Origin of the sequence: Janthinobacterium svalbardense (assembly GCF_002327145.1) — a bacterium.
Taxonomy (GTDB): domain Bacteria; phylum Pseudomonadota; class Gammaproteobacteria; order Burkholderiales; family Burkholderiaceae_D; genus Janthinobacterium; species Janthinobacterium tructae.
On sequence record NZ_CP023422.1, the window covers coordinates 920728 to 1382100 of the forward strand.

A 461373-nucleotide genomic window follows, 5' to 3' on the forward strand; every position below is an offset into this window, starting at 1 on the left:
CAGCGTGCCGGGTGGTGGCGTCAAGCAATTGCGCACCTATCCCGACCTGTTGAAGAACGAACAGGATGCGCAGCTGTTCGAACACTACATCACCGTCCAGCTGGCCTTGCTGGACGTGGCGGGCAAGCAGCGCCTGGTGGGCCAGCCCGGTCAGTTTTCGCGCGTGTCGGCCTCGCCCGATGGCAAGCACCTGCTGACGACCAGCATCGTGCGTCCGTATTCCTATATCGTGCCGGCGCATGACTTTGGCCACAAAATCGACGTGCGCGACCTGCATGGCAAGGTGGAGCACGCGGTGGCGGCCCTGCCGCTGGAGGAAGGGCTGCCGCCAGGCAATGACGCCGTGTCCGCCGGCGTGCGTTCCGTCAGCTGGCGCGTCGATGCGCCAGCCACCCTGGTGTGGGCCGAAGCGCAGGACGGCGGTGATCCGGCCAAGGCCGCAGAGATCCGCGACATCGTCTACGCGCAGGCGGCGCCGTTCACCAGCAAGCCGGCCGTGCTGGCCAGGCTGGGCTCGCGCTATGCGGGCGTGGCCTGGGGCCGTGGCGACCTGGCCCTGCTCAGCGAAGCGTGGTACAAGACGCGCGCCGTCAAGCAGTGGAAAATTTCGCCAGATCAACCTTCCACGCCAGCCGACCTCGTGTATGCGGGATCGTTCGAAGACCGTTACAACGATCCGGGCCAGCCCGTCATGCGTGCCGATGCAGCCGGTTTGCCGCGCTTGCTCATCGCTGCTGATGGTTCCATCCTGCTCGACGGCCGGGGCGCCTCGAAGGACGGCGACCGCCCCTTCGTCGACCGCCTGAACCTGGCGACGAAACAGAAGCAGCGCCTGTTCCAGAGCGCCGCGCCCTACTATGAAAACGTGGTGGCCGTGCTGGACGAAGATGGCAGCCGTTTGCTGTCGACGCGCGAATCGCCCACCGAGCAGCCGAATTATTATGTGCGCAACCTGAAACAGCAGGGCGCCGCGCAATTGACGGCCCTCACGCACTTCCCCCATCCTTTGCCGCAATTGAAGGGCGTGCAGAAAGAGCTGATCCGCTACAAGCGCGCCGATGGCGTCGACCTGACGGCCACCCTGATGCTGCCGCCGAACTACGACGTCAAACGCGACGGCCCATTGCCGACCCTGATGTGGGCGTATCCGCAGGAATTCAAGACGGCCAGCGCCGCCAGCCAGACCACGGGCTCGCCGTACAAATTCAATGCCGTCAGCTACTGGGGCCCGGCCGCCTTCCTGTCCATGGGCTACGCCGTGCTCGACAACCCATCGTTCCCCATCGTCGGCAACGGCGAGCAGGAGCCGAACGACACCTATCTGCCGCAACTGGTGGCCGATGCTGAAGCGGCTGTCGATGAAGTGGTGCGCCGTGGCGTGTCCGACCGCAACCGCATCGCCATCGGCGGCCACTCGTATGGCGCCTTCATGACGGGAAATTTGCTCGCGCACACGCGGCTGTTCCGTGCCGGCATCGCCCGCAGCGGCGCCTACAACCGCACCCTGACGCCGTTCGGCTTCCAGGCGGAAGAGCGCTAATTCTGGCAGGCGCCGGCCGTCTACCAGGCCATGTCGCCGTTCAACTATGCGGACAAGATCAAGGATGCGCTGCTGATGATCCATGGCGAGCAGGACAACAACTCGGGCACCTTCCCCATCCAGAGCGAGCGCATGTTCCAAGCCGTCAAGGGACTGGGCGGCACGGCGCGCCTGGTGATGCTGCCGAACGAGAGCCACGGCTACCGCGCGCGCGAATCGATCATGCAGATGCTGTATGAAAGCAACAACTGGCTGGAAAAATATGTGAAGAACGCCCCGTCACCGGCCGCCGACGTCAAGCCGGCAGCGAAATAAGGGGCGCGCAGGGCAGGAGGCGCATTTCTCGTGGTATGGTCTTCTTTTGTCTGCAGGGAGGCCAGCCATGTCCGTCATCCACGCCCACCGCGCGCCCGATCCGGCGCCTGTCGATGAACCCATGCCGGCGCCGGAGCCGCAAGAAGCGCCCGGGCGCCAGCCGGGGCCCGTGCATCCGGTGCCGCAGGACGATCCCGTGCCGCACCCGCATCCTGAGTAACCCCGTCAAGAAAGGCTGTTTCAGATGGCAATTGTCAAGGAAGTCTACACACGCAAAGTCAGCGGAGAATCGTTTGACTATGAACTCGATTACACCCAGGGCGCGGACGTGGCCTGGATTGCGCGCGTGTACCACGACGGCGTGCTGAAAGGCTCGCCGCACGGCGCGCTGACGGCCAACGTGCTGTCCGGCCCCGCGCTGGAACAATACCTGTGCGCGTATGTCGAAGGCATGATCGAGCGGGGGCTCGACGTGGCCGAGTAAACTGTTTGTGGTAGAGCAAAGAAAAGGGCGCCGAGGCGCCCTTTGTGCTGTTTTGCGCTTGCGTTAAATCAGTCAAACGCCCACGTGTACAACACGTCCAGGGCATTGTTGGTGCCCGTCTGGAATTGCAAGGTGATGCGGCGATTCAATTTGTAGCGCAGTTTCACCAGGCTCGTCGCCGTGCTGGTGCCTTGCTCGAACGTCAGGTAGGCGCGCGAGGACAGGCGCTTGCCGACGGTGACGACCGTGCTTTCCAGCCCTTGCGCCTGCGACAGGCCCACTTCATCGAGTCCCAGCGAACTGGCCAGCTTGCCCTGCAAGCCGCCACCGGAGCCGCCGAAGAGGGCGCCTGCGGCTGTCGTCAGCAAGGCCATTTCATCGCCGGCCGCCGTTTCCGCGCCGTGGCCGAGGATCAGCCAGGCCAGCTTGTCGCTGTCCGAGACGCTCGGCGTGGACACCAGCTTGGCCGTCGGCGCCTGCGCCGTGCCGCGCACTTCCACGCCCGCTTCCACATTCGTTTCCGACAAGGCTTCGCCCTCGGGGCGCTTGCGCACGGCCAGGATGTTCAGTGACGGGTTGTCGTAGGCGCCCGTGAAGGCGATCAAGCCCCGTTCGATCGACAGCTTCTGTCCATACGCGGCGTACTGGCCGTTGCTGACTTTGATGCTGCCCGTCACGCGCGGCGCGGCGCGGTTGATGACGCGGGCGCGCACATTGCCGGCCAGGTCGGCGTCGAGTCCCATGCCGCGCAGGTGGAAGGCATTGCCCAGGTCAAATTCCAGGTCGATATTCAGGGGCAGTGATGGCGCTTCCTTGCTGCCCTTGACTTCCTTGCCCAGCACCACCACGTCGCTGCTTTGCGTGGGGGTATCTTGCGGCGCCAGTTCGATCAGCGCGCGGTTGGCCTTGAACTTGCCCTCGAAGCTGAAGCGCTTGTCGTTGCGCACCAGGGTGCTGTTGCCCGACAGGATCAAAGTACGGTCGGGGCGCGACAGCGCCTGCAGGCGGTCGGCCATCAGTTTCAGTTCCAGGCTCGCTTCGCCATTCGCAAAGCGTACCCAGCCATCTGCCTGCACCTTGCCGTCGCCGCCGTCAAAGCTCAGGCGCTGCAATTGCAGCTGATCGCCAGCCAGCTTGGCTTGCAGCACGCCATTGCGCAATTTCAAGCCCTGGTCGGCCCAGTTCACCAGCAGCTTGCTGCCGTTGATGTCGCCATTCAATTGCGGCGCGCCGATGGTGCCGCTGCCGGACAGGGCCACTTTCAAGGCGCCGCCCAGCTCCAGGCCCGGCTGGCCCGTCAGCGGCGCCAGCCAGGCCAGTGTATCGATGCTGGTGGTGCCCGTCAGCGAGAGGGCGCTGTCGTTGCCGATACGCCCGTTCAGCATTTGCACGGTGGCATTGATATCGCTCTGGCCCGCGCGTGCGCCATCGAGTTTCACGGCCAGGCGCAGCTGCTGGTTGGCGACATCCACGCGGGCATCGAAAGTGCGCAGTCCCAGCGCCAGCGGCTGTTCCACGCCCACCGTCACGTCGCCTTTTTCGCGGTAGATGTGCAGCATGCCGGCCAACGACGGGTCTTTCTGCTTGGCCGTCGGCACCTGCATGTCGAGCGACCATTGCGCGCCCAGGGTCAGGTCGCTGCGCGCATTGGCTTGCAGCGAGGGAATCACTTGCGCCAGATAGGTCAGGGCCACGCCGGCCGCCTGGCCGGAACTGCTCCAGCGCGGGCCGTTCTTGACCAGGCTTTGCATGCTGATGCTGCCTGCCGGCAATTTGATGACGGCGTTGCCCACGCTGATCTGTTCAGGCTGGCCCAGGCCCGCCACGCCGCTGCCGGCCGGTCCCGCCACTTTCACGGGCACGGGCGCTTGCAGCACCAGCGCATAGCGGCCCTTGTTTTGCAGGCTGTCGATGGTGCCCGTCCAGGCGGCACCGCTCTGGCTGCCGCGGATTTGTACGCTGGCATCGAAAGCGTCATTGCGCGCCGTCAAACTGAGCGTATGGCTGCCGCGCGTGCCCGTCGTGCCCAGGCGGGCGCTGCCCAGCTTGAAGGTGGGCGTGCTGTAACCCGTGATGTCCAGCGCGCTGACCATGGGGTCGAGCGCGCCCTGGCCGGCGCCTACGCTGGCGCTGCCTTTGATGGATTTCAATTGCTGGTCGCCAAACAAGGTCAAATCCTTGCCATCGAGCGTCAGTTGCGCGGCGGGCGCGTCCATCTTGCCGGAGACGGAACCGGCTGCCTGCAGCACGCCGGCAAAGCGGGGACCCAGGGTCGACAATTGCGGCGCGTCGAGTTTCCACGTCAGCTTGTCGGTGGCGCCGCCCAGCGCGCCTTTGGCCAGCAGGCTGTTCGGCCCCAGGCGCAGTTCCGCATCCACGCTGTCGATGCGTTTCGCGTTGGCCGACAGCTTGGCGTAACCGGCCAGCGGGGCATTTTGCAGGGTCGATTCGCGCAGGGCCAGGTTCAGGGCCACTTGCCAGTCGCTGGTCAGGCGGCCGCTGCCGTTGAAGTCCGCATTCACGTTGCCGTTGGGTAATGTCGCCCCAAAGGCTGCCGGGTTGATCTTTTGCAAGGAACCCGTCATTTTCAATTCCGCTACCTGCTTCGGACCCGTCAAGCCCACGTCGCCGCTGGCGTGGATGGCGCTGTCAGGCGCAGGGCGCTTGCCGCTGGTCAGGCCCAATCCTTTTGCATCGGCAACAAACGTCGTGCGCGGCTGCTGCAAGGTTCCCTGCACCACGCCGCTGGCTTGCACGGCGCCCAGCAAGTCGCTCTGCAGGGCGGAGAGTTGCCGCGCATCGACGTTCCAGTTGAGTTTTTCGCCGGCGCCGCCAAAGTTGCCCTTGGCCGTGAGATTATTCTTGCCCAGCGCCAGTTGCACGTCGATGCCGCTGAAATGGGCCGCATCGGCCGTCAGCTTGCCCTTGCCCGACAAGGGCTGGTCAAGCAGCTTGCTGGGGCGCACGGTGAAGTCCGCATTCGCCAGCCACTTGGGGGCCACGTGACCGTTGGCGCGCACGTCGAGGTTCAGGTCGGCCACAGGGAAGGCGCCGAAATCGGCGGGATTGAGGCGGCTGGCGTTGGCCACGGCCTTGAAGGGCTGCTCGTCCTTCAGGCTGATCTGCCCCGTCGCGTTGACGCTGCTTTTTCCTGCCTGCAAGGTCGCCTTGCGCAGTTGCACCAAGGAATCGGCGAGGGTCGCTTCCACGTCCAGGCGCAGCTTGGCTTCGCCGAGCTTGGCGCGCAGGGTTTGCGTCTTGCCATCGCTGTCGAGCACGATGTCGCCCACGATCTTGGTGCTGTTGATGCTGCTGTACATGTGCTGCAAGTCGATCTTGTCTGTGTGCAAGGTCAGCTGCGCGTTGCCGATGGGGCCGTCGACGGTGTCGCGGTTGAGCCTGCCGCTACCCGTGAATTTGCCCGCGTTGCCGAAATCGATGATGGCCGATTCGAGCGTCGTGGCCGTCAGGGTGCCGCCCAGGCGCGCTTCGAACTGGCGCAGCGGCAGCTTTTGCTGGTCGATGGGGCCCGGCGTGGCGTGGTTGAGAATGGCCAGCTTGCCCGACACCGTTTGCTTGGTTGGCCGCGTGTCGATGGCGGCATCGAGTTCCAGGCTCAGGTCCGCCTGCGGTAAAGTCGCGTCGAATTTGCCCGGATTGATGTTGCGGCCACGGATGCTGGCCGAGCGCAGGATGATGACGGGGTCGAACGGCGCCAGCGCCAGCTGGGCGTCGGCCGTGGCCGCGCCCGCGCTGCCCTTGGCTGTCACGTTCAGCACGTTCAAGTCGCCACCCAGTTGCAGATTCAAGGCGGCGGGTTTTTCGCCGGCGGCGGCATTGAGCTGCGTCAAGCCTGCCTTGCCTGACAATTTGAACGGCTGCGTGGCGGCAATCGTCGCGCTCGCCGTGGCCTGGCCGAACGGCGTCAGGGCCGAGGCATCTTCCAGCTGCCATTGCGTCTTGTCGCCCGACAAGGTGAAATGGATTTTTTCAAACACCGTGTTGCCGCCCGCGCTGATGAGGGTCACCTTGTCCAGGCGCGCGTCGGCAATGCCGATTTTAAAAGGCGCGGCCAGGCTGGCGGGCATCGTCGACGGTTCCTCGGACGGCGCCGTGCTGGCCACGGACAGGCTGGCCACGTGCAGTTCGCTGATGGCGATGCCTTCCGAAAAGAACTGGAACGGAGACCAGTTGATGTCGATGTTGTCGGCCGTGATGTGCTGCGTCTTGCTGCGGTAGCTGACGTGGCCCAGGTGCATGCGGTTGTACAGCGAGCCGGAGACGCCCGTGACGGCGATTTCGCCGCCGCTGGCGCTGGCCACTTTTTGCACCAGCATCTGCAAGGTCGATTCGCGGCCCAGGAACCAGAAGGCGCCACCCAGCAGCACGGCCAGGCTGGCGACGGCGATCAGTACATAGCGCAACACCCGGCGCGGTTTTTTTACTGGGGGCTGGGGCGCCGCGTTCGGCGCCTCGGTAGTCATATCGGACATCAGAAAGTGAATCCCAGAGAGAAGTGCAAACGGTATTTTTGGACGGCGTGGCCATATGCCACGTCGACATTGATGGGGCCGACGGGGCTCTTGTAGCGTCCGCCCAGGCCGTAGCCCGATTTCGGCGTCATCGCTGCTTTGACGGTGTCGGCCGCGTTACCGGCGTCATAGAAGGCGGCAATCGCCCATTTCGGCTTGAACCAGTACTGGTATTCGGCGCTGCCGGTCAGCATGTAGCGCCCGCCGATGGTGGCCTCGCCTTCCTTCACGCCCAGTTCCTGGTAGCCATAGCCGCGCACCGACTGGTCGCCGCCCGCGCGGAACAGGTAGACGGCCGGCACGCCGCGTTTTTCCTTCGAACCGAGCGCGCCCATTTCGCCGCGCACGATCAGCTCGCCTTTTTCACCCAGCGGACGGTAATACACGGCCTTGCCGGCCACGCGCACGAAGCGCTCGTCCGTCAGCACGGGCAGCAGGGCGCCGCCCACCTGGGCATTGATGACATAGCCCTTGGTGGGGAATAGCAGGCTGTCGAGGCTGCGCTTGGTGATGGCATAGGTCAGAGGCAAGCTCTTGCTGCGCGTCTGTTCCAGGCCCACGACCGTCTTGTCTTCGCTGAGGAACTCGAACGTCAGGCTGCGCTCGAGGTTGGTGCCGCCCCAGTTGCGCTTGGCCGAGATGGTTGTGACGGCCGTGATTTCGTTGGAAATGTCGCTGCGTTCGAACGAGGCGCCCGCGCTGTCGTTATAGCCGCGTTCGGTCGTTGGAAAGTAAAAATTGGCGTGCGCCGCCTGTTTCTTCGTCTCCATGGTGAGGGCGCTCTTGAAGCGCGTGCCCCACACGTTGAGGTTGTCATAGTTGAGCTGCGCGCGATTGCCCGTATTCGTACTGAAACCCAGACCGGCGCTGACGTTTTGCTGCTTGTTTTCCGTCACGCGCACCACCAGCGGCAGCAGCGGCGCGGGGCCGCGGTTGACGGGCTTGGCTTCGGCAGTGGCACCGGCCACCTCGGCTTGCTGGCTTTCCTGGCCCGCCTCGATCTGCTCGCCCAGGATGCTGCTCATGTCGGCGCTCACTTCCACGCTGGCAAAGTAGCCCGTGTCCTGCAGGCGCGCCTGCAACGATTGCAGCGCCGATTCGCTGTAATAGTCGCCCGGGCGTATCTTGTCGAGGTTGCGGATGATGTTGGCATCGTAGCGTTTCAGCCCCTCGATGCGCAGCTCGCCGAAACGCAGCTCGGGGCCGCTGTCGAGTACCACCAGCAGCGAGACCTTATGCGTTTCCGGATCGACCACGGCTTGCGTGTCGACCAGCTGGGCACGCGGGTAGCGTGTCTGCACCACTTCGCGCAGCAGCGCGCGCTTGGCCGATTCCCAGTCGGATTGACGAAACACGCTGCCCGATTTCAGCGACCAGCTGCGCTTCAGCGCTTCCGTATCGTAGGGTTCGGAAGCTGCCAGTGGCGGCGTGGGGTCGAATCCACGCAATTCCAGCTCGACCTTGTCGATGGTCACAGGTTGCCCCGGTTCGACGTCGACGATGACGACGGGTTTGGCGCCCGTCGTATCGACGCGCACCGTGACGACGGGCGTGTAGTAGCCGGCCGTGGCGATGAGATTCTTGGCTTGCTCGGGCGTATCACGCACGAGGCGCTGCAATTGCTCGCGGTCCATGCGCGGGTTGCCGCGGAAGCGTTCCAGGTCCAGGTTTTTTTCGAGCAACTCGTCGAGGTCGCCCGGTGCATTGACCTTGACCTCGTACTGCAGCGGCGCCGGTGCCACTTCCGTGGCGCTGGCGCTCTCTGGAGCAGCATCTTGCGTGCCCTCCTGGGCGCCAGCATGGGCGATGGGGAACAGCAAGATGGCACCGCCGGCGGCCGCCAGTGTCAGTTGACCCATTACTTTTGTCACTACTTGTGCCAAAATTCGTGGTCGTATCGCCTTGCCGGCAGCCGTATGCCGTATGGGTCGTGCAGAAAACATGGTGCTCCAGATGAGTAAATGCTGACTGCATGTTACCGGAATAGGTAAACTGATGGCGGACGAATAAGTATTTTTTGCGCTGGGAATCACGTTTCCCCGCGCACGATTGCAACAGAGTAAAACTGAAAAGAAAGAAATTATGCTAGCAACGGACTCCGCACTGGTGCTCTTTAGCGGTGGACAAGATTCCACCACCTGCCTGGCCTGGGCCTTGAAACACTATAGCCGCGTGGAAACCATCGGCTTTGACTATGGACAGCGCCATGCGATCGAACTGACCGTGCGTCCTGGCGTGCTCGAACAGATGCGCCAGCAATCGCCCGAGTGGGACAGCCGCCTGGGCCAGGATCATATGATCGACCTGTCCCTGATTGCCGCCATTTCCGATACGGCCATGACGCAGAACGTCGAGATCGTCATGCAGGAAAACGGCTTGCCGAACACCTTCGTGCCGGGTCGCAACTTGCTGTTCATGACGGTGGCCGCCACCGTGGCGTATCGCCGCGGCTTGACGGTGCTGGTGGGCGGCATGTGCGAAACGGATTTTTCCGGCTACCCGGATTGCCGCGACGATACGATGAAGGCCCTGCAAGTGGCGCTGAACCTGGGCATGAACACGCGTTTGAAACTGGAAACGCCGCTGATGTGGCTGGACAAGGCGCAAAGCTGGGATCTGGCGCAAGACCTGGGCGGCCAGCCGCTGGTCGACCTGATCCGCAGCGGCACGCACACCTGCTACCTGGGCGAGCGGGGGCAATTGCACGACTGGGGTTATGGCTGCGGCACCTGCCCTGCCTGTGCCCTGCGCGCGAACGGCTACCAGCAATACGCGGCGAGGAAGGCCGCCAAGTAAGTAATTTTGCGCCGTTTCTTCAAGCGGCGCGGCGGGGAGACCAGCCATGCTGTGGTTTTTGCCACAGGAGCGTCTTGCCATGAAATCCCTCTTTGCCGCGCTGTACGGCCCCGTCTTCTGGGCCGGCTTCATCGGCGCCGCCAGTTACCTGATCGCGGTGTGCGACACCTCTCTCTGGGTCTTGCCGCCCTTGCTGCTGCTGGCCCTGCTCACTTCCTTTCTTGCCGAGCGTTATCTGCCGTACGACGATGCCTGGAACCACGCGCACGGCGACGGCTGGCGCGACGTGCTGCATGCGCTCGTCAACGAGGCGCTGTACCTGCTGGGCCTGGCCATTTTTCCCCTGCTGGCAGGACACCTGGCGCTGGGGCCGTTCTGGCCCGGCCAGCTGCCGTTCTGGGGGCAGTTACTGCTGGCGATTGTCATCGCCGACTGTGGTATTACCCTGGTGCATTACCTGAGCCACCGTTATTACTTTCTGTGGAAACTGCATGCCGTGCACCACAGCGTGCAGCGCCTGTACGGTTTCAATGGCTGGATGAAACATCCGCTGCATCTGCTGCTGGAAGCGGCGGGCGGCATGCTGCCCTTGTTGCTGTTGGGCATACCGGAGCGTGTCATGGCCGTGCTGGCGTTTGCCGTGGCGGTGCAATTGTTGCTGCAGCATGCGAATGTCGACATGCGCATGGGGCCGCTGCGCCACGTGTTTGCCTGGGCGCCCGTGCACCGTTTCCACCACATGAAATACGGCACGGCCGGCGACGTGAATTTCGGCCTGTTTTTTACCTTCTGGGACCGCTTGCTGGGCACCTGCTTCGACGCGCCGGACTATCGCATGCGGGGCGAGGACCTGGGCATCGGCAGCCGTCCCGATTATCCCGTGGCCTACCTGCCGCAATTGATCGAACCATTCCGCGCGGAAGAGGGCGTGCGCGCGCCCGAGCTGCCGGCGCGATTGCGCCAGGGGCTTAGTCGAGAAGCGTGACCTGCAACTGGCGCAAGCTGCGGTCGGCGCGCACGCCGAACAGGCTGCGCATGGTGCGCGAAAAATGCGCGGCATCGGCAAAACCGGCGCCGTGGGCCGCATCCGTCAATGTGCCGCCGAGCAAGATGAAACGGATGGCCAGGCGCAGGCGCCGCCACAGTACCAGCCGGCGCACGGGCAGGCCCAGCTGGGCGCTGAACAGGCGCTCCAGCTGGCTCAGCGACAAATGCGCCGCCTGGGCCAGGGCGGCGGCGCTGACTTTGCCCGACAGCAGCGCATCGACCTGGTCCAGTGCGCGCTGCACGCGTGCGTCGGCCAGCTGCTCGCGCGGCTGTGCCTGCAGCGCGGCGGCCAGGCTGTTCAGGCTGGGCGCGCCTGCGCTGGCGGCTGCTGCCAGCAGGGCCGCGCCTCTCAGGCGCTGCGGCTCCGCATAGATGGTCAGCATGGGCGCCGGCGCGGCCAGGATGGCGTGCGGGCGCAGGCTCTCGACCAGCAAGTGCCGCGCCGTGTGGACGATGCCGTCGAGCTCTGCCGTGAAGGGCGCACCCGTGCTCAGCATCAACTGGTGCGCGTAATGCGCGTGGCTGTCCGTGGCGCCCGCTGCGCCATGCAAGATGGCAAAGTCGGGCGCCAGCCATAGTGTTCCCTGCCAACTATCGTGCTGCAAACGCGGCTCCCAGGTGATGGATTGCGGAGCGATCATACCAGCGGGAGGAGATGGTTTTCGTGGCATCGAATTTTCCTGGAGTACACATCATTGCATGTACGAAATGTGTGGTCTTTTTAATACAATATTCAGCATTGCAAGGGCGCCCGCTGTAACGTACTATCATTCTCATCGACTACCGACGGTAGTCGTGCAGCCCGCTGCCAGCCCTGTTGCTGGCCGTGTAGTGGTTTGATGTCCGTTCTGCTTGTCCGCCTGTCATGCCTACACGCGCGTCTACGTCGTGGTTTGCTCGGTCAGTGTCGCACTGGGTGGAGCCGCGCGTGCTGGCTGCGCTGGTGCTGGCGCTGTGCCTGGGACTGACGTACGGTGCCTGGCGCAATGCCCACGATGCCAGCGAACAGCAGGTGCAGGCCGATTTTGACTTCCGCGTGCGCGAACTGGTGGGCAACATCGTCGTGCGCATGCAGACCTACATCCAGGTGCTGCACGGCGTGCAGGGACTGTATGCCAGTTCGCAGGACGTCACGCGCAGCGAATTCCATGCCTATCTGGCGGTGCAGCAGGTGGACCGGCACTTTCCCGGCATCCACGGCATCGGCTACCTGCCCCTGTTACCCGGTGCCGGGCTGGCGCGGCACGAAGCGCGCGTGCGCGCGGAGGGCTATCCTGGCTATGCCGTGCGTCCACCGGGCCAGCGCGCCTGGCATGCGCCCATCACTTATCTGGAACCTTTAAGCGAAAGCAACTTGCTGGCGTTCGGCTATGACATCTGGTCGGAACCCGTGCGCCGCGCCGCGCTCGAACAGGCGCGCGACACGGGGCAAGCGGCCATGACGGGCAAGATCCAGCTGGTGCAAGATGGCGGCAGTGCCCAGACGCATGGCTTCCTGGTCGTGCTGCCCGTGTATGAGAATGGTTTGCCGCATGCCAGCGTGGCGCAGCGGCGCGCCGCCTTGCGCGCCTGGGTGTTTGCGCCGTTCCGCATGGTCGACCTGATGGCGGGGGTAGGCGGCGAGGGGGCGCGCCAGCTGGACCTGGAAATCTATGATGGGGCGCAACAGGCTGAGGCGGCCCTGATGTATGACAGCTTGCCGGACATGCTGGCGGCGGCCACGTCGGACAGCCGGGTGTCGCAGCAGGCGATCAGCATCGCCGGCCATGCCTGGACCTTGCGCGTGCGCGCCATGCCGGGCTTCGATGGCGAGCTGCTGGCGCGGCCTCGTCTGGTGGCCTGGACCGGCTTGCTGGCCAGCATCGTGCTGGCGCTGGCGGCCTGGCTGCTGGCGGCAGGCCGCACCCGCGCTCAGGCGGCGCTGGTGCGTTCGAGCCAGCTGACGGAGCAGCTGGAGCAGGGCCAGGCCAGCGTGCTGGCGATGGCCGAGGCGGCGCAGCGCAGTCAGGCCATGCTGCGCAGCATCCTCGATTCGACCATCGACGGCATTTTGGTCGATAACATCGAAGGCCGCATCTTCACCTCGAACCGGCGCTTCCGCGACCTGTGGCAAGTGCCCGATGCGCTCGACTGGCAAGCGGACGGCGCGGCACTGGTGCGTCATGTGGAAAGCCAGCTGGAGCAGGCGGTGCCTTTCCTGGGAGCACGCGCCCACGCGCCACATGGCCACCGCGAGCGGCGCGACGTGCTGCACCTGCGCGATGGACGGGTGGTCGAGCAATACGTGCGCAGCATGCAGCTGGGCAATGAACAGGCGCGCTTGTGGACCTTCCGCGACATCAGCGAGCGCAGCCAGATGGAACGGCGCGAGCATACGCGGCGACAAGTGCTGGAAATGCTGGCCACGGGCGCACCGCTGGAACGGGTGCTGGAAAGCGTGGTGCTGAGCGTGCAAGCCGACCATCCCGCCATGCTGTGCAGCATCTTGTTGCTCGATGAAAATCGCCACCGCCTGGTGCTGGGCGCGGCGCCCAGCTTGCCCGCGTTTTTCAACCTGTCCAGCCATGGCCATGACCTCGACACCCTGCAGGGCGTGCATGGCATCGCCGCGCAAGCGCTGCGCGATGGCCAGCGCGTGATCGTGGGCGACTTGCATGCCGCTGCCAATGTGCAAGAGACGATGGAACTGGCGTGGCGGGCCCAGCTGCAATCGTGCTGGGCCGAGCCCGTGCGTGGCGGCTCGGGCAAGCTGCTGGGCGTGCTGATGGCGTATCACCGCCAGCCCACCTTGCCGGGTGCGGCGCATCTGGCGCGGCTGAGCGAGGCGGCGCACCTGGCCGGCATGGCCATCGAACAGGCGCAGGTGGCGCTGGCCCTGCGCGCCGGCGAAGCGCGTTTCCGCAGCCTGTACGACCATGCGCCCGTGGCTCTGTGGGAACAGGACTGGTCGGCCGTGCGCGCCGCGCTCGATGCGCTTGAACAAGCGGGCGTGCGCGACCTGGGCGCCCACTTCCACGCCCATCCGGACGCGTTGCAGCGGCTGGCGGGGCTGGTGCGCATCATCGATGCGAACGGCGCCGCGCTGGCGCAGGTACGCGCCAACGAGGGCGACCAGCGCCGCGGCGCGCTGGGCCTGGCGCAGAATTTCGATGCCAGCGCCTTGCCCCGTTTCGGCGATGCGCTGCTGGCGCTGGCTGGCGGCGCCCACCTGTACGAGTGCGAGAGCAGCTTCTTGCGTCTCGATGGCGCGGCGCGGCAAAATGAGCTGAGCTTGCTGGTGATGCCCGGCCATGCCGACAGCCTGGACTTTGTCATGGTGTCCTCGCTCGACATCACCGAGCGCAAGCGCATGAACGCGGAACTGCTGCAACTGGCCACCACCGATTTTTTGACGGGCTTGCCGAACCGGCGCCACTTCATGGCGGCACTCGAAAACGAGCATGCACGGCTGCAGCGCGAACTGGCCAGTTGCGCCAGCGTGCTGATGCTCGACATCGATCACTTCAAGCGCGTCAACGACGAGTATGGCCACGCCGTGGGCGATACCGTGCTGCGCCACCTGGGCGCGCTGATGTGCCAGGCGCTGCGCAAGGTCGATGTGCCGGGCCGCGTGGGCGGCGAAGAGTTCGCCATCTTGCTGCCGGGCACCGACCTGGCGGCGGCGGCCGTGTTTGCCGAACGCTTGCGCCGGCGCGTGGCGGAAAGTTCCCTGACCACCGATGGCGGCATCCTGATCACCATCACGGTGAGCATCGGCATGGCTGCCATGGCCGGCACGGATGCCGATTGCGACGCCGTGCTGGCACGCGCCGACGAGGCGTTATACAGGGCCAAGCGGGGCGGGCGCAACCGCGTCGAACAGAATGACGGCGGCAGCGACGGCGTGCTCAGCAAGTTCATGGCGCAGTGATTACAGGCTGTGCTGATGCGCTTGTGCCTGCTTGTGCTTGCGGCTGACGATCAGCCAGACGATGGCGACGGGAATCAACAGCGGCAGCAGCACGGGCGTGCTCAGCGCCAGCACCAGCACCACGCAGAGTGCCAGCACGGCGATCAGCACCACGCCCACGCCGGCCAGTACCACGCCTGTGACGACGGCGGCGCACACCAGCGCGATGGCGGCGACGAGCAAGCCGCCACCGGCAAACACCAGGCCGAACAGCCACTCCAGCGGACCGTCGATCTCGTCGCCGTTGAACTGCATGTGCATGTCGCTGCCACCGACCTTGTCGAGGAACAGGCAAGCGAGCATGACGAGGAGGACGAAGGTGAGTAATTTTTTCATGGCAAGCCTCGGCGTGTGGGGGATGGGGTGTTGCATGATCACACTGTAGCGGCGCGCGGCAGGTGTTGCCAGCGGCGTGCGACAGGCCGTCATTTTCACGGTATGGGAGGCTTGTACGGGCAGAAAACACTGATCTGTAACAAGATTTCTTTTCTTGTAATACGCGCAAGCCGTCCTATACTGAATACCTCAGTCTCGCAAGGAGGGCAACATGCTTTTGTTTGCAGATACCGGGGATCAATCGCTATCCCTTTCCCACCATCGAACCACGCGCCAGCGTAGCGCCCCGCAGTCCTGCGCCGAGCCCGTCGGCGCGCCATCGGCGATACCGCCGATCATCATCAATCCCTTTAATTACCATGCGCCACTGCCAGCCATCGACCCGCGCTGGGTGCCGCCCGGTCCGCCGCTGACCTGGCCCAACCGGCCTGCGATGTCCATGTGCTGACGGCACCGGCGGACGGCAGCCGCCAGGCCTGGCAGTGAAAAAGCCCGCATCGCGGGCTTTTGCCAGTACCTGCCTGCGTCAGGAGGATTTGCGGCGCAGCATGAAACCCAGCAAACCCAGGCCGGCCAGCAGCATGGCATAGGTTTCCGGCTCCGGCACGGCGGTGATGAAGGCGTGGTTATCCGTCTCGAAGGCATTCTGCGTGGAGTGGAAGGCAACCGAGGTGATCTTGCTGCCAACGCCGGCGAAGGCATTCACGTACAGGCCCACGGACTGATTGCCGTTGGCGGTATCGCCGGCCAGCGTTGCCAGTTGCGTGCCCGTCAGCGTGGTCGAGCTGTGGTCGGCAAAGGTGTAGGTTACGCTGTTGTACGTATCCGGCGAACCCATGTAGAAGCCGAAATAGCTCAAGCCGCTACTGAAGCTGGCGGTCACGGGCGAGTGCTGGTCGGAAGAAGTGCCTGCCGACAAATACTTGCTCATATCGCCAGGAGGCGCGGCATGGTTGCCATTCGTGCCGGTGAACAGCGCGCCGTCGATGTAGTTGGCGGGCAGGATGCCGCTGTTGAAATCGATCGTGGTGGCGCCTGCAACGGATGTCACCAGCCCTTCGCCAGCCAGGGCTGTACCGCCGGCCGTAAATGTGGGGACGGCGCTGGCGCTGCCGGCGGCGGCAGCGAGCGTCGCGCATGCCAGTGTGGACAAGATTTTCATGTTTATTCCCTCAAAGATATATTGGTGTACGCAGCTGTTTTGATCAGGACAGGCAGAAGTGCTTGGCGTGGCGATGCAAGGCGGCGTGCGGGGACGAGGGACGTCGCATGATGAAATAATTTCTTGAGGCCAAGCATTACTAAATGCAATATTTGAAATATAAAAAACATAATTCAGATTGCAAAATAATAATAGTCTTAGTTGAGCAATATCAAAGCTCGATTGCTAGAATAAAGCTACTACATTGATAGCTTGTTTTATTGCCGAGATCGACTATGACGGGCCGCGCTTTACCTTGCGGCAAGGCGGCACGGGCGGACGTTTTCGACTATCATGCTAGCCCCGACCTTCCATCACGAGCACCGCCATGAGTACCGATTTCCCCGATTTTTCCGACGAAGCAGCCGAGCAGGACAATGACGCCCCGATCCAGGAGCCGCGCCTGTGGGTAGGCAATGGCTGGACGGCGCGCGTGATCAAGAACGAGGAAGATGAAGGCTGGGCCGTGGCCATGATCAAGGATGGCGAGCCGGAGCCGGCCCTGGTGGGCCCGTGGACCATGGGCCGCGACAAGAAAAACCCGAAGCCGCTCGACGTCAACGCGTTCAATACCTTGGTCAAGACAGCCTCGGAAGTGCTGCGCCGCCACGAACAGCAGTTGCACGCGCAATTGCACAAGAACCTGTTTATCGCTACCGACGAGGGCCAAATCAAGGTGATGTTCGACATCGTGCCCGACGAAGAGCACCCATACGCGGAACTGAGCGCCTATGACGCGGACGGCGAACAGATCGCCAAGGTGCGCACTTCGGCCGCCTTCAAGTTCAATGCTACCGCAGCGGCGAACTGGATCGAGGGCGGCTACCGCAAGCCGGGTTAAGGCCATGCGGTAGCGCGCGTCGCTATTTACTCAGCTGTACCGCCGCGCCTTCGGGCGCGGCCTGCATTTCCACCTCCTCTTGCCGGCGGTACGCCAGCCGGTACAGCAATGGCAGCACCAGCAGTGTCAAGGCCGTCGACGACAGGATGCCGCCGATCACCACAGTGGCCAGCGGACGCTGTACCTCCGCGCCCGTGCCCGTGGCAATCGCCATCGGCACGAAGCCCAGCGAGGCCACCAGCGCTGTCATCAGCACGGGCCGCAGGCGCGTGATGGCGCCTACACGTATCGCCTCCTGCAAGGGCATGCCCTGTTCGCGCAGCTGGCGGATGTAGGCGATCATCACCAGGCCATTGAGCACGGCCACGCCGGACAGGGCGATGAAGCCGACAGCGGCCGAGATCGACATGGGAATGTCGCGCAGCCACAGCGCGACAATGCCGCCCGTCAGGGCGAACGGGATGCCGCTGAACACCAGCAAACCATCTTTCACGTTGCCGAACATGGCGAACAGCAAGACGAAGACGAGGGCCAGCGCCACGGGCACCACCAGTTCCAGGCGCTTCGTGGCCGATTGCAATTGCTCGAACTGGCCGCCCCAGCTGGTCCAGTAGCCGGCAGGAATGGCCACCTGCGCCTGTAACTGCTGTGTTGCCTCCGCAACAAACGAGCCGATATCGCGTCCGCGCACGTTGGCGCTGACGACGATGCGGCGCTTGCCGTCTTCGCGGCTGATCTGGTTCGGCCCCGGCGCCACTTGCAGGCTGGCCACTTCACCGAGCGGGATGAAGCGCGCGCGGCCTTCCGCCGCCGCGCCCAGGGGCAGGGCGATGGGCAGGCGTTTCAACTGCTCCAGGTCGCTGCGCAGGCTGTCGGGCAGGCGCACGACGATGTCGAAGCGGCGGTCGCCCTGGAACAGGGTGCCTGCCTCTTGCCCGCCGATGGCCGTGGCAATCGCCGCTTGCACGTCGGCAATATTCAAACCGTAGCGGGCCGTCTGCTCGCGGTCAATCTGCACCGTCAGCATGGGCAAGCCCGTGGTCTGCTCGACTTTCACCTCTGTTGCGCCCGGTATCTTGCCCAGCACACTAGCGATCTTCGCCGCCGTACTGTCGAGGACAAGCATGTCGTCGCCGAACAGTTTCACGGCCACGTCGCTGCGCACGCCGGAAATCAGTTCATTGAAGCGCAGCTGGATCGGTTGCGAAAACTCATAGTTGTTGCCCGGCAAGCTGGTGGCCGTCGCTTCGATTTCCGCCAGCAATTGCTCGCGCGATTTCTTCGGTTCTGGCCACTCGTTGCGGGGTTTCAGCATGATGTAGCCGTCGGAAATATTCGGCGGCATGGGGTCAGAGGCGATCTCGGCCGTTCCCGTGCGGGCGAACACGCGGGCGATTTCCTTATGGTTACTCATCAGCTTGCTTTCCAGCTGCTGCTGCATGGCCAGCGATTGGCTCAGGCTGGTGCCGGGGATGCGCAGGGCCTGGATGGCGATGTCGCCCTCGTTCAGGCTGGGCACGAATTCGCTGCCCATGCGCGTGGCCAGCAAGCCCGACAGCAATACGGCAACCGCCGCGCCCGTCAGCACGACGGGCGTGTTGCGCATCACCTTGCCCAGCAGCGGCGCATACCAGCGCTTGGCGGCGCGCATGATGGCGTTTTCCTTCTCCGCTACCTTGTCGCCGATAAACAGCGCCACGGCGGCGGGAATGAAAGTAATCGACAGCAGCATGGCGCCCAGCAAGGCGATCACCACCGTCAGGGCCATCGGCGTAAACATGCGCCCTTCCACGCCCGTCAGCGCGAAGATGGGCAGGTACACGACCATGATGATCAACTGGCCGTACAGCAGAGGCCGGCGCGCTTCTTGCGATGCCGCAAACACTTCATGAAAACGTTCCTGCAAGGTCAACGGCCGTCCCAGTTTTTGCTGCGTATGGGCCAGGCGGCGTACGCAGTTTTCCACGATCACCACGGCGCCATCGATGATGATGCCGAAGTCCAGCGCCCCCAAACTCATCAGGTTGGCGCTGACATGGTATTGCACCATGCCTGTAAACGTGAACAGCATGGCCAGCGGAATCACCATGGCCGTGATGATGGCCGCGCGGATATTGCCAAGGAAGAGGAACAGGATGGCGATCACCAGCACGGCGCCTTCGAGCAGGTTTTTCTTCACCGTATTGATGGCCTTGTCGACCAGCACCGTGCGGTCATACACGGTGACGGCGTGCACGCCTTTCGGCAGGCTGCGGTTGATCTCGATCATCTTTTTGTCGACCGCTTGCGAGACGGCGCGGCTGTTCTGCCCGATCAGCATGAAGACCGTACCGAGCACCACTTCGCGGCCGTTTTCCGTGGCCGCGCCCGTGCGCAGCTCGCGCCCCAGCACCACGTCGGCCACGTCGCGGATGCGGATCGCCACGCCCTGCACATTGGCGACGACGATGTTGGCGATGTCGTTTTTTGATGCCACCTGGCCCGGCGCGCGTATCAGCAGTTGCTCGCCCTGCCGTTCGATATAGCCGGCGCCCACGTTGCTGTTGTTGCGTTCGAGCGCCGTCACCACGTCTTGCAGGCTGATGCCGTAGGCGGCCAGTTTTTCCGGGTAGGGCGCCACCTGATATTGCTTGGCGTAGCCGCCGATGGCATTGATTTCCGTGACGCCCGTGACATTGCGCAACTGCGGCTTGATGATCCAGTCCTGGATTTCGCGCAAGTCCGTCGGCGTGTACGGCGTGCCATCGGGCTTTTTCGCGCCCTCCTGCGTTTCCACCGTCCACAGGTAGATTTCGCCCAAGCCCGTGGAGACGGGCCCCATCTTCGGCGTGATGCCGGCCGGCAAGCTCTCCTTGGCTTCCTGCAAGCGTTCGTTGATCATCTGGCGGGCAAAGTAAATGTCCGTGCCATCCTTGAAGATCACCGTCACTTGCGACAGGCCATAGCGCGACAGCGAGCGCGTCTGTTCCAGATTCGGCAAGCCGGCCATGGCCGTCTCGATGGGGAACGTCACCCTTTGCTCGGTTTCCAGCGGCGAATAGCCAGCGGACTGGGTATTGATTTGCACCTGCACATTGGTGATGTCGGGCACGGCGTCGATGGGCAGCTTTTGGTAGCTGTAGATGCCCAGGCCAGCCATGGCGGCCACGGCCAGCATCACCAGCCAGCGCTGCTCGATGGCGAAGCGGATCAAGCGTTCAAACATGATGGTTTCCTTAGCGTTGACGTGATCAATGTTCGTGGCCGGCGGAATCTTTGCCCAGCTCGGATTTCAGGACAAAACTGCCTTGCGCTGCGTACGGCGTGCCGGCGGCCAGGCCCTGCTTGATGTGCGTCAAGGTGCCATCGCTGCGCCCCAGCACCACGGGCGTGGCCTGGTAGCCATCTTTCACCTGGATGAAGACGACGGGCTTGTCTTCCACCGTCTGGATGGCCGTGCTCTGCACGGTGACGGGCGCGTCCGCTTCGCCGGACACCACTTCCACCGTGACGAACAGGCCCGGACGCCAGGCCATGTCCGGGTTCTGCAAGCTGATGCGAGCTTTCGCCGTGCGCGTCTGCTCGCCCAGCAGCGCGCCCACATAGGTGATCGTGCCTTGCGCGCTGGCATCGAATGCGCTGGCTTTGACTTCCGCCTTGCCTCCCATGCGCACGGTGGCCAGGTCTTTCGCCGGCACGGCGATTTCCGCCCACACGGTCGACAGGTCGGAAATGACGAAGATGTTCGCGTCTTCCTTGACGGCTTCGCCCAGGGTGATATGTTTTTCCAGCACCATGCCGTCGAACGGCGCGCGGATCTCGTAGCGATTCAGCGGACCCTTGGCAGCGCCACTGGCGCCCAGCGCGTTGAGCTTTTGCTGCGCATTCTGCACGGCGATTTCCGCTTCGCGCCACGCTTGCTGCGCCTGCAGATAATCTTGCTCGGCCGAAATTTTCTCGCGCCACAGTTTTTCTTCGCGTTCATACGTGGAACGGGCCAGCGACAAACGCCGCTGCGCCGACAGCAGTGCGCTGCGTTGTTCCGACAGTTCCGTGCTGGCGATGACGGCCAGCACTTGCCCCTTTTTCACCAACTGGCCCAGGTCCGCTTGCACGGCTTCCACCACGCCGGCCAGGCGCGGCACGACGTGGGCCGTGCGGTCTTCGTTAAAACGGATTTCGCCGGGCAGGGCGACGGTGGTCTTGATGCGGCCGGGCGCGGCCGTGGCGATGACGACGCCGGCCGCGCGGCTTTGCGCCGCCGTCAATTCCAGCCGGCCTTCCACTTCTTCGTGGCCGTGTTCGTCTTTCTTTTCAGCATGTGCTTCCGCCTTGACGGCAGGCGCTGGCGGGGCGCTGGACTTGCCCGTGCCGAGGATGAGGATGGCCAGTACGATGCCGGCCGCCGCGATGGAGGCTATGGCGATCGTCTGTTTTTTGTTGAGTGTGATGTTCATTGTCGGGTCTTCCTTACAGGGGAGCGGGGGCGCCAAGCAGACGCTCGATCTCGGCGGCGGCGTGTTGCGCTTCGGTCAGCGCGCGCAGGTATTGGTTTTTGGCTTGCAGCAAGGTGCGCTGGGCATCGAGCACGTCGAGAAAGGCGAACTTGCCGAACTCAAAGCCCTTGCTGGCCGCGTCGTAGGCGCTTTGGGCGCCGGGCAAGATGTCCTGGCGCAAGCTTTCCACGTCGAGCCGGGCCGTGGCCAGGCGTTCGGTGGCGGCAGCCACGGCCGTCTGCACGGCGATGCGGGCGGCGGCCAGCTCGTCGCTGGCCTTGTCGCTGCGGCGCAAGGCGTCGAGCTTGTTGCCCGCGTTGCGGTCGAACAAAGGCAGCGGCAAGGCCAGGCCGATGATGGCCTGGTTGCGGCCCAGTTCTTCCGAGCGCTTCATGCCGATGCTGAGCGTGACGTCGGGCGTGGCGCGCCGCTGTTCCACGTCCAGCATCGCTTGCCGCTGCGCCAGCGCGCTGTGCGCCTGGCGCACGGTGGGTGCCTGGGCCAGGCGCGCCGCCAGTTCGCTGGCTGGCGGCAGCTCGGGCAAGGTTTCCAGGCGACCTTCCGCCAGGCTGAAGCGTGGCGTGGCGTTGCCCCACAGGGCGGTCAGGCGCTTGCGCGCGCTGGCCAGGGTGCTGCGGGTCAGGTTCAGCTCCAGCCGCACGCTCGCTTCGGCGACACGGGCGCGGGTTTCCTCGACGGGCGAGGCCTTGCCGGCCGTCACCCGGCGCGCCGTGATGTCGCTGGCGCGCGCGGCCAGCGCCTGCGCGCTGTCGGCCAGGCGCAAGCCTTCCTGCGCGGCCAGCACGTCGACAAAGGCGGTGGTCACTAGCGCGCGCGTGTCGGCTTGCTGCAGGGACAGGCCGGCTTGCGCCAGGTCTTCGCCGCGCTGGGCGACGGCTGTGCGCGCCCCCCGCTTGCCGCCCAGTTCGATCAGCTGGTTGAGCTGCACGGTGGTGCTGCGCGTGGCGCGCCGCGTGTCTTCCAGCACGGTTTGCAGTTCCGGGTTGGGCAGGGCGCGCGCCTGTTGCAGGGCACCCCCTTGCGCCGCCAGTTCATGGCGGGCGGCCGACAGGGTGGCGTTGCCGCCTTCGGCCAGCAGTAGCGCGGCGGGCAAGGTCAGGGGCGCTGCGGGTTCCACGCTAGATTGCGCGTGCGTAAAGTTGCCGGCCAGCAGGCCAGCGGAGAGACATAACAGATAGATGGATCGGTGCATCGAATTCTCCAAGGTTCGGAAAAAGAATTCGACGGGACGCGCAGGCTTGCGCCTGAGTTAGTCAGGCGCACATATGGCGATAAGCTATTGAAACGTCCCGTCGGCCTAGATGGCCGACGACCAGTCAGGGCGCTTGGGAGCGTCCGGGATGTGGGAAGCGTAAAAGAAGGGGGCAGTGTCTGCGTTGACGGACGCCATGTCGCCGATGGGCAGGCTGGAGCCGGCCGGCAGCCACGCATGGCCGATGCCATGGCAGACGTTGCAGTCGCTGTGCGGCTGGCCTTTGGATTGCTTGTCAGCTAGCTTTTTATCGGCCACGGGTTTCTTGTCCGCGTCCGCCTTGTGCTGGTGGCTGTGGTGGCCCAGGTGCTGCGCCGCCTTGCCTTCCTCGTGCAGGCAATACGCGCTCGCCGCGGCCCAGGACATCTGGAGCGGAAGCACGAACAGCAGCAAAATGAGGAAGAATTTACGCATGGTGACGGCTATTGTACAGAAAGGCGGACGACCGTACCCGGCTTAGCGCGGCTGGGCGCGCCACGCCTTCAGCTGCGCGGCGATGGCCTTGCCCTGGAATAGCTGTGGCTCGGAATGCTCTTCCGCTTCCATGCCGCCCTCGCGGAAGTCGGCCGCCTCGCGCGCCTGCACCAGCACCTTGGCCTGCTCGAACGCTTCGGCAAAGCCGGCGCTTTTGGGCAGCGCTTCCTTGAAATACGCTTCGCTGAAATACGTAAAATCGTTCTGGTCGTCGCAGCCGAACGAGGTGCGGTCGCTGCGCGCGGCCGTGATGATGAGGGTGTTGTCATCTTTTAAGGGTGCAATGAAGCCGCCTGCATAGCAGGCCGAGATCACGATGACTTTCCAGCGGATGCCGCTGTGCTTGAGCATGCTGGCCAGATCCTGTGCAGGCAAGCTGTGCAAGTCCATGCCGTTTTGCGCCAGCGCCAGTGCGTGCTCGGGCGAACCGTGGCTGGTGAGGAATAAAAACAGGATGTCGTTCTGCTTGTCCATCTTCGCACCCAAGCTGTCGAGGCTGGCGGCGATGCTGGTGCGCGTGGCCATCGGCTGCTGCGCCACCGTGTGGCGGCTGTTGACGAGCATCAAGGAGCGGCCCACGGTGCCGTAATCGCGGTCGAACTGGCGCTGCACGAAGGCCGTTTCGCGGTGAAACACTTCCTGCGCGCCATCGCCAGCCACGCCCAGCAAATACAGATTGATTTTTTTCGCCGCATCACGCGGTGCGATGCGCGCCAGGGCGCCGTCGAGCAGGGTGCGCTGGTGATACAGGGCCAGCTCGATATTGTCGCGCGTGAGCTTGTCGGCCGCCGGGTCGTCCAGCTGGCCTTCCGTCCAGTTGCCGCTGTCTTCGCGCCGGCCGTCGGCCTGCGCCACGGCGTAGCGTAGCACGCCCTTGCCGTCGAACTGGCCATTCTTGAAGCCGCCCCGGTATTCGTCGCCGTCGGCCGTGCGCAGCACGCCTGTACCCTCGAATTTCCAGTCTTTCAGCTCGCCTTCGTAGTGGATGCCGTCGCTGGTGCTGACTTTCGCCTTGCCCTGCACCTGGCCCTGGACGAATTCGCCTTCGAAGACGGTACCGTCCGTATCGGTCAGCTTGCCGGCGCCATGCGGGCGCCAATGCTTGAACTGTCCCTCGAAGGTGGCGCCGTCGGCGCCCTGGAAGCGGCCTTGCCCCTCGAAGCTGCCCTTGATGAAGCTGCCCGCATAAATCTCGCCCTTGGGTGAGGTGTAGCGGCCGATGCCGTCGAAGGCACCCTGGCGGAAGGCGCCCGTGTACTCGACGCCGGACGCCTGGCGCAGCGTGCCCTCGCCGGAAAACACGCCGCGCGCGAAGCCCCCTTCGTAAAACGCGCCGCTCGCGTACTCGAGCCGGCCCTGGCCATGCATCTTGCCTGCGACGAGGGGGCCGAAATAGCGTCCGCCATCGGCCGTCTCCGCCGCCGGCGCCTTGGCGGGCGCGGCGCACAGCGGCGGCATGCCCAGCGCGGCAAAGACCAGCAGGCCGGCGAGGGTATAGGGGCGGAGCGAGGCGCGTAGCGTGGCGGTCATGAGGACGGTCTGGTCTGTAGGAAGGGGCCTAGTCTGCCACTGTATCGCCAAGGTGGCAAATGCCGGCGTGGCGTGTGTTGCGCTGCCTCAAGGCAAGATTGTGCGTTTTATGCCGTGCCAAGGCTGGGCTGAACTGATAATATTGATTTTCAGAACATATACTTACACAAGGCACACAGTTACCCATGGAAAGCCGTCTCAGTCGCCTGGAAGCCGTTCAAACCGTGTTGCTGGAAATCGGGCAGCGCTCGAGCACCTGCAGCGATATCAGCGAATTCCTGCAGGCGGTGCATGCGGCGCTGGGCCGCATCATGTATGCGGCGAACTTTTATGTGGCCCTGAGCGACCACGACGACGGCCTGGTGCGCTTTCCCTATTTTGTCGATGAATTCGACGCCGCGCCCGACCCGGACGAGGGCGTGCGCCTGGCCAGTGCCGCGCAGTCGCCCACGGCGTGGGTCATCGTCAACCGCAAGCAGCTGGTGATGACGGCCGACGACGACGCCATGCGCGCCATCGGTGGCGGCGCCTGGGGTGGCGGCACGGCGGCCGAGCACTGGATCGGCTGTCCGCTGCTGGACCAGCAGCATCAGGTGCTGGGCGCCATCGTCATCCAGAGCTACGACGCGCAGCACCGCTTCAGCCTGGAAGACCAGGCCCTGTTCGCGCTGATCGCCACGCACGTGTCGAGCGCGCTGCAGGGCATGCAAAGCATGGACCGGCTGGAAAAGGCGGTGCAGGAGCGCACGGCCCTGCTGGCACACGAGGTAGCCGAACGGCGCCGCGCGGAAAACCTGCAGCATGCGCTGTATGAAATCGCCAACCTGTCGGCGCAGGCGGCCGACGCGACGACCCTGTATGCGCGCCTGCATGCCATCATCAGCGAGCTGGTGACGGCGAAGAATTTTCTGATCGCCCTGTACCATCCCGACAACAAGGACATCACGATCCCGTATTTTGTCGATGAAAAGGATGCACAGGCGCCCGTGAAACGCTTTCATTACGGCATCGGCATGAGTTCGTACGTGCTGGCGCGCCGGCAAGCGTGTTTGCTCGATGCACGCAGCTATGCGGCGCTGGTGGCCAGCGGCGAGATGGACGAGCCGCTGGGCAACGTGGGCATCGCCAGCTGGATGGGTGCGCCCATGCTGCTGGGCGAGCGCAAATATGGCGTGATCATCGTGCAAAGCTACGACGAATCCGTCGTGTATGGCCAGGCGGAACTGGACGTGCTGGCCTTCATGGCCAGCCACGTGGCTGTGGCGATGGCCCGCATCCAGGCCGACAGCGCCATGCGCCAGGCCAAGGAAGCGCTGGAAGAGCAGAACGCGGCCCTGAACAGCGCCCTGAACGCCTTGCAGGAAGCGCAGTCGGAACTGGTGCGCCAGGAAAAACTGGCTTCTCTGGGACGCCTGGTCGCTGGCGTGGCGCATGAAATCAATACGCCGCTGGGCATTTGCGTGACGGCCACCAGCCACCTGGTGCAGGAATTGAAACTCACGCGCGAAGACCTGGACGGCGGCCAGCTCGATGAAGACGGCTTGCGGCAATTTTTCGACATCATCGACCAGACCCTGCGCATCATGACGACGAATACGCAGCGTGCCGCGGCGCTGGTGCGCAGCTTCAAGCAGGTGGCCGTGGACCAGTCGTCGGACGAATTGCGCAGCTTTCACTTGCGCAAATATCTCGATGAAATATTGCTTTCCTTGCAGCCGAAACTGAAGGGCAAACCGGTCAAGGTGGAGATCGATTGCGCGCCCGAGGTGCAGCTGCGCAGCTATCCGGGCGCCGTCTCGCAGATCGTCACGAACATGGTGGTCAATTCACTGGTGCATGGCTTTGTCGAAGGTGAGCCGGGCAAGATCAAAATCAGTGCCAGGATGGCCGGCGAGATGCTGGAACTCGACTACAGCGACGATGGCATGGGCATGGACAGCACCACCCTGGGCCAGCTGTTCGACCCCTTCTTCACGACGAAGCGCGGCTCCGGCGGCAGCGGCCTGGGTGCGCATATCCTGTACAACCTGGTGACGGGGCCGCTGGGCGGCACGGTGAAGGTGGTCAGCGCGCCGGGGATGGGATTGCATTACAAGATACGCTTCCCTCTCGGTTTCAATGACGTGTCGTTGAAAACCTAAAAATGGCGGGCCGGAGACGCGGGCCTGAGAAAATGCCGATGGCGGCGTTGCAGCTCCTTGCCGTACATGCGTACTGTCTGCGTCGCTGCGCCTTGCCCTCGACATTTTTCAGGCCCGCTTGGCCCGGAGCGCCCAAGTTGGAGTCTTGGGCCGAAGCGTGGTTTGCCGGTGTGCGTATTGCTCAGGGGGCATTTGGCTGTCCCATGACCGGCGGCTTGTGGTCGAACCCGGCCGTTCGACCCATCTTAGTTGGTTGCCAGGCTGGAAAATTCACTGCGTGTCACGAAGACCGGATTAGGTTTTAAAAGACATCTCCCTCATCGAAAGCTATGCTGATGACCAGCCCGCAGCGACACCATTCACTGCAATCAGCACATATTTGCGAAAGCTTTGATCAGCTATCCTCAATGGCGCTCATTGTGACTGCGAATGTCTCTTGATTTAGGCTTATGCGTTATCACACAAAAACTCAAACGCTGTATTGCTTCATTGCTATCGAACGCGGTGCGATATCTTATTACTGTTGGGGAGCGGCTCGGACACGCGGCTTTTGAGCAGCATATGCAGCTTTGGCCGCAGCAAGTTTTTTCTCGGCTGCTTCATATTGCTGTTCTGTCATAAGCTGCGCACCCGACGGCAGGAACCAGGCACGAACGCAGGAGTTCTCGCGTAGCGCAATTTGGATGTGCGAGCTGCGTTTGAAAGCTGATGACGGCGCCACCTCCTCGCCTTGCGGAAATGCTGATCGGACAGCTTGAAACATCCGCTGATCAGTTTTCTCGCGGATCTGATGCATGAAATTAAATACATCGCTATCTAGATGACGAACAATGATGTCTTCATCATCGTCATTAGCCTTCGAGTTCTTTGGCTCGGGAAGGCCATTAGCAGTGAGATATTCAACCATTGCTTCGTACGCAAGACAGTACTCTTCAATACCTTCTTGCGTAGTCATATCCAGGATGAAATCGAATTGCAGGACTGCGCCTACTACAGCTGGCGTCGTAATCGGTTGTTTCGTGAAACGCTTCGTCGGATTCGCTTGCGCTGCGCTCGCGAACATCAGTGCGCGTTTGTAATCGTTCTCGAAGAAATATGCTCCAGCACCGAGCCAGTCGTACTTGTTTGCACTCGGCTTCAGTTCAGTGATGCGACCGCTGACCAAGTCATCACGCAGAGTAACATCACAACCGTGATAAGCGAATACCAGCTGCCCAGTCTTCACTTCAAGTGCGGCGCCAGATTACCGTAACGGGTTAAAACCCCTGCGCCTTGCAGAGCTTTTTTGGTTACGGCCTCACTCGTGCGATACGGGTTGACCGGCGAAGCGGCAGGTGCCGAAGCGACTTTGACGCCATAGTCTTTGGCAAGGCGGCGGACCAAGGCCGCATAGCTTGTTTTTCGCGGAAGAGCAGCCTCTGCGGCTACAGCTGCGCTGGCGGAAACAGACCGGCCTACGCGCGCAGGCGCAGCCGCTTTTGCAAGCGCCTTTTTCGCCGCCGGCTTCTTTCCAGCAACAGTTGCGGTAGTCGTTTTAACCATGTCTCATTGTCTCACACTCTGTGTTAGAAAGCTTGAGTGGAAGTGGGCTTTACGATGCCGAGCGTGGCCAGGGTCAGGTCCGTCATTTGCACACGCTCTCAGCCTTGGCCGTCTTGGTCCGCACTTGTAGCGGCATCGCTGGGTTTGTGTCGGAATGGGGACCTGACCCCAGCCCCTCTGGAGCCGAAGAGTGCTTGAAATTTGAAACTTGAAAACGGCGGGCCGGAGACGCGGGCCTGAGAAAATGCCGATGGCGGCGTTGCAGCTCCTTGCCGTACATGCGTACTGTCTGCGTCGCTGCGCCTTGCCCTCGACATTTTTCAGGTCCGCTTGGCCCGGAATTCCCGTATTGGAGACCTGGGCCGAAGCGTGTTTTGCCGGTGGCGTATCGCGTAGGTCGGATTAGCGGCGCAGCCGCGTAATCCGACAACATCGGCTAGCTTTTAATCCGGGAAACGCTGATTCAGCGCCAGTGCTGCATCGAGATTCGCGATCAGCAACTCCACATACTGCGGATCGAGGTGGCTGCCGCTCACTTCGCGCAGGTAGCTCACTACACGTTCCAACGGCCAGGCGTCCTTGTAGCAGCGCTTGTGCATCAGGGCGTCGAAGACGTCGGCGACGGCGGCGATGCGCGCGTATTTGTGGATGTTTTCGCCCACCAGGCCTTGCGGGTAGCCGCTGCCGTCGTATTTTTCATGGTGCTGGTGGGCGATCACGGCGGCTGCTTTGAGCAGTGGGCGCTGCGAACCGTCGAGGATGGACATGCCCACCGTCGGATGCTGCTTCATGATTTCCCACTCGGCCGCGTCAAGCTTGCCGGGTTTCAGCAGCACGGCATCTGGCGTGGAAATCTTGCCGATGTCATGCATGGGCGCCGCGTGGCGCAGCACCATGGTTTCTTCTTCCGACATGCCGGAGGCTTGCGCCAGCAGCTGGCATACTTCGGCCATGCGGCGCACGTGGTTGCCGCCTTCGTGCGAGCGCGATTCGACCACGTCGCCCAGGCGCAGGATCAGTTCGGCCTGGGTATCGGTGATTTCCTGCGTCAGCAGGATGTTGTCGAAGGCGATCGCCACGCCGGAGCAGAATACTTCCAGCAATTGCGCATCGAGGTCGGAAATTTCTTCCACGCCCTTTAAGACCAGCAGCGAAGCCTTGCCGCTGCTATTCGGAAAATAGCCGACATAGGTGTCGCCGTGCAGGCGCGAGATTTTATTGCTCTTGGCATCGTCCAACTGTGACAGCAGGGAAGGGCTGAGGATGCCGTCATCGGCTTCATGGTCGCCGATCTGCGCGAGGATTTCATAGTCCTGCTCGCCCGAGATGGCGCTGGCGCCGCGCAGGCGCAGCAGCATGCTCGTTTCCAGGCGCAGCAGGGCGACGACTTGCTGCAGCAGGCCACTGGCGAAGTCGCGCAGGTTGCGCTGCTTGAAAATATGCGCCGAGGCGGCGATGACTCTTTCCAGGCCTTCGCGGTAGTGCAGCTGGGCCTGGCGCGCCTCTTCCACCTTCATGATGTCGCGGTAGGCGCGCAGGGCGGCAAAGGTGGTGGTGAACAGCTTGGTGCGGTCCAGTTCCGTCTTTTCCTTGTAGTCGTTGATGTCGTAGTTGACGATCACCCGTTCTTCCGGCGCCTGTCCCGGCTGCCCGGTGCGCAGCACGATGCGCGTAAACTGGTTGCCCAGGTCTTCGCGCATCCAGCGCGCCACTTCCAGGCCGCTGTCTTCGCGTTCCATCACCACGTCCAGGAAGACCAGCGCGATGCCTTCTTCGCGCGCCAGCACCTGCTTGGCTTCGGCGCCGCTGTAGGCGTGCACGAAGCTCAGGGCGCGGCCCTCCAGGCGGAAACGGCTCAGCGTCAGTTTGGTGATGTCGTGGATGTCGGGTTCATCATCGACGAGCAGGACTTTCCAGGGGGGTAACTTGGGCGATGCTGAAGACAAAAATGACATGAGGACGAGTTCCGCTAAAAGGCATAACTGACGCAATGTTGAGACGCCTGCGCCAGGAATTCCTGTGCGCTATTACCGGCGTTGCGCATTTTTCGGGCGCATTTTGTCGATTGTAGACTGACAGCTAAATATTAACAATATGCAAGAAAAATTGACTAAAAACATGCAACACCCATGCTTAAAAAACACTTTAAATCCAGGCTGCTGACACTATCTTTGCTTTATCGCTTAGGCAACTATATTTTCAAGACAATACTTTGTTTTAATTAATATTGCCAATGAATCTGCAAAAAAGTCGGCGTCTTGCCTTTCTGACGGAAAATCAGAAAAGTAACAAGGTATGAATTGCGCGTCAGAATGGGGTGCGGCGCGCTATATTGAATAGGTATAAGAAGTGGCACCATGCCACTCACATTTCCTGAAAGGGTACATCATGCAAAAGCAAACGACGCGCGTCCTGGTCGCCGGCCTGGCCTTGCTGGCCAGTAGTGCGGCCTGGGCAGGAACGGAAGTGCATTTCAGCAAACCGGATCAATACACGGATGTCCCGTTCAACCCGCAGGAACGGGAAGACGTATTGAAGGAACTGAGCCGGCATTTCGAAAAACTGGGCGCATCGCTGCCGCCCGGGCAGACCTTGAAAATCGACGTCACGGATGTGGACCTGGCGGGACGTGAAAATCCTTCCGTGCGTGCCGGGCAGGATATCCGCGTCTTGAATGGAGGGGTCGACTGGCCACGCATGCGCCTGCACTATGTGCTGGAGCAGGATGGCAAGGTCATTCGCAGTGGCGATGCAGCCCTCTCCGACATGTCGTACCTGAACCGCATCAATCACTATTTCAGCAATGAAAAGTTGCGCTATGAAAAGTTGATGATCGATGACTGGTATGCCGATACTTTCGGCATCAAGGTGAAGCGCCAGGCGCGCAAGTAACGCAAGTAAGGTACGCAGCCCGTCAGGCGGCTTGCCGCTGCGCGTGCTGCCGCGCGAAACGTATTGCGTTACGGAAATTTTCACTTCAGGCTATAGTCAAACGGGGGTGGGCAGATGCGTCATGGCGGCATCTGCCTTCCCGTGACTTTTCTGAAAGGAATGCACATGCGTATTTCCACGATGGCGAAAACATGGCTGGCCGCATTGGCGCTGGCCGCCGGCAGCAGCGCTTGGGCGGGCGTGCAGGTGACGTTCGACAAACCCGATGACTATTCCGATGTTCCGTTCAGCTCGCGCGACCGGGAACAGGTGCTGGCGGGCCTGGCGAATCACTTCACCTGGCTGGGCAAGAGCTTGCCCCCCGGCCAGGACCTCCGGATCGAGATCACCGATGTCGACCTGGCAGGGCGCGAAGACCCGTCACGGCGCGGCGCCTTCGATGTGCGCGTGATGACGGGCCGTGCTGATTGGCCCCGGCTGCGCTTGCGCTATACGCTCGAGCAGCATGGCAAGGTCATTGCCAGCGGCAACGCTTATCTGTCGGACATGTCCTATTTGCAGCATATCAATCGTTATTCCAGCAACGATGCCTTGCGCTACGAAAAGCGCATGATCGACGACTGGTTCAAGAATACCTTCGGCGTCAGGCCCCAGGGCCGCAGCAGTCCCGTCATGAGCTTGCAGCCGCGCGAAGTGCAGCGCCGGTAATTCAGCGCAGGTAAGCCTCTTCGATGCGTGCCAGCTGGCCGTTCTGCCGCATGGCAAGCAAGGCCGCATTCATCTTGTCGATGAAATCGGCCTTGTAAGCGGGTGTATTGCGTGCGCTGTAGGCGATGTACGTGGCTTCGGACGACAGTTCCAGCACTTCGTGCAATTGAAAGCCGTAGCTGCTTAGTTCTCCTTGCAGCTGGCGTGCCGTGTGGCGGGCCGCGCCGCGGTCGCTGGCGTAGCAATCGATGCGCCGCAGGGCCAGTTTCTTCAGATTGGCATCGTTGCCCTTGGCCGCTTCCAGATGCAGTAATCCCTGGCGGGCCGGCACCATCAATTTTTCCGACAGCAAAAAACCCGTGTTGACGCCGATGATCAGGCCGGCGAAGTCTGCGGGAAAATGCGTGCGCGGCTTGCGCATGACGGCGTCATGGCAAAACAGCACCACCGATTCGCGGTACAGCATGGCCGAATACGGTTGCACGTACGGCCGCGCCGTCTTGCGCCCGGGTGGGAACAGACCGAATACCTGGCCTTTTTCCAGCGCGGCTAGTCCCCTTTTCCAGGGGCGCGGCTGCAGGTCCAGCCGATACTCCGGCATGCTTGTGGCGGCTGCGCGCAGCATATCGACGTACATGCCCTTGAAGACGCCGTTTTCCACATAGCTGTACGGCGCATAGTCGTCGTCGCCATACAGGATGACGGTTTGCGGCGCGGCCAGGGCGGTCTGCCACACGCCCGACAGCGCCAGGGCCAGGCATAGTCTTGCCGTTATCGCTGCTTGCATGCCGCTCCAGTTTCAATGTCTTCCTGGCAAGCATACAGCATGGCGGCAGGGCGAGCCGCTTAATCTGTCCCTTAATCGATCCAGTTTACCTGCGGGAACTTGCTGCCGAACTCTTCCGGCATGGGCACGACCTGGCTGCGCTTGTAGTTGAAAAATACAAAGCCGGACTTGGCCATGGCAATCAGGGTGTTGTCGCGGGGACGCGTGATGCGGAAAGTGATGTCGCCGCCATATTTATTGAAATCCATGACGCCCACTTCGAACAGCAACTGGTCGCGCGCATGGGCTTCGGCACGGTAGGTGGTAGCCAGGTCGGTGACGATGATGCCGGTGCCGTCCGCTTCAATATCGCGCACGCCGAATTCAAACAGGAAGCGGGCACGCGCCTCGGAAATCATGGAAATCATGGAATCGTTGCCGAGATGATTGCCGGCATTGATGTCCGTGGTGCGTACCGTCAGTTGCGAGGAATAGCAGTACTGGTCTTCGGGGAATTCAAGTTTCAAACGGGCCATGGTGTTCTCTTGGGCTGGTGCGCGTGGCGCGACGGGAAAAACCCATTCTAGCCGGTTCCCCGCGCCCCGTCGAAAAACGCCCTCTGCCGCGTGCGCCGCCATGACTGCCTGCGTATGCTTATTTATACCCACTTATTTACGTACAACCTTGTATACCTTTCCCGTGCCGCTCAGCATGTATAGCTCGTTTTGCGCATCCTGGCCAAACGACAGAATATTGCCCACGTTGGTGATGCCCCAGTCCGTCACTGCGGAGGGCGTGCCATTGCCGTAGCTGAAACTTTTCAGCCAGCCGCTGCAGTAGTCCGAATACAGGTACTGCCCCGCCAGTTCCGGCAGGGCCGTGCCCCGGTACACATAGCCGCCCGTGATGGAGCAGCCGCCGGCCGTATCGTGGGCGTATTCGATGGCGGGCAGGACCAGCCCCGCCTGGTTGCAACTGCTGCTGTTGTAACAGTGCAACCCTTCCATGATGTTCCAGCCATAGTTGTTGCCCGCCTGCCCCACGGGGCGCACATCGACCTCTTCCCAATTGGCCTGGCCCACGTCGGCGATATACAGCAGCTGGGCCGGTATGTCGAAGGCGTAGCGCCATGGGTTGCGCAAGCCATACGCCCAGATTTCCCCGCGTGTGCCCGGTGTGCCGGCAAATGGGTTGCCCGGTGGAATGACGTAAGGCTGGGCTACCGTGCTGGCGTTGACGTCCAGGCGCAGCAGTTTTCCTAGTAGCACATTCGTGTTTTGCGCATTGCCGGACGGGTCACCCGCGCTGCCGCCGTCGCCCGTGCCCGCGTACAGGTAGCCGTCCGGGCCAAAGCTGAGCAAGCCGCCATAGTGGTTGCTGAACGTGGGGTGGGGTATCGTGAGGATGGTCAGGGCGGACAGGGGATCTGCCACGTTGGCGTTGCCCGCCGACACTTGCTGCCGCTCGATGACGATGTCGCCGGCCAGATTGGTGTAATAGATAAAGAAATAGCCGTTGCTGGCGTATTGCGGATGGAAGGCCATCGACAGCAAGCCCCGCTCGCCGCTGGTAGTGGTGAGCGGGCTGATATCGAGGAAGGGCGTGGCCAGCAGGGTGCCGTTCTGCAGCACGCGGATGCGGCCGGGGCGCTCGAGAATGAAGAGGCGGCTGTCGCCGGGCGGCGCCGTGAGGAAGATGGGTGCGCTCAAGCCACTGGCCACCTCTTGCAGGGCCAGTGCCAGCGGTGCAGTGGCCGCATAGGTGATACTGGCGCTGGCCGTCGCGCCCGCATTGACTTGTACCTGCTGCGTGACGGGCGTGGGTGCCAGCGTTCCCGTGCCTTGCGCCACGCTGGCGGCGCTGAGCGTGTAGGCGCCGGGCACCAGGCCAGTGAGCGTGGTACTCGCCGTCAACGTCTTACTGTAGGACGCAGGGCCGCTGAGGGTGACGGCGCCCGCCACTCCGGCCGGCAAGCCGCCGATGCTGATTGTCAGGTCACCCGTGGTGGCGCCGGGCGGGTCGTCGTCATGGCCGCCGCCACAGGCGGCCAGCAGGGCCAGGCAGCATGCCAGCAGCAGCGGCAGCAGGGGCAGCCAGGGGCGGGAAAAGTGGGAAAGAAGATGGCGCATGTCAGTCTCCTGCGGCAACGACGCAACGGCTACGCGATGAATGGCGCTTGTGCCAAGAATGCGCGTCTGTCTGCCGGGAAGATTGAGCTGGCGCAAACGGACATCGCACTGACGCCAGCATACGCCCCGCGCCTGCCGCGCTTCCGTGCGCTGCTGCACCGTGCAGCGGCATCGGACAAATGCGTGGCGTTTTCAGACAAGCGCGGCGCCAGCTGCAGCGTCACGCCCTCACGCGCCCGATAATGGCGCATCTGAAACCGAGCAGGAAGAATCCCCATGAAAACCAAAGCCGCGATTGCCTGGAAGGCGGGCGCCCCGTTGACCATCGAAGAAGTCGACCTGGCCGGCCCGCGCGCCGGCGAAGTGCTGGTCGAGCTGAAAGCCACGGGCATTTGCCATACCGATTACTACACCCTGTCCGGCGCCGATCCGGAAGGCATCTTTCCGGCCATCCTCGGCCATGAAGGCGCCGGCGTCGTCGTCGACGTGGGCCCGGGCGTGACGACCCTGAAAAAGGATGACCACGTCATCCCCCTGTACACGCCGGAATGCCGCCAGTGCAAGTTCTGCCTGTCGCAAAAGACGAACCTGTGCCAGGCCATCCGCTCCACGCAGGGCCGCGGCCTGATGCCTGACGCGACCAGCCGCTTTTCGCTGAATGGCCAGCCGCTGTTCCACTACATGGGCACCTCCACCTTCTCGAACTACATCGTCGTGCCGGAAATCGCTCTCGCCAAAATCCGTTCCGACGCGCCATTCGACAAGGTTTGCTACATCGGTTGCGGCGTGACGACGGGCGTGGGCGCCGTATTGTTCTCCGCCAAGGTGGAGGCGGGCGCCAACGTCGCCGTGTTCGGCCTGGGCGGCATCGGCCTGAACGTGATCCAGGCGGCGAAAATGGTCGGCGCCGACAAGATCATCGGCATCGACATCAATCCGGCGCGCCAGGCCATCGCGCGCAAGTTCGGCATGACGCATTTTATTAACCCGAATGAAGTGGAAAACGTCGTCGATGCCATCGTGCAACTGACGGACGGCGGCGCCGATTATTCGTTTGAATGCGTCGGCAACACGACCCTGATGCGCCAGGCGCTCGAGTGTACGCACAAGGGCTGGGGCAAGTCCTTCATCATCGGTGTGGCGGCAGCGGGCCAGGAAATTTCCACGCGGCCATTCCAGCTGGTGACGGGGCGCGAGTGGCGCGGTTCGGCCTTCGGCGGCGCACGCGGGCGCACGGACGTGCCGAAAATCGTCGACTGGTATATGGAAGGCAAGCTCAACATCGACGACCTGATCACGCACCGTTTGAAACTGGAAGATATCAACCAGGGCTTCGACCTGATGAAGAGCGGCGAATCGATCCGTTCCGTGGTGTTGTACTAATCTTATCGGATGTACTCCTTGCGCAACACTTGACGGACGGGGCAGGGCGGCAGGCTGTACTTCGCTGCCTGCGCCTGCTAGTGTGAAGGTATCCGCCTTGCTTTGGGAGCCGCCCATGTTTGCCACTGCCTACCTCGCCACGTTGCGCCGCATGCTGCCCGTCTTTCTCGGCGCGGCCTTGTCCTCCCTGCTGGCCTTGTGGTGGAGCAATGCCGCCATCCTCGCCACGCCCGCCATCTGGCTGGCGCTGCTGGCCACCTATCTGCTGTGCGCGCTGATGTTTACGCCGCTGGCCTGGCACCGCCAGCAGCTGGCCACGCGCCACGTGCGTAGCAACAAGTCGCGCTGATGACTGCTGCGTGCGTCTAGCGCGCCGTGCTGGAAAAGCGCTCGCGGTAGTCGCGTGGAGTGATGGCGAGTTTCTTTTGAAACAGGCGGCGCAGCCTGTCCTCGCTGCGCAAGCCCGCCTGCACGGCGACCTGTTTTAAGGAAGACACATTGTCTTCCAGCAAGCGGCGCGCCACTTCAAAGCGGGCCGTCTCGATGAATTCCGTGGGGCTGCTGCCCGTTTCGCGCTGGAACACGCGCGTAAAATTGCGCTCGCTCATGGCCAGCCTGGCCGCCAGCAGCGGCACCGTGATCTCTTCGCCCAGGTGTTCCATGATCCAGCCCTGCAACTGGCGGATGGTCGGATGCGTGGTCATCTGGCTCGACAGGTGCACGGAAAACTGCGACTGGCCGCCGGGCCGCTTCAGGTACACCACCAGGTCGCGCGCCACTTCCAGCGCGATATCGCGGCTGAAATCGTCTTCCACCAGGGCCAGCGCCAAGTCGATGCCGGCCGTCACGCCGGCCGACGTCCAGAATTTTCCTGCGCGCACGAAAATCGCATCGGCATTGACCTGTATCAATGGATAGCGCTGGCGCAGGCTGTCCACGGCGCTCCAGTGCGTGGCGGCGCTCTTGCCGTCGAGCACACCCGCCTCGGCCAGGAAGAAGCAGCCCGTGCACAGCGCCGCCAGGGTATCGATGCGCGGCGCCGCCTCGGCCACCCAGGCGGCGAGGGCGGGAATATCCTGCAAGACTTGCTCGACGTGGTGGCAGCCGACGATGACGGCCAGGTCGGGCAGGCGGTTCACATCGAGCGCCTTGCTGGCGTGCAGCGACATCAGCGTGTCGGACTCGACGGGACCAATGGCCGTCGACACGATGCGCACGTCGTAGCCGCCGGGCAGATTGCGCAGGCGTAAATGGGTGTTGGCGTAATCAAACACTTTCATGGCACCGATGGCTTCCAGCGCCTTGAAACCGGGGTAGACGATGATATCGACGGTACGTAATGGAAATTCTTGCGGGCTGTGCTTGATCATGCAATGAATGAGATAAATGAGATAGTGCCATAATGCAACTGCGGTTTTGGCATGCAGATTAGCATGAAATTTGCTACAAACCGTTTGTCCTCTCATTCATCAGATTGCCGAACACCGTGCGCCTATATATTTTCATTGCCGCTTTACTATTTTCGCTGTGCACTGGCCTAGCCCGCGCCGGAACGCTCAATTTTAACGGTGCTGCCGTCACGGACTGCAGCAATAGCGGCGTCGAATATACCTGCGCCTCTTTGTCGATGTTATGGAATGACGAGATGGTCATTGAGAGCGGCTACCGTGTGACGGTCAACAGCCCTGTGACAATAACGTATAACCAAGGCTTGACGATGAGAGGCACGGCTACCCTGACGGCCAAGGGAGATATCAATGTCAGCGACAACCCGCCAGCGAGGTTAAAAATAAGTGGCGGTAGCATTATCGCCAATGGCGGCACTTTTATCGCAGGCGGGCAGAACGGACAAAACATAGTCGCCAATATTATCGCGTCGTCGATCAAGCTGGGCGGCAGTCCGATCAGCGTGACAGGCAATCTTAATGCCACGGGTGCCGTCACTATCTCTGCCAGTTCGACCGTGAATGGCGCTATCCAGGGCGGCTCCGTGAGCATCGAGGCGGATGCCAAGGTCACAAACGGTATTAGCTCGACAGGGCCAGTAAATCTTGCATCGAGAGTGAATGTCACGGGGGCTATTACCGGTACCACCATCGTTACCGCTTCCGCTGTCGTTATTGATGGCAGCATCACCGCCAGCACCTCGCTCTTGATCGAGTCTGCAAGCAAGGTGACGGGCAACCTGACTGCCCCTTCCATCCAACTGAAGTCGGCGGACCTGCTTGTGACGGGCAATGTCAAGGCATCCCAGACGCTGGTCATTGAGAACAAAGCTACCATCAAGGGCGATATAGAAGGTGGAAACGTGACCCTTGGGGATTCCGATGCGACCATTACCGGCAACGCCTTGGTTGATCACATTACATTGGGCTATCACGGCCGGGTGCAGCAGACCATTACCTGCAAGGCCTATACTCCAGCCAACCCCTGCAGTTGCGTCACCAACAACAGTGGCTGGCCTGCCGGCAGCGTCAACGGCCCGAAATGCGGCCCCGGCACCCCCACCGGACCCCACCACTTCCAGATCGACCATCCAGGCACGGCCCTGACGTGCGCGCCGCAAAGCGTGACGGTGACGGCGTGCGCGGATGCGGCCTGCAGCGCCAAGTACACGGGCGGCGCGAATGTCACCGTCAGCCCCGGCGGCACGGCGACGCAGATCGACAGCAGCGGGGTGGCTACGGCCAGCGTGCGCCAGTACACCGTCGGCACGGCCACCCTGAGCCTGACCAGCGTGCCCGGCGCCACGGACGCGCTGGTGTGCAAGCGCCGCTCGGACAATAGCAACAGCTGCAACATGGCGTTCGCGGCGACGGGCTTGATGCTCACGCCCACCAACCATATCTCGGGCACGCAGCCGTCGTTTGGCATCAGCGCCGTGCAGGCCAGCGGAGACCAGCAAGCCTGCGTGCCCCTGTTTGCGAATAAAAACAAGGACTTGACGCTCGCTTGCGGCTACAGCAATCCCGCCAGCGGCACTTTGCCGGTCTTTGTCAAAGGCACGGGTGGTTTCATTGCCCTGGCGGCGAATAACAGCAGTGCTTGCAGTGCCCTGGGGAAGAGTGTCAACCTGGCGTTCAACGGCCAGGGCGTCGCCACGGCCGTCATGTCCTACGCGGATGTGGGAAAGGTAAATTTGAAAGCGACCTATACGGGGTCAAGCGCAAGCGGCGACACTGGCTTGAGCATGACGGGCAACGCCGATGTCATCGTCGTGCCGGACGCGTTCAGCGTCGTTGCCATCGCGAACCCCCAGCGCGCAGGCGCGCCAGTGACGGTCAGCATGAGCGCGCTCAATAGCGCGGGCGCCGTGACGCCGAACTTCGGCAATGAAAAACCGTCAGAAACTGCGCTGCCTACGCTGGCCAGCCTGGTAAAGCCGACGACGATCGAGATTAGCAAACCAGCCAAGCCGGACATTCAGGGTGGCATGGTCTTCAAGAATGGCAGCGTTGCCAGCAGTGACTTGAGCTGGCCGGAAGTGGGAACGATCACCATCGCCTTCAAACTGGCTAACCCCAACGGTTACCTGGATGCCAATGTTACCGTGCCGGACTTGCCCAAGCCCTCGCGCGTGAGCGAGGAGGTGCAGTTCATCCCGCACCACTTCATCACGGAGCTGATCAAAAAGGACGACAGTGACGAGCCGGCCGCGACCAACGGCATCGCCACGCCGTGCGCTGCCCCGCTCACCTGCGCCAACGATGGGGAAACAGGCCGCTACGCCTACTCGGGGCAGGCGATAGGCGTGCGCGTGACGGCGCGTGCCCTGGGGGGAGCGACGACGGCCAATTATGACGAGCGTAATCCGGGTGTCCTGGCGCCCGTGTTGCTCGAAGGCCTGAATGCGGCCACGGGCACGATTTCCTTTCCACCGAGCACCCCTGATGGCAGCAGCCGCCTCACCGATGGCAGCAAGGCACAAACCACCGTCACCGGCGTGGCGCCCGCGAAATTCACCCTCGGCATCGCCCGAACCATGGTCGCCTACCGTTTTCCGGGCAAGGCAGGCGCGCCGGTGACGGTGGCGCCCACCGACGTGCTGCTGCGCGCCAGCAGCACGTATCCCGGCGGCGCCGTCGTCAGCTCAAGTTCGGCATTGATACAGAACGAGGCAAGGATGACCGTGCTGTCGGGGCAATGGCAGGTCGCCCACGGCTACGGCTCCGAGTTGCTGCCCGTCCGGCTGGCCGTGCAAGTGCAGTACTGGAATGGCACGAAATGGATCACGAACCTGCTCGACAGCATCAGTGCGTTCAACAAGTCGCAGGTACTGTTTGTCAATTGCAAGAAAACGCTGGACTGCAGCAATCTGGCCGCTGATGACCTGGCCTATACCGTCGTGCAAGGTGCGTTGCCGCAGGCCAATCGCCTGACCCTGCTGGCGCCCGGCGCCGGCAAGGCCGGCAGAGTCGACGTTTCCGTGGGCAACCATCCCTACCTGGCCAGCACGGTGGGCGTTGTTGTCTTTGGCATCCTCAGATCGGGCCCCGTGATTTACCTGCGCGAGATGTATTGAGCCTGGGCAAAGGGGTGCGGACGCAGGCGGCGTGAAAAACCAGTAACATGCCTGGCTGTGGCATTCCCCCCAACCTCAGACTGGAGTTTCTATGAGCACAACATCGCAGTGGATCGATATCGCCGGCCCGGACGGCAGCTTCCAGGCTTACCTGGCCGTGCCGCATATCGGCAAAGGCCCCGCCATCATCCTGTTGCAGGAAATTTTCGGCGTCAACGAGCACATCCGCGCCGTGGCCGACCAGTACGCGGCCGATGGCTACGTGGTGCTGGTGCCCGACCTGTTCTGGCGCGCGGGCGCGCACATCGAGCTGGGCTATGACGAAGCCGGCTGGAAGCGCGCCGTGGAGCTGATGCAGGCCACCGACAATCCGCATGCCGACGCCGATATCGCCGCCACCGTCGCCGCCCTGCGCGCGCGGCCTGAAGTCGAAGGCAAGCTCGCTTCCATCGGTTACTGCTTCGGCGGCCGCCTGTCATTCCAGACGGCGGCAGCCGGCCTGGTCGACGCCGCCATCGCTTATTACGGCGGCGGCATCCAGAACAAGCTGGAGCTGGCCGACCGGATCACGGTGCCGTTGCTCATGCATTTCGGCGGCCAGGATAGCCATATTTCGCCGCAAGCCGTGCAAACCATCGCCGAGCGTTTCGAAGACCGGCAAGACGTGGAAATCCATATCTACCCGGGCGCCGAGCACGGCTTCAATTGCACCCACCGCGACAGCTACCAGCAGCGCGCCGCCGCCCAGGCGCACGGCAATTCCTTGATTTTCCTGGCGGAAAATCTGTAAGCGGGAGCGCCGCCAGCGCTGTCGACTCGGCAGTAAAGCCGCATGGGCGCTAAAATAGCGCCTGTGCCGGGCATCTCCGGCCGGCCGGGCGCAGCGCCCGGCAAACCTGGATGAGGAACCGAATCAAAGATGGCCCAAGTAATTGTTTCTGTGACATTGGCGGCAAGCGCCGAACGAGTGTGGGATTTTATCGGCGGCTTCCAGTCGCTGGCTGAATGGTCGAGCTCCATCAAGACCAGCCTGTCCGAGCATGGCGGCCGCGTGCGCCGCCTGAAAACCACGGACGGCGCCATCATCGCCGAACGCCTGCAAAGCTACAGCGAAGCGGACAAGAGCTACAGCTACACCATCGTCTCGGGCCCGATCCCCGTCAAGAACTACCGCTCCACCCTGCGCGTCACGGGCGAACCGGGCGGCGCTTCCTGCGTGGCGGAATGGTCGAGCGAGTTCGACGCGGCCGAAGGCGTGGAAGAGGTCATGGTGGGCGCGTTTCAACATTTGTATGAAACGGCGTTCATCGACCTGAAACGCATCATGGCGATTTGAATTGCCAAACCCCATAGCAAATACCGGGGTCGGACCCTGAGGGTCCGACCCAATCCACCCAAGTTAAGGAGCAAGCCCGCGCAATTGCTGGCAATTCAATGAAATAGTGCTTGACGTGGCACTGGCTTTGCGCGGCCGCCGCCTTGCTGACCTCTCTTTTTTCGACAGCGGCAAGGCGGCGGCCAATGAAGGTCTTTTGATCTTCATTGGCCCTTCATGTCGCTCGCTTCCTTGCTGTCCGATTTCTCCGACCATCTTCAATCCGACCAGTTTCGGCTTAGCGCCCGCCATCCTGATCATCCGATGGCGTTTCAACGTCGCCGCAAACTGCCGCTGCCATCCTTGGTGGCGCTCATGCTCACCGGCATGCGCAAGAGCGTGCAAACCGAACTTGATGAATTCTTTGGCCATCTGCAACAGCAGGCGCAACTGACGCACCAGGTGAGCGCCCAGGCTTTCGCTCAGGCACGCTCAAAACTTGCTACCACGGCCATCCCAGAGCTTAACGACTGGCTCATTGCACAAGCACAGCAGCATGGCTACCTGCCGCGCTGGCACGGTTTCAGGCTGGTCGCCGCTGACGCCTCGACCGTTCGCTTTGGCTTGCGCGCCAGCCATGTCAAACGCGCCGCCGTGGCCGATCAACTGGTGTTTGGCTTGTTTCTGCCCGGTGCCGAATTGATGCTCTCGGCCTCGCTATACAGTACCGACGTCGGCGAACGCCAGATGCTGTTCGAACAGCTCGACCAGCTTGGCAAGGAAGATCTGCTGTTGCTGGACCGAGGCTATCCATGTTACTGGATGCCCGCCGTGTTGAACCAGCGCCGCATTGCCTTCTGCATGCGTGTCGAGCAGGCCCGCGGCGGAGGCTTTCCCTGCGTCAATCAGTTTCTGAAGTCGGGGCTGCAGGAGCAGATCGTCACGCTGCGGGCGCCGGATCGGCGCGATGCGCTTGACTATGAATGTCCCGCTGAACCGCAGACCGTGCGCCTGATACGCCACGTTGCCTCGACCGGCAAGGTGCGTGTTCTGATGACCAATTTACTGGACGTTGAACAATTCCCTGCCGCATTGTTCGGAGACCTCTACCACCAACGCTGGCGCATTGAGGAAGCCTTCAAGCGCATCAAACACCGCCTCCATCTGGAGCACGTGACGGGACTGTCACAGCAGGCCCTGATGCAGGATCTGGCCGCCAAGGTAATATGCGATAACCTGCAGGCGTTGGCGAGCTGTGCCGCCGGCCAGCAAGATGCATTGCCGACGGACAGACGCATCAACCGCGCCTATGTCCATTCGGTACTCAAGCCGCTCTTGCCATCGTTGCTGCTTGGGCTGGCGGCAGCACACTTGCTTGCCGACGCGCTGGCTCTGATCGCCAAGCGAACGTTTCTACATCGCCCAGGACAATCAAGGTCACGGCAAACCAACGCCTACAAGCCCCATAAATACATGGCCTACAAGGCTGCTTGATGGCAGCCTGTTGCTTAACTTGGGTGGATTGGGGTCCGACCCCAGCCTTTCTGCTTTGCGGGTTAAAACATTGTTACCCTCTTAACGTTTTACCTTGCCAAACGCCTCGCCCTTGTTCCAAGTAGGCAAGTTCTTGTCGTTCGCCACTTCGTAACCGAGGTTCAGCGTGAACTGCGCCTGCTGCACCATGCCCGACAGATCCCACGACGGGTGGTACTCGTCGGTGACCTGGTGGTAATCCTTTTTAAACGCCACCAGGCGCGCGCCCGAGGCTTTCGGTTCCTTGACGAAATCGAAGGAGCCGTCGCCGGAGAATACTGCCGAGCCCACGTTGAAGGCGGGCACGCCGGCCTTGGCAAACGCAAAATGGTCGGCCCGGTAAAACGCGCCGGACAGGTCGGGGATGGTCGGCGCCAGGCGCAGGCCCATGCGCTTGGCCACCTTGGCGGCGCTCGCGTACAGGCTGCTGCGCTCGGCGCCGGCCACGCCGATGTCGTGCGTCTTGCCGACAAAATTCATGCTGTCCAGATTCAGGTCGGCGGCCGTTTTCGCCAGCGGCCATAAGGGCTTGCGCGTGTAGGCCGTGCTGCCCAGCATGCCCGTTTCCTCGCCAGCCGGCCACAGGAAGATCTGCGTGCGGCGCGCCGGTTGTTTCACGGCCACCTGCGCCATGGCCAGCAGGGCCGCCGCGCCCGAGGCATTGTCGATGGCACCGTTGTAGATGTGGTCACTCTGGCCCTGTTTGCCACCTTGGCTGTTGCCCTCGTCATCCTTGCCCAAGTGGTCCCAGTGCGCCGAGTAAATGACAGCTTCGTCCTTGAGTGTCGGGTCCGTGCCCGGCACGATGCCGGCCACGTTGAATTGCTCGATGCTGCGGATCTGGCTATTGACTGCCACCTTGACCGTCGCGTTCAGGGGCACGGGACGGAACGCGCGCGTTTCCGCCTGCGCGCGCAAGGCGTCCAGGTCTTGCCCCGCTTGCTGGAACAGGGTGCGCGCCATGTCTTCCTGCAGCCAGCCTTCCATCGCATTGCCCGCGCCGGCGAGGTTGAAGCGCTCGTGGCCGAAACCGTTGGCGGGCACCGACCATGGATACGAGGCGGATGCCGTCGTGTGGATCAGCAAGACCCCGGCGGCGCCCTGGCGCAGCGCTTCCTCGTATTTGTAGACCCAGCGCCCGTAATACGTGAGGGACTTGCCGGCAAAGCGGTTTGGTTCGGCAATGGTCGGTTGCGGATCGTTGACCATCATGATGACAAGCTTGCCCTTCAGATCGGCGCCCTTGAAATCGTCCCAATTTTCTTCGGGCGCGCGGATGCCGTAGCCGGCAAACACGACGGGCGCGTCGAACGCCACTTTCTGCTGGCCATTCGCCGCACCAAAGACGATGTCCTGGCCAAAGGCGGGAGACAAGGTCTTGCCGCCCGCGCTGAACGTCACTGTGCTCGATGGCAAGGCCTTGCTGCCGACGATGGTCAGCGCCTGGCGATAGGTGCCATCTTTCAATGGCTGCAAGCCGGCCACGGCCGCCTGCGTTTCCAGGTAGCGCACGGCCAGGTCGCCGCCGCGCTGGCCCGTGCCGCGTCCTTCGAGCAAATCGTCGGCCAGGAAAGACAGATGGGCGCGCAGGGGTGCTTCGGCGACGAGCGGTTGGGCGAGGGCGGCCGTGCTGAACAGGCTGGCGGCGAGGACGAAGGGTAAACGCATGACAACTCCAAAAGTGAGTACGGGAAAGCAAAGCAGCGGTAATCTTACTCTACCGCAATGCTCTGGCGTAGCGCGCGGCGTGCGCGCGCCATTGCGGCCACAATGGCCGCTGGCCCACCGACAAGGAGCGTTGCATGACTGCCACTGACTTGCATTCAAACAAAACCCTGCGTATCGCCGATGGCACCCTGATTTATTACAAGGATTGGGGCAGCGGCCCGCCCGTCGTCTTCAGCCACGGCTGGCCGCTGTCGTCCGACGCCTGGGAAGACCAGATGTTTTATCTGGCTTCGCACGGCTACCGCGTCATCGCGCACGACCGGCGCGGCCATGGCCGCTCCAGCCAGCCTTTCGCCGGCAACGACATGGATACCTATGCCGATGATCTGGCCGCCCTGATCGAGGCGCTGGACTTGACGGGCGCCACCCTGGTCGGTCATTCGACGGGCGGCGGCGAAGTGGCGCGCTACATCGGCCGTCACGGCACCGAGCGCCTGGCGGGCGCCGTGCTGGTGGGCGCCGTGCCGCCGCTGATGCTGCAAACCACTGAAAATCCGCTGGGCTTGCCGCTGTCCGCGTTTGACGCCATCCGCGCCGGCGTGCAGGCCGACCGCAGCCAGTTCTTCCGCGACTTGAGCGAGGCCTTCTATGGCTACAACCGGCCCGGCGCGACACCGTCGCAGGGCGTGCGCGAGCATTTCTGGCTGCAGGGCATGCAGGCGGGCATGCCGGCATCCTATTTATGCATCAAGCAATTTTCGGAAACGGATTTCACCAGCGACCTGGCCCGGTTCGATGTGCCGACCCTGGTGATCCATGGCGACGACGACCAGATCGTGCCGATTGCCGCCTCGGCGCGGCGCACTGCCGAGCTCATCATCGGCAGCAAACTGCTCGTGTATGCAGGCGCGCCGCACGGCCTGGCGACGACGCACAAGGACCGCCTGAACGAAGACTTGCTGGAGTTCTTGCGCACCTGAAACGGGGCGGGCGCCATGCTGGCGAGGTGCCCGCCGTTGCTGTTGCCGCGCAGAACAGGCGCAGGCGGCACATTGTTGTGTATCATTTAATGTTGGCAAAATCACGCGTCGATTGCGTGTGGATAGCCGATTTTTCTGCCTTTTTTCGGTAGATATGCCGCAAAAAACGGCGTTCTTCGGCATGCAGCCACCCGGTAAGGTCCAGTAAAGAGTAAACTAGCAGATACACTCTTTCGCATTGGGCGATTCGAGCGAACTTGTGAGTGATTTCATGTCTGATACACCAATTTCCTTATTTTCCGACCTTAACCTGAGCGAGCCGCTGATTCGCGCGCTCAAGGATGTCGGTTACGAAACACCGTCGCCTATCCAGGCGGCCACGATTCCATTATTGCTCGCTAACCGCGACGTGCTGGGCCAGGCGCAAACAGGCACGGGTAAGACCGCCGCCTTCGCCTTGCCTATCCTGTCGCGCATTGATCTGAAACAAAGCTCACCCCAAGCCCTGGTCCTGGCACCGACGCGCGAACTGGCCATCCAGGTCGCCGAAGCGTTCCAGGTGTACGCCGCCCACATTCCCGGCTTCCACGTGCTGCCGATCTACGGCGGCCAAAGCTACGGCCCGCAACTGTCGGCCCTGCGCCGCGGTGTGCACGTCATCGTCGGTACCCCTGGCCGCGTCATCGATCACCTGGACAAGGGTTCGCTCGACCTGTCCAAGCTGAAAACGCTGGTGCTGGATGAAGCCGATGAAATGCTGCGCATGGGCTTTATCGATGATGTCGAACGCATCTTGAAAGAAACGCCGGAAGGCCATCAAACGGCCCTGTTCTCGGCCACCATGCCTTCCGTCATCAAGCGCATCGCCACGACGTACCTGGTGAATCCGGCCGAAGTGACGGTCGCCGCCAAGACGGGCACGGCCGACAACATTCGCCAGCGCTACTGGCTGGTGTCGGGCATGCATAAGCTCGACGCATTGACGCGCATCCTGGAAGCGGAAGTGTTTGACGGCATGATCATCTTTGCCCGCACCAAGCTGGGCACGGAAGAGCTGGCTGGCAAGCTGCAAGCACGTGGCTTCTCGGCTGCCGCCATCAATGGCGACATCCAGCAAGCGCAGCGCGAGCGCACGATCCAGCAGTTGAAAGACGGCAAGATTGACATCCTCGTGGCAACCGACGTGGCCGCCCGCGGCCTGGACGTCGAGCGCATCAGCCACGTCATCAACTACGACGTGCCGCACGATCCGGAAAGCTATACCCACCGCATTGGCCGCACGGGCCGTGCCGGCCGCAGCGGCGAAGCGATTCTGTTCATCACCCCGCGTGAAAAGAGCTTGCTCAAAGCCATCGAACGCTCGACCCGCCAGCCGATCGGCATGCTGGAACTGCCGACGATCCAGGCCGTCAACGACGTGCGTATCGCCAAGTTCAAGGAACAGATCAGCGAAACCCTGGCCTTGGGCGAACTGGAGCAGTTCCAGTCGCTGATCGAAGACTTCGAACGCGAACAGAACATTCCCGCCATCGAAATCGCTGCCGCCCTGGCGAAGATGGCGCGTGGCAATGTGCCTTTGTTGCTGGACAAGAACAAGGCGCGCGAGCAAGCCACCTGGCAAGACGACCGTCCTGTGCGCCAAGACCGCTTCGAACGCAACGACCGTCCGGAACGGGGCGAGCGCTTCGAGCGTAACGAGCGCAGCGAGCGTGGCGAACGCCCGGCCTTCCCGAAAAAGGAACGCATCTCCCGTCCTGCCGACGCCGGCATGCAGACTTTCCGTATTGAAGTCGGTCATCAGCATGGCGTGAAACCGGGCAATATCGTGGGCGCCATCGCCAACGAAGCGGGCATCGATTCGAAAAACATCGGCCGCATTGAAATCTATGACGATTACAGCGTCCTGGATTTGCCAGATACCATGCCGAAAGAATTGCTGGATCAGCTGAAGTCCGTCTGGGTTGCTGGTCAGCAACTGCGTATCAGCCGCGACGGCGATGCACCGGACCTGGCGCCGCCCGCCGCGTCGCGCAAGCCGTTTGCCGCCAAGGCCGCGCCAGCGTTCAAGGATGCACCAGCGGACGCGGGCGAGGTAGCACCTGCGCCGCGCGCGCCGAAGAAGGAACGTCCACGCCCGGGCGTGACGGCCTACCGTATCGAAGTGGGCCGTGAGCACGCCGTGACGCCAAGCAACATCGTGGGCGCCATCGCCAACGAAGCGAACCTGGAAGCCAAGCATATCGGCCGTATCGATATCTTTGACAACTATAGCGTGCTGGACCTGCCGGAAGGCATGCCGCCGGAAATCCTCGACCACCTGAAATCGGTCGTCGTGTCGGGCCAGAAATTGCGCATCAGCCTCGATGACGGCACGACGGAGCGCAAACCGGCGCCAGCGCGTCCTAAATCTCCTCCGCGTAAAACTTATAAGTAAGTAATCTCTTCACAGGTGCCGCCCCGGCGCCTGTGTCGCGGATTGGAGACAGTTCCCCCACTGGCGCATTCGCGCCAGTTTTTATTTTCCCTCAAGAAATGAATATTGTTGCTGCATTATTGTTGGCGGCAGGCGTCGCCATATGCTGGCCTTTATCGCAATGCTTCCGCGTCTTTTTATAGTCGCAAACCTCCTATTGATTGCCTGCCGCATCGATACATAATTTTTTATTAATTATTGCATCTGCATGCAATTTGAATTTTGTATTTCAATAAAATCAATCAAGTTGAATCAAAGTAAATTCTAAAACATAAATAAATTGACTTTTATTAAATTATTTGACCAGCGTCACTGTCCTCGTTGCGATATCTCGCCGGTGCTTGATGTGGTATATTGTTTTTATGTTTTTGTTATGCTAGTTAAAAAAATAGAGGAGCGACATGCGGGTCAACACGCCTATCACGCAAAAGGAATACGTATTAAATGAAGGCATGACGATTGTTTCCACCACGGATTTACAGGGAAACATCAATTACGCCAATCAGTATTTCATTGAAGTCAGCGGTTTTTCAGAAATGGAACTGCTGGGTGCACCACAGAATATCCTGCGTCATCCCGATATGCCGGCCGAAGCCTTTGCCGACCTGTGGGATACCATCAAGACGGGCATGCCATGGACCGGCATGGTCAAGAACCGCTGCAAGAATGGCGATTTTTATTGGGTCTTTGCCAATATCACGCCCGTCATTGAAAACGGCCGCCCGATCGGCTATATGTCCGTGCGTACCAAGCCTACGCGCGAGCAGATCAACGAAGCGGCAGCCCTGTATAAAAGTTTTAAAGATGGCAATACCGCCAGGCTGGCATTCCGCAATGGCCGCGTCGTGCGCCAGGGCTGGGTCGCCAAGCTGGCCGAGTGGCGCAAGCTGAGCCTGTCGCAAGACCTGGCCCTGCATTGCATCGTCTTTGGCGTGGTGCTGGCCATCCTCGGCTGCGCCGTGTGGAATATCGATGGCGACACGAGCACGGCCACGCGCAGCTGGCTCAGCGGCGCTGCCGCCGCGGCCGTCGCACTGATGCTGTATTTCTGGGCCCATCTGCACAATTCCCTCGTCGCGCCGCTGGGCGACGCCATCACGATGGCGCGCAAGATGGCCGGTGGCGACTTGACGGGTGTCATCGACAAGGTGCGTGATGATGATATGGGTCAATTGATGGCAGCCTTGCGCCAGACCAATATCAACTTGCACAGCATCATCGGCGACGTGCGCGCCAACTTCGAGGATATCCGCGTCACGACGGCGGAAATCGCCACGGGCAATATGGACTTGTCCAGCCGCACCGAATCGCAGGCGTCCAGCCTGGAGCAGACGGCGGCCAGCATGGAAGAACTGACGTCCACGGTGCAAAACAGCGCCGACCACGTGGCCACGGCCAACGACCTGGCGGCGCAGGCATCGACCGTCGCGGCCAAGGGTGGCACCATCGTCAGTGAAGTGGTCACCACGATGAATGAAATCAGCACCTCGTCGCGCAAGATTCTCGACATTATTGGCCTGATCGACGGCATCGCCTTCCAGACGAACATTCTTGCCTTGAACGCTGCCGTGGAAGCGGCGCGTGCGGGCGAGCATGGCCGCGGCTTCGCCGTCGTGGCCGGTGAAGTGCGCAGCCTGGCGCAGCGCTCGGCGACGGCGGCCAAGGAAGTCAAGCACCTGATCGACCATTCGATCGCCACCGTGAATGCGGGCAGCGTGCTGACCAGCAATGCGGGCGCCACCATGGCGGAAGTGATCGCCTCGGTGGCCCGCGTGACGGAAGTGATGGACGAGATTTCCTCCACCACGCGCGAGCAGAACCAGGGCATCGGCCAAGTCAACCAGGCCGTCATCCAGATGGATGGCATCACGCAGCAGAATGCGGCGCTGGTGGAGCAGGCGGCCGCTGCCGCCACCAATCTGGCGCAGCGCACCGATAGCGTGGCCCAGTCGATCGGCATCTTCAAATTGAAGGCGTCCCCCAAGCGCAAGGCTGCCGGCGCGGGGCGCTGCGCCGGCATGGCCTCGCGGGCCTTGCTGAAGGCAAGATAAGCCTGCCACCCCCGCCGGCGCAACGCTGGCGGGGTCACTTGCGTACTTGGTATACCTCGCCGCTGCGTACCTTCTTCACCACCCCATCCCCGCCAAACAAAATCACATATTCCCCCTGCGCGCCCGCGGCTGCCGGGTAGGTGTACATCCACACTTCATTGCCGCTGTCGAAACGGATGGACGTGCTCTCGCCCAGCGCCGCGCGCAGCTGCTCGCGCGTGCTGCTGCCCGGCTGCACCGTCTGCTCCAGGGTGGCGTACGGCACATTTTTACTTGCCTGCAAGGCGCGCGTGCCGGAGCAGGCGGCCAGCAGCGTCAGCAAGGCGATCATCAGCCGCTTCATGGCGCCACCTCGTCCATGTAAGTAAATTCCAGCAGGGTATCGTCGGGCCAGCGCGTATCCCACAGGGGCGCGTAATACGTGCGGTCAAGCAAGACCTGGCAATCGCAATAGGGCAGCGAGGCGGGCGTTTGCTCGCCGCCCGCGTACAGCATGGTGAACGGTAGCGACACCCTGCGTTCGCCATGCACGAGGGTCACGCCGAACAGGCGGCGGTCCGTGAAAAACAGATAATTGCCGTCCGGCTCGGAGCAGACCTTGTCTGTGCTGTAGAGCATGCTGGACAGCCAGGCGATGATCTGCGGGTCGTTCGAAATCAGACCAGAATCCATGCCGGCGCGGCATTCCAAGCGCAAGTCGCCCAGGCGCCGCGTGCCGGGCGGCAAGCCGGGCGTGATGACTTGCGCGCGCCAGCTCATGGTGGTGGCCTTGCGGTTGGCGATCAGCACTGCGTCTTCGCGCGCGGCCTGCGCATTGCGCACGGGGGCAAAGCTGTTGTCCTCGGCCAAGGGCAAGGGGATGCTGACGCTGTCGCCGGCGATGCGCAGCTGCACGCCCTTCATGTCCACGCCCGGCTGGCGCGGCAGCAAACGGAAGCGCAGCACCGCTTGCGGCGCCAGCGCATGGTCGCGCTCGAAACGCTCCACGCCCTGCAGCATCTTGCGGTAGGATTTATCCACGGGGTCGCGCGTGGCGTCCACTTTCACTTGCGGCACGGGCGCGGTTTGCGCCAGCGCAACAGTGCTGGAGAGTGGACCGGCGAGCAAGCCGGTGAGCAGCAGGGATAGAGGAATACGCATAGCTTGATGCTACGCTTTTTTGCGCGGCAGCCACGCACGCATGGTTGTCAGTATTGCGTCGATTTGCGCGCGTCGCCGCGCACCTGCTGCGCTGGGTATTTCTGCGCGTTCAGTGCCATCTTTTCCAGCACGGCCGCATGCAGGTCGACGCCGCTCTTGTCTGCCAGGCGTACCAGGTACATCAGCACGTCGGCCAGTTCGTGGCGGATGCCCGTGCGCGCCGCTTCGTCCAGTTCGCTGTCCGCGCCCGTGGGCAGCCACTGGTAGTGCTCGGCCAGTTCCGCCACTTCCACGGACAGGGCCATGGCCAGGTTTTTCGGCGTGTGGAACTGGTCCCAGTCGCGCTCGGCGGCAAAGGCGCGCAGGCGCGCGCGGATGTCCGTCAAGCTGTCGGCCGGCGCGTTCATGCCGCCACCTGCAGCGGTTTTTCCATGAAGACACTGAACGGATCATCGGGATAGTCGCCGTAGGGCCCGCGCCGCTGGTAGCCGTGGCGCGCGTACAGGGCGATGGCGGCGGGCTGGTGGATGCCCGTTTCCAGGGTCAGCAAGCGGCAGCCGCGCGCCAGCGCCTGCTCTTCCAGCAAGGCCAGCAGGCGCCTGGCCAGGCCCAGGCCACGGCTGTCCGGATGCACGTACATGCGCTTGACCTCGCCGAAATCGGGCGTGACGACAATGGCGCCGCAGGCGCGCGCCGTGCCTGCGGCATCGCGGGCGACGGCGAACAGCAGGGTGTCAGGCGGCAACGATGCCAGGTCCAGCGAATACACGCACTCGGCCGGATACAGGGTCTGCTGATAGGCATCAAGCTCGGCGATCAGGGTTTGCACGTCGGCTTGTTGCGGCGATTCCAGGTGAATTTGCATGGGGGAAAGCACGTTGACTGAGATTCCCCCATGGTATCACTGCGGCCGCGCCAGGCGCAGCGTCAGGCCGATGGGCGACATCACAAAACCCATCAATTCCTGCGCCTCGCCGCCATCGGGCGTGTCGACGCCGGCGATGTCGAAGCTGCCCAGCAGCATGGCCATGGCGATCTTGATTTCCAGCAAGGCCAGATAGCGGCCCGGGCACGTGCGCAAGCCGGCGCCGAAAGGCATCGACGCGCGCTTGTTGTTCGCCTCGCCGCCTTCGGCCAGCCAGCGTTCGGGCTGGAAGACTTGCGCGTCGGGAAAGTGCGCATCGGCTACGGTGTCGTTGCGCATCACGCACCATACGAGGGTGCCGGCCGGCACGGCAATATCGCCGATGACCGTGTCGCGCAGCGCCTCGACGGGCAGGAACGGCGCCACCGGTTTCAAGCGCATGGCTTCGCTGGCGCAGGCGCCCACGTAGTCGAGGCACTCCATCTGCTCGATGGTGAAGCGGGCCACGTCGGGCGCCAGGCGCCGCACTTCCTCGCGCGCCCGCGCCAGGGTGTGCGGATGGCGTTGCAACAAATAGATCATCCATGACACCGTGTTGGCCGTCGTATCTTCGCCCGCCAGCAGCATGGTCAGCACATTGCCGGCCACGTTGCGGTCGGTCACGCCGCTGCCTTCCAGGTCGGCGGCGGCGATCATCGCTTCGAGCAGGTTGGGCGGACGCTCGCGGCGCGCCGGGTCGTGCGCCATGCGCGTGCGCGCCTGCTGCACCAGGTCGGCCACGGCGGCGGAAAGGGCTGCCACGTCGCGGTCCAGGCGGCGGTCGACGGGCAGCTTGACATAGCGCCAGTACGGGAACATGGACAGGCTGCGCCGCGCCACGGCGGGCAGGATGTCGTCCATGTGGCGCTGGATCACGTCTTCGCCCGATTCGAGCGTGTTGACTTGCGTGCCGAAGGCCAGGCCGGCGATGATGTCGACCGTGTAGCGTTTCAGGTCACCGTCGAGGTCGATCGCCTGGCCTTGCGTGGCGGCCAGATGCCAGCGCCGCTGCAGGCGCTGCGCCACCGTCACCAGCGCGGGAAAATAGGCCTTGATGGCGCCGGGCGCCATGCCGGCCATGACCATGCGGCGCTGGTTGCGCCACTCCGTGCCCTCGGCCAGGAACAGGCCGGGCACGCCGCCCATTTCGTCGGACACGACGGAGCTGCTCAGGGGGCGGCGAAAGCCGTCGGGCCGGTCGCGCAGCACGGCGCCGACGGCCTCGCTGTCGGCCACCACCAGCACCAGCGTGCGGCCAAACCAGGCGCGCATGAAGGGGCCGTAGCGCTGCACCCACTGTTCCACGTCGCGGTGGATGCGCGTGAGCTTGATCTGCAGGCTGTTGCCGACGATGGGCAAGGCGAAGGGCCCCGGCAAGCGGCGGATCTGGCGCAGCGGCCGCGCAATGTCGGGCGTGGCGGCGTGGTCGAGTGGCGGCATGGACATCTCCTGTCGATACGGTGAAAGTACAAGGATTGCTTGTAATAATGGCCATACTCTACGCGATTGCGGCCCGTTTGTATTGAACGAATACGACATCGTGCGCGGCCAGAAATTGCCGGTACAATCGTCGCCATGCCTGCCGCCCCTACGCCCCTGACCCGCCTGATCGCGCCGCGCACCGCGCTCGCTTCCTGCGTGCGCGCCATCCTCGTGCGCGACACCACGCGCTGCGCGCCCTTGCCGCCGGCCCAGCGCCTGAACCGTTTTCCTGCCGCGCCCATGTGCAGCATCATCTGGACCGTCGCGGGCGACGTGGAGGCGGCCGCGCCGGGCCTGTCGCTGCCGGACGTGCGCATGCCGCCCGCGCTGTTTGGCGGCCCCCGCTCGTATCCGCTGGTCAGCTACAACCCCGGCCCCGTGCATTCGTTTGTCGTGATGTTGTATCCGGCCGCCCTGCATGCCTTGACGGGCGTATCGATGGATGCCTTGCTGGACCAGTTTCGCCCGCTCGATGCGCTGTTCGATGCCGACTGGCTGGCCTTGTCCGACGCCGTGCTGGCGGCGCCCGACGATGAGGCGCGCATCGGCCTGGTGGAGGCTTTTCTTGCGCCGCGCTGGCAGGTGGCGCGCAAGGGCAGCGATGTATCGGCCGGCGCCGTGCAGGACTGGGTGCGCCGCCTGGGCGTGCAGGCGGCCTCGACGGGCCTGGCCCGCAGCGCGCGCCATATCGAGCGCCGCATCAAGGCCTGGGCCGGGCAGCCCATGCGCACCTTGCGCCGCATGCGCCGCGCGGAGCAGCTATTCCTCGACGAGCGCGGCGCCATCCTGCAAGGCAGGGTGTCGTGGTCCGATATCGCCGCCAGCGGCGGTTACGCCGACCAGGCGCATTTCTGCCGCGAGACGCGCGAAATCACGGGCTTGAGCCCTACCGAGCTGGCGCGCGCCATGAAGGAAGATGAAAGTTACTGGATTTATAGGATATGGAATTGATCGGCTTTTTTATGCGGCATACACCACGCCCTTGCGCAAGGTGACTTCATGGTGCCCCGCGCCGGGCGCCATCATGGGGAAGCAGTTTTCTGCGCCATGCACGCGCACGTCGAGGAAGTAGGGGCCTTCGGAGGCCAGGCAGGTAGCCAATGCCGCGTCGAGTTCCTCGCGCCGGCGCACCGTGTGCGCCTGCCAGCCGAATGCCCGCGCCAGGGCGACGAAATCGGGCAGCGCTTCCATGTAGCTGTGGCTGTAGCGCCCGCCATGGATGAGTTCTTGCCACTGGCGCACCATGCCCATGGCGCCATTGTTCGACAACACCACTTTGACGGGCAGGCGGTGCTGCACGGCGGTGGCCAGTTCCTGGATATTCATCAAAATCGAGGCGTCGCCGCTGATGCACACCACGCATTTTTCGGGATGGGCGATCTGCGCGCCGATGGCGGCCGGCAAGCCATAGCCCATGGTGCCTGCGCCGCCCGAGGTCAGCCAGCGGCGCGGCTGCTCGAAGCGCAAGTGCTGCGCCGCCCACATCTGGTGCTGGCCCACATCGGTGGAGACGATGGCGTCCCCGCTATCCATTCTGTCCAGGGCCGCCTGCAGCCGGCGCATCAGCGCCTGCGGCGCGATCACCTGCGGCGTGTCGTCGAACGCCAGGCTGTCTTGCGCGCGCCAGCCATCGATGCGCTGCCACCACGGCTGGCGGTCCGCCAGCAGGCGGCCGCGCAGCTGCGCCAGCAGGGCGTTTAACACGGGGGCGCAGTCGCCGCGCAGGGCCACCTCGGCGCGCACCACCTTGCCGATCGAGGCCGGGTCGATATCGATGTGGATGATCTTTGCGCCGGGGCAGAAGGCATCCAGCCGTCCCGTGACCCGGTCGTCGAAGCGGGCGCCGACGCAGACGATCACGTCCGCATGGTGCATGGCCAGGTTCGCTTCCAGGGTGCCGTGCATGCCCAGCATGCCGAGGAAGGCCGGGTGCGAAGCGGGAAAGGCGCCCAGGCCCAGCAGGGTCAGAGTGCAGGGCGCGGCCGCCAGTTTCACTAATTGTTGAAACACGGCGCAGGCGTCCGGGCCGGAATTGATGAGACCTCCGCCGCCATACAACACGGGCTGGCGCGCGCCAGTGATCAGGCTGGCGGCCCGTTCCAGGTCGGCGCTGTCGGGCAGGGGCGCAGTCACTGTGGCGGCGGGCTGCAGCGGCGTGTTGTCCGCGACGGCCGCCAGTTGCAAGTCCTTGGGAAAGTCGATCAGCACGGGGCCGGGCCGGCCTTGCGTGGCTTGCATAAATGCTTCGTGCACGACGGCGGCCGTTTCGTCGGCCGTGCGGATTTGCCGGTTCCACTTGGTGACGGGGCGCGAAATGCCCAGCGCGTCGCATTCCTGGAAGGCGTTGGTGCCGATGCTGGTGCTGGCCACCTGGCCGCTGATGCAGATGACGGGAATCGAATCGCACAGGGCGTCGAGCAAGCCCGTGGTGGTATTGCTCATGCCGGGGCCGGACGTGACGAAGACGACGCCGGGCCGGCCCGTGCTGCGCGCATACCCTTCGGCCGCGTGCACGGCCGCCTGTTCGTGGCGCACCAGCACATGGCGCAAGCGGGGCTGGGCGTGCAGCGCGTCGTACAGGGGCAGCACGGCACCGCCCGGATAGCCGAAGACGGTGTCGACACCGAGCGCCAGCAGGGTGTCGATCAGGGTGCTGGCGCCGTTGCGCGGCGCAACATCGTGGGCGGGAGCGAGGAGGGGAGCGGGATCGGGTTTCATGGCCCTATTTTCTGCCTGATACGGCAGAAAAGGCTGCTGGTTTTCTCGTATAGAATGCTTATTTAAGCAAAATTTTCTGTGAAATAAGGATATGAAAGAATGAAGCTGGATAAATTCGACCTCGCCATCCTGACGGCCCTGCAGCAGGATGCCCGCATCAGCCTGCACGACCTGAGCGCCAAGGTGGGCCTGACCTCGTCGCCATGCTGGGCGCGCATCAAGCGCATGGAAGACGATGGCGTCATCGAGGGCTACACGGTGAACGTCAACGCGGCCAAGGTGGGCTTGGCCGATACCGTCATCGTGCAAGTGACGCTGGACGACCATTCCGACCAGGCCCTGTTCGAATTCGGCCACGCGCTGGCCATGATCCCGGAAGTGCTGGAAGCGTTTCTCGTCTCCGGCGATTACGATTACTACCTGCGCATTGCGGTGAGCGACACGCGCGACTATGAACGCCTGCTGCGCGAGCGGCTATACAAAATTCCCGGCATCCGCCACAGCAAATCCAGTTTCGTGTTGCGCCAGCTCAAGCAGAGCTATTTGCCCCTGCAACGGTAAGCTTGTACACGGCGGGAGTTTTTCCCTAGCCCATCCCCGGTGGCTGCCCGATACTGGACAGCAATAAAACCACTATAAAAACGGGGAACCGCATGAAACTGACTTTATTTGCCGCCGCCGCCATGGCGCTGTGCCAGGCGCAGGCCGCCGACCTTGCCAATCCTGCCAATCCTGCCAACCTGGAGCTTGCGTACGACTTGCCCACCGTTATCATCACGGGCAGCATGCCGCTGCCCACCGTAGAGCAGCCGCGCGATGCGCTGGCCGCGCCCGTGCAGACGGCCAGCGCGCAGCAGATCGCGCGCAGCGGCGCGCTCGATATTTCCGCCTTCCTGCGCCGCAACCTGGGCAGCGTCTACGTGAACGAAGTGCAGAACAACCCGTTCCAGCCCGACGTCAGCTATCGCGGCTATACGGCTTCGCCCTTGCTGGGCACGCCGCAAGGACTCTCTGTGTATCTCGATGGCATGCGTTTGAACCAGCCGTTTGGCGATGTCGTCAGCTGGGACTTGATCCCGCGCATGGCCATCGAATCGCTGACCCTGATGCCCGGCTCGAATCCCCTGTTTGGCCTCAACACGCTGGGCGGTGCGCTGGCCCTGCAGACCAAGGATGGCAGGAGCAGTCCCGGCACCGCCATCGAGGCGCGCCTGGGCTCCGATCAACGGCGCGGCGTCGAGTTCGAGCATGGCGGCAGCAATGCGCAGGGCTGGCACTGGTATGTGACCGGCAACCGCTTCAAGGAAGATGGCTGGCGCGACGATTCGCCGTCCGACGTGCGCCAGGTGTTTGGCAAGCTGGGCTGGAGCGATGCGCGCAGCGATATCGCCTTGACCGTGGCCCACGCGGACAATGCGCTGACGGGCAACGGCTTGCAGGAACAGCGCCTGCTGGCGCGCGACTACCGCAGCGTCTACACCAAGCCCGATCAGACGCAGAACAAGTCGACCCTGCTGAACCTGACGGGCAAGCACCAGGCCAGCGAGGCCTTGCTCTTGTCCGGCAATGTCTACTACCGCAAGATCGACACGCACACGTTTAATGGCGACCTGAACGACGAGTCGCTCGACCAGTCCGTCTACCAGCCCGGCGCGGCCGAGCGGGCGGCCCTGGCGGCGGCCGGCTACACGGGCTTTCCCGCCAGCGGGGCGAATGCAAGCAATACACCGTTTCCGAAGTGGCGCTGCATCGGCAACGTGCTGCTGAACGATGAGCCGGCCGAAAAATGCAATGGCATGCTCAACCGCAGCCATACGCAGCAGGAAAACTATGGGCTCTCCGGCCAGTTCACCGTGCTGGCCGACCTGGCGGGAGCGCGCCATGCCGTCACGGCCGGCGCCGCCTTCGATGCCAGCCACGCCACCTTCCGCCAGACCAGCCAGTTCGGCTACCTGAACCCGGACCGCAGCATCACGCCCGTCGACTTCTTTGCCGACGGCACGGAAATCGATGACGACGGCACGCCCTTCGACAACCGGGTCGACTTGAGCGGGCGCGTGCGCACCTGGAGCGTGTATGCAAGCGACAGTATTGCGTTCAATCAAAGTCTGACCTTGACCGTTTCCGGCCGCTACAACCGCAGCACGGTGCGCAACCGCGACGCCATCACGCCAGGCGGCGGCAGCGGTTCGCTCGATGGCGACCACCGTTTCAGCCGCTTCAATCCCGCCATCGGCCTGGCCTATGCGCCGGCGAAGGGCGTGAGCGCCTATCTCGGCTACAACGAAGGCAGCCGCACGCCGACGGCCATCGAACTCGGTTGCGCCGACCCGGAAAACCCGTGCCGCCTGCCCAATGCCATGGCCGGCGACCCGCCATTAAAACAGGTGGTGACGAAGACGTGGGAAGCGGGCGTGCGCGGCAAGCTTGGCCAGATTGCCCGCTGGAGCGCGGGCGTGTTCCGCGCAGAAAACCACGACGATATCCTGTTCGTGGCCGACAACCAGGCGGGATTTGGTTACTTTAAAAACTTCGGCAAGACGCGCCATCAGGGCGTGGAGCTGGCGGTCGATGGCAAGGCGGGCAGGCTGGACTTCGGCGTCAACTACACCTGGCTGCAGGCGACGTATCAAAGCCGTGAGGTGGTCAACGGCAGCGCCAACAGCAGCAGCGACGCGGACGCAGCTGGCCTGGAAGGCAATATCGTCATCACTCCGGGCAACCGGATACCCCTGACACCGAGCCATATCCTGAAGGCGCACGTGGATGTTCAGGGCGGACGCGACTGGACGGTGGGGCTGGCCATGACGGCCGTGTCGAGCGCCTTTGCGCGCGGCAATGAAAACAACCAGCACCAGGCGGGCGGGCCAGCGTACCTGGGGTCGGGCAAGAGCGGCGGCTATGCCGTGGTGGAACTGAATGGCAAGTACCAGCTGACGCCGCAGCTGAGCATATTTGCCCAGGTGAATAACCTGTTCGACCGGAAGTATGCGACGGCGGCCCAGCTGGGCGCCACGGCTTTCGACGCCAACGGCAATTTTGCCGCCCGGCCGCTGCCCGCCGTGAACGGGGCGTATCCGATGCTCAACGCGACGTTTTATGCGGCCGGTGCGCCGCGCAGCGTGAATGCGGGCTTGCGCTACGCGTTTTAAACTGTCAAAGCTGGCGCTGCTCGATGATGCCGTTGCGCAGCGCCAGGTGGACCAAAGCGGCGGGGCCGGGCACGTCGAGCTTTTCCTTGATGCAGGTCTGGTGGTTGGCCACCGTCTTGCTGCTCACGTGCAGCAGGCGGGCGCAGTCGGCGGCGCTGCGGCCTTCGGCCAGCAGGCGAAAGATTTCGAATTCACGCTGGCTCAGGCTGTTTAAACGCTGCGCTTCCATGCTGGCCGTGCCCTGCAGCACGCCGGGCGCGCTGTGCGGGTCCAGGTAGCGCCGGCCCGCGTGGGCGGCGCGCACGGCGTCGACCAGGTGCTCCGGGTCGGCTTGCTTGCTGATGAAGCCGCAGGCGCCGCCGTCAAACGCGCGCGCGATCAGTTGTGGCGTGTCGTGCATGGTAAACACCAGCACGCGGGCGCCAGCATCGCGCGCGAGCAGCTTGCGCAGCAATTCCAGGCCGCCGATGCCGGGCATGGACAAATCTGTCACGCAGACGTCGGGCGCGTGTTGCAGATGCAAGGCATACGCCGTCTCGCCATTGCCTGCCTCGGCCACGACGGCGATGTCGCCACCCTGTTCCAGCAGGCGCCGGTAGCCCGTGCGCACCACCGGGTGGTCGTCCACCAGCATGACGCGGATCGGCTGCAGGGCGTTGTGCATGGCGTTCATGCCGCGCACCGTGCCGCCAGCGCCACTTCGATGCGCAAGCCGTTGCCCAACGCGCTGATCCAGCGAATATGGCCGCGCAAGCCGGCCACGCGCTCGCGCATGCCCAGCATGCCGAAACCGGATTCCTGCTGCATGTCCTGGCGCAAGCCCCGGCCATTGTCTTCGATGGCCAGGTGCAGCAAGCCGTGCGCATCGGCGCGCAATTCCACCGTGGCCTGGTCGGCGCCCGCGTGGCGCGCCACATTCGTCAAGCCTTCCTGCACCAGGCGGTAGATGGCCGTGGCGATGCTGTCGTCAAGGTCGGCGGGGATGGCCTGCGGCGCGAAACGGCAGGCGATGCCGTGCTGCTGGGCCCAGCTGTCGCACAGCGCCTGCAGGGCCGCTTCCAGGCCCAGACTGTCAAGCACGGGCGGGCGCAGCCGGCGCAGCATGCTGCGCACCATCGCATGCAGCGCTTCCGCAGAGCGGGCGATGCTGGCGGCGCAGGCTTGCACGTTCGCCTGGTCGCCATCGCGCGCGCGCAGGATATAGCTGGCGGCGGCGCGGATGGCCGTGCAGTCTTGTCCCACTTCATCGTGCAGCTCGCGCGCCAGCGCGCAGCGTTCCTCTTCCTGCGCGCGCAGCAGGCGCTGCGTGAGCGCGCGGTTTTGCGCCAGCAGCAGGGCCACCTGGCGTCCGCGCCAGACGGCAAAGCCGGCCAGTACCAGCACCAGCAGCAGCAGGCTCAGGGCCAATTCATCGAGTTGCCAGTGCTCCTGGCGCCAGAGGGCATGCGTCAGCCGTTCGGCCAGGTCGAGCCTGGCTGCCAGCAGGAAAAAAGCCAGCGCCAGCGCGCTGCACACGATGCTGCGCCAGGCCGGCCGCGTGCCTGAGCGGCCGCTGCCGGCCAGTTGGTAGTGTTCCATGATGTTGCTCCCTGAGCACGGTCGATCCCCTTGTTGTGCAAGCTTCATGCCATCGACGCAATAGCCCGAGAGGTGCGTCTTGTGGGAACGGAGGGGCACAGACCAGTGTTCCAGGATGGAACAGGTGTACCGCGATGTGACGCCGATGTGATGGCTTTGCAAGCGCGGTTTTCGAGCTTATCTGAAGTTGGGCCGGTCCGTTGGCGCGCACGTCAGCTGCGTGATGAGTTGTTGTTCAAATGTAACATTGAGATTCCTCAAGGTTTCATAGGTAAAACAAAATAAAGTTTCGCAGAGTTAGATAAAAAATAAATTAATGATATTAAATATATGATATTTATTTTATGCAATTTGCTATATTTATTGACACTTTTGTGAAAAAGCTGAAAGCGGGCGCCAGACCTGCCGACCTATCTATCCACAACAATCAAGGGAATAGAATGAATCGTTTATCACCTGCGCGGGTATCGCCCGCCATCGTCAATCCGCCCGCTACCCGCGGTCGCTCTACCGTCTTTGCCGCGCTGGCCACCTTGTCCGTGCTGGCCACGGCGCCGGCCATGGCCGGTGTCCTGAGCTTCGATAACTTGCGCCCCGACGTGTATGAAAGCGGCCAGACGCTCAATACGTCGAACTACAAGCTGCAGTTCCTGGCCGACCCGACTACGGCAGCCGGCGGCGGCGTCAGCGGTGTGGGCGCCATCCTCGATGGCCGCTTGGGCTCGTCGTGCGATATCGCCGCCTGCCCGCAAGGCGCCACTGGCAACTACCTGGCCATCCTCAACGATGGCGGCGTGAATTTCTCACGCGCCGACCAGCGGGCATTCACCCTGGCCGGTTTCGACTATTCCTTCATCGCCCCCATCACGGGCTTGCCGAACATGAATTGGGGCCAGCTGCAACTGAGCGGTACCCTCAGCAACGGCCAGGTGATCAGCACGTCGTGGGCGTTTCCGGGCCAGGGCAGCGATGGCAATTACTATTTCCAAAGCGCGTCCCTGCTCAGCGGCTTCAGCAACTACGCCTTCACGGGCCTGACCTTCAATGCGTGCATCTTCAACGAGACGGGCGCGTGCAGCAATTCCCTCGATTCGCCCGCATTCAACCAGGGCCAGTTCGCGCTCGACAACCTCAGTGTCAGCGCCGTGCCGGAACCGTCGACCTACATGCTGATGCTGGCCGGCCTGGGCGCCATCGGCATGCTGTCGCGCCGCCGCAGCGGCAAGTTCGCAGCTTCCACCGTGCAAGGAGCGTGAGATGAAATTACGTCCCGTTTCGCTCGGTATCCTCCTGCTGGCCGCCAGTCTGGCGCAAGCGGCGCAGGCGCAGGAACGCCGCTCCTACATCGTGCAACTGGTCGACAAGCCGGCCGCCACCTACACGGGCCAGGTCAACGGCCTGGCCGCCACCAAGCCGGCCCCGGGGGCACGCATCAACGTGGGCGCCGCCGATGTACAGGCCTACCTGAGCTACCTCGACACCAAACAGGCCGCCGTGGCCGGTACCGTCAGTGCGGCTGAAATCACGCACCAGTACAGCGTCGTCTTCAACGGCTTTTCCGCCCTGCTGACGGACGATGAAGTGCGGGCCCTGAAGAAGAACAGCGGCGTGGCCAGCATCAGCGCCGACTCCATCCTGCAGCTCGACACCAGCTACACGCCCAGCTTCCTGGGCCTGGACAAGCCGGGCGGCATCTGGGAGCAGCTGGGCGGCAAGGCGCACGCGGGTGAAGACATCATCATCGGCATCGTCGACAGCGGCATCTGGCCGGAGAACACGGCCTTTGCCGACCGCCTCGACGAGAACGGCGTGCCCAGCCACAATGGCAACAACGTCGTGTACGGCGCGCCACCGGCCAGCTGGCAGGGCACGTGCCAGACCGGCGAGGGATTTTCCGCCGAGAATTGCAACAACAAGCTGATCGGCGCGCGCTACTACCGCGCCGCCACGTCGGCGCTGCACTGGACGGAATTTTTATCGCCGCGCGATTCCGTCGCCGGATTGACGGGGCACGGCGGCCATGGCACGCATACGGCGTCCACGGCCGGCGGCAACAATGGCGCCCTGGCCACCTCGAACGGCGTCTCGCTGGGCAAGGCGTCGGGCATGGCGCCGCGCGCCCGCATCGCCGCCTATAAAGTCTGCTGGACGGCTGCCTCGACGGGGCGCAACGGCTGCGCCACGGCCGACAGCGTGGCCGCCATCGACCAGGCGGTCAAGGATGGCGTCAACGTCATCAACTTCTCCATCGGTCCGAACGCGGGCGGTGGCGCTTTCGACGAGCCGACGGAAGTCGCCTTCCTCGGTGCGGCGGCGGCCGGTGTGTTTGTCGCCACGTCGGGCGGCAATTCCGGTCCGGCCACGCCGGCACCCGACGTGCCGGCGCCCGTGTCGCACATCAGCCCGTGGCTGGCAACGGTGGCCAATTCCACCCACAACCGCCTGTACGCGGGCAACGTCATCCTCAGCAACGGCAGCAAGCTGGAAGGCGCGTCGAGCAATGCGAAGACGCCCGCGCTGCCGCTGATCCGCTCGCGCGACGCGGGCCTGGCCGGCGTGTCGCCGACGGATGTCAACCTGCTGCGCTGCTTCGGCGCGGCCGATGTCACCTCGGCCTACCTGGACCCGGCGAAAGTGGCGGGCAAGGTGCTGGTGTGCGACCGTGGCGGCAACGTGCTGGTCAACAAGAGCGCGAATGCCAAAACGGCGGGCGCGGAGGGCGTGATCATCGCCAACGTGGCCGGTGGCGTCAACACCATCATCAACCAGGCACATGCGCTGTCGACCGTGCACCTGGCGCAGACGCAGGGCGACGCGCTGAAGGCTTTCATGGCGGCGACGCCCGACGGCACGGCGGCGCTGGGCGAAATCCATACCATCGCCGACACCACGGTGCAGGCGCCGATCGTCAGCGACCGTTCCTCGCGCGGGCCGAACGTGGCCAATGCGAACATCCTGAAACCCGACCTGTCGGCGCCCGGCACCAACGTGCTGGCCGGCGTGACGGCCGATCTGACGCAGGCGCAGCGCGATGCCGTGGCGGCCGGTGGCGTGGCGCCGTCGGCGGAGTGGGATTTCTATTCCGGCACCTCGATGGCCAGCCCGCACGTGGCGGGCGTGGCGGCGCTGCTCAAGCAGCAGCATCCGGACTGGTCGCCCGCGGCCATCAAGTCGGCGCTGATGACGACGGCCTTCAGCACCTATTCGGATGGCTTGAACGGTTCCGTGTCGTGGGATGCCACGGCGAAGAACTCGGGCCAGCTGCCGTGGGGCCAGGGCGCCGGCCACATCGCGCCGAACAGCGCGGCTGATCCGGGCCTCGTGTATGACATGTCGGAAATCGACTATGCGCGCTTCCTGTGCGGCTTGAATCTGAAGGTCTACACGGCCGCCACCTGCCAGGCCATCGGCAGTATCGCTGCCTACAACCTGAATCTGGCGTCGCTGACGGCGGCCAACGTGCTGGGCACGCAAACCTTGACGCGCACGGTGACCAATGTGGGCAGCAGCAGCGCCGTCTACAACGTCTCGGCCAGCCTGCCCGGCTATACGGTGGCGGTGACGCCAACCAGCCTGAGCCTGGCGCCGGGCGCCAGGGCGCAGTACCAGGTCAAGCTGACGCGCACCACGGCGCCAGCCAATACCTGGACCTACGGCGCCTTGAGCTGGACCGATGGCACGCACACGGTACGCAGCCCGCTGACGGCGCGCGGCACCTCGCTGGCCGTCATTCCACTGGTCAGCAGCGAAGCGGCCACGGGCAGCAAGGTGCTGACCCTGGGCACGGGCTTCACGGGCGCGCTGGTGGGCGTCAAGTCGGGTCTCGTCGAAGCCGTGCGCCAGGCGCGCACGATCGGCCAGGCCAACAACAGCACGGCCTCGGCCAGCTGCAAGGCCGGTGGCGCCACGGGTGTGAATGTGCACAACGTGGTGATCCCGGCCGGCACCCTGGCGGCGCGCTTTGCCACCTACGACGCGGAAACGACGGGCGGCGCAAATACCGACATGGACATGGAGGTCTACAACGCCGCCAATGTGCTGGTCGGCAGCAGCGGCAATGAAGGTTCCAATGAGCAAGTGGAACTGCGCCTGCCCGCCGCTGGCACGTACAAGGTGTGCGTGATCGGCTACGCGCCGCAAGGCGGCCAGGCCGACTACACCCTGTCGTCGTGGGTGCTGGCGCCTGGCCTGTCGAATGGCGGCTTCAAGGCGCTGATGCCGGGCACGGCTTACACGGGCGGCACGGCGACTGTCTCGCTGAGCTGGTCCAACCTGGCCGAAGGCAAGCGCCACCTGGGCGCCGTCGGCTACCAAGTGGCTGGCGTGCTGCAGGGCGTCACGGTGGTCGAGGTCAATACCAATGACCCCGTGCCGATGTTGCAGAACGCACGCGGCGCCAGGCCGGTGCTGGCTGAATAAACCGTTCTTTGCGTGAACGCAAGGCGTGCCTCCGGGCACGCCTTTTTTTATTCACTCATCCCCGTTCGGGAGGAATAGCGCTTGCGCACCGGCAAAGCCACCGGTATCTTGTCGGATAGCCATGGCTTTGTGCCCTGGCATTCTTGGGGAGTCGCGCGTGACCAGTTTCCGCACCAATACCGACCGCCTGCTGGAAGTGCGCCTGCAGGATGAAAAAGTGCTGGCGATCGCCGGCGCCATGGTCGCCTATACGGGCAGCATCAAATTTGAAAAATCCCTGCTCGGCGGCGAGGGCATCTTCGGCGCGCTCAAGCGCAAGGTGACAAACGAAGGCATGCAGGTGATGCAGGCTTCAGGCAGCGGCACGGTGTTTTTCGCGCAGAATGCAGCCGAGATCACCGTCATGGCGCTGGCCGGCGAAAAGCTGACCATCGAAAGCAGCAGCCTGCTGGCCTACGACACCGGCCTGAAGACGGGCACCAGCTTTGCTGGCTTGCGCGGTGCCAGCTCGGGCCAGGGCCTGTTTTCCACCACCGTCGAGGGCCATGGCAACCTGGCCGTCATATCGCGCGGCAACCTGATCATGCTCGAAGTGACGCCGGCGCACCCGCTGCGCGTGGATCCGGACGCCTTCGTCGGCTTCAAGGGCGAGATCCGCCAGGAATTCGTTTTTGACGTCAACTGGCGCACCATGATCGGCCAGAGCTCGGGCGAATCGTACCAGCATAAATTCACAGGCCAGGGCGTGGTGTTCATCCAGCCCGCCGAACGCTAGGAGCCGTTATGCCTGTCTATCAGCAGATCAATGAAAAGATGCTTGAGGTCAAACTCGGCAATGAAGAAGTGTTCGCGCGCAAGGGCGCCATGGTGTCGTACCAGGGCGACGTGGCGTTCAGCCGCTCCTTCCTGGCGGGCCAGGGCGTGCAAAGCCTGGCCATGCGCGCCGTCACAAACGAGGGTTATGCGCTGATGTCGGCGCGTGGCACAGGCAGCGTGTTTTATGCGCAGGGCGGCCTGTTCGTCAGCATCGTGCCCGTGCGCGGTGAAACGTTCTATGTGGAAAGCGACTCCCTTCTGGCCTTCGATGCGCGCCTGACGGCCGGCACCATGTTCCTGGGCAACCAGGGCGGCGTGCAGGGCGTGGTGCGCGGCATGGCCTCAGGCCAGGGTTTGTTTACCACCACCTTGCAAGGCACGGGCGAGGTGGCGATTTTGTCGGACGGCAATGCCATCGGCTTGCCCGTCACGTCGGACGTGCCCGTGTTTGTCGACCCGCAAGCGTATATCGGCCACACGGGCCAGCTGAGCTCGACCATCGTCACGGACCTGAACTGGAAAACCTTCGTCGGCCAGGCGTCCGGCGAGTCGTACCAGGTGAAGTTTACGGGCCAGGGCACGGTCTACATCCAAGCGAGCGAAAGGTAAGCCATGACGATTTATAATCCCGATACCTTGCCGAAGAACGATAACCTGAACCGTTTTTCGTATGTCATCGACGTCAAGGAGCAGATCTTCATTCGCAAGGGCAAGATGATCGCCTTCTATGGCGAGCTGCGCTTCGAAGCCATGGGCAGCAGCGTGCTCGACTTGATCGTGCGCAATGCCTTCAATGCGCCCAAGTACATCCACCACTTTGTCGTGGCGCAAGGGCAGGGTCAATTGATTTTGGGCGATAACGGCAACGACCTGGCATGCTACGACCTGGACAACGCCAACATGACCATCCGCGCGAAAAACCTGCTGGGTTTTACCAAGGATGTGATTTGCCAGGAATCAACCTTACCCGGCTATCTGACCATGATAGGCACGGGGAAAGTCATCGCCTCGTCGAACGGCCCCGTGCATTTCCTCGAGTTGCCGTGCCGCGTGGACGAGCAGGCCGTGCTGGGCTGGGCCGATTGCCCCAGCCCTTCGTATCACTACGATTACGCCCACGTGCAGGGCTGGGCCTCGGCCGCCGGCGCACTGACAGGTTTCAGTTTGTCGGGCGAGGAAAAGCAGATCGACTTCACGGGCGCCGGCACGGTGCTGGTGCAATCGTCCGAGCTGGACGTGACGGGCAGCTCGACCCTGATGCAGCTGCTGGCGCACTTGCCGCTGCTGGGCAAGGAAGACCTCGGTACCTTGAGTCTTTCCGTCCAGCAGCAGATGAAGGACAATCGTTAAGACTAGGAAGTCAAGGCCGCGCCCAGCTGGGCGGCCGCTTCTCTAAAAAGGCGGTGACGCCTTCGTCCGCATCCTCTTCCATCATGTTGCGCGCCATCACGTCTCCCGCATACGCATACGCGTCGTCCAGTGGCAGCTGGCGCTGCCGGTAGAACATGGCCTTGCCGTAGCGGATGGCCGTCGGGCTTTTTGCCATGATTTGCTGCGCCAGGCGCGCCACGGCCTCGTCGAGCGCCGTATCGGCCACCGTTTCGTTGATCAGGCCCCAGTCGGCGGCCGTGTCGGCGTCGATGAAGCGGCCCGTCACCAGCATGTCGAAGGCCCGCTTGGGCGAGACATTACGCGACAGGGCGACCGATGGCGTGGCGCAGAACAGGCCCACATTGATGCCGGACACGGCAAAGCGCGCGGAGGCACCCGCCACAGCCAGGTCGCAGCTGGCGACTAACTGGCAGCCGGCTGCCGTGGCGATGCCGTGCACGCGGGCAATCACGGGCACGGGCAAGGCCTGGATGGCTTGCATTACGCGCGAGCATTGCGCGAACAGGGTCTGATAATAATCAAGCTGGCGCGTAGCCTGCATCTGGCGCAAATCGTGGCCCGCGCAAAAGGCCTTGCCTTCGGCGGCCAGCACCACGCAGCGCACGTGCGGCTGCTGCGCGATGGCGTCCAGCGCTTCCTGCAGCGCCGCCAGCATGGCTTCCGACAGGGCATTGAATTGCAGGGGGCGGTTCAAACGCAGGGTGACCAGGCCACCCTCATCCTCGCGCAGCACCAGCGGTGCATCGGTATCGTGTAAAACGGTCATGCGGTCTCCAGTGGCCTGATGGCCTTGTTGTTCTAGGAAATCTTATTTGGCGGCATTCACGCTGCCGATGCCGGCGACCGACTTGTGCACGATCTTCGGCTTGCCGTAATACGTCAGTTCGCCCATGCCGCGCACCACGGCGTTCAGTTCGCCCGAGGAATACACCTTGACGGAGCCGATGCCTTCGAAATTCACATCGACGTTTTTCGCCAGCAATGCTTTCGTATCGACTTCGCCCACGCCCTGCGCCTTCAGGCGCAGCCAGTCGACCTGGCCATCGGCGGCCAGGCGGCCCGCGCCCTTGTAGCTGATGTCGACCCTTGGACCATTGAGCTTGGTCAAGATCTTCTCGCCCGCGCCTTCCGCGATCAGCTTGCGCAAGGTGGGCATGGTGATGATGATGCGCGGGTCGCCCTCGGTCTTCTTGATGTCCTTGTCCTTCATGGAAATTTTCAGCTCGCCATCGACCACTTCCGTGATGACGCCGCTGAGGAATTTCTGGTCGCCGCGCAGCAGCAGGCTTTGCTCCTTGCCCGATTCGACTTCGATGCTGATGGGGCCGCGGATGTCGATGGCGTTGAAGGCGCCGACGGTGCGGGTTTGCTCGTCGGCATGCGCGAGGGTGGAGAGGCAAGCGAGGGACAGGACTGACAACAGGAACAAAGGGCGCATGGCGGTTTCCTTGAGTAGTTGATCAGTGTATTCTAGGGCGCAAGTACTCCGAGAGGGAGAAATTTGCGATGAATGGCACAAATCGCGGCGCGGATGACAGCCGCGCGCCCGGCACGGCGCCGTTGGGCTATGCTATGGCGTACCGCGTCCTGGAGACTAGATGAAAAATTATCACAAAGAAGATTATCCCGTCGCCGATATCCGCCGCTTCCTCGAACCGGGGCCGGTGGTGCTCGTCAGTTCAACGTGGAAGGGCGAGAGCGACGTCATGACCATGGCCTGGCACATGCTGATGGAATTTACGCCATCGTTACTGGGCTGCTTCATTTCCGATGCGAACCATAGCTATGAAATGATCAAGCGCAGCATGGAATGCGTGATCAACCTGCCCACGGCCGACATGGTCGACCAGGTGGTCGCCATCGGTAATTGCAGCGGCGAAGACACGGATAAATTCACGGCATTCGGCCTGACGCCGCAGCCGGCCGAGCTGGTGGGCGCACCGCTGATCGCCGAGTGCTACGCCAACTTCGAATGCAAGCTGGCGCAGGTGGCGGGCAATCCGAAGGGCGGCTTCTTCATTTTCGAGTGCGTGAAGGCCCACGTGGCCACCTCGCCCAAGCTGCCCGAAACCCTGCACTACCGGGGGAATGGCGAGTTCATGGTATCGGGCCGCACCATCAGCCGCAAGAGCCTGATGAAACCTGAAATGTTGTAGACACCTGACCAAACCTACTGCGCGTCGATATAGGTGGTCTGCGATGCTCACCGTACTTGAGTACGGTTGCGCTTCTCGACCACCTCTCTCTTCCGCTCGCTACGGTTTTGTCAGGTGTCGTTAGGCCGCTTAAATTACCCCCTTAAATCACCCCCTGCGCCAGCATGGCATCGGCGACTTTGACGAAGCCGGCGATATTGGCGCCATCGACATAGCTGACGGTGCCATCGGCGCGCGTGCCGTACTGCTTGCACGCAGCGTGGATGCCTTGCATGATCTGCAGCAAACGCGCATCGACTTCCTCGCGCGGCCACGAAATGCGGGCCGCGTTCTGGCTCATTTCCAGGCCGGAAGTCGCCACGCCGCCCGCATTGCTGGCCTTGCCCGGCGCATACAGTACGCCGGCCGCCTCGAAGGCCTTGGCTGCCTCGATGGTGGTGGGCATGTTGGCGCCCTCGGCCACGCATTGCACGCCATTGGCGATCAGGATGCGCGCGTCGTCGATGTTCAATTCATTTTGCGTGGCGCAGGGCAGGGCGATGTCGACCGGCACATGCCATGGCGACACGCCCGCTTCGAAGCGCACGCCCGTGCGTTCGGCGTAATCGCTGACCCGGCCATACAAATGGTTCTTGATCTCCATCAGGATGGCCAGCTTTTCCGGCGTAAAACCGTCTTCATCGATGATGGTGCCGCTCGAATCGGAGACGGTGATGACTTTCGCGCCCATGGCCATGGCTTTTTCCACCGCGTACTGCGCCACGTTGCCCGAACCGGACACGGACACGCGCATGCCTTCGAAGGAGCGGCCCCGCGTTTTCAGCATTTCTTCGGCGAAATATACAGTGCCGTAGCCCGTCGCTTCCGGCCGCATCAGCGAGCCGCCGAAGCTGGCGCCTTTGCCCGTGAACACGCAGTCGGCGCGGTTGCTGAGTTTTTTCATCATGCCTGCCATATAGCCCACTTCGCGCCCGCCCACGCCGATGTCGCCTGCCGGCACGTCCGTGTCCGAGCCCACGTGGCGGAACAGTTCGCTGACGAAAGCCTGGCAAAAGCGCATCACTTCGCCGGGGCTCTTGCCCTTCGGATCGAAATCGGCGCCGCCCTTGCCGCCGCCCATCGGTAACGTGGTCAGCGCATTCTTGAACGTCTGTTCGAAGGCGAGGAATTTCAGCACGGACAGGGTGACGGAAGGGTGGAAGCGGATGCCTCCCTTGTACGGCCCGATGGCCATGCTGTGCTGGATGCGATAGCCGCGATTGACTTGTACTTGCCCATGGTCATCGACCCACGACACGCGGAACATCACCACGCGCTCCGGCTCGATCAAGCGTTCCAGCAAGCCTTGTTCCGCGTATTTCGGGTGCTGTTCCAGAAATGGCCACAAGCTCTCCATGACTTCGGTGACGGCTTGCAGAAACTCGGGTTGACCTGGATTGCGTGCGGCGACATGCTGGACATACTCGTGAGCAGATGCGTATTTCATCAGAATTCCATGGAGGTAATCGGTTATTTGGGCAACTATCATCGCAGATTTCGCACGAAAATGGTGCAGAAATTTGGTTTTGAGGGGTTTCTGCTACATTTTGGGGATTTTTCGGACTCTGCGGACGATGCGAGCAGTAAACGACAACGCCAGCCCGAAGGCTGGCGTTGTTGTTGCGGGCTAGGCTGGTCAGGCCAGGACAGGCCTCACCCCGCCATGCCGCGCAGTATCAAACCCGTGATGTAGGCGCCATAGGTGCCCAGCGCGTAGCCGAGCACGGCCAGCAGCACGCCGACGGGTGCCAGCGATGGGTGGAAGGCGCTGGCGATGACGGGGGCCGAGGCGGCGCCGCCGATGTTGGCTTGCGATCCCACGGCCATGAAGAACAGGGGCGCGCGGATCAGCTTGGCGACGAGCAGCATCAGGCCGCCATGCACGGCGATCCAGATCAGGCCCAGCAGGAACAGGAAAGGCTTGTCGAACAGGGCTTTCAAATCCATGTGCATGCCGATGGTGGCCACCAGCACGTACAGCATGGCCGAGCCGATGGTCGAGGCGCCCGCGCCTTCCAGGCTGCGCGCGCGGGTAAAGCTGAGCAGCAGGCCGAAGGTGGTGGCGAGCACGACGATCCAGAAGAAGTTCGATGTCAGGCTGTAATCCTGCAAGCGCCACTCGGCCGGCAGGGTGGCGATCCAGCTGATGATCGGGCCGGCCAGGAAGTGCGACAGGCCCGTCACGCCCAGGCCCACGCCGAGGATGATCATGATGTCGGTCAGGCTGGCGATGCGCGCGTGCTGGGCCCGATAACTTTCGATGCTGTCCCTGAGCGCATTGATGGCGGATAAATCCGCGCCCGTCCAGCGGTCGAAGGCGCCCGCGCGGCCCGCCAGGAACAGCAGCACGGCCGTCCAGACGTTGGCCACCAGCACGTCGACGGCGACGAACTGGCCGAACAGCGTGGCATCGACCTCAAACACTTCCTTCATGGCCGCCTGGTTGGCGCCGCCGCCTATCCACGAACCGGCGACAGTCGTCATGCCGCGCCAGGTGTCGCCCGCCACCGTTTCCGGGTGGATCAAACGCAAGGCTTCGAACGAGACGAGGGCGCCCAGCATCACGCCGACAGTTCCTGTAAGAAACATGATGATGGCCTTGGGTCCCAGGCGGAGGATGCCGCCGAAATCGATGGCCACACACAGCAGCACCAGCGCGCTGGGCAGCAGATAGTCGCGCGCCACGGCGTACAGGCCGGAAGCGTTGCCGTCGATGATGCCGAAGGTGTTGAGCAGCGCCGGGATCAGGTAGCACATCAGCAAGGACGGGATATAGGTATAGAACTTTTTCCAGAAGCCGTCCGTGCGGGAGGCGCTCCAGAAGACGGCCCCCAGAGTCATGGCGAGCAGGCCGAGGACGACGGCGTCGTTGGTGATGAGGGCGGGTGTGGCAGGTGGCATCGGGGATTCCGGTGAACGTGTCAGGGACGCACCGGGTTCCGATAACGGCCCCGGGCGCAGGGTGGCCGTATCGTATAGCAATGTTGAGGCTTAAACAAATTGTTTAAGCGCTACCCTGCGGATTTTTTCTTGTCAAATCAAACACTTGGAAACTGCTTCGCCACCCCGCTTGCCAGACTGGCGGTTACAAATAGCGGGCCAGCAAGGCCTTGTCCAGCGCCCCGTCGAGTTCGATGCGCACGAAGTGGCCGCTGCCGGGCGCGACCTGGATCTCCTTGCCGTCATCGCTGAGCATGCGCGCGATGGTGAAATCGCGGTTGCCGCCCGGATGCAGGGCTTCGATGCGGTCGCCCACGGCGAAGCGGTTTTTCACTTCCACCCTGGCCCAGCCGTCCGTCACGCCCAGCACGTCGCCCACATACTGGCTGCGGTCCGCCTCGGAGGCGCCGCGCATGTAGTTCTGGTGCGTTTGCGTGTGATGGCGCTGGTAAAAACCGTCCGTGTAGCCGCGGTTGGCCAGGCCTTGCAGCTGACCCAGCAGGCTGATATCGAAGGGACGGCCCGCCACGGCGTCATCGATGGCCTGGCGGTAGACTTGCGCCGTGCGCGCTGCGTAGTACAGCGACTTGGTGCGGCCCTCGACTTTGAGCGAATTGACGCCGATCTTGACCAGGCGCTCGATATGCTCGACGGCGCGCAAGTCCTTCGAATTCATGATGTAGGTGCCGTGCTCGTCCTCGAGGATCGGCATCAGCTGGCCCGGGCGCTGGGCTTCTTCGATAAAATAGGGCTGGTCGGCCAGCGGGTGGCGCGGCTGCTGGTGCAGGGCGGAAAACGCATTGTTGTCGGCCTCGGCCAGCGCCTGGTGAAATTCCAGCGGCACTACCTGCATGCCGCCCAGGTCGCCGCTGGCGTCTTCGGCTGCATTTTTCACCTTGTAGTCCCAGCGGCAGGAATTGGTGCAGGTACCCTGGTTTGGGTCGCGGTGATTGAAGTAGCCGGAGAGCAGGCAGCGGCCCGAATAGGCGATGCACAGGGCGCCGTGGACGAACACTTCGAGTTCCATTTCCGGGCAGCGCTGGCGGATTTCCTCGATTTCGTCGAGCGACAGTTCGCGCGACAAAATCACGCGCGTCAGGCCCATGCGGTGCCAGAATTTCACGTCGGCCCAGTTGACGGCATTCGCTTGCACGGACAGGTGCACGGGGACGTCAGGCCACTTGTCGCGCACCATCATGATCAAGCCCGGGTCGGCCATGATCAGCGCGTCGGGACGCATGGCGATCACCGGTTCCATGTCGTGCAAATACGTTTTCAGCTTGGCATTGTGGGCGAAGATGTTGCTGGCGACAAAGAATTGCTTGCCGCGCGCATGCGCGCCATCAATTCCGTCCTGCAAGGCTTGCAAGGTCGAAAAATCGTTATTGCGCACGCGCAAACTGTAGCGCGGCTGGCCCGCGTAGACGGCGTCGGCGCCATAGTCGAAGGCGGCATGCATCTTGGCCAGTGAGCCGGCAGGCAGGAGAAGTTCGGGAGCGTGGCGCATGGGCGAGGGGCAAAGCCGGCCATTCTATGCGGGGTGGCACGGCGACGCCTTGCCCTGTGTCAAGGAATTAGCCATTCCGGCAGCATGCTGTACTGCTCAGGCGTAAGGCGTACCCGCCATGGCGGCGTTCAAGCCAGTGTGCCCCTGGTCCACCAGGGCGAGAAAGCCTGCCTTGGCCAGCTGCGCGTCGCCATGCAGACGGAAGGCGCGGTGCGCTTCGATGAGCGCGGTGCTCCAGGTGGCCAGCAGCAGGCTGGCCGCCAGCTGGGCCAGGGGATCGTCGCTTTCCCGTCCCGTGGATTCCGTCAGCGCTTGCGCGACGACGTGCGCCAGTTCGTCGCGTATCGCCCGCGCCCGCGCTTTCAAGGTATCGCTGGCCTCGATGGTGGCAATGAAACCCTGGCCGGCGGCGGAGAACGTGATGTAGGGACTGTCTTCCAGTGCCAGCCGGTGCGCCAGCAGGCGCAGGGTGTCGACGGGGGAAATGGCGGGATCGCGCTGGCGCAGCGCCTCGCGCAGCAGTTCGCGCCCCTCTTCCTCGCGGTCGAAGAACATGTCTTCCTTGCGGGGGAAGTGGTTGAACACCGTCATGCGTCCCACGCTGGCGGCTGCGGCGATCTCGTCCACCGTCACCTGCTCGAAGCCGCGCACGAAAAACAGGCGTGTGGCGGCATTCGAGATGGCTTGCCTGGTGGCAAGGCGTTTGCGGGAGCGGAGGTCGGCAGGAATCGTCATGTTGCCCCGATCATACACGAAGTGTACTGAGTACAGATAACGCTTGATGGCGCAGCCAGGCTGGGCGTACTATTTATGTACTGAGTACATATTTAGATTGAGTATATGAAACCGTCCATTCCCGTGGCAGCGCTGCCTGTCATCTTCGCCACCGTCGGGCTCGATGCCGTCGGCATCGGCCTGATCTTCCCCATCCTGCCCGCGCTGCTGCAGGAGGTCACGCGGACGGCCAATGTGGCGCCGTATATCGGCATCATGACGGCCCTGTATGCGCTGATGCAGTTCATCTTTGCGCCCGTGCTGGGCGCGCTGAGCGACCGCCTGGGGCGGCGCCCCGTGCTGCTGCTCTCGCTGGCGGGCGCGGCCGCCAATTACCTGTTCCTGGCCTTCGCTCCTAGCCTGTGGATGCTGCTGCTGGGGCGTGCCATCGCGGGGCTGACGAGCGCCAACGTCTCCGTGGCCACCGCCTACATCACCGATATTTCTCCCGAAGCCACGCGGGCGCGCCGCTTCGGTCTGTTGAATGCCATGTTCGGCGCCGGCTTCATCATCGGCCCCGTGCTCGGTGGCGCGCTGGGTGATTACGGGCTGCGCCTGCCGTTCATGGCGGCCGCCGTTTTGAATGCTGGCAATCTGCTGCTGGCGTTGTTGACGTTGCCCGAGTCTCGCCAGCCCACGGGTGGGAAAATCGACCTGGCGGCGTTGAATCCCCTGCGCCCGTTGCGCTGGGTTTTTTCTCAGAAAAGCTTGCTGCCGATCACCGTCATCTTCTTTACCTTCAGCGCGGCGGGCGAAGTGTATGGCGTGTGCTGGGCGCTGTGGGGCCACGATGCGTTCGAGTGGAACGGGCTGTGGATTGGCCTCTCGCTGGGGGCCTTCGGCGTGTGCCAGGCACTGGCCCAGGCCTTCCTGCCCGGCCCGGCTGTAAGGCTGCTGGGCGAGCGCGCCACCATCCTGGCGGGCGTGGCCTGCGCCTGCGTGGCCCTGGTGGTCATGGCCTTTGCCAGCCGCAGCTGGATGATCTTCGCCATCATGCCCGTGTTCGCCCTGGGCGGCATCGGCGCGCCGGCCCTGCAGTCGCTGGCCACGCGGCAAGTCGCCGAGGACCGGCAAGGCCAGTTCCAGGGCGTGCTGGCTTCGGCCGTGAGCCTGGCGTCCGTGCTCTGTCCGCTGGTGTTTGCCAGCATTTACTTTGGCGTCAGGGCGTACTGGCCAGGCGCCGTCTGGCTGTCCGTGATCGTCGTGTACGCGGCGCTGGTGCCGCTCGTGCTGGGCTTGTCGCTGGCCTCGACCACGCCGGCGTCATCGCGGGGATAGGCGGCCTGCGTTTCCTGCGCTGCGGCCGGCGCAAAATCGTCGACCTGGATCAAGCCATCGACCAGGCGCGCATATTCCAGCAAGGTATTGTGCTCCTGGCAGCTGACGGTGCCTGCCGCCATCGCTGCCGCCAGCCATGGCTGCATGGCGGACAAGCTTTGCGGCAGGTGCCGCAGGGCTGCCCCTTCTGGCGTGTCTTTCAGGCGCTTTTCGATGTGCAGCACGTCGGGCAGCAAGGCCAGTGCCCGCTCGGCGCAGGCCACGGGATCTGCCGCGTCGCTGGCCACATGGCCGTCGGCCAGCAGGCGCTCGCGGTCGGCGCCCGGCGTTTGCAGGGCCAGCGCCACTTCACTGCCCAGTTCGTCGGACGGCGGACGGTGCGGCAGGCCAAACGGGAACAGCAGGGTACGCAGCAGCACCGCCAGCACGCGTGCGGGGAAATTATCGAGCACGCCCGTCAAGCCCTGCTGCGCCTTCACCAGCGCGTCTTGCAGCGACCAGTGCACATAGGGCAGGTCGGCCTCGGGCCGGCCATCGTCCTCGTAACGCTTCAGCACGGACGAAGCCAGGTACAGCTGCGCCAGCACGTCGCCCAGCCGGGCAGACAGCCGTTCGCGGCGCTTGAGTTCGCCACCGAGCACGAACATCGACATATCCGTCATGACGGCAAACGCCGTCGACAGCCGCGTCAACGCGCGGTAGTAGGGTGCCAGTGCGGGCGCGCCGGCGTCGGGCACGGCCGCCAGGCGCGCGCCGCCCAGTCCGTACCACAATCCCCTGGTCAGGTTGCCCAGCACAAAGCCCACGTGGCCAAAGAAGGCAGCGTCAAAATCGCGCACGGCCTTGCGACCATCGTTTTCCTGGACGGCGGCCATTTCCTTGAGTACATACGGGTGCGCGCGGATGGCGCCCTGGCCGAAGATGATCAGGCTGCGCGTGAGGATGTTGGCGCCTTCGACCGTGATGGCGATGGGGATTTGCTGGTAGGCGCTGGCGAGGAAATTGTTCGGGCCCACGCAGATGCCCTTGCCGCCGAGAATGTCCATGCCGTCGTTGACGAGTGCGCGTCCCCGTTCCGTGACGTGGTATTTGACGATGGCGGAAATGACGGCCGGCTTCTCGCCCAGGTCGACGGCGTGCGCGGCCAGGGTACGCGCCGCGTCCATCAGGTACAGGTTGGCGCCCATGCGCGCCAGCGCTTCCTGCACCCCCTCGAACTTGCCGATCGGCATGTTGAACTGGCGCCGCAGGGCCGCGTACGCGCCGGTGCCGCGCACGGCCATCTTGCCCATGCCCACGCTGGACGAGGGCAGAGAGATGGCGCGTCCCGCCGCCAGGCATTCCATCAGCATGCGCCAGCCTTTGCCCACTTGCGCCTGGCCGCCGATGACCCAGTCGATGGGAATGAAGACATCGTTGCCGGACGTGGGGCCGTTCTGGAAGGCGGCGTTCAAGGGATGGTGGCGGCGGCCGATCACCACGCCGTCGTGGCTGGCGGGGATCAGGGCGCAGCTGATGCCCGGTGCATCGTTGTCGGAGAGCAGATGTTCGGGATCGCTGGTCTGGAATGCCAGGCCCAGCAAGGTTGCCACGGGCGCCAGGGTGATGTAGCGCTTGTTCCAGCTGAGGCGGAAACCCAGAGTGGCGCGCCCCTCATGCATGCCCATGCACACCACGCCCAGGTCGGGAATGGCGGCCGCGTCGGAACCCGCATACGGGCTGGTCAGCGCAAAGCAGGGAATCTCGGTGCCGGCGGCCAGGCGCGGCAGGTAGTAATCTTTCTGGGCTTCGGTGCCGTAGTGCAGCAGCAGTTCGGCCGGTCCCAGCGAATTGGGCACCATCACGCTCACCGCCAGCGCCGAGCAGCGGCTCGACAGTTTCATGACCACCTGCGAATGCATGGTGGCGGAGAACTGTTTGCCGCCATATTGTTTCGGGATGATCATGCCGAGGAAACCCTGGCTTTTCATGTAGGCCCAGGCTTGTGGTGGCAAGTCGAGTTGCTGCTGCGTTTCCCAGTCATTGACCAGTTCGCACAGCCGTTCGACGTCATGCTCAAGAAAGTGGCGTTCCTCGGCGGTGAGCGTGGCGCGGCCATAGGCATGCAGTTTTGTCCAGTCGGGCCGGCCGGAAAACAGGTCGGCATCCCACCACGTGGTACCTGCCTCGAGGGCGTCGCGTTCCGTGTCGGACATCGTTGGCAGGATGCGCCTGAACAGGGCCAGCAGGCGCGGAGCGAGCAGGGCGCGGCGCACGGGGCCGGGCGCGAACAGTGCAACTAGGCCCAGCAGGGCCACCATCAGTATGATCATCAGCATGCGATATCTCCATGTGTAATAAGAGCCTATCCCAGTAGTGAGCGTCTTCTGCTGGCAGTTCATCAGGAGCGAGGACAAGGCGTGAGGAGGACGCGTGGCGAGCCACGCAACGACGATCAACGCAGTCCCCGCTTCTGATGGGCGCCAGCAGGGGATGTATTCATCTACTGGAATAGGCTCTAAGTACAGGGTAGGCCGATGCGGCCGATGTTACTGTGCGGTACAGCGCATACACACAACGCCAACCGCATGGGTTGGCGTTGTGGTGTCTGGCGCGAGGCGTATTAGCGTGGTGGAACGACAATCACCGTGTCGCCCGTCTTGCCCTTGGCGCCCGTGTCGCCTTTGGCGCCTGCATCGCCGGCAGCGCCAGCGTCGCCCTTGGCGCCATCGTTGCCTTGCATGCCGCTGTCGCCAGTCTGGCCCGTGGCGCCGGTGGCACCCGTCGCGCCGGCAGGGGCTTCAGCGCCCGTGGCACCCGTGGCGCCTGTTGGGCCAGGCGCGCCGGCAGGGCCGGGAACGACTTGCACGACGGTAGGAGCGGGTGGCGTTTCGCGCTGGCAAGCGGTCAGGGCGAGGGTAGAGGCGAGCGCGAGCAATATCAGGGTAGGTTTCATGATGCATCCTTTGGCAGTGTGCCGTTATGTACGGAACGGCTCGACGGCGTCGGGCGCGAGTTTCGCATGGCGGTGTGGCGGGGAGAGCGGACCTGTCACCCCGTCTGCCGTGTCGCGCAGGGCGCTGGCGGCGGGAGGGGATTTGGTCTGCCTGCAGCATGGGCTCTTGGGCCGCAGCAGTCCGTACGTTTGCGTACATAGCTGGCGATGGATGGCATGACGTTGTTTGCAGGCGAAAACAAAAAAGCCACCCGAAGGTGGCTTTTTGCTATGTACTGCTGAATTCTTGGTGGCCCGGGGCGGAATCGAACCACCGACACAAGGATTTTCAATCCTCTGCTCTACCGACTGAGCTACCAGGCCAAGGCGGCGAATTATAGCAGAAAGACTTTCCACCTGACCAGAGCTAGCTGTGTTCAAATGCAACAGAAGGCCAAAACATGGTGTTTTGGCATCCTTGTATGACCTGAAGGGATGTGGCGATGCGGCGATGTATGGGAGTGCAAGGCCTGGCGGCTGTGGGCTTGTTCAGTTTGTTTTGCGGTACGGCGCGGGCCGATGGCCTGGCCGATCTGAATGCGGCGCTGGCGCGTTTGCAGGGCCGGATGCCGATCAAGGCGCAGGTCGAATCGAAAACCTGGCGCCGCGAGGGCGAGGGCAAGACGGCGGAAGACGATAGCGGCCAGGCCACGGTGGCTGTTGACAGCGGGCCAGCGGGCTTGCAGGTGCTCTACAGTAAGGAGGTGCTGGCGAAAGTGGAAGCCGAGCAGCGCGCCAGGGTGAAAGATCCGAAGGTCAAGACGCCGATCGGCTTTGCGCTGGGGGAAATGAAGGCGACGGAGCTGCACTCCATGGTGTCGGCGGCGGATGCCCTGTCGCGCGAAATCGAGGAAGCCGTGTTCAGCGGCGAGAAGATAGATAACTACAAGGGCAAGCCGGCGCGCCTGCTCAGCTTTACCTTGTCGCTCGACAAGGTGCCGGAAAAGGACCGCAAGTATGTGAAGAAGTTCGAGGGCGGCCTCGAGGTGTGGATCGCTGCCGACGGCACGCCGCTGGCCAGCCATTTCCACTTTGACGTGAGCGGGCGCGCTTTCGTCGTCATCAGCTTTACGCAAAAGACGGACGAGACGCGCCAGTATGGCGTCAGCGGCGACCATTTATTGTTGCTGCGCAAGGAAAGCAAGAATGCCACCTCGGGTGCGGGCGAGAAGGTGGACAGCAAAATTATCAAGACCTTGCAGCTGCAGTCCTGACCCGTCGCAGAACCCCCAAGCCGCTGATCCAGCGGCTTTTTTTACATCGCCGAGTTGCCGCCCAGGCCGCTCTTTTGCAGCACGCAGCGTCCCGCTTCGCAAGTGGCGCCCGGGTCCGTGACGATGGAGCAGGTCGACATCATGCCGTCCGCCTGCTGCTGCTTGCGGCTGGCCTCGGCTTGCGCCTGGGCCAGTGCCTTGAGTTTCTTGCCGTCATAGTCCTTGCTGGACCAGGCCAGGTAGCGTTCGGGCCCGCCGCAGGCTTTGGCACCGATGGCGAGGGTCTGGCATTGCTGCGTGGAATCGCAAGCAGCGGCGCCCACTTCCGCCTGGATTTGCGCCAGCAAGCTGGCATTGCCGGGGGCGGGGGGCGCATCATTTTGCGTGGGGGCGCTGCCGCAGGCGCTGGCGGCAAGCAGCAGGATGGCGGCGCACGCGGCGCGCAGGACGGAGTAGGTTGGCGTTTGCATGCCTTCATCATGTGCCACGCTTGCCCAAATGGCAAGCGCGATTCGCGCGCTGGACTATCCTTGATCCCCGTCATTTTCATTGCCAAGCAGTCAAAGTTAATATAAATCAACATCCAACCAGCGATGTACGGGTGGCAACCGGGCCGGCGTGCTGCATTCCCGCGCCGGCGCGCGCCGCCGATTCGGGAATGTTTCCAGGAGTTAGACTATGTGCCGCACCCTCTCACCCTTCCTTTTCATCACCAGCCTGGCCTTCGGCGGTGTGCTGCACGCCGCCGACAAGGAACCGATCCAGCCGATCAATGCCGCCAAGGTGGCCAATCCGGCGATGGTCGAATTGGGCAAGAAATTGTTTTTCGACCCGCGCCTGTCGCGCTCGGGCTTTATTTCCTGCAATAGCTGCCATAACCTGAGCATGGGCGGTACGGACAACATCAAGACCTCGATTGGCCACAACTGGCAGCGCGGGCCCATCAATTCACCCACGGTGCTCAATGCCAGCATGAACGTGGCGCAGTTCTGGGATGGCCGCGCCAAGGATTTGCAGGAGCAGGCGGGCGGGCCAATCGCCAATCCGGGCGAGATGGCTTTTACGCACGAGCTGGCCATCGACGTGCTGGCCTCGATTCCCGCCTACCGCGCGCAATTTCGGCAAGTGTTCGGCCAGGATAAATTGACCATCGAGCAAGTCACGCGCGCCATCGCCGCTTTCGAGGAAGTGCTGGTGACCCCCGGTTCCCGCTTCGACCAATGGTTGATGGGCAAGAAAAGCGCGCTGACGAAAGACGAGCTGGCCGGCTACCAGTTATTCAAATCCAGCGGCTGCATTGCCTGCCATAACGGTCCCGCCGTGGGTGGCAACACTTTCCAGAAGATGGGCGTGGTGGAACCGTATAAAACGGCGATGACGGCGCAAGGGCGCTCGGCCGTGACGGGCAAGGATGCCGACCGTTTCAACTTCAAGGTGCCCACCCTGCGCAACGTGGAATTGACGTATCCCTACTTCCACGATGGCGAAGCGGCCACCCTGACGCAAGCCGTCGACGTGATGGGCCGTTTGCAACTGGGCCGCACCTTCACGCCAGACGAAAACGCCAAGCTGGTGGCCTTCCTGAAAACCCTGACGGGCAAGCAGCCGCAGCTCGTGCTGCCGATCCTGCCGCCATCGTCGGATACGACGCCGCGGCCGGTGCCGTTTGACTGAGTAAGCTGCACATAAAAAATGCCCGCATACAAGCGGGCATCGAGGTTTACTTCAATGTTCTCTGGAACAACTGATAGATGCGGCGGTACTCGTCATACCACGCTTCCGGCTGCACGAAGCCGTGGCGCTCCATCGGGTAGCTGGCCATTTCCCAGTTATCCTTTTTGAGCTCGATCAAACGCTGCGACAGGCGCACGGAATCCTGGTAAAACACGTTGTCGTCGATCATGCCATGGGCGATCAGGAGGTTGCCTGTCAGTTTGTCGGCGTATTCGATGGGCGACGATATTTTGTACGCTTGCGGATCGATGTCCGGCGTGTTCAGGATGTTCGCCGTGTACTCGTGGTTGTAGGTGGTCCAGTCCGTCACGGGGCGCAGGGCGGCGCCGGATTTGAACACGTCCGGCGCGCGCATCAGGGCCATCAGGCTCATGAAGCCGCCATAGCTGCCACCATAGATGCCCACGTTCTTGATGTCGCCCTGGTGCTGCTGCGCCAGCCAGTGGGCACCGTCAATAAAATCGTCCAGTTCCGGGTGGCCCATCTGGCGGTAGATGGCCGTGCGCCAGGCGCTGCCGTAGCCCATCGAGGCGCGATAGTCGACGTCGAGCACGATATAGCCTTGCTCTACCAGCAGGTTGTGGAACATCTGCTCGCGGAAGTAGACGGGGTAGCGCTGCGTCACGTTCTGCAGGTAGCCGGCGCCGTGCGCGAACATGACGATCGGATATTGTTTTCCTGCTTCCAGTGTTGCGGGCCGGTACAGCTTGGCCCAGATCGGTGCTGCGCCATGCGTGGACGGCACTTGCACCAGCTCCGGCATGACCCAGCTGCGCGCCTTGAAGGCGTCGCTGCGCGTATCCGTCAGAATATTCGCCTTGCCGCCTGCAACGGAAACCGTCGCCAGCTGGGCCGGCACATAGCTGGTCGAATAGCGCAGCAGCAGCTTGCCGTTATCGGGCGACAGGCCGAAATTTTCCACACCTTTCAAATTCGTCACTTCGCGCACGCCGCCATCGCTGGCCGTGCTGGCGCACACTTCATAGGTGCCAGGCGCTTGCCGGTTGCACATAAAATAGGCGTTCTTGCCGTCGCGGCTCCATTCGACGGCGCTCACTTCCCATTGGCCGCTGGTCAAGGCGCGCGCCGGGGCCGCGCCCGTCTTCGTGTACAGGTGGGCGTAGCCGCTTTCCTCGGACAGGTACCACAGGGTGGCGTTGTCGGGCAGCCAGCCGAATTCGTCGGCGCGGCGGTTGACCCAGGCCGCGTCGCTGATGCGGTGCACGGGCACGAGGGCACCGTTGACCAGGTCGACATTGGCGATCCAGCTGTCCTTGTTGTCGATGGCGCGCACGCGCACGGCAACTTTGCTGCCGTCATCGGTCCAGGCGATGCCGTCGCGCTGGGCGTCGATGCGCACGGGACGGTTGCCTTTCAACGGCGGCAGCTTTTGCTCGGCTCGCAGAAGCGCCAGCGGATCGACCGCGATGCCGGGCAGGCTGTCGAAAGCGATCTCGCGCACCGACCCCGTGCGCAGGTCGGCCAGCTTCAGGCTTTGCGCGATCGGCATGTTGCGGCCCACGCGCGTGCGCTCGTCGTCCGCTTCCGGGTAGCCCGTTTCCGTGACGTAGCGGGCCAGCTTGCCCAGCTTGCCCTTCTCGGCGGCCTTGTCCTGCGTGACGAACAGCAGCCAGCGGCCATCCGGCGCCAGGGCGCTGCCGGAAATCGTGACTTTATCTCCCAGGTAGATCGGTTCCGGCGCGCGCGTGGCGTCCAGGCGGCGCTCTTCGTGGCGGCGCTCGCGGCTGGCGTCGCGGTCTTCCTTCTGACGCGCCAGGTTGACGATCAGGCGCAGCTGCAGTTCGCGCAGGGCGTCCGCTTCCGGCTTGGCATCCGGGTCCTTGGCCGCACGCAGCAGGGCGACGGGGGCGCTCAGGCGGTCAACGCGGCTCCAGCTGAACCAGTCTGTGCCGCTGCGGTATTGCACCGCGCCGCCGTCGGCGGAGTATTGCGGGTCGCTGATGGCCGAGACGCCGCGCGTGATTTGCGTCAAGGCGCCGTTTTTCAAGTCGCGCTCGAACAAGTCGCCATTGCGCAGCAGGATGGCGCGCGTGCCGGCCCGGTTGACGAGCATCTGCTGGCCATCGAGATTGGCCAGCTGTGCGTCATCGACCTTCTTGCCGCTATTCAGTTTGGCGTTCGCGCCTGGCAATTGATAGGTGTCGCGCAGGGGCGAGCCGAGGCGCTTTTGCTTGTAATACAGCTGGCCATTCCAGCCCCACCATGCCGCTTCGACGGGTGTGCCGATCCAGTCGGGATCGGCCATGGCCTGGTCCAGGGTGATGGGCGTGGGTGCTGCGGTGGTGGAAGGGGCCGCATGCGCGGCGGGTAGCAGAGTTAGCAGCAGGAGCGGCAGCAGGGGAAGAACCAGACGCATCGGGGATCGCTTTAAAAAAGGGGATGGTGAAGGTACAGGCTATGAAGCCGGTATTTTAGCGGAGGAGTTTCGTACAGGAAATGTCGGAAAGCTAAGCTTGCTGCCGGGCCAGCCAGGCGAGAAAGTCGGCTAGCGGCATCGGCCGCGCATACAGATAACCCTGCAAGCCGTCGCAATCGTGGGCGACCAGGAAGTCGGCTTGCTCCTGTGTTTCCACGCCTTCGGCCACCACGCGCAAACCCAGGTGGCGCGCCATGGCCAGGATCGCTTGCACGATGGCCGTGTCGTGTGGCGTGTCGTCGATGAAGCGTTTGTCGATTTTGAGTTCGTACAGCGGCATCGAGGTCAGGTAAGAGAGGCTGGAATAGCCGGTGCCGAAATCGTCGATGGAAAAGCGGATGCCCAGGGCCGCCAGTTCGCGCATGCGCGCCAGCGAGGCGTCGCGCTGGTCGATCAGCAAGCCTTCCGTCAGCTCCAGGATCAGGGCGCCGGCCGGCGTGCCGTGTTCGGCCAGCGCCGCCTGCACGCGGGAGGCGAAATCGGGCTGGCGAAATTGGGCCGGGCTGACGTTCACCGACAGGGGAACGGGCCGGCCAGCCTGCGCCAGCAGGCTGGCGGCGCGGCACGCTTCGCGCAGGGCCCAATGCCCCAGCCTGACGATCAGCCCTGATTCCTCGGCGATGGGGATGAAAATGCCCGGTGCGATAAAGCTGCCGTCCGGCTGCGGCCAGCGCATCAGCATTTCGGCGCCCGTCACCCGTCCATCGCGGTCGACCTGGGGCTGCACGTGCATGCATAATTGACTGGCATCGAGCGCGCGCGCCAGCGCCCGTTCCAGGGTCAGGCGACGCTCCACGTCCGCCTGCATGGCCGCTTCAAAGAAGGCGATGCCGTTGCGCCCTTCCGCCTTGGCGCGGTACATGGCGATATCGGCTTCGCGCAGCAAGTCATGCGCCTGCTGCTGCGCTTTCGGCAGCAGGGTCACGCCGATGCTGGCGCTGCAATGATACGACTGCCCGCCGATCTCGAAGTCGCGCGCGATGGCGGTGCGGATTTTCTCGGCCACCTGGGCCGCCGCATGGGCGGCGCCGTGCAAGTCATCGGCCAGGTGAGCCAGCAGCACGACGAATTCGTCGCCGCCGATGCGCGCCACCGTGTCGGCCTTGCGCATCAGCTGTGCCAGCCGTTCGCCCGCCAGGCGCAGCAGCGCGTCGCCCGTGGCATGGCCGCGCGCGTCATTGATGTGCTTGAAGTGGTCGAGGTCGATGAACATCAGCGCACTGATTTTATGGTCGCGCGGCGCGGCGGCCAGCAAGTGGGCGATGCGGTCCATCAGCAGGCGCCGGTTGGGCAAGCCCGTCAGCACGTCGTAGAAAGCCAGGCGGTGGATGTCCTCTTCCGATCGCTTGCGCTCGTCGATTTCGCGTTCGACAGCCACCCAGTGCGTTTGCCTGCCGTCCGTATCCGTAAACGGCACCAGTTCCGCTTCGACCCAGTACGCCTTGCCGGCCTTGTTGTAGTTCAATAACTCCGCCCTGGCCGGCTGGGCGCAGGCCATGGCGGCGGTGACGCGCGCCAATTCGCCCGCCTCGGTGGCGGGGCCCTGCTGGAACAGCAGGCTGCGGCCCAGCACCTCGGCGCGCGCATAGCCGCTGCTGCGCTCGAAGGCATCGTTGACGAAGATGATGCGTGTGGCCGATACCGTCCCGGCGCCGGGGCCGGGCGGGCCGTCCAGCACTTCGGCGATCATCACCATGTCGTTCAGGCGGGCCAGCGCGGTCGCCGTCAAGCGCAGCTCGGCGTTGCGTTGCGACAGGGCCTGGCTGCTGTCTTCCAGGTGGCGCAGCAGGAAGGCGCAGGACAGGGTCAGCACGGCGGCGATAAACAGGAAGTTCAGGGCCACGATCAGCGCGCGCAGCACGGGAGAATCGGGCGTGCCCGGCAGGTGCAGGGCGACGTCCGGATGCAGGCCCAGGAAAAAGATGGTCAGCGAGGTCAGGGCCAAGGTTGACAGGGCTGGCCGCATGCCCAGCAGCAGTGCCGCCAGCACGGGCATGAGCATCATGTAGATCTGGCTGACGGGGCCGATTTTCAGCAGCAGGCCCACGCCTACCAGATAGGCGACGATGAGGAATTGCCACACGCGCCAGCGGTAGGGCATGGCGCGCAGATGCCAGATGACGCCGACCCAGCCGAGGGCCAGCAAGTCGAGGGCGACAATGGACCAGATGGCTTCGCTCGCGGCCAGCAGCGCGCTGGGAATGGCCGTCACGAAGCCAAGCAGCAGTACCACCTGCAGCAGGTGCTTAAAGACCTGGCCGCGCCAGTGCGCGAGATCGTTCGACGCCGCCACGCTGCCGTCCTTTCTCCAGAATGCCGTGTAACCGTACTGAGCAGTAGGTTGACTAAATACTACGCGCTATCTTTCTCCATGTCATCTTGATCATTCATCATGATTTCCGGCGTTCAACGTTCAGCCTTGTCGACGGATGCATTGATCCATTCGTAGGGCATGATTACCTTGCTGGCGACGGGCTTGCCATCCAGCGTTTCCGGCTGGAAGAGGCACTGGGCCAGCGCATCGCGGGCCGCCTGGTCGAGGGCGGGATAGCCGCTGGAGCGGATGACAGCCGCTGCGCTGACCTTGCCGTCCGCCTCCACCGTGAAGTGCAAGGTCACTCTGCCTTGGGCGCCGCGCCGTTTCTCGCCCGGGGGCCAGGCTGGCGGAGTACAAGCAGCAGGCATGCTGGCCGGCACGCGCACGGCAGGTGCCGAAACGGGCGCGGAAATGGGCGCCGGCGTGGCCGTGTGACAGCCTGCCAGGAGGATGGCGAGGCAGGCGGTGGCCAGCAGGCTGCTGGCAGAGGAAGGGGGCAGGCGATAGGGCAAAAGGGAACTCCATATTCGGAACAAAAAAAAGCCAGCCTTTCGGCTGGCGCTATGGGGGTGAAGCGCACAATGGCGCTTCGAACCCGCGCTTATTTCTTGGGCGCGCTCAGGCATTCTTTCATGAATGCCTTGCGCGCGTCGCCCTTCATGTCCTTGGCATCGGCATTGCACGCTTTCATCTTGTTTTGCTGCGTCATGGCCGGTGCCGGCTTGGCACTCAGGCATTCCTTCATGAAGGTTTTGCGCTCATCGCCCTTCTTGCCCGCGGCATCGGCATTGCAGGTGGTCATTTTCGACTGTTGCGCCGTCTTGGCGACTGGGGCCGCTTCCGGTGCGGCGGCAAAGGCGGTGCTGGCAAACGCGGCAGCGATGCAGAGGGCGATTAATTGTTTCATGGCAAATCCTTGTAGACGCAGGCGATGGATGGGGACGTGCAATCGGCAGTTCACTGCCGATATGCAGAACGTAACTAACTATATGACATTTATCAACAAAATTTCCACTCGTGTGTGTCTTTTTGTTACTGTCAGGCGCCAGGCATCCAGCGGCTGGCCCGGGCAGTCATGTTGCGGCGGCAGCGCTCCTGTTTTTTGCTATGCTAGCGTCTTTCCACCGGCCGATGCCGCTGTCTTGGCCGGCGCACCCTCAATACGGAGTAGTTATGGTCTCGTTGCAAGAGCAGTTTTTAAAGGCCGGCCTGGTCGACAAGAAGAAGGTCAAGCTGGCCAACCAGGACAAGAGCAAGCAGAAAAAGGACGAGCGCAAGAGCGGCACGCAAAGTGTCGACGAGGTGCGCCTGGCCGCGCTCGAGACGCAGCGCAAGAACGCGGAACGCGCGCGCGAGCTGAACGCCCAGCGCGACGCGGCCGCCAACCAGAAAGCCATCGTGGCGCAGATTGCGCAAATGGTGCAAAAAAACCGCCAGAGCAAGGGCAACCACGGCGAGCTGCCGTACAACTTCACGTTTAACAACAAAATCGAGCGCATCTACGTGACGGCCGCCGTGCAGGCCCACTTGGTGGCGGGCCGTCTGGTGATCATCTGCCTGGGCGGCGCCGTGGAACTGGTACCGCGCATCATCGCCGACAAGATCGCCGAACGCGATCCCGCCATCGTCGTGCGCGTGAAACAGGCCAGCACGCAAGTGGACGAGGACGATCCGTATGCGGCGTTCCAGATTCCTGATGATTTGATGTGGTAAGGCCGCGCTTGCAGCGTTGAGACACGAATGCAGATGCTGCAAGCAAGAAAATAAGAGCAATCGCTGAGGCTGCTCAAGGTCGGCACAGCCCAGCGCGGCATGCTGTGGGAATCTTCCCATCGGGCATGCCATGACGATACTTCCCTACGACCGCTCGCGCCTGCATGCCATGCTGGTGGCGCTCGATCAGCAAACCGAGCGTGACCTGCGGCGCCATCTGTTGCATGCAAGGCATGATGCCGCTGTCCTGATGCGTGCTGAGAACCGCTCGCGTCGCGTGCTGCAGGCGCTCGATTACGCCAAAGATCCAGCGCTCAAGCGTTTGCGCCTGCAGTTTCCGCAGGTCGATATTGCCACCATATGGCCACAGCTGAGCGAAATTTGCCATGATGTCGCCTTGTGCCTGGGTATGGCGACGCTGGCATCGCAGGCGGCGCTGGAAGCCTTGCTGGCGCAGGTGTTCAACGCGGGCGCCATGGGCAAGTCCATGTTGGCCGGCCTGCGCGACGCCGGCAGCACTTACCGCATGGGCTTAGGCAAACTATGGGGGGCTGATCCTGCGCACGCCCGCTTTGTTGTGTCTGACTTGCATCGCCCAGCGCCCCATGCCAGCATGGTTGCCGCCGATTTCGCCCATGGCCATGCGCTCGCCGTCACCGCCATGCTGCGCAGCGTGAGCCTCGGTTTACGCCATGGCAGCATGCGGCGGCAAGCCATACTCGGCGCCGCCATGCACAATGCGCGGCTCGGCCCCAAGGTCGCCATGTGGCTGGCGCGCAATGAACTGGCGCTGGCCAGGCATCCGTCCTTGCAGGCGCGAACGGCGGCGATCGAGACGGCGCCTGCCATGCTGGCGCACACCGCGCCGGCCACTGCCGTCAAAGGCGTGGTAGCAAACGCAAACAAGGTCGCGCGCGACATGGAAATCCTGCGCTTCTACGCGGCCCAGGGCAACCGTGAAGCTTACTGGAACTATCTGGCCGCCGGCGGCGACCGTTATGCGCGGCTGGCGCTGGGTGTCGTGCGCAATGACACCATCAGCGGCGTCATTGCCAACGGTTATGCACAGATGCGGGCAGATCAGCTTGGGAGAGTGATGAGCGAGCGCGACTGGCATCAGTTTGGCATCGAGCTGATGCGGGCTGATCTTGGATATCGTGAAAAATATCTGCCGAATTCGATGGCGCTGGGGAAAATCGCACCGCTTTCGGTGGAAGACGTGGCGAGATATCACACTGTAATTTTCAAAGAGTTTCTTTTGGACTCAGAAGCGTGGACCGCGCATGTTCCTCTGTCTCCTTATCTGGATGCCCATGATGTCGCAGGCGCGGAGAAAGTCTGGCAGGCCATGCTCGATGAGCGCTTTTATGTCAATGCATCGCGTGTTCTGCGGTCGGAAGGGCGCGCGTTATTGAACGGAGTAAATTCCATGGAGCATGCCGCCTGGCTGGGAAAAATTGGCGTGCTCACGTCAGGCTACGCCCTCGATCCATTCCAGGCCTATGCCGACGCGGACAAGATCGGCAGTTGGCGCTACGCGAATGGCGCCTGGTCGCGCATGCATTTCGATTACCCGGCCACCATGGATGGCAGCTTCGGCATGGACATGGCGCCTGAGCGGCTGCGCAAGCAATTGGATCTGGACAGGCTGTTTCGCCTGGAGCGTCTACGTCCGATGGACAAACATCCGCAGGATCTCTCTCATCTGATGCCGGGGAAGTGAGGTGACGCAACCGTCCCCGCGCAAGCGACATTTGACAACAAGGATATTGCTCGCCATTTTCTGTCTGGCCGTTCTGGCCTGGTATGCGTCGCCACGCAAAAAGCCACCGACCGAACTGCACATGATGGTCAATGGCAACAAGCTTCTCATTCCCGCGAACTATATTCCAAGCTATATGCAAGGTTTGTACGAGCAAGCCGGCAACAGGCAGGGTTTGCTCTTGCAAGCGCGATGGACGGGGGGCAAGTTGCTGCCCTACATCGCTCCGCATGACAATACGCCCATTTGGATCAGTCATCAGGATGAAGTCTCCATTCTGGTGCAGCATTTTGAAGTTAACACGCTGGCCGAAAAGTATCAGCTTGCCCAGCGCTTTAGCTCGATCTGGATGCCGAATCGCAAGCAGATGGCGTCACGTCATGGCTTGCTGCGCTATGAACACAACGATCTGCCGCAGCGCTTGCGGGAAGATGTGATCACGGTGTTTTATGAAAAGGACTTGTATCTATACCCATCGCGCGAACGGATAGAAACGCAGATTGTCTGCGACCCGGATTTTTTTCCCGATCCCGGTACGGAAAGGGCGAACGCGCTGAAGAAGCGCGGTAAGTTGCTCATTAATCCCCGCTGCTCGCACGATATTTTCCTGCACGGCTTGAGAAATTCTCATATCGACATCGGCTACTTTCGCAGCCATCTGCATGAATGGCAAGCCATCGAGCAGGCTGTGGTCGCATTGCTGGATTCATTGAATCAAGAGCCGCAGAAGGCCTTGTCGCTGGCGCGGCAGCGCGATGCAATTGGACCTGGACAGGCTGTTCCGTCTGGAGCGTCTACGTCCGATGAACAAACATCCGCAGGACCTCTCTCATCTGATGCCGGGGAAGTGAGATGATGCAACCGTCCCCGCGCAAGCGACATTTGACAATAAAGATCTTGCTCGTCATTTGCTGTCTGGCCACCCTGGCCTGGTGTGCGTCGCCACGCAAACAGCCGGCGACCGAACTACACATGATGGTCAATGGCAATCATCTGCTCATTCCCGCGAACTATATTCCAAGCTATATGCGGGGTTTGTACGCGCAAGCCGGCAACAGGCCGGGTTTGCTCTTGCAAGCGCAGTGGAAGCGGGGCAAGTTGCTGCCCTTCATCGCTCCGCATGACAATACGCCTATCTGGATCAGTTATCAGGATGAAGTCTCCATTCTGGTGCAGCATTTTGACGCCAATACGCTGGCCGAAAAGTATCAGCTTGCCCAGCGCTTTAGCTCGATCTGGATGCCCAATCGCAAGCAGGTGGCGTCACGTCATGGCTTGCTGCGCTATGAGCACAACGATCTGCCGCAGCGCGTACGGGAAGATGTGATCACGGTGTTTTATGAAAAGGACTTGTATCTATATCCATCGCGCGAGCGGATAGAAACGCAGATTGTCTGCGCCCCGGATTTTTTTCCCGATCCCGGTACGGAAAGGGCGAACGCGCTGGAGAAGCGTGGGAAATTGGTAATAGGCCCTAGCTGCTCGCACGATATTTTCTTGCACGGCTTGAGAAATTCTCATATCCAAGTCAGCTACTTTCGCAGCCATCTGCATGAGTGGCGGGCCATCGAGTTGGCTGTGGTCGCGTTGCTGGATTCAATGAATCAAGAGCCGCAGAAGGCCTTGTCGCTGGTGCGGCAGCGCGATGCGCAGCGCGAAAGCGGGATGGGACGATAAACGCAAAAACGCCACCCGAAGGTGGCGTTTTTGAAAGTAATACGAATTCTTGGTGGCCCGGGGCGGAATCGAACCACCGACACAAGGATTTTCAATCCTCTGCTCTACCGACTGAGCTACCAGGCCAAGGTGGCGAATTATAGCAGACCAAAACGGGAATGCAAGAGGCGGCTGTAATTTTTCCTGGATTTTCTGGGTGCACCTGCCTTTTTAGATAGGGATGTACCGTTTAGCCATGGAGGGGAGCGCTGCAGGCGAACGCTCTTGCGTGCGTAGTATTATTGTTTGATAATTAATTCCTTATCAAACCAGTCAATCTGCATCGCGATGTACACACCGGCGCTAGCCGGTTTTTTTATGTGCGGCGCAGGCGTTGGCTTCAATGGCGGAACAGGGAAACCGGGATGGCGATGCAATGCATGGCGGTAGAAAATGGGCGCGCGCGGCGCGCCCTGGCGGGCTTGCTGGGGGCGGTGCTGGTTTGCGCGGCAGCGCCGGCACAGGCGGGCGACGAGAATATCGTATCGCTGGCGCGCTTGTGGAGCGCGGCCCGCGCCACGCATCCGGCCCTGGCTGACGACCGCATCGACTGGGACCGCGCGCTGGTGGCGGCCTTGTCCCAGTTGCGGGACGAAGACGATGAGCCCAGTTTGCGGTTTGCCGTCGCGACCCTGATGGCGCCGCTGCACGATGAGGCCTTGCGCATCGGGGCTGCGGCGCCGGCGTACGTGCGCTGGCCGGCCGATGGCGATGTGCTGGAATGGCTGCCCGGTGACACGGCGTTGCTGCACCTGCATCCTGGCATGCGCGATGGCGGCCCGCCGTCGCTGCCAGCCAGGGCCAGGCAAGTCATACTTGATTTGCGTCCGCGCAGGGAGCTTTCCCGCGCGCCGTCGCCAGCCATGCTGCATGCCGTGCTGGCGCAGTTGATCGCCGAACCCTTGCTGCTGCCGGCCGAGCGCTATCGCTTTTCCACCGGCCCGCGCCCGAAGAATCCCGGGCACTGGGAAGGCATAACGGCGGGTTTCATGCAAATGGAAGTGCAACGGCTGCAGCCGGCGCCTGGTGCGCGGGCGCTGCCCATGGTCTTCATCGTCAATGACACGCAGACGGTGCCGCATGCCGTGCTGGCGCTTCAGCGCACCGGCCGTGCGCGCATCGTGGCCGAGGAGGGCGCCTGGCGCAGCCGCGCCGATCCCGTGCAAACGTTGTCGATAGGCGATGGCTTGCGCGTGCAATTCGCGTCCGGCCAGCTGGCCTGGCCGGACGGCAGCGTCGCCGTGCTGGCCGCCGACCGCACCTTGCGCATGGATCGCGCCACCGGGCCGGCCAGCGCGCCCGTCAAGGCGGCGCTGGCGCTGCTGGCGCAACCATCGACGCCGGTGATATCGGTGATATCGCCGCCGGCATCCGCTGCGCTGTATCCGGTGCGCCACGACGACGAACCGTATCGCGACATGCGCTTGCCCGAGCGCGAGTGGCGCATGCTGGCCGCCATCAAGCTGTGGGCCACGCTGGACAATTACTTTCCGGCCAAGCGCCTGATGAGCAGTTCCTGGGATGAGGTCTTGCAGCGCTGCCTGTACAAGATGGCCCAGGTGCGCGATGCGCGCGGGTATGGCGTGATCCTGCAGGAGATGGCGAGCAGTCTGGATGACAGCCATGTCGGCGTGGGCAGCCGGGCGCTGGGCGGGAACAGTCGCACGCACGGCATTGGCGTGGTGCTGGCTGCCATCGATGAGGCTATCTTGGTGGCCCACGTGACGGACCCCGCCTTGCTGCGTTCGGGTCTGCTGAAGGTGGGCGACGATATCGTGCAAATCGATGGCGAGTATGTGGGCGCGCGTCTGGCGCGCTTGCGCACCGCGACGGCCGCTTCGAACGAAGCGGGACGCTGGCGCAAGGCCATGGCCGAGATGCTGACCTTTTTGCCCGGCGCCAGCGTGACCTTGCAGGTCGATGGCGGCGATGGCAAGCGGCGCGAGGTGGTGCTGCAGCCTACGCCGCTGGACGATGCGCTGGCACCGCGCCACGCGCGCCCGATGATCTCAGTGAACAAGGGCATTGCCTACGTCGATCTGGACCGCTTGCAAGCGGGCGAGGTGGACGCCATGTTTGACAAGATAAAAGGCAGCCGCGCCCTCATACTCGATATGCGCGGCTATCCGAATGGCACGGGCCGCGCCATAGCGGAACGGCTCAATGTCAATGACGCCAGTATCTTTGCCATGAACTACCAGCCGCTGGTGACGGCTCCTGAGGCCAGTTACGGCGTGCAACTGGCGTATCCCGACTTCCTGCTCCCCGCACGCGCTCCTCTGTACCACGGCAAGGTCGTCATGCTGATCAACGAACACACGCAAAGCCAGGCCGAGCATCTGGCGCTGGCGGTCGAGGCGGCCACTCCCGTCACCTTCATCGGTACGCCCAGCGCGGGCGCGGATGGCGATTTGCGGGAAGTGGTGCTTCCTGGAAAAGTCCATGTCTGGTATTCGGGGCTGGAAGTGCGTCATGCTGACGGGCGCCAACTGCAAAGAGTGGGTGTGCAGCCGCATATCATGGTCGCGCCCAGCGTGGCCGGCTTGCGCGCGGGGCGTGACGAAGTGCTGGAGCGGGCGCAGGCATTTCTGCGCCAAGATCAAGAATAGTGCAAATCTTTGGCTTTTCCCCGTTTGCGCTGGCGCACGCGCATCCTGAAACGGAGCCGGCAAACGCTATAATGACCGCATGAACAGTCCCACTCCCCCTACCATGCGGCGCTTCATGCATAGCCACAGCGACGTTTGTATCGTCGGCAATGGCGCCATCGCGAAAACCACGGCGCTGGCGTTTGCCCAGGCAGGACAAAGCGTCACCCTGTTATCGCCGGCGAGTCCTCCGGCACCCATCGCCAAGCCGGTCGAAGCCAGTTGGGATGTGCGCGTGTATGCGCTCAATCACACGGCGCACCAGTTGCTGTCGTCGCTGAAGGTATGGGGTGCCCTGGAGGGCGACAGGGTGGCGCCCGTCGACGCCATGCTGGTCAACGGCGACGGCGCGCAGGCGGGCGGACTCGGTTTCGACGCCTACGGCGCCCATGTGAATACCCTGGCCTGGATCGTGGAAGACCGCAACCTGGGCCAGGCGCTGGACGCCGCCCTGAAATTCGCGCCGAACGTCAGCGTGCTGCAGGGCCGCGCCAGCCGCCTGGAATGGACGAACGACTCGGCCATCGTGTACCTCGATGGCGGCGACACCATCACCTGCGCATTGGTGGTGGGCGCGGATGGCGCCCAATCGTGGGTGCGCGGCCAGTGCGACATCGGCCTCGATTACCGCTCGTATGGCCAGCGCGGCGTGGTCAGCAACTTCGCCTGCGAAAAGCCGCACCATGGCGCGGCCCACCAGTGGTTTACGGGCAGCGAAGGCATCGTCGCGCTGCTGCCGCTGCCGGGCGAGCGCGTTTCACTGGTCTGGTCGGCGCCCGATGCGCTGGCCGATACCTTGATGGCCGAATCGGCCGACGCCCTGGCCGCGCGCCTGGCCGCGTATTGCCACGACAAACTTGGTAAACTGACGCCGCTGCAGCCGGAGCTGGTGCGCGCGTTTCCCCTGACCCTGATGCGCCCGCACGCCATGGTGGCGCCGCGCGTGGCGTTGGTGGGCGACGCCGCCCACGTGGTGCACCCGATGGCCGGCCACGGCATGAACCTGGGTTTTGCCGACGTGGCGCAGCTGGTCAAGACGATCAGCGAGCGCGAGGCGCACCGTGGCATCGGCGACGAGCGCGTGCTGGCCCGCTATGCGCGCGCGCGCAAGGAAGACGTGCTGCTGATGCAGCTGGCCACCGATGGCCTGGCGCGATTATTCGGCGCCGATCTGGAACCGCTGCGCGTGGTTCGCAATTTGGGATTAAACTTGCTGGATAAATTACCGGCCCTGAAGCGGAAAATGATTTCGCACGCATTGGGGCATCAGTGAAAATCAGTAAGTCTTAAGATATCGCTGGATAATGGTAGCAGTGAAAATTCAAGGTCGCCGCAGCTGGTCTGCGGCGATCGTTTTGTCAAAGAGATAACGACGTCGGGCCAGGGCCAGTTCCGTCAGGCGTTTCAAGTGGAGAAGTGATAGTGATAACAATGAACAGAAGCATGAGCAAAATCGCCTTGCTGATGGCCTCGGGCCTGATGATGTCGTGCGCCGGCGCGGAAACGCCAACGGAAGCGAGCATCAAAAAGCTGATCGAGCCGCGTCTGGGCGAAGGCGCCAAGGTCGATTCGGTCAAGGAAACGCCGTACGGCGGCCTGTACGAAGTGCGCACGGGTGGCGACATCCTGTACACGGACAAGGCCGCGCAATACCTGTTCGTGGGCCACGTCTTCGACGCCAAGACCTCGCAAGACCTGACCAAGGTGCGCCTGGACGAAGTCAATCGCATCAAGTTCTCCGACCTGCCGCTCGATTCGGCCATGAAATCCGTCAAGGGCAACGGCAAGCGCGTGATCGCCGTGTTCGAAGATCCGAACTGCGGCTATTGCAAGCGCTTCCGCCAGAACGCGCTGAAGGAAATCGACAACGTCACCGTCTACACCTTCATGTACAACATCCTGTCGCCGGACTCCATCGTCAAGTCGCGCAATGTCTGGTGCGCACCGGACCGCAACAAGGCCTGGGATGACTGGATGTTGAACGGCAAGGCACCGGCCACGGTGGCTGCCACTTGCGCCAACCCGCATGAAAAAATCCTGGCCCTGGGCCAGCAGTTGCGCGTCTCGGGCACGCCGGCCATCTTCTTTGCCGACGGCAGCCGCATCCCGGGCGCAGTCGATGCGAAAACGCTGGAACAGAAATTCTCGACCATTAAGTAATCCGGGCTGTCGCCAGGAAGGCTGGACGGCGCGCCCTCGCAAGGCGCGCTTTTTTTTGTACTTTTTTCCGCTGTCGTATCATCAAGTGTTGTTTGTAGACGCCATAACAATCCAAAAAGGGGAAGCAGCAGATGATTACCTTGAATATCAACGGACGCGACACGCAGGTCGACGCCGATCCTTCCACGCCCATCCTGTGGGCGCTGCGCGATAACCTGAACATGACGGGCACCAAATTCGGTTGCGGCGCGGCCCTGTGCGGCGCCTGCACGGTGCATCTCGACGGCCAGCCTATCCGCTCCTGCATCACGCCGATTTCCTCGGTCGGCGCACAAAAGATCACCACCATCGAAGCGATGGAAAACGACCAGGTGGGCAAGGCCGTGCAGGCGGCATGGGTGCGCCACGACGTGCCGCAATGCGGCTACTGTCAAAGCGGCCAGGTGATGAGCGCCACAGCGCTGTTGCGCAGCAACAAGGCGCCCAGCGATGCCGATATCGACGGCGCCATGAGCGGCAATATCTGCCGCTGCGGCACCTATCAACGGATCCGCGCAGCCATCAAGGACGCGGCCAAGACCCTGGCCTGAGGAGAGCGACATGCGTATCGAATGGTTGAATCAGGAAGCATTGCAGCATGGCGGCGTGACCCTGGGCGCGGCGCTGGCAGCGGCGCCGGTGGCTGTGGTTGGCGCGGCCGATGGCGTCTCGCGGCGCGGTTTCATGCAGGCCGGCGCGGTGGCTGGCGGCGGCTTGATGCTGGGCTTTTTCCTGCCCGGCGCAGGCAAGCTGGCGCAGGCGGCCGATGCCACCCCCGCCAAGCCCGTGTATGCGCCGAACGCCTTTTTGCACATCGCTCCCGATAATACGGTGACGGTGCAGGTGAACCGGCTGGAATTCGGCCAGGGCGTGCAAACGAGCTTGCCCATGCTGATCGCCGAGGAACTCGACGCCGACTGGTCGACGGTAACGGGCGCGCTGGCGCCGGCCGGCGAGCAGTACAAGGATGCCGCCTACGGCATGCAGATGACGGGCGGCTCCGGCAGCATCGCCCATTCGTTTACGCAGTACCGGGAAATTGGCGCCAAGGCGCGCGCCATGCTGGTAGGCGCCGCTGCCGCACAATGGAAAGTCAGTCCCGACCAGGTGCGCGCCGCGAAAGGCGTGCTGTACGGCCCCGGCGGGCAAAAGGCGACGTATGGCGAACTTGCCGACGCGGCCATGCGCCAACCGGTACCTGCCAGCGTCAAACTGAAGGACCCGCGCGACTTTGCCATCATCGGCAAACCCGTGAAACGGCTCGACGCGGCCGCCAAGTCCACGGGAAAACAGCAGTTCGGCATCGACTTCAAGCCGCCCGGCGCGAAAGTGGCCATGGTGGCGCGCCCGCCCGTGTTTGGCGCGAAAGTGGCGAAGTTCGACGCCAGCAAGGCCAAGGCCATCAAGGGCGTGCTGGAGGTGCTGGAAGTGAAGACCGACCGTGGCGGCAGCGGTGTGGCGGTGATTGCCGATGGCTACTGGCCGGCCAAGCAGGGACGCGACGCGCTGCTGATCGAGTGGGATAGCAGCGCGGTGGAAAAGGTCAGCAGCGACCAGCAGCTGGCGGCCTTCAAGGCGCTGGCCAAGACGCCGGGTACGGTGGCGCGCGCATTCGATGTCGCCGCATTATCCAAGGCGCCGAAAAAAATCGAGGCCGTCTACGAATTCCCCTATCTGGCACACGCGCCGATGGAGCCGCTCAACTGCGTCGTCGACCTGCAGGCCGACAAATGCACGATGTGGGTGGGCTCGCAATTCCAGACGGGCGACCAGGCTGCCATCGCGGCTACCTCCGGCTTGAAACCTGAGCAGGTGACGCTGCACACGATGATGGCGGGCGGCGGCTTCGGCCGGCGTGCCGTGCCGTCCTCCGACTACGTGGTCGAAGCCGTCAACGTCGCCAAGGCTTACCGGGCGGCGGGCAAGAGCGGTCCATTAAAGCTGATGTGGAGCCGCGAGGATGATATCAAGGGCGGCTACTACCGGCCGTCGCATGTGCACCGCGCGCAGATCGGCCTCGACGCCAAAGGGAAAATTCTCGCCTGGGACCATACCATCGTGGGCCAGTCCATCATGGCAGGCACGCCGTTCGAAGCCTTCATGGTGAAAAATGGCGTCGACGGCACCATGGTCGAAGGCATGGGCGAGCCGTACACCTTGCCGATGAAGCTGTCCGTGCACACGGCCAAGGCGAACGTGCCCGTGCTGTGGTGGCGCTCCGTCGGCTCGACGCACACGGCCTTCGTCATGGAAACCTTGATCGACGAAGCGGCGCATGTGGCGAAGATGGACCCCGTCGCCTACCGCAAGCAGCTGATCGACGCGAAGCACACGCGCCATATCGCCGCGCTGGACCTGGCCGTGGCCAAGTCCGGCTATGGCAGGAAGAAGCTGCCGAAAGGCCAAGCCTGGGGCGTGGCCATGCATGAATCGTTCAATTCCGTGGTCGCCTACGTGGTGACGGCGTCGGTGGTGGAAGGTGCGCCCAGGCTGCACCAGGTGTGGGCGGGCGTGCATTGCAACCTGGCCGTCAATCCCCTGACGATCGAGGCGCAAGTGCAGGGCGCCGCGCTGATGGCGCTGGGCATGACCATTCCCGGTGCTGCCATCACGCTCAAGGATGGCGTGGTGCAGCAGCAGAACTTCGGCGACTATCCTGTGCCGCGCATGCCCGACATGCCGGTGATCGAGGTGCACCTGGTGCCATCGGGCGACGCACCGACGGGCATGGGCGAACCGGGCGTGCCGCCGCTGGCGCCCGCGTTTGCCAATGCGCTGTTTGCCCTGACGGGCAAGCGCCTGCGCAAGCTGCCGTTCGACCTGGCGGCCGCATGACGGTAGCCGTTTTTTGAGTACGGTCGGCATCTTGCTGGCAGCCGGAAGGGGACGCAGGTTCGATCCTTCCGGCGTGCAGAACAAATTATTGCAGCCGTTGACGGAAGGCCCGCATACGGGCTTGCCCGTCGTGGTGGCGGCGGCCAGGAATATGCTGGCCGCTTTGCCGCGCGTGCTGGCCGTGGTGCGCGCCGACGATACTCAGGTGGCGCGCGCACTCGGTGCGCTGGGCTGCGAGGTGCGCGTCTGCCATGATGCGGACACGGGCATGGCCGCCTCGCTGACCTGCGCCATCGACTATGTGCGTGGTGCGCCGGGCTGGCTGATCGCCTTGGGCGACATGCCTTACGTAGAAGCGGCTACAATCGCCGCCTTGTCGCAAGCCATCGGCGATGGCGCGCATATCGCCGTGCCCGTGTTCCAGGGCCGGCGCGGCAATCCTGTCGCGTTCAGCGCCTTTCACTTGCCGCTGTTGCTGGCGCTCGATGGCGACCAGGGCGCGCGCAGCATCGTCAACAGCCATGCCGTATGCGACGTGGCAGTGGACGACAGCGGCATCTTGCGCGATATTGATACACCTGACGATTTGTCGCCGGTGCATGGCGCGCCCGGGCGACTTTAGAACATCCATGCCAGACACGAGATAAACATGAAAAAAGCTCCAATTAAAAAAAGCATCGCCAAGGCGCCCGCCGCCGGCATCATCTACAGCATCGCCGCCCTTGATCTGGCGGGCCACATGTTCAAGGTCACCTTGACGGTCAAGTCGCCGGCCGCCATCGGCCAGGTCTTGTCCTTGCCGGCCTGGATCCCGGGCAGCTACATGATCCGCGAATTTTCGCGCAACATCGTCAGCATCCGCGCCGAGTCCGAGGGCAAGGCCGTGGCGCTGAGCAAGCTGGACAAGCATTCGTGGCAAGCGGCTCCGTGCAAGGGCGCCTTGACGCTCGAATACGAGGTCTACGCCTGGGATTTGTCCGTGCGCGCCGCGCACCTGGACCAGAATCACGGCTTCTTCAACGGCACCAGCGTGTTCCTGCGCGTGCTGGGCCAGGAGGCCGAGCCGCACGAGGTGCACATCGTGCAGCCGAAGGATGCGGCCTGCAAGACCTGGAGAGTCGCCACCACACTGCCGGAACTCAAGGCGAAGCGCTATGGCTTCGGCAGTTACCAGGCGGCCAACTACGATGAGCTGATCGACCACCCGGTGGAGATGGGCGACTTCGCGCTGGCCACTTTCAAGGCGCATGGCGTGCCGCACGATATCGTCGTCACGGGCAAGGTGCCGAACCTGGACTTGCCGCGATTGTGCCGCGACCTGAAAGCCATCTGCGAAACGCAGATCGCCTTCTTCGAGCCGAAGACAAAAAAAGCGCCGATGGACCGCTATGTGTTCATGACCATGGCCGTCGGCGACGGTTACGGCGGCCTGGAACACCGTGCCTCGACGGCGCTGATTTGCGCCCGCGCCGACTTGCCGACGACGGCTTCAAGCAGTACGGAGATCGGCGAGGGCTACCTGAAATTCCTCGGCCTGTGCAGCCACGAGTACTTCCACACCTGGAACGTCAAGCGCATCAAGCCGGCCGCCTTTGCGCCGTACAACCTGCAGGCGGAAAGCTATTCGCCGCTGCTGTGGCTATTCGAAGGCTTCACCAGCTATTACGACGACCTGATGCTGGTGCGCGCGGGCCTGATCGACGAGGCAGCCTATTTCAAATTGCTGGGCAAGACCGTCAACAGTGTGCTGCGCGGCAGCGGCCGCAGCAAGCAAAGCGTGGCCGATTCCAGCTTCGACGCCTGGGGCAAGTACTACCGCCAGGATGAAAACGCGCCGAACGCCATCGTCAGCTATTACACCAAGGGTTCGCTGATCGCGCTGGCCTTCGACCTGACGATCCGCAGCAAGACGCATGGCGAGCAATCGCTGGACGACGTGATGCAGGCGCTGTGGCAGCGCTATGGCCGCGATTTCTACAAGGGCAAGGGAGAAGGAAAAGGCCGCGGCGTGACGCCGGCCGAAGTCGAAGCCCTGTTCGATGAGATTTCCGGCACGCGCATGAAGCCGTTCTTCGAGCGCTACATCCGCGGCACGGACGACGTGCCGCTGGCGCGCCTGCTGGCGCCATTCGGTGTCAAGTACAGCGACTCGCGCAAGGCGGAAAAGCCCAGCCTGGACGTCAACCTGGGCCGCGATGGCAACGACGCCAAACTGGCGCAGGTGCACCAGGGCGGCGCCGCCCACGTGGCTGGCCTGTCGGCGGGCGACGTGCTGGTGGCGGTCGATGGCTTGCGCGTGACGGGCACCAACCTCGATACCTTGCTGGGCCGTTACGCCGTCGGCGCCAGGGTGGCCATCCACGCCTTCCGCCGCGACGAGCTGATGACGTTTGCCACCGTATTGCAGGGCGACCGTGTTCCTGGCGTCAGCTTGACACTGCTGCCGGCGCCAAAGAAAGCCACGGGGCCGAAGCGTCCTAGCGCCGCATGACGCTCATGCTGATGAACATGCGTTAAGTCAGAAACCGGCCGTTATGGCCGGTTTTTCATTTCAGGATGCCACTTCTTGAATGCAAGTAATCCACCAATATTGGCGCTGTGCCATCATATTTACCGCAAATGAACTAATTTTCCTTCAACTAAACTAAAATTGCCGAACTGTTTCTTTTAGATCGCGCCCAACGTGCAAACCCTCGATCCACGAACGATCATGCTGATGACGACCCTGATGTGCGGGGCGATGAGCATTGTCATGTTCTCGGTGTATCGGAGTTTCCGGCGCGAGGTGCATGGCCTGGGACATTGGGCGGCCGGTTTGCTGTTGCTGGTGTGCGCATCGATGCTGTTCGGCACCCGCGAGGTGCTGCCGCCGGCACTGTCCATGATCGCAGCCAATGCGGCGCTGGTGGCCGGCATCGGCCTGTCGATGCTGGGCACGGAGAAATTCTATGGCCTGGCGACGAGCCGCCGCGCCTATCTGCTGATACTTGTCCTGGCCATCGCCGGCAATAGCTGGTGGCTGCTGGTGCACCCCGACTTCTCGGCGCGCGTGGCGGTCTTCTCCCTGCTGGTCTTCCTGTTTTATGCGCGCCAGGTGCAGCTGGTATGGCGCTACGGCGAGCGCCATTTTTCGAGTTTTTTCTTCGGTGTGCTGATGCTGCTGCAAGCTGTCGTGGTACTGGCGCGCGGCGTGTCGGCGTTGCTGCATGGCGGCGCCAGCGTGAACCTGGCGGTGGCCGGCACGCCGGCGGGCATCTATCTGGCGGTCGCCAATTTCATGGCGCTGCTGCTGACGGTGGGCTTCATGACGGTGGCGACGCGCCGCCTGCAGCAAATACTGGAGCGCCGCTCGACCCACGATCCGCTGACGCAGGTGCTGAACCGGCGCGGCTTTGGCGATGCCTATGCGCGCGAGATAGATAATCTGCGGCGCCGCCGTGTGCCATTGACACTGCTCAGCATCGACCTCGATTACTTCAAATTGATCAATGACCGCTACGGTCACGCGGTGGGAGACCAGGTGCTGGCGCATGTGGCCACCGTGATCAAAGGTGCCTTGCGCGAATCGGATTGCGTGGCGCGTTTCGGCGGCGAGGAGTTCGTCGTGCTGATGCCGGATATGCCTGTACATAATGCCCTGGGCGTGGCCGAACGCATACGCGCCTTGCTGCGCGAGTCCAGTCATGCGGGACTGCCTTCGTGTACCGTCAGCATAGGCGTCGCTTGCCAGGCCTCGGTGGTGGAGGGGCTGGAAGAATTGCTGTCGCGCGCCGATGCGGCCCTGTACCTGGCCAAGGAGCGGGGACGCGACCGCATCGAACTCGATGCTTGTGCGATTACTGAGGACCGGACAAGGTCCGCAGCTGAAATCGGTACTGCTCGTTGAACAGGAAGGTTTCGGAGAAATCGAAGGTCCGTGCGTGGCGGCGCATCAGGTGTGCCGCCGGCGGAAAGAACGCTGGCACGCGCCGCACGGCGGCCAGCGCCGCAGCCGAGGCTTCGCTGTCGCGTGAACGGTGTACATGTACGCTTTTCAGCTCGCCGTCGGGGCCGACGCTCAGGTCGAGCACGACGATGGCCGGCAGCATGGGCGGCAGGCGCCCGCTGAACGTATATTCTGCGTTGGCTGCCATGATCTGCTGCGCCACCAGCGACTTGTAGGCGTCGATGCTGGCGGCAAGCTGTAGCGCGGCCGGCGTGCGAGGGGGCGTAGGTGCGGGCGTGCGCGCCGCTGGCGGGGCCGCAGTCTGGCAAGCCGACAGCAGGCTGGCGGCGGCAAGGACGATCATCGCGTGTCTCATGCCTGCCAGCCTACCATGGTTTAACTGAACAGGCGTTCCAGTTCCACGCCGGGGTCGGGCGCGCGCATGAACGCTTCGCCCACCAGGAAGCTGTGGATGTGCGCATCGCGCATGCGTTGCACGTCGGCCGTGCTGTGGATGCCCGATTCCGTGATGATCAATTTGTCTTGCGGGATGCGCGGCAGCAGGCCGAGTGTCGTTTCCAGCGACGTTTCGAAGGTGCGCAGGTTGCGGTTGTTGATGCCGATCAGCGCGCTCTTGAGCTTGAGTGCCGCCGTCAGTTCGTCGCCATCGTGGCTTTCGATCAGCACGCCCATGCCCAGTTCGTGGGCGCACGCTTCCATTTCGGCCATCAGACCGTGGTCGAGCGCCGCGACGATCAGCAGGATGCAGTCGGCGCCCATGGCGCGCGCTTCATAGATCTGGTAAATGTCGACCATGAAGTCCTTGCGCAGCACGGGAATGGAGCAGGCGGCGCGCGCCTGCTGCAGATACGCCACGGATCCCTGGAAGAACTGTTCATCTGTCAGCACGGACAGGCAAGCCGCGCCATGCGCCGCATAGCTGGCGGCGATATCAAACGGGCGGAAGTCGGCGCGGATCACGCCCTTCGATGGCGACGCCTTTTTCACTTCGGCGATGATGCCGGGCTTGCCGGCGGCGATGTGCTGGCGCAGGCTCGCCTCGAAGCCGCGCAGATTTGCGCGCAGGGCGCTGTCGTTTTCCACGTCGCCGCGCAGGCTGGCCAGACTGCGGTGGGCTTTCGCCTTCGCCACTTCGTCGGCCTTCACGGCCAGGATTTTATCGAGTATGTCGGACATGATGGTCGCTATTCTATTAAGGAGGGCGAGGAGCTTACGCTTGCTTTGGTGTGCCAAGCTGCTGCGTCACCTGCACGAATTGTTCCAGTTTTGCCAGGGCGGCGCCCGAGCTGACGGCAGTGCGCGCACGCGCCAGGCCGTCTTCGATCGAGCTGGCCACGCCGGCCGCGTACAGCGCCGTGCCCGCGTTCAGGGCGACGATGTCTGCTGCCGCACCGGGTTCGCCGCGCAGGGCTTCCAGCATCTTGGCCTTCGATTCGATGGAGTCGGCCACCTTCAGGTTGCGGCTGGCGATCATCGACATGCCGAAGTCTTCCGGATGGATTTCATACTCGCGGATTTCGCCGTTGACCAGTTCGCCCACGAGGGTAGAGGCACCGAGCGACACTTCATCCATATTGTCGCGGCCATACACGACGATGGCATGCTGCGCGCCCAGGCGCTGCAGCACGCGCACCTGGATGCCGACCAGGTCGGCGTGGAATACGCCCATCAGAATGTTTGGCGCGCCGGCCGGATTCGTCAGCGGACCGAGGATATTGAAGATCGTGCGCACGCCCAGTTCGCGGCGCACGGGCGCCGCATGCTTCATGGCCGCATGGTGGTTCGGTGCATACATGAAGCCGATACCCGTTTGCGCGATCGACTGGGCGATCTGCTCGGGCTGCAGGTTGATGTTGACACCCAGCGAGTCGAGCACGTCGGCGCTGCCGGACGAGGAAGAGACGCTGCGTCCGCCATGCTTGGCCACGCGCGCGCCAGCTGCCGCCGCCACGAACATCGAGGCGGTGGAGATATTAAAAGTATGTGCGCCGTCGCCGCCCGTGCCGACGATGTCGAGCAGGTTGGTGGTGTCGGCCATGGGCACCTTGGTGGAAAACTCGCGCATCACTTGCGCGGCGGCGGCGATTTCGCCGATGGTTTCCTTTTTTACGCGCAGGCCCATGGTCAGCGCCGCGATCATGGTGGGCGACATTTCGCCGGACATGATCTGGCGGAACAGGTACAGCATTTCGTCGTGAAAGATTTCGCGGTGTTCGATGCAGCGCAGCAGGGCTTCTTGTGGGGTGATCGGCATGATGCTTCCTTCTTCAATGATGGCGCAGGAGGACACTGATGGCACGCCGTGGCGTGCGCATGGGATCAGCGCTCGAGGAAATTCTTCAGCAGGGCGTGGCCGTGCTCCGAGAGGATCGATTCGGGGTGGAATTGCACGCCCTCGATATCGTATTCCCGGTGGCGCACGCCCATGATTTCGCCGTCGTCCGTCCACGCCGTCACTTCCAGGCAGGAAGGCAGCGAGGCGCGTTCGATCGCCAAAGAGTGGTAGCGGATCACTGTGAAGGGGCTGGGAATGTCCTTGAAGACGCCCACGCCCGTATGCGCGATGAGGGAAGTTTTTCCATGCATGACCTGCTTGGCACGGATGACCTTGCCGCCAAACGCCTCGCCGATGGCCTGGTGGCCCAGGCATACGCCGAGTATCGGTTTCTTGCCGGCGAAGTGCTTGAGCACTGCCACCGAAATGCCCGCCTGTGCCGGCGCTTTCGGGCCGGGCGAGATGCAGATGCGGTCCGGGTTCAGCGCTTCGATTTGTTCGAGCGTGATTTCATCATTGCGGTAGACCCGCACGTCTTCGCCCAACTCGCCGAAATACTGCACGATGTTGTAGGTGAAGGAGTCGTAGTTGTCGATCATCAGCAGCATCTTAAAACTCCCCATCCAGGCCATCTTGCACTTGTTCGGCGGCGCGCAATACGGCGCGCGCCTTGTTTTCGGTTTCCTGCCATTCCATTTCGGGGATCGAGTCGGCCACGATGCCGGCCGCAGCCTGCACATACAGCATGCCGTCCTTGATCACGCCCGTGCGGATGGCGATCGCCACATCCATTTCGCCGCCAAACGACAGGTAGCCACAGGCGCCGCCATAGATGCCGCGCTTGGTGATTTCCAGCTCGTCGATCACTTCCATGGCGCGCACTTTCGGCGCACCCGTCAGGGTGCCGGCGGGGAAGGTGGCGCGTAGCACGTCCAGGTTCGAGAGGCCATCTTTCAGCGTGCCTTCCACGTTCGAGACGATGTGCTGCACGTGCGAGTATTTTTCGATGACCATGCGGTCGGTGACGTGCACGCTGCCCGTTTCGGCGATGCGGCCGATGTCGTTGCGCGCCAGGTCGATCAGCATCACGTGCTCGGCGATCTCTTTCGGATCGGCCAGCAGTTCGGCCGACAATTCGGCGTCGCGCTCTGGCGTGGCGCCGCGCGGACGGGTGCCGGCGATGGGACGCAAGGTGACTTTATTGCCGCCGTCCGCCAGCTTCTCGTTGCGCACCAAAATTTCGGGCGAGGCGCCGATGATCTGCATGTCGCCGAAATTATAGAAGTACATATACGGCGACGGATTGAGCGAACGCAGGGCGCGGTACAGGGTCAGCGGCGAATCGACATACGGTTTACGGATGCGCTGGCCGATCTGCACCTGCATCAAGTCGCCGGCCATCACGTATTCATGCGCCTTGGCGACGGCCTTCAGGTAGTCTTCCTTGGAAAAGTCGCGGATGGTTTCCGTGCGTACGGAGGCGCTGGTGACGGGCGCATCGACGCCGCGGCGCAGCATTATGCGCAAGTCTTTCAGGCGCTGGCGCGCTTTCGAGAACGACTCGGGTTGCGTGGTGTCGGCATACACGATCAGGTAGAGTTTGCCGGACAGGTTGTCGATGACGGCCAGTTCTTCCGTCACCATCAACTGGATGTCGGGCAGGTTCAAGTCGTCTTTCGGCGCGCCGCCGGCCAGCTTTTTCTCGATGTGGCGCACGGTGTCGTAGCCGAAGTAGCCGGCCAGGCCGCCGCAAAAGCGCGGCATGCCGGGGCGCAGGGCCACCTTGAAGCGCGATTGGTACTGTTCGATGAAGTCGAGCGGATTGCCTTCGTGCTCTTCGATCACGGCGCCGTTCCTGACGATCTCGGTGCGGTTGCCATGGCTGCGCAGCACCGTGGTGGCGGGCAGGCCGATGAAGGAATAGCGGCCGAAGCGTTCGCCGCCGACGACAGATTCGAGCAAGAAGGTGTTCTTGCCGCCTTGCTGGGTTTGCGCCAGTTTCAGGTATAGCGTGAGCGGGGTTTCCAGGTCGGCAAAAGCTTCCGCGATCAGGGGGATGCGGTTGTAGCCTTGCTGGGACAGCGATTTGAATTCGAGTTCGGTCATGTGTTTCTCCATGCCGCCAGGGTACGCGTGTGCGTCGTGCTTAAAAGCACAGATCCTGCGGTGGGTTATCAAAAAACCTGCCGGCGCATACAACACGCAAATGCGCGCGTGCCGCCGACAGCAATCTTACACGGCTCGGCCCTTAGGCCTGCCAGGATTGCCAGCGTCGCCAAAGCCAGGCCTCAATCGAGCCGGTTTGGGTGACATTGTGTTTTTTGATGAGAAACGTGTTCACGATATGGTGTTAGGTAGGGTCAGTATGCTGGTCTGTTGTGCATGCTAATAAAATGCGCCGCTTCGAGCAGCGTATTTACTATACCATCGGAATCGGTGTCGTGTATAGAGTGTCCGTGGTTGTAACCATACGGTACGGTCAACACGGGGCAAGCCGCAGCCCGTGCCGCTTGCGCGTCATTCGAGGAGTCGCCGATGGCCACCACTTTGGCGGGCGCCAGGTCGAAGTCCGCACACACTTGCAGCAGCGGCATGGGATGCGGTTTTTTCTGCGGCAGCGAATCACCGCCGTAGACGATCTCGAAATACTGCGCCAGGTTTTTCTGTTGCAGCAGGGGCAGGGCGAAGGCGATCGGCTTGTTGGTGACGCAGGCCAGGCGCAGGCCCGCCGCCTTCATCGCCGCCAGGCCTGCTTCCACGTCCGGGTACAGGGTGCTGTACTGGCCGTTGACGGCCAGGTAGTGGCGCTGGTAGGCGTCCATGGCGTGCTCGAAATGCTGTTCCACGCCGGCCGCGTCGAAGTCGAGTGCCAGTACGGCGCGGATCAGGTTTTCCGAGCCCTTGCCCACCATCAGCTTGATGGCGTCGGCGCTGATGGGCGCCAGATCGAATTCGGCGCGCATGCCGTTGATGGCGACATGAAAATCGGGCACGGTGTCGAGCATCGTGCCATCGAGGTCGATGATGGCGGCGCGCACGCCGGCCAGTACGTGGTCTTTTACCATGCCCGCTTGCATCAGGCGCCCGTCACTTTTGCCAATTCGGCACGCATGGCGTCGATGACTGCCTTGTAATCCGGCTTGCCGAAGATGGCCGAGCCGGCGACGAAGGTGTCGGCGCCGGCGGCAGCGGCGGCGCCGATGTTGTCGATCTTGATGCCGCCATCGACTTCCAGCATGATGTCACGGCCCGATTCGTCGATCATGCGGCGCGCTTCGGCGATTTTTTTCAGCGCTTGCGGAATGAAGGACTGGCCGCCGAAGCCCGGGTTGACCGACATGATCAGGATGATGTCGATCTTGTCCATCACGTGTTCCAGGTAGTGCAGCGGCGTGCCCGGGTTGAACACCAGGCCCGATTTGCAGCCATTGTCGCGGATCAGCTGCAAGGAACGGTCAAGGTGATCCGACGCTTCCGGATGGAAGGTGATGATGTTCGCGCCAGCCTTGGCGAAATCCGGGATAATGCGATCGACAGGCTTGACCATCAGATGCACATCGATGGGTACTTGCACGTGCGGGCGAATCGCTTCGCACACCAGCGGGCCGATGGTCAGGTTCGGCACATAATGGTTATCCATCACGTCGAAGTGGATGATGTCGGCGCCGGCGGTAACGACGTTGCGCACTTCCTCGCCCAGGCGGGCAAAGTCGGCGGACAGGATGCTGGGAGCGATACGGAATGTTGTCATGGTGGCTTAGGGCTAAGAGTAGAAAGTGCGAAGATGCGCTATTTTACGCTTGACGCCGTTACCATGCCTTACTGGAACGCAGAATACACGGCGCGCGATGGCCAATGCGGCGCGCGCGACACACAATATACGACTGGCAATGTCTGAATAGGAATGACGATGGCGACTTATGAATTTACGGTAACGGTCAAGACACAATATCTGCCCGAGCAATCGGCCCCCGACCAGGGGCGGCACGTGTTCAGCTACACGATTCGCGTCGTCAACACGGGCACGGCAGGCGCGCAACTGATTTCGCGCCACTGGGTCATCACGGATGCGAACAACAAGGTGGAAGAGGTGCGTGGCCTGGGCGCCGTCGGCCACCAGCCGCTGCTGCAGCCGGGCGAGCAGTTCGAATACACGAGCGGCACCATGCTGGGCACGCCGCAAGGCTCGATGCACGGCGAATACTTCTGCGTGGCCGAGGATGGTCATCAGTTCGAAGCGTCGATTCCCGAGTTTGTGCTGTCGGTGCCGCGTACCCTGCATTAACGCAACGCCGGGGGCTTGCCCCCTTACTTCAGCTTTTCGGTGCTGTCCTGTTCTTCGCCGAGTTGCTTGCGCGCCGGTGGCGCGGGTTTTTTACCCGAATACATGGTCCACCAGACTATAAATGCCAGCAAGAAGAACGCTACCAGCGCCTCTATCATCAAGATCCACATACGCACCCCTATGTTATTTACCCGCAGCTTAGTATTTACCCGCCGTCTGTTGACACGCGGTAGTCTACCCGTTTCAGTCGGCGCCGTCGCGCTTGCGCTTTCCGCCTGTACCACGCCGTCCACCCCACCCGCTGCCACCGGCGGCAAGGCGCCAGCCATCGCCCCGACCGTCGTCAGGCCGGTGCCGGCCAAGCCGGCCGAGGCCAAGGATGCCAAGGATGCCAAGGACGCGACCGATGCTGCGGCCCCAACGTTCGTGCCCGCCAAATTTGCCGCTTTGCCAGGCTGGGCCCGCGACGACATGCGCGCCGCCTGGCCCGCGTTCATGGCTTCGTGCGGCGTGTTGGTGAAGCGCCCGGACTGGAAGGAATCGTGCACGATTGCGCGTCAGGTGAATGCTGATAGCGACAAGGCCATCCGCCTGTTCTTCGAGACCTTCTTTGTGCCCAATCAAGTCGTCACCGCCGATGGCGCCAGTACCGGCTTGGTGACGGGCTACTACGAGCCGCTGCTGCATGGCGCGCGCAAGCGGGGCGGTCCATACCAGACGCCGCTGTACAAGGTGCCAGACGATCTCGTTTCGGTGGACTTGTCAGGCATATATCCGGAATTGAAGAACATGCGCTTGCGGGGCAAGCTGGTGGGCAAGAAGGTGATCCCGTACGCGACCCGCGCCGACATCGAGCGCGCCACGGCAGTTACGGGCAAGGAATTGCTGTGGGTGGATGACGAAGTCGAAGCGTTCTTCCTGCAAGTGCAGGGTTCCGGGCGCGTGCAACTGACCGATACGCAGGAAACCGTGCGCGTGGCATATGCGGACCAGAATGGCCACCCGTACAAATCCATCGGCCGCTACCTGGTCGACAAGGGCGAGCTGACGCTCAGCCAGGCGTCCGCGCAGGGCATCAAGGCGTGGATCGCCGGCCACCCCACGCGCAAAGATGAATTGTTCAACGCCAATCCGAGCTATGTCTTTTTCAAGGAAGAGCGCCTGCCCGACCCGAAAGTGGGGCCGAAGGGCGCATTGGGCGTGCCGTTGACGCCGCAGCGCTCGGTGGCCATCGATTCGCGCTTCCTGCCGCTGGGTGCGCCCGTGTTCCTGTCCACCACGCAAGCCAATAGCGAGATTCCCATGCAGCGGCTGGTGATGGCGCAGGATACGGGCGGCGCCATTCGCGGCCCCATCCGGGTCGACTACTTCTTTGGTTTCGGTGCGGAAGCGGCCGAGAATGCGGGCCGCATGAAGCAGAGTGGCGCCGTGTGGGTGTTGTTGCCGAAGCAGGCGCCGGCGCGCTGAGATTCTCGCGGCGCCGGGCAGTTCGTGGTGTCGCTTAGCGCAGGACCATGACTGGTAAATGGGTATGCGCCAGCACTTTTTGCGTTTCGCTGCCCACGAACAGCTTGTTCAAGCCTTTGCGGCCATGCGAGGCCATCAGGATGATGTCGCAATGGTAGGTTTGCGCCGCATTGACGATTTCCTCGTGCGGGCTGGGCGAGACGACGACCACGCCTTCGAAGGGCACGCCGACGGCGCGCGCCGCTTCACCGATCTTGTCGACGGCGCGTTGCGATGCTTCCTGCATCTGCTGTTCATACAGGCTGGCGTCGAGCACGATGCCACCATCGGCCATCGGCGAGAACGGAAACGGTTGCACCACGCTGAGGGCGACCAGCTTGGCCTTGTTCAATTGAGCAAAGGCGAGGGCCGTCTCGGCCGCTTTGTCGGACAGCGGCGAGCCGTCGGTGGGAAATAAGATGGTGTTAAACATGACGTGCTCCTAGAGTGATGTAAGACAGCTTATGGATTTACCTCAATTAATTCCTTGATGTAAATCAAAACTCACAGGCTTTGGCATGAATAGTGTCGCCAAGGCAATCTTTCAGCAGTGTATGCCCGTTTATCGCTTCAGGTGCGCACGCTACGCAGCGGCGTGCCCCACACCATGGCGATCGTCAGTGCGATGCTGCCTGCCGCGATGCAGGCCAGCCCATTGCGCACGCCAAAGTGTTCCGCTACCCAGCCGGCGGCCAGCGCGCCCAGTGGCGCCGTCGCCACCGTCAGGAAACGCATGGTCGAGGTCATGCGGCCCAGCATGGGGTCGGGTGTGACTTTCTGGCGCAAGCCCAGGTAGGGAATAAAGAACAGCATCACGCCGCAATCAAAAAAGAACATCAGTACGGCATACGCCACAGCGCTGGCGGCTGCGTTGCCGAACAAGGCGGCGGGGATGGTGGGCGTCAGGGCAAAGCAGACGGAGGTGGACGCCAGTCCGATCAGAATGGTGCGGCCGGCGCCATAGCGGCGCGTCAATGGCTTGACGATGAAGGCGCTCAGCAGCACGCCGGCGCCCCCGAGCATCTGCGTCATGCCCAGCACGCCAGGACTCATGCCCAGGTCGCGCGTGGCAAACAGCACCGTCAAGGCCATGCTGGCGTAAAACAGGAAGTGCCAGATGCCGGCGCCCCAGGCCAGCGCACGCAGCAGCGGTTCGCGCCAGACAAACAGCAAGCCGTCGGCGATGTCGCGCAAGGCGTGTTTGTCGGACGGCGCGGGACGTGGATCGCGCACGCTCATGGCGCGCAAATTGATTACAGAAACCAGATAACCGCAAGCCGTGCACAGGATGGCGACGGGCGCCGACAGGACTTGCACCAGCACGCCGGCCAGGCCGGGACCGATCAGGCGCGAAGCCGATTCGGTGGCAGCAAATTTTGATTGCGCATCGATCAAGCCGTCGCGGCCCACCAGGAAGGTCAGGAAAACCTGTTCCGCGCCGCCACCGACGACGAAGCCCGTGCCGATGATGAATCCCACTATATATAACCAGGGCATCGACAGCACGCCGCACCAGTAGGCGACGGCGACGCTGGCCAGCGCCAGGCCCGACATGGTTTCGCTGAACAGCATGATCGGGTGCTTGCTGCGCCGGTCCAGCAGCACGCCGACGGGCAAGCCGAAGAGGGCAAACGGCAGCGCCTGCAGGGCGACGAGCACCCCCATTTGTTCTGGCGTCGCATGTAATAACAATACCGCGCACAGGGGAAGGGCCAGCGAGGTGATCTGGGCGCCGAAGCAATTGAGGCCGTTGCTGAACCACAAGCGGAGAAAATTGACGCTGGCGGCGCTGCCGTCGCCGCGCAGGTGGCGGGCGCAGTACTGGAAGAAGGAAGAGAGAATACGCTGCTCGATAAAGGTGATCGGGCTCACAATAATAGCAGCGCACCTGCCGCGCCGCCGCCGTTAGCCGCTACAATCGTCACACCGTTCATCCAGAGGAGACACTATGCAATACGAAGACTTGATCATCGATATCCAGGACAAAGTGGCGGTCATCCGCCTGAACCGCCCGAAGGCACTCAACGCCTTGAACGACAACATGATGAATGAGCTGGGCGACGCCCTGCTGAAATTCGACGCGGACGAGAATATCGGCTGCATCGTGCTCACGGGCAGCGAAAAAGCGTTTGCTGCTGGCGCCGATATCGCCGCCATGGCTGATTACACCTACCCGGACACCTTTACCCAGGGTTACATCAGCCGCAACTGGGAGCATATCTTGCGCGTGCGCAAACCGGTGGTGGGCGCCGTAGCTGGCTACGCACTTGGTGGTGGCTGTGAACTTGCCATGATGTGCGATTTCCTGATCGCCGCCGACAGCGCCAAATTCGGTCAACCGGAAATCAAGGTTGGCGTCACGCCGGGCGCAGGCGGCACGCAGCGTCTGCCGCGCGCCATTGGCAAGGCCAAGGCCATGGATCTGCTGCTGACGGCGCGCACCATCGACGCTGCCGAGGCGGAACGCATCGGCCTGGTGTCGCGCGTGGTGCCAGCCGATAAATTGCTGGAAGAAACCCTGGCCGCCGCCAAGACCATCGCCGCCATGCCGACCTCGGTTGCCATGATGATCAAGGATTGCGTCAACCGCGCCTTCGAAACCACGCTGACCGATGGCGTCGCCTACGAGCGGCGCTTGTTCCAGGCTGCCTTCGGCACGCCTGCTCAAAAAGAAGGCATGCACGCTTTCCTGGAAAAGCGCTTGCCAAACTTCGATGGTCTTTGATATGATTCGCCTCCCCGATGAGACGCACTAGTTTGCGGCACAAAAGGGACAGCCTTCAGGGGCTGGGTAGTAGAAAAGAAGGTTGACGGATTTGGCGAAATGCTTCATACTCTTCCTTCTTCGCAGCTGACAAACACAACGCTTTGTCAATAGCGCGAAAGCAGTACCGAATACCGTTCTTTAACAATTAACAGTCGATAAGTGTGGGCATTTGATGTAAGTGCAGCGTCAATCTTCAGATTGGCGTCTAACTTAAAATATCAAATGTTCACAAGAAATAATGAAATAGGATACTTCTTCGGAAGTAGCCTGTCAGTTTTTTGAGTGAGCGACCCGTCGCAAGACGGTGCCAATAAAATGGCAAAGTAACAGAGATTAAACTGAAGAGTTTGATCCTGGCTCAGATTGAACGCTGGCGGCATGCCTTACACATGCAAGTCGAACGGCAGCACGGAGCTTGCTCTGGTGGCGAGTGGCGAACGGGTGAGTAATATATCGGAACGTACCCTAGAGTGGGGGATAACGTAGCGAAAGTTACGCTAATACCGCATACGATCTAAGGATGAAAGTGGGGGATCGCAAGACCTCATGCTCGTGGAGCGGCCGATATCTGATTAGCTAGTTGGTAGGGTAAAAGCCTACCAAGGCATCGATCAGTAGCTGGTCTGAGAGGACGACCAGCCACACTGGAACTGAGACACGGTCCAGACTCCTACGGGAGGCAGCAGTGGGGAATTTTGGACAATGGGCGAAAGCCTGATCCAGCAATGCCGCGTGAGTGAAGAAGGCCTTCGGGTTGTAAAGCTCTTTTGTCAGGGAAGAAACGGTGAAAGCTAATATCTTTTGCTAATGACGGTACCTGAAGAATAAGCACCGGCTAACTACGTGCCAGCAGCCGCGGTAATACGTAGGGTGCAAGCGTTAATCGGAATTACTGGGCGTAAAGCGTGCGCAGGCGGTTTTGTAAGTCTGATGTGAAATCCCCGGGCTCAACCTGGGAATTGCATTGGAGACTGCAAGGCTAGAATCTGGCAGAGGGGGGTAGAATTCCACGTGTAGCAGTGAAATGCGTAGATATGTGGAGGAACACCGATGGCGAAGGCAGCCCCCTGGGTCAAGATTGACGCTCATGCACGAAAGCGTGGGGAGCAAACAGGATTAGATACCCTGGTAGTCCACGCCCTAAACGATGTCTACTAGTTGTCGGGTCTTAATTGACTTGGTAACGCAGCTAACGCGTGAAGTAGACCGCCTGGGGAGTACGGTCGCAAGATTAAAACTCAAAGGAATTGACGGGGACCCGCACAAGCGGTGGATGATGTGGATTAATTCGATGCAACGCGAAAAACCTTACCTACCCTTGACATGGCTGGAATCCTTGAGAGATCAGGGAGTGCTCGAAAGAGAACCAGTACACAGGTGCTGCATGGCTGTCGTCAGCTCGTGTCGTGAGATGTTGGGTTAAGTCCCGCAACGAGCGCAACCCTTGTCATTAGTTGCTACGAAAGGGCACTCTAATGAGACTGCCGGTGACAAACCGGAGGAAGGTGGGGATGACGTCAAGTCCTCATGGCCCTTATGGGTAGGGCTTCACACGTCATACAATGGTACATACAGAGCGCCGCCAACCCGCGAGGGGGAGCTAATCGCAGAAAGTGTATCGTAGTCCGGATTGTAGTCTGCAACTCGACTGCATGAAGTTGGAATCGCTAGTAATCGCGGATCAGCATGTCGCGGTGAATACGTTCCCGGGTCTTGTACACACCGCCCGTCACACCATGGGAGCGGGTTTTACCAGAAGTAGGTAGCTTAACCGCAAGGAGGGCGCTTACCACGGTAGGATTCGTGACTGGGGTGAAGTCGTAACAAGGTAGCCGTATCGGAAGGTGCGGCTGGATCACCTCCTTTCTAGAGTTTGCACGAGTCAGTAATGATTCACGCATCAAATGTTCACACTTATCGGCTGTTTAATTAAGAAGAAACAGTAGTCGTAGTAGTTCCGCGTTGGGGCTGTAGCTCAGCTGGTTAGAGCACCGTGTTGATAACGCGGGGGTCGTTGGTTCGAGTCCAACCAGCCCTACCAGCAAGACCCGAGTCGTAGAAATATCCTGGGGGATTAGCTCAGCTGGGAGAGCACCTGCTTTGCAAGCAGGGGGTCGTCGGTTCGATCCCGTCATCCTCCACCACGTTTTACTCGAAAGTGCAAATGTAAGCCAGTCAAACAGACCCGGTTTAGATTTGATCTTTTAGCGATCAAAGCTGTTTCGTTCTTTAACAATCTGGAAGAAGTAAAGATTATTTATTGATCAAGTCTATGCGTGCAGCAATGCATAAGGCGACTTGATGGGTAATGATTGTATGTATCAACAAACAAGCAACAACGTTGTACTTTCTTATCCCTGTAGCGCTCTTTCATCATGTAAATGATGAGAGGCTAACGTTATAGGGACAAGCGAATAAGTGCACATGGTGGATGCCTTGGCGATTACAGGCGATGAAGGACGTAGTAGCTTGCGATAAGCTGCGGGGAGTGAGCAAACACACTTTGATCCGCAGATTTCCGAATGGGGCAACCCACCCTTTTAGGGTATTGCATACTGAATACATAGGTATGCAAGGCGAACGCGGCGAACTGAAACATCTAAGTAGCTGCAGGAAAAGAAATCAACCGAGATTCCCAAAGTAGCGGCGAGCGAAATGGGAAGAGCCTGCATGTTTTAGCATGACGCATAACAGAATCCTCTGGAAATAGGAGCCATAGACGGTGATAGCCCGGTACGTGAAATGCGATGTGTGGAACTAAGCATGCGACAAGTAGGGCGGGACACGTGACATCCTGTCTGAATATGGGGGGACCATCCTCCAAGGCTAAATACTCGTAATCGACCGATAGTGAACCAGTACCGTGAGGGAAAGGCGAAAAGAACCCCGGAAGGGGAGTGAAATAGATCCTGAAACCGTGTGCATACAAACAGTAGGAGCGGACTTGTTCCGTGACTGCGTACCTTTTGTATAATGGGTCAGCGACTTACATTCAGTGGCAAGGTTAACCGCATAGGGAAGCCGTAGAGAAATCGAGTCCGAATAGGGCGATCAGTCGCTGGGTGTAGACCCGAAACCAAGTGATCTACTCATGGCCAGGATGAAGGTGCGGTAACACGCCCTGGAGGTCCGAACCCACTAATGTTGAAAAATTAGGGGATGAGCTGTGGGTAGGGGTGAAAGGCTAAACAAACTTGGAAATAGCTGGTTCTCTCCGAAAACTATTTAGGTAGTGCCTCAAGTATCACCATCGGGGGTAGAGCACTGTTATGGCTAGGGGGTCATTGCGACTTACCAAACCATTGCAAACTCCGAATACCGATGAGTGCGAGCTTGGGAGACAGACGTCGGGTGCTAACGTCCGGCGTCAAGAGGGAAACAACCCAGACCGCCAGCTAAGGTCCCAAAGATTGGCTAAGTGGAAAACGAAGTGGGAAGGCTAAAACAGTCAGGATGTTGGCTTAGAAGCAGCCATCATTTAAAGAAAGCGTAATAGCTCACTGATCGAGTCGTCCTGCGCGGAAGATGTAACGGGGCTAAGCCAGTCACCGAAGCTGCGGATATTGTTCTGTGATTTATCACAGATATATATGGTAGGAGAGCGTTCTGTAAGCCTGCGAAGGTGTCTTGTAAAGGATGCTGGAGGTATCAGAAGTGCGAATGCTGACATGAGTAGCGATAATGGGGGTGAAAAGCCTCCACGCCGTAAGCCCAAGGTTTCCTGTTCAACGTTCATCGGAGCAGGGTGAGTCGGCCCCTAAGGCGAGGCAGAGATGCGTAGCTGATGGGAAGCAGGTTAATATTCCTGCACCGTCGTATGATGCGATGGGGGGACGGATCGCGGAAGGTTGTCCAACTGTTGGAATAGTTGGTTTTTGGCTCATAGAAGGCACTTAGGCAAATCCGGGTGCGTAATTCAAGGGGTTGAGACGAGTGCACTTGTGCACGAAGCAATCGGAAGTGGTTCCAAGAAAAGCCTCTAAGCTTCAGTCATACGAGACCGTACCGCAAACCGACACAGGTGGGCGAGATGAGTATTCTAAGGCGCTTGAGAGAACTCGGGAGAAGGAACTCGGCAAATTGGTACCGTAACTTCGGGAAAAGGTACGCCCCGGTAGCTTGATTGGTTTACTCCATGAGGGTGAAAGGGTTGCAATAAACTGGTGGCTGCGACTGTTTAATAAAAACACAGCACTCTGCAAACACGAAAGTGGACGTATAGGGTGTGACGCCTGCCCGGTGCTGGAAGATTAAATGATGGGGTGCAAGCTCTTGATTGAAGTCCCAGTAAACGGCGGCCGTAACTATAACGGTCCTAAGGTAGCGAAATTCCTTGTCGGGTAAGTTCCGACCTGCACGAATGGCGTAACGATGGCCACACTGTCTCCTCCCGAGACTCAGCGAAGTTGAAATGTTTGTGATGATGCAATCTACCCGCGGCTAGACGGAAAGACCCCATGAACCTTTACTGTAGCTTTGCATTGGACTTTGAACCAATCTGTGTAGGATAGGTGGGAGGCTTTGAAGCGGGGACGCTAGTTCTCGTGGAGCCAACCTTGAAATACCACCCTGGTTTGTTTGAGGTTCTAACCTTGGTCCGTTATCCGGATCGGGGACAGTGCATGGTAGGCAGTTTGACTGGGGCGGTCTCCTCCTAAAGTGTAACGGAGGAGTTCGAAGGTACGCTAGATACGGTCGGACATCGTGTTGATAGTGCAATGGCATAAGCGTGCTTAACTGCGAGACTGACAAGTCGAGCAGGTACGAAAGTAGGACATAGTGATCCGGTGGTTCTGTATGGAAGGGCCATCGCTCAACGGATAAAAGGTACTCTGGGGATAACAGGCTGATTCCTCCCAAGAGTTCATATCGACGGGGGAGTTTGGCACCTCGATGTCGGCTCATCACATCCTGGGGCTGTAGCCGGTCCCAAGGGTATGGCTGTTCGCCATTTAAAGTGGTACGTGAGCTGGGTTTAAAACGTCGTGAGACAGTTTGGTCCCTATCTGCCGTGGGCGTTGGAAATTTGAAGGGGGCTGCTCCTAGTACGAGAGGACCGGAGTGGACGTATCTCTGGTGTACCGGTTGTCACGCCAGTGGCATTGCCGGGTAGCTAAATACGGAAGAGATAACCGCTGAAAGCATCTAAGCGGGAAACTTGCCTTGAGATGAGATTTCCCAGAGCCTTGAGCTCTTTGAAGGGTCGTTCGAGACCAGGACGTTGATAGGCTGGGTGTGGAAGTGCAGTAATGCATTAAGCTAACCAGTACTAATTGCCCGTACGGCTTGTCCCTATAACCTTAGCAGGTACAGAGGATAAGACGGTACAACGTTGTGCGTTTGTTGATACTACTATTCATTACCCCAATCTTTGCTTCTTCCAGATTCATGGCTTTGTCGCTCCATTGAGGACAAATGCCAGTACAAGTTATGCCTGATGACCATAGCAAGTTGGTCCCACCCCTTCCCATCCCGAACAGGACCGTGAAACAACTTTGCGCCGATGATAGTGCTGCAACCAGTGTGAAAGTAGGTTATCGTCAGGCTTGTTATTTGCAGTAGAGAAAAACCCGATCAGCAATGGTCGGGTTTTTTTTCGTCTTGCGGTTTTGTTTGGTGCTGGTGCTGGTGTCGGATGACGGCTTGCGGCCTAATTCGACCTACAATGGCGGTATGCGCATTCTGATCATTGAAGACAACCCTGATATTCTCGCCAATCTCTACGCCTATCTGGAACCGAAGGGTCATGTGCTCGATTCGGCCATGAATGGCTATGCCGGCCTGGCCTTGCTGGCCCAGCATGAATACGATGTGATCGTGCTCGATGTCATGCTGCCCGGCCTGACGGGACTGGAACTGTGCCAGAAACTGCGCAGTGAATTGCGCAATAGCACGCCGGTGCTGATGCTGACGGCGCGCGATACCCTGCAAGACAAGGTCGCCGGTTTTGATAGTGGCGCCGATGATTACCTGGTCAAGCCATTCTCGCTGCTGGAACTGGAAATCCGCCTGAAAGCCTTGCTGCGCCGCGCGCGCGGGCAAACGACGGCGGCCGCCGTGCTGGCTGTGGGTGAGCTGCGTTTCGACACGGAAAAATTCGAAGTCCGACGCGCGGGCCAGACCCTGACCTTGACCAGGACCGGTTACATCATCCTGAAATGCCTGATGAACGAAGCGCCCAAGCTGGTGCCGCGCGAGCTGCTCGAACATGAGGTCTGGGGCGATGACCGGCCCGACAGCGATGCCCTGCGCACGCACATCCATGCGCTGCGGCAAGTGCTCGACAAACCGTATGCCTTTCCCATGCTGCGCACCATTCCCGGCATCGGCTATAAATTATTGAGTAGCGATGCGTCCGTTTAAATCGCTGAAGCGGCGCATCATCGTCGCCTACCTGCTGTTTGCTCTCGTGGCGAGCATCTTTTTTGCCATTATCGCCGCCGTTGCCGTCGAGGGTATCGAAGTGCGCCTGGTCGACGAGCGCCTGAAAGAAGTGGCGGCCTGGGCCTCACCCAGGCATGCGGCCGGCTTGTCTGTCGGAATGCCAACTGGCTTGAGCTTTCATCATGCTGAAGATACGCCGTTGCCCTTGCGTGGCCTGGCGCCCGGCATGCACGAGAAAACCGTCGACGGTGTCGATTTGCACGTGCTGGTCGGCAGCGATGTGCATGGGGAATTCGTCGTCATCGATCATGCCACCGAGTATGAAAAGATCGAGCTGGTGGTGTACAGCATGTTTGCCCTTGCTTTTATCGGTTTCCTGATTTGTGCTTCGCTGCTGGGCGCCTTTATCGCCAATCGCTTGATTACGCCAATCATGTCGCTGACGCAGGCCGTCAAGGCCGGACAGGCGGCGTTGCCACTGCAGGACAGTGCCGATGAATTGGGGATATTGGCACGCGCTTTTGCCGAACGTACGGCGGAGTTGACCGAAGTTCTTGACCGTGAACGCTTTTTTACGGGCGATGTCAGTCATGAATTGCGCACGCCGCTGACCGTGATCACGGGGGCGGCGGAAATCCTGATGGAACACGGCGGCGATGACCCGCTGGTGCGCTCCGCCTCCGAACGGATCTACCGGGCTGCGCACGAAGCGAGCGACTCCGTGACGGTGCTGCTGCGCCTGGCGCGCGCGCCGGAATTGCTGGAGTGCACGTCACTCTCCGTGGCGGAACTGGCTCGCCAGGAATGCCTGCGCTGTCAATCATATACGGCAGGCAAACCGCTTACCCTGGTGTTTGCGGATGGCGAGGATTTTCTGGTCAACGCCCCGCGTGAATTGCTGGCCGCCGCCATTGGCAATCTGGTGCGCAATGCCTGCCAGTACACCTTGCAGGGAGAAGTGATCGTGCGCCTGGCCGGACGCGCGCTGATCGTCGAGGATACGGGGCCGGGCTTACCCGAAGCGGCCCGCGCGCGCCTTCTGCATCAACCCGTACCGGCCAATCTGAGTGGTTCATCCGGCACAGGTCTGGGGCTGGGCCTGGTTCAACGCATCTGCCTGTATCTGGGCGCGGACCTGGCGTTCAATGTCCGCCCCGCTGGCGGCACCATGCTGCGGATTGATTTCATTTAAGCCGGCTTTTTGCGAGCACTTAACGAAAACTTAACGCCCTGTTGACGCGCAATTCATGCCGTTACTTGTAAGGTGATTATGGAAGCGCGTCTTGCCCCGTCCGTGTTGTGCGCGGCGCGCAGCGTCATGTTCTCTTCATATTGACACTGTACGATGACTTCCATGGCTGCAATCCTGTGCCGCCAGTCCCTTTCATCTCATTAAGTAATGTGTGCACCCATGCTGGCCAAGCTTAAACTCATCAAAACTCCCAAAGGCATTGATAGCATCCTGATGCTGTCAGCCATGCTGATCGTCTGGATCGGCAATTACAGCAACCTCGACCTCATGATCGCCGACAGTATGTTTGATGGGCAGCGTGGGCAATTTGCCGGCGCTGACAGCGCGTTGGTGGGCAGTTTTCAGTTTGGCATGACCTTGCTTGGCGCCGCCGTGATCGGCCTGGCCATCTGGGATACCTTGCGTCCGCTGGCCTGGCTTGCATCACGCCGCAGTGCCTTGCGCGTCGTGGCCCTGTCGGCCATCTTGGTGCCGCCAAGTATCTATTTGCTCTCCACCTTCAGCGATGTGCCTTGCCCCACGGATTTGCTGCGCTATGGCGGACTGGAACCTTACGCGCGCCTGCTGGAAACATTACCCGCCAGTGCGTCTGCCATGGCTTGCCTGCCGGCGACCCAGGCAAACATTGCCTGGTGGACGCTGGCTTTACCATTGTTCTGCCTGCCAGCACGGCCACGCATGGCGCTTCTGCTGGCAGGGATCATGCTGTTGTGCGGTTTGGCGGCAGGCTGGCAGCAGCAGTTGCAAGGTACGCAATTTTTTACGCACACCTTGTGGTCTGCCTGGATCGCTGCTTTTCTGATATATCTGCTGCATCATTTGTTCCGGGCCGAGGACGCGTTGGCCTGAAACACAAAAGTACGTCACAATCTGCCTGTCTAGTTGTCGTTTCATACAAAAACAGGAGCACCATGAACGAGCAGATTGCGAGAGAAGTGGTATTGGTCCGTGCTATCGAGACGGCCGACCAGAAAAAAGAAGTCCTCAGTGAGGATGACCGCATGTATGCCAGCCGCAGCGCGCGTGAGCTTGCGCAGTGGCAAGCTTCGGGCAAGCAGGCCGAAGTGACAGGTGACGATTTCCTGCAGCAGCGCTCCGAGCTGATCCTCAAGCGCATCACCGAGCGCACCCCCGCCTTCGCTGCGTTTGCGAAGCGTCGCAACGGCATGAAAACCCTGGCGCTGACCTTGCCATTGCTGGCCCTGCTGCTGGGTGCTGGCCTCGACCGTATCACCGATCCGCACCGCGTCGACCTGCTGTCGGCGCCCTTGCTGCTAATCATCGCCTGGAATGTGCTGGTTTACCTGGGCTTGCTGATCTGGCTATGCATCCCCTCGCACTCCCTGGGCTGGCCAAAAGCGGGACTGGTGCGCCACCTGAGCGTGGGCCGCCTGGCCTTGCCGCGCAAACTGCCGCACGCTCTGTCCTCGGGCTTGCTCAGTTTCATGGGGGAATGGGCGCACCTGAGCGCCAAGCTGACGGCCGCGCGCCTGAGCCGTACCATCCATTTGAGCGCCGCCATGTTTGCCATCGGCGCCGTCGCCTCGCTGTATGCGCGCGGCTTCCTGTCGCAATACGCGGCCGGGTGGGAAAGCACCTTTCTGAATGCCAGTCAGGTGCACAGCCTGCTTTCGACCCTGTTTGCGCCGGCGATTGCTCTGTTTCATTTGCAAGGCTTTTCGCTGGCGGAGATCGAAGCGCTGCGTTTCCCGCAAACGACGACCGTCGAAGGCGGCGCGCGCTGGGTGCATTTGTATGCGGCAACGATTTTCCTGCTGGTCGTTGTCCCCCGCCTGATCCTGGCCTTGGTCAACAATTGGCGCTCCGCGCGCCTGGCCAAGGACTTTCCACTGGATCTCGATCAACCGTATTTCCGCAAGCTCAATGAAAGCATCGGCGTGGCCACGGGCGGCATGCTGCGCGTCTTGCCGTACAGCTTTACTGTCGATGAGGCGCGCCACAAGGGATTGGGCCAGCTGTCCATCATGCTGTTTGGCGAGCAGGGGCGCATGATGTTGCGTCCATCGACGTCGTATGGCGAAGAGCCGCAGGAGGTCTTGCGCGGTACCGACTTGAATGATCCGCAAGTCAATATCACGGCCGTGCTGTTCAACCTGACGGCGACGCCGGAAAAGGAAAATCACGGCGCCTTCCTCGATTACTTGGTGCAATCGTCGGCGCGCGGCATCGCCGTCCTGATCGACGAGTCCAGCTATTTGGAGCGTGCTGGCGAGCAGACGGATAATGCCGCCCGCCTGGCGGAAAGAGTCGCCTTGTGGCAACAGTTCTGCCTGTTCCATCAAGCCCCGGCCACCCTGGTCAATTTGCTCAATCCCGCCTTGCACCCGCTCGACGCCGGTGTCGGGCTGAAAGTATCGGCAGCAGCATGAGTGTGAATGTGAATAAAGATATTCAGGATGATGCGGTGCAGATTCAGTTTGCACTGATTTCGCATACGAATAATGGCAAGACCACCCTGGCGCGCACCCTGGTGGGCGTGGATATCGGCGAAGTGCGCGACGCCGCCCACGTGACCGTGTTTGCCGAATCGCACACCTTGCTGGCGACGCCGCAGGGCGATGCCTTGCAATTGTGGGACACGCCTGGCTTTGGCGACTCCGTGCGCTTACTCAAGCGGCTGGGGCAGGCGGGCAATCCCATCGGCTGGTTCCTGCGCGAAGTGCTGGACCGTTATCGCGACCGCCCGTTCTGGCTCAGCCAGCAAGCGCTGCGCACGGCCAAGGATGCGGCCGACGTGGTGCTGTACCTGGTCAATTCCTCGGAGCATCCCAGGGATGCGGGTTATTTGCCGGCGGAAATGAAAATCCTCGAATGGTTGGGCAAGCCCGTGGTGGTCTTGCTCAATCAGATGGGGCCGCCGCGTCCGGGCAATGAGGAACACGGCGAGCAGGCGCGCTGGCGCGAGCATTTACAGCAATATCCGATCGTGCGCGACGTCCTGGCGCTCGATGCCTTTGCTCGCTGCTGGGTACATGAACGCGTGTTTTACGAAGCCGTGGGCAAGTTGTTGCCACAGTCGCAGCAAGCTGGCTATGCGCGCTTGTTTGCTACCTGGCAAACGCAGAATACGGCACGTTTCCAGCAGGCCATGCATTTGCTGGCCACGCAGCTGGCCGTGGCTGGGCAGGATCGCGAAGCCATCGAGCCCGCCTCCAAGGGCTTGCTGAAATCAGCCTTGCAAGTCGTGGGTATCGGCAAGAATGCTGAACAGCAAAGGCAAGAAAAGGCGATGGCCAATCTGGTGGCGCGGCTCAATACGCATAGCGGCGAAACGACGCGTGAATTGTTGATCTTGCACAAACTCGACCCTACCGATGCGCATAAGATCAATACTCGGGTGCGCGATAATTTTGCCGTGCGCGCGCCGATCGACAAGGCGCAAGCGGGGCTGTTGGGCGCCATGATTTCCGGTGCGGCGACGGGCTTGTCGGCTGACCTGATTTCCGGCGGCCTGACCTTGGGCACAGGCGCCTTGCTCGGCGGCGTGGTCGGTGCACTGACGTTTGCGGGCGCAGCCTGGGGTTTTAATTCCGGCACGGACCGCAACGAGCCCACCATGCAATTTACGGATGCCTTCCTGCGTACCCTGGTGGTGGCGGGCGTGCTGCGTTACCTGGCGGTGGCGCATTTTGGCCGTGGCCGCGGCAACTTCGTGGAAAGCGAGGCGCCAGCCTTCTGGCAAGACGAGGTCGAGCAAGCGGTGGCGCGCCATGAAGGCGCATTGGCCGAGTTGTGGAAAGAGGTGCGCCGCGAGAAATCAACTGAAGTGGCGGCCGAGCGTGTGCAGCCCATTATCACGGCGATTACTGCCGATGTGCTGGCGCGTCTGTACCCGGATGTGGCGCAGCAGATGTAAATACGGGCTTCCATCGCCTATTTCCAACAGGGCTTCCCATGAGCACACATAAAATCGCCGTCATCGCCGGCGATGGCATAGGCAATGAAGTCATGCCGGAAGGGCTGCGTGTTGTCGAGGCCGCCGCGCGCCGCTTCAATATCGACTTGCAGTTCACGACCATGGCATGGGCGAATTGCGACTATTACCTCGAGCATGGCCAGATGATGCCCTCGGACTGGTTTGGCCAGCTCAAGGACTTCGACGCGATCTATTTTGGTGCCGTGGGCTGGCCGGACAAAGTGCCTGACCATATTTCCTTATGGGGGTCCCTATTGAAATTCCGGCGCGAGTTCGACGAATACGTCAACTTGCGGCCCGTGCGGCTGATGCCGGGCGTGCCATGCCCGCTAGCGAACAAGAAGCCTGGTGATATCGATTTCTATGTAGTGCGGGAAAATACCGAGGGTGAATATTCGTCCGTGGGCGGGCGCATGTTCGAGGGGACAGAGCGCGAAACGGTGCTGCAGGAATCCGTGTTTACGCGCAAGGGCGTTGACCGTATCCTGAAGTATGCGTTTGAGCTGGCGCAAAGTCGGCCTAAAAAACACCTGACATCGGCGACCAAGTCGAATGGCATCGCGATCAGCATGCCATTCTGGGATGAACGGGTGGAAGCGATGGGTCCTGGCTTTCCCGATGTGCACTGGGATAAATACCATATCGATATCCTGGCAGCCCGTTTCGTGCTCAGCCCGGAGCGTTTCGATGTGGTGGTGGCGTCGAATCTATTTGGCGACATCCTGTCTGACCTGGGCCCCGCGTGCACGGGAACGATCGCCATCGCGCCGTCGGCCAATATCAATCCGGAGCGCACTTTCCCGTCAGTCTTTGAACCGGTGCACGGTTCCGCCCCCGATATCTATGGCCAGAATATCGCCAACCCGATCGGTATGATCTGGTCGGGCGCCATGATGCTCGATTTCCTCGGCAATGGCGACGCCCGGTACACGGCCGCACATGACGCGATTGTGCGCGCCATCGAGCAGGTGCTCGAGCATGGTCCGCGTACGCCGGATATGGGTGGGGGCGCCAGTACGACCGAGGTGGGCATGGCGGTTGCCGAATTGCTGAAATAAAGCTTGCCGCCTGTGGATGGCTTTGCTATAGTTCGCCTCCCCAATGAGACGCAGTCAAATGCGGCACTTGAGGATCACCGGAAACGGCGATGAGCAGGAAAAGAAGGAGTTGACGGATGTAGTGAAATGCTTCATACTCTTCCTTCTTCGCAGCTGACAAACACAACGCTTTGTCAGTAGCGCGAAAGCAGTACAGAATACCGTTCTTTAACAATTAACAGTCGATAAGTGTGGGCATTTGATGTAAGTGCAGCGTCAATCTTCGGATTGGCGTCTAACTTAAAATATCAAATGTTCACAAGAAATAATGAAATAGGATACTTCTTCGGAAGTAGCCTGTCAGTTTTTTGAGTGAGCAAATCTTTTGCAATGCAAAAGATTTGGATGGTAGTGATACTGTCCGACCTGTCAGAAATGACATTAAACAGAGATTAAACTGAAGAGTTTGATCCTGGCTCAGATTGAACGCTGGCGGCATGCCTTACACATGCAAGTCGAACGGCAGCACGGAGCTTGCTCTGGTGGCGAGTGGCGAACGGGTGAGTAATATATCGGAACGTACCCTAGAGTGGGGGATAACGTAGCGAAAGTTACGCTAATACCGCATACGATCTAAGGATGAAAGTGGGGGATCGCAAGACCTCATGCTCGTGGAGCGGCCGATATCTGATTAGCTAGTTGGTAGGGTAAAAGCCTACCAAGGCATCGATCAGTAGCTGGTCTGAGAGGACGACCAGCCACACTGGAACTGAGACACGGTCCAGACTCCTACGGGAGGCAGCAGTGGGGAATTTTGGACAATGGGCGAAAGCCTGATCCAGCAATGCCGCGTGAGTGAAGAAGGCCTTCGGGTTGTAAAGCTCTTTTGTCAGGGAAGAAACGGTGAGAGCTAATATCTTTTGCTAATGACGGTACCTGAAGAATAAGCACCGGCTAACTACGTGCCAGCAGCCGCGGTAATACGTAGGGTGCAAGCGTTAATCGGAATTACTGGGCGTAAAGCGTGCGCAGGCGGTTTTGTAAGTCTGATGTGAAATCCCCGGGCTCAACCTGGGAATTGCATTGGAGACTGCAAGGCTAGAATCTGGCAGAGGGGGGTAGAATTCCACGTGTAGCAGTGAAATGCGTAGATATGTGGAGGAACACCGATGGCGAAGGCAGCCCCCTGGGTCAAGATTGACGCTCATGCACGAAAGCGTGGGGAGCAAACAGGATTAGATACCCTGGTAGTCCACGCCCTAAACGATGTCTACTAGTTGTCGGGTCTTAATTGACTTGGTAACGCAGCTAACGCGTGAAGTAGACCGCCTGGGGAGTACGGTCGCAAGATTAAAACTCAAAGGAATTGACGGGGACCCGCACAAGCGGTGGATGATGTGGATTAATTCGATGCAACGCGAAAAACCTTACCTACCCTTGACATGGCTGGAATCCTTGAGAGATCAGGGAGTGCTCGAAAGAGAACCAGTACACAGGTGCTGCATGGCTGTCGTCAGCTCGTGTCGTGAGATGTTGGGTTAAGTCCCGCAACGAGCGCAACCCTTGTCATTAGTTGCTACGAAAGGGCACTCTAATGAGACTGCCGGTGACAAACCGGAGGAAGGTGGGGATGACGTCAAGTCCTCATGGCCCTTATGGGTAGGGCTTCACACGTCATACAATGGTACATACAGAGCGCCGCCAACCCGCGAGGGGGAGCTAATCGCAGAAAGTGTATCGTAGTCCGGATTGTAGTCTGCAACTCGACTGCATGAAGTTGGAATCGCTAGTAATCGCGGATCAGCATGTCGCGGTGAATACGTTCCCGGGTCTTGTACACACCGCCCGTCACACCATGGGAGCGGGTTTTACCAGAAGTAGGTAGCTTAACCGCAAGGAGGGCGCTTACCACGGTAGGATTCGTGACTGGGGTGAAGTCGTAACAAGGTAGCCGTATCGGAAGGTGCGGCTGGATCACCTCCTTTCTAGAGTTTGCACGAATCAGTAATGATTCACGCATCAAATGTTCACACTTATCGGCTGTTAATATAAAGAACAGCATTTGGGGCTGTAGCTCAGCTGGTTAGAGCACCGTGTTGATAACGCGGGGGTCGTTGGTTCGAGTCCAACCAGCCCTACCAGTTTCTGTAGTCTGGAAATACCCTAGGGGGATTAGCTCAGCTGGGAGAGCACCTGCTTTGCAAGCAGGGGGTCGTCGGTTCGATCCCGTCATCCTCCACCAAAAGTTCAAACGTAAATTAGTGCTGATAAGTGCACTGGGATTTAGGTTTGGTCTTTTCGAGATCAAGTGCTGTATGTTCTTTAACAATCTGGAAGAAGTAAAGATTATTTATTGATCGGTTTGCCGTAAAAAGCAAATCGATGGGTAATGATTGTATGTATCAACAAACAAGCAACAACGTTGTACTTTCTTATCCCTGTAGCGCTCTTTCATCATGCAAATGATGAGAGGCTAACGTTATAGGGACAAGCGAATAAGTGCACATGGTGGATGCCTTGGCGATTACAGGCGATGAAGGACGTAGTAGCTTGCGATAAGCTGCGGGGAGTGAGCAAACACACTTTGATCCGCAGATTTCCGAATGGGGCAACCCACCCTTTTAGGGTATTGCATACTGAATACATAGGTATGCAAGGCGAACGCGGCGAACTGAAACATCTAAGTAGCTGCAGGAAAAGAAATCAACCGAGATTCCCAAAGTAGCGGCGAGCGAAATGGGAAGAGCCTGTACGTGATAGTCGGACCGATAACAGAATCCCCTGGAAATGGGAGCCATAGTGGGTGATAGCCCCGTATGTGAAATTGGACCGGTGATACTAAGCGTACGACAAGTAGGGCGGGACACGTGACATCCTGTCTGAATATGGGGGGACCATCCTCCAAGGCTAAATACTCGTAATCGACCGATAGTGAACCAGTACCGTGAGGGAAAGGCGAAAAGAACCCCGGAAGGGGAGTGAAATAGATCCTGAAACCGTGTGCATACAAACAGTAGGAGCGGACTTGTTCCGTGACTGCGTACCTTTTGTATAATGGGTCAGCGACTTACATTCAGTGGCAAGGTTAACCATATAGGGAAGCCGTAGAGAAATCGAGTCCGAATAGGGCGATCAGTCGCTGGGTGTAGACCCGAAACCAAGTGATCTACTCATGGCCAGGATGAAGGTGCGGTAACACGCCCTGGAGGTCCGAACCCACTAATGTTGAAAAATTAGGGGATGAGCTGTGGGTAGGGGTGAAAGGCTAAACAAACTTGGAAATAGCTGGTTCTCTCCGAAAACTATTTAGGTAGTGCCTCAAGTATCACCATCGGGGGTAGAGCACTGTTATGGCTAGGGGTCATTGCGACTTACCAAACCATTGCAAACTCCGAATACCGATGAGTGCGAGCTTGGGAGACAGACGTCGGGTGCTAACGTCCGGCGTCAAGAGGGAAACAACCCAGACCGCCAGCTAAGGTCCCAAAGATTGGCTAAGTGGAAAACGAAGTGGGAAGGCTAAAACAGTCAGGATGTTGGCTTAGAAGCAGCCATCATTTAAAGAAAGCGTAATAGCTCACTGATCGAGTCGTCCTGCGCGGAAGATGTAACGGGGCTAAGCCAGTCACCGAAGCTGCGGATATCCTTTATTGGATATGGTAGGAGAGCGTTCTGTAAGCCTGCGAAGGTGTCTTGTAAAGGATGCTGGAGGTATCAGAAGTGCGAATGCTGACATGAGTAGCGATAATGGGGGTGAAAAGCCTCCACGCCGTAAGCCCAAGGTTTCCTGTTCAACGTTCATCGGAGCAGGGTGAGTCGGCCCCTAAGGCGAGGCAGAGATGCGTAGCTGATGGGAAGCAGGTTAATATTCCTGCACCGTCGTATGATGCGATGGGGGACGGATCGCGGAAGGTTGTCCAACTGTTGGAATAGTTGGTTTTTGGCTCATAGAAGGTACTTAGGCAAATCCGGGTACGGAATTCAAGGGGTTGAGACGAGTGCACTTGTGCATGAAGCAATCGGAAGTGGTTCCAAGAAAAGCCTCTAAGCTTCAGTCATACGAGACCGTACCGCAAACCGACACAGGTGGGCGAGATGAGTATTCTAAGGCGCTTGAGAGAACTCGGGAGAAGGAACTCGGCAAATTGGTACCGTAACTTCGGGAAAAGGTACGCCCCGGTAGCTTGAATGGTTTACTCCATGAGGGTGAAAGGGTTGCAATAAACTGGTGGCTGCGACTGTTTAATAAAAACACAGCACTCTGCAAACACGAAAGTGGACGTATAGGGTGTGACGCCTGCCCGGTGCTGGAAGATTAAATGATGGGGTGCAAGCTCTTGATTGAAGTCCCAGTAAACGGCGGCCGTAACTATAACGGTCCTAAGGTAGCGAAATTCCTTGTCGGGTAAGTTCCGACCTGCACGAATGGCGTAACGATGGCCACACTGTCTCCTCCCGAGACTCAGCGAAGTTGAAATGTTTGTGATGATGCAATCTACCCGCGGCTAGACGGAAAGACCCCATGAACCTTTACTGTAGCTTTGCATTGGACTTTGAACCAATCTGTGTAGGATAGGTGGGAGGCTTTGAAGCGGGGACGCTAGTTCTCGTGGAGCCAACCTTGAAATACCACCCTGGTTTGTTTGAGGTTCTAACCTTGGTCCGTTATCCGGATCGGGGACAGTGCATGGTAGGCAGTTTGACTGGGGCGGTCTCCTCCTAAAGTGTAACGGAGGAGTTCGAAGGTACGCTAGATACGGTCGGACATCGTGTTGATAGTGCAATGGCATAAGCGTGCTTAACTGCGAGACTGACAAGTCGAGCAGGTACGAAAGTAGGACATAGTGATCCGGTGGTTCTGTATGGAAGGGCCATCGCTCAACGGATAAAAGGTACTCTGGGGATAACAGGCTGATTCCTCCCAAGAGTTCATATCGACGGGGGAGTTTGGCACCTCGATGTCGGCTCATCACATCCTGGGGCTGTAGCCGGTCCCAAGGGTATGGCTGTTCGCCATTTAAAGTGGTACGTGAGCTGGGTTTAAAACGTCGTGAGACAGTTTGGTCCCTATCTGCCGTGGGCGTTGGAAATTTGAAGGGGGCTGCTCCTAGTACGAGAGGACCGGAGTGGACGTATCTCTGGTGTACCGGTTGTCACGCCAGTGGCATTGCCGGGTAGCTAAATACGGAAGAGATAACCGCTGAAAGCATCTAAGCGGGAAACTTGCCTTGAGATGAGATTTCCCAGAGCCTTGAGCTCTTTGAAGGGTCGTTCGAGACCAGGACGTTGATAGGCTGGGTGTGGAAGTGCAGTAATGCATTAAGCTAACCAGTACTAATTGCCCGTACGGCTTGTCCCTATAACCTTAGCAGGTACAGAGGATAAGACGGTACAACGTTGCGTGTTTGTTGATACTACAATTCATTACCCTAATCTTTGCTTCTTCCAGATTCAGGCTTTGTCGCTCCATTGAGGACAAATGCCAGTACAAGTTATGCCTGATGACCATAGCAAGTTGGTCCCACCCCTTCCCATCCCGAACAGGACCGTGAAACAACTTTGCGCCGATGATAGTGCTGCAACCAGTGTGAAAGTAGGTTATCGTCAGGCTTGTTATTTGGTGAAACACCCCCCGGCTGTTTCACCTAGAGAAAAACCCGTCAAGCAATTGGCGGGTTTTTTTTCGTCTGGCGCGTTTATCGCTGTAAAAGCGCCATTTTTAGCCCCATCTTCAGACAAATTCGTATATAATTCGCCTCCTCAGATCAGATGGTTTGCTGCCCCGTTGGGAGCAGGCTGTTGAAAAAGTTATGCCTGATGACCATAGCAAGTTGGTCCCACCCCTTCCCATCCCGAACAGGACCGTGAAACAACTTTGCGCCGATGATAGTGCTGCAACCAGTGTGAAAGTAGGTTATCGTCAGGCTTGTTATATAAAAAAACCCCGCTAGGTGCGGGGTTTTTTTTCGTCTGCAACGTTCATGGGATCAGATGCCCCAGGTAATGCTTTCACCTTCCGCCTTGGCCGAGCGCAGCATCTCCATCAAGGGATAGGCGCGCTGCGAAAAATGTACCTTTTGCGCGCGCGCATGGGTGCCCGTTTCGCCATCTTCCAGCGTTTCCGGCGTATGGGTATCGTGCTCGATGTCATTTTCCGGATGCAATTTGCTTTCCGCGACTTCTTTTTCCAGCAGGGCCAGGGCATCCCCTGCTTCCGTTGGCGTGATGACGCCGCGCGTGGGGTTCTTGTGCAGGATGTCGAGGATACGCTGGGCATGTTCCTGATACATCAGTACTTCAGGGGAGGATTTGGATTTGAATGAGATCAACATAAGCGCTTTCTGAAACTTGTTGTTAGTGTCGAAACAATATCACGACTTGAAATATCGCACAGGCTGTCCGATTGCGCGGACTGCACATTTGCGGGCCGGATATCGCCATCTGTTGGACAACGCACGTATTTACAAGGGCGGCTGTTCCAGGAAACTGCCTGTTTAAGCGATCGTTAAGTCTCAATCCAGTTTCACCGAGTCCATGAAGGTGTCGATGGTGTCACGCGACAGCTTGCGCTCTTCACCGAGAATGATGATCTGGAAGATGTGCTTGTCCTGTGCCACAAAACGGCCGACCAGCACCACAGGCTTGCCTTGCTGCGTGCCGCTGGCCTCGATGCTGAGTGAACTGCGCTGATGTATTCCGGCAGCAGTGCTGCTGGCTGCCGATGCGGATTTTTCGCTGCGCACAGTGCCGTTGATATTTTTCAACAGGGCGGTTTGCATGGCGGGCAGGGCCGCTTGCGCCTGTTCCGTACTGTCGAGCACGGCGCTGCCGATGGCGAAGGTATTGCCATCAACCTCGCTGGCCGTCATGGTCAGGCTGACTTTCTTGCCATCGAGATCGATCTCGCGCGTCAGCACGGCCGGCTTGCCTGGAAACAGGGCCGTGAACTGGGCGTCGGGGCTGCGATAGTCGCGCCAGTCGAATTTCGGACTGCAGGCAGACAGGATGCTGGCGGCCGCGAGCGTAGCCAGCAAGAGAGCAAGTGATGGTTTTTTCATCAGCAGATGGTAGCAGTGCCGCCAGTCACGCGCAATCGCGCACGTGTGGCGTTCATTGCACTCCTTACATTTCACGCAGTACGCGCCGGTATTGAATCGCTTCGGCGACATGCGGCTGCGTGATTGCGGGGCTGCCTGCCAGGTCGGCGATGCTGCGCGCCACGCGCAGTACCCGGTGGTAGGTGCGCGCCGACCAGTGCAGGCGTGCCATGGCGTCATGCAGCAACTGCTCACCATGTGGCTCCAGGCGACAATGCTGTTCGATTTCCATGCTGCTCAGGCGCTGGTTCGCTTTCCCCTGGCGTGCCAGTTGCAGGGCAAAGGCTGCCGCTACCCGCGTGGCGATGGCTTGCGTGCTTTCGCCGGCGCCTGCGTGCCGCCCCAGCGCCGCCGGTGGCATGGCGGCAACTTCGATTTGCAGGTCGATACGGTCGAGCAGCGGGCCGGACAGGCGACTGTGATAGCGCAGCACGGCGTCGGGCGTACAGCGGCAACGGCCGGAAGCGTGGCCCAGATAGCCGCACGGGCAGGGATTCATGGCGGCGATCAACTGAAAGCGGGCAGGAAACTCGGCCTGGCGGGCCGCACGCGAAATGCTGATGACGCCCGATTCCATGGGTTGGCGCAAGACATCGAGGACCCGGCGCTGGAATTCGGCGATTTCATCGAGAAACAACACACCGCAGTGCGCCAGCGAGATTTCTCCTGGGCGCGGCACGTTGCCGCCGCCCACCAGGGCCACGCCGGACGCCGTCTGGTGCGGGGCACGATATGGGCGGCGTTTCCAGTGTTCCACCTTGAAGTGGCCGCCCAGCGAATGCACGGCGGCCGATTCCAGCGCCTCTGCATCGCTCATGGGCGGCAGCACGCCGGGAAACCGGCTGGCCAGCATGGTCTTGCCCGCGCCAGGCGGCCCCACCATCAGCACGTTGTGGCCACCTGCGGCGGCCACCTCCAGTGCGCGTCGCGCCTGCTGCTGCCCCTGCACATCGGCAAAGTCGGGATACGCAAAAGCGTGCGCTGCCAGCACAGGCTGATGGCGTTGCAGGGCCGTCTGGCTGGCGGGCGCGGCAAAATGCGCGCAGACCTCGAGCAGGCTGTGGGCGGGATAGATGCAGGCATCGCTGACCAGCGCCGCCTCGTCCGCGTTCGCCTGCGGCAGGATGAAGGCGCGTGGTGTGCCCGATTGGCTGCGCTGCATGGCAAAGGTCATGGCCAGTGCGCCGCGGATGGGACGTAGCTGCCCCGACAGTGACAGTTCGCCCGCGAATTCGTAGTGGTGTAATTGCTCATCTGGCAACTGGCCGGAGGCGGCCAGGATGCCCAGCGCAATGGGCAAGTCGAAGCGGCCCGATTCCTTGGGCAAGTCCGCCGGCGCCAGATTGGCCGTGATGCGCCGCGCCGGCATCTCAAAGCCGCAGTTTTGCAGCGCGGCGCGGACGCGGTCGCGCGATTCCTTCACTTCCGTATCCGGCAGGCCAACTATCGTAAACGAGGGCAAGCCATTGGCAAGGTGGACTTCGACACTTACCTCGGGTGCCTCCATGCCGGCCAGGGCGCGGCTTTTCAGGACGGCCAGACTCATCAGACTCCCCTGTGGCGCGAGCGCGGTCAGGATCAGTCTAGCGCTTGAAGCGCCGTCAGGCTTGAGATATGCCAGCAAGGCCGTGTATAACGCGACCTTGCTGGCGGTACTTTATGCCTTTGGGTCGTTCAGGCGCGTTTCCAGTTCGATCAGACGCAATTCCAAAGCATCGAGCTTGGCGCGGGTCTTGGCCAGCACTTGCGCCTGGATATCGAATTCCTCGCGCGTGACGAGATCGAGACGGGCGAAGCCCTGGGTCATCATCGATTTCACGTTTTTCTCGATATCCTTGGCTGGCGAGTTTTCGATGGCTTGATGGATCTTGCCTTGCAAGTCGTTAAAGAAGGTATTCATGTCCATGGTCAGTCCTTTTATGGTGCGGCCTGTGCATCGCACCATTGCGGTGCACAGCGGCGTTAATCTGGTGCGAAACTGGGCGGTCCATTGTGCTTCAGCAGCCCGTATCCGCAGTCCTGGCGGCTTGCCGGGTATGTATGGACGAAAATGCACCTATCAAGGTGGCAAGAGAGCTGGCACGTATTCTGCTAAAGAAGTGATGAACGCTTTGTGATCTCCAGCCAAGATTTTAAACCTCAACCGCTTTAAAAGTTCAATAAAAGGAAATCGCCATGAAGAATCTCTCCAAGAACATGACTTTAGTAGCAGCGTTGACGCTGGCCATGACCGCCGTGTGCGGCAGCGCCATGGCCCAGGATGCAGTGGCAGCACCTGCTGTGGCCGAAGCCGTACCTGATAACGTGGTGAGCTACAACGTGGCGCTGACCAGCGACTATCGTTACCGTGGAGTGTCGCAAAGCCGTCTCGATCCTGCCATCAGCGGCGGTGCCGACTATACCCACAATCCGACGGGCCTGTATGTGGGCACCTGGTTGTCGAGCATCAAATGGATCAAGGATGGCGGCGGCGATACCAACCTGGAATGGGATATCTACGGCGGCAAGCGGGGCGAGATCAGCAAGGATTTTACCTATGATGTGGGCGGCCTGTACTATTTCTATCCCTCGAATGGACTGAGCACCAATGCCAACACTTTCGAGCTGTACGGCCAACTTGGCTACGGGCCTGCCTATATCAAGTACTCGCACTCGACGACCAATCTGTTTGGTGTCGCCGACAGCAAGAACAGCGGCTACCTCGATGTGGGCGCGAATATCGATATGTACGAAGGTTATCTGCTGAACCTGCATGTGGGCCGCCAGAAGGTCGCGCATAACGATTCCCTCAGCTACAACGATTACAAGATCGGCGTGACCAAGGATTTTGGCATGGCAACAGTCGCCCTGGCTTACGTCAAAGCCAATATTACGTCGCTGGCACCGAATGGCAAGAACCTGGCGAAATCCGGTCTCGTGCTGACCGTGTCCAAAACCTTTTAAGCGAGAATGCCATGAAAATGATTACCGCAATCATTAAACCGTTCAAACTGGACGAAGTGCGTGAAGCCTTGTCGGCTATCAATGTGCAAGGCATTACCGTCACCGAAGTGAAAGGGTTCGGCCGCCAGAAAGGTCACACGGAACTCTACCGTGGGGCTGAGTATGTCGTCGATTTCTTGCCAAAGACCAAGATTGAAGCGGCCGTCGATGACGCCATTGTCGACCAGGCCATCGAAGCAATCGAAGGTGCTGCGCGTACCGGTAAAATCGGCGATGGCAAGATTTTCGTCTACAACCTGGAACAGGTCATCCGCATCCGTACCGGTGAAACCGGCAACGAAGCGCTCTAAGGGGAATATTGATGCATAAAAATATAACAAAATTGCTCGCCGGGATAGCCTGCCTGTGTGCGTTTGGCGTCGCCACGCCAAGCTTTGCCGATGCGCCCGCCAAGACGGAGGCGGCCACGACCACGGCCGTCGCCGCGCCCGCCGTGACGCCGGTGCCTGACGCCGCCCCCGCTGCCGCCGCTCCGGCCCCGGCCGCTGCTGCGCCAGTCGCCGCGCCCGTCGCCAACAAGGGCGATACCAGCTTCATGATGATCAGCACCTTGCTGGTGATCTTGATGACCATCCCCGGCCTGGCTCTGTTCTACGGCGGCCTGGTGCGCTCGAAGAACATGCTGTCGGTGCTGATGCAAGTGTTCATGGTGTTCGCGCTGGTCATCGTGCTGTGGTGCATCTACGGCTATTCGATCGCCTTCACGGAAAAAACCGCCTTCTTCGGTGGCTTCGACCGCCTGTTCCTGAACGGTATCTGGGATCCGGCCAAGGGCACGTTTGCCGCCGCCGCCACCTTCAGCAAGGGCGTCGTCATTCCCGAGTTCGTCTTCGTGGCTTTCCAGGGCACGTTTGCCGCCATCACCTGCGCACTGATCGTCGGCGCCTTTGCCGAGCGCGCCAAGTTTGCCGCCGTGCTGGCCTTCGTCGTGCTGTGGTTCACGTTTGCCTACCTGCCAGCGGCCCACATGGTGTGGTTCTGGACCGGTCCTGACCTGATCACCAACGCCGCCACCTCGGCCAGCGAAGCCCTGAAGGCTGGCTGGATCTGGCAAAAAGGCGCGCTGGACTTTGCCGGCGGCACCGTGGTGCACATCAACGCCGCCGTTGCCGGCCTGGTAGGCGCCGTCATGATCGGCAAGCGCGTCGGTTACGGCCGTGAATCGATGGCGCCGCACTCGCTGACGATGACCATGATAGGCGCATCCTTGCTGTGGGTGGGCTGGTTCGGTTTCAATGCCGGTTCCTCGCTGGAAGCGGGCGACGTGGCGGCCCTGGCTTTCGTCAACACCTTGCTGGCCACTGCCGCCGCCACCCTGTCGTGGGTATTTGGCGAGTGGATCAGCAAAGGCAAGCCATCGATGCTCGGTGGCGCGTCCGGCGCCGTAGCCGGCCTGGTGGCGATCACCCCGGCAGCCGGCTTTGTCGGCCCGATGGGTGGCCTGGTCATCGGCTTGCTGGCCGGTGTCATCTGCCTGTGGGGCGTGAATGGCCTGAAACGCCTGATCGGCGCCGATGATTCGCTCGACGTGTTCGGCGTGCATGGCGTGGGCGGCATCCTGGGTGCCTTGCTGACGGGTGTGTTTGCTGCACCACAACTGGGCGGTCAAGGCATCTTCGACTACGTCACCAACAAGATGTCGGCTGACCCGTACTCGATCGGCCATCAGGTGTGGGTGCAGGCGCAAGCGGTCGGCACCACCATCATCTGGTCGGCCGTGGTTTCCGTCATCGCCTATAAACTGGTCGACATCGTCATCGGCCTGCGCGTACCGGAAGAAGAGGAGCGCGAAGGCCTCGATATCACCAGCCATGGCGAGCAGGCATATCATGGTTAAATGATGGCAATATGGCATGCCAGCGCCCCGGCGCGGCATGTCTGGCTGGAAAAGGCGCCTCATTGAGGTGCCTTTTTTTCGTTGTGCGAATGGAAAAGGTCTTTAAAACAAGGCTTTTGCCCCGATTTGGGGTACTTACACGGTAATATAGTCAGCAGTTCTGTGTGCTTTTTTGAATACTGCACATAATTTAAGGATGTAACTATGGTTCCCCATCTCGTCACGGCCCTGACCGGACCGCTGCTCGACCTCGAAAAAAAGATTCTGGCCGCGACGCCGGCCATTGAGCGCTGGTTTCGCATGGAGTGGCAAGAACATACGCCACCCTTTTATTGCTCGGTAGACTTGCGTAACGCGGGCTACAAACTGGCGCCCGTCGACACCAATCTGTTCCCTGGCGGTTTTCATAACCTGGCCACGGAAATGCTGCCCCTGTCCGTACAGGCGGCCATGGCCGCCATCGACAAGTATTGTCCGGACGCCCGCAACCTGCTGATGGTGCCGGAATTGCACAACACCACGCCGCAATACCTGCAAAACGTGGCGCGATTGATGCAGATCTTCCGCCAGACGGGCCTGCACGTACGCCTGGGCTCATGGTCGCCCGAGATCACCCAGCCGACGCCATTGGCGTTGCCAGATGGCAACATGCTCGTCATCGAGCCGCTCGTGCGCCTGAACAACGGCCGCCGCCTGGGCTTGAAGGATTTCGACCCGTGCACGATTTTGCTGAATAACGACTTGTCGGACGGCATACCCGATATCTTGCAAAATATTCATGAACAAAGCCTGCTGCCGCCCTTGCACGCGGGCTGGGCCTTGCGCCGCAAGAGCAACCACTACACGGCCTACGATGAAGTGGTGAAAAAATTCGGCAAGATGATCGATGTCGACCCGTGGATGCTCAACCCCTTTCACGCCAAGTGCAGCGACGTCAACTTCCAGGAAGGCGAGGGCGAAGATGCGCTGGCCGCCAGCGTCGACGTGCTGCTGGCCAAGATCCGCAAGAAATACAAGGAATACGGCATCAAGGAAAAGCCGTTTGTCATCGTCAAGCCCGATGCGGGCACGTATGGCACGGGCATCATGACGGTGCGCGACGCCAGCGAAGTGCGCGACTTGTCGCGCAAGCAGCGCGAAAAAATGTCGATCGTCAAGGATGGCCAGCTGGTAACCGACGTGATCATCCAGGAAGGCGTGCCGACCTTCGAGAGCATCAAGGATGCGGTGGCCGAGCCCGTCGTCTACATGATCGACCGCTATGTGGTGGGCGGCTTCTACCGCGTGCACGCGGAGCGTGGCGTGGACCAGAACCTGAACGCGCCCGGCTCGCAGTACGTGCCGCTGGCGTTTGCCCAGCAGCATGCCGTGCCGGACTTGAAGGCCAAGCCGGGCACGGCCGCACCAAACCGCTTCTATGTGTACGGCGTGGTCGCGCGTCTGGCCTTGCTGGCCGCGTCGCTGGAAATGGAGCGCACGGACCCGAATCCCGAGGTGTATTGATCCCTCCCGGCAGCTTGCCGGGCGTGGTGACTACCGCGCCTGGCGATCTCGGCTAGAATCAAGCATTCCTTATCCAGGCTCCCCGATTGGACGCACCATGAAAATTGCATTCCTTGCCGACCCGCTGGCAGGCTTCAAGACTTACAAAGATTCCACCTTCGCCATGATGCGCGAGGCGGCCAAACGCGGCCACGCCGTGTACGCCTTCGAACAGAAGGACATGGCGCTGGAAGAGGGCATCGTCACGGCACGGGTAAAACACATCGAGCTGACCGGTGATGAACATGACTGGTACAAGGTGGTCTCCACCGAGGAAGTACGTTTGTCGACCCTGGACGCCATCATTGAGCGCAAGGATCCGCCGTTCGACATGGAATACGTGTATGGCACGTATTTGCTGGAACTGGCGGAAAAGCAGGGCGCCTGCGTCTTCAACAAGCCGTCCGCCATCCGCGACAACAATGAAAAGCTGGCCATTGCCCAGTTTTCCGAATTCACCTCGCCGACCCTGGTAACGTCGGATGAAGCGCGCTTGCGCGCCTTCCACGCCAAGCACCAGGACGTCATCTTCAAGCCGCTCGACGGCATGGGCGGCACGGGCATCTTCCGCGTCAAGGCCGATGGCCTGAACCTGGGCGCCATCATCGAGACCTTGAGCGAGAACGGCGCGCAAACCATCATGGCGCAGCGTTTTATCGCCGACATCGTCAAGGGCGACAAGCGCATCCTCGTCATCGGCGGCAAGCCGGTGCCGTTTTCGCTGGCGCGCATCCCGCAGGCGGGCGAAGTGCGCGGCAACCTGGCCGCCGGCGGCACGGGCGTGGCGCAGCCATTGACGGCGCGCGACCTGGAAATCGCTGAAAAACTGGGCCCGATCCTGGCCGCGCGCGGCCTGATGCTGGTAGGATTGGACGTGATCGGCGACTATCTGACGGAAGTCAATGTCACCAGCCCGACCTGCTTCCAGGAAATCATGCAGCAGACGGGTTTTGATGTGGCTGCCATGTTTGTCGATGCCGTCGAGCATGGCGTTGCGCAAGCGCAGCAGCATCAGAAGGTGAAATGACCATGGTAGGGATTTTGCTCATGACACATGCCCCGCTGGGACAGGCCTTCATCGCCGCCTGCGCGCATGTGTTTCGCGGGCCAACGGAACGTTTTGAAGCCATCGACGTCGTCGCCGACCAGGACCTGGCGGAAGTGCAGAAGCTTGCATCGGACGCCATCTGCCGCCTCGACGACGGCTCCGGCGTGCTGGTGATTACCGATGTGAAGGGCGGCACGCCGTCGAACTGCTGCAACAAGCTGGCCGATGCGGGCCGGGTGGAAGTCATCGCCGGCATCAGCCTGCCGATGCTGCTGCGCGCCATCACGTATCGCCGCGACACGCTCGACGTGGTGGTGGAGATGGCGCTGGCCGGTGCGCAAAGCGGCGCCGTGCGCGTCGATAACCGCATCCGCGTGGGCGAGTAAAGAGTGACATGGCCGCCGCCCTGAAGGCGGCGGGTTTTATAGCTAGGGCTGGCAACAATGCAGTGCATTCAGGGATAGAGACCATACAAAAATGATTCAAAGAGAACTCGAAATCATCAACAAGCTGGGACTGCACGCACGCGCCTCCGCCAAATTTACCCAGCTCGCCGCCAAGTTCAAGAGCGACGTCTGGCTGACCCGTAACGCGCGCCGCATCAACGCCAAATCCATCATGGGCGTGATGATGCTGGCCGCCGGCAAGGGAGCGAAAGTGACCCTGGAAGCCGAGGGCGATGATGAGCAGGCATGTGTCGATGCGCTCACCGCCCTGATTAATGACAGGTTTGGCGAAGGCGAGTAATGCCCGCCGAACGTAGCCGCAGCCGCATTCCGACAGGTCACCCCATGGCATCTTTCACGCTCCACGGCATCCCGGTCTCCCGTGGCATCGCCATTGGCCGCGCGCATCTGCTGGCGCCGGCCGCCCTTGACGTCAAACACTACCTGGTCGCCCAGGAACAGATCGAAGCCGAAGTCCAGCGTCTGCAAAACGCCATCGCCGCCGTCCACAAGGAACTGCAAACCCTGTGGAACGAGCTGCCGAAAGACGCGCCCACCGAGCTGGGTGCGTTCATCGACGTGCATGCGCTGATCCTGTCGGACCCGCTGATCGCCGAAGCGCCGCTCGACATCATCCGTTCGCGCCATTACAACGCCGAATGGGCGCTGCTGACGCAAATCGATGAATTGTCGGCGCAGTTCGATGAAATCGAAGACCCGTATTTGCGCGAACGCAAGGCCGACATCCAGCAGGTGGCCGAGCGCGTATTGAAAGTCTTGCTGGGCACGGAGCAGCTGCTGCCCAAGGCCGTGGCCGAAGACGAATTGATGGCGCAGATGATCGTCGTCGCGCACGACATTTCTCCGGCCGACATGCTGCAATTTCGCGACCGCTCCTTCATCGGTTTCATTACCGACGTGGGCGGACAGAACTCGCACACGGCCATCGTCGCGCGCAGCCTGGATATCCCGGCCGCCGTCGGCATGTCGCAGGCGTCGATGCTGATCGAGCAGGACGACTGGCTGATCATCGACGGCGACGCCGGCGTGGTCATCGCCAACCCCAGCGCGCTGGTGCTGGAGCAGTACCGCGAGCGCCAGGTGGCCATGCAGCGCGCGCGCAAGAAGCTGGGCAAGCTGAAAAAGACGCCGGCCGTCACCAAATGCGGCACCCCCATCACCCTGCTGGCGAATATCGAACTGCCCGAGGATTGTCCGTTTGCGCTGGAGTCCGGCGCCAGCGGCGTGGGTCTGTTCCGCTCCGAATTCCTGTTCATGGGCCGCGCCCACAAGATTCCCACCGAGGATGAGCAGTTCGAGGCTTACCGCAACACGGTGCAGTCGATGAAAGGGCGCGTGGTGACCATCCGCACGCTCGACATCGGCGCCGACAAGCCGCTCGACCAGTCCGACCATACGGCCTTGAATCCCGCACTGGGCTTGCGTGCCATCCGTTATTGCCTGGCAGAGCCGCAACTGTTCCTGACGCAGCTGCGGGCGATCCTGCGCGCTTCGGCCTTCGGCAAGGTGCGCATCCTGATCCCCATGCTCGCGCATGCATTCGAGATCGACCAGTCGCTGGCCATGATCGCGCAAGCCAAGGTCAGCCTGCGCGAGGAGGGCGTCAAGTTCGACGATGCCGTCGAAGTGGGCGCCATGATTGAAATTCCCGCCGCCGCGCTGGCCCTGCCCATGTTCGTCAAGCGCATGGATTTCCTGTCGATCGGCACGAATGACCTGATCCAGTACACGCTGGCCATCGACCGCGTCGACTACGAAGTGGCGCATTTGTACAATCCGCTGCACCCGGCCGTGCTGCAGCTGATCTCGATGACGATCGCCGCCGGCCACAAGGCGGGCATCGACGTGGCCGTGTGCGGCGAGATGGCGGGCGACGTGAAGCTCACGCGCTTGCTGCTGGGCATGGGACTGCGCGAGTTTTCCATGCATCCGGCCCAGCTGTTGGCGGTCAAGCAAGAGATCCTCAACAGCGACCTGGGCCTGATCGCACCACAAATGCGCAAAATTATGCGTTCCATGGAACCAAATGTGATCGCGGAAGCTGTCCAGCAACTGCAGCTCATGTAAACTGTCACCTATCAGCATCAGGACACATCGCGCGCGGCAAGAGGTGTCCTGATGCTACAGTTGCAGCACCTATCATCGCGGTGCCGCATCGACCATGGCCCGTGGGGCCACCCCCTTTTATAAACCGACACACATGTCATCCATTGGAATCGTTTCGCCGCAAACCATGTATTTTGCGCAACCCCTGCAGCTGCAAAGCGGCGCATCGTTGCGGGACTATATGTTGATGTATGAAACCTACGGCACCCTGAACGCCGACAAATCGAACGCGGTGCTGGTCTGCCACGCCCTGAACGCCTCGCACCACGTGGCCGGCGTCTACGCGGACGAGCCGAAAAGCACGGGCTGGTGGGACAATATGGTGGGACCGGGCAAGCCGCTCGACACCAATAAATTCTTCGTCATCGGCGTCAACAACCTGGGCTCCTGCTTCGGCTCGACTGGCCCCATGCACACCAATCCCACCACCGGCAAGCCGTATGGCGCTTCCTTCCCCGTCGTCACGGTGGAAGACTGGGTCAGCGCGCAGGCGCGCCTGGCCGATGAACTGGGCATCACTCAGTTTGCCGCCGTGATGGGGGGATCGCTGGGCGGCATGCAGGCGCTGGCGTGGAGCATCATGTTCCCCGAGCGGCTGCGTCACTGCGTGGTGATCGCCTCGACGGCCAAACTGTCGGCGCAAAATATCGCCTTCAATGACGTGGCGCGCCAGGCCATCCTGTCCGACCCCGATTACCATGGCGGCGACTTCTATGCGCATGGCGTGGTGCCGAAGAACGGCTTGCGCGTGGCGCGCATGGTGGGCCACATCACGTATCTGTCGAATGACGACATGGCCGAGAAATTCGGCCGCAAGCTGCGCGATGCGGCGCAGACGGGCGACTACAAATTCGGCTTCGGCATCGATTTCGAGATCGAATCGTATCTGCGCTATCAGGGCGACAAGTTTTCCGAGTACTTCGACGCGAACACCTACCTGCTCATTACCAAGGCGCTCGATTATTTCGACCCGGCGCGCGCGCATGGCGGCGACCTGGCCAAGGCCCTGTCTGCTACCCAAGCCAAGTTCTTTCTCGCCTCGTTTTCCACCGACTGGCGCTTCTCGCCCGAGCGCAGCCGCGAAATCGTCGAAGCGCTGGTGTGCAACCGCCGCCAGGTGACCTATGCGGAAATCGACGCGCCGCACGGCCACGATGCCTTTTTGCTGGAAGATGCGCGCTACATGAATATGGTGCGCGCCTATTATGGCCAGGTTTGGCACGACATCGGGGCGGGCTTGCCCGCTCCTGCACCGCACACCGCCGTCCGCCAGGGCGCCAAGGAGACCGCATGACTTTTGACGAATTGAGCGCACTGCGCCCCGACCTGGCCTTCATCGCCCACTGGGTGCCGAACAACGCGCATGTGCTGGACGTGGGCTGCGGCGAAGGCGTGATGCTGCAGTACTTGCAAAGCGACAAGGAGTGCAGCGGCTATGGCATCGAGATTGCCGACGACAAGGTGCTGGCCAGCACCCTGCGCGGTGTCAACGTGATCCAGCAGGACATGGAAAAAGGCCTGGCCATCTTTGGCGACAACAGCTTCGACACGGTGCTGTGCCTGTCGTCCCTGCAGATGATGAAGCAGGTCGAGCCGCTGCTGCGCGACATCGTGCGCGTGGGCGCCGAGGCCATCGTCTCGTTCCCCAACTTCGCCTACTGGCCGCACCGCGTGGCGCTGCTCAAAGGCCGCATGCCCGTGTCGAAATCGCTGCCCTACCAGTGGTACGACACGCCCAACGTGCGCTGCGCTACCATCAACGACTTCCGCGAACTGGCCGAGGAATGCGGCCTGGAAGTGATCGAATGCGTGGCCCTGGCCGAAGGCAAGATGGTCTCCGTGCTGCCGAACCTGCGCGGCGACCTGGCCGTCTTCCGCCTGCGTAAAAAAGCGGTGCATTGATGACCACAAGCCCGGCGCCTGGCTGGCGTTCCTATGCCAATGGCCGCATGCTGGCCGTGCTGGTGCTGGGCTTCAGTTCCGGCCTGCCCCTGTTCATCCTGCTGTATCTGCTGCAGGCATGGCTGGCCAAGTCGGGCTTGAACGTCAAGGCGCTGGGGCTGTTCGCCCTGGTGCAGTTCCCGTATATCTGGAAATTCCTGTGGGCGCCTTTGATGGACCGCTACCGCATCCTGGGACTGGGGCGCCGGCGCGGCTGGATGGCATTGACGCAGGTGGCGCTGTTTTTTGCCATCGGCGGCATGGGCATGCTCGACCCGCTCACGCAAATCGGCCTGATCGCGGCCGCCGCCGGTGGCGTCGCCTTTCTGTCTGCCAGCCAGGACATCGTCATCGACGCCTACCGGCGCGAAATCCTGGACGATAACGAGCAGGGCCTGGGCGCCGCCGTCATCGTCAACGCGTATAAAGTGGCAGGCATGGTGCCGGGTGCGTTGTCGCTGATCCTGGCCGACCGCATGCCGTGGCAGCCTGTTTTCTGGATCACGGCCGCCTTCATGCTGCCTGGCCTCGTGTGCACCTTGATGATCAGGGAGCCGACCGTCTACGGCTCGCCGCCGAAGACCATGCGCGAAGCGATCATCTTGCCGTTCCAGGAATTTATCGCGCGCGATGGTTGGCGTAACGCAATGTGGATCCTCGCTTTCGTATTACTCTACAAAATCGGCGACAGCATGGCCACGGCGCTGGCGACGAAGTTTTATCTGGATCTGGGGTTTAGCATGACGCAGATCGGCCTGGCCGCCAACACCACGGGTTTCTGGGCCAGCCTGGCCGGCGGCGTGGTGGGTGGCGTGTGGATGCTCAAGCTGGGCATCAACCGGGGCCTGTGGGTGTTTGGCGCGCTGCAGGCGATCGCGATTTTGGGATTCGCCTGGCTGGCGCAGGTGGGGCCGAACACCATGCTGCTCAGCGCCGTGATCGGTTTTGAAGCCTTTGCCAGCCTGGGCCTGGGTGCGGCCGCCTTTGTCGCGTTCCTGTCGCGCACCACGGACCCGCGCTACACGGCCACGCAATATGCCTTGTTTTCCAGCCTGAGCGCCGTGCCGCGCACCCTGATCAATGCCTCGGTGGGCTTTCTGGTCGCCGAGCTGGGCTGGTTCTCGTTTTTCATCGTGTGCTTCTTCCTGGCCTTCCCGGCCATGATGATGCTGCCTAAAATCGCTCCATGGAGGTCTGCCAATGGCACCAATATCCCTTAAACGTTACGCCGTCCTGGCCAGCCTGTGCGCGGCCACCGCGCTGGCCCCCCTGTCCGTCCACGCCCAGCAGGCGACGGTGCAGGATGGTATCAAGGTGCGACCCTTGTCGACCTCGCGCATCTTTGCCGGCGGCGCCGATTTCAATGCAGAATCGAAGCAGCAATATGCGCAGCTGGTCAACGAAGCGAAGGAAAAAAACGCGCTGGTGCCCGATAGCGACCCGCAGGTCAAGCGCCTGCGCGCCATCGCCCAGCGCATCATCCCGTTCGCCACGCGCTGGAACGAGGCGGCGGCCAACTGGAACTGGCAGGTCAACCTGCTCAACTCGGACGAGGTCAATGCCTTTTGCATGCCTGGCGGGCAGATCGCTTTTTACAGCGGCATCATCACCAAGCTCAATTTGACCGACGATGAAGTGGCCGTCGTCATGGGACATGAAATTTCGCATGCCCTGCGCGAACACTCGCAGGCGCAGGCCGGCAAGGGCAACCTGGCCGCCGTCGGTGCCAAGCTGGCCGGCGCCGGGCTGTCAGCCTGGCTCGGCGTCGATCCGAACATCACCAGTACCGCCACGAATATGGCGGCGCAGGGCGTGATGCTGAAGTTCTCGCGCGACGATGAACGCGAGGCAGATTTGATCGGCATGGACCTGGCCGCGCGCGCCGGCTTCGATCCGCGTGCCGGCGTGATCCTGTGGCAGAAAATGGCCGCCGTGAGCAAGGGCGCGCCGCCGGAATTCCTCTCGACCCACCCGTCGGGCAAGGACCGTATCTCGCAGATGAACAGCCACATGGCGCAAGTGCTGCCGCTGTACGCGCGCAGCAAGGGCGTCAGCGTGGACGCCTTGCCGCCGTACCGCAGCAACGCCATCGCGCAGCGCTAGGATGGCGAAGTGTCACGCCGCCGCACCCTTGCCCATGCGCGACGGCGTGGCGCCCAGTTATCTGTGGCTGCCAGAAGGGCAGTGGCCCGACATGCTCACCTTTCTGATCGAGCGCTATCCGCAGATCGGCGCCGCGCAATGGCTGGACCGCATGGCGCGCGGCGAAGTGCTCAATGGCGACGGCGCCGTGCTCGGCCCCGGCAGTGCGTACAAGCGCGGCATGCGCATTTTTTACTACCGCGAGCTGGAACGCGAAACGCCGATCCCCTTCCAGGAAGAGATCCTGTTCCAGGATGAGCATTTGATCGTCGTCGACAAGCCGCACTTCTTGCCCATGACGCCGGCCGGGCGCTTCTTGCAGGAGACCTTGCTGACGCGCCTGAAGAAAAACCTGGACTGCGCCGAGCTGACGCCGATCCACCGCCTCGACCGCGAGACGGCTGGCGTGGTGATTTTTTCGCGCCAGGTAGCCAGCCGGGGCGCCTACCAGACGCTGTTCCAGCGCCGCGAAGTGCGCAAGACGTATGAGGCGCTGGCACCGCATCTGGATGGCTGCGATTTTCCGTTCACCTACCGCAGCCGCATGGTCGAGGGCGCGCAGTTCTTCCTCATGCGCGAGGAAGCGGGCGAGGCGAATTCGGAAACCATCATCGACGTGATCGAACGGCGCGGCGAGGTGAACCTGTACCGGCTGCAGCCGCACACGGGGCGCAAGCACCAGCTGCGCGTGCACCTGGCTTCACTCGGCATCCCCATCGTCAACGATGCGTTTTATCCGCTGGCCCAGCAGTGCAAGGAAGACGACATGTCGCACCCGCTGCAGCTGCTGGCGCGCGCCATCGATTTCACGGACCCTTTGAGCGGCGAGCCGCGCCATTTTGAGAGCCGGCGCAGCCTCGAAGCTCAAGCCTTGATCGTGTAATCGATGATCAAGGGCGCGTGGTCGGAAAAGCGCTCGTCCTTGTAGACGCTGACCGTATGCGCCTGGGCCGCGATGCCGGGGGTGGCGACGTGGTAGTCGATGCGCCAGCCGACGTTCTTCGCGTAGGCCTGGCCCCGGTTGCTCCACCATGTGTACTGGTCTTCGCGCTTGTCCAGGCCTCGGTGCACGTCGACAAAGCCCACTTCGTCGAAGACGCGCGTCAGCCACTCGCGCTCTTCCGGCAGGAAGCCGGAATTCTTCTTGTTGCCCTTCCAGTTTTTCAGGTCGATTTCGTGGTGAGCGATGTTCCAGTCGCCGCAGATGACCACTTCGCGCCCCAGTGCCTTCAATGCCAGCAGGTGCGGCAGGAACAGTTCCATGAAGCGGAACTTGGCTTCCTGGCGCTCCGGACCGGACGAACCGGACGGGCAGTACACGGAAATGACGGACAGGTTGCCAAAATCACAGCGCACGTAGCGGCCCTCGGCATCGAATTCGGGGCTGCCGAAACCGATATGCACGGCATCCGGTTCCACCTTGCTGTACACGCCCGTGCCGGAATAACCCTTTTTCTCGGCATAGTGGAAATGGCCATGGTAGCCGTGCGGGTTGAGGAATTCCGGCGTCATGTCGGGCAGTTGCGCCTTCAATTCCTGCACGCAGATGAAATCGGCCGTTTGCGTGCCCATCCAGTTGAAAAAGCCTTTTTTGGCGGCGGAACGGATGCCGTTCAGGTTGGCGGAGATAATTTTTGGCATAGGTCGAGAGTCAATGGTGAGCGCTAGCGGCGCTGAACGGGGCCTGCGGGCGCGGCATTGCGATTGTCTCGCCGCTGCGCGCGGATTAAAATACAGGCACTTTTAAAAAATGAGGCTAATGTGAATAATTTACGCCAGCAGTTTATCGCGTTTTCAGTATCCAAGGGAGTCTTGCGGTTTGGCGAGTTCACCACCAAGGCCGGACGCCAGTCGCCGTACTTCTTCAATGCGGGCCTGTTCCATGACGGCGCCACCCTGGCCGAGCTGGCGCAGTTCTACGCGCAAACCCTGCTCGACTCGGGCGTGGAATTTGACATGCTGTTCGGTCCCGCCTACAAGGGCATCACCCTGGCGTCGGCCACTGCCGTGGCACTGGCCGGCAAGGGCCGCAACACCTCGTTCGCCTTCAACCGCAAGGAAGCCAAGGACCATGGCGAAGGCGGCACCATCGTCGGCGCCAAGCTGCATGGCAAAGTCGTCATCATTGACGATGTGATCTCGGCCGGCACCTCGGTGCGCGAATCGGTGGACATGATCCGCGCCGCCGGCGCCGAGCCTTGCGCCGTGCTGATCGCCCTGGACCGCATGGAGCGCTCCGGCCCGGACGGCCAGCTGTCGCCAAGTTCGGCAGTGCAGGAAGTGTCGAAACAATATGGCATTCCCGTCATCTCGATCGGCAACCTGGACGACTTGTTTGGCTACCTGAATGGCGCGGGCGCCGATCCGGAACTGCTGAAACATAAAGAGGCTGTTTCCGCCTACCGCAATCGGTACGGCATTTAAGTAGTCTTATCCAGCAGCGCCCGCAGCCGCGGGTCGCTGCAGGCAGCACCGGCCGATGGATGGCATTGCAACAGCCGCCGCAACAGCGCGCCGCCGATGCCGCGCCTGCGGAACGGCGGTTTCACGAACAGCATGTTCACCGTCACCCCATGCATGTTCTTGCTGATGTCGAGCATGGCCACCTGCTGGCCGTCGATCCACGCGCACAGCGCGCTGTCCCCTTGCCAATCGATGTGCATCACGCCAGCCATGGCTTGAGCACCGCATGCAGGCCGAGGGCGAACAGCCCGGCAAAAAAGCAGCGCTTGAACACCTGCTGCGCGATGCGCCCGCGCAGCCATTGACCGGCCAGCATGCCGGCCAGCGCCGGCAGCAGCGCATACGCGGAAGCGCCGGCCGCACCGAGGCTGAAGTCGCCGTGCAGGGCCAGGCTGGCCGCCAGCGCCACGGTCGATGCCGTAAACGCCAGGCCCAGCGCCTGTATCAAGGCGTCGCGCGCCAGGCCCAGTCCCTGCAGATACGGCACGGCGGGGATCACGAACACGCCCGTGGCGGCCGTCACCAGGCCCGTTGCCGCGCCCATCACGGGGCCCAGCCAGGCTTCGTGCCGCGCCGGCACGCGCAGCTGCAGCGAGAACAATCCCGCCAGCGCATACAGCATCAGCGCCACGCCCAGCGCGACGATGGCCCAGGTGCCGCTGTCCTGCGGCAGCAGGGCGCCGCCCGCCAGGGTACCGGCCATGACGGCGGCCAGCATGGGCCACAGGCGCCGCATCAGCGCGCGCAGGCCGGGGCCGGCCGCCAGTTGCCACACATTCGTCACCAGCGACGGCACGATCAGCAGGGCGGCCGCCTGCACGGGCGGCATGACGAGGCTGAGCGTGCCCATGGCCACCGTCGGCAAGCCCAGTCCGACTACGCCCTTGACGAAGCCAGCGACGAGAAAACTGGCGCCGACGGCCAGCAGGAATGACGTCTCCATCTTTTTTATCCCACAGTGATTTTGCGTGGATTCTGCGCTTGCCCGGGACTTTCGCCAAGGTGGATTATTTTGAGTCAGCCTAAGTAGAATACGAAGGCTGATAAGATGGCGAAAAGGGGAGCCGCGATGCGCTTTGATCTGGTCGATTTGCAGCTGTTTGTCAACGTGGTGGAGGCGGGCAGCCTGACGGCGGGCGCCGCGCGCAGCCATCTCGCATTGGCCTCCAGCAGTGCGCGCGTGCGCGGCATGGAAGAGGCGCTGGGCATGCCCCTGCTGCTGCGGGGACGGCGCGGCGTGGAGCCGACACCGGTAGGGCAGACCCTGCTGCATCACGCGCGCCTGGTGTTGCTGCAAATGGAGAAAATGCGCGGCGAGCTTGGTGAATTTGCACGGGGCTTGAAAGGGCAGTTGCGGCTGCTGTGCAATACGGCCGCGCTCAGCGAATTTTTGCCCGAAGCGCTCGGTGCTTTTCTCGACCGCCATCCGAACCTGACCATCGACCTGGAAGAGCGCCTCAGTTACGATATCGTCAAGGCCGTCTCGGAAGGGCTGGCCGACATGGGCATCGTGTCCGACTCGGTCGACATGCGCGGCTTGCAGACGTTTTTGTTCCGCCCCGACCGGCTGGTGGTCATCGCCGCGGCCGATGGCGTGCATCACCGCGCGCTCGGCCAGGATGGCGTCGTCGCGTTCTCCACGCTGCTGGAGCACGATTTCATCGGCCTGGCCGACGACAGCGCGATGCAGCAGTATCTGGGCATGCACGCGGCGCGCCTGGGCCGTCCGTTGAAGGTGCGCGTGCGCCTGCGCAGTTTCGATGCCGTGTGCCGCATGGTGGCCAGCGGCGTGGGCATCAGCGTAGTGCCACTGGCGGCGGCCAGCCGCTGCCAGCAGACGATGGCGCTGCGCTGCCTGGAATTATCCGATCCCTGGTCGGTACGCAATCTGACGATTTGCGTGCGCCAGTTCAGTGAATTACCCCTGTATGCGCGCCAGTTGATCGATCATCTGAAGGCGTGACAGGGCATGACAGGAGCAGCGATGCGTTTTTCAGAAGACAAGATGGCCAGCCTGCTGTGCAGCGACCAGGTCGAGCGGCCCATCCACATATGGCAGCCGGAGCATCCCCGCGCCGTGATCCTGGCGATCCACGGCGGCATGGCGCACGCGGGCGACTACGTCACGCCGGCGCTGACCTTCCGCCAGCACGGCATCGCCACCGTCAGCTTCGACATGGTGGGCCACGATGGCAAGCGCAAGGTGGATATCCCCTCGTTCGATGCCTTCCTCGACGATGAAGAGCTGTTCCTCGCCTGGGTCAAGCAGGCGTATCCCGGCGTGCCGATTTTCGTCATGGGTCATTCCATGGGCGGCCTGATCGCCACGCATTTGGGGCTGCGGCGCTTTGCGGGCGACCCGGCGATCAAAGGCTTCATCATCTCATCGCCGTATTACGTGAATGCGATTCCCGTGCCGAAGGTGCTGCAGATGTTGTCCGGCTGGCTGGCGCAGCGCTTCCCGACGATGAAAGTACCGCTGGGGAATCTGACCATGCTGCTGACGCACGATCAAACCATCACCGCGCGCCATTTCCAGGATGAGCGCGACGGCATCCGCGCCAGTGCAGCGTCGGTGCGCTTCGCCCATGCCTTGATGTCGGCGCAAAAGGAACTGGCGGGCGGCTTGTCGGACTGGCGCTTCCCCCTGTTCGCCGTGGTGGCGGGCGACGACAAGCTGGCCGACAGCCGTGCCACGGAAAGCATGCTGCGCAGCGTGCCCGATGGCCTGCTCGACTACCATTTTTACCCGGCCAATTATCACGAGAACTTCAATGAGGTGAATCGCGAGGTGATTTTTGCCGCGATCCTGGCCTGGATCGAGAAACTGCTGGCACCCGTGCCGGCATGAGGCGCCAGTATCGTTATAATCGGCTCAATGAATTGACCGCCGGTGCATGCCGGCCCGGTCCCCGCGGCACAGGGGAATACTCAAGGAACGAACGATGCGCTTGCTGATTGCCCTGTTACTGCCGTGGCTGACTTTTTTCACCATTGGACGCCCCATTGCCGGCATCATTTGCCTGATCCTGCAAATCACCGTGATCGGCTGGCTGCCAGCGACGATCTGGGCCGTGTACTCGCTGAGCCAGTACAAGACGGACCAGAAGATCGCCGAGGCCATGCGCCGGCGCTAAGCCAAGACTGGCCTAAGCTGCGCTTCCTATCTTGATTCAACCGACATGAGGAGAGTGAGATGGCACCAGACAGACGCGGTACCTTGAACCTGGCGGCGGCAATGCTGGCCGCCGGGCTGTTGCTGGGAAGTGCGGCGCAGGCGCAGGGCGATAGTGCCTTGCCGCCCGTGCAGAAGAGCGGGGCGGTGGAGTACCTGAGCGGCGGCATCGGCCTCGATGAATCGACGGCCATCAAGAGCGCCAGCCGGCAATGGCCTTTGAGCCTGGTGTTTTCCGTGCAGGCGGCGGGCAAGGCGGAATTTGCCTCCGACGTGAAGCTGACAATACGCGACGCCAAGGGCGCGCCGGTGCTGGAAACGACGGCCAGCGGACCGTTCCTGCTGGCGAAACTGCCACCGGGCAGCTACAGCCTGCGCGCCACCTTGGCCGGCAAATTGCTGGAACGCAAGGTGCAGGTCAAGGCGGGTAGTTCCGTGCGCGTGGAGCTGGTCTGGCCGGCGGGAACGAACCAGGGCCGGCCTTGATGCTGCGACGGCAGCCCGATCAGCTGACCGCGAGTACGCGCCCTTCGGCGGCGCTTTGCAGCGCCAGTTCGATCAGGCGTATCGTTGCCGCCGCATCTACGGCCGCCACGGGCACTGGTGCGCCGTGGCCGATGGCGTCGGCCATGCCCTGGTAAAAGTCCTGGTAGCGGCCGGCCTGCATCTCGAGGTGTTCACAATGGCCGTCCGGCTGCGTGCCCAGGTGCAGCGCGCCGCGCACGGGGTCCACGCCCCAGCCGGGCTGGCCCGGCCTGCCGCCGGCCCTCAGGGCGTCTTCCTGCGGATCGAGGCCGAACTTCACGAAACTGCCCTTGTCGCCATGCACGGCAAAGCGCGCCGTTGGCGCTTTTACCAGGCAGCCGGCCTGCAGCACCACGCGCAGCTGGTCGTAGTACAAAACGATGTGCATATAGTCGACGGCTTGCGCGCCATCGCGCTGCAGGGCGATATCGGCGTACAGCTTTTCCGGCTGGCCGAACAGCTGCATGGCCTGGTCCAGCATGTGCGGACCCAGGTCGTACAGCAGGCCGCCACCGGGTGCGTCGGATTCGCGCCAGCGCTGGCGGATTTCGGGGCGGAAACGGTCGAAATGCGATTCGACGCTGGCGATGCGCCCCAAGGTGCCTTGCGCCAGCAGCGCTTTCAGGGTCAGGAAGTCGCCATCCCAGCGCCGGTTGTGATACACGCTGAGCACCAGCTTGCGCTCTTGCGCCAGGGTGATCAGGGTCTGTGCTTCAACGCTGGAAATGGTGAAGGGCTTGTCGACCACCACGTGCTTGCCCGCTTGCAGGGCCGCTTGCGCCAGGCTGAAGTGCGCCTCATTGGGCGCGGCGATGACGACCAGCTCGATGGATGGGTCGGCAAACAGCTGCGCCGCATCCGCATACACGGTGGCGTGCGGCCAATCCTTGTGCACGAGCTCGGGCTTGCTGGAGGCGACGGCCGTCAATTCCAGGGCCTCGATGGTGGACAGCACGGGAGCGTGGAAGGTGGAGCCGGCAAAGCCGTAGCCGACGAGGCCGGTCTTGATCTTGTTCATGGCGGGTTCACAGGTGCGTGGAAGAATCCATGATCATACCTGCAAGCGGGCGGCGGCACCGCTGCTGCGATGTTGCCACGATGCCGCCGCCCAGACATTACTTCAGACTCCAGACGTATTGCACCTTGACGCTGGCGCTGACGGGCTTGCCGCCAGCGAGGGCAGGCTTGAACGTACACTTGGCAATGCCGCTGCGCGCCGCCTCGTCGAGGGCCGGATGGCCGCTGCTTTTGACCACACTCGAATTCGTTACCTTGCCGGCGGCATCGACGTCAAAGGACATGTTGACCGTGCCCTCTTCCTTCGCCTGCAGCGATGCGGCTGGGTAGACCGGTTTGCCGCAGACGCCAAAGTCGATGATGGGACGGCGCTCCAGTACCGGCGCACTGTCGGCGGCGACGGCCTGGCCGTAGATGCCGAGGCAGGCGCCGGCGAGGGCCAGCAGCGGCACGGCCGCTTTCCAGTTCAGGGGCTGTGGTGCAGGGCGCAGCAATCGTTTGATACGTGACATAAGATCTCCTCCGTTGGCCGCCTGGGCCAGGTGGTGGGTTGAGAACTGGAGACGTTCCAGTTCCGAGAGTGCAAGAGCCAGACGCCGCGGTTCGCCCAGTTGTCTTGCTGCGAAATCATCTGCAATATGTTCGCGTTCGAGGCGCACGCCGCGAGAAATCCACCAGACGGCAGGGTGGAAGAACAGCAGCGCCTCGATGGCGTTTTGCAACAGGTTGAGCAGATAGTCGTGGCGCCGTATGTGCGCCAGTTCGTGCGCCAGCAGCGCATCGAGCAGCTGCGGCGGCATGCCGGTGATCAGCGCTGCGGGCACCAGCACCATGGGGCGCCAGATGCCGGCCGTGAGCGGACTGGCGATGTTGTCGAGTACGCGCAGGCGCACGGGCCGCGCCACGCCGGCATCCTGCGCCATGCGCGACAGCCTTGTCTGCAGTTGTTCATGTGTGGCGCCTGTGTTTCTGGCGCTGCGCTCTATCCATAGCATGCCCAGTGCCATGCGCACGGCCAGCACGGCGGCGCACAGGGCCCACACGCCGACGACGGCGCGAAGAAGCAGGTCCAGGTCCGGCAAGGTCGTGGGCATGAGCAGTGCGGCGGGCAGCAAGGTGCTGGAGAACATGGCACCCGTGGCATCGCCATCGGCCAGGCGCAAATACAAGCCCGCTGCCGGCCATGCCAGGCAGGCCAGCAGGGCGCCGCAGCCGACGGCGTAGCGGGCCTCGGGACGCGCATTGCGCAGGGCCGCCCGTGCCAGCGCCGTGGCGCAGCCGATCAGCAAGCCTTGCCACAGGAAATGCAGCAGGGTCCAGCCCAATGCTGGCACGAAGCCGCTCATGACTGATCGTCCTTGAGCATTTTCTCAATTTCCTCGCGTTCGGCGCGCGACACGCCCGTGCGCAGCGCCGCCAGCACCAGCGCCTTGGCCGAACCGGCAAAGGCCTTCTGCATCAACTCCTTGAGCAGATTCGTCTGCAGGCTGTCCTGTGCCTGTGCCGGCGCATACACGTGCGAACGCTGGCTTGCGTCGCGGATCAGCAAGCCCTTGGTGTGCATGATCTGCATCAAGCGCAGCACGGTGCCATACGTGATGGCCGGCTTGGTCAACGTCATCGCCTCGTGCACCTGCTTGGCCGTGGCGGCGCCCAGCGGCCACAGTGTTTGCAGCAGATCGAGTTCGGCTGAAGTCGGTTTCGGGATGTCGTGCGTCTTGGTCATGCTGTTTTCCTCTTGCCTGAAATTCAATATGGCTAGATTAAACCTTGTAGACAAAAATGTATACTTTAATTTGAGGCGGTCTGCAAATGCCCTTCAGTGCAGAGGAAAAGTCTAGACAAGGCTGTTTATAAACGATGCGTACAAGCGAAAAAAAAAGACGCCGCAGCGTCTTTTCCTTGGGGGCCGTGGGAATTATCCCGCCAGCTTGGCCTTCAACAGTTCCGTCAGCTGGGCCGGATTGGCCTTGCCTTTGGAGGCCTTCATGGCCTGGCCGATCAGCGCGTTGATGGCCGCTTCCTTGCCGGCGCGGTACTGCTCTACCGACTTGGCGTTCGCTGCCAGCACTTCGTCGACGATGGCTTCCAGTGCGCCCGAATCCGAAATCTGCTTCAGGCCCTTGGCGTCGATGACGGCGTCGACCAGGTGCTCGTCGTTCGATTTCGCTTCCCACATGCCGGCAAAGACTTCCTTGGCCGCCTTGTTCGAAATCGTGCCGTCGGCGATGCGCTTGAGCATGGCTGCCAGCTGCGCGGCGGAGACGGGGGCGTCGTCCAGGTCCACGCCTTCGCGGTTCAGGGTCGACGACACGTCGCCCATCAGCCAGTTGGCGGCGGCCTTGGCGTTTTCCTTGCCGGCCTTGTCGACCACGGCGACGAAATAGGTGGCCATGGCTTTCGATTGCGTCAGCACCAGCGCATCGTAGTCGGGCAGCGCGTATTCGCTGATGAAGCGCGCGCGCATGGCGGCCGGCAGTTCCGGCATCGAGGCCTTGACCGTGGCGATCCACTCTGGCGAGATGACCAGCGGCGGCAGGTCAGGGTCCGGGAAGTAGCGGTAATCCTGCGCGTCTTCCTTGCTGCGCATTTCGCGCGTTTCCTTGCGGTCCGGATCGTACAAACGCGTCGCTTGCACGACCTTGCCGCCGTCTTCGATCAGTTCGATCTGGCGGCGCACTTCGACGTGCACGGCTTCCTCGATGAAGCGGAAGGAGTTCAGGTTCTTGATTTCGCAGCGGGTGCCGAATTCCTTCTGGCCGACGGGGCGCACGGAGACGTTGACGTCGCAGCGGAACGAGCCTTCCTGCATGTTGCCGTCGCAAACACCCAGCCACATGACCAGCGAATGCAGCGCCTTGGCATAGGCCACGGCTTCGGCGGCGCTGCGGATTTCCGGTTCCGAGACGATTTCCAGCAACGGCGTGCCGGCGCGGTTCAAGTCGATGCCGCTCATGCCCGCATAGTCTTCATGCAGCGATTTACCCGCGTCTTCTTCCAGGTGGGCGCGCGTCAGGTTCACCGTCTTGGTGACGAATTCGCCATCCTTTTCGTAGCCGAAGGTCAGGGCGCCGCCGATGACGACGGGGTCTTCGAACTGGCTGATCTGGTAGCCCTTGGGCGAATCGGGATAAAAATAGTTTTTACGGGCGAAGACCGAGTGCGGCGCCACGGTGGCACCCACGGCCAAACCAAAACGGATCGCGCGCTCGACGGCTTGCTTGTTCATGACGGGCAGCACGCCTGGCAGGGCCAGGTCGACGGGGCTCGCTTGCGTGTTGGCGTCGGCGCCGTACTTGATCGGCGAACCGCTGAAAATTTTGGATTCGGTCGTGAGCTGCACGTGATTCTCAAGACCGATGACGACTTCCCATTGCATAGTGTTCTCGCTTTTTTCTGGTGGCGCCGGCAAAGCGGCGCAAATATATAGTTAGATGCCGGCAGGAGTGCGCGTATGCCAGTCCGTCACTTGCTGGAACTGGTGGGCCACGTTCAGCAGCTTGGCTTCGCCAAAATAGTTGCCGATGATTTGCAGGCCGACAGGGCGCTTGCTGTTTTTCTCGCCAGTGCCAAAGCCGCATGGAATCGACATGCCGGGCAGGCCGGCCAGGCTGGTCGACAGGGTGTAGATGTCGGCCAGGTAGTTCGCCACCGGGTCGTCCGTCTTGTCGCCCAGGTCCCAGGCGACGGTCGGCGCGACGGGGCCCATGATGACGTCGCAGACGGCGTTCGGGCCATTTAATACGGCATCGAAATCCTGCGCGATCAGGCGGCGGATCTTTTGCGCCTTCAGATAGTAGGCGTCGTAGTAGCCGTGGCACAGCACATAGGTGCCGACCATGATGCGGCGCTGCACTTCCGGGCCGAAGCCCTGCGCGCGCGACTTCTTGTACATGTCCTGCAAGTCCTTGTACTCGGCGGCGCGGTGGCCGTAGCGCACGCCGTCATAGCGCGACAGGTTCGACGACGCTTCGGCCGGCGCGATCATGTAGTAGGCGGGAATCGACAGGGCGGTGTTGGGCAGCGAGATGTCGACCAGGGTGGCGCCCAGCTTTTCATACTGGGCCAGCGCGCCGCGCACGGCCGCTTCCACGTCCTTGGCCAAGCCCTCGCCGAAGTACTCGCGCGGCACGCCGATGCGCAAGCCCGTCAACGGCTGGCCCAGTTCACGTGAAAAATCTTCCGCCACGCCGCCCTGTTCCGGCGACAGGCTGGTCGAGTCGCGCTCGTCGAAGCCGGCCATGGCGGTGAGCAGCAGGGCGCAGTCTTCGGCCGAGCGCGCCATCGGGCCGCCCTGGTCCAGCGACGAGGCAAAGGCGATCATGCCGAAGCGCGAGACGCGGCCATACGTCGGCTTGATGCCGGTGATGCCGCAGAAAGCGGCTGGCTGGCGGATCGAGCCGCCCGTGTCGGTGCCGGTGGCCGCTGGCGTGAGGCCGGCGGCGACGGCGGCAGCCGAGCCGCCCGACGAGCCTCCCGGTACGGCGTTCTTGTCCCACGGGTTCTGTACGGCGCCGAAGGCCGAGTTCTCATTGCCGGAACCCATGGCGAATTCATCGCAATTGACCTTGCCCAGGGTGACCATGCCGGCTGCCCGGAATTTTTCCACCACGGTGGCGTCAAACGGGCTGGCGTAGTTGGCCAGCATTTTCGAGCCGGCCGTGGTGCGCCAGCCTTGAGTGACGAACAGGTCCTTGTGCGCGATCGGCACGCCCGTCAACGGCGTGGCCGTGCCAGCGGCGATGCGCGCGTCGGCCTCGGCAGCTTGCGCCAGGGTCAGGGCACGGTCGACGTGCAGGAAGGCATTCGAGTTGTCCGCTGCGATGCGGTCGAGGAAATGCGTCGCCAGCGCAACGGCGGAAATTTCCTTGTTCTGCAAGAGCGTGGACAGCTGTTTGATGGATTTTGTATGCATGGCGTTTCTATTTTGATATTCGGCAAGAAGGCGGGAACGGCGCAACGGCGTGTTTATTCGATAACCTTGGGCACGAGATACAGACCATCCTGGACTTTCGGCGCCACGGCCTGGTAGGCGTCGCGGTGATTTGTTTCGGTAGCGATGTCTTCGCGCAGGCGCAGGGCGATATTGTCCATGTGGGCAGCCAGCGGGTGGCTCAGGGGGGCCACACCATCGGTATTGACGGCTTGCATTTGTTCCGCCAGGGCAAAAATCTTGTTCAATTGGGCCAGGGACGTGACGGCCTGATCGTCGGCCATTTCGAGTTGTGCCAGGTGGGCGATGCGTTTTACGTCGGAGAGTGTCAGGGACATGGCGAATGGCGCGGAGTGCCGCGCATTAGTATTAAGTTGGCGTTTCGATAAAACGCGAATATTTACTGCTTTTTTGCTCACAAAAGCCGGGGAATGCCGCGTAACTCGCGGCTGCAAGAGTCGCACTTTTCCATGGTTTTTGAGCAAATCGCATTCAAATTATAAGGTAGAATGGCGGGTTAATGCGTTGCCGGCGCTGATGGACCGCTGCCGCAGCATAGAAAAGATTGCGCAAGCGCCAAGCGAAACCCGGAAAAATCGCCTTCATGGATTTTCAGGGTGCCTGAAAGCGCCCGCTTTGAAACTCCCCATAAACAGCTTTTGCGCAGCTCGATGCGCTACAGGACACTCATGTTTGGTTTTTTACGCAGGTATATCTCCACCGATCTGGCCATTGACTTGGGCACGGCCAACACCCTTATTTATGTGCGCGGCCTCGGTATCGTCCTGGACGAACCGTCCGTCGTCGCCATCCGCCAGGAAGGCGGTCCGAATGGCAAGAAGACCATTCAGGCAGTCGGCAAGGAAGCCAAGCAGATGCTGGGCAAGGTGCCGGGCAATATCGAAGCGATCCGTCCGATGAAAGATGGCGTGATCGCTGACTTTACCGTGACCGAACAGATGCTCAAGCAGTTCATCCGCATGGTGCACGACTCGAAATTCTTCCGTCCTTCGCCGCGCATCATCATTTGCGTGCCGTGCGGTTCGACCCAGGTCGAGCGCCGCGCGATCCGCGAATCGGCCCTGGGAGCCGGCGCTTCGCAGGTGTACCTGATCGAAGAACCGATGGCGGCCGCCATTGGCGCCGGCTTGCCGGTATCGGAAGCGACCGGCTCGATGGTGGTCGACATCGGCGGCGGCACCACGGAAGTGGGCATCATCTCGCTGGGCGGCATGGTCTACAAGGGTTCCGTGCGCGTGGGTGGCGACAAGTTCGATGAAGCCATCGTCAACTACATCCGCCGCAACTACGGCATGCTGATCGGCGAACAAACGGCCGAAGCCATCAAGAAGGCCATCGGTTCGGCTTTCCCGGGTTCGGAAGTGAAGGAAATGGAAGTCAAGGGCCGCAACCTGTCCGAAGGCATCCCGCGCTCGTTCACCATTTCCAGTAACGAGATTCTCGAAGCGCTGACCGATCCGCTGAACAACATCGTCTCGGCCGTGAAGAACGCGCTGGAACAGACGCCGCCGGAACTGGGCGCCGACATCGCCGAAAAAGGCATGATGCTGACGGGCGGCGGCGCACTGCTGCGCGACCTGGACCGCCTGCTGATGGAGGAAACCGGCCTGCCGGTGCTGGTGGCCGAGGACCCGCTCACCTGCGTGGTGCGCGGTTCCGGGATGGCACTGGAACGTATGGACAAGCTCGGCTCGATCTTCTCCTACGAATAATCTGACAGAAGGGCCGGAAATCACTCCGGCCTTTTTTTGGCACCGGCGTTCGACCGGGGCCTGCACGTTGGCGCACCGCGCCTGATTATTGGATGTCATGGAATACAGTCCTCCGCCACTTTTCAAACAAGGCGCCTCCGCCCGCGTCAAGATGATGGTGTTCGCCGGAATTTCTATCGCCCTGTTGCTGGTCGATTCGCGCATGCACGCCTTGACGGCCGTGCGTCAGGCAGTCGGTACCGTGCTGTATCCGGTGCAGATGGCGGCCCTGGTGCCGCGCGATGTGGCGCTTGGCGTCGGCAACTACTTTTCTTCGCTGTCCTCCCTGGAAAAACAGGTGCGCGACCTGAAGCACGAACAAATCGCCTCGGCGCAGATCATGCAGCAGGCGCAGCTCAATATCGTTGAGAACAACCATTTGCGCAAACTGATGGAAGCGCGCGAGCGCGTTCCCGTGAAGACCATGATGGCTGAAGTCCTGTATGACACGCGCGATTCGGCCACGCGCAAGATCGTGCTGGACCGGGGCATTCAGAATGGCGTCGAACTGGGCCGCCCCGTGATCGACAACCTGGGCGTGGTGGGACAAGTCACGCGCGTGTTCCCGTTCACCTCGGAAGTGACCTTGCTGACCGATGAAGAACAGGCCATTCCCGTGCAGCTGCTGCGCAATGGGGTGCGCAGCGTGGCCATCGGCCGCGGCAAGTCCGGCACCATGGAGCTGCGCTTTACGGCGCCCACCGCCGACATCCAGATCGGCGACATCGTCATTACCTCTGGCCTCGACGGCCTGTATCCGGCCGGCCTGGCCGTGGCGCGCGTGACCCTGGTCGAGCGTAATGCGCATGGCCCGTTTGGCCGCGTCGTGTGCCAGCCGCTGGCCGGCATCGAACGCAACACCCAACTGCTCATCTTGATGACGTCGCCGGAGATCCCGGCGCGTCCGCCAGTCGAAGACGTCAAGACGGGCCGCAAGATCGCCGGCAAGATGGCGCCGATCAAGGACCCTGCCAAGGAGCCGGCCGCCGCCGGGGCAGCGCCCGCGCCGGCCACCGCGCCCGCCACACCGGCCGCTAAGCCGCCCGCAAGCCCGGTTCCGAAACCGGCGACGCCGGCCGCTGCCACAATACCTGCCGCCGTGCCACCGAAGGAAGCGACACGATGAACCGCCCGCATTACATCCTGCTGCCGGTCAGCCCCCTGTTCATCGGCTTTTCCCTGCTGTGCGCTTTTCTGCTGAACCTGCTGCCATGGGGGCAGTTCGTCGGCGTGCCCGATTTCGTCGCCCTGGTGCTGGTCTTCTGGGGCATCCACCAGCCGCGCAAGGTCGGCATCGGCGTGGCGTTCTTCATGGGTTTGATGATGGATGTGCACGACTCGACCCTGCTGGGCGAGAATGCGCTGGCCTACACCTTGCTGTCCTACTTCGCCATCATGATGCATCGCCGCGTGCTGTGGTTCCCCATCCTGACGCAGGCGCTGCATGTGCTGCCGCTGCTGCTGCTGACGCAGGCGCTGCAATTGCTGACGCGCCTGATCGTCTCGGGCCGTTTCCCCGGCTGGCTCAATTTCATCGAGAGCTTCGTCGCCGTGGCCCTGTGGCCCTTCGTCACGTGGGTCTTGCTGGCGCCACAGCGCCGCGCCGTGGACCGCGACCATAACCGGCCGATTTGACGGGCGCCTGCCATGACTGAACTGAAAAATACCGAGCGCGAGCTGCATTTTTTCCGCATGCGCCTGACCATCCTGGGCGCGCTCGTCTTCGTCTGCTTTTCGCTGCTGCTGGCGCGCTTCATCTGGCTGCAGGTGATCAAGCACGAGGACTACGCGACCAAGGCCGAAGACAACCGCATCGCCGTGGTGCCCATCGTGCCCACGCGCGGCCTGATCCTCGACCGTAACGGCGTGGTCTTGGCGCGCAATTACTCGGCCTATACGCTGGAAATCACGCCATCGAAATTGAGTGCCAGCCTCGATTCGGTGATCGACGAGCTGTCGACCCTGGTGCAGATCGACATCAAGGACCGCCGCCGCTTCAAGAAGCTGCTGGAAGACTCGAAGAACTTCGTCAGCGTGCCGCTGCGCACGCGCCTGACGGACGAGGAAGTGGCGCGTTTCACGGCGCAGCGCTTCCGCTTCCCCGGCGTCGAGGTGCAGGCGCGATTGTTCCGCCAGTATCCGATGGGCGAAATCGCCTCGCATGTGGTGGGTTTCATCGGCCGCATCAACCGCAATGAAGCCAAGGCGCTCGATGAGGGCGAGGACGCGGCCAACTACAACGGCACCGACCATATCGGCAAGGAAGGCCTGGAAAAAAGCTACGAGAAGCAGTTGCACGGCACCACCGGCTACGAAGAAGTGGAAGTGTCGGCCGGCGGACGCGCCATGCGCACCCTGTCGCGCACGGCGGCCACCCCTGGCAACAACCTGATCCTGTCGATCGACATCGAACTGCAAAAAGTGGTCGAGGAAGCGTTCGGCGAATGGCGCGGCGCGGCCGTGGCGATCGACCCGGCCACGGGCGATATCCTGGCCTACGTCTCCAAGCCCGGCTACGACCCGAACCTGTTCGTCGACGGCATCGACCAGCAAAGCTGGAATGAACTCAATACCTCGCTGGACCGGCCGATGGTCAACCGGCCCCTGTCCGGTACTTATGCGCCCGGCTCGACCTTCAAGCCCTTCATGGCACTGGCCGCACTCGAACTGGGCAAGCGCACGCCGAGCCAGTCGATTTCCGATCCCGGATTCTTCATCCTGGGCGGCCACACCTTCCGCGACGACAAGGTGGGCGGCCATGGCACGGTCGACATGCACAAGTCCATCGTCGTCTCGTGCAACACGTATTACTATCAGCTGGGCCGCGACATGGGCATCGATGCCATCCACGACTTCATGAAGCCGTTCGGTTTCGGCCAGCTGACGGGCATCGACCTGAATAATGAAAAGACGGGCGTGCTGCCGTCGATGGAATGGAAGCGCAACCGCTTCAAGACGCCGCAGCAGAAAAAATGGGTGGGTGGCGACACGATTTCGGTGAGTAACGGCTCCGGCTACAACTCGTATACGCCGCTGCAGATCGCCCACGCGACGGCCAACCTGGCCAATAACGGCGTGGTGATGAAGCCGCATCTGGTGAAGATCATCGAAGACGCCGCCACGCGCGCGCGCACCCTGACGGTACCGAAGGAAAGCTACCGCATTCCGCTCAAGCAGGAAAACATCGACGTCATCAAGCGCGCCATGGTGGGCGTGACCAGCGAGCAGGGCGGCACGGCCGCGCGCATCTTCGCCGGTGTGCAGTACACGGTAGGCGGCAAGACGGGGACGGCGCAGGTGGTGGGCATCAAGAAAAACGAGAAGTACAATGCCAAGCTGCTGGCCGAACGCTTGCGCGACAATGCCTTGTTTACGGCCTTCGCGCCGGCCGACAAGCCGCGCATCGCGATTGCCATCGTGGTGGAAAACGCGGGCTTTGGTGCCGGCGTGGCTGCGCCGATTGCGCGCAAGGCGCTCGACTACTACCTGCTGGGCAAGCGCCCGAGCGACAAGGAAAAGGACACCACCAAGGTGCCCAAGGAAGATGTCGACGAAGTGCGCACCCTGGAAGAAATCACTGACGAGCAGGCCGCCCCGGCGCCGCCTGCCAGGCAATAAAGGAAGCACATGCCCATTAACGAGAGGCGCTCGCTGTGGCGGCGCGCCAAACCCTATCTGGCGGTGTTCGATCCGCCGCTGATGATCATCATCCTGATGCTGCTCAGCACCAGCCTGCTGACCCTGTATTCGGCCAGCATCGGCATCCCCGGCAAGATCGAGGACCACCTGCGCAACATCCTGCTGTGCTTTTTCGTCATGTGGGTGGCGGCCAACATCACGCCGCAGATGATGATGCGCATCGCCGTGCCGGCGTATACGATATCGGTGATACTGCTGGTGGCCGTGGCACTGTTCGGCACCATCAAGCTGGGCGCGCGGCGCTGGCTGCATATCGGCGTGATCGACATCCAGCCCTCCGAGTTCCTGAAGATCGCCACGCCCCTGATGCTGGCCTGGTTCTTCCAGCACAATGCGGGCGCCCTGCGCTGGAAATCGTTCCTGATGGCGGCCGTGCTGTTGCTGGCACCCGTCTACCTGATCGCACGCCAGCCCGACTTGGGCACGGCGCTGCTGGTGGTGGCGGCTGGCTTCACCGTCATCTTCCTGGCGGGCCTGTCGTGGAAGGTGCTGGCCGGCTTGCTGATCACCTTTGTTGCCTGCTTGCCGATCGCCTGGTCGCATCTGCATGATTACCAGCGCGACCGCGTGATGATGCTGATCGACCCGACCAAGGACCCGCTGGGCAAGGGCTTCCATATCATCCAGTCCATCATCGCCATCGGTTCCGGCGGCATGACGGGCAAGGGCTGGACGCACGGCACCCAGGCCCACCTGGAATTTGTCCCGGAGCGCACGACCGATTTTATTTTTGCCGTATATTCCGAGGAATTCGGACTGGTCGGTAACTTGATCCTGATGCTGATGTATTTGCTGCTGGTGGGACGGGGCATGATGATCGCCGCCAACGCCCCCAGTTTTTTCACTCGCCTGCTGGCAGGAGCGATAACAATGATTTTCTTTACGTATGCGTTTGTCAACATGGGCATGGTCAGCGGCATCGTGCCGGTGGTCGGTGTTCCCCTGCCTTTCCTCAGCTATGGCGGCACCGCGCTGCTGACCCTGGGCGTGGCCACTGGTATCCTGATGAGCATCCAGCGCCATCGCAAGCTGGTGCAGACCTGATGCGCGCGCCTGTCGATACCGTCGCCATGCGCGGATTGGGCCTGGCCGTTCTGCTGACCCTGGCCGCCTGCGGCACCACGCCGCACAAGCCCGCATCGACTAACGTGCCGCTGCCGTCAGGCGGCAAGGTCAAGTCCCCCGTGCGCCAGGACCCCACCTTGCCGGCGTTGCCGGCGGCCGGCTCCGGGCGCGGCGGCTACTACAAGGATGACGGCCCGGGCGAGAATCCGCCGGCCAACCTGCGCGACGTGCCCGATGCGGAAGTGCGCAACGAGCCGTATTCGACGCGCTCGAATCGCCCGTATGTCGTCTTCGGCAAGACGTACACGCCGATCACCGACAACGAACCATTCAAGCAGAAGGGCACGGGCACCTGGTATGGCAAGAAATTCCATGGCCAGCGCACTTCGTCGGGTGAGATCTACGACATGTACAAGATGACGGCGGCCCACCCCACCTTACCGATTCCGTCGTATGCGCGCGTGACGAGCATCGACAGCGGCGAACAGGTGATCGTGCGCGTCAATGATCGTGGTCCCTTCCACGCCACGCGCGTGATCGACGTGTCCTACACGGCGGCGCTGAAACTGGGCTTCCTGGGCAAGGGCAGCCACCAGGTGGTCGTGGAACGGCTGCTGCCGGCCGATATCGATGCCATTCTGGCTGCCCGCGCAGCGCCGAAGCCGGTGCCTTCCGTGGTGGCCATTTCCATCGATACACCGCCCGAGACGGGCGCCGTGGTGCAGCCGGAAGTGTCGACGCAGATGGATGCCACGGTGGCCGCGCCAGCGCCGGCCGCTTTGAGCAGCGGCTATTATTTGCAGCTGGGTGCCTACTCGCGCGCCGACAATGCGGAAACGGGGCGGTCGCGCCTGGCGCCATACGCGGCAGCCCTGGGTACGCTTGGGGTGGTGCAAGCCGGTAACCTGTTCCGCCTGTATGGCGGACCGTTCTCCAGCCGTGCCGAGGCGGCGCGGGCGGCGGCGAATTTGCCTGAGTCGACGGGCATCAAGCCCATCGTCATCGAAAGATAAGCGTAGGTCGAATTAGGCGCAATCGCCGTAATCCGACGCGATTGTCATGTGTCATTTACAGGAGCGCAGTTCCTGCTCCGGGAACTGCGTTTTGATTTTCTCCAGCCGCGCGCGCGTGGCGGCGTCGAGGTCGCGGAACTGGTAAGCCATCTGCTTGCTGGCGCTGTAACGTGGCGCGACGCGGGCGCTGTGCACGCCCTGTTTGTTGAGCGATGCCAGCTGGCTTTGCGCGCTGGTTTCCGACTTGAATACGCCCAGTGAAATGCCCCAGCGCAGGGGGCTGCTTTCGTTCATGATGAAGTAATTCGTCACGCCCAGCTGCTTCAACTCGCCGGCCTTGCGGTCGGCACCTTCCTTGCTGCCCTGCGGCGGGATGTACACCATGTAGCTGGAAATGTCCTGGCCGGCCAAGTTGCGGCGCGACTGGCGATCGCCCAGCTCCAGCGCTGCCACTTGCGCTTCAAAGCGGCGTCCGTCAGCCAGCAGGAAATTGCCCACTTCCGTGCAGGCATACGATGGCGGCGCCGCAGGTACGGCCGCCGCCGGCGTCGCGGCCTCGTCGGCGGCCGGCGCCGTGGCCTGCTCCTGCGTCAGCAAGGTGAGTTTATTCGCCTGCAGCTGGTTATTCAGGCGCGCCGGTTCGCGCGTCTCCGTGCGAAAACTGCCCAGATAGCCCTGGCCGATGGCCAGGACCAGCAGGTTGACGCCGGCCAGCAGCCAGAAGACGAATTTCAGCATACGTGGTTTCCTTGTGTTCCTGCCGCGTCGGCGCGTGCGGATGCCTGCAGGCCGAGCATGACGATATTGTCCACCAGATGCAGCGGTACCGGCAGTGCCAGGGCCGGTGCGATACGCAGCGCGGCGCCGCCGGACAATAAACAGGCACTGGCGCCGTGCATGCGCACGGCCCGTTCGATGGCGCCTGCCTGGGCCGCCAGGCAGCCACTCAAAATCGCGTCGTCCGTGTTGTCGGCAAAGCCGGCCGGCAGCATGGCGTCGCCGGCGATTTGCGGCAGCTGCGCCGTGTTGCGCGCCAGCGAGCTGGCCATCAATCCCAGTCCCGGCAAGATCATCCCGCCGAGGAAAACGCCATCGGCCGTGATGGCGTCGATGGTGGTGGCGGTGCCGCAATTGGCGACGATGAGCGACTGGCCAGGCGCCAGTGCATGCGCGCCGATGGCGGCGGCAAAACGGTCGCAGCCCAGTTGCGACGGCGCGCGGTAGCCATTCCTCAGTCCGGCCAACTGCGGCAGCGAGACAAAGTCACAGGGTGCTACCGGCAGCATGGCGCGCAGGCGCATGCCGATGACGCTGCCCGCCACGTTCGACAGCAGCACTTCGCTGATGGCGAGTTTCTCCCATTGCGCCGCCAGGGTGTCGAGCTGCGCATGCGTGACGGCGCCGCTGGCCAGCCAGCCGCCGACGGCACCATCGGCGGCCACGAGTGCCCATTTGATGCGCGTATTGCCGGCGTCTATCAGCAGTAGCATGCGCTTACTCCCCGCTCAGGCGCAAGGACACGTCGCCTGACATGATTTCCTGCAGGCCGCCATCGGTGCGCAGCAGCAGGCGGCCCAGGTGGTCCACGCCAGCCGCCACGCCTTGCTGCAGCAGCTGGCCGCTGTCGAGGATTTTCACGTGCAGGCCCTGCCACGCGTGCAGTGCGTTCCAGCGTTCGGCAAATGGCGTAAAACCCGTGTCGTTGAATTCGGCCAGCACGCCGGCCAGGCGGCTCAGGAGCGCCGCCACCAGGGTATTGCGCTCCATCTGCGCCAACCACGGCACGGCCGAAACGCTGCGGCCAATCTGCCGTTCCAGCGCATCGGGCATCAGCAAATTGATGCCGCAGCCGATCACGGCCCACACGCCGTTGCCCTCGGGCGCCTGCTGCGTCTCGACGAGGATGCCGGCCAGTTTATGGCCATCCTTGAGCAGGTCGTTCGGCCATTTCAGTTGCACCGGCACGCCCAGCGCCGTCATGCTTTCGGCCAGCGCCACGCCGACGGCCAGCGGCAGGCCGACCAGCTGATGCAGCGGCCCCTTGAAGCGCCAGGCCAGCGAGAACATCAGGCTGGCGTCCGCCTGCGACACCCACGGCCGCCCGGCCCGCCCGCGGCCGGCCGTCTGCTGGCCGGCGATGCGCAGGGTGGGGCCGGCCAGGGTGGCGCAGCGCGCCAGCAGGTCGGCGTTGGTCGATCCCGTTTCGTCGACCACTTCGATGGCCACGTGGGAGGCGCCCGTGGCGCAATGGGCGGCGATGGCCGCGCTGTTCAAGTCTGAGTGCTTCGTCATGGTGATCAGTTCAGTTGCGCGCCTTGTGCGGCGCATTCGCGAAGACCCGGTCGTAGATGGCATTCGGTAGCGCGCGCAGCAGCTTGGCGACGAGGCCCATCTGCCACGGGATCACGCGGTAGCTGTCGCCGTCGGCGATGGCGCGCGCGGCGCGCACGGCGAATTTTTCGGCCGGCATCAGGAAGGGCATGCGGTAGGCGTTGTGGCGCGTCATCGGCGTGTCGATGTAGCCGGGCGTGATGGTGACGACCTTGATGCCGGCCGGTTTCAATTCCAGGCGCAGCGATTCGCAGTAGCTGATGACGGCCGCCTTCGATGCGCTGTAGGCTTCGGCGCCGGGCAGGCCGCGTATGCCCGCCACGCTGCCGATGCCCACCAGGCGTCCGCTGCCCTGGCTTTTCATGGCGGCGATGAAGGGCGCGAAGGTGGCGACGGTGGCCGTGACGTTGATCGCCATCAAACGCGCGAAGGCGTCGAGGTCTTCCGCGTGTTCGCTCAGGGTACCGTACGACACGCCGGCGCTGGCGATGACGACGTCGATATGCCCGGCATGGGCGATGAAGTCCTGCGCCGCGCTTTTCAGGGCGGCATGGTCGCACACATCGACGGCGTAGGCGCGGTGGCGTTCAGGGTGGGGCAGGGACGCGATCAGTTGCTGCAGGGTCTCGCCGCGGCGTGCCAGCAAGCCCAAATGGGCGCCCTGGCGCGCGTACTGCAGCGCCAGGGCAGCGCCCAATCCGCTCGACGCGCCCGTGATGAATACGCTGTAAAGCACGCTGTGCATCAGGCGATGCCCGGGCGCGCCAGGGAAGTGGCCATGCTTATTTCTTTTCCGCTTTGGCTTTCGCAAGCAGCACGTCCATCACGGTCAGTGCCTGGGCGTTCAGCTGCTCTTCGTTCTTGGCTGACTTGCTGCCCTGATCGGCTTGCGAAGGCGAGGTGATGTAGCGGCCGTCGATGGCGATCATGGGCCAGAACGTCACGTTATAGCCCTGCATCATGGCGTCCGCACGGCGCACGCGGGCCGAGACGCCCATCGAACGGTAGGTGTCGATGAACTTCTGGCGGTCCACGCCCTGCTTGGCGACGAAGTCGAATACGGCGTCGTCGGTGGCCAGGCGGTTGCGCTCCACGTGCATGGCGTGGAAGACGCTGGTGTGCAGCTTGTCGAGCAGGCCCATGGCTTGCAGGGTGAAGAACAAACGCTGCTGCGGCGTCACGCTGTCATCGCGCGACACGTGCACGCGCTTGAAGACGATGTTGTCGCCCTGTTTCTTGACCCAGGCCGCCAGTTGCGGTTCGAGTACGTTGCAATGCGGGCAGTAATACGCAAAAAATTCCGTCACTTCGATTTTCTTGCCTGCTTCCGTCACCTGCGGCGTGGCCAGGGTGTCGTATTCGACGCCATTCTTCGGCTCGGCCGGCGAGGCCGATGCGCCCAGGGCGGCAGTGCACAGGGCGGCGGCGAACAGGATTTTCTTCAGAAAGCGCATGCTGGTTCCTTATTTTTGGTTGCGGACGACGGCCACATCGATACCGTTTTCAGACAGTTTGGTGCGCGCGCGGTTCATCGCTTCGAGCTGGTTGAACGGCCCGATGCGCACGCGGTGCAGCACGCCGGCATCGGTACTGCGGTCGCTGATGGCCGCTTCGAAGCCCAGCAGCGCCAGTTTGCCGCGCGTGCTTTCGGCGTCCGACATGTCATGGAAGGCGCCGGCCTGCAGATAATAAATCCATTTGTCGCTGGCGGCATCGGCTTTGGCTTGCGGCGCTGGCGCTGCTGCCGCCGGCGTTTTCGGCGCCGGCTTGTCCTTCAATGTACCGATGAGTTCCTGCAACGCGTCCGGCGGCGGTGCCTTCGGCTGCTGCGCGGGAGCGGGTGCCGGCGCAGCAGGCTGCGTCGGCGCGACGATCTCGCGCGGCTCCTTGGAGAAGTCGCGCGCCGCTTCCTTGGCCGCTTCCTTGTTGCCGTACATCGGCTTGTTCGGATCGGCGATCTGCCCGGCCGTCGGTTCGGCCGACTTGCCAGCCTTGCCCGACTTGTCGGTGAAGGGCGAGGCGCCCTTGGTGATCACCAGGGCGACCACCACGGCGATGCCCAGGCCGATGACCAGGCCGATGATGATGCCGACCAGCGTGTTGCCCTGCTGGCGCCGGGTCGAAGAGAAGCGGGAAGCGTGGGGGAAGCGTGACTCATTGACGGTTAGACCTTCGCGATTACATTTTGTTTGGCGCGGATACGCCGATCAGTGCCAGGCCGTTGCGCAGCACCTGGCGCGCGGCGATGACGAGGGCCAGGCGGGCCATCTTGACGGCGTCGTCCTCGACCAGCACTTTTTCGGCGAAGTAGAAGCTGTGCAGATTGGCGGCCAGGTCGCGCAGGTAGAAGGCGACTTGATGCGGTCCCAGTTCCGCTTGCGCGCGCGCCAGCGTTTCCGGGTAGGCGGCCAGGGTCGCCAGCAGGGTCGCTTCGGTCGGTGCCGTTAACGGAGACAAATCGGGAGACAAGTCGACGTTGTTGAAAATGCTTGCATCGCCGCCCCAGTTTTCCAGGATGCGGCAGATGCGCGCATGCGCGTACTGCACGTAATACACCGGGTTTTCATCGGTGGTTTTCAGCGCCACGTCGACGTCGAAGACGAATTCCGTGTCGGCCTTGCGTGAGATCAGGAAGAAGCGCACGGCGTCGCGGCCCTTGGCGATGTCGCCGCCGCCCGACCATTCGATCAGGTCGCGCACGGTCACGTAGGAGCCGGCGCGCTTCGAAATCTTGACTTCTTCGCCGTCCTTCATGACGGTGACCATCTTGTGCAGCACGTAGTCGGGGTAGCCTTGCGGGATGCCCATGTCGACCGCTTGCAGGCCGGCGCGCACGCGCGCGATGGTGCCGTGGTGGTCGCTGCCCTGGATATTGATGGCCTGCACGAAGCCGCGCTGCCATTTCACCAGGTGATACGCCACGTCCGGCACGAAATACGTGTAGGTGCCGTCCGTCTTGCGCATCACGCGGTCCTTGTCGTCGCCGAAGTCGGTGGTACGCAGCCACAGCGCGCCATCCTGCTCGTAGGTGTGGCCCGCCTTGATCAAGGTTTCCACGGCGCTGTTGACCTTGCCGTCCGCGTACAGCGAGGACTCCAGGTAGTAATTATCGAACTTCACGCCGAACGCCTGCAAGTCGATGTCCTGCTCGTTGCGCAGGTAGGTGACGGCAAACGGGCGGATCGAATCGATGTCGTCGATGTTGCCATTCGCCGTGGCGGGCAAGCCATCGCTGGCCGAGACCGTCTTGCCGGCCTTGAAGTCGTTGGCGATGTCGGCGATGTAGTCGCCGTTGTAGGCTGGTTCCGGCCATTCGGCGTCGCCCGGCTTGAAGCCGCGCGCGCGCGCCTGCACGGAATTGGCCAGGGTCTGGATCTGCACGCCCGCGTCGTTATAGTAAAACTCGCGCGTGACTTTGTAGCCTTGCGCATCGAACAGCGACGACAGGGCGTCGCCCAGCGCCGCCTGGCGGCCGTGACCCACGTGCAGCGGGCCGGTCGGGTTGGCCGAGACGAATTCGAGGATGACCTGCTTGCCGGCGCCTGCCGTGCTGCGGCCATAGCTGTCGGCCTCGCTCAAGATGGTTTTCACCACGGCTTGCTTGGCGGCGTTTGACACGCGCACGTTGATGAAGCCGGGACCGGCGATTTCCACTGCCTCGACCAGGCCCTTGCCGGCCGGGTTGGCCAGCACGGCTGTGACGATGGTTTGCGCCAGTTCGCGCGGATTCTGTTTCAGCTGCTTGGCCAGTTGCATGGCGATGTTGCAGGCGACGTCGCCATGCGATGCGTCGCGTGGTCGCTCGAGCACCACGGATGGCTCAAGCGTAGTGCCGGCCAGGACGGGAGCGAGGGCGGCCTGGAACAGGGCGATGATTTCTTGTTTCTGTTGGGCGAGCATGAGCAGGATGGCGGTGGAACCGCGTTAAGAATGAATAGAATGAATCAAAAAGCAAAACGGACGGCCAGTACCCAAGCCGCCCAGACTGCGTCAATTATACTGGTTTGCCGGCGGGAACAATACGCTTGCCAGCAAGGTCCCCGTGCCGGCGCATTTCACGATATTATCAGGACAACATGCTCATGTTGGTGCATGAAAACATCAGCATGGCGCATTCTGCTTGTATATATGCAGTTTTTTTCCGCAATTTACAGGTATCGCTGCAATCGCTTGGGCCAGAGGGCGCCACAAACGCTACAATCGACCCTTTATTGATAACGCGCGGCCGCGACTTTGCTACCATGCAGCCCACCGCGCGCAGCCACACCGGATAACTATGAACAAGCGCCCCACGCTGAAATTGAAAACCAAGCCGGCGCCAGGCCAGGCCCCTGCCGCACCGAAATTGCGTCCCAGCTACCATCCCGACCTGAAACCGGTCTTGCAGCCAGGCTTCCAACCCGATTTGCGCGCCGACTCGCTGGCGTTTTGCCTGCTGGGCGCCGCCAATGCCGTGGCGCAAGTGCGCACGGGCACGGCCCTGCCGCAGGCGCTGGCCAAGGTGTTTGCGCAATCGAACGCCAGCCCGCAGGCACGCGGCGCCATCCAGGATATTTCCTACCGCACCATGCGCCAGCTGGGCCGCAGCGAAACCCTGGTCGGCCTGATGACGTCGAAGGCGCCCGAGCCGCCGATGCTGGCCGCGCTGCTGTGCTGCGCGCTGTCGCTGATGTCGGCCGAGCCGGGCGAACAGCCCTACGAAGAATTTACCGTTGTCGACCAGGCTGTCACGGTGGCCACCTCGCACCCTGACCTGGCGCATGCCAAGGGCATGGTGAATGCCGTGTTGCGACGTTTCTTGCGCGAGCGAAAGTCCTTGCTGGAAGCGGCCCTGCAGCAACCTTTGGCGCAATGGAATTATCCGCAATGGTGGATCGATACACTGCGCCTGGCTTACCCGCGCGACTGGCAAGCCATTCTGACGGCCGGCAATGCCGTGCCGCCATTGACCCTGCGCGTGAATCGCCGCAAGAGCACGGTTGAGGCGTACCTTGCCGTGCTGGACGAGGCGGGTATCGCCGCGCGCCAGGTGGGACCGTTTGCCGTACGGCTGGACAAACCCATCGGCGTGGCGCTGATTCCCGGCTTCGAGCAGGGCGTCGTCTCCGTGCAGGATGCCGGCGCGCAACTGGCCGCACCGCTGCTGGACTTGCAAGACGGCATGCGCGTGCTGGACGCCTGCGCGGCGCCCGGCGGCAAGACCTGCCACATCCTGGAACTGGCCGACGTGCACGTGACGGCCATCGATGCGGACGCCAAGCGCCTGCCGCGCATCGCGGAAAACCTCGAACGCCTGGGCCTGGACGCCACCCTGAAGGCGCAGGATGCGCAATCGAGCGCGTGGTGGGACGGCCAGCAGTACGACCGTATCCTGGCCGACGTGCCGTGCACGGCTTCGGGCATCGTGCGTCGCCATCCGGACATTCGCTGGTTGCGCCGCAAGGGCGATGCGTTCCAACTTGCAACACTTTCCTCCAAAATTCTGGACAACCTGTGGCAGATGCTGCGCCCCGATGGTAAATTGCTGTTCGTGACATGTTCATTGTGGCCGCAAGAATCCGAGGCACAGGCGGCGGCATTTGCGGTGCGCAATAATGCGACCCGATTGACAGCGCCTGGCCAGCTGTTGCCGACTGGCAGCGCGGAGCAGGACCATGACGGTTTGTTCTATGCGCTATTCCAAAAAAATGCGGCTTGAGCGATTCGTCGAACCTTTTCCTACGGACACCACCGGCACACTTGTGACAACACGACTCTTCCGACTCCTGGCCCTGCTGCTGATGCTGGCATGTACCATGCCGCGCGCGCAAGCCGCCGACATGGTCGAGATCACCCGTGCCTACATCGAGTCGAGCGAAGAGGGCTACAAGCTGGCCGCCACCTACTCCTTTGATCTCAATCACGACCTCGATGATGCCGTGCAGCATGGTGTGCCCCTGTTTTTCACGACAGAAATCGAACTGACCCGGCCCCGCTGGTACTGGTTCGATGAAAAGGCCATCGTGGCGCGCCAGACCAGCCGGCTGTCGTACAACGTGCTGACGCGCCAGTATCATGTGTCGGGCGGGGGCTTGCAGCAAAGCTTCCCCACGCTCGACGATGCGCTGTTCCTGATCCGCCGCCCCAGCCGCTGGCTGGTGGCGCCGCGCGGCGCGCTGAAAGTGGGGCAGACGTATAACGTCACCTTGCGCATGGGCATGGACCGCGACTACCTGCCCAAGCCAATACAGGTCAATGCCTTCAATAACAGCGACTGGCGCCTGGCTTCGAATAAAAAAACCTTCTTGTATACGGCGGAGTAGTGAGTCAAGCATTACGCTATCTGCTGGTAGTGGGCGGCGGCATTGTCAGTATCCTGCTGTTCCTGCTGGCGTCGGCTTCCGACAATTCCGGCTTTTTCGACCGCTATTACACCTGGCTGCTGGGCCTGAACGCCGCCGTGGCCGTGTCGCTGCTGGCGCTGGTGGGCATTTCCCTGGGCCGTTTGTACGTGCGCTACAAGAGCGGCAAGTTCGGCTCCAAGCTGATGACACGTTTGGTGATGCTGTTCGCCGCCGTCGGCATCCTGCCGGGCCTGGTGATTTTTCTTGTTTCTGTGCAATTCGTGTCCCACTCCATCGAGTCCTGGTTCAACGTCAAGATCGAAGCGGCGCTGGAATCGGGGATTGAGCTGGGCCGCGCCGGCCTCGATGCGGCCCTGGTCGAGCTGGACCACCGGGGTCACAAGGCGGTCGCGGAACTGGGCAGCGATCCGGTGGCCGGTCCGGCCGTGCTGACCAGCCTGCTACGCGAAGAAGGCATGCAAAATGTCATGGTTGTCAGCAGCGACGGCGTGCTGCTGGCCAGCGCCGGGCCGCACAGCGCGGCCGACTTGCCCACGCCGGCCATGCTGGTGCAGGCCGCCTCGCCAGCCGGTTATGCTTCCGCCGAAGGGGGTCTGGAGTTGCACGACGATGGCACGGAGTCGGGCGGCGGCGGTTTCCGCGCGGGCACGCCGGCATCGCTGGAAACGGCGGCCAGCCTGCGTTTGCGCGTGCTGGTGGCCGTGCCGGGGCCCTCCGTCTCGCCGCGCTACCTGCAATTGCTGCAAGCGGTGCCGCCCAAGCTGGCGACGAATGGCGAGGTGCTGCGCGCCGCCTACAGCGAATACAAGGAACGTTTCGTCGCGCGCGTGGGCTTGCGCAAGATGTATATGGAAATCCTCACCTTGACCTTGCTGCTGGCCATCTTTGGCGCCATCGGCAGCGCTTTCCTGATCGCGGGCAATCTGGCCCAGCCCCTGCTGCTGCTGGCAGAAGGCACGCGCGCCGTGGCCGAGGGCGACCTGTCGCCGCGCCCCATCGTCGCCACCAAGGATGAACTGGGCACGCTGACGCAGTCGTTCAACATCATGACGCGCCAGTTGCTCGATGCGCGCACGGCCGTGGAAAGCAACCGTGCCGCGCTGCAAAACGCCAAGGCCCACCTGGAATCGGTGCTGGCGAACATGTCGGCCGGCGTGATGGTGCTCGACGGCGATTTCAAGCTGGTGACGTGCAATGAATCGGTCGAGCGCATCTTGCAGCATTCGGGCATGAGCATCGTGGGGCAGCCGCTGGCGCATATTGCTGGAATGGAAGAGTTTGGCGGCGCCATCATCAGCGCCTTCACGGCGCAAAGCGCACAATCGGCGTCGGGCCGCAACCAGCAGCGCCTGCACTGGCAGCGCCAGATCGAGATTCCGCGCCGCCTGGGCAGCAGTGCCGACGAGCATGACATCACCCTGCTGGCGCGCGGTTCGCGATTGCCGCTGGAGTCCGGCAGCGGCTACATCGTTGTCTTCGATGATATTTCCGACGTGATTTCTGCGCAGCGCTCGATCGCCTGGGGCGAGGTGGCGCGCCGCCTGGCGCATGAAATCAAGAATCCGCTCACGCCCATCCAGCTGTCGGCCGAGCGCCTGCAGATGAAGCTCGAAGGCAAGCTGGAGCAGCCGGATGCGGACTTGCTCAACCGCGCCACCACCACCATCGTCAAGCAGGTCGATGCGATGAAGCGCATGGTCGATGACTTCCGCGACTATGCGCGCACGCCGCCGGCCGTGCTCACGCCGTTGCGCCTGAATGAACTGATCGAAGAGATCCTGAACCTGTACCTGCGCGGCGATGATGGCGACATCATCCACCCGCAACTGGCGCCGAATTTGCCGATGGTGATGGGCGATCCGACCCAGTTGCGCCAGGTGATCCATAACTTGCTGCAGAACGCGCAGGACGCCATGGCCGACCTGCCGCCGGACTCGCCGCATCCGCGGATTGACGTAAGGACGGAAGCAATTCATTATCGCAGTGCGGACGGCGGCGTGAATATCGCCGTGCGGCTGGCCATCACCGACAATGGCCCTGGTTTCGCGCCAAAAATCCTGGCGCGCGCCTTCGAACCCTATGTGACCTCGAAGGCGCGCGGCACGGGATTGGGCCTGGCGATGGTCAAGAAAATTATCGATGAACATGGCGGACGCATCGATATCGAGAACCGGGTCGACGGCAATGGCGCTTCGGTGGTCATTTTGCTGTTAAAGTTAGCTCCCGACACTCCTGCCCAGGATTTCCTGGCGTGAGGGTCTGGTTTAGTATTTAAAACACTAATAAAATCATAGCTGTCCGCCGTGTGCATCTTGTGCGCGAGGGCCGGCGAAATGAGGAAGGCAAGACACGAATGGCAAACATACTCGTAGTGGATGATGAAATGGGTATCCGTGAGTTGCTCTCGGAAATTCTGGGCGACGAAGGACATGCTATCCAGCTGGCCGAAAATGCGCAGCAGGCGCGTGAAGCGCGTGCCGCCGGTGCGCCGGATCTGGTATTGCTGGATATCTGGATGCCCGACACCGATGGCGTGACCCTGCTCAAGGAATGGCAGCGTGACGGCTTGCTGACCATGCCGGTGATCATGATGTCGGGCCACGCCACCATCGATACGGCGGTCGAGGCGACGCGCATCGGTGCCATGAATTTCCTGGAAAAACCGATTGCCCTGCAAAAACTGCTGAAAGCAGTCCAGCAAGGCTTGACGCGGGCACAGGAAACCGTGCGCGCGCCGAGCGTGGCGCCGCGTCCCGTGGCACCCGTGGTGGCCGAGGAAAGCAGCCATCCCGTGCCCAGTTTTGGCGGCAGTGCGCCGCAACAGCTGATGGTGCGCCCAGGCATCGCCGTACCGGCGGTGGCTGAAGGCCATGGCTACAACCTGTCGTTCGACTTGCCGCTACGCGAGGCGCGCGACGCGTTCGAGCGCATGTATTTCGAACACCACCTGGGCCGCGAAGGCGGCAGCATGACCCGCGTGGCGGAAAAAACAGGCCTGGAACGTACCCATTTGTACCGCAAGCTGAAACAGCTGGGCGTCGAACCGGGCAAGCTGGCCAAGAAAAGCCTGTGACGGCAGCCGTGCGGCGCTTGATGCCGCTGACCCTGGTCAGCGGTGGACGCGCCGCCGGGCGCGAGGCCGCCATCGCGCAAGCCTTGGCACCGGACGAGCCGGCCGCCGTGATCCTCGAGGGATTGGCTGACGGCAACGCCATCCTGGCCGACCTGGCCGGGCAAGCTTCCCCTTCTCCACCATTTCCATTGCAACTGTTGCGCATCGCGCCCGGTTGCTTGTGCTGCAGCGGCAATCTCGTATTGCGTGTAACATTGAATCGTCTGCTGCGCCATCCTCCCGCGCGCTTGTTCATCAGCCTGGCCGATGCCACGCACATCGAACAATTGCGCGCCTGGCTCACTGCCAGTCCCTACGACGTCCTGCTGGCGCTGCAAGCCGACATCGTGCTTTCTTGACGATTTCCTGATGGAATTCCCGCACTTGCTTTTGCATCTCGTTACAACTCTGTAGCCCGCCGGGTGGCATGGCGCTTGAAATGGCGCCGTATCAGCCCCACCTCTGTTCTGAAACCGCAGGAGTTTCTCTTGCTTGAGCGAAGGATGCAAAATGAACCTGATCTATAACAGCGAACAATACAGCGTCGTGGAATTCGGCGCCGACGTCGACCTGGAAGCCCTGCGCTTTGGCGGCTATGAAATCGTCGACAAGGGCGGCAAACGCGAGACGTTTATCGCTGGCATCCTTGCGCAAAACTTCCGCCGCGACGTCACGGAATTGATCGCCAGCGAACCCAGCATGGAAGAGATCGATGAATTTTTGGGCAGCTATGATTCCCTCATGAGCCAGCCTGTCCTGTTGCACTAGGGTGGTGGCTATCGTCACCATACCAATCCGCCGGGCGGCATGGTATGGTGGCCGTGTTATCCCGCCGCAAACAGACCATGTGCCAACTTCTCGGAATGAATTGCAATGTCCCCACGGACATTGTCTTTAGTTTTACCGGCTTCGCCATGCGCGGCGGCCATACCGATACCCACCATGACGGCTGGGGCATCGCCTTTTTCGAGGGTGCTGGCGTGCGCCATTTCGTCGACCACCAGGCGGCCATCGCCTCGCCCGTGGCCGAACTGATCAAACGCTACCCGATCAAGTCGCGCAATGTCATCGCGCATATCCGCAAGGCCACGCAAGGCCAGGTGGCGCTGGAAAATTGCCACCCGTTCGTGCGCGAACTGTGGGGCCGCTACTGGGTATTCGCCCACAATGGTGATTTGAAACAATTTCATCCCGTGCTGACGGGCAGTTACCGCCCTGTTGGCTGCACGGACAGCGAACTGGCTTTCTGCTATCTGCTGCAGCAATTGCATGCGCGCTTTGGCGATGCTCCGCCGGCCTTGCCGCAACTGCATGCCGCGTTGGCGGAATTGCTGCCCAGCATCGCCGCCCACGGCACTTTCAACATGATGCTGTCGAGCGGCGAGGCGCTGTTTGCCCATTGCTCGACCAGCTTGCACTATCTGGTGCGACAACATCCGTTTCCAACTGCTAAACTCTCCGATGAAGACCTGAGCGTGGACTTTTCCCAGGTGACGACACCCCAGGACCGCGTGGCCGTGATCGTTACCCAGCCGCTGACGACGAATGAGCAGTGGACGGCGTTTGCGCCCGGCGAATTGAAATTATTTGTCGACGGGATGGTGCAAGACACGCCAGTGGCCTAATTTGTTGACGACAATACGCCGGATTGCTGCCAAAATACCCACAGCGCGGGCGAAATTCAGCTAAAGTATTGTCAATAGTGAACCTTGATGCGGGCACCGCGCGGCCGGTGTCACTCGACCTGATTGATGAAGACTTAATGATCGATATTTCCAGCAACGACATCACCCCGAAACCCTTGCGCGTGCGCGAGTTCTATCTGGGGCGACAACCTATCCTTGACCGCAATCAAGCCCTGTTTGGCTATGAGTTGCTATTCCGCAACGCTCCGGTCGGTCCCGCCAACATCACCAGCGACCTGTCCGCCACGGCTTCCGTGATCGCCCACGCCTCCCAGTTGGGGATGGAAAAGGTCATCGGCGACGCGCTCGGTTTCGTCAACGTCGATGCCGACGTGATCATGAGCGATATCTTCGTTTTCCTGCCGCGTGAAAAAGTCGTGCTGGAAATCGTCGAATCGATGCCCGTCACGCCGGAAGTGCGCGCGCGCATCAGTGAACTGGTGGGCCATGGTTTTACTTTCGCGCTGGAAAACGTGGTGGCCGACACGTCTCAAGTGCAGGAACTGCTGCCGCTGGTGCAATACGTCAAGATGGACATGAGCACGGTCGACCCGAAAGTGCTGGCGGCGCTGGCGCCCCGTTTCAAGCAGGAGCAGAAGAAACTGGTGGCGGAAAAGGTCGAGACGCGCGAAGAATTCAAGTCGGGCCTGGACCTGGGCTTCGATTATTTCCAAGGTTATTATTTCGCCAAGCCCGCCATCATGACGGGCAAGAAGCTGTCGCCATCGCAACTGGCCGTCATGGAACTGATGACCCTGGTCACCTCCGACGCCGACAACATGGATATTGAGCGCGCCATCAAGCGCGATGTGTCGCTGGCTTTGAACCTGTTGCGTTTGGTGAATACACCGGCCGTGGGCGCGCGCCAGCGCATCGATTCGCTGAGCCAGGCCGTTACCGTGCTGGGCCGTCGCCAGCTGCAGCGCTGGCTGCAGATCATGCTGTACGCGGAGCCAAGCAAGCGCGGCCATAGTATGACGCCGCTGCTGATGCTGGCCACCACGCGCGGCCGTTTGCTCGAATTGCTCGCGCATAAACTGCGCCCGAACCAGCCCCATTCGGCCGATATCGCCTTTACGGTCGGCATCATGTCCCTGATGGATACCCTTTTCGGCGTGCCGATGTCGGAAATCCTCAGCCAGATCGAAGTAATCGATGAAGTGGCCGAAGCGCTGCTGTCGCGCGAAGGCTTCTACGGCGACCTGCTGCGCCTGGCCGAATGCATCGAGCGCATCGAAGACATGGAAGGCGAGATCGTACCGACCCTGCGCGACCTGGCCATGTCGCCGGACGACCTGGTAGAGCTGGAAATGGCGGCCTACGAATGGAGCGATAACGTTGTCAGATACGCGCTGTAGGTCGGATTAGGTGGGGCCGCCGAGGCCCAAAGGGCCGTAATCCGACAACATTGTTGGCGCGTTCTTCAAAAGCCCTGGACGGCGATGCCGTGACAGGGCTTTTTTACGCCGCTACGCTGCCGCACCGGGCCAGTGCTTGTGCAGCTCGGGGTCGGTGCGCAGTTCCCACAGGGCCAGCACGACGACGGCGATGCCGACGATCAGCTCGTTCCACAGGACGACGCGCTGTTCGGCGATGCGCAGCACCCATGGCGAGACGCCGACCCAGACGCCCACCAGCAGGTTGACGACGACGGCCCAGAAATAGGTCTTGTACAGGTCGAAGGCGGCCAGCACGGCGATCACCAGGCCCGAGGCAAAGGCGTTGATCATCTGTGGCGAGCCTTCGGGATAGGAAAACGCCCATGGCGAAACGAGCAGCCACAGGCCCAGCAACAGGATCACTTGATCTTGCCAGCGTTTCAGTTTGAAATTGCTTGCCATATATCCTCCTTAGCCAGTCAGGGAACGGGCCGGAGCGGGCATGCAGCATGCCGACCGGCATACTGCGTTAGTGCGCTGCGGCGCACGATAAGTTCCGCGCGCCTTGTGCTTATATTATGGCACTACAACAGATTCGGTGCCAGCCAGCGTTCCACGTCCTCGATGCTGGCGCCGCGGCGCTTGGCCATGTCTTCCACCTGGTCCATGCCAATCTTGCCGACGACGAAGTATTTCGACTCCGGGTGGGCAAAATAGAAGCCGGAGACGGCCGCGCCGGGGAACATGGCATACGATTCCGTCAGCTGCATGCCGATGTCCTCGGCCTGCATGACCTCGAACATCTCTTTCTTGACCGTGTGCTCGGGGCAGGCGGGGTAGCCGGGCGCGGGGCGGATGCCGACATATTTTTCGCCGATCATGTCGTCATTGCTCAAGTGCTCTTCCGGCACATAGCCCCACAAATCCTTGCGCACGCGCTCATGCAGGTATTCGGCAAATGCCTCGGCCAGGCGGTCCGCCAAGGACTTCAACATGATGGACGAGTAATCGTCGTGCGCATCCTCGAAGCGCTTTTCGTATTTCTCGATACCCAGGCCGGACGTCACGGCGAACATGCCGATGTAATCCTTCACTCCCGATGCCTTCGGTGCAATGAAGTCGGCCAGGCACTGGTTCGGCCGCTGCACGCCGTCGACCACGGGTTTGACGCCCTGCTGGCGCATGCCGTAGTAGGTGAACGCCACGCTACTGCGCGTATCGTCCGTGTACACCTCGATATCGTCGTCATTGACGCTGTTGGCCGGCAGCAGGGACACGACGCCATTGGCCGTCAGCCAGCGTCCGTCGATGAGTTTTTTCAGCAGGGCCTGGCCTTCCGCATAGACCTTGGTGGCCGCGTCGCCCACCACTTCATCCGTCAAAATGGCGGGGAAGGGGCCGGCCAGGTCCCAGGTCTGGAAGAACGGGCCCCAGTCGATATAGTTGGCCAGGGTGGCCAGGTCGACATTTTTAAACACGCGGCGGCCGATGAACTTCGGTTTCACGGGAGTGCAGGGGCCGTCGAAGGGCACGAGCATCTTGTTGGCACGCGCCTGCGCCAGCGGCAGGATGGGCAGCGCCTTCTTGTTGGCGTGCTGCTCGCGGATGCGCGCGTAGTCGAGTTCGATGTCTTGCACATATTTGTCGCGCTGTTCCGGCGTCAGCAGCGATTGCGCCACGGACACGGAACGCGAGGCGTCCGGCACGTAGATCACGGGGCCTTCGTAGTTGTGCGCGATTTTCACCGCCGTGTGGGCGCGGCTGGTGGTGGCGCCGCCGATCAGCAGGGGAATTTTCAGCATGCGGAAGTGTTCGTCGCGCTGCATTTCCTTGGCGACATAGGCCATTTCTTCCAGCGACGGCGTGATCAGGCCGGACAGGCCGATGATGTCCGCGTTTTCCACCTTGGCGCGGGCCAGGATTTCCGAGCACGGCACCATGACGCCCATGTTGACTACTTCGAAGTTATTGCATTGCAAGACTACCGTGACGATATTCTTGCCGATGTCATGCACGTCGCCTTTCACGGTCGCCATGATGATCTTGCCCTTCGGCTTGGCGACGATGCCCGTGCGTTTTTCTTCCAGCAGCTTTTCTTCCTCGATGAACGGGATCAAATGGGCCACGGCTTGTTTCATCACGCGCGCCGATTTCACCACTTGCGGCAAGAACATCTTGCCTTGGCCAAACAGGTCGCCAACCACGTCCATGCCGGCCATCAGCGGGCCCTCGATCACGTGGATGGGACGCCCGCCATTGTGCAGCAGTTCCTGGCGCGCTTCTTCCGTGTCTTCCACGATGAATTGCGTGATGCCGTGCACCAGCGCGTGCGACAGGCGCGCCTGCACCGTGCCTTCGCGCCAGGCCAGGGTTTGCGCCTCGGCCTTGCCGCCCGCCTTCAGGGTGCCGGCGATCTCGATCATGCGCTCGGTGGAGTCTTCGCGGCGATTCAGCACCACGTCCTCCACGCGCTCGCGCAATTCCGGATCGAGGTTGTCGTACACGCCCACCATGCCGGCGTTGACGATGCCCATGGTCATGCCGGCCTTGATGGCGTGGTACAGGAAGACGGTATGGATGGCTTCGCGGGCTGGATCGTTGCCGCGGAAACTGAACGACACGTTCGACACGCCGCCCGAAATCTTTGCGTACGGCAGGTTTTCCTTGATCCAGCGCGTGGCGTTGATGAAGTCGACGGCGTAATTATTGTGCTCTTCGATGCCGGTGGCGACGGCAAAGATGTTCGGGTCGAAAATGATGTCTTCCGGCGGGAAATCTAGCGCATCGATCAATAAATGATATGCGCGGGCGCAAATCTCGATCTTGCGCTCGAAGGTGTCGGCTTGCCCTTTCTCATCGAAGGCCATGACGATCACGGCGGCGCCATAGCGGCGGCACAGTTTCGCCTGGCGCAGGAATTCTGCCTCGCCTTCCTTCATCGAAATCGAGTTGACGATGGCCTTGCCCTGCACGCATTTCAGGCCCGCTTCGATGACCGACCATTTCGACGAATCGACCATGATGGGCACGCGCGAAATATCGGGTTCCGAGGCGATCAGGTTCAGGAAGCGCGTCATGGCGGCCAACGAGTCGAGCATCGCTTCATCCATGTTGATGTCGATCACTTGCGCGCCGTTTTCCACTTGCTGGCGTGCCACGGAGAGCGCCTCGTCGTATTGCTCGTTGAGAATCATGCGCGCGAACGCTTTCGAGCCCGTGACGTTGGTGCGCTCGCCCACGTTGACGAACAGCGATTCGTCGTTGACGACGAACGGTTCCAGGCCGGCCAGGCGCAAGTCGTGCGATGGGGCCGGCACGCTGCGCGGCGTGTTCTTCGACAGCAACTCGCCGATGGCGGCGATGTGCTCGGGTGTGGTGCCGCAGCAGCCGCCCGCCATGTTCAAGAAGCCCGCGTCGGCGAATTCGCGCAGCAGGGCGGACGTGTCGGCTGGCAACTCGTCGAAACCCGTGTCGCTCATGGGGTTGGGCAAGCCCGCGTTCGGGTAGATGCAGACGAAGGTGTCGGCGATCTTGGCCAGTTCTTCCGCGTACGGGCGCATCAGAGCGGCGCCCAGTGCGCAGTTCAGGCCGATGGTCAGCGGTTTCGCGTGGCGCACGGAATTCCAGAAGGCGGGCACGGTCTGGCCCGACAAAATGCGTCCCGAGGCGTCCGTGACGGTGCCGGAAATCATCAAGGGCAGGCGCACGACGGTCGGATTTTGCTCGTAGAACAGGTCGATGGCGAACAGGGCCGCCTTGCAGTTCAAGGTATCGAAAATGGTTTCCACCAGCAGCACATCGGCGCCCCCTTCCACCAGGCCCTGCGTCTGCTGCAGGTAAGCGGCCACCAGCTGGTCGAAACTGACGTTGCGCGCGGCCGGGTCGTTCACATCGGGCGAGATCGATGCCGTCTTCGGCGTGGGGCCCAGGGCGCCGGCGACGAAGCGCGGCTTGTCCGGGGTGGAATATTTATCGCAGGCGGCGCGTGCCAGCTTGGCCGCCTGCACGTTCATTTCATAGGCCAGGTGGGCCATGTGGTAATCATCTTGCGCGATCGTCGTGGCGCCGAAGGTATTCGTTTCGATCAGGTCGGCGCCGGCCGCCAGGTAGCGCTCGTGGATTTCCTGGATGATGTGTGGCTGGGTGAGCGTGAGCAGCTCATTGTTGCCTTTAACGAAAAGTTCGCGTGCACCGCTGTCGGCCGGCGCGGCGAAATCGATGAAGCGGCCGGCGGGGCCGCCACGGTACGCTTCTTCGTCGAGCTTGTATTGCTGGATGATCGTGCCCATGGCGCCGTCGAGGATCATGATCCGCTGCGCCAGAATGGCGCGCAAGGTGGCTTCGGTCGGGGACATGGCGGGGATCACGGTATCGTTCATTTCATGCTTTCAATAGGCAAACGGGCGGCGGCGCGGCGACAAGACTTTACGAGGCGGATGCGGGTCAGCAGGATCCGCTGACGGAGAGTTGCCGGCCGGGTAGGGCAGGCAGAAAGGTGGCAATCGCCTGATTTCACCGGGTCTAAAATTATACGGCATCAGGCTGCTTTGGTTTTAAGCAAAAGCGGTCGTTCACCCCACCGCAAGCTTTCTTGCAACACATCGCCTTGCGCCGTGCCTGCTCCTGAAATGACATTTATGAAAATCTTACTCAAAACGTTAATTCTTCCACCAAAATTGGCGGAAATATATGCCCTCTAGGCTGTGGAAAAATTTCCACATTATTTATGCCATATCAGCCTATTTTTAATGAATCGAATGGCAATAGCTGTAATGGAAAATAAATTCGATTATAGACGCTGCAGAGTGAGAGGAATAATGCTCAGAATAAATTTTGCCAAACAGATATTTTCATTATTATCAAAACCAATTGAATCAAAAGCATTAATAGTTGTCTTTAGGAATCGAATTAACCCATAATATTGGTTCCTAGAAATTAAATTCTCACCAAAAGTCACCAATATGTCACATTTATCTTGTGTCCTCCCCGGCACCGCGCTGCATCAACCTGGTTGCCAGCCATGAAAAACCGTCTGCTTGTCGCATTGTTTGTCATGCTGGGCCTGTCCGCCTGCGGCGGTGGCGGCGGCGGTGGTGGCGACACCGTGGTGGCGACCACTTCGGGTACTCCCGTCCAGATTCCTGCCGTGACGGCCGTCTCGGCGGCGAATGTCGTCGTGGGTGGCAGCCTGGTGCTCACGGGCACGAATCTGAGCCGCGTGACGGCCTACCAGGTGGGGGGCGTGACGGTTGCCACTAGTGCCGCCAGCGAGACCAGCGTTACCCTGGCCATGCCTGGCGTGCCCGTAACGGGTGCCCTGAGCCTGGTCAGCGCCAGCGGCACGGCGGCCAGCAGCTATAACGTCAATGTGTACCTGCCCTTGAGCGTGGGCAGCGTCGCACCGGCGACGGGCGGCGTCGGTTCCAGCGTGACGATCACGGGCGGCGGCATGGGTACCGTGACGGCGGTGCAGTTTGGCAATGGTGCGGCGGCGACGCCGCAAAGCCAGACGGCCGGCAGCGTGACCGTGGTGGTGCCCTTGGGCGCGGCAACGGGGGCGCTGACGGTGCGCGGTCTTTACAACGATGCCATCAGCAGCGATACGTACAAGGTCTTGGCGAGCGTGGTCGTGACGTCGATCACCTCCAACGTCAACAGCGGGACCTTGTCGGTGACGCTGCAGGGCAGCAATCTCGACCAGGTCAGCTCGGTTTCGGTGGGCAATACGCCGGCTGTCATCGTCAGCGCCAGTGCCAGCCAGCTGCTGCTGTCCGCGCCAGCTGCGGCAACGGGCAACGTGATGCTGTCGGCCGCTTCGCGCATCGCCGTCAATGCGGGCACGGTGTCGGCCTTTACCTTGGGCAGCATTGATTTTGCGCAAGTACTGAATTTGAACGCCAGCAATACGGCCTTGCGCCTGACGCGCGGCAAGCCGACCGCCGTGCGCGTGTCCGTGCTGGCCACGCAGGCGGGCCAGGCCAGTCCGGCAGTCACCCTGAATGCGACCGCCGCCAATGGCAGCAACCTGGGCAGCATCGCGATGACGGGGCCGGCGCTCTTGCCGACGACGAAGAACGATGACAGTTTCAATGGCAACTTCAGTGCCGTCCTGCCGTCCGGCTGGATCTTGCCCGGCGTGCGCGTGCGCGTGACGGCCGTCGGCAATGACGGCGTGCAAGTGAGCCAGGAAGCGGCGCCCGTGGTGGCCAGCTTGGCCAGAATCCGCTTGGTGCTCGTGCCCCTGAGCACCGACGATGGCGTGGCGCAACTGCCTGACGCCGAGGTGATCCGTGCTGCGCTGCTGCGCGTGTATCCGTATGCGACGGAAAATATCAGCATCACGACGCGCGCGGCGCTGAGCATGCCAGGCAGCAGCACGGCCGACAGCTGGTGGAGCGATACCCTGGGCAAGCTGGAAAACAAGCGCGCGCTGGAAGACAGCGGTGCCTACTATTATGGTTTCGTGCCGAAAATGTCCGCCACCCGCGCCGCCGGCCTGGCCTACATCAACCAGCGCAGCAGCGGCAACGACTTCACGTCGGCCATCGGCCTGGATGCCAGGTTCAACAGCATCGCATCGGTCGATCCTTTCGGCAATCAATGGCCTGAATGGCTGACCACGCTCGTGCATGAGCTGGGTCACAACCACTCGCTGCAGCACGTTGCCTGCGGCGGCCCGGCTGGCGCCGCTGTCGACTACCCGTATGCCGATGGCAATCTGGGCCCGCAGCCGCTGTACAACAGCAACTATGCAGGCAACATCGGCCAGCTGAGCAAGGCAGTCTATGGCAGCACGCCGATGAAGGACGTGATGAGCTATTGCAGCGGCGCCTGGTTCTCCGACTACAGCTATGCGCGGGTGCAGCAATTCCTGGAAAAACGCAGCACGCAAATTACGGGCAGCAATGTGCTGGCCGCCAGCATGTCCGTGGCCGAGAACGGCTATCTGACCATTTCCGGCCGCATCACGCCAAGCGGCGTGGCCTTGCGCCCAGCCGTTGCCTCGTCCACGCGCGTTGGCGCAGCGGCCAGCGGCAGCGGCCAGGCGTACACCTTGCGGATACTGACGGCGTCCGGAGCGACTATCGACTTGCCCTTCGATGCCGTGACCGTGGCCGACCATGGCGACAGCGCCATGAGCCACTTCCGCGTCAGCTTCGCCAATCCGGGCGATATCAGCGACGTGAAAGTATTATCAAAAGGCAAGGCATTGGCCACCCTGGATCGCCCGCTTCGCCGTAGCAAGGCCGCCAATGATGGCAGCTTTGAGGTAACGCAAAGCGGCGGCAAGCTGGCGCTGGTCTGGGATGCGCAAGCGGAGCCGTATGCGGCTGTGCTGCACGTGGCGACCGATGGTCGCAAGACGGTGGTCGCCAGCGGCTTGACGGGTGGCAGTGCCAGCGTCGACGTGAGCGCCTTGCCGGCCGGCGGCCGCTTCGAGGTCAGCCTGTCGTCGTCCGTCCGCGCACGCCTGATGAACGTCCAGCGCCGCTAGGCGCTAACGCCGGATGCAACAAGGGCTTGCCGCAGCAAGCCCTTTTTTTTGTGCCGATCGCGCAGGCATTGGTGCACAAACTGCACAGATCCTGTGCCTGGCGGAGGCTGCTACTTTTCATCCTGTCTGCCTAGAATGGGTCTTCATCCACTTGCGGAGCATCCCATGCCCATCCTGAACCTGCGTTTGTCCACCGCGCCCGATGCGCGCCAGTCGGCCGCCATCGCCGCCACCCTGAGCGCCCTGACGGCGCGGCTGCTGCACAAGGCGCCCGAATTGACGTCGGTGGCGATCAGCCATGTCGATGCGGCGCACTGGTTTGTTGGCGGGCCCTCGCTGCAAGCCCAGGGCAAGGCCAGTTTTTTTCTCGATATCCTGATCAGCGATGAAACGAACACGGCAGCGGAAAAAGCCGCCTATATCGCCGCCGTGTTCGCCGCCATGCAGGAGTATCTCGGCGCCTTGCATGACGTCAGCTACATCCACGTGCATGACGCGCGCCAGGCGGCCTGGGGCTATGGCGGCTTGACGCAGCAGTTTCGCGCCGTGCGCAAGGCGCTGCAGCAGTCGTGATTAATCCCAGTGGCGATCTTGATAGTGCTGCACAGCAAAATCAATGAAGACCCTGACCTTCGGCGACAGCTGGCGGCTGTGGGGATACAGTGCGTACAAGGTGCGCGGGCGCAAGGTGTAGCCGGGTAATATCTCGACCAGCTGTCCGCTGTGCAGCGCGTCGCGCACGATGAAGGCGGCCGCGCCGGCAATCCCCATGCCGCCCACGGCGGCTTCGCGCAGGGCGACACTGGTATTGGCTTGCAGGCTGCCGCGCACGGCCACCTTGTGCGTGGCGCCGTCACTATCCGTGAACAACCACTCCGCCGGCTTGTCGCCCGATGTGTACATCAAGCAATTGTGCTGCGTCAGGTCTTGTGGCGTGGCCGGATGGCCATGGCGGGCCAGGTAGGCGGGCGCAGCAATGGCCAGCGTGCGGCTGCTGGCCAGCTGGCGCGCCACCAGGGTGGAATCGGGCAAGCCGCGCGCCAGTCGCAGCGCCACGTCGAATCCATCGTCGATCAGGTCGACGATGCGGTCATTACAGACGAGGTCGATGTGGATGTGCGGGTATTGGCGGCTGAAGGCGGGCAGCCAGGCGGCCAGTTCCAGGGTGCCGAAAGCCATCGGCGCATTGATGCGCAGGCTGCCGGACGGCTGCGCCTGGTGCCTGGCGACGGCGCGGTCGGCCGCATCGAGCGCGTCGAGAATGTCGCGGCTGGCCAGATAGTATTCCTGGCCGGCGGCCGTCAGGGCGAAGCGGCGCGTCGTGCGATTGAGCAACTGGGCGCCCAACTGGCTTTCCAGCTGGCGGATCTGGCGCGATACGATGGAGTGCGAGATGCCCAGCGCGGCGCCGGCGGCCGTGAAACTGCCCAGTTCCACGACACGGCGCAGGGCGCGCAGGGCGGTTAGCTGGTCCATGGGGCGCTTGCCGTAAATCTAAACGAAACGTTTGCCTTCCAGCGGGAAACCCTTGATGAATTCGGCGGCAGGCAGACGCTTGCCGCCCGGTTTTTGCAGTTCCGTCAGGCGCAGGGAGCCATCGCCGCAGGCCACGACGATACCGTGCTGAGCATCGGCCGCCAGTACCTGGCCCGGCGCTTCCTTGCTGTCCGCTTCGATCACCTCGGCGGCCCAGATCTTGATGGTGACGCCATCGACCTGGCCGCAGGCGCCGGGAAACGGATTGAAGGCGCGGATTTTCAGGCCCAGTTCCAGCGCAGGCTGGCTAAAATCGAGCGCCGCCTCGTCCTTGGCGATTTTTGCCGCGTAGGTGACGCCCGCTTCCGGCTGCGGCACCGCTTCGAGCGGCTGCTGCTGCATCTTGCGCAGGGTCTCGACGATCATCTTGCCGCCCAGCGTGGCCAGCTTGTCGTGCAGGCTGGCGGTGGAATCGCCCGCTTCGATGGGCGTGCGCTCGATGGCCAGCATGGGGCCTGTATCGAGGCCTTCTTCCATTTGCATGATGGTCACGCCCGTTTCATCGTCGCCGGCCTCGATGGCGCGGTGGATCGGCGCCGCACCGCGCCAGCGCGGCAGCAATGAACCGTGGATATTGATGCAGGGTTTGATATCGAGCGTACTGCGCGGCAAGATCAAGCCGTAGGCCGCTACCACCATCACATCGTAATCGGTGGCCAACAGGCGCTCGTGGGCCGCCTTTGCCTCGGCGGCGCGCTGCGGGTCCTTGCTGTCCATGCGCAGGGACAAGGGCTGCAGCACCTCGATGCCATGCTGCTGCGCATATTGCTTGACGGCCGAGGCGTGCAGTTGCATGCCGCGTCCGGCCGGGCGGTCGGGCTGGGTCAGCACCAGCGGAATGTCGAAGCCCGCTTCGTGCAAGTCTTTCAGGGCCGTGGCGGCGAATTCAGGCGTGCCTGCGAAGATCACTTTCATATGGTTCCTTGACGTGAGGTGCGCAGGCCCGCGCCGGAGGCGCCAGGCTGGCATGGTGGAACGGCTACTGTTGCTGCTTAGTCTACCAGCAGTGGCTTAGAAGCGGCGGTTCTGAGCGCGCAGGCTCGCTTCGCGCTCAAGACCACGGACTTCCTTGATCATCTTGGCCTTGATGCGGTTGCGCTTGAGCGGCGACAGGTATTCGACGAATACCTTGCCCAGCAAATGATCCATCTCATGCTGGATGCAGACGGCCAGCAAGCCATCGGCTTCCAGCTCGAACTGCTTGCCATGACGGTCTAGGGCGCGCACCTTGATGCGGGCCGGACGCTCGACGCCATCGTACACGCCAGGCACGGACAAACAGCCTTCGTCGTAGATCTGCTTTTCTTCGCTGGCCCAGGTGATTTCCGGGTTGAGGAACACTTGCAGCTGGTTTTTCTCTTCGGTGATGTCGATCACCATCATCTGGATATGCGCGTCCACTTGCGACGCGGCCAGGCCGACGCCAGGGGCGTCGTACATGGTTTCGGCCATGTCGTCGATCAGGGTTTGCAGGCGCTCGCCAAATTCGGTGACGGGCTTGGCGATCGTGTGCAGGCGAGGATCGGGGTAACGCAGGATATTTAATATGGACATACGGATTCGACTGGTTAAGGTGGGCGCCGGTGCGCCGGATTATTCATGCCTGGGCCATGCGGACGATGGCAGGGCTATTTTATTTGAGTACGCTACGGTTGGGCGCGTATGGCGCAACGACGCGGCAGATGCGTTTGCCAATGCGCTATTCGTTTGCTGCAAAGGGAAATTTTATCACAGACGCCCATGAGGCTGTGGACGCGGGAGCGTTTTGCAGCGCCATTGCACGCATCCTTGCGCGCGTCGGTATCGCGCGCCTGCCAGGGCGCTAGCATGGGAGGGCACAGTACACAGTGAGGTTGTCATGCATGCAATTGCAACAACGGCAGACACGGCCACGGAACTGGCGGGCTGGCTGCGCCTGCAGCATCTGCCCGGCGTGGGGCCGGTGGCGGCGCGCGCCTTGCTGGCCCGCTTCGGCTTGCCGCCGAAAATCTTTGCCACACCGTTCGATGCCTTGCGCGAGGTGGTGCCGGCCAGCGTGGCGCGTGCCATCGTGCAACCGCCCAAACCGGTGGCCAACAGCCAGCTGGCGCTTACCCTGCAGTGGCTGCAGCGCTCCGGCAATGCCGTGCTGACACTGGCCGATGCCGCGTATCCGCCGCTGTTGCTGGAAATCGCCGATCCGCCGCTATTGTTATATGTACGGGGGCGGGCGGAACTGCTGTCGCGTCCCGGCGTAGCCATCATCGGCAGCCGCAATGCCAGCGCGCAAGGCATGCAGAATGCGGCCGCTTTTGCGCACGCCCTCAGCGCGGCCGGCTTGACCATCATTTCCGGGCTGGCGCTGGGCATCGACACGCACGCGCACGAGGGCGGCTTGCGCGGCGCGGGCGCCACCGTGGCCGTGATCGGCACGGGCGCCGATTTGGTGTATCCGCGACGCAACCTTGATCTGGCGCAAAGAATTGCCGAACAAGGCTGCATCGTCAGCGAGTACGCGCTGGGCTTGCCGGCCATGCCCGGTAACTTTCCGCGTCGCAATCGGCTGATCAGCGGTCTGGCGCGCGGCGTGCTGGTGATCGAGGCGGCCGCGCAATCGGGTTCATTGATTACGGCGCGCCTGGCCGGCGAGCAGGGGCGCGATGTGTATGCCTTGCCTGGTTCCATCCATGCCACCCTGGCCAAGGGTTGCCATGCGCTCATCAAGCAGGGCGCCAAGCTGGTCGAGTCGGCCGATGACGTGCTGCAAGAGTTGCAGTGGCCGGGCGGCGTTCCCCTCGTGCCGCCAGCGGTGGCAGACGAGACGCCGCTGCTGGCGGCACTGGGCCACGATCCCCTCGATGCCGATACCCTGGCCGCGCGCAGCGGCCTGGCCATGGGCGTGCTGATGGGCGAGTTGCTGGCGCTGGAGCTGGCGGGCCTGCTTGAACGCTTGCCGGGAGGACTGTTTCAACGCTGCAAATGACAGCTTGTCACTTGTGTGGCGGCCTTGCCGCACGGGCGCGCTTTGTCGGTGCGCACCCTTGTGTCGCAGCGAACTTAGCTGATAGAGTAGAGCCATGTTCGATATCCTGGTGTACCTCTACGAGACTTACTATCGCCCCGACGCCTGCCCCGAGCCGGCCGTCCTGGCGCGCAAACTGTCGGCCGTCGGTTTCGACGACGTGGAGATTTCCGAAGCGCTTGTCTGGCTGACGGACTTGAACGCCATGGCCGGTGTCGAGCAAACCCTGACGGCCAGTTCCACGGGCACGCGCTTCTATGTCAAGCAGGAAAGCGATGTGCTGGGCACGGCCGCCATCGGTTTCATCCAGTTCCTGGAAAGCGCCAAGGTGCTCTCGCCGCTGCAGCGTGAAATCGTCATCGAACGGGCGCTGGCGCTCGACGAGGCGCCCGTTTCGCTGGGCAAGCTGAAAGTCATCGTGCTGATGCTGCTGTGGAGCCAGGGCAAGGAACCGGATGCGCTGATGTTCGACGATTTATTCGTGGACGACGAAGACTTGCCTCCCCGCTTGTTGCACTAATATAGTGTCATCATTGGCTGCGTTGCAGCCGTTGGCCTGATCCTGGCGCCGCTGCCGCGCCATCCCCTTTAAGATGCCCAGCACCAGCGCGCACGCCAGCCCATTGTGTTTGCGCTTGCGCATTCTTGCTTGCAGATAACTTGCCGAATTCTTCAATAGGCGCTTATCATTGGCCGCTTGACAAGACCACAAGTCACAAGGCCTTGCGCAGACAAAAGCGTCGGCGCCTGGCAATGCACTGTATGATGCGCATGCTGAAACTATCCTAGAGCATTTTTCGAGACCACAAAATATGACAAAAACCCTCATCATCGCCGAGAAGCCTTCTGTCGCGAACGATATCGCGAAGACGCTTGGCGGCTTCACCAAGCACGATGAGTACTTTGAATCGGATGAATACGTCCTGTCGTCGGCGGTCGGCCACTTGCTGGAGATCGCCGTACCGGAAGAATTCGACGTGAAGCGCGGCAAATGGAGTTTCGCGCACTTGCCGATGATTCCACCGTATTTCGCGCTGAACCCGATCGCCAAGACGGAAGCGCGCCTCAAAGTATTAAACAAGCTGATCAAACGTAAAGACGTTACCACCCTCATCAACGCATGCGATGCGGGGCGTGAAGGCGAGCTGATTTTCCGCCTGATCGCGCAAAACGCCAAGGCCAAGCAACCGGTCAAGCGCCTGTGGCTGCAGTCGATGACGCCGGGCGCCATCCGCGACGGTTTCTCGCACCTGCGCAGCGATGAAGAAATGCTGCCGCTGGCCGACGCGGCCCGCTGCCGTTCGGAAGCCGATTGGTTGATCGGTATCAATGGTACGCGCGCCATGACGGCGTTCAATTCGAAAGAGGGCGGTTTTTATCTGACCACCGTGGGCCGCGTGCAGACGCCAACGCTCTCCATCGTCGTTGAACGCGAAGACAAGATCAAAAAATTCGTGCCGCGCGACTTCTGGGAAGTGCGCGCCGAATTCGTCTGCGCGGCCGGTATCTATGAAGGTCGCTGGCTCGACACGAAGTTCAAGAAAGACGAGAACGACCCCGAGAAGCGCGCCGAGCGCCTGTGGAGCAAGACGGCTGCCGACTCGATCGCCACTGCTTGCCGCGGCCGCCAGGGCATCGTCACGGAAGAATCGAAACCGACCACCTCGATGGCGCCGGGCCTGTTCGACCTGACCAGCTTGCAGCGCGAAGCAAACTCGCGTTTCGGCTTCTCGGCCAAGAACACCCTGGGCCTGGCCCAGGCGCTGTATGAAAAGCACAAGGTATTGACGTATCCGCGTACCGATTCGCGCCACCTGCCGGAAGATTACATCCCGACCGTGCTGCAGGCGCTGGAAACGGTCAAGGACAACAGCAACTACCACCAGTTCGCCAAGCAGATCATCGACAAGGGCTGGGTCAAGCCGAACAAGCGCATCTTCGACAATACCAAGATCTCGGATCACTTCGCGATCATCCCGACGACGATCGCACCAAAGAATTTGTCCGAGCCGGAACAAAAATTGTACGACCTGGTCACGCGCCGCTTCATGGCCGTGTTCTTCCCGCCTGCGGAATTCCAGGTCACTACGCGCTACACGGAAGTGTCCGGCCATCAGTTCAAGACTGAAGGCAAGGTCATGACCAATCCGGGCTGGCTGGCCATCTACGGCAAGGAAGCATCGACGGACGCGGACAAGGAAAGCAATGGCAACGGCAACCTGGTGCCGGTCGCCAAGGGCGAGAAAGTGCAGACGGAAAGCGTCAACGCCAACGGTCTGGTAACGAAACCGCCTGCGCGCTTCACGGAGGCGACCTTGCTGTCGGCCATGGAAGGCGCCGGCAAGCTGATCGACGACGACGAGCTGCGCGATGCGATGGCTGGCAAGGGTCTTGGCACGCCAGCGACGCGTGCGGCCACCATCGAGGGCTTGCTGACGGAACGCTACCTGATCCGCGAAGGCCGGGAACTGATTCCGACCGCCAAGGCCTCGCAGCTGATGACTTTGCTCAAAGGCCTGGGCGTCAATGAATTGACGGCGCCGGAGCTGACGGGCGAGTGGGAATACAAGCTGTCGCAGATGGAAAAAGGCAAGATTTCGCGTGAAGAATTCATGCGCGAAATCGCGCAGATGACGCAAATCATCGTCAAGCGCGCCAAGGAATACGACAACGACACCATTCCCGGCGATTACGCCACCCTGGAAACGCCCTGCCCGAATTGCAGCGGCGTGGTGAAGGAAAACTACCGTCGTTTCGCCTGCACCAAGTGCGAGTTCTCGATGAGCAAGACGCCGGGTTCGCGCCAGTTCGAAATCGCCGAAGTGGAGCAATTGCTGAAGGACCGCACCATCGGCCCGCTGCAAGGTTTCCGCTCGAAGATGGGCCGTCCGTTCGCCGCCATCCTGCGCATCGTGCGCGATGAAGAGATCAAGAATTTCAAGCTGGAATTTGATTTCGGCCAGAACGACGAAAGCGAAGATGGCGAAGGCGTCGATTTCACGGGCCAGACGCCCGTGGGACCTTGCCCCAAGTGCAACGCCGGGGTGTACGAGATGGGCCTGGCCTATGTGTGCGAACACAGCATGGCCAAGCCGAAGACGTGCGATTTCCGCAGCGGCCGCATCATCTTGCAGCAGGAAATCTTGCCGGAACAAATGGCAAAACTGCTCAACGATGGCAAGACGGACTTGCTGCCGGGCTTTGTATCGCAGCGTACCCGTCGCCCGTTCAAGGCTTTCCTCGTGCGCGGCAAGGATGGCAAGGTGAGCTTCGAGTTTGAAGAGCGCAAGGCCAAGCCGGGCGCCAAGCCCAAGGCTGCAGCGACCGAGGTCGAAGGCGAAGAAGGCGCAGTGCCGGCGAAGAAAACGGCGGTCAAGAAGGCGGCCGTGAAGAAAGCGCCAGCGAAGAAGGTTGCGGCCGTGAAAAAGCCGGCCGCCAAAAAGGCGCCGGCAAAGAAAGCGGCAGCGGCGGAGTAATCGGGCGCCAGCCACAAAAAAGCCAGGGATGTCCCTGGCTTTTTTACGTCATAAGGCTATCGACTAGTCCAGATAATCGGAATATTCGCGCTGCGCGTAGTTCTGCAAATTCGCCCACGGCTGCGCCTTGCTGACAGTCGCTTGCAGCTTGACGTCGACCCGGCGATAGAAAGTGTTGGCGCGGTCGCCGCTTTCGATGACCAGCGGAATCTGTTTTTGCTCATCCCACAGGATGCGCTGGAACACGCCATTCTTTTCCACTTCGCGCCAGCGCGCACCCGTCACGTTCGATGCCTGTTTCGACAGTGGCATGGCGGTGACCAGTTTCGGGTCCAGCAGATAAAAACTGTTTTCCCAGGAACCGTCGAAATTCACGTTTTCATACTCGGCCTTGGGGATGGAGACGACGATCTTGTCGTGCGCATCGATGTATTCCACGCGCACTGTGTTCTTTTCCAGCATCACGTGGCGCGGTATCAGCACAGGATTGAAGTGCTTGTGTTCATGCTGCGTGGCCTTCAGCGCCACTTTGGTGTTGTCGCCATGCTTGTGGCCGGCATGCGCATCGGTCGACGGCGCCAGTACGCGCTCGACCCACACGTGGCCGGGGCGGCGCAGCATTTTTTCTTCGTAGCGGCTTTCGCGCGTCACGCCTTCCGGCGTCAGCACGCGGCTGTAATAGGTGATGCCCAGGTCCAGGTCGGCGGGAGCGGAAGGGGTGGCAGGAGCGGCTTGCGCGCTGGCGGCAAAGCCGGCGGCCAGGAGGACGGCGATCAGAGTCGATTTCATGGTGTTGCCTTTATCGTGCAAAGGGGCGGAGGGCAACGCTGCCATCCGCCCCGGTGGGGTTACCGTGTTGCTGCAGATCAGAAGCCGAATGCCGCCTTCAGCAAGTCAAACACCTTGGTGTTATCCAGCGTGCCCTTGAAGGCCTTGGCGCCGGCGCCCGTGGCCAGCAGCTTGACGTCGCCGCCGCCGTGGGTTTCGCTGGCCAGGCGCACGCCTGTTTCTTGCAGGTAGTTGTCGGACAGGGCCGTGGCGCTGTCGACGTTGGTGCGCAGGTCAGGGCGGTTCGGGCCGTTGCCGAACACCAGGGTGGTGTAGGTATTGCCGTCTTCATCCTTGCTTGGCTGGTTATCCTTGTAGCCCCGGTTGATGTCGAGGATAGGGTTGCCGCGCTTGCCGTAGCCGTTGAACGCCAGGGTGTGGTCGTGGTCGGCCGTGACGACGATCAGGGTATTTTCCAGCTTCGGATCGGTTTCCCTGACCTTGTCGATGGCCGCCTTGATGGCGTCGTCGAAGGCGATGGTGTCGACCAGCGCGCGCTTGGCATTGATGCCGTGCAAGGCGTGGTCGATGCGGCCGCCTTCGACCATCAGGAAGTAGCCAGCGCTGTTTTTCGACAGCAGGTCGATGGCTTTCAGCGTCATTTCCGACAGGCTAGGCTGGTTGGCGCCGTCGGCCGATGGCTTGGACGAGGTGCGGTCCAGTTCATAGTCGAGGTGGCTCTTCGCGCTGTACAGGCCGATGAACTTCTTGCCGCTAGTCGCTGCCGCCATTTCCGCTTTCGTCGCGGCCACGGTGTAGCCCTTGGCCGCGAATTCGGCCAGCAGGTCGCGGCCGTCGGCGCGGCCGGCCTTGTTGCTGGCGGACCATGGCGTGAAGTGGTTGCGGCCGCCACCCATCAGCACGTCCACGCCGTCGCCCAGGGCCGCGTTGTAGCCGGCGCCACCGGGTACCGTTTGCGCGGCGATCGCGTATTGCGCATTGCGGTTGCAGATGTGCGAGAAGGTCGTTGCCGGCGTGGCGTGCGTCAATTCCGTGGTGGTAATGGCGCCCACGGCCTTGCCCTTGGCTTTCGCCAGTTCCAGGATGGTCGGCACGCTCTTGCCGCCGGCCGGGCAGTTGTCCACGCCCAGGTTGCCGTTGGCGTCGCGGCCGGGTTCCTTGGCGATGGTGTCCTGCGCCATCGAGATGACTTCATTGTTCATCTTGACGCCGGTCATGTAGGCGGCCATCGATGGGGCGCTGTCCGTCGTTTGCGCATCGTTCGAGAACGTCTTGATGCGCGCCGTGCGTTCCAGCTTGTCCATGTTCAGGCTGCCCTCTTCCTTGTACTTGAAGATGCGCGCCGCCGTCACGACGGAGGGGCCCATGCCGTCGCCCAGGAAGAAGATGACGTTCTTGGCGTCGGCGGCGTAGGCGCTGGCGACACTGGCGGCCACAAGCGTGGTCAGCAAGGAGAGTTTCAGGGCCGATTTCAGTGCGGCGGGTGTCGATGCGAGTTTCATGTGCTTGTCCAATTCTTGTCTCTTGGGGATTACAGACCGCCGGCGGTCTTGACCAGGCCGAATACTGTGGTGTTGTCGATGGTGCCCAGGAAGGTTTCCGAACCCTTGCCGATGGCGCCGAGGAAGACGTCGGTGCCGCCGTGGGTTTCATTGCCGGCCGCAGTGCGGATCACCGCTTCCTGGTGGTAAGTATTGGCGCTGGTGACGGTTTCATCGAGGCTGGCCATGGCGGCGCGGCTCGATTGCGTGCGCTTTTCGCCATTGCCGAAGCCGATGATCGAGTACGGTGCGCCGTCCAGGTCTTTTTCGACCGCGCCGGTGACGTAGTTCTTCACCACGCCCAGCACGCCAGCGTTGCCGGCAGCCGTCTTGCCCGTGCGTTTGGCGTAGCCGTTCAGCACCAGGGTGTGGTCATGGTCGGCCGTGACGACGATCAGGGTATTGGCCAGGGTCGGATCGGTGAGCTTGGCTTTCTCGATGGCGGCCTTGATGGCGTTGTCAAAAGCAACCGTGTCTTGCAGGGCCTTCTTGGCCGTTGTTTCGTGCAGCGCATGGTCGATGCGGCCGCCTTCGACCATCAGGAAATAACCCTTCTTGTTCTTGGCCAATACATCCATGGCCTTGGTGGTCATTTCCGCCAGGCTAGGTTCCTTGGCCGCATCGCGGTCCAGGTCGTAGCTCATGTGGCTGGAGGTAAATACGCCGAACAGGCGATCCGTCTTGGCCGCATCGACAGCCTTGAAGTCGGTGGCGTTGTTGGCGATGGTGTAGCTCTTCGCCTTCAGTTCGGCCACCAGGTCGCGGTCGTCCGAACGCTTGCCGCCGTTCTTGAATGGCGTAAAGAATTGCGCGCCGCCGCCGAGCACCACTTCCAGGCCCGTGGTGCCCAGGGCGCTGTTGTAGCCCGTGCCGCCTGGTACGAGGGCTGCGGCGATATCGTTTTCCAGGTCGCGGTGGCAGATGTGCGAGTAGGTCGCCGCCGGCGTGGCGTGCGTCACGCGCGCCGTGCTGACGACGCCGGCCGCGTAGCCCTTGGCCTTGGCCAGTTCCAGCAAGGTGGTGGCGGGCGTGCCGTTGCCGGTGCCGCATTTGTTGACCAGCTTGTTGCCGTTGGCATCCTTGCCCGGATCGATGGCGAGCGTGTTGGCCGACATGGAAATGACTTCATTGTTCATCTTGACGCCCGTCATGTAGGCGGCCATCGATGGTGCGCTGTCGGTGACTTGCGCATCGTTCGAGAAGGTCTTGACGAAGGCCGTTTCCGGCAAGGTGTCCATGGTCAGTGCGCCTTCTTCGCCTACCGAATAGATGCGCGCGGCCGTCATGGTGGTCAGACCCATGCCATCGCCGAGGAAGAAGATGACGTTTTTCGGTGGGGCTTCGGGCGCCACGTCTTCTTTTTTTGCGTCGCTGCCGCAGGCGGCCAGCATCAGGGTGATGGCGACGCTGCAGCCAGCGACGGAAATTTTTCTGCGTGTCATGTGGTTCATCCGGCTAGGTTTGAAAGAGCTAGCAAGATAACAATTCAATGTGACATCCTCATGACGCCGTGACACCTTTTGTGGCGCCGCTACGTGGCAGCCTGTGGTGTGGCTTTAGCGCACGTCCTCGCTGGAAAAATACAGCGTAGCGTGCCTGCCATCGTTAGATTGCATCGGAATATGCAACAAACTATTGCGCTTTGCCGTATTTTTCTGCCGGATCAAGCAACGTAAGATGCATGCATCCCAATCATCTTGTGAAGGCGCATCATGTTCTCCAAATCTATCAGCAGCGTTCTTGTTTCCACCCTGTTTGCCGCCGGCGCCGCCTCGGCCGCCGCCAGTGCTCCCCTGACCCTGGAAGTGTTCAACCCGGGCGAAGCGGCCATCTTCCCCGTCGCTTCCGTACTGGTCGCAGGCAAGCATGACGCCGTGCTGATCGATGCACAGTTTTCGCGCGGCGAAGCGCTCAAGCTGGTGGAAAAGATCCGCGCCAGCGGCAAGAAACTGACGACGGTGTACATCAGCCACAGCGATCCCGATTTTTACTTTGGCCTCGACGTGATCAAGGCAGCTTTCCCGCAGGCAAAAATCGTCGCCACGCCGGACACCGTGGCCGAGATCCGCCGCAAGGCAGACGCCAAGGTCGCCTACTGGGGCCCGATTTTGAAAGACAACGCGCCGCACAGCATCGTCATTCCCGAAGCATTGAAAGGCCAGCGCATCACGCTGGAAGGCCAGTCGCTCGATATCGCCGGCCCGACGCCCTCGCGCACCTATGTGTGGATTCCGTCGATCAAGGCCGTCGTCGGCGGCGTGGTGCTGTTTGGCAACCTGCACGTCTGGACGGCCGATACGCAAAGCCTGCAATCGCGCCAGGACTGGCTCAAGACCCTGGACGGCATTGCCGCTTTGAAACCTGTGACCGTCGTGCCGGGCCACTTCAAGGTGGGTTCGCCCCTGACGCCCGACAGCATCGGTTTTACGCGCGACTACCTGGTGACGTTCGAAGCGGAAACGGCCAAGGCCGCCAATTCGGCCGCGCTGATCGAGGCGATGAAAATGCGCTATCCGAAGCTGGGCCTCGATGGCGCTTTGGAAACGAGCGCGAAAGTGGCAAAAGGCGAAATGAAATGGTAAGCGGCAACAAGGAGGCTCTCATGCCCACACTGCACTACATTTTCGATCCCCTGTGCGGCTGGTGCTACGGCGCCGCGCCGCTGGTCGAGGCGGCGCGCGCCGTGCCCGGCCTGACGGTGGCCTTCCACGGCGGCGGCATGATGACGGGCAGCAATCGCCGCCAGATCACGTCCGAATGGCGCGGCTATGTGCTGCCACATGACCGGCGCATCGAGCAATTGTCGGGCCAGCCCTTCGGCGACGCCTATGTCAACGGCTTGCTGAACGACACCACGGCCATGATGGATTCCGCACCGCCGATCACGGCCATCCTGGCGGCGGAAGTCCTGGCCGGCAAGGGCCTGGACATGCTGCAGCGCGTGCAACGCGCCCATTACGTGGACGGCTTGCGCATCGCCGAGGTGCCCGTGCTGGTGACCTTGGCGCAAGAACTGGGCATGGATGGCGCGGCATTCCAAACGGAATATGCGCGCCAGGCGGGCGCCGCCACGCAGCAGCACATCGACGCCAGCCGCGCCTTGCTGGCACAAGTGGGCGGACAGGGCTTTCCCACGTTCGTGCTCGACGATGGCAGCGGCAAGTTGTCCCTGATCGATATTGGCGATTACCTGGGCCAGCCGGCGAAGCTGCAGGCGCAATTGGGCGGCGTATGCGATGCCCACGGTTGTTCATTGTAAATATCTATTGGTTCGATAAAATCAATTATCTTTTCCTTTGTTGTTGACCTCGTTACACTGATTCTATTAGTCAACAACGAAGGAAAAGCAGCCATGCGCCAACAGCCGCCATTCAGTACTGCCTCGGGCATCCCCGTCGCCGACAACCAGAATTCCATCAGCGCCGGCCCCCGCGGCCCGCTGCTGCTGCAAGACTTCCACCTGATCGAAAAACTCCAGCATTTCAACCGCGAGCGCATTCCCGAGCGCGTGGTGCATGCAAAAGGCTCGGGCGCCTACGGCACCTTTACCGTCACGCATGATATTTCCCGCCATACCAAGGCCAGGCTGTTCAGTGAGGTGGGCAAGCAGACGGCCACCTTCGCGCGCTTTTCCACCGTCGGTGGCGAACGTGGCAGTGCCGATACGGAACGCGACCCGCGCGGCTTCGCCGTGCGTTTCTATACGGAAGAGGGCAACTGGGACCTGGTTGGCAACAACACGCCCATGTTCTTCATCAAGGACCCGATCAAGTTCCCCGATTTCGTCCACACGCAAAAGCGCGATCCGCAAAGCAACTTGAAATCGGCCGAAATGATGTTCGACTTCTGGAGCCATGCGCCGGAAAGCCTGCACCAGGTCACCATGCTGTTCTCGGACCGCGGCACGCCGGACGGCTATCGCCACATGGATGGCTTCGGCAGCCACACATATAGCCTGATCAATGCCGAGGGCCAGCGCGTGTACGTGAAATGGCACTTCAAGACGCGTCAGGGCATCAAGAATCTGCCTGCGGCGGAAGCGGGCCGCCTGGCCGGTGCCGACCCCGACTACGCCCAGCGCGACCTGTTCGGCGCTATCGAACGCGGTGATTTCCCGCAGTGGGAAGTCAAGCTGCAAGTGGCGACGCAGGAGCAACTCGATGCATGGGAGCAGCGCACTGGCTGGAACCCGTTCGACCTGACGAAAGTGTGGCCGCACGCCGACTTCCCGTTGTTGCCGGTGGGTATTTTCGAGCTGAACCGCAACCCGGACAATTACCACGCGGAAGTCGAACAGGCGGCCTTTTCGCCGGCCAATGCCGTGCCGGGCATGGGCTACTCGCCGGACAAGATGCTGCAAGGCCGGCTGTTCGCCTACCACGACGCCCAGCTGTACCGGGTCGGCACCAACCACCAGCATCTGCCCGTGAATGCGGCCCGCTGCCCCTTCCACAACCAGCAGCGCGACGGCGGCATGGCGATCCACAATGGCAGTTCGGCGCAGAACTACGCCAACGTGGCGGCGGCAGGCACGCAGCCGCAAGGGCTGGGCCATGGTGAACCAGCGCTGGCGCTCGACGGCGGCGCGGCGCGTTATGATGGGCGCGGCGTGGAAGACGATTACACGCAGGCCGGCAATCTGTTCCGTCTGATGTCGGCCCAGGCAAAGCAAAACCTGTTCGACAACCTGGCCGGTCCCTTGAGTATGGTGCGGCCGGAAACCTTGCAGCGCCAACTGGCCCACTTCGACCAGGCCGATCCGGCCTACGGCGCCGGCGTGCGGGCCGCCTTGCAGGAACGCGGCGTGGCGCTGTAGTGTGTGTTGCAGGCGGGCCTATCCTGTTCCGCCTGTTGTTGATGTAGCCCAAATTGCTGACAGATATTAAATATTGCCTTATGGACATATTTGTCTTCCATGCGTAGACTTGTCGGTCTGATGATGGTGCCGTCTTCCTGGCGGCATCCTGACTAGAAAGTCTTGCAATATGAATATGGTGAAGCTGTCGGTGCATGGGGACGATCCCACGCTCAAATCCATTCTCGAAGTCTTGCCCACGGATCCGGAGCGGCAATGGCGCAAGGGCGAGGCGAAGGGCACGGCGGGGCGCGTGCATCTCGATTCCGGCTTCGAAGTCGTCATCGCGCAGGCGTCCAAAGCGCAAGTGTTGCCCTCGCGCATACGCAGCTACCTGGCCGAATGCCGCTCGCGCGGCGTCACGTTCAGCATGCCGCGCATCGTGGCCGAGCTGCAACTGGAGTTGAATGGCGACGATACGCTCGATGCCCCGCTGGACCTGACCCTGGCCGACATGCAGCACCTGACGGAGATGGGCATCAGTCTGAGCCTGGTGACGCGCTGCGCTGCGGCCTGATTCCCGTGTGACACTGAAAAAAATGGCCACCTGTCCAGGGTGGCCATTTTTCGTCATGGTTCGTCGAGCTCGATAGTGAGCATATTGTCATCGGGCTTGCGGTCGATCAGCTTGTTGTCGGGGTCGATGCCCGCCTTGCCGGGCCGGCTGCCGACGATGACGGTATAGCTCGCTTCGCGGGCCGTCATGCGCAGGCGTTCGCGCAGCAGCGGATGGCCATTCGCGTCGTCGACACCGATCTCGATCCAGTCATGCAGGGGCGCATCGTGTTCCTCTCCCTGTTCGCCGGCCGTCAATTTGCTCGCCTGCACCTTGAGAGTGACGGCGTACTTGCCATCGCCGCGTTTGGTGGCCGTGGCCGACAGGGCGCGATTGTCGAACAGCACGATTTTCTCGAACAGGTCATCGATCAGGTAAGCCTGCTCGGGTGGCGTGACCTGGCGCAAGCCCTGCACCAGCGCCGTCACGCTCGCATACGGCGGTCCCTTCTGGCCGTAAGTCTTCAGCAGCTCGCGCAGCACGCCGTTGACCTTGTCTTCGCCGATCATGTCCTGCAGCAAATACATGGCCAGGCTGCCCTTGTGGTAATGGATGTAGGCCTGGTTTTCATTCTCGGCCAGCGGCAGTTCCTTCTTGCGTTCTTCGCTGCGCCCCATCAGGTATTGATTCAGGTCATAGCGCAGGAAGCGGCGCATCTTGGCTGGACCCGCAGTTTTTTTCATCACCATCAGGGCCGAATATTCGGCCAGGGTTTCGCTGAGCACGGTGGCGCCACGTGTGTTGCCGCCCACCAATTGATGCGCCCACCACTGGTGCGCCACTTCATGCGCCGTGATGTAGAACGGATAGTCGAGGTCCTTCGGATTCTTGTCGTCCACCTTGGCGATGAAGCCCAGGCCTTCCGAGTACGGAATCGTGTTCGGGAACGACTGCGCAAACGTGGCGTAGCGGGGGAATTCCACGATGCGCAAGACCTTGTGCTGGTAGGGGCCGAAGTTTTTCGTGTAGTAGTCGAGCGCTTCCTTGCTGCCACGCACGAAACGATCGAGATTGTATTCATGGCCAGGATGGTAATACACGTCGATGGCCACATCCTGCCAGCGCTCATGCCTGACGGCGTAGCGGGCCGACTGGAACGCGTAGAAATTCAGGATCGGCTGGTCCATCGTGTAATGGAAGTAATGGCGGCCCTTGGCGATCCAGTCGTTGTCCAGCATGCCCGGCGCGATGGCCGTCTGGCCATCGACGGTGCTGACGGTGGCGTCAAAGTTGATGCGGTCGGCGTCCATGCTGATGTAATTGTCGGCCAGCCCCCGTGCATCGTCGCGCGGCAAGGCCCGTTCGCGCGCCGGCAAGCCGTGTTTCTTGCGGTCGCGCGGGTCCGTCAATTCCAGCTGCGGCTGGTAGCCGATGTGCGGCAGCACGGCATTCGTGAAGAAGGTGCCGTTGGCCACGACGGGCGTGTCCTGGCCCAGGCCGAAGATGCCGCGCGGCGCGTAGCGGACGTCGAAATCGAGGCCCAGGCTGGCGCCCGGCGCCAGCGGCGCGGCCAGGCGGTAGCTGTAAAAACCCAGCTTGCCGTCATCGAGGCCGGGATGCACGCGCGCATCGAAACGCAGGCGCATGGTGGCCGTCGGGTCTTGCTGCACAAAAATGTGGCTGATCGGCAGGCTGGTCTTGTTTTGCAGCATGTAGCGGCCCGTGACGGCCAGGGTGCGCTGCGCCGGGTAGATGGCCACGTCGAGTTTCACGTCGGTGATTCTCGGCTGCGGCGTGGCGGCAAACTTGCGGTACTGGCGCTCGACACTGGCGCGGTCCGCATCGCGGGCGAATTCGGACTTGTAATCGTTGGCCACGTGGAAGACGTAGAACAGCACGCCGCCGGCGCTGACGAAAATCAACAGGCCGATGGCAAAGCTGGCCAGCACGCCTTGCGTCAGGCCGTGGCGCGCCAGGCGCAAGCGGATGCGCCAGCTGTCCTGTGCGCCGCGGGGCCAGAACAGCAGCGACAGCACCGTCAGCATGATGGCCGCGCCGCTCCAGTACAGCAAGTACCAGCGCTCGCGCAACACAAAGTGGCCGGCGCCGTTCATGGCCGAATAGATGAAATCCGGCGTGCTGCCGTACAGCAGCAGCGGGTCGCCCAAGCCCAGCGAGGCAAAGCTGATGCTGGCGATGTGGTACAGAATCATGGCGAAATACGCCAGGTACTTGTGATTAATCACTACCTGCAAAAAGATGGCCAGCACGGCGATCAGTGCGTAGTAGGGCAGGTGCGACAGGAACAGCGACTCCAGGTACAGGCCGGGGTCGAGGCGGTAATAGCCCTTGAAGACCTGGATCGACATGCCGCACAGCATGATGACCAGGCTCAGCAATGCTTGCAGGCCGATCAGGGCGAACAGCTTTGACAGCAGCGGCAGCCAGTTCGGCACGGGCAGGGCATCGAGCATCAGCTCGATGTGCGTTTCCCGTTCGCGCCACACCAGTTCGCCCGCATAGAAGGTGGTAATGATCAGCATGAACAGGGCGAACGAGGCGCTGACCATGTCCAGCACTTTTTCCGTCACCGGATAGGTATTCGTGCCGTACATGGAACCCATGTCGAGCGCGCCCGCATACATGGTCAGCACGCCAGCGAGCACGATGACGACAAAATAGATGTTCTTGATGGTTTCGCGCAGGTTCAGCCAGCTCATCTTGACGAGCAGGGCGGCCAGGTTGCGCTGCGCAAAATCAGGCGCTTCCTGCGTGGACAGCGAAGCGCTCGACAGGCGCAGCGGTACATCGCCGTCGCTGCGGCGCTTGCTGGCGCCCGCGTCCGTCGTGGCGTGGAACTGGAAGCGCCAGTAGCCGAGCAGCAAGGCCACCAGGGCGAAGCCGGACCAGATGGCACGGTTCAGCAAATACACGCCCTCTAATGTCACCAGGCGCGTGTTGCGCTCCGCATTCGGCCAGTATTCCGTCAGGCGTATCAGCGCCGTGGTGCCGAAGGGGTCGATCAGGGCGGCCAGGGTCTTGTAGTCGAGGTCGCGCGCCAGCGAGGGCGCCACCAGGTAGCCGATCAGCATGACTACCGAGCTGATGTACACGGGCAGCATGCGCCGCGTCAGGGCGGCGATGACGAAGAAGATGGCGCCGAAGATGAACAGGTTCGGCAGCAGGGTAAATACATACGGCATCAAATAGGCCAGCGCGCGTTGCGGCCCCAGCCGTTCAGGATCGATGCCGGGCAGCCAGGCGCCCAGCCAGGCGCCGATGACGATGCTGGAAAACACCACGGCCAGCACCAGATAGGCGCCGAGGAAGCGGCCAAAGACATACTGGTATTTTTTGATCGGCGCGCTGAAGAAGAAATGCTGCATGCCGTACTCGAAATCCTGCTGCACCGAGCGGCCCATCATGGCGGCCACCACCACGGCGCCGAAGCAGCCCAGCAGGCTGCACGTGAACGCCAGCGAGCGCGGTGCGTTGATCAGGAACTTGCCGCCGAAACTGATGCTCGCTTCCTTGAAGACGCCGCCGGCGGCGGCCATCCACAGCATGGCCAGGGCCAGGAACATGGCGAAATACACCCAGGTGGACAGCAGTTTGAGCCGCTGTCGCGCTTCAAAGCGGGCGATGGCAAACATGGCCGCCCCCTCAGTCGCACTGCGGGGCGACGCGGTGGCGCCCGGCAATGGTGGCGAAATACAGGTCTTCCAGGTCGCCGATGGCTTCCTCGAAGCCGTCGCCCGGGTCGTCGTCGCTGTAGACGTGGATCAGGGTGCGGCCCGACAGCAAGCGCGTGGAAATGACGGCGTGGCGCTGCTGGAAGCTGGCCAGTTCTTTCTTTTCGACAAAGCGCGCCCAGATCTTGCAGCTGACTTCATCGATCAGTTCCTGGGTCTTGCCGCACAGCAGCAAATGGCCCTTGTTGATGATGGCCATGTTGGCGCACAGGTCGGCCACGTCGGACACGATGTGGGTCGACAGGATCACCGTCTTGTCTTCGCCGATATCGGACAGCAGATTATGGAAGCGCACCCGCTCCTGCGGGTCGAGGCCGGCCGTCGGCTCGTCGACGATGATCAGTTTCGGGTCGCCCAGCAGGGCTTGCGCGATGCCGAAGCGCTGGCGCATGCCGCCGGAAAAGCTGCCCAGGCGCTGGTGGCGCACGTCGAACAAATTGGTTTGCTGCAACAGGCCATCGACGACCTCGCGCCGGCGCGCCCGCTGCGACAGCCCTTTTAGCATGGCGAAGTGGTCGAGCAATTCGTAGGCCGTCACCTTCGGATACAGGCCGAAGTCTTGCGGCAAATAGCCCAGCATGCGGCGGATCTCGTCCTTGTCGTCGAGCACGTCGTAGTCGCCGAAGAAGATGGAGCCGGAATCGCACTCCTGCAGGGTGGCCAGGGTGCGCATCAGGGTCGACTTGCCGGCGCCATTCGGGCCCAGCAAGCCAAACATCCCGGGCGGTATCGTCAGCGACACGTTATCCAGCGCCACCACGCCATTCGCGTAGGTCTTCGATAGTTTGCGAATCTGCAATTCCATACAACTCCTGACTCATGCGTTGCTGCCCGATGCTACAGGGCATACTCTATGCTGGCATTGTATTGAATTTAAGACGTACTGGGCAGTTGCATGCGATACACGGCATGTTCGCGTGCCCAGAGTGCAGTTGGCGGGGGTGGACGGCGGGCCGCTTGTGGCTCTTTCGGCCCGCCATGAGAGTATCAGTTACGGAACAAAACCGACTCCCGGTTGAACCACCAGCGGCACAGCATCAGCAGCGCGCCCGCGATCACCGTGGTCGAGGCCAGGATCACGCCGAACATGCGGTAATCCATGGTGCCCTTGACCAGCTCCTTCATGGCCAGCGACACGTTGGTCAGCGGCACCATGGCCCAGATCCAGTTCAGCTCGACGCCGGGCAGCATGGCCGCTACCGTGGGCAGGATGACGAACAGCATCAATGGCGTGATCATGCCGGCCGCTTCCTTGTAGCTTTTTGCGTAGATCGAGATCGACAGCAGCAGCGAGGCAAAGATGGCGGCTGTCGGCACCAGCATCAGGGTCACCATGGCCAAGTCCGGCAAGCCGATGCTGCGCACCATGACGGCCATGTTGCCTTCCAGAGAACTGCCGAAGATGGCCAGCAGGGCGCCCATGCTGCCCACCATCAGCACGGCCGAGGTCATGCCCACCGTAAACAGCACGAGGAACTTGGCCAGCACGATGGCGCTGCGCGGCACGGGCGCCAGCAGCAGGGTTTCCAGCGTGCCCCGCTCCTTTTCGCCGGCGCCCAGGTCGATGGCCGGGTACATGGCCGCCGTCAGGCACACCATCAGCAGCAAATAGGGCAGCATGCCGCCGACGATGGCGCCCATCTGCTCGCGCTCGTTGGCCGTCGACTGCTTGTCGAGCACGATGGGGTGCAGGGCGAAGGCCAGCTGGGCCGGACTCAGGTTCAGGGCCGACAGCGCGCTTTCACGCAGGCTGGCGTTGTAGGCCTCGACGATCTCGCGCACCCGCTGCAAGGTCACGTCGACCGTGCTGGCGCTGTTGTAATGCAGAGTGACCTTGGCTTGCTGGTGTTGCTGCAGCGCCTCTTCAAAATGCGGCGGAATGACGACGGCGAACTTGATGCTGTCGTCGCCGATGGCGCGGCGAATCTCTGCCTCGCTGGCCAGCGGCACTTCGCGCAAGTTGTGCTGCTGCGCAAAACGCGCGCTCAAGCCCGGTGAATGGTCCTTGCCGAACAGCGCATAGCGCATTTCCGCCGTCTTGGCGTTCTTGAACATATTGCTTGAAACATAAGCGAAGCCGCCAAAGATCAGCGGCATGGCAAAGATGGGGATGAGGATGGTGAAAATCAGCGTCTTGCGGTCGCGCGTGAGCTCCAGCAACTCTTTCAGATAAATGGTCCACATGGCTCAGGTTCCCTGGTTGATGACGCTGACGAAGGCATCGTACAGATCGGCACTGCCGCCCAGATGGCGCAGTTCGTTGACCGTGCCGTTGAAGGCGGTGGTGCCGCGGTTGATGATGCAGACGCGGTCGCACAGCTTTTCCACCTCGTGCAGATGGTGCGTGGAAAAGATCAGCGGCACGCGCAGCGCCTTGTAGCTGGCGATGAAGTCGAGCAGGATCTTGGCCGACATCACATCGAGGCCCGTGGTCGGCTCGTCGAGGATCACCACCTGCGGCTCATGCACGACGGTGCGGGCGATCGCGCACTTCTGTTTCATGCCTGTCGACAACTGATCGGCTCGCTTGCCGCCGTATTCCTCCATCTGCAGCAGGGCAAACAGCTCGTCGCAGCGGCGTTTCAGCTTGTCGGCCGGCATGCCGTGCAGGCGGCCGAAATATTCCACGTTCTCGCGCGCCGTCAGGCGCCCATACAAGCCCGTCGAGCCGGACAGGAAACCGATGCTCTGGCGCGCCACCAGCGGTTGCCGCAGCACATCGACGCCGTTGACGAGGGCGCTGCCCGCGTCCGCTTGCAGGGCCGTCGACAGCAGGCGCAAGGTGGTGGTCTTGCCGGCGCCATTCGGACCCAGCAGGCCCAGCACTTCGCCCGGGGCGCAGCTGAAACTGACGTCACGCACGGCGTGAAACCAGCCCTCATGTTCGCGCGGATCGCTGACGTGCACGCCCTTGCCCTTGTGGGGCGGCATGCGGAAACGTTTTGCCAGGTGCTTGACTTCAATCATGTGCTTCATCCATTTGACGGTGAAGAACGAGAGTAGCATGCAAAAAATGTAACTTGCAAGGTGGAAATATCGTTTGGTCTATTGAAAAAAACAGCATCTTCATGCAAGCTGGCCCGGTAGGCGCCGGCGGACGGCGCGGGAGAGTGCAATGCGAACGATCGATCAGGCGATGCAGGACAAGGTACTGGCCGTGGCGCGCGCCGGCATGACCAGTGCCGAAGCCATCGGTTTCTTCCGTGTCAGCCTGGGCTTGTATTACCTGGCCGGCCTGATGACGGAAGAAGCGCTCGATTTCAAGCAGATCGACGCGAAGTACAACCGCTTTATCTATCACTCGCTAGGTGGCGGGCACAGCATTGCTAGCGTGCTGCAATTCATGAGTGGCGAGAAAGTCTTGCGCGTGCTGCAATCGGAGCGTTTTCGCGCCGCGTTTACCGAATACTGCCCGGACATCCCCGTCGACAGCATTTCCTTCCTGATTTCACTGAACCTGGGCGTGGCGAAAAGCCTGTCCGGCCTGGACGCCGTCGGCCCCGTGGTCGATTGGATCGAGCAGGAAAAAGCGCGCACAAGTCAATAAAGCCCCGTTCACCCTGCACGCGGCGTGGGTACGGCTGGCTCCGATCGTCCTATAATTCATGTTTTCCCTTACATGAATAGCCACGATGACCGCGAACCGCCATTTTGACCCCCTGGATCGTTTGATTGTTGGCGCCGACAAGGCCTTGCGCGTCATCGCGGGCGTGGCCTTGGCCTCGCGTCCCTCGCCGGCCGCGCACGCGCCCGATGCGGAATTGAGCGCGGCCGAGCAGCGCCACAGCGCCGGCTTGATGCGCGTCAACCACGTGGGCGAAGTGTGCGCCCAAGCCCTGTACAACTCGCAGGCGCGCTATGCGCACAGCCCGGCCATTCGCGCCCAGTTCGACGAAGCGGGACGCGAAGAGGAAGATCACCTGGCCTGGACGGCGCAGCGCCTGACGGAGCTGGGCTCGCGTCTGAGCCTGCTCAATCCCCTGTGGTATGCGGGTTCGTTTGCGCTGGGTACCATCGCCGCACGCATGGGCGACGGCCGCAGCCTGGGTTTTGTGGTGGAAACGGAGCGCCAGGTGGAAGCGCACCTGGCCAGCCACTTGCAGCAATTGCCGCCGCAGGACGCCAAGTCGCGCGCCATCGTCAAGCAGATGGCCATCGATGAAGTGGAACACGGCGCCGCCGCCCAGCGACTGGGCGCCATCGATACGCCGGCGCCGGTGAAGGCGCTGATGGGCATCATGGGCAAAGTGATGACGAAGACGGCGTATTACTTATAAACGTTACTTTTACCCCAGACGCAAAAACTGGGGTCGGACCCTCAGGGTCCGACCCCGGCATTTCGCCGCTGGGGGTAAGAATTATTCTTCAATAATCTCGAACGAGTGCGTAATCTCGGCAGTTTTCGCCAGCATGATCGACGCCGAGCAATATTTGTCGTGCGACAAAGTCACGGCCCGTTCCACGGCCGTCGGTTTCAGGGCCTTGCCCCGCACGGTGAAATGGAAGTGGATCTTGGTAAATACTTTCGGATCGGTGTCGGCGCGCTCGGCCTTCAGGGTCACTTCGCAGCCACTGACGGCTTCGCGCCCCCGTTTCAGGATCAGCACCACGTCATAGGCGGTGCAGCCGCCCGTGCCCAGCAAGACCATTTCCATGGGGCGTGGCGCCAGGTTGTGGCCGCCGCCATCGGGCGCGCCATCCATGCTCACCAGGTGGCCGGAGCCGGTTTCTGCCCGAAAACTCATGCCCGACGGGCCATTCCAGCTGACTTTGCATTCCATCGTACTCTCCGAAAATTGTAAGCGTTTTGTATTGTAATAGAGGAATGCCTGTCCATGTGCCGCCCGCCGGCCCGCAGCCGGTCTGCATAGCAGCTTGACGCGGCAAGGCAAAGCCGCTTATACTTGTCGGCTTTCCGTTCGCTCAGGAAAAGTAAATAAGGCAGAGTCCGCATAGCAGCATCGGCGGAACCACCATTTGAGCGTGTAATCTATTAGGAAGTCAACATGAAAACATTTTCCGCTAAAGGACATGAAGTCCAGCGCGATTGGTTCGTGGTTGACGCGACGGACAAAGTCCTCGGACGTGTTGCCAGCGAAGTGGCACTCCGACTGCGCGGCAAACACAAACCAGAATTTACTCCTCACGTCGATACCGGCGACTTTATCGTCGTCATCAACGCAGGCAAACTGCGTGTGACCGGTACCAAAGCTACTGAGAAAATTTACTACCGTCACTCTGGCTATCCAGGCGGCATCTACGAAACCAACTTCCAGAAAATGCAACAGCGTTTTCCAGGTCGCGCGCTTGAGAAAGCGGTCAAGGGCATGCTGCCTAAAGGCCCACTCGGCTACGCAATGATCAAGAAGCTGAAAGTGTACGCGGAAGGTTCCCATCCGCACGCTGCTCAGCAACCTAAAGCACTTGTTCTCTAAGGAACTGACATGATCGGTAATTACAATTATGGAACCGGCCGTCGCAAAAGTGCAGTGGCTCGGGTTTTTATCAAAGTTGGCACAGGCTTGATCGTTGTTAACGGCAAACCAGCAAACGAATACTTTTCGCGCGAAACGGGTCTGATGGTCATCCGTCAACCTCTGGAACTGACCGGCAATGTCGAACGTTTCGACATCAAAGTCAACGTCCATGGCGGCGGTGAGTCGGGCCAGGCTGGTGCAGTTCGTCACGGCATCACCCGCGCTCTGATCGACTACGATGCAGCGTTGAAACCGGAACTGGCTAAAGCCGGCTTCGTAACACGCGATGCACGTGAAGTCGAGCGTAAAAAAGTTGGTCTGCGCAAAGCACGTCGCGCAAAGCAATTCTCGAAGCGTTAATTCTTACGCTACAGCATCTTTCGAGGTGCTGGTCGAAAAGCCGCTGGACTTCGGTCCCGCGGCTTTTTTGCATTTCAGCGGGATGCGCCGTTGCGCTGTAAAATACGCGGAAAACCCGCAGGGGTAGCGTTTCCCTTCATCTTTATGCAATCTCAACCTATACACAAGGAAAGAACATGATCAAAGTTGGCATCGTCGGCGGCACTGGATATACGGGCGTGGAATTGCTGCGCTTGCTGGCTACCCATCCAGATGTCGAGTTGACGGCGATTACCTCGCGCAAGGAAGATGGCTTGCCCGTTGCTGACATGTATCCTTCCCTGCGTGGCCACGTAAAACTGGCGTTTTCCTCGCCGGACAAGGCGAATCTGGCACAGTGCGACGTGGTCTTCTTTGCCACCCCGCATGGTGTTGCCATGGCGCAAGCTCCAGCCCTGCTGGCCGCCGGCGTGAAAGTCATCGACCTGGCCGCCGACTTCCGCCTGAAAGACCAGGCCAAGTTCGAGCAGTGGTACAAGATTCCCCACACGGCACCCGAGCTGATCGAGCAGGCCGTGTATGGCTTGCCGGAACTGAACCGCGAAGACATTAAGAAAGCCAGCCTGATCGCCAACCCCGGTTGCTACCCGACCACCATGCAGCTGGGCTTTTACCCGCTGCTCAAGGCGGGCCTGGTCAACGCGGGCGGCTTGATCGCCGATTGCAAGTCGGGCGTGTCCGGCGCCGGCCGCAAGGCGGAAATCGGCATCCTGTTCTCGGAAAGCAGCGACAGCTTCAAGGCCTACGGCGTGGCCGGTCACCGCCACCTGCCGGAAACGACGGCGCAATTGCAGCGTTTCACAAACGACAAAGTGGCGCTGACCTTCACGCCGCACCTGGTGCCGATGATCCGTGGCATGCACTCGACCCTGTACGCGCAGCTGAACAAGGATGTCAGCAATGAAGAATTGCAATCTTTGTTCGAAGAGCAATACAAGGATGAGCCATTCGTCGACGTGATGCCATTCGGCTCGCACCCGGAAACCCGCTCCACGCGCGGCTCGAACATGCTGCGCCTGGCCTTGCACCGTCCCGAAGGCGGCAATACCGTCATCGTGCTGGTGGTGCAAGACAACCTGGTCAAGGGCGCCTCCGGCCAGGCCGTGCAATGCATGAACTTGATGTTTGGCCTGAAAGAAACAGCCGGTTTGCAACACATCGCCCTGCTGCCGTAAAAATAGGCAGGCGTGCTTGCGCAGGTCCGGCGCCTTTTTGCCGGACCTGTGATAAATTGGATTGCCACCACCCCCGACAGGATGACGTTCATGTTCGAGCGCAACGCGAAAAACCCCATCGATACCCTGATCGGCGCTTCCACGCGGATCGAGGGCGACGTGCTGTTTTGCGGCGGCTTGCGCATCGATGGCCATGTGCGTGGCAATGTCACGGGCGAGCCGGGCGAGCCTACGCATGTGGTGCTGGGCGAGGCGGGCCGCATCGATGGCGAAGTGCGCTGCTCCAGCCTGGTCGTCAGCGGCGAGATCAATGGCCCCGTATATGTGTCCGAAATGCTTGAAATCCAGCCAAAAGCCCGCATTGTAGGAGAGGTCTATTACAAGGTGCTGGAAATGCACAGCGGCGCCCTGGTGCAAGGCAAGCTCAGCCGCCATGACAGCGCCGACCCCGTGCTGCACCTGGCCGTGTCGGAAATGTGAGCAGGAACAACACCGCCCAGCGGCATCAGCCGCGGCCGCAGCGCGAGTTGCGGCAACAGTCTATAATGAGTTAATGTTTTCTAGTAGGAGTGTCCGATATGAATGCCGTCGCTGAAATGCAAGATGTGATCCCTTCACCCATTATCTTTACCGATAGCGCCGCTGAAAAAGTCGCGCAGCTGATCGAAGAAGAAGGTAATCCCGACCTGAAATTGCGCGTTTTCGTGCAGGGTGGCGGCTGTTCCGGCTTCCAGTACGGTTTCACCTTCGACGAAATCGTCAATGAAGATGACACCACCATGGTCAAGAATGGCGTCCAGCTGTTGATCGATTCCATGAGCTACCAGTATCTGGTCGGCGCGGAAATCGATTACAAGGATGACCTGGAAGGCGCGCAGTTCGTGATCAAAAACCCTACCGCGACGTCGACGTGCGGTTGCGGTTCTTCGTTCTCGGTATAAAGTAGTTTTACCGGAATGTAAAAATAGCGGATCATTGATCCGCTATTTGTGTTTCTACATCTGCTCAACGTGGATACAGCGCACCCAGCACGCGTAAGCCCGCCGCGCCCGTCACCGCCGGCAAGTTGCCCGGTTTGCGCTGCGTAAAGCGCCAGGCCAGCCAGGCAAACGCCAGCGCCTCGACCTGGCTGGGCGCCACGCCCAGCGCTTGCGTGGACTCCACCGCCATGCCTGGCAATTGCCCGGCCAAGGCCGCCATCAGGCTGGCGTTCTGCGCTCCGCCGCCACACACATACACGGTTTCCGCCTGCGCCCCGTCGCGCGCGATGGCGTGCGCCAGGCTGGCGGCCGTCAGTTGGGTCAGGGTGGCCTGCACGTCGGCAGCTTGGGCGCCAGGGTGATTCGCCAGCTTGCCTTGCAGCCAGTCGGCGTGAAAGAGGTCGCGGCCCGTGCTTTTCGGCGCCGGCAAGTCAAAATACGGGTCATTGAGCAAATCCGCCAGCAGGGCAGGCAAGACGTTGCCCGTGGCGGCCCAGGCGCCGTTGGCGTCGTACGGCTGGCCCAGGTGCCGCAGGGTCCAGCCATCCATCAGGGCATTGCCGGGGCCCGTGTCGTAGCCCGTCACCGTGCCGTCCGCGTGCAGCACGCTGATATTGCTGATGCCGCCGATATTGGCCAGCACGCGCGTGTGGCCGGGCAAATTGAAAATGGCCTGGTGAAAAGCGGGCACCAGCGGCGCGCCCTGGCCGCCGGCCGCCACATCGCGGCTGCGCAAGTCGGCGATGACATCGATACCCGTCAGTTCAGCCAGCAGGGCCGGGTTGTTCAACTGGCGCGTAAAGCCCAGTTCAGGGCGGTGGCGGATGGTCTGGCCGTGCGCGCCGATGGCGGCGACGGCGTCCGCGACGATGCCTGCGTTGCTCAATAGCATGGCGACGCAGTCGGCGTAATGGCGCACGAGTTGATTCGCCGCCAGCGCTTCGCGTTCGATTTCATTCTGGCCGGCACTTTGCAATGCCATCAGGTCGGCGCGCAGGCTGGCGGGAAAGGCAATATACGCGTCGCCCAGGCTGCGCACGCTGCCATCGTCGGAAAAATCGACCAGGGCGCCGTCGACGCCGTCCAGGCTGGTGCCCGACATCAAACCGATATACAGCATGGGTATTTCCTTGAAGGCGTCAGTGATGGGTACATTGTGCCGCATTTTCCGGCGTACATAAAACAAAGGCACCGGCCATCTGCATGGGCGGTGCCTTTGACGATTGCCCGAAGGCAGTGTTGCTTAGCGCGACGCCAGTGCCGTGTCGTTTGGACGCAGCAGGGTGAAGCGGTGCATCATGTCGGCCGAGACCATGCGGAAGCGGCTCAGCTCGCCGGCCGTCAGTGGCGCCTGGGCTTGTACGTTCAGCTTGCTTGGGTCTTGTGCCACGCCGCCGACGCGGAATTCATAGTGCAAATGGGCGCCCGTGGACCAGCCGGTGGTGCCGACGTAGCCGATCACATCGCCCTGGCTGACTTTTTGACCTTTTTTCAGGCCCGAAGCGAAGCGGCTCATGTGGGCGTAGGCGGTGGTGTAGTTGGCCCAGTGTTTCAGGACAACAACATTGCCGTAGCCGTTTTGGCTGCCGACGGAATCGACCACGCCGTCGCCCGAGGCGCGGATGGGGGTGCCCGTCGCTGCGGCGAAATCGATGCCCTTGTGCGCTTTCCAGTTGCCGGAAATCGGATGCACGCGCATGGAGAAGCCGGACGAGATGCGGGAGAATTCGAGGGGGATTTCAGGAAGGCTTTTTTGAGGGACTTGCCGTCGAAACTGTAGTAACCGCCGCCTTGCTTGCTGGCTGGGTCTTCGAACCAAACGGACTGGTAAGTCGTGCCGCGGTTGGTGAATTCACCGGCCAGGATACGGCCCGCTCGGACGAATTCGCCATCTTGCCAGAACGTTTCGTAGACGACATTGAATGCGTCGCCGCGTTTCAGGTCGGAGCGGAAGTCGATATTGGTGGAGAACATTTCCACGATTTGCGCGGAAATCGAGTCTGGCAGGCGGGTGCCGTCCAGGCTGGAGTCGGTGGCGGCGAACAGGGTGGAAGTAATCTTGCGCGCGTGCATTTCAACGCGGCGTTCCAGCTGGGCTGCCACTTCCGTGGCTACGAACTTGTCGCCCTTGCGGGTGATCAGGATGTTCTTGACCGATTTGTCCGTGCCATCGACGAGGGTGGCGCGCATCCAGTTGAGGTCGCCGTTTTCGGTCGTTTGCGCTTGCACGCGCTTGCCCGATTTCAGCAACATCACGCCGCGCGCGATCTTGTCGGTTTTGATGAAATTGGCGGCCGCCGGATCATTCACGCCGAGACGGGTCAGCAGGGTGGCGAGGGTATCGCCGGCGCGGACTTTTTCTTCGTGGGTGAAATTCTGGTCTACCTGTTCCATCGCGGAAATTTGCGAAGCGAGATCAGGCATTTCCAGGTTCTGGGCGATGGACGTGACCGGCAAGTCGGATGCGTCGGGCGCCATGGGCGACACAGCGACTGCGCCGAAGGCGGCCACGGCGAGCAGCACTGCCGACGCGCCGATAATGCGTGCCTTGCGTGTCGTCGTCAGCTGTGTGTACAAGCGTGAGCTTGTGATTTTATGTATAGGGTTCATGCAATCAGTTAAAATTTGCCCTTGAACGTGACCTGAACTAATGCTCTTTGTTATTGTTATTTTGGTTCGTTTTCATACGGCAAGATTGATGGGATCGAGCATTATAACAAACTCCGCAAACCTACTACCATTTTGAGATTTATAGTCAAATTTTATGGAAATCAACACCACCGCATCGCCTGCCAAGGCTAACGCCGCTCAGACCGCACTTCCACTGTCGGACAGAGTACAAGAAGCCCTCGCGATTACCAAGCGTGGCGTCGACGAACTCTTGATCGAAAGCGAATTTGCGCAAAAATTAGCACGTTCCGAGAAAACCGGTGTTCCACTGCGCATCAAACTGGGCCTGGACCCGACGGCACCCGACTTGCATCTGGGCCACACTGTCGTACTGAACAAGATGCGTCAGCTGCAAAACCTCGGCCATCAAGTCATTTTCCTCATCGGCGACTTCACTTCCATGATCGGCGACCCTTCGGGCCGCAACGTCACGCGTCCGCCGCTGACCAAGGAACAGATCGAGATTAACGCGATGACGTATTTCGCGCAAGCATCTTTAGTGCTGGATGCCAGCAAGACCGAGATCCGCTATAACTCCGAGTGGTGCGATCCGCTGGGCGCGCGCGGCATCATCCAGCTCGCTTCCCACTACACGGTGGCGCGCATGATCGAGCGCGACGACTTCACCAAGCGCTTCCAGGGCGGCATTCCTATTTCCGTGCATGAATTCTTGTACCCGCTGATGCAAGGCTACGACTCGGTGGCCCTGAAATCGGACCTGGAACTGGGCGGCACGGACCAGAAGTTCAACCTGCTGGTGGGCCGCGAACTGCAAAAGCAGTACGGACAGGAGCAGCAATGTATTTTGACCATGCCGCTGCTGGAAGGTTTGGACGGCGTGGAAAAAATGTCCAAGTCGAAGAATAACTACATCGGCATCACGGAACCGGGCAACACCATGTTCGCCAAGCTGATGAGCATTTCCGACGTCATGATGTGGCGCTACTACGAGCTGCTGTCGTGGCGCTCGATCGCCGACCTGGCGCAGCTGAAGCGCGAAGTCGAAGAAGGCCGCAATCCGCGCGACGCCAAGGTTGCGCTGGCGCAAGAGATCGTCGCCCGTTTCCACTCGCAGCAGGCGGCCGAAGATGCGCTGGCCGACTTCGTCAACCGCTCGAAGGGCGGCATTCCCGACGATATCCCGGCAGTGACCCTGGCTGGCGCGCCGCTGGGCATCCCGCAATTGCTGAAACAAGCGGGCCTGTGCCCATCGACGTCGGAAGCCATGCGCAAGATCGACCAGGGCGGCGTGCGCATCGACGGCACCGTCATCAGCGACAAGGGCTTGCAAGTGGCGGCAGGCGAATTCGTGTTGCAAGTTGGCAAGCGCAGTTTCGCGCGCGTCACCTTGACGGCATGATCGCGCTGCTGCAGCGCGTTACCCAGGCGAAAGTCGACGTTGCCGGCGCCACTATCGGCGCCATCGACGCCGGCCTGATGGTGCTGGTGTGCGCGGAGCGGGGCGATACGGAAAAGGAAGCGGACGCCCTGGTGACCAAATTGCTCGGCTATCGCGTGTTTGCCGACGAAGCGGGCAAGATGAACCGCAGCGTGACTGACGTGGCCGGCGGCTTGCTGCTGGTGCCACAGTTCACGCTGGCGGCCGATACCAAGTCCGGCACGCGCCCGTCGTTTACGCCAGCGGCCGCGCCGCAGGACGGCTTGCGCCTGTTCACGCATTTCGTGGAGCAGGCGCGCCACCGCCATGCGAACGTGCAAACGGGACAGTTTGGCGCCGACATGCAGGTGTCGCTGACGAATGATGGGCCCGTCACGTTCTGGCTACAAGTGAACGTAAAACAATAACGATAAAGAGGAGCAGGCGATGAGATTGTGGAGCGTGACGTTTCGTGATGGCGGCCTGATGCCGGCCGAGTATGCCTTTGCCGAGATCGATCCGGCCAGCCGCGTGCGCCTCGCCGGCAACCGCAATCCCCATCTGGCCTGGGACGAGGTGCCGAACGGCACCGAGTCGCTGGCCCTGTTCTGCATCGACCCCGATGCGCCGCAAGACGCCAGCCTGGCCAACCGCGATGGCCAATCGCTGCCTTTGAGCGCGCCGCGAGGCGATTTTTATCACTGGAGCTTGCTCGACTTGCCGCCCGCCATGCGGGTTGTTGCCGCCGGGGAGTTTTCCAGCGGCATCACGCCGCGCGGCAAGCCTGCTGGTACTTTGTTGCGCCAGGGCATCAACGACTACACGGGCTGGTTTGCCGGCGATGCCGCCATGGCTGGCGATTATTACGGTTATGATGGTCCGTGCCCGCCGTGGAATGACGAGCGCATCCACCATTATATTTTCCGCCTGTATGCGCTCGACGTGCCAAAGTTGGCCTTGCCCGAACGTTTTACGGGGCAGCAAGCCCATGCCGCCATGTACGGCCACATCCTCGACGAAGCCCAGCTCGTCGTTGCCTACTCGCTCAACCCCGAGCTGGCACTTACCCTGAAGAAATAAAGCATGAGCACCACGATCTTACTGATACGCCATGGCGAAACGGCCTGGAATGCGGGCCGCCGCCTGCAGGGCCATATCGACATCGCCCTGAACGAGGCGGGCCTGGCGCAAGCTTGCGCGCTGGGGCAGGCGCTGGCCGATGAGCCGCTGGCCGCCATTCTCGCCAGCGATCTGCAGCGCGCGCAGCAAACGGCGCAAGCCGTGGCCGATGTGAAAGACTTGCCCGTGCAGACGGACCCCTTGCTGCGCGAGCGCTGCTACGGCGCTTTCGAAGGCTTGCTGTATGCCGACATCGCCGCGCGCTATCCGCACGAGTATGCGCAATGGCAATCGCGGCAGATCGATGCCGTGATGCCGTCCGGCGAGCGCGATGCCGAGAGCTTTCGCCAGTTCTATGCGCGCGCGAACGGCGCCATCGCCCGCTGGGCCGAACAGTATGACGGCCAGACGATCGCCATCGTGGCGCATGGCGGCGTGCTCGAATGTGCTTACCGCGAGGCGGTCGGCATGACGCTCGACAGTCCACGCGACTTCCAGGTGAAAAATGCCAGCGTCAACCGTTTTTCGTATGCTGACGGCAAGCTGCATTTAGTGCACTGGGGAAATATCGAACATCTGAGTGCACCCGCGATGGACGAGCTGGGCTAAGCGGCCCCATCGTCACTCTGACGCACTAATTCAAAAAATAGTGCTTATTAAATAGGCAGGGAATCGGTTAAAATAGCAGGTTCCTCCGTCCATTCCAGGTTCTTCAGTGCAAATCGGCCCTCACATTCTGCGCAACAACGTTTTCGTCGCTCCCATGGCGGGCGTGACGGATCGGCCTTTCCGCCAGTTGTGCAAGCAGCTGGGTGCCGGCTATGCCGTGTCGGAGATGGCGGCGTCGAATCCGCGCCTGTGGGCGACGGAAAAAAGCACGCGCCGCACGGACCACGAAGGCGAAATGGAGCCGAAAGCCGTGCAAATCGCCGGTGCCGATCCGCAAGACCTGGCCGATTGCGCCAAGTTCAACGTGGACCGGGGCGCGCAGATCATCGACATCAACATGGGTTGCCCCGTGAAGAAGGTATGCAACAGCTGGTGCGGTTCGGCCCTGCTGCAAAACGAAAGCCTGGTCGAAAAGATCCTGCACGCCGTCGTGAATGCCGTCGACGTGCCCGTCACCCTGAAATTTCGCACGGGCTGGAACCGCGAAAACAAGAATGCCCTGAGCATCGCCCGCATCGCCGAGCAGGCCGGCATCCAGATGCTGACCTTGCACGGCCGCACGCGCGCCGATGGCTACAAGGGCGATGCCGAATATGAAACCATTGCCGCCGTGAAAGCGTCGGTGGGCATCCCCGTCGTGGCCAACGGCGACATTACCAGCCCCGAAAAAGCGCGCTTTGTGCTCGATCAAACGGGCGCCGATGCCGTCATGATTGGGCGCGCGGCGCAGGGCCGGCCGTGGATTTGCCGCGAGATCGAGCATTTCCTGCGCACCGGCACCTTGCTGCCGGCGCCTTACGTGGATGAGGTGCGTAGCCTGATGGATGAGCATTTGCGCGCCCATTACGCGTTTTATGGTGAATTCCTTGGCGTGCGCACGGCGCGCAAGCATATCGGCTGGTATGTCAGGGATCTGGACGGCGGCGAAGCATTCCGACAGCAAATGAACTTGCTGGAGTCGACGGACGCGCAATTGCTGGCCGTGGATCAATTTTTTGAGTCGCAATGGAAATTTGGCGAACGGTTACAATACCGCCTCTCCGAATCCAGTGAAAGTGGCCTGATCGATGTGATCAAAACTACGGCCACGGCAGCATGAGCAGATAGCAACAAGCAGGGTAGTCAGTTAGCAGCAGGACAAGGGCGAGCGCCTATATACAGAGCGTCATGCAATATTAATTACAACACCGAGGCAAGAGGGCAGCAGGCGGACCGCATGAGCGGCGCGGCAGCGGATTGTCAGGTGTTCAGCCGGTTGAAGCATACAAATGAGCAAAGAAAGCATTCAGGAAGTCGTACAGAAAAGTCTAGAAGATTACTTCAATGACCTGGGCGAACAGCAAGCGTCGAATATCTATGACATGGTCGTGCTGACCGTGGAAAAGCCCATCCTGGAAGTCGTGATGACACGCGCCGATGGCAACCAGTCGCACGCCGCGCAGATGCTGGGCATCAACCGCAATACCCTGCGCAAGAAATTGCAGGAGCACGGTTTGCTGTAATGCCGGCATGCAAGTGACGCCAAGATTTGAATCCGCCGCCGCTTCGGTCAGACGACCGAGCGGTGCCATTCGCCAAGAACACTTAACCACCTAGCCACAGCCATGATCAAACAAGCTCTCCTCTCCGTTTCCGACAAGACCGGCGTTCTCGAATTCGCCCGTGCCCTGTCCGCCCTCGGCGTCAACCTCCTGTCCACCGGCGGCACCGCTAAATTGCTGGCAGATAACGGTGTTCCCGTCACGGAAGTTGCCGATTACACGGGTTTCCCGGAGATGCTCGATGGCCGTGTGAAGACCCTGCACCCGAAAGTGCACGGCGGTATCCTGGCGCGCCGCGATTTCCCTGAGCACATGTCGAAACTGGTCGAGCACGACATGCCGACTATCGACATGGTGGTGGTCAACCTGTACCCGTTCCAGGGCACGGTTGCCAAGGCCGATTGCACCTTGGAAGACGCGATCGAAAACATCGATATCGGCGGCCCGACCATGCTGCGTTCGGCGGCCAAGAACCACAAGGACGTGGTCGTCATCTGCGATCCGACCGACTATGACGCCGTGCTGGCGGAGTTGCGCTCGGCCGACGGCACTGCCGGCACGGTCAGCTACGACACCAAATTCATGCTGGCGAAAAAAGTCTTTGCGCACACGGCGCAATACGATGGCGCCATCACCAACTACCTGACCAGCCTGGGCCCGACGAAAGTGCACGCCGAGCGCGGCGCCTATCCGCAAGTGTTGAACGTTGCATTTGAGAAAGTGCAAGACATGCGCTACGGTGAGAATCCACACCAGAGCGCCGCCTTCTACCGTGATCTGGTCACCATCGATGGCGCGCTGGCCAACTACCGCCAGCTGCAAGGCAAAGAATTGTCGTACAACAACATCGCCGATGCCGATGCGGCCTGGGAATGCGTGAAGAGCCTGGGCGGCTTCGAGCAAAGCGCCGCCTGCGTCATCGTCAAGCATGCGAACCCATGTGGCGTCGCCCTGGGCAAGAATGCGGCCGAAGCGTACGCGCGCGCCCTGCAGACGGACCCGACTTCCGCGTTTGGCGGCATCATCGCGTTTAATACCGAACTGGACGGCGCCACCGCCGGCGAAATCGCCAAGCTGTTCGTCGAAGTGCTGATTGCCCCATCCTTCTCCGCCGAAGCAAAACAGATTCTGTCGAGCAAGCAAAACGTGCGCATGCTGGAAATCCCGCTGGGCAGCGGCGTCAACGCCATGGACTTCAAGCGCGTCGGCGGCGGCTTGCTGGTGCAATCGCCGGACGCGAAAAACGTCGGTATCGGCGACTTGCGCGTGGTCAGCAAACTGCAGCCTACGCCTCAGCAATTGGCCGACCTGATGTTCGCCTGGAAAGTGGCGAAATTCGTCAAGTCGAACGCCATCGTCTTCTGCGGCAATAACATGACCCTGGGCGTGGGCGCTGGCCAGATGAGCCGTATCGACTCGGCCCGCATCGCTTCCATCAAGGCGCAAAACGCGGGCTTGTCGCTGACGGGCTCCGTGGTGGCGTCGGATGCCTTCTTCCCGTTCCGTGATGGCCTCGACGTCGTCGTCGACGCGGGCGCGACCTGCGTCATCCACCCGGGCGGCTCCATGCGCGACCAGGAAGTGATCGATGCGGCGGACGAGCGCGGCGTGGTCATGCTCTACACGGGCACGCGTCATTTCCGTCATTGATAATTGAACCCAACGGCAATGACCGGGGTCGGACCCTGAGGGTCCGACCCCAGATGTTGTTCTGGGTTGCTGCGACACAATACGGCAGGCACCGGTTATTCACCGGTGCCTGCCGTATTCATTATAGAATCTGGCGATGATTATTCTTGGCATCGATCCTGGCCTGCGCACCACGGGCTTTGGGGTCATTGAAAAACACGGCAACAAGCTGCGCTATATCGCGTCGGGGACCGTCAAGACGAGCTCCGAAGGGGAATTGCCGCCGCGCCTGAAGATCATCCTGCAGGGCGTGAGCGAAATCGTCGGCACCTATCAGCCCGATTGTGCCGCCATCGAAAAAGTGTTTGTCAACGTCAATCCCCAATCGACCCTGCTGCTGGGCCAGGCGCGCGGCGCGGCCATTTGCGCGCTGGTCCACGCCGACCTGTCGGTGGCCGAATATACGGCCCTGCAAGTGAAACAGGCCGTCACGGGCCACGGCAAGGCGGCCAAGGAACAGGTGCAGGACATGGTTTCCCGGCTCTTGTCACTGCCCGGCTTGCCTGGCACGGATGCGGCCGATGCGCTGGGCGTGGCCATTTGCCACGCCAACAGCATCGATGCGCTGGCCATGATCAAAGCGCTGGCGCCGCAACTGCAGGGTCTGCGCATGAAACGCGGCCGTTTAGTTGGATAATCACTCTCAAATTTAACATTAGGAACACGCGATGATAGGCCGTCTCTCCGGTATTTTGCTTGAAAAGAATCCGCCACAATTGCTGGTCGATTGCCAGGGCGTCGGCTATGAAGTCGACGTGCCGATGAGCACCTTTTACAACCTGCCCCATGTGGGCGAAAAAGTCGTGCTGTTCACGCACCAGGCCATCCGCGAAGATGCGCATTTGCTGTTTGGCTTCGGCAATGCGGCCGAGCGGGCCGTGTTCCGCCAGTTGATCAAGATCACGGGCGTGGGCGCGCGCATGGCGCTGTCCATCCTGTCCGGCATGACGATTGCCGACCTGGCGCAAGCGATCACCTTGCAGGATTCGGGCCGCCTGGTCAGAGTGCCCGGCATCGGCAAGAAGACGGCCGAACGCCTGCTGCTGGAACTGAAGGGCAAGATCGGTGCGGATCTCGGCCCGCTTGGCGCGCATGCGGCGCCCGATGCGCAGTCCGATATCCTCAATGCCCTGCTGGCGCTGGGCTACTCGGACAAGGAAGCAATGGCGGCCGTGAAAAACGTGCCGGCCAGCAGTGGCGTATCGGACGGCATCAAACTGGCGCTGAAAGCGCTGTCGAAAGGCTAACGGGAACACGGCATGAGCATCCAGACCGATATCTTCACGGAGCAGCGCATCATCGACGCGGCGCCCATCTCGCACAACGAAGAGGCGATCGAACGGGCCTTGCGGCCCAAGCAGCTCGACGAGTATGTGGGACAGGAAAAGATCCGCGACCAGTTGGAGATTTTCATTACGGCCGCGCGCCAGCGCAAGGAAGCGCTGGATCACACCTTGCTGTTCGGCCCGCCGGGCCTGGGCAAGACGACGCTGGCGCACATCATCGCGCGCGAAATGGGCGTCAATTTGCGCCAGACCTCCGGCCCCGTGCTGGAGCGCCCGGGCGACTTGGCGGCGATCCTGACGAACCTGGAAGCGAACGACGTCCTGTTCATCGATGAAATCCACCGGCTGTCGCCTGTGGTGGAAGAGATTCTGTATCCGGCGCTTGAGGATTATCAAATCGATATCATGATCGGCGAAGGCCCGGCCGCCCGTTCCGTCAAGCTTGATCTGCAACCGTTTACATTGGTCGGTGCCACCACGCGCGCCGGCATGCTGACCAACCCGCTGCGCGACCGCTTCGGCATCGTCGCCCGCTTGGAGTTCTACAACACGAGCGAATTGACGAAGATCGTCACGCGCAGCGCCGCCTTGCTGAAAGCACCGATCGATCCGGAGGGCGCGCACGAGATTGCCCAGCGCGCGCGCGGCACGCCGCGTATCGCCAACCGCCTGCTGCGCCGCGTGCGCGATTTCGCGGAAGTCAAAAGCAATGGCGAAATCACCAAGGTGGTGGCCGACCGCGCGCTGGCCATGCTCGATGTCGACTCCGCCGGCTTCGATGTGATGGACCGCAAGCTGCTCGAAGCCGTGCTGTTCAAGTTCGGCGGCGGCCCCGTCGGCATCGGCAATTTGGCGGCGGCCATCGGCGAAGCGGCCGATACCATCGAAGACGTGCTGGAACCGTATCTGATACAGCAAGGTTTCTTGCAGCGCACACCGCGTGGCAGGGTCGCCACGCCGGCCGCGTATCTGCACTTCGGCGTCAGCGCGCCGCGCATCGGCCCGGGCGGCGAAGCGTGGGAATTGTGATGGCGGAAGAGGGAAGGCCGGGCATGCCGGGTATGCAGATCTGGATCGACGCCGATGCCTGTCCCGTGGTCATCAAGGAAATCCTGTACCGCGTGGCCGACCGCCTGGAGCTGCCGCTCACTCTGGTGGCCAACCAGGGCTTGCGCGTGCCGCCGTCGCGCTTCATCCGCACCGTGCAAGTGCCGTCCGGCGCGGACGTGGCCGATCAGGAAATCGTGCGTTTGCTCAATCCCGGCGACCTGGTCATCACGGGCGACATTCCGCTGGCCGCCGACGTGCTGAGCAAGGGCGGTTTTGCGCTGAATCCGCGCGGCGAGTTTTACACGAAGGACAATATCGCCCAGCAACTGACGATGCGCGCCTTCATGGAAGAGTTGCGCAGCGGCGGTGTGGACACGGGCGGCCCGGCCGCCTTCAGCCAGTCCGACCGGCAGCAGTTTGCCAATAGCCTGGACCGGCATCTGAGCAAGCATCACCGCAAGCCGGCAGCGCCGCAGACGTAAAAAAACCGGCGCAAGCCGGTTTTTTTGTGCGCGTAAAACTTAACGCATGACTTTTCTCGTGCCCACGACTTCCACCGTTACGCGGCGGTTCTTGGCGCGCCCGGCGGCGCTCGTGTTGTCGGCCACGGGCTGCGTTTCTCCCTTGCCTTCCGTGTAGACGCGGTTCGTTTCCACGCCTTGCGCCACCAGATAGGCCTTGACGGCTTCGGCGCGGCGCTGCGACAGTTTCTGGTTGTAGGCGTCGGAACCGACGGCATCCGTATGGCCGACCGTGACGATGACTTCCAGGTCCATGCCCGTCAATTGACCCAGCAGCTGGTCCAGCGCCGCCTTGCCTTGCGGCTTGAGCGTCGATTGATCGAAATCAAACAGCGCTTCAGAAGCAAACGACACTTTTTCCGAGACGGGCGCCGGCGCCGGCTTCACCTCGGCCACAGGGGCCGGCATGGTTTCGCTGATGGGCGGCAATGCCGCTGGCACCGGCTGGTAGGCTGGCGTGGCGCTGGCCGGGCGGCCCAGTTTATACACGAGGCTGATGGAATACAGGTCCGCATCGCCACGGTTGCCGACGGCGTCGTTCAGGCGATAACGCTCGACTTCGCCGCGCAGGGCCAGCGCTTCGCTGAACTTGTATTCCAGGCCCAGGCCCAGCTTGGCGTTGAGCTTGCGCTCGCTGGCATGGGTATTGGTCGAGCCCAGCAGGCGGTTGCCGCTGAATTCCGTGTTGGTCTTGGTGTAATGCATGCCGACCCGGCCCAGCAAGGACAGGCGCTGCGACAGCGGCAGCTGGCCCAGCAAGTCCAGGTTCACGCCGCGAAAGCTCGCTTCGCCGTTGAGTACGCCATTGCCGCTGGTGGTCGACTTGAAATCGAACTTGCCCAGGTCAAAGTAACCGGCTTCCACGGCGAAATACTGGTTCAGTTGCCGGCCGACAAACAATTTATAGCCCGTGTCGCGCTGGTCCTTGCTAAAACCGGTGACCGTCTCGCCGTTGGCGGCCAGGCTGGCGCGCAGACGCGGTTCGTCGATATTGGCGCGCGACTGGCCCACGCCCGCGCCGATGTACCAGGCGCTGTTGGCCCAGTCCGGGTTGATGAAAGTGTTGTCTTGCGCCTGCGCCGCTTGCGCTGCCAGCAGCGAGGCCGTCATCACGCCCAAGGCGCCCAGTGTGTGTGCGATAGTCATCGTCATGTCCCGATTATTTGGTGATCTGGTTGTTGCGCAGGGTAACGGCGGCGGCCGTCAGCACGCGGCCATTGAGCAGGGTCGTGTTGTCGCCCACCGTGATGGCGGCCGACTGGCCCAGGATATTGCCCTTGAAGACGCTGTTGGCGGCCAGGGTGGTGGGGCCGACGGGCAACCAGGTAACGTTGTCGGCGGTGGCGCCATTGTTCAGGGCAACGATGGAGTTGACGGTCGAATCGAGCGTCAATGCCGTGCGGAAGATGTACACGCCGGGACCGTTCAAGGTCAGGGTGCCCGTGATACTGATGGCGCCCGCATAGCAATACACGCCGGGGCCGAAGGTTTGGCCGCCAAGGTCGATGCCGCCGGCAAAGCTGACGTCGCAGGTCCGGCTATTACCGTCCGTGATCGCCGCTTGCAGATCCGTCATGGCGCCGGCCAGGATGGCACCCGATTTGTAGTTGGTAAAACCGGCCGCCTGGGTCGGATCGGTGGTCTGCGAAGGTGCACCGACGTCGCCCGTGATCAGGGTGGTGCCGCCCGAATTGTTCGTGATCGAGGTGCCTGCCAGCACGCCGAATGGCGCCGCGCGGCCCAGGATGATCGGGTTCAGCACGGGCGGGATGGCCACTGCCGTGATGGTCAGCAGTGCGCTGCCCGACTGGCCGCCAGCGGTGGCCGTGATGCTGCTGGTGCCGACGGCGATGCCGGTGGCCACGCCCGTGTTCAATACCGTGGCATTGGCGACGGTGCCCGAAGTCCAGCTGGCGCCGTTGGTGATGATGGCGTTCGAGCTGTCGGAATAGGTTGCCGTGGCAACGAATTGCTGCTGGGTACCGACAGCGATGCTGGCGGTGGCGGGCGTGACGGCGATGCTGACGATGGTGGCGGCAGGGACGGTGACGGTGGTGCTGGCCGTCTTGCCGTTGAAGCTGGCATTCACGACGCTGCTACCAAAGGCAGCGCCGGTGACGAGGCCACCGCTGGCGACGGTGACCGAGGCGGGCGTGACTGAAACGAAGCTGCTGCCGCTCGTGACGTTGATGCTGCTGCCGTCTGAATACGTGGCCAGCACGGCCAGCTGGCGCGTCGCAGCGACGGGCACGATGGGATTCTGCGGCGTGACGGCGATCGACAGCAAGGTGGCCGGGTTGACGGTCAAGACCGTACTGGCCGTGAGCGTGCCCGTGGTGGCAGTGATCTGCGTCGTGCCGGCAACCTTGCCCAGTGCCAGGCCGCTGGCGTTGATGCTGGCCGTGGCGAGGGTGGTGGAGGCAAAGGCCGATACGGCCGTGACGTCGCGCGTGGCGCCGTCGCTGAAGCTGCCGCTTACCGTGAATTGCTGCGTTGCGCCGATAGCGATGGATGGCGCGAGCGGCGTGATGGCGATGGCCGTCAAGGTCGCGGGCGAGACAGTCAACTGGGCCGCCGCGCTCTTGCCGCCGAACGCGGCAGCAATGTTCGAAGTGCCGGCAGCGATGCCGGTGCTCAAGCCCGTGGCGGCATTGACGGTCGCGCTGGCCGGCGTGGCCGACGTCCAGGCCGCCTTGGCGCTGACATCTTGCGCGGAGCCGTCGCTATACGTGGCGATGGCCGTGAATTGCTGGCCCGCACCGATGGCGACCGTCGCCGTGGCTGGCGTGACGGCCAGGCTGGACAAGGTGGCAGCCGGCAAGCCGAGGATGGGATCGCGTCCCTGGTCGCCGCCGCCGCAACCGGCGAGGGCGGCCATGGCCAGCAGCCCTGCCGAGACGAGCAGCGGGTTCAGATATCGTTTGAAGAGGTTCATGTGTGTTCCTTTGTGCATGGCAGTCACTGCCGGGCATCCGCGGATGAGGTCATCCGGCAGAGCCATGCCGCCCGTCGCTACAGGGCGATGGCGTCACAGGCATGCACTATTTCATTTAGGAAACTGGAGGTATGTGCGCTGGCGCGCTTAGCTTGTCGGCAATTGGAAAACTGTTCAAAAAGGAAGGATTCGGCCTGAAAAACAACGGCGTATGCGGGCAGAAGACGTAAAAAAGCCGACGCAAGGGTCGGCTTCATCAGGGCAGGGCGTGCGGTGATTACTCTGCGCGCACCCACGTCTGCGAGCGGCCAAACATCGGCACGCCGATATAGCCGCGTACTTGCAGCTTGGTGCCGCCTTCCGTCAGTTCTGCCTTGCTCTTGTAGGTCTTGCCATTGGCCGGGTCGGTGATTTCGCCGCCCGTCCATTCCTTGCCGTCATATTTCAGGCCGGACAGGATCACCATGCCGACGATGGGCTGGTCCTTGTTGGCGCCCGTGCACTTGTCGCACTTGGGATTCTGGTCTTCGTCAGGGCCGCGGAACAGCTTGTCGATCTTGCCTTGCAAGACGCCGTTGTTTTCCGTGATGACGATGAGCGATTTCGGCTTGCCGCTGGCGTCATCGATGGTTTTCCACGTACCGACGGGGGTGTAGTTGCCGTCGCGCGCGGTGGCGCTGCCGGCGATGGCCAGGGCGGCCATCATGATGCTTGTTGTGATGCTTGTTTTGAATATTGTATGCATTGCCAGTCTCCAATGGTTTTTTTGATCGGGTCACGAACAGTTTATATACCAAGGCAAGACCAGCGGTACTGCGCGGCGTCACTGGGACGGCCGCGCAATCCTTCCAAACTTGCCTTATGCGCTGGCTAGTTTAGCAAACTGTTCGCGCAATTTTTCAATTGTGGCCGAAAAACTGAGCAAACGCTCGTTTTCTTGCGCAACGATGGCGGCCGGGGCGCGCGCGACGAAGCTTTCATTGCCTAATTTGCTATTCACTTTGGCAATTTCCGCTTCGATACGGGCGATTTCCTTGCCCAGGCGTTCGCGTTCGGCAGCCACGTCGATTTCCACTTTCAGCATCAGCTTGGTGGTGCCGACGATGGCGACGGCCGCTGGCGAGTCCGGCAGCGCATCGACGATCTGCACGTCGGCCAGCTTGCCCAGCGACTGGATGTACGGTGCGTACGAGGCCAGCGCGGCCTTTTCCGTCGCATTGCCCGCTTCGACGATCAGCGGCACGCGCACGGAAGGCGAGATTTGCATTTCGCCGCGCAGGTTGCGTGTCGCGTCCGTCAAGGCTTTCAGCTGCTGCATCCACGCTTCGGCCGACTCGTCGATCTTGTCGGTGTTGGCGATTGGATACGGCTGCATCATGATCGAATCACCCTCAGCTTTCAGGGTCTTGCCGGCCAATGGCGCCACCGTTTGCCACAGCGCTTCCGTGACGAACGGGATGATCGGATGGGCCAGGCGCAGCACCACTTCCAGCACGCGCAGCAAGGTGTGGCGGGTGGCGCGCTGCTGGCCTTCCGTGCCCTGTTGGACTTGTACCTTGGCTACTTCCAGATACCAGTCGCAATACTCGTCCCAGACGAATTTGTAGATGGTGGCGGCGATATTGTCGAAACGGAAGTCTTCAAAGCCCTTGGCCACGTCCAGTTCAGCGCGTTGCAGCAAGGAGATGATCCACTTGTCCGCTTGCGACAGGTCGGCCTCGTTCGGCGTGCAATCCTTGCCTTCCGTATTCATCATGACGAAACGGGTGGCGTTCCACATCTTGTTGCAGAAGTTGCGGTAGCCTTCGCAGCGGCCCAGGTCGAAGTTGATGTTGCGGCCCAGCGAGGCATAGCTGGCCATGGTGAAGCGCACGGCGTCCGTGCCGTAGGCCGAAATGCCGTCCGGGAATTCCTTGCGCGTTGCCTTGGTGATCTTTTCCGCGTCGCGCGGGTTCATCAGGCCCGTGGTGCGCTTGACGATCAAGCCTTCCAGGTCGATGCCGTCGATCAGGTCGATCGGGTCCAGCGTGTTGCCCTTCGACTTGGACATTTTCTGTCCCGTCGAATCGCGCACCAGGCCGTGTACGTAGACGGTTTCAAACGGCACCTTGCCCGTGAAGTGCGCCGTCATCATGACCATGCGCGCGACCCAGAAGAAGATGATGTCGAAACCCGTCACCAGCACGGACGAGGGCAGGAAAGCCTTCATGTCCGGCGTTTCTTCAGGCCAACCCATGGTCGAGAACGGCACCAGGGCGGACGAGAACCACGTGTCGAGCACGTCGTCGTCGCGCTTCAACGTGCCCGTGCTGCCGGCGGCCTGCGCCTTGGCGATGGCTTCCGCTTCCGTCTTGGCAACGAAGATATTGCCCTTGTCGTCGTACCAGGCCGGGATTTGATGGCCCCACCACAGTTGGCGCGAGATGCACCAGTCCTGGATGTTGTTGAGCCACTGGTTGTAGGTGGTGCTCCAGTTTTCCGGCACGAACTTGATTTCGCCATTGGCGACCTTGTCCAGCGCCGTTTCCGCGATCGACTTGCCGGGGAAGAACGTGCCTTCCGGGGCCGGTTTGCTCATGGCGACGAACCACTGGTCCGTCAGCATCGGTTCGATGACGACGCCCGTGCGGTCGCCGCGCGGCACCATCAGCTTGTGCGGTTTGACCTGTTCCAGCAAGCCTTGTGCATCGAGGTCGGCGACGATCTGCTTGCGCGCGGCGAAGCGGTCCATGCCGCGGTAGGCCTCGGGCGCGTCGTCGGTGATCTTCGCGTCCAGGGTCAGGATGACGATCTGCGCCAGTTTGTGGCGCTGGCCCACGGCGTAATCGTTCATGTCATGCGCTGGGGTAATCTTCACGCAGCCCGTGCCGAATTCCTTGTCGACGTATTCGTCGGCGATGATGGGAATTTCGCGGTCGGTCAGCGGAAGTTTGAGCATCTTGCCCACCAGCGCTGCGTAGCGCTCGTCCGTCGGATCGACGGCCACGGCCACGTCGCCCAGCATGGTTTCAGGACGGGTCGTCGCCACCGTCAGGAAACCGCTGCCGTCGACCAGCGGGTACTTGATGTACCACATGGAGCCGTCTTCTTCCTCGGACACCACTTCCAGATCGGAGACAGCCGTGCCCAGCACGGGGTCCCAGTTGACCAGGCGCTTGCCGCGGTAGATCAGGCCTTGCTCGAACAGGCGCACGAAGACGTCGGTGACGACTTTCGAGCGCGGTTCATCCATGGTGAAATATTCGCGCTGCCAGTCGGCCGAAGCGCCCAGGCGGCGCATCTGGCCGGTGATGATGGAACCGGATTTTTCTTTCCATTCCCACACTTTTTCCACGAATTTCTCGCGCCCCAGGTCATGCCGCGAAATCTTTTGCGCGTCCAGCTGGCGTTGCACGACGATTTGCGTGGCGATGCCCGCGTGGTCGGTGCCGGGAATCCAGGCCGTGTTGTGGCCCAGCATGCGGTGGTAGCGGGTCAGGCCATCCATGATGGTCTGGTTGAACGCATGGCCCATGTGCAGGGTGCCGGTGACGTTCGGCGGCGGCAACTGGATGCTGAAGGAAGGTTTTCCCGCATCGAGGGTGGCGGTAAAGTAACCGCGCTGTTCCCACTCGGTGCGCCAGAATTGTTCAATGTCGGCGGGCTCGAAAGACTTGGCTAATTCCATGATTTGGCGTGTGATTGGCAAAAGGAACCATTATAAGGGGTGCATAAAGCATGCGCAGCAAATAGCGGGCCTGGATGGCCCGAAAAGCCGCGCACGATTGCGCAATATTGCTGCATTGTATTTTTTTCAAGCTATCATCTTTGCAACATTATTTGAAAGCTCAGGCAATCATGAAAAAATTGTGGCAATTGGCCGTGTTCGGCGCTGGATGGGTTGCCGGTGGCGCATGCGCCGGCGTTCCGGAAGGGATGGCGGCTTTCCAGGATGGGCGCTGCAGCAAGGCCGTGGCGCAATTGCGCGGACCGGCGCAGGGTGGCCATGTCGAGGCGCAAAAAGTCCTCGGCGATATCTACGTGGGCGAGCAAGGATGCCGGGACGTGGAGCGCAGCGATACCGAAGCGGAGCGCTGGTATCTGCTGGCGGCCAAGGGCGGCGATCGCGCCGCGCAGGAGGCGCTGGTTTTCATGTATGCATACGCGCCGGGCCGCATGCGCAATCCATCGCGCGCGCGGCCCTGGTTGGGCATCATGGCCGCGCACGGTGACGGCAAGCCCCTGCAGGAACTGGCACAAATGTATGAGCGGGGCGAAGGCGGGCCGGTGGACCGGGTGCTGTCGTATGCGCTCAAGCTGCTGGCGCTGCAAGACAAGGAGTGGAGCGGCGCGGCCGCGATGGAGAAGTCCCTGCCGGCGCAGCGTGGCAGGATGTCGCCGGATCAGGTCGATGAAGCCGTGCGCCTTGCTGCCAGCTGGAAGCGGGGCGCGCCCCTGCCGGCGACGTCGCTGACGGGGCAGCGTTCGCCGCAGGACTGGTACCGCCGCGCCGCCGAGGGTGGCGACATGGAAGCCGCCTATCAGCTGGGCTTGCTGTGCTGGAAAGGCACGGGCGGCCTGGATGAAAAGCAGGCCGCCCGCTGGCTGCGCAAAGCCGCCGAAAGCGGTAGTGCCAAGGCCCAGTTACAGCTGGCCGTGCTGTATGGCGAGGAGGCAGGCGTGCCGCAGGACTATGTGCTCGCTTCCATGCTGAGCCAGCTGGCGGCGGCGGGCGGCGCGGCGGAGGCCGGCGTCAGCGTGGCCCGCTGGGCAAAGAAACTGAATGCGGCGCAACACGCCGAAGCGGATCAGCTGGCGCGGGCATGGAAGGTTGGCATGCCGTTGCCGCTGGTCTCGGTGCACGGCATGGAACGCTTGATCAATTATGTGCGTGAGGCCCGCAACAAGCTGCCGCCGACGCCAGAGGTGACGGCGCTGTTCAAGGCTGCCAGAGAGGGCGATGAAGCGGCCTTCGGCAAGCTGCTGGCCGGCGTCGCCGAGCCGGGCAACTATGCGCTCGACAGGCTTCCCTTGCTGAACTATTTGATCTTGCCCCCATCGAGCATGGTCAAAGCCGAAGCGGCATGGCTGAAGGCGCAAACCTGGCAGGACGACGATCAGCAGCGACTGGCGCAGGCATCGCTGCAGGCGCGCCGCCAGGCGCTGCGTGAGCAACACGCCGCGCTGCTGCCCGCCAAGCTGCGCATGATGACGCTGCTGTTGCAACGCGGCGTGCCGCTCGGCGAAGGCGATACGCTGTACCACGCCGCGCCGCTGCATCTGGCTGCCCTGTACGGCAATGCCGCGATGGTGCGCCTGTTGCTGGCGCATGGCGCCGATGTGCGGCAATATGGCGGCGAACACCACACGATGGCGCCACTGGAGTACGCCTTGCAGCAGGAGGATGCGGACATCTTGCCGGAATTGGTCGACGCGAAGGAACGGACGGCCAGCATGATCGCCTTGCTCGACGCAGGCGCGGGCCGGCCATATTTGCTGGTAGATCAGTACCTGGCAGAGAAAAAAGCCAAGAAAGGCGGGGCTGCGCAGCCAGCGGAACGGCCGCTGGCCGATGCGTTGGTATGGGGGCGCTTGCTGCGCCTGACGCGCGGCACCGAAGTGCTCGATAAAATGCTGGCCACCGGCACCACGCCGAATACTGATGAGCAGGACAAGTCGCTGTACGCCTATGCCGCCGAAGCGGGCAACGTCGGCGCGCTGGACTGGCTCAAGCAGCGCGTGCCCCGGCATGACGCGAAGGGAAAGGATCGCTGGCTCGACGCTGCGATGCGCGCCATGTACAACTACCAGCCGGCGTCCGAGGACGTGCTGCGCCAACTGGTGATGCCCGGCATGCCATGGCAGCAAGTCGGACCCGCCGCCGAAGAGTCTTACCAGGGACAGCAGGCGGCGCTCGATTCGCGGCGTCTGGAAAAGGAGACGCTGCTGTGGCATGCGGTGCGCAGCCAGCGGCACGACTGGGTCACCCGCCTGGCCGCGATGGGCGCGCCCATCGTCAACGACGGTTATCTGCCGCCCTTGCTGGCAGCCGTCGAAAATAGCGACGCGGCGATGGTCAAGCTGTTGCTGGGCCTGGGCGCCGATCCGCTGGGCGGGGAAATGCCCGTATTGAAGATGGCGCAGCAACGGGCGCCGACGCCGGAAAGTAACGCCGTGCTGGCCTTGCTGAAGGCGGCCGCCGCGGCGCGCTAGACTCCGGCAGCCACACCGCTGCAACAGTGCTGGCCCTGGACCGCATGCGCCATCTTGCGCGGCGGCATGGCCGTGTTTTGGCGGCCTGGCGAGTCGTTTTCCTGCAACAGAACGGGGATGGCGGTGTCGCCGATGCTATAATGCCGGCCTCGGCGCCTCCTGCCCCATCCTTGCGGACGGCGCCAGCAGACGCGGTTGTATTAATTCTTCATATCCAGCACTCGTCCGCGTCTCAAGGCCAGCGCATCTGCGATGCCAGCCACCTTCAGAGCGTCCCCTTCGGGCCGGGCGCCTGAGCCACGCGCACCGCCAGCGGTGCACCATTCACGGCGGAATCAAAGCGGCGCGTCCATTGCACGCCGCTGCCGTCACAGCTTAGCCAGGATCTTTTGTCCGGCGCGTCGTCTTTTGATACGGCATGTTCCGCAGCGCCTGGCCGCTTGTGGCCTTGCCGTGGCCGCCGCTTTCCTGGTTTCGCTTTTACAAGGAAATCATCATGAAAAAAATCGCCATCGTTGCCGGCCTTGCCACCACCCTGGGCGCCTTGCCTGCCGCACACGCCCAGTCGTCCCTCGACCTGTATGGTTTGATGGATGCGGGCCTGGTGCAGGAAGGCGGCGTCAGCAAGCTCACCAGCGGTATCTCGGCCGGTTCGCGCCTGGGTTTTCGTGGCACGGAAGCACTGGGCAATGGCCTGCAAGCCGTGTTTACCTTGGAAGCGGGCGTGCAGGGCGACACGGGCCGCTCCGACCAGGGGGGGCAATTGTTCGGCCGCCAGGCCTTTGTCGGCCTCAATAGCCCGCTGGGCATGCTCACCATGGGCCGCCAGTACAATCTGCAAAGCCAGGCGCTGACGGACGTGGCCGATCCCTTCGAGGGCGGCCTGGCCGGCGCGGCGACCAACCTGGCCGGCTATTCGGCCACGCGCATCGACAATACCGTGCGCTATACCTCGCCCGAGCTGCGCGGCGTCACCGCCACCGTGATGTATGGTTTTGGCGAACATACGGGTGTGGTGGCAGATCAGCGCTCGCTGGGCCTGGCCCTGGGCTATGTCAACGGCCCATTGACCTTGCGCCTGGCGCGCCAGAGCCGTGCCGGCGAGCCGGGCAAGGCTGCCGCCAACAACACCATTCTGGCCGGCAACTACAACTTCGGCGTGGCCACGGCGTTTGCCGGCTATGGCCGCAACACGGGCGATGGCAGCACCATGTTCTTTGCGGAAAACCCGTATGGCGCGGCGCAGGCACCGGCCCAGTCGACGGACAGCCGCGACGCCATCGTCGGCGTGTCCGTGCCGCTCGGTGCGGCGACTTTGCTGGCCTCGTATGTGCACAAGGATGACCGCAATGCGGCCAACCGCGATGCGCAGCAACTGGCCATCGGCGCCACGTATGCCTTGTCCAAGCGCAGCAAGATTTATGTGGCCTATGCGCACATCCGCAACCGCAACGACGCCGCCTACATGGTGGGCAATGCGACGGAAGTGGGCACGGGCAACCGCGCCTTCAACGTCGGCCTGCGCCACGCGTTTTAAGCAGCGGCCAGCATGCTGCCTTCGTGCAGCAGTGCTTCAAAGGCGGACACGGTCAGCGGGCGGCTGAACAGATAGCCCTGCATCTGGTCGCAGCCGTGCTGGCGCAGGAAGGCCAGCTGCTGCGGCGTTTCCACGCCTTCGGCGATGACTTTCAGGCGCAGGCTGTGCGCCAGCGAAATGATGGCGCGCACGATGGCTGCGTCATCGTCGTGCGTGATGTCGCTGACGAAGGTCTTGTCGATCTTCAGTACGTCGATGGGAAAGTGGCGCAGGTAGGCCAGGCTGGAATAGCCGGTGCCGAAGTCGTCGATCGACAGTTGCACGCCCAGCGCCTTCAGGTTGGCCATGATGGCCGTGGCTTGTTCCACGTCATGCATGACCATGCTTTCGGTCAATTCCAATTCCAGATGGGCGGCGGCAAGCCCCGTTTCAGCCAGCGCCTGCGCCACCGCATGCAGCAGATTCCTTTGCTTGAATTGCCGCGCCGACAGGTTGACGGCCAGGCGCAGCGGGCCATGGCCGGCCAGCTGCCAGGCGCGCGCCTGGGCGCATGCGGTGCGCAGCACCCAGTCGCCGATGGGGATGATCAAGCCCATTTCCTCGGCCAGGCCGATGAAGCTGGCAGGCGCAATGCGCCCCAGCTGCGGATGCTGCCAGCGCAGCAGCGCTTCCATGCCCACTACCTTGCCGCTGGCCAAGTCCAGCTGGGGCTGGTATTCGAGATGGAACTGCCCCCGTTCCAGGGCATGGCGCAACTCGCTCTCCAGTCCCAGCCGCTCCAGGGTGCCCGCATTCATGCTCGATGCATAGAATTGCCAGTGGCCCCGTCCCTGTTCCTTGGCGCGGTACATGGCGATGTCGGCGTGCTTGATCAAGGTGTCGGCGTCCTGGCCATCGTCGGGATACACGGCCACGCCCATGCAGCAGCTGAGAAAAAATTCATATTCGCCCAGTTGCAGCGGCTGCGCCACGGCGTCCTGGATGCGCTGCAGAATGGCCGCGCCCGGTTCGCCATTGCCATGCTGGGGCAGCAGCAGTACGAATTCGTCGCCGCCCAGGCGCGCCACCGTGTCGACTTCGCGCGTGGCGTCGCGCAGGCGCTCGGCGACGTTTTTCAGCACAGTGTCGCCCGCATCGTGGCCCAGGGTGTCGTTGACGAATTTAAAGCGGTCGAGGTCGATGAACACTACCCACAAGGGCAGGCCGCTGCGCCGCGTCACGGCCATCGCCTGTTCCAGGCGCTCGCGCAGCAGGGCCCGGTTAGCCAGGCCCGTGAGGATGTCGTGCCTGGCCTGGAATTCCAGTTCCTGTTCGAAGCGCATGACGGTGCTGATGTCGTATTGCGCCACCACAAAGTGGCTGACGGGACCATCGCCATCGTCGCGCACGGGTGCGACAAACAGCTCGCTCCAGTAGCAGCTGCCATCCTTGCGGAAATTGCGCACGATGGCCTTGCCTTCGCGCTGTTCGCGCAGGGCCGCTGTAATCTCATGCATGTCTTGCCGCCCCTGTTCGGGGCCCTGCAAGTCTTCCAGGCGCTGGCCGATGACTTCGCCAGCCGCATAGCCGGTGATGCGCTCGAAAGCGGGATTGACGTATTCAATCAGGTAGCCCGGCGCGTCGGCGCTGCACAGGATGATGGCATTGGCCGACACTTCGATGATGCGTTCGCGCAAGCGCAGCGACTTTTCAGTGTGCATGCGCGCCGCGATATCTTCGGACAGGCGCAAATTGGCAAACTGCAGCGCCGCCGTGCGTTCGCCCGTGATGCGGGCAATCACGGAGTTGCGCGACACGAGCTGAAAGACATATGCCGTTGCCAGCAGGCTCGACAGCAGTCCGCCCAGCAGCACATACAGCGAGCCGCGATGGTTTGCATCCAGGCTCATGCCGTTGGCAGGCAGCATGGCGGCGCGCAGCGTGTGACCACTAGCGTGGTACTGCAGCAGCAGCCGGGTGCTTTCCGACTCGATCTGGCGTGCCGAGGCGTAGCACAGGGCCGTCAGGCTCAGCCCGACCGCCAGTGTGATCAGGGCCGAGGTGGAAACGGAAATGGAGATGCGTTTGAAAAATGATTGCATGATGGCGTCCGGTAAGCAGCGCCGGCGCCGATCCGTGATCCGGCAGCCCTGGCAGTGACTGACTGTAGGGCGCGGGGCACGTGGCCGTCCGTTCGCTGCCGAACAGACGGCGATGCCAGCAAGAAATATAGTGGCGGCACTGTGCAGACGCTGTGTTACGCTCCTGCATATGGCGGCCCTCGTTCGGACGCCTTTCATCTATCCCCTAGCTGACGACTGGAAACCAGGAAAACTGCCCATGTCGAGTCCGCATGCCCAGCTGCACAACCCGAATCAAAACCATTTGCTCGCCGCCATGCTCGACGCCGATTTTGCGCGCCTGGCGCCCCATCTGGAGCAAGTCTCCATGTTGCTGGGTGAAGTGATCTACGATTCGGGCGACAAGCTGCAGCATGTGCACTTTCCCACCACCGCCATCGTTTCCATCCACTACCTGCTGGAAAACGGCGGCTCGTCGGAAATTGCCGGCGTCGGCAATGAAGGCGTGGTGGGCGTGTCGCTGTTTATGGGCGGCAACTCGACCCCCAGCCGCGCCGTGGTGCAGACGGGCGGCATCGGCTATCGGCTGAAGGCGCATTTGCTGATGGAAGAATTCGACCGCGCCGGCCCCGTCATGCGCTTGCTGCTGCGCTATACGCAAGCCCTGATCACGCAAATGTCACAGACGGCCGTGTGCAACCGCCACCATACGGTGGAGCAGCAGCTGTGCCGCTGGCTGCTGCTGACCATGGACCGCCTGCCGAACCGCGAGCTGACCATGACACAGGAGTTGATTGCCAACATGCTGGGCGTGCGCCGCGAAGGCGTGACGGAAGCGGCCGGGCGCTTGCAGCAGCGCGGCTTCATCAGTTACCGGCGCGGCCATATTTCCGTGCTGGACCGCGCCGGCCTCGAAGGCCATGTGTGCGAATGCTATGGCGTGGTCAAAAAAGAATTCACGCGCCTGCTGTCGGACGTGCGCCAGCGCCAGGGTTCCTGATCACCGCAGCCACTCTCTTATCGTTGTTACAGCCCAGGCTACCTCATGCAATCTGTTGAAAACATTCCTCCGCGCGCACCGTCGCGCTGGCCCATGGCACTGGCGTTTTCATTCAGCGCCATCGTGCTGCTGGCCATCGGCGTGCTGGCCTGGCGCGCGCCGTTCGAGACGGCCTGCGTCATCGATGCGCTGGTCTTCCTGCTGCAGATGCTGCTCGTGGCGCTGTACCGGCGCACGCTGTCGGCCAGCCTGCCGCGCCAGTTGCTCAAGGCGGGCGCCTTGCAGGATGCAATTTTCAATAGCGCCAATTTCTCGTGCATCGCCACCGATGCGCAGGGCGTGATCCAGATTTTCAATGTGGGCGCCGAACGCATGCTCGGCTATGAAGCGAGCGACGTGGTCGACAAGCTGACCCCGGCCGGTATTTCCGACGCGCAAGAAATCATCGCGCGCGCCGCCGCTCTCAGTGCCGAACTCGACACGGTCATCACGCCCGGTGTGGAAGCGCTGGTGTTCAAGGCCACGCGCGGCATCGAAGACATCTATGAGCTGACCTACATTCGCAAGGATGGCAGCCGCTTCCCCGCCATCGTCTCCGTGACGGCCCTGCGCGACATGCAGAGCAAGGTCATCGGTTACTTGCTGATCGGCACCGACAACACGGCCCGCAAGCAGGTCGAGGCGGAACAGGCCTTGCTGGACCAGCGCTTGCGCGACCAGCAGTTTTACACGCGCTCGCTGATCGAATCGAATATCGATGCCTTGATGACGACGGACCCGCGCGGCATCATCAGCGACGTCAACCAGCAGATGGAAGCGCTGACCGGCTGCACGCGCGACGAATTGATCGGTGCGCCATGCAAGAATTACTTTACGGAACCTGAACGGGCCGAGGAAGCCATCGCACGCGTGTTGCGCGAAGGAAAGGTGACCAATTACGAGCTGACGGCCCTGGCGCGCGACGGCAAGCAGACGTTTGTTTCCTACAACGCCTCGACCTTCCACGACCGCGACCGCAAGTTGCAGGGCGTGTTTGCCGCCGCCCGCGACGTGACGGAACGCAAGCAGTTCGAGCAAGCCTTGCAAGACACGAATATCGAAATGGAAAAGGCCCGCCAGGCGGCGGAAAAAGCGAACCTGGCCAAGTCCGAGTTTCTGTCGAGCATGAGCCATGAATTGCGCACGCCCTTGAACGCCGTGCTGGGCTTTGCCCAGCTGATGGCGTCCGAGACGCCGGCACCGAGCTTGCCGCAGCAGCGCTCGATCGACCAGATCCTCAAGGGTGGCTGGTATCTCTTGCGTTTGATCAATGAAATCCTCGACCTGGCCATGATCGAGTCGGGCAAGGTCACCATGTCGGAAGAGGCAATGTCCTTGCTCGACGTGTTGCAGGATTGCCAGGCGATGATCGCGCCGCAGGCGGAAAAACGCGGCATCAGCATGCATTTTCCCCGCTGCGGCAAGTCCTTTTATGTGCATGCCGACCGCACGCGCGTGAAACAGGTGATGATCAACCTGCTGTCGAACGCCATCAAGTACAACCAGAGCGGCGGCAGCGTGAAGGTCGAGTGCAGCCGCCATGCCGACCGCGTGCGCGCCAGCGTCACCGACAGCGGCGCCGGCCTGAATGCCGAACAGATGAGTCAGTTGTTCCAGCCCTTCAACCGCCTGGGCCAGGAAAGCAGCACGGAAGAGGGCACGGGCATCGGCCTGGTCGTCACCAAGCAGCTGGTCGAACTGATGGGTGGCACCATCGGCGTCGACAGCACGGTCGGCGTGGGCACCACCTTCTGGGTGGAATTCAAGGCCTCGCGCGCGCCCGAACTGCACCTGGAACAGGGCGTCGCCTTGCCGGTGGTGCAGGAAGACCAGGAAAGCCAGCGCACCTTGCTGTACGTGGAAGACAATCCCGCCAACCTGGCGCTGGTGGAGCAATTGATCGCCCGCCGCAGCGACTTGAAACTGCTGACGGCCATCGATGCGCACCTGGGCATCGACCTGGCGCGCACCTACCAGCCGGACGTGATCTTGATGGATATCAACCTGCCCGGCATCAGCGGCTATGGCGCCCTGAATATCTTGCATGATGATCCCCTCACCAGCCATATTCCCGTCATGGCCCTGTCCGCCAACGCCGTGCCGCGCGACATCGAGAAAGGCCTGGAAGCGGGTTTCTTCCGTTACCTGACCAAGCCCATCAAGGTCGTCGAATTCATGGATGCGCTCGACGTGGCCCTGCACCATGCGGCCGCGCACGGCCTGGCCGACGACACTCACACAGTACGCTAATTCAGCATTTAATTTTAGGAATACCGCCATGCTTCAAGCCACCGAGATCCTGAACGCCAGCATCCTCATCGTCGATGACCAGGAGGCCAACGTCATGCTGCTGGAACAGGTGCTGCGCAACGCCGGCTATACGCGCATCACCTCCACCATGGACCCGCAAGCCGTGCACGCGCTGCACCAGCAGCACCGCTATGACCTGATCCTGCTCGACTTGCAGATGCCGGAAATGGATGGCTTCGAAGTCATGGAAGGCTTGCGCGACATCGAGGCGGGCAGCTATCTGCCGGTGCTGGTGATCACGGCCCAGCCCGGCCACAAGCTGCGCGCGCTGCAGGCTGGCGCCAAGGACTTCGTCAGCAAGCCTTTCGACCTGGTGGAAGTCAAAACACGCATCCACAACATGCTGGAAGTGCGTTTGCTGTACCAGAAGCTGGCCGAATACAACAAGTCGCTGGAACAGATGGTGGAAGAACGCACGGCGGAGCTGCGCGAAAGCGAAGCGCGCTTCCAGCGCTTCACGGAACTGTCGTCCGACTGGTACTGGGAACAGGATGCGCAGGGCAACCTGACGCGCTTTTCCGGTCCCGTGGCTGAAATGCTGGGCATCGGCAGCGAGGAAGAGCCGCAGCGCTGGAACGCGGCTGAACGCGCCTTGCTCGACGCAAAAATAGCCGCGCGCGAACCGTTCCTCGACTTCATCTACAGCCGCGCCAACCTCGACGGCAGCACGCAGTATCTGCAGGTCAGCGGCGAACCGATGTTCGACAATGGCAGCCGCTTCATCGGCTACCGCGGCATCGGCCTCGATGTCACGGAGCGCCATCGCAGCGCCTGATTTATACTTGCTGCTATCCATCTCCTCAAGGAAAGCATCATGGCTGACAAATCTCCCTCCTACTGGTTTCCCGCCAAGACCTATGGCTGGGGCTGGGGCTTGCCCATCACCTGGCAAGGCTGGCTGGTGTTCCTGGCCGCGCTGGCGCTGTTCGCCTGCGGCGCCTTCCTGTTCCCGCCGCAAACCATGCTGGTCGGCTACATCGTGTATGAAGTGGCCATCGTTGCCGCGCTCATTTTTATCTGCCAGCTGAAGGGCGAACCGACTGCCTGGCGCTGGGGCAAGAAGAAGTAAGGCCGAAGCACCAAGACGACAAAGCAAGAAATCATCTGGCCACGCGGCGTGAACCGCGTATAATTGGCTCGCTGCCGCAAGGCGGCAAACGCTAGGGGTCCTGCCTTTCGCTGTGGAAACACAGTGCAAGCGCGGGTGAGAAATACCCTCCGAACCTGATCTGGATAATGCCAGCGAAGGGAAGCTTTAGGATGAACGCACCCCGCCTTTCCGCGTGCGCAATTCCGAACCTCCTTAGCTGGCTCCAGGCTTAAAACAAGTCTAGCCAAGGAGCCAAAATGAACGCCAACCCGAAATTCCTCTCCGCCACCGCCACGGTCGACGAAGCCGCCATCGCGCCGCTGCCCAATTCGCGCAAGATCTATGTCGAAGGCAGCCGCCCCGACATCCGCGTGCCCATGCGCAGAATCAGCCAGTCCGACACGGAAGCGTCGTTCGGCGGCGAAAAGAATCCACCGATCTACGTGTACGACACCTCCGGCCCCTACACGGACCCGGACGTGCAGATCGACATCCGCTCGGGCCTCGACACGCCGCGCCTGCCGTGGATCATGGAGCGGGCCGACACGGAAGAATTGCCCGGCCCCACCTCCGACTACGGCATCGCCCGCCTGGCGGACCCGAAACTGGCCGAGCTGCGTTTTAACTTGCACCGCAAGCCGCGCCGCGCCATTGCCGGCAAGAACGTGACGCAAATGCACTATGCGCGCCAAGGCATCATCACGCCGGAAATGGAGTTCGTCGCCATCCGCGAAAACATGCGCCGCCAGGAGTATTTGCGCGAACTGCAAGCCTCCGGTCCCATGGGCGAGCGCCTGGCCGACCTGATGGGCCGCCAGCATCCGGGCCAGTCGTTTGGCGCCAGCATCCCGGCCGAGATCACGCCGGAATTCGTGCGCGAGGAAATCGCCCGCGGCCGCGCCATCATTCCCGCCAACATCAACCACCCGGAAGTGGAACCGATGATCATCGGCCGCAATTTCCTGGTGAAAATCAATGCCAACATCGGCAATTCGGCCGTCACGTCTTCCATCGGCGAGGAAGTGGAAAAGATGACCTGGGCCATCCGCTGGGGCGGCGATAACGTGATGGACTTGTCGACGGGAAAACATATCCACGAAACGCGCGAATGGATCGTGCGCAACAGCCCCGTGCCCATCGGTACCGTGCCCATCTACCAGGCGCTGGAAAAGGTGAATGGCAAGGCCGAAGATCTGACGTGGGAAATTTTCCGCGATACCCTCATCGAGCAGGCGGAGCAGGGCGTTGACTACTTCACCATCCACGCGGGCGTGCTGCTGCGCTACGTGCCGATGACGGCCAAGCGCCTGACGGGCATCGTCTCGCGCGGCGGCTCCATCATGGCGAAATGGTGCCTGGCGCATCACCAGGAATCGTTCCTGTACACGCATTTCGAAGACATCTGCGACATCATGAAGGCGTATGACGTCTCGTTTTCGCTGGGCGACGGCTTGCGCCCCGGTTCCATCTACGACGCCAACGACGAAGCGCAGCTGGGCGAACTGAAAACCCTGGGCGAGCTGACGCAAGTTGCCTGGAAGCACGATGTACAGGTGATGATCGAAGGCCCCGGCCATGTGCCCATGCAGCTCATCAAGGAAAACATGGACTTGCAGCTGGAGCAGTGCGGTGAGGCGCCGTTCTACACGCTGGGACCGCTGACCACGGACATCGCACCCGGCTATGACCACATCACCTCGGGCATCGGCGCGGCCATGATTGGCTGGTATGGCACGGCCATGCTGTGCTACGTGACGCCGAAGGAACACCTGGGCCTGCCCAACAAGGCGGATGTGAAGGACGGCATCATCACCTACAAGATTGCGGCGCACGCGGCCGACCTGGCGAAAGGCCATCCGGGCGCGCAAATCCGCGACAACGCCCTGTCGAAGGCCCGCTTCGAATTCCGCTGGGACGACCAGTTCAACATCGGCCTGGACCCGGACAAGGCGCGCGAATTCCACGACGAAACCCTGCCCAAGGATTCGGCCAAGGTGGCGCATTTCTGCTCCATGTGCGGCCCGCATTTCTGCTCGATGAAGATCACGCAGGAAGTGCGCGAATACGCGGCCGGCATGGGCATCGCGGAAGACAAGGCGCTCCAGCAGGGCATGGAGGTGAAAGCCATCGAATTCATCAAGAACGGCGCCGAGCTGTACCGCAAGGTCTGAAGGAGAGCGTGATGCCTGTATTGATATCCATCACGCTCAACGGCGCGCCACACCAGGTGCCGCCGGGGCAAACCCTGGACCAACTGATCGCCGCCCTGTCGCTGGAAAACCAGGCGCTGGCGCTGGCCGTCAACCGCAACGTCGTGCCGCGCAAGGCGTGGCCGGGCAAGACCTTGCAAAGCCAGGATCAAGTAGAGATAGTCCGCGCCATCGGCGGCGGCTAGACTAAGGAAAAAGCAATGACAAGTAATAACAACAACGACCTGCTGACCATCGCAGGAAAACAGTATCAATCACGCTTGCTGGTCGGTAGCGGCAAGTACAAGGACTTGCCGCAGACGCGCGAAGCGACGGACGCGGCAGAGGCGCAAATCATCACGGTGGCCATCCGGCGCGTGAATATCGGGCAAGACCCGAACGCGCCCAGCCTGCTCGACTTCGTGCCGCCGGACCAGTACACGATTTTGCCGAACACGGCCGGTTGCTACAACGCGAAAGATGCCGTCTACACCCTGCAACTGGCGCGCGAGCTGCTGGGCGGGCGCAATCTGGTCAAGCTCGAAGTATTGGGCGACGAAAAGACCCTGTTTCCGCACATGCCGGAAACGTTAATTGCGGCCGAAGCGCTGGTCAAGGACGGTTTTGACGTGATGGTCTACTGCAGCGACGATCCCATCCAGGCGAAGATTCTGGAAGACATCGGTTGCGTGGCCGTCATGCCGCTGGCCTCTTTGATCGGCTCGGGCATGGGCATTTTGAATCCGTGGAATTTGTCGCTGATCATCGACCAGGCGAAAGTCCCCGTGCTGGTGGATGCGGGCGTGGGCACGGCGTCGGACGCGGCCATTGCCATGGAACTCGGTTGCGATGGCGTGCTGATGAATACGGCCATTGCTGGCGCGCGCGACCCCGTGCGCATGGCGCGTGCGATGAAGCTGGCCGTGCGGGCCGGGCGCGAAGCGTTCCTGGCGGGGCGCATGCCGCGCAAATTTGCCGCCTCGCCTTCGTCGCCGATGGCGGGCCGCCTGGCGTGATGGTGCCGATGCGCCACACTGTGCTGGTGTTTGCCGGCCTCGACCCTTCGGGCGGCGCCGGCCTTGCCGCCGATATTCTGGCCATTGCGGCGCAGGGCGCGCATGCTTTGCCCGTGATCACGGCGCTGACGGTGCAGGACAATGACCGCGTGTTTGCTGTCGAAGCTGTGGCGCCGGAATTGCTGCGCCGGCAGGCGCAGGCGCTGATCGACAAGGTCGCGATTCATGCCGTGAAAATCGGCATCCCGGGCAGTGCCGCGAATGCGGCTGTCATCGCGCAACTGGTCCGTCAATTGCGGCAGGCGCGGCCCGATTTGGCCGTGGTGCTCGACCCCGTACTGGCCAGCGGCCATGGCGACGTGCTCAGCCGGGACGATGCCGTGCTGGCGCTGGCGCCCTTGCTGCCGCTGACGACCGTGATCGTGCCGAACGGGCCGGAAGCGGCGGCCCTCGGTGGCGAAGAACACTTGCGCGCGCAAGGTTGCCAGCACGTGCTGCTGACGGGCGGGCATGGCGACGGTGAGGAAGTGCTCAACCGTTGGCTTGATGCCGGAGGCGGGGAGCAGACATGGCGCTGGCCACGCCTGCCGGGCGCCTTCCACGGCAGCGGCTGTACTCTGGCCTCGGCCATCGCGGCGCGCCTGGCACTGGGCCAGGCACTGCCCGAAGCGCTGGATCTGGCGCAAAGCTATTGCCATGCGGCCCTGGCCGATGCGTATGCGATTGCGCCAGGTCAACTCATGCCGCAACGATTCATTCAATAAGGAAATCATCATGCGTGGACTGTATCTGGTCACCCCGAACTGGGACGACACCGACCGCCTGCTCGACGTGAGTGAGCAAGCCTTGCAGGAAGGCGTGGCCCTGCTGCAATACCGCCACAAGAGCGCCGAGGCGGAGCAACGGCGCGAACAGGCGGGCGCCTTGCTGGCGCTGGCCCGAAAATATGGCGTGCCCTTCATCATCAACGATTTTATCGAGCTGTGCGAAGAGCTCGACGCGGACGGCGTACATGTGGGCGGCACGGACGCCTCCGTGGCGCAGGTGCGCGCGCGCCTGGGCAAGGACAAGATCGTCGGCGCTTCCTGTTATGGTGACATGACCCTGGCACGGACGGCCGAGGCGGGCGGCGCCAGCTATGTGGCCTTCGGCGGCTTTTATGCGTCGCTGGTGAAAAAGTACCCGGTCACCACGCCGCTCGATATCGTGCTGCAAGCCAAACGCGAGATCAGCTTGCCGTGCGTGGTGATCGGCGGCATGACGCCGGAAAACGCGGCGCCGCTGGTGGCGCGCGGCGCCGACATGGTGGCGGCCATCACCAGCGTCTATCAAGCGGACGACATGGATATTGCAGTGCAGCAATTCAATCAATTGTTTGCGGCATGAGCACGGGAATGGAAGGCTGATTTGGGGGAATAATCGGCATATAATAAGAACATCATTCATTACCGAGGTCCCTTTACCCATGAGTCAGCCAGCCGCCGCGAAACGCCTTATCCTGATCGTTGACGATGACCAGCTCCTGTTGGAATTCCTCGGCGAAATCCTGCGCCATGCCGGCTACGAGACGGCCCTGGCCAATTCGGCCGAAGTGGCGCTGCAAATGGTCGCCCAGCGCGAGCCGGATCTGGCCTTGCTCGACATCCACATGCCGGGCATGTCAGGCCTGGAACTGGCCAAGCGCCTGCATGGCGAGACGGGCGTGCCGTTCATGTTCCTGTCCGGCAGCGGTGACAGCGAATCGGGCAAGCAGGCGGCCGCCTACGGCGCCGTCGGCTATGTGGTGAAACCCGTCGACGAAGGCCGCTTGATGCCTGCCTTCGAAGCGGGCCTGGCGCGTGCCGACGAGATCCGCCAGTTGCGGCGTACCGAGCTGAACCTGAACGCGGCCCTGGCTGCGGGACGCGAAACGAGTCTGGCCGTCGGCTTGCTGATGGGCAAGTTCCAGACGGACCGCAACACGGCCTTCGAAGTGCTGCGCGACCACGCCCGCTCCAGCCGCCGCAAGATCAATGAAATCGCCAGCCAGCTGCTGCTGGCCGAGGAAACCCTGAACGGCCTGCACGGTGCCTTTTTGAACCGGGCGAAAACCAAGTAAGCGTTTCAACCATACACAGGACATACATGAAAACCAAAGCAGCCATTGCATGGAAGGCGGGCGCGCCTTTGACCATCGAAGAAGTCGACCTGGCCGGCCCGCGCGAGGGCGAGGTACTGGTCGAGATCAAGGCCACGGGCATTTGCCACACCGATTACTACACCCTGTCGGGCGCCGACCCGGAAGGCATCTTCCCGTCCATCCTCGGCCATGAAGGCGCCGGCATCGTCGTTGACGTGGGGCCTGGCGTGAAAAGCCTGAAAAAGGATGACCACGTCATTCCTCTGTACACGCCGGAATGCCGCCAGTGCAAATTCTGCCTGTCGCAAAAAACGAACTTGTGCCAGTCGATCCGCTCGACCCAGGGCCGTGGCCTGATGCCGGACGCCACCTCGCGCTTTTCCATCGACGGCAAACCCATCTTCCACTACATGGGCACGTCCACCTTCTCGAATTACATCGTCGTGCCGGAAATCGCCCTGGCCAAGATCCGCGAAGACGCGCCTTTCGACAAGGTCTGCTACATCGGCTGCGGCGTGACGACGGGCGTGGGCGCCGTGCTGTTTACGGCCAAGGTCGAGGCGGGCGCCAACGTGGTGGTATTTGGCTTGGGCGGCATCGGTCTGAACGTGATCCAGGCGGCCAAGATGGTCGGCGCGGACAAGATTATTGGCGTCGACATCAATCCGGCGCGCCAGGCCATCGCGCGCAAGTTCGGCATGACGCATTTCGTCAACGCCAACGAAGTGGACAACGTGGTTGACACCATCGTGCAGCTGACCGATGGCGGCGCCGATTACAGTTTCGAATGCATCGGCAACACCACCACCATGCGCCAGGCGCTCGAGTGCTGCCACAAGGGCTGGGGCCAGTCCATCATCATCGGCGTGGCGGCGGCCGGCCAGGAGATTTCCACCCGTCCATTCCAGCTGGTGACGGGGCGTGTATGGAAAGGTTCCGCCTTCGGTGGCGCGCGCGGACGCACGGACGTGCCGAAGATCGTCGACTGGTATATGGAAGGCAAGCTCAATATCGATGACTTGATCACGCACCGTTTGAAACTGGACGATATCAACCAGGGTTTCGACTTGATGAAGAGCGGCGAATCGATCCGCTCCGTCGTGCTGTATTAATTACGCCGTACCACGGCGTTTTTGCGGAGGCTGCGGCCTCCGCTTTTTTTGCCGCCGCATTTACCATCCATCGGGCCTATGGGCCGCCCGATCCTTCATCCCGGCAGCTCATCGCACGGCGCTGGCAGTGCCGGCGGCCAGCGGCTATCGTGATGCTCGTCGCTGTACCACAGCGGTTTTACGGAGGCCCCTGGCCTCCTTTTTTTTGCCCACGGCCCGCCATCCGTCGCGCAAGCCTGCCGTCCAGGCCAGCTTTTGTGCAGCCTGTCGCACCATGCTGGAGCCGTGAGCCATCCGCCGCTACAGTCAACGCTCCACTACTTTTGCGACGAGGCAGCCATGTCCACTTCCCACCGTTTGATCCTCAGCCTGGCCGGTATCGTGCTTGGCAGCAGCGCGCTGGCCGTGCAGCCGCCCGAGCCGCCCGTGCCACCGACCGCACCGGCCGCGCCCAGCAAGAAAATCAATATCTCCATGGGTAGCGGCGATGGCTATGCGCTCGTCGACAGCAGCGAGGATAGCGTCACGATGGCAGGCACCGATGTCGATGGCCAGCAGATCAAGCAGCTGCAGCGTTCGCTGAAGGGGCATTTCCTGTGGTTCCGTGACCAGGGCAAGGGCTATGTGACGCAGGATGCCGCGCTGTTGACCCGCGTGCGCGACGCCTGGAAGCCGTCGCAGCAGCTGGGGCTGGAAATGAGCGGCCTGGGCAAGCAGATGAGCGAACATGGCAAGGCCATGGGCGAAATGGGCCGCAAGATGGGCGCCCATGGCGCAGCGCAGGCGAATGGCGTTACGCGCGATGCGGAGCAGCTGCAAACGCTGGGCCGCCAGCAGCAGGAACTGGGCCGCAAGATGGGCGAGGCGGCGCGCCGCCAGGCGCAAGCGACCACGGAGACAGCGCGCCGTGCGGCAGGGCGCGAGGTGGAGCGCCTGCAGCAGCAGATAGAGGATGCGCAGGATGCCATGGAAGAGGTCAACGATCGCATTGCCGCCACGCAAGAGCGCGAAGCGGCCAAAGTGGATGCGCTGTCGCGTCAGATGGATCAGCGTGGCAAGCCGATGGAAACCCTGGGCAAGGAAATGGAAGCGCTGGGACGCCAGCAGGAAAGGGCATCGAAAGCAGCCGACAAGACCACGCGCCAGGTGATCGCCCAGGCACTCAGCGAAGGCAAGGCAAAGCCGGTGCGCTGAGTCAGTGCGCCTGCGGCTTGCGCATCAGGCAGCGCAGCGCCGGGTCGTGCCCGTCCTGCGCTTCGCGCGCCAGCTTGAGCGCGTGACCCGCGCCCAGTGCTACGGCATCGATTTCGTTGAAACCGTGGCGCGCATAGTAGGGCGCGTTCCAAGGCAGATGGCGGTAGGTGCTCAGTGTCAGGCAAGCGCAGCCAAGCGCCAGGGCGTGGGCCGCCGCCGCGTCGATCAGGCGCACGCCCAGTCCCTGCCGTTGATGTGGCAGTGCAACGGACAATTCCACGATGAACAACTGGCCGTCGAGCGGCTGGGCGGCCAGGAAGCCCGATGGCCTGTCCTGCCCATCGGCGGCCACCCACACTCCGCCATGCTGCTGCAGCGCCTGCAAGGTGCGCAGTGGCAAGGGTTCACCGTGAACCAGCCACGCCAGTCCGGGCCCGGCCTGCGCAAACAGGGCTGCTGCGCTGCGCTCGACCTGGGCCAGCAACGGCAGGTCGGCGCGGGTGGCTGCGCGGATGGCGTAGTTCACGGCGTGTTCCACACGGCGGCCACGGCGCTGTATTGCGCCGGCAACCGCTCCCTGGCCTCGTCCACGCTGGCATGCACGGCATCCTGCAGCGTTTCCCAGTGTGCGTCGCAGCTGAAGCGATAAACACGCGCCTCGTCTGCGTAGCGGCACACGGCCAGGCCGTGGATGGCGATGGGGGCGGCGCCATGCTCATCGGTGACATGGCCGAACGGCAAGTCGGACCAGGCCCAGGCCAGTACGCAGGCGCCGTCGAGGTGAGTGGGGGGTGTCATGGGATACAGCCGCTGTGTCGGGACGCCGATTGTAGCGCGCACATGGAAAACTGGCGCGACCGCTGGACAAATGCACAGTATTTTTAGCCATGCCGGTATAATCACGGCATGCAAAATCTTCTTCACAACCTCAATCCCGAACAATTGGCTGCCGTCACCTTGCCGGCCCAGCATGCGCTGATCCTGGCTGGCGCCGGTTCGGGCAAGACCCGCGTGCTGACCACCCGCATCGCGTGGCTGATCCAGACCCAGCAGGTATCGCCGCCCGGCATCCTGGCCGTGACGTTTACCAATAAAGCCGCCAAGGAAATGCTCACGCGCCTGTCGGCCATGCTGCCAATCAACACGCGCGGCATGTGGATCGGCACCTTCCACGGCCTGTGCAACCGCTTGCTGCGCACGCATTACCGCGACGCGGCCTTGCCGCAAACGTTCCAGATCCTCGACTCGCAGGATCAGTTGTCCGTGATCAAGCGCTTGTTGAAGGCGAACAATATCGATGATGAAAAATTCCCGCCGAAGACGGTGATGTATTTCATCAACAACGCCAAGGACCAGGGCTTGCGCGCCACGGACGTGGAAGCGTATGACGCGCACGAGCGCAAGATGGTCGAGCTGTACCAGCTGTACGACGACCAGTGCCAGCGCGAAGGCGTCGTCGATTTTGCCGAATTGCTGCTGCGCACGTACGAATTGCTCAGCCGCAACCAGCCCTTGCGCGAACACTACCAGGCGCGTTTCCGCCACATTCTGGTGGATGAGTTCCAGGATACGAATAATCTGCAATACAACTGGTTGAAATTGCTGGCCGGCCACGGCAGCCGCGATGGTGGCGCCCTTTTTGCCGTGGGCGACGATGACCAGAGCATCTACGCGTTTCGCGGCGCGAATGTCGGCAACATGAGCGCCTTCGAGCACGAGTTCCAGGTGAAGAACTTGATCAAGCTGGAGCAGAACTATCGCTCGCACGGCCACATCCTCGACAGCGCCAACGTGTTGATCGCGAACAATAGCAAGCGCCTGGGCAAGAATTTGCGCACGGACGCGGGCCATGGCGAGCAGGTGCGCGTGTATGAAGCCAGTTCCGACTTGCAGGAAGCGCAGTGGATCATCGAAGAGGCAAAAAGCCTGATCGCCGATGGCGCCTCGCGCAGCGAAATCGCGATTCTGTACCGCTCGAATGCGCAGTCGCGCGTGATCGAACATGCGTTGTTTTCAGCCAGCATTGCGTACCACGTGTACGGTGGCCAGCGCTACTTCCAGCGCGCCGAGGTCAAGCACGCGATTGCCTATTTGCAATTGATGGACAATCCGCACAATGACTCCGCTTTCTTGCGCGTGGTCAATTTCCCCACGCGCGGTATCGGCATGCGCTCGATCGAGCAATTACAGGCCGCGTCGGAACAGTACGGCATTTCGCTGTACGCCTCCGTGCCCTACGTGGCGGGCAAGGCGGGCAGCGTGCTGGCCGGCTTCGTGAAATTGATTGAAGGCGTGCGTTTCGAAACGCAGCAACTATCCTTGCCGGAAATGGTTCGGGTGGTGCTGGAAGCGAGTACCTTGCTGCAGCATTATCAGAATGAAAAAGAAGGCGCCGACCGCATCGAGAATCTGGAGCAGATGGTCAGCGCGGCCAGCCAGTTCGTTTCCGAGGAAGGTTTCGGCCAGGCGGCACCGGCCCATCTGGGACCAGCCGCCCAGGCGCAGTCGGGCGCGCCCGTCGTCAACCAGGATGGCATCGAGATACTCGACGCCGATGCGCCGCTGCCGGCCGTCATGTCGCCGCTCTCCGCCTTCCTGTCGCATGCTTCGCTGGAAGCCGGCGACAACCAGGCGCAGGCGGGCCAGGATGCGCTGCAGATGATGACGGTGCACTCGGCCAAGGGTCTGGAATTTGACAACGTGTTCATTACCGGCCTGGAAGAGGGCCTGTTCCCGCACGAAAGCAGCTCGAAGGAAGACAATGGCGTGGAAGAGGAACGCCGGCTGATGTACGTGGCCATCACGCGCGCGCGCAAGCGGCTGTACATGAGCTTTGCGCAGACGCGCATGCTGCACGGCCAGACGCGCTACAACATGAAGTCGCGCTTCTTTGACGAGTTGCCGGAAGAAGCGCTGAAATGGCTGTCGCCGAAGGTGCAGGCGAACTGGTTCGGCAACCGCAAGTCGGCCTGGGACGAAGCGCCCAAGGTGGCCAGCCTGGGGTCGGACAATGCGATTGCGCAAAAGATCGCGCAAAAAGCCACGGGTGGCGGCTGGCGCATCGGCGAATCGGTGGCGCACGCCAAGTTCGGCGAAGGCGTGATCGTCAATATCGAAGGCGGCGGCGGCAATGCGCGCGCGCAAATCAACTTCGGACAGCATGGCATGAAGGTGCTGGACCTGGGGATTGCCAAGCTGGAACGATTGGGACGGTGATCCGACACCAACGCGGGCGCTAACAATGTTGTCGGATTACGCCTTCGGCGAATCCGACCTACGTGTGGTATTGCAAGGCATTCGGCAAAAAGGGCAGCCTGCGCAGGCTGCCCTTTTTTACATCTGGCCGGCGATCACTCGCCGGTCTTGTCCAGCGACACCGTCTTGTTCTCATCGACGGGCACGCCGAAGATTTGGCGGTAGGCGGCGTAGAACGAGCAATGCATGATGATGGTCAAGATCATCGACAGGGGCATCATCAGCTGCATCATCAGCGGCGTGCGGCCAAAGATGACGGCCAGCAACTGGCTGGTGACGACGCTGATGGCGAACCAGGTGGCGGCAAAGACGATGAAGGCCGACAGCGAACGCCAGACGGCGAAAAAGCTGAAGAACAGCGACTTGCCCAGGCCGGTTTGTTTCCAGTAAATCAGCGGCGCGGCAAAGCAGAAGGCCATGGCGGCCGGCACATACAGCATGATGGCCAGCAGGATGCCCAGGCCCATGCGCGATTCGGGGATGGCGGCGCGCGCCGCTTCTTCCGTCAATTGCCCCGTGACCAGTTGCCACAGCAAGCCGTCGTCCACCAGGGTCGATGCGCCGATGGCAACGATGGCCATCAGGATGTACAGCACGCCCAGGCCCAGCAGGGAAGGAAACGCCGGCTTGCGGAAGCCCGAGATCAACAGGCTGGGCAAGACGCGCTTGCCCTGGTCGATATTCAGGCAGCCTTGCACGAAGGCGATGGAAAACACGGGGACCAGGATGACGGGCAGCATTTGGCCCAGCAGGGGCACGATGCTGACGGCCAGCATGCAGAACATATAGCCGAGAAACAGCATCGACATGCCGCCAGGTTGCTTGCGAAACAGGGAGAAGCCCTGTTTCACCCATTGCCAACCTGTACTTGCAGGTAATTTTTCCATGTTTAAAACAGTTCCGGAGCAGGTGTGGCGATACGTTCGCGCAGAATGCGTTCGAAATGCGTGGGATCGTGCGGGGTCAGCATTTCCGCTTCGCGCGGCTGGTAAAAATCGTACAGGCGTGACAGCCAGAAGCGCAGCGCGGCAGCGCGCAGCATTGCTTGCCATGCCGTTTGTTCTTCGTGCGTGAACGGGCGCACGGCCCGGTAGGCGTCCAGCAGGGCGCGCACGCGCACCTTGTCGAGCACGCCCGTGGCCAGATCCACGCACCAGTCGTTGACGGTGACGGCCACGTCGAACAGCCAGGTGTCGCAGCCGGCAAAATAAAAGTCGAAAAAGCCCGTCAGTTGCTCGCCGTCAAACATGACGTTGTTGCGGAACAAGTCGGCATGCACGGGACCGCGCGGGATGGCTTTATACGTATCGCAGGCAGCAAAGGCGTCCTGGAAATGGATTTCAGCGCGCAGCAAATGCGCCCTGGCATCGTCGAGGTGGTGCAAGACCAGCGGCGTGGTGGCGTTCCACCACTGCAGGCCCCGCAAATTCGGCTGTTGCAGGGGGAAGTCCTGCGCCGCCAGGTGCATCTTCGCCAGCATGGCGCCGACGGCCGCGCAATGCACGGCTTGCGGCGCCATCTGCGAGCTGCCGTCGAGTTTGCTGACGATGGCGGCCGGCTTGCCTTGCAAGGCCGTCACCAGCTCGCCATCGGCGTTGGCGATCGGCGCGGGCACCAGTACGCCCCGGTCCGCCAAATGGCGCATCAGTTGCAGATAAAACGGCAATTGCTCGAAGCTGAGGTTTTCAAAGATCGTCAGCACATACTCGCCGCGCTCCGTGCTCAGGAAGAAATTGCTGTTTTCGATGCCGGACGCGATGCCCTTGAGCGCCAGAGGTTTGCCGAGTGGAAACTGCGTGAGCCACTGGCCGATATCGTCCAGGTGTAGCGCGGTAAAAACTGCCATGGGAAAGAGGGGAATGGTCTAAAAGGTCAAAAAAAGCCTGCTGCCCCGCAGGTGGCCGGGGCAGGGCAGAAGAGAGTGGCTGCTTACTTCGCTGCTGCGGGCGGCGCTGGCGCGTCCGCTGCCTCTTCGTCGCGTTGTTTCTGTTTCTTCTTGCCCAGATCAAATTCCAGTACTTTCCATTGCGGGCCGCGCAGGGCATTGCCGTTGGCCTGGTCGGCGCCGGCGGCCGGCTTCATGTAATAGGTGCTGCCGCCCGTGGTGACTTTCACTTCGCTGGTGACGCCCGCTTCGCGTTTTTCGGTAATCTGCTGCTTGGCGGCGGCCGGCGCCACGGTGATGGGCGCTTCGCCCATTTCCTCGATACGTTCGAGCTGTGGCGGCGCTTCGCTCGGTTTGGCCGGCGTCTGGGCGCTGGCGATGGCCGAACATGCCAGCAGGGGCAGGGCGAGGAATGTCCAGAGTGTCGATGTACGCATCATGATGGGTTCGCTTCCATGTGTGGGACTGCAGCGCGTGCAGTGCTGTATTGCCGTCAATTTATCTATAAGGCATTGTAACAAACTGGTAGGCAATGCTGTTTAAATGAGGCGAAATGGCTGGCAGTGGCAGCCCGCGCGCACGCACGGGGTCGCCAGAGTGGCAAAAACGGCAGGAACGGCACGCGTTGCGGCCGGTGGCGCGGCCCTAAACTCTGCGATAATTGGGCGATATTCCACCCGCCGCCGCTGTTTTTTCCCGGCTGGCGCGGCTCACCTTATTTTATTGGCATTATGCAAAACACTCTGCTGTTAGTCGACGGTTCCAGTTACCTTTATCGCGCCTTCCATGCGCTGCCCGACCTGCGCAGCCCGGACGGTTATCCCACGGGCGCCATGCACGGCATGGTCAACATGCTGCGCCGCCTGCGCGCCGATTACCCGGCCGCCTACATCGCTTGCGTGTTCGATGCCAAGGGTAAAACTTTCCGCGACGACATGTATCCCGAGTACAAGGCTACGCGCGCCTCGATGCCGGACGACCTGCGCCTGCAGATCGAACCGATCCACGAAGCCGTGCGCGCCATGGGCTGGCCCATCTTGATGGTCGACGGCGTGGAAGCGGACGACGTGATTGGGACTTTGGCCGTGCAGGCCGCTAGCGTCGGCATGAACGTGGTGGTCTCCACGGGCGACAAGGACCTGGCGCAGCTGGTCAACAGCCAGGTGACCTTGATCAATACCATGAGCAATGAAAAGCTCGACGAAGCGGCCGTGCTGGCCAAATTCGGCGTGCCGCCGAACCGCATCATCGATTATCTGTCGCTGATCGGCGATACCGTCGACAACGTGCCTGGCGTATCGAAATGCGGCCCGAAAACGGCCGTCAAGTGGCTGACCCTGTACGACAGCCTGGAAGGCGTGATGGAAAACGCGGCCAAGGTGGGCGGCGCCGTGGGTGAGCACCTGCGCACGGCCCTGCCATGGCTGCCGCAGGCGCGCGCCTTGATCACCGTCAAGACCGATTGCGATCTGTCCGGGCACATGACGACGATCGCCGACTCGCTGGTGGCGAAACACGAAGACAAGGAAGCGCTGCTGGCCTTCTTCAACCGCTACGGCTTCAAGGCCCTGCTGCGCGAACTGGGCGCGGTGCCACCGCCGATGTCACCCGTCGGTGCGCCGGCAGCCACGACGAACACGACGGGCGACATGTTCGCCGATGCCGCACCAAAGGTCGAAGCCGTGTATGAAACCGTGCTGACGGATGAACAGCTGGACAAATGGATCGCCCTGATCGATGCGGCGCTGTTGACGGCTGTGGATACGGAAACCACCTCGCTGGAACCGATGACGGCGCAAATGGTCGGCATTTCCCTCTCCGTGGCCGAACACGCCGCCTGCTACATCCCGCTGGCGCACGATTACGCGGGCGCGCCGGATCAGTTGAGCCGCGAGCACGTGCTGGCGAAACTGCGCCCATGGCTGGAAGATGCCAACAAGCCCAAGCTGGGCCAGAACCTGAAATATGACAGCCATATCTTTGCCAACCATGGCGTGACGTTGCGCGGCATCGCCCACGATACCTTGCTCGAATCGTATGTGTTCGAGTCGCACAAGAAGCACGACATGGACAGCCTGGCCCTGCGTCACCTGAACTACACGACGATCCCGTTCGAGGATGTGTGCGGCAAGGGCGCCAAGCAGATCACGTTCAATCAAGTCGAGGTAGAGCAGGCGGCCAAGTATGCGGCCGAGGATGCCGATGTGACCTTGCGTTTGCACAATGCCATGTGGGGCAATGTGGCGAATGATGAAAAACTCACCTTCATCTATGAAAAGATCGAGATGCCGACGGCCGTGGTCTTGCAAAAGATCGAGCGCAACGGCGTGCTGATCGACGATGAATTGCTCAACATCCAGTCGGCCGAGCTGGCCGTGAAGATTTTGGAGCTGGAAAAGAAGGCGTATGAACTGGCCGAGCAGCCGTTTAATTTAGGCTCGCCCAAGCAGATCGGCGAAATCTTCTTTGAAAAGCTGAAGTTGCCGGTAATTAAAAAAACCCCGACGGGCGCGCCCTCGACGGATGAAGAAGTGTTGCAAAAGTTGGCCGAGGATTACCCACTGCCCAAAGTGCTGCTCGAATACCGGGGCATGGCCAAGCTGAAATCGACCTACACGGATAAATTGCCGAAGATGATCAACGTCACGACGGGCCGGGTGCACACGAACTATGCGCAAGCCGTGGCCGTGACGGGGCGATTGGCGTCGAACGATCCGAATCTGCAAAATATTCCCATCCGCAGCGCGGAAGGGCGCCGCATTCGCGAAGCGTTCATCGCGCCGCCGGGCAGCCACATCGTTTCGGCCGACTATTCGCAGATCGAATTGCGCATCATGGCGCATATTTCGGGCGATGAAGCCATGCTGCGCGCGTTTGCCGACGGCATCGACATTCACCGCGCCACGGCCGCTGAAATCTTTGGCGTGCCGGCCGCGGAAGTGCAGAGCGAACAGCGCCGCTACGCCAAGGTCATCAACTTCGGTTTGATCTACGGCATGAGCGCATTCGGCCTGGCCGGTAACTTGGGCGTGGACCGCACGGCCGCGCAAAGCTATATCGACCGCTACTTTGCCCGTTTCTCGGGCGTGAAACAGTATATGGAAGACACGCGCCAGCAAGCGAAAGCGCGCGGCTACGTGGAAACCGTGTTCGGCCGCCGTCTGTGGTTACCGGAAATTAATTCGCCGAACGGCCCGCGCCGCCAGGGCGCGGAACGGGCGGCCATCAATGCACCGATGCAGGGCACGGCCGCCGACCTGATCAAGCTGGCCATGATCGCCGTGCAAGGCTGGCTGGAAACGGACGGCTTGCAAACAAAAATGATCATGCAGGTGCACGATGAACTGGTGCTGGAAGTGCCGGATGCCGAGCTGGAACTGGTCAAGCGCAAGCTGCCGGAACTGATGGCGGGCGTGGCCGAATTGAAGGTGCCATTGACGGCAGAGGTGGGTATCGGTAAAAACTGGGACGAAGCGCACTAATTTTCAAACGCAACATTTTCAGGAGAAACGCATGAGCGACATGATCACCGATTGTGAGAGTTTGCTGGGCCAGAGCAGCTTGTCCGGGCCGGACGGCCGGCGTGGTTTCCTGAAGGTGGCGCTGGGCGCGGGTTTTGCCGTGGCCGTGCTGCCCGTCGCGGCGCAAAACGTCATCAAGACGGATTCCGCCGGGCTCGTCACGGGCAGCATGTCGGTGATGGTCGATGGCCAGGCCGTGCCCGTGTATGCGGCCCAGCCGGAGGGCAAGACGGGTTTGCCCGTCGTGTTGGTCATTTCGGAAATCTTTGGCGTGCATGAACATATCGCCGACATGGCGCGCCGCTTCGCCAAACAGGGTTATCTGGCGCTGGCGCCCGACCTGTTCGTGCGCCAGGGCGATCCGACCAAGGTGGCCAGCATCCCGGAGTTAATGAAAGGCATCATCGCCAAGACGCCGGACGCGCAAGTGATGGCGGACCTCGATGCGGTTGTTGCGTGGGCGAAACAGAATGGCGGCGACACGAGCCGCTTGGGCATCACGGGCTTTTGCTGGGGCGGGCGCATCACGTGGCTGTACGCGGCGCACAATTCGGCCGTCAAGGCGGGCGTGGCCTGGTATGGCCGCCTGGTGGGCGAAGCGACTGCCTTGCAGCCGAGCAACCCCATCGATATCGCCCCGACTTTGAAAGTCCCCGTGCTGGGCTTGTATGGTGGCAAGGATACGGGCATCAGCCAGGAATCGATCACCAAGATGAAGGACGCTCTGGCCAAGGGCGGCAACCAATCCGAGTTTGTCGTGTATCCCGATGCGGGCCACGCCTTCAACGCCGATTACCGCCCCAGCTATGTGGCGGCCGATGCAAAAGACGGCTATGCGCGTTGTTTAGCTTGGTTCAAGAGCCACGGTGTGGCGTGATCTGCAGCAGAAAAACACCGCATTTCCCAGAAGTTAACGCGAAAGGCGCACCGGGCTGTAAAATGCCCGCTGCGCGTCAATGCAGTACAATTGCATCTTCATCGCGCTACGCTGCCGCCAAACGCGCAAAAAATTAAACAATAGATAACAACGCATTCATCAGGCCAGACGCCAGCATCGCGGCGCCAGTGACCCGGCGCCATTTTGAGGTAAGAAAATCATCGATCCCGTCCTTATATCTATTTTGCTCGCGACCACGCTCGCGGGCGTGTTGAGCATTACCGCGGCGGCGATTTTTTCGTTTGCATTCCTGTCCAAGGTGGTCGAGCGCATGGTCAGCTTGTCCGTCGGCATCATGTTGTCGACGTCATTGCTGCACGCCTTGCCCGAAGCGTTCGAATCGCAGGCCGATCCGCGCAGCCTGTTCGCGACCTTGCTGGCGGGCTTGCTGGCCTTTTTCATGCTGGAAAAATTTGCCATCCTGCGCCATTCGCACCACCACGAAGGCGATGGCCACCACCATGCGCACGGCCACGACAAGCACGAGGCGGGCAAGGCCGGCTGGATGATTTTAGTGGGCGACGGCATGCACAATTTCACGGATGGCATCCTGATCGCCGCCGCCTTCCTGGCCGACCCGAAGCTGGGCCTGGTCACGGGCCTGGCCATCATCGCGCATGAAATCCCGCAGGAAATCGGCGATTTTATCGTACTGCTCAATGCCGGCTTTTCGCGCCTGCGTGCCTATATCTTCAACCTGCTGTGCAGCCTGATGGCGGTGGCCGGTGGCTTGCTCGGCTATTTCACCCTGGACCGCGCCAGCAATCTGATTCCTTACGTGCTCGTGTTTGCCTCGTCCGGCTTCATCTATATTGCCCTGTCCGACCTGATGCCGCAGATGCAGCGCCGCGCCACCCTGCGCGAAACCATCCCGCAAGTGCTGCTGATCGGATTGGGCGTGTGCATCGTGCTGTTTTTGACGCATAAGCGCCACGGCGGTTGATACACTGGCTCGCTGGGTGTAGTATTGCCTTTTTGACTAACTTGCACAGAAAGGAGGAAAATATAATGGAAGAAAACTTGTTGCTCGCCTTGTGGCGCGCACGCTCTTTAAGCGCATTTGCCAGCTCTTGCCCACGTTCTATCGCGCTGCGATAACCTGGCCAGAGCAAAGTTACCCTCCTAGACGAGTCCTTTCCTGGTACTCCGTTGTCGTTAGCGCTCCTGTTAACGCGGATGCTTGCATCCCGAACAAAGACAAGAGCCATGACTACCCTTATCTCTACCCAAGCTTTACAGCTGGACACCCACGACGGTTTCCTCTTCAATGAACTCGCCTTTACCTTGCGCCAGGGCGACCGCATCGGCCTGATCGGCCACAATGGCTGCGGCAAATCCACCTTGCTGGGATTGCTCAGCGGCACGCGGGAAGCCACGTCCGGCACCATCCATGTCGCCCGTGCCTGCCGTTTGCAGCACGTGGAACAGCACTTGCCGGCCGAACTTGCCAGCCTGAGCCTGTACGACGCCTTGCTGGCGCCCGTGCTGGAGCAGCCGGAACTGCATTGGCGGATCGACAGCCTGCTGGCCGAACTGGGTTTTGACGTCGAGACGGCGCAAGTGCCCGTGCATTCCTTGTCCGGCGGCCAGCACACGCGGCTGCTGCTGGGGCGTGCCCTGCTGCAGGAACCGAACGTGCTGCTGCTCGACGAACCGAGCAATCACCTGGATTTGCCGTCGCTGCTGTGGCTGGAGCAATTCCTGCTGGCCTGGCGCGGCGCCTTCATCCTCGTCTCGCACGACCAGCGCCTGCTCGACAACGTGGCCACGCGCAGCTGGATCTTGCGCGATAGCCGGCTGTACGACTTCGACTTGCCGTGCGGCCCCGCGCTGGCGGCGCTGGCCGAAGCCGATCTTGCCGCTGCCGCCCGCCATGCGGCCGAACAGAAGGAAATCGACCGCCTGGCCGTCAGCAGCACCCGCCTGGCCTTGTGGGGCAAGATCTACGATAACGTCGGCATGGCGCGCAAGGCCAAGAGCATGCAGCGGCGCATCGACAAGTTGCAGGATGAGCAGTCGTTCGTCAGCGATGGCGCACCCTGGCGCTTGAGCCTGCGCGGCAAGGCGCTGGCGGCCGACCAGCTGCTGGTGCTGGACGAACTCGATGTGCGCGCCGTGCCGACGTCTCCCGTGCTGTTTCGTGTCGGCCAGTTGTGGCTGAAACCTGGCGACCGGGTCGCCTTGCTGGGCGCCAACGGCAGTGGCAAGTCGTCGCTGCTGCGCCTGTGCTGGCAAGCGATCCAGGCACAGGAGGAACGCAGCGACTTGCGCTACCACCACGCGGCCAACATCGGTTACTACGACCAGTCGCTCAAGCAATTGGCCGACGAAGCGGATTTGTCCGACGCCTTGTATCCGTTTGCCGTGCAAAACGAAGCTGCGCGCAGCCAGGTGGCGCGCAAGCAAGCATTGATTTCAGCCGGTTTCCCGTATGCGCGCCATGGCCAGACGGTGGCCACCCTGAGCGGCGGCGAGCGGGCGCGGCTGCTGTTTCTGGGCCTGTCGCTGGCCAGCTATCATTTGCTGCTGCTCGATGAACCCAGCAACCACTTGGACATGCAGGGCAAGGCGGAACTGGGGCAAGCCTTGCGCGGCTTCGAGGGGGGCTGCCTGCTGGTGTCGCACGACCGCGACCTGATCGAGACGGCCTGCAACCGTTACTGGGTGGTGGCCGATGGCCAGCTGGAAGAGTGGCCAGACGCGGCCAGCGCCTATGCACGGCTGAGCGCCGAGGACGGGCCGGCGCTGACACCCGCGCCGCGCGTGGAGCAGGCGTCCGCGGTGCTGACGGACATCGACGTGCAGCTGGAGCGTTTGTGCGAACTGGAGCAATTGCTGGCGGAAGACCTGGCGAGAAAACCGCGCCACCAGAAGCCGGCCAGCCAGCAGGCGTGGCTGGCGGAGTTGGAACAGCTGAATCAGGCGCTGGGGATAAGTTAATAGTTATCCACGGGTGAAAAAATGGCGGACCGTCTGGTCCGCCATTTTTTAATTCCCCGTCGCCACCGGCCGCGCCGGGTCGGCGCACCATTCGCTCCACGAACCCGGATACAGGGCCGCGCCGCTTAAACCGGCCACTTCCAGGGCCAGCAGGTTGTGGCAGGCCGTCACGCCCGAGCCGCACTGCAGGATGGTAGATTCAGCCGTGCTGATTAGCCCCGCGAATTCCTGCTCCAGTTCTTTGGCGGATTTGAAGCGGCCGTCCGCTTGCAAGTTATCCTTGAAGAAACGGTTTTTCGCGCCGGGGATGTGGCCGCCCACGGGGTCGATGGTTTCGTTTTCACCACGATACCGGTCGGGGGCGCGCGCGTCGAGGATGGTCAAAGCTTGCGTATCCAGGTTGGCGATGACGTCGCGTACGCTGACCGTGCGCGTCAGGCTGGCTTTTTCCGTCAGCTTGCCGACAGGGCGTGGCGCCACGGGCGTGACCAATGGTAAACCTTGCGCCTGCCAGGCGGCCAGGCCGCCGTCGAGCACGGCGACGGCTGGATGGCCGAGCCAGCGCAGCAGCCACCACAAACGGGCGGCGAACATGCCGCCCTGGCCGTCATAGGCGATGACTTGCGTGTCGTCATCGATGCCCCAGCCGCGCAAGGTGGCCAGCAGGGCGTTGCGGTCGGGCAAGGGATGCCGTCCGGTAAATTGGGGGCCGCGCTCCGTCTTGGGACCGGACAGGGCCGTGTCGATATCGGCAAACTGCGCGTTCTGGATGTGGCCGGCGACAAACGCGTCGCTGCCGGCCGTGGGGTTGAGCAAGTCGTGGCGGCAATCGAGGATGACCCAGTCGCTGTCATTCAGGTGGCTGGCCAGTTCGCTGGCCTGGATCAAGGTGGTGTACATCAGGAACGCTCCTTTACACTTCGCTGGCGATGGGATCCGTGCGCGCGATCGCCGCGCCACGGGCCGTGTTGCGGGTATTGTAATAGGTGGCGGCGATGCCGGAGGAGAGAATGATGCCGATGCCGGCCCAGCCGTGCCAGTCGAACAGGTCGCCAAAGATCACCACGCCCCAGAAGCTGGAAAAGATGATGCCCGTGTATTGCAAGTTGGCAACCACGAGGGTCTTGCCCAGGCGATAGGCGCGCGTCATGGCCATCTGCGCCATGGTGGCGCACAGGCCGATGGCGGCCAGCAAGCCGATGCCATAGGCGCTCGTGTGCGCATGCCAGACGACGGGGCCGCCGCCGGCGCTGGCCACGTGGCCGATCACGCCGGCCAGGAAATTGACGACCGAGAAATAAAACACGACGCGGTATTCGGGTTCGCCCAGCAAGCCCAATTTGCGCACCTGCAAGTAGGCGAGGGCCGACAGCATGCCGGAAATCAAGGCCGTGACGGCGCCGCCCACCTGGTCGGTCTCGAACACGGGTTGCAGCAGCAGAGTCACGCCGACAAAGCTCATGGCAATGGCCGCTACCAGCGGCCACTCGACTTGCTTCGTCGCTTTCCACCAGCCACCGGCCAGCAGGATGACGGCAATCCAGATGGGCGCCATGTAATTGAGAGTCATGGCCGTGGCCAGTGGCAGGATGGCGATGGCATAAAACCACAGCCACAGGGCGATCACGCCCACCACGCCGCGCCACAGATGCTGGCCCGGCATCGTCGTTTTAAAGCTGCCGCCCTGGTACAGAATGGTGCAGCTCATGACGGTCATGCCGATGATGCCGCGGTACATGACGATTTCGGAGGTCGAATACATCTCCGACGCCAGTTTGACGCACACGCCCATGATGGCAAACATGAAACTGGCGAATAACATCCATAGCGATTGCATGAGTAATCCTGGTGATGAAAATGAAAAAGGCCGCGCAATGCGGCCCCTCTACTATTACAGTGCGATATTGTTGCGGTACCACTCGTGGAAGTGCTGCATGCCATCTTCCATGGGGGACTGGTAAGGGCCCACTTCGTTCTCGCCGCGCGCCATCAGGGCCTTGCGGCCCGCATCCATGCGCAGCGCGATTTCATCGTCCTCGACGCAGGTTTCCATGTAGGCAGCCCGTTCCGCGTCGACGAAGTCGCGCTCGAACAGCACGATTTCCTCTGGGTAATAGAACTCGACCACGTTGCGCGTCTTTTGCGGGCCGTCCGGCCACAGGGTCGAGACGATCAGCACGTGCGGATACCATTCGACCATGATGTTCGGATACAAGGTCAGCCATATGGCGCCATATGGCGGCACTTCGCCACCGCGGAATTGCAGCACCTGCTCCTGCCATTTCTTGTAGGCGGGCGAGCCGGCCTGCTGCAGGCCGCGGTGCACGCCCACCGTTTGCACGCTGTAATCCTTGCCGAATTCCCAGCGCAGGTCGTCGCAGCTGACAAAGCTGCCCAGGCCCGGGTGGAACGGTTCCACGTGATAATCCTCGAGGTAGACTTCGATGAAGGTCTTCCAGTTGTAGTCGCACTCGTGGATTTCCACGTGGTCGAACATATAGCCGGAAAAATCGAGGTCTTTCGAGACGGACAAATCTTTCAATTTTTCCATCACGTTGTAGCCATTTTGCTCGAACAGCAAGCCATTCCAGCTTTGCAGCGGCGTTTTCGACAGGTTCAGGCACGGCGTCTCGGGGAAGTGCGGCGCGCCGATCAATTCACCCTTGAGGTCGTAGGTCCAGCGGTGCAGCGGGCAGACGATGTTATTGGCATTGCCGCGGCCATTGAACATCAGCGCCTGCCGGTGGCGGCACACGTTGGACAGCACTTCGATACCATTGGCGTTGCGCACGAGCATACGCCCTTCGTTCTCAGACGCCAGGGTCGCAAAATCGCCGGTTTCCGGCACCATCAGCGCATGCCCGACATAACGCGGGCCGGCTTGGAACAATTGCTGCATTTCACGCTGCAACAGCGTTTCGTCAAAATAGACGTGGACCGGAAGTTGCGCGTTTGAACGCGCCAGCTTGGCGTGAGTAGCCAGATCGGACATCCCAACCCCCATAAATGTACAACGGTCAGCAGTGCCCCAGGCCATTCCCTGGGCAACCGCTACAGAGAGAAAGAATCCGCAAAGACCTGAATTCAAATTTGTTGAAACGGTATTTCGGACAGAACCGGCGATTATAGCGCGTATCGGCCTCGGCATTGCCAAACCCCTCCGGCAAATAGGTTACTTTAGTGATGAACATTGTCATTTACCGTGCAATTTCCGGCCGATGGGGGCGATTGCGCTAGAATTGACTGTCAAGCTGGTAACGTCTTCCCCTTTGAGCACGCCGATTGCGCTTTAGTTTTCACTTAATAGTGTGGTTTGTTCTAAAATAACGCTTCTATGCTGGCCGGGAGTCCCCGGCGTCTCCCTACATACCCCTCGTGCCACGAAGAGATCTGAGTCTATGTCGAAGAAATTAACTGCCGCTGCCGCAGCGCCGGCCTCGTTTGAAGAGGCAATGGCGGAACTGGCGCAGCTGGTAACGCAAATGGAAGCGGGCCAGTTGCCGCTGGAAGCATCGGTCGCGGCGTATCAGCGCGGCTCGGAACTGGTCAAGTATTGCGCCACCCAGCTCGATAGCGTCGAGGCGCAGGTGAAAGTATTGGAAGGCGACATGTTGAAACCGTTCGTCGATGCCGGCGAGGCCGCGCAATGATGGCCAGCGTACAGCAAGACGGCGTGACCTTCGGCGACTGGATGCAAGCGACCCAGTCGGGCGTGGAAGGCCGGCTCGACCAATTCCTGCCTGCGGCGGGCGCCGTACCGCACAAGTTGCACGCGGCCATGCGCTATGCGCTGCTGGGCGGCGGCAAGCGCGTGCGTCCGTTGCTGGTGATGGCGGCCGGTGAATTGTTTGATGCCGATCAAGATACCCTCGCGCGCGCCGCTTGCGCCTTGGAAATGATTCACGTGTATTCGCTCGTGCACGACGACATGCCATGCATGGATGACGATGCCTTGCGCCGTGGCAAGCCCACCGTGCACATCGCCTACGATGAAGCGACGGCCCTACTGGTCGGTGACGCGCTGCAATCGCAGGCGTTCATGCTGCTGGCCGACGGCGCGGCGATTCCGCCGGGGCGGCAAATGGCGATGATCAAGCTGCTGGCGCACGCGTCTGGCTCAGCCGGCATGTGCGGCGGCCAGGCGATCGATCTCGACAGCGTTGGCCTGGCCTTGACCTTGCCGCAGCTGGAACAGATGCATCAACTCAAAACGGGCGCCTTGCTGCGCGCGGCCGTGATTCTGGGCGCGCTGGCGGGCAAGGACCTGGCGCCGGACGAGATGACGGCGCTGAACGCGTATGCGCGCGCCGTCGGCCTGGCGTTCCAGGTGGTGGACGACGTGCTCGACGCCACGGCCGATTCGGCCACCCTGGGCAAGACGGCGGGCAAGGATGCGGCCGCCAACAAGCCCACTTACGTATCGATACTGGGGCTGGAACCATCGAGAGCCTTGGCAGAACAATTGCGGTGCGACGCCCATGCGGCGCTGGCGCCATTCGGGGACAAGGCACGCCGTCTGCGCGAGCTGGCAGACCTGGTCGTGCAGCGGAAGGCATAAATGAAACTGTTAGAAACCATCAATGAACCAGCGCAAGTGCGCAAGCTGGCCCGCTCGCAACTGGTGCCGCTGGCGCAGGAATTGCGCAGCTTCCTGCTCGACTCCGTTTCCAAGACGGGCGGCCATTTGTCGTCCAACTTGGGCACGGTCGAGCTGACCGTCGCGCTGCACTACGTGTTCAACACGCCGCACGACCGCATCGTGTGGGACGTGGGCCACCAGACCTATTCGCACAAGATTTTGACGGGCCGGCGCGAGCGCATGCATACCCTGCGCCAGAAGGATGGCATTTCCGGCTTTCCGAAGCGCGACGAGAGCGAGTACGACACCTTCGGCACGGCGCACTCGTCGACGTCCATTTCTGCCGCGCTGGGCATGGCGCAGGCCGCCAAGATCAAGGGCGACCCGCTGCACGCGATCGCCGTGATCGGCGACGGTTCGATGACGGCCGGCATGGCTTTCGAGGCGATGAACAATGCTGGCGTGCAAGAAGATATCAACCTGCTGGTGATCCTGAACGACAACGACATGTCGATTTCGCCACCCGTGGGCGCGCTGAACCGCCACCTGGCGCGCCTGATGTCAGGCCAGTTCTATGCGGCAGCAAAAAATGTCGGCAAGTCCGTCTTGCCCGGCCCCGTGCTGGAATTGGCGAAGCGTTTCGAAGAGCACGCCAAGGGCATGGTCGTGCCCGCCACCATGTTCGAGGAATTCGGTTTTAATTACATCGGCCCCATCGACGGCCACGACCTCGATTCGCTGATCCCGACCTTGCAAAATATCAAGCAATTGAAGGGTCCGCAATTCCTGCACGTGGTCACCAAGAAGGGGCAAGGCTACAAGCTGGCCGAGGCCGAACCGATCCTGTACCACGGCACGCCGAAGTTCAATCCACTGGAAGGCATCAAGCCGGCCACGGCGCCGGGCAAGATGACGTACACGGAAGTGTTTGGTAACTGGCTGTGCGACATGGCCGCGCACGACAAGCGCCTGGTGGGCATCACGCCGGCCATGCGCGAAGGCTCGGGCATGGTCAAGTTCGAACAGCAATTCCCGAACCGCTACTTTGACGTCGGTATTGCCGAGCAGCATTCCGTGACCTTTGCCGCGGGCCTGGCTTGCGAGGGATTGAAACCCGTCGTGGCCATTTATTCCACCTTCCTGCAGCGCGCCTACGATCAGCTGATCCACGACGTGGCGTTGCAAAACCTGGACGTGACGTTCGCGCTGGACCGCGCCGGCCTGGTGGGTGCCGACGGCGCCACGCACGCGGGCAACTATGACATGGCGTTCCTGCGTTGCATCCCGAACATGGTCGTCATGGCCGCGTCCGACGAAAACGAATGCCGTCAAATGCTGACGACGGGTTACCACTATCCGGGCCCGGCAGCCATCCGCTATCCGCGCGGCGCCGGTGCTGGCGTGGCCATCGTGTCGGAACTGACCAGCATCGAGATCGGCAAGGGCGAGCTCAAGCGCCACGGCAAGCGCATCGCCATTCTGGCCTTTGGCTCCATGGTGGCACCGAGCGTGGCGGCGGGCGAGAAGCTCGACGCGACGGTGGCCAACATGCGCTTCGTCAAGCCGCTCGACGTGGCGCTGGTGAAACAGCTGGCGGCCGAGCACGATTACCTGGTGACGGTGGAAGAGGGCTGCAGCATGGGCGGCGCCGGTTCGGCCGTGGCCGAGGCCCTGGCAGCGGAAGGGATCGTCAAGCCGATTTTGATGCTGGGCTTGCCGGACGTCTTCATCGACCATGGCGACCCCGTGCAACTGCTGAAAAGCGTGGGCCTGGACGCCACCGGCATCGCCGCCTCGATCGAGCAGCGCTTCCCGTCCGCTGGACCACGCCTGGCGATGGTCAGCTAAGACGCTCAAGCAAGATACCAGCGGCACTGCGGTGTCGTTTCGTCTGGCGAGATTTCACGCTGCACTGCAACATTTATCCTCCGGGAATGCTACGATGACGCTTTGATACCTTCTCAAAGTCCACCTTGCATTTCAGGAAACTTCACCGCCGTTCGCGTGCACTGGCCGGCCGCTGGCTGACGGGCATGCACGCCTACACAGATAAGCTGTCGCAGCGCCGCCCCCTGTGGATGGTCACCCTGGCCATCGACGAAACGAATCTGTCCGAGGGCTTGCGGGCCGCCTGTGCTTCCAGCGCCATGCTGCTGCTGGGCCTGCTGTTCGATCAGCCCGATTTTTCATGGGCCGCCATCGGCGCCTTCTGGACCTGCCTGGCCGACGCGGCCGGTACGCGGCGCATGCGTTTTGTCTCGATGCTGGGCTTTGGCCTGCTGTCGAGCGTGGCCGGCGGCCTGACGGCGCTGGCGGCTGGCCATGGCGTGGCGACGGCCGCCATCGCCGTGCTGCTGTTTTCCTGGGCCGGCGCGCTGGCGCGCATCTGGGGCGCGGCCACGGCGCAAGTGGCCATCCTGGCGGCCACGGCCTGCGTGGTGATGGTCACGCACCCATTGGAATCGATGACGCAGACGGCACCATTCCTGGGCCTGTACATGTTCGGCTGTCTGTTTGCCACCGTGCTCAGTTTTACCGTCTGGCGCATCCACCCGTTTAGCCCTGCCAGACGTGCCATCCGCGCCGCGTATTCGCGCCTGGCCGGCATCGCGCGCGACAATGCGCGCTTCCTCGAACATGACGCCGCGCAAGCGGGTGTTGCCGCGCATGGCGCCAGCTACCGTTCGCAGGCGCGCGCCGCGCTGGAAGCGGCGCGCGTGGCGCTGGCCGCCGTGCCGCCCGCGCGCGCGGGCCGCAGCGCCTTGTACGACAACCTGCTGCTGGCGCTCAGCGACGCCGAGCGCATCTTCGCCTATCTGATCGCCGTCACGCATACCTGCGAGCGCGAGCAGCAGCGCCTGCGCCGGGACCCGCGCGCGCGGCGCAGCCTGGAAGTGATGGCCGTGCTGCTGCGCCGCCTGGGGCAAGCCGTGCAGCGCCAGCCGGAAACGCCACCCCTGCAATTGCAGCGCCGCCTGGCGGGCTGCGGACGGCGCCTGGAAGCGGCGCTGGGCGCCTTGCTGCCGCTGCGCCTGAACGTGGACTTCATGGAACTGGGCTTGCCGCGCGCGGCGCAGCTACCGTGGCGCGAGGCGGCTTTCCTGGCGCTGGGGCAGGCGTGGCAGACGGCGAAAGTCAACGCCACGCCGCAGTCGCTGAGCTGGCGCCATGCGGCGCGCGTGTCGCTGGCGACGACGGCCGGCTTCCTGCTGGTCGAGGCGCTACACATTCCGTTCGGCTACTGGGCCACCATGGCGACCTTGCTGATACTGCAGCCGTCCGTGTCGACCACCTGGCCGCGCGGCATCGAGCGGGTCGCTGGCAGCGTGCTGGGCGCCGTGCTGGCCGTGCTGATCGGCCTGGCCGTGCACACCCCGCTGGCGATTTCGCTGGTGGTGTTTCCCCTGATCGTCGCCACCATGGCTTTGCGCCGCGTCAGCTACAGCCTGCACGTGCTGTTCATGACGCCCGCCTTCGTGCTGGTGGCCGACTATGCGGCCCCGGCCAGCGAGATGGTGTATGCGGCCAGCCGCCTGGGCAACAACGTGCTCGGCTGCGTGCTGGCCTTGCTGGCCACGTTTTTCCTGTGGCCGGACCGCGAAGCGGACGACCTGGATCAGCGCCTGGCGAAAGCCGTATCGGCCAACCTGAAATACCTGCTGGCCGTGCTGGCGGCCGGCGGTAAATGGGATAGCGCCATCGCGCACCTGCGCCGCGAGGCGGGGCTGGCCAGCAATAACGCGGAACAAGTGCTGCAGCGTCTGCGCATCGAGCGCCGCCTCGACCGCAGCGCCGGCGTGGGCCTGGCGGCGCTGCGCACCTTGCCGCTGCTGCGCCGCGTGGCGGGCAGCACCGCACGCATCAGCCTGAGTCCCCAGGCCGAGCCGGCGCCGCCCGAGCTGCAGCAGTGGATTGCCGAGGTCAGTGCCGAAATGGATGCCTTGCTGCGCGGTGTCCCTCCGGCATCCGCGCCCGGGCCCTGTGCGGCCGAGGGTTTGACTGCCTTGCAGGCCGACGCCGTGACGCAGGTGCAGTTGTTGCGCGGCTTGCTGCGCGAGCATGTGCATGTGCAGGCGGAGGGAAGTCCGGGAAACTTGACGCAGGTCACAAAATAGAACCGGCCGCGCGCGTTCATGCGGTGACTGCAATTGCTCATTGTTATCATTTGCCGATACCAATATGGATGTGGGGCAGGGTAGAGTCATGACAGATGGGTGGATGAAAAAAAATGCGGCGCTGGCCGTGCTGGCCACGGCAGCCGGACTGCTGTTCAGCCAGGGCGGCGCGGCGCGTGAAGCGTCGTCGTCGGACTGCGCCACGCACGATGGCTGGGACCTGGCCTGTCTGCGCCAGACGTATGCGCGGCCCATCGCCGGCTGGCCCCGGCCGCAATTGCCCGCTGGCGTGACAGCGGCGGAAATGGCGCCCGTCTCGGCCATGCCCGTGCCGTCCGCTGCGCCGGCCGTCGTGGCGCTGGGGCAGCGCCTGTTCAGCGCCCCCCGTTTGTCGCGCTCGAATGCGGTGGCTTGCCTCAGCTGCCACAGTCCCGCGCACAGCTTTGCCGACAGCAAGCGCGTTTCCGTCGGACACGAAGGGCGGCTGGGCCAGCGCAATACGCCTGGCTTGCTGGGCGTGGGCCAAAGCCCGCTGCTGTTCTGGGATGGCCGTGCCAGCGCTCTCGAAGAGCAGGCGCTGGGGCCCTTGCAGCATCCCGATGAAATGGCGGCCGTGGCGGCGCAATTACCGGCCAAGCTGGCCACGCTCGATGATTACACGGCGCAGTTCGATACGGCTTTTGGCCAGGGCGCTGGCGTGACCCTGCCGCGCATCCTGACGGCGCTGGCCGACTACCAGCGCACCCTGCTGCCGCCCGTCACGCGTTTCGATACTTTCCTGGAAGGCGAACGCACGGCCCTGAACGACCGCGAGCTGCTGGGCTTGCATCTGTTCCGCACCAAGGCGCGCTGCATGACCTGCCACAGCGGTGCCTTGCTGACGGACCAGCAATTCCATAACCTGGGGCTGACGTATTACGGCCGCAAGAAATATGAAGACCTTGGGCGCTACCTGGTGACGGGCAGGGACGAGGACGTGGGCAAGTTCCGCACGCCGGGCCTGCGCGGCGTGGCGCAATCGGGGCCGTGGATGCACAACGGCCTGTTTCCGCAGATGGTGGGCTTGCTGAACATGTATAACGCGGGCATGTCGCGTCCCGTGCCGCACAACGCGCAGCAGGCGGCCGATCCGAAGTTTCCCGTCACCTCGCCCCTGCTGCAGCCATTGCAGCTGACGTCCGGGGAAATTATCGCGTTGAAGAGTTTTCTTGAAGCGTTGTAGCCGCTCGGCCGGTTGCGCCCGCAACCGGCCTTTCCTGCTTGCGGCGCCGATATTGTATAGACGTTTGGCGTCCCGCAATCTCTCCAAATGCCACATTTCACGGGCTTTGCCGATATATTTTCCAAAGTGGAAATTTATCGAAAGGAAACGTTGACTCTAAAATAAGTGCGGTCTATATTCGTTTTTGCAGGATGTAAATTCTATAAAGTAATAAGCATCGCACTGCAGATGGTATTCCTTTTTCCACGTCAATCGAAAGGTAGAAAATGTTTAAAAAGATCGCACTTTTCCTGTTCGCCGTTGGTGTCAGTGCATCCTATTCGGTAGGGGCGGCCGGCAATGGCTTGAGTGACTGCCAGCGCGAGTGCTATGGCGCCTTTACCGATTGCATGGATTCTGGTCATTCCAATAACACATGCAAGGCATTGTTAAATGCATGCAAGGCCGAATGCGCCTTGAATTAAGAAAACCGGGTTTGCCGGGGAGAACAATCGCCCCGGTTTACAACGCCTAACAAAAACGTAGCGAGCGGAAGGAAGTTGTGGTTGAGAAGCGCAACTGTACGAAGGTACAGTGAGCATCGCAGACCGCAAATTACGACGCGCAGTAGGTTTTGATAGGCGTTCTTAAAGGTAACGATGTCAAGGCGGCGTCATGATACAAAAGAAAATGAAAACCATCGTCATGTATAGCTTGATCCTGGCCGCCGGCCTGGGCAGCGGTTATGGCTTGTCCCTGTTGCCCGGCTTGCTCAAGTCAAATTACACCGAGGGCAATTACGCCGCGTATTTCCCGAATGCCCAGGCGAAGGTGGTGTTGTACGGCACGGACTGGTGCGGCTATTGCGCCAAGACGCGTGCGTACTTCAAGGAAAACAAGATCGAATTTGTCGATCTCGATATCGAGAAATCCCCGGCAGCAAAAAAAGCCCATGAGGAACTCGGCGGCGGCGGCGTGCCGGTGGTGTTGATCGGCAACCGCAAAATCCAGGGTTTCAATACGGGCGCGCTGGAAGCGGCGCTGAAGAGAATCTGATTACCGGATGGCGCGTAAGAGACGGCGCGCCATGGATGTCAGTGATCGTCTGTCAATTCAACAGGAGTGCTTATGTTCAAAAAACTGGGTTTCTTTTTGTTTGCCATGGGCGTCAGCGCCTCGTATGCGATTGCCGGCGGCGAGCCGGAATGCTATGCGCAATGCGATGAAGGGCTGGACCAGTGCATGACGGATCATCCTAGGTCGCCAGGCGCCTGCACCAAGATTCATCAGCTGTGCTACAACCGCTGCGCTCAAGACTAGCATTCAATACAGTTTGCCGGCTGGTCTGTACGCTGGCCAGGCCGGCGTTGCCGACGTTAGCCCCGCGTGCGATCATGCCGCCACAGCACGTCGCTACCGCCGGCAAAGCGGTTCAGCACGCGTGACAGCACGAACAGCAGGTCCGACAGGCGGTTCACGTACTGGCGCGGATGCTCGTGGATGGTTTCCGCATTCGCCAGCGCGACGATGCTGCGCTCGGCGCGGCGGCACACGGTGCGGCATACGTGCGCCAGCGAGGCGGCGCGCGAACCGGCCGGCAGGATGAATTCACTCAAGGCGGGCAAGTCCGCATTGTATTTCGCCAGTAAATCATCGAGGCGCAGCACATGCTCTTCCTTGATCAGCTGGTAGCCGGGGATGCAGATTTCCCCGCCCAGGTCGAACAGGTCGTGCTGGATGGCCACCAGCTCTTCGCGCAAGGCGTCGGGCATGGCTTCGCACAGCAGCAAGCCGATATTGGAATTGAGTTCGTCCACGTCGCCCATGGCGTGGATGCGGGCGCTGTCCTTGCTGGTGCGGCTGCCGTCGCCCAGGCCGGTGCTGCCATTGTCGCCCGTGCGCGTGGCGATTTTCGAGAGTCGATTGCCCATGATGCTGATCCTGTCAATGAAGAATGGGGGCAGCATACGACACTGCGCGCCGCCTGGCCGCGGATTTGGCTTCGAAATGGACAAAAAAAGCGCTGCGCGCCACTTTTGTGCTTACAATCGTTGCACGCCCATGCCCTTTCCCCCCATCTTATGCTCAATGCTGCCCCTGAACCTGGATTGACCGCCGCGCGCCAGCAAGCCGTCGTCGCGGCCTTGCTGGCCGTGCTGCCGGCCCGCTGCGTGCTGTCCGACGCCGAAGATACGCGCCCGTATGAATGCGATGGCCTGGCCGCCTACCGCCAGCTGCCGATGGTGGTCACCCTGCCCGATACGGAGGAACAGGTCATCGCCATCCTCGGCGTCTGCCGGGAACTGAAGGTGCCGATCGTGCCGCGCGGCGCCGGCACGGGCTTGTCGGGTGGCGCCTTGCCGATCGCCGACGGCGTGGTGCTGTCGACGGCGCGCCTGAACCGCATCGTGCGTCTGGACGCCTACGCGCGCACGGCCGTGGTGCAGCCGGGCGTGCGCAACCTGGCCATTTCCGAAGCGGCCGCGCCCCACGCGCTGTACTACGCGCCCGATCCCTCCTCGCAGATCGCCTGCAGCATCGGCGGCAACGTGGCGGAAAACTCGGGCGGCGTGCATTGCCTGAAATACGGCTTGACCGTGCACAATGTGCTGCGCGTGCGTATCGTCACCATCGATGGCGACGTGCTGGAACTGGGCGGCGAATGCCTCGACTCTCCGGGCCTCGACCTGCTGGCCATTTTCATCGGCTCCGAAGGCATGCTGGGCATCGTCACGGAAGTGACCGTGAAACTGATCCCGAAACCGGCCACGGCCAGGGTCATCATGGCGTCCTTTGACGACGTCGTCACGGGCGGCAACGCCGTGGCCAACGTGATTGCCGCCGGCATCATCCCGGCCGGGCTGGAAATGATGGACCAGACCTCCTCGCGCATGGTCGAACCGTTCGTCAAGGCCGGCTACGACATCGATGCAGCGGCCATTTTGCTGTGCGAAGCGGACGGCACGCACGAGGAAGTGGAAGAGGAAATCGCCCGCATGACGGCCGTGCTGGAAGGGGCGGGCGCCAGCGCCATCGCCGTCTCGCAGTCGGAAGCGGAGCGCATGAAGTTCTGGTCCGGCCGCAAGAACGCGTTTCCCGCCGCCGGGCGCATCTCGCCCGATTACTACTGCATGGACGGCACCATCCCGAGAAAAAAACTGGCGGAAGTCCTGACGGGCATCGCCGGCATGGAAACGACGCATGGCTTGCGCTGCGCGAATGTGTTCCACGCGGGCGACGGCAATCTGCATCCGCTGATCCTGTTCGATGCGAACAAGCCCGGTGAATTCGAGCGCGCCGAAGCGTTTGGCGCCGACATCCTGGCCCTGTGCGTGGCCGTCGGCGGCACCATCACGGGCGAGCATGGCGTGGGCATGGAAAAGATCAATTCCATGTGCGTGCAGTTTACGCGCGCTGAACTCGATGCCTTCTTTGCCGTCAAGCACGCCTTCGACCCGCATACCCTGCTGAACCCGGACAAGGCGATCCCCACCCTGAACCGCTGCGCCGAATTCGGCAAGATGCATGTGACGGCAGGGCGCCTGCCATTCGCCAACCTGCCCCGTTTTTAATTTGCCGGAGACTCCTTTGCAAGCGATAGTGGAACAATTCAGGCAGGCCATCCTGGCGGCCAGCGCGGCGGGCAAGCCGTTACGCCTGCGCGGCGGCGGCACGAAAGACTGGTATGGCCAGCAATTCGACGGCGAGGTGCTCGACACGCGCACGTATGCGGGCATCATCGACTATGAACCGACGGAGCTGGTGATTACGGCCCGCTGCGGCACGCCGCTGGCGGAAATCGAAGCGGCGCTGGCCGCGCGCAACCAGATGCTGGCCTTCGAGCCGCCGCACTTCGGTCCTGGCGCCACGCTGGGCGGCGTCGTCGCCAGCGCGCTGTCCGGCCCGCGCCGCGCCAGCGCGGGCGCGCTGCGTGATTTCGTGCTGGGCGCCGTGCTGATGGACGGCCACGGCGAACGCCTGGCCTTCGGCGGGCAAGTCATGAAAAACGTGGCCGGCTACGATGTCTCGCGCCTGTTGGCCGGCTCGCTGGGTACCCTAGGCCTGATCCTGGAAGTGTCGCTGAAGGTGCTGCCCCTGCCGCTGCGCGAAGCGACTTTCCGCGTGGCGTGCGCGGAAATCGCCGCCTTGCGCTTGCTCAATGAATGGGCGGGCAAGCCGCTGCCGATATCGGCCAGCTGCTGGCATGACGGCGTGCTGACGGTGCGCCTGTCCGGCGCCGAGGCGGCCGTATCGGCGGCGCTGCGCACGCTGGGTGGCGAGCTGCTGGCAGCCGATGAGGCGGCCGCCTTCTGGCTGGCCGTGCGCGAGCAGACGCACGCTTTCTTTGCGGGCGCGGGCAGCTTGTGGCGCCTGTCGCTGCCGCCGCACGCCAGCGCCGTGATTGTAAAAGGGCGCCAGCTGATCGAGTGGGGCGGCGCGCAGCGCTGGCTGAAGCTCGATGGCGACGCCGATGTGCAAGGCGCCCAGGAAATCCGCCAGGCGGTGGCTGCCGCTGGCGGTCACGCCACCCTGTTCCGTGGCGGCGACAAGGCGGTGGGCGTGTTCCACCCGCTGGCGCCCGCCATTGCCACCATCCACCAGCGCCTGCGGCAGGCTTTCGACCCTGCCGGCATCTTCAACCCGTACAGAATGTATTGAGCGCGCATGCAAACCAATCTCGCCGATTTCATCAAGAATACGCCGGCAGGCGACGAAGCCGAAGCCATCCTGCGCGCCTGCGTGCATTGCGGCTTTTGCACGGCCACCTGTCCCACCTACCAGCTGCTGGGCGACGAGCTCGATGGCCCGCGCGGGCGCATCTACCTGATCAAGCAAGTGCTCGAAGGCGCGCCCGTCACGGCCAAGACGCAGACGCATCTGGACCGCTGTCTGACCTGCCGCAACTGCGAGTCGACCTGTCCCTCGGGGGTGCAGTATGGGCGGCTGGTCGACATCGGCCGCAACGTCGTCGAGCAGCGCGTGCAGCGCCCCTTGCGCGAACGCGCCTTGCGCTTCGCCCTGAAGGAAGCCCTGCCGCGCCGCTGGCTGTTTACGCCCGTGTACAAGGCGGGGCAGGCGCTGCGGCCCTTGCTGTCAAAAAGTTTGCAGGACAAGCTGCGTCCCGGCGCCGCTGCCGGCGCATGGCCCGCGCGCCAGCACGCGCGCAGCATGCTGCTGCTCGACGGCTGCGTGCAGCCGGCCATGTCGCCCAATATCAACGCGGCCACGGCGCGCGTGCTCGATGCGCTGGGCGTGCAATTGATCGTCGCGCCGAAGGCCGGCTGCTGCGGCGCGCTGCGCCATCACCTGAACGACCAGGAAGCGGCGCTGGACGACATGCGCCGCAATATCGACGCCTGGTGGCCGTATGTCGACAGCGCCGAGGCCATCGTCATGACGGCGTCCGGCTGCGGCGCCACGGTGAAGGAATACGGCCACCTGCTGGCGCACGACGCCCAGTATGCGGACAAGGCGCGGCGCATCGCCGCACTGACGCGCGATTTGTCCGAGATCATGCCGGCGTTTGAAAACGAGCTGGTGGCGCAGCTGAAAGGGCGCATCGGCAAAAAAGTCGCGTATCACCCGCCCTGCACCCTGCAGCACGGCCAGCAAATCCGCGGCAAGGTGGAGCAGGTGCTGCGCGCCGTCGGCGTTGACGTGCGCCTGTGCGCCGACAGCCATTTGTGCTGCGGTTCGGCGGGCACGTATTCGATCCTGCAGCCGGCCCTGTCGCAGCAGCTGCGCGACAACAAGGTGGCAAACCTGGAAGCGTGCGAGCCCGATGAAATTGTGTCGGCCAATATCGGCTGCCTGAGCCACCTGCAGTCGGGCACCGAGACGCCCGTGCGGCACTGGATCGAGCTGATCGACTCCGCTTTATCCCAGGTCAAATAGACACTTCGCTATATTGCGCAGTTTTCCATTGCGGCGCCGGGATGAAATTGTTCGCCCACTCCAGCACGGCGTCGGCCGGCATGGGGCGGGCGATGCCGTAGCCTTGCGCCAGGTCGCAACCCAGCTGGATCAGACGCGCGCCATGTTCGACGCTTTCCACGCCTTCGGCGATCACCGTCAAGCTGAAGGAACGGGCCAGGCCGATGACGGCGCGCACCAGGTGCAGGTCGTCGCGGTCGTTGAGCATGTTGCGCACGAAGCTCTGGTCGATCTTGACGATGTTCGCCGGCAGGCGCTTCAAATACGACATCGACGAGTAGCCGGTGCCGAAATCGTCGAGCGCGAACGTGATGCCCAGCGCCTGGCAGGCGCGGATGATGCGGCGCACGTCCTCGATGTCGTGCAGGGCTGACGATTCGAGGATTTCCAGTTCCAGCATGCTGGCGCACACGCCGGGAAATTCGCCGAGGATGGTTTCCAGGCGCGAGACGAAATCGGCTTGCTGGAAATGGCGCGCCGCGATATTCACGCTGACCACCCAGTGCTTGCCGCAAGCCACCCAGCGCTGCAACTGCCACAGGGCCTGGCGCAGCACCCATTCGCCGATGTCGATGATCAGGTCCGTCTGCTCCACCAGTGGCAGGAATTGCGCCGGTGCCAGCACGCCGCGGCGCGCATGCTGCCAGCGCAGCAGCGCTTCCATGCCCACCACCGTGCCGGCACGCATGTTCACCTTGGGCTGGTAGTACAGCCGCAGTTCGCCGTTGATCAGGGCCTGGCGCACTTCCGTGCGCTGGTTGTGGTGGGTGCGTACTTCTTCATCGAGGTTGGTATCGAAGAAGTGATACTGGTTGCGCCCCGTCAATTTCGCTTGGTAGACGGCGTGGTCGGCGTGGCGCAGCAGGCTTTCCGTATTCAAGTCCTTGCCCGCATAGACGGCGATGCCGACGCTGGCCGTCATGTGCAACGCCTGCTGGTCGCACTGGTAGGGGCGGCTCAGTTCCTGCATCAATTGCGTGACGTTCTGCTCGATGCTGGCGATATTGGCCTGGCCGCACAGCAGCATGACGAATTCATCGCCGCCCAGGCGCGCCGCGTAGTGGACCTGGCCCGTAAAACTGTGCAGGCGGCCCGCCACCTGCTTGAGGATTTCATCGCCCGCTTCGGCGCCGTAGCGGTCGTTGATGACCTGGAAGTGGTCGAGGTCGAACAGGCAGACGGCCAGCAGGCGCTGGCGTTCGCGCGCCAGGAACAGTTCCTGTTCGAAGCGGGCGGCCAGCGCGGCACGGTTGGGCAAGCCCGTCAGTACATCATTGTAGTTTTGCCATGACAGTTTTTGCAGCGCCTGCTGCATGTGCACGGTTTCGTTCAGCTGCTCGCCCAGCTGGCGCTGGCTGGTCTTCAGCGAGGAAAACAGTTCTTCGACATCGCCGGCCATGCTGTTGAACGAGTGCGATACGGCTTGCGCTTCGGGCGTGGCGCCAGCCGCCAGGCGCACGGCGAAGTTGCCTTCGCGGAAGCGGTCGGTTGCTTGCACCAGCCGCGCCAGCAAGCGGCGGTGCGTGGCCAGGATCGAGCCCAGCAGCAGGAAGACCAGCGCGATATTGATGGTGCTGAGGACGGCCTGTTCGCGCACCCGCTGCCATACCTGCGCCAGGGGCAGGCCGGGCGTGTAGTGCAGGTCGAGGATGCCGTCGCCGCCGTCCGGCAGCGCCACCGTCAGGCGGCTGCGGATGGCCGTGATGCCGGCCAGGCGCGCGAACCACGCCGGCACCGCGGCCGCCATGCTGTCGGCCAGCGGTTTGTCGGCCAGCACTTCGACATGCCCGCCAGCCGCATCCCAGCGCACGGAGGCGAGGCTGCGGTTCAGCGGCAGGGCGCTGCGCAGCACCTGGCGCACGCTGTCGTGCATCGTGTGATTGTCCGTGCGCACGGCCAGCGGCAGCACGCTATTGGCCAGGAACAGGTCGAGTTGCCGGGCATCGCTCTGGTAGCGTGCATTGGCCAGCGCGCTTTCCGTACCGAGCAGGGCGTGATAACGGATCGCGGAAACGCAGAATATCAGGAAGAAAATAGGAATGAATAGGCGGGGATATATGCCCATCCGCATCCATAAAGATATTATTTTCCCAAAGACTGGCATCGTTTTTTGATCGATATCTGCGAATAATTATGTCAACATTATCACCGAAATTTGCTATTGGAAACACAATATTAATATCAAGCATGAAATAAATACGGATAGCTTGATTTCAATGTTTGTTGTTTTAAATCAAAGCGTCGCGTGCTATTCCTGTATTAATTGCCGAATGTCGGCCGCCAGGCTGGCCGGTTTGCTGGCCGTCGCATAGCGGCGAAATACGCTGCCATCCTTGCGCACCAAAAACTTGGTGAAATTCCATTTGATCGACTGCGTGCCGAATATGCCGGGCGCCGCCTGTTTTAATTGCGCAAACAGGGGATGGGTATGCGGGCCATTCACATCGATCTTGGCAAACAGGGGAAAGGTGACGCCGAAGTTTTTCTCGCAAAAGGCAGCGATTTCCCCGTTCGAGCCCGGTTCCTGCTGGCGGAATTGATTGCAGGGAAAGCCCAGCACGACCAGGCCCTGGTCGTGGAATTCGCGGTACAGCGCTTCCAGGCCCTGGTATTGCGGCGTGAAACCGCAGGCGCTGGCCGTGTTGACGATCAGCAATACCTTGCCCTTGTAGCGCGCCAGGTCGACCGGCGTGCCGTCCAGCGCCTCGGCCTGGAAAGCGTGGATGCTGCGCATGTCAGAGCAGTCCCAGCGTGGTGGTGCCCGTTTGCGGGGCCGGTGCAGGCGCCGTTGCGCCCTTGAGCTTGATCGCCAGGCGCAGGTCGTTGACGGAGTCCGCATTGCGCAGCGCATCTTCATGGCTGACGGCGCCCGCTTCGTGCAGGTCGAACAGGGCCTGGTCGAACGTCTGCATGCCAAGCTCGCGCGATTTTTTCATCAGCTCCTTGATCTCGTGCACCTGGCCCTTGAAGATCAGGTCGCTCATCAGCGGCGAATTGAGCAGGATTTCCAGCGCCGCCTTGCGCCCGCCGCCTTCCTTGTTGGGGATCAGCCGCTGCGAAATCATGCCCTTCAAATTGAGCGACAGATCCATCAGCAGCTGCTGGCGCCGCTCTTCGGGGAAGAAATTGATGATGCGGTCCAGCGCCTGGTTGGCGTTGTTCGCGTGCAGGGTCGCCAGGCACAGATGGCCCGTCTCGGCGAATGCGATGGCGTGGTCCATGGTCTCGCGGTCGCGGATTTCGCCGATCTGGATCACGTCGGGCGCCTGGCGCAGGGTGTTTTTCAGGGCCGTGGCCCAGTCGTCCGTATCGACGCCCACCTCGCGCTGGGTGACGATGCAGTTACCATGCGGATGGATGAATTCCACAGGATCTTCGATGGTGATGATGTGGCCGTGGCTGTGGGCGTTGCGGTGGCCCACCATGGCTGCCAGCGTGGTCGACTTGCCGCAGCCCGTGGCGCCCACCATGATGACGAGGCCCCGCTTGCTCATCACGATGTCTTGCAGGATGGCGGGCAGGCCCAATCCATCCAGCGTGGGGATGGCGGTATTGATCAAGCGCAAGACCATGCCTGCCTGGCCCATCTGCACGAAGGCGGACACGCGGAAACGCCCCAGGCCGTCCGGGCTGATGGCGAAATTGGCTTCGCGGCTGGACGCGAATTCGGCCGCCTGGCGTTCATTCATGACGGCGCGCACGTAGCCGGCCGCCTGCTGCGTATCGAGCGCGGTGCCTACCAGCGGCGTCAGCTTGCCGTCGAGCTTGATGGCGGGCGGAAAGCCGGCCGTGATGAACAGGTCCGAGCCGCCCCGTGCGCGCATTTGCGCCAGCAGCGCGTGCATGGCGCCATAGTGTTCTTGCGTCGTTTGCATGAGTTATCCGGGGAAGTTTTCGGGAACCTTGGCGGCCGCGCGGGCTGTCTCCGCCGTAATCGTGCCGCGCCGCACCAGGTCGGACAGGCACTGGTCCAGGGTCTGCATGCCCACGTTGCTGCCCGTCTGGATGGCCGAATACATCTGCGCCACTTTCGCTTCGCGGATCAGGTTGCGCACGGCCGGCGTGGCCAGCATGATTTCATGCGCGGCCACGCGGCCGCTGCCGTCCTTGGTTTTGAGCAAGTTCTGCGAAATGACGGCTTGCAAGGATTCGGACAGCATGGCGCGCACCATTTCCTTTTCTTCGGCGGGGAAGACGTCGATGATGCGGTCGATCGATTTCGCCGCCGACGACGTGTGCAGGGTGCCGAACACGAGGTGGCCCGTCTCGGCCGCCGTCAGCGCCAGGCGGATGGTTTCCAGGTCGCGCAATTCGCCCACTAAAATCACGTCCGGGTCTTCGCGCAGCGCCGAGCGCAGCGCGTTGCTGAACGAATGCGTGTGCGACCCCACCTCGCGCTGGTTGATCAGGCATTTTTTCGGCTCATGCACGAATTCGATCGGGTCTTCGATGGTCAGAATATGGTGGTTCAGGCGTTCGTTGACGTGGTTCACCATGGCCGCCAGGGTGGTCGACTTGCCCGAACCCGTCGGGCCCGTGACCAGCACGAGTCCCCGCGGACGCATGGCCAGCTCGCCGAAGATGCGCGGGGCGTTGAGTTCTTCCAGGGTCAGCACTTTTGAGGGAATCGTGCGCAGCACGGCCGAAGCGCCCCGTTCCTGGTTGTAGGCGTTGACGCGGAAGCGCGCCAGGCCGGGAATCTCGAACGAGAAATCGCATTCCAGCGCTTCTTCATAGGCTTTGCGCTGGCTGTCGTTCATGATGTCGTAGATCATGCTGTGCACTTCCTTGTGCTCGAGCGGCGCCACGTTCAGGCGGCGCACGTCGCCATGGACGCGTATCATCGGCGGCAGGCCGGAAGACAGGTGCAGGTCGGAAGCCTTGTTGTTGACGGAGAAAGCGAGTAGTTCGGAGATGTCCATTTATAATCCCTGTGCCTGCATTGATGGGCTGGCGCACTGTGCCGCCGCCCCTATACACTAGAAAATGATTATGTCCACAATCGAACAGAACTTGCAAGCCGTGCGCGAGAGTATTGCGCAGGCCGCCGCTGACGCGCAGCGTGCGCCGGCCGACGTGGCCCTGCTGGCCGTCTCAAAAACCTTCGGCGCGGACGCCGTGCTGGCAGCCATGCGCGCGGGCCAGGCGGCGTTTGGCGAAAATTATCTGCAGGAAGCGCTCGACAAGATCGCCTTTGTGAAGGAGGCCGCACCGCAGCACGTCCCGGCATGGCACTTCATCGGCCCCATCCAGAGCAACAAGACGCGCCCCATCGCCGAGCATTTCGACTGGGTGCACACGGTGGAGCGGGAAAAGATCGCCGTGCGCCTGTCCGAGCAGCGCCCGGCCGGCTTGCCGGACCTGAATATCTGCCTGCAAGTCAATATCAGCGGCGAAGCGAGCAAGAGCGGCGTGACGCCAGCGGAATTGCCGGCGCTGGCGCGCGCCGTGGCGCAGCTGCCCCGCTTGCGCTTGCGCGGCCTGATGGCGATTCCCGAGCCGGAAACGGATGTCCACCTTCAGCGCGCTGCCTTTGCGCAATTGCGCGTGCTGTACCAACAATTGAAGGCCGACGGGCTGGCGCTCGACACCCTGTCGATGGGCATGTCGGCCGACTTGCGCGCCGCCGTGCTGGAAGGCGCCACCATCGTGCGCGTGGGCATTGCCATCTTCGGTTCCCGTAATTACTCTCACTGATTGAATGAAAGAATCACCATGACGACAGAATTGAACATCGCCTTTGTGGGCGGCGGCAATATGGCCGCCGCCCTGATCGCTGGCCTGGCCGGCAAGCTGACCCTGGGCGGCAATATCCACGTGATCGACCCCCATGCGCCCGCGCTGGAAAAATTGCAGGCGCAGTTCGGCGTCACGACGGCGACTGCCGCCGGCGAAGCGCTGCGCGGCGTGGACGTGATCGTGCTGGCCGTCAAACCGCAAAGCATGCGCGAAGTGGCGGCGCAATTGCTGCCCTTCCTTGACGGGGAACGGGCGCCATTGATCCTGTCGATCGCGGCCGGCATCCGAGCGCAAGACCTGTCGCGATGGCTCGGTGATTACCGCGCCATCGTGCGCTGCATGCCGAACACGCCGGCCCTGATCGGCATGGGCATCACGGGCATGGTGGCCAGCAGCGGCGTGAGCGAGGAACAGAAAAAGACGGCGGACGCCATCCTGCGCGCCGTCGGCCAGACCGTCTGGCTCGACGATGAGGCGAAGATCGACCCTGTGACGGCTGTGTCGGGCAGCGGCCCCGCCTACGTGTTTTACTTCATCGAAGCGATGCAGCAGGCGGCCGCCGAACTGGGTCTCACGCCCGAGCAGGGCACGCAGCTGGCCATTGCCACGTTTACGGGCGCGGCGCAGCTGGCGGCGAACTCCAGCGAAGCCGTGTCGCTGTTGCGCGAGCGCGTCACGTCGAAAGGCGGCACGACGTATGCGGCGCTGACCAGCATGGAAGAGAGCGGCGTGAAGGCGGCCATCGTCAAGGGCATCAAGGCGGCCGCGCAACGGGGGCGCGAGATGGGGGACGAGCTGGGCAAATAAATTCGGCTTACATCACCTTGACGGCGCGGCCGATGTACAAAATCGGCCCCGTCGGCCGGCCCGTGGGCGAACCCTTCTCCGGCTCCAGCGTGATTTCAAACAGTTGCTCCGGTTGCAGCGGCGGCAGTTTGTCCAATGTCAGCTTGAGGCTTTGCCCAGGTTTGACCAGACCCAGCGAGACAGGCGCGCCCCAATCCTTGCCCTTGGTCCAGAATTGCAGGGCTTTTTGCTGCGGCACATTTGTTGCTCCCAGCGGGATCAGGCTCAGGTCGCGGTTCTTGCCGCCACGTCCGCCCGCCTGCACGATCCAGCCCGGCGATTTATCCTGTGGCGCCACCAGGACGACCAGGTAGCCGGGTCCGGCTGGCGCCTGTAGTTGCATGGTGACCAGCACGGCCAGTGCGGCCGTGGCCACCAGACCGCCGCCGGCCAGCAGCCTCCAGAACGCCAGGCTGTTCCACCATGCCTGCCAGCCGCCCGCTTGCCGCACGGTTTTCGGCGTGAACAGGCTGGCGCTGATGCGCGGCCACAGGTGCGCGGACGGTGTTGCGGGCGGCGCCAGGGGCGTCAAGGGCAGCAGACGTTGTTCCCAGGCATCGACGGCATCGCGCAACGCTGGCTCGCGCAGCAAGCGCTGTTCCACTTCCGCACGCTCGGCCAGCGCCAAGGTGCCCAGCACGTATTCGCCGGCCAGCCGTTGCAATTGCTCGTCGCTATTGATCATCCCATGCACTCCCGCAAGGCGGCCAGGCCCCGCTTGACCCATGCCTTGACGGTGCCCAGCGGCGCTTGCAGGCGCTGCGCGATTTCGCTGTGGGTACAGCCATCGACGTAGGCGTACAGAATGCTATTGCGTTTGGATTCGTCCAGATGACCGAGGCAATCGTGCAGCTTGCCCATGTTCGCCTGCAGGGCGTAGGCGTCCGAGGTGGCGTCGGCGTCGTCGCCTTGGCGTTGGTGCAGCAGGGTTTCCACGGTGTCCTCGTCGGCCGATACTTCATGGGCGCGGGCGCGCGCCACGTTCAGCGCCTGGTGCCGCACCACCACATAGATCCAGCCCTTGCCGCTGCCGCGCGTGGCGTCGAAGCTGCCGGCGCGGCGCCAGATATTCAGGAAGGCGTCGTGCAGCACGTCTTCGGCCAGGGCCCGCTGGCGTACGATGCGCAGGGCCACGCCCAGCAGGTAGCGGCTTTCCTGCTGGTACAGGCCGTGCAATGCCTGCTGCTCGCCCCTGGCGCAGGCGCGCAGGGCGGCATCGTAATCGTAAGGGGCGGCTGGGGCTGGCAAGGTTGGCGCAATCGTTGAGTGAACGGTTAGCAAGTTTTCAAGGCCGAGTATAGGTCAAAAACCAGCTTGCCAGCCGTCGCTTGAAAGGATTTATGCCGATTTCCAAAAAATGTAGTCAGCCTGGTAGGGCACCCATTGTTTGGCGCCGACGGACTCCATGCCGCACGGGCTGCTTGGCGCCACGCCGCCGCTGGTGGCCACGCGCTGGATATAGCTGACGCCCTGCATGGCGCCGCTGCCCGTGGCGGGGTTGGCTTTGACCAGCTGATACGGGATGTTGCCGGCGCCGGCCGGCGCCACGGCCACTTGCGTCGCCGTCACTTTCGAGCCGTCCAGGTTGGCCCAGGTGGCAGGAGGACCCACATACGTGCCCACTTGCATGCCGCCGCGGTCATTCAGGGCCGCGTCCGGTCCCACGAAGACCCATTCATGGCCCGTCATGTCTTTCTTGGCCTTGCATTCATAGGCGATCTTGCCCACGCCCACCGTCTGCATGGCGACTTGATGGCCATCGGGCACTTTCACGGCGGCGGGTAATTGTTCCTGCGAATAGCGCGCGCTCATGGGGGCACAGGCGGCCACGAGCAGGGCGACGCACAGCACGGTGAGTGTAGGGGCGGTATTGCGTGGGGCGATGGTGGCAAGCATGGCAAACTCCTGGTAGTTGGCTCAACCGGTTGGTTGATACGATTACTACGCATGGGCCTGCCATTTGGATGCAGCCAGGTAAAAATATTTTAAGGCGGCGTGTCTTTCTTGCTGAAACGCTGGGCCAGCGCCAGCACGACGGGCATGGCGGTGGTGGCGTGCTTGAGCAGCGCGCCGCTGGCCCGCAGCAGGGGCAGGAAGCGGCGCGGGCGCACCAGCAGCAGGCCCAGCACGCCGCCTCCTATCATCAGGGGAACCTTGAAACGCGTGGCCAGGGTGTGGCGCAGATTGCCGCCCGTCAGCGGTTCCAGCAGTTGGCGCGTCTGCACGCCCAGGGCCAGGCGCTGCAGCGCGCATTCGGCCAGCAGCGCGTCGCGCCGCTGCGCCAGGCTGGCGGCCGTGTGCACATGCGGCAGTTTGGTGGGATGCGTGGTCATGGCCGCTCCGATTCCCGGCGCGCCAGCAATTGCAGCTCGTCCAGGTCTTTGTTCAGTTCGGAAAGTGTGAAGGACAGCAGTTTCGGCTTGCTGCGGAAACTGGCGCGCACGCCCAGCAGGGTGGCGAGGGCGGCAGCGATGAAGACGGCGGCCGTGATGGCGATGGCGGCGATGCGGTGCGTGTCCCAAAATAACACGATGACGAGGAAGACCAGCAGCACCAGGCCGACAAACAGGCACAGCAGCGCCAGCATGGCCAGCGCCAGATAGGACAGGAAGCGCAGCGACTCTTCTTCCATTTCCACGGCCGCCAGGGCCAGACGGGTCTGGACGATGGCGGCGAGAGTCGCTGCGACTTGGGCGACATGGTGCACGATAGCCATATGCTGCCTTTCGCGTCAGGAGACGGCCTGCGCCGTCGGTACTGCGTCGTTACTAGTTACTATCTAGCGGCGTGACGAGGAAAGCAGCAGGCCGAACAGCACGCCCACGACGGCGCCCGCGCCCACGGCTTTCCATGGATTGTCCTGCACGTATTCATCGGTGGCCTTGGCCGCCTTTTTGGTGCGTTCGAGTAAGTCTTCTTCCAGCTTGATCAAGTCTTTCTTGGCCGTTTCCAGGGTGGCGATGAACTTGTCCTTGACGGCTTTGACATTCTCGCCCGTCTGATCCTTGGCGCCATCGAGCCAGCCTTCCGCTTCATTGATGACGGTTTTCAGGTCGCCGACCAGTTTGTCGCGGGCCTTGTCGGCGTCGGCGAGGATGCTGTCGCTGCTGGATTTTCCGGTATGTATCGAGCTCATGTATTACCTCATGGAAGTGAAACTGCACAGTGAAATACCAGTGTAGGCAGCTGCGGTCAGGCTAGTCTTGCGCCGCCTCAAGGGCTGCTGCGGCGCAAGGATCATTGATTAACGGAAAGCAAAGTCCAGCACCACGCCCGCAAACACCGCTGCTCCTAGCCAGTTATTATGCCGGAACGCGGCAAAACACGGCATGCGCTCGCGTGCGCGGATCAGGGTGTAGTGGTAAACGGCGCAGCCGGCCGCAACTACGAGGCCCGCGACATACCAGTAGCGCAAGCCCAGGTGCCAGCCGCAGACCAGCCACAGCAGCAGGAAAGCGGCATAGCACAGCATGATGATGGCCACGTCGTAGCGGCCAAAGGTGATGGCCGAGGTCTTGATGCCGATCTTTAAGTCGTCGTCGCGGTCGACCATCGCGTATTCCGTATCGTAGGCCACGGCCCAGAAGACATTGCCCAGCAACAGCAACCAGGCGACGACGGGCACGGAATCCGTGATGGCGGCAAAGCCCATGGGGATGCCGAAGCCGAAGGCGATGCCCAGGTACGCTTGCGGAATCGCAAAGAAACGCTTGAAGTAGGGATAGGTGCCGGCGATGATGACGGCGGCCACCGACAATTGCTTGGTAAGGGCATTCAAGGGCAGGATCAGGCAGAAGGCCAGCACGGTCAGCACGCCGGCCACGGCCAGCGCTTCCTTGCCGCTGATGCGCCCGCTGGTGATGGGGCGGTCCACCGTGCGCTTGACGAATTTGTCGATATCCTGATCGGCGTAGTCGTTGATGGCGCAGCCAGCCGAGCGCATCAGGAAAGTGCCAAGAATGAAAATGAGCAGCAGCCGCCAGTCCGGCACGCCCTGCTGCGCCAGCCACAGCGCACACAGGGTTGGCCACAGCAGCAATACGGTACCGATAGGCTTGTCCAGCCGTATCAGGCGGAAATACAGCGCCAGCTTGTTCATGGAAGACTCGATCTTGTTGAAGAGAAAGGTCGATTATCGCAAATAGTATGTAAATGTACTATTTTGACGCCTGGCCGCTAGGCTGCGTCTTTGCACAAGGGGGTAATGCCGGGCAAGTCGCAGCTGGCGATGGCCGCGCACAAGGCATCGATGGCCGCCTTGCGCGTAAAACTCTTGCGCCACAACATCACCACCCTGCGCGATGGCACGGGGGCGGCGAAGGGCCGGTATTCGAGCATGCCCTCGGTGGCGTGCATATTGGCGACGGAGGCGCGCGGCAAGACCGTCAGGCCGATGCCGCTGGCCACCATGTGGCGGATGGTTTCCAGCGATGAACCTTCAAACGTGCGCTGCATGCCGTTGCCGGGCGAGGAAAAACGCGCCATTTCGGGGCACACTTCCAGCACCTGGTCGCGGAAACAGTGGCCATTGCCCAGCAGCAGCATGGTTTCCGATTTCAAGTCTTGCGCGGCGATTTTTTCACGCGCGGTCCACGGATGCTGGCGCGGCATGGCCACGACGAACGGTTCGTCATACAGTTCCTGCATGGCCATGCCGTGGTCGGGCAGGGGCAGGGCCATGATGGCCACGTCCAGTTCGCCCTGGCGCAGCAATTCGAGCAGGCGAACCGTGAAGTTTTCCTGCAAGATCAAAGGCATCTGCGGCACCTGGTCTATCATGGCCTTGACCAGGGGTGGCAGCAGGTAGGGGCCGATCGTGTAGATCACGCCCAGGCGCAGGGGGCCAGCCAGCGGGTCCTTGTTTTGTTTGGCGAGTTCCTTGATGGCGGCTGTCTGTTCCAGCACGCGTTCGGCTTGCGCAATGATCTGCGCGCCCAGGGGCGTGACGGAGATTTCCGCGCCGCCCCGTTCGAACAGGACCACGCCCAGTTCGTCTTCGAGTTTCTTGATGGCCACTGACAGGGTGGGCTGGGCAACGAAGCAGGCTTCGGCGGCATGGCCGAAGTGCTTCGCTCGCGCGACTGCAACGATATATTTCAGTTCAGTCAGTGTCATAGTTTGATTGAAACACAGGAAGTACTTACTTGCAATGAATGAAAGGTGGCGCGCACGTGAAACTGTGGCGCCGATGGCGTATTGTAGCGGATCGCCCCCTATAATACGGGAGCGGGCAGCGAAGGGAGATGGCTGCAGGCGCTGGCATGCAAGGCGATAGCCACGCCTGAGCGTGACCCTATTTAACCCAACAAGAGATATCCATGCCTGATTTTGAAAACAAACTGTGCGAGCGTGACGAACTGCGCGCCCGCGCCGCGGCCCTGCCGAAACCGGTGGTGGTGACGAATGGCGTGTTCGACATTCTGCACCGCGGCCACGTGACCTATCTGGCGCAGGCGCGCGCGCTGGGCGCTTCGCTGGTGGTGGCCGTGAATACCGATGCCTCGGTGAAACGCCTGGGCAAGGGCGACGACCGTCCCCTGAACAGCTGCGAAGACCGCATGGCCGTGCTGGCAGCGCTGGAAGCGGTGAGCCTGGTGGTGCCGTTCTCGGAAGACAGCGCCCTGGAAGTGGTGCAGGAAATCGAACCGGAAATCTATGCCAAGGGCGGCGACTACGACATGGCGGTCATCCCCGAAGGCAAGGCCGTGCTGGCGTATGGCGGCCAGGCCGTGGCCATCGATTTCGCGCACGACCGCTCGACCACCAAGCTGCTGACGAAAGTGCGCACGCAGCAGGGCTGAGGAACGCCGTCAATGTTTCCATACAGATAAAAAGACGTTACTATGAGAACTGCCAGGGTTGCGACCTCGTTGCGTCAGCCCCAGCACCCGTTACACCGTCTGAACTGCATTGCTAGTCATAGAAAATACATGGATCTTAAAACTTCTGGGGATTGGGCAGTGCCCTCCGGCGTCTGGTACGTCGATGACGATGGCGCGTGGAGCATGCAGCGCAGCGCGGACGGCCAGAACGTCTCGCCCTTGCTGAGCCCAGCCGATATCGGCCTGCTGATGCATGCGCGGCGCCTGCCCGCCGCCGCCGGCGCGCCCGTGCGGCTGTTTCCGCCTGAATTCTCGTTCGACCCCGCCACCGGCGCGGCCTTGCAGGTGCCGCCTGGTACGGCGCTTACACCGCCCTGGGTTCCGCCTTTCGGCGCGCAGCCCGTCAGCGACGTGCCACCGGCCGGCGCGGCCGGCTTGCGCCAGGCCAGCGTGCCCCTGAAGCTGGCGGACCAGCGCGTGCGCGAAGAGCATGCGCAGGCCGACGCCTCGTTGCCCATGCCGCCGCCCGGTGAATATGAATTCTTTTCCGCCCAGTTCGGCACCAGCGCGCCCGCGCTGCTGGCGCTGGACCCGCGCAAGGCCGTCTTGCACGCCTGGCTGCCCGCCTCGAAACGCTGGCTGGCGCTGGACCCCGACCATGGCAGCTTGCTGGCCGAATCGGACCTGGCCCACGGCGCCTGGCGCGCCGAGCTGGTGCCGGAGTTCAACAGCGTGCTGGTCTTGCCGACCAGCCATGGCCTCGCTTGCATCCGTCCCGACGTGCCTTCGCTCACTTACGTGGTCGAGCATGTGGGTGGCGCGCCGTGTGTGGCCGCGCCTGTCTGGTTCCAGAATCGTTTGTGGGCGCCCTTGCGCGACGACGATGGCCGCATCCGCTTCGTCAATCTTGACGCGCAACAAAAGTCGGGCAGCGACGTGCTGCTTGACGGCGTCGTGGATCTGGGCGCCGTCGGCGCGCCCGTCGCTTACAACCGCATGGCCGTGTGGCCGTGCGCCAACGGCCAGCTGCGCTTGCAGTTGCAGCCGGATGGCAACGTGGCCGCGTCGTTGACGCCCTGGCCCGAAGGGCTGGTGCCGCACTTCGAATTTGGCAGCCCTTACCTGTCGCGCGACGGTGGCCTGTGGCAACTGTGCTTTGAAAGCCGCCGCGGCACTTATGTCTACGTCAAGCTGGGTGGACAGGTCGAGAAGGCCGACGCGCTGGCGCCGCGCCTGTGTTCGGGCAGCTTCAATTACCGCTTCGCCACCAAGCTGAAAACGGCGCCGTGGGAAGAGCCGGAACACGGCGACGATGGCGGCAAGAACCAGGCTGTCATGCCGCTGCTGGAATCGAGTGCTGGCAACAGCGTCTTTGGCGTGAAGTTTGCCACCAGCGCCGGCCTGTCCAGCGTGCTGCGCTCGAACGAGCGCCTGGCGGCCCAGCTGGTGCAGGATGATGAATTGCGCGAAACCGTGTTTCATACGTTTGCCGTCAGCGAGCCGTGGCGCGTGCGCCTGTTTGTGCATGAAGGCACGCTGTGGGCGTACCACCCGCTGCTGTCGCGCATCGATGGCTGGGCCTTGCAGGCATGAAGGCGCGCTTACTGACGGTGGCCTGCGCCGCGTTTTTCAGCGCTGCCGCCGCGCATGCGGCCGGCATCCAGCAAGCGTTTCTGGTGCAAAACTCGGGCTGGATGGAGCCGTTTTATACGGATGAACATTCGCAACTGAAAGCCCTGGTGGGCGCCGTGGCGCAGGCCGCCACGAGCCCGTCCGATAAAGTCTACACCCTGGCCTTCAGCCAGAGCAGTGGCAGCAATGTGTCGCCCGCACTGATCGGGCAGGGGCAGGGTGGCGCCGGCGTGGCGGGCCAGCTGGCCAGCCTGGGCCTGGCGCGCAAGAGCGCCGGCGGCGCGCTGGCCGACACGGATTTCCAGGAAGCCGTGACCAAAACCATCACGGGGCCGTTCCAGTCCGCCTCCGGCATCGTGTGGATCTTTACGAATAACAAGAACAGCCCGAACAACGACAGCCAGACGGCCGAGCGCAACCGCGACTTTTACCGCTTGCTGCACCTGGAGCCGTCGATCACCAAGACGGTGGTGTTTCCGCTGCGCATGCCCGTGCAGGGCAAGCTGTACAGCGCCAAAGGCTTGATGGTGTATGCGCTCGCGTATGGCCAGCCGGCGTCCGAGGCGTTGACCCGCATCCTGGCGGAAGGGCGGCTGTCGCAAGTGCTGACGCGCCCGCCCGCGCGATTAAAACCGGTGGACCAGGATGCCGTGCGCATCGTGCCCCAGTCCGTCAAGAACAGTCCCAATGTGCACGCCAGCCTGGGCCGCGACGGGCGCACCATTGTGCTCGACGTCGATGCGGCGAACCTGGTGCCGCAAGTGGTGCTGCAGGCGTCCTTGCAAAACATGTTTTTCCCGTACGTGATCGACAGCGGCAAGGTGCACGCCAGCCTGGCGGGCCAGAGCGCGCCCCTGCACGTTGCGCCAGATCAAATCCGCCAGCTGCAGCCGGGCGCCAGCCAGGCCGTGCAGGTACAGTTTGCCTTGCCGATGGCGCAGATTCCGTCGCCGTGGTCGGCGCAGGCGATCGCCGCCATGGGCAAGCAAGTGATGCTGCCCATGCAGGCGCAGGTGGGCTTGTCGGAACAGCGGCTGGCGCTGGCGCCGAGTTTTGGCAAGGATTTGCAGGAACTGTTCCCCGGCGACCCGATCTCGGACGTGTTCACGCCGCCTGACAGCGTGCGCGCCTCGCAGGCGACGATCCCCTTGCTGGTGCGCATCCAGTACCCGCTGCTGCCCGTGCTGGTGATCCTCGGCGGCGTGCTGGCGCTCGTGCTGGGTCTGCTGGCGCTGGGTTTGCTGGGCACGCGCGCCACGCGCTACAAGGTGATGGCTGACGGCGTGCAGCGGCAAGTGTTATTAAAACCATTCAAAAGCGTGCAGATCCGCGACGATGACGGCCGAGATATCGGCGAACTCAAGCGTGGACTGGGCAAGCCGGCCGTCGCGCGCGTGGCCGAAGGCCATACCTTGAGCCTGGCCTGACAAGTATTTTTTTTAAACTATTCAAACCCATCAGAGGCATACCATGGCGCAAGACACTCCCAAAGACAACGCAGGTTTTACCTTGCCGGCCCCGGTAACGGCCCCGGCGTCCGTGCCACCGGCTGCCGATGCAGCGGGCGCATCAGCGTCCGCCACCACGGCCACCACCGAGCCTGCGCCAGCATTGGACCCTGCCAGCACCACCGATACCTCGTCGCGCGACACTCTGGTCGGCGGCGTGGTGTTGTTGCTGCTGTTCATCGCTTTTTTCTTTGCCAAGAATGCCTATGCGAATGGCCTGGTGGCCAAGCGCGTGCCGCCGAACAAGGCCAACGCCTCGGGCTGGTGGCTGTTCATCTTCCTAGCCAGCCTGGCGACCGGTGTCGTGCTGGCGGCCGTGAACGCGCATAAATTCCTCGCGCCACTGTTCATGGGACCGCTGGTGCTGGTGGGCCTGGTCGCCTTGCTGTTGACCTTTACATCGAGCCGCCGCTAAGCCGCACGCCGTCGTACGCATCATCGAAGGAATCACCATGGCAGAGAACCTGAATCAAACCATCACCGGCGGCGCCAGCGAGCGCAAGCAGGACAAGATCATCGAACTGCGCCCGACCCTGTTCATCGGCATCGGCGGCACGGGCATGCAGGTGCTGATGCGCGTGCGCCGGCGCATCCTCAACACCCTGTGGGGCGGCGCGGGCAAGCGCACGCGCATCGAGGGCTTGGCCGACTTTCCCATCGCGCAATTCATCCATTTCGACCTCGACAATGGCGCCGTGATCGAAAGCGGCGAGTCGCAGGCGAAGGACTTGCAGTTCGACCAGGTGAAGTTCACGGACGACGACAAGGTGGTCGAATCGTTCGACATGGACAAGTACAGCCGCGATGAAGACTCCCTGGAGAAATATCCGCACATCAAGGAATGGCTGCCCTTGACGCCGCAGCGCATCCGCGAATTGCGTTTCGACATGAGCAGCGGCGCCGGCCAGATCCGCGCCGTGTCGCGCCTGTATTTCTTCGACAAGTACGCGAAGATCCGCGACAAGATCCGCTTGAAACTGAAAGCCCTGAAGGCGGGCCTGTCGCACGAGCGCCAGCTGGCCGAACTGGGTTTGCGCATGGAAACGAACCGTTTCCGCATCGTCATCGTCGGCTCCGTGGCCGGTGGCACGGGTTCCGGTTCCTTCCTCGACATGGGCTTGCTGGCGCGCTGGCTGGCGCGCAGCGAAGTGGGCGCGGCCGACGTCGAGCTGATGCTGTTCTTGCCGACAGGCTACACCAAGGCCAACAAGGACCGGGTCGAGGCCAACGGCTATGCTGCGCTGATGGAGCTGGAATCGGCGATGATGGGCAACAAGGGCTATGTGGGCCGCTGGGATGCCTACGACCGCCCGGAATTGACGCGCGAGCCGTACAGCGAGGTGTACCTGATCGACTCGGGTAATCTTGCCCAGCAGCACACCAAGGATGTCAGCGACGTCTACCATATGGTGGCCGACTCGCTGTTCGAGGATTTCGCCTCGGCCGACTTCGCGCGCGCCAAGCGCTCGATCGCCGTCAATCAGGCGCAGCACAAGAATTCGCTGTACAACGCGCCCGTGCCGCAAGACCGCTTCGGCGACATGCGCCTGTATTTCTCGAAGCGCTTTTCCTCGTTCGGCATGGCCGTGCTCGATACGCGCCAGGAAGCGGCGCGCGACGAGCGGGCGCACCGCTGGGCCGGCGCCATGCTGCAAGCGTTCTTTGGCGTGGGCGGCACGGATGCGGGCGCCAACCGCGCCACGGATACGCAGCGCGATAATTTCCTCGCCGCCAATATGTTCCTGAAGGGCACGCCGTTCAGCGATTTCCCCGAGTTTTCCGACAAGAGCATCGAACTGAAGCGCTCCAGCGGCGATTTCATCGATTTCCGCATCGTCGACGAATTGCTGGAAGATCGCCACGGCCACTTGCTGGCCGGCGTGGAAAACCGGGTCAACACGCGCATCAACGATATCCGCACGGGTTTCGACCGCAGCGAATGGCCGGCGCAAGTGCGCGACGCCATGAAACACCTGGAACGCGACGCCGTGCGCGACCAGGATTCCACGGCCGACACGACGGAAGACCGCATCAGCAAGCGCCGCCGCGAAGTGCTCGATGACGTGAAAAAGGTCGTGCGCGACCAGCTGTATGGCTATCTTGACAACAAGGAATTCGGCGGCCTGGAATACGTGCTGTCGCTGGTGGAGCAGATCAAGGACCGCATCGAGGCACCGGGCAGCGGCTTGACGGCGCAGATCGGCAACAATGCCGAGCGCTACCGCGAGATCAAGGAAGCCGTGCGTTCACGCGAATACGAGCGCTTGCTGAACAACCTGGAACAGACGCGCAGCACCTTCGGTTTCCTCAGCAATGGCGAAAAGCAGGCGGGCGTGGTGATGGACCATTTGCGCACGGAAATGGCGAATGCGCTGAAATTCCATCTGCGCGCCAAGGCGGCGGACGAGTCCGTCGTCCTGCTGGGCGAACTGTCGCGCTGGCTGGGCAACCGGGTCGGCGTCGATGCGCAAGGCCGCGCGCAGTGGAATGGTCTGGTGGGCGAGCTGCAAACGGGTCGCGAAGGCGTGCTGGCGATGCTGGCGGAACTCAAAACGGCCAATACCATCTTGCAAAAGGACCTGGACAAGGAGCACGCGACCCTGATCGTCATTCCCGTCACGGAAAAAGACATTGCGCTGCCATCGGCAGCCACCTTGCGCCAGTGGGCCGATGAAGCGTTCAAGGACATGGGCGGCTCGAAAGCGCTGTTCCCCATGCTGGCCGAACCGGCGCAACGGGGCTTGATCCTGGCCAAGGTGACGCGCATGGCCGAGAACATGATCGCCACGGCGGGCCTGGTGGAAGGGGCGACGAGTACGCCCGACCCCCTGTTCGAGGCGCTGGAACAGATGGATGTGTCCGAACGCCTGGACCGTTTCCGCAAGCTGCTGGCCTGCTCCATGCCGTGGATCGACGCCAACATGGCGGGCGACTTCACGGTCGTGTCGGACCAGTTCAAATGCGTGATCGGCGTGGCCAACGCGGCCGCCTTCAAGGCGAAGTTCGGCGCCGAGCTCGAATCGTGTGTGCCGACGCAGGTGGGCATCACGGTGAGCCAGCTGGAAATTGTCGAAACGGGCATCCGCGGGCGCGCCGTCTGCTATTGCGAACTGGCCGGCGTGCCGATGACGGTGCTGCGCGGTCTGGAAGGCTGGCGCACCAGCTACCGCAAGGAGGGCGACAACGACAAGGCGCCGACCCACACGCATATCGATCCGACGCAATTCACGCATCCGATCGCGCCGAACACGGACGAGATGAAACGCCTGGCGGAAGATTTCGGCGAATTCCTGCAAGCCATCATGCTGGGCATACTGACGCGCCACACGGGCCGCGTCGTGCCGCCGGGCCAGTACCAGTTTGCCGTCGAACCGGGCGACTTGCGCCGCATCGGCAATGAACGGGCCATCCGCCAGAACGGCATGCCCGCCTCGTACGAGAAAAATATCGCCTTGCGCATCGAGGAAAAACTCGCTGCGCTTGATGCCGTGCAGACGGCGGCCCTGGCGGCGCTGGCAAAATACTATGAACGGGGCGTGTATGCACCGAAGCTGGTGGCGCAGGCCGATGGCTCGCAGCTGCCGTATATCGGCTTTGGCAGCGCCATTTCCGCCGAAGTGGGCACGCGCTTGCGCGATTCTGCACGCCGCAAGGGCATGGCCAGCGATGAGCTCGACCACACGGTTCAAACCTTGCTGGGACGCCTGAAGGAATGGGCGAATGTCATCGGCGACTCCGACAGCGATGCCTATGACTGGGAAGTGCGCGAGCCGGAAGCGGATGGCCAGCCGCGTCTGAAATACGCGATCAAGGGGGAAATGCTGGAAGCGGGGCGCCTGGAGCAATTGTTGCGTCCGGTCAGCGCTGCCGCCGCTCCCGTGGCGCCGGTGTTCGCCATGGCGCCGCCACCGCTGGGCGGCATGCCGCCGCCTTTGGTGGAATACCAGTATTTCCTGGGCATAAACGGCCAGCAGCAGGGACCGTTCACGGGCCAGCAGATCGTGCAGTACGTGCAGGCGGGGCAAGTCGTGCCCGCCACCACCAAGGTGTGGCGCGCCGGCTTGCCGGCCTGGGCCGACCTGGCCCAGTTCGCCGAACTGGCGCCTTTGTTCCTCAGCGCGCCGCCACCGTTGATGCCGCCGCCCCTGTGAACGCTGGAATGACGTAGCAATGAAGGATTAGTTTTGGATATCTGCATCAAATGCAAGGGCGGCCTGTTCAGTGCTGTCAGCCATTGCCCCTACTGCGGTCACGCCGTGGCTGGCGCGGCCAAGCCAGCGGCGGCCGTGCCGCCACCGCTGCCGCCCGTGCCCGCGCCTGTGCCCGTGCCTATGCCAGTAGCGCCGCCAGTGGCGCCCAAGCCGCCGCCCGTGCCGGTAGCTCCGGCGCCTGCGCCGAAACCACCGCCGAAACCGGCGCAGCCGCAGCCGCAGGCTGCGCCGAAGCCTGTACCTGCCCCGGCGCCAGCCCCGGCCGCGGCGGTGCCGCCGTCACCGCCGCGCAAGTGGCTGCGCTGGCTGGGCGGCCTTGCCGTGCTGGCGTTTGTGGTCGTCTACATGAATGGCAAGCCGGGCGGCAAGAACGATGCGGCTTGCAATGACGCCATCGACAGCGGCTTGAAATTGGTGGCCAATGGCAGCCTGGATGGCGCCCGCCAGAAGCTGGCGACGGCGAAAAATGTCTGCACGGGCAAGTCCAGCGCCAAGGCGGACGATTTGCAGGCGGCGATCGGCAAGGCGGGCGCCGCATCGGGCAGTTGCCAGCGCGGCGTGCGTGCCATCGAGCGCGCTATTGATGCACATCAATTGCAAAGCGCGGCCAGCGGCATCGCCGCGCTCGACGCCGATTGCGCGGGCGCATCCAGCGTGGCATCCTTGCGCAAGCAGCTGGCGCGCCAGCAGGCGGCAGCCGCGTCCGTTCTGGTGGGAGTGCGCCAGGCGCTCGATGGCAAGGATGCGGCGGCGGCAAGGAATGGCATCGCCCGGCTGGAAGCGATCGACCGCGAAGCGCTGGAATTGCCGCAGTTGAAGGCCGACGTGCAAGCGCTGTCGGCACCTGCGGCGCCTGCGCCCGTTTCAGCCCCGGCACCGCTGGAAACGGCAGCGGCCCGCAGCGTGCCAACGGAACCGGCGCCCGTGCGCGTGGTCGAACGTTCAGCGGTGGCCGAACGCCGTCCGCTGGAAACGTCGCCCGTCGATAGCGGCGCTGCCATGCGCAGCGAGATGGCGCAATCGTTCCTGCGCGACGCCGAGCGTTCTTTGCTGGAAGGCAAGTTCGATGCGGCCAAGACGTATCTGGAAAGCGCGCGCCGCGTCGATCCCGGCAATGCGCGCATCGACAACCTGTCGCGCCGCATCCGCGAACGCGAGCGGCAAGTGCTGCAGACGGAAACAACGATCAATTAGTTATCAGGGGGCAGCATGCTCAATCACACTACCTTGCGCGCCACCGCCGCATTGACCATCGCCGCGATGCTGGCCGGCTGCGCCACGGCACCGATGAATCCGAACGGCGTGCGCCAGGACGTTTCCTATCCGCAAGGCGGTACCCAGGCGGCCACGGATGAAGACCCGTGCAGCGTGGGCACGTCGGCGGCGGCCGGCGCGGCCGTGGGGGCGCTGCTGGGCGCGCTGGCGGGCGGAAAGAATGGCGCGCTGAAGGGTGCGGCCATCGGCGGCGGCCTGGCGGCGGCCGGTTGCCTGGCGATCAATGTCAATTCACGCCAGACCAAGACGGCGGCGCAGGCGGACCGCGACTATATTCGCGCACGCGGCGCGCTGCCGCGCGAGCCGCAAGTGGTGTCGTACACGCCGCAGTTGAGCGCGTCGACCGTCAAGCGCGGCCAGCCGTTCAAGGTGCATTCGGTGGTGGAGCTAGTCAATGGCAGCACGCAAAGCGTCAACGACGTGCGCGAAGAGCTGGTGGTGCTCGATCCGCAGGGCCAGCCATTCAAGTCCGGCTCGAAAGCCCTGGCCAGCAGCAACAAATCGGGCGGGCGCTTTGAAAACTCGTTCGAGTTGACCTTGCCTGCCGGCGTGTCGCAGGGTGTGTATGGCGTCAAGACGAATTTATATGTCAACGGCAAGCTGGCCGCCACGCGCGACCTGCGCACGCAGCTGGTGATGCTGGAGGCGGACGGCGCCGCGCCGCAATTGGCGCAGCGTTAAGCCCCGCCCTGATACCCGTGCTGGCGCCAGGCCTCGTAGACGACCACGGCCACCGTATTCGATAAATTCAAACTGCGGTTGTCCGGGCGCATCGGCAGGCGGATGCGCTGCTCTGCCGGAAAGCCGTCGCGCAGGGCCGGATCCAGGCCTTTTGTTTCCGAACCGAACACGAACACGTCGCCCGGCAAGAAGGCCACGTCGCCGAACGGGCGCGAGCCGCGCGTAGTCATGGCGAACATGCGGGACGGGTCGGGCTGGGTGTCGGCCAGGAACGCTGCCCAATTCTTGTGCACCTTCATCTTCGCGTAATCGTGGTAATCGAGGCCGGCGCGCTTCATCTTGGCATCGTCGAGTGGAAAGCCCAGCGGTTCGACCAGATGCAACTGCGCACCTGTGTTGGCGCACAGGCGGATGACGTTGCCCGTGTTGGGCGGGATTTCAGGTTCTACCAAAACAACGTGAAACAAAATGCTCTCCTTGGGTCTATCTGTATCTAATATATAGCTAAATTAATGCGGCGGCGTGCGCGCCACCACCAATATGCTGACCTTCACCGCCCCCGCGTGCTTGCAGGCGGCGGCCAGCGCGTTGACGGTATGGCCGCTGCTCATTACGTCGTCGACGATGCCTACATGGCATCCTGGCAATAACGCCGCATAGTCCGGCGCGATGGCGAACGCGTGCGCCAGGTTGGCTCGCCGTTCCTGCGGCGCCACGCTGCTTTGCGCCCGCGTATCGCGCACGCGCAGCGCCAGGCGGGGCTGCAAAGGGACGTCCAGCCGGCGCGCCAGCGGGCGCGCGATTTCCAGCGCCTGGTTGAAGCCCCGTTCGGCCAGCCGGGACCGGCCCAGCGGCACCGGGCACAGCAGTTGCGGCGCGTCCCACGCTTGTTGTTGCTGAATAGCAACGTGCAGCAGTTCTGCCAACAGGGGCGCCAGCGCCAGGCGCGCGCCGAATTTCAGCTGCAGCAGCAACTGGTCGACGGGCGCCGCATAATCGAACGCCGTGACGGTAGCGTCATACGCGGGCCTTTGGTGCAGGCAGCGCCCGCACAGCAGCGCCACCTCGATGTCCGCGAGCGGGTTGGCGCACTGGCGGCAGCGGTGGCGCAGTTGCCCCCGTCCTTGCCCGATATACTGCGCGCGGCAGGGCGAACACAGCACCTCCGCGCAGCCGATGCCGCACAGTGCGCACTGGGCCGGCAGCAAGGTGGTGCCCAGCCACTGGCGCAGCGCCTGCCAGGCGGCATCAAGGCGGGGCTGGGTGGCGGTCCGCATCGCGATGGTGTCGTTCCATGTACACTGCCGACATTATCTCACCTCACCGGTTTCAACATGCCAGTTCCCGCCAATCCACCCAAAATGAGTGCGCCCATCGATGCGGTGCAAGTACGCGATTTCTTTTCCCGTCCCGCGCGCGTCGCGCCGTCCGATTTCCTGCGCCGCGAAGTGTCGGCACGCATGCACGAGCGCCTGGAACTGGTGAAAATCACGCCCTTGCGCGTGCTCGACGCCGGCTGTGGCCCCGGCGCGGACCTGGCGCAGTTGCACAAGGATTATCCCGCCGCGCAGATTATCGGTCTCGATGCAGCGCAAGCGATGATGCGGGCGGCGCGCGCGCCCGCGTCGAAACTGGCCAGCCTGAACCAGTTCCTCAGCAAACTCTTGCCGGCCAAGGCGGGCGTGGATCTGCTGTGCGGCGACCTCGGTGACTTGCCGCTGGCGCAGGGCAGCATCGACCTGGTGTGGTCCAACCTGGCGCTGCACTGGCATGCCCAGCCCGACCGTGTGTTTGCCGAATGGCGGCGCGCGCTGCGCCTCGATGGTTTGCTGATGTTTTCCTGTTTCGGCCCCGACACCTTCCGCGAAGTGCGCGACGCGTTTGCCGAGGCGGATTTATATCCGCACGCCTTGCCTTTTGTCGACATGCACGACTTTGGCGACATGCTGGTCGAGACGGGTTTTTCCACGCCCGTGCTGGACATGGAAATCATTACGGTGACCTACGACACGGCGGAAAAACTGCTGGCGGACGTGCGCGCCTTCGGCGGCAACCCGCTCACCACGCGCCGGCGCGGCCTGATGGGCAAGGCCGCCTGGCAGCGCATGTTGGCCGCGCTGGAAAAGAGGCGCCGTCCCGACGGCAAGCTGGGCCTGAGTTTCGAGGTCATCTATGGCCACGCCTTCCGTCCCGCGCCGCGCGTGACGCGCAATGGCGAGGCCATCATCCGCTTCGATTTGCCGCGCAAACCCAAATAAATCGGCAAAGAAACCGACACTTGGTCGCCATCCGCGCATGGACGTTGCAGCAATCGTTGCAAAGCGCGCGGCGGCCGGCAGAAGGGCATGCACAAAGCCGATTATTGCTTGATGGATTCAAGTTTACTTGACTATAATCGTTGACTGTTTGTCAGCTTGCTAAGCCTGAAAAACAAGGGCTGCATACAAAATAAAAAAAACAAAGCAAGACTTATTCGAAGTTACTGCATTAGTATAGTAACCATCTTCCACACGAGGCCATTTCAAGGTGGGGAAGAAAAACAGGGTTCCAGCATGGTTGTCCGTCAGCGTTTTGGCTGCCGCAGCCAGCATGGAATTCGCTGGTGCTTGACGCACATGGCCGTATTCTGGCCGTGTTGCTTTCATGGAGGAGCGGCAGCGGTCCAGTACGGAGAAATCCGCAGCCGTTTAAAATATCATTATTTTTGGGTGGTTGGGGAAAACATGACACATGCAAAGCGACTGCTATCGTTGCTGCTCGGGCTGTCTTTGACAGCGTTTGGCATCGGGCGATGGGCCACGGCGGCACCGGCTGCCAGCACCTATCCCGGCACCGGCGGTCCCGTGCCGTTCGAAATGAATCTGCAGCCGCCGGCGACGCAGATCGCCCATGAAATCTACGATTTGCACACCCTGATGATGATCATCTGCCTGGTGATCTTCGTGGCCGTGTTCGGCGTCATGTTCTATTCCATCTTCAAGCACCGCAAGTCCCTGGGCCACAAACCGGCCACCTTCCACGAAAGCACCACCGTCGAGATCGCCTGGACCGTCGTGCCTTTCCTGATCGTCATCGGCATGGCCCTGCCTGCCACGCGCACCGTGGTGGGCATGAAGGACACTTCGAACGCCGACATCACCATCAAGGCCACCGGCATGCAGTGGAAATGGGGCTATGACTACCTGAAAGGCGAGGGCGAAGGCATTTCCTTCCTCTCCAACCTGGCCACGCCGCGCTCGCAAGTGGGCGCACCTGGCGTGCCACCGACGGAAAAACGCGGCGAAAACTACCTGATCGAAGTCGACAACGAAGTTGTCGTGCCGGTCAACAAGAAGATCCGCGTGGTGCTGACGGCCAACGACGTCATCCACGCCTGGTCCGTGCCCGCCTTCGGCGTGAAGCAGGATGCGATTCCCGGTTTCGTGCGTGACACCTGGTTCAAGGCCGACCATATCGGCACCTTCCGCGGCAATTGCGCCGAGCTGTGCGGCAAGGAACACGCCTTCATGCCCATCGTCGTCAAGGTTGTCTCGGCAGATGACTACAAGGCCTGGGTTGATGTAAAACAAAAGGAAATGGCGGCACTGGCGGATGATCCAAGCAAGGTGTGGACCATCGATGAATTGAAGGTCAAGGGCGAGAAAGTGTATGCGGCCAACTGCGTGGTCTGTCACCAGGCGACAGGCAAGGGCGTGCCAGGGGCATTTGCGCCGCTGGACGGCTCTGCCGTGGTGAACGGTCCGAAATCGGATCAGATCCACGTCTTGCTGAACGGGCAAAAGAGCGGCAAGTATCCCGCTGAAATGCCAGCATGGAAACAGCTGTCCGACACGGAAATTGCCGCAGTGATCACTTACACGCGCAATTCCTGGTCGAACAAGGCCGCAGAGAACATCGTTCAACCAGCCGAAGTCGTGGCTGCACGCAAGTAATTAGGAGCCGCACATGAGTACTAGCACGAGCACCTTGGACCACGCCGGTCACGACCATGCCCACGACCACCCGACTGGCTACCGCCGCTGGCTGTTTGCCACCAACCACAAGGATATCGGTACCCTGTACCTGTGGTTCTCGTTCATCATGCTGCTGTCGGGCGGCGTGCTGGCCCTGATGATACGCACGGAACTGTTTCACCCGGGCTTGCAATTCTTCCACCCTGAATTTTTTAATCAACTGACCACCATGCATGGCCTGGTGATGGTGTTTGGCGCCATCATGCCGGCCTTCGTCGGCTACGCCAACTGGATGATCCCGCTGCAAGTGGGCGCCTCCGACATGGCGTTTGCCCGCATGAACAACTTCTCGTTCTGGCTGCTGCCGCCGGCCGCGCTGTTGCTGGCCACGTCCTTCCTCGTGCCGGGCGGCGCCACGGCTGCCGGCTGGACGTTGTATGCGCCGTTGTCGACGCAGATGGGCCCCGGCATGGATATGGCGATTTTCGCCATGCACCTGATGGGCGCCTCGTCCATCATGGGTTCGATCAACATCATCGTCACCATCCTCAACATGCGCGCCCCCGGCATGACCCTGATGAAAATGCCGATGTTCTGCTGGACCTGGCTGATTACCGCGTATCTGTTGATCGCCGTCATGCCCGTGCTGGCCGGCGCCATCACCATGACCCTGACGGACCGCCATTTCGGCACCTCCTTCTTTAATGCGGCTGGCGGCGGCGACCCCGTCATGTACCAGCACATCTTCTGGTTCTTCGGCCACCCCGAGGTCTACATCATGATCTTGCCGGCTTTCGGCATCGTCTCGCAGATCCTGCCCGCGTTTGCCCGCAAGCCCTTGTTCGGCTATGCCTCGATGGTCTACGCCACGGCCTCGATCGCGATTCTGTCCTTCATCGTCTGGGCGCACCACATGTTTACCACCGGCATGCCGGTGACCAGCCAGCTGTTCTTCATGTACGCGACCATGCTGATCGCCGTGCCCACGGGCGTGAAAGTGTTCAACTGGATCGCCACCATGTGGAAGGGTTCGATGACGTTCGAGACGCCGATGCTGTTCTCGGTGGGCTTCATCTTCGTCTTCACCATGGGCGGCTTCACGGGCCTGATCCTGGCCGTGACGCCGATCGACATCCAGCTGCAGGATACCTATTATGTGGTGGCGCATTTCCACTACGTGCTGGTGGCCGGTTCGCTGTTTGCCCTGTTCGCCGGCTTCTACTACTGGTCGCCGAAATGGACGGGCCACATGTACAACGAGACGCGCGGCAAGATCCACTTCTGGCTGTCCTTGATCACCTTCAACGTGACCTTCTTCCCGATGCACTTCCTGGGCTTGGCCGGCATGCCGCGCCGCTACGCCGACTATCCGGCGCAGTTCACGGATTTCAATATGATCGCCTCGATCGGTGGCTTCGGCTTTGGGCTGATGCAGGTGTACTTCCTGTTCTTCGTGGTCTTGCCAACCATCCGCGGCGGCAAGGCTGCGCCAGCGAAACCATGGGAAGGCGCGGAAGGCCTGGAATGGACCGTGCCGAGCCCGGCGCCTTTCCACACGTTTGAAACGCCGCCGACAGTAAAGTGAGGTATCCCGGGCCGGCGTGTTGCGCGGCCCGTCTTGAATAAAGTGCCTGTCATGACCGAAGTGAAAACTGAGCGTAAAAAACCCAACAACCTGCGTACCGGGCTGATCCTGGCCGCCCTGGCGGCCTTCTTCTTCCTGTCCGTATTCGTCAAGCGCATGTGGCTCTGACGTGACGACGCCCCACCAACAGGAAACACGCGGCCTGAACCGCAAGATGCTGGGCAAGCTGATCGTCATTGCCGTGCTGATGTTTGGCTTTGGCTATGCCCTGATTCCCGTCTACAAGCAGATTTGCGAAGTGATGGGCATCAACGTGCTGACGCAAAAAGATGGCACGGTGGCCTACGACAACAATACGCAGGTCGACACGACGCGCAGCATCACCGTCGAGTTCGACGGCAATGCGCAGGGGCCATGGCGCTTCCGCCCGACTGTCTCGAGCATGCAGGTGCATCCGGGCGAACTGGTGACCGTCATGTATGAAGTGGTCAACACGCAAAACCGCGTCGTCAACGCGCAAGCCATTCCCAGCTACGCGCCGCAGAGCGCCACGCCGCATTTCAAGAAGGTCGAGTGCTTCTGCTTCAAGCAGCAGACCTTGAAACCGCACGAAGCGCGGCAGATGCCGGTGGTGTTCTTCCTCGATCCGGCGCTGCCGAAAGAGGTAAAGACCATCACCCTGTCGTACACGTTTTTCGAGATTGCCGGTCTGAGCCAGGCTCAGACGCCGGCCGTCCAATAGGAGAGTGCCATGGGCAAGCCAGACCAGCCGGAAAAAGCGTCGTTCCTGTATTCGCTGCGCGCCGTCGTGTGGTCATTCACGGGTCTGCGCCGCAAGAGCGATTTCGACACGGATTCGGCCAGGCTCAATCCCGTGCACATCGTCATCGCCGGCTTCCTGGTGGTGGCTTGCCTGATCGGCATATTGATTTCGATTGTTAAATTCGTCGTTTTATAAATTATAAAAAAACCACCCTATAAGTTTTTGAGGAGATGATGATGAGTTCCAACCACGCCGCCGTACCTTATTATTTCGTGCCCGGCCCGTCGCGCTGGCCCATGCTGGGCGGCGCCAGCCTGCTGCTGACCATGATCGGCGCCTCGGCCTGGGTCAACGACGTTTCCTGGGGCCCGTACGTGAATTACCTGGGACTGGCTGGCATCCTGCTGGTGCTGTACTTCTGGTTCAGCGACGCCATCCGCGAATCGGAGCAGGGCCTGTACAGCGAGCGCATCGACCACTCCTTCCGCTGGAGCATGAGCTGGTTTATCTTTTCAGAAGTCATGTTCTTCGCCGCCTTCTTCGGCGCACTGTTCTATGCGCGCAGCATTTCCATGCCGTGGCTGGCCGACCTTGACCACAAGGTGATCTGGCCCGATTTCGCCGCCCAGTGGGGCAATACGGGCCCGGCCGGCACGGTGCAGGAATTTACCACCATGACGCCGTTCTGGATTCCGACCATCAATACGGCCTTGCTGCTGACGTCGGGCGTCACCCTGACGATTTCCCACCACGCGCTGCGCGCCGGCCACCGCGCCATGACGGCGCTGTTCCTGTTTGCCACGATCTTGCTGGGCGCCATCTTCATGGGCTTCCAGGTCTACGAGTACATGCACGCGTATAGCGAACTGAATTTGAAACTGACGTCCGGCATCTACGGCGCCACCTTCTTCATGCTGACGGGCTTCCACGGCTTCCACGTGACTTTGGGCGCCATCATGTTGTCCGTCATCCTGTACCGCGTGCTGAAAGGCCACTTTACGCCCGACCACCACTTCGGCTTCGAAGGCGCAGCCTGGTACTGGCACTTTGTCGACGTCGTCTGGCTGGGCCTGTACGTGGTCGTGTATTGGTTATAATGGCGGGGCAGGGCGCGCGCCGTTGAAGGGTGCGCCTGCAGCATAAAAAAGCCGTACCAGGAGATTCTGGGTACGGCTTTTTTTCTGATAAGGGATTTTTTGCAATAGAGGCAAGAGAATGCTGACGCCAAACCCGTCGTACAGCCGGGGTCGGACCCTCAGGGTCCGACCCCGGTACTTGTCCTTGGGTTCAGTGTATGCCCGTCGGCTGGATGTAGCCCAGATGATGCGCCAGCAGGATCAGCAGGAACAGCGTGATCGACAGCCCCACGCGCAAGGCCAGCGCCTGCACGGTGCGGTTGCTCTTGCCCTTGTCGCGCATGAGGAAGAACAGGGCCGAGCCCAGGCTGCCCAGGATCAGGATGAAGGCGATGGCAACGAGGATTTTCATGGATGGTAGCGCCCGGCTTGAGGAGGTTTCATTGTAATGCGTATCCGCTTCCATTTTAGATGGATTCCATTTGTTGTAATGCTGCTACTGGTGGCCCTGGGGGTCTCTCTGGCGCAATGGCAGCAGCGCCGTGGCGACGAGAAACTCGCCCGCGCCGCCAAACTCGAAGCGGGCAACCTGGCCGCACCGCTGGCATTGACGGCCGCGCCCCTGCGGCCGGCCGATGCGCAAGCGATCGAATACCGCCGCGTCACCGTCACGGGCCGCTTCGTGCCCGCTTGGACGGTGTACCTGGACAACCGCCCCTACAAGGGCCAGGCCGGCTTCCATGTGCTCACGCCATTCCAGATTGACGGTTCCGCCATGCATGTGCTGGTAGCGCAGGGCTGGCTGCCGCGCAACAATGCCGAGCGCACGCGTATTCCCGATTACGCCACGCCGGCCGGCACGGTCACCATCACCGGCATCGCGCGCCTGAACGCGGGTCACGTGATGGAACTGGGCACGGCGCCGGCCCTGGCGCCGCACGCCATCGTGCAAAATGCCGATATCGGCCAGCTGGTCCGGGCCAGCGGCCTGGCCTTGCAGCCCTTCATTCTTGAACAAACAGCTGATCCCGTTGACCCGACAGCGGCGCCAGCGTCCAGCGCGCTTCCCGTGCGCGACTGGCCGGCGCCCGACCTGGGCGCGGACAAGCACCGCGGCTATGCCTTCCAGTGGTACGCACTGGCACTGATGGCTTTTTTATTTTTTGTCTTTACAGGATTTCGACGTGCAAACAAACAACCCTGAAGCAACGCAAGACAACAGCAACAAGCAGGCACAGAACACGGGACGCTGGAAACTGCTGGCCGTGGTGGCCGTGTGCGCCTTTCCCATCATCGCCTCGTATTTCACGTATTACATCATCAAGCCCACGGGCCGCAATAACTACGGCGCGCTGATCGATCCGCGTTTGCACCCGATACCCGAAGCCCAGCTGCAGGTGACGGAACTGGACGGCAAGGCGGCGCCATTGGCGCAATTCAAGGGCAAGTGGGTGCTGCTGCAAACGGGCCCATCCGATTGCCAGGAAGCGTGCAAGAAGCAATTGTTTGACATGCAACAACTACGCCTCATGCAAGGCAAGGAACGCGAACGCCTGGAAAGAGTCTGGCTGGTGACGGACACCCAGCCGCTCGACACCCTGGTGATGCGCGAATATGACGGCACCAGCATGCTGCGCGTGAATAACGACGCCCTGAACGCCTGGCTGCCCGTGGAGGCAGGCGGCAAGACCAGCGACCATTTGTATTTGATCGACCCGCTGGGCAATCTGATGATGCGCTTCCCGAAAGACGCGGACCCGAACAAGATCAAGAAAGACATCGCCAAGCTGCTCAAAGCTTCGGCGATCGGTTGAGGAGTCTGCATGCCGACGATGCATCTCTCCGCGCTGGCCCAGCTGGGCTTGACAGGTTTGCTGGTGGCGTTGCTGCCCTTGAGCATGGTGTGGGTGTCCGCGGACGCCAATAAATACCGCAAGCTGGTGTGGATCGCCGTCTTTTTGACGGTCGACCTGATCATGTTTGGCGGCTTCACGCGCCTGTCCGATTCCGGTCTCGGTTGCCCGGACTGGCCCGGCTGCTATGGCTCGGCCAATCCTTTCCTGGCGCACGAGCATATCGTGGCGGCGGAAACCCTGATGCCGACGGGGCCCGTGACGGTGGTGAAAGCGTGGATCGAAATGACGCACCGCTACCTGGCCATGGCCATTGGCGTCTTGATCGTGGCGATGATGGTGCAGGCGTGGCGCCAGTGGAAGAAAAGCAAACGGCAGGAATTCGCCCCGGCGCTGCCGACGGCGCTGTTCCTGTTCGTCTGCCTGCAGGGCGCGTTCGGTGCCTGGACGGTGACCTTGAAACTGCAGCCGGTGATCGTTACCATCCACTTGCTGCTGGGCATGGGGCTGCTGGCCATGCTGACGTGGCTGGGCGGGCGCCAGGATCATGCCGTCAAGCCTTTGTTGCGCGCCGATGCGGATGCGTCCGTACTGCGCCCCGTGCGCGCGCTGGCCGTCATGTCGCTGGTGCTGCTCACCGTGCAGATCGCGCTGGGCGGCTGGGTGAGCACCAACTACGCCACCCTGGCCTGCACGGATTTTCCCCTGTGCGGCGGCAAAGTCATTCCGGAGATGGATTTTGAACACGGTTTCCATTTGTGGCGCGAGCTGGGCAAGACGGCCGCCGGCCACTATTTGCCGTTTTCCGCGCTGACAGCCATCCACTGGGTGCACCGCAATTTCGCCTTCATCGTGGCAGCTGGCATCGGCTACACCGTGTTGCGCGCGTGGAAACTGCCGTCCCTGCGCGGCACGGCCCGCTGGGTGGCACTGGTGCTGGCCCTGCAGGTGGCCACTGGCCTGGCGACGATTTACCTGAGCTGGCCATTGTCGATTGCCGTCATGCATAACGGCGGGGCGGCGCTGCTCGTGTTGTTGCTGACCATGTTAAACTACAAGGCTAAATTCCAACTCGATGTTGCGCGCACTGTTCAGCGCGCTTGCGCCTCCGCGCCAGTGCCCACGGCACCAGCCAGTCCTTCCCGTACCGCATAAATGACTACTCAGACCATCAGCCGTAAACCATCCCCCGCATCGCCCAGTACTGGGCGCTGACCAAGCCGCGCGTGACGCAACTGGCCGTGTTTTGCGCCGTCATCGGCATGTTCCTGGCCAGCGAGGAGTTGCCAGACTGGCGCGCGGTGGTGTTCGGCACCCTCGGCATCTGGCTGCTGGCTGGCGCCGCGTTTGCCGTCAACTGCCTGGCCGAGCGCGAAATCGATGCGCGCATGGCCCGCACGGCGCGCCGCCCGATGGCCATGGGCGACATTACCGTCAAGCAGACGGTGGTCTTCGCGCTGGTGATCGGCGGCCTGGGCATGGCGATTCTGTACAACCTCGTCAATCCGCTGACCATGTGGCTGACCTTTGTTACCTTTGTCGGCTATGCCTTGATCTACACCATGGTGCTGAAACCGGCCACGCCGCAAAACATCGTCATCGGCGGCCTGTCCGGCGCCATGCCGCCCGCGCTGGGCTGGGCTGCCGTCGCCAACGACGTGCCGATGCAGGCGTGGCTGCTGGTCTTGATCATTTTCGTGTGGACGCCGCCGCATTTCTGGGCGCTGGCCATGTATCGCCGCGACGACTACGCGCGCTCGGGCTTGCCCATGCTGCCCGTCACGCACGGCATGCAATTCACGCAATTTCATGTCTGGCTGTACTCGATCGCGCTGGCGGCCACCACCTTGCTGCCGTTTGCCGTGCGCATGAGCGGCCTGATTTACCTGGCTTCCGCCGTGGTGCTGAACGCCGGCTTCCTGTATTACGCGTGGAAAATGTACCGCCACTACACGGACTTGATCGCGCGCAAAGCGTTTACGTATTCCATCATTTACCTGGCATTGCTGTTCGCGGCCTTGCTGGTCGACCACTACATTCCCCTCGGCATATGAAAAAATATCTGACCCTGTTGTTGGCGGCCGCCCTGGTCGCCGTCCTCGCCGGCTGCGGCAAGCCTGCCGCACCGAAGCTGGAATTCAAGAATACGGACGTGACTGGCCTCGGCTATGCGCGCGAGTTCGCGCTGACGGACCACACGGGCCACCCGCGCACCCTGGCCGACTACAAGGGCAAGCTGGTGCTGATGTTCTTTGGCTACACGCAATGCCCGGACGTCTGTCCCACCACCATGGCCGACATGGCGCAGGTGATGCAGGCAATGGGCCCGCAAGCGGAGCAGGTGCAAGTGCTGTTCGTCACCGTCGACCCCGAGCGCGACACGCAAGCCTTGCTGGCGCAGTACGTACCCGCCTTCGACAAGCGTTTCGTCGGCCTGTATGGCGATGCGGCCGCGACGGCCAAGGTGGCCAAGGAATTCAAGGTGTATTACGCCAAGGTCGAGGGCGAAACGGATAGCAGCTACACGGTCGACCACACGGCCGGCACCTATGTGTTCGACCGCGACGGCAAGATCCGCCTGTTCGTGCGTCACGGCGAAAAACCTGCCGCCATCGCGCACGATCTTAAACTTCTGCTATCCTGATCCGGTCGCGCCCCCAGGCGCCATCTTCAGGATTTGCAGTACATGGACAAACGTTTCGAGCCCCACGCCCGCCTGGCAGCCATCATCTTCTTGCTGATAGGCTGCTTTTTCGTCTTGCGGCCTTTCCTGGCCGCCATGCTGTTTGCCGCCTGCGTGGGCATTTCCAGCTGGCCTTTGTATCTGCTGCTGCTCGATCGCCTGAAAGGCCGGCGCAACTGGGCGGCCGCCATCATGACCTTGTCCCTGGTGCTGGTCATCGTGCTGCCGCTGGCCCTCGTCACCTACAACCTGGCCGACAATGTCTCGCGCGTGTACGAGCAGATCCGCGTCGCGCTGGAATCGGGCGGCCTGCATCCGCCGGCCTGGCTGGCCAGCATCCCCGTGGTGGGCGAAACCATCGATGGCTACGTGCGGCGCTTGCTGGAAGACCGCGAGGAATTATTAAGTTTGGGTAAGACCATGCTGGAGCCGGCGCGCCATTTCCTTGCTTCCGGCGGCATCTTGCTGGGTACGGGCCTGGCGCAGACCAGCCTGGCCGTGTTCGTCAGCTTCTTCCTCTACCGCGATGGCCAGCTACTGAGCCGTGCCTTGATGACGGGCGCCAGCCGCATCATCGGCGACAGCGCGCCGGGCGTGGGCCTGACCATCAGCCGCACCGTGCGCGGCGTCATGTATGGCTTGCTGGGTACGGCGCTGGCGCAGGCGCTGGTAGCCGTGGTGGGTTTTTTGATCGCTGGCGTGCCGGCCGTAGCGTTGCTGGGCGTGGCCACCTTCATCTTTTCGCTGATCCCCGTGGGCCCGCCCCTGATCTGGGGCGGCGCCGCCATCTGGCTGTTCAATGACGGCCAGACGGGCTGGGGCATCTTCATGCTGGTGTGGGGCGGTTTGCTGATCAGCGGCGTGGATAACGTGGTCAAACCCATGCTGATCAGCCGCGGCAGCAGCCTGCCGTTTTTGCTGGTGCTGCTGGGCGTGCTGGGCGGCGTGCTGGCCTTTGGCTTCGTCGGCATTTTTATTGGCCCGACCCTGCTGGCGGTGCTGTACAGCTTGCTGCAAACGTGGACGGTAGGCGAAACCACCATGCCACAGGGAAAAGATACGCTGACCTTGAAAAAAGATTAATCGCGTAAGTCCGCATCCAGATCCCGCTCCTGCTTGGGGATCACCTTGATCAGTACGATGCGGGGCCCGTTCATCTTCTTGACGACGATGTCGAAGTCGACAAAGGTGATGCGCTGGCCCTGCTTCGGGATGTCCCCCAGCTTGACCATGATCAAGCCGCCCACCGATTCCACATCGTCCAGCCCCAGTTCTTCGTTTTCGATATCGATGCCGAGGATGCGTTCGAGCGAGAAGATGGGCAGGCTGGCCTTGCCGATCAGGGTGCCGTCGCTTTGCTTGAGCCAGTCGTTTTCATTGCGGCGGAATTCATCACGGATTTCGCCCACCATGGCGCCGAGCAAGTTATCCAAGGTGATGAAACCCAGCGGGCGCTTGCCCTTTTCGCCGATCAGGGCGAAGTGGGGCGCGCCGTCGCGGAAACGGCGGAACAGTTCCAGCGCCGGCGTGCGCGCGGAAATGATGTCGACGGGACGCAAAAACGGCGTGAGCGAGGTGATCGGTTTGCCCGCCTGCTGGGCAAAGAACAGGTCTTTCAGGTGCACCACGCCCAGCACGTCGTCTTCATTCGTGTCGAAATACGGATAGCGGCTGAAGCGGTTGCGCAGCACCGTGTCGAGGTTTTCTTCCACGGTGTTTGACGCGTACAGGGCGATCACTTCATTGATCGGGCGCATCAGATCCGACACCGTCATCTGTTCGAAATCGAGCGATTGCGCCAGGATGTTGCGCTCGTCGCGCGTAAATTTTTCGCCGGGCTGGCTGGTGCGCAAGATCAGTTTGAGTTCTTCGGACGAGTAATGGGCATCGTGGCCGCCCTTGCCGGACAGACCCGCCATGCGCAGCACCCAGTTGGCGCTGGCGTTGAGCAGGTAAATGGCCGGATACATGGCCCAATAGAAACCATACAGGGGAATGGCGCTCCACAGGCCGACGGCTTCCGGGTTGCGGATGGCCATCGATTTTGGCGCCAGTTCGCCCACCACAATGTGCAGGAAGGAAATGACGCTGAAGGCAACGACGAACGAGACGCCGTGGATCAGTTCTTGCGAGGTGACGCCGATGGCGCCGAACACGGGTTCCAGCAAGCCGGCAAACGCCGGTTCGCCGACCCAGCCCAGGCCCAGCGATGCCAGCGTGATGCCCAGCTGGCAGGCGGACAGGTAGGCGTCCAGCTGGCCATGCACCTTGGCCAGGATGCTGCCCCGCAATCCCTGTGTCTTGGCGATGGCGCGGATGCGCGTGCGTCGCAATGTGACGATGCCAAACTCGGCGGCAACAAAAAAACCGTTCAGCGCGACCAGGAAGAGGGCGAGCAGGACTAGCAAGACATTGTGCATGGGGGCGCGGAAGATGGGCTGTCAAAACGTCATCTTAAACGACGAAGGGCGCCATAGCCTAATTTTTGCCGCGCACGCCGCCCGTGCAGGCGCGCGCGCGCGGTGGTTTCCCCACGCTTTTTCAGCTGTTGGCCGCCGTTTGCGGTCCGCCGCGCATGGCAAAGACCATGACGGCCGAGACGATGGCGGGGATGGCAACGACGAGGAAAATCGTGCTGTTGGGCCAGTTCAGGCGGATCAGCTCGCCACCGAGCACGGGGCCGATGATGGAGCCGATGCGCCCGATGCCCAGGCTCCAGCCGATGCCCGTCGAGCGCAAGGTGGTCGGGTAGTAGCTGGCCGCCAGGGCATTGACGGCCGGCTGGCCGCCCACCACGCAAAAGCCCGCGATGAAAATCGTGATGAAGAGGAAGGCCAGCGACACGTCGGGACGGCCGATCAGGGCAATGGCGACTGCGGCGACGAGGAAGCACGGCAGCAGGATGCGGCGGAAGCTGGAGCGGTCGATCAGCTGGCCCATGACGAGGGTGCCGATGGTGCCGCCCACTTGCAGGGCTGTGCCTGCCAGCACGGCGTTGGCCGTGGACAGGCCCGCTTCCTTGGCGATGGTGGGCAGCCAGTTGGAGAGGAAATATAAATTAAGCAAGTTCATGAAGTTGATGACCCACAGCAAGATCGTCATCTTCGCGCGGCCGTCCGTAAACAATTGCAGCACGGGCGCGCCCTTGTGTTCCTTCTCATGCACGACGTATTGCGTGTCGGCCGTGATGCTCACCGTCGGATCGATGCGCTTGAGCCACTGCGCCACCTTGTCCAGCTTGCGTTTCTTCAATACCAGGAATTGCATCGATTCCGGCAGCAGGAAGAACATCAGCACGCCGATCACCAGCGGCACCACGCCGCCCACGTAAAACACGGATTGCCAGCCGAAGGCGGGAATCAGCGCGGCGGACAATAATCCACCGAGCACGGCGCCCAGCGTAAAGCCGCACGAGACCAGCATCATCAGGGTGACTTTCTTGCGCAGCGGGCTGTATTCGCCGGCCAGCGCCATGGCGTTCGGCATCACGGCGCCCAGGCCCAGTCCCGTGATGAAACGGATCAGCTGCAATTGCTCGATGTTCGTCGCCAGCGGCGTGACCAGCATGCACAGCGAAAAGAAGATGGTCGAGCCGATCAGCACGGGGCGGCGGCCGAACTTGTCGGCCGTGATGCTGAAGACGAGCGAGCCGACCAGCATGCCCAGCAAGCCCGCGCCAAACACGGGGCCCAGGTTGGCCTTGCTGACGTGCCAATCGGCAATGATGGCGGGCGCCACATAGCCCATCGCCTGTACATCGAAGCCATCCATGATGACGCATAGCCCGCACAGGATCAGCATGCCGATCTGGAAGGAGCCGATCTTGTTGTTATTGATGAGATCGGGAATATCGATCGTCTTGCCTGCCGTGGACATGGTGCCGCTCCTGTTTTTTATGGTGGTCGCGCCCTTCCGGCGAGGGACAGGCGCGTGTTTGTCTCAGGCTTCATTACAATCGCTTTTGATTGATTATTCAAACGTTATTTTCGAATGGATTTATCAGGTTTCCTTGTGAATCTTCGGGTGACTCTGGATGGCGGCCAGGATCACGTCCAGCGCCGGATGCATGATCTTGCGCTCGTTCGAAATCACATAAAACTGCTCGCGCAGGGACGAGGCGTCGCCCACCAGGACGGCGCCGAATTGCTCCTCGATCTCGCCGGCCAGGCTGGCCGAGGCGAAGAACAGGCCCAGGCCCTTGCGGCCAAACGCGTTGAGCATGGCGTTGTCTTCGAATTCACCGACCACGTCGGGGCGCACGCCTTGCTGCACCATCCATTCGTCGATGCGACCGCGCAGGGCGTTATTGCGCGCGGGCAGCAGAAATGGCGCGCCGTGCAGGCTGTGCGGGAAATTGTCGCGGTATTGCTCGGCCAGCGCGGGGATGGCGAACAGCTTCATGGCGCTTTCGCCCCACAGGTGGCTGGAGACGCGCAGGCTGGCGCCGGCCGGCACGGCGCGGTCCGTCAATACCAGGTCCAGCTTGTGCAGGGCCAGGTCGGCCAGCAAGGACTCGAATTCATCTTCCAGGCACACCAGCTTGACGGGCTTGTCCAGGCTGCGCGTGGCGTCGAGCATGCGGTAGGCCATCAGTTTTGGCAAGGAATCGGAAATGCCCACCGTCAGGCGCATCTTTTCTGCATCCGTGTCGGCCAGCGCTTCCTGCATCTGTTCGCCCAGCAAAAAAATCTGGTCTGCGTAGCCGAGCGCCAGGCGGCCCGCTTCCGTCGGCACCAAACGCCGTCCCTGCGGCTGCAGCAGCGACCTGCCCAGCTCCTTTTCCAGCAAGGCCAGCTGGGTGCTGATGGTTTGCACGGCCAGGCCCAGGCGCTCGGCCGCGCGCGTCACGCCGCCTTCCTTGGCGACCACCCAAAAGAAGTACAAATGGCGGTAATTGAAACCGGTGGTTTTCATCGTGTGCGCCTATCTTCTGTTTTTACGAAGTAATACTTCCATTATCTTCCATTTTTAAATGTGTCACATGTCCTTATACTACGTTTCATTGAATTGGGATAAAAGGGAACTATCGATGAAACATTTCAGAGTGTCATTTCTAGTGACATTTATCTGCCTGGGCATTTCTGCCTGGTGGGGTTACACGCACGGTGGCGTGTCGACCATGCTGTCGGCATTGGGCATCGCGGTGATCCTGAGCGTGATGGAAGTCTCGCTGTCGTTTGACAACGCGGTGGTCAATGCCTCGGTGCTGAAGAACTGGGACAAGTTCTGGCAGAACCTGTTCCTCGGCGTGGGTATCATCATCGCCGTGTTCGGCATGCGTCTGCTGTTCCCGCTGGTCATCGTGGCGCAAGCGGCGGATTTGGGCTTGCTGGAAGTATGGAATCTGGCCCTGAGCAATCCGGAACAGTATTCGATGCACCTGACAAATCACCACGCGGAAGTGGCGGCTTTCGGCGGCATCTTCCTGCTGCTGGTGTTCCTGAACTTCCTGCTGGACTCGGAGAAAGAAACGCACTGGCTGGGCCGTATTGAAGAAAAACTGGGCGCGCTGGGCAAGATCTCGTCGATTTCCGTGATGATCGCGCTGGGTACCCTGATGGCCAGCCTGTCGATGATCGACGAAGGCCAGAAACTGGTGGTACTGACGGCTGGCCTGTGGGGTATTTTGACCTACGTGGGCGTCGATGTGATCAGCGGCTTGCTGGAAGGCGATAACGGCGATGGCAACATGGGCGACATCATCAAGCGCGGCGGTATTGGCGGCTTTCTGTACCTGGAAGTGCTCGATGCATCGTTCAGCTTTGACGGCGTGATCGGCGCGTTTGCCATCACCAAGGATGTCGTGATCATCATGCTGGGCCTGGCAATCGGCGCGATGTTCGTGCGTTCGATGACGGTGTTCCTGGTGCGCAAGGGCACGCTCGACGAGTTCGTTTATCTGGAGCACGGCGCGCACTATGCGATCGGTATCCTGGCCGTGATCATGTTGGTCAGCATGAAGTTCCACATTCCCGAGATCTTCACGGGTCTGATTGGGGTGGCCTTCATTCTCGCCTCGCTGTGGTCGTCGATCCGCTACAAGCGCAGGATGGCCCTCGAAGAAGGCCAGACGCAAGCGCTGGAGCCGGTCAAGGCAGTGTAAAGAATGCGCGGCAAACGACTACACCCGTTTGTCGGCAAGTTGTAGCAAGCGTCGCTGCCGGCCTGGGGAGTCAGGCCGGTGGAGGGCGCCAGGTGTTTGGTCATACACAACCCATTAGGAGAAATACATCATGGCAATCAGTCTGCAAAAAGGCGGCAACGTCAACCTGAGCAAAGAAGCCCCCGGCATTTCGAAGATGATCATCGGCCTGGGCTGGGATGCCCGCGCCACTGACGGCGCCGCATTCGACATCGACGGTTCGATCTTCCTGCTGAAGGCCGACGGCAAGGTTCGCGCCGACGTCGACATGATTTTTTACAACAACCTGAAATCGAGCGACGGTTCCGTCACCCACTCGGGCGACAACACCACCGGCGCTGGCGATGGCGATGATGAAACCGTTATCGTCGACCTGGCCACGGTGCCAGCCGAGATCGACAAGATCGCCGTCTGCGTGACGATTCACGATGCCGAAGCGCGCAAGCAAAACTTTGGTATGGTATCGAAGGCGTACGTGCGTTGCGTGAATGCCAACGGCAACACGGAAATCGCCCGCTTCGACCTGTCGGAAGACGGTTCGGCGGAAACGGCCATGGTCTTCGGTGAAATCTACCGCAATGGCGCCGATTGGAAATTCAAGGCCATCGGCCAGGGATATAAAGGCGGCCTGGGCCCACTGGCAGCGTCTTTCGGTGTCGGCGTCTAAGTAGTCAATAGCAAAGGCGGTCCGCTGTGCGGGCCGCCCCCATCATTACTGAGTTGAGGAAGGAACAGTCAGATGCCAGTTTTTAGTATTACCGGGGATGTCGACCCGTTCCTGCATGTGTCGCTTGCCAAGGGCGAGAAGATTTATTGCGAATCCAACGCGATGGTGATGATGGAAACCAATCTTGAGCTGAAAGGCAAGATGACCGGCGGCATCGGCGCTGCGCTGATGCGCACCTTTGCCAACGGCGAATCGTTCTTTCAGCAGCATATCGAGGCCATGCGGGGCGACGGCGATTGTCTGCTGTCACCCACCTTGCCCGGCGCGATGCGGGTGCTGGATGTGGGCGCCCAGCAATACATGATCAGCGACGGCGCCTTCGTGGCGGCCAGTGCTGGCGTGGAATTGAAGGTGCGCACGCAAAGCCTTGGCAATGCGCTGTTTGCCCAGAGCGGTGGTTTTTTCATCACCGAGACGGCAGGCAGTGGCCAGTTGGCGGTCTCCGGTTTTGGCGCGATGTCGATACTGGAAGTGACGCCTGGCAAGGACGTGGTGATCGATAACTCGCACGTCGTGTGCTGGGATAACCGCCTGCAATACGAAATTTCCATGACGACCGGCAGCAGCGGCGGCTTTCTGGGTAACCTGATCAATAGCCAGACCAGCGGCGAGGGCGTCGTACTGAAATTTTCAGGCACGGGAAAAATCCTCGTGTGCTCGCGCAACCGCGCAGCCTTCCTCGCCTGGACGCAAAGCAAGCCGGCGTAATCAAGCAGTAACTAACTTAACAGGAGCTATGCGTATGTCTGTCAATTTGAGCAAAGGCCAGAAGATTTCTCTGGACAAAGAAGCTGGTGCCACCCTGACCCGTATCACCATGGGCCTGGGCTGGGATGCGGTCAAGACCAAGGGTTTCCTCGGCTTCGGTTCGAAGACCGAAGCCGTCGACCTGGACGCGTCGTGCGTCATGTTCGACGAGAACAAGAGCACGTCCGACATCGTCTGGTTCCGCCAGCTGAAAAGCAAGGACGGCAGTGTCGTTCACACGGGCGACAACCGCACGGGCGCGGGCGAGGGCGACGACGAACAGATCAATGTCGATCTGTCGACAGTGCCGGCGCACGTGAAAAGCTTGGTCTTCACCGTCAACAGCTTTACTGGCCAGAACTTCTCGCAGGTGGAAAACGCCTATTGCCGCATCTTGAATGCCAGCAATAACCAGGAAGTCGCGCGTTTCAACCTGTCTGTGCAAGGTTCCCACACGGCACAGATCATGGCCAGGCTGTACCGCCATAACGGCGAATGGAAGATGCACGCCATCGGTGAAAACGGCAACGGTCGCACGTTTGACGACTTGATGCCGCAGATTACCGTGCATCTATAAGGAGCAGTACGCAGCGGGCGGGGGACGGACCGGATACCGGCCCTTGTCCGCTGCTCTAAGTTTAGGAGAGTATGTCGTGATGCGATTGCTGATAGCCTTGCTACTTCCGTGTCTCACGTTTTTCATGCTGGGGCGCCCGCTGTCCGGTGCCGCCGCCTTGATCTTGCAGTGCACTGTGATCGGCTGGGCGCCGGCGGCCCTGTGGGCCCTGCACACGGTGAACCAGCATAAAACGGAGCAGGAACTGGAAGGTGCATTAAGCCGCAGCTACATGCGCAGGCGTAGTCGCTTGATTTAAGGTCGATTGATTTAAATCAACCGGGCGCTTGGAATCCTTGCGCTAAAGCCCGCACGAGCGATCATGCGGGTTTTTTTGCGCGCGCTCACTTCTTGCAGCGTATCGGCACGTTCACGGAATTGCCATCCGAACTCAGGTTGCGGTACTGCAAATCTTCACTTTCGATGGCGAAGCGGGGCACGGCATGCACGTAGCGCTGCTTGCAGACGGTATCGTCATTGATCAGCTGGCCCGCCAGCATGTAGTCGCACAGGGCGAAGCGCGATTCTTCGTCGTCGAGGATCAGCACGCGCGCGGCGCTGTACAGGGCCGCTTGCAAGACGTCCGGGCTGCAGTTTTCCGGGCCCGTCAGCTTCAGATGGGTTTTCGTTTGCGTGGCCAGGCGTTGCAGCTTGACGAGGGCGGCGCGCTCTTCCTTGCGCGCGCCATCGACTTGCGCATCGCCGCTGGACAGGCGCAGCGCCAGCGAGGCGATCTGGTCGATGGAAATATGCCAGGCAAAGCCTTCCAGCCGCGTGCGGATCTGGCCCGGCAAGGGATCGGCCGCATCGACTTCGCAGCGGTACTGGCCCAGATGGGGCCGGCACAGCACGGGAATGGCAAAGGCCGAGGTACGTTTTCCCTTGACGAATTTCTGGCTCAGGTCGCCGAAGTTTTCATGCGTGATGGTATCGAAGCGGGCTTGCCCAAAGCCCATCTTGACGAGATTTTCCTTGCGCTGGCGCGAAAACAGGGCGTCGACGGCATCGTAGATATTCTTGTTGAAGATGCGGTCCAGCGGCTGGCGTTCGTCCGACATCTTTTCAAAGACGGCGCTGGAATTGGGCGCGTTGGCATCGATGGCAATGAGGATGAAGGGCTTGCTGTTCAGGCGGGGCGGCACGATGGCCATGTCGTTGCCGTACAGCTGCGTCAGGGCCACGTCCCACAGGGTTTCCACGCCCAGGTTATCGGCCGCGCCGCCGTCGAACAGGTGCACGTAGGACGGCGATTCGCGCGATTCGGAACCGAGTTCCGGCACGAAACTGTTTTTCGGGCGGAAACGCTCGAAGGTGACGGAATCGAACACGCCGGGAAAGGCGGCCGAGGTGGCCACGGCCGTGGCCAGGCGGATATCCTGGATCGGTGAATGCAGGGTGCCGTAAAAATACTCATAAGAAAACACCACGCGCTTGCCGCCATCGGTGGCGTCCGTCGCGTTGGCCAGGAAGATGGGGCCGTCGTGCGGCAAGTCCTGGTAGGTTTTCTTGTCGTACAGCACATCGTCCAGCACGTCGGACAGGAACGAGGTGCGTGTCTTGTTCGTCAGCAACATCGTCGTCAGGTTGGCCGGTTTCAAAATGGTCTGGCCGAAGAAATCCGTTTTGAGTTTGCTGCGCAGCAAGGGCCAATTTGTTTGCTTGCCATGCAGCGCATAGTAGCCGCCCGCGATGGCGCCGCCCGAGACGCCGGAGATGGCCGAGGCGCCGCTGACGAGGCCAAACTCTTCCAGCTGCTCCAGCGAGGCGGCCGAGAAATTGGCGGCGCGGCTGCCGCCGCCGGACAGGGCGATGCCGATGAAGTGGTCGTTGGGCATCGGATTCTGGATGCGTGCCTTGGGCGCATCGATGCGCAGGCGTGGGGTTTCCTGCACGGTAAACGTGCGGTTTTCGACGCCGCTGTTGGGGCGCAGGGCGAGTACCGTGCAGCCGCTCAGCAGTGCAACGAGGACAAAGGGTGCGAACAAGCGTGGATGCATGCGTGATCTGTGCGTAGTCAGGGGTTGGGATACGGACGGAAACGTGTGCGATTCTAACAAACTTGCCTATGCTCATGCATACAGTTGCAGCGCGAGGATGGCCGCGTTGTAGCCGGCGTGCGCCAGCATGGGCGCCAGCAGCGAACGGCTGCGTTCATAGGCGGCGCCCGCGCACAGGCCCAGCACGAAGACGGGCAGCATGGAGACAGGCGGATGCACGATGGCAAAGATGGCCGCGCCGATGCCGATCGCCTGCCAGGCGGGCAGCGAGCGGCGCAGGCCGCCCTGGATCAGGCCACGGAAAATGAATTCCTCGCACAAGGGTGCGGCCAGCAGGGTCAGTCCTGCCAGCCAGACTCCGTCCCAGACGGCCCCGGCCGACAGCGGCGCGCGCACAGGTGACCAGCCACAGGCTTGCCCGATGGCCAGGTAGCCGATGCCGAAGAGGGCCGCCAGCAGCGCGCCTGCCGCGCCCCGGCGCCACGCTTGCCGGCCAGGCCCGATGCGCGGCACGCCTGCCGTCTTGCTGCGCCAGTAGACGAGGCGCACCAGGATATAGGTGAGCGCGCCTGCGCTGCCGAAGGCGATGGCCACGTGCGCCAGCGTTGCGCCGGCCGCGTCCTTGAGCAGGAGCAAGGCCAGTGTCTGCAGGATAAAAAACAGCATGGCGGCGATCAAGCCATCCGACGCCGAAACCCTGGCCGGCGGCGAGGCGGCCGGATCGAGCAGGTACGGCAGCTCGTCGCGCGCCTTTTGCCACAGTGCCAGGGCCAGCGCCAGCGTCAGCACGACAAACACCAGTTGCTGCACTACGCTGCCGGCCGCCAGCGCGGCGAGGTACAAGCCGGTCAGCAGCAAATACAGGTACATATAGGTGGGGCGTATTTTCGCCGTCGCTTCGGTGGCCAGCGGATCGCTGGCAAACACCCCCAGCGCCACGGCGATCATCGAATACAGGGGAATGCCGGCCAGGGCCAGCAGCATCAGTCCCGCCATGTCCCAGCGCCATGCGGGCAGCCAGGCCAGCGCCGCGCCAAACAGGATGAGTGGATACAGCAGGGCCAGCACGGCCCACAATTGCGCCTTTTGCCGCAGCGCCTGCTCAACGGAAACGGGAAACGTGTACAGCAGCCACAGCGCGCCGCCTTCCTTGTTCAGGGTCTGGAAGGCCGACATCATCAGCACATAGCTGCCGAGGAAAAAGCCGGTCGATGCCAGCAGGGCGGGGCTGGCCAGCAGCGTGTGCAAGTCGCGCGCCTGGCCCGAAAAAAGAGCCTGGCCGCCGAGGATCAGCAGCGGCATCAGCAGCGTTTGCACCATGAAATTACGGTCGCGCATCAGCAGGGTCAATTCGCGGCGCTGGATCACCGTGCCGATGCGGGCGCGCCACCGGCCAGCGGGCAGTGCCGCCGGGGTGCGCTTGCGGCTGGCTTCGCGCTGGCCTGCGCCCACCACGCCGTGGCGCAACTGGCGGCGCAGCATCGCCATGCCCAGCCACATCAACAGCAGCACTTGCGCCAGCAGCAGGCAGGCCGGCAGCAGCGCGGCCGCCAGGCTGGCGGCATTGAGTACGCGCACCAGCAGGCCGGGCGGCGTCCAGCTGCTCCAGGCGGGCATGGCCGCGGCCCAGCCATGGGCAAAGCCGCCCGCGCCCATGCCAAAGGACATGCCCATATACATGGGAAACACCCCGGCCACCGACAGCAGCGCCTGCAGGTTACCCAGCCGTGCCGGACTGAGCGACAGGCGCAAGCCCGTATCGACCAGGGTGCGCAGCATGGCGGCCAGGGCCAGCAGCAGCAGGCTGGCCGCCAGCCCGGACAGCGGAGAAAACCAGCCCTGGCCCGAATACCAGGCGATCATGGTGGTGCTGGGCCACAAGGCCAGCAGGCCGGCCGGATTGACGAGCGTGCGTTCGAGCACGCGCGCCCACAGCAGCGTGGTTTTGTCGACCGGTAAGGTGACCAGCCATTCCAGGTCCCAGTCCGGTTTCGACAGCTCGCCCATGCCTAGCGGCAACAACACGCTGACCAGCCACAACAGCATCAATTGCAGGGCCAGGCCGCCTGCCAGCGCCGTACTGAACGGGTGCCCGATCAATTCGGCGATGACGGGTGCCAGCAGGCGTTCGCCCGCCTGCATGCTGCCTTGCGCCTGGCAGGCGGCCACCTGGTCGAGCAGGCAATGCATGTTGAGCACGCCATGGCGCGCGATAGTGCCGAAGGAAAACAGCATGGGCAGGAACAGCAGCACGCCCAGCAGCCAGCGGCCCTGTTTCTTGCCCGGCGTGGCGGGGCGGCCCTGCGGGTGCTTCTTGAAGGCGAGTCCGCGGCCGCTGACGTTGAGCAGGCGCTGCAGGCGCAAGCGGGTCAGCAGCCAGATGGCGCGCCAGGCGGTGAGCGGCACCGGCGTCATGCGGCGGCCGTTTCATCGGTAAGTTGCAGGAAGAGTTCTTCCAGGCTGCCGTCGCTGGACAGCTGCCGGCGAATTTCGTCCAGGCTGCCCGTGGCCGCCAGCGCGCCGCGGTGGATGATGGCCACGCGGCTGCACAGCTTTTCCGCCATGTCGAGCAAATGCGTGGAAACGAAGATGGTGGTGCCGGCGGCGGCGATGCGCAGCAGCCGTTCCTGTACTTCGCGCGAGGCGCGCGGGTCCAGGCCGTTGATCGGTTCATCGAGGATCAGCACGGCCGGATCGTGGATCAGCGCGCAGGCCAGGCCCAGTTTTTTCTTCATGCCCAGCGAATAATTGACGGCAAAGTCTTCGGCCGCCTCGTCCAGGCCGAATTCCGTCAACAGACGCGCCGCGCGGTCGGCCGCATCCGCGCGCGAAAAACCATGCATTTCGGCGACGAATTGCAGGATTTCACGGCCCCGCAAATAGTCGTAAAAGATCGGGTTGTCGGGCAGGTAGCCCACCTTGCGCTTGACGGCGGCACCGTCGCGGTGGCAATCGAGGCCATCGACCAGCACGCGGCCGCTGCTGGGCACCAGGATGCCCATCAGCATGCGAATGGTGGTGGTCTTGCCGGCGCCATTCGGTCCCAGGAAGCCGAAGACTTCTCCCTTCCCCACCTGCAAGGTGAGCGGGTGGACGGCGTCGAAGGTACCGTAGCGTTTGGACAAACCCTGGAATGCGATCATCGTGTGCCCTGCAAGAATGTTAACAATGGCAAGATGATAGCGTGCTATCCAGACGTGGTCGATTTATGGGCGTTCCAGCGCGCCCTGCGTGATCTTGACCTTGACCCGGTAGGTGGGCGCGGCCGCGTTGAGGGCGGGCGGCGTGGCCGGGTCGACGTCGAGCAGGGTGAATGTCAGGTGGTTGACGCTGACGGAACTGGCGGCGCCGGGCATGGACTCGGACAGGACGATGTCGGTGGCGCCTGCGCTGTTGAGCAAACTGAAACTGTAGCTGACGTAACCTTTCCACACGCACACGGCGCCCTTGCGGCAGCGGCTGTCGTTGACACGCTCGAGTTTCAAGGTATCGGTGGCCGTGATGGCGACCTGTTCGCCCGGCGAGAGCACGTGGGTGACGCTGCGCGGCGTGTTTTCCGCGTCGCCGGCGCTGCCGGCCGCACCGCAGCCAGCCAGTACGGCCAGGCAGGCGATGAGCAGGGGCAGCAGCAGGCTACGATAAGAGCGGGTCAGAGTAGGCATGTTTTTCCTTTCAGGTAAAATCTCCCCGGCGTGGCGTTCACGCATGGGATGAAAATCATAATAACAAAATGATATTTTTTCGGCGCACCATTGGCGCGTTGCCGATGAATTGATGCGCCGGCCACGCGGCGCGCCGATTACTGCGTAGAATGGCTGTTTTGAAAATCAGGAAACAACCATGAAAAAAACTGCCCTGGCGAAAAGCGATGCCAAGAAACTGATGGGAAAGATGAATGTTCCCGGCGCCGGTGCATTCGGTAAGGAAGCGGTGGTCGTCGACCGCCGCGAGCAGCGCAAGCGCGATCAGGCCCTGGGCCTGGTGCCATTCGCCGTCAAGCTGAACAGCGATCTGGTGTTGCAATTGCAGACCCTGGCCAAGGAGCGCGATGCGGATCTGAATGAATTGGTCGCCGAGCTGATCACCAAGGGCTTGGCTGCAGCATAAGGGCTGACAATGTTTATCTGTTGATAAATATCACTGTAAAACTAAAAGGCGCCTTGCGGCGCCTTTTGCATTGCGGCATTGCTTGTACTTACACCCAGGCGGCCAGCGCGCCCTTCATTTTTTTCAGCGCCGCCACTTCGATCTGGCGGATGCGTTCGGCCGATACGCCGAACTCTTCTGCCAAAGCGTGCAGGGTGGCGCCGGAACCGTCGTCGTTGGCCAGCCAGCGCGCTTCGATGATGCGGCGCGAACGGGCATCCAGCTTGGACAGTGCCGTTTCCAGGCCTTCCGATTGCAGACGCGTCACTTGTTCCGCTTCCAGCACCTTGGTCGGCTCGCTTTGCTCCGACGACAGGTAGGCGATCGGCGAAAACTTGTCGTCTTCATCGTCGGTCGGCGATTCCAGTGCAATGTCGCGGCCGCTCAAGCGCGTTTCCATTTCGATCACTTCTTCGCGTTTCACGTCGAGCAGCTTGGCCAGCGCATCGATCTGCTTCGGCGTCATCGCATCGAGGCCCGTCTTGTGGCTGCGCAGGTTGAAGAACAGCTTGCGCTGTGCCTTCGTCGTCGCGACCTTGACCAGGCGCCAGTTTTTCAGGATGTACTCGTGCATCTCGGCTTTCACCCAGTGCATGGCGTACGATACCAGGCGCACGCCCTGGTCCGGATCGAAGCGTTTCACGGCTTTCATCAAGCCGATATTGCCTTCCTGAATCAGGTCGGCGTGCGGCAAGCCATAGCCCAGGTAGCCGCGGGCAATCGAGACCACCAGGCGCAGGTGCGACAGCACCAGTTCTTGCGCGGCGGCCAGGTCATTTTTTTCGCGCAGGCGTGTCGCCAGCGAAATTTCTTCATCGTGGGTCAACATGGGCAGGCGGTTCACGGCCGAGATATAGGCGTCAATATTGCCCAGATTGCCAGTGAACCCGAGGCCCAGCGCATTACTTTTGGTCGGAACCAATGCGGATGTTGCGGACATCATAGTCATGTTTTCTCCCTCGTAGTCTTGCTTTGTTCCAGTTGGCCATGTCACGCGACGTGGCCCGATTGTCTGTTCGTTTTGCGTATGCGGTCTTGCACTTGCAGATCGCGGCACCATCTTCATTTGGCGTCCATGGCGGTTCTGCTGTTGGTATGTCCCTATATTAGCACTCTCTGCTTGAGAGTGCCAATCAGCACATTTAATCGTCCTGATAGCCTAAATGCTATGGCGAATGAATGCTTGATAAATGTGGATGAGCGGTGATCTGAACAGCGCTGCAGGCCGCTTCACGACAACGTAGCCAGTCTACGGCCTCTGGCTGAAGCGAACCTTAAGAATACTTGCTAAATATCAAGATAACAGCATTGTGGGGACGCATGGCGGCACCTGGGGCGCCGCCATGGAAGGGAAGGCAAGGTCAGTTCAGGCGCGCCAGATGGCGCTGCACGCAGAGGAAGGCGCCGATCAGGCCCAGGCCGGCGCTGACGGCCAGCAAGCCGGCCATCGGCAGCGGCGCCAGCGGCACCAGCTGGAATTCGGACGCATACAGGCGGGCAAACTCGGCAATCGCGGTATTCAGCGGTTGCAAGGCCAGCGCCACGGCGCCCAGGGCCAGCGCACCGGCGCACAGGCCCAGCAGGGCGCCCGTGTAATAGAAGGGGCGGTGGATGAAGGTGTCCGTGGCGCCGATCAATTTCGAGATGCTGATTTCATCGCGCTGCTGCATTACTTGCAGGCGGATGGTATTGAAGACCACGGCGATGACGGCCACGCCCAGGGTGATGGCCAGCAGCAGCAGCACCAGGCGCAGCACGCCCAGCAGAGCCGCCAGGCGCTTGACCCAGGCCGAATCGACTTGCGCCGATTCCACGCCTGGCAGGTGGCGCAGCTGCTCCGCCACCGCATCGACATCCTGCGCTTCGCTGGCGCTGCTGAACGCATCGAGTTTCAGCACATAGCTGTCGGGCAAGGGATTGTCGCCCAGGGTGCTGAGCACGTCGGCCAGGCCGTTCTTGTTTTTCAGGGTGTCGAGCGCCTGTTCGCGCGGGATGAAGACGATCTTCGCCTTTTGCGCGCCGACGACCTTGCGCATGGCGCCCGCCAGGGCCACGGCTTGCTCGCGCGGCGTGTCGATCTTCAGGAAAACGCTGATTTCCGGGTCGACCGACATCTGTTCCGACATGGGGCGCACATTGTCGAGCATGGTCAAGCCGGCGAACGGCAGCGACAGGGCGATGGCGACGACGAGCACGTTCAACAGGAAGCCTCCTGGCGACTTGCGCAAATGGATCAGCGCCGAACCCAGCGCGAAGCGGTGTTGACGGAACCAGCCTCTCATGCCTGTTCTCCCTGCACATCGTCGGGGCCGGGGGAGGGCGCAAAATCGGGATCGGGCGGCGCGAAGACGGGTGCCTGCGTGGCCTTGTCGATGGCGACTAATTGGCCGTTTTTCAGGTGGATCACGCGGGCGGCGGCGTCAAGCATCTGTTCGTCATGGCTGGAAATGAGGCAGGTCACGCCCACCGAGTGAAACGCTTTCAGGGCGTCGAGCACCTTGTTGGCGCTGGCGCGGTCCAGGTTGGCCGTCGGTTCGTCGGCCAGGATGATCTGTGGCCGGTTGACGATGGCGCGTGCGATGGACACGCGCTGCTGTTCGCCGCCCGACAGCGACAGGGGACGCGCCATGGCGCGGTCGAGCAGGCCCACTTTATCGAGGGCAGCGCGCGCGCGCTGCTCCGCGGCAACTTTATGCGCGCCGACGACGAGCAGCGGCAACATGACGTTGGCCAGGATGGAGCGGTCGTTGAGTAGTTTTTGCTGCTGGAAGATCAGGCCCATGTTGCGGCGCAGAAAGGGCACGCCGGCCGGCTTGATTTTCGCCATGTCCTGGCCGTTGACGATCAGCTTGCCTGACGTGGGGCGTTCCATGGCGGCGATCATTTTCAGCAGGGTGGACTTGCCGGCGCCGGACGGGCCGGCCAGAAAGACCAGCTCGCCTTTGGCAATGCTCAGCGAAATGTCGCTGAGGGCCACGGCATCGGAGGAGTATTGCTTGGAGACGTGCTGAAATTCAATCATGTAGTGGCTTATCCGAGCAGCGCTTCGACAAATTCAGCAGCCACGAAAGGCTGCAAGTCTTCAATTTTCTCACCGATGCCGATGAAATACACGGGGACGGGGCGTACGCGGGCAATCGCCGCCAGCACGCCGCCCTTGGCGGTACCATCGAGCTTGGTAATCACCAGGCCGGTCAATTGCAGGGCATCGTCGAACGCTTTCACTTGCGTGAGGGCATTCTGGCCCGTGTTGCCGTCGATGACGAGCAGGGTTTCATGCGGCGCGCCTTCCATGCCCTTGCCGATCACACGCTTGATTTTCTTCAACTCTTCCATCAGGTGCAACTGCGTCGGCAAGCGGCCTGCCGTGTCGACCATCACCACGTCGGTGCCGCGCGCTTTGGCCGATTGCACGGAGTCGTAGGCCACGGCAGCCGGGTCGCCCGATTCCTGCGAGATGACGGTGACGTTGTTGCGCTCGCCCCAGACCATCAACTGCTCGCGCGCGGCGGCGCGGAAGGTGTCGCCTGCGGCCAGCAGCACGGACTGCTTGTTCGACTGCATGTGCTTGGCCAGCTTGCCGATGGTGGTGGTCTTGCCGGCGCCATTCACGCCGGAAATCATCATCACCAGCGGCTTGTGGCGGCCCAGCTCGAAGCGCTTTTCCAGCGGCGAGAGCAGGTCGATCAGCAGCACTTTCAGCGCGGCCTTGACGGCGGCGGCGTCGAGCAGCTTGTCTTCCTTGACCTTTTTTTTCAATTCCGTGAGCAGGAATTCGGTGGCGTCGATGCCCGCGTCGGACATCAGCAGCGCTGCTTCCAGCTCTTCGTACAGGGCGTCGTCGATCTTCGCGCCGACGAACAGCACGGACAAGGTGTTCGAGGTTTTCGACAGGCCGGCCTTCAGGCGCGTCATCCACGATTTTTTCTCGGGTTCGGCAGCCACGATCACGGGCACGAGCTCGGCCGGCGCGCCGCTCAGGGGCCTGGCGGCAGGCTGCGGGGCAGGCGGCGTGGCGGCGGGAAGGACGAGGGGCTCGGCTGGCGCAGCCTCGGGAGCGGTGGGTTTTTTCTTGAAGAAACTAAACATGGATGTGTGGTGGCGGGTGCTGACCTAAGGCCCGGCGGCGCCGGACACTGTGTTACGGGCTATTCTACCAGAGCGCGCCCGGCCCTTCATGCTTTACTGTTTGATTGGCAACATTGCGCGGCTATCCACGGAGATCGCCGCAGTTGCCGCGCTTTCCAGCCGGATCAATGGGTTTGCAGGGCCAGCGCCTGATGGCGGCGGCGCCAGTCGGCGATGCTTTCCTCGACTTGCCGCAAGTCCAGCACATGCAGGAACGCCGGCGGCTGCTTGTAGAGCACGGGACTGCGTCCGCCAGCCCACAATTCCATGTCTGGCGGCAAGCTTGCATGCAACTGCTGCAGGCTGTCGCGCGTCTGCCGTTGCTTGCTGGCGCTGGAAAACGACAGTGCCACGATGTCGGCACGCTGCGCGCGGGCGGCCGCGACGATGTCTGCCAGCGGCGTTTCCACCCCAGCGACATGCAATGGGCGCCGGCCGCCGCGCACAGCGCCTCGGCCATCAGCAGCCCCAGGCCATGCCGCTCCTGCGGCAAGGTACTGAGGACGATACGCGGCGTGCGCGTCGACGGGCTGCTTGCCTGCGGCAGGGAAAAAATGGCATGGCGCATCACCGTTTGCAAGGTTTCGCTATACAGATGCTCTTCATATATGGCCAGGTCGCCGCAAGCCCACGCTTCGCCCACCATGCCCGTCAGGGGCGCGATGACGTCGATGGTGAACGCTTTCAAGCCCAGCACGGCCAGCGCCTGGCGCAGGGCGTCGCCCAATTCCGCCATCTGATGGCCACGGCACAGGGCCAGGTAGTGTTCGAGCTGGGGTGCCCGGGTGGACGGCGCCGCGCTGCCGGCGCTGGCCAGCTGCTGCAGTTGCACGGTACTGTGTTGCATGATTTTGCCAGGACGAAATCCGAGGTCCAGCAGGCGCTTGACCATGCGCAATTTTTGCACTTGCTCGGCCGGGTAGCTGCGCTCGCCAAAGGCGTCGCGCTGGGGCTGGGGAAAGGCGTAGCGGCGCTCCCAGACACGCAAGGTTTCCTTGGCCAGCCCCGTATCGCGCTCGACATCGCTGATGCTGAAGGCGGAAGGGGGGTGCAGCGGTTGCAAATCAGTATCCATACAGGGGGCTTGCTCGCATGCCAAAAGAACGTGGGATGCATTTTACGCCTTCCATCGCCCCGGACCAAATAGCTGAATCCGATTGAAACTTGCCTGCGTATAAGTTTGTGAGCGGCTCGCGCCCTCATTGACATAGATCAATATTTGACTGACTATGCAGAAAACTTAATTTGTCCAGGACAAACATGAAACGGATACAGTCATGAAGATCGCCGTCGTCGGAGCAGGAATTGCCGGTTTGTCGTGTGCCTATCGCCTGGCGCAAGCGGGCCAGGACGTTACCTTGTACGAGGCGGGTGACTATTTTGGCGGTCACAGCCATACGGTGGACGTCACGCTCGATGGTGTCACGCATGGCGTCGACACGGGTTTTCTCGTGTTCAATCACGCCACCTACCCGAACCTCGTGCAACTGTTTGATGAACTCGGTGTCGAGGCGGCCGACAGCGATATGTCGTTTTCCGTGAAAATGCCCTTGGGCACTACGCCCGATGCCCGCGTGCTGGAATGGGCTGGCGCCAATTTCGATACCGTGTTTACCCAGCGCAGCAATCTGCTGCGCCCCGCCTTCCTGCGCATGCTGCGCGATATCGTGCGCTTCAACCGTCAGGCCAGCGCCCTGGCCACGGCCAGCGTGCCGGCGCCGGCCCTGTCGCTGGGCGAGTTTCTCGACCTGCACGGCTATGGCGATGAATTCCGTCACTGGTATCTGCTGCCGATGGCCGCCTGTATCTGGTCGTGCCCGGCGCGCCAGATGCTGGCCTTTCCCTTGGCCACGTTTATCCGTTTCTGCCACAACCATGGCTTGCTGCAAGTGAGCGACCGGCCGCAATGGCGTACGGTGCGCGGTGGTTCGCGCGTGTACGTGGAAAAACTGCTGGCGGGCATTCCGCAGCAGCGCCTGGCTTGCCCCGTGCTGGCCGTGCGCCGCCAGGCTCATGGTGGCGCGCGCATGGTCGAGCTGCACACGGCCGCCGGCGTCGAGCATGTCGATCACGTCGTGCTCGCTTGCCACAGCGACCAGTCGCTGGCCCTGCTGGGAGATATCCGTGACGACGAGCGCTCTGTGCTCGAAGCCGTACGCTACCAGCCCAATCGCGCCGTGCTGCATACGGATGCGTCCTGCCTGCCGCAGCGCCGCAAGGCTTGGTCGGCCTGGAATTACCAGGGCCGGCCGGCAGTGGCGGAAGGCGAGGCGCCGCAAGTATGCGTGCATTATTTGCTGAACCAGTTGCAGCCGCTGCCGTTCACCACTCCCGTCATCGTTTCGCTCAATCCGCTCGATGAACCGGACCCGGCGTCCATCCTCGACGAGTTTTCGTATGCCCATCCCGTGTTCGATGGCGCGGCCATTGCCGCCCAGGCGCGCCTGGCCGGCTTCCAGGGCGCGCAGCACACGTGGTTCGCGGGTGCCTGGACGGGCTACGGCTTCCATGAGGACGGCTTGAAGTCGGGCCTGGCCGTGGCGCAAGCGCTCAATGGCATGGCGACGGCGGAGCTCGGCCATGCCGCGTGATCCCGCGCAACCGGCCCAGCCGCAGCTATGCCTGGGCCTGGTGCGCCATGCGCGGCTGCGCCCGCGCGCGCATGCGTTCAGCTATGGCATGTTTTATCTGCGCCTGCCCCTGCGCAGCATGGGCGCGCAGGATTTCGCGGCCCGCCTGATGTCGCGCAATGGCGCCAACGTGCTGGCCTTCCGCGACAGCGACCACGGCGATGGCACGACACCGTTGCTGGAGTGGATCGATGGCTTGCTGCAGCAGCATGGCGTGTTGGACGCGGGTGGCGAAATCTGGCTGCAAACCATGCCGCGCATGTTTGGCTATGTCTTTAACCCCATCAGCTTCTGGTTTTGCCACCGCCCGGATGGCGCGCTGCGCGCCGTGCTCTGCGATGTGCGCAATACCTTTGGCGAGCGCCATCTGTACTTGCTCGTGCAGGGCGGCGCCATCGCGTATGGCAGCGAACTGGTCGCCAAGAAGATTTTCCATGTGTCGCCGTTCTGCAAGGTGGAAGGACAGTACCGTTTCCGTTTCCTGCGCAACCACGACAAGGATGGCGAGCGCCACCTGGCCCGCGTCGATTATGACGACCTCGACGGTCCGATTTTGCAGACCAGCTTGTCCGGCACGGCGCAGCCGTTGCGCGATGGCGCCATCGCCTGGGCCTTGCTGCGCTACCCCCTGATGACGTTTGGCGTGATGGCGCGCATCCATTGGCAAGCCTTGCGCCTGTGGCTGCGCCGCGTGCCGTTTTTCAGCAAACCCCACCCCCCACAAAAAAAGGTGTCCCGATGAGCTCCGATTCCCTGCCGACCGGCCTGCATGCGCGCAGCGGCCCGTCCCCGACCCATGTGCATGAACATCTGGACTTGCCCGCTGCTGCGCGCATGATTCTGCGCCTGCTGGAAAAACTGCAATATGGCGCCCTGCGCCTGCGCACACCGGATGGCAGGATCTTGCTGTACGGCGACGCCAGCCACCCCGTCACCCTGGACTTGCACAATTGGCACCTGTGTGCGGCTGCCCTGCGTTCGGGTGACATCGGCTTTGCGGAAACGTTCATCGCCGGTGACTGGCGCACGGACAATTTGCCTGGCTTGATCGAATTGATGATACGCAACCGCGCGCAGATTGAATCGCTGATCTACGGCAACTGGTGGGGCAACCTGATCTACAAGGTGCGCCATTTGCTCAACCGCAATTCGCGCGCCGGCAGCAAGAAAAATATCCACGCCCATTACGATATCGGCAACGCCTTTTATCAGCTGTGGCTGGATCCATCGATGACGTATTCGAGCGCCCTGTTTAGCGAAGGCGCCAGCCTGGAGCAGGCGCAAGGTGCCAAATACCGTCGTATTGCGGACCAGTTGCAGCTGCAGCCGGGCCAGCGCGTGCTGGAAATCGGTTGCGGCTGGGGCGGCTTTGCGGAAACGGCGGCGCGCAGTTACGGCGCCCACGTGACGGGGTTGACTTTGTCCACGGAGCAACTCGCGTACGCGCGCCAGCGCCTGCAGGATGCGGGGTTGGCAGGGCAGGCCGACCTGCAGTTGTGCGACTACCGCGACAGCGCCGGCCAGTACGACGCCATCGCCTCGATCGAGATGTTCGAAGCGGTGGGGCAAAGCTACTGGCCCGGCTATTTCGCGTGCGTGGCGCGCAACCTGAAGCCGGGCGGACGCGCCTGCATCCAGACCATCGTCATCGCCGACGCACTGTTCCAGCGCTACAGCAAGAGCACGGACTTCATTCAACAGTATATTTTCCCGGGCGGCATGTTGCCTTCGCCGCTGGAATTTCGCCGCGCCGCCGAGGCGCAGGGCTTGCGCGTGGTGGACGCCTTCAGCTTTGGCCTCGATTACGCGGAAACCTTGCGCCAGTGGCGCGCCAGTTTCCTGGCCCAGCGCACAGCGCTGGAAAAGCAGGGTTTTGATGGCCGTTTCCTGCTGACCTGGGAGTTTTACCTCGCATATTGCGAGGCCGCCTTCCAGGCGCACAACACGGATGTGATGCAATTTACCCTGATCAAGGACTGACCATGCGCCGCCTGCTTGCCACTGTTGTGTTGTCCCTGACCATGTTCGCTGCCGTCGCCGCGCCGCCGGCTTTTATCGCTGCCGACGTGCCCGAGGCCCGCCTGGCGGGCGAGGGCGAATACACGTGGTTCGGCATGCGTATTTATCGGGCGCAACTGTGGGTGGGCGCGAACGGTTACCAGGGCGTGGCGTCGGCAACGGCGCCGTTCGTGCTGGAATTGCGCTACGCGCGTGCGCTCGACGGCAAGAAGATCGCCGAAGCCAGCCATGAGCAGATGCAAAAGCTGGGCCTCGGCACGGAGCAGCAGCGCCTGGCGTGGCTGGCCACGATGCAGCGCATCTTTCCTGACGTCAAGGAAGACCAGCGCATCGCGGGCGCCTACCGGGCCGGCATCGCGCCCGGCGTGCGCTTTTATCTCGATGGCAAGGTGCTGGCCGACGTAAGCGATGGCGACTTTGCGCGCGCCTTCTTCGCCATCTGGCTGTCGCCCGAGTCGACGGCGCCGAAGCTGCGCGCGGCCCTGCTGCAGAGTGCGGCGCCACTGCCATGAGTAGCGGGGCCGGCGCTTTGACCTTGCCTGCCTTGTTCAGTTATGGCCTGTTCGGCTTGCCGCTGGCCATGCTGGCACTGCCCATCTATATATATGTGGCGCCATTTTATGCGCAGCGCAGCAGCCTTGACCTGGCGCAAATCGGGGCCGTGCTGCTGGCGGCCCGCATCGCCGCCGCCTTCATCGATCCTGCCCTCGGTGCCTGGATGGCGCGCGGTGGGCGCAGCTATGCCATCTATGTCGCTGCGTCGCTACCGCTGCTGCTGCTGGGCTTTGGCGCCCTGTTCCATCCGCCATCCCTGTCGCATGGGGCGACCCTGGCCTGGTTCCTGGCCGCCTTGCTGCTCGTGTACGCCGCCTATGGCCTGGCCGGCATCGCGCACCAGAGCTGGGGCGCGGCCTTGAGCCATGCGCCGACGCAGCGGGCGCGCGTGACGGCCGTGCGCGAAGGCTGCGGCTTGCTCGGCGTGATCCTGGCGGCGGCCCTGACTTCCGTGCTCGGCTATGACGGTTTGTCGCTGGCCTTTGCCGTCTGCCTGCTGGCGGCGGGCGCGCTGTTGCTGGCGCGCGCGCCGCGGCCAGCCTTGCGCAGTGCAGGGGGCGCGGTCGCCGGCAGCGGTTGGAAAGTCCCATTACGCCAGCGCGCGTTCCGCTGGCTGTTCGCCGTCCTGCTCGTCAATGGTGTGGCTGCCGCCATTCCCGCCACCCTGTTCCTGTTCTTTGCCGGCGATTATCTGCGCCTGGGACATTACGCCGGTCCGTTCCTGATCGTGTATTTTTGCGCGGCGGCCGCCTCGATGCCCGTGTGGGTGGCGCTGGCGCGCCGCTTTGGCGAAGCGCGTGCCTGGGGCGGCGCCATGCTGCTGGCAGCGTGCGTGTTTGTCTGGGCGTATGGCCTCGACGCGGGTGCCGCCTGGGGCTTTGCCAGTATCTGCCTGCTGTCGGGCCTGGCGCTGGGGGCTGACCTGGCCTTGCCGCCGGCCCTGCTGGCAGGGCTGATCGGCGCGGCCGGCCATGCCGGGCGGCACGAAGCGGCGTATTTCGGCTGGTGGAACTGGGGCGTGCAAATGAGCCTGGCACTGGCGGCCGGCATCGCCTTGCCCCTGCTGGCCTGGCTCGGCTATGTGCCGGGCAGCAGCACAGGCTTGCCGGCCCTGTCGGCTGCCTACGCCTTGCTGCCCTGTGCCTTGAAACTGCTGGCCGCGCTGCTGCTGTGGCGCGCGCCCTTACAACATATATATAGCGACCACCTGGAGATTCGACCATGCACCTCATGAAATGCTGCCGGCGCGGCATGGCGGCGGCGGCTGTGCTGCTGGCGCTGGCCGCCTGCTCCACGCCGCCCACCCCCGCCACCTATGCACAGGAACTGCCCGTACTGGATCTGCAGCAGTACTTCAACGGCACGCTCGATGCCCACGGCATCTTTCAGGACCGCTCGGGCAAGGTGGTCAAGCGCTTTACTGTGGTGATGCGGGCCAGCTGGGTGGGTGAGACGGGCACCCTGGACGAGGATTTCACGTATTCGGACGGCAGCAAACAACGCCGCGTGTGGACTCTGCGCAAGACGGCGCCCGGGCGCTTCATCGGCACGGCGCCCGACGTGGTCGGCGAGGCCATCGGCGAAGTGGCCGGCAATGCGCTGCGCTGGCAATACGTGCTGGCGCTGCCCGTCGATGGCACGGTCTACCACGTCGATTTCGAGGACTGGATGTTCCTGATGGATGACAAGGTCATGCTGAACCGCGCCGCCATGAGCAAATTCGGCTTCAGCCTGGGCGCCGTCACTTTATCGTTCAGCAAGCGTCCACAGGCGGCCCCATGAATCGCAAGATCACCAACTGGGCCGGCAAGCGCGTGTGGATCATCGGCGCCTCCAGCGGCATCGGCGCCGCGTGCGCCACCTTGCTGCTGCAGCAGGGCGCGTGCGTGGCCTTGTCGGCCCGCCATCGCGCCAGCCTGGAACTGCTGTGCCAGGGGCAGCCCCTGGCGCAGGCATTGCCGCTCGATATCACCCAGCCCGCCCAGCTGCGGGCCGTCTGCGCGGACTTGCAGCAGCAGTGGACGCATATCGACCTGATACTGGTGGTGGCCGGCGGCTATCAGGCCATGCGTGCCGATAGCTTTGACCTTGAGGCAGCACAGGGCTTGCTGGCCCTGAATGTGGGCGGCGTCTTCAATTGCCTGGAGCAGGCCTTGCCGTGGCTGTTGCGCCAGGGCAGTGGCGGCATCGGCATCGTCGGCTCGGTGGCCGGCTATGGCGGCTTGCCCAAGGCGCTCGCGTATGGTGCCAGCAAGGCGGCACTGATCAACCTGACGGAATCGTTGTATCTGGATTTGCATGGGCGTGGCATTGACGTGTATCAAATCAATCCCGGCTTCGTCGCCACGCCCCTGACGGCGGACAATGATTTCAAGATGCCGGCGCTGATGACGGCGCAGGACGCGGCCGCCGCCATGCTCGACGGCATTGAGCGGGGCCAGTTTCACATCCACTTTCCCAAACGCTTCACGAATATCCTGCGCCTGGCGCGGCTGTTGCCGTACCGTGCCTATTTCTGGCTGATCCGCAAGGTGACTGGCCTATGAACGCAAGCATGGATGACCCGCTGGCGCGCCTGGTGGCGTTTTACGAGCACCTGAGCATCGACAACCTGGCGCAACTGGGCGCCGTGTACGCGCCGGATGCCCATTTCAAGGATCCGTTCAACGAGGTGCAGGGGCATGCCGCCATCCTGGCCATCTTCGAGCACATGTTCGTGCAAGTCGATGCGCCGCGGTTTGACGTGCTGGAAAGCCTGGGGCAGGGGACGCAAGCCTTCCTGACGTGGGAGTTTCGTTTCCGCATGAAACGTCTGGTATCTGGCGAACAATGTATTCGTGGCGCCACCCATGTGCGCTTCGATGCGCAGGGACGGGTGGTCTTGCACCGCGATTATTGGGATGCGGCGGAAGAATTGTATGAAAAACTGCCGTTGTTGGGCGGTTTCATGCGCCTGCTCCGGCGCGCAAGCCAGCGTTAAGCTTGTTTCTTGATGCTTCTAAGCAAAAAATCAAAAAAAGAAGAAGCAAATTGTGTGAAATCGGACAGAGAAAAACTTGATTCCGATCAATGTGTCGTTTTTTTGACACAAATTTGTCAAAATATTGAGAAGGCAACATTGTAAGAAATTGTTTCAATTGATGCGCAATTTGCAAGCAAGAGTCGTCCTCATGCGTTCCTTGGGGGGAGCAGGCGCATGCGCTGGTAAACATGGAAAACATTTATATGTGAGCAATTTAAATTACCGGAAAGTCAGTAATTTAATTGTTACTCTGGCCATTTTTTGGACGCGTACGCCGACGCGCAAATTGACCCCTACGCCCCTGAATAATGCGGCAACGCACCAAAACAGCGCGCATTATTTCCCGTTTTTGGGCATCCGGCAGCAAACATTGGCGATGCCGTGTATGCTTCGTCCCGATTATCCATTATCGCCTGACAAATTGTGCGCTTTGTCGCGTAAGTCTTGGAGGGCAAATGATGGGTAAAGCATGTTGACGTTTTAATCACTCGCCTGATACTGTTGCACTAATACAACGGGTGCCAGCAAGCCATGCGCTATGATGGAATGGTCAATCAGGCCCATGCATTGGTTGGCAAGGGGCACTGGCTCTGTCGCGTAGTACGGTTGGCGATGGTCGGGATGCCTGAAAAAGCCCCCGGCCTGGTACCGGAAGTAACATGTTGGAACTTGATGGAATGTGAAACGGTCGTTATAGTGCCGCTTCCGGTGCCCTTTGAGCACCGAACCGGCGCACGAATGACGGTCGTTATGCAGCCTTCAAGCTTATCGGTGCAATAGCGTGCCGATACCGATATGAATGTTCCCCTGACCGGAACAGCAATGTGGCAGGTGGAGACCTTGCCCTCACTCATAAAAAGCGCTCTGCTAGAGCGCAGCTCGAGATGCATAGGCTGTATTACTTTTTGCTTCAAAAATTAAAGGAAATCGCAATGAAAAAAACTCTGATCACCCTGGCAGTCCTGGCAGCAGCCACCGGCGTAGCCCAAGCTCAATCGAGCGTTGTTATCTACGGTACCGTTGACGCTGGTTTCGTCAGCGAGCGCGGCGGTGTTAACGGCAACGTTAACAAAATCGACAGCGGCATTGCTTCGGCTTCCCGTATCGGCTTCAAAGGCACCGAAGATCTGGGCAGCGGCCTGTCGGCTCTGTTCGTTCTGGAATCGGGCTTCGGCGTTGACAACGGTCAACAAGACGTTGCAGGTACCTTGTTCAATCGTCAGGCTTACGTTGGTCTGAGCAGCAAAACGGCTGGTACCGTAACCCTGGGTCGTCAATACACCCCTTGGTACAACACCCTGTCGAAAGTTGCTGATCCATTCGCAGCTGGCTACGCTGGTTCCGCTAAGAACTTGTTCCCAGCGAACACGACCCGCACCAGCAACACCGTGCTGTACACCTCGCCTAATTTCAACGGCTTCGATGCTGACGTTGCTTACAGCACCGCCAACAACGGCCAAGAGAGCCTGGTATCCAGCAAAATCGGTCGCCAAATGGGCGCGTCGGTTGGCTACGCTAACGGTCCTCTGAATGCACGTCTGGCCTACAACACCACCAGCAACGAAACCGCCATCAGCGATGCTGGCAGCGCACGTAACTGGTTGGCTGCAGCTAACTACGACTTCGCAGTAGCGAAAGCGTATGTTGCATACGGCGTCAACAAAGGCCTGAACAGCTCGACCCGTAACAACGGTAATGTCAATGCATTCAACTATATCTCGGCTAAGACCAGCGATGACAGCACCACCGCTCTGATCGGCGCAACGGTACCAGTTGGTCCAGCCGGCACCGTGATGGCTTCGGTTATCCACGTGAACGACAAATCGGGCCTGAACGCCGATGCGAACCAGTTCGCAGTGGGCTACTCGTACGCTCTGTCGAAGCGCACCAGCACCTACGCTTCGTACGCCAAGATCTCGAACAAAAACAACGCTGGCTACACTGTTGGCAACAACAGCAACGCTGGTACGGGCGACAAAGCCTTCAACGTTGGTGTTCGTCACTCGTTCTAATATTCGCGCAAGCGAAGCTTAGTACCGCTGAGGCATCCCTTCGGGGATGCTGCAAGCAAAGAAACGCGCTGTCTGGCTTCGGTCTGACGGCGCGTTTTTGCATGGGCGGCGCCAGTTATAATGGCGCCGTTACTCAAGTAAAGGAATGCCATGTATTCATTCACCTCGCCACGCCTGACCGCCATGTTGGCCGCGCTGCTGCTTGCTGGCGCCACGGGGGCCGCTGTCGCTGCCGTCAAGGGCAAGAAACCGGCCGGACTGGAGCGCTACGGCGTGGCCGTCTACTCGGACCTGTGCCTGCAAAAAGATAGCGGCGAGATCGGTGGCCAGCGCGTGACCCTGCACCGCTTTGCCGAGGCCGACTCCGTCATCTACGAATTCACGGCTGGCGCACTGAGCTGGCCTATCGTCGCCAACGACGTCAACCTGGACGCCGCCACGGGCGCCTTCGACTTCACCATCGCCGGTGCCGACAGCGAAGAACGCACCATCGTCGGCAAGTTCTCCAAAGACGGGCAAACCCTGACCCTGGAAGGCGATTATTGCGGCGGCAATGTGCGCATGCCCATGAAACTGAGCCGCGTGCGCGATTTCGGCCGTCCCTTGAAAAATTGCACGCCATGCCCGCCGGTGCCGGAAGCGCCCGCCGAGGCCGTGCCTGCCGAGGAAAGCGCTCCAGTACCCGCTGCCTGAGCGATTGCCGCTGTCAAAAAGAAAAAGGCCCGGTATCGACCGGGCCTTTGTTGTTTTTAGCGCTGAAACGGGCTTATTTTGCCGCCTGCGCCTTTTCCGCCGTGGCGCGGATGGTAGCGAGTGTCGCGTTCGGCGTGATCAGGTTGCCGTCATAGCGCAGCTCGATCAGGGCCGGCAAGTTGTGCGCCCTGGCGTGCGCCAGCGCCCGCTGCAGGGCGGGGGCGAACTCTTCTGTCGTAGTCACCACTTCGCCATGCGCGCCATACGCCTGTGCCAGCGCGGCAAAATCCGGATTGTGCAGGGTCGTGCCCGACACGCGGCCCGGGTAGTCTCGTTCCTGGTGCATGCGGATGGTGCCGAACATCTGGTTGTTGAAGACGATGATGACCACGCCCGCCTGGTATTGCACGGCGGTGGCCAGTTCCTGGCCATTCATCATGTATTCGCCATCGCCGGCAAAGGTAATCACGGTGCGCTCCGGATGCACGATCTTCGCCGCCACGCCGGACGGTACGCCGTAGCCCATGGCGCCGTTGGTCGGCGCGAGCTGCGTGCGCATGCCGCCGTAACGATAAAAACGGTGCGCCCACGAGGCGTAATTGCCGGCGCCGTTCGTCAGGATGGTGTCAAGGGGCGCCTGTACCATGATTTCCTGCGTCACTTGCCATAGGTCCAGCGGCGCCTGGCCATCCTGGAAGATGGGTGGGCGCTCTTGGTAGGCGGCCAGCTCGGCCTTGGCTTCGCCGGGCGTATGTTTCCATGCGGAAGCGTCGACGGGGGCCATGGCGGCCAGCATGGCGCAGACCTGCGGCATGCCGCTGTTGATCATCAGCTCGGCCTGGTAAACGCTGCCCAGTTCCTCTGCATCCGTATGGATGTGCACCAGACGCTGGCGCGGCACGGGCGAGTCGAACAGGGTGTAGCCGCCCGTCGTCATTTCACCCAGGCGCGGGCCGATGGCGATGACCAGGTCGGCATTTTTCACGCGCGCGGCCAGTTTCGGGTTGATGCCGATGCCGACGTCGCCGATGTAGTTGGGGTGGGCATTGTCGAGCAAGTCCTGGAAGCGGAAGGCGCAGGCGACGGGTAAGTAATTCGCTACCGCGAACTGTTGCAGGTCGGCGCATGCCTGCGGTGTCCAGGTGGTGCCGCCCAGCAAGACCAGCGGACGCTGCGCATCGGCCAGCATGGCGCGCAATTGCAGCAGTTGCTGTTCTGATGGCGCCGCCTGCACGGGTTGGTAGGCGCGCGTGTCGGCTACCGTGGCCAGTGAAATGAGCATGTCTTCCGGCAGGGCCAGCACGACAGGGCCGGGGCGGCCGCTGGTGGCGACCTGGAAGGCGCGCGCCAGGTATTCGGGGATGCGCTCGGCGCGGTCGATCTGCGCCACCCACTTCGCCATCTGGCCGTACATGCGGCGGTAGTCGATTTCCTGGAACGCTTCGCGGTCGACGAAATCATTGCCCACCTGGCCGATGAACAGGATCATCGGCGTGGAATCCTGGTACGCCGTGTGCACGCCGATGGAGGCGTTGGTGGCGCCCGGTCCGCGCGTGACGAAGCAGATGCCCGGCTTGCCCGTCAGCTTGCCGTAGGCTTCAGCCATGAAGGCGGCGCCGCCTTCCTGGCGGTTGATGATGAAGCGGATGCCCGAATCGTGCAGGGCATCGAGCACGTCGAGGTAGCTTTCGCCAGGCACGCCAAAAGCGGTGTCGACACCATGGATCTGCAGGGCATCGACCAGGATCTGGCCGCCGGTACGGGATTGTTGCGTCATGTTCGGCTCTTTATATTCTAGTGGGTGGCAAAGAAGTGGGGCAAGCGGTGCGCATGCGCTTGCATGCAAGCAGCTTGCCTCATTCTATGTGAGCCGATTTGGCCCGGCTTTTGAAATGGCGACACCGAATTACACAATCCCCCGGGCCGGGGCCCGGCGAGCGGTGTCGTTCCTGCGCCGGCCTTTTTGCAGAAACATGCTGCAACGCGGTACAATGGCGGGTGAAGCAGGCCAGACAGTCGCTGGCCGGCGCAGCAATGCGCTGGCGGGAGGAAGGTCCGGACTCCATAGAGCGGGGTGACGGTTAACGGCCGTCCGCTGAAAGCCGTAAGGTATAAGGCGAGGAATAGGGCCACAGAGACGAGCGTATTAAGTTACGGTGAAACGCGGTAACCTCCACCTGGTGCAATTTCAAATAGGCACGCGATGATGCTGCTCGCGGAGCGTGCGGGTAGAAAGCTTGAGCGCCCGAGTAATCTGGCGCCTAGAGGAATGACTGTCATAGCGCCAACCTGCAAGGGAAGGCGCCGTAACAAAATCCGGCCTACCGGCCTGCTTCACTTGAATTTTAGCTCCCTGGTCTGCCGGGGAGTGTATCGGCCGCAGCGGTTTGCTTGCTGCGCGCCTCCAAAAAGCCCCCGCAAAGGGGCTTTTTTTGTTTCTAAAAATAGTGCAGTCAAGATAAAGTTGTATATACAACTAAAATGGACAATTGGTTAAAGTTTCTTCCTTTCAAGTAATTGCTGCATTGCAAAAATAGTTGACCCGCATCAGGCCAGCCCCGGAAAACAGGGCCGGTACGCGCCAAGGGCGCAATTTTTTTGCCTTAAACCAAGTCTTTTGCTGTGGCTGCTTGCTGTTGTGCCTGGAGGTCGAAAGTATTGTCATGTGTCAACTAACTGTAAAAAATTCAATTATTACATTTCGTCTTTTTCGATGTTTACGGTAGGAAAACACATGTGTGCAGATGAGGTAGCACATTCACTATCTTTCATAAGTATCTAATTTATCGATATATTTTTATTTGAGACTGCTTCAACGATATGCGCTAAGTCCTTAATTTCATTAATAAAATTCCTGTTTTGCCAATCGGAAACCGCTTGACCACTATCTTTGCTTACTCTAAAGTGGGCAACTGTGTGAAAAAGTGTGTTTTTGTGGGAAATTTCCCCTTTTCATCATGATGCGCAAGCGTCGCAACCCAAGCTCAAAAAAGGTCTTCCGTGTTTCAAGGCGCGTCCGCAATCAATCTCGATGCCAAAGGCAGGATGTCTATCCCTGCCAAGCACCGTGACGCGCTGGCGATTCAATGCGAAGGCCGTCTGACCCTGACCAAGCACCCCGATGGCTGCCTGCTGTTTTTCCCCCGACCCGTGTGGGAAAGCCACCGCCAGCAAATCGCCGCCTGGCCCATGTCGGCGCGCGCCTGGCAGCGCATCTTCCTCGGCAACGCCGTCGACGTCGAGCTGGACTCGGCCGGCCGCGTGCTGATCTCGCCCGAATTGCGCAACGCCGTGGGGCTGTCGCGTGAAGTCATGATGATCGGCATGGGCAGCCACTTTGAAATATGGGATGCCGCCAAGTTGGCCGACAAAGAACAGCAGGCGATCGATGCCGGCACCCCCGATGTACTTTCCAATTTTTCTTTTTAAGGCTCCGTAATGACACAACTCACGGTGCCGGAATTTCAGCATCGCACGGTGCTGCTTGATGAAGCGGTCGATGCGCTCGACCTGACGGGCGACCGCGCGCACGGCATTTACGTCGATGGCACGTTTGGCCGCGGCGGGCATAGCCGACTGATTTTGTCGCGCCTGGCGCTTGACGCGCGCCTGATCGGCTTCGACAAGGATTTGCAAGCTATCGCCACGGCCGAACAGATCGGCGACCCCCGCTTTGAAATTGTCCATGACAGCTTTGCCACCATGACGGCCAGCCTGGCCGCGCGTGGCGTGCAGCAGGTGGATGGCATCTTGCTCGACCTGGGCATCTCGTCGCCGCAGGTCGACGATGCGGCGCGCGGTTTCAGCTTCCGCAACGACGGACCGCTGGACATGCGCATGGATACGACGCGCGGCATCTCCGCGGCCGAATGGCTGGCGGTGGAAACCGAGCAGAAATTAGAGAAAGTGATACGCGATTATGGGGAAGAACGGTTTGCTTTTCAGATTGCAAAGGCGATTGTTGCTGGCCGGGCAGTCCAGCCAATTTCAAGCACACGACAGCTTGCCGGCATCGTGGCAGGCGCCGTCAAGACCCGCGAGAAGGGTAAGGACCCCGCTACCCGCACCTTTCAGGCAATCCGCATTTTCATTAACAAAGAGCTCGAGGATCTCGAGATCGGTCTGAACCAGGCGTATGCCTGCCTGGCGCCCGGCGCGCGCATGGCCGTGATCAGTTTTCATTCGCTGGAAGACCGCATGGTCAAGCGCTTCTTCGCCTCGAAGGCGAACGTGGAACAGCCTGACCGCCGCCTGCCGATCCGTGCGGTCGACTTGCCGCAGCCGGAAATGAAGCTGATATTGAAGATGAAGCCGTCCGATGCCGAGATCGAGGGTAATCCCCGTTCGCGTTCGGCAGTGATGCGCGTGGCGCAGCGTTTGCCCATTCCAGTTAGTGGCGGCGCCCGATGACTGGCAAGCTGTGTGTCGTGCTGTCGGCCCTGCTGGTGTGCTGCGGCCTGTCGCTGGTGAACGCGCAGTATCAGTCGCGCCACCTGTTGATCGACCTGGAGCGCGCGCAAGCGTTGTCGCGCCAGCTCGACATCGACTGGGCGCAGCTGCAGCTGGACCAGTCCACTTTGGGCAAGCATGAACGCATTGAATCGATCGCACGGCGCGACCTGAGCATGACGCCATTGACGGCGGCACGTACGCAATACCTGACGGAGGGCGAGTAATGAAGTTGGGCGGCAATAGCAACGGCCGGGTGGCGGCATCGAAAGGCGTGCCATTCTCGAAGAACCCCGTACTGGCAGTGCGTCTGCCCGTCTGGCGTTCGCGCGTCGTGCTGTTCCTGCTGTTCTTCGCTTTCGCCGGCCTGGGCGCGCGCGCGCTGTGGCTGCAGGGCGTGTCGACGCAGTTTTTGCAAAAGCAGGGCAAGGCCCGCTACGAGCGCACGCTGGAACTGCCGGCCACGCGCGGCAAGATCACCGACCGCAACGGCCAGGTGCTGGCGTCGTCCGTGCCCGTGAAAGCCATCTGGGCCATTCCCGACGACGTGCTGCAGGCGTCGCCCGAGAAAATCAACGCGCTGGCCGGCCTGCTGGAAATGAACGTCAACGAATTGCGCAAGAAGCTCGATTCGGACCGCAGCTTCGTTTACCTGAAACGCCAGGTCGAGATGGACGTGGCCGACAAGATCTCCAAGCTGGGCATCGACGGCATCGACGAGCGCAAGGAATACAAGCGCTTTTATCCACAGGGCGAAGTGATGACCCACGTGGTCGGCTTTACCAACGTGGAAGACGTGGGCCAGGAAAGCATGGAACTGGCGCAGCAGAAAACCCTCGTCGGCACCACCGGCAGCCGCCGCGTGATCAAGGACCGCCTGGGCCACATCGTCGAAGACATCGGCTTCATCCACGAACCGCATGACGGCAAGGACCTGACCCTGTCCGTCGACAGCAAGATCCAGTACATCGCCTTCACGCAGTTGAAGGAAGCGGTGGAAAAATTCAATGCCAAGGCCGGCGGTGCCGTAGTGCTCGACGTGCACACGGGTGAAGTACTGGCCCTGGCCAATTACCCCAGCTACGACCCGAACGACCGCCGCAAGCTCACCGGGCAGCAGCTGCGCAACCGCGTCATGACCGACACCTTTGAGCCCGGTTCGACCCTGAAACCGATCACGGTCTCGCTGGCGCTCGATACGGGCAGAGTCAAGCCGGGCACGCTGATCGACACGGGTCCGGGCCGCTACACCATCGCCGACCGCACCATTACCGACACCAAGCCGCACGGCGTGATCAGTGTCTCCGAAATCATCGAGATGTCGTCGAACATCGGCACCTCGAAGATCGCGCTGGGCATGCCGTCGCAGGAAATGTGGGAAATGTTTACCAAGGTGGGCTTCGGCCAGCAGCCGAAATGGGGCTTCCCCGGTGCCGTGGCCGGCCGCGTGCGTCCATATAAATCGTGGCGCCCGGTGGAACAGGCCACCATGAGCTACGGTAACGGCATTTCCGTTTCGCTGATCCAGCTGGCGCGCTCCTACATGATGTTCGCCCGCGATGGCGACACGATCCCCCTGTCATTCCAGAAGGTCAATGAGCTGCCCGTGGGCCAGCAGGTGATCAAGCCGAAGACTGCCGCCGACATGCGCGCCATGCTGGAACTGGTGGTCTCCGGCGCGCACGGCTCGGCCAAGCGCGCGCAGGTCGCCGGCTACCGCGTGGGCGGCAAGACGGGTACCGCCTACAAGGTGGAAAACGGCCGCTATGCGATGCCGCGCAAATACATCGGCTCGTTCGTGGGCATGGTGCCGATGTCGGCGCCGCGCTTCATCATTGCCGTGATGATCGATGAACCGACCGGCCCTGCCCACTACGGCGGCCAGGTTGCCGCTCCCGCTTTCGCGGCGATTGCGACCAACGCGCTGCGCGCGATGAACGTACCGCCCGATTCCTCCGTTACCGAAATCGTGGTCCCGGCCAATGCCGGCCCGGAGGCCATGTGAAGTCACTCATGACCATACAAGACATCAGTTTGTGGATCAAAGCGGCTGCCCCGTCCGGGCAGCTGACGTCCGATTCGCGCCGCGTGCAGCGCGGCGACGTGTTTTTCGCCTACGCGGGCGCCACGCATTTCATCGACGCCGCCATTGAGCAGGGCGCCGCCGCCATCGTGCATGACGCCGTGGAATGGAACGCCGCATGGAGCGTGCCGCATCTGCTGGTCAGCGACCTGAAACGCCTGGCCGGCCCCGTGGCACATGCGTTCTACGACATGCCCGACAGCGCCATGTTCAGCGCAGGCGTGACGGGCACGAATGGCAAGACCTCGTGCGCGCTGTGGCTGGCGCAGGCCCTGGCGCGCCTGGGTGTAACCTCGTCCGTCATCGGTACCCTGGGCGTGGGCCTGTGCAAGCCACGCGGCGCCATCGAATTCGACGTCACCGGCTACACCACGCCCGACGCCGTGCTGCTGGCGCGCAAACTGGCCGCCATGCGCGACGCCGGCGCGCAAGCCGTTGCCATCGAAGTGTCGTCGATCGGCCTGGACCAGGAACGCGCGGCCGGCATGCATTTCGATGTCGCCATGTTCACCAATCTGACGCGCGATCACCTCGACTACCATGGCGACATGGCCACCTACGAGGCGGCCAAGGTCAAGCTGTTCGACTGGCCCGGCCTGAAAACGGCCGTCATCAACCTCGATGACCCCATGGGTCTGCGCCTGGCGCGCCACGTGGATGGCAAGCTGACGGGCGAATATCCCGTCATCGGCTACACCTTGCAGGATGCGGCCAGCCAGCCTGACTTGCCGGGCGTGCTGATGCTGCGTGCCAGCCAGTTCCGCAGCCGTCATGCCGGTACCGACTTCCACCTGGAATGCGCGCTGGGCGTGGCGCTGGTCAAGACGCAGCTGGTGGGCCACTTCAATATCAGCAACGCGCTGGCCGTGCTGGGCGCCTTGCTGGCGCATGGCACCGGCCTGCGCGCCGCCATCGATGGCATCGAATCGCTGCAGCCGGCTCCCGGCCGCATGCAGCAGGTGGGTGGACAGGAAGCGCCGATGGTCGTCATCGATTACGCGCATACGCCGGACGCTTTGGCAAAAACCCTGGCCGCCTTGCGCCAGGTGGCGCAGGAGCGGGGTGGCCAGCTATGGTGCGTGTTCGGTTGCGGCGGCGACCGCGATCCGGGCAAGCGTCCGCAGATGGGCGCCATCGCGCAACTGGCCGACCATGTGCTGGTCACCAGCGACAATCCGCGCAGCGAAGACCCGCACGCCATCATCGCGCAGATCGTCGCCGGCATGCGTGCTGACGGCCCGCAGCCGCAGTCTATCGAAGACCGCGCTGCCGCCATCCTGTCGGCCATCAAGCATGCCGCCAAGCCGGACGTGATCCTGCTGGCTGGCAAAGGCCATGAGCCGTACCAGGAAATCAAGGGCAAGAAACTGCCGTTCTCCGATGCCGATCATGCGCAGCTGGCCCTGTCCGCGCGCCTGACCATGATGAGGACGAACTGATGCGCGGCACCCTGACAGAACTGATGCCGTCGCTGGACGGCGCGCAGCTGACGGGCGATGCCGTTTTTGACGGCGTCTCCACCGACAGCCGCAGCGCCCAAGCCGGCTCGCTCTTCGTCGCCTTGCGCGGCGAGAGTTTCGACGCCCACGATTTCCTCGACCAGGTGGCCGCGCGCGGCGTTGCCGCCGTGGTGGTCGAGCGCCTGCCTGCAGGCTGGGACAGCGGCAAGGTGCCGGCCATCGTGGTGGCCGATACATTGGTCGCGCTGGGCCGCATTGCCCATCACTGGCGCCGCCGTTTCAATTTGCCCGTCATCGGCGTCACCGGCAGCAATGGCAAGACCACCGTCAAGGAGATGATTTCATCCATCCTGGCGGCGGCCTTCGGCGAAGAAGCGCGCCTGGCCACGCGCGGCAACCTGAATAACGAGATCGGCGTGCCGCTGACCCTGTTCCGCCTGAATGAAGAACACAAGGCGGCTGTCATCGAGATGGGCATGAACCATCCGGGCGAGATCGGCCGCCTGGCCGCGATTGCCGCGCCGACCCTGGCGATGGTCAATAACGCGCAGCGCGAGCACCAGGAATTCATGCATACGGTGCTAGCGGTGGCGCGCGAGAACGGCGCGGCGCTGGCGGCATTGGCCGACGACGGCGTGGCCGTCTTCCCGCATGGCGATGAGTTCACGCCCGTGTGGCGCGAGCTGGCCGGCGCGCGCGCCGTCATTACGTTTGGCCTGTCGAAGGATGCTGATGTGAGCTGCACGCATCGCGCGGCCGCGGATTTTGGCAGCGACATGTTCGTCAGCGTGCGCGCGCAGGACGGCAGCTTGCGCCAGTTCTTTGTCGGCTTGCAGGCGGCGGGCGAGCATAATGTGCGCAATGCGCTGGCGGCCGTGGCATGCGCCGTTGGCGCCGGCATCGCCATCGAACATATCAAGCAGGGCCTGGAGGCGTTCGCGCCAGTGAACGGCCGCCTGCAGAAAAAACGTGCCGCCAACGGCGCCACCATCATCGACGACACGTATAACGCCAATCCGGATTCGGCGCGCGCGGCCATCGATGTGCTGGCGCAGGCTGCGGCACCACGCATCCTGGTGCTGGGCGAGATGGGCGAAGTCGGCACGCAGGGGCAGCAGTTCCACGAAGAGATCGGCGCCTACGCCGCCATCAAAGGCATCGAATACGTGCTGGCGACGGGCGGCCTGGCGCGCCATCTGGTGAATCCGGCGCAGGCTGCCGCCAGCCAGGAATCGGGCACGGTCGTGGAGTATTTCGAACAGTTCGACGGCTTGCTGGCGGCGCTCGATGCGCATCTGTCCGGCCGTTCGGATGCAACAGTATTAATCAAGGGCTCCCGCTTCATGAAAATGGAACGGGCCGTGCAGCATTTGATTGGTTCAAACAACAATAACAAGGAAGCTCACTAATCATGCTGCTCTGGCTCGCTCATTATTTCCAGGACGACATTGGCCCACTGCGGGTCTTTAACTTCATCACTTTCCGCGCCGTCTTTGCTACCCTGACGGCGATTCTGATCGGGCTGTGCGCCGGTCCTGCCGTGATTCGCATGCTCACGCGCATGAAGGTCGGCCAGGCCGTGCGCACGGACGGCCCGCAGACGCATCTGAAAAAACACGGCACGCCCACCATGGGCGGCGTGCTGATCCTGATCGCCATCGGCATTTCCACCCTGCTGTGGGCCGACTTGTCGAACCGCTTCATCTGGCCAGTGCTGATTGTCACGCTGGGCTTTGGCGCCGTCGGCTGGGCTGACGACTACCGCAAGGTGGTGCACCAGGACCCGGAAGGCATGCGCTCGCGCGAAAAATACTTCTGGCAGTCGTTGATCGGTATCGCCGCCGCCTTTTACCTGGCGTTTTCAGTGTCCGTGTCGGAACCCGATGCGGGCCAGGTGTGGAATTTGATCTACGCCTGGGTGCAGTCCGGCTTCGCCATGGACCTGCCGCCGAAGGCCGATCTGATCGTGCCCTTCTTTAAAACCATCAGCTATCCGCTGGGCGTATGGGGCTTCATCGCGCTGACCTACTGCGTCATCGTCGGCACCAGCAACGCCGTCAATTTCACCGATGGCCTCGATGGCCTGGCCATCATGCCGACCGTGATGGTGGGCACGGCCCTGGGCCTGTTCGCCTACCTGACGGGTAACGCCACGTATGCGCGCTACCTGTTCATCCCGCACATCCCGGGCGCCGGCGAACTGGTGATCTTTTGCGGCGCGCTGGCCGGTTCCGGCCTGGCCTTCCTCTGGTATAACACGCACCCCGCGAAAGTGTTCATGGGCGACGTGGGCGCGCTGGCCCTGGGCGGCGCGCTGGGCACCGTGGCTGTCATCGTGCGCCAGGAAATCGTCCTGTTCATCATGGGCGGCATCTTCGTCGTCGAAACGCTGTCCGTGATTATCCAGGTCATCTGGTTCAAGTACACCAAGAAGCGCTATGGCGCTGGGCGCCGCGTTTTCCTGATGGCGCCGTTGCATCACCATTTTGAACAAAAAGGCTGGAAAGAGACGCAGGTTGTCGTGCGTTTCTGGATCATCACCATGATGCTGGTGCTGCTCGGCCTGACCACCTTGAAGCTGCGCTGATGATGTACGACGCTAAAACCGCACTGGTACTGGGCCTTGGGGAGTCAGGCCTGGCCATGGCCCTGTGGCTGGCCCGCAGCGGTGCTCTAGTCCGCGTGGCCGACACGCGTGAGGCGCCCGAGCGCCTGGCCGCGCTGCAGGCGGCCGTGCCGCAGGCGCAGTTCATCGCCGGTGCCTTCACGGCCGAATTGCTCGATGGCGTCGATTTTGTCGCCGTCAGCCCCGGCCTGGCGCCGGGCCGCGAACTGGCATTGATTGCACCTGCCGCCGTGGAAAAAAATATCCCCGTGTGGGGCGAGATCGAACTGTTCGCCCAAGCGCTGGCCGCACTCAAGGCGGAACGCGCCTATGCGCCGAAAATCATCGCCATCACGGGCACCAACGGCAAGACGACGGTGACCAGTCTGGTGGGCTTGCTGTGCGAACGCGCCGGACTGGTCACGCGCGTGGCCGGCAATATCAGCCCGGCGGCGCTGGACGTGCTGCGCGAGGTACTCGATGCCGAGCCTGCGCCGCTGCCGGTCGATGCAGAAGCTGAAGCGGCGGAACCGGTCGCCAGCACCTTGCCGCAAGCATGGATACTGGAGCTGTCCAGCTTCCAGCTGCACACGACGTTCAGCCTGCAGGCCGATGCGGCCACGGTCTTGAATCTGTCGCAGGATCACCTGGACTGGCACGGCGACATGGCCTCTTATGCGAGCGACAAGGCGCGCATCTTCGGTGACCAGACCGTGCGCGTCCTGAACCGCGACGATGCTGCCGTGATGCACATGGCCGATCCGCTGGCCGCGACGATCACCTTCGGCACGGGCGAACCGCTTGACGTGGACAGCTTTGGCCTGGTCAATGAACGGGGCATCTTCTGGCTGGCGCAAGCCGTGCCCAGCGAAGAAGTTATCGAGAAAAAACGCAAGAAGAACGATCCGGCACCGGAACCGGTGCCGACGATGGCGAAGAAACTGATGCCGGCCGATGCGCTGAAAATCCGCGGCCAGCACAATGCCTCGAATGCGCTGGCGGCGCTGGCCCTGTGCCGCGCCATCGGCCTGCCATTCGCGCCGCTGCTGCATGGCTTGCGCGAATACCAGGGCGAGCCGCACCGGGTGGAACTGATCACGGCCGTGAATGAAGTCGAATACTACGACGACAGCAAGGGCACCAATGTGGGCGCGACCGTGGCTGCGTTGTTCGGCCTGGGCAAGGCGTTTGGCGGCGCGGAACAGCGTTTGGTGCTGATCGCCGGCGGTGACGGCAAGGGGCAGGATTTCTCGCCGCTGGCTGAACCCGTGTCGCGCTACGTGCGTGCCGTGGTGCTGATCGGCCGCGATGCGCCAGCGCTGCGCGCTGCTCTGGAGCCGGCTGGCGTGGACGTCATCGATTGCGCCACCTTGCCGGAAGCCGTCAAGCGCGCCAGCAGCCTTGCCTTGGCCGGCGACGCCGTGCTGCTGTCGCCCGCCTGCGCCAGCCTGGACATGTTCAAGAACTATGCGCACCGCGCGCAGGTGTTTGTCGACGCCGTGCGCGATATCGCACTGGAAAACGGACAGGATATCTGATGGCCTTCCAACTGCCCTTCAGCTTTGGTTCCGGCTCGGCTGCCAAGCCGCTGGATAGCCGCGCGCGGCAATCGAAGATGATGGACTATGACAAGCCGCTGGTGTGGGTCGTCCTGCTGCTCATGTTGCTGGGCATGGTGATGGTGTATTCGGCCTCGATTTCGCTGTCGGACGCGCGCAAGTTCGCCGCCTACACGAACAATTATTTCGTCGTGCGCCAGGCATTGTTCATCGGTATATCGATCATCGTCGGCGCGCTGGTGTTCCGCATCCCTGTGGCCACCTGGCAAAAGATGGCGCCGTGGCTGTTCATCGGCACCCTGGTGCTGCTGGTGATGGTGCTGATACCTGGTCTGGGCGTGTCGGTCAACGGCGGGCGCCGCTGGCTGAACCTGCCGGGCCTGCGGCCGCAGCCGTCCGAGCTGATGAAGGTGGTGATGGTGCTGTACGCTGCCGATTACACCGTGCGCAAGCAGGAATACATGCACAAGCTGACCAAGGGCTTCATGCCGATGGCGCTGGCTGTCAGCTTCGTCGGCCTGCTGCTGCTGATGGAGCCCGACCTGGGCGCTTTCGGCGTGATCGTCTGCATCGCCATGGGCATTCTGTTCCTGGGCGGCGTCAACGCCATCTGGTTCGGCGGCATCGGCGCCATGCTGACGGCGATTTTCGTCACCATCATCGCCTTGTCGAAATTCCGCCGCGAGCGGTTTTTTGCGTATCTCGATCCTTGGCAGGAAGACAATGCGCTGAACAAGGCTTACCAGCTGACGCACTCCCTGATCGCTTTCGGGCGCGGCGAACTGTTTGGCGTGGGCCTGGGCGGCAGCGTGGAAAAGCTGCACTACCTGCCCGAAGCGCATACGGACTTTTTGCTGGCCGTGATCGGCGAGGAACTGGGCCTGGTGGGCGTGCTGATCGTGATCGGCATGTTCTACTGGATTATCAAGCGCGCCTTCGACATCGGCCGCCAGGCGATCGCCATCGACCAGACCTTCGCGGGCCTGACGGCGAAAGGCATCGCCATCTGGATCGGCGTGCAGACCTTCATCAACATGGGCGTGAACCTGGGCCTGCTGCCGACCAAGGGCCTGACTTTGCCTTTGATGAGTTATGGTGGCACGGGCGTACTGATTAACTGTATCGGCCTGGCGATCTTGCTGCGCATCGATTACGAAAACCGGATCCTGATGCGCGGAGGCCGGCTATGAACAACGTGACGAACTTGAAAACGACGAAAAGACTGATGATCATGGCGGCCGGCACCGGCGGCCATATTTTCCCTGGTCTGGCGATTGCGCAGACGATGCGCGCGCGCGGCTGGGAAGTGAGCTGGCTGGGCACGACCCATGGCATGGAACAGGAACTGGTGCCGAAGAGCGGCATTCCCATGGATGCCATCGAATTTTCCGGCATGCGCGGCAAGGGCCTGGCGCACACGGTCAAAGGCGGCTTCAGGATGTTGGCGAGCTTTTTTGCCATCCGCCGTTTCATCGCCAGCCGCAAGCCGGACGTGGTGATGGGCATGGGCGGCTACGTCACCGTGCCGGGCGGCCTGATGGCGCGCCTGAAGGGCGTGCCGCTGGTGCTGGTCAATGCCGACGCGGCGCTGCTGCTGTCGAACAAGACGCTGGTGCCGCTGGCACAAAAGGTTTGCTTCGGTTTTCCCGCCGATTTCGGCAGCGCCGCCGGCAAGGCCGTCGTCACGGGCAATCCCGTGCGCGCCGAGATCCTCGCCATGGCGCCGCCGGCGTCCCGCTTTGCGGGCCGCAGCGGGCCGCTGCGCATCCTGGTGGTGGGCGGCAGCCTGGGCGCGAAAGCGCTGAACGACAATCTGCCTGCCGCGCTGGCGCTGATGCCGGAAGCCGAGCGTCCGCTGGTGACGCACCAGTCGGGCAAGAAGAATATCGATGCCCTGCATGCCGCGTATGCGCAGGCAGGCGTGCAAGCCAATGTGGTCGACTTCATCGACGACATGGCCAGGGCGTATACCGAGGCCGACCTGGTGATTTGCCGCGCAGGCGCCATCACCCTGTCGGAATTGACGGCGGCCGGCGTGGCCAGCGTGCTCGTGCCGCTGGTGGCGTCGACCACCAGCCACCAGCGCGATAACGCGCAATGGATGGCGAAGCAGGGCGCGGCGATTCATCTGCCGCAGACGGAAATGAGTGCGGTGTCGCTGAGCACCCTGCTGGCGTCCTTGACGCGAGACAGCTGCCAGCAGATGGCGCAAGCGGCACTGGCAGCAGGCAAGCGCGACGCCAATGAGGCGATCGCAAACGTATTGGAAAAACTGGCATGAGGTTAGCTCTGTGAAGCATAAAGTAAACAATATCCACTTTGTCGGCATTGGCGGCAGCGGCATGAGCGGCATCGCCGAAGTGCTGGTCAACCTGGGCTACAAGGTGTCGGGCTCCGACCTGGGCAGCAATGCGGCGACGCAGCGCCTGGCGAGCCTGGGCGCGACTGTCATGCTCGGCCACGCGGCCGAGAATATCGGCGACGCCGATGCGGTCGTGACGTCGGGCGCCGTCCCGCAAGACAATCCGGAAGTGGTGGCTGCGCGTGCGCGCAAGATCCCGCTGGTGCCGCGCGCCGTGATGCTGGGTGAATTGATGCGTTTGAAACGCGGCATCGCCATCGCCGGCACGCACGGCAAGACGACGACCACCAGCCTGGTCGCGTCCGTGCTGGCGCAGGGCGGCCTCGATCCTACTTTTGTGATCGGTGGACGCCTGACCAGCGCCGGCGCTAACGCCAAGCTCGGTTCGGGCGACTACCTGGTGGCCGAAGCCGATGAGTCGGACGCCTCGTTCCTGAACCTGACGCCGATGATCGAAGTGATCACGAATATCGACGCCGATCACATGGACACCTACGAGCACGATTTCGAAAAGCTCAAGCAGGCGTTCGTGCAGTTCACGCACCGTCTGCCTTTCTATGGCCGCGCCATGCTGTGCATCGACGATCCGCACGTGCGCGCCATCATCCCGTTCGTGACCAAGCCGGTCACCACCTACGGCTTCGCGGAAGACGCCGAAGTGCGCGCCATCAATGCGCGCGCCGTGGGCCTGGAAATGCATTTCACGGTGCAGCAGGAAGGCTATCCCGACCTCGACGTGGTGCTGAACCAGCCTGGCATGCACAATGTGCAAAATGCCTGTTCGGCGATCGCCATCGCGCGCGAAATCGGCATCGCCGACAGCGCCACCCAGCAAGGCCTGGCTGAGTTTTCCGGCGTGGGCCGGCGCTTCACGCGCTATGGCGACGTGGCGCTGCCGAATGGCGGCACCTTTGCACTGGTCGACGATTTCGGCCACCATCCGGTGGAAACGGAAGTGACCCTGGCCGCTGCGCGCGCGGCCTATCCTGGCCGCCGCCTGGTGCTGGCTTTCCAGCCGCACCGCTACAGCCGCACGCGCGACCTGTTCGAGGATTTCGTCAAGGTGCTCGGTGCGCCCGACGTGCTGCTGCTGTCCGAAGTGTATGCGGCAGGCGAAGCGCCTATCGTCGCCGCCGACGGCCGCGCCCTGGCGCATGCGCTGCGCGCGCGCGGCAAGATCGAACCGATTTTCGTCGAGTCCATGACGGACATGGCCGACACCATCATGAGCGTGGCGCGCGACGGCGACGTCGTGCTGACCATGGGAGCCGGCTCGATCAGCGGCATCCCGCAACAACTGACAACGTATCAATCTCACACTGTAAAGGCCTGACGTGAACCAAGCTTCAGCTATCGACGTTAAACAATTGGGCAAGGTCGGCGTCCTGTTCGGCGGCAGCTCGGCCGAGCGCGAAGTGTCGCTGATGTCCGGCACGGGCGTGCTGGCTGCACTGAAAAGCCGTGGCGTGGATGCGCATGCGTTCGACACGGGCGAACGCAGCCTGGCCGAACTGGCCGCCGAGCAGTTTGACCGGGTCTTCATCGCGCTGCACGGCCGCTTCGGCGAAGACGGCAGCCTGCAGGGCGCGCTGGAGCAGCTGGGCATTCCCTACACGGGTAGCGGCGTGATGGCGTGCGCGGTGGGCATGGACAAGGTCTATACCAAGATGATCTGGCTGATGCACCAGTTGCCGACGCCACAGTACGCGGTGCTCAATGACAGCTCCGACCTGGCCAAGGTGGCAGCTGAACTGGGCTTGCCGCTGATCGTCAAGCCGCCGCATGAGGGTTCGAGCATCGGCATCACCACCGTCAACGAAGCATCGGCCTTCCAGGCGGCCTACGATATCGCCGCCGGCCTCGATGATTCGGTGCTGGCCGAGGAATTCATCAAGGGCCGCGAATTCACCGTCGCGATCCTGGGCCAGGGCGCCACGGCACGCGCGCTGCCACCGATTGAAATCGTCGCGCCGCAAGGCAATTACGATTACCAGAACAAGTACTTCACGGACGACACGCAGTATTTCTGCCCGCCGCAGCTGGACCAGACGATCGTGGCGGAAATGGAACGCATCGCCGTGGCAGCCTACCGTGCCCTCGGCTGCGAAGGCTGGGGACGTGTGGATGTGCTGATGCGCGCGGCCGACAGCAAGCTGTTCCTGCTGGAAGTCAATACCTCGCCAGGCATGACGGGCCATTCGCTCGTGCCGATGGCGGCGCGCGCGCTGGGCATCAGCTATGAAGACCTGTGCCTGGAAATCCTCGCCGGCGCGCGTCTGAAAATGCACAAGGGACAGCACTGATATGTGGCATGACGCTAAAAGCCTCAATACGACTGCCAACGGCTTGCTGGCCGCGGTTCTGGTCGTGTGCGTGGCCGCCGGCGTCTGGTGGGTGTCGCAGCGTCCCATGTTCGACCTGCGCACCATCAAGGTGGAAAGCGCGGACGACAAGGGTCTGCGCCACGTGAATTACCTGACCCTGCGCAGCGGCACTCTGGGCCGCATCAAGGGCAATTTTTTCACGACCAATCTGGAAAGCGTGCGCGGCGTGTTCGAATCGGTGCCCTGGGTGCGCCGCGCCAGCGTGCGGCGCGAGTGGCCGAACCAGCTGATCGTGGCGCTGGAAGAACACGAAGCGCTAGGCACCTGGGGCGAGGATGGACGACTGCTGTCGGTCAAGGGCGATGTGTTTACGGCCAATGTGGCCGAAGCCGAAGATGACCATGAGTTGCCTGCCTTCGCCGGCCCCGATGGCAGCGAGAAGGAAGTGCTGGCCACCTATGTGCAGCTGGCAAAGTGGTTTTCACCGTTGAAGATGGTGCCTGAATCGCTGTCGCTGTCGAGCCGCTATGCGTGGACCGTGAAACTGGATAACGGCATGAGCGTGGCGCTGGGGCGCGAGCAAAATCATACGACCCTGAAGGCGCGGGTCGACCGGCTGGTGGGCATTTACCCGCAGCTGGCGAGCCGGCTGGAGAATATCGACACGATCGATATGCGCTACCAGAATGGCCTGGCGCTCAGTTCAGCCGGCCTGGTGATACCGGCCGAAGGCAAGGACGGCAAGCCGGCAGCGGCGATCAAGAAGAAAAATGGCAGTCCGATTAAAAAAACGACTTAACTTAATAATCAATTTAGCAATAGCCCAAAAAATTAGGCGACAGAAATGACAAAAGACGCGAAAAACCTGATCGTCGGCCTCGACATCGGCACCTCGAAAGTGGTGGCGGTGGTAGCCGAAGTGATGTCCGATGGACGCCACGAAGTGATCGGGCTGGGCCAGCACGAATCGAAGGGCCTGAAAAAGGGCGTGGTGGTCAATATCGAGGCCACGGTGGAATCCATCCAGCGCGCGCTGGAAGAGGCTGAGCTGATGGCTGACTGCAAGATCCGCAATGTGTACGCGGGCATTGCGGGCAGCCATATCCGCAGCTTCAATTCCAGCGGCATGGTGGCCATCAAGGACAAGGAAGTGACGGCGACCGACGTGGCGCGCGTCATCGAGACGGCAAAAGCGGTTAACATTCCGACCGATCAGCAATTGCTGCACACGGTGCCGCAAGAGTTCATCGTCGACAGCCAGGAAGATGTGCGCGAGCCTATCGGCATGAGCGGCATCCGCCTGGAGGTGAAGGTGCATATCGTCACCGGTGCCGTGTCGGCAGTGCAGAACATCGTCAAGTGCGTGCGCCGCTGCGGCCTGGAAGTGTCGGACCTGATCCTGCAGCCGATGGCGTCGGCCGATGCGGTGCTCACGCCCGACGAGAAGGAACTGGGCGTGGTGCTGATCGACATCGGCGGCGGCACGACCGATGTGGCGGTATTCTCCGATGGCGCGATCCGCCATACGGCAGTCATTCCCATCGCCGGCGACCAGATCACCAACGACATCGCCATGGCCTTGCGTACCCCGACCGCGGAAGCGGAAGAAATCAAGATCCGCTATGGCGTGGCCAAGCAGGTCCTGGCCGATCCCGGCGAATCGCTGGAAGTGCCAGGCCTGGGTGACCGCGGCCCGCGCAACCTGTCGCGCCAGGCGCTGGCGGCAGTGATCGAGCCGCGCGTCGAGGAGCTGTTCGCGATGGTGCACCAGGTGGTGCGCGAATCCGGTTACGAAGGCGTGCTGTCGTCGGGCATCGTGCTCACGGGCGGCACCTCCATCATGCCCGGCATGGTGGAAATGGCGGAAGACATTTTCCTGAAACCGGCGCGCCTGGGCACGCCCGAGTATCGGGGCCAGCTGGCCGACGTGGTGCGCAGTCCGCGCTATGCCACGGTATTGGGCCTGCTGCTGGAAGCGAAGAAGCAATACCTGCGCGGCCACATTGTGACGCGTCAGGATGGCTCGGTGAAGGCCGTCTGGCAGCGCATGAAGGAATGGTTTTTAGGCAATTTTTAAGGGCTTGATTTACGCCCGGCAGCACAGGTTTTTTGGCAGCATCGCAGGTACACACACATAACTTTATTTTATATTTAACCGCAGTTTTCAATCTCCAGTTCTCCTACCAATATGAGGCCTGGCGCTTGGAAACCGCATCTGATAGGAGCACATCATGGAGTTCGATATGGTCGATAACACAGCTTTAGGTACCGTCATCAAGGTCGTCGGCGTCGGCGGTGCGGGTGGCAATGCAGTCCAACACATGATCAACAAAGGCATGTCGGGTGTGGAGTTCATTGCCGCCAACACCGACGCACAGGCCCTGTCGACATCGAAGGCGCACAACATCATCCAGATCGGCGATACCGGTCTGGGCGCCGGCATGAAGCCTGCCGTCGGTCGCCAGCTGGCCGAGGAATCGCGCGCGCGCATCGCCGACGCGCTGCGCGGCGCGCACATGGTCTTCATCGCTGCCGGCATGGGCGGCGGCACGGGCACGGGCGCTGCGCCTATCGTGGCCGAAGTGGCCAAGGAAATGGGCGCGCTGACGGTCGCCGTGGTCTCGAAGCCCTTCTCGTACGAAGGCCAGAAGTGCATGGACATCGCCGACGAAGGCCTGGAGCAGCTGTCGCTGCACGTCGATTCGCTGATCATCATCCTGAATGAAAAACTGGAAGAAATCTACGAAGACGAAAGCATGCTGGAATGGATGCAGCATGCCGATGATGTGCTCAACAACGCGGTGGCCGGAATTGCCGAGATCATCAACGTGCCGGGCCATATCAACGTCGACTTCAACGACGTGAAAACCATTATGGGCGAGCAGGGCAAGGCCATGATGGGTACGGCGACGGCTTCCGGCGTCGACCGCGCGCGCATCGCCGCCGAACAGGCTGTCGCTTCGCCGCTGTTGGATGGCATTGATCTCTCTGGCGCGCGCGGCGTGCTGGTCAACGTCACGGCCAGCCGTGGCCTGAAAGGTAAAGAGATCAAGGAAGTCATGGCTGCCGTGCGCGCGTTTGCCGCGCCGGACGCCTCGATCGCGCAAGGTATCGCCTACGACGACGCCATGGGCGACGACATCCGCGTTACCGTGGTGGCCACGGGCCTGGGCCGCGCCAAGAAAAACATCCAGCTGGTACCGCAGCAAGTGCTGCGCACTGGTACCCATAACAGCCCTTTGATCCCGTCGGCGGCGATGGGCGGCGCGCAAGCGGCGACGACGACGGTTGGCGTGGCCACGCCGGCTGCCGGTTTCGACGGCATGAAGGCGCCGGCAGTATGGCGCCGCGAATCGGCTTCCGAGCAGGTGCGCGCGATGGAAAAGAATGGCATGGAAACCTACGATATCCCAGCCTTCCTGCGCAAACAGGCCGATTAAGGTGATCTGATGTCAGCAAACACGACGGCGGCCTGAGGGTCGCCGTTTTTTTGCCGTTTTTTGACTTTTGCCTTTGCCTTTCCGGCCACTTTCTGCACAAATACGGCAAGTCAGGCATACTATTGCGCAGTGTCGGCATCATGCCGGCAGCATCCTCAACCGACAGTACACAAGGAGTCAACATGACCATCAAGATCGGCGACACCCTGCCAGAAGGCACCCTGGCCGAATTCATCGAAAGCGAAACCGAAGGTTGCGCACTGGGCCCGAACACGTTCAACGTGCAAGACCTGGTCAAGGGCAAGAAGATCGCCATCTTCGGCTTGCCAGGCGCCTACACCCCGACCTGCTCCGCACAGCACGTGCCAGGCTACGTGCAGCACGCTGCCGACCTGAAAGCCAAAGGCGTCGATGAAATCTGGTGCATTTCCGTCAACGACGCGTTCGTGATGGGCGCCTGGGGCCGCGATCAGAAAGCCACCGGCGTGGTACGCATGATGGCTGACGGCAATGCCGCCTACAGCAAGGCCCTGGGCCTGGACGCCGATTTTTCCAAGCACGGCATGGGCACGCGCTCGCAGCGCTACTCGATGCTGGTCGACAATGGCGTCGTGACGCAATTGAACGTCGAGCAGGGCGGCAAGTTTGAAGTGTCGAATGCCGAGACGCTGCTGGGCCAGCTGGCTTGATGGTCGGGGTCAGACCCTTCGGGTCTGACCCCAGCAATTGATGTGGGGTTAATGTCCGGCTAAAGCCTGCTACCAACCCAAATCAAAAAATGGGGTCGGACCCAAAGGGTCCGACCCCATTTTTATTGCACCGACGGTTTCGTCGCCTCGAACATGGCCGCATCGATGCTGAACGAATAATCGTCCTGCAGCGCAAAATATCTGCGCGCTTCTTCGGGTGCGCCATCGAACAGGTTGCGGATGGCCGCGACGCGTTCGGCGGGTGTGCGCATGCGCGCCACCCACTCGTCGAACTGCATCGTCAGCTTCCACACGCTGCGCAAGCTGTGCGTGAATCCCGCATTATCGAACTTGGCGCCCCATTCGCAGGTGCGGTAATCACGCACATGGGAAGCGTCGCGCAGCATTTCCACCGCCTGCAAGGTGCTGTCGTACAGGGCCGTTTTCGGCGCGACGATGTCGACCACCAATAAAGTGCCATTTGGGCGCAGCACGCGCCAGGCTTCCGCCAGCGCGCCCGCCACGTCGTTCCAGTGGTGCGCGGAAAAGCGCGTGACGACCATGTCGAAGCTGGCATCGGCAAACGGCAAACGGGCCACATCGCCCTGCTGCGTGCGGATGTTGTGCAAGCCGCGCTGCACCTTGGCGCAGTCCACCACGTCGAGCATGGGCTGCGCCAGGTCATACGCGACGACCGATTGCGCCACGGGGGCGACGGCGAAGCTGGCGTGGCCGGCGCCGCAGCCCAGGTCCAGGATGGACGGCTTGCCATGGCGGCGCGCGCATTCCTGCATCAGCACCAGATCGGCGCCTTGCGCGTGTACCGCGCTGCTCAGGTAGGCATTCGCCGTCTTGCCAAACTGTTCGGTAACGACATCGTGCTGCTGCATGGTTTTCTCCTGTTAATGGGTGAGTTCCTGCAGAATAGGGATAAAATTATCCTGTAACAAGACCATAACTTATACTGGTATATCTACTACCATGCATCCCTGTCATGTCGAGCAAACTCGCTGAATTCATCCGCGCCCGGCGCGAAGCCGTCACCCCCGCCATGGCCGGCTTGCCTGGAGGTGGGCGCCGCCGCACGCCAGGCTTGCGGCGCGAAGAGCTGGCGCAGCTGTGCGATGTCAGTCCCACCTGGCTGACATGGCTGGAGCAGGGGCGGCCCGTGTCGGCGTCGGCCAAGATGCTGGCCCGCCTGGCGCAGGTGCTGCAGCTGAGCCCGGCCGAGCGCGCCTATCTGTTCGAGGTGGCCGACAAGCATGATCCCAGTCATGGCACAGGCGAGGGCGGAGGGCCCGCTAGCGCCGAGCTGGCCGCCATCGTCGCCGCCATCGACGCGCCTGCATATATCCTCGACCGCGCATGGAATGCCGTGGCGTGGAACGGGGCGGCGTCCGCGTTGTTTGCCGGCTGGCTGCATGACGCCGGGGACACACCGAACCAGCTGCGCTTCATGTTCCTGGAGGCGGGGGCGCGCGAGCTGGTCGTCGGCTGGCCCGAACGGGCGCAGCGCCTGGTGGCGGAATTCCGCGCCGATATCGGCCGCCAGGCCGACCAGGCGCCGCTGGCCGGCCTGATCGCGGAACTGGCCGGCGCCAGCCTTGAATTTCGCCAGTGGTGGGGCGCGCAGCAGGTGCAGGGCCGCGATGGGGGATTGCGCCGCTTCCAGCATGCGCAGCAGGGGCTGCTGGAGTTCAATCAGGTGACCTTGCACCTGGCGCGCCAGCACGACTTGAAACTGGTGATGCTGTTGCCGGTGTCATAAGGTAAACGGCCGCGCTTGCTATAATCGGGCTGACGGTGTGGCCTTGCGCGCCGGTCCTGGCTCCGGCCGTCGCCATGATGACGGTCCCGCTCTTTTGCCCGGAGTCTGTCCTGTTACCCCGCAACCAAAACCTGCGCAGCATCTATGTGATGCTGATCGCCGTCGCCATGTTTTCCCTGATGGACACGGCCATGAAGCTGCTGTCCGCCCATTATCCGGCCATGCAGGTGACGGCCTTGCGCGCGCTGTCTTCCTTGCCGCTCGTGTGCCTGTACCTGCTGTACCGCGGCGCTTTCAAGAACGTGCTGAAGGTGCGCTGGCCGCTGCACTTGCTGCGCGGCGCGCTGGGCGTGCTGATGATCACCCTGTTCGCCTACGGCTTGAAGCGCATGTCGCTGGCCGAGACGTATGCGCTGTTCTTCGTCGCGCCCTTGCTGATCACGGTCCTGTCGGTTTTTATACTGAAGGAAAAAGTCGATGTCGCGCGTTGGTGCGCCATCGCCGTGGGGCTGCTGGGCGTGCTGGTGGCGCTGCGCCCGGACGGCTCGGGATTTTTCTCGCTGGCCGGCCTGGCCGTGCTGGGCTCGGCCGCCTGCTACGCCATTTCGGCCGTCACGGGACGCATCCTGAGCCGTACGGACGCCAGCGAAAGCATGGTCTTCTGGCTGATGGTGATGATGGCCATCGGCGGCGTGGCCCTGTCGGCGCATGAGTGGGTGAGCATCCGCCGCGAAGACTGGTGGCTGCTGGCGGGCCTGTCCGTCAGCGGATTCCTGGGGCAGCTGGCCATCACGGAGGCATTCCGCTTTGGCAAGGCGTCCAGCGTGGCGCCGTTCGAATACTCGGCCCTGGCCTGGGGCATGGCCCTGGACTGGCTGCTGTGGCGCGCCTTGCCCGACGAATACACCCTGATCGGCGCGGCCATCATCATCGGCAGCGGGATTTACCTGGTGCGGCGCGAAGCCGTGCACGCCGAGAGCGAACATCCATGACGGCCGGATGTGGTTTTTCTAGCTTGGCCCATGCCGTGCCGCAACGAACAGTCAGCAAATAGATATAATCGACAGATGTTAAAACAACGCACTATCAAACAACAGGTCCGCACCATCGGTGTCGGTTTGCACTCTGGCACCAAGGTCGAGCTGACCTTGCGTCCTGCCGCGATCGACACGGGCATCGTGTTTCGCCGCATCGACCTCGATCCCATCGTCGAGTTTCCTGCCAGCGCCATGGCCGTGGGCGATACGCGCATGGCTTCCGTGCTGATCAAGGATGGCGCCAGGGTGTCTACCGTGGAACATCTGATGTCGGCGGCGGCCGGCCTGGGCGTCGATAATATGGTCATCGACGTGAATGCGGAAGAAATTCCCATCATGGATGGGTCCGCCTCGTCCTTCGTCTATCTGCTGCAGCAGGCTGGCGTGGAAGAGCAGCAGGCGCCGAAGAAATTCATCAAGGTCATCAAACCGGTGGAAGTGCGTCACGGCAAGGGTGACGCGGAGAAATGGGCGCGCTTGTCGCCGTACGACGGCTTCAAGCTCGATTTCTTCATCGAATTTAATCATCCGGCCGTCGATGGCACGATGCAGCGCGCCTCCGTCGACTTCGGCGACGTGTCGTATGTGCATGACGTGGCGCGCGCGCGCACCTTTGGTTTCATGCAGGACGTGGAAAGCTTGCGCGGCATGGGCCTGGCGCGTGGCGGTTCGCTGGAAAACGCCATCGTCATGGATGAATACCGCATCCTCAACGCCGATGGCTTGCGCTATGAAGACGAGTTCGTGCGCCACAAGATCCTCGACGCCATCGGCGACCTGTACCTGGTGGGCCACCCCTTGCTGGCGTATTACACGGCGCACAAGTCCGGCCACGCACTGAACAACCAGCTGCTGCTGGCGCTGCTGGAACAGCCGGAAGCGTATGAAATCGTCTCGTTCGATACCAACGAGGCGGCGCCGCAATCGTACCTGCGCCAAATGGAGCGCGAGTGGTCCCTGACGTAGATACTGTTATCCCCGTCAAGCGACGTGCAGGGCCGGATCAAATATTTTCCCCGACCTGAGCACGCCGAATGCCACATGCACCAGCTTGCGCATCATGGCGCCGATGATCAGTTTGGGTGCCTTGCCTGCAGCGCTGAGTCGCTTGCCGAAGCGCTTGCCCCAGGCCGTCCGATACACCGTCACCATGGCGGGCATGTACAGGGCTTTGCGCAGGAAGCTGTGGCCGACCTTCGACATGCGTGGCTTGCCACGTACGCTGGAGCCTGACTCGTGTTGCCGCGGGTCGAGTCCCGCAAACGCCACGGCTTGCTTGGCGCTGTCGAAGCGTTCGGGATTGGCATAGTAGGATAGCAGCACCGGAATTGACCGCTCGCCCAGGCCAGGAATGGTGTCGAGCAGCTCACTCTTGCCGCGTAAATCCGGGTCGTCATCGATATGCCGTTTGATGGCTTGGATCAGCTCCTTGATCTGGCCATCGAGCCAGGTAATGTGATCGACGATGCCCTGGCGCACGGCTTCGCGTGCCACATCGAGCCGATTGCATTCCTGCTGACGCATGGTCTGCAAGGCTTCCAGGCGCAGCACCATGGCGCGTAGTGCCTGTTCGGCGGGCGACGGCGCCAGCCACGGCTCGGGCTGGCGTTCATGGGCGAAGTCGGCGATCAGCTGCGCGTCGACCTTGTCCGTTTTGGTGCGCACCAGGCGCGAAGCGCCGAAGGCCTTGATCTGCGCCGGATTGATGACACTGACCAGCATGCCCCGTCCCGCCAGATATTCGGCCACTCTTTCCCAGTAGGTGCCGGTCGCTTCCATACACACGCGCGGGCTGCCGGCATCGTGCTTGAGCAGCCATTCGCTGAGTGCAACGAATCCTTTGTGATTGTTTTCTACTACTTTGTTACGGTGTTTTCCATTAGGCAGGCGCAGCGCGCAGTCGAGCTTCGCCTTGGCAACGTCGATTCCTAAATTAAACATGCTGTGGTCCTCTTGCGATCTACCTTGTGAATGCGGGCTAACCGGCATGCCGGTGCCAAAGATACTGTCCGATCTTGACATTGAGGATGGGTAACTGGTGCGAGATCTACAAAACTGGCTCGAAGCCTAAGGGCGGATACGGCATCCAGTTACCCGGTCTTGATATGCCTACCAAGATTTTGACAGAGGTCGATACCGTCCGCAATATCGCGAACGGCATGAAGGGAATAATACAAGGTCGGATTACGGCCCGAAGGGCCTAATCCGACCTACGTGCTGCCGCCTGGCGTTGCTAATCTTTAGGTTCGCGGTGGTGGCGCAGCATATTGCGCAGCGCCGCGATCAATTGCTCGTTCTGCTTCGACGCGGGCAGGGCCGTGCTCAGCTCTTCCAGGGCCGTCATGGCTTTTTCCGGCAAGACCAGCGCCCGCGTATGCACGATGGGCGCGATGCTCCTGATGACCTGCACTTTCAGCTTGATGCCTGAAATCTGCCAGCCCTTTCTTTCCAGCTCCCCTTGCAATTTCGGTAATTGCTGCTTGAGCTTGGCCGCCAGCGCCGCGTTCGGCGTGGCCAGCACCAGCTGGCCGCCCTCGAATTGCAGGATGTCGCAATGCTCGAACATCGCCGGCAAGGCCTTGGCGCAGTCTTTTTGCAGGGCGGCCAGGCGCGTGACGGTGGGCATCAGGGAGGCCATCGTGGCGTTGCCGCGCAGAAAATCGGTTGCGCCCGTGACGGCCGGGCCTGAACGGGCAAAGCCGTAGCCGCGGCGCGGTGCCGGAGAGTAAGTGGGAGTTCGCATGGCCGAAACATAGCACACTCGCCTGCGCATGACGAGTGCGGCGGCGGGTGCGGCGCAGGCTGGCCGGCCGTATTGCCTTACAGTATGGAAAATGTCCGCAATTTCTGCCATTTGTTTGTCATTAAGCTATTGTTATATGGTGCATTAGCCCAACCTTGACGGGACGCATGATAAAATCATCGTCTTTTGCCATAGTCGAACTCCGTGCGGTCACGCGATTGTTACCTCGTTGTCACCTACCGAGCTTTTTTTAACGGCGTTTTTTCAAGAATTCAAGCATGTCATTACTGACCCAGATTTTCGGTAGCCGCAACCAGCGGCTGCTCAAGCAATACCAAAAAACGGTACGCGAGATCAATGCGCTCGAGCCGGCAATCGAAAAGCTGTCGGATGCCGAGCTGCAAGCGAAGACGCCTGCCTTCAAGGAACGCATCGCCGCTGGCGAAGCGCTCGATGCCTTGTTGCCGGAAGCATTTGCCGTCTGCCGTGAGGCCAGCAAGCGCGTCCTGCGCATGCGCCACTTCGACGTGCAGATGATCGGCGGCATGGTCTTGCATTTCGGTAAGATCGCGGAGATGGGCACGGGCGAGGGCAAGACCCTGATGGCAACCTTGCCCGCCTACCTGAATGCCTTGTCGGGCAAGGGCGTGCATATCGTCACCGTCAATGATTACCTGGCGCAGCGCGATGCCGAGACCATGGGCCGCCTGTATGCGTGGCTGGGCCTGTCGACGGGCGTGAACATGTCGCAGATGGAGCACAGCGCCAAGCAGCAGGCGTACAACTCCGACATCACGTATGGCACGAACAATGAATTCGGTTTCGACTTCTTGCGCGACAACATGGTCTACGAAGCGCGCGAGCGCGTGCAGCGCAGCCTGAACTTCGGCATCGTCGATGAAGTCGACTCGATCCTGATCGATGAAGCGCGTACGCCGTTGATCATTTCGGGCCAGGCCGAGAACCACACGGACCTGTATTACAAGATCAATGAAGTGCCTGCGCTGCTGACTTTGCAGATCGGCGAAGAAACGCCAGACGGCAAGGGCAAGGTTGACGTGCCGGGCGACTATACCAAGGATGAAAAGGCGCACCAGGTGCTGCTGACGGAAGCGGGCCACGAAAAGGCCGAGCGCATCCTGATGGAAATGGGCCTGCTGCCGGAAGGCGCTTCGCTGTACGATTCGGCCAACATCACCCTCGTGCATCACCTGTATGCGGCCCTGCGCGCGCACGCGCTGTACTTCAAGGATCAGCACTACGTGGTGCAGAACAGTGAAGTCGTCATCGTCGATGAATTCACGGGCCGTCTGATGACGGGCCGCCGCTGGTCCGATGGCTTGCACCAGGCTGTCGAAGCGAAAGAAGGCGTCAAGATCCAGAACGAGAACCAGACCCTGGCCTCGATCACCTTCCAGAACTACTTCCGCATGTACGCCAAGCTGGCCGGCATGACGGGTACGGCCGATACCGAAGCGTACGAATTCCAGGAAATCTACGGCCTGGAAACGGTCGTGATCCCGCAAAACCGTCCGCTGCAGCGCAAGGACCGCCAGGATCAGGTCTACAAATCGTCGGCGGAAAAATACAACGCGATGTTGAACGACATCCGCGACTGCTACGAGCGCGGCCAGCCCGTGCTGGTGGGTACGACCTCGATTGAAAACTCGGAACTGCTGTCGGGCATCCTGACCAAGGCCGATTTGCCGCACAACGTGCTGAACGCGAAGCAGCATGCCCGCGAAGCGGAAATCATCGCCCAGGCAGGCCGTCCGAAAGCCATCACCATCGCCACCAACATGGCTGGTCGCGGTACGGACATCGTCTTGGGCGGCAACGTCGAGAACCAGATCAAGTTCATCGAAGCCAATCCTGAACTGAGCGATGCCGACAAGGCTGCCCAGTCGCAGACCTTGCGCGATGAATGGCAATCCTTGCATGACCACGTGGTCAATGCGGGCGGCTTGCACATCATCGGCACCGAACGCCACGAATCGCGCCGCGTCGACAATCAGCTGCGTGGCCGTGCCGGTCGCCAGGGCGATCCGGGTTCGTCGCGCTTCTACCTGTCGCTCGACGATGCGCTGCTGCGCATCTTCGCCGGCGACCGCGTGCGCGCCGTGATGGACCGTCTGAAAATGCCGGAAGGCGAACCGATCGAGGCAGGCATCGTCTCGCGTTCGATCGAATCGGCCCAGCGCAAGGTCGAAGCGCGCAACTTCGACATCCGCAAGCAATTGCTGGAATACGATGACGTCGCCAACGACCAGCGTAAAGTCATCTACCAGCAGCGTAACGAGTTGCTGGAAACGACAGACATTTCGGACATGATCGGCTCGCTGCGCCATGGCGTGTTCACCGACCTGGTGCACGAGTATGTGCCGCATGAATCGGTGGAAGAGCAGTGGGATATCAAAGGCCTGGAAAATACCCTGTCCAGCGAATGGCAGCTCGACTTGCCGTTGCAGCAAATGCTGGAAGCCGATTCGACCCTGACGGACGAAGAGATCCTGGAAAAAGTGCTGGTCGCGGCCGATGCCGTGTACCAGTCGAAGATCGATATCGTCGGCAAGGAATCGTTTGGCGGCTTCGAGCGCAATGTCATGCTGCAAAGCGTCGACAGCCACTGGCGTGAGCACCTGGCGGCACTCGATCACCTGCGCCAGGGCATACACCTGCGCGGTTATGCGCAGAAGAACCCGAAACAGGAATACAAGCGCGAAGCGTTTGAACTGTTTGGCCAGATGCTCGACATGATCAAGAACGACGTCACGAAACACGTGATGACGGTGCGCATCCAGTCGCGCGAAGAAGTCGATGCGGCCGAACAGGCGATGCAGCAGTCGCACGTGGAAAACGTGCACTACCAGCACGCCGAGTTCGATCCGAACGCGGCGCCGGAAGAACTGCTGGCGCCTGCGGCAGGCGGCAACCTGGACAACGTCGATGACATGAGCGTGAGCATGGGCGTCAAAGTGGGCCGCAACGACCCATGCCCTTGCGGCAGCGGCAAGAAGTACAAGGCTTGCCACGGCAAGCTGGCCTAAAGCCGGCTTCGCAGCCTGAACAAAAAACGGAGACCGCGGTCTCCGTTTTTTTATGCCCGCGATGGCATGAGCTGCGTAGTCATGGAAAGGCCCAGTATTGCGGCGCCTGCGACGGAATGCCTTTCAATCCGCCACGGTTCCTTGCCCGTTGCCCCGTCTTGATCATGGTGGCGATATCGGTCAGCAAGACGCGATTGCTGGCGAAGTAATCGTGTCCCATGAAGTTCATGATGACGGTCGACGCATCGACGAGTTCCATGCCGGGGATGCCGACGATGGGCCGCGGATGTCGCCTATCCTGTCCCAGTCGGCAAAGGTGTAGGAAGCGCGGATGGCCTTGTCGTTCGCGGACGCGTACAGCGTGGTGGGAAGCTTGAGGCTGGAAAAACGGGGGGCGATCTGGTCGCGGAAGACATCGGCATTGATGTCTGGCGCCGCCAGCACCACCTGCTTGAACAGGGGCAGCAGGTCGGGGCGTTTTTCCAGCAGGTTGGCCAGGGCCACGGTCATCGGGCGGTTGCCCATGCTGTGGGCGATCAGGTAGATATCCGTGGCGGAAGAATGTTCCGCGAAGTCGGCCAGGAAGGCCTGCAGGTGGGCCTGCGTCCATTCGGCCGAATTCTGGTCGTATTCATAGCCGGCCAAGGTGCCTTTCGACGGCCAGCTGTAGAACACGGGCAGGGCACCGATATCGAGGTCGACCGCCATCTGCGCCGTGCGCCTGGCGGCGTCGTCAAACGAGTTGCTGTAGCCATGGATGTAGATGAAGGCGGCCTGCCGTTCCGGGGCAGCCTGTATCCTGGCCTTGACGGTGGCGAGAAAATCCGCGCGCGACAGGCGCGTGGCTCCCTTGATCAGCACATATTTTTGCGCATTATCGCCGGAAAGGATGGCGTACCAGGGCGGCAACGGCAGTTCGCCCGGCGCTCTTTTTTCAGGGATGCTCACCACGACGCTGCCATAGCTGAGGTAGGGCGCCGCGCGGTTGGGCTGCCAGCCATAATTGTGGCTGCCGGCCTGGTATTGCCTGTCGGTGGCGTAATACACGGTGACGTGCATGGCGCCGGCTGGCGCAGTCTCGTTGCCGGACGCCAGCGTGCCGCCACTGCCGGTGCTGCCGACCAGATTGCCGAGGCTGCCCAGCAAGCCACCCATGCCCGACCATGCGCTACCCGACGGCCCGATCGTCGATGGCTGTGCTACCGCGTCAGGCGGCGCTTCAGATGCCAGTCCGGCAGAGTCGGCGTTCGAACGGTACGCCACACCATCCTGCACCGTACAGGCCGTCAACCATGCCAGCAGGCAAAACAGGCATAACAGACGCAACAGACGCAACAGGCATGACAGACCCGCATCGCTGTGCTGCATTCGGTTTGACTGAGCATGCGCCATGACATCCTCCCTGGCCGGTGCGATGGCATGACTCACCATCGTCCATTCCCCTACCTTAGCGCCGCCAGGTGGCATGGTTCTGATAAATCGCAAACCTGGCCACGCTGCCGACCCGCTGCGGCGCAGCCGGGGCCGTTGCGACTATTCATTTGCCGTATGTTCAACGGCGCCGCGAAGGCGCTACAATAGCGCTTCCCTTTTCCCTTGCAGAAGAAATCACCATGGCCGTCAATTCTCCCAAGCCCGTCGCCGCCGACTTGAAAGCCGTCGCCGGCATTGAAATCGGTGTTGCCGAAGCCGGCATCAAGAAACCCAATCGCAAGGATTTGCTGGTATTGAAACTGGCGCCGACGGCCACCGTGGCTGGCGTATTCACCCTGAACCGCTTCTGCGCCGCGCCCGTGCAAATTGCGAAAGCCAACCTGGCGGCCGTGACGGCCGGCGCCGCGCCCATCCGCGCGCTGCTGGTCAATACGGGCAACGCGAATGCGGGCACGGGCGAATCGGGCCTGGCCGATGCGCAGGCCAGCTGCGCCGCGCTGGCCGAGCTGCTGGGCTGCACGCCGCAACAAATCCTGCCGTTTTCTACCGGCGTGATCCTCGAACCGCTGCCCGTGCAGCGCCTGGTGGCCGGCTTGCCGCAAGCCGTATCGGCATTGACATCGGATAACTGGTTCTCGGCCGCCGAAGCCATCATGACCACCGACACGCAGCCGAAGGCCGGCTCGCGCACGCTCACCATCGGCGGCCATACGGTGACCCTGACGGGCATCAGCAAGGGCGCCGGCATGATCAAGCCGAACATGGCCACCATGCTCGGTTTCCTCGCGTTTGACGCTACGGTGGCGCAACCGGTGCTGGACCAGCTGGTGAAGCAGGCGGCCGACAAATCGTTCAACTGCATCACCATCGACGGCGATACGTCCACCAATGACTCGTTCATGCTGGTGGCCACGGGCGCCGGCAGCCTGGTCATCGATTCCATCGACTCGCCGCACTATGCGGCACTGGCCGCTGCCGTGACCGAACTGTCGACCTTCCTGGCACAAGCCATCGTGCGCGACGGCGAAGGCGCCACCAAGTTCATGACCGTGACCGTGGAAGACGGCCGCAACGTGGAAGAGTGCCGCAAGATCGCCTATTCCATCGCCCATTCGCCGCTGGTGAAAACGGCCTTCTTCGCCTCCGACCCGAACCTGGGCCGCATCCTGGCCGCCATCGGCTACGCGGGCGTGGACGACCTGGACGTGGGCCAATTGAATTTGTACCTGGACGACGTGTGGGTGGCCAAGAATGGCGGCCGCAACCCCGACTACCAGGAACAGGATGGCCAGCGCGTGATGCAGCAAAGCGAAATCACCATCCGCGTGAAGCTGGCGCGCGGCGATGCCACGGCGACCCTGTGGACGTGCGACCTGTCGCATGATTACGTGTCGATCAACGCCGACTACCGCTCATGACCGGCCTCGATCAATTCCTGCTGCGCGCGGAAAGATTGCTGGCGCGCGTGGAAGCGATCCTGCCGCAGGCGACGCCAGCGCCGGACTGGACCAGCTTTGCCTTCCGCTGGCGCCGGCGCCAGGGCGCAGCAGCGTATTTGCAGGCGGTGGCCCACGTGTCGAACATCGCGTTGGACGACTTGCACAATATCGGCACGCAAAAAGCGCAAATTGAACAGAACACGCGCCAGTTCGTCAGTGGCCGTCCGGCCAACAATGTGCTGCTGACGGGCGCGCGCGGCACGGGCAAGTCTTCCCTGATCAAGGCGTGCCTGAACCAGTTCGCCGGCCATGGCTTGCGCCTGATCGAAGTCGACAAGGCGGATCTTGCCGACCTGCCCGACATCGTCGACCTGGTGGCGGCACGCCCCGAGCGCTTCATCATCTTTTGCGACGACCTGTCGTTCGAAGAGGGCGAGAGCGGCTACAAGGCGCTGAAGGTGGCGCTCGATGGCAGCATCGCCGCGCAATCGGATAATGTGCTGATCTATGCCACCTCGAACCGCCGTCACCTGATGCCCGAACGCATGTCGGACAATAGCAGCTACAAGACGGACGACGATGGCGATCTGCATCCGGGCGAGACGGTGGAAGAGAAAATCTCGCTGTCCGAGCGCTTCGGCCTGTGGCTGTCGTTCTACCCGTTCAAGCAGGATGACTACCTCGATATCGCGGCCCACTGGCTCGCTTCCTTCGGCTGCACGCCGGAGCAGATCGCGGCAGCGCGCGGCGACGCCCTGCGCTGGGCCTTGCAGCGCGGTTCCCGTTCGGGCCGGGTAGCCTGGCAATTCGCACGCGATTATGCTGGGAAACTACCTGCGGGAAAGTTGCCGCAATGAGCGATGTGAAAGTCAAACCGGTCGATGTGGCTGTCGGCATCCTGATGAAACCGAATGGCGACGTGCTGCTGGGCCAGCGCCCGGCCGGCAAGCCGTATGACGGCTATTGGGAATTCCCGGGTGGCAAAGTCGAACCGGGCGAAGCCATCCTGGATGCACTCAAGCGCGAGTTTGTCGAGGAACTGGGGCTATACATCGACAGTGCCGAAGCCTGGTGCGGCGTCGAATATGTGTATCCGCACGCCCTTGTGCGCCTGCATTTCTATATCAGCCGCGCATGGCGCGGCGAGCCGCAAAGCCTGGAAGGGCAGGCGTTCGCCTGGCAGGGCACGGTCGGCGTGGAACCTTTGCTGCCTGCCACCATTCCCCTGCTGGAATGGCTCGATGAGGTGCGCCTGGAAGCCCTGGCGCCTGCTTAGTACACCTATCAAAACCTGCTGCGCGTCGGTATAGGCGGCCTGCGATGCTCACCGTACCTTCGTACGGTTGCGCTTCTTAGCCACCTCTCCCTTCCGCTCGCTACGGTTTTGTTAGGTGTTGTTAATCTCTACTTGTGCCAGCGGGCAGCGCCATGCTGCGCGCTGGCGCAAGCTTTCCTGTGTCTGACCTTGTATCGTGCGCGCTTTGCGCTACAGTGCTTGCATCACGCACGGGGGAGTTTCGCATGCCGCTGACACTGACCTTTACCGATACCGATGAATTGCTGATCGCCGCGCTGTACAAGCGTGCCCGCGCGCATGGGCGCAGCATCGAAGAGGAGCACCGCGACATCCTGCGCAGCGCCTTGCGACCGCTGCCGAAGCGTCCGCTCGAGGATATTTTGCGCAGCATGCCCGACGTGGGGGTCGACACGGATTTCGAGTGCCGCCCTTGAATCATGGCCGCCTACCTGGTCGATACGGATGTGATCGTTGCGGCGCGCAAGGGCGGCGCGGCACCGCCAGGCGTGCTCGCCTTTTTCGAACGGGTAGCGCCTGAAGCGTGCTATGTGCCGGTGCAGGTGATTGCGCAGTTGCGTGCAGGCATACAGCGCAGCTGGCGGCGCGAAGCGGCGCTGGAAGCACTGGCGCTGGAAGGCTGGCTGGAAGCCGTGCTGGCAGAGTATGCGCCGCGGCTGCTGGAATTCGACCTTGATTGCGCACTCGTGTGCGCGCGCCTGCATGGCCGGGGCCTCGCGCACGGCGTCGATGGACAGATCGCGGCGATGGGCATCGCCTATGGCTTGACGGTGGTCAGCGGCAGGCTCGACAGTTTCGTGACGCAGGGACTGCGCCTGGAAAATCCGTTTAGTTGAGGCTTACTGCAGCTTATTGCGGCTTGTTGTCTTCGTCTGCGAGGGGATCTTCAAACGGATCGGCGGCGGGGATCGTGTATTTCTCTTCGGCCCAGGCCCCCAGGTCGATCTGCTTGCAGCGTTCCGAGCAGAAGGGGCGGAATTTGTTGGCTTCAGTCCATTCGACTTTGGCGGCACAGGTAGGGCAATTAACGACGGTCATGATGGGGCAAATAAGTAACAGTTAAAAATTACAGAGCGTGAGCTCGAACGGAACATCTTCTTCCAGCGGCTTGGGTTTCAAGTCGCCACCCTGGGTAGTGAAGCGTACCCACAGCATATATTTGTTGGCGGAAATTTCAGGGATGGCACCGATGTTTTCATCCAGGCTCAGGCGCAGCATCTGGTACACCTTGCCTTGCAGCATTTGCTGGTAGCTGCCGCCATTGGCGATCAGTTTAACGGGTCCGCCGGAATCGCGCAGCAGGCGCAAGACCAGGGCCAGCGCATCGAACAGGGGCGCCAGCGGTGCGAACCAGGCGTGGATATCGGTCAGGCGCTGCTCGGAGCTGCGTTTTTGCCAGGCAAAGTAGGAGGGCAAGTCGAATTCACAGGCGCCACCGGGGATGATGGTGCGGCCGCGAATACTCATCAGCCATTCATTGTCGCGGATATTCTGCCCCGTCTTGCCTTGCGCCGCCACCAGGGCGCCGCTGACACTGTCGAGTTCACCGAGGATGGCGTCCAGGGTTTCCGGCTCCACGTTCGGATTGCTGCGGTAGCCCAGCAGGCTCTGGCGCTGGCGCTCGAGTTCCTGCAGCAGGTCGGACTTCAGGTCGGCGCGGCCGGCCACTTCGAGCATGTCGAAAATAGTTGCCAAGGCAACATGGTGCTGCATTGCATGCTCTTGCTGGATGAAGAACTTGAATTTGTCGTACAGGTCTTCCAGCCGCAACAAGGTACGTATGCGTTCGTTGAAAGGGTATTCGTAGACAATCAAAATAATTCCCTTAAGTAAGGACCTGCAAACAATCCCGTGATTTTGAACCAAGCGTCGACAAATTACAAACGTTGCGGCCCGATTCAGGCCATTCTTTTTGAAAATGCCAGATATAAATCGTGCAACTGGGCAATCTGCGGCGCCAGGGCGGCCAAATCGCCATTATTGTCGATCACATCGTCCGCCGCCGCCAGGCGCATGGCGCGCGTGGCTTGCGTGGCCATGATGGCTTTGACTTGTTCTTCCGATAAGCCATTGCGTGCCATCACGCGCGACACTTGCAGGCTTTCCAGGCAATCGATGACCAGCACGCGGTTGACTCTTTCCACCCATCCGCCGGACTCGACGAGCAGGGGCACGGCAAAGATCACGTAGCTGCCCGTCGCTTCGGCGGCGGCCGCCAGGGTGGCCTGGCGGATGCGCGGATGCAGGATGGCTTCCAGTTTCGCCTTGGCGGCGGCGTCGGAAAACACCAGCTTGCGCATTTTTGTGCGGTCGAGGGCGCCGCGCGCATCGGCGTAGTCGGGGCCAAATTCCGCCACCAGGGCCGGCATGGCGGCGCCGTTCGGTGCCGTCAGGCTGTGGGCGATCTGGTCGGTGTCGACGATGGTGGCGCCGTGCGCGGCGAACAGGTCGGCCACGGTGCTCTTGCCGCAACCGATGCCGCCGGTGAGGCCGACGCTGAAATAAGGGACGTTTTGTCGTTGCATGTATTTATCCATAGGGGCGCAGTGCTATACCGGTCAGCCGGTCAGACCCAGCGTGAGGCGCGACAGGGGCGCGCCGTACAGCAGCGCGATCAGGCCCGCCGCCGCCAGGTAGGGGCCGAACGGAATCGGTTTGTCGCGTCCCCGCCTGGCGAAGACGATCAGGCCGATGCCGACCACGGCGCCGACCAGCGACGACAACAATATAATCGTCGGCAACATGGTCCAGCCCAGCCAGGCACCGAGCGCCGCCAGCAATTTGAAGTCACCATAGCCCATTCCCTCCTTGCCTGTCGCCAGCTTGAAGGCCCAGTACACGGCCCACAGGGCCAGGTAGCCAGCGGCCGCGCCGATCACGGCGTCCTGCAGGGGCACGAAGGTGCCATTGATGTTGATCAGCAGGCCCGCCCACAGCAAGGGAAAGGTAAGGTCGTCGGGCAGCATTTGCGTGTCGGCATCGATGAAGGTCATGGCGATCAGCAGCCAGGCAAACACGAGCGTGGCCAGGCCCGTCCAGCCGCTGCCGAAGTGCCAGATCAAGAGCGCCGACAGCGCGCCCGTCAGCAGCTCGACCAGTGGATAGCGCACGGAGATGGGGCCTTGCAGGCGCTGCACTTGCCGCGCAGCAGCAGGTAGCTGATGACGGGGATGTTTTCCATGGCCGTGATGCGGTGGCCGCAAGCGGTGCAGTGCGAGTGCGGCAGCATCAGGTTGTAGCGGTCCGTATGCGGCAAGGGCAAGCCGCTTTCTTCCGCCACATAATTATCGGATTCGCGCTGCATCATTTTCGGCACGCGGTGGATCACCACGTTGAGGAAACTGCCGACGATCAGGCCGAACAGGGCGGCGACGAGGGCGACGGGCAGATTGCCGGGCGCGGCGAACAGCAGGGTATCTTGCAGCATGGTGGATGGGTCTGAGGTGATGATGTTGCCGCGCAAACATTGCCTGGCACTGCCGCAGTGTAAAACATCTGCCAGCACATGGGGATGTTTTGCGCAGGGTGCTGGAAACTCCTGCGCTGCCTTTAGATGGTCACTATTCGGCTAGCGGCAACAATGAGGTCACCTTTATGGCTTGCGCTGCACCTTGTCGCGCCGGTTGACCGCGCGCTCCAACAGCGAGCGAGTCAGCAACTTATGAAACGGCATGATGATAAACAAATAAACTCTTCCAAAGAGATTGTTTATTTTAACCAAGGTTGAAACCGTCACTTCCGATCCCTTCAGACTCGGTTGAATGCTTATCCAGATCCGAAAATCCAGATGCTTGTCGTCACCACCGACGACGACTTCAGTGCCCGTGCTTGAAATAATCGGAAACATGCCGATCTTCCCCAGCCCGCGATCGCTAAAGCTGATACTTTTCTTTAGTCCCAACGGTGCGACGATTCCGTTGCGCAGAATAATGAGCCAGGTGAGCATGCGATGCGGTTCAGCGAACACGGCGCGCCCCGCTTGTTCGGCGTCCACGTAGGTTCGATCCCCCTGACCGGAATAGCCGTCGGAGAAATCAATACGCGTCAATCCTGACGCCGACATGGCTGCTGCCGGTGCGGCAATGAAGAAGACTTTGTTTGCTTCGTTTGTCATGAATAAAACTCTCTCTGTAAAGTGAGTGATGGTCGGACTGCATTGTTTTGATTGGCGCGCATTCCAAGTTTGCAAACGTGCTCTGGCGGACGGAATGCTTGCATCGTGGTCACATGGGCCGGCATGCTTCATCTAATATTGCGCCAACGCCTGCTTTCGGGGCGATGGCGTCTCGGATACTCGTATCAATTAGTCGTTCATAGATTGCGCTTTGGCCGGCCGGAATAAGTTCTCTGAGTGCTTCTTTACGTTTGTCCCGGCCGAACAAGGCCTCAACGGCCCAACCGATCAGATACACGGCAGACAAACAGCCACCTGCGGTCGCCACATTCCCTTTGCATACCAAGGGCAAATCGAGAACCTCAATTCCCAGGGCTTGCAATTCCTCTTTGGCATCGGGATGAGTCGTGGCTGGCCCCAATGCCAGCAGACCCAACTTGGCAAGAATAAACGAGCCGGCACAGATCGATCCAATGAGCTGCGTATCTGGATTCAGGGAAAATGCACGCATGAAATCCTGGTTGGCGATAGCGCCTTTCACGCCAACTTTACCGCTGGAAAACAATACAACGTCTGCGTCATTCGCTTCGCTGATGCACCCGTGGGTCTTGATAAGCAGACCGTTTGCGGATTGATGTGCTTCCTTTGTTCCCAATATCTTCACTTGCCAGTCCGTCTTGTTCCTCCCGAGGATGTCCCACATCAAGAACAAATCCAAATCGGTGAAATGATCAAAAATCACGATGACTATTTTCTTCATGTTGCGCTCCGCCGTTTGCGTCGATTCAAAATGAGACCACGGACGAGCACTACATTTTTTGCGTCCGCAGTGGTGAATAAGTCCGTCAAATATCTGTTTCTGAAGCACTTCATTGGACGGGCCTCAGTGCTGGCCCGCCATGACAGTTCTTGCCGACTGCGCGTCGGCTTTCAGTGCGAAGTAGGTCCACATTCCTCCAAGCAGATCTGCGACGCCGAAAAAAACGATCATTGGGCTGGCAAGGCCTATGGAAGCGAAGGTCGTGAAGGCCGCGAACACGAAGAGGCGCGTGTATACCGATGCCACCAGAAACGGCTTGTTTTCGTGCTTGGCCGCGACCCACGCATAGACGCCAAGCATGGATACGACAACGCCAAGCAAATGAATCCAGACCTCGGAGGTTGGAGGCATTTGTACGATCGACAGCAAGAAGTTTGGCGCGACGACTAACACGGGCCCAACGACGAACAAGTAGATGGCGAATACTTTGGCGCTATACGCAGACTTGGACATGTTTTTCTTTTTCGAGAGAGTTGCCGATAGGCTTGGTGGTTTCAAGCTTAGGATCAAGTGCAGCACCGGGTGATTGAACTGTGGTGGTCGGATACTGCGCAAGCGCGGCGCGGCTGCTGCCAGGCATGATGAAAACTGCGCATCGCGAAAGCAGAAACGTGGTATTCATTTAACGAATCCAGGGATTGGCGGTGCGCACACGTGCACCGAGGGTTTTGAGAAGCTGGAGCAGACCTAAATAGGCCCGGTCTACGTAGGGCAGTTCCTCCGGCAAGGACTGCAGGTGCCGAAGTGCCTGGCGCTGATGCTCGGCTGATGGGCGTGGGTATGGCGGGTGTTGCCCAAAGTCATACACCGCCACGGTAAACGGCAACTTCTGCCAGGCATGCCGCTCGGCCATTGCCGGCAGCAGTTGCTGGCAAAAGTCCTGCTCATTCAGATTCGGCCCAATCAGGCCCAAGTCCCGATAGGCCTGATGCATGGCACTGTGGTCCGCAGGGTCGCGCAACTGTGCCGACCAAAGCGCGCTGAGCGCTTGGCAAAAGTCAGCGTCCAGCGCGTGGGTGCAGCCAAAGTCCAGCAGGCCCAGTCGGCCGTCCGGCATGAACAGATAGTTGCCCGGATGCGGGTCGGCTTGCAAGCGGTGCAGCACAAAGGTGCAATGAAAGAAGGCGTCAAACAGCAACTGACCAGCCTGGTCACGTGCGGCTTGATCGGGTTCGGTCAGCAACCATTCGTTGAGATGCAGTCCCGGCAGGCGTTGCATGGTCAGCACGCGGCGTGTGGTGCGGCCCATTACCGGCTGGGGGATCACAAGGCCCGGCAGCGTGAGATGCTGTGCAAACCATTGCATGGTCTGTGCCTCGTGAAAATAGTCCAGCTCCTCGGCCAGTTTCTGCTCGATGTCATCCATCATGCGCGCGATGATATCGGCTTTGGGCATCATCTCCGAGCGTTCCCCCAAGGCTTGCAGCAGGCTGCGCAGCATACGCATGTCGCTGCCAATGGAGTCCGCCATGCCGGGGTATTGTAGTTTGACGGCCACTGCCAGACCATCGGTCATGATGGCGGCGTGGACCTGACCCAGACTGGCGGCAGCAAAGGCGATCGGATCGAATTGCTGGAACAGGGCTTGCGGATCCTGGCCAAACTCCTGGCGCATCACTTTGATCACCAACGCGCGGTTCAGCGGCGTGACCTGGTAGTGGGCGCGGGCCAGTTCCTGGCGCATGCCCTCGGGTAGAAAGCCTAGTTCCATGCTGAGCAGCTGCGAGGCTTTGAGTGCCGTGCCCTTGAGCTGGTTCAACGCGGCAAACAGGATGCGCCCGAGTTCCGCCCCATGTTCGACGCGGGCCTGTTCCGTTTTCGCATCGTCGCGCGTCATCGACTTGGCCTTATGGCCCAGGTGGGTCAGCCCGGCCCGCGCCACTGCCATGCCGACAATCGCGCCACGTGAAAGACGCCCGGTACGCGGCAATTGCGCAACTTTGTTCGTCTTGGTCGTGGGCCTCATGAGCGTACCCCGCCCAAGCCGCGGCGGGCCAATTGCAGCAGATCCAGCAAGCCATTACCGTCTTGCATCAGGCGCGCCAGCTGGCTGCGCACCATGAAACCGCCCAGCTCCAGCAGCTTGTCCACCAGGCCGCTGCGCAAGGCTAACACCAGCACGCCCAAACTTAAATCGACCATTTGTGTGGTGTTGGAAAACTGGTCGGAGGTGTCGCGCAGCCAGTACGCAATGACGCCGTACACATAATCGGCCAACAGTCCGGACAGGCTGGGCTTGAAGCCGCAAGGCGCGATTTCACCGGTCGTCTCGGCCTGCTCCAGCATCTGGAGGAAGGTTTTCTGGAGCAAAGGCTTGCCGGGCAGTTGCTCGCCCAACAGCAGCGTGGGCGCACGCTCCACCATGCCGCGCGCCAGACCCACAAATTCGCGGTCGGCCAGCAAACCTTCCAGCAGACTCTCGACCACCAGTTGCAGGCGCTCCTGCAGCGAAAATTCGTTCTGTCCCTGCGTCTTGTCGGCCTGCGCCACTGCGTCTGCAATTGCTTGCTGAAAGTAGGCGGTTACCAGTTTCTCCTTGGTCGGGAAGTATTTGTAGATAGTGGCATCACCCACGTCGGCGGCACGCGCGATCTGCTTCATGGTGGTGCCCTCAAACCCATGCTGGGTCATCAGGTCCACTGCGGTCTGAATGATCAGCCGATGGTTTTTGGCTTGTTGGGCTTTGGAAGTACGCATGATCGAAAGTTGAAGAAGAGTGGAATGTCGGGGCGGGGCGAAACAATCAAGTCTGGCCCAACCATGTAAGCAGTGCGACGGCGAGCGGGTAGCCCCCACTGGGATTGCCTGACGCCCTGCATTGCGGTATGAATATACGATACCTGCTATCTATTAATTGATAATATTTCACATCTATTGCATAGTCAATGACTATTATTTGATGGGAAGGTAGATGTATTACACGCATGGGTGTATGCATGGGTGCATGCCGGGTGTCGGTGGCGACCTGCAGGCACGCAGTCAAATTACCGCGCCCAGCTTGAAAATCGGCAGATACAAGGCGATCACGAGCGAACCGACCAGCACGCCCAGCACCACCATCAGCGCCGGTTCCAGCAGCGCGGAAAGGGTGGCCACCGTGGCGTCGATGTCGGCCTCGATGATGTCGGCCGCGCGCGACAGCATGGCGTCGAGTGCGCCCGATTCCTCGCCGATCAGGGCCAGTTGCGTCAGCAGCGGGGGGAACACGCCGCTGTGCTCCATGGCCAGGGCCAGGCTGCCGCCGGCGCGGATTTCGCGTTCGATGCGTGTCGTCGCTTCCTGGTACTGCGCGTGGCCGGAGGCGGCGCCCACCAGGCCGAGCGAGTCGAGCAGCGGCACGCCGGCGGCGAACATGGCGGCCAGGGTGCGCGTCCAGCGCGCAATCGCCGCCTTGCGCAACAGTGGGCCGAACACGGGCAGGCGCAATGCCCGCAGCTGCGTGTTGCGCCGCAAGGCGGGCCAGCGGCGCCAGGCCAGGTGCAGCAGCAGGCAAGCGAGCACGAGCGCCGCCAACAGAGCCAGCCAGTAGCGGACAACGAAAGCGGATAAGTCCATGACGAGCAGGGTGGGCAGCGGCAAGGGCGCGCCGAAGCTGTCGAAGACCTGGCGGAAGGCGGGCACGACCACGCTCATGATGATGGCCGTGACAGCGATGGCGACGAGCACGATGACCAGCGGATACATCAGCGCGCCGCGCACTTGCCGCCGCAGGGCGATGGCCTTTTCCTGGTGCGTAGCCAGGCGCGCCAGCAAGTCCTGCACGATGCCCGCCTGTTCGCCGGCCGCCAGCAGCTTGCAGTACAGCTCGTCAAACAGCAGCGGGAACTGGCGAAAGGCCTGCTGCAGGCTGCTGCCCGCTTCGATGTCGTGGCGCAAGTCGCGCATCAGCTCGGTGACGGCGGGTTTGGCGTGGCCCTTGCCGGCGATGTCGAAGGCGTGCAGCAGCGGCACGCCGGCCGCCATCATGGTCGACAGCTGGCGCGTGAACAGCGCGATATCCTTGCGCGTGATGGCCTTGCCGGGCGCGGCGCGCACAGCCTGCACACGGGTGGCGAGGATGCCCTGGCGGCGTAACGCGAGCGTGGCCGCGCTGGCGTCGGCGGCGCGCAAGATGCCGTCGACCGCCTGGCCATGACGGTCCGTGCCCTTCCATGCAAAGCGCCGCTCGGCCGCCATGTGCACCTCCTGCCGTCACGGTAGCAGCGTCAGGAAAAAGCACCAGCGGCGCCGGCGGCAAGCTTGAGGTGGCTCAGCCTTTTGTGGTTTGTACTTCCGTCTGCACAAGGGCCTGGGCCTTCACGTCGGACGCCTCTTCCTCGTCGCTGTCGGTGCCCTTGCTGATGCTTTCTCCATCGTCGCGGCGCAAGGTCCAGAAGGTCAGCGAGGACAGTACCGTCAGGGCCGCCAGGGTCAGGAAGGTGTGGTGCAGGGCTGTGCTGAGCATGGCGCGGTCCGACTGCGGCATGTCGCCCAGGTACCAGCCCGTGATCAGCGAACCGAAGGCCAGGCCAAAGCTCATCGACAGTTGCTGCATCGAGCTGGCGATGGTGCTGGCCATGCTGGAGTCGGTCTTGTCGACATCGGCATACGCGATGGTGTTCATGCTGGAAAATTGCAGCGAATTGAAAAAGCCCAGGCACAGGCTGATGCCGACGATCACGTACAGGGGCGTGCCCGCGCCCACCTGCGAAAACATGGCGATGGTGATGCCGATCAGCACGGTATTGACGATCAGCACCTGGCGGTAGCCGAAGCGGGCCAGCACGCGCGCGGAAATGAATTTCATGCCCATGGCAGCGGCCGCCGACGGCATCATCAGCAAGCCGGACTGCCAGGCGGGCAAACCCAGGCCCAGCTGGTACAAGAGCGGTAGCAGGAAAGGCAGGCCGCCCACGCCCAGGCGCGTGACGAAGCCGCCCACCACGGAGACGCGGAAGGTGCGGATCTTGAACAGGGTCAGGCGCAGCAGCGGGTGCAGTACTTCGCTCGAATGCCAGGCATACGCGGCCAGCAGGCTGATGGAAATGAACAGCAGCACCGCAAACGAGGTGGCATCGATGCGATGTTCGCCGAAAATTTCCAGCAGCCACGACAGTAGCGCGATGCCCGTGCCAAACAGTACCAGGCCGATCAGGTCCAGCGGACGCGGTTTGTCGCCGTAGTAATCGGGCATGTAGCGGTGCGCCAGGTACAGCGCCGCCAGGCCGACTGGCACGTTGACAAAGAAAATCTCGCGCCACGACAGCCAGTGCACGATCAGCCCGCCCACCGTGGGCCCCAGCAGCGGGCCGATCAGGGCGGGGATGATGACGAAATTCATGGCTGCCAGCAATTGTGACTTGGGAAAGGTGCGGATGATGGTGAGCCTGCCCACCGGCATCATCATGGCCGCGCCCACCCCTTGCAACAGGCGCGCGGCCACCAGCATGGGGGCATTCACGGACAGGCCGCACAGGATGGAGGCGAGGGTGAAGATGGCAACGGCGGCGGAAAATACGCGCCGCGTGCCGAAGCGGTCGGCCATCCAGCCGCTGATGGGAATGCACACGGCCAGGCTCAGGATGTAGCTGGTGACGACGGCTTTCAGGCTCAGCGGCGTCACATGCAGGCTGGCGGCCATGGCGGGAATGGCGGTGTTGACGATGGTGGAGTCGAGTTGCTCCATGAACAGGGCGGTGGCGACCACCCAGGGAAGGTAGCTTTTAATCGGGGAACTGGTCATGGATGCGAGCCTGAGGAAGAAGAACGGAGCCGACAGTACGATGAATTGTCACATAAATGGCGCCTGCGTGCCGCCCGCGCCCGTCATTCTGGCAGCGTGCGGGGGCGGCGTCCATGGAACATTTGTTCCATGGCAATAGATTGCGGGTAAGGCTAGCATGTGTTTCTGGCAGCTCCGACCTCATCTTTTTCCGAAAGTCACACCACATGAAAAATGCACTTACGTTCCTTGTCCTGGGCGCGGCCCTGTCCGCATGCGGTGGCGGCAGCGATGGCGGCACGCCGGAAATCCCCGCCAAGCCACCCGTCGTGGTGACGCCTCCCGTCATCCCCGCCGACAGCGTGACGGTAGCATCGGAAGCCGTGGCGAAAGAGGCTGGCCTGAGTGTCATTGCCGGTGCCAGTGCTGACGAAAGCGTGTATGACGTGGCCGCCGATATCGGCGACACCTGGCGCATCACGTTTGACAGCGTCAAGAAAACCTATGCCATCCGTGTCCTGTCGACGCAGTTCGGCTTGAGCGACCGCAGCGGCACGTTCAGCGCTACTACCACCGGTAATCTGACCACCTACACGGCAACGGATTTCAGCGTTACCGTCGATGCGCGCACGCGTCTCCTGTCGGGCAATATCAAATTGGGTAACATGGTCTCGACCGTCAGCGGCAGCGGCTATGCGGTGGGTGACGTGGCCAAGCTGGCCGGCAACTATATTTTCCTGGGTGCCATGCGCAATGCATCGAACGGCGCTGACCGCTTCAATCCGAAAGGCAGTCTCAAGATCGCAGCCGACGGAGCGGCCCAACTGTGCAATGGCGGCGTGTTCAACGCGCAAGGCGTGTGCTCTGCAGTATCGCCGCAGCTGGAAGCGGAAAACGCCAGCCTGACCCTGGTCAAGGATGCGAAGAACGGCTTGCTCGTCGCTCGCCAGGGTGGCCAGGACTTCGGCATCGTGCACGTGCATGCGGGGGACCGGGGGCTGGCGCTGTTCATCGACCGCTACAGCCGCAACCAGCAGAACGTGTTGCGCGTGGGCACCATCGTGGCAGCCAAACAACAGAAGATCGGCACCGAAATCGCCGGCAGTTACGCCTGCGCGGCGTCGGGCATCAGCGCGAACATCGTCGTTGCCGGCAGCACCGCCACTCTGACGAATAACACGACCGGCAAGACGCATGCGGAAACCATCACCGTCAACAAGCTGGGCCTGGGTGCGCAAGCCGTCGATTTCGATGGCATCGCCGTGTTCAAGGACCCGGCCGATGTGCCGGCCGACTATTCGATGTTCATGCCCGTGTCGTCGAGCATGGCAGTCGAGTTTTCGACCGACCGTTCGTACATGGGCATGTGCCTGAAAAAATAGTCAGCGCTTGATTTGCTCCAGGGCGGCCAGCAGAGGCAGCGCCGCGTCGGCGATGCGCTCCAGGCTGGCCTCGCGCAGGGCGGCGGTGTCCACCGTGTGGCCGGAGTCCAGCCCCGCCCAGCGCAGCAGCGCCGAACATGCGGCGGGCGTGTCGAACATGCCGTGCAAATAGCTGCCCAGGATTTGCCCGTCGCCCGATACGGCCCCCTCGGGCCGTCCATCGATCATGAACGCCGGCTGCAGCAGGGCGGCGCCCTGCGAGACGCCCATGTGGATTTCATAGCCTGCCACGCGCGCATCGTGGGCGCCAGCAAACGCGCAGTGGCCGCGCACCTGTTGCAGGCGCTTTTGCGCCGTCAGTTCAGTCACCATATCGAGCAGGCCCAGTGCCTTCGATTCTCCAGCATCCCCTTCCACACCCAGCGGGTCGCACACGCTCAGGCCCAGCATCTGGAAGCCGCCGCAGATGCCGAGCAGCTTGCCGCCGTAGCGCAGGTGCTTCGCCAGATAGGCGGGCCAGCCCTGCTGCTGCAGCCAGGCCAGGTCGCCGCGCGTGTTCTTGCTGCCGGGCAGGATCACCAGGTCGGCCGGCGGAATCGGCTGTCCTTGTTGGATGAATTGCAGGTCGATGCCGGGATGGGCGCGCAGCGCATCGACATCCGTGTGGTTGCTGATGCGCGGCAGTTGCGGTACCAGCACCTTGAAGGCGCCGCGTTCTGTCTGCATCGCTTCGACGGCGTCTTCCGCGTCGAGGAACAAGCCTTGCAGGTAGGGCAGCACGGCCAGTACGGGCTTGCCAGTTTGCTGCTCCAGCCAGTCGATGCCGGGTTGTAGCAGCGAGATGTCGCCGCGGAAGCGGTTGATGACAAAGCCGAGGATGCGCGCGCGCTCGCTGTCGGACAAACACGCCAGGGTGCCGATGATGTGCGCGAAGACGCCGCCACGGTCGATGTCGGCCACCAGAATCACGGGACAGTCGACGGCTTCCGCAAAGCCCATGTTGGCGATGTCGCGCGCACGCAGGTTGACTTCGGCGGGGCTGCCGGCGCCTTCGACGATGACGGCGGCATATTGCTGGCGCAGTCGCGCGTACGATTCGAGCACGGCGCCCATGGCGATGGTTTTATATTGCTGGTAGTCGCGCGCATCCATCTCGGCGCGCACCTTGCCATGGATGATCACCTGCGCGCCCGTGTTCGACGACGGTTTCAAGAGTACCGGATTCATGTCCGTGTGCGGCGCGATGCCGCAGGCCAGTGCCTGCAAGGCTTGCGCGCGGCCGATTTCTCCGCCGTCCGCCGTGACGGCGCTATTCAATGCCATGTTTTGCGGCTTGAATGGCGCTACCGTCACGCCGCGGCGCATCAACAATCGGCACAGGGCTGCAACGACGGTGCTTTTGCCCGCATCGGACGTCGTGCCCTGCACCATCAGGGCGGGGAAGGGGTTGTTCATGGCTGGCGCTCCTGCCATTGCGCGATGATGTCGCTGATCTGGCGTAACCCCTCTGTAATGGCGGCCGGACCGGGCGACAGGATATCGGGCGACTTGATCTCGAACAGCATCTGGTTTTTCACGGCGGGAATCGCATCCCAGTCCGGACGTGCCGCCAGTTGTGCGGGCTGGAACTTCTTGCCGCACCAGCTGGCGATGATGATGTCGGGCGCGCGCCGCACCACGGCCACAGGATCGGCGATGATGCGCTCTTTCGCGCCCGGTTGCTCGGACAATTCCGGGAAGGCGTCCGTGCCGCCGGCGATGCCGATCAATTCCGCCGCCCAGCCGATGCCGCTCATCAGGGGATCATTCCACTCTTCAAAGTAAATCACGGGCTTGCGCGCCCACGCGGCGGCGCGGGCCCGGGCGGCGGCGATGTCCGCGCGCAGGCTGGCGATCAGTTCGCGGCCGGCATCCTCGCGTTGCACCAGCGCGGCCAGCACGGCGATCATGCGCAGGATGCCGTCCACCGTGCGCTGGTTGAACTGGTGCACTTCGATGCCGGCCTTGACCAGGTCGCGGCAGATATCAGCCTGCATGTCGCAAAAGCCGATCACGAGATCCGGTTTCACTGCCAGGATGCGTTCCAGGTTCGTGGATGAAAAGCCGCTGATCTTGGTTTTTTCCTCGCGCGCCCGTGGCGGACGCACGGTAAAGCCGGAAATGCCTGCAATGATGTCTTCGGCACCCAGCGCATACAGCGTTTCCACGGCTTCCGTCGACAGGCAGGCGATGCGCTGGTAGTGACTCATGGCGCCGTCTTGGCTGCGGGAGCGCTGCGGCGCTGGCGGGCCACCTCCAGCTGTTCGCACATGGCGGCCGTGCCTTCGATCATGCGCGGGCCGGCGCGGTTCAGCAGGTCGCCATTCAGGCGGAACAGATTATTCCTGCGCACGGCCGTCATCGACGGGAAGGCGCGCCATATGGCCAGGCCGCCTTCGCTGCGCGGATCGCTTTTTTCGCTGGTGCCGAAAATGACTTCAGGGTCTTCCTGCAGCACGCCTTCCGGCGTGACGACGGGCGCCACCACCTTCATCGCGGCAAAGATATTCTGCGCGCCGCACACGCGCATGGAGTCGCTGATGATGCTCGCGCCGCTCAAGGTGTACAGGGGCTTGTCCCACACCTGGTAAAACACGCGCACGGGCGGGCGCTGCGCATACTGGGCCGTCAGGCTGGCCAGTTTGGCGCGCAGCTGCGCGGCGGCCGGCTTGGCGGTTTTTTCCGTTCCCATCAGCTGTCCCAGGCGTTCCATGCTGTCCGGGATGTCGGCCAGCTTGCGCGGCTCGCTGTGATAAATCGGCACCTTCAGCTGGCGCAGCATGGCGATCTGGCGCTCGGCGCTGCCATGCATCCACACGACGATCAGGTCCGGCTTCATGGCGATGATGCGTTCCATGTCGTACTGGCGGTTGTCGCCTACCTGCGGGATTTTTTTCGCCGCTTCCGGATAGTCGCTATAGCTGACGACACCGGCGATTTTCTCGCCGCCACCGGCTGCGAACAGCAGTTCCGTGACGTGCGGCGCCAGCGCCAGGATGCGCTGCGCCGGTTTTTCCACGGTGACGGTATTGCCGTCGTCATCGCGCACGGTGATGGCGGCGTGCGCCTGGGTCGAGATCAGTCCTGCCAGTAGCAATGCTGTTTTCAAGTGGTTCATCGCTTCTTCCATGTGGTGAGTGCCTGTTCCAGCTGGAGCCAGGCGTCTTCGTTCGGCGGCAAACCCAGGCGGATGCCGTAGGCGGCGTGGCGGAACAGGCGCACCCAGATGCCCTGCTGCGCCATGTGGTGCCAGAAGGCTTCGGCGTCTTCTTCCGGCCACCATTGAAACAGCGCGCAGCCGCCGCTGGCGATGCCGTGGCTGGCGAGCAGCTGGCGCAGGCGTTCGCCTTCGTCGCGCAGGCGCAGGCGCATCGTATCCTGCCAGTGCGCGTCGGTCAGCGCGGCCAGGGCCACTTGCTGCGCCGGGCCGCTGACGGTCCATGGCCCCAGCATGTCGGTCAGCTTGCTGAGTAGTTCGGGATGGGCGGCGACAAAGCCCAGGCGCAGTCCCGCCAGGCCAAAGAATTTGCCGACCGAGCGCAGCACGATGAGTCCAGGCTGACCCGCGTGCGGTCCCAGGCCGGCTTGCGCCTGCGTGTCGCCAAACGCTTCATCGACCACCAGCCAGCCGCCGCGCTGGGCCAGCCTGTTTGCCCAGTCCAGCAGCACTTCGGGCGCAATGCGCGCGCCCGTGGGGTTGTTCGGGTTGCAGACAACCATCACGTCGCAGCTGTCCACCGCATTGGCCAGTTGCGCATACGGTACATGCCGCAAGCTGTGGCCGTGCTGGCCCCAGTGGTGCGCGTGTTCCGCGTACGAGGGCGCGGCGACGACCACACAGGATGGCGCGCGCAGCCGGGGCAAGGCCTGGATGGCCGCCTGCGTGCCGGCCACCGGCAGCATGGCTGGCGCGTGATAGTAGGCACAGGCGGCGGCGGTCAGCGCCGGGTTGCTTTCCGGCAGACGGTGCCAGGCGCTGGCGCTGCTGGCGGGCACGGGATAGCCGTGCGGATTGATGCCGGTCGACAGGTCGATCCAGTCGGCCAGTGGTCGTCCATATTCGCGCGCGGCGTCGCGCAGGTTGCCGCCATGTTCAAGCAAGGTATTTCCCCCGCAGGTAATACAGCCCGGCCAGCAGCGCCACCCAGATCAGCCACAGCACGGCCGTTTCGGCCACCAGGCGCCAGGCGCGGTCGATGTCGCGCGCTTCGGCCGGACGGCCGGCGCCCAGCGGCGGGCGGCGTTCCAGCTCGCCGTCGTAGATGGCGTCGCCACCCACGGCCAGGCCGAGGGCGCCGGCGCCGCTGGCCATCACGGGGCCTGCGTTCGGGCTGTTCCAGCTGGGCGCCTGGCTGCGCCAGCACTGCCAGGCGCGTTTTTTATCCGCCATGGTCTTGCCCATGACGACATACGACAGGGCCGTCAGGCGCGCCGGCAGGTAATTCAATAGGTCGTCGATGCGCGCGGCGCAGCAGCCGAACCAGTCGTAGCGTTCGTTGCGGTAGCCCCACATGGCGTCGAGGGTATTGGCCAGCCTGAATAGCACGGCGCCAGGGCCGCCCGCCACGGCAAACCAGAACAGGGTGCCGAAGACGGCATCGTTGCCGTTTTCCAGCAGGGATTCCGTGCTGGCTTTGGCCAGGCTGGACGCATCGGCGTTGTTTGTATCGCGGCTGACGATGCGCGCCGTCAGAAGGCGCGCCTTGTCCAGGTCATCCATGGCCAGGGCATCGGCGATCGGTTGATTGTGGTCGCGCAGGCTGCGCAGGCCGAGGCACAGGTACAGCAGGAAGACATGCAGGGCCGCACCGGCCAGGCCGCACAGCCACCAGGCGGCATAGCTGATCGGCAGTACGGCCAATACCCACGCCAGCGCGCCGCGCAGAAAACGCCCGCGGCTCCGGTTCAGCAGGCGTTCGAGCGCGCTGGCGAGGCGGCCAAAGCCGACCAGCGGATGCCAGCGGCGCGTCTCGCCCAGGATCAGATCGAGCAGCACGCCGGCCGTCATCAGGCCTGCCAGCATGGGCAGCGACAAGCCGCTCAGCATGGCGCGCCTTTCAGGTGCAGGGGCAGGCCGGCGGCCACAAACACGGCCCTGTCGCAGATGGCCGCGACGGCCTGGTTCAGACGGCCAGCTTCATCGGTAAAGCAGCGCGAGATGGCGCCATACGGCACGATGCCCATGCCCACTTCGTTCGATACCAGAATAAGGTCGCAATCGGTATCGCCAAGTTCGGCCAGCGCGTACAGCAGGTGCGCTCGCTCGCTGTGGAACAGTTCGGGCAGGGCGATGTCGCCCACGTCGGGATAGGTTTCGCCGCTGGAAAACATCAGATTCGTCAGCCACAAGGTCAGGCAGTCGACCAGCAGCAGGCGTCCGGGCAATGCTTCGCGCAGGATGGCGTCGCCCAGGCGCAGCGGTTCTTCCAGTGTCGCCCACTCGGCCGGGCGCTGCGCACGGTGGTGCCTGACGCGCGTGGCCATCTCCGCATCGCCCGCCTGCGCGGTGGCGATATACACGACTTCCTTGCCCGACTCGCGGGCCAGCTTTTCCGCATGGGCGCTCTTGCCGGAACGGGCGCCGCCGAAGACCAGGGTGCGCGTCATGGCGCTGTTACCACTCGGTGCCGATTTGTGCGCCGATGCCGGCCGCGTACGCATGCTTGACGACGGCCATTTCGGTGACGGTGTCGGCGATGGCGATCAATTCGTCCGGTGCGCCGCGGCCCGTGATGACCACGTGCTGCATGGCCGGGCGTTCCAGCAGGTCGGCGATGACTTTATGCACGTCGAGGTAGTTGTACTTGAGGGCGATATTGAGTTCATCGAACAGCACCAGGCCATAGCTGGGGTCGGCCAGGAAGGTCTTGGCTTGCTCCCATGCCAGTTCGGCTTTTTCGATGTCGCGTTCGCGGTTCTGCGTTTCCCAGGTATAGCCTTCACCCATCGCATGAAAGCTGATTTCGTCGGGGAAGCGGCGCAGGAATTTTTCTTCGCCCGTCGACATGGCACCCTTGATGAACTGCACCACGCCCACTTTCATGCCGTGGCCCATGGCGCGGATGGCCATGCCGAAGCCGCTCGAACTCTTGCCCTTGCCATTGCCCGTGTTGACGATGATGATGCCGATTTCCTTGTCGGCCTTGGTGATGGCCGCGTCGATGATGGCTTTTTTTCGTTCCATGCGCACGCGGTGGCGTTCGTTGATGGCAGCGGTATTGGCTGCGGTGTCTGCGTTGATGTTGTCGCTCATGTTTAATCCTCTTTGGGTATGAATATCTTGCGTTTGCCGTGGGCTATGATCTCGATCGGGTGGCCCAGGTAGTCGCCCAGGATGGATGCCTGCATCACCTCGGCCACGGAGCCGGCCAGCCAGCCGCCGTCGCCCATCAGCAGCAGCGCATGGGTCGAGACGCTGTGTGCCAGGTTCAGGTCATGTCCCACCATCACCACGGTTTTATTCTGTTCGCGGCACAGTTTCGACAGCAGGCCCATGACGCTGACCTGGTGCGCCAGGTCCAGCGCATTGGCCGGTTCGTCCAGCAGCAGCAAGGGCGTATCCTGCGCCAGCATGGCGGCGATCGCCACGCGCTGGCGTTCGCCGCCGGACAGGCTGCGCACGTCGCGCTCGGCCAGGTGTTCCACTTCCATCGATGCCAGCGCCGCCAGGGCGACACGCTGGTCGTCGCTGCCTTCCCAGTAATGGTTGTCGTGATAAGGGTGGCGCGCCGACAGCACGGTTTCGATGACGCGGTACGAGAACGCATCGTGGCGCGCTTGCGCCAGGAAGGCCCGTTCACGCGCCAGCTCCTCCAGTGGCCAGTCGACCAGGGCGCGGCCCTGTATCGTCACGTGGCCCGCATCCGGTTCGCGCAAACCGGCCAGCGCGCGCAGCAAGGTGCTCTTGCCAGCGCCATTGCGGCCGATCACGCTCCAGCATTCGCCATCCTTGATGTGCCAGGTGAGGTTTTCCACCAGGCAGCGTGTGCCCGCCTTCAGGCCGAGTTGGTAGGTGCGTATCATGCTTTTTTCATCCCCTGCGCAATCGGTGCAGCTGGTACAGGAAAACGGGCGCGCCTATCATGGCCGTGACCACGCCGACGGGCAGCTGCAAGGGCGCCAGCACGGTACGCGCCAAGGTATCAGCCAGCACGAGGAAAGTGCCGCCGGCCAGTGCGGCTGCCGGTATCAGCAGACGATGATCGGGGCCGCAGGCAAAGCGCAGTGCATGCGGCACGATCAGACCGACAAAACCCACGCTGCCGGCACTGGTGACGGCGCTGGCCGTGAGCAGGCCGGAACAGAAGAACAGGCCCTTGCGCAGGGCGCCTACGCGCACGCCCAGCGTGCTGGCCGCTTCCGCGTGCAGCGCCATGACGTTCAGCGAACGCGCGCAGCGCAGCGCAAAGACCATGGCGCCCGCCAGGACCAGCCAGGGCATCAGCCGCGCCGGCGCGCCGGCCAGGTCGCCGATCATCCAGAACACCATGCTGCGCAAGCGGCTTTCCGGGGCAATCGAGAGCATCAGGGTGACGATGGCCATGCAGGCCGAGGCCAGGATCACGCCCGTCAGCAGCAAGAGCGAGGCGCCGCCTTCGGCCGCCGTGCCGCCGCGCAGGTCGCGGCGGGCAAAGAAATACAGCAGCATGGACACGCCGACGGCGCCGGCAAAGGCGGCCGCATCGACCACCCACAGCGTGCACATGAACAGCAGCGCGGCCAGCGCGCCAACGGAAGCGCCGGCGGAAATGCCCAACACGTACGGGTCGGCCAACGGGTTGCGCAGCAGCGCCTGCATCATGACGCCGGCCAAGGAGAGCGCCGCACCGGTGACAAAGGCGGTCAGCGCGCGGCCCAGGCGCAGGTCGAGCAGGGTGGCGGCGAGGGTGTCGGTCTTGCCCTGCACCACATGGAACAGGGCGGAAGGCAGGTCGGCGAGCGGAATCGCGATCGAACCGATCATGCCGGAGAAAATCAGGCTGGCAATTGCGCACACGATCAGCACCGTGAGGATCACGGTGGCGCGATGGCGCATGTTGCGGAAAAATGGGTGCATGTACTGCCTTAAAAACGGGGACTGCAGAACTGCATCTGCGGGCGACGGCGGCATGCCATCGCCCGCAGCTTACATCATTACTTCATGGTTATTTCATGCCGTAGCGCACACCGACGAAGACTTTCGAGCCTGGTGTCGCGTAGAAGCGCGCCAGTTCGTAATCCTTGTTGGCGATGTTGTTCCAGCGCGCCAGCACCGACCAGTCGTGGGTGAATTGGTAGCTGGCGTACAGATTGACCAGGCCATATCCGCCCAGGACGTTCTTGTTGGCGGCATCATCGAAACGCTTGCCCGACAATTGCCACTCGGCGCCCGACGTCAGCGCGCCAGCCGTGTAGTCGACGGCGAAGTTGGCGTGCTGCTTGGCGCGGCGTACCAGTTGCTTGTCCTTGGTTTCATCGCGCGGGTCTTGCAGGTCGATGTTGCCGCTGACGTTGAAAGCGCCGAACTTGCGTGCGCCAGCAATCGTCAGGCCTTCCAGCAGCGCCTTGTTGACGTTGTAGGCGCAGCCGTAGCCGGTGAACAGTGGATCGGGACAAGGCGAGGCATTCACCAGCAGGTCGCTGACCTTGTTGTGGTAATAGCTGGCGCTCAGTTTCGACACGCCGTCGTCGTAGCGCAGACCCACTTCGGCGTTGCGGCCCTGTTCCGGCTTGTTCGTCGCCAGGCCATAGCCCGGGTAGTACAGCTCATTGAAGGTCGGTGCGCGGAAGCTGGTGCCGTAGCTGGCGCTGGCGCGTAATGCGTTGGTGATGCGGTAGCCGTAGGCGACGCTGCCCGTGTTGTGCGTGCCGAATGCCGAGCTGTCGTCACGGCGGCCGCTGATGCTGACCAGGTGCGCGCCGCGTACCATGTTGTACGCTGCCGCGAAGGATTTGGTATGGCGTGCGCCCGTGACTTCGGGCGTGGAGCTCGATGTGACGTCTTCATCGCGGTAGCTGGCCAGCAGTTGCAGGTTGTCGCGGCCGAAGCGGATGTCATTTTGCCAGGTCAGGTCGGTCTGCTTGGTGTTGATCTGGCTCTTGCTCCACGAATCGGTGCCGCCATCATTGCCGGCCTTGTCGCGCGCTTCCGCATAGCGCAGTTCACTGGTCCAGTTGGGCAGGAATTCGTTCTTCGTGAAGACGGAGACGTTTTCCAGTTTCTCGTTGCTGCGTGCATCGTAGCCAGGACCGGCGTCATACTGCGCTTTCAGTTCGCTATTCAGGAATGTCAGGCCCACTTCATGGCCTTTGGCCATCTGATAGCCGAACTGGCCGCTGAAGCTTTCCTTGTCGTAGCCGTCTTTGTCCGGATTGTAGGTGTATTCAGGCGATGCACCGAGCTTCGAGGCCGAGAAACCATCCGATTTTTCCTTCCCAGCTGCCAGCGCATAGCTGAAGCTGTTCGGACCAGCGGTGGAGCCGGCCACTTGCGCTTCGACCTGGCGCGTGTTGTTGCTGCCGTAACCGGCGAATGCGGAGACGCGCGTGGCACCATCGCCTTTTTCGTGAAGATCTGGATCACACCGCCGATGGCGTCCGCGCCGTACATGGTGCTCAGTGGACCATAGACGATTTCAATGTGATCGATGCTGGAAAGGGGCAAGGCGCTCCAGTTGGCCGTGCCCAGGGTGGACGAGCCAATGCGCACACCATCAACCAGCACGATATTCTGGTTGCTGTTCGCACCGCGAATGAATACGCTGGCCGCAGTGCCTGGGCCGCCGTTGCGCGCCACTTCGATGCCGCGTTGTTTTTGCAGCAGATCGACAATCGAGCTGGCACCCGAACGCGCGATGTCTTCCGAGCTGATGGTCTGCGTATCGCTCAAGACTTCGCTCAGGTGTTGCGGGTAGCGGCTGGCGGTGACGACGATCGGGTCGAAGGTATCTGGCGTGGCTTGGGCGAAAGCGGCAGGCGCGGCAATGGCTAGCGCGAGCGACGTGAGGGCCGCGTGGCGGGAAACAGCATGGGTCATGATAATTTTCAGTAAGTAATATGCAACCAGCCGACGTCCCCGTAGGCCAGATTGAACAGAAGTGGGAACTGACGATGACGATCGAAGATGGCCATGGGCCATTCGGATCGCGAACATCCCCGTTCGCACACTTCCACCTGTCCTGGCCGGTATCCGGGCTGGCAAGTACCGCTATCCCACCTTCCCATGCTCGATGATTGCAAGCACAGTGGTTGTCAGAGATAGCTTGTCGTCCGCTTCCTGTCGGGAGGGGCGACACTTGCTTACCGTTGCGGGGGCAGCACACGTTCGCCGCAGGAGCGGCATCGTGTTTCCCGTTTAACTGCGCTCATGGACATGAGCGCGGGCACCAAAACCCCGCCATTATACGTGCAGCAGGCGTGGACTGAAATGCCTGGCTGGACGATTCGATATCAGAAATCGACGACGACCGTCGCGCCGTAGGCGATTTTGTGGGCGGAACGGGCGGCCAGCACGGCGGTTTCTTCCAATGGCAGCCGGGCTTGCAGTGCCGACAGCAGACGGATGGTGCCCGCGTGGCAGATGATGATGGCTGTTTCGTGTTGTTCGCGCAACAGATCGCCTAAAAACGCATCGACGCGGGCGGCCATCGCCAGCACATTCTCCCCCCGCCGGGACGGTACCAGGCCAGATCGGCGGCCCAGGCATCGATGTCCGCGCGTGCAATCGCGTGCCAGGGCTGCATTTCCCACGCGCCGAAATCCATCTCGGCCAGCCGCGCGTCGAAGTGCAAGCCGCTGGAAGGCAAGTCTTGCGCCAATGCTGACGCCAGGCCGGCGCAGCGGCGCAGCGGGCTGGCATACAGCGGTACGCCGGTCGGCAGCGTTGCTTGCAGGCTGGCGCGCACCGTGGCCATTTCGTGCGGCGCCACCGCCACGTCGCTGCGGCCATAGCAGGTGCCGCTGGTCACCTGCGGCGCGGGGTGGCGCACTAAAATCAGTCGCATGTTAATACAAGCGTAGGGGCGGCTGGAAGCTGGACAGGATGGCCAGGTAAATCGCCACTTCCGCCACTTGCTGTACTGCGCCCAGGCAGTCGCCCGTGTAGCCTTGCAGGCGGCGCTGGCATTTGCGGCCCAGCCAGAATGCGACAGCTGCCGCGACCACGATGGCAAAGACCAGCGCGGCCCAGTCAAATATTCCCAGCACGCCGCAGGCTATGGCGGGCAACAGGGCGCAGGTAGCGGCGATGATGAACTCTCCGGTAGTCATTTCCTGCGCCATCGGCTTGGCCTTGCCTTCATCGCGCGCATAGTCCATGGCCCAGATCAGCGAGACGGCGGCCAGGCGAGACAAAGGATGGGCGATGAATAAGGTCGCCACCACCGTGGCAGGCGGCAGCGACGCGAGCGCCGCGCATTTGATGGCCAGCAGGCAGATGATGCCGATGGCGCCATACGCGCCGATGCGCGAATCCTTCATGATTTCCAGTACCCGCTCGCGCGTCAGCCCACCGCCAAAGCCATCGCACATGTCGGCGAAGCCGTCTTCATGGAAGGCGCCCGTCAGATAAATGCCGGCGGCGACGGCCAGCAGCACGGCCATCGCCGAAGGCAGGAGCCAGCTGGCCAGCAGATACACGGCGCCCGAAATGGCCGCCACCAGCACGCCGACCAGCGGAAAGTAGCGCGAGGCGTGTTGCAGCCAGGCCGGCTCGAAACCCACCCAGCGCGGGATCGGCAGGCGCGTGAAGAACTGCAGCGCAATGAAGAAGAGGCGGCACTGATGCACTGCGGCGGAAACGGGATTGGTCATGGTCTTAGTCTGGCGTGGACTTTTCGCTGACCTGGGCCGAGGCGAAGGTCGCCATCTCGCGCATGAAGTTGACGGCCGCGTGCAGCAGCGGCAAGGCCAGGGCCGAACCCGTGCCTTCGCCGAGGCGTAAATCGAGCTGCAGCAGCGGACGCGCACCCAGGTTGGCCAGCAACTGGCGGTGGCCGTTTTCATCGGAGCAGTGCGAAAACACACAGTAATCGAGGATGGCCGGCTGCAGACGGGCCGCCACCAGCAAGGCGCTGCTGACGATGAAGCCGTCGATCAGCAAAATCATGCGCCGTTCGGCCGCTTTGAGCATGGCGCCTGCCATCATGGCGATCTCGAAACCGCCGAAGGTAGCCAGTACGTCGAGCGGAGCATTGACTGCCGCATGATGGGCGACGGCCGCTTCGATCACATGCTGTTTGTGCAATATGCCTTCTTTTGACAGGCCGGTGCCGGCCCCCACGCAATCGGCGACCGGTGTTTGCGTCAGCTTGTGCATCAGCGCGGCGGCGGCGGTGGTGTTGCCGATACCCATTTCGCCAAAGCCCAGCACATTGCCATCGAGCGTGGCGGCCAGGTCCATCCCCGCCTGCATGGCGGCGATGCACTGTTCCTTGCTCATGGCGGCTTCGTTGGCAAAGTTGCGGGTGCCGGCACCTTGCTTGCGGTCAAGCAAGCCGTCGCGCGGGCCGAAGTCGTGGTTGACGCCCGCATCTACTATATACAAGGCGCAATTGTTCTGACGGGCAAAGACATTAATGGCGGCGCCGTTGGCTAGGAAGTTTTCCACCATTTGCCACGTCACGCTTTGTGGATAAGCAGAAATGCCTTCGGCGACGACGCCATGGTCGGCCGCAAAAACGATGATGGCAGGCTGGTGCAATGCCAGTTGCGTGCTTTGCTGGATCAGGCCGATCTGATGGGCCAGCGTTTCCAGTAGTCCCAGGCTGCCCAGCGGCTTGGTCTTGCTATTGATGGCATGTTCGAGTGCGCTGGCCATTGGGGGATTGGCGGTGGGGGTGATGTGTGGGATAGGCATGGGAGTCAAAGTGGGTGAGGCAGGGGATTGTTGGCGCTACGATATCACACAGCAATATTTGCCCAACTGCAAAATAGCCCTTGTGGGACGCGCAGCCCAAGGCTATAATTCGCCCCCTCGCTGAACGATGCATGCAAATGCTGAGTGAGGCGAGTAAAAAAGAAGGTTGACGAAATGCTGAAAAAGCTCCATACTCTTCCTTCTTCGCAGCTGACAAACACAACGCTTTGTCGATAGCGCGAAAGCAGTACCGAATACCGTTCTTTAACAATTAACAGTCGATAAGTGTGGGCATTTGATGTAAGTGCAGCGTCAATCTTCGGATTGGCGTCTAACTTAAAATATCAAATGTTCACAAGAAATAATGAAATAGGATACTTCTTCGGAAGTAGCCTGTCAGTTTTTTGAGTGAGCAAATCTTTTGCAATGTAAAAGATTTGGATGGTAGTGATACTGTCCGACCTGTCAGAAATGACATTAAACAGAGATTAAACTGAAGAGTTTGATCCTGGCTCAGATTGAACGCTGGCGGCATGCCTTACACATGCAAGTCGAACGGCAGCACGGAGCTTGCTCTGGTGGCGAGTGGCGAACGGGTGAGTAATATATCGGAACGTACCCTAGAGTGGGGGATAACGTAGCGAAAGTTACGCTAATACCGCATACGATCTAAGGATGAAAGTGGGGGATCGCAAGACCTCATGCTCGTGGAGCGGCCGATATCTGATTAGCTAGTTGGTAGGGTAAAAGCCTACCAAGGCATCGATCAGTAGCTGGTCTGAGAGGACGACCAGCCACACTGGAACTGAGACACGGTCCAGACTCCTACGGGAGGCAGCAGTGGGGAATTTTGGACAATGGGCGAAAGCCTGATCCAGCAATGCCGCGTGAGTGAAGAAGGCCTTCGGGTTGTAAAGCTCTTTTGTCAGGGAAGAAACGGTGAGAGCTAATATCTTTTGCTAATGACGGTACCTGAAGAATAAGCACCGGCTAACTACGTGCCAGCAGCCGCGGTAATACGTAGGGTGCAAGCGTTAATCGGAATTACTGGGCGTAAAGCGTGCGCAGGCGGTTTTGTAAGTCTGATGTGAAATCCCCGGGCTCAACCTGGGAATTGCATTGGAGACTGCAAGGCTAGAATCTGGCAGAGGGGGGTAGAATTCCACGTGTAGCAGTGAAATGCGTAGATATGTGGAGGAACACCGATGGCGAAGGCAGCCCCCTGGGTCAAGATTGACGCTCATGCACGAAAGCGTGGGGAGCAAACAGGATTAGATACCCTGGTAGTCCACGCCCTAAACGATGTCTACTAGTTGTCGGGTCTTAATTGACTTGGTAACGCAGCTAACGCGTGAAGTAGACCGCCTGGGGAGTACGGTCGCAAGATTAAAACTCAAAGGAATTGACGGGGACCCGCACAAGCGGTGGATGATGTGGATTAATTCGATGCAACGCGAAAAACCTTACCTACCCTTGACATGGCTGGAATCCTTGAGAGATCAGGGAGTGCTCGAAAGAGAACCAGTACACAGGTGCTGCATGGCTGTCGTCAGCTCGTGTCGTGAGATGTTGGGTTAAGTCCCGCAACGAGCGCAACCCTTGTCATTAGTTGCTACGAAAGGGCACTCTAATGAGACTGCCGGTGACAAACCGGAGGAAGGTGGGGATGACGTCAAGTCCTCATGGCCCTTATGGGTAGGGCTTCACACGTCATACAATGGTACATACAGAGCGCCGCCAACCCGCGAGGGGGAGCTAATCGCAGAAAGTGTATCGTAGTCCGGATTGTAGTCTGCAACTCGACTGCATGAAGTTGGAATCGCTAGTAATCGCGGATCAGCATGTCGCGGTGAATACGTTCCCGGGTCTTGTACACACCGCCCGTCACACCATGGGAGCGGGTTTTACCAGAAGTAGGTAGCTTAACCGCAAGGAGGGCGCTTACCACGGTAGGATTCGTGACTGGGGTGAAGTCGTAACAAGGTAGCCGTATCGGAAGGTGCGGCTGGATCACCTCCTTTCTAGAGTTTGCACGAATCAGGTAACTGATTCACGCATCAAATGTTCACACTTATCGGCTGTTTAATTAAGAAGAAACAGTAGTCGTAGTAGTTCCGCGTTGGGGCTGTAGCTCAGCTGGTTAGAGCACCGTGTTGATAACGCGGGGGTCGTTGGTTCGAGTCCAACCAGCCCTACCAGCAAGACCCGAGTCGTAGAAATATCCTGGGGGATTAGCTCAGCTGGGAGAGCACCTGCTTTGCAAGCAGGGGGTCGTCGGTTCGATCCCGTCATCCTCCACCAATACTTTGAAAGTGCAAACGTAAGCCAGTCAACAAGACTGTGGTTTAGGTTTGATCTTTTAGCGATCAAAGCTGTTTCGTTCTTTAACAATCTGGAAGAAGTAAAGATTATTTATTGATTGGTTTGCCGTAAAAAGCAAATCGATGGGTAATGATTGTATGTATCAACAAACAAGCAACAACGTTGTACTTTCTTATCCCTGTAGCGCTCTTTCATTATGCAAATGATGAGAGGCTAACGTTATAGGGACAAGCGAATAAGTGCACATGGTGGATGCCTTGGCGATTACAGGCGATGAAGGACGTAGTAGCTTGCGATAAGCTGCGGGGAGTGAGCAAACACACTTTGATCCGCAGATTTCCGAATGGGGCAACCCACCCTTTTAGGGTATTGCATACTGAATACATAGGTATGCAAGGCGAACGCGGCGAACTGAAACATCTAAGTAGCTGCAGGAAAAGAAATCAACCGAGATTCCCAAAGTAGCGGCGAGCGAAATGGGAAGAGCCTGTACGTGATAGTCGGACCGATAACAGAATCCTCTGGAAATAGGAGCCATAGTGGGTGATAGCCCCGTATGTGAAATTGGACCGGTGATACTAAGCGTACGACAAGTAGGGCGGGACACGTGACATCCTGTCTGAATATGGGGGGACCATCCTCCAAGGCTAAATACTCGTAATCGACCGATAGTGAACCAGTACCGTGAGGGAAAGGCGAAAAGAACCCCGGAAGGGGAGTGAAATAGATCCTGAAACCGTGTGCATACAAACAGTAGGAGCGGACTTGTTCCGTGACTGCGTACCTTTTGTATAATGGGTCAGCGACTTACATTCAGTGGCAAGGTTAACCATATAGGGAAGCCGTAGAGAAATCGAGTCCGAATAGGGCGATCAGTCGCTGGGTGTAGACCCGAAACCAAGTGATCTACTCATGGCCAGGATGAAGGTGCGGTAACACGCCCTGGAGGTCCGAACCCACTAATGTTGAAAAATTAGGGGATGAGCTGTGGGTAGGGGTGAAAGGCTAAACAAACTTGGAAATAGCTGGTTCTCTCCGAAAACTATTTAGGTAGTGCCTCAAGTATCACCATCGGGGGTAGAGCACTGTTATGGCTAGGGGGTCATTGCGACTTACCAAACCATTGCAAACTCCGAATACCGATGAGTGCGAGCTTGGGAGACAGACGTCGGGTGCTAACGTCCGGCGTCAAGAGGGAAACAACCCAGACCGCCAGCTAAGGTCCCAAAGATTGGCTAAGTGGAAAACGAAGTGGGAAGGCTAAAACAGTCAGGATGTTGGCTTAGAAGCAGCCATCATTTAAAGAAAGCGTAATAGCTCACTGATCGAGTCGTCCTGCGCGGAAGATGTAACGGGGCTAAGCCAGTCACCGAAGCTGCGGATATCCTTTATTGGATATGGTAGGAGAGCGTTCTGTAAGCCTGCGAAGGTGTCTTGTAAAGGATGCTGGAGGTATCAGAAGTGCGAATGCTGACATGAGTAGCGATAATGGGGGTGAAAAGCCTCCACGCCGTAAGCCCAAGGTTTCCTGTTCAACGTTCATCGGAGCAGGGTGAGTCGGCCCCTAAGGCGAGGCAGAGATGCGTAGCTGATGGGAAGCAGGTTAATATTCCTGCACCGTCGTATGATGCGATGGGGGGACGGATCGCGGAAGGTTGTCCAACTGTTGGAATAGTTGGTTTTTGGCTCATAGAAGGTACTTAGGCAAATCCGGGTACGGAATTCAAGGGGTTGAGACGAGTGCACTTGTGCATGAAGCAATCGGAAGTGGTTCCAAGAAAAGCCTCTAAGCTTCAGTCATACGAGACCGTACCGCAAACCGACACAGGTGGGCGAGATGAGTATTCTAAGGCGCTTGAGAGAACTCGGGAGAAGGAACTCGGCAAATTGGTACCGTAACTTCGGGAAAAGGTACGCCCCGGTAGCTTGAATGGTTTACTCCATGAGGGTGAAAGGGTTGCAATAAACTGGTGGCTGCGACTGTTTAATAAAAACACAGCACTCTGCAAACACGAAAGTGGACGTATAGGGTGTGACGCCTGCCCGGTGCTGGAAGATTAAATGATGGGGTGCAAGCTCTTGATTGAAGTCCCAGTAAACGGCGGCCGTAACTATAACGGTCCTAAGGTAGCGAAATTCCTTGTCGGGTAAGTTCCGACCTGCACGAATGGCGTAACGATGGCCACACTGTCTCCTCCCGAGACTCAGCGAAGTTGAAATGTTTGTGATGATGCAATCTACCCGCGGCTAGACGGAAAGACCCCATGAACCTTTACTGTAGCTTTGCATTGGACTTTGAACCAATCTGTGTAGGATAGGTGGGAGGCTTTGAAGCGGGGACGCTAGTTCTCGTGGAGCCAACCTTGAAATACCACCCTGGTTTGTTTGAGGTTCTAACCTTGGTCCGTTATCCGGATCGGGGACAGTGCATGGTAGGCAGTTTGACTGGGGCGGTCTCCTCCTAAAGTGTAACGGAGGAGTTCGAAGGTACGCTAGATACGGTCGGACATCGTGTTGATAGTGCAATGGCATAAGCGTGCTTAACTGCGAGACTGACAAGTCGAGCAGGTACGAAAGTAGGACATAGTGATCCGGTGGTTCTGTATGGAAGGGCCATCGCTCAACGGATAAAAGGTACTCTGGGGATAACAGGCTGATTCCTCCCAAGAGTTCATATCGACGGGGGAGTTTGGCACCTCGATGTCGGCTCATCACATCCTGGGGCTGTAGCCGGTCCCAAGGGTATGGCTGTTCGCCATTTAAAGTGGTACGTGAGCTGGGTTTAAAACGTCGTGAGACAGTTTGGTCCCTATCTGCCGTGGGCGTTGGAAATTTGAAGGGGGCTGCTCCTAGTACGAGAGGACCGGAGTGGACGTATCTCTGGTGTACCGGTTGTCACGCCAGTGGCATTGCCGGGTAGCTAAATACGGAAGAGATAACCGCTGAAAGCATCTAAGCGGGAAACTTGCCTTGAGATGAGATTTCCCAGAGCCTTGAGCTCTTTGAAGGGTCGTTCGAGACCAGGACGTTGATAGGCTGGGTGTGGAAGTGCAGTAATGCATTAAGCTAACCAGTACTAATTGCCCGTACGGCTTGTCCCTATAACCTTAGCAGGTACAGAGGATAAGACGGTACAACGTTGTGCGTTTGTTGATACTACAATTCATTACCCCAATCTTTGCTTCTTCCAGATTCAGGCTTTGTCGCTCCATTGAGGACAAATGCCAGTACAAGTTATGCCTGATGACCATAGCAAGTTGGTCCCACCCCTTCCCATCCCGAACAGGACCGTGAAACAACTTTGCGCCGATGATAGTGCTGCAACCAGTGTGAAAGTAGGTTATCGTCAGGCTTGTTATTCGCAGTAGAGAAAAACCCGATCAGCAATGGTCGGGTTTTTTTTCGCCTGCTGGTTTGTGGGTGATAAACCCAACGGCAAAGGCTGGGGTCAGTCACTTCGTGATCGGGATGTGCCCCATTGGGGCGCATCCCCCCGGCGGGTCTGACCCCGATATCAGCTACCGCGATAGGTGGAGTACGACCACGGCGACACCACCAGCGGTACATGGTAGTTTTCATCCGTATGCGCGATACCGAAGGCCAGGGTCACCAGGTCGATGAAGCGGGGCGAGGGTAGTTCCACGCCCTGGGCGGCGAAGTAGTCGCCTGCGTTGAATACCAGTTCGTACTGGCCCGCCTTCATGCTGTCGCCTTCCAGCAAGGGCGTGCTGCAACGGCCGTCGCTGTTCGTCATATCCATCTTCAATAACACTTTGCCTTCCGGCGCGACTGAAAACAGGGCTACCTTGACGCCGGCTCCCGGCCTGCCGTGGGCGATATCGAGTACATGCGTGCTGAGTTTTCCCATTTGCTATCCTGTATATAGGGTGAGTGAATGTGCTTATCGTGCAAATCATATACCGGTGACTGCGCCGGGCTATATGATTGGGCATATAGCCAACATTGTCCTCCTATAGGCGCGCCTCCGCATGAACAATTACGAACATTATCCACGCGACTTGATCGGCTATGGCCGCACGCCACCCCATCCGCAATGGCCGGGCAAGGCCCGTATTGCCCTGCAATTCGTCCTCAATTACGAGGAAGGGGCGGAAAACAGCGTGCTGCATGGCGATGCCGCCTCGGAAACGTTTTTATCGGAGATGATCGGTGCGGCCGCTTTTCCTGCGCGCCACCTGAGCATGGAGTCGATTTATGAATACGGTTCGCGCGCCGGGCTATGGCGCCTGCTGCGCATGTTCGAGGAGCGGCACCTGCCGCTGACCGTGTTTGGCGTATCCATGGCCTTGAAACGCAATCCGGAGGCGGTGGCCGCCTTCCAGCAACTGGGGCATGAAATCGCCTGTCATGGCTTGCGCTGGATTTCCTACCAAAACATGGATGAGGCGACGGAACGTGAACACATGCGTGAAGCCGTGCAGATCATCCGCGAATTGACGGGTTCCGCCCCGCAAGGCTGGTATACGGGGCGCGATTCACCGAATACGCGCAAACTGGTGGTCGAACATGGCGGTTTTCGCTACGACGCCGATTATTATGGCGACGACCTGCCATTCTGGGACCAGGTGGCGTACACGGATGCCGCCGGCATGCCGGCCGTGCAGCCGCAGCTGATCGTGCCCTACACCCTGGACACGAATGACATGCGCTTTGCCGCCATGCAGGGTTTTAACTCGGGCACGCAGTTCTTTGACTATCTGAAAGATGCCTTTGACGTGTTGTATGCGGAAGGTGATCCGAACGGCTTGAATCAGCCGAAGATGCTGTCGGTGGGCCTGCATTGCCGCCTGGTCGGGCGGCCGGGACGGGCGGCGGCGCTGGCGCGCTTTCTCGACTATGTGCAGCGCCACGAGCAGGTGTGGATCACGCGCCGCATCGATATCGCTGAACACTGGCATGTGACGCATCCTTGCACTGTCTGATCTGTATTGATATTGAGTGATAAGTAAAATCAGTCTTAGCATATAGTTGTCCCATATGCCGGTGTTAATCTCCTATACTGGGACTATACCGAGGCCAGCATGTCAGAACCGATCCGCTTTTATTACCGTGGTGCCGTACAGGAAGTACGCAACGCCGCCCCTACGCAGACTGTGTTGCAGCACCTGCGCGAGGATTTGCATTGCACGGGCACCAAGGAGGGCTGCGCCGAGGGCGATTGCGGCGCCTGTACGGTAGTCATCGGCAGCCTGGTCGATGGCCAGGTCGAGATGAAGGCCGTCAACGCCTGCATCCAGCTCATGCCCACGCTCGATGGCAAGGCCTTGTTTTCCGTGGAAGATTTGCAGCAGCCCGACGGCACGCTGCACCCGGTGCAGCAGGCGATGGTCGAATGCCACGGCTCCCAGTGCGGCTTTTGCACGCCCGGCTTTGTCATGTCGCTGTGGGGCATGTATCTGCAGAAAAATGGCGAGACGCCCACGCGCTGTGAAATCGATGACACACTGTCTGGCAATCTGTGCCGCTGCACCGGCTACCGTCCCATCATCGACGCTGCACGGCGCATGGGAGAATTGCCGCGTGTCGCGTTTGACCGCGATGCCCTGGCGCAGCAATTGCAGGCGCTGCAGCGCGGCAGCCTGAGCACCTATGAACACGGCGGCCAGCACTTCCACGCGCCACGCAGCATCGAGGAACTGGTGGCGCTGCGCGCGGCAAAGCCGCAGGCGTGCCTGCTGGCCGGTTCCACCGATGTGGGCCTGTGGGTCACCAAGCAATTGCGCGACCTGGGCGACATCATTTATCTGGGCAACGTGGCTGCGCTGAAAAACATCACCGTGGATGATGGCAAGCTGCACATCGGCGCTGGCGCCAGCCTGAACGAGGCCTATGCGGCGCTGTGCAAGCACTATCCAGACGAGTTATCGGAACTGTGGCAGCGCTTTGCTTCCTTGCCGATCCGCAATGCCGGGACCCTGGGCGGCAATGTCGCCAATGCTTCACCCATCGGCGACTCGATGCCGTGGCTGATTGCGCTGGGCAGTGAGATCGTGCTACGCGGACTTGCCGGCCAGCGCGTCATGCCGCTGGAAAATTTCTATCAAGGTTACCAAAAGAAAGATCTGCAGCCCGGTGAATTCGTCGAAGCCGTGCGCGTGCCCTTGCCGCGTGCCGAGGTGCAATTCCGCACGTATAAACTGGCCAAGCGCTTCGACCAGGATATCTCGGCCGTGTGCGCCGCATTCGCCTTCCAACTCGACGGCGAGCGCATCATCGATGCGCGCATCGCCTTTGGTGGCATGGCGGCCACGCCGCAACGGGCCGTGCAAACGGAAGCGTTCCTGCGCGGACAGGCGTGGACGGAAGACAATCTCGTCATCGCCATGCGCTTGCTGGCCGACGATTACGCGCCGCTGTCGGACATGCGCGCCTCGAATACCTATCGCATGACGACGGCGCAAAACCTGTTGCGTCGCTTCTGGCTGGAAACACGCCCCGGTGCGCCGTTGCTGCGCACTGCCGTCAACGCCTATGCTTGCCGCGCCTGAAAGGACCCGCATGAACCATCCTGTCACGCCCGAACTGCAAGCGGCCGCCTGGGCCGCCGTGGGCAAGCCCAGTCCCCATGAATCGGCGCAATTGCATGTGCTGGGGCAAGCCACCTACACGGACGATATCGCCGAACTGCAAGGCACCTTGCATGCGGCGCTGGGCCTGTCGCAAAAGCCGCACGCGCGCATCACGGCCATGGATTTGTCGGCCGTGCGCGGTGCACAAGGGGTTGTCGCCGTCTACACGGCGCAGGACATTCCTGGCACCAATGATTGCGGTCCCATCATCCATGACGACCCCATCCTGGCTGCGGAGCTGGTGCAATACGTGGGCCAGCCCATCTTCATCGTGGTGGCCGATACGCACGACCATGCGCGCCGCGCCGCCCGCCTGGCGCAAGTGTCGTACGAGGAATTGCCCGCGATCATGACGCCGCAGGCGGCCAAGGCGGCACAGTCGTATGTGCTGCCGCCGATGCAGCTGACGCGCGGCAACTACCAGGCCGCGTTCGATGCTGCGCCGCATGTGGTCAAGGGCCAGCTGTATGTGGGCGGGCAGGAACAGTTTTACCTGGAAGGACAGATTTCCTACGCCATCCCGAAGGAAGCGCAGGGCATGCTGGTGCTGTGTTCGACCCAGCACCCGAGCGAGATGCAGCACGTGGTGGCGCATGCGCTGGGCGTGCATTCACACAACATCACCGTCGAATGCCGGCGCATGGGTGGCGGTTTCGGCGGCAAGGAGTCGCAGTCGGCCCTATGGGCGGCGGCGGCGTCGATTGCGGCGGCCAAACTGAAACGTCCCGTAAAATTGCGCGCCGACCGCGACGACGACATGCTGGTGACGGGCAAGCGCCACTGTTTTTACTATGAATACGAAGTGGGCTACGACGACGACGGTAAAATCCTGGCCGCCAAGGTCGACATGACCACGCGCGCGGGCTACTCGGCGGATCTGTCCGGCCCCGTCGCCACGCGCGCCGTCTGCCACTTCGACAACACATATTACCTGTCCGACGTGGATATTCGCGCCGCCTGCGGCAAGACGAATACACAGTCGAACACGGCTTTCCGGGGCTTCGGCGGGCCGCAGGGTGCCATCGCCATCGAGTACGTGATCGATGAAATCGCCCGCCATCTGCAACGCGATGCGCTCGATATCCGCCTGCTCAATTTCTATGGCCGCAATGATGGGGAAGGACGCAATGTCACGCCGTACGGCCAGAAAATCGTCGACAACGTGATCCATGAACTCGTCGCGGAACTGGAAGAGAGCAGCGATTACCGCGCGCGTCGCCGCGCCATCGACGCCTACAACGAGGCCAGCCCCATCCTGAAGAAGGGCCTGGCATTCACGCCCCTGAAATTTGGCATCGCCTTCAACGTCACGCATTTGAACCAGGCCGGTGCGCTGGTCCACGTGTACGTGGATGGTTCCGTGCTGGTCAACCATGGCGGCACGGAAATGGGGCAGGGCATCAATACCAAGGTCATGCAGGTGGTGGCGCACGAGCTGGGCCTGGACCTGGAATGTGTACGCGCTACGGCCACCGACACCAGCAAGGTGGCGAACACGTCGGCCACGGCAGCGTCCACCGGTGCCGACCTGAACGGCAAGGCGGCGCAGGATGCGGCGCGTCAGATCCGTGAACGCCTGGCCGATTACGCTGTCAAACTGTATGGCGGCGACGTTTCTGCTGTGCGCTTCTTCGATAACCACGTCCACGTGAATGGCCATGTCGTCGCGTTTGCCGAACTGGTGCAGAAGGCGTATCTGGCGCGGGTGCAACTGTGGTCGGACGGTTTTTATGCCACACCGGGCCTGTCGTGGGATGCAAAGACGATGACGGGCCATCCATTTTCCTACTATGCATATGGCGCGGCCGTGGCTGAAGTGGTGGTCGATACCCTGACGGGGGAATGGAAACTGCTGCGTGCGGACGCCTTGTACGACGCGGGCCAGTCATTGAATCCTGCGATTGATCTGGGTCAGGTGGAAGGGGCATTTATTCAAGGCATGGGCTGGCTGACGACGGAGCAGCTGTGGTGGAATGCGGCGGGCAAGCTGATGACGCACGCGCCATCGACATACAAGATTCCCGGCATTTCCGATTGTCCGGAAGATTTTCGCGTCAAGCTGTTCCAGAACCGCAACGTGGAAGACAGCATCCACCGCTCCAAAGCCGTGGGCGAGCCGCCGCTGCTGTTGCCGTTTTCCGTGTTCTTTGCCATCCGCGATGCCATTTCCAGCGTGGGCCATCACGCCGTGCAACCACCGCTGAATGCCCCCGCCACCAGTGAGGAAATCCTCAAGGCGGTCATGGCCGTGCAAGCGGCCGGTGTGGCCGCTTAAGGAGCTGATGATGAGCGACTGGCTGACAGCAATCGAGAATGACGCGCAGGCATCCGTGCTGGTGACGGTGGCCCTGGTGGAAGGTTCCGGGCCGCGCGAAGCGGGCGCGAAGATGCGCGTCACCCTCGATGGTCAAATGGACACCATCGGCGGCGGGCACCTGGAATTGCGCGCCGTGGAAATCGCCAGGACCATGCTGGCGACAGGAGACACGCATGCGCGGCTCGAGCGTTTTGCGCTCGGTCCCAGCCTCGGGCAATGCTGCGGCGGCGTCGTCCACCTGGCCTTTGAATATGTCGATGCCGGCCTGCAGGAATTGCTGGCCGCCTTGCGCGAGCGCCGCCAGCACGATAGTTGGCGCCTGACGGCACTCGATGGCGATGCCGCGTCGGTTCTGTTCGATGCGGAGGGCACGCTGATCGCTGGCATGCCAGGCCTGGCGCCCGATACGTTTGCACGCGAACGCAGTACCCATGTCGCGCAGGGCAGTGAAGGGCGGCGCTGGCTGGTCGACCCCTGCCTGGCGCCGCGCGCCCATCTGACCTTGTTCGGCGCCGGCCACGTGGGCGCCGCCATCGTGCGGGCGTTGGCCCACTTGCCCTGCACTATCACCTGGGTCGATGAACGCGAAGACATGTTTCCCGCAGCGTTGCCGGTGGGGTTGCCAAGTAATGTGCGCATCGCTGCCACCGACACGCCCGAGGAATTTGTCGCCATGGCGCCGCCCGGTGGCAGTTTTCTCGTCATGACGCATAGCCATGCGCTCGATCAACGCTTGACGCAAGCCATCATGGCGCGCGAGGATGCGGGCTGGTTTGGCTTGATCGGTTCGCACACGAAACGCAAGCAGTTCGAGCACCGCCTGCAAGCGCGCGGCGTGCCGGACGAGCGCATTGCCGCCATGGTCTGCCCGATCGGCATGCCCGGCATCCGCAACAAGACGCCGGCCGTGATCGCCGCTTCCGTTGCCTGTCAATTACTCATGGTGTGGGAGGAAGCCGCCAGCGCGGCCCTGGCCGCACCGCTGCGGCTGGCCTCTGCCAGCGCGCCACCGCGCCGCCAACCACGCGCCGCCACTCACCCGTTATAGAAAGACGTCATGCCGATTGTTCCTGCCACATTGCAAGCTTACCGTGCCAGCTTGCTGCACTTCCACGCCGATCCCGCTTTCACCGAGGAGGCACACGCCTGGCATGCGGACGGTTTGTTGATCGTCGCCGATGGCAAGGTCGTGGCGGCCGGCGATTACGCGCAGCTGCAAGCGACTTTGCCACCCGGCACCGAGATCGTCGATTATCGTGGCAAGCTGATCGTGCCCGGCTTCATCGATACGCATCTGCATTTCCCGCAGACGGAAATGATCGCCTCGCCCGCACCGGGCTTGCTGCCGTGGCTGGAGACGTATACCTTCCCCACCGAGCGCGCATTTGAAGACCCTGTGCATGCGCGCAATGTCGCCGAGTTTTTCCTCGATGAACTGCTGCGCTGCGGCACCACCACGGCCATGGTATATGGCAGCGTGCATCCGCAATCGGTGGACGCCTTCTTTGGCGCCAGCGAGGCGCGCGGCTTGCGCATGGTGGCGGGCAAGGTCATGATGGACCGCAACTGCCCCGAATTCCTGCGCGACACGGCCGAGTCCGGCGCGCGCGAAAGCGAAGAGCTGATCCGGCGCTGGCACAAGCACGGCCGCTCGCTGTATGCGATTACGCCCCGTTTCGTGCCCACCTCGACGAATGAGCAGATGCACCTGGCGGGCGAACTGGCGCGCGCCTATCCGGATACGTATCTGCAAACCCACGTGTCGGAAAACGAGGATGAGTGCCGCTGGGTGCGCGAACTGCATCCGCAGGCGCGCAGCTACCTCGATGTGTATGACCAGTACGGCATGCTGCGCCCGCGCGCCATGTTCGGCCATTGCATCTGGCTCGATGAGCGCGACCGCGCGCGCATGGCGGAAACAGCTTCGGCGGCCGCCATTTGTCCCACATCCAACTTGTTCCTCGGTAGCGGCCTGTTCGATTTCGAGCGGGCCGATGCGGCGAAAGTGCTGTTGTCGCTGGCCACCGATGTGGGCGGCGGCACCTCGTTCTCGATGTTGCAAACCATGAACGAAGCCTATAAAGTAGCACGCTTGAAAGGCAGCTATCTGCCCGCCTTGCGCATGTTTTATCTGGCGACCCTGGGTGCTGCACGGGCCATGCAACTGGAAGGTACCCTGGGCAATTTCGCGGCTGGCACGGAAGCGGACTTCATCGTGCTCGACAAGCAATCGACGCCGCTGCTGGCGCGCCGCACGGCCGGCTGTCAAAGCCTGGAGGAATTGCTGTTTGCCTTTGCGCTGCTGGGCGACGACCGCGCCGTGGCCGCCACCTATTCAGGCGGACAATGCGTGCATGTGCGGGGGCAGGGCTGACCTACCCGTTGTTCCATACGAATTATCCTGAGCGAGAACGCGAATGCACAAGAAACTCACTGGCCTGGCGCTTGTCGCCGGGCTGGCATTGACCGGAACGGCGCAGGCCGCCAAGGCGGTGGCCACCCCGTCTTCCAACGAAGCGGCCACCGCGCGCCATTTTGCCGCCCTGCTTGCCGGTGCGCAGCCGAAGACAGCCGAGTTGAGCCTGTTCTTTTCCATGATGCCCAAGGGCGGCGATTTGCATCACCATTACTCGGGCGCCATTTACGCCGAGCAATTCCTCGATTGGGTCGACAAGGAAAACTATTGCGTCAACAAGACAACATACCGCATCGAAAGCAGCAAGGACGTCGTGGCGGCCGAGCGCGCCAAGCCGCCCGCGCAGCGTGGCTGCCTGTCGTCCACAGAAGTGTTTGCCGATGCGGGCCTGTATGCGCAATTGCTGCAGCGCTGGTCGACCAAGGATTTCTACAACCACGGTGCCATCCAGACGCCACCGGACCGTACTTTCTTTGACACCTTTGGCTACTTTGGCCCCGTCGCATCGAGCAATACGGCGGACGGCCTGAAAACCCTGAAGCAGCGCGCCATCGCGGAAAACCTCAGCTACATCGAGACGATTTTCGAGCTGTCGCCGTTCGTGCAGAACGCGCAGTTCGACCAGCAAGTGCTGGCGCCGGGCTTGCCGCCGGCAGCCCTGCAAGCCGTGCTGGCCAACTGGACAGGCAGCCTGGAGCAGGACGCCAGTTTTCAGAAAAGCATCACCGCCTACAACGACAACGTCAACGCCAGCAGCGCCGGCATCGACGATGCGAATTTCACCATGCGTTACCAGGCGTATGTGCTGCGTTTCCTGTCGCCATCGCAAGTGTTCTCGTCCATGGTGGCCGCGTTCAAGGCAGCCAGCCTGAATCCGCTGCTGGTGGGTGTGAACATCGTGGGCCAGGAAAGCGTGAATGTGTCCATGCGCGATTACAGCTTGCACATGGAAATGTTCAAGTTCCTCAAGGCAAAATATCCGAACGTCAAAATCGCCCTGCATGCCGGTGAGCTGGCGCTGGGCATGGTGCCGCCGGAAGGCATGGCGTTCCATATCGCCGAAGCCGTCGATGTGGCGGGCGCCGACCGTATCGGCCACGGCATGGATATCGCGTACGAGCACGATGCGCTGGCGACCATGCAAAAGATGCGCGAGCGTAACATCCCCGTGGAAGTGAACCTGACCAGCAACGATTACATTCTCGGCATCAAGGGCCAGGCCCATCCGATCACCCTGTACCGCAAATATGGCGTGCCCTTTGTCATTTCTACCGATGACGCGGGCGTGTCACGCAATACCCTGTCGAATGAGTACGTGCTGTTTGCCAGCCAGTACAAGACCGATTATGCGGAAATCAAAAAGCTGTCGTATAACAGCCTGCGTTATTCGTTTTTGGCTGAAGCCGACAAGCAACGTTTGCTGAAAGCGCTCGATGCCCGTTTCAGCCGTTTTGAAGCGCAAATTGCCGCCGCCGACAAGGCAGGCAAGAGCAAAAAACCGTAAGTTGCGCGACGTTCACAACTGATACTATCAAGGCGGCCGGATTTTCCGGCCGTTTTCCATTCCCCCTCCCAAATCCCCAAGCTGTTATTTTGTTAACTTTGTGGCGGCCATGCGACACAATTAACGACAGATACACGACTTTATCCAATTTTATGGATGAATCAATTTCAAGTACATATTGCTCATTTATAATCTCGCGCCATAAGCCCGGACGCTGTCAGCACGATATCAATCCAGCTAGTTACTCCATGCTATTTATACTTAAAATATATAAATATGTAAAAAAAAACGTATTTGTCATCCATTTTTTGTTGATGCATAGTGAGATGGATGTGATATTAAAAAGTCACAATTCATATGGGCGATATCGTATGAAGATGGGTATTTGCAGTAAATAAAGGTGAGATGCAGTGTGAAACAAACAGTCGCGCAGTTAAGTGACGACATTTCACTGCATTTTATCGCCGTGTCACAGTCTTGAAATATTTAACAATTACACTCGCGGCTTGCCATGTTAGCCGGGTAGGCATGTCGGGTGAATGACACAGGTGCTAGCGCCTTGGGTCATACGGATCGGTCGCTATTTTTCCGCCGTTATTGTCTGGATAGGAATAGCAGTGATGTGTGGAGCGGCGTTTTGTGATGGTCTTGTCAAGACCGCAGCCAGTCCAGCCGGCGCAACAGTTGCAGCATCGTAAAGAGGAAATGTTGTGTTTGTGTTGCTGTGCGGCATAGCCGGACGGTGGGGCAATCCAGGATTTTCAAAAATAATAGTCTTTTCTGGGGTTAAAGATGATCAATCACAAGCGACTTCGGCTGACGCAAATCGCGTTCAGCCTGTCTATTGCACTGGCGGCGGTACCATCGTTCGCACAGAACACTACATCTTCCATCGGCGGCCGTATCTCGGCCACCGATGGCAAGCCGGCAGCTGGCGCCACTGTTACCATCGTGCATACCGAATCGGGTTCTGTCAGCAATGTGACGACCGATGCGGAAGGCCGATACGTCGCCCGCGGCTTGCGCGCTGGCGGTCCATACACCATTACTATCACCAAGAATGGTGAAGTGGAAAAACGCGAAGGCGTGTTCCTGGAACTGGCCGAAACGGCCAATGTGGACGCCACCCTGGGCGCCCAGCTGCAAGTCGTGAACGTGACGGGTACGGGCGCACGCGCACAGATCTTTAATCGCAGCAATATGGGTGCCGGCACCAACATCGGCGCCAATGAGCTGGCCATGCAGGCGTCGATCCAGCGCAATTTGCAAGATTACGCCCGTTCCGATCCGCGTGTTTCGCAAACCGACAAAGAGCGCGGCGAATTGTCCGTTGCCGGCCAGAACTCGCGCTACAACTCGATGACCATCGATGGCGTGGCCGTGAACGATACGTTTGGTCTGGAATCAAATGGCAGCCCGACCGCCAAGCAACCGATCTCGATCGATGCGATCCAGTCCGTGCAAGTGAACGTCGCCAACTATGACGTGACGCAAAAAGGCTATACGGGCGCCAATATCAATGCCGTGACCAAGTCCGGTACCAATGATGTCAAGGGCAGCGTCTACTACGTGTTCCGTAATGACCGGATGGCCGGCGACCGCTACGACAACGTCAAAGACAGCTATTACGCACCAGCGCCGTTCCGCGAAACGACCAAGGGTATTTCCGTCGGCGGCCCGCTGATCCAGGACAAGCTGTTCTTCTTTGCCAACAAGGAAAAGCTGGAAAGTACCCGCACGGCGCCAAACTTTGGTCCGCTGGGCAGCTCGATGACGAACGTCGGCGTTACCGAGTCCGCTATTTCGGCTTTACAAACGATTGCCAAGGAAAAGTACAACTTGCCAGTCGGTACCACTGCCGTACCTGCTAACACGAAGTTGACGGTAGACGATGTCTTGTTGAAACTGGATTGGAACATCAACGACAACCATCGTGCGATGGTTCGCTACTCTAAAACCGATCAGTCCGAGCCAATGTTTACGGGCGTAACGTCAAGCGGCATCGCCTTGAACTCGGCCTGGCGTTCGCAGGAAAAGTCGATCGAAACCATCGTCGGACAGTGGTTTGCCGACTGGACGCCGAATTTCTCGACGGAATTCAAAGTATCGTCGCGCGACTATGAAAGTCTGCCGAAGAACAATTCCACCTTGCCGACCATGTCCCTCAAGTTTACGGGACCATTGCCGGCGGGATCTCCCGCAGGCGTGTCGACCAATGACCGTTTCCTGAACTTCGGTACCGACCAGTCGTACCAGTTCAACGTCTTGCGCACCAAGACAAAAGATGCCTACCTGGGCGCCAACTGGGCCCTGGGCGATCATGAAGTCAAGTTCGGCACCGACTTCAGCAAGAACGATGTCTACAATGCGTTCCTGCAGAACATCAACGGTAACTACACCTTCGGTTGTATCAATAACGTTGGATACTCGTTTGTCAAACCGAATCCGGACGGTAGCACTACTTTCAACTGCAACAATTCAGCTGCCCTTCAGGAACAAGCCGTACTGGAAAACTTCCGTACGGGACGCCCTAGCTCTTACCAGGTTCAGGTACCGTTGCCAGGTGGTTCCCTGGAAAATGCCATTGCTGATTTCAGCTTGAAAAACTATGGCTTCTTCGCTCAGGACGTATGGACCGTCAGCAAGCAGTTGACCGTGCAGTATGGCGTGCGTGTCGACAAGGCAGGTATCAGCGACCGTCCGCTGTATAACGCTGCTGCGGCCGCACCTATGGTAGCTGGCAACGCGCAGACTGGCAAAGTACAAAGCGGCGGTTTTGGACTGAACAATACGCAAACCATCGATGGCCAGACGCTGTGGCAGCCACGTGTAGGCTTCAACTACAAGTTTGACAGCGCCCGTCCTACCCAATTGCGCGGCGGCTTCGGCCTGTTCCAGGGCGCGGCAGCGACAGTCTGGATGTCGAATCCGTTCGCCAATCCTGGCGTGGCGACGCGTATCGTCGGTTGCGGTACCAGCGGCTTCAAGGCTTGCCCATCGGTAGGTGGCTTGTTCAATCCTGATCCGAACGCCCAGCCGACGAACTTTGCTGACGCTGCACCTGCAGCCAACGTGGACTTCCTGTCGCCTAATCTGCGCCAGCCATCGATCTGGAAGGGCAACCTGGCCTTCGAACATGAGTTGCCATGGATGGGTCTGGTTTTCGGCGCGGAATACCTGCGTACGCAAAACAAGGATGCCATTTACTATGAGCATCTGAATCTGGGTGCTGCGACGCGTACCGGTACCGATGGTCGTGAGCTGTACTACTCGAACACTGCCTATAATACGAATTGCTGGACATCTACCGGCGGCTTGTCGTCGACCAATGCAGGCTGCTCGGGTTCTTTCGCCAAGGCACTCAAGAATCCTGCCTACAACAACGTCATGGTTGCCCAGAAAACGGACAAGGGCGCAGGCAATCTGGTGACCCTGTCGGTCAGCCAGCCGATGACCAAGGGCTTCGGCTGGTCGGTTGCCTACACCTATACGGATGCAACCGAAGTCTCGCCTCTGACCTCGTCGGTATCGACGTCGAACTTTAACGCCCGTTCGATCTTCAATCCGAACGAAAACGTTGCCGCCAATTCCGGCTACCTGGTAAAAGACCGCTTCAATGCTGTGTTGAACTTCCAGAAGCGCTTCTTTGATAACTACAAAACCAGCTTCGGCCTGTTCTATGAAGGCCGCAAGGGCAAGCCATTTAGCTGGACTTACAGCAATGACTTGAACGGTGACGGCGTCAGTGGCAACGACTTGATGTACGTCCCATCGAAACCAGGTTCCGGCGAAGTGGTATTCCGTGGCGATACGGCGACCAGCCATGCCAACGAAGACCGTTTCTGGGCATTTGTTAATGCAAACGGTGATCTGCGTAGTGCCGCAGGCGGTGTGGTCAAGCGTAACGATAGTTTCTCGCCTTGGACCAACAGCTTCGACATGCGTGTCAGCCAGGAAGTCCCAGGCTTCTTCAAAGGCAACAAAGGCGTGTTCACGATGGACTTCTTCAACGTGGGCAACATGATCAACCGCAAGTGGGGCCGTATCAATGAAATGGCTTTCCGCTCGGCTGGTGGTCAAACGCGTAACTTTGTTGATTTTGCCGGCCTCGATGCTCAAGGCCGTTATATCTACCAAGTGCGTGACAAGGTAGAAGACTATACCGTGCGTCAACAAAAGGGTGAGTCCCAATGGGCAATCCAGGCTACGGTCAAGTACGAGTTCTAATCTCGACGCTTGACTGACGTTCCGAACGGCTGGTGGCGACACCGGCCGTTTTTTCGTTTATGTTCTGCTTTCCTGTAAGGCTCGGACGGGCTTGCGGCGCGTGGCGCCCCCCCGGATGAAATAGCATTTTTGAATACTGATAACCATGTGGGGACCATGAAACATCATCTGACACCACTCGCCGCGGCGGCGGCCCTAACCTTGCTGCTGGCCGCTTGCGCCACGCCTTCCACGCCTTCCGCGACGCCCGTCGATATCAATCTGGTCGCCCTGAACGACTTCCACGGCAATCTCGAGCGCAGCAAATTTACCTACACGAGCGCCGTCGATGCCGAGCGCAAGACGGTGCAGGCGGGCGGTATCGATACCCTGTCCGGCGCATTGAAGGCCTGGCGGCGCGAAGATGCGCAGCTGATTTTTGTCGGCAATGGCGACCTGGTCGGCGCCAGCCCCGCCATGTCGGCGCTGTGGGCCGATGAACCGAGTATCGTCGCCATGAACATGCTGGGCATGAAGGCCAGTTCCGTCGGCAACCATGAATTTGACCAGGGCAAGGCGGAACTGCTGCGCCAGCAGCGCGGCGGTTGCGCGTCGTCGCGCGCGGACAAGGCGTGCAAGTTCACGCCCGACTTCAAGGGCGCCAGCTACACCTATATGGCGGCCAATGTGATCGACACGCAAACGGGCAAGTCCCTGCTGCCCGCCTACCGCATCGAAGAGGCGCATGGCGTCAAGGTGGGCCTGATCGGCGCCGTGCTGAAAGATACGCCATCCGTGGTGACGGCCGCCGGCATTGCCGGCCTGCAGTTTGGCGATGAAGCGGACGCCATCAACGCCACCTTGCCGCAGTTGCGCGCGCAAGGCGTGGGCGTGTTCGTCGTGCTGCTGCACCAGGGCGGCGAGACGACCGAAGCCGTCGACCAGCCCGATTGCAGCCACCTGAAGGGCGAAGTGGTCGACGTGGTGAAACGCCTCGACCCGGCCATTCAATTGGTCATCAGCGGCCATTCGCACCAGGGCTATCTGTGCCGTGTCGATGGCCGCCTCGTGACCCAGGCACAGATGGGCGGACACATGTTGACGCGCATCAAGCTCAAGGTCGATCCCGTCAAGAATGCGCTGATCGATGCCAGTGCGCACAACGTCGTCATGCTGCCAGGCATGTATGAGCCGGACCCGGCCGTGGCTGCCTACCTGGAATCGGTCAAGCAGCGCAGTGCGGCCGAATTGTCGCGTCCCGTCGCCGCCATCGCCGTGCCCAGCGTGGGCCGCAGCACCAAGGGCAGCGGCGCTTCCGCGCTGGGCGACCTGGTAGCCGACAGCACCCTGTTCGGCGCGCGCGCTGCCGGTGCGCAAATCGGCCTGATGAACAATGGCGGCATCCGCAAGGACCTGGAAGCGGGCGCCGACCTGATGACGAACGTGGGCCAGAACCAGGCCGTGGTGCCGTTCGGCAATACCCTGATCGTCGTCAGTCTTTCCGGTGCACAAATCCGTACCTTGCTCGAACAGCAATGGCCGGGTGCCGAAGCGGAGGAGAACAATCTGCTGCAAGTGTCCGAAGGTTTTACCTACCGCTGGGACAGCACGCAGCCGCAAGGCCAGCGCGTGCTGCCGGGCAGCATCATGCTCAATGGCATTGCTCTTGAAGACAATCAACAATACCGGGTCGCCGCCAACAGTTTCCTCGCCGGCGGAGGCGACCGTTTTACCGTGCTGGCGGCCGGCACGCGCCGGCTCGACACGGGCGTGCGCGACATCGACGCCTTCAGCGATTACCTGATCGCCCGCGCGCGTGCCGGCAAGCCCGCTGGCAGCGCAACGGCAGCGGGCCGCATCGTGCGCGTCAAATAATTTACAAGGAATAAGCATGCGTCATTTATCTGTTTCCCTGCTCGTCACTACCCTGTTCGCGGGCACGGCCCACGCCGATTTCACCATTCCCGGCTTTGAGCTGGTGCACACCTCGCCCGTGGAAACCACCTTGACCAATCCCGACCTGCGCGAGCCTGTCGCCGTGTGGCGCGAGCTGTTCGATTCGGCAAAAAAAGAGATCGTCATCGCCCAGTTCTATGCCGTCAGCAAACCGGGCACGGCTTTTGAAAAAGTGCTGGCGAGCCTGACGGCCGCCGGCCAGCGTGGCGTGAAGATCCGCTTCCTGCTGGACCAGAAGGGCGTGGGCCTGTCGGAAGCGGCGACCATCGCCCGGATCAAGGCGATTCCGAACCTGGACTTGCGCCTCATCGATTTCAATAAAATCACGGGCAACGGCATCGTGCACGCGAAATACCTGGCCGTCGATGCTGAGGTCGCGTACATCGGCAGCCAGAATTTCGACTGGCGCTCGTTCGAGCACATCCATGAAACGGGCTTGAGAATCACGGAAGCCGCCATGGTCAGCCAGGTGCAAGCTATCTTCGAACAGGATTGGCAAGCGCAGGCATTGACGTCGCAAGGCAGCCGCGCCACGGTGCTCAACAGCAAGGTGGTGCCCGCCAATTACGCGCAAAACGCTTTCCTGCTGGCCAGCCCGAATGCGTATAACCCCGCTGGCGTGGGCGACTCGGAAACGGGCTTGCCCGCCTTGCTGGCCGAAGCGAAAAGCGAAGTGCGCATCCAACTGCTCGATTACGCACCGCTGTCCTACGGTCCGAACCGCACGCGCCCGTACTACGCCGTGATCGACAACGCCGTGCGCGCGGCCGCCCAGCGTGGCGTGAAAATCAAGCTGATGGTGTCAAGCTGGAACACGGAAGCGCCGGCCATCGCCTACCTGAAAAGCCTGGCCCTGGTGCCGAACGTGGAAATCCGCATTGTGACGATTCCTGCGGCCTCGACGGGGTTCATTCCATTTGCGCGCGTGATCCACAGCAAGACCATGAGCATCGATGGCAAGCTGGCCTGGGTCGGCACGAGCAACTGGGCGGGCGGCTATTTCGATTTGTCGCGCAACCTGGAAGTGGTGCTGCGCAACGATGCCATGGCGCAGCGCATCGCCGCCCTGCATGAGCAGACGTGGAGCTCGGCGTATGCGCAGCCGATCGACATCAATAAGCAGTATCCGAAACCGGCCAAGGCCACGCCGCAAGGCAAGGAGTGATGGTGAACATGAAAAAACTGTTGAGTGTGCTGGCGCTGGGGGCCGCTTTTGCCTCCGGCAATGTGCTGGCTTGGGGAAATGACGGCCACCGCGCCGTGGGCGCCATCGCCGATCAATTGCTCAAAGGTAGCGTGGCCCAGGCGCAAGTGGCCAAGTTGCTGTTGCCCGGCGAAAGCCTGGAAAAGATCGCCAACTGGCCCGATTGCGTGAAGGGCACGTATTGCGGCCCGCAATCGCCGGAAATGCTGACCTATGTCGCGGCCAATCCGAAGCATGGCGAATACCACTACACGAACGTGCCATTCCAGAATGCGCACTACCACGACCATGGCGTGGGCACGGCTGACGACGATATCGTGCAAACGCTCAAACAGGCGATCCTGGTGCTGCAGGGCAAGGCTGATGCGGCCAGCAATCCGCACGGTTTCAGCCAGCGCGAAGCACTGATTCTGATTACGCACCTGGTAGGCGATATCCACCAGCCTTTGCATGTGGGCAATGCGTTTCTCGGCAAGGATGGCCAGTTTTTCGTGCCCGCCACGCAGGCGCAGATCGATGACATCGCCATTTTCAATGCACGCGGTGGCAATGACTTGCTGCTCGACGATGCGAAGATGACGGCCTTGTCCGACGCCGTGATTCCCGCGCCGCTGCCGGCGGAAGAGGGAGCCGCGAAAGCTCCAGCCTATCCGAAGTCGCCCACCAAGCCTCTGCATTCGTATTGGGACACGACCGTGGTCGATTACGCCATGCGCCGCCTGAGCACGCGCACGCCGCAGCAGTTTGCGCGTACCGTGATCGCCAGCACGCCGGTGGTGAGCGCCAATACTGGCGACCCCGCCACCTGGCCGTATCAGTGGGCCGATGCCGCGCTGGCGGCGTCCAAGATTGCGTTCACGGACGTGGTGGCCGGTCCGGCCACACAGCAGACCAGCCGCAAGGGTGAGGTCTACAAGGTGTGGGCCTTGACGGTGCCGGACAACTATCCCGTGCCCAGCTCGGCGCTGGCGAAGCAGCAGCTGATCGAGGGCGGCTATCATCTGGCGGCCGTGCTGCAGGCGATCTGGCCATAGTAACAGTGTCATTTGAAAGCGGCCTGCGGGCCGTAATGCCGTTCAGTTAAGCTGTCCGACGCATTTAAGGGCAAAGGTGTAAGGCGTAAAAACGTAAAAATGGCGGGCCGGAGACGCGAGCCCGAGAAAATGCCGATGGCGGCGTTGCAGCTCCTCGCCGTACATGCGTACTGTCTTCGTCGCTGCGCCTTGCCCTCGACATTTTTCAGGCTCGCTTGGCCCGGTACCCCTGTGCGGGCGACTGGGGCTTTAATCCGTTTTGCAGGTCTACTGGTCGCGTAGGGGCGCTATCTGAACGGCATTAGCCTGCGGGCCGCTTTTTTCATGCCAGGGTGATGTTGATTCCCATCTCGCGGTAGGGCGCGAGCAGGGCCTCGTCCACGTCGCGGTGCACGATGATGTCGTTGACCTGGCTCAAGGGCGCGATCTGGAATGGCGAGGCTGTGTTGAACTTTTCCGGCGAGGCCAACACGACGGTGCGGTTTGAGGCATCGCTCAGCGCGCGTTTCACGCACGCTTCTTCGTAATCACCGGTGGTGATGCCCGCTTGCGGATGCAGGCTGGCCACGCCCATGAAATACAGGTCGGCGCGGATGCGGCCGATGGCTTCCACTGTCGCTGCGCCGACGCCCACGATCGAGTGCTTGTACAGGCGCCCGCCCAGCATCAGCACTTCGATCGATGGGTGATTCACCAGTTCGACGGCAATCGACGGACTGTGCGTGACGATGGTGGCGTGCAATTTCCGCGGCAATTGGCGCGCCAGTTGCACGGCGGTCGTGCCGCCATCGAGAAACACCACTTGTCCCGTTTGTATCATGGCACCGGCCGCGCGGCCGATGGCGGGCTTGGCTTGCGGCGAAAGTTGTTCGCGACCCGCAAATGGCGCCAGCGCGGGCGAGCGCGGCAGCAAGGGCAGGGCGCCGCCGTGCACGCGTTCCAATAAGCCTTCTTTTGCCAGCTCGCGCAAGTCGCGCCGTATCGTGTCCTCCGACAAGCCCAGGGCATCGCTGACGGCCCTGGCGACGAGCTGGCCTTCGCGCTGGAGCAAGTCCAGCAGGTATTGTTTGCGTTGATGTGTCAGCATGCTTTTTCTTGTATTTTCTTGATATTACACGAGTTTGCATGATAAAGTCGGCGAAAGCAAGCACACGCAAGCACAAGGAGATGAAATGCGCGAAGAAAGTACAAAGCAGGAACGGGTCCGCATCCAGCAGGTGCAGACCCTGTCGCACGACTGGTATCTATTGCAAAAGACCACGTTCGATTACCTGCGCCACGACGGCGAATGGCAGACACAGACGCGGGAAACCTATGACCGCGGCGATGGCGCCACCATCCTGCTCTACAACAAAATCAAGCGCACGGTGATCCTGATCCGCCAGTTCCGCTTTCCCACGTATCGCGAGGGCCACGATGGTTTCCTCATCGAAGCAGCGGCCGGCTTGCTGGAACAGGCCAGCGCGGAACAGCGCATCCGTGCCGAGGTGGAAGAGGAAACCGGTTACCGGGTGGGGCAGGTGCACAAGGTCTTCGAAGCCTTCATGAGTCCCGGCTCCGTGACGGAGCGCCTGCATTTCTTTGTCGCCGAATACGACCCCGCCAGCCGCATCGGCGATGGCGGCGGCCTGGCGCATGAGGGAGAAGATATCGAAGTGCTGGAACTGCCCCTGGCGCAAGCGCTGCAGATGGTGATGGACGGCCGCATCTGCGACGGCAAGACCATCATGCTGCTGCAGCATGCGCAGCTGCACTTGATGCCGCGCAAACTTGGCATGCAGATACTGGTTGCCGGCCCCTACCGCTCCGGCACGGGCGACGATCCCGCACTGATGGCGGCGAATGTGGCGGCCATGCAAGCCGTTTGCCTGCCCCTGTATGCCAAGGGACACATGCCCGTGCTCGGTGAATGGCTGGCCTTGCCCATGCTGGCGCTGGCGGGTTCCACCCGGGTGGGCGACGCCGTGTACGAGGAACTATTTCACGCGCATGCGACGCGCTTGTTGAGTCACTGCGATGCGGTGCTGCGGATTGGTGGTGCATCGGCTGGGGCAGACCAGATGGTGGCCGTGGCGCGCAGCCTGGGTCTTTCCGTATTTTTTTCACTGGACGAGATTGCACCGGCGTAAAAAAAGCGAAGCCCGCAGGCTTCGCTTTTGCATTCGCTCGTTGAAATTTAACGAGATTTGACGAACGGAATACCGATCGCTTTTGGCGCGATGGATTTCGCCATCAAGCCCGCCAGCACGATCACGGTGACGACATACGGCACCATCTGGATCAAAGAGCCGGGGATGCGGCCCACGACGGGCAAGTCCACGCCTTCAATCTGGATCTGGATGGCGGCGAAGAAGCCGAACATCAGACAGCCGAGGAACGTGTAGATGGGGCGCCAGTTGCCGAACACCATGGCCGTCAGGGCCAGGTAGCCGGCACCGGCCGACATGTCACGCAGGAAGAAGCCGCTTTGCACGATGGCCAGATAGGCGCCCGAGAACGAGCACAGGATGCCGGCCACCAGCATGGCCAGGTAGCGCGTCGCTTCCACGCTCACGCCGGCCGAGTCGGCCGCATGCGGGTTTTCACCGCAGGCGCGCAGGCGCAGGCCGAAGCGCGTGTGGTACAGCAGCCAATGCACGAGCGGGATCAGCAGGAACGCCACATACACGAGGATGGAATGGCCGCCGATCAAATGGGCATACACCCAGCCGATGAACGGAATGTGTTCCACGTACTGCGTGCCCGGCAAGACGACGTCGAACAGGCGCGCCGAACCGAGGTCGGGCGTGCGGCCGCCTTGCTGGAAGAAAAATTGCGCCAGAACAAAGGTCAGTCCGCTCATGGCGATATTGATCGCCATGCCGGCCACCAGCTGGTTGCCCTTTTGCGTGATGCTGACGTACGCCTGCAGCAGGGCCAGGGCGACGCACACGAGCATGCCGGCAGCCATGCCGTAATACGGGTTTTGCGTCGTGTAGGCCACGGCGGCGGAAGCGAAGGCGCTGGCCAGGATCTTGCCTTCCAGGCCGATGTCGATCATGCCGCTGCGTTCGGCGAACAGGCCGGCCATGGCGGCAAAGATCAGGACGGGCGCATTGCGCACGGTCGATACCAGGATGCTGGCGAAATGAAAGTCGTCGAGTGTCATGGTGTTAGCCTTTGGTGCGCTTGAGCAGGGCGGAAATGGCCGGTGCGTAGAAGTTTTCCATGGCGCCGCAGAACAGGATGATCAAGCCCTGGATGAAAATGAACGTTTCCGTCGGGATATTTGGTTTTTCCAGCGACAAATCAAAACCGCCCTGTATCAGCGCGCCGAAGAGCACGGCCGACAAAAAGATGCCGACCGGGTGCTGGCGGCCCATCAGGGCGATGGCGATGCCGATGAAGCCGGCGCCACCCACAAAATTGAGCGACAGATAATGCGTCGAACCCATGATGGAATTGACGGAGCCGAGGCCCGCCAGCGCGCCGGAAATGAGCATGACGATGATGATCATCTTGCTGATCGACACGCCCGCATAGTGGGCCGCATGCTTGTTGAGGCCCGTGGCGCGCAGCTTGAAGCCCCACGACGAGCGCCAGACCATCACGCCGTAGATGACCAGCGCGGCGATCGCCAGAATAAAACTGATGTTCAGCGGGGTGTCGCCCAAGGATGGGAACCAGGTGGAGAGACGCGGCATTTCGCCGCTTTCCGCAAACACGCGGCTGGCCGTGTTTTGCTCGCCCGGCGGAATCAGGTATTTCACGATCACGAAGTTCATCAGGCTGGCGGCGATGAAGTTGAACATGATGGTGGTCACGACAATGTGGCTGCCGCGCTTGGCTTGTAGATAGCCGGGCAAGAAGCCCCACAGCGCGCCGAACAGGGCCGCACCGAGCATGGCCGCCGGAATCAACAGCCAGGCGGGCAGGGTCTGGTCGAAGGCCAGCATGGCCACCGTCAAGCCCAGGCCGCCGATATACATCTGGCCTTCGGAACCGATATTGAACAGGCCGGCCTGCATCGCCACAGAGACCGACAGGCCCGTGAAAATGAAGGTGCTGGCGTAGAACAGCGTGTAGCTCAAGCCTTCCGGATTGAGGATGGCGCTGTTGACGAGGATACCCAGCGATTCGGCCGGATCTTCTCCCAGCATATAAATGACCAGGGCGGCGACCAGCAAGGCCGACAGCAGGTTTAACATGGGCATGACAAAGGCTGTCGCCCAGCGTGGCAAGTCGTTATTCATGATTTATGCATTCCCCCCATCAACAGACCGATGCGGGTGGTATCGAATTCTTCAATTTTCAGTTCGCCGGTGATGCGTCCGCCGCACATGACCAGAATGCGGTCGGCCAGCGCCCGCACTTCTTCCAGTTCGACGGACACCAGCAGGATTGCCACGCCCGCGTCGCGCAGGGCCAGCAATTGCGTATGGATGCTTTCGATGGTGCCGATATCGACGCCGCGCGTGGGCTGGCCCACCAGCATCAGTTTCGGCTTGGCCAGCACTTCGCGCGCGATCACCACCTTTTGCTGGTTACCGCCTGACAATAAACCGATGCGCAGGTCCGGGTTCGCCGGACGCACGTCGAAGGTTTTCAGCAGTTCCGCGCAGCGCGCGCCGATGGCCTTGAAGTTGAACAGGCCCCAGCGGTTTTTCAGGTGGTCCTGGTAACCGAGGATGGTGTTTTGCATGACGGAAAAATTCTTCACCACGCCATCGCGCAAGCGGTCTTCCGGAATGTGGGCGATGCCCAGTTCACGGAAGGCCAGCGGCAAGCCGTCGGCGTCAGTGCGCTTGCCAAACGGCAAGTCTTTATCCAGGAAGCGCAGCTTGCCGGACGTCGGCAAGCGCATGCCGGACAAAATTTCCAGCAGTTCGCTCTGGCCATTGCCGGAAACACCCGCGATGGCGACGATTTCGCCGGCGCGCAAGTTGAAACCGATGTCGGCCAGCAGCTTGACCTGTTGCGCGTCGGCCAGTTGCAAATCAGCCACTTCCAGTACCGTGGCGCCCGGATTGTACGGCGCGCGCGGCAAATGGCTCTGGATGGGGCGCCCGACCATCATGTTGGCCAGTTCTTCTTTCGAGGTGCCGGCGGTCGCCACGGCGCCCACCACCGTGCCGCCGCGCATGACGGTGACGTTGTCGGTGATTTCCAGGATCTCTTGCAGCTTGTGCGTGATCAGGATGATGGTCTTGCCTTGCTCCTTGAACAGGCGCAGGATTTCAAACAGCGACGCCGTTTCCTGGGCCGTCAGCACGGCCGTCGGCTCGTCGAGGATCAGGATATTGGCGCTGCGGTAAATCTGCTTGAGGATTTCCACGCGCTGTTGCGCGCCGACGGACAGGTCTTCGATCTTTGCCAGCGGGTCGACGTCGAGGCGGTAGCGCGCGCAAATCTCGCGCAGCTTGGCTTCCGCTTCGGCACGGTGGCTGGCCAGGCGAAAACCGCCTTCCGTGCCCAGCATGATATTGTCGAGTACGGTGAAGTTCTCGACCAGCATGAAATGCTGGTGCACCATACCGATGCCGAGATTGATCGCTTCCTGGCTGTTGCGGATAGGCTGTACTTTCCCGTCGAGCAAGATTTCTCCGCCGTCGGCACGGTAATACCCGTACAGGATACTCATCAAGGTCGATTTGCCGGCGCCGTTTTCCCCCACCAGGCCATGGATACTGCCCTTGGCGATGGAGAAACTGACGTCGGCGTTCGCCTTCACATGTCCAAACTGCTTGGAAATGCTGCGAAATTCTACTGCTGGCTGCATAGGTTCATAACTGGATAGTTTCATGGAAACGCGCCGCGCGGAGACAGGCCCCGGCGGCGCGCTAGAAGATATGGAGAAAAATTAAACCGGGCAGCTGCTGCCGACGCGGTAATCGATCACTTTGATCTTGCCATCGATAATGTCCTTACGCGCACCCAACACGCGCTTTTCGATTTCCGGCGTAATCAGCTTGCGGTTGTTGGCATCGAGCGCCCAATCCACGCCGCCTTCTTTCAAACCTTTATAGCTGACGCCACCCTTCCAGGTGCCGTTCTTGACTTCCATGAAGCTGTCATACACGGTGTTGTCGACGCGCTTGACCATCGAAGTGAGGATGCTGCCCGGGTACAAACCATTCTGGTTCGAATCGACGCCGATGGCCAGCTTGCCTTTTTCCTTGGCCATTTGCAGCGTACCCATGCCGCTGCCGCCGGCCACGGCGAAAACGACATCGACGCCGCGTTCGAATTGCGAGCGGGCCAGTTCGCCACCCTTGGCCGGGTCATTCCAGGCGCCGGACGTGGTGCCGACCATGTTTTGCGTGATTTCCGCTTTCGGATTGATGGCCTTCACGCCTTGCGCGTAGCCGCAGGCGAAGTTGCGGATCAGGGGAATATCGATGCCGCCGATGAAGCCGACCTTCTTGCTCTTGCTGGCCATGGCTGCCGCCACGCCCACCAGGTAAGAGCCTTCTTCTTCCTTGAAGACGACGGAATTGACGTTGCTGCCGGCGGCCTGGCCGTCGATCAGCACGAATTTCACGTTCGGGAATTCTTTTGCGACTTTTTGCACGGCTTGCGTTTGCGCAAAGCCGATGGCGGCGATCATGTCGAGTTTCTTGCGGGCCAGGCCGCGCATGACTTGCTCGGCTTGCGTATCGCTCGATGCCTGAACTTCGATGAAGGAAATGCCTGTGTCTTTTTTGAAGCGCGAGGCGCCTTCGAAAGCGGATTGGTTGAACGACTTGTCGAACTTGCCGCCCGCGTCATACACGACACCCAATTTTGGGGTAGCCGCGGACGCTTGAGCAGTCAGGAATACGGCTGCGATCGTCAAACTAAATTGTGTAAGTTTCATGAATTGGCTCCTGGAAGATCGATATTGTATATTTTTTATAGGTGAAACATATAATTTGGGGCCGATTTAGCCTGTTTTTGATGCACGAGATGATAATTCCTTATCAACATTGCACCGTATTGAACAAGATCATGCACAAGATCATTGCTGGCATCGGATGCTTTTATGTTGACAGTGTGATGCTCATGCAACAGTCGCACCCCGTCTCTTTTATGGTTACAACATCGAATGGGGCTGCCGGAGCGGGCCGGGATGCGCCGTCAATGGACGGGCAGGGCAGGCGCAGGACCGGCGCCGCGATGGGCGTCCGAATCACTATGCATCATGCCAGATATGTATGACAAATACGTTTTTGTTTAGCTATTTATATGATAGCCATATAAATTGGCATGCAAACCCAAAACGAAGGGCTGGGGTCGGACTCTGAAGGTCCGACCCCGGTCTTGCTGCTTTTCGGGGTGGCGTTGCTTGCTGACGCTTGAGGCTTTGCCTCAATTAGCTGGGGGATTGATGATATTCAGGAAGGCCCGCACGACGGGCGCGTCGTCGAGCGTGGTGTAGCTGATGTACAAGTTGGCCGACGGTGGATTGGTCTTGATCGGCAGGAAGACGACGCCGGGCCAGCCGATGCGGCTCGTCGTTTCCGGCACCAGGGTCACGCCCAGGCCCGCGCCCACCATGGCCAGCAGGGTTTGCGGCTCGCTTGCTTCCTGGAAAATCACGGGTTCGAAACCGGCATTGATGCAGCATTGCACCAGGTAGCGGGGAAAGGCCGACTTGTCGAGGTTCAGGGTGAGCATGGGCTCGTGGGCGATGTCGATCAGCTCGATGGCCGTGTTTTTCGCCAGCGGATGGTGTTCGTTGACGGCCACGCACACGTTTTCGCGGAAGCACAGCTCCTGGCGCAGGTTGTCGTGGCGCAAGTCGTCGTCATTGAGTTTCGGTTCGCGCCAGAAACCCACGTCGATCTGCTTGGCGCGCAAGGCTTCGTATTGCACCGTGGGACCAAACTCATGGATGGTCCAGCTGACGCGGGGAAATTTGGTCTGGAACTCTTCCAGCAGGCTGGGGATGGGGCCCCACATGGCCGAGCCGACGATGCCCACGCGCAAGCGGCCCACTTCGCCGCGGTCGATCTGGCGGATGGTGTCGATGGTCATGCGCATCTTGGCCAGCAGCTCGGCTGCCTCGTTCATCAGCGCCTTGCCCGCCACGGTCAGCTCGAAAGTGCGCGTGGTGCGCGCAAACAGGCGCACGCCCAGCTCGCTTTCCAGTTTCATGATCTGCTGGCTCAGGGGCGGCTGCGAGATATGCAGGCGCTCGGCAGCGCGGCTGAAGCTTTTCTCCTCGGCAACGGCAAGAAAATACTTTAACTGTTTCAGATCGATGGACATGCTTTCCTTGGCGTTGCGTCTTGCTAGGCGATGGAACAGCGCGCGAACCCGTGAAGGCGCGCGCGCTTTCTTTACAGCGGTCCTATTATCGTGCCACGACCGCCTGCATGGCAATGGCCAGCGCGGTGCCGACCTGGGCATTGTGCTTGACCAGCGCGATATTCGTCGCCAGGCTGCGTCCGTCCGTCAACTGCTTGATGCGCGATAACAGGAATGGCGTGACTTGCTTGCCTTTCACGCCACCCGCGTCCGCTTCCTGCAGCGCTTGCTTGGTGATCGCGTCGATTTCTTCCTTGGGCATCGCTTGCGCGGCCGGTACCGGATTGCTGACGATGACGCCGCCTTTCAAGCCCAGCTGCCATTTCGTGCCGATGAAAGCGGCCTGCTCGGCGGCCGTATCGAGGCGGAAATCGGCCTTGAAGCCGCTTTCGCGCGTGAAGAAGGCGGGAAAACCTTCCTGGCCCACGCTGATGACGGGCACGCCATGCGTTTCCAGGTATTCCAGGGTCAGGCCGATGTCGAGGATGGATTTGACGCCCGCGCAGACGACGGCGACCGAGGTTTGCGCCAGTTCCTGCAAGTCGGCGGAAATGTCGAAGCTCGTTTCCGCGCCGCGGTGCACGCCGCCGATGCCGCCCGTGACGAACACGGTAATGCCGGCCAGTTGCGCGCAGATCATGGTGGCGGCCACGGTGGTGGCGCCCAGTTTGCGCTGCGACAGGACGAACGGCAGGTCGCGGCGGCTGACTTTCATGGCATCGGGCGAGGTGCCCAGCAATTCAAGCTGTTCCGGCGACAGGCCCACGCAGATCTTGCCGTCGATGATGGCGATGGTGGCCGGCACGGCGCCGCCGTCACGGATGATCTGTTCCACTTCGCGCGCCATTTCCACGTTTTGCGGATACGGCATGCCGTGCGAAATGATGGTCGATTCCAGCGCCACGATGGCCTTGCCGGCGGCGCGCGCGGCTAGCACTTCTTGCGAGAACGAGAGGAAATTATTCAATTGCGTCATGTGTCAATCCTGTTGAAAGAGGGTAGGGGGAGGCGGCGCCAGGTCGGCATCGTCGATGTCGTCGAGCGCGCCGGCGGAAATCTTGGGGGAGACAGTGGCAGCCGATTCCAGGGTCATGGCGGCCAGCTTCAGGCCGCGCCGGCACGCCAGTTTCAAGTCGCTGCTGTCGTGGTACAGCGACCAGCAGACGGCGGCGGAAAACGCGTCGCCGGCGCCCGTCACGTCGACGGCGGCCACTTCGCGCGCGGCCAGGTGGACGATGGGCGCGTCCAGGCTGTCGCCATCCGTAAAGTACACGCCTTCGCCGCCGCAGGTGACGATCACCTGGCGCGCGCCCTGGCGCTGCACCTCGCGGCAGGCGGCGCGCAGCTCGGTCGCTGTGGGCAAGGCCCGCGCCACGCGCGTTTCCAGTTCGCCCCGGTTGAGGATCAGCAAATGCAAGCCCGTCAGGTCTTGCGGCAGGTGCGCCATCTTCGGCTGCGAGACGGCGACGATGACCAGCGGCGTCGCCGGGCTATTTCCCTGGGCAGCATCCTGGCGCGCATCGGCCAGCAGTGCCTGCACGCTGTCGTGGCCCAGGTTCAGGTCGCAGACGGTGAGGGCGGCGGCGGCGCGCTGCGGCTGGCGGCTATGCAAGAAGGCCGGGGTCAGCTGTTCGTAGAGTTGCATATTGGCCATCGCCAGCAGCATTTCGCCATGCTCGTCGAGCACGGCCGTATAGGTGCCGCTGCTGGTGTTGCTCAGATGTAAGCTACCGCGCATGTCGATGCCCGCATCTTCCGCATGCGTCTGCAGGGCGTGGCCGGCCGCATCGTCGCCCAGCGCCGTCAGCAGGGCCACGGGGATGGCCAGGCGGGCCAGGTTTTCCGCGATGTTGCGGCCCACGCCGCCAAACACTTCTTCCGAGCGCACGGGATTCGAGGTACCCATCTGCAGGGTCGCCAGGGTGCGCATCTTGCGGTCGAGGTTGGCGGCGCCTATGCATAGCACGGGGCGGCTGTCGGGCAGCACGTAGGCGCGTCCCAGCAGGCGTCGCTCGCGTATGAGTCCGGCGATATGGCCGGCGACGGCCGAGCGAGACAAGCCCAGTTCGCTCGCCAGGTCTTGCTGCGAGATGAAGGGGTTGTTGCGGATCAGCGTGTACAGCTGGTCTTTTTTATTGGTATCGGTCACTGGTTTTCGCTGAAGGGTTAAACATTTGTCTGTGACTGTAAACATTTGTCTTATCAGTGTCAAGCTCGTGCGAAGCGTGCGCGAAAACTGCTCGTATGGAGCTTGTATGCATGGATTCCCCGGGCATGGCAGGCCTGGGCTAGCCTCGACTATAATATCGGCCATTTATATTTGAATTGTATAAATGGGCAAGAAAAATGGTATTTGCCATACATATTCCGTTTGATGCATAGTGGCGGCAAATAGCAGCCATACGCATTTCGATAGTCCCGTAACACCATACATACCCGATACCTGGGCCGCAGCATCTTGCTTTGTACTGCCGCGCAGGCAGCAACCATCATCATTAGTCAATCAGAGGATAACCATGTCGAACAACACCCCTTTCCACGCCGCCGAAATCATCCGCGCCCGCGCTCCTGAAAATTTCAAGCCGCGCGTGGCGATGATCCTCGGCTCCGGCCTGGGCGTGTTGGCCGAGCAGATGACGGACGCCGTCAGCATCAGCTTTGACGAATTGCCAGGTTTTCCGATCAGCACCGTGCACGGCCATGCCGGCGAACTGGTAGTCGGTACCCTGTCGGGCGTCGCCGTCGTCTGCATGAAGGGCCGTGGCCACTTCTATGAAGGCTATGGCATGGGCGTGATGACGAGCGCCATCCGCACCTTGAAACTGCTGGGCTGCGAAATGCTGTTCGTCACCAACGCCGCCGGTTCCCTGCGCCCTGAAGTGGACGCCGGCAGCCTGGTGGCCATCAGCGACCATATCAACCTGCTGCCAGGCACGCCGATGGTCGGCCCGAACGACGACCGCTTCGGCCCGCGCTTCTTCAGCATGGCCAATGCCTATGACGCCGAACTGCGCCAGCAAGTCAAGGACACGGCAGCCTCGAACGGCATCACCTTGCACGAAGGCGTGTTCGTCGCCTACCCTGGCCCGAACTTCGAAACGGCCGCCGAAATCCGCATGATGGCCCGCCTGGGCGCCGACACGGTCGGCATGTCGGTGGTGCCGGAAGTGGTCTCGGCCCGCCATTGCGACCTGAAAGTGGTGGGCGTGTCCGTCATCACCAACCTGGCCGAAGGCATGTCGCCATTCGCCCTGTCGCACGAGCAAACCCTGAAATACGCGGCCATCGGCGCGAAAGACCTGGTCAAACTGATTCTGGCTTTCCTCTCCAAAGTCGCTGAAAAACCGCAAGCCTGAGTACTTTTTTATGCAGTAGCGGCGCGCCGGCCACCGGCGCTGCCGCGCGGCAGGCCGGGAAAATCCGGCCTACACTGTCCGCATCACCCCCGCATCAATCCATAAAGCGAGCCTTATCATGTCACGCGCATTTATCCTCCTGCTTGATTCCTTCGGCCTTGGCGCGACGCCAGACGCCGCCAAGTATGGCGACGCAGGTGCCAATACCTTTGGCCACATTGCCAGCACTGTCGCCAAAAGCGGCAAGACCTTGAAACTCCCGAACATGGAACGCCTGGGACTGGGTGCCGCCGCGCACCTGGCCAGCGGCGAATGGGCCACGGGCTTCGACCAGCGCGACGGTTTCACCGGCGCCTACGGAGCGGCGCGCGAGCGCTCCACCGGCAAGGACACGCAGAGCGGCCACTGGGAAATCGCCGGCGTGCCCGTCGAATTCGACTGGGGCTACTTCCCCCGCACCACGCCATCGTTCCCGGCCGACCTGACCGACAAGCTCAAGGCCCTGTCGGGCGTGCCCGGCTTCCTGGGCGACTGCCATGCCTCGGGCACGGACATCATCAACAAGCATGGCGATGAACACGTCGCCACGGGCAAGCTGATTATCTATACCTCGGGCGACTCGGTGATGCAGATCGCCGCGCACGAAGAATCGTTCGGCCTCGAGCGTCTGTATGCAGTGTGCGAAATGGCCTTCAAGCTGGTCGAACCGTACAACATCGGCCGCGTCATCGCCCGCCCGTTCACGGGCAGCAATGGCAACTACACGCGCACGTCCAACCGCCACGACTATGCCGTGGCGCCGCCAAGCAAGACCCTGCTCGATCACGTCAAGGATGCGGGCGGCGAAGTCGTCGGCCTGGGCAAGATCAGCGATATTTTCGCCACCCAGGGCATTTCCAGAGTCGTCAAGGGCGTCGACAACATGGCGCTGTTCGAAGCGCTATTGAAAACAGCCGATGAAGTGCAGGACAAGTCGCTCACCTTCGTGAACTTCGTCGATTTCGACCAGGCGTTCGGCCACCGCCGCAACGTCGAAGGCTATGCCGACGCACTGCGCGAAATGGATGGTCGCCTGCCGGAATTCATGGCCAAGCTCAAGGAAGGCGACCTGGTCGTGATCACCGCCGACCATGGCTGCGACCCGACCTGGCATGGCTCCGACCACACCCGCGAACACATTCCGATGATCTTCTTCGGTCCCGGCGTCGCCCCGCGCGCACTGGGCATTTCCGAGACCTTCTCCGATATTGGCCAAACCCTCGCCAAGCACCTTGGCGTACCACCACTTGCTAATGGAACCAGCTTGTTATGACACTCATGCACCCCGAATTCAAGCGTAACGAGGCCGTTGGCCTCGACCTGGGCTGGATCAACCAGATCCGCGTCAACCGCGCCGCGACGGACCGCCGCGCGGCCAGCCTGGCGAACCGCCGTACGGTGAAAAAGGAATACCAGGCTGCCTGGCTGGTCAAAGCCATCCAGATGATCGACCTGACCACTCTCGGTGGCGACGATACGCCGGGCCGCGTGGAACGCCTGTGCATGAAGGCCATGCGCCCACTGCGCGCCGACCTGATGGATGCGCTGGGCCTGACGCAATTGAGCACCGGCGCCGTGTGCGTGTACCACGAGATGATTCAACCGGCCGTGAAGGTCATACAGGGCCGCTTGCCCATCGCCGCCGTGTCGACGGGTTTCCCGGCCGGCCTGACGAGCATGGAAACGAAGCTGCGCGAGATCGAGCTGTCGGTCGCAGCAGGTGCTTCCGAGATCGATATCGTCATCACGCGCCAGCACGTCCTGAACGGCAACTGGCAAGTGCTGTACGACGAAATGCTGGCTTACCGCAAGGCTTGCGGCGAAGCGCACGTGAAGGCGATTCTCGCCACGGGCGACTTGCTGACCATGGAAAACGTCGCCAAGGCGTCGTGGGTCTGCATGATGGCCGGCGCCGATTTCATCAAGACCTCCACCGGCAAAGAGGGTGTGAACGCGACCATTCCCGTGGCCCTGACGATGGTGCGCACGATCCGCGAATACCACGAGCAGACGGGCTTCCAGGTGGGCTTCAAGCCGGCCGGCGGCGTCAGCTCGGCCAAGAGCGCGCTGCAATACCTGACCCTGATGAAGGAAGAACTGGGCAACGAATGGCTGCAGCCGCACCTGTTCCGCATCGGCGCTTCCAGCCTGCTGACCGACATCGAGCGCCAGCTCGAGCACTACGTCACCGGCAGCTACTCGGCCAATCATCGTCACGCACAACCTTAAAGAACAATCGTCATGCCAACAATTAACGAGATTCTCACTACTATGGACTACGGCCCTGCTCCCGAAAGTCAAAAAGAAGCGCAGGCGTGGCTCGATGGCCACCAGCGCACATTCGGTCTGTTCATCGACAACACTTGGAGCGAGCCGGCCGAGCTGTTCGCCTCGACCAACCCTGCCGACGGCACGCAGCTGGCCGAACTGACGCAAGCCACTGACGCTGACGTGGAACGCGCCGTGGCAGCGGCGCGCCGCGCGCTGCCCGTATGGCAGGGCATGGGTGGCCACGGCCGCGCCAAAGTCATGTACGCGCTGGCCCGTCTGCTGCAAAAGCATGCGCGCCTGTTCGCCGTGCTGGAAACGCTGGACAACGGCAAGACCATCCGCGAAACGCGAGATATCGACCTGCCGCTGGCTGCGCGCCATTTTTATCATCACGCCGGCTGGGCGCAGCTGCAATCGGAAGAATTTGCCGACTACCGCGCCGTGGGTGTGGTGGGCCAGATCGTGCCGTGGAATTTCCCGCTGCTGATGCTGTCGTGGAAAATTGCCCCGGCCCTGGCGGCCGGTAATACGGTGGTCTTCAAGCCGGCTGAATTCACGTCGCTGACCGCCATGCTGTTCGCCGAATTGTGCCTGCAGGCGGGCGTGCCGGCCGGCGTGGTCAACATCGTCACCGGTGACGGCCGCGTGGGCTCGGCCATCGTCAACCATCCTGGCGTCGACAAGATCGCTTTTACGGGTTCGACGGAAGTGGGCCGTTTGATCCGTATCGCGACGGCCGGCAGCGGCAAGAAGCTCTCGCTGGAGCTGGGCGGCAAGTCGCCGTTCATCGTCTTTGAAGACGCGGACCTGGACGGCGCCGTGGAAGGCCTGGTCGATTCGATCTGGTTCAACCAGGGACAAGTGTGCTGCGCCGGTTCGCGCCTGCTGGTACAGGAATCGATCCAGGAACGCTTCCTGAACAAGGTGCGCGCGCGCATGCAAAACCTGCGCCTCGGCTCGCCGCTGGACAAATCGATGGACGTGGGCGCGCTGGTCGATCCCGTGCAGCGCCAGCGCATTGCCGCGCTGGTCGACTCGGCCCGTGCCGAAGGCTGCGACGTATGGCAACCGGCGTGCGAACTGCCGGCGGACGGCTCGTGGTTCCCGCCGACCCTGATCACGGGCGCATCGACCTCCGCCGCCGTGGCGCAGGCTGAAATCTTCGGCCCCGTGCTGGTGGCCATGAGCTTCCGCACGCCGCCAGAAGCGGTGCAACTGGCGAACAACACGGTGTACGGCCTGGCCGCCAGCGTGTGGACCGAGTCGATCAGCCTGGCGCTGGACATCGCTCCCGCCATCAAGGCTGGCGTGGTGTGGATCAACAGCGCGAATCAGTTCGACGCGGCCTGCGGCTTCGGCGGCTACCGCGAATCGGGCTTCGGCCGTGAAGGCGGCCGCGAAGGCATGCTGGAATACATGACGGCCCTGGCCGAAGATGCGCGCCCGGCCCTGCCGGTGGTGGAAGCCAAAGCCAAGGCGAATGTGAAGCCGGCGGCAGCCGACCCATTCGCCATCGACCGCACGGCCAAGATGTACATCGGCGGCAAGCAGGCACGCCCTGACAGCGCCTACAGCGCGCCCGTATTTGGCGCGAATGGCGCCCTGCTGGCCGAAGTGGGCGTGGGCAGCCGCAAGGATATCCGCAACGCCGTCGAAGCGGCGCATAAAGCGTCTGGCTGGACCAGCGCCACGGCGCACAACCGCGCGCAAGTGTTGTACTACATCGCCGAAAACCTCGCTGCGCGCGCCGACGAATTTGCCGCCCGCATCGCCGCCATGACGGGCAGTAAGAACCCCGAGAAGGAAGTGCAGGCATCGATCGAACGCCTGTTCTACTACGCCGCCTGGGCCGACAAGTACGACGGTCTGGCACACCAGCCGCCCACCAAGGGCATCACCGTGGCGCTGAACGAAGCGGTCGGCGTGATCGGCATCGTCTGCCCGAACGAAGCGCCGTTACTCGGCTTCATTTCGCTGGTGGCGCCGGCCATCGCGCTGGGCAACCGCGTGGTGGTGGTGCCGTCGGAAGCGCATCCGCTCTCCGCGCTGGACCTGTACCAGGTGTTCGACACCTCCGACCTGCCGGGCGGCGTCGTCAACATCATCAGCGGTAACGCCGATGAACTGGCGCGCACTCTGGCCACGCACGCCGATATCGATGCCGTCTGGCGCCATGACGGCTCGCTTGACGGTTGCGCGGAAGTCGAGCGCCTGTCGGCCGGCACCCTGAAGCGCACCTGGGTCGGTGGCGCCAAAGGCCGCGATTGGTACAGCGCGGCCCAAAGCGGCGGCCGTGCCGTGCTGGCGCATGCGTCGCAAGTGAAAAACGTGTGGATTCCTTACGGCGTCTGATGGACAACTAGCGTTGCAAAGCTGGGGTCAGAGCCGTCGGCTCTGACCTCAGATCTCATGATGGGAGTTATTCGATGTTGTTAACCCAAGAAATCATCCGCAAGAAGCGCGACAAGGGCGTGCTGAGCGCCGAGGAAATCCAGTTTTTTGTGCGCGGCATCACTGACGGCAGCGTCAGCGAAGGGCAGATCGCGGCGCTGGGCATGGCCGTCTATTTCAACGACATGAACATGGACGAGCGCGTGGCATTTACCCTGGCCATGCGCGATTCCGGCCAGGTGCTGGACTGGCGTTCGCTGAACCTGCCTGGCCCCATCGTCGACAAGCATTCGACGGGCGGCGTGGGCGATGTGGTTTCCCTGCTGCTGGGCCCCATGATCGCCGCCTGCGGCGGCTATGTGCCGATGATCTCGGGTCGCGGCCTGGGCCACACGGGCGGCACGCTGGACAAGTTCGACGCCATTCCCGGCTATTGCACGGTGCCGGACAATGAACTGTTCCGCAAGGTAGTCAAGGAAGTTGGCGTGGCCATCATCGGCCAGACGGCCCAATTGGCGCCGGCCGACAAGCGCTTCTACAGCATCCGCGACGTCACCGCCACGGTGGAATCGGTGGCCATGATCACCGGCTCCATCCTGTCGAAGAAACTGTCGGCGGGTTTGGACGCGCTGGTGATGGACGTGAAAGTGGGCACGGGCGCCTTCATGCCGACCTACGACAAATCGGTGGAACTGGCCGAGAGCATCGTCGCCGTCGGCAATGGCGCGGGCATGCAGACGTCGGCCATTTTGACGGACATGAACGAATCGCTGGCGCCATACGCGGGCAATGCGCTGGAAGTACGCGGCGCCATGGATTACCTGACGGGCCGCTCGCGTCCCGCGCGCCTGCACGAAGTCACGTTGTCGCTGTGCGCCGAGATGCTGGTGCTGGGTGGCCTGGCGGCCACCGAAGAGGAAGCGCGCGTGAAATTGATGGCGGCCCTCGATTCGGGCGCAGCAGCCGAGCGCTTCTCGCGCATGGTCGCCGCCCTGGGCGGCCCGGCGGATCTCGTCGAGAACCCGGACAAGCACCTGGACAAAGCGCCGTTCGTCGTGCCGGCACCGGCGCTCACCGCCGGTTACGCGAATGTGCGCGATTGCCGCGCCATCGGCCTGGCCGTGGTGGCCCTGGGCGGTGGCCGTCGCCGTCCGACCGACAGCATCGATTTCGCTGTTGGCCTGACGGACCTGGTGGGCCTGGGCGAGCAAGTGGCCGTTGGCCAGCCGCTGGCCATGGTGCATGCGCGCACGCAAGCGGCGGCGCAGCAAGCCGTCAAGGAAATCCAGGAAGCGTATGCCATCAGCGCGGTGGCGCTGGCGGCCAATCCGGTGATTTACCGTACCATTCGACCGTAACTTAACCCTTGAGGCAAAATCTGGGGTCAGACCCTGAGGGTCTGACCCCGGCCTTTCGCGGGTTTTACAGATAGATAAGCAAATGAACAACCAAGAACTGATCGCCGAAGCCAACGCCGGCCGTGAACTGGCCTACGCGCCGTATTCGCGTTTCAAGGTGGGCGCGGCGCTGCTGTGCAAGGATGGCCGCGTCTTCCGTGGCTGTAACGTGGAAAATGCCGCGTATGGCCTGTGCAACTGCGCCGAGCGCACGGCGTTTTTCAGCGCCATCGCGCATGGCTACAAACCGGGCGATTTCGCCAGGCTGGCCGTCACGGGCGATACGGCGGAACCGATCTCGCCATGCGGCGCCTGCCGCCAGGTGATCTTCGAGATGGGTGGCACCGACCTGCCGGTAATCCTGACGAACCTGAAAAACGATGTCATGGAAGTGACGGCGGGCTGGCTGCTGCCGCACGGCTTCGGCAATTCCGACCTGGATATGCAGTAACAGGATACGCTTGAACAAGACGATCGACATCCAGGCCGCCGTGGCGATTGCCGCGGCCGAAGCCATGGCAGCCAAGACGCAGGGCACCTTCGGCGTGGGCGGCGTGCTGCTCGACGGCGCCGGCAACGTGCTGCAATCGATGCACAACAACGTCGTGCGCCAGGGCCTGGTATTCGATCCCACCGCGCATGGCGAGCGCCAGCTGGTGGACTGGTATTTCGCCGAGCGGGCCAAGGGCACGCCCTTGCCGCCGCCGGGCGAACTGACCATCGTCACCTCGCTCGACCCATGCTGCATGTGCACGGGGGCGATTCTGGCGGCCGGTTTCAACGTGGTGGTGGCCGCCCCCGACGTCAAGGCGGGTATCAATTACGATGGCGCCGCCACGTTCACGGCCTTGCCGGCGCCGCTGCAGGCACAGGCCGGCCGCAGCTTTTGCTATCCTGCCGTGCGCGGCGCCACCGAGTATGCGCGCCTGCCTTCCGGCGCCGCGCCCAAATCTTTTTTCATCGGCAAGAGCATCCACGAGGCGACCCAGGCACTGTGCTCGCTGGTGTTCGAAGCGACATCGGCGCAGGTGATGCAGTTGCTGAACGCCGGCGACGACGTGCACCGGCGCGATCCCGCTACCTTGCCGTCCGAGCATGCCGTGGTGCGCGCCCTGCGCCGCCGCTATCCCGATGCCCTGACTTACCGCTGCGACCCGCATGCGCCCGACGCGGGCCTGGCGCCATTCCTGCAGGCGGCCATGGAGCAGGATGTGCGCGAGGGCGGCCAGGGCGACGCAGCCGCCTTGCTCGATTCCTTTGGCAACCTGCTGCTATGCATGCCTGGCCAGCTGGCGCGCTCCGTCATTCGCACGCCGTTCATGGAATGCACGCGCCAGTACGCGCAATTGCGTTATGAGTTGATGGCTGGCGCCGAGCCGGCGCTGCAGGAAGAAATCAAAAGCTATCTGAGCCACCCCAAGCACGGCACTTTCGTGCTGGCCATCGGCCCGGACGACAGCGCAGCCAGTTTCATGACCCTGGGCGCCTACGGCTCCACCATGGAAGGGGCGCTGCCGGAGAATAATCCCGCACAATTCCAGTACGTGCACCCGGCCATGGCGCAAGACGCGCTGCTGGCGCTGTGCGACGCCATGCCGCCGCTGTACCGCAAGCTGATACGCATCCGGCCGCGCCAGGTGGCGGACCAGGCTTTGATCCGCGCACTGGGCTAGGCGTCGTCGTCGGGCAGGTTCTTGAGTAAAAAGTCGCGCACGTTTTCGCCCGCCACGCGGCGGATTTGCGCCTCCGACAGGCCCGCATCGAGCAGTGCCTGCGTCAGGCGCGGCAGGCCGCTTGCATCGATGGCAGTGGTGACGGCGCCGTCGAAGTCCGAGCCATAGGCCACGTGTTCCGCGCCGATCAGCTTGACCGTGTAGGCGATGGCGCGCGCGATCGACGCCACGTCCTTGCCGCAGACGGCCGTATTCCAGAAGCCGATGCCGACCAGGCCACCCTGGGCGGCGATGCGTTTCAATTGTGCGTCGCTGAGGTTGCGCCCGTTGGCGCAGGTGCCGCGCACGCCCGTGTGCGAGACCATCACGGGACGTTTCGCCAACGTTAATACGTCGTCGATGGTGGCCGGCGAGGCGTGCGCCAGGTCGACGATCATCTTGCGCTGCTCCATGGCGCGCAGCCATTGCCGGCCCAGCGGCGTCAGGCCGCCTTTTTTCAGGCCGTGCTGGGAGCCGGACAGTTCCGTGTCGAAGAAATGCGTGGGCGCAGCCATGCGGTAGCCGGCCCGGTACAGGGTATCGAGGTTGTCCAGCTTGCCTTCGAGCGCATGCGCGCCTTCCAGTGTCAGCCAGCCGGCCAGCAGGTTCGGATTCTTTTCGCGCGCGGCGATGAAGCTGCGCAGCTGGGCGCGACTGCCGATCACGCGCACCTTGCCGTCGCTCTTGGCCGCTTGCTGGCGCAGTTCGTCGGCCTGGTAGGCAGCGCGCGCCAGCAGGCTGTTCCAGGTGGCGGGCGGCAAGCCTTGCGCCACCACCAGCGCCGTGATGTTGTCCGTGTCGCTGCCATTGCGTTCGATATTCATCTTGCGCGGCGTCTTGGTGACGACGGAAAAGGCTTGCAGCGCCACGTTGGCCCGCTGCAGGCGGGGGAAGTCGACATGGCCGCGCTGGCCGTCGCGGTTCAGATTGCGTTGCCACAGCAGGCTGTCGGCGTGCAGGTCGGCGATCCACAGGCTCTGGTGCAGGGCTACAGTGGCTGTCGAAGGCGCCTTGCCAGAGGGAGGGTGGACACGGTTGAGGTGCTCGTCCACGAGGACGGGAGCGGACAGGAAGCCGCCGATCAGCGCAAGGCTGGCGGCGGTGAGGGTACTGATAATCATTGTTCTCCGTTTTACCATGGGTCGTAGGTGCCCAGGCTCCAGATGTGGCCTTCCGGGTCGCGGCAGGTAAAGCCCCGTCCGCCGTAATCTTCATCCTTGATGTCGAGCACGATCTCGGCGCCCGCCTCGCGCGCGCTGCGGTAGACGGCATCGGCATCGTTGACGACCAGGTAGCAGTTTTGCGTGTTGGCGCCACCGATCTCGCCAGGCAGTTTCATCAGGCGGCCATAGTCGCTGTCGAGGGCCGGTGCTACCATGACCATGCCGTTGCCAAAGCTCAGTTGCGCGTGGGCAACGCCACCGTTGCCGTCAGGCACGATCAATTGTTTTTCAAAACCGAGCGCCGTGCATAGCCATTCGATGGCGGCGGGCGCGTCGCGGTAGCGCAGGCAGGGAATGGTCGTGCCGGTTGTAGCTTTTGCTGTCGTGGTCATCAGAAAACTCCTATGGCTGAGGGGGAGTAGCTTTGATCGTCTATTCAGCGTAGCGTTCCGTCTCCAACCCTTCCATCGAGATGGGTTTGATGCCCGTCAATGCTGCGCGCACTCATAGTGCCATAGAACCATCATTGCACTCTTGCCACGACGCAAATTTTTATTGCGGCGACTGCGAAGAGTTCGCTGCCTTCGTGTCCGTGCCTGTATCGTCGCTGCTGCTTGCCCATTTCAGCAGCATGACGAGGGCAAACAGCATGATGGCCAACGGCAAGATGGTGATCACGAACGCCAGTCCCACGCAGCACACCAGCAGCATGGGCCAGGACATGGCGCGCAGGGCGGCCATGCCCTGGCGCGCGTAGGCGCACAGCTCGCTCCAGAAAGCGCTGAAGGAAGTGCTGCCCGGTGCCGAATTGATGTCTTTCATGCCGTTCTCCTGTGGTTGCCGCTGCCGTATGCAGGCTGGCGATGAATCCACTATAGGCAAAACCTTGCTGCCAGACATCTTGTATGCGACGAATGGCAGGAATGGCGGAGCGAACGGCGACGGGCAGGGACAAACGGTTACTCGAACACCTTGAGTTTCAGCTGGAAACTGAGGGCGCCATACAGGCGGTCCTTGTAGGACGGCACGATGGCGATATTCACGCCCACGCGCTGGTATTCATAGCTGATGGTGGGGACCAGGGCCGGGAACCAGCCGCCATCGCGCATCTTCGGATAGCCGCTGAAGCCGCCAACGACGGCGCCGATGCGCAGCGGGCCTACCTTGATGGGCTGGTAGTACACGCCCAGGTAGTTCGAGTAGGCGCGGTCGCTATTGTAGAAGCGTCCGGCCGTGACCGAGGCAACCGTGGAAAAGCGGTATTCGGCGCCCAGGCCCGGATTGCTGTCGTTCAGGTTCTTGTCGCGCTGAAAGTGATACGAATAAAAGCCCGCGTTGAGCCAGGTTTCGCTCAGCGGCTGATTGTCTATCATGCCCACTGTCTGCGCCTGTGCCGTGGATGCCAGTGCCAGCAGCGCCGCGCAGGCGACCTTGCCCAGCAATGACGCGGTGCGCGCCGATGACCATTGTTTCATGCCTGTTCCTTGTCCTGTCGCTATGGCGCCGCGATTGCAAACGCTCCAGCGCGCCATGCTATCACTGCTCGTTTGTTCCTTGGAAATTTCATCACGCGCCGGGTGCCGCCGCAGGCAGGGCGATGGCCGCCTGCACCATGTGCGTGAGCAGGATTTCCGCGTCCTCGTAATCCTTGCGCGTGAGCTGCTTGCGATCCAGCACCAGGGCCATCTGCGCTGAAAAATCCGCATACGATTGCGTCATGGCCCAGATGGCGAACATCAGGTGCGTGGCGTTCACTGCGGCGATCCGGCCTTGCGCGATCCATTCTTCGAAGACGGCGATATCCTTGCGCAGCAGCGGCACGACCCGGTCGCGTATCTGCGCGCCGTACAGGGGCGCGCCATTGATCACTTCCAGCGCATACACGCGCGAAGCCCACGGCTGTTCGCGCGAAAAACGCAGCTTCGCGCCGATGTACGCGCGCAGCACGTCGCGTGGCTCGTCGTGTTCATTGGCCAGCGATTCCATGCGCGCCAGCCAGTCGTCGAGCACATCGTCGAGCACGCGCTGGTACAGCAGCTGCTTGGACGGGAAGTAATACATCAGGTTTTGCTTCGACAGGCCGGCCCGCTCGGCGATGCTGGCGATCGACGCACCTTCATAGCCGCTTTCCGCGAACACGCGCACGGCTTGCTCCAGTATGTCCGCTTCCAGGCGGTCGCGGTTTTGCAGGCGCCGGCCGCCGGCATTTTTCACGGGAAGGGCAGGGGATTTGTCGCTGGCCATGGCGGATTCTTTAGCGTGGGCGGATCGATTGCAGGAAGGCTTGCAGCACGGGGGTATCGGTGTAGGCCACGTTGAAGCGGAACCACACCGTCTCGGGCGCGCGCAGCATGAAAAATTCGTTCGGCGACAGCAGGATGCCGGCCTTTAATGCCATGTCGGCGATGATCTTGCCATTCCATTCCGGCGTCTGCACGTCGGGCCAGCCGGCGCTGACGAACATGCCGCCACGCGGACGCGCCACGGGCGCCATGCCCGCCTGTGCCAGGCAGTCGATGCTGCGCTCGCGGGCCGCCTCGAGCTGCGCCACCAGGCGTTCCACCATGCGCTTGTAGGGCCGCGCGGAGATGGCGTGGTAGACGGCGCGCTCGTTGATTTCCGACGTCGTCAGCCCCGCCAGCATTTTCACGCGCACCAGTTCGGCCACCAGCGGCGGCGAGGCGCAAATCGACCCCACGCGCAGCACGGGCGACAGGGTCTTGGAAAAACTCCCTACGCGGATCACGCGGCGCAAGCCGTCCATCGCCGCCAGCGATGCCTCGCCGCGCGCCGCCAGTTCGCGGTAGATATCGTCTTCCACCAGCCAGAAATCGAACTGCTCGGCCAGCGCCAGCAGACGGTGCGTCTGCGCCTGGCTCAGCGAGGTACCGAGCGGATTTTGCAGCACCGTGTTGACGAACATGAGTTTTGGCTGCGTGCGCGCGGCTTCAACGGCCAGCGCATCGAGATCGAGGCCCGCCTCGCTGCGCGCAATGCCCACGGGGATGCAGCCGTGGTGGCGTATCAGCGACTGCAGATTGCTGTAGCCGGGGTCTTCCACCAGCACCGTGTCGCCCGGCTTGGTCAGGCTGCGCAGGATCAGATCGAAGGCATGCGTGGCGCCGTGCGTCAGCAAGACCTGGTCCGGCTCCACCTGGAACAGCTCTTCCGACAGGCTGTTTGCCAGGTGCTGGCGCAGCGAGGCAAAGCCCAGCGGGTGGCCATAGCCGCGCAGCCGGCTGGCGGGTATGCGCATGGCCTGGCGCACGGCATCGAGCACGGTCGCTTCGCCATACATCTCGGGCGGCAGCCAGCCCGCGCCCACGGGCAGGGCATCGGATACGCCCGAGTACAGGTCCGGCGTGAGGGCATCGATGGCGGTGGGGCTGGCAAGGGTGTTGGCTATGAGTGCTGCCTGCGGCGAGGCGGCGATATCGTGGCGCGCGACGAAATAGCCGGAGCCGCGCCGCGATGACAGCAAACCGAGGTTGACCAGGCGGTCATACGATTCGACGACAGTGAACGTCGAGATGCCATTGCAGCGGGCGAACTGGCGCACGGACGGCATCCGCGTGCCGATGCGCAGGGCGCGGCTACCCACCATGACGCTGATGGCGATGACGATCTGCTCGACGAGACCGCCCTTTTTCTGGCGGTCGATGTCCAGCACGGGCCAGCCACTGGCGTTACCTTCGCCCTCGTCCTGCTTCACGTTGTGCGTCACCGGTGGCTCCTTATGCTGCCTTGCACAAAAAAACTGTATTGTTTTTTCGACCTGTACGGTTGGGATACTTTGCCGTTTGTGTATCTGTGCCATTGGGGATGGCCTGTCTATTATTACATCAGCTTTTTGCCAACTGGTAAATTATTTTACGCTTCGTCAAAAACGATCCTGGCGCCGCGCCAGCCCATCCCAAGGAGAAGATCATGAACGAAACAAGGCCGGAATCGATGTCGGCATTCTGGATGCCGTTTACGAATAACCGCGATTTCAAGGCCAACCCACGCTTGCTGGTGTCGGCTGAAGGCATGTATTACAAGGATGTCGATGGCAACGCTATCCTCGATGGCACGGCCGGCCTGTGGTGCGTGCCGTGTGGCCATGCGCAGCCGCAGATCGTCGGCGCCATCCGCGAGATGGTGGGCCAGCTCGACTTCGCCCCCACCTTCCAGATGGGCCATCCGGCCGCCTTCGACCTGGCGGAAAAACTGATGGACTACACGGGCCACAAGTTCGGCCATGTCTTCTACACGAACTCCGGCTCCGAGGCCGTCGATACGGCGTTAAAAATCGCGCTGGCCTATCACCGCGTGCGCGGCGAGGGCGCACGCACGCGCCTGATCGGCCGCGAACGCGGTTATCACGGCGTGGGCTTCGGCGGCATTTCCGTGGGTGGCATCGGCGGCAACCGCAAGACCTTCGGCCCCTTGCTGCCAGGCGTGGACCATCTGCCGCACACGCACAACCTGGACAAGAACGCCTATACGGTGGGCGAACCCGAATACGGCACCCACCTGGCCGATGAACTGGAACGCATCGTCGCCCTGCATGACGCCTCGACGATTGCGGCCGTCATCGTCGAGCCGGTGGCCGGCTCCACGGGCGTGCTGATTCCGCCGAAAGGCTATCTGAAACGCTTGCGCGAGCTGTGTACCAAACACGGCATCCTGCTCATCTTCGATGAAGTGATCACGGGTTTCGGCCGCATGACGACGCCGTTCGCCGCCGATTATTTCGACGTCGAGCCGGACCTGATGACGACGGCCAAGGGCCTGACCAACGGCATGGTGCCGATGGGCGCCGTCTTCAGCAAAAAGTATATCCACGACGCCTTCATGGACGCGCCACCGGGCATCGAACTGTTCCACGGCTACACGTATTCCGGCCACCCGCTCGCTTGCGCCGCTTCGCTGGCGACCTTGCAAGTGTTCGAGGAACAGGACATCCTCGGCCACGCCAAAGCGATGCAGGCGTATTGGAGCGACGCCGTGCATTCCCTGAAAGGCTTGCCGCACGTGATCGACCTGCGCAGCATCGGCCTGATCGCCGGCATCGAACTCGACCCCATCGCCGGCAAGCCCGGTACGCGCGCCTTCAGCGCCTTCAAGCAGGCATTCGCCGACGGCGTGCTGATACGCACGACGGGCGACATCATCGCCCTGTCGCCGCCGCTGGTGCTGGAAAAACAGCATGTCGACGAGCTGTTTGGCAAGCTGGCCAAGGTGCTCAAAAATCTCGATTGAACGGCAAACCCAAAACAACATCCGGGGTCAGACCCGCCGGGTCTGACCCCAGCCTTTGCCCTCGGGTTAAGAATAGGAACACCATGAACACTCTCGACACCATCACCCACTACATCAACGGCGCCAAGATCGACACCCAAAGTGGCCGCTACGGCGACGTCTACAACCCCGCACTGGGCGTACCCGTCGCCCGCGTGGCGCTGGGTACCGTGGAAGACGTGGATGCGGCCGTGCAGGCCGCCGCCGCCGCCTTTCCCTCCTGGTCGGCCACGCCGCCATTGACGCGCGCACGCGTGCTGTTTCGCTACCTGCAGCTGTGCCAGCAGCACACGGACGACTTTGCCGCCATGCTCACGCGCGAACATGGCAAGACCTTTGCCGATGCCCAGGGCGAAGTGGCGCGCGGCATCGAGATGGTGGAATTTGCCGTCGGCATCCCGCAATTGTTAAAGGGCGAATTCACGGACCAGATTTCGCGCGGCATCGACGCCTGGTCCATGCGCCAGGCGCTGGGCGTGGTGGCCGGCATCACGCCATTCAACTTCCCCGTGATGGTGCCGATGTGGATGTTCCCCGTCGCCATCGCCTGCGGCAATACCTTCGTCTTGAAACCGTCCGAGCGCGATCCGTCGGCCTCCCTGCTGCACGCGAAATTGCTGAAGGAGGCGGGCTTGCCCGACGGCGTCTTCAACGTGGTGCAGGGCGATAAAGTCACCGTTGATGCCTTGCTCGACCACCCCGTGGTGCAGGCGATCAGCTTTGTCGGCTCGACGCCGATTGCCGAATACATCTATGCGCGCGGTAGCGCCAGTGGCAAGCGCGTGCAAGCGCTGGGTGGCGCGAAGAATCATATGGTGGTGATGCCCGACGCGGACATGGACATGACGGTCGATGCGCTGATCGGTGCGGCCTACGGTTCGGCGGGAGAACGCTGCATGGCCATCTCGGTGGTGGTGGCCGTGGGCGACGCGGGCGACAAGTTGATCGATGCACTGGCAACGCGCACGGCCGCACTGAAAGTGCGCGACGGCATGGAAGATGGTGCGGAAATGGGACCGGTCGTCTCGCTGGCCGCCAAGCAGCGGATCGAAAAACTCATCGCCTCAGGCGTGGAGCAGGGCGCGACTTTGGTGGTCGATGGCCGCAACCATGTGGTGGCGGGGCGCGAGAACGGCTTCTTTGTCGGCGGCACGTTATTTGACCACGTCACGCGCGACATGAGCATCTACAAGGAAGAGATTTTCGGCCCCGTGCTGTGCGTGCTCCGCTGTCCTGACGTGGTGCATGCGGTGGAGCTGATCAACGCCAACGAGTATGGCAACGGCGTGGCCATCTACACGCGCGACGGCGGCGTGGCGCGCGAATTCGTGCGCCAGATCCAGGTCGGCATGGTGGGCGTCAACATCCCCTTGCCCGTGCCGATGGCCTTCAACAGCTTTGGCGGCTGGAAGCGCAGCATGTTCGGCGACCACCACGCGTATGGTCCCGAAGGCGTGCGTTTCTACACGCGCCACAAGGCCGTGATGCAGCGCTGGCCGAACACGGCAAGCGCTGGTGTGGAATTTGCTTTTCCCCAGATGAAGTGACGGTTTAAAACTAAAAGTCCACCGCAGGATCAACGAAGGAAAACGCGATGATCGAGTCCCTGAACTATTTGCCGCATCCCGCCCTGCCCAATGAGGAACTGGCGGGCCATTTCACGGACCTGGCGCCGCCCCTGACGGCGCGCCAGGCGGCCATCGAAAGCGCCCGCTGCCTGTACTGCTACGACGCGCCGTGCAGCCGCATCTGTCCGTCGGAAATCGACGTGGCCAGCTTCATCCGCAACATCCACGACAAGAACATCAACGGCGCCGCCGCCGGCATCCTGAAACAGAACATCCTGGGCGGCAGTTGCGCCCGCGTCTGCCCCACGGAGATCCTGTGCGAGGACGTCTGCGTGCGCAACCACGACGCGGAAGGCCAGCCCGTCAAGATTGGCCTGTTGCAGCGCTACGCCGTCGACCACATGCAGTTCGCGGCGCACCCGTTCCGGCGGGCGGCAAGCACGGGCAAGACGATCGCCATCGTCGGTGCCGGTCCTGCGGGTTTGTCGTGCGCGCACCGCCTGGCCATGCTGGGCCACGACGTGGTGATCTTTGAAAAGGAAGGCAAGGCCGGCGGCTTGAACGAATACGGCATCGCCAAGTACAAGCTGACGGACGACTTCGCGCAAAAGGAAATCGACTTCCTGCTGGGCATCGGCGGCATTGAGATCCGATGTCGGCAGGTGCTGGGCGAGAACCTGCAGCTGCGCGACCTGCACGCGCAGTATGACGCCGTGTTCCTGGGCCTGGGCCTGGGCGCCAGCCGCAAGCTGGGTCTGACGGGCGAAGATGCGCCGGGTCTCCTGGCCGCCGTCGACTACATCAGCGCGCTGCGCCAGGCGGACGACCTGGCCGCGCTGCCCGTGCCGAAACGCGCCATCGTCATCGGCGCCGGCAATACGGCCATCGACATGGCCGTGCAGATACAGCGCCTGGGCGCAGAGGAAGTCACCCTGGTCTACCGGCGCGGCTTCGACGCCATGACGGCCACCCACCATGAGCAGGAGATCGCCAAGGCCAACCAGGTGCGCATGCTGACGTGGGCCCAGCCGCAGCAGGTGCTGCTCGACGCGGCTGGCCATGTCGCCGGCATGCGTTTCGAGAAAACGCGCATGCAGGGCACGCGCCTGGCGGGCACGGGCGAAACGTTCGACGTGGCGGCCGACGCCATCTTCAAGGCCATCGGCCAGAGCCTCGACACCGGCGTGCTGCACGACCCGATGGCGTCGCTGCTGCAGCGCGAAGGCGACAAGATCGCCGTCGATGCAGGCTTTCGCACGGTGCTGCCGGGGATCTACGCGGGCGGCGACTGCGTGGCGCCGGGGCAGGACTTGACGGTGCAAGCCGTCCAGCATGGCAAGCTGGCCGCACTGGCCATCCATTCCGATTTATTGAATAAAGTGGAGGCTGCATAATGGCTGATCTCAGCATCGAATTTTGCGGCATCAAGGCGCCGAACCCCTTCTGGCTGGCGTCCGCGCCACCCACCGACAAGGCCTATAACGTGGTGCGCGCCTTCGAGGCGGGGTGGGGCGGCGTGGTGTGGAAAACCCTGGGTGAAGACCCGGCCGCCGTCAACGTCTCGTCGCGCTACTCCGCCCTGTACGGCAAGAACCGCGAAGTGGTCGGTTTCAATAACATCGAACTGATCACCGACCGCTCGCTGGAGATCAACCTGCGCGAAATCACGCAGGTGAAAAAGGACTGGCCCGACCGCGCCATGATCGTCTCGCTGATGCTGCCCTGCGAAGAGCACTACTGGGCCGACATTTTGCCGAAGGTGGAAGCGACAGGAGCGGACGGCATCGAACTCAATTTCGGCTGCCCGCACGGCATGCCGGAGCGGGGCATGGGCGCGGCCGTGGGCCAGGTGCCCGAGTATGTGCAGATGGTCACCGCCTGGTGCAAGAAGCACAGCAAGCTACCCGTCATCGTCAAGCTCACGCCGAACATCACGGACGTGCGCATGCCGGCGCGCGCGGCCAAGGCGGGCGGCGCCGACGCCGTCTCGCTGATCAATACCATCAACTCGATCACCTCGCTGGACCTGGACCGCATGGTGGCTCTGCCCATCGTGGGCGGCGCCAGCACGCACGGCGGCTATTGCGGGTCTGCCGTCAAACCGATCGCGCTGAACATGGTGGCGGAAATCGCCCGCGATCCGCAGACGCGCGGCTTGCCCATTTCCGGCATCGGCGGCATCGGCAACTGGCGCGACGCGGCCGAATTCATCGCCCTGGGTGCCGGCTGCGTGCAGGTGTGCACGGCCGCCATGCTGCATGGCTTTCGCATCGTCGACGAGATGAAGGATGGCTTGTCGCGCTGGATGGATGAAAAGGGCTATGAAAGCATCAGCGATTTTTCCGGCAAGGCCGTGGCCAACACGACGGACTGGAAATACCTGGACATGAATTACCAGGTCATTGCGCACATCAACCAGGACGACTGCATCAAATGCGGCAAGTGCTATGTGGCCTGCGAAGACACCTCGCACCAGTCGATTGCGCAACTGATCGACGCTGCCGGCACGCGCACGTATGAGGTGATCAAGGAGGAATGCGTGGGCTGCAACCTGTGCGAAATCACCTGTCCGGTGCAGGGCTGCATCACGATGGTGCCGCAGGCCACGGGCAAGCCATACATGAACTGGACGCAGGATCCCAGGAATCCTCGTGCATTGGTGGAAACGGCTTAGGGCACGTTTTTTGCGTACGTTTATTTTATAAACTGTAGCCTGTCTTTGCAGTAAGCTAGACTGCCGCAGTTTACACAATGCCGTATCCCTGGCGTCATTCAAGATGCCGGCGGCCTAACCGATGGAGAATACCTGTGAACCACGACTATTCAGGCAATACGCAGCTGTGGAATGAAGATCTGGCGCCCACCACGGCAGCGCAGCGCACCTGGCGCTGGTATCACTTTGCCGCGCTGTGGGTGGGCATGGTGATGTGCATTCCCGCCTACACCCTGTCGGCCAGTCTGATCGACAGCGGCATGTCCGGTTACCAGGCCGTGCTCACGGTATTTCTCGCCAACGCCATCGTGCTCTTGCCCATGCTGCTGATCGGCCATGCGGGCACCAAGTACGGCATCCCGTATGCCGTGCTGGCGCGCGCCTCGTTCGGCACCATGGGCGCGCGCCTGCCGGCGCTGATGCGCGCCATCGTCGCCTGCGGCTGGTACGGCATCCAGACCTGGTTCGGCGGCCAGATGATCTACACCCTGATGGGCGTCTTGATGGGGCATGAACTGGGCGGCGAGAAGATCGCGGGCCTGGGCATCAACGGCAGCCAGTTGCTGTGCTTCCTGGCTTTCTGGGCCATCCAGTTCTATTACATCCTGCACGGCATGGAGTCGATCCGCAAGCTCGAAACCTATACGGCACCGCTGAAAATCCTCATCTGCTTCGTGCTGCTGTACTGGGTGCACAGCAAGGCTGGTGGCGTGGGCGCGCTGCTGGAGCAGCCATCGCAGTTCATCCCGGGCGGCAAGAAGGCGGGCCAGTTCTGGAGCGTCTTCTGGCCATCGCTGACGGCCATGGTGGGTTTCTGGGCCACCCTGGCACTGAACATTCCCGACTTCACGCGCTTCGCCAAGACGCAGCGCGACCAGGTGATCGGCCAGTCCGTCGGCTTGCCCGTGCCCATGGGGTTGCTGGCCATGCTGGCCGTGATCGTCACTGCCGGCTCCGTGGTCATGTACGGCAAGGCCATCTGGGACCCCGTCGACCTGGCCAGCCGCATGACGGGCGCCGCTGTGCTGGTCGCCCTGATCATCCTGCTGATCGACACGGTCAGCGTCAACCTGGCGGCCAACCTGGTGGGCCCGGCGTACGATTTTTCCTCGCTGGCGCCGAAGCAGATTTCGTACAAGATGGGCGGCTACATCACGGCCTTCATCGCCATCGTCATGATGCCGTGGAAAGTGCTCGAGTCGACGCAGGGCTATATCTTCACGTGGCTGATCGGCTACTCGGCCCTGCTGGGACCCATCGCCGGCATCCTCATCGTCGACTATTATTTTGTGCGCAAGACGCAGCTCGACGTCAGGCAGTTGTACCGCGATGACGGCATTTACTCGTATGGCAATGGCTGGAACATGGCGGCGCTGATCGCCTTTGTCATCGCCGTGCTGCCGAATATCCCGGGCTTTCTGAACGCGGCCTTTCCCACGGCGTTTCCCGACGTTGCCGAAGGCTTTAAAACCATTTACACCTACGCCTGGTTCGTGGGCGTGGCCATCGCCGCAGTCGTCTACGGCGTCATGATGAAGGGCAAGGTAGCGGCACGCGTGCAGCAGGTGCCGCAGTCCTGATCTTTTCGAGAAGGAGACAAGATGACTACATTGATACGTGGCGGTACCGTCGTCAACGCCGACCGCGCGTTTCGCGCCGATGTGCTGATCGAGGGCGACACGATAGCCGCCGTCGGCGAGAACTTGCCGGTGCCAGCTGGCGCCACCGTGATCGACGCGGGTGGCCTGTACGTGATGCCGGGCGGGATCGACACCCACACGCACATGAATTTACCCTTCATGGGCACCGTGACGTCCGACGATTTTTTCACGGGCACGGCGGCGGGACTGGCGGGCGGCACCACCACCATCATGGACTTCGTCATTCCTGCCCCGAAGCAGTCGCTGATCGAGGCGTATCACCAGTGGCGCGCATGGTCGGCCAAGGCGGCTGGCGACTACACCTTTCACGTGGCCATCACCTGGTGGAGCGAGCAGGTTCATGAAGAAATGGGAGTGCTGGTGCGCGAGCATGGCGTGAACAGCTTCAAGCACTTCATGGCCTACAAGAACGCCAT

At 61.8% G+C, this 461373-nt stretch carries 395 protein-coding genes, 8 tRNA genes, 10 rRNA genes, 1 other RNA gene, 7 pseudogenes and 2 riboswitches (2 of these 423 cut by a window edge); of the genes and pseudogenes, 246 read left to right on the forward strand and 175 right to left on the reverse strand.

The features are described 5' to 3' along the window. The 3 genes and pseudogenes from CNX70_RS29185 to CNX70_RS04045 form a co-directional block, all read left to right on the forward strand. Nucleotides 1-1855, forward strand: a pseudogene (locus CNX70_RS29185) (alpha/beta hydrolase family protein); it begins 98 nt to the left of the window's first position. A gap of 67 nt (nucleotides 1856-1922) precedes the next feature. Beyond that, nucleotides 1923-2075: a hypothetical protein gene (locus tag CNX70_RS28490; RefSeq protein ID WP_167389608.1), complete on the forward strand. Its 153-nt coding sequence runs from the start codon at nucleotides 1923-1925 to the stop codon at nucleotides 2073-2075. Nucleotides 2076-2099: 24 nt separating this feature from the next. Further along, nucleotides 2100-2339, forward strand: coding sequence for a hypothetical protein (locus CNX70_RS04045; protein ID WP_096233641.1), 240 nt, complete (start codon nucleotides 2100-2102; stop codon nucleotides 2337-2339). A gap of 68 nt (nucleotides 2340-2407) precedes the next feature. Here CNX70_RS04045 and CNX70_RS04050 read toward each other — a convergent pair whose 3' ends face one another. After that, nucleotides 2408-6832: a translocation/assembly module TamB domain-containing protein gene (locus tag CNX70_RS04050; RefSeq protein WP_096233643.1), complete on the reverse strand. Its 4425-nt coding sequence runs from the start codon at nucleotides 6830-6832 to the stop codon at nucleotides 2408-2410. Then, on the reverse strand, nucleotides 6832-8730 hold the full coding sequence (locus CNX70_RS04055; protein ID WP_096233645.1) for an autotransporter assembly complex protein TamA: 1899 nt from the start codon (nucleotides 8728-8730) through the stop codon (nucleotides 6832-6834). The genes CNX70_RS04050 and CNX70_RS04055 overlap by 1 nt, the downstream gene beginning before the upstream one ends. A 223-nt stretch (nucleotides 8731-8953) precedes the next feature. Here CNX70_RS04055 and queC point away from each other — a divergent pair, with 223 nt between their 5' ends. Together queC and CNX70_RS04065 are read left to right on the forward strand one after the other, a co-directional pair. After that, nucleotides 8954-9667 carry a 7-cyano-7-deazaguanine synthase QueC gene (gene queC, locus CNX70_RS04060; RefSeq protein WP_096233648.1) on the forward strand — a complete coding sequence of 238 codons (714 nt, stop codon included), beginning with the start codon at nucleotides 8954-8956 and terminating at the stop codon, nucleotides 9665-9667. 79 nt (nucleotides 9668-9746) lie between these two features. After that, entirely contained in the window at nucleotides 9747-10652 is a 906-nt protein-coding gene (locus CNX70_RS04065) for a sterol desaturase family protein (RefSeq protein ID WP_096233650.1), read from the forward strand. On the opposite strand, the gene CNX70_RS04070 is transcribed toward CNX70_RS04065, so the two are convergent. Next, the gene (locus CNX70_RS04070) at nucleotides 10636-11385 is read right to left on the reverse strand and encodes a helix-turn-helix domain-containing protein (protein ID WP_208624490.1); all 750 of its coding nucleotides are present in this window, start codon (nucleotides 11383-11385) and stop codon (nucleotides 10636-10638) included. The two genes, CNX70_RS04065 and CNX70_RS04070, sit on opposite strands and share 17 nt — an antisense overlap. Nucleotides 11386-11642: 257 nt before the next feature. Here CNX70_RS04070 and CNX70_RS04075 point away from each other — a divergent pair, with 257 nt between their 5' ends. Further along, nucleotides 11643-14624: a sensor domain-containing diguanylate cyclase gene (locus CNX70_RS04075; protein ID WP_244199031.1), complete on the forward strand. Its 2982-nt coding sequence runs from the start codon at nucleotides 11643-11645 to the stop codon at nucleotides 14622-14624. On the opposite strand, the gene CNX70_RS04080 is transcribed toward CNX70_RS04075, so the two are convergent. Beyond that, nucleotides 14625-14999: a hypothetical protein gene (locus tag CNX70_RS04080; RefSeq protein ID WP_096233654.1), complete on the reverse strand. Its 375-nt coding sequence runs from the start codon at nucleotides 14997-14999 to the stop codon at nucleotides 14625-14627. A 211-nt stretch (nucleotides 15000-15210) separates the two neighbouring features. On the opposite strand from CNX70_RS04080, the gene CNX70_RS27965 reads away from it, so the two are divergent. Further along, on the forward strand, nucleotides 15211-15447 hold the full coding sequence (locus tag CNX70_RS27965; protein WP_157750893.1) for a hypothetical protein: 237 nt from the start codon (nucleotides 15211-15213) through the stop codon (nucleotides 15445-15447). Between the two features lie 78 nt (nucleotides 15448-15525). Here the strand turns inward: CNX70_RS27965 and CNX70_RS04085 are convergent, their stop codons facing one another. Continuing rightward, nucleotides 15526-16161, reverse strand: a complete 636-nt coding sequence (locus tag CNX70_RS04085) for an Npun_F0296 family exosortase-dependent surface protein (RefSeq protein WP_096233656.1) — start codon at nucleotides 16159-16161, stop codon at nucleotides 15526-15528. Nucleotides 16162-16528: 367 nt separating this feature from the next. Between CNX70_RS04085 and CNX70_RS04090 the strand changes: the two genes are divergently transcribed. Continuing rightward, on the forward strand, nucleotides 16529-17041 hold the full coding sequence (locus tag CNX70_RS04090; RefSeq protein WP_096233658.1) for a hypothetical protein: 513 nt from the start codon (nucleotides 16529-16531) through the stop codon (nucleotides 17039-17041). A 22-nt stretch (nucleotides 17042-17063) separates the two neighbouring features. On the opposite strand, the gene CNX70_RS04095 is transcribed toward CNX70_RS04090, so the two are convergent. The 5 genes from CNX70_RS04095 to CNX70_RS29090 all read right to left on the reverse strand — a co-directional run bounded on the left by CNX70_RS04095 (nucleotide 17064) and on the right by CNX70_RS29090 (nucleotide 24793). Continuing rightward, the gene (locus CNX70_RS04095; RefSeq protein ID WP_096233660.1) at nucleotides 17064-20246 is read right to left on the reverse strand and encodes an efflux RND transporter permease subunit; all 3183 of its coding nucleotides are present in this window, start codon (nucleotides 20244-20246) and stop codon (nucleotides 17064-17066) included. 25 nt (nucleotides 20247-20271) lie between these two features. Then, nucleotides 20272-21477 (reverse strand): efflux RND transporter periplasmic adaptor subunit, encoded by a 1206-nt coding sequence (locus CNX70_RS04100; RefSeq protein ID WP_096233662.1) that lies wholly within the window; start codon nucleotides 21475-21477, stop codon nucleotides 20272-20274. 13 nt (nucleotides 21478-21490) lie between these two features. Beyond that, nucleotides 21491-22729 carry a TolC family protein gene (locus CNX70_RS04105; RefSeq protein WP_157750894.1) on the reverse strand — a complete coding sequence of 413 codons (1239 nt, stop codon included), beginning with the start codon at nucleotides 22727-22729 and terminating at the stop codon, nucleotides 21491-21493. Between the two features lie 105 nt (nucleotides 22730-22834). Then, complete coding sequence (czcI, locus tag CNX70_RS04110; protein WP_096233664.1) at nucleotides 22835-23203, reverse strand: cation efflux protein, CzcI family; 369 nt, start codon at nucleotides 23201-23203, stop codon at nucleotides 22835-22837. 42 nt (nucleotides 23204-23245) lie between these two features. Continuing rightward, the gene (locus CNX70_RS29090; protein ID WP_096233666.1) at nucleotides 23246-24793 is read right to left on the reverse strand and encodes a C13 family peptidase; all 1548 of its coding nucleotides are present in this window, start codon (nucleotides 24791-24793) and stop codon (nucleotides 23246-23248) included. A 185-nt stretch (nucleotides 24794-24978) separates the two neighbouring features. Here CNX70_RS29090 and CNX70_RS04120 point away from each other — a divergent pair, with 185 nt between their 5' ends. Then, the gene (locus CNX70_RS04120) at nucleotides 24979-26934 is read left to right on the forward strand and encodes a GAF domain-containing sensor histidine kinase (RefSeq protein ID WP_096233668.1); all 1956 of its coding nucleotides are present in this window, start codon (nucleotides 24979-24981) and stop codon (nucleotides 26932-26934) included. A gap of 517 nt (nucleotides 26935-27451) precedes the next feature. On the opposite strand, the gene CNX70_RS04130 is transcribed toward CNX70_RS04120, so the two are convergent. The 3 genes from CNX70_RS04130 to CNX70_RS04135 form a co-directional block, all read right to left on the reverse strand. Continuing rightward, entirely contained in the window at nucleotides 27452-28159 is a 708-nt protein-coding gene (locus tag CNX70_RS04130; RefSeq protein WP_096233672.1) for a hypothetical protein, read from the reverse strand. Further along, the gene (locus tag CNX70_RS27970) at nucleotides 28156-28476 is read right to left on the reverse strand and encodes a hypothetical protein (protein WP_157750895.1); all 321 of its coding nucleotides are present in this window, start codon (nucleotides 28474-28476) and stop codon (nucleotides 28156-28158) included. The genes CNX70_RS04130 and CNX70_RS27970 overlap by 4 nt, the downstream gene beginning before the upstream one ends. Before the next feature lie 443 nt (nucleotides 28477-28919). Then, on the reverse strand, nucleotides 28920-30431 hold the full coding sequence (locus CNX70_RS04135; protein WP_096233674.1) for a DUF3369 domain-containing protein: 1512 nt from the start codon (nucleotides 30429-30431) through the stop codon (nucleotides 28920-28922). Nucleotides 30432-30864: 433 nt separating this feature from the next. On the opposite strand from CNX70_RS04135, the gene CNX70_RS04140 reads away from it, so the two are divergent. Together CNX70_RS04140 and CNX70_RS04145 are read left to right on the forward strand one after the other, a co-directional pair. After that, nucleotides 30865-31368 (forward strand): DUF3016 domain-containing protein, encoded by a 504-nt coding sequence (locus CNX70_RS04140; RefSeq protein ID WP_096233676.1) that lies wholly within the window; start codon nucleotides 30865-30867, stop codon nucleotides 31366-31368. 165 nt (nucleotides 31369-31533) lie between these two features. Then, on the forward strand, nucleotides 31534-32076 hold the full coding sequence (locus CNX70_RS04145) for a DUF3016 domain-containing protein (RefSeq protein ID WP_096238263.1): 543 nt from the start codon (nucleotides 31534-31536) through the stop codon (nucleotides 32074-32076). A 1-nt stretch (nucleotide 32077) separates the two neighbouring features. Here the strand turns inward: CNX70_RS04145 and CNX70_RS04150 are convergent, their stop codons facing one another. The 3 genes from CNX70_RS04150 to CNX70_RS04160 form a co-directional block, all read right to left on the reverse strand. Then, on the reverse strand, nucleotides 32078-32863 hold the full coding sequence (locus tag CNX70_RS04150; protein WP_096233678.1) for a substrate-binding periplasmic protein: 786 nt from the start codon (nucleotides 32861-32863) through the stop codon (nucleotides 32078-32080). Between the two features lie 71 nt (nucleotides 32864-32934). Beyond that, nucleotides 32935-33378, reverse strand: coding sequence for a thioesterase family protein (locus CNX70_RS04155; protein ID WP_071079638.1), 444 nt, complete (start codon nucleotides 33376-33378; stop codon nucleotides 32935-32937). 132 nt (nucleotides 33379-33510) lie between these two features. Next, a complete protein-coding gene (locus CNX70_RS04160; RefSeq protein ID WP_096233680.1) occupies nucleotides 33511-34971 on the reverse strand; it encodes a PQQ-dependent sugar dehydrogenase in 1461 nt (486 codons plus the stop codon). A 276-nt stretch (nucleotides 34972-35247) separates the two neighbouring features. Here CNX70_RS04160 and CNX70_RS04170 point away from each other — a divergent pair, with 276 nt between their 5' ends. Next, nucleotides 35248-36354, forward strand: a complete 1107-nt coding sequence (locus tag CNX70_RS04170; RefSeq protein ID WP_034784313.1) for an S-(hydroxymethyl)glutathione dehydrogenase/class III alcohol dehydrogenase — start codon at nucleotides 35248-35250, stop codon at nucleotides 36352-36354. 115 nt (nucleotides 36355-36469) lie between these two features. Beyond that, nucleotides 36470-36703, forward strand: a complete 234-nt coding sequence (locus CNX70_RS04175) for a hypothetical protein (protein ID WP_096233684.1) — start codon at nucleotides 36470-36472, stop codon at nucleotides 36701-36703. Between the two features lie 16 nt (nucleotides 36704-36719). Here the strand turns inward: CNX70_RS04175 and CNX70_RS04180 are convergent, their stop codons facing one another. Further along, a complete protein-coding gene (locus CNX70_RS04180) occupies nucleotides 36720-37724 on the reverse strand; it encodes a GlxA family transcriptional regulator (protein ID WP_096233686.1) in 1005 nt (334 codons plus the stop codon). A gap of 347 nt (nucleotides 37725-38071) precedes the next feature. On the opposite strand from CNX70_RS04180, the gene CNX70_RS04185 reads away from it, so the two are divergent. The 4 genes from CNX70_RS04185 to CNX70_RS04200 all read left to right on the forward strand — a co-directional run bounded on the left by CNX70_RS04185 (nucleotide 38072) and on the right by CNX70_RS04200 (nucleotide 43685). Next, complete coding sequence (locus tag CNX70_RS04185; protein WP_167389609.1) at nucleotides 38072-40876, forward strand: DUF6701 domain-containing protein; 2805 nt, start codon at nucleotides 38072-38074, stop codon at nucleotides 40874-40876. A 91-nt stretch (nucleotides 40877-40967) separates the two neighbouring features. After that, complete coding sequence (locus CNX70_RS04190) at nucleotides 40968-41666, forward strand: dienelactone hydrolase family protein (protein ID WP_096233690.1); 699 nt, start codon at nucleotides 40968-40970, stop codon at nucleotides 41664-41666. Nucleotides 41667-41795: 129 nt separating this feature from the next. Beyond that, entirely contained in the window at nucleotides 41796-42212 is a 417-nt protein-coding gene (locus CNX70_RS04195) for an SRPBCC family protein (RefSeq protein ID WP_096233691.1), read from the forward strand. Between the two features lie 216 nt (nucleotides 42213-42428). Next, nucleotides 42429-43685 carry an IS4 family transposase gene (locus tag CNX70_RS04200; protein ID WP_096233692.1) on the forward strand — a complete coding sequence of 419 codons (1257 nt, stop codon included), beginning with the start codon at nucleotides 42429-42431 and terminating at the stop codon, nucleotides 43683-43685. A gap of 81 nt (nucleotides 43686-43766) precedes the next feature. Here the strand turns inward: CNX70_RS04200 and CNX70_RS04205 are convergent, their stop codons facing one another. Then, a complete protein-coding gene (locus CNX70_RS04205; RefSeq protein ID WP_096233693.1) occupies nucleotides 43767-45392 on the reverse strand; it encodes a M28 family peptidase in 1626 nt (541 codons plus the stop codon). Nucleotides 45393-45526: 134 nt separating this feature from the next. Between CNX70_RS04205 and CNX70_RS04210 the strand changes: the two genes are divergently transcribed. The 3 genes from CNX70_RS04210 to CNX70_RS04220 all read left to right on the forward strand — a co-directional run bounded on the left by CNX70_RS04210 (nucleotide 45527) and on the right by CNX70_RS04220 (nucleotide 50896). Next, nucleotides 45527-46372: an alpha/beta fold hydrolase gene (locus CNX70_RS04210; RefSeq protein WP_096233694.1), complete on the forward strand. Its 846-nt coding sequence runs from the start codon at nucleotides 45527-45529 to the stop codon at nucleotides 46370-46372. Between the two features lie 271 nt (nucleotides 46373-46643). Then, nucleotides 46644-48806, forward strand: a complete 2163-nt coding sequence (locus CNX70_RS04215; protein WP_096238264.1) for a DEAD/DEAH box helicase — start codon at nucleotides 46644-46646, stop codon at nucleotides 48804-48806. A gap of 440 nt (nucleotides 48807-49246) precedes the next feature. Further along, a complete protein-coding gene (locus CNX70_RS04220; protein WP_096233695.1) occupies nucleotides 49247-50896 on the forward strand; it encodes a methyl-accepting chemotaxis protein in 1650 nt (549 codons plus the stop codon). A 34-nt stretch (nucleotides 50897-50930) separates the two neighbouring features. On the opposite strand, the gene CNX70_RS04225 is transcribed toward CNX70_RS04220, so the two are convergent. Genes CNX70_RS04225 through CNX70_RS04245 form a run of 5 tightly spaced genes read right to left on the reverse strand, consistent with a single transcriptional unit; the run spans nucleotide 50931 to nucleotide 54380 of the window. Beyond that, nucleotides 50931-51239: an outer membrane protein assembly factor BamE domain-containing protein gene (locus tag CNX70_RS04225; protein ID WP_096233696.1), complete on the reverse strand. Its 309-nt coding sequence runs from the start codon at nucleotides 51237-51239 to the stop codon at nucleotides 50931-50933. Continuing rightward, nucleotides 51236-52036, reverse strand: a complete 801-nt coding sequence (locus tag CNX70_RS04230) for a hypothetical protein (RefSeq protein WP_096233697.1) — start codon at nucleotides 52034-52036, stop codon at nucleotides 51236-51238. The genes CNX70_RS04225 and CNX70_RS04230 overlap by 4 nt, the downstream gene beginning before the upstream one ends. Before the next feature lie 47 nt (nucleotides 52037-52083). Next, on the reverse strand, nucleotides 52084-52443 hold the full coding sequence (locus tag CNX70_RS04235) for a nucleotide pyrophosphohydrolase (protein ID WP_096233698.1): 360 nt from the start codon (nucleotides 52441-52443) through the stop codon (nucleotides 52084-52086). Beyond that, a complete protein-coding gene (locus CNX70_RS04240; protein WP_096233699.1) occupies nucleotides 52440-52901 on the reverse strand; it encodes a GNAT family N-acetyltransferase in 462 nt (153 codons plus the stop codon). Before CNX70_RS04240 ends, CNX70_RS04235 begins: the two co-directional genes overlap by 4 nt. A gap of 36 nt (nucleotides 52902-52937) precedes the next feature. Next, entirely contained in the window at nucleotides 52938-54380 is a 1443-nt protein-coding gene (locus CNX70_RS04245) for a cytochrome P450 (RefSeq protein WP_244199032.1), read from the reverse strand. A gap of 135 nt (nucleotides 54381-54515) precedes the next feature. Here CNX70_RS04245 and CNX70_RS04250 point away from each other — a divergent pair, with 135 nt between their 5' ends. After that, nucleotides 54516-55373 (forward strand): helix-turn-helix domain-containing protein, encoded by an 858-nt coding sequence (locus tag CNX70_RS04250; RefSeq protein ID WP_244199033.1) that lies wholly within the window; start codon nucleotides 54516-54518, stop codon nucleotides 55371-55373. 9 nt (nucleotides 55374-55382) lie between these two features. On the opposite strand, the gene ilvB is transcribed toward CNX70_RS04250, so the two are convergent. Further along, the gene (gene ilvB / locus CNX70_RS04255; protein WP_096233701.1) at nucleotides 55383-57140 is read right to left on the reverse strand and encodes a biosynthetic-type acetolactate synthase large subunit; all 1758 of its coding nucleotides are present in this window, start codon (nucleotides 57138-57140) and stop codon (nucleotides 55383-55385) included. Between the two features lie 99 nt (nucleotides 57141-57239). Between ilvB and CNX70_RS04260 the strand changes: the two genes are divergently transcribed. Both CNX70_RS04260 and CNX70_RS04265 read left to right on the forward strand, forming a co-directional pair. After that, nucleotides 57240-57701, forward strand: a complete 462-nt coding sequence (locus tag CNX70_RS04260; RefSeq protein WP_070217690.1) for an Lrp/AsnC family transcriptional regulator — start codon at nucleotides 57240-57242, stop codon at nucleotides 57699-57701. Nucleotides 57702-57793: 92 nt separating this feature from the next. Further along, on the forward strand, nucleotides 57794-60292 hold the full coding sequence (locus CNX70_RS04265; protein ID WP_096233702.1) for a TonB-dependent receptor: 2499 nt from the start codon (nucleotides 57794-57796) through the stop codon (nucleotides 60290-60292). Nucleotides 60293-60296: 4 nt separating this feature from the next. On the opposite strand, the gene CNX70_RS04270 is transcribed toward CNX70_RS04265, so the two are convergent. Further along, on the reverse strand, nucleotides 60297-60965 hold the full coding sequence (locus CNX70_RS04270) for a response regulator (protein ID WP_244199034.1): 669 nt from the start codon (nucleotides 60963-60965) through the stop codon (nucleotides 60297-60299). Further along, the gene (locus CNX70_RS04275; protein ID WP_167389610.1) at nucleotides 60962-61870 is read right to left on the reverse strand and encodes a histidine kinase; all 909 of its coding nucleotides are present in this window, start codon (nucleotides 61868-61870) and stop codon (nucleotides 60962-60964) included. The genes CNX70_RS04270 and CNX70_RS04275 overlap by 4 nt, the downstream gene beginning before the upstream one ends. A gap of 440 nt (nucleotides 61871-62310) precedes the next feature. Here CNX70_RS04275 and CNX70_RS04280 point away from each other — a divergent pair, with 440 nt between their 5' ends. The 5 genes from CNX70_RS04280 (at nucleotide 62311) to CNX70_RS04300 (ending at nucleotide 68455) form a co-directional block, all read left to right on the forward strand. Further along, complete coding sequence (locus tag CNX70_RS04280) at nucleotides 62311-63126, forward strand: NF038120 family PEP-CTERM protein (protein WP_157750897.1); 816 nt, start codon at nucleotides 62311-62313, stop codon at nucleotides 63124-63126. Between the two features lies 1 nt (nucleotide 63127). After that, a complete protein-coding gene (locus tag CNX70_RS29095) occupies nucleotides 63128-66289 on the forward strand; it encodes a S8 family serine peptidase (protein WP_096233705.1) in 3162 nt (1053 codons plus the stop codon). Nucleotides 66290-66410: 121 nt separating this feature from the next. Continuing rightward, nucleotides 66411-67064 carry an AIM24 family protein gene (locus tag CNX70_RS04290; RefSeq protein ID WP_096233706.1) on the forward strand — a complete coding sequence of 218 codons (654 nt, stop codon included), beginning with the start codon at nucleotides 66411-66413 and terminating at the stop codon, nucleotides 67062-67064. 8 nt (nucleotides 67065-67072) lie between these two features. Beyond that, nucleotides 67073-67714 (forward strand): AIM24 family protein, encoded by a 642-nt coding sequence (locus tag CNX70_RS04295; RefSeq protein ID WP_096233707.1) that lies wholly within the window; start codon nucleotides 67073-67075, stop codon nucleotides 67712-67714. A 3-nt stretch (nucleotides 67715-67717) separates the two neighbouring features. Further along, nucleotides 67718-68455, forward strand: coding sequence for an AIM24 family protein (locus CNX70_RS04300; RefSeq protein ID WP_096233708.1), 738 nt, complete (start codon nucleotides 67718-67720; stop codon nucleotides 68453-68455). 10 nt (nucleotides 68456-68465) lie between these two features. Here the strand turns inward: CNX70_RS04300 and CNX70_RS04305 are convergent, their stop codons facing one another. Further along, nucleotides 68466-69263, reverse strand: coding sequence for an enoyl-CoA hydratase (locus CNX70_RS04305; RefSeq protein WP_096233709.1), 798 nt, complete (start codon nucleotides 69261-69263; stop codon nucleotides 68466-68468). A gap of 42 nt (nucleotides 69264-69305) precedes the next feature. After that, complete coding sequence (locus CNX70_RS04310; RefSeq protein WP_096233710.1) at nucleotides 69306-69935, reverse strand: head GIN domain-containing protein; 630 nt, start codon at nucleotides 69933-69935, stop codon at nucleotides 69306-69308. A 160-nt stretch (nucleotides 69936-70095) separates the two neighbouring features. Here CNX70_RS04310 and CNX70_RS04315 point away from each other — a divergent pair, with 160 nt between their 5' ends. Next, nucleotides 70096-70653, forward strand: coding sequence for a flavin reductase family protein (locus CNX70_RS04315; RefSeq protein WP_096233711.1), 558 nt, complete (start codon nucleotides 70096-70098; stop codon nucleotides 70651-70653). Between the two features lie 142 nt (nucleotides 70654-70795). On the opposite strand, the gene gdhA is transcribed toward CNX70_RS04315, so the two are convergent. From gdhA to CNX70_RS04335, 4 genes are all read right to left on the reverse strand, one after another. Further along, nucleotides 70796-72139 carry an NADP-specific glutamate dehydrogenase gene (gene gdhA, locus CNX70_RS04320; RefSeq protein WP_096233712.1) on the reverse strand — a complete coding sequence of 448 codons (1344 nt, stop codon included), beginning with the start codon at nucleotides 72137-72139 and terminating at the stop codon, nucleotides 70796-70798. 206 nt (nucleotides 72140-72345) lie between these two features. Then, nucleotides 72346-73593 carry a DUF819 family protein gene (locus CNX70_RS04325; protein ID WP_096233713.1) on the reverse strand — a complete coding sequence of 416 codons (1248 nt, stop codon included), beginning with the start codon at nucleotides 73591-73593 and terminating at the stop codon, nucleotides 72346-72348. 184 nt (nucleotides 73594-73777) lie between these two features. Then, nucleotides 73778-75139 carry a prephenate-dependent tRNA uridine(34) hydroxylase TrhP gene (gene trhP / locus CNX70_RS04330; RefSeq protein ID WP_096233714.1) on the reverse strand — a complete coding sequence of 454 codons (1362 nt, stop codon included), beginning with the start codon at nucleotides 75137-75139 and terminating at the stop codon, nucleotides 73778-73780. A gap of 96 nt (nucleotides 75140-75235) precedes the next feature. Continuing rightward, nucleotides 75236-75874 carry a TetR/AcrR family transcriptional regulator gene (locus CNX70_RS04335; RefSeq protein WP_096233715.1) on the reverse strand — a complete coding sequence of 213 codons (639 nt, stop codon included), beginning with the start codon at nucleotides 75872-75874 and terminating at the stop codon, nucleotides 75236-75238. Nucleotides 75875-75979: 105 nt separating this feature from the next. Here CNX70_RS04335 and CNX70_RS28795 point away from each other — a divergent pair, with 105 nt between their 5' ends. After that, on the forward strand, nucleotides 75980-77191 hold the full coding sequence (locus CNX70_RS28795) for a TCR/Tet family MFS transporter (RefSeq protein WP_157750898.1): 1212 nt from the start codon (nucleotides 75980-75982) through the stop codon (nucleotides 77189-77191). Between the two features lie 32 nt (nucleotides 77192-77223). On the opposite strand, the pseudogene CNX70_RS04345 reads toward CNX70_RS28795, so the two are convergent. The 3 genes and pseudogenes from CNX70_RS04345 to CNX70_RS04355 form a co-directional block, all read right to left on the reverse strand. Then, nucleotides 77224-79509 (reverse strand): annotated as a pseudogene (locus CNX70_RS04345) (acyl-CoA dehydrogenase); the annotation flags it as partial. Between the two features lie 284 nt (nucleotides 79510-79793). Next, nucleotides 79794-80126 (reverse strand): hypothetical protein, encoded by a 333-nt coding sequence (locus CNX70_RS29100; RefSeq protein WP_096233716.1) that lies wholly within the window; start codon nucleotides 80124-80126, stop codon nucleotides 79794-79796. Nucleotides 80127-80413: 287 nt separating this feature from the next. Further along, nucleotides 80414-80489 (reverse strand) — tRNA-Phe (locus CNX70_RS04355). 131 nt (nucleotides 80490-80620) lie between these two features. Between CNX70_RS04355 and CNX70_RS04360 the strand changes: the two genes are divergently transcribed. Next, nucleotides 80621-81379: a hypothetical protein gene (locus tag CNX70_RS04360; RefSeq protein ID WP_244199035.1), complete on the forward strand. Its 759-nt coding sequence runs from the start codon at nucleotides 80621-80623 to the stop codon at nucleotides 81377-81379. 41 nt (nucleotides 81380-81420) lie between these two features. Here the strand turns inward: CNX70_RS04360 and CNX70_RS04365 are convergent, their stop codons facing one another. Continuing rightward, a complete protein-coding gene (locus tag CNX70_RS04365; protein WP_096233717.1) occupies nucleotides 81421-81849 on the reverse strand; it encodes a hypothetical protein in 429 nt (142 codons plus the stop codon). 208 nt (nucleotides 81850-82057) lie between these two features. Here CNX70_RS04365 and CNX70_RS04370 point away from each other — a divergent pair, with 208 nt between their 5' ends. Beyond that, nucleotides 82058-83053 carry a cytochrome-c peroxidase gene (locus CNX70_RS04370; RefSeq protein ID WP_096233718.1) on the forward strand — a complete coding sequence of 332 codons (996 nt, stop codon included), beginning with the start codon at nucleotides 82058-82060 and terminating at the stop codon, nucleotides 83051-83053. A gap of 46 nt (nucleotides 83054-83099) precedes the next feature. Here the strand turns inward: CNX70_RS04370 and CNX70_RS04375 are convergent, their stop codons facing one another. The 4 genes from CNX70_RS04375 to CNX70_RS04390 form a co-directional block, all read right to left on the reverse strand. Further along, the gene (locus tag CNX70_RS04375; RefSeq protein WP_096233719.1) at nucleotides 83100-85490 is read right to left on the reverse strand and encodes a S9 family peptidase; all 2391 of its coding nucleotides are present in this window, start codon (nucleotides 85488-85490) and stop codon (nucleotides 83100-83102) included. A 91-nt stretch (nucleotides 85491-85581) separates the two neighbouring features. After that, nucleotides 85582-87843 carry a putative bifunctional diguanylate cyclase/phosphodiesterase gene (locus CNX70_RS04380; RefSeq protein ID WP_096233720.1) on the reverse strand — a complete coding sequence of 754 codons (2262 nt, stop codon included), beginning with the start codon at nucleotides 87841-87843 and terminating at the stop codon, nucleotides 85582-85584. Between the two features lie 113 nt (nucleotides 87844-87956). Beyond that, nucleotides 87957-88379, reverse strand: a complete 423-nt coding sequence (locus CNX70_RS04385; protein WP_157750899.1) for an energy transducer TonB — start codon at nucleotides 88377-88379, stop codon at nucleotides 87957-87959. 89 nt (nucleotides 88380-88468) lie between these two features. Beyond that, on the reverse strand, nucleotides 88469-88774 hold the full coding sequence (locus CNX70_RS04390) for a PsiF family protein (protein WP_096233722.1): 306 nt from the start codon (nucleotides 88772-88774) through the stop codon (nucleotides 88469-88471). Between the two features lie 266 nt (nucleotides 88775-89040). Here CNX70_RS04390 and CNX70_RS04395 point away from each other — a divergent pair, with 266 nt between their 5' ends. The 4 genes from CNX70_RS04395 to CNX70_RS04410 all read left to right on the forward strand — a co-directional run bounded on the left by CNX70_RS04395 (nucleotide 89041) and on the right by CNX70_RS04410 (nucleotide 93019). Next, nucleotides 89041-89580 (forward strand): DUF2058 domain-containing protein, encoded by a 540-nt coding sequence (locus tag CNX70_RS04395; RefSeq protein WP_096233723.1) that lies wholly within the window; start codon nucleotides 89041-89043, stop codon nucleotides 89578-89580. A gap of 130 nt (nucleotides 89581-89710) precedes the next feature. Then, complete coding sequence (locus CNX70_RS04400) at nucleotides 89711-91303, forward strand: DUF6861 domain-containing protein (protein ID WP_096233724.1); 1593 nt, start codon at nucleotides 89711-89713, stop codon at nucleotides 91301-91303. Nucleotide 91304: 1 nt separating this feature from the next. Continuing rightward, complete coding sequence (locus tag CNX70_RS04405) at nucleotides 91305-92198, forward strand: hypothetical protein (protein WP_157750900.1); 894 nt, start codon at nucleotides 91305-91307, stop codon at nucleotides 92196-92198. Further along, nucleotides 92195-93019, forward strand: a complete 825-nt coding sequence (locus CNX70_RS04410; protein WP_157750901.1) for a hypothetical protein — start codon at nucleotides 92195-92197, stop codon at nucleotides 93017-93019. Before CNX70_RS04405 ends, CNX70_RS04410 begins: the two co-directional genes overlap by 4 nt. Nucleotides 93020-93069: 50 nt before the next feature. Here CNX70_RS04410 and CNX70_RS04415 read toward each other — a convergent pair. Further along, nucleotides 93070-93145: transfer RNA gene (locus tag CNX70_RS04415), tRNA-Phe, on the reverse strand. 293 nt (nucleotides 93146-93438) lie between these two features. Here CNX70_RS04415 and CNX70_RS04420 point away from each other — a divergent pair. The 8 genes from CNX70_RS04420 (at nucleotide 93439) to CNX70_RS04455 (ending at nucleotide 104626) form a co-directional block, all read left to right on the forward strand. Beyond that, nucleotides 93439-95667 (forward strand): S41 family peptidase, encoded by a 2229-nt coding sequence (locus CNX70_RS04420; protein WP_157750902.1) that lies wholly within the window; start codon nucleotides 93439-93441, stop codon nucleotides 95665-95667. Nucleotides 95668-95746: 79 nt separating this feature from the next. After that, nucleotides 95747-96979: an FAD-dependent monooxygenase gene (locus CNX70_RS04425; RefSeq protein WP_244199036.1), complete on the forward strand. Its 1233-nt coding sequence runs from the start codon at nucleotides 95747-95749 to the stop codon at nucleotides 96977-96979. 170 nt (nucleotides 96980-97149) lie between these two features. Next, nucleotides 97150-97866 carry a DsbC family protein gene (locus CNX70_RS04430; protein ID WP_242428528.1) on the forward strand — a complete coding sequence of 239 codons (717 nt, stop codon included), beginning with the start codon at nucleotides 97150-97152 and terminating at the stop codon, nucleotides 97864-97866. Nucleotides 97867-97997: 131 nt separating this feature from the next. Next, the gene (locus CNX70_RS04435) at nucleotides 97998-98456 is read left to right on the forward strand and encodes a (2Fe-2S)-binding protein (protein WP_071079595.1); all 459 of its coding nucleotides are present in this window, start codon (nucleotides 97998-98000) and stop codon (nucleotides 98454-98456) included. A 10-nt stretch (nucleotides 98457-98466) separates the two neighbouring features. Then, complete coding sequence (locus CNX70_RS04440; RefSeq protein WP_096233729.1) at nucleotides 98467-100740, forward strand: xanthine dehydrogenase family protein molybdopterin-binding subunit; 2274 nt, start codon at nucleotides 98467-98469, stop codon at nucleotides 100738-100740. Between the two features lie 13 nt (nucleotides 100741-100753). Next, entirely contained in the window at nucleotides 100754-101362 is a 609-nt protein-coding gene (locus CNX70_RS04445; protein WP_096233730.1) for a nucleotidyltransferase family protein, read from the forward strand. Nucleotides 101363-101389: 27 nt separating this feature from the next. After that, complete coding sequence (locus CNX70_RS04450; RefSeq protein WP_096233731.1) at nucleotides 101390-103231, forward strand: M61 family metallopeptidase; 1842 nt, start codon at nucleotides 101390-101392, stop codon at nucleotides 103229-103231. Between the two features lie 219 nt (nucleotides 103232-103450). Further along, nucleotides 103451-104626: a GGDEF domain-containing protein gene (locus CNX70_RS04455; RefSeq protein ID WP_096233732.1), complete on the forward strand. Its 1176-nt coding sequence runs from the start codon at nucleotides 103451-103453 to the stop codon at nucleotides 104624-104626. Here the strand turns inward: CNX70_RS04455 and CNX70_RS04460 are convergent. From CNX70_RS04460 to rpe, 7 genes are all read right to left on the reverse strand, one after another. Continuing rightward, nucleotides 104577-105041, reverse strand: a complete 465-nt coding sequence (locus CNX70_RS04460; protein WP_157750903.1) for an energy transducer TonB — start codon at nucleotides 105039-105041, stop codon at nucleotides 104577-104579. The genes CNX70_RS04455 and CNX70_RS04460 overlap by 50 nt on opposite strands. Before the next feature lie 20 nt (nucleotides 105042-105061). Next, nucleotides 105062-105862 (reverse strand): indole-3-glycerol phosphate synthase TrpC, encoded by an 801-nt coding sequence (gene trpC / locus CNX70_RS04465; protein WP_096233734.1) that lies wholly within the window; start codon nucleotides 105860-105862, stop codon nucleotides 105062-105064. Between the two features lie 34 nt (nucleotides 105863-105896). After that, nucleotides 105897-106940 carry an anthranilate phosphoribosyltransferase gene (trpD, locus tag CNX70_RS04470; protein WP_096233735.1) on the reverse strand — a complete coding sequence of 348 codons (1044 nt, stop codon included), beginning with the start codon at nucleotides 106938-106940 and terminating at the stop codon, nucleotides 105897-105899. Nucleotides 106941-107005: 65 nt separating this feature from the next. Continuing rightward, nucleotides 107006-107569, reverse strand: a complete 564-nt coding sequence (locus CNX70_RS04475; RefSeq protein WP_096233736.1) for an aminodeoxychorismate/anthranilate synthase component II — start codon at nucleotides 107567-107569, stop codon at nucleotides 107006-107008. A gap of 1 nt (nucleotide 107570) precedes the next feature. Continuing rightward, the gene (gene trpE / locus CNX70_RS04480; protein WP_096233737.1) at nucleotides 107571-109067 is read right to left on the reverse strand and encodes an anthranilate synthase component I; all 1497 of its coding nucleotides are present in this window, start codon (nucleotides 109065-109067) and stop codon (nucleotides 107571-107573) included. Between the two features lie 254 nt (nucleotides 109068-109321). Then, nucleotides 109322-110026 carry a phosphoglycolate phosphatase gene (locus CNX70_RS04485; RefSeq protein ID WP_096238269.1) on the reverse strand — a complete coding sequence of 235 codons (705 nt, stop codon included), beginning with the start codon at nucleotides 110024-110026 and terminating at the stop codon, nucleotides 109322-109324. An 11-nt stretch (nucleotides 110027-110037) separates the two neighbouring features. Next, nucleotides 110038-110712, reverse strand: a complete 675-nt coding sequence (gene rpe, locus CNX70_RS04490) for a ribulose-phosphate 3-epimerase (RefSeq protein WP_071079585.1) — start codon at nucleotides 110710-110712, stop codon at nucleotides 110038-110040. A 159-nt stretch (nucleotides 110713-110871) separates the two neighbouring features. Between rpe and apaG the strand changes: the two genes are divergently transcribed. Then, on the forward strand, nucleotides 110872-111246 hold the full coding sequence (gene apaG / locus CNX70_RS04495) for a Co2+/Mg2+ efflux facilitator ApaG/CorD (protein ID WP_071079584.1): 375 nt from the start codon (nucleotides 110872-110874) through the stop codon (nucleotides 111244-111246). Between the two features lie 23 nt (nucleotides 111247-111269). Here the strand turns inward: apaG and CNX70_RS28495 are convergent, their stop codons facing one another. Beyond that, nucleotides 111270-111416, reverse strand: a complete 147-nt coding sequence (locus tag CNX70_RS28495) for a hypothetical protein (RefSeq protein WP_165829277.1) — start codon at nucleotides 111414-111416, stop codon at nucleotides 111270-111272. Nucleotides 111417-111465: 49 nt separating this feature from the next. Between CNX70_RS28495 and mltA the strand changes: the two genes are divergently transcribed. Beyond that, nucleotides 111466-112713: a murein transglycosylase A gene (gene mltA / locus CNX70_RS04505; protein WP_244199038.1), complete on the forward strand. Its 1248-nt coding sequence runs from the start codon at nucleotides 111466-111468 to the stop codon at nucleotides 112711-112713. A gap of 34 nt (nucleotides 112714-112747) precedes the next feature. On the opposite strand, the gene CNX70_RS04510 is transcribed toward mltA, so the two are convergent. After that, a complete protein-coding gene (locus CNX70_RS04510) occupies nucleotides 112748-113185 on the reverse strand; it encodes a universal stress protein (RefSeq protein ID WP_096233739.1) in 438 nt (145 codons plus the stop codon). A 137-nt stretch (nucleotides 113186-113322) separates the two neighbouring features. After that, a complete protein-coding gene (locus CNX70_RS04515) occupies nucleotides 113323-114624 on the reverse strand; it encodes an MFS transporter (RefSeq protein WP_244199039.1) in 1302 nt (433 codons plus the stop codon). A 76-nt stretch (nucleotides 114625-114700) separates the two neighbouring features. Here CNX70_RS04515 and CNX70_RS04520 point away from each other — a divergent pair, with 76 nt between their 5' ends. The 18 genes from CNX70_RS04520 (at nucleotide 114701) to rrf (CNX70_RS04605) (ending at nucleotide 134055) form a co-directional block, all read left to right on the forward strand. Next, complete coding sequence (locus tag CNX70_RS04520) at nucleotides 114701-115477, forward strand: enoyl-CoA hydratase (RefSeq protein ID WP_070282850.1); 777 nt, start codon at nucleotides 114701-114703, stop codon at nucleotides 115475-115477. Between the two features lie 377 nt (nucleotides 115478-115854). Continuing rightward, nucleotides 115855-117385, forward strand: a 16S ribosomal RNA gene (locus CNX70_RS04525). A 98-nt stretch (nucleotides 117386-117483) separates the two neighbouring features. Further along, nucleotides 117484-117560 (forward strand) — tRNA-Ile (locus tag CNX70_RS04530). Between the two features lie 27 nt (nucleotides 117561-117587). Then, nucleotides 117588-117663: transfer RNA gene (locus CNX70_RS04535), tRNA-Ala, on the forward strand. A gap of 260 nt (nucleotides 117664-117923) precedes the next feature. Next, nucleotides 117924-120813: ribosomal RNA gene (locus CNX70_RS04540) — 23S ribosomal RNA — on the forward strand. Nucleotides 120814-120952: 139 nt separating this feature from the next. Next, nucleotides 120953-121065 (forward strand): 5S ribosomal RNA (rrf, locus tag CNX70_RS04545). The 16S, 23S and 5S rRNA genes sit together here with 2 tRNA genes alongside, the layout of an rRNA operon. Nucleotides 121066-121192: 127 nt before the next feature. Beyond that, nucleotides 121193-121882 carry a response regulator transcription factor gene (locus CNX70_RS04550; RefSeq protein WP_096238272.1) on the forward strand — a complete coding sequence of 230 codons (690 nt, stop codon included), beginning with the start codon at nucleotides 121193-121195 and terminating at the stop codon, nucleotides 121880-121882. Further along, nucleotides 121869-123095 (forward strand): sensor histidine kinase, encoded by a 1227-nt coding sequence (locus CNX70_RS04555; RefSeq protein ID WP_096233740.1) that lies wholly within the window; start codon nucleotides 121869-121871, stop codon nucleotides 123093-123095. The genes CNX70_RS04550 and CNX70_RS04555 overlap by 14 nt, the downstream gene beginning before the upstream one ends. Before the next feature lie 273 nt (nucleotides 123096-123368). After that, nucleotides 123369-124004 (forward strand): phosphatase PAP2 family protein, encoded by a 636-nt coding sequence (locus CNX70_RS04560; RefSeq protein WP_167389612.1) that lies wholly within the window; start codon nucleotides 123369-123371, stop codon nucleotides 124002-124004. A gap of 62 nt (nucleotides 124005-124066) precedes the next feature. Next, on the forward strand, nucleotides 124067-125545 hold the full coding sequence (locus tag CNX70_RS04565) for a DUF2868 domain-containing protein (protein ID WP_096233742.1): 1479 nt from the start codon (nucleotides 124067-124069) through the stop codon (nucleotides 125543-125545). Continuing rightward, nucleotides 125542-127032, forward strand: coding sequence for a DUF3482 domain-containing protein (locus CNX70_RS04570; RefSeq protein WP_096233743.1), 1491 nt, complete (start codon nucleotides 125542-125544; stop codon nucleotides 127030-127032). The genes CNX70_RS04565 and CNX70_RS04570 overlap by 4 nt, the downstream gene beginning before the upstream one ends. 38 nt (nucleotides 127033-127070) lie before the next feature. Beyond that, nucleotides 127071-128150, forward strand: coding sequence for a tartrate dehydrogenase (locus tag CNX70_RS04575; protein WP_096233744.1), 1080 nt, complete (start codon nucleotides 127071-127073; stop codon nucleotides 128148-128150). Nucleotides 128151-128583: 433 nt separating this feature from the next. Then, nucleotides 128584-130114 (forward strand): 16S ribosomal RNA (locus CNX70_RS04580). A 79-nt stretch (nucleotides 130115-130193) separates the two neighbouring features. Continuing rightward, nucleotides 130194-130270: transfer RNA gene (locus CNX70_RS04585), tRNA-Ile, on the forward strand. A 25-nt stretch (nucleotides 130271-130295) separates the two neighbouring features. Beyond that, nucleotides 130296-130371 (forward strand) — tRNA-Ala (locus CNX70_RS04590). Nucleotides 130372-130614: 243 nt separating this feature from the next. Next, nucleotides 130615-133488: ribosomal RNA gene (locus CNX70_RS04595) — 23S ribosomal RNA — on the forward strand. A 138-nt stretch (nucleotides 133489-133626) separates the two neighbouring features. Continuing rightward, a 5S ribosomal RNA gene (gene rrf, locus CNX70_RS04600) occupies nucleotides 133627-133739 on the forward strand. A 203-nt stretch (nucleotides 133740-133942) separates the two neighbouring features. After that, a 5S ribosomal RNA gene (gene rrf / locus CNX70_RS04605) occupies nucleotides 133943-134055 on the forward strand. A gap of 61 nt (nucleotides 134056-134116) precedes the next feature. On the opposite strand, the gene CNX70_RS04610 is transcribed toward rrf (CNX70_RS04605), so the two are convergent. The 4 genes from CNX70_RS04610 to CNX70_RS04625 form a co-directional block, all read right to left on the reverse strand. After that, nucleotides 134117-134461 carry a DUF1840 domain-containing protein gene (locus CNX70_RS04610; protein ID WP_071079548.1) on the reverse strand — a complete coding sequence of 115 codons (345 nt, stop codon included), beginning with the start codon at nucleotides 134459-134461 and terminating at the stop codon, nucleotides 134117-134119. A 180-nt stretch (nucleotides 134462-134641) separates the two neighbouring features. Continuing rightward, nucleotides 134642-135187, reverse strand: a complete 546-nt coding sequence (locus tag CNX70_RS04615; RefSeq protein ID WP_096233745.1) for a hypothetical protein — start codon at nucleotides 135185-135187, stop codon at nucleotides 134642-134644. A gap of 64 nt (nucleotides 135188-135251) precedes the next feature. Then, nucleotides 135252-136772, reverse strand: a complete 1521-nt coding sequence (locus CNX70_RS04620) for a YifB family Mg chelatase-like AAA ATPase (RefSeq protein ID WP_096233746.1) — start codon at nucleotides 136770-136772, stop codon at nucleotides 135252-135254. Between the two features lie 111 nt (nucleotides 136773-136883). Continuing rightward, nucleotides 136884-137132, reverse strand: a complete 249-nt coding sequence (locus CNX70_RS04625; protein ID WP_035824443.1) for an accessory factor UbiK family protein — start codon at nucleotides 137130-137132, stop codon at nucleotides 136884-136886. A 269-nt stretch (nucleotides 137133-137401) separates the two neighbouring features. Between CNX70_RS04625 and CNX70_RS04630 the strand changes: the two genes are divergently transcribed. The 13 genes from CNX70_RS04630 (at nucleotide 137402) to CNX70_RS04690 (ending at nucleotide 150195) form a co-directional block, all read left to right on the forward strand. Beyond that, nucleotides 137402-138169 (forward strand): TorF family putative porin, encoded by a 768-nt coding sequence (locus CNX70_RS04630; RefSeq protein WP_096233747.1) that lies wholly within the window; start codon nucleotides 137402-137404, stop codon nucleotides 138167-138169. A gap of 11 nt (nucleotides 138170-138180) precedes the next feature. Next, the gene (locus CNX70_RS04635; protein WP_010393464.1) at nucleotides 138181-138519 is read left to right on the forward strand and encodes a P-II family nitrogen regulator; all 339 of its coding nucleotides are present in this window, start codon (nucleotides 138181-138183) and stop codon (nucleotides 138517-138519) included. 11 nt (nucleotides 138520-138530) lie between these two features. Further along, nucleotides 138531-140066 (forward strand): ammonium transporter, encoded by a 1536-nt coding sequence (locus CNX70_RS04640; RefSeq protein WP_096233748.1) that lies wholly within the window; start codon nucleotides 138531-138533, stop codon nucleotides 140064-140066. Between the two features lie 204 nt (nucleotides 140067-140270). Continuing rightward, entirely contained in the window at nucleotides 140271-141569 is a 1299-nt protein-coding gene (gene gshA / locus CNX70_RS04645; RefSeq protein ID WP_071079543.1) for a glutamate--cysteine ligase, read from the forward strand. A gap of 97 nt (nucleotides 141570-141666) precedes the next feature. Further along, nucleotides 141667-142635 carry a glutathione synthase gene (gshB, locus tag CNX70_RS04650; protein WP_096233749.1) on the forward strand — a complete coding sequence of 323 codons (969 nt, stop codon included), beginning with the start codon at nucleotides 141667-141669 and terminating at the stop codon, nucleotides 142633-142635. 2 nt (nucleotides 142636-142637) lie between these two features. Further along, nucleotides 142638-143042 (forward strand): PTS sugar transporter subunit IIA, encoded by a 405-nt coding sequence (locus tag CNX70_RS04655; protein ID WP_035824452.1) that lies wholly within the window; start codon nucleotides 142638-142640, stop codon nucleotides 143040-143042. Nucleotides 143043-143133: 91 nt separating this feature from the next. Beyond that, entirely contained in the window at nucleotides 143134-143403 is a 270-nt protein-coding gene (locus CNX70_RS04660; protein ID WP_034749416.1) for an HPr family phosphocarrier protein, read from the forward strand. A 44-nt stretch (nucleotides 143404-143447) separates the two neighbouring features. Then, nucleotides 143448-145190 carry a phosphoenolpyruvate--protein phosphotransferase gene (gene ptsP, locus CNX70_RS04665; RefSeq protein WP_096238273.1) on the forward strand — a complete coding sequence of 581 codons (1743 nt, stop codon included), beginning with the start codon at nucleotides 143448-143450 and terminating at the stop codon, nucleotides 145188-145190. Between the two features lie 133 nt (nucleotides 145191-145323). After that, entirely contained in the window at nucleotides 145324-146523 is a 1200-nt protein-coding gene (gene metX, locus CNX70_RS04670; protein WP_096233750.1) for a homoserine O-succinyltransferase MetX, read from the forward strand. Beyond that, the gene (gene metW / locus CNX70_RS04675; protein WP_070222822.1) at nucleotides 146520-147131 is read left to right on the forward strand and encodes a methionine biosynthesis protein MetW; all 612 of its coding nucleotides are present in this window, start codon (nucleotides 146520-146522) and stop codon (nucleotides 147129-147131) included. The genes metX and metW overlap by 4 nt, the downstream gene beginning before the upstream one ends. Continuing rightward, nucleotides 147131-148390, forward strand: coding sequence for an AmpG family muropeptide MFS transporter (locus CNX70_RS04680; RefSeq protein WP_096233751.1), 1260 nt, complete (start codon nucleotides 147131-147133; stop codon nucleotides 148388-148390). Before metW ends, CNX70_RS04680 begins: the two co-directional genes overlap by 1 nt. Continuing rightward, on the forward strand, nucleotides 148371-149273 hold the full coding sequence (locus CNX70_RS04685) for a M48 family metallopeptidase (RefSeq protein ID WP_096233752.1): 903 nt from the start codon (nucleotides 148371-148373) through the stop codon (nucleotides 149271-149273). The genes CNX70_RS04680 and CNX70_RS04685 overlap by 20 nt, the downstream gene beginning before the upstream one ends. A gap of 1 nt (nucleotide 149274) precedes the next feature. Next, nucleotides 149275-150195, forward strand: coding sequence for a pseudouridine synthase (locus CNX70_RS04690; RefSeq protein ID WP_096233753.1), 921 nt, complete (start codon nucleotides 149275-149277; stop codon nucleotides 150193-150195). Here the strand turns inward: CNX70_RS04690 and CNX70_RS04695 are convergent. Beyond that, the gene (locus tag CNX70_RS04695) at nucleotides 150177-150953 is read right to left on the reverse strand and encodes an exodeoxyribonuclease III (protein WP_096233754.1); all 777 of its coding nucleotides are present in this window, start codon (nucleotides 150951-150953) and stop codon (nucleotides 150177-150179) included. The two genes, CNX70_RS04690 and CNX70_RS04695, sit on opposite strands and share 19 nt — an antisense overlap. 120 nt (nucleotides 150954-151073) lie before the next feature. On the opposite strand from CNX70_RS04695, the gene pyrE reads away from it, so the two are divergent. After that, nucleotides 151074-151736: an orotate phosphoribosyltransferase gene (gene pyrE / locus CNX70_RS04700; protein ID WP_096233755.1), complete on the forward strand. Its 663-nt coding sequence runs from the start codon at nucleotides 151074-151076 to the stop codon at nucleotides 151734-151736. On the opposite strand, the gene CNX70_RS04705 is transcribed toward pyrE, so the two are convergent. Continuing rightward, nucleotides 151733-151975, reverse strand: a complete 243-nt coding sequence (locus CNX70_RS04705; RefSeq protein WP_157750905.1) for a GNAT family N-acetyltransferase — start codon at nucleotides 151973-151975, stop codon at nucleotides 151733-151735. The genes pyrE and CNX70_RS04705 overlap by 4 nt on opposite strands. Next, nucleotides 151975-152718 carry a sulfite exporter TauE/SafE family protein gene (locus tag CNX70_RS04710; protein ID WP_096233757.1) on the reverse strand — a complete coding sequence of 248 codons (744 nt, stop codon included), beginning with the start codon at nucleotides 152716-152718 and terminating at the stop codon, nucleotides 151975-151977. Before CNX70_RS04710 ends, CNX70_RS04705 begins: the two co-directional genes overlap by 1 nt. 126 nt (nucleotides 152719-152844) lie before the next feature. Here CNX70_RS04710 and CNX70_RS04715 point away from each other — a divergent pair, with 126 nt between their 5' ends. The 4 genes from CNX70_RS04715 (at nucleotide 152845) to CNX70_RS04730 (ending at nucleotide 155436) form a co-directional block, all read left to right on the forward strand. Then, nucleotides 152845-153738, forward strand: coding sequence for a LysR family transcriptional regulator (locus CNX70_RS04715; protein WP_096233758.1), 894 nt, complete (start codon nucleotides 152845-152847; stop codon nucleotides 153736-153738). A 21-nt stretch (nucleotides 153739-153759) separates the two neighbouring features. Continuing rightward, nucleotides 153760-154626, forward strand: a complete 867-nt coding sequence (locus CNX70_RS04720) for an alpha/beta fold hydrolase (RefSeq protein WP_096233759.1) — start codon at nucleotides 153760-153762, stop codon at nucleotides 154624-154626. A 94-nt stretch (nucleotides 154627-154720) separates the two neighbouring features. Continuing rightward, nucleotides 154721-154912, forward strand: coding sequence for a YqaE/Pmp3 family membrane protein (locus tag CNX70_RS04725; RefSeq protein WP_096233760.1), 192 nt, complete (start codon nucleotides 154721-154723; stop codon nucleotides 154910-154912). 59 nt (nucleotides 154913-154971) lie between these two features. Beyond that, entirely contained in the window at nucleotides 154972-155436 is a 465-nt protein-coding gene (locus CNX70_RS04730) for a carboxypeptidase-like regulatory domain-containing protein (protein WP_096233761.1), read from the forward strand. 19 nt (nucleotides 155437-155455) lie between these two features. On the opposite strand, the gene CNX70_RS04735 is transcribed toward CNX70_RS04730, so the two are convergent. The 6 genes from CNX70_RS04735 to gatC all read right to left on the reverse strand — a co-directional run bounded on the left by CNX70_RS04735 (nucleotide 155456) and on the right by gatC (nucleotide 161763). Beyond that, nucleotides 155456-156493, reverse strand: a complete 1038-nt coding sequence (locus CNX70_RS04735; RefSeq protein ID WP_096233762.1) for an oxidoreductase — start codon at nucleotides 156491-156493, stop codon at nucleotides 155456-155458. A 97-nt stretch (nucleotides 156494-156590) separates the two neighbouring features. After that, complete coding sequence (locus CNX70_RS04740) at nucleotides 156591-157838, reverse strand: M56 family metallopeptidase (RefSeq protein ID WP_096233763.1); 1248 nt, start codon at nucleotides 157836-157838, stop codon at nucleotides 156591-156593. Beyond that, nucleotides 157835-158218 (reverse strand): BlaI/MecI/CopY family transcriptional regulator, encoded by a 384-nt coding sequence (locus CNX70_RS04745; RefSeq protein WP_096233764.1) that lies wholly within the window; start codon nucleotides 158216-158218, stop codon nucleotides 157835-157837. The genes CNX70_RS04740 and CNX70_RS04745 overlap by 4 nt, the downstream gene beginning before the upstream one ends. 192 nt (nucleotides 158219-158410) lie before the next feature. Next, nucleotides 158411-159871 carry an Asp-tRNA(Asn)/Glu-tRNA(Gln) amidotransferase subunit GatB gene (gene gatB / locus CNX70_RS04750; protein ID WP_096233765.1) on the reverse strand — a complete coding sequence of 487 codons (1461 nt, stop codon included), beginning with the start codon at nucleotides 159869-159871 and terminating at the stop codon, nucleotides 158411-158413. A gap of 51 nt (nucleotides 159872-159922) precedes the next feature. Next, nucleotides 159923-161407, reverse strand: coding sequence for an Asp-tRNA(Asn)/Glu-tRNA(Gln) amidotransferase subunit GatA (gatA, locus tag CNX70_RS04755; RefSeq protein WP_096233766.1), 1485 nt, complete (start codon nucleotides 161405-161407; stop codon nucleotides 159923-159925). Between the two features lie 53 nt (nucleotides 161408-161460). Continuing rightward, nucleotides 161461-161763, reverse strand: coding sequence for an Asp-tRNA(Asn)/Glu-tRNA(Gln) amidotransferase subunit GatC (gene gatC, locus CNX70_RS04760; protein WP_096233767.1), 303 nt, complete (start codon nucleotides 161761-161763; stop codon nucleotides 161461-161463). Nucleotides 161764-162114: 351 nt separating this feature from the next. On the opposite strand from gatC, the gene CNX70_RS04765 reads away from it, so the two are divergent. From CNX70_RS04765 to CNX70_RS04790, 6 genes are all read left to right on the forward strand, one after another. Then, nucleotides 162115-163158, forward strand: coding sequence for a rod shape-determining protein (locus tag CNX70_RS04765; RefSeq protein ID WP_010393186.1), 1044 nt, complete (start codon nucleotides 162115-162117; stop codon nucleotides 163156-163158). A gap of 97 nt (nucleotides 163159-163255) precedes the next feature. Continuing rightward, nucleotides 163256-164323 (forward strand): rod shape-determining protein MreC, encoded by a 1068-nt coding sequence (mreC, locus tag CNX70_RS04770; protein ID WP_096233768.1) that lies wholly within the window; start codon nucleotides 163256-163258, stop codon nucleotides 164321-164323. Next, on the forward strand, nucleotides 164320-164832 hold the full coding sequence (mreD, locus tag CNX70_RS04775; RefSeq protein WP_071079524.1) for a rod shape-determining protein MreD: 513 nt from the start codon (nucleotides 164320-164322) through the stop codon (nucleotides 164830-164832). Before mreC ends, mreD begins: the two co-directional genes overlap by 4 nt. Before the next feature lie 12 nt (nucleotides 164833-164844). Further along, nucleotides 164845-166815: a penicillin-binding protein 2 gene (gene mrdA, locus CNX70_RS04780; protein WP_096233769.1), complete on the forward strand. Its 1971-nt coding sequence runs from the start codon at nucleotides 164845-164847 to the stop codon at nucleotides 166813-166815. Nucleotides 166816-166824: 9 nt separating this feature from the next. Beyond that, complete coding sequence (rodA, locus tag CNX70_RS04785; RefSeq protein ID WP_096233770.1) at nucleotides 166825-167940, forward strand: rod shape-determining protein RodA; 1116 nt, start codon at nucleotides 166825-166827, stop codon at nucleotides 167938-167940. Beyond that, nucleotides 167940-168974: a septal ring lytic transglycosylase RlpA family protein gene (locus CNX70_RS04790; protein WP_096233771.1), complete on the forward strand. Its 1035-nt coding sequence runs from the start codon at nucleotides 167940-167942 to the stop codon at nucleotides 168972-168974. The genes rodA and CNX70_RS04790 overlap by 1 nt, the downstream gene beginning before the upstream one ends. A gap of 51 nt (nucleotides 168975-169025) precedes the next feature. On the opposite strand, the gene CNX70_RS04795 is transcribed toward CNX70_RS04790, so the two are convergent. The 7 genes from CNX70_RS04795 to argS form a co-directional block, all read right to left on the reverse strand. Next, nucleotides 169026-169712, reverse strand: a complete 687-nt coding sequence (locus CNX70_RS04795) for an SPOR domain-containing protein (RefSeq protein ID WP_096233772.1) — start codon at nucleotides 169710-169712, stop codon at nucleotides 169026-169028. Beyond that, complete coding sequence (locus CNX70_RS04800) at nucleotides 169706-170464, reverse strand: type III pantothenate kinase (protein ID WP_096233773.1); 759 nt, start codon at nucleotides 170462-170464, stop codon at nucleotides 169706-169708. The genes CNX70_RS04795 and CNX70_RS04800 overlap by 7 nt, the downstream gene beginning before the upstream one ends. Nucleotides 170465-170468: 4 nt before the next feature. Next, the gene (locus CNX70_RS04805; RefSeq protein WP_096233774.1) at nucleotides 170469-171266 is read right to left on the reverse strand and encodes a biotin--[acetyl-CoA-carboxylase] ligase; all 798 of its coding nucleotides are present in this window, start codon (nucleotides 171264-171266) and stop codon (nucleotides 170469-170471) included. A gap of 10 nt (nucleotides 171267-171276) precedes the next feature. Continuing rightward, complete coding sequence (locus tag CNX70_RS04810; RefSeq protein ID WP_096233775.1) at nucleotides 171277-172050, reverse strand: SDR family oxidoreductase; 774 nt, start codon at nucleotides 172048-172050, stop codon at nucleotides 171277-171279. Nucleotides 172051-172087: 37 nt separating this feature from the next. Continuing rightward, nucleotides 172088-172759, reverse strand: coding sequence for a thiol:disulfide interchange protein DsbA/DsbL (locus CNX70_RS04815; protein WP_096233776.1), 672 nt, complete (start codon nucleotides 172757-172759; stop codon nucleotides 172088-172090). A 9-nt stretch (nucleotides 172760-172768) separates the two neighbouring features. Beyond that, nucleotides 172769-173401, reverse strand: coding sequence for an SPOR domain-containing protein (locus CNX70_RS04820; RefSeq protein ID WP_096233777.1), 633 nt, complete (start codon nucleotides 173399-173401; stop codon nucleotides 172769-172771). An 82-nt stretch (nucleotides 173402-173483) separates the two neighbouring features. After that, nucleotides 173484-175205 carry an arginine--tRNA ligase gene (gene argS / locus CNX70_RS04825; RefSeq protein ID WP_096233778.1) on the reverse strand — a complete coding sequence of 574 codons (1722 nt, stop codon included), beginning with the start codon at nucleotides 175203-175205 and terminating at the stop codon, nucleotides 173484-173486. 376 nt (nucleotides 175206-175581) lie between these two features. Between argS and rsmB the strand changes: the two genes are divergently transcribed. From rsmB to CNX70_RS04870, 8 genes are all read left to right on the forward strand, one after another. Next, a complete protein-coding gene (rsmB, locus tag CNX70_RS04835; protein ID WP_096233780.1) occupies nucleotides 175582-177003 on the forward strand; it encodes a 16S rRNA (cytosine(967)-C(5))-methyltransferase RsmB in 1422 nt (473 codons plus the stop codon). Nucleotides 177004-177046: 43 nt separating this feature from the next. After that, on the forward strand, nucleotides 177047-177607 hold the full coding sequence (locus CNX70_RS04840; protein ID WP_242428526.1) for a DUF4390 domain-containing protein: 561 nt from the start codon (nucleotides 177047-177049) through the stop codon (nucleotides 177605-177607). After that, complete coding sequence (locus CNX70_RS04845) at nucleotides 177607-179904, forward strand: sensor histidine kinase (protein ID WP_096233781.1); 2298 nt, start codon at nucleotides 177607-177609, stop codon at nucleotides 179902-179904. The genes CNX70_RS04840 and CNX70_RS04845 overlap by 1 nt, the downstream gene beginning before the upstream one ends. A 98-nt stretch (nucleotides 179905-180002) precedes the next feature. Continuing rightward, nucleotides 180003-180722 (forward strand): response regulator, encoded by a 720-nt coding sequence (locus tag CNX70_RS04850; RefSeq protein WP_034784724.1) that lies wholly within the window; start codon nucleotides 180003-180005, stop codon nucleotides 180720-180722. Continuing rightward, nucleotides 180719-181120 (forward strand): GTPase, encoded by a 402-nt coding sequence (locus CNX70_RS04855; protein ID WP_096233782.1) that lies wholly within the window; start codon nucleotides 180719-180721, stop codon nucleotides 181118-181120. Before CNX70_RS04850 ends, CNX70_RS04855 begins: the two co-directional genes overlap by 4 nt. Before the next feature lie 151 nt (nucleotides 181121-181271). Next, nucleotides 181272-181529, forward strand: a complete 258-nt coding sequence (locus CNX70_RS04860; RefSeq protein WP_071079509.1) for a BTH_I0359 family protein — start codon at nucleotides 181272-181274, stop codon at nucleotides 181527-181529. 77 nt (nucleotides 181530-181606) lie between these two features. Further along, on the forward strand, nucleotides 181607-182386 hold the full coding sequence (locus CNX70_RS04865; protein WP_096238274.1) for a class II glutamine amidotransferase: 780 nt from the start codon (nucleotides 181607-181609) through the stop codon (nucleotides 182384-182386). 137 nt (nucleotides 182387-182523) lie between these two features. Then, nucleotides 182524-183804, forward strand: a complete 1281-nt coding sequence (locus tag CNX70_RS04870) for an EAL and HDOD domain-containing protein (protein WP_096233783.1) — start codon at nucleotides 182524-182526, stop codon at nucleotides 183802-183804. A gap of 111 nt (nucleotides 183805-183915) precedes the next feature. On the opposite strand, the gene CNX70_RS04875 is transcribed toward CNX70_RS04870, so the two are convergent. Further along, nucleotides 183916-184287: an SPW repeat protein gene (locus CNX70_RS04875; RefSeq protein WP_096233784.1), complete on the reverse strand. Its 372-nt coding sequence runs from the start codon at nucleotides 184285-184287 to the stop codon at nucleotides 183916-183918. A gap of 122 nt (nucleotides 184288-184409) precedes the next feature. Continuing rightward, nucleotides 184410-188204, reverse strand: coding sequence for a methionine synthase (gene metH / locus CNX70_RS04880; RefSeq protein ID WP_244199040.1), 3795 nt, complete (start codon nucleotides 188202-188204; stop codon nucleotides 184410-184412). A 641-nt stretch (nucleotides 188205-188845) separates the two neighbouring features. Between metH and CNX70_RS04885 the strand changes: the two genes are divergently transcribed. Further along, a complete protein-coding gene (locus tag CNX70_RS04885) occupies nucleotides 188846-191320 on the forward strand; it encodes an IPT/TIG domain-containing protein (protein ID WP_096233785.1) in 2475 nt (824 codons plus the stop codon). A 165-nt stretch (nucleotides 191321-191485) separates the two neighbouring features. Then, nucleotides 191486-191893, forward strand: coding sequence for a tautomerase family protein (locus tag CNX70_RS04890; RefSeq protein WP_096233786.1), 408 nt, complete (start codon nucleotides 191486-191488; stop codon nucleotides 191891-191893). Here the strand turns inward: CNX70_RS04890 and CNX70_RS04895 are convergent, their stop codons facing one another. The 3 genes from CNX70_RS04895 to def all read right to left on the reverse strand — a co-directional run bounded on the left by CNX70_RS04895 (nucleotide 191894) and on the right by def (nucleotide 194410). Then, nucleotides 191894-192796 carry a LysR family transcriptional regulator gene (locus CNX70_RS04895; protein WP_096233787.1) on the reverse strand — a complete coding sequence of 301 codons (903 nt, stop codon included), beginning with the start codon at nucleotides 192794-192796 and terminating at the stop codon, nucleotides 191894-191896. A gap of 18 nt (nucleotides 192797-192814) precedes the next feature. Beyond that, a complete protein-coding gene (fmt, locus tag CNX70_RS04900; protein ID WP_096233788.1) occupies nucleotides 192815-193771 on the reverse strand; it encodes a methionyl-tRNA formyltransferase in 957 nt (318 codons plus the stop codon). Nucleotides 193772-193867: 96 nt separating this feature from the next. Next, entirely contained in the window at nucleotides 193868-194410 is a 543-nt protein-coding gene (def, locus tag CNX70_RS04905) for a peptide deformylase (protein ID WP_096233789.1), read from the reverse strand. 304 nt (nucleotides 194411-194714) lie between these two features. On the opposite strand from def, the gene dprA reads away from it, so the two are divergent. The 3 genes from dprA to CNX70_RS04920 all read left to right on the forward strand — a co-directional run bounded on the left by dprA (nucleotide 194715) and on the right by CNX70_RS04920 (nucleotide 199333). Beyond that, nucleotides 194715-195818, forward strand: coding sequence for a DNA-processing protein DprA (gene dprA / locus CNX70_RS04910; protein ID WP_096233790.1), 1104 nt, complete (start codon nucleotides 194715-194717; stop codon nucleotides 195816-195818). 94 nt (nucleotides 195819-195912) lie between these two features. Continuing rightward, complete coding sequence (locus tag CNX70_RS04915) at nucleotides 195913-196377, forward strand: Smg family protein (RefSeq protein ID WP_096233791.1); 465 nt, start codon at nucleotides 195913-195915, stop codon at nucleotides 196375-196377. 292 nt (nucleotides 196378-196669) lie between these two features. Next, the gene (locus CNX70_RS04920; protein ID WP_096233792.1) at nucleotides 196670-199333 is read left to right on the forward strand and encodes a DNA topoisomerase III; all 2664 of its coding nucleotides are present in this window, start codon (nucleotides 196670-196672) and stop codon (nucleotides 199331-199333) included. Nucleotides 199334-199396: 63 nt separating this feature from the next. Here the strand turns inward: CNX70_RS04920 and CNX70_RS04925 are convergent, their stop codons facing one another. From CNX70_RS04925 to CNX70_RS04935, 3 genes are all read right to left on the reverse strand, one after another. Next, the gene (locus tag CNX70_RS04925; RefSeq protein WP_096233793.1) at nucleotides 199397-200122 is read right to left on the reverse strand and encodes a hypothetical protein; all 726 of its coding nucleotides are present in this window, start codon (nucleotides 200120-200122) and stop codon (nucleotides 199397-199399) included. Between the two features lie 77 nt (nucleotides 200123-200199). Further along, nucleotides 200200-201624 (reverse strand): alkaline phosphatase, encoded by a 1425-nt coding sequence (locus CNX70_RS04930; RefSeq protein ID WP_096238276.1) that lies wholly within the window; start codon nucleotides 201622-201624, stop codon nucleotides 200200-200202. A 29-nt stretch (nucleotides 201625-201653) separates the two neighbouring features. Further along, the gene (locus CNX70_RS04935; protein WP_096238277.1) at nucleotides 201654-203105 is read right to left on the reverse strand and encodes an alkaline phosphatase; all 1452 of its coding nucleotides are present in this window, start codon (nucleotides 203103-203105) and stop codon (nucleotides 201654-201656) included. Nucleotides 203106-203375: 270 nt separating this feature from the next. On the opposite strand from CNX70_RS04935, the gene CNX70_RS04940 reads away from it, so the two are divergent. The 4 genes from CNX70_RS04940 (at nucleotide 203376) to CNX70_RS04955 (ending at nucleotide 207035) form a co-directional block, all read left to right on the forward strand. Then, entirely contained in the window at nucleotides 203376-204245 is an 870-nt protein-coding gene (locus CNX70_RS04940; RefSeq protein WP_167389613.1) for an MBL fold metallo-hydrolase, read from the forward strand. A gap of 20 nt (nucleotides 204246-204265) precedes the next feature. Next, a complete protein-coding gene (locus CNX70_RS04945) occupies nucleotides 204266-204922 on the forward strand; it encodes a DsbA family protein (RefSeq protein WP_096233794.1) in 657 nt (218 codons plus the stop codon). A gap of 93 nt (nucleotides 204923-205015) precedes the next feature. Beyond that, entirely contained in the window at nucleotides 205016-206479 is a 1464-nt protein-coding gene (locus tag CNX70_RS04950; RefSeq protein WP_096233795.1) for a catalase, read from the forward strand. Nucleotides 206480-206648: 169 nt separating this feature from the next. Beyond that, nucleotides 206649-207035 carry a hypothetical protein gene (locus CNX70_RS04955; RefSeq protein ID WP_157750906.1) on the forward strand — a complete coding sequence of 129 codons (387 nt, stop codon included), beginning with the start codon at nucleotides 206649-206651 and terminating at the stop codon, nucleotides 207033-207035. 53 nt (nucleotides 207036-207088) lie between these two features. On the opposite strand, the gene CNX70_RS04960 is transcribed toward CNX70_RS04955, so the two are convergent. From CNX70_RS04960 to CNX70_RS04975, 4 genes are all read right to left on the reverse strand, one after another. Next, nucleotides 207089-210667: an ABC transporter permease/M1 family aminopeptidase gene (locus tag CNX70_RS04960; protein WP_096238279.1), complete on the reverse strand. Its 3579-nt coding sequence runs from the start codon at nucleotides 210665-210667 to the stop codon at nucleotides 207089-207091. A 10-nt stretch (nucleotides 210668-210677) separates the two neighbouring features. Then, entirely contained in the window at nucleotides 210678-211571 is an 894-nt protein-coding gene (locus CNX70_RS04965; RefSeq protein WP_096233797.1) for an ABC transporter ATP-binding protein, read from the reverse strand. 182 nt (nucleotides 211572-211753) lie between these two features. Next, complete coding sequence (locus CNX70_RS04970; protein WP_096233798.1) at nucleotides 211754-212950, reverse strand: ABC transporter permease; 1197 nt, start codon at nucleotides 212948-212950, stop codon at nucleotides 211754-211756. A gap of 3 nt (nucleotides 212951-212953) precedes the next feature. After that, nucleotides 212954-213733, reverse strand: a complete 780-nt coding sequence (locus CNX70_RS04975; RefSeq protein ID WP_096238280.1) for an ABC transporter ATP-binding protein — start codon at nucleotides 213731-213733, stop codon at nucleotides 212954-212956. Between the two features lie 148 nt (nucleotides 213734-213881). On the opposite strand from CNX70_RS04975, the gene CNX70_RS04980 reads away from it, so the two are divergent. Both CNX70_RS04980 and coq7 read left to right on the forward strand, forming a co-directional pair. Continuing rightward, on the forward strand, nucleotides 213882-214313 hold the full coding sequence (locus CNX70_RS04980; protein WP_071079494.1) for a hypothetical protein: 432 nt from the start codon (nucleotides 213882-213884) through the stop codon (nucleotides 214311-214313). A gap of 85 nt (nucleotides 214314-214398) precedes the next feature. Then, the gene (gene coq7, locus CNX70_RS04985) at nucleotides 214399-215043 is read left to right on the forward strand and encodes a 2-polyprenyl-3-methyl-6-methoxy-1,4-benzoquinone monooxygenase (protein ID WP_096233799.1); all 645 of its coding nucleotides are present in this window, start codon (nucleotides 214399-214401) and stop codon (nucleotides 215041-215043) included. 81 nt (nucleotides 215044-215124) lie between these two features. On the opposite strand, the gene CNX70_RS04990 is transcribed toward coq7, so the two are convergent. Continuing rightward, the gene (locus CNX70_RS04990; protein WP_096233800.1) at nucleotides 215125-215547 is read right to left on the reverse strand and encodes an OsmC family protein; all 423 of its coding nucleotides are present in this window, start codon (nucleotides 215545-215547) and stop codon (nucleotides 215125-215127) included. A 225-nt stretch (nucleotides 215548-215772) separates the two neighbouring features. On the opposite strand from CNX70_RS04990, the gene rplM reads away from it, so the two are divergent. The 5 genes from rplM (at nucleotide 215773) to erpA (ending at nucleotide 218758) form a co-directional block, all read left to right on the forward strand. Further along, the gene (rplM, locus tag CNX70_RS04995; protein WP_010393282.1) at nucleotides 215773-216201 is read left to right on the forward strand and encodes a 50S ribosomal protein L13; all 429 of its coding nucleotides are present in this window, start codon (nucleotides 215773-215775) and stop codon (nucleotides 216199-216201) included. A gap of 9 nt (nucleotides 216202-216210) precedes the next feature. After that, on the forward strand, nucleotides 216211-216603 hold the full coding sequence (gene rpsI, locus CNX70_RS05000) for a 30S ribosomal protein S9 (protein WP_010393285.1): 393 nt from the start codon (nucleotides 216211-216213) through the stop codon (nucleotides 216601-216603). Between the two features lie 176 nt (nucleotides 216604-216779). Then, nucleotides 216780-217817, forward strand: coding sequence for an N-acetyl-gamma-glutamyl-phosphate reductase (gene argC, locus CNX70_RS05005; protein ID WP_096233801.1), 1038 nt, complete (start codon nucleotides 216780-216782; stop codon nucleotides 217815-217817). A 90-nt stretch (nucleotides 217818-217907) separates the two neighbouring features. Next, nucleotides 217908-218297, forward strand: coding sequence for a bactofilin family protein (locus CNX70_RS05010; protein ID WP_096238281.1), 390 nt, complete (start codon nucleotides 217908-217910; stop codon nucleotides 218295-218297). A gap of 98 nt (nucleotides 218298-218395) precedes the next feature. After that, nucleotides 218396-218758 (forward strand): iron-sulfur cluster insertion protein ErpA, encoded by a 363-nt coding sequence (gene erpA / locus CNX70_RS05015; protein ID WP_029496047.1) that lies wholly within the window; start codon nucleotides 218396-218398, stop codon nucleotides 218756-218758. A gap of 64 nt (nucleotides 218759-218822) precedes the next feature. On the opposite strand, the gene CNX70_RS05020 is transcribed toward erpA, so the two are convergent. Together CNX70_RS05020 and CNX70_RS05025 are read right to left on the reverse strand one after the other, a co-directional pair. Next, a complete protein-coding gene (locus tag CNX70_RS05020) occupies nucleotides 218823-219917 on the reverse strand; it encodes an anhydro-N-acetylmuramic acid kinase (RefSeq protein WP_096233802.1) in 1095 nt (364 codons plus the stop codon). Between the two features lie 123 nt (nucleotides 219918-220040). Next, nucleotides 220041-221407, reverse strand: a pseudogene (locus CNX70_RS05025) (peptidoglycan DD-metalloendopeptidase family protein). A gap of 154 nt (nucleotides 221408-221561) precedes the next feature. Between CNX70_RS05025 and tyrS the strand changes: the two are divergent. The 11 genes from tyrS to CNX70_RS05080 all read left to right on the forward strand — a co-directional run bounded on the left by tyrS (nucleotide 221562) and on the right by CNX70_RS05080 (nucleotide 230681). Then, a complete protein-coding gene (gene tyrS / locus CNX70_RS05030) occupies nucleotides 221562-222827 on the forward strand; it encodes a tyrosine--tRNA ligase (RefSeq protein WP_096233803.1) in 1266 nt (421 codons plus the stop codon). Continuing rightward, entirely contained in the window at nucleotides 222824-223273 is a 450-nt protein-coding gene (gene dtd / locus CNX70_RS05035; RefSeq protein ID WP_096233804.1) for a D-aminoacyl-tRNA deacylase, read from the forward strand. Before tyrS ends, dtd begins: the two co-directional genes overlap by 4 nt. Nucleotides 223274-223292: 19 nt before the next feature. Further along, complete coding sequence (locus CNX70_RS05040; RefSeq protein ID WP_096233805.1) at nucleotides 223293-223925, forward strand: YbhB/YbcL family Raf kinase inhibitor-like protein; 633 nt, start codon at nucleotides 223293-223295, stop codon at nucleotides 223923-223925. A 3-nt stretch (nucleotides 223926-223928) separates the two neighbouring features. Beyond that, a complete protein-coding gene (locus CNX70_RS05045; protein WP_096233806.1) occupies nucleotides 223929-224573 on the forward strand; it encodes a histidine phosphatase family protein in 645 nt (214 codons plus the stop codon). A 106-nt stretch (nucleotides 224574-224679) separates the two neighbouring features. After that, on the forward strand, nucleotides 224680-225732 hold the full coding sequence (gene dusB, locus CNX70_RS05050) for a tRNA dihydrouridine synthase DusB (protein WP_096233807.1): 1053 nt from the start codon (nucleotides 224680-224682) through the stop codon (nucleotides 225730-225732). Between the two features lie 169 nt (nucleotides 225733-225901). Further along, entirely contained in the window at nucleotides 225902-226135 is a 234-nt protein-coding gene (locus tag CNX70_RS05055) for a helix-turn-helix domain-containing protein (protein WP_008445162.1), read from the forward strand. 102 nt (nucleotides 226136-226237) lie between these two features. Continuing rightward, nucleotides 226238-227824 carry a bifunctional phosphoribosylaminoimidazolecarboxamide formyltransferase/IMP cyclohydrolase gene (gene purH / locus CNX70_RS05060; protein WP_096233808.1) on the forward strand — a complete coding sequence of 529 codons (1587 nt, stop codon included), beginning with the start codon at nucleotides 226238-226240 and terminating at the stop codon, nucleotides 227822-227824. 136 nt (nucleotides 227825-227960) lie between these two features. Continuing rightward, the gene (gene ruvC, locus CNX70_RS05065) at nucleotides 227961-228500 is read left to right on the forward strand and encodes a crossover junction endodeoxyribonuclease RuvC (RefSeq protein WP_096233809.1); all 540 of its coding nucleotides are present in this window, start codon (nucleotides 227961-227963) and stop codon (nucleotides 228498-228500) included. 31 nt (nucleotides 228501-228531) lie between these two features. Further along, nucleotides 228532-229110, forward strand: a complete 579-nt coding sequence (gene ruvA / locus CNX70_RS05070; RefSeq protein WP_071079482.1) for a Holliday junction branch migration protein RuvA — start codon at nucleotides 228532-228534, stop codon at nucleotides 229108-229110. A gap of 12 nt (nucleotides 229111-229122) precedes the next feature. After that, nucleotides 229123-230178: a Holliday junction branch migration DNA helicase RuvB gene (ruvB, locus tag CNX70_RS05075; protein ID WP_071079481.1), complete on the forward strand. Its 1056-nt coding sequence runs from the start codon at nucleotides 229123-229125 to the stop codon at nucleotides 230176-230178. Nucleotides 230179-230210: 32 nt separating this feature from the next. Next, nucleotides 230211-230681: a YaiI/YqxD family protein gene (locus CNX70_RS05080; protein ID WP_096233810.1), complete on the forward strand. Its 471-nt coding sequence runs from the start codon at nucleotides 230211-230213 to the stop codon at nucleotides 230679-230681. Between the two features lie 39 nt (nucleotides 230682-230720). Here CNX70_RS05080 and CNX70_RS05085 read toward each other — a convergent pair whose 3' ends face one another. The 4 genes from CNX70_RS05085 to CNX70_RS05100 form a co-directional block, all read right to left on the reverse strand. After that, complete coding sequence (locus tag CNX70_RS05085) at nucleotides 230721-231866, reverse strand: OmpA family protein (RefSeq protein ID WP_096238282.1); 1146 nt, start codon at nucleotides 231864-231866, stop codon at nucleotides 230721-230723. A 13-nt stretch (nucleotides 231867-231879) separates the two neighbouring features. Beyond that, the gene (locus CNX70_RS05090) at nucleotides 231880-233655 is read right to left on the reverse strand and encodes an ice-binding family protein (RefSeq protein WP_244199041.1); all 1776 of its coding nucleotides are present in this window, start codon (nucleotides 233653-233655) and stop codon (nucleotides 231880-231882) included. 277 nt (nucleotides 233656-233932) lie between these two features. After that, nucleotides 233933-234400: a DUF2147 domain-containing protein gene (locus CNX70_RS05095; protein WP_096233811.1), complete on the reverse strand. Its 468-nt coding sequence runs from the start codon at nucleotides 234398-234400 to the stop codon at nucleotides 233933-233935. Between the two features lie 114 nt (nucleotides 234401-234514). After that, on the reverse strand, nucleotides 234515-237322 hold the full coding sequence (locus CNX70_RS05100) for a valine--tRNA ligase (protein WP_096233812.1): 2808 nt from the start codon (nucleotides 237320-237322) through the stop codon (nucleotides 234515-234517). A 170-nt stretch (nucleotides 237323-237492) separates the two neighbouring features. Here CNX70_RS05100 and CNX70_RS05105 point away from each other — a divergent pair, with 170 nt between their 5' ends. Both CNX70_RS05105 and CNX70_RS05110 read left to right on the forward strand, forming a co-directional pair. Beyond that, on the forward strand, nucleotides 237493-239847 hold the full coding sequence (locus tag CNX70_RS05105) for an ankyrin repeat domain-containing protein (RefSeq protein ID WP_167389614.1): 2355 nt from the start codon (nucleotides 237493-237495) through the stop codon (nucleotides 239845-239847). A gap of 496 nt (nucleotides 239848-240343) precedes the next feature. Beyond that, nucleotides 240344-241384, forward strand: coding sequence for a porin (locus CNX70_RS05110; protein WP_096238284.1), 1041 nt, complete (start codon nucleotides 240344-240346; stop codon nucleotides 241382-241384). Here CNX70_RS05110 and CNX70_RS05115 read toward each other — a convergent pair. Then, the gene (locus CNX70_RS05115; protein ID WP_244199042.1) at nucleotides 241381-243465 is read right to left on the reverse strand and encodes a putative bifunctional diguanylate cyclase/phosphodiesterase; all 2085 of its coding nucleotides are present in this window, start codon (nucleotides 243463-243465) and stop codon (nucleotides 241381-241383) included. The genes CNX70_RS05110 and CNX70_RS05115 overlap by 4 nt on opposite strands. A 238-nt stretch (nucleotides 243466-243703) precedes the next feature. On the opposite strand from CNX70_RS05115, the gene CNX70_RS05120 reads away from it, so the two are divergent. The 12 genes from CNX70_RS05120 (at nucleotide 243704) to CNX70_RS05175 (ending at nucleotide 255513) form a co-directional block, all read left to right on the forward strand. Continuing rightward, the gene (locus CNX70_RS05120) at nucleotides 243704-244444 is read left to right on the forward strand and encodes a Crp/Fnr family transcriptional regulator (RefSeq protein WP_096233815.1); all 741 of its coding nucleotides are present in this window, start codon (nucleotides 243704-243706) and stop codon (nucleotides 244442-244444) included. Nucleotides 244445-244489: 45 nt separating this feature from the next. Continuing rightward, nucleotides 244490-246733 carry a PAS domain-containing hybrid sensor histidine kinase/response regulator gene (locus tag CNX70_RS05125; protein WP_096233816.1) on the forward strand — a complete coding sequence of 748 codons (2244 nt, stop codon included), beginning with the start codon at nucleotides 244490-244492 and terminating at the stop codon, nucleotides 246731-246733. A gap of 28 nt (nucleotides 246734-246761) precedes the next feature. Next, nucleotides 246762-247568 (forward strand): response regulator, encoded by an 807-nt coding sequence (locus CNX70_RS05130; RefSeq protein WP_096233817.1) that lies wholly within the window; start codon nucleotides 246762-246764, stop codon nucleotides 247566-247568. A 39-nt stretch (nucleotides 247569-247607) separates the two neighbouring features. Continuing rightward, complete coding sequence (locus CNX70_RS05135) at nucleotides 247608-247862, forward strand: hypothetical protein (RefSeq protein WP_096233818.1); 255 nt, start codon at nucleotides 247608-247610, stop codon at nucleotides 247860-247862. 83 nt (nucleotides 247863-247945) lie between these two features. Continuing rightward, nucleotides 247946-248061: riboswitch (TPP riboswitch) on the forward strand. A 79-nt stretch (nucleotides 248062-248140) separates the two neighbouring features. Continuing rightward, nucleotides 248141-250054, forward strand: a complete 1914-nt coding sequence (gene thiC / locus CNX70_RS05140; protein ID WP_096233819.1) for a phosphomethylpyrimidine synthase ThiC — start codon at nucleotides 248141-248143, stop codon at nucleotides 250052-250054. 20 nt (nucleotides 250055-250074) lie between these two features. Next, nucleotides 250075-250278 (forward strand): sulfur carrier protein ThiS, encoded by a 204-nt coding sequence (gene thiS / locus CNX70_RS05145; protein ID WP_096238285.1) that lies wholly within the window; start codon nucleotides 250075-250077, stop codon nucleotides 250276-250278. Between the two features lie 15 nt (nucleotides 250279-250293). After that, nucleotides 250294-251088 carry a thiazole synthase gene (locus tag CNX70_RS05150; RefSeq protein WP_096233820.1) on the forward strand — a complete coding sequence of 265 codons (795 nt, stop codon included), beginning with the start codon at nucleotides 250294-250296 and terminating at the stop codon, nucleotides 251086-251088. Nucleotides 251089-251096: 8 nt separating this feature from the next. Then, the gene (locus CNX70_RS05155; protein WP_096238286.1) at nucleotides 251097-251852 is read left to right on the forward strand and encodes a hydroxymethylpyrimidine/phosphomethylpyrimidine kinase; all 756 of its coding nucleotides are present in this window, start codon (nucleotides 251097-251099) and stop codon (nucleotides 251850-251852) included. Nucleotides 251853-251862: 10 nt separating this feature from the next. Continuing rightward, complete coding sequence (thiE, locus tag CNX70_RS05160; RefSeq protein ID WP_096233821.1) at nucleotides 251863-252474, forward strand: thiamine phosphate synthase; 612 nt, start codon at nucleotides 251863-251865, stop codon at nucleotides 252472-252474. A gap of 79 nt (nucleotides 252475-252553) precedes the next feature. Beyond that, nucleotides 252554-253186, forward strand: coding sequence for an ANTAR domain-containing response regulator (locus tag CNX70_RS05165; protein ID WP_096233822.1), 633 nt, complete (start codon nucleotides 252554-252556; stop codon nucleotides 253184-253186). Nucleotides 253187-253212: 26 nt separating this feature from the next. Continuing rightward, the gene (locus tag CNX70_RS05170) at nucleotides 253213-254319 is read left to right on the forward strand and encodes an S-(hydroxymethyl)glutathione dehydrogenase/class III alcohol dehydrogenase (protein ID WP_096233823.1); all 1107 of its coding nucleotides are present in this window, start codon (nucleotides 253213-253215) and stop codon (nucleotides 254317-254319) included. Nucleotides 254320-254658: 339 nt separating this feature from the next. Continuing rightward, on the forward strand, nucleotides 254659-255513 hold the full coding sequence (locus CNX70_RS05175) for a hypothetical protein (RefSeq protein WP_157750907.1): 855 nt from the start codon (nucleotides 254659-254661) through the stop codon (nucleotides 255511-255513). Nucleotide 255514: 1 nt separating this feature from the next. On the opposite strand, the gene CNX70_RS05180 is transcribed toward CNX70_RS05175, so the two are convergent. After that, nucleotides 255515-256039, reverse strand: a complete 525-nt coding sequence (locus CNX70_RS05180; protein WP_096233825.1) for a GNAT family N-acetyltransferase — start codon at nucleotides 256037-256039, stop codon at nucleotides 255515-255517. Then, nucleotides 256036-256311 (reverse strand): hypothetical protein, encoded by a 276-nt coding sequence (locus CNX70_RS05185; RefSeq protein WP_096233826.1) that lies wholly within the window; start codon nucleotides 256309-256311, stop codon nucleotides 256036-256038. Before CNX70_RS05185 ends, CNX70_RS05180 begins: the two co-directional genes overlap by 4 nt. Nucleotides 256312-256419: 108 nt before the next feature. Here CNX70_RS05185 and CNX70_RS05190 point away from each other — a divergent pair, with 108 nt between their 5' ends. Next, a complete protein-coding gene (locus CNX70_RS05190; RefSeq protein WP_096233827.1) occupies nucleotides 256420-258729 on the forward strand; it encodes a UvrD-helicase domain-containing protein in 2310 nt (769 codons plus the stop codon). Between the two features lie 134 nt (nucleotides 258730-258863). Here the strand turns inward: CNX70_RS05190 and CNX70_RS05195 are convergent, their stop codons facing one another. From CNX70_RS05195 to CNX70_RS05205, 3 genes are all read right to left on the reverse strand, one after another. Then, on the reverse strand, nucleotides 258864-259655 hold the full coding sequence (locus CNX70_RS05195; RefSeq protein WP_096233828.1) for a BPSS1780 family membrane protein: 792 nt from the start codon (nucleotides 259653-259655) through the stop codon (nucleotides 258864-258866). A gap of 2 nt (nucleotides 259656-259657) precedes the next feature. Beyond that, nucleotides 259658-260614: a homoserine kinase gene (locus CNX70_RS05200; protein WP_096233829.1), complete on the reverse strand. Its 957-nt coding sequence runs from the start codon at nucleotides 260612-260614 to the stop codon at nucleotides 259658-259660. 83 nt (nucleotides 260615-260697) lie between these two features. After that, the gene (locus tag CNX70_RS05205) at nucleotides 260698-261093 is read right to left on the reverse strand and encodes a hypothetical protein (protein WP_096233830.1); all 396 of its coding nucleotides are present in this window, start codon (nucleotides 261091-261093) and stop codon (nucleotides 260698-260700) included. 291 nt (nucleotides 261094-261384) lie between these two features. Here CNX70_RS05205 and polA point away from each other — a divergent pair, with 291 nt between their 5' ends. From polA to CNX70_RS05225, 4 genes are all read left to right on the forward strand, one after another. Beyond that, nucleotides 261385-264135: a DNA polymerase I gene (polA, locus tag CNX70_RS05210; RefSeq protein ID WP_096233831.1), complete on the forward strand. Its 2751-nt coding sequence runs from the start codon at nucleotides 261385-261387 to the stop codon at nucleotides 264133-264135. A gap of 31 nt (nucleotides 264136-264166) precedes the next feature. After that, nucleotides 264167-265051, forward strand: a complete 885-nt coding sequence (locus CNX70_RS05215; RefSeq protein ID WP_096233832.1) for a dienelactone hydrolase family protein — start codon at nucleotides 264167-264169, stop codon at nucleotides 265049-265051. Nucleotides 265052-265295: 244 nt separating this feature from the next. Further along, entirely contained in the window at nucleotides 265296-266054 is a 759-nt protein-coding gene (locus CNX70_RS05220) for a ZIP family metal transporter (RefSeq protein ID WP_096233833.1), read from the forward strand. Between the two features lie 263 nt (nucleotides 266055-266317). Continuing rightward, nucleotides 266318-268051 carry an ABC-F family ATP-binding cassette domain-containing protein gene (locus CNX70_RS05225; protein WP_096233834.1) on the forward strand — a complete coding sequence of 578 codons (1734 nt, stop codon included), beginning with the start codon at nucleotides 266318-266320 and terminating at the stop codon, nucleotides 268049-268051. 48 nt (nucleotides 268052-268099) lie between these two features. Here CNX70_RS05225 and CNX70_RS05230 read toward each other — a convergent pair whose 3' ends face one another. Genes CNX70_RS05230 through CNX70_RS05240 form a run of 3 tightly spaced genes read right to left on the reverse strand, consistent with a single transcriptional unit; the run spans nucleotide 268100 to nucleotide 271043 of the window. Then, nucleotides 268100-268951, reverse strand: a complete 852-nt coding sequence (locus tag CNX70_RS05230) for a sulfurtransferase (protein WP_096233835.1) — start codon at nucleotides 268949-268951, stop codon at nucleotides 268100-268102. Between the two features lie 13 nt (nucleotides 268952-268964). Beyond that, nucleotides 268965-269888, reverse strand: coding sequence for a DMT family transporter (locus CNX70_RS05235; RefSeq protein ID WP_096233836.1), 924 nt, complete (start codon nucleotides 269886-269888; stop codon nucleotides 268965-268967). 54 nt (nucleotides 269889-269942) lie between these two features. Further along, nucleotides 269943-271043, reverse strand: a complete 1101-nt coding sequence (locus CNX70_RS05240) for an aromatic ring-hydroxylating oxygenase subunit alpha (protein WP_096233837.1) — start codon at nucleotides 271041-271043, stop codon at nucleotides 269943-269945. 406 nt (nucleotides 271044-271449) lie between these two features. On the opposite strand from CNX70_RS05240, the gene CNX70_RS05245 reads away from it, so the two are divergent. From CNX70_RS05245 to CNX70_RS05275, 7 genes are all read left to right on the forward strand, one after another. Then, nucleotides 271450-271701: an exodeoxyribonuclease VII small subunit gene (locus CNX70_RS05245; RefSeq protein WP_046683420.1), complete on the forward strand. Its 252-nt coding sequence runs from the start codon at nucleotides 271450-271452 to the stop codon at nucleotides 271699-271701. Continuing rightward, on the forward strand, nucleotides 271698-272609 hold the full coding sequence (locus CNX70_RS05250; RefSeq protein WP_244199043.1) for a polyprenyl synthetase family protein: 912 nt from the start codon (nucleotides 271698-271700) through the stop codon (nucleotides 272607-272609). The genes CNX70_RS05245 and CNX70_RS05250 overlap by 4 nt, the downstream gene beginning before the upstream one ends. Continuing rightward, on the forward strand, nucleotides 272610-274478 hold the full coding sequence (dxs, locus tag CNX70_RS05255) for a 1-deoxy-D-xylulose-5-phosphate synthase (protein WP_096233838.1): 1869 nt from the start codon (nucleotides 272610-272612) through the stop codon (nucleotides 274476-274478). Between the two features lie 185 nt (nucleotides 274479-274663). Continuing rightward, nucleotides 274664-276745: an FUSC family protein gene (locus CNX70_RS05260; protein ID WP_096238288.1), complete on the forward strand. Its 2082-nt coding sequence runs from the start codon at nucleotides 274664-274666 to the stop codon at nucleotides 276743-276745. A 103-nt stretch (nucleotides 276746-276848) separates the two neighbouring features. Further along, nucleotides 276849-277967, forward strand: a complete 1119-nt coding sequence (locus CNX70_RS05265) for a cytochrome-c peroxidase (protein ID WP_096233839.1) — start codon at nucleotides 276849-276851, stop codon at nucleotides 277965-277967. Between the two features lie 654 nt (nucleotides 277968-278621). Continuing rightward, the gene (locus tag CNX70_RS05270; protein WP_244199044.1) at nucleotides 278622-279002 is read left to right on the forward strand and encodes a glutaredoxin family protein; all 381 of its coding nucleotides are present in this window, start codon (nucleotides 278622-278624) and stop codon (nucleotides 279000-279002) included. 72 nt (nucleotides 279003-279074) lie between these two features. Continuing rightward, nucleotides 279075-279266, forward strand: a complete 192-nt coding sequence (locus CNX70_RS05275; protein WP_096233840.1) for a hypothetical protein — start codon at nucleotides 279075-279077, stop codon at nucleotides 279264-279266. A 56-nt stretch (nucleotides 279267-279322) separates the two neighbouring features. Here the strand turns inward: CNX70_RS05275 and CNX70_RS05280 are convergent, their stop codons facing one another. Next, entirely contained in the window at nucleotides 279323-279877 is a 555-nt protein-coding gene (locus CNX70_RS05280; protein WP_096238290.1) for a cob(I)yrinic acid a,c-diamide adenosyltransferase, read from the reverse strand. Between the two features lie 150 nt (nucleotides 279878-280027). On the opposite strand from CNX70_RS05280, the gene CNX70_RS05285 reads away from it, so the two are divergent. The 3 genes from CNX70_RS05285 to glcF are packed head-to-tail and all read left to right on the forward strand — an operon-like array spanning nucleotide 280028 to nucleotide 283841. After that, a complete protein-coding gene (locus tag CNX70_RS05285) occupies nucleotides 280028-281518 on the forward strand; it encodes an FAD-linked oxidase C-terminal domain-containing protein (protein WP_096233841.1) in 1491 nt (496 codons plus the stop codon). A 16-nt stretch (nucleotides 281519-281534) separates the two neighbouring features. After that, on the forward strand, nucleotides 281535-282605 hold the full coding sequence (gene glcE, locus CNX70_RS05290; RefSeq protein WP_096233842.1) for a glycolate oxidase subunit GlcE: 1071 nt from the start codon (nucleotides 281535-281537) through the stop codon (nucleotides 282603-282605). 6 nt (nucleotides 282606-282611) lie between these two features. Beyond that, the gene (gene glcF, locus CNX70_RS05295) at nucleotides 282612-283841 is read left to right on the forward strand and encodes a glycolate oxidase subunit GlcF (protein WP_096233843.1); all 1230 of its coding nucleotides are present in this window, start codon (nucleotides 282612-282614) and stop codon (nucleotides 283839-283841) included. Here the strand turns inward: glcF and CNX70_RS05300 are convergent. From CNX70_RS05300 to CNX70_RS05315, 4 genes are all read right to left on the reverse strand, one after another. Continuing rightward, nucleotides 283834-285945: a putative bifunctional diguanylate cyclase/phosphodiesterase gene (locus CNX70_RS05300; protein WP_096233844.1), complete on the reverse strand. Its 2112-nt coding sequence runs from the start codon at nucleotides 285943-285945 to the stop codon at nucleotides 283834-283836. The two genes, glcF and CNX70_RS05300, sit on opposite strands and share 8 nt — an antisense overlap. Nucleotides 285946-286128: 183 nt before the next feature. Further along, nucleotides 286129-286614, reverse strand: coding sequence for a glutathione peroxidase (locus CNX70_RS05305; protein ID WP_096233845.1), 486 nt, complete (start codon nucleotides 286612-286614; stop codon nucleotides 286129-286131). Nucleotide 286615: 1 nt separating this feature from the next. Further along, nucleotides 286616-287755, reverse strand: a complete 1140-nt coding sequence (locus tag CNX70_RS05310) for a PilT/PilU family type 4a pilus ATPase (protein WP_208624493.1) — start codon at nucleotides 287753-287755, stop codon at nucleotides 286616-286618. A 3-nt stretch (nucleotides 287756-287758) separates the two neighbouring features. Next, entirely contained in the window at nucleotides 287759-288802 is a 1044-nt protein-coding gene (locus CNX70_RS05315; protein ID WP_071079443.1) for a type IV pilus twitching motility protein PilT, read from the reverse strand. 70 nt (nucleotides 288803-288872) lie between these two features. Here CNX70_RS05315 and CNX70_RS05320 point away from each other — a divergent pair, with 70 nt between their 5' ends. Together CNX70_RS05320 and proC are read left to right on the forward strand one after the other, a co-directional pair. After that, on the forward strand, nucleotides 288873-289577 hold the full coding sequence (locus tag CNX70_RS05320) for a YggS family pyridoxal phosphate-dependent enzyme (protein ID WP_096233846.1): 705 nt from the start codon (nucleotides 288873-288875) through the stop codon (nucleotides 289575-289577). An 18-nt stretch (nucleotides 289578-289595) separates the two neighbouring features. After that, nucleotides 289596-290426: a pyrroline-5-carboxylate reductase gene (proC, locus tag CNX70_RS05325; protein WP_096233847.1), complete on the forward strand. Its 831-nt coding sequence runs from the start codon at nucleotides 289596-289598 to the stop codon at nucleotides 290424-290426. 7 nt (nucleotides 290427-290433) lie between these two features. Here the strand turns inward: proC and CNX70_RS05330 are convergent, their stop codons facing one another. The 8 genes from CNX70_RS05330 to CNX70_RS05365 form a co-directional block, all read right to left on the reverse strand. After that, entirely contained in the window at nucleotides 290434-291150 is a 717-nt protein-coding gene (locus tag CNX70_RS05330; RefSeq protein WP_096233848.1) for an anti-sigma factor, read from the reverse strand. Next, complete coding sequence (locus CNX70_RS05335; protein WP_096233849.1) at nucleotides 291147-291713, reverse strand: sigma-70 family RNA polymerase sigma factor; 567 nt, start codon at nucleotides 291711-291713, stop codon at nucleotides 291147-291149. The genes CNX70_RS05330 and CNX70_RS05335 overlap by 4 nt, the downstream gene beginning before the upstream one ends. Nucleotides 291714-291803: 90 nt before the next feature. After that, nucleotides 291804-292361: a DUF3455 domain-containing protein gene (locus tag CNX70_RS05340; protein ID WP_096233850.1), complete on the reverse strand. Its 558-nt coding sequence runs from the start codon at nucleotides 292359-292361 to the stop codon at nucleotides 291804-291806. 89 nt (nucleotides 292362-292450) lie between these two features. Next, nucleotides 292451-292798 carry a hypothetical protein gene (locus CNX70_RS05345; protein ID WP_096233851.1) on the reverse strand — a complete coding sequence of 116 codons (348 nt, stop codon included), beginning with the start codon at nucleotides 292796-292798 and terminating at the stop codon, nucleotides 292451-292453. Next, nucleotides 292795-293181, reverse strand: coding sequence for a phage holin family protein (locus CNX70_RS05350; RefSeq protein ID WP_096233852.1), 387 nt, complete (start codon nucleotides 293179-293181; stop codon nucleotides 292795-292797). The genes CNX70_RS05345 and CNX70_RS05350 overlap by 4 nt, the downstream gene beginning before the upstream one ends. 63 nt (nucleotides 293182-293244) lie before the next feature. Then, on the reverse strand, nucleotides 293245-293601 hold the full coding sequence (locus tag CNX70_RS05355) for an ElaB/YgaM/YqjD family protein (protein WP_046683402.1): 357 nt from the start codon (nucleotides 293599-293601) through the stop codon (nucleotides 293245-293247). 108 nt (nucleotides 293602-293709) lie between these two features. Then, nucleotides 293710-294564, reverse strand: a complete 855-nt coding sequence (ubiA, locus tag CNX70_RS05360) for a 4-hydroxybenzoate octaprenyltransferase (RefSeq protein ID WP_096233853.1) — start codon at nucleotides 294562-294564, stop codon at nucleotides 293710-293712. Between the two features lie 77 nt (nucleotides 294565-294641). After that, nucleotides 294642-295580, reverse strand: coding sequence for a hydrogen peroxide-inducible genes activator (locus tag CNX70_RS05365; protein ID WP_096233854.1), 939 nt, complete (start codon nucleotides 295578-295580; stop codon nucleotides 294642-294644). Nucleotides 295581-295783: 203 nt separating this feature from the next. Here CNX70_RS05365 and rfaE2 point away from each other — a divergent pair, with 203 nt between their 5' ends. The 7 genes from rfaE2 to CNX70_RS05400 all read left to right on the forward strand — a co-directional run bounded on the left by rfaE2 (nucleotide 295784) and on the right by CNX70_RS05400 (nucleotide 305594). After that, nucleotides 295784-296266, forward strand: a complete 483-nt coding sequence (gene rfaE2, locus CNX70_RS05370) for a D-glycero-beta-D-manno-heptose 1-phosphate adenylyltransferase (protein ID WP_096233855.1) — start codon at nucleotides 295784-295786, stop codon at nucleotides 296264-296266. 159 nt (nucleotides 296267-296425) lie between these two features. Further along, nucleotides 296426-297880 (forward strand): hypothetical protein, encoded by a 1455-nt coding sequence (locus CNX70_RS05375; RefSeq protein WP_096233856.1) that lies wholly within the window; start codon nucleotides 296426-296428, stop codon nucleotides 297878-297880. After that, the gene (locus CNX70_RS05380) at nucleotides 297877-299346 is read left to right on the forward strand and encodes a hypothetical protein (RefSeq protein ID WP_096233857.1); all 1470 of its coding nucleotides are present in this window, start codon (nucleotides 297877-297879) and stop codon (nucleotides 299344-299346) included. The genes CNX70_RS05375 and CNX70_RS05380 overlap by 4 nt, the downstream gene beginning before the upstream one ends. A gap of 43 nt (nucleotides 299347-299389) precedes the next feature. Continuing rightward, nucleotides 299390-299842: a hypothetical protein gene (locus CNX70_RS05385; RefSeq protein WP_096233858.1), complete on the forward strand. Its 453-nt coding sequence runs from the start codon at nucleotides 299390-299392 to the stop codon at nucleotides 299840-299842. A 37-nt stretch (nucleotides 299843-299879) separates the two neighbouring features. Beyond that, a complete protein-coding gene (locus CNX70_RS05390) occupies nucleotides 299880-303578 on the forward strand; it encodes a tubulin-like doman-containing protein (RefSeq protein WP_096233859.1) in 3699 nt (1232 codons plus the stop codon). 33 nt (nucleotides 303579-303611) lie between these two features. Beyond that, the gene (locus tag CNX70_RS05395) at nucleotides 303612-304832 is read left to right on the forward strand and encodes a hypothetical protein (RefSeq protein ID WP_096233860.1); all 1221 of its coding nucleotides are present in this window, start codon (nucleotides 303612-303614) and stop codon (nucleotides 304830-304832) included. 15 nt (nucleotides 304833-304847) lie between these two features. Next, a complete protein-coding gene (locus tag CNX70_RS05400; RefSeq protein ID WP_096233861.1) occupies nucleotides 304848-305594 on the forward strand; it encodes a hypothetical protein in 747 nt (248 codons plus the stop codon). Here the strand turns inward: CNX70_RS05400 and trmL are convergent. Further along, nucleotides 305591-306061: a tRNA (uridine(34)/cytosine(34)/5-carboxymethylaminomethyluridine(34)-2'-O)-methyltransferase TrmL gene (gene trmL, locus CNX70_RS05405; protein WP_071079428.1), complete on the reverse strand. Its 471-nt coding sequence runs from the start codon at nucleotides 306059-306061 to the stop codon at nucleotides 305591-305593. The genes CNX70_RS05400 and trmL overlap by 4 nt on opposite strands. Nucleotides 306062-306103: 42 nt before the next feature. After that, nucleotides 306104-306871 carry a ComF family protein gene (locus CNX70_RS05410; RefSeq protein ID WP_096233862.1) on the reverse strand — a complete coding sequence of 256 codons (768 nt, stop codon included), beginning with the start codon at nucleotides 306869-306871 and terminating at the stop codon, nucleotides 306104-306106. An 84-nt stretch (nucleotides 306872-306955) separates the two neighbouring features. Here CNX70_RS05410 and CNX70_RS05415 point away from each other — a divergent pair, with 84 nt between their 5' ends. Next, nucleotides 306956-307852: a methyltransferase domain-containing protein gene (locus tag CNX70_RS05415; protein ID WP_096233863.1), complete on the forward strand. Its 897-nt coding sequence runs from the start codon at nucleotides 306956-306958 to the stop codon at nucleotides 307850-307852. Nucleotides 307853-308011: 159 nt separating this feature from the next. Here CNX70_RS05415 and CNX70_RS27985 read toward each other — a convergent pair whose 3' ends face one another. Further along, a complete protein-coding gene (locus CNX70_RS27985) occupies nucleotides 308012-308239 on the reverse strand; it encodes a hypothetical protein (RefSeq protein WP_157750909.1) in 228 nt (75 codons plus the stop codon). A gap of 78 nt (nucleotides 308240-308317) precedes the next feature. Here CNX70_RS27985 and coxB point away from each other — a divergent pair, with 78 nt between their 5' ends. From coxB to CNX70_RS05440, 6 genes are read left to right on the forward strand one after another with little or no spacing between them, the layout of a single operon-like run. After that, complete coding sequence (gene coxB / locus CNX70_RS05420) at nucleotides 308318-309526, forward strand: cytochrome c oxidase subunit II (protein ID WP_096233864.1); 1209 nt, start codon at nucleotides 308318-308320, stop codon at nucleotides 309524-309526. 13 nt (nucleotides 309527-309539) lie between these two features. Next, nucleotides 309540-311132 (forward strand): cytochrome c oxidase subunit I, encoded by a 1593-nt coding sequence (gene ctaD, locus CNX70_RS05425; protein WP_071079424.1) that lies wholly within the window; start codon nucleotides 309540-309542, stop codon nucleotides 311130-311132. Nucleotides 311133-311183: 51 nt separating this feature from the next. Next, entirely contained in the window at nucleotides 311184-311300 is a 117-nt protein-coding gene (locus CNX70_RS28805) for a cytochrome oxidase small assembly protein (protein WP_217494223.1), read from the forward strand. A gap of 1 nt (nucleotide 311301) precedes the next feature. Next, nucleotides 311302-311874: a cytochrome c oxidase assembly protein gene (locus tag CNX70_RS05430; protein WP_081344910.1), complete on the forward strand. Its 573-nt coding sequence runs from the start codon at nucleotides 311302-311304 to the stop codon at nucleotides 311872-311874. A 9-nt stretch (nucleotides 311875-311883) separates the two neighbouring features. Then, on the forward strand, nucleotides 311884-312090 hold the full coding sequence (locus tag CNX70_RS05435) for a DUF2970 domain-containing protein (RefSeq protein WP_096233865.1): 207 nt from the start codon (nucleotides 311884-311886) through the stop codon (nucleotides 312088-312090). Between the two features lie 41 nt (nucleotides 312091-312131). Continuing rightward, entirely contained in the window at nucleotides 312132-312992 is an 861-nt protein-coding gene (locus CNX70_RS05440) for a cytochrome c oxidase subunit 3 (protein ID WP_096233866.1), read from the forward strand. Nucleotides 312993-313182: 190 nt separating this feature from the next. Here the strand turns inward: CNX70_RS05440 and CNX70_RS05445 are convergent, their stop codons facing one another. Next, entirely contained in the window at nucleotides 313183-313383 is a 201-nt protein-coding gene (locus tag CNX70_RS05445; protein ID WP_046683386.1) for a twin transmembrane helix small protein, read from the reverse strand. A gap of 36 nt (nucleotides 313384-313419) precedes the next feature. Between CNX70_RS05445 and CNX70_RS05450 the strand changes: the two genes are divergently transcribed. Genes CNX70_RS05450 through CNX70_RS05475 form a run of 6 tightly spaced genes read left to right on the forward strand, consistent with a single transcriptional unit; the run spans nucleotide 313420 to nucleotide 318590 of the window. Then, complete coding sequence (locus CNX70_RS05450; protein WP_096233867.1) at nucleotides 313420-314175, forward strand: SURF1 family protein; 756 nt, start codon at nucleotides 313420-313422, stop codon at nucleotides 314173-314175. Further along, nucleotides 314156-314785, forward strand: a complete 630-nt coding sequence (locus CNX70_RS05455) for an SCO family protein (RefSeq protein WP_096233868.1) — start codon at nucleotides 314156-314158, stop codon at nucleotides 314783-314785. Before CNX70_RS05450 ends, CNX70_RS05455 begins: the two co-directional genes overlap by 20 nt. A gap of 18 nt (nucleotides 314786-314803) precedes the next feature. After that, the gene (locus CNX70_RS05460; RefSeq protein ID WP_096238292.1) at nucleotides 314804-315979 is read left to right on the forward strand and encodes a COX15/CtaA family protein; all 1176 of its coding nucleotides are present in this window, start codon (nucleotides 314804-314806) and stop codon (nucleotides 315977-315979) included. A 29-nt stretch (nucleotides 315980-316008) separates the two neighbouring features. Then, a complete protein-coding gene (gene cyoE, locus CNX70_RS05465; protein WP_096233869.1) occupies nucleotides 316009-316878 on the forward strand; it encodes a heme o synthase in 870 nt (289 codons plus the stop codon). Continuing rightward, nucleotides 316875-317468, forward strand: a complete 594-nt coding sequence (locus CNX70_RS05470) for an SCO family protein (RefSeq protein WP_096233870.1) — start codon at nucleotides 316875-316877, stop codon at nucleotides 317466-317468. Before cyoE ends, CNX70_RS05470 begins: the two co-directional genes overlap by 4 nt. 42 nt (nucleotides 317469-317510) lie before the next feature. Beyond that, nucleotides 317511-318590: an AI-2E family transporter gene (locus CNX70_RS05475; protein WP_096233871.1), complete on the forward strand. Its 1080-nt coding sequence runs from the start codon at nucleotides 317511-317513 to the stop codon at nucleotides 318588-318590. Here CNX70_RS05475 and CNX70_RS05480 read toward each other — a convergent pair. From CNX70_RS05480 to nhaR, 3 genes are all read right to left on the reverse strand, one after another. Continuing rightward, entirely contained in the window at nucleotides 318587-319927 is a 1341-nt protein-coding gene (locus tag CNX70_RS05480) for a hemolysin family protein (protein ID WP_096233872.1), read from the reverse strand. The two genes, CNX70_RS05475 and CNX70_RS05480, sit on opposite strands and share 4 nt — an antisense overlap. 121 nt (nucleotides 319928-320048) lie before the next feature. Then, the gene (locus CNX70_RS05485; RefSeq protein ID WP_096233873.1) at nucleotides 320049-321383 is read right to left on the reverse strand and encodes an MFS transporter; all 1335 of its coding nucleotides are present in this window, start codon (nucleotides 321381-321383) and stop codon (nucleotides 320049-320051) included. Nucleotides 321384-321506: 123 nt separating this feature from the next. After that, nucleotides 321507-322421: a transcriptional activator NhaR gene (nhaR, locus tag CNX70_RS05490; RefSeq protein ID WP_096233874.1), complete on the reverse strand. Its 915-nt coding sequence runs from the start codon at nucleotides 322419-322421 to the stop codon at nucleotides 321507-321509. A 115-nt stretch (nucleotides 322422-322536) separates the two neighbouring features. On the opposite strand from nhaR, the gene CNX70_RS05495 reads away from it, so the two are divergent. The 5 genes from CNX70_RS05495 to CNX70_RS05515 all read left to right on the forward strand — a co-directional run bounded on the left by CNX70_RS05495 (nucleotide 322537) and on the right by CNX70_RS05515 (nucleotide 325998). Next, entirely contained in the window at nucleotides 322537-323610 is a 1074-nt protein-coding gene (locus CNX70_RS05495; RefSeq protein ID WP_096233875.1) for a DUF475 domain-containing protein, read from the forward strand. A gap of 130 nt (nucleotides 323611-323740) precedes the next feature. After that, nucleotides 323741-324316: a TerD family protein gene (locus CNX70_RS05500; protein WP_071079413.1), complete on the forward strand. Its 576-nt coding sequence runs from the start codon at nucleotides 323741-323743 to the stop codon at nucleotides 324314-324316. A 72-nt stretch (nucleotides 324317-324388) separates the two neighbouring features. Then, on the forward strand, nucleotides 324389-325084 hold the full coding sequence (locus CNX70_RS05505) for a TIGR00266 family protein (protein WP_071079412.1): 696 nt from the start codon (nucleotides 324389-324391) through the stop codon (nucleotides 325082-325084). Nucleotides 325085-325118: 34 nt separating this feature from the next. Further along, nucleotides 325119-325700 carry a TerD family protein gene (locus CNX70_RS05510; RefSeq protein WP_096233876.1) on the forward strand — a complete coding sequence of 194 codons (582 nt, stop codon included), beginning with the start codon at nucleotides 325119-325121 and terminating at the stop codon, nucleotides 325698-325700. Between the two features lie 79 nt (nucleotides 325701-325779). Then, nucleotides 325780-325998 (forward strand): YqaE/Pmp3 family membrane protein, encoded by a 219-nt coding sequence (locus CNX70_RS05515; RefSeq protein ID WP_096233877.1) that lies wholly within the window; start codon nucleotides 325780-325782, stop codon nucleotides 325996-325998. Nucleotides 325999-326083: 85 nt separating this feature from the next. On the opposite strand, the gene CNX70_RS05520 is transcribed toward CNX70_RS05515, so the two are convergent. The 4 genes from CNX70_RS05520 to CNX70_RS05535 form a co-directional block, all read right to left on the reverse strand. Continuing rightward, complete coding sequence (locus tag CNX70_RS05520) at nucleotides 326084-327736, reverse strand: patatin-like phospholipase family protein (RefSeq protein ID WP_096233878.1); 1653 nt, start codon at nucleotides 327734-327736, stop codon at nucleotides 326084-326086. 72 nt (nucleotides 327737-327808) lie between these two features. Continuing rightward, entirely contained in the window at nucleotides 327809-330151 is a 2343-nt protein-coding gene (locus CNX70_RS05525) for a CPBP family intramembrane glutamic endopeptidase (RefSeq protein WP_096233879.1), read from the reverse strand. Then, the gene (locus tag CNX70_RS05530; RefSeq protein WP_096233880.1) at nucleotides 330148-330879 is read right to left on the reverse strand and encodes an ABC transporter ATP-binding protein; all 732 of its coding nucleotides are present in this window, start codon (nucleotides 330877-330879) and stop codon (nucleotides 330148-330150) included. Before CNX70_RS05530 ends, CNX70_RS05525 begins: the two co-directional genes overlap by 4 nt. A 63-nt stretch (nucleotides 330880-330942) precedes the next feature. Beyond that, nucleotides 330943-331398, reverse strand: coding sequence for a hypothetical protein (locus CNX70_RS05535; RefSeq protein WP_096233881.1), 456 nt, complete (start codon nucleotides 331396-331398; stop codon nucleotides 330943-330945). 178 nt (nucleotides 331399-331576) lie between these two features. Here CNX70_RS05535 and CNX70_RS05540 point away from each other — a divergent pair, with 178 nt between their 5' ends. Then, nucleotides 331577-331843 (forward strand): hypothetical protein, encoded by a 267-nt coding sequence (locus tag CNX70_RS05540; protein ID WP_071079406.1) that lies wholly within the window; start codon nucleotides 331577-331579, stop codon nucleotides 331841-331843. Between the two features lie 88 nt (nucleotides 331844-331931). Here the strand turns inward: CNX70_RS05540 and rpoH are convergent, their stop codons facing one another. The 5 genes from rpoH to CNX70_RS05565 form a co-directional block, all read right to left on the reverse strand. After that, the gene (gene rpoH, locus CNX70_RS05545; protein ID WP_035824784.1) at nucleotides 331932-332825 is read right to left on the reverse strand and encodes an RNA polymerase sigma factor RpoH; all 894 of its coding nucleotides are present in this window, start codon (nucleotides 332823-332825) and stop codon (nucleotides 331932-331934) included. Nucleotides 332826-333243: 418 nt separating this feature from the next. Next, the gene (ftsX, locus tag CNX70_RS05550; RefSeq protein ID WP_096233882.1) at nucleotides 333244-334164 is read right to left on the reverse strand and encodes a permease-like cell division protein FtsX; all 921 of its coding nucleotides are present in this window, start codon (nucleotides 334162-334164) and stop codon (nucleotides 333244-333246) included. After that, a complete protein-coding gene (locus CNX70_RS05555) occupies nucleotides 334161-334904 on the reverse strand; it encodes a cell division ATP-binding protein FtsE (protein WP_096233883.1) in 744 nt (247 codons plus the stop codon). The genes ftsX and CNX70_RS05555 overlap by 4 nt, the downstream gene beginning before the upstream one ends. A gap of 8 nt (nucleotides 334905-334912) precedes the next feature. After that, on the reverse strand, nucleotides 334913-335971 hold the full coding sequence (gene ftsY, locus CNX70_RS05560) for a signal recognition particle-docking protein FtsY (protein WP_096233884.1): 1059 nt from the start codon (nucleotides 335969-335971) through the stop codon (nucleotides 334913-334915). Between the two features lie 121 nt (nucleotides 335972-336092). Further along, entirely contained in the window at nucleotides 336093-337073 is a 981-nt protein-coding gene (locus tag CNX70_RS05565; protein WP_244199045.1) for a MerR family transcriptional regulator, read from the reverse strand. A 214-nt stretch (nucleotides 337074-337287) separates the two neighbouring features. Between CNX70_RS05565 and CNX70_RS05570 the strand changes: the two genes are divergently transcribed. The 10 genes from CNX70_RS05570 to CNX70_RS05615 all read left to right on the forward strand — a co-directional run bounded on the left by CNX70_RS05570 (nucleotide 337288) and on the right by CNX70_RS05615 (nucleotide 346941). After that, nucleotides 337288-338601 carry an NAD(P)/FAD-dependent oxidoreductase gene (locus CNX70_RS05570; protein ID WP_096233885.1) on the forward strand — a complete coding sequence of 438 codons (1314 nt, stop codon included), beginning with the start codon at nucleotides 337288-337290 and terminating at the stop codon, nucleotides 338599-338601. Further along, a complete protein-coding gene (locus CNX70_RS05575) occupies nucleotides 338591-339382 on the forward strand; it encodes a DUF1365 domain-containing protein (protein ID WP_096233886.1) in 792 nt (263 codons plus the stop codon). The genes CNX70_RS05570 and CNX70_RS05575 overlap by 11 nt, the downstream gene beginning before the upstream one ends. After that, on the forward strand, nucleotides 339379-340620 hold the full coding sequence (locus CNX70_RS05580; protein ID WP_244199046.1) for an SAM-dependent methyltransferase: 1242 nt from the start codon (nucleotides 339379-339381) through the stop codon (nucleotides 340618-340620). The genes CNX70_RS05575 and CNX70_RS05580 overlap by 4 nt, the downstream gene beginning before the upstream one ends. Nucleotides 340621-340622: 2 nt before the next feature. Beyond that, nucleotides 340623-341171, forward strand: a complete 549-nt coding sequence (locus CNX70_RS05585; RefSeq protein ID WP_096233887.1) for a chalcone isomerase family protein — start codon at nucleotides 340623-340625, stop codon at nucleotides 341169-341171. Then, entirely contained in the window at nucleotides 341168-342448 is a 1281-nt protein-coding gene (locus CNX70_RS05590) for an MFS transporter (RefSeq protein ID WP_096233888.1), read from the forward strand. Before CNX70_RS05585 ends, CNX70_RS05590 begins: the two co-directional genes overlap by 4 nt. Next, a complete protein-coding gene (locus CNX70_RS05595; protein WP_096233889.1) occupies nucleotides 342436-342996 on the forward strand; it encodes a DUF3833 domain-containing protein in 561 nt (186 codons plus the stop codon). Before CNX70_RS05590 ends, CNX70_RS05595 begins: the two co-directional genes overlap by 13 nt. Continuing rightward, entirely contained in the window at nucleotides 342993-343760 is a 768-nt protein-coding gene (locus tag CNX70_RS05600; protein ID WP_096233890.1) for an SDR family NAD(P)-dependent oxidoreductase, read from the forward strand. Before CNX70_RS05595 ends, CNX70_RS05600 begins: the two co-directional genes overlap by 4 nt. Further along, entirely contained in the window at nucleotides 343757-344194 is a 438-nt protein-coding gene (locus CNX70_RS05605; protein ID WP_096233891.1) for a nuclear transport factor 2 family protein, read from the forward strand. Before CNX70_RS05600 ends, CNX70_RS05605 begins: the two co-directional genes overlap by 4 nt. A gap of 974 nt (nucleotides 344195-345168) precedes the next feature. Next, complete coding sequence (locus CNX70_RS05610; RefSeq protein WP_096233892.1) at nucleotides 345169-346248, forward strand: porin; 1080 nt, start codon at nucleotides 345169-345171, stop codon at nucleotides 346246-346248. 150 nt (nucleotides 346249-346398) lie between these two features. Beyond that, nucleotides 346399-346941 carry a hypothetical protein gene (locus CNX70_RS05615; RefSeq protein WP_096233893.1) on the forward strand — a complete coding sequence of 181 codons (543 nt, stop codon included), beginning with the start codon at nucleotides 346399-346401 and terminating at the stop codon, nucleotides 346939-346941. A gap of 73 nt (nucleotides 346942-347014) precedes the next feature. Here CNX70_RS05615 and CNX70_RS05620 read toward each other — a convergent pair whose 3' ends face one another. Next, nucleotides 347015-348718, reverse strand: coding sequence for a thiamine pyrophosphate-binding protein (locus CNX70_RS05620; RefSeq protein WP_096233894.1), 1704 nt, complete (start codon nucleotides 348716-348718; stop codon nucleotides 347015-347017). A 223-nt stretch (nucleotides 348719-348941) separates the two neighbouring features. On the opposite strand from CNX70_RS05620, the gene rnpB reads away from it, so the two are divergent. From rnpB to CNX70_RS05705, 17 genes are all read left to right on the forward strand, one after another. Further along, an RNA gene (rnpB, locus tag CNX70_RS05625) (RNase P RNA component class A) lies at nucleotides 348942-349281 on the forward strand. Between the two features lie 660 nt (nucleotides 349282-349941). Then, the gene (mraZ, locus tag CNX70_RS05630; RefSeq protein ID WP_071079390.1) at nucleotides 349942-350370 is read left to right on the forward strand and encodes a division/cell wall cluster transcriptional repressor MraZ; all 429 of its coding nucleotides are present in this window, start codon (nucleotides 349942-349944) and stop codon (nucleotides 350368-350370) included. A 9-nt stretch (nucleotides 350371-350379) separates the two neighbouring features. Beyond that, nucleotides 350380-351351 carry a 16S rRNA (cytosine(1402)-N(4))-methyltransferase RsmH gene (gene rsmH / locus CNX70_RS05635; protein WP_096233895.1) on the forward strand — a complete coding sequence of 324 codons (972 nt, stop codon included), beginning with the start codon at nucleotides 350380-350382 and terminating at the stop codon, nucleotides 351349-351351. Next, the gene (gene ftsL / locus CNX70_RS05640; RefSeq protein WP_034748894.1) at nucleotides 351348-351617 is read left to right on the forward strand and encodes a cell division protein FtsL; all 270 of its coding nucleotides are present in this window, start codon (nucleotides 351348-351350) and stop codon (nucleotides 351615-351617) included. Before rsmH ends, ftsL begins: the two co-directional genes overlap by 4 nt. Beyond that, entirely contained in the window at nucleotides 351617-353395 is a 1779-nt protein-coding gene (locus CNX70_RS05645) for a peptidoglycan D,D-transpeptidase FtsI family protein (protein WP_096233896.1), read from the forward strand. Before ftsL ends, CNX70_RS05645 begins: the two co-directional genes overlap by 1 nt. Before the next feature lie 8 nt (nucleotides 353396-353403). After that, nucleotides 353404-354912: a UDP-N-acetylmuramoyl-L-alanyl-D-glutamate--2,6-diaminopimelate ligase gene (locus CNX70_RS05650; RefSeq protein ID WP_096233897.1), complete on the forward strand. Its 1509-nt coding sequence runs from the start codon at nucleotides 353404-353406 to the stop codon at nucleotides 354910-354912. Then, nucleotides 354912-356342, forward strand: coding sequence for a UDP-N-acetylmuramoyl-tripeptide--D-alanyl-D-alanine ligase (locus CNX70_RS05655; RefSeq protein WP_096233898.1), 1431 nt, complete (start codon nucleotides 354912-354914; stop codon nucleotides 356340-356342). Before CNX70_RS05650 ends, CNX70_RS05655 begins: the two co-directional genes overlap by 1 nt. A gap of 2 nt (nucleotides 356343-356344) precedes the next feature. Continuing rightward, a complete protein-coding gene (mraY, locus tag CNX70_RS05660) occupies nucleotides 356345-357520 on the forward strand; it encodes a phospho-N-acetylmuramoyl-pentapeptide-transferase (RefSeq protein ID WP_096233899.1) in 1176 nt (391 codons plus the stop codon). Continuing rightward, nucleotides 357520-359076, forward strand: a complete 1557-nt coding sequence (gene murD / locus CNX70_RS05665) for a UDP-N-acetylmuramoyl-L-alanine--D-glutamate ligase (RefSeq protein ID WP_096233900.1) — start codon at nucleotides 357520-357522, stop codon at nucleotides 359074-359076. The genes mraY and murD overlap by 1 nt, the downstream gene beginning before the upstream one ends. Continuing rightward, nucleotides 359076-360287, forward strand: a complete 1212-nt coding sequence (gene ftsW, locus CNX70_RS05670; RefSeq protein WP_096233901.1) for a putative lipid II flippase FtsW — start codon at nucleotides 359076-359078, stop codon at nucleotides 360285-360287. The genes murD and ftsW overlap by 1 nt, the downstream gene beginning before the upstream one ends. After that, nucleotides 360284-361378: an undecaprenyldiphospho-muramoylpentapeptide beta-N-acetylglucosaminyltransferase gene (gene murG, locus CNX70_RS05675; RefSeq protein WP_096233902.1), complete on the forward strand. Its 1095-nt coding sequence runs from the start codon at nucleotides 360284-360286 to the stop codon at nucleotides 361376-361378. The genes ftsW and murG overlap by 4 nt, the downstream gene beginning before the upstream one ends. 10 nt (nucleotides 361379-361388) lie before the next feature. Next, entirely contained in the window at nucleotides 361389-362792 is a 1404-nt protein-coding gene (gene murC / locus CNX70_RS05680; RefSeq protein WP_096233903.1) for a UDP-N-acetylmuramate--L-alanine ligase, read from the forward strand. A 1-nt stretch (nucleotide 362793) separates the two neighbouring features. Then, the gene (locus CNX70_RS05685) at nucleotides 362794-363762 is read left to right on the forward strand and encodes a D-alanine--D-alanine ligase (RefSeq protein ID WP_096233904.1); all 969 of its coding nucleotides are present in this window, start codon (nucleotides 362794-362796) and stop codon (nucleotides 363760-363762) included. A gap of 1 nt (nucleotide 363763) precedes the next feature. Continuing rightward, complete coding sequence (locus tag CNX70_RS05690; RefSeq protein ID WP_071079382.1) at nucleotides 363764-364582, forward strand: cell division protein FtsQ/DivIB; 819 nt, start codon at nucleotides 363764-363766, stop codon at nucleotides 364580-364582. Nucleotides 364583-364627: 45 nt separating this feature from the next. Beyond that, nucleotides 364628-365860, forward strand: a complete 1233-nt coding sequence (gene ftsA / locus CNX70_RS05695; protein ID WP_010394955.1) for a cell division protein FtsA — start codon at nucleotides 364628-364630, stop codon at nucleotides 365858-365860. A 154-nt stretch (nucleotides 365861-366014) separates the two neighbouring features. Further along, complete coding sequence (ftsZ, locus tag CNX70_RS05700; RefSeq protein WP_096233905.1) at nucleotides 366015-367223, forward strand: cell division protein FtsZ; 1209 nt, start codon at nucleotides 366015-366017, stop codon at nucleotides 367221-367223. Between the two features lie 182 nt (nucleotides 367224-367405). Next, the gene (locus CNX70_RS05705; protein ID WP_058050716.1) at nucleotides 367406-367912 is read left to right on the forward strand and encodes a peroxiredoxin; all 507 of its coding nucleotides are present in this window, start codon (nucleotides 367406-367408) and stop codon (nucleotides 367910-367912) included. Nucleotides 367913-368034: 122 nt separating this feature from the next. Here CNX70_RS05705 and CNX70_RS05710 read toward each other — a convergent pair whose 3' ends face one another. After that, a complete protein-coding gene (locus tag CNX70_RS05710) occupies nucleotides 368035-368802 on the reverse strand; it encodes a class I SAM-dependent methyltransferase (RefSeq protein ID WP_096233906.1) in 768 nt (255 codons plus the stop codon). A gap of 104 nt (nucleotides 368803-368906) precedes the next feature. On the opposite strand from CNX70_RS05710, the gene CNX70_RS05715 reads away from it, so the two are divergent. The 3 genes from CNX70_RS05715 (at nucleotide 368907) to lpxC (ending at nucleotide 371683) form a co-directional block, all read left to right on the forward strand. Continuing rightward, a complete protein-coding gene (locus CNX70_RS05715; protein ID WP_096233907.1) occupies nucleotides 368907-369680 on the forward strand; it encodes a helix-turn-helix transcriptional regulator in 774 nt (257 codons plus the stop codon). 149 nt (nucleotides 369681-369829) lie between these two features. Further along, the gene (locus CNX70_RS05720) at nucleotides 369830-370672 is read left to right on the forward strand and encodes a DMT family transporter (protein WP_096238294.1); all 843 of its coding nucleotides are present in this window, start codon (nucleotides 369830-369832) and stop codon (nucleotides 370670-370672) included. 75 nt (nucleotides 370673-370747) lie between these two features. After that, nucleotides 370748-371683, forward strand: a complete 936-nt coding sequence (gene lpxC, locus CNX70_RS05725) for a UDP-3-O-acyl-N-acetylglucosamine deacetylase (RefSeq protein WP_096233908.1) — start codon at nucleotides 370748-370750, stop codon at nucleotides 371681-371683. 15 nt (nucleotides 371684-371698) lie between these two features. Here the strand turns inward: lpxC and CNX70_RS05730 are convergent, their stop codons facing one another. Next, entirely contained in the window at nucleotides 371699-372658 is a 960-nt protein-coding gene (locus CNX70_RS05730; RefSeq protein ID WP_096233909.1) for an IS110 family RNA-guided transposase, read from the reverse strand. Nucleotides 372659-372950: 292 nt separating this feature from the next. Then, entirely contained in the window at nucleotides 372951-373460 is a 510-nt protein-coding gene (locus CNX70_RS05735) for a DciA family protein (protein WP_096233910.1), read from the reverse strand. A 278-nt stretch (nucleotides 373461-373738) separates the two neighbouring features. Between CNX70_RS05735 and secA the strand changes: the two genes are divergently transcribed. Beyond that, complete coding sequence (secA, locus tag CNX70_RS05740) at nucleotides 373739-376507, forward strand: preprotein translocase subunit SecA (RefSeq protein WP_096233911.1); 2769 nt, start codon at nucleotides 373739-373741, stop codon at nucleotides 376505-376507. A gap of 79 nt (nucleotides 376508-376586) precedes the next feature. Here the strand turns inward: secA and CNX70_RS05745 are convergent, their stop codons facing one another. Beyond that, nucleotides 376587-376766, reverse strand: coding sequence for a hypothetical protein (locus tag CNX70_RS05745; protein WP_096233912.1), 180 nt, complete (start codon nucleotides 376764-376766; stop codon nucleotides 376587-376589). Continuing rightward, nucleotides 376733-377875, reverse strand: a complete 1143-nt coding sequence (locus CNX70_RS05750) for an alpha/beta hydrolase (protein WP_157750910.1) — start codon at nucleotides 377873-377875, stop codon at nucleotides 376733-376735. The genes CNX70_RS05745 and CNX70_RS05750 overlap by 34 nt, the downstream gene beginning before the upstream one ends. 245 nt (nucleotides 377876-378120) lie before the next feature. On the opposite strand from CNX70_RS05750, the gene argJ reads away from it, so the two are divergent. The 5 genes from argJ (at nucleotide 378121) to CNX70_RS05775 (ending at nucleotide 381531) form a co-directional block, all read left to right on the forward strand. Beyond that, the gene (argJ, locus tag CNX70_RS05755; protein ID WP_096233914.1) at nucleotides 378121-379359 is read left to right on the forward strand and encodes a bifunctional glutamate N-acetyltransferase/amino-acid acetyltransferase ArgJ; all 1239 of its coding nucleotides are present in this window, start codon (nucleotides 378121-378123) and stop codon (nucleotides 379357-379359) included. Next, a complete protein-coding gene (locus CNX70_RS05760; protein WP_096233915.1) occupies nucleotides 379356-380237 on the forward strand; it encodes an ATP-binding protein in 882 nt (293 codons plus the stop codon). The genes argJ and CNX70_RS05760 overlap by 4 nt, the downstream gene beginning before the upstream one ends. Then, on the forward strand, nucleotides 380234-380656 hold the full coding sequence (locus CNX70_RS05765; RefSeq protein ID WP_096233916.1) for an NUDIX domain-containing protein: 423 nt from the start codon (nucleotides 380234-380236) through the stop codon (nucleotides 380654-380656). Before CNX70_RS05760 ends, CNX70_RS05765 begins: the two co-directional genes overlap by 4 nt. Nucleotides 380657-380901: 245 nt before the next feature. After that, the gene (locus tag CNX70_RS05770) at nucleotides 380902-381111 is read left to right on the forward strand and encodes a FitA-like ribbon-helix-helix domain-containing protein (protein WP_096233917.1); all 210 of its coding nucleotides are present in this window, start codon (nucleotides 380902-380904) and stop codon (nucleotides 381109-381111) included. A 3-nt stretch (nucleotides 381112-381114) separates the two neighbouring features. Continuing rightward, nucleotides 381115-381531 carry a PIN domain-containing protein gene (locus CNX70_RS05775; RefSeq protein WP_096233918.1) on the forward strand — a complete coding sequence of 139 codons (417 nt, stop codon included), beginning with the start codon at nucleotides 381115-381117 and terminating at the stop codon, nucleotides 381529-381531. Between the two features lie 13 nt (nucleotides 381532-381544). Here the strand turns inward: CNX70_RS05775 and yacG are convergent, their stop codons facing one another. From yacG to CNX70_RS05830, 12 genes and pseudogenes are all read right to left on the reverse strand, one after another. Continuing rightward, nucleotides 381545-381736: a DNA gyrase inhibitor YacG gene (gene yacG, locus CNX70_RS05780; protein ID WP_034748814.1), complete on the reverse strand. Its 192-nt coding sequence runs from the start codon at nucleotides 381734-381736 to the stop codon at nucleotides 381545-381547. An 18-nt stretch (nucleotides 381737-381754) separates the two neighbouring features. After that, on the reverse strand, nucleotides 381755-382510 hold the full coding sequence (zapD, locus tag CNX70_RS05785; protein WP_071079369.1) for a cell division protein ZapD: 756 nt from the start codon (nucleotides 382508-382510) through the stop codon (nucleotides 381755-381757). Between the two features lie 83 nt (nucleotides 382511-382593). Then, the gene (coaE, locus tag CNX70_RS05790; RefSeq protein ID WP_096233919.1) at nucleotides 382594-383220 is read right to left on the reverse strand and encodes a dephospho-CoA kinase; all 627 of its coding nucleotides are present in this window, start codon (nucleotides 383218-383220) and stop codon (nucleotides 382594-382596) included. Between the two features lie 33 nt (nucleotides 383221-383253). Beyond that, nucleotides 383254-384122: pseudogene (locus tag CNX70_RS05795) on the reverse strand (prepilin peptidase). Nucleotides 384123-384287: 165 nt separating this feature from the next. After that, the gene (locus tag CNX70_RS05800) at nucleotides 384288-384809 is read right to left on the reverse strand and encodes a DUF2867 domain-containing protein (RefSeq protein ID WP_157750911.1); all 522 of its coding nucleotides are present in this window, start codon (nucleotides 384807-384809) and stop codon (nucleotides 384288-384290) included. 109 nt (nucleotides 384810-384918) lie between these two features. Then, complete coding sequence (locus CNX70_RS05805; protein ID WP_096233921.1) at nucleotides 384919-385569, reverse strand: DJ-1/PfpI family protein; 651 nt, start codon at nucleotides 385567-385569, stop codon at nucleotides 384919-384921. 123 nt (nucleotides 385570-385692) lie between these two features. Continuing rightward, nucleotides 385693-386082, reverse strand: a complete 390-nt coding sequence (locus CNX70_RS05810) for a hypothetical protein (RefSeq protein WP_096233922.1) — start codon at nucleotides 386080-386082, stop codon at nucleotides 385693-385695. Beyond that, nucleotides 386063-386251, reverse strand: a complete 189-nt coding sequence (locus CNX70_RS28500; protein ID WP_167389616.1) for a hypothetical protein — start codon at nucleotides 386249-386251, stop codon at nucleotides 386063-386065. The genes CNX70_RS05810 and CNX70_RS28500 overlap by 20 nt, the downstream gene beginning before the upstream one ends. Further along, a complete protein-coding gene (locus CNX70_RS05815; RefSeq protein ID WP_096233923.1) occupies nucleotides 386252-387595 on the reverse strand; it encodes an ABC1 kinase family protein in 1344 nt (447 codons plus the stop codon). After that, a complete protein-coding gene (locus CNX70_RS05820; protein WP_096233924.1) occupies nucleotides 387592-388326 on the reverse strand; it encodes a TetR/AcrR family transcriptional regulator in 735 nt (244 codons plus the stop codon). Before CNX70_RS05820 ends, CNX70_RS05815 begins: the two co-directional genes overlap by 4 nt. 282 nt (nucleotides 388327-388608) lie before the next feature. Then, entirely contained in the window at nucleotides 388609-389805 is a 1197-nt protein-coding gene (locus CNX70_RS05825) for a type II secretion system F family protein (protein WP_096233925.1), read from the reverse strand. 73 nt (nucleotides 389806-389878) lie between these two features. Then, nucleotides 389879-391351, reverse strand: a complete 1473-nt coding sequence (locus tag CNX70_RS05830; protein WP_208624494.1) for a DHA2 family efflux MFS transporter permease subunit — start codon at nucleotides 391349-391351, stop codon at nucleotides 389879-389881. 206 nt (nucleotides 391352-391557) lie between these two features. On the opposite strand from CNX70_RS05830, the gene CNX70_RS05835 reads away from it, so the two are divergent. Next, a complete protein-coding gene (locus CNX70_RS05835; RefSeq protein WP_096233927.1) occupies nucleotides 391558-392712 on the forward strand; it encodes a hypothetical protein in 1155 nt (384 codons plus the stop codon). Here CNX70_RS05835 and CNX70_RS05840 read toward each other — a convergent pair whose 3' ends face one another. From CNX70_RS05840 to cobT, 14 genes and pseudogenes are all read right to left on the reverse strand, one after another. After that, nucleotides 392713-394167 carry a cobyric acid synthase gene (locus CNX70_RS05840; protein ID WP_096233928.1) on the reverse strand — a complete coding sequence of 485 codons (1455 nt, stop codon included), beginning with the start codon at nucleotides 394165-394167 and terminating at the stop codon, nucleotides 392713-392715. It abuts the gene before it with no gap. Next, entirely contained in the window at nucleotides 394164-394961 is a 798-nt protein-coding gene (locus tag CNX70_RS05845) for an ABC transporter substrate-binding protein (protein WP_096233929.1), read from the reverse strand. The genes CNX70_RS05840 and CNX70_RS05845 overlap by 4 nt, the downstream gene beginning before the upstream one ends. Further along, a complete protein-coding gene (locus CNX70_RS05850) occupies nucleotides 394958-395869 on the reverse strand; it encodes a cobalamin-binding protein (RefSeq protein ID WP_096238295.1) in 912 nt (303 codons plus the stop codon). Before CNX70_RS05850 ends, CNX70_RS05845 begins: the two co-directional genes overlap by 4 nt. Then, entirely contained in the window at nucleotides 395866-396852 is a 987-nt protein-coding gene (gene cobD / locus CNX70_RS05855) for a threonine-phosphate decarboxylase CobD (protein WP_096233930.1), read from the reverse strand. Before cobD ends, CNX70_RS05850 begins: the two co-directional genes overlap by 4 nt. Further along, on the reverse strand, nucleotides 396845-397798 hold the full coding sequence (cbiB, locus tag CNX70_RS05860) for an adenosylcobinamide-phosphate synthase CbiB (protein ID WP_096233931.1): 954 nt from the start codon (nucleotides 397796-397798) through the stop codon (nucleotides 396845-396847). The genes cobD and cbiB overlap by 8 nt, the downstream gene beginning before the upstream one ends. Then, nucleotides 397792-398358, reverse strand: a complete 567-nt coding sequence (gene cobU, locus CNX70_RS05865; RefSeq protein WP_096233932.1) for a bifunctional adenosylcobinamide kinase/adenosylcobinamide-phosphate guanylyltransferase — start codon at nucleotides 398356-398358, stop codon at nucleotides 397792-397794. Before cobU ends, cbiB begins: the two co-directional genes overlap by 7 nt. A 7-nt stretch (nucleotides 398359-398365) precedes the next feature. Next, nucleotides 398366-399004 carry a cob(I)yrinic acid a,c-diamide adenosyltransferase gene (gene cobO / locus CNX70_RS05870; protein WP_096233933.1) on the reverse strand — a complete coding sequence of 213 codons (639 nt, stop codon included), beginning with the start codon at nucleotides 399002-399004 and terminating at the stop codon, nucleotides 398366-398368. Between the two features lie 2 nt (nucleotides 399005-399006). After that, on the reverse strand, nucleotides 399007-399774 hold the full coding sequence (locus CNX70_RS05875) for an ABC transporter ATP-binding protein (RefSeq protein ID WP_096233934.1): 768 nt from the start codon (nucleotides 399772-399774) through the stop codon (nucleotides 399007-399009). Between the two features lie 7 nt (nucleotides 399775-399781). Then, nucleotides 399782-400807 (reverse strand): FecCD family ABC transporter permease, encoded by a 1026-nt coding sequence (locus tag CNX70_RS05880; protein ID WP_096233935.1) that lies wholly within the window; start codon nucleotides 400805-400807, stop codon nucleotides 399782-399784. 88 nt (nucleotides 400808-400895) lie between these two features. Next, nucleotides 400896-402218: a TonB-dependent receptor domain-containing protein gene (locus CNX70_RS05885; RefSeq protein ID WP_341865556.1), complete on the reverse strand. Its 1323-nt coding sequence runs from the start codon at nucleotides 402216-402218 to the stop codon at nucleotides 400896-400898. Between the two features lie 152 nt (nucleotides 402219-402370). Further along, nucleotides 402371-402883 (reverse strand): annotated as a pseudogene (locus CNX70_RS29190) (TonB-dependent receptor); the annotation flags it as partial. 10 nt (nucleotides 402884-402893) lie between these two features. Beyond that, nucleotides 402894-403135, reverse strand: a riboswitch (cobalamin riboswitch). 44 nt (nucleotides 403136-403179) lie between these two features. Continuing rightward, a pseudogene (locus tag CNX70_RS05890) lies at nucleotides 403180-403733 on the reverse strand (histidine phosphatase family protein). Nucleotide 403734: 1 nt separating this feature from the next. Then, a complete protein-coding gene (locus CNX70_RS05895; RefSeq protein WP_096233936.1) occupies nucleotides 403735-404541 on the reverse strand; it encodes an adenosylcobinamide-GDP ribazoletransferase in 807 nt (268 codons plus the stop codon). 4 nt (nucleotides 404542-404545) lie between these two features. Next, on the reverse strand, nucleotides 404546-405586 hold the full coding sequence (gene cobT / locus CNX70_RS05900) for a nicotinate-nucleotide--dimethylbenzimidazole phosphoribosyltransferase (RefSeq protein ID WP_096233937.1): 1041 nt from the start codon (nucleotides 405584-405586) through the stop codon (nucleotides 404546-404548). A 490-nt stretch (nucleotides 405587-406076) separates the two neighbouring features. Here cobT and CNX70_RS05905 point away from each other — a divergent pair. From CNX70_RS05905 to rrf (CNX70_RS05925), 5 genes are all read left to right on the forward strand, one after another. Beyond that, nucleotides 406077-407607: ribosomal RNA gene (locus CNX70_RS05905) — 16S ribosomal RNA — on the forward strand. Nucleotides 407608-407707: 100 nt separating this feature from the next. Next, a tRNA-Ile gene (locus CNX70_RS05910) sits at nucleotides 407708-407784 on the forward strand. Nucleotides 407785-407811: 27 nt separating this feature from the next. Further along, nucleotides 407812-407887, forward strand: a tRNA-Ala gene (locus tag CNX70_RS05915). A gap of 246 nt (nucleotides 407888-408133) precedes the next feature. Beyond that, a 23S ribosomal RNA gene (locus tag CNX70_RS05920) occupies nucleotides 408134-411009 on the forward strand. 138 nt (nucleotides 411010-411147) lie between these two features. Continuing rightward, nucleotides 411148-411260 (forward strand): 5S ribosomal RNA (gene rrf, locus CNX70_RS05925). Nucleotides 411261-411422: 162 nt separating this feature from the next. On the opposite strand, the gene uraH is transcribed toward rrf (CNX70_RS05925), so the two are convergent. After that, on the reverse strand, nucleotides 411423-411776 hold the full coding sequence (uraH, locus tag CNX70_RS05930) for a hydroxyisourate hydrolase (RefSeq protein ID WP_035824942.1): 354 nt from the start codon (nucleotides 411774-411776) through the stop codon (nucleotides 411423-411425). A 121-nt stretch (nucleotides 411777-411897) separates the two neighbouring features. Here uraH and puuE point away from each other — a divergent pair, with 121 nt between their 5' ends. The 10 genes from puuE to CNX70_RS05980 all read left to right on the forward strand — a co-directional run bounded on the left by puuE (nucleotide 411898) and on the right by CNX70_RS05980 (nucleotide 429135). Next, entirely contained in the window at nucleotides 411898-412851 is a 954-nt protein-coding gene (gene puuE, locus CNX70_RS05935; RefSeq protein ID WP_096233938.1) for an allantoinase PuuE, read from the forward strand. Between the two features lie 99 nt (nucleotides 412852-412950). After that, complete coding sequence (gene xdhA, locus CNX70_RS05940; RefSeq protein ID WP_096233939.1) at nucleotides 412951-414417, forward strand: xanthine dehydrogenase small subunit; 1467 nt, start codon at nucleotides 412951-412953, stop codon at nucleotides 414415-414417. Between the two features lie 10 nt (nucleotides 414418-414427). Next, nucleotides 414428-416773 (forward strand): xanthine dehydrogenase molybdopterin binding subunit, encoded by a 2346-nt coding sequence (gene xdhB, locus CNX70_RS05945; RefSeq protein ID WP_096233940.1) that lies wholly within the window; start codon nucleotides 414428-414430, stop codon nucleotides 416771-416773. Between the two features lie 10 nt (nucleotides 416774-416783). Further along, nucleotides 416784-417863 carry a xanthine dehydrogenase accessory protein XdhC gene (xdhC, locus tag CNX70_RS05950; protein ID WP_096233941.1) on the forward strand — a complete coding sequence of 360 codons (1080 nt, stop codon included), beginning with the start codon at nucleotides 416784-416786 and terminating at the stop codon, nucleotides 417861-417863. A gap of 9 nt (nucleotides 417864-417872) precedes the next feature. Continuing rightward, complete coding sequence (gene guaD / locus CNX70_RS05955; RefSeq protein WP_096233942.1) at nucleotides 417873-419189, forward strand: guanine deaminase; 1317 nt, start codon at nucleotides 417873-417875, stop codon at nucleotides 419187-419189. Nucleotides 419190-419232: 43 nt separating this feature from the next. Then, nucleotides 419233-420735 (forward strand): adenosine deaminase family protein, encoded by a 1503-nt coding sequence (locus CNX70_RS05960; RefSeq protein WP_096233943.1) that lies wholly within the window; start codon nucleotides 419233-419235, stop codon nucleotides 420733-420735. Between the two features lie 792 nt (nucleotides 420736-421527). Beyond that, entirely contained in the window at nucleotides 421528-424962 is a 3435-nt protein-coding gene (locus CNX70_RS05965) for a TonB-dependent receptor (protein WP_096233944.1), read from the forward strand. 156 nt (nucleotides 424963-425118) lie between these two features. Beyond that, on the forward strand, nucleotides 425119-426816 hold the full coding sequence (locus CNX70_RS05970; protein ID WP_167389617.1) for a bifunctional metallophosphatase/5'-nucleotidase: 1698 nt from the start codon (nucleotides 425119-425121) through the stop codon (nucleotides 426814-426816). 16 nt (nucleotides 426817-426832) lie between these two features. Continuing rightward, on the forward strand, nucleotides 426833-428062 hold the full coding sequence (locus CNX70_RS05975) for a phospholipase D-like domain-containing protein (protein ID WP_096233945.1): 1230 nt from the start codon (nucleotides 426833-426835) through the stop codon (nucleotides 428060-428062). A gap of 8 nt (nucleotides 428063-428070) precedes the next feature. Continuing rightward, nucleotides 428071-429135 carry a S1/P1 nuclease gene (locus CNX70_RS05980; RefSeq protein WP_096238297.1) on the forward strand — a complete coding sequence of 355 codons (1065 nt, stop codon included), beginning with the start codon at nucleotides 428071-428073 and terminating at the stop codon, nucleotides 429133-429135. A gap of 322 nt (nucleotides 429136-429457) precedes the next feature. Here CNX70_RS05980 and CNX70_RS05985 read toward each other — a convergent pair whose 3' ends face one another. Continuing rightward, nucleotides 429458-430222, reverse strand: coding sequence for a DeoR/GlpR family DNA-binding transcription regulator (locus CNX70_RS05985; RefSeq protein ID WP_096233946.1), 765 nt, complete (start codon nucleotides 430220-430222; stop codon nucleotides 429458-429460). Between the two features lie 85 nt (nucleotides 430223-430307). Between CNX70_RS05985 and CNX70_RS28810 the strand changes: the two are divergent. After that, nucleotides 430308-430892: pseudogene (locus CNX70_RS28810) on the forward strand (hypothetical protein); the annotation flags it as partial. Between the two features lie 419 nt (nucleotides 430893-431311). Here the strand turns inward: CNX70_RS28810 and CNX70_RS05995 are convergent. From CNX70_RS05995 to CNX70_RS06030, 7 genes are all read right to left on the reverse strand, one after another. Continuing rightward, complete coding sequence (locus tag CNX70_RS05995; RefSeq protein ID WP_096233948.1) at nucleotides 431312-432283, reverse strand: ABC transporter permease; 972 nt, start codon at nucleotides 432281-432283, stop codon at nucleotides 431312-431314. 4 nt (nucleotides 432284-432287) lie between these two features. Beyond that, a complete protein-coding gene (locus CNX70_RS06000) occupies nucleotides 432288-433367 on the reverse strand; it encodes an ABC transporter permease (protein WP_096233949.1) in 1080 nt (359 codons plus the stop codon). After that, nucleotides 433364-434893, reverse strand: a complete 1530-nt coding sequence (locus CNX70_RS06005; RefSeq protein ID WP_096233950.1) for an ABC transporter ATP-binding protein — start codon at nucleotides 434891-434893, stop codon at nucleotides 433364-433366. Before CNX70_RS06005 ends, CNX70_RS06000 begins: the two co-directional genes overlap by 4 nt. Before the next feature lie 81 nt (nucleotides 434894-434974). Beyond that, nucleotides 434975-435970, reverse strand: a complete 996-nt coding sequence (locus CNX70_RS06010) for a BMP family lipoprotein (protein ID WP_096233951.1) — start codon at nucleotides 435968-435970, stop codon at nucleotides 434975-434977. Between the two features lie 491 nt (nucleotides 435971-436461). After that, nucleotides 436462-437364: a LysR family transcriptional regulator gene (locus CNX70_RS06020; RefSeq protein WP_096233953.1), complete on the reverse strand. Its 903-nt coding sequence runs from the start codon at nucleotides 437362-437364 to the stop codon at nucleotides 436462-436464. 85 nt (nucleotides 437365-437449) lie between these two features. After that, nucleotides 437450-438379 carry a pseudouridine-5'-phosphate glycosidase gene (locus CNX70_RS06025; protein ID WP_425269225.1) on the reverse strand — a complete coding sequence of 310 codons (930 nt, stop codon included), beginning with the start codon at nucleotides 438377-438379 and terminating at the stop codon, nucleotides 437450-437452. A 3-nt stretch (nucleotides 438380-438382) separates the two neighbouring features. Then, nucleotides 438383-439552, reverse strand: coding sequence for a carbohydrate kinase (locus CNX70_RS06030; RefSeq protein ID WP_096233954.1), 1170 nt, complete (start codon nucleotides 439550-439552; stop codon nucleotides 438383-438385). Nucleotides 439553-439919: 367 nt separating this feature from the next. On the opposite strand from CNX70_RS06030, the gene xapA reads away from it, so the two are divergent. From xapA to CNX70_RS06065, 7 genes are all read left to right on the forward strand, one after another. After that, nucleotides 439920-440759 (forward strand): xanthosine phosphorylase, encoded by an 840-nt coding sequence (xapA, locus tag CNX70_RS06035; protein WP_096233955.1) that lies wholly within the window; start codon nucleotides 439920-439922, stop codon nucleotides 440757-440759. A 118-nt stretch (nucleotides 440760-440877) separates the two neighbouring features. After that, nucleotides 440878-442071 carry a phosphopentomutase gene (locus CNX70_RS06040; RefSeq protein ID WP_096233956.1) on the forward strand — a complete coding sequence of 398 codons (1194 nt, stop codon included), beginning with the start codon at nucleotides 440878-440880 and terminating at the stop codon, nucleotides 442069-442071. Then, nucleotides 442068-443027: a deoxyribose-phosphate aldolase gene (gene deoC, locus CNX70_RS06045; RefSeq protein ID WP_034785577.1), complete on the forward strand. Its 960-nt coding sequence runs from the start codon at nucleotides 442068-442070 to the stop codon at nucleotides 443025-443027. The genes CNX70_RS06040 and deoC overlap by 4 nt, the downstream gene beginning before the upstream one ends. A gap of 12 nt (nucleotides 443028-443039) precedes the next feature. Next, nucleotides 443040-445421 carry an aldehyde dehydrogenase family protein gene (locus CNX70_RS06050; protein ID WP_425269226.1) on the forward strand — a complete coding sequence of 794 codons (2382 nt, stop codon included), beginning with the start codon at nucleotides 443040-443042 and terminating at the stop codon, nucleotides 445419-445421. A gap of 74 nt (nucleotides 445422-445495) precedes the next feature. Continuing rightward, nucleotides 445496-446818 (forward strand): thymidine phosphorylase, encoded by a 1323-nt coding sequence (deoA, locus tag CNX70_RS06055; protein WP_096233958.1) that lies wholly within the window; start codon nucleotides 445496-445498, stop codon nucleotides 446816-446818. Nucleotides 446819-446900: 82 nt separating this feature from the next. Further along, complete coding sequence (locus CNX70_RS06060; RefSeq protein WP_071079271.1) at nucleotides 446901-447308, forward strand: cytidine deaminase; 408 nt, start codon at nucleotides 446901-446903, stop codon at nucleotides 447306-447308. Between the two features lie 10 nt (nucleotides 447309-447318). Continuing rightward, nucleotides 447319-448530 carry a nucleoside deaminase gene (locus CNX70_RS06065; protein ID WP_096233959.1) on the forward strand — a complete coding sequence of 404 codons (1212 nt, stop codon included), beginning with the start codon at nucleotides 447319-447321 and terminating at the stop codon, nucleotides 448528-448530. On the opposite strand, the gene CNX70_RS06070 is transcribed toward CNX70_RS06065, so the two are convergent. From CNX70_RS06070 to CNX70_RS06095, 6 genes are all read right to left on the reverse strand, one after another. Then, entirely contained in the window at nucleotides 448527-449690 is a 1164-nt protein-coding gene (locus tag CNX70_RS06070) for a dipeptidase (protein ID WP_096233960.1), read from the reverse strand. The genes CNX70_RS06065 and CNX70_RS06070 overlap by 4 nt on opposite strands. Nucleotides 449691-449701: 11 nt before the next feature. Next, nucleotides 449702-450124 (reverse strand): VOC family protein, encoded by a 423-nt coding sequence (locus tag CNX70_RS06075; RefSeq protein ID WP_096233961.1) that lies wholly within the window; start codon nucleotides 450122-450124, stop codon nucleotides 449702-449704. A 160-nt stretch (nucleotides 450125-450284) separates the two neighbouring features. Further along, entirely contained in the window at nucleotides 450285-450554 is a 270-nt protein-coding gene (locus CNX70_RS06080; protein WP_096233962.1) for a hypothetical protein, read from the reverse strand. Nucleotides 450555-450691: 137 nt separating this feature from the next. Then, on the reverse strand, nucleotides 450692-451207 hold the full coding sequence (locus CNX70_RS06085; protein ID WP_096233963.1) for a hypothetical protein: 516 nt from the start codon (nucleotides 451205-451207) through the stop codon (nucleotides 450692-450694). 91 nt (nucleotides 451208-451298) lie between these two features. Beyond that, nucleotides 451299-451976: a TetR/AcrR family transcriptional regulator gene (locus CNX70_RS06090; RefSeq protein ID WP_096233964.1), complete on the reverse strand. Its 678-nt coding sequence runs from the start codon at nucleotides 451974-451976 to the stop codon at nucleotides 451299-451301. Nucleotides 451977-451986: 10 nt separating this feature from the next. Next, the gene (locus CNX70_RS06095; RefSeq protein WP_096233965.1) at nucleotides 451987-453456 is read right to left on the reverse strand and encodes an aminotransferase-like domain-containing protein; all 1470 of its coding nucleotides are present in this window, start codon (nucleotides 453454-453456) and stop codon (nucleotides 451987-451989) included. A gap of 203 nt (nucleotides 453457-453659) precedes the next feature. On the opposite strand from CNX70_RS06095, the gene aptA reads away from it, so the two are divergent. The 6 genes from aptA to hydA form a co-directional block, all read left to right on the forward strand. Beyond that, nucleotides 453660-454976: an omega-aminotransferase AptA gene (aptA, locus tag CNX70_RS06100; protein WP_096233966.1), complete on the forward strand. Its 1317-nt coding sequence runs from the start codon at nucleotides 453660-453662 to the stop codon at nucleotides 454974-454976. An 83-nt stretch (nucleotides 454977-455059) separates the two neighbouring features. Further along, nucleotides 455060-456562 carry a CoA-acylating methylmalonate-semialdehyde dehydrogenase gene (locus tag CNX70_RS06105; RefSeq protein ID WP_096233967.1) on the forward strand — a complete coding sequence of 501 codons (1503 nt, stop codon included), beginning with the start codon at nucleotides 455060-455062 and terminating at the stop codon, nucleotides 456560-456562. A 47-nt stretch (nucleotides 456563-456609) separates the two neighbouring features. Beyond that, on the forward strand, nucleotides 456610-457977 hold the full coding sequence (locus tag CNX70_RS06110) for an NAD(P)-dependent oxidoreductase (protein ID WP_096233968.1): 1368 nt from the start codon (nucleotides 456610-456612) through the stop codon (nucleotides 457975-457977). Further along, nucleotides 457977-459257 carry an NAD-dependent dihydropyrimidine dehydrogenase subunit PreA gene (gene preA, locus CNX70_RS06115; RefSeq protein ID WP_208624495.1) on the forward strand — a complete coding sequence of 427 codons (1281 nt, stop codon included), beginning with the start codon at nucleotides 457977-457979 and terminating at the stop codon, nucleotides 459255-459257. Before CNX70_RS06110 ends, preA begins: the two co-directional genes overlap by 1 nt. 134 nt (nucleotides 459258-459391) lie before the next feature. Beyond that, complete coding sequence (locus CNX70_RS06120; protein ID WP_096233970.1) at nucleotides 459392-460876, forward strand: NCS1 family nucleobase:cation symporter-1; 1485 nt, start codon at nucleotides 459392-459394, stop codon at nucleotides 460874-460876. A 21-nt stretch (nucleotides 460877-460897) separates the two neighbouring features. Then, nucleotides 460898-461373, forward strand: the 5' end (the start) of a protein-coding gene (hydA, locus tag CNX70_RS06125) for a dihydropyrimidinase (RefSeq protein ID WP_096233971.1). 916 nt of this gene lie beyond the right edge of the window; the window shows 476 of its 1392 coding nt (coding positions 1-476); its start codon is at nucleotides 460898-460900; its stop codon lies off the right edge, out of view.

Coding starts and splice junctions, on each gene's coding strand:
- CNX70_RS28490 (WP_167389608.1), top strand. CDS start 1,923: ATGTCCGTCATCCACGCCCACCGCGCGCCCGATCCGGCGCCTGTCGAT.
- CNX70_RS04045 (WP_096233641.1), top strand. CDS start 2,100: ATGGCAATTGTCAAGGAAGTCTACACACGCAAAGTCAGCGGAGAATCG.
- CNX70_RS04050 (WP_096233643.1), bottom strand. CDS start 6,832: ATGTCCGATATGACTACCGAGGCGCCGAACGCGGCGCCCCAGCCCCCA.
- CNX70_RS04055 (WP_096233645.1), bottom strand. CDS start 8,730: ATGGGTCAACTGACACTGGCGGCCGCCGGCGGTGCCATCTTGCTGTTC.
- queC (WP_096233648.1), top strand. CDS start 8,954: ATGCTAGCAACGGACTCCGCACTGGTGCTCTTTAGCGGTGGACAAGAT.
- CNX70_RS04065 (WP_096233650.1), top strand. CDS start 9,747: ATGAAATCCCTCTTTGCCGCGCTGTACGGCCCCGTCTTCTGGGCCGGC.
- CNX70_RS04070 (WP_208624490.1), bottom strand. CDS start 11,385: ATGCCACGAAAACCATCTCCTCCCGCTGGTATGATCGCTCCGCAATCC.
- CNX70_RS04080 (WP_096233654.1), bottom strand. CDS start 14,999: ATGAAAAAATTACTCACCTTCGTCCTCCTCGTCATGCTCGCTTGCCTG.
- CNX70_RS27965 (WP_157750893.1), top strand. CDS start 15,211: ATGCTTTTGTTTGCAGATACCGGGGATCAATCGCTATCCCTTTCCCAC.
- CNX70_RS04085 (WP_096233656.1), bottom strand. CDS start 16,161: ATGAAAATCTTGTCCACACTGGCATGCGCGACGCTCGCTGCCGCCGCC.
- CNX70_RS04090 (WP_096233658.1), top strand. CDS start 16,529: ATGAGTACCGATTTCCCCGATTTTTCCGACGAAGCAGCCGAGCAGGAC.
- CNX70_RS04095 (WP_096233660.1), bottom strand. CDS start 20,246: ATGTTTGAACGCTTGATCCGCTTCGCCATCGAGCAGCGCTGGCTGGTG.
- CNX70_RS04100 (WP_096233662.1), bottom strand. CDS start 21,477: ATGAACATCACACTCAACAAAAAACAGACGATCGCCATAGCCTCCATC.
- CNX70_RS04105 (WP_157750894.1), bottom strand. CDS start 22,729: ATGCACCGATCCATCTATCTGTTATGTCTCTCCGCTGGCCTGCTGGCC.
- czcI (WP_096233664.1), bottom strand. CDS start 23,203: ATGCGTAAATTCTTCCTCATTTTGCTGCTGTTCGTGCTTCCGCTCCAG.
- CNX70_RS29090 (WP_096233666.1), bottom strand. CDS start 24,793: ATGACCGCCACGCTACGCGCCTCGCTCCGCCCCTATACCCTCGCCGGC.
- CNX70_RS04120 (WP_096233668.1), top strand. CDS start 24,979: ATGGAAAGCCGTCTCAGTCGCCTGGAAGCCGTTCAAACCGTGTTGCTG.
- CNX70_RS27970 (WP_157750895.1), bottom strand. CDS start 28,476: ATGGTTAAAACGACTACCGCAACTGTTGCTGGAAAGAAGCCGGCGGCG.
- CNX70_RS04135 (WP_096233674.1), bottom strand. CDS start 30,431: ATGTCATTTTTGTCTTCAGCATCGCCCAAGTTACCCCCCTGGAAAGTC.
- CNX70_RS04140 (WP_096233676.1), top strand. CDS start 30,865: ATGCAAAAGCAAACGACGCGCGTCCTGGTCGCCGGCCTGGCCTTGCTG.
- CNX70_RS04145 (WP_096238263.1), top strand. CDS start 31,534: ATGCGTATTTCCACGATGGCGAAAACATGGCTGGCCGCATTGGCGCTG.
- CNX70_RS04150 (WP_096233678.1), bottom strand. CDS start 32,863: ATGCAAGCAGCGATAACGGCAAGACTATGCCTGGCCCTGGCGCTGTCG.
- CNX70_RS04155 (WP_071079638.1), bottom strand. CDS start 33,378: ATGGCCCGTTTGAAACTTGAATTCCCCGAAGACCAGTACTGCTATTCC.
- CNX70_RS04160 (WP_096233680.1), bottom strand. CDS start 34,971: ATGCGCCATCTTCTTTCCCACTTTTCCCGCCCCTGGCTGCCCCTGCTG.
- CNX70_RS04170 (WP_034784313.1), top strand. CDS start 35,248: ATGAAAACCAAAGCCGCGATTGCCTGGAAGGCGGGCGCCCCGTTGACC.
- CNX70_RS04175 (WP_096233684.1), top strand. CDS start 36,470: ATGTTTGCCACTGCCTACCTCGCCACGTTGCGCCGCATGCTGCCCGTC.
- CNX70_RS04180 (WP_096233686.1), bottom strand. CDS start 37,724: ATGATCAAGCACAGCCCGCAAGAATTTCCATTACGTACCGTCGATATC.
- CNX70_RS04185 (WP_167389609.1), top strand. CDS start 38,072: ATGAGAGGCACGGCTACCCTGACGGCCAAGGGAGATATCAATGTCAGC.
- CNX70_RS04190 (WP_096233690.1), top strand. CDS start 40,968: ATGAGCACAACATCGCAGTGGATCGATATCGCCGGCCCGGACGGCAGC.
- CNX70_RS04195 (WP_096233691.1), top strand. CDS start 41,796: ATGGCCCAAGTAATTGTTTCTGTGACATTGGCGGCAAGCGCCGAACGA.
- CNX70_RS04200 (WP_096233692.1), top strand. CDS start 42,429: ATGTCGCTCGCTTCCTTGCTGTCCGATTTCTCCGACCATCTTCAATCC.
- CNX70_RS04205 (WP_096233693.1), bottom strand. CDS start 45,392: ATGCGTTTACCCTTCGTCCTCGCCGCCAGCCTGTTCAGCACGGCCGCC.
- CNX70_RS04210 (WP_096233694.1), top strand. CDS start 45,527: ATGACTGCCACTGACTTGCATTCAAACAAAACCCTGCGTATCGCCGAT.
- CNX70_RS04215 (WP_096238264.1), top strand. CDS start 46,644: ATGTCTGATACACCAATTTCCTTATTTTCCGACCTTAACCTGAGCGAG.
- CNX70_RS04220 (WP_096233695.1), top strand. CDS start 49,247: ATGCGGGTCAACACGCCTATCACGCAAAAGGAATACGTATTAAATGAA.
- CNX70_RS04225 (WP_096233696.1), bottom strand. CDS start 51,239: ATGAAGCGGCTGATGATCGCCTTGCTGACGCTGCTGGCCGCCTGCTCC.
- CNX70_RS04230 (WP_096233697.1), bottom strand. CDS start 52,036: ATGCGTATTCCTCTATCCCTGCTGCTCACCGGCTTGCTCGCCGGTCCA.
- CNX70_RS04235 (WP_096233698.1), bottom strand. CDS start 52,443: ATGAACGCGCCGGCCGACAGCTTGACGGACATCCGCGCGCGCCTGCGC.
- CNX70_RS04240 (WP_096233699.1), bottom strand. CDS start 52,901: ATGCAAATTCACCTGGAATCGCCGCAACAAGCCGACGTGCAAACCCTG.
- CNX70_RS04245 (WP_244199032.1), bottom strand. CDS start 54,380: ATGCCGCCACTCGACCACGCCGCCACGCCCGACATTGCGCGGCCGCTG.
- CNX70_RS04250 (WP_244199033.1), top strand. CDS start 54,516: ATGCCTGCCGCCCCTACGCCCCTGACCCGCCTGATCGCGCCGCGCACC.
- ilvB (WP_096233701.1), bottom strand. CDS start 57,140: ATGAAACCCGATCCCGCTCCCCTCCTCGCTCCCGCCCACGATGTTGCG.
- CNX70_RS04260 (WP_070217690.1), top strand. CDS start 57,240: ATGAAGCTGGATAAATTCGACCTCGCCATCCTGACGGCCCTGCAGCAG.
- CNX70_RS04265 (WP_096233702.1), top strand. CDS start 57,794: ATGAAACTGACTTTATTTGCCGCCGCCGCCATGGCGCTGTGCCAGGCG.
- CNX70_RS04270 (WP_244199034.1), bottom strand. CDS start 60,965: ATGAACGCCATGCACAACGCCCTGCAGCCGATCCGCGTCATGCTGGTG.
- CNX70_RS04275 (WP_167389610.1), bottom strand. CDS start 61,870: ATGGAACACTACCAACTGGCCGGCAGCGGCCGCTCAGGCACGCGGCCG.
- CNX70_RS04280 (WP_157750897.1), top strand. CDS start 62,311: ATGAATCGTTTATCACCTGCGCGGGTATCGCCCGCCATCGTCAATCCG.
- CNX70_RS29095 (WP_096233705.1), top strand. CDS start 63,128: ATGAAATTACGTCCCGTTTCGCTCGGTATCCTCCTGCTGGCCGCCAGT.
- CNX70_RS04290 (WP_096233706.1), top strand. CDS start 66,411: ATGGCTTTGTGCCCTGGCATTCTTGGGGAGTCGCGCGTGACCAGTTTC.
- CNX70_RS04295 (WP_096233707.1), top strand. CDS start 67,073: ATGCCTGTCTATCAGCAGATCAATGAAAAGATGCTTGAGGTCAAACTC.
- CNX70_RS04300 (WP_096233708.1), top strand. CDS start 67,718: ATGACGATTTATAATCCCGATACCTTGCCGAAGAACGATAACCTGAAC.
- CNX70_RS04305 (WP_096233709.1), bottom strand. CDS start 69,263: ATGACCGTTTTACACGATACCGATGCACCGCTGGTGCTGCGCGAGGAT.
- CNX70_RS04310 (WP_096233710.1), bottom strand. CDS start 69,935: ATGCGCCCTTTGTTCCTGTTGTCAGTCCTGTCCCTCGCTTGCCTCTCC.
- CNX70_RS04315 (WP_096233711.1), top strand. CDS start 70,096: ATGAAAAATTATCACAAAGAAGATTATCCCGTCGCCGATATCCGCCGC.
- gdhA (WP_096233712.1), bottom strand. CDS start 72,139: ATGAAATACGCATCTGCTCACGAGTATGTCCAGCATGTCGCCGCACGC.
- CNX70_RS04325 (WP_096233713.1), bottom strand. CDS start 73,593: ATGCCACCTGCCACACCCGCCCTCATCACCAACGACGCCGTCGTCCTC.
- trhP (WP_096233714.1), bottom strand. CDS start 75,139: ATGCGCCACGCTCCCGAACTTCTCCTGCCTGCCGGCTCACTGGCCAAG.
- CNX70_RS04335 (WP_096233715.1), bottom strand. CDS start 75,874: ATGACGATTCCTGCCGACCTCCGCTCCCGCAAACGCCTTGCCACCAGG.
- CNX70_RS28795 (WP_157750898.1), top strand. CDS start 75,980: ATGAAACCGTCCATTCCCGTGGCAGCGCTGCCTGTCATCTTCGCCACC.
- CNX70_RS29100 (WP_096233716.1), bottom strand. CDS start 80,126: ATGAAACCTACCCTGATATTGCTCGCGCTCGCCTCTACCCTCGCCCTG.
- CNX70_RS04360 (WP_244199035.1), top strand. CDS start 80,621: ATGGGAGTGCAAGGCCTGGCGGCTGTGGGCTTGTTCAGTTTGTTTTGC.
- CNX70_RS04365 (WP_096233717.1), bottom strand. CDS start 81,849: ATGCAAACGCCAACCTACTCCGTCCTGCGCGCCGCGTGCGCCGCCATC.
- CNX70_RS04370 (WP_096233718.1), top strand. CDS start 82,058: ATGTGCCGCACCCTCTCACCCTTCCTTTTCATCACCAGCCTGGCCTTC.
- CNX70_RS04375 (WP_096233719.1), bottom strand. CDS start 85,490: ATGCGTCTGGTTCTTCCCCTGCTGCCGCTCCTGCTGCTAACTCTGCTA.
- CNX70_RS04390 (WP_096233722.1), bottom strand. CDS start 88,774: ATGAAACAATTAATCGCCCTCTGCATCGCTGCCGCGTTTGCCAGCACC.
- CNX70_RS04395 (WP_096233723.1), top strand. CDS start 89,041: ATGGTCTCGTTGCAAGAGCAGTTTTTAAAGGCCGGCCTGGTCGACAAG.
- CNX70_RS04400 (WP_096233724.1), top strand. CDS start 89,711: ATGACGATACTTCCCTACGACCGCTCGCGCCTGCATGCCATGCTGGTG.
- CNX70_RS04410 (WP_157750901.1), top strand. CDS start 92,195: ATGATGCAACCGTCCCCGCGCAAGCGACATTTGACAATAAAGATCTTG.
- CNX70_RS04420 (WP_157750902.1), top strand. CDS start 93,439: ATGGCGGTAGAAAATGGGCGCGCGCGGCGCGCCCTGGCGGGCTTGCTG.
- CNX70_RS04425 (WP_244199036.1), top strand. CDS start 95,747: ATGAACAGTCCCACTCCCCCTACCATGCGGCGCTTCATGCATAGCCAC.
- CNX70_RS04430 (WP_242428528.1), top strand. CDS start 97,150: ATGAGCAAAATCGCCTTGCTGATGGCCTCGGGCCTGATGATGTCGTGC.
- CNX70_RS04435 (WP_071079595.1), top strand. CDS start 97,998: ATGATTACCTTGAATATCAACGGACGCGACACGCAGGTCGACGCCGAT.
- CNX70_RS04440 (WP_096233729.1), top strand. CDS start 98,467: ATGCGTATCGAATGGTTGAATCAGGAAGCATTGCAGCATGGCGGCGTG.
- CNX70_RS04450 (WP_096233731.1), top strand. CDS start 101,390: ATGAAAAAAGCTCCAATTAAAAAAAGCATCGCCAAGGCGCCCGCCGCC.
- CNX70_RS04455 (WP_096233732.1), top strand. CDS start 103,451: ATGCTGATGACGACCCTGATGTGCGGGGCGATGAGCATTGTCATGTTC.
- CNX70_RS04460 (WP_157750903.1), bottom strand. CDS start 105,041: ATGAGACACGCGATGATCGTCCTTGCCGCCGCCAGCCTGCTGTCGGCT.
- trpC (WP_096233734.1), bottom strand. CDS start 105,862: ATGTCCGACATACTCGATAAAATCCTGGCCGTGAAGGCCGACGAAGTG.
- trpD (WP_096233735.1), bottom strand. CDS start 106,940: ATGCCGATCACCCCACAAGAAGCCCTGCTGCGCTGCATCGAACACCGC.
- CNX70_RS04475 (WP_096233736.1), bottom strand. CDS start 107,569: ATGCTGCTGATGATCGACAACTACGACTCCTTCACCTACAACATCGTG.
- trpE (WP_096233737.1), bottom strand. CDS start 109,067: ATGACCGAACTCGAATTCAAATCGCTGTCCCAGCAAGGCTACAACCGC.
- CNX70_RS04485 (WP_096238269.1), bottom strand. CDS start 110,026: ATGGTAAAAGACCACGTACTGGCCGGCGTGCGCGCCGCCATCATCGAC.
- rpe (WP_071079585.1), bottom strand. CDS start 110,712: ATGACAACATTCCGTATCGCTCCCAGCATCCTGTCCGCCGACTTTGCC.
- apaG (WP_071079584.1), top strand. CDS start 110,872: ATGGCGACTTATGAATTTACGGTAACGGTCAAGACACAATATCTGCCC.
- CNX70_RS28495 (WP_165829277.1), bottom strand. CDS start 111,416: ATGTGGATCTTGATGATAGAGGCGCTGGTAGCGTTCTTCTTGCTGGCA.
- CNX70_RS04510 (WP_096233739.1), bottom strand. CDS start 113,185: ATGTTTAACACCATCTTATTTCCCACCGACGGCTCGCCGCTGTCCGAC.
- CNX70_RS04520 (WP_070282850.1), top strand. CDS start 114,701: ATGCAATACGAAGACTTGATCATCGATATCCAGGACAAAGTGGCGGTC.
- CNX70_RS04550 (WP_096238272.1), top strand. CDS start 121,193: ATGCGCATTCTGATCATTGAAGACAACCCTGATATTCTCGCCAATCTC.
- CNX70_RS04555 (WP_096233740.1), top strand. CDS start 121,869: ATGCGTCCGTTTAAATCGCTGAAGCGGCGCATCATCGTCGCCTACCTG.
- CNX70_RS04560 (WP_167389612.1), top strand. CDS start 123,369: ATGCTGTCAGCCATGCTGATCGTCTGGATCGGCAATTACAGCAACCTC.
- CNX70_RS04565 (WP_096233742.1), top strand. CDS start 124,067: ATGAACGAGCAGATTGCGAGAGAAGTGGTATTGGTCCGTGCTATCGAG.
- CNX70_RS04570 (WP_096233743.1), top strand. CDS start 125,542: ATGAGTGTGAATGTGAATAAAGATATTCAGGATGATGCGGTGCAGATT.
- CNX70_RS04575 (WP_096233744.1), top strand. CDS start 127,071: ATGAGCACACATAAAATCGCCGTCATCGCCGGCGATGGCATAGGCAAT.
- CNX70_RS04610 (WP_071079548.1), bottom strand. CDS start 134,461: ATGTTGATCTCATTCAAATCCAAATCCTCCCCTGAAGTACTGATGTAT.
- CNX70_RS04615 (WP_096233745.1), bottom strand. CDS start 135,187: ATGAAAAAACCATCACTTGCTCTCTTGCTGGCTACGCTCGCGGCCGCC.
- CNX70_RS04620 (WP_096233746.1), bottom strand. CDS start 136,772: ATGAGTCTGGCCGTCCTGAAAAGCCGCGCCCTGGCCGGCATGGAGGCA.
- CNX70_RS04625 (WP_035824443.1), bottom strand. CDS start 137,132: ATGGACATGAATACCTTCTTTAACGACTTGCAAGGCAAGATCCATCAA.
- CNX70_RS04630 (WP_096233747.1), top strand. CDS start 137,402: ATGAAGAATCTCTCCAAGAACATGACTTTAGTAGCAGCGTTGACGCTG.
- CNX70_RS04635 (WP_010393464.1), top strand. CDS start 138,181: ATGAAAATGATTACCGCAATCATTAAACCGTTCAAACTGGACGAAGTG.
- CNX70_RS04640 (WP_096233748.1), top strand. CDS start 138,531: ATGCATAAAAATATAACAAAATTGCTCGCCGGGATAGCCTGCCTGTGT.
- gshA (WP_071079543.1), top strand. CDS start 140,271: ATGGTTCCCCATCTCGTCACGGCCCTGACCGGACCGCTGCTCGACCTC.
- gshB (WP_096233749.1), top strand. CDS start 141,667: ATGAAAATTGCATTCCTTGCCGACCCGCTGGCAGGCTTCAAGACTTAC.
- CNX70_RS04655 (WP_035824452.1), top strand. CDS start 142,638: ATGGTAGGGATTTTGCTCATGACACATGCCCCGCTGGGACAGGCCTTC.
- CNX70_RS04660 (WP_034749416.1), top strand. CDS start 143,134: ATGATTCAAAGAGAACTCGAAATCATCAACAAGCTGGGACTGCACGCA.
- ptsP (WP_096238273.1), top strand. CDS start 143,448: ATGGCATCTTTCACGCTCCACGGCATCCCGGTCTCCCGTGGCATCGCC.
- metX (WP_096233750.1), top strand. CDS start 145,324: ATGTCATCCATTGGAATCGTTTCGCCGCAAACCATGTATTTTGCGCAA.
- metW (WP_070222822.1), top strand. CDS start 146,520: ATGACTTTTGACGAATTGAGCGCACTGCGCCCCGACCTGGCCTTCATC.
- CNX70_RS04680 (WP_096233751.1), top strand. CDS start 147,131: ATGACCACAAGCCCGGCGCCTGGCTGGCGTTCCTATGCCAATGGCCGC.
- CNX70_RS04685 (WP_096233752.1), top strand. CDS start 148,371: ATGGCACCAATATCCCTTAAACGTTACGCCGTCCTGGCCAGCCTGTGC.
- CNX70_RS04690 (WP_096233753.1), top strand. CDS start 149,275: ATGGCGAAGTGTCACGCCGCCGCACCCTTGCCCATGCGCGACGGCGTG.
- CNX70_RS04695 (WP_096233754.1), bottom strand. CDS start 150,953: ATGCCAAAAATTATCTCCGCCAACCTGAACGGCATCCGTTCCGCCGCC.
- CNX70_RS04705 (WP_157750905.1), bottom strand. CDS start 151,975: ATGCACATCGATTGGCAAGGGGACAGCGCGCTGTGCGCGTGGATCGAC.
- CNX70_RS04710 (WP_096233757.1), bottom strand. CDS start 152,718: ATGGAGACGTCATTCCTGCTGGCCGTCGGCGCCAGTTTTCTCGTCGCT.
- CNX70_RS04715 (WP_096233758.1), top strand. CDS start 152,845: ATGCGCTTTGATCTGGTCGATTTGCAGCTGTTTGTCAACGTGGTGGAG.
- CNX70_RS04720 (WP_096233759.1), top strand. CDS start 153,760: ATGCGTTTTTCAGAAGACAAGATGGCCAGCCTGCTGTGCAGCGACCAG.
- CNX70_RS04725 (WP_096233760.1), top strand. CDS start 154,721: ATGCGCTTGCTGATTGCCCTGTTACTGCCGTGGCTGACTTTTTTCACC.
- CNX70_RS04730 (WP_096233761.1), top strand. CDS start 154,972: ATGGCACCAGACAGACGCGGTACCTTGAACCTGGCGGCGGCAATGCTG.
- CNX70_RS04735 (WP_096233762.1), bottom strand. CDS start 156,493: ATGAACAAGATCAAGACCGGCCTCGTCGGCTACGGCTTTGCCGGCTCC.
- CNX70_RS04740 (WP_096233763.1), bottom strand. CDS start 157,838: ATGAGCGGCTTCGTGCCAGCATTGGGCTGGACCCTGCTGCATTTCCTG.
- CNX70_RS04745 (WP_096233764.1), bottom strand. CDS start 158,218: ATGACCAAGACGCACGACATCCCGAAACCGACTTCAGCCGAACTCGAT.
- gatB (WP_096233765.1), bottom strand. CDS start 159,871: ATGCAATGGGAAGTCGTCATCGGTCTTGAGAATCACGTGCAGCTCACG.
- gatA (WP_096233766.1), bottom strand. CDS start 161,407: ATGCATACAAAATCCATCAAACAGCTGTCCACGCTCTTGCAGAACAAG.
- gatC (WP_096233767.1), bottom strand. CDS start 161,763: ATGTCCCTGACACTCTCCGACGTAAAACGCATCGCCCACCTGGCACAA.
- CNX70_RS04765 (WP_010393186.1), top strand. CDS start 162,115: ATGTTTGGTTTTTTACGCAGGTATATCTCCACCGATCTGGCCATTGAC.
- mreC (WP_096233768.1), top strand. CDS start 163,256: ATGGAATACAGTCCTCCGCCACTTTTCAAACAAGGCGCCTCCGCCCGC.
- mreD (WP_071079524.1), top strand. CDS start 164,320: ATGAACCGCCCGCATTACATCCTGCTGCCGGTCAGCCCCCTGTTCATC.
- mrdA (WP_096233769.1), top strand. CDS start 164,845: ATGACTGAACTGAAAAATACCGAGCGCGAGCTGCATTTTTTCCGCATG.
- rodA (WP_096233770.1), top strand. CDS start 166,825: ATGCCCATTAACGAGAGGCGCTCGCTGTGGCGGCGCGCCAAACCCTAT.
- CNX70_RS04790 (WP_096233771.1), top strand. CDS start 167,940: ATGCGCGCGCCTGTCGATACCGTCGCCATGCGCGGATTGGGCCTGGCC.
- CNX70_RS04795 (WP_096233772.1), bottom strand. CDS start 169,712: ATGCTGAAATTCGTCTTCTGGCTGCTGGCCGGCGTCAACCTGCTGGTC.
- CNX70_RS04800 (WP_096233773.1), bottom strand. CDS start 170,464: ATGCTACTGCTGATAGACGCCGGCAATACGCGCATCAAATGGGCACTC.
- CNX70_RS04805 (WP_096233774.1), bottom strand. CDS start 171,266: ATGACGAAGCACTCAGACTTGAACAGCGCGGCCATCGCCGCCCATTGC.
- CNX70_RS04810 (WP_096233775.1), bottom strand. CDS start 172,050: ATGCACAGCGTGCTTTACAGCGTATTCATCACGGGCGCGTCGAGCGGA.
- CNX70_RS04815 (WP_096233776.1), bottom strand. CDS start 172,759: ATGCGCTTTCTGAAGAAAATCCTGTTCGCCGCCGCCCTGTGCACTGCC.
- argS (WP_096233778.1), bottom strand. CDS start 175,205: ATGCTCGCCCAACAGAAACAAGAAATCATCGCCCTGTTCCAGGCCGCC.
- rsmB (WP_096233780.1), top strand. CDS start 175,582: ATGAACAAGCGCCCCACGCTGAAATTGAAAACCAAGCCGGCGCCAGGC.
- CNX70_RS04850 (WP_034784724.1), top strand. CDS start 180,003: ATGGCAAACATACTCGTAGTGGATGATGAAATGGGTATCCGTGAGTTG.
- CNX70_RS04860 (WP_071079509.1), top strand. CDS start 181,272: ATGAACCTGATCTATAACAGCGAACAATACAGCGTCGTGGAATTCGGC.
- CNX70_RS04865 (WP_096238274.1), top strand. CDS start 181,607: ATGTGCCAACTTCTCGGAATGAATTGCAATGTCCCCACGGACATTGTC.
- CNX70_RS04870 (WP_096233783.1), top strand. CDS start 182,524: ATGATCGATATTTCCAGCAACGACATCACCCCGAAACCCTTGCGCGTG.
- CNX70_RS04875 (WP_096233784.1), bottom strand. CDS start 184,287: ATGGCAAGCAATTTCAAACTGAAACGCTGGCAAGATCAAGTGATCCTG.
- metH (WP_244199040.1), bottom strand. CDS start 188,204: ATGAACGATACCGTGATCCCCGCCATGTCCCCGACCGAAGCCACCTTG.
- CNX70_RS04885 (WP_096233785.1), top strand. CDS start 188,846: ATGAAAAACCGTCTGCTTGTCGCATTGTTTGTCATGCTGGGCCTGTCC.
- CNX70_RS04890 (WP_096233786.1), top strand. CDS start 191,486: ATGCCCATCCTGAACCTGCGTTTGTCCACCGCGCCCGATGCGCGCCAG.
- CNX70_RS04895 (WP_096233787.1), bottom strand. CDS start 192,796: ATGGACCAGCTAACCGCCCTGCGCGCCCTGCGCCGTGTCGTGGAACTG.
- fmt (WP_096233788.1), bottom strand. CDS start 193,771: ATGAAAGTGATCTTCGCAGGCACGCCTGAATTCGCCGCCACGGCCCTG.
- def (WP_096233789.1), bottom strand. CDS start 194,410: ATGTCCATATTAAATATCCTGCGTTACCCCGATCCTCGCCTGCACACG.
- dprA (WP_096233790.1), top strand. CDS start 194,715: ATGCATGCAATTGCAACAACGGCAGACACGGCCACGGAACTGGCGGGC.
- CNX70_RS04915 (WP_096233791.1), top strand. CDS start 195,913: ATGTTCGATATCCTGGTGTACCTCTACGAGACTTACTATCGCCCCGAC.
- CNX70_RS04920 (WP_096233792.1), top strand. CDS start 196,670: ATGACAAAAACCCTCATCATCGCCGAGAAGCCTTCTGTCGCGAACGAT.
- CNX70_RS04925 (WP_096233793.1), bottom strand. CDS start 200,122: ATGAAATCGACTCTGATCGCCGTCCTCCTGGCCGCCGGCTTTGCCGCC.
- CNX70_RS04930 (WP_096238276.1), bottom strand. CDS start 201,624: ATGAAACTCGCATCGACACCCGCCGCACTGAAATCGGCCCTGAAACTC.
- CNX70_RS04935 (WP_096238277.1), bottom strand. CDS start 203,105: ATGACACGCAGAAAAATTTCCGTCGCTGGCTGCAGCGTCGCCATCACC.
- CNX70_RS04940 (WP_167389613.1), top strand. CDS start 203,376: ATGTTCTCCAAATCTATCAGCAGCGTTCTTGTTTCCACCCTGTTTGCC.
- CNX70_RS04945 (WP_096233794.1), top strand. CDS start 204,266: ATGCCCACACTGCACTACATTTTCGATCCCCTGTGCGGCTGGTGCTAC.
- CNX70_RS04950 (WP_096233795.1), top strand. CDS start 205,016: ATGCGCCAACAGCCGCCATTCAGTACTGCCTCGGGCATCCCCGTCGCC.
- CNX70_RS04955 (WP_157750906.1), top strand. CDS start 206,649: ATGAATATGGTGAAGCTGTCGGTGCATGGGGACGATCCCACGCTCAAA.
- CNX70_RS04960 (WP_096238279.1), bottom strand. CDS start 210,667: ATGTTTGCCATCGCCCGCTTTGAAGCGCGACAGCGGCTCAAACTGCTG.
- CNX70_RS04965 (WP_096233797.1), bottom strand. CDS start 211,571: ATGGAATTGCAGATTCGCAAACTATCGAAGACCTACGCGAATGGCGTG.
- CNX70_RS04970 (WP_096233798.1), bottom strand. CDS start 212,950: ATGTGGACCATTTATCTGAAAGAGTTGCTGGAGCTCACGCGCGACCGC.
- CNX70_RS04975 (WP_096238280.1), bottom strand. CDS start 213,733: ATGATTGAAGTCAAGCACCTGGCAAAACGTTTCCGCATGCCGCCCCAC.
- CNX70_RS04980 (WP_071079494.1), top strand. CDS start 213,882: ATGCGAACGATCGATCAGGCGATGCAGGACAAGGTACTGGCCGTGGCG.
- coq7 (WP_096233799.1), top strand. CDS start 214,399: ATGACCGCGAACCGCCATTTTGACCCCCTGGATCGTTTGATTGTTGGC.
- CNX70_RS04990 (WP_096233800.1), bottom strand. CDS start 215,547: ATGGAATGCAAAGTCAGCTGGAATGGCCCGTCGGGCATGAGTTTTCGG.
- rplM (WP_010393282.1), top strand. CDS start 215,773: ATGAAAACATTTTCCGCTAAAGGACATGAAGTCCAGCGCGATTGGTTC.
- rpsI (WP_010393285.1), top strand. CDS start 216,211: ATGATCGGTAATTACAATTATGGAACCGGCCGTCGCAAAAGTGCAGTG.
- argC (WP_096233801.1), top strand. CDS start 216,780: ATGATCAAAGTTGGCATCGTCGGCGGCACTGGATATACGGGCGTGGAA.
- CNX70_RS05010 (WP_096238281.1), top strand. CDS start 217,908: ATGTTCGAGCGCAACGCGAAAAACCCCATCGATACCCTGATCGGCGCT.
- erpA (WP_029496047.1), top strand. CDS start 218,396: ATGAATGCCGTCGCTGAAATGCAAGATGTGATCCCTTCACCCATTATC.
- CNX70_RS05020 (WP_096233802.1), bottom strand. CDS start 219,917: ATGCTGTATATCGGTTTGATGTCGGGCACCAGCCTGGACGGCGTCGAC.
- tyrS (WP_096233803.1), top strand. CDS start 221,562: ATGGAAATCAACACCACCGCATCGCCTGCCAAGGCTAACGCCGCTCAG.
- dtd (WP_096233804.1), top strand. CDS start 222,824: ATGATCGCGCTGCTGCAGCGCGTTACCCAGGCGAAAGTCGACGTTGCC.
- CNX70_RS05040 (WP_096233805.1), top strand. CDS start 223,293: ATGAGATTGTGGAGCGTGACGTTTCGTGATGGCGGCCTGATGCCGGCC.
- CNX70_RS05045 (WP_096233806.1), top strand. CDS start 223,929: ATGAGCACCACGATCTTACTGATACGCCATGGCGAAACGGCCTGGAAT.
- CNX70_RS05055 (WP_008445162.1), top strand. CDS start 225,902: ATGAGCAAAGAAAGCATTCAGGAAGTCGTACAGAAAAGTCTAGAAGAT.
- purH (WP_096233808.1), top strand. CDS start 226,238: ATGATCAAACAAGCTCTCCTCTCCGTTTCCGACAAGACCGGCGTTCTC.
- ruvC (WP_096233809.1), top strand. CDS start 227,961: ATGATTATTCTTGGCATCGATCCTGGCCTGCGCACCACGGGCTTTGGG.
- ruvA (WP_071079482.1), top strand. CDS start 228,532: ATGATAGGCCGTCTCTCCGGTATTTTGCTTGAAAAGAATCCGCCACAA.
- ruvB (WP_071079481.1), top strand. CDS start 229,123: ATGAGCATCCAGACCGATATCTTCACGGAGCAGCGCATCATCGACGCG.
- CNX70_RS05080 (WP_096233810.1), top strand. CDS start 230,211: ATGCAGATCTGGATCGACGCCGATGCCTGTCCCGTGGTCATCAAGGAA.
- CNX70_RS05085 (WP_096238282.1), bottom strand. CDS start 231,866: ATGACTATCGCACACACACTGGGCGCCTTGGGCGTGATGACGGCCTCG.
- CNX70_RS05090 (WP_244199041.1), bottom strand. CDS start 233,655: ATGAACCTCTTCAAACGATATCTGAACCCGCTGCTCGTCTCGGCAGGG.
- CNX70_RS05095 (WP_096233811.1), bottom strand. CDS start 234,400: ATGCATACAATATTCAAAACAAGCATCACAACAAGCATCATGATGGCC.
- CNX70_RS05100 (WP_096233812.1), bottom strand. CDS start 237,322: ATGGAATTAGCCAAGTCTTTCGAGCCCGCCGACATTGAACAATTCTGG.
- CNX70_RS05105 (WP_167389614.1), top strand. CDS start 237,493: ATGAAAAAATTGTGGCAATTGGCCGTGTTCGGCGCTGGATGGGTTGCC.
- CNX70_RS05110 (WP_096238284.1), top strand. CDS start 240,344: ATGAAAAAAATCGCCATCGTTGCCGGCCTTGCCACCACCCTGGGCGCC.
- CNX70_RS05115 (WP_244199042.1), bottom strand. CDS start 243,465: ATGCAATCATTTTTCAAACGCATCTCCATTTCCGTTTCCACCTCGGCC.
- CNX70_RS05120 (WP_096233815.1), top strand. CDS start 243,704: ATGTCGAGTCCGCATGCCCAGCTGCACAACCCGAATCAAAACCATTTG.
- CNX70_RS05125 (WP_096233816.1), top strand. CDS start 244,490: ATGCAATCTGTTGAAAACATTCCTCCGCGCGCACCGTCGCGCTGGCCC.
- CNX70_RS05130 (WP_096233817.1), top strand. CDS start 246,762: ATGCTTCAAGCCACCGAGATCCTGAACGCCAGCATCCTCATCGTCGAT.
- CNX70_RS05135 (WP_096233818.1), top strand. CDS start 247,608: ATGGCTGACAAATCTCCCTCCTACTGGTTTCCCGCCAAGACCTATGGC.
- thiC (WP_096233819.1), top strand. CDS start 248,141: ATGAACGCCAACCCGAAATTCCTCTCCGCCACCGCCACGGTCGACGAA.
- CNX70_RS05150 (WP_096233820.1), top strand. CDS start 250,294: ATGACAAGTAATAACAACAACGACCTGCTGACCATCGCAGGAAAACAG.
- CNX70_RS05155 (WP_096238286.1), top strand. CDS start 251,097: ATGCGCCACACTGTGCTGGTGTTTGCCGGCCTCGACCCTTCGGGCGGC.
- thiE (WP_096233821.1), top strand. CDS start 251,863: ATGCGTGGACTGTATCTGGTCACCCCGAACTGGGACGACACCGACCGC.
- CNX70_RS05165 (WP_096233822.1), top strand. CDS start 252,554: ATGAGTCAGCCAGCCGCCGCGAAACGCCTTATCCTGATCGTTGACGAT.
- CNX70_RS05170 (WP_096233823.1), top strand. CDS start 253,213: ATGAAAACCAAAGCAGCCATTGCATGGAAGGCGGGCGCGCCTTTGACC.
- CNX70_RS05175 (WP_157750907.1), top strand. CDS start 254,659: ATGTCCACTTCCCACCGTTTGATCCTCAGCCTGGCCGGTATCGTGCTT.
- CNX70_RS05185 (WP_096233826.1), bottom strand. CDS start 256,311: ATGACACCCCCCACTCACCTCGACGGCGCCTGCGTACTGGCCTGGGCC.
- CNX70_RS05190 (WP_096233827.1), top strand. CDS start 256,420: ATGCAAAATCTTCTTCACAACCTCAATCCCGAACAATTGGCTGCCGTC.
- CNX70_RS05195 (WP_096233828.1), bottom strand. CDS start 259,655: ATGGAAAAATTACCTGCAAGTACAGGTTGGCAATGGGTGAAACAGGGC.
- CNX70_RS05200 (WP_096233829.1), bottom strand. CDS start 260,614: ATGGCAGTTTTTACCGCGCTACACCTGGACGATATCGGCCAGTGGCTC.
- CNX70_RS05205 (WP_096233830.1), bottom strand. CDS start 261,093: ATGATGCGTACATCGACACTCTGGACATTCCTCGCCCTGCCCCTGCTG.
- polA (WP_096233831.1), top strand. CDS start 261,385: ATGCAAAACACTCTGCTGTTAGTCGACGGTTCCAGTTACCTTTATCGC.
- CNX70_RS05215 (WP_096233832.1), top strand. CDS start 264,167: ATGAGCGACATGATCACCGATTGTGAGAGTTTGCTGGGCCAGAGCAGC.
- CNX70_RS05225 (WP_096233834.1), top strand. CDS start 266,318: ATGACTACCCTTATCTCTACCCAAGCTTTACAGCTGGACACCCACGAC.
- CNX70_RS05230 (WP_096233835.1), bottom strand. CDS start 268,951: ATGTACACCACCTTGATCCAGGCCAGCGAACTGGCCAGCCACCTGAAT.
- CNX70_RS05235 (WP_096233836.1), bottom strand. CDS start 269,888: ATGCAATCGCTATGGATGTTATTCGCCAGTTTCATGTTTGCCATCATG.
- CNX70_RS05240 (WP_096233837.1), bottom strand. CDS start 271,043: ATGTCCGATCTGGCTACTCACGCCAAGCTGGCGCGTTCAAACGCGCAA.
- CNX70_RS05245 (WP_046683420.1), top strand. CDS start 271,450: ATGTCGAAGAAATTAACTGCCGCTGCCGCAGCGCCGGCCTCGTTTGAA.
- CNX70_RS05250 (WP_244199043.1), top strand. CDS start 271,698: ATGATGGCCAGCGTACAGCAAGACGGCGTGACCTTCGGCGACTGGATG.
- dxs (WP_096233838.1), top strand. CDS start 272,610: ATGAAACTGTTAGAAACCATCAATGAACCAGCGCAAGTGCGCAAGCTG.
- CNX70_RS05260 (WP_096238288.1), top strand. CDS start 274,664: ATGCACGCCTACACAGATAAGCTGTCGCAGCGCCGCCCCCTGTGGATG.
- CNX70_RS05265 (WP_096233839.1), top strand. CDS start 276,849: ATGAAAAAAAATGCGGCGCTGGCCGTGCTGGCCACGGCAGCCGGACTG.
- CNX70_RS05270 (WP_244199044.1), top strand. CDS start 278,622: ATGATACAAAAGAAAATGAAAACCATCGTCATGTATAGCTTGATCCTG.
- CNX70_RS05275 (WP_096233840.1), top strand. CDS start 279,075: ATGTTCAAAAAACTGGGTTTCTTTTTGTTTGCCATGGGCGTCAGCGCC.
- CNX70_RS05280 (WP_096238290.1), bottom strand. CDS start 279,877: ATGGGCAATCGACTCTCGAAAATCGCCACGCGCACGGGCGACAATGGC.
- CNX70_RS05285 (WP_096233841.1), top strand. CDS start 280,028: ATGCTCAATGCTGCCCCTGAACCTGGATTGACCGCCGCGCGCCAGCAA.
- glcF (WP_096233843.1), top strand. CDS start 282,612: ATGCAAACCAATCTCGCCGATTTCATCAAGAATACGCCGGCAGGCGAC.
- CNX70_RS05300 (WP_096233844.1), bottom strand. CDS start 285,945: ATGGGCATATATCCCCGCCTATTCATTCCTATTTTCTTCCTGATATTC.
- CNX70_RS05305 (WP_096233845.1), bottom strand. CDS start 286,614: ATGCGCAGCATCCACGCTTTCCAGGCCGAGGCGCTGGACGGCACGCCG.
- CNX70_RS05310 (WP_208624493.1), bottom strand. CDS start 287,755: ATGCAAACGACGCAAGAACACTATGGCGCCATGCACGCGCTGCTGGCG.
- CNX70_RS05315 (WP_071079443.1), bottom strand. CDS start 288,802: ATGGACATCTCCGAACTACTCGCTTTCTCCGTCAACAACAAGGCTTCC.
- CNX70_RS05320 (WP_096233846.1), top strand. CDS start 288,873: ATGTCCACAATCGAACAGAACTTGCAAGCCGTGCGCGAGAGTATTGCG.
- proC (WP_096233847.1), top strand. CDS start 289,596: ATGACGACAGAATTGAACATCGCCTTTGTGGGCGGCGGCAATATGGCC.
- CNX70_RS05330 (WP_096233848.1), bottom strand. CDS start 291,150: ATGATCAATAGCGACGAGCAATTGCAACGGCTGGCCGGCGAATACGTG.
- CNX70_RS05340 (WP_096233850.1), bottom strand. CDS start 292,361: ATGCTTGCCACCATCGCCCCACGCAATACCGCCCCTACACTCACCGTG.
- CNX70_RS05345 (WP_096233851.1), bottom strand. CDS start 292,798: ATGACCACGCATCCCACCAAACTGCCGCATGTGCACACGGCCGCCAGC.
- CNX70_RS05350 (WP_096233852.1), bottom strand. CDS start 293,181: ATGGCTATCGTGCACCATGTCGCCCAAGTCGCAGCGACTCTCGCCGCC.
- CNX70_RS05355 (WP_046683402.1), bottom strand. CDS start 293,601: ATGAGCTCGATACATACCGGAAAATCCAGCAGCGACAGCATCCTCGCC.
- ubiA (WP_096233853.1), bottom strand. CDS start 294,564: ATGAACAAGCTGGCGCTGTATTTCCGCCTGATACGGCTGGACAAGCCT.
- CNX70_RS05365 (WP_096233854.1), bottom strand. CDS start 295,580: ATGACACTGACTGAACTGAAATATATCGTTGCAGTCGCGCGAGCGAAG.
- rfaE2 (WP_096233855.1), top strand. CDS start 295,784: ATGCCTGATTTTGAAAACAAACTGTGCGAGCGTGACGAACTGCGCGCC.
- CNX70_RS05380 (WP_096233857.1), top strand. CDS start 297,877: ATGAAGGCGCGCTTACTGACGGTGGCCTGCGCCGCGTTTTTCAGCGCT.
- CNX70_RS05385 (WP_096233858.1), top strand. CDS start 299,390: ATGGCGCAAGACACTCCCAAAGACAACGCAGGTTTTACCTTGCCGGCC.
- CNX70_RS05390 (WP_096233859.1), top strand. CDS start 299,880: ATGGCAGAGAACCTGAATCAAACCATCACCGGCGGCGCCAGCGAGCGC.
- CNX70_RS05400 (WP_096233861.1), top strand. CDS start 304,848: ATGCTCAATCACACTACCTTGCGCGCCACCGCCGCATTGACCATCGCC.
- CNX70_RS05410 (WP_096233862.1), bottom strand. CDS start 306,871: ATGCGGACCGCCACCCAGCCCCGCCTTGATGCCGCCTGGCAGGCGCTG.
- CNX70_RS05415 (WP_096233863.1), top strand. CDS start 306,956: ATGAGTGCGCCCATCGATGCGGTGCAAGTACGCGATTTCTTTTCCCGT.
- CNX70_RS27985 (WP_157750909.1), bottom strand. CDS start 308,239: ATGAAAGCAACACGGCCAGAATACGGCCATGTGCGTCAAGCACCAGCG.
- coxB (WP_096233864.1), top strand. CDS start 308,318: ATGACACATGCAAAGCGACTGCTATCGTTGCTGCTCGGGCTGTCTTTG.
- ctaD (WP_071079424.1), top strand. CDS start 309,540: ATGAGTACTAGCACGAGCACCTTGGACCACGCCGGTCACGACCATGCC.
- CNX70_RS28805 (WP_217494223.1), top strand. CDS start 311,184: ATGACCGAAGTGAAAACTGAGCGTAAAAAACCCAACAACCTGCGTACC.
- CNX70_RS05435 (WP_096233865.1), top strand. CDS start 311,884: ATGGGCAAGCCAGACCAGCCGGAAAAAGCGTCGTTCCTGTATTCGCTG.
- CNX70_RS05440 (WP_096233866.1), top strand. CDS start 312,132: ATGAGTTCCAACCACGCCGCCGTACCTTATTATTTCGTGCCCGGCCCG.
- CNX70_RS05445 (WP_046683386.1), bottom strand. CDS start 313,383: ATGAAAATCCTCGTTGCCATCGCCTTCATCCTGATCCTGGGCAGCCTG.
- CNX70_RS05450 (WP_096233867.1), top strand. CDS start 313,420: ATGCGTATCCGCTTCCATTTTAGATGGATTCCATTTGTTGTAATGCTG.
- CNX70_RS05460 (WP_096238292.1), top strand. CDS start 314,804: ATGCATCTCTCCGCGCTGGCCCAGCTGGGCTTGACAGGTTTGCTGGTG.
- CNX70_RS05470 (WP_096233870.1), top strand. CDS start 316,875: ATGAAAAAATATCTGACCCTGTTGTTGGCGGCCGCCCTGGTCGCCGTC.
- CNX70_RS05475 (WP_096233871.1), top strand. CDS start 317,511: ATGGACAAACGTTTCGAGCCCCACGCCCGCCTGGCAGCCATCATCTTC.
- CNX70_RS05480 (WP_096233872.1), bottom strand. CDS start 319,927: ATGCACAATGTCTTGCTAGTCCTGCTCGCCCTCTTCCTGGTCGCGCTG.
- CNX70_RS05485 (WP_096233873.1), bottom strand. CDS start 321,383: ATGTCCACGGCAGGCAAGACGATCGATATTCCCGATCTCATCAATAAC.
- nhaR (WP_096233874.1), bottom strand. CDS start 322,421: ATGAAAACCACCGGTTTCAATTACCGCCATTTGTACTTCTTTTGGGTG.
- CNX70_RS05495 (WP_096233875.1), top strand. CDS start 322,537: ATGAAACATTTCAGAGTGTCATTTCTAGTGACATTTATCTGCCTGGGC.
- CNX70_RS05500 (WP_071079413.1), top strand. CDS start 323,741: ATGGCAATCAGTCTGCAAAAAGGCGGCAACGTCAACCTGAGCAAAGAA.
- CNX70_RS05505 (WP_071079412.1), top strand. CDS start 324,389: ATGCCAGTTTTTAGTATTACCGGGGATGTCGACCCGTTCCTGCATGTG.
- CNX70_RS05510 (WP_096233876.1), top strand. CDS start 325,119: ATGTCTGTCAATTTGAGCAAAGGCCAGAAGATTTCTCTGGACAAAGAA.
- CNX70_RS05515 (WP_096233877.1), top strand. CDS start 325,780: ATGCGATTGCTGATAGCCTTGCTACTTCCGTGTCTCACGTTTTTCATG.
- CNX70_RS05520 (WP_096233878.1), bottom strand. CDS start 327,736: ATGCATCCACGCTTGTTCGCACCCTTTGTCCTCGTTGCACTGCTGAGC.
- CNX70_RS05525 (WP_096233879.1), bottom strand. CDS start 330,151: ATGACGCCGGTGCCGCTCACCGCCTGGCGCGCCATCTGGCTGCTGACC.
- CNX70_RS05530 (WP_096233880.1), bottom strand. CDS start 330,879: ATGATCGCATTCCAGGGTTTGTCCAAACGCTACGGTACCTTCGACGCC.
- CNX70_RS05535 (WP_096233881.1), bottom strand. CDS start 331,398: ATGCCTACTCTGACCCGCTCTTATCGTAGCCTGCTGCTGCCCCTGCTC.
- CNX70_RS05540 (WP_071079406.1), top strand. CDS start 331,577: ATGAAAAAAACTGCCCTGGCGAAAAGCGATGCCAAGAAACTGATGGGA.
- rpoH (WP_035824784.1), bottom strand. CDS start 332,825: ATGATGTCCGCAACATCCGCATTGGTTCCGACCAAAAGTAATGCGCTG.
- ftsX (WP_096233882.1), bottom strand. CDS start 334,164: ATGAGAGGCTGGTTCCGTCAACACCGCTTCGCGCTGGGTTCGGCGCTG.
- CNX70_RS05555 (WP_096233883.1), bottom strand. CDS start 334,904: ATGATTGAATTTCAGCACGTCTCCAAGCAATACTCCTCCGATGCCGTG.
- ftsY (WP_096233884.1), bottom strand. CDS start 335,971: ATGTTTAGTTTCTTCAAGAAAAAACCCACCGCTCCCGAGGCTGCGCCA.
- CNX70_RS05570 (WP_096233885.1), top strand. CDS start 337,288: ATGAAGATCGCCGTCGTCGGAGCAGGAATTGCCGGTTTGTCGTGTGCC.
- CNX70_RS05575 (WP_096233886.1), top strand. CDS start 338,591: ATGCCGCGTGATCCCGCGCAACCGGCCCAGCCGCAGCTATGCCTGGGC.
- CNX70_RS05580 (WP_244199046.1), top strand. CDS start 339,379: ATGAGCTCCGATTCCCTGCCGACCGGCCTGCATGCGCGCAGCGGCCCG.
- CNX70_RS05585 (WP_096233887.1), top strand. CDS start 340,623: ATGCGCCGCCTGCTTGCCACTGTTGTGTTGTCCCTGACCATGTTCGCT.
- CNX70_RS05590 (WP_096233888.1), top strand. CDS start 341,168: ATGAGTAGCGGGGCCGGCGCTTTGACCTTGCCTGCCTTGTTCAGTTAT.
- CNX70_RS05595 (WP_096233889.1), top strand. CDS start 342,436: ATGCACCTCATGAAATGCTGCCGGCGCGGCATGGCGGCGGCGGCTGTG.
- CNX70_RS05600 (WP_096233890.1), top strand. CDS start 342,993: ATGAATCGCAAGATCACCAACTGGGCCGGCAAGCGCGTGTGGATCATC.
- CNX70_RS05605 (WP_096233891.1), top strand. CDS start 343,757: ATGAACGCAAGCATGGATGACCCGCTGGCGCGCCTGGTGGCGTTTTAC.
- CNX70_RS05610 (WP_096233892.1), top strand. CDS start 345,169: ATGAAAAAAACTCTGATCACCCTGGCAGTCCTGGCAGCAGCCACCGGC.
- CNX70_RS05615 (WP_096233893.1), top strand. CDS start 346,399: ATGTATTCATTCACCTCGCCACGCCTGACCGCCATGTTGGCCGCGCTG.
- CNX70_RS05620 (WP_096233894.1), bottom strand. CDS start 348,718: ATGACGCAACAATCCCGTACCGGCGGCCAGATCCTGGTCGATGCCCTG.
- rsmH (WP_096233895.1), top strand. CDS start 350,380: ATGACACAACTCACGGTGCCGGAATTTCAGCATCGCACGGTGCTGCTT.
- ftsL (WP_034748894.1), top strand. CDS start 351,348: ATGACTGGCAAGCTGTGTGTCGTGCTGTCGGCCCTGCTGGTGTGCTGC.
- CNX70_RS05645 (WP_096233896.1), top strand. CDS start 351,617: ATGAAGTTGGGCGGCAATAGCAACGGCCGGGTGGCGGCATCGAAAGGC.
- CNX70_RS05650 (WP_096233897.1), top strand. CDS start 353,404: ATGACCATACAAGACATCAGTTTGTGGATCAAAGCGGCTGCCCCGTCC.
- CNX70_RS05655 (WP_096233898.1), top strand. CDS start 354,912: ATGCGCGGCACCCTGACAGAACTGATGCCGTCGCTGGACGGCGCGCAG.
- mraY (WP_096233899.1), top strand. CDS start 356,345: ATGCTGCTCTGGCTCGCTCATTATTTCCAGGACGACATTGGCCCACTG.
- murD (WP_096233900.1), top strand. CDS start 357,520: ATGATGTACGACGCTAAAACCGCACTGGTACTGGGCCTTGGGGAGTCA.
- ftsW (WP_096233901.1), top strand. CDS start 359,076: ATGGCCTTCCAACTGCCCTTCAGCTTTGGTTCCGGCTCGGCTGCCAAG.
- murG (WP_096233902.1), top strand. CDS start 360,284: ATGAACAACGTGACGAACTTGAAAACGACGAAAAGACTGATGATCATG.
- CNX70_RS05690 (WP_071079382.1), top strand. CDS start 363,764: ATGTGGCATGACGCTAAAAGCCTCAATACGACTGCCAACGGCTTGCTG.
- ftsA (WP_010394955.1), top strand. CDS start 364,628: ATGACAAAAGACGCGAAAAACCTGATCGTCGGCCTCGACATCGGCACC.
- ftsZ (WP_096233905.1), top strand. CDS start 366,015: ATGGAGTTCGATATGGTCGATAACACAGCTTTAGGTACCGTCATCAAG.
- CNX70_RS05705 (WP_058050716.1), top strand. CDS start 367,406: ATGACCATCAAGATCGGCGACACCCTGCCAGAAGGCACCCTGGCCGAA.
- CNX70_RS05710 (WP_096233906.1), bottom strand. CDS start 368,802: ATGCAGCAGCACGATGTCGTTACCGAACAGTTTGGCAAGACGGCGAAT.
- CNX70_RS05715 (WP_096233907.1), top strand. CDS start 368,907: ATGTCGAGCAAACTCGCTGAATTCATCCGCGCCCGGCGCGAAGCCGTC.
- CNX70_RS05720 (WP_096238294.1), top strand. CDS start 369,830: ATGCTGATCGCCGTCGCCATGTTTTCCCTGATGGACACGGCCATGAAG.
- lpxC (WP_096233908.1), top strand. CDS start 370,748: ATGTTAAAACAACGCACTATCAAACAACAGGTCCGCACCATCGGTGTC.
- CNX70_RS05730 (WP_096233909.1), bottom strand. CDS start 372,658: ATGTTTAATTTAGGAATCGACGTTGCCAAGGCGAAGCTCGACTGCGCG.
- CNX70_RS05735 (WP_096233910.1), bottom strand. CDS start 373,460: ATGCGAACTCCCACTTACTCTCCGGCACCGCGCCGCGGCTACGGCTTT.
- secA (WP_096233911.1), top strand. CDS start 373,739: ATGTCATTACTGACCCAGATTTTCGGTAGCCGCAACCAGCGGCTGCTC.
- CNX70_RS05745 (WP_096233912.1), bottom strand. CDS start 376,766: ATGGAACTCGTCGATGCGTCGACCGTCATCATGAACTTCATGGGACAC.
- CNX70_RS05750 (WP_157750910.1), bottom strand. CDS start 377,875: ATGCAGCACAGCGATGCGGGTCTGTCATGCCTGTTGCGTCTGTTGCGT.
- argJ (WP_096233914.1), top strand. CDS start 378,121: ATGGCCGTCAATTCTCCCAAGCCCGTCGCCGCCGACTTGAAAGCCGTC.
- CNX70_RS05760 (WP_096233915.1), top strand. CDS start 379,356: ATGACCGGCCTCGATCAATTCCTGCTGCGCGCGGAAAGATTGCTGGCG.
- CNX70_RS05765 (WP_096233916.1), top strand. CDS start 380,234: ATGAGCGATGTGAAAGTCAAACCGGTCGATGTGGCTGTCGGCATCCTG.
- CNX70_RS05770 (WP_096233917.1), top strand. CDS start 380,902: ATGCCGCTGACACTGACCTTTACCGATACCGATGAATTGCTGATCGCC.
- CNX70_RS05775 (WP_096233918.1), top strand. CDS start 381,115: ATGGCCGCCTACCTGGTCGATACGGATGTGATCGTTGCGGCGCGCAAG.
- coaE (WP_096233919.1), bottom strand. CDS start 383,220: ATGCAACGACAAAACGTCCCTTATTTCAGCGTCGGCCTCACCGGCGGC.
- CNX70_RS05800 (WP_157750911.1), bottom strand. CDS start 384,809: ATGACAAACGAAGCAAACAAAGTCTTCTTCATTGCCGCACCGGCAGCA.
- CNX70_RS05805 (WP_096233921.1), bottom strand. CDS start 385,569: ATGAAGAAAATAGTCATCGTGATTTTTGATCATTTCACCGATTTGGAT.
- CNX70_RS05810 (WP_096233922.1), bottom strand. CDS start 386,082: ATGTCCAAGTCTGCGTATAGCGCCAAAGTATTCGCCATCTACTTGTTC.
- CNX70_RS28500 (WP_167389616.1), bottom strand. CDS start 386,251: ATGAATACCACGTTTCTGCTTTCGCGATGCGCAGTTTTCATCATGCCT.
- CNX70_RS05815 (WP_096233923.1), bottom strand. CDS start 387,595: ATGAGGCCCACGACCAAGACGAACAAAGTTGCGCAATTGCCGCGTACC.
- CNX70_RS05820 (WP_096233924.1), bottom strand. CDS start 388,326: ATGCGTACTTCCAAAGCCCAACAAGCCAAAAACCATCGGCTGATCATT.
- CNX70_RS05825 (WP_096233925.1), bottom strand. CDS start 389,805: ATGGCGGCCGAGCGGCGCTTTGCATGGAAGGGCACGGACCGTCATGGC.
- CNX70_RS05830 (WP_208624494.1), bottom strand. CDS start 391,351: ATGACCAGTTCCCCGATTAAAAGCTACCTTCCCTGGGTGGTCGCCACC.
- CNX70_RS05835 (WP_096233927.1), top strand. CDS start 391,558: ATGAAAAATGCACTTACGTTCCTTGTCCTGGGCGCGGCCCTGTCCGCA.
- CNX70_RS05840 (WP_096233928.1), bottom strand. CDS start 394,167: ATGAACAACCCCTTCCCCGCCCTGATGGTGCAGGGCACGACGTCCGAT.
- CNX70_RS05845 (WP_096233929.1), bottom strand. CDS start 394,961: ATGAGTCACTACCAGCGCATCGCCTGCCTGTCGACGGAAGCCGTGGAA.
- CNX70_RS05850 (WP_096238295.1), bottom strand. CDS start 395,869: ATGAACCACTTGAAAACAGCATTGCTACTGGCAGGACTGATCTCGACC.
- cbiB (WP_096233931.1), bottom strand. CDS start 397,798: ATGCTGAGCGGCTTGTCGCTGCCCATGCTGGCAGGCCTGATGACGGCC.
- cobU (WP_096233932.1), bottom strand. CDS start 398,358: ATGACGCGCACCCTGGTCTTCGGCGGCGCCCGTTCCGGCAAGAGCGCC.
- cobO (WP_096233933.1), bottom strand. CDS start 399,004: ATGAGCGACAACATCAACGCAGACACCGCAGCCAATACCGCTGCCATC.
- CNX70_RS05875 (WP_096233934.1), bottom strand. CDS start 399,774: ATGATACGCACCTACCAACTCGGCCTGAAGGCGGGCACACGCTGCCTG.
- CNX70_RS05880 (WP_096233935.1), bottom strand. CDS start 400,807: ATGCACCCATTTTTCCGCAACATGCGCCATCGCGCCACCGTGATCCTC.
- CNX70_RS05895 (WP_096233936.1), bottom strand. CDS start 404,541: ATGACCAATCCCGTTTCCGCCGCAGTGCATCAGTGCCGCCTCTTCTTC.
- cobT (WP_096233937.1), bottom strand. CDS start 405,586: ATGCCTATCCCACACATCACCCCCACCGCCAATCCCCCAATGGCCAGC.
- uraH (WP_035824942.1), bottom strand. CDS start 411,776: ATGGGAAAACTCAGCACGCATGTACTCGATATCGCCCACGGCAGGCCG.
- puuE (WP_096233938.1), top strand. CDS start 411,898: ATGAACAATTACGAACATTATCCACGCGACTTGATCGGCTATGGCCGC.
- xdhA (WP_096233939.1), top strand. CDS start 412,951: ATGTCAGAACCGATCCGCTTTTATTACCGTGGTGCCGTACAGGAAGTA.
- xdhB (WP_096233940.1), top strand. CDS start 414,428: ATGAACCATCCTGTCACGCCCGAACTGCAAGCGGCCGCCTGGGCCGCC.
- xdhC (WP_096233941.1), top strand. CDS start 416,784: ATGAGCGACTGGCTGACAGCAATCGAGAATGACGCGCAGGCATCCGTG.
- guaD (WP_096233942.1), top strand. CDS start 417,873: ATGCCGATTGTTCCTGCCACATTGCAAGCTTACCGTGCCAGCTTGCTG.
- CNX70_RS05960 (WP_096233943.1), top strand. CDS start 419,233: ATGCACAAGAAACTCACTGGCCTGGCGCTTGTCGCCGGGCTGGCATTG.
- CNX70_RS05965 (WP_096233944.1), top strand. CDS start 421,528: ATGATCAATCACAAGCGACTTCGGCTGACGCAAATCGCGTTCAGCCTG.
- CNX70_RS05970 (WP_167389617.1), top strand. CDS start 425,119: ATGAAACATCATCTGACACCACTCGCCGCGGCGGCGGCCCTAACCTTG.
- CNX70_RS05975 (WP_096233945.1), top strand. CDS start 426,833: ATGCGTCATTTATCTGTTTCCCTGCTCGTCACTACCCTGTTCGCGGGC.
- CNX70_RS05980 (WP_096238297.1), top strand. CDS start 428,071: ATGAAAAAACTGTTGAGTGTGCTGGCGCTGGGGGCCGCTTTTGCCTCC.
- CNX70_RS05985 (WP_096233946.1), bottom strand. CDS start 430,222: ATGCTGACACATCAACGCAAACAATACCTGCTGGACTTGCTCCAGCGC.
- CNX70_RS05995 (WP_096233948.1), bottom strand. CDS start 432,283: ATGACACTCGACGACTTTCATTTCGCCAGCATCCTGGTATCGACCGTG.
- CNX70_RS06000 (WP_096233949.1), bottom strand. CDS start 433,367: ATGAATAACGACTTGCCACGCTGGGCGACAGCCTTTGTCATGCCCATG.
- CNX70_RS06005 (WP_096233950.1), bottom strand. CDS start 434,893: ATGCAGCCAGCAGTAGAATTTCGCAGCATTTCCAAGCAGTTTGGACAT.
- CNX70_RS06010 (WP_096233951.1), bottom strand. CDS start 435,970: ATGAAACTTACACAATTTAGTTTGACGATCGCAGCCGTATTCCTGACT.
- CNX70_RS06020 (WP_096233953.1), bottom strand. CDS start 437,364: ATGTCCATCGATCTGAAACAGTTAAAGTATTTTCTTGCCGTTGCCGAG.
- CNX70_RS06025 (WP_425269225.1), bottom strand. CDS start 438,379: ATGACGCAATTGAATAATTTCCTCTCGTTCTCGCAAGAAGTGCTAGCC.
- xapA (WP_096233955.1), top strand. CDS start 439,920: ATGTCGAACAACACCCCTTTCCACGCCGCCGAAATCATCCGCGCCCGC.
- CNX70_RS06040 (WP_096233956.1), top strand. CDS start 440,878: ATGTCACGCGCATTTATCCTCCTGCTTGATTCCTTCGGCCTTGGCGCG.
- deoC (WP_034785577.1), top strand. CDS start 442,068: ATGACACTCATGCACCCCGAATTCAAGCGTAACGAGGCCGTTGGCCTC.
- CNX70_RS06050 (WP_425269226.1), top strand. CDS start 443,040: ATGCCAACAATTAACGAGATTCTCACTACTATGGACTACGGCCCTGCT.
- deoA (WP_096233958.1), top strand. CDS start 445,496: ATGTTGTTAACCCAAGAAATCATCCGCAAGAAGCGCGACAAGGGCGTG.
- CNX70_RS06060 (WP_071079271.1), top strand. CDS start 446,901: ATGAACAACCAAGAACTGATCGCCGAAGCCAACGCCGGCCGTGAACTG.
- CNX70_RS06070 (WP_096233960.1), bottom strand. CDS start 449,690: ATGATTATCAGTACCCTCACCGCCGCCAGCCTTGCGCTGATCGGCGGC.
- CNX70_RS06075 (WP_096233961.1), bottom strand. CDS start 450,124: ATGACCACGACAGCAAAAGCTACAACCGGCACGACCATTCCCTGCCTG.
- CNX70_RS06080 (WP_096233962.1), bottom strand. CDS start 450,554: ATGAAAGACATCAATTCGGCACCGGGCAGCACTTCCTTCAGCGCTTTC.
- CNX70_RS06085 (WP_096233963.1), bottom strand. CDS start 451,207: ATGAAACAATGGTCATCGGCGCGCACCGCGTCATTGCTGGGCAAGGTC.
- CNX70_RS06090 (WP_096233964.1), bottom strand. CDS start 451,976: ATGGCCAGCGACAAATCCCCTGCCCTTCCCGTGAAAAATGCCGGCGGC.
- aptA (WP_096233966.1), top strand. CDS start 453,660: ATGAACGAAACAAGGCCGGAATCGATGTCGGCATTCTGGATGCCGTTT.
- CNX70_RS06105 (WP_096233967.1), top strand. CDS start 455,060: ATGAACACTCTCGACACCATCACCCACTACATCAACGGCGCCAAGATC.
- CNX70_RS06110 (WP_096233968.1), top strand. CDS start 456,610: ATGATCGAGTCCCTGAACTATTTGCCGCATCCCGCCCTGCCCAATGAG.
- preA (WP_208624495.1), top strand. CDS start 457,977: ATGGCTGATCTCAGCATCGAATTTTGCGGCATCAAGGCGCCGAACCCC.